Origin of the sequence: Microlunatus sagamiharensis, assembly GCF_900105785.1 — a bacterium.
GTDB classification, from domain to species: Bacteria; Actinomycetota; Actinomycetes; order Propionibacteriales; family Propionibacteriaceae; genus Microlunatus; species Microlunatus sagamiharensis.
Genome location: NZ_LT629799.1, coordinates 1662575 through 2122020 on the forward strand (window position 1 = coordinate 1662575; position 459446 = coordinate 2122020).

The 459446-nt window shown below is 74.0% G+C and carries 422 protein-coding genes, 2 tRNA genes and 4 pseudogenes (2 of these 428 running past the window's edge); 197 read left to right on the top strand and 231 right to left on the bottom strand.

Going from position 1 to position 459446, the window contains the following annotated elements:
- The 5 genes from BLU42_RS07525 to hisD form a co-directional block, all read right to left on the bottom strand.
- On the bottom strand, window positions 1-2372 hold the 5' portion of the coding sequence (locus tag BLU42_RS07525; RefSeq protein ID WP_231918495.1) for a glucosidase family protein. It extends 292 nt beyond the left edge of the window; only the first 2372 of its 2664 coding nucleotides appear in the window; the start codon lies at window positions 2370-2372; its stop codon lies off the left edge, out of view.
- A 113-nt stretch (window positions 2373-2485) separates the two neighbouring features.
- The gene (gene hisH / locus BLU42_RS07530) at window positions 2486-3118 is read right to left on the bottom strand and encodes an imidazole glycerol phosphate synthase subunit HisH (RefSeq protein ID WP_091073922.1); all 633 of its coding nucleotides are present in this window, start codon (window positions 3116-3118) and stop codon (window positions 2486-2488) included.
- Window positions 3115-3789, bottom strand: a complete 675-nt coding sequence (gene hisB / locus BLU42_RS07535; RefSeq protein ID WP_091073923.1) for an imidazoleglycerol-phosphate dehydratase HisB — start codon at window positions 3787-3789, stop codon at window positions 3115-3117. Before hisB ends, hisH begins: the two co-directional genes overlap by 4 nt.
- Complete coding sequence (locus tag BLU42_RS07540; protein ID WP_091073924.1) at window positions 3786-4889, bottom strand: histidinol-phosphate transaminase; 1104 nt, start codon at window positions 4887-4889, stop codon at window positions 3786-3788. Before BLU42_RS07540 ends, hisB begins: the two co-directional genes overlap by 4 nt.
- Window positions 4886-6202, bottom strand: a complete 1317-nt coding sequence (hisD, locus tag BLU42_RS07545; RefSeq protein WP_091073925.1) for a histidinol dehydrogenase — start codon at window positions 6200-6202, stop codon at window positions 4886-4888. The genes BLU42_RS07540 and hisD overlap by 4 nt, the downstream gene beginning before the upstream one ends.
- A 60-nt stretch (window positions 6203-6262) precedes the next feature.
- Here hisD and BLU42_RS07550 point away from each other — a divergent pair, with 60 nt between their 5' ends.
- Both BLU42_RS07550 and BLU42_RS07555 read left to right on the top strand, forming a co-directional pair.
- Complete coding sequence (locus tag BLU42_RS07550) at window positions 6263-6952, top strand: AzlC family ABC transporter permease (RefSeq protein WP_091073926.1); 690 nt, start codon at window positions 6263-6265, stop codon at window positions 6950-6952.
- Window positions 6949-7272, top strand: coding sequence for an AzlD domain-containing protein (locus BLU42_RS07555; protein ID WP_091073927.1), 324 nt, complete (start codon window positions 6949-6951; stop codon window positions 7270-7272). The genes BLU42_RS07550 and BLU42_RS07555 overlap by 4 nt, the downstream gene beginning before the upstream one ends.
- Window positions 7273-7429: 157 nt before the next feature.
- Here the strand turns inward: BLU42_RS07555 and BLU42_RS07560 are convergent, their stop codons facing one another.
- Window positions 7430-8971, bottom strand: a complete 1542-nt coding sequence (locus BLU42_RS07560) for an FGGY-family carbohydrate kinase (RefSeq protein ID WP_231918496.1) — start codon at window positions 8969-8971, stop codon at window positions 7430-7432.
- Entirely contained in the window at window positions 8968-10056 is a 1089-nt protein-coding gene (locus BLU42_RS07565) for a galactitol-1-phosphate 5-dehydrogenase (RefSeq protein ID WP_197680659.1), read from the bottom strand. Before BLU42_RS07565 ends, BLU42_RS07560 begins: the two co-directional genes overlap by 4 nt.
- A gap of 40 nt (window positions 10057-10096) precedes the next feature.
- On the opposite strand from BLU42_RS07565, the gene ybaK reads away from it, so the two are divergent.
- Window positions 10097-10600 (top strand): Cys-tRNA(Pro) deacylase, encoded by a 504-nt coding sequence (gene ybaK, locus BLU42_RS07570; protein ID WP_091073928.1) that lies wholly within the window; start codon window positions 10097-10099, stop codon window positions 10598-10600.
- 511 nt (window positions 10601-11111) lie between these two features.
- Here ybaK and dnaE read toward each other — a convergent pair.
- The 4 genes from dnaE to BLU42_RS07590 form a co-directional block, all read right to left on the bottom strand.
- Complete coding sequence (gene dnaE, locus BLU42_RS07575) at window positions 11112-14666, bottom strand: DNA polymerase III subunit alpha (protein WP_091073929.1); 3555 nt, start codon at window positions 14664-14666, stop codon at window positions 11112-11114.
- 129 nt (window positions 14667-14795) lie between these two features.
- Window positions 14796-16466 carry an alpha/beta hydrolase gene (locus BLU42_RS07580; protein WP_091073930.1) on the bottom strand — a complete coding sequence of 557 codons (1671 nt, stop codon included), beginning with the start codon at window positions 16464-16466 and terminating at the stop codon, window positions 14796-14798.
- Window positions 16467-16534: 68 nt separating this feature from the next.
- Window positions 16535-18568, bottom strand: coding sequence for an ABC transporter ATP-binding protein (locus BLU42_RS21590; RefSeq protein ID WP_091073931.1), 2034 nt, complete (start codon window positions 18566-18568; stop codon window positions 16535-16537).
- A 31-nt stretch (window positions 18569-18599) separates the two neighbouring features.
- A complete protein-coding gene (locus BLU42_RS07590) occupies window positions 18600-19136 on the bottom strand; it encodes a DUF1697 domain-containing protein (RefSeq protein WP_157719879.1) in 537 nt (178 codons plus the stop codon).
- Between the two features lie 220 nt (window positions 19137-19356).
- Between BLU42_RS07590 and BLU42_RS07595 the strand changes: the two genes are divergently transcribed.
- Together BLU42_RS07595 and BLU42_RS07600 are read left to right on the top strand one after the other, a co-directional pair.
- Complete coding sequence (locus BLU42_RS07595) at window positions 19357-19776, top strand: type IV toxin-antitoxin system AbiEi family antitoxin domain-containing protein (protein WP_091073933.1); 420 nt, start codon at window positions 19357-19359, stop codon at window positions 19774-19776.
- Complete coding sequence (locus tag BLU42_RS07600; protein ID WP_091073934.1) at window positions 19773-20342, top strand: hypothetical protein; 570 nt, start codon at window positions 19773-19775, stop codon at window positions 20340-20342. The genes BLU42_RS07595 and BLU42_RS07600 overlap by 4 nt, the downstream gene beginning before the upstream one ends.
- Before the next feature lie 188 nt (window positions 20343-20530).
- Here BLU42_RS07600 and BLU42_RS07605 read toward each other — a convergent pair whose 3' ends face one another.
- The 4 genes from BLU42_RS07605 to BLU42_RS07620 are packed head-to-tail and all read right to left on the bottom strand — an operon-like array spanning window position 20531 to window position 27426.
- A complete protein-coding gene (locus tag BLU42_RS07605; RefSeq protein WP_091073935.1) occupies window positions 20531-21919 on the bottom strand; it encodes a nitrate/nitrite transporter in 1389 nt (462 codons plus the stop codon).
- Window positions 21920-21953: 34 nt separating this feature from the next.
- Entirely contained in the window at window positions 21954-22289 is a 336-nt protein-coding gene (locus BLU42_RS07610; RefSeq protein WP_231918497.1) for a Rieske (2Fe-2S) protein, read from the bottom strand.
- Window positions 22286-24832: a nitrite reductase large subunit NirB gene (gene nirB, locus BLU42_RS07615; protein ID WP_091073936.1), complete on the bottom strand. Its 2547-nt coding sequence runs from the start codon at window positions 24830-24832 to the stop codon at window positions 22286-22288. Before nirB ends, BLU42_RS07610 begins: the two co-directional genes overlap by 4 nt.
- Entirely contained in the window at window positions 24832-27426 is a 2595-nt protein-coding gene (locus BLU42_RS07620) for a molybdopterin oxidoreductase family protein (RefSeq protein ID WP_269458021.1), read from the bottom strand. Before BLU42_RS07620 ends, nirB begins: the two co-directional genes overlap by 1 nt.
- A gap of 228 nt (window positions 27427-27654) precedes the next feature.
- On the opposite strand from BLU42_RS07620, the gene cobA reads away from it, so the two are divergent.
- Both cobA and BLU42_RS07630 read left to right on the top strand, forming a co-directional pair.
- Window positions 27655-28767 carry a uroporphyrinogen-III C-methyltransferase gene (cobA, locus tag BLU42_RS07625; RefSeq protein ID WP_197680661.1) on the top strand — a complete coding sequence of 371 codons (1113 nt, stop codon included), beginning with the start codon at window positions 27655-27657 and terminating at the stop codon, window positions 28765-28767.
- Window positions 28764-29906 carry a uroporphyrinogen-III synthase gene (locus tag BLU42_RS07630; protein ID WP_091073937.1) on the top strand — a complete coding sequence of 381 codons (1143 nt, stop codon included), beginning with the start codon at window positions 28764-28766 and terminating at the stop codon, window positions 29904-29906. The genes cobA and BLU42_RS07630 overlap by 4 nt, the downstream gene beginning before the upstream one ends.
- A 139-nt stretch (window positions 29907-30045) precedes the next feature.
- Here the strand turns inward: BLU42_RS07630 and BLU42_RS07635 are convergent, their stop codons facing one another.
- The 9 genes from BLU42_RS07635 to hisI all read right to left on the bottom strand — a co-directional run bounded on the left by BLU42_RS07635 (window position 30046) and on the right by hisI (window position 41818).
- The gene (locus BLU42_RS07635) at window positions 30046-31512 is read right to left on the bottom strand and encodes a glutamate synthase subunit beta (protein WP_091073938.1); all 1467 of its coding nucleotides are present in this window, start codon (window positions 31510-31512) and stop codon (window positions 30046-30048) included.
- A 27-nt stretch (window positions 31513-31539) separates the two neighbouring features.
- On the bottom strand, window positions 31540-36066 hold the full coding sequence (gltB, locus tag BLU42_RS07640; RefSeq protein WP_407940259.1) for a glutamate synthase large subunit: 4527 nt from the start codon (window positions 36064-36066) through the stop codon (window positions 31540-31542).
- A gap of 286 nt (window positions 36067-36352) precedes the next feature.
- Window positions 36353-37315 carry a prolipoprotein diacylglyceryl transferase gene (gene lgt / locus BLU42_RS07645; RefSeq protein WP_091073939.1) on the bottom strand — a complete coding sequence of 321 codons (963 nt, stop codon included), beginning with the start codon at window positions 37313-37315 and terminating at the stop codon, window positions 36353-36355.
- A complete protein-coding gene (trpA, locus tag BLU42_RS07650) occupies window positions 37312-38172 on the bottom strand; it encodes a tryptophan synthase subunit alpha (RefSeq protein ID WP_091073940.1) in 861 nt (286 codons plus the stop codon). The genes lgt and trpA overlap by 4 nt, the downstream gene beginning before the upstream one ends.
- The gene (gene trpB, locus BLU42_RS07655; RefSeq protein ID WP_091073941.1) at window positions 38169-39509 is read right to left on the bottom strand and encodes a tryptophan synthase subunit beta; all 1341 of its coding nucleotides are present in this window, start codon (window positions 39507-39509) and stop codon (window positions 38169-38171) included. Before trpB ends, trpA begins: the two co-directional genes overlap by 4 nt.
- 80 nt (window positions 39510-39589) lie before the next feature.
- Window positions 39590-40393, bottom strand: coding sequence for an indole-3-glycerol phosphate synthase TrpC (gene trpC, locus BLU42_RS07660; protein WP_091073942.1), 804 nt, complete (start codon window positions 40391-40393; stop codon window positions 39590-39592).
- A gap of 38 nt (window positions 40394-40431) precedes the next feature.
- Window positions 40432-40701: an HGxxPAAW family protein gene (locus BLU42_RS07665; protein WP_091073943.1), complete on the bottom strand. Its 270-nt coding sequence runs from the start codon at window positions 40699-40701 to the stop codon at window positions 40432-40434.
- Window positions 40702-40724: 23 nt separating this feature from the next.
- Window positions 40725-41405, bottom strand: coding sequence for a Trp biosynthesis-associated membrane protein (locus BLU42_RS07670; RefSeq protein WP_157719880.1), 681 nt, complete (start codon window positions 41403-41405; stop codon window positions 40725-40727).
- Entirely contained in the window at window positions 41402-41818 is a 417-nt protein-coding gene (gene hisI / locus BLU42_RS07675) for a phosphoribosyl-AMP cyclohydrolase (RefSeq protein WP_091073945.1), read from the bottom strand. Before hisI ends, BLU42_RS07670 begins: the two co-directional genes overlap by 4 nt.
- Window positions 41819-41878: 60 nt before the next feature.
- Between hisI and BLU42_RS07680 the strand changes: the two genes are divergently transcribed.
- The 5 genes from BLU42_RS07680 (at window position 41879) to BLU42_RS07705 (ending at window position 49440) form a co-directional block, all read left to right on the top strand.
- Window positions 41879-42538, top strand: a complete 660-nt coding sequence (locus tag BLU42_RS07680) for a TIGR03085 family metal-binding protein (RefSeq protein WP_091073946.1) — start codon at window positions 41879-41881, stop codon at window positions 42536-42538.
- A 244-nt stretch (window positions 42539-42782) separates the two neighbouring features.
- A complete protein-coding gene (locus BLU42_RS07690; RefSeq protein ID WP_197680662.1) occupies window positions 42783-45338 on the top strand; it encodes a carboxylate--amine ligase/circularly permuted type 2 ATP-grasp protein in 2556 nt (851 codons plus the stop codon).
- A gap of 9 nt (window positions 45339-45347) precedes the next feature.
- Window positions 45348-47123, top strand: a complete 1776-nt coding sequence (locus BLU42_RS07695) for an N-acetylglutaminylglutamine amidotransferase (protein ID WP_231918499.1) — start codon at window positions 45348-45350, stop codon at window positions 47121-47123.
- 1 nt (window position 47124) lies between these two features.
- Window positions 47125-49005 carry a S9 family peptidase gene (locus tag BLU42_RS07700; RefSeq protein ID WP_091073948.1) on the top strand — a complete coding sequence of 627 codons (1881 nt, stop codon included), beginning with the start codon at window positions 47125-47127 and terminating at the stop codon, window positions 49003-49005.
- Window positions 49006-49083: 78 nt separating this feature from the next.
- Window positions 49084-49440 (top strand): universal stress protein, encoded by a 357-nt coding sequence (locus BLU42_RS07705; RefSeq protein WP_091073949.1) that lies wholly within the window; start codon window positions 49084-49086, stop codon window positions 49438-49440.
- A gap of 52 nt (window positions 49441-49492) precedes the next feature.
- Here BLU42_RS07705 and BLU42_RS07710 read toward each other — a convergent pair whose 3' ends face one another.
- The 5 genes from BLU42_RS07710 to BLU42_RS07730 all read right to left on the bottom strand — a co-directional run bounded on the left by BLU42_RS07710 (window position 49493) and on the right by BLU42_RS07730 (window position 55083).
- Entirely contained in the window at window positions 49493-50389 is an 897-nt protein-coding gene (locus tag BLU42_RS07710; protein ID WP_091073950.1) for an endonuclease domain-containing protein, read from the bottom strand.
- Between the two features lie 89 nt (window positions 50390-50478).
- On the bottom strand, window positions 50479-51996 hold the full coding sequence (gatB, locus tag BLU42_RS07715; protein WP_269458022.1) for an Asp-tRNA(Asn)/Glu-tRNA(Gln) amidotransferase subunit GatB: 1518 nt from the start codon (window positions 51994-51996) through the stop codon (window positions 50479-50481).
- A complete protein-coding gene (gatA, locus tag BLU42_RS07720) occupies window positions 51993-53525 on the bottom strand; it encodes an Asp-tRNA(Asn)/Glu-tRNA(Gln) amidotransferase subunit GatA (protein ID WP_091073951.1) in 1533 nt (510 codons plus the stop codon). Before gatA ends, gatB begins: the two co-directional genes overlap by 4 nt.
- Window positions 53525-53821, bottom strand: a complete 297-nt coding sequence (gene gatC, locus BLU42_RS07725; protein ID WP_091073952.1) for an Asp-tRNA(Asn)/Glu-tRNA(Gln) amidotransferase subunit GatC — start codon at window positions 53819-53821, stop codon at window positions 53525-53527. The genes gatA and gatC overlap by 1 nt, the downstream gene beginning before the upstream one ends.
- 101 nt (window positions 53822-53922) lie before the next feature.
- The gene (locus tag BLU42_RS07730; protein WP_091073953.1) at window positions 53923-55083 is read right to left on the bottom strand and encodes a DUF1015 family protein; all 1161 of its coding nucleotides are present in this window, start codon (window positions 55081-55083) and stop codon (window positions 53923-53925) included.
- 147 nt (window positions 55084-55230) lie between these two features.
- On the opposite strand from BLU42_RS07730, the gene BLU42_RS07735 reads away from it, so the two are divergent.
- From BLU42_RS07735 to BLU42_RS07755, 5 genes are all read left to right on the top strand, one after another.
- A complete protein-coding gene (locus tag BLU42_RS07735; RefSeq protein ID WP_091079760.1) occupies window positions 55231-55851 on the top strand; it encodes an ACT domain-containing protein in 621 nt (206 codons plus the stop codon).
- 58 nt (window positions 55852-55909) lie between these two features.
- Complete coding sequence (locus BLU42_RS07740; RefSeq protein ID WP_091073954.1) at window positions 55910-56416, top strand: YqaA family protein; 507 nt, start codon at window positions 55910-55912, stop codon at window positions 56414-56416.
- Window positions 56417-56479: 63 nt separating this feature from the next.
- Complete coding sequence (locus BLU42_RS07745) at window positions 56480-56761, top strand: hypothetical protein (protein ID WP_091073955.1); 282 nt, start codon at window positions 56480-56482, stop codon at window positions 56759-56761.
- A 49-nt stretch (window positions 56762-56810) separates the two neighbouring features.
- Window positions 56811-59108: an NAD-dependent DNA ligase LigA gene (gene ligA, locus BLU42_RS07750; protein ID WP_091073956.1), complete on the top strand. Its 2298-nt coding sequence runs from the start codon at window positions 56811-56813 to the stop codon at window positions 59106-59108.
- 9 nt (window positions 59109-59117) lie between these two features.
- Complete coding sequence (locus BLU42_RS07755) at window positions 59118-60596, top strand: M1 family metallopeptidase (RefSeq protein WP_091073957.1); 1479 nt, start codon at window positions 59118-59120, stop codon at window positions 60594-60596.
- On the opposite strand, the gene BLU42_RS07760 is transcribed toward BLU42_RS07755, so the two are convergent.
- The 8 genes from BLU42_RS07760 to BLU42_RS07795 all read right to left on the bottom strand — a co-directional run bounded on the left by BLU42_RS07760 (window position 60533) and on the right by BLU42_RS07795 (window position 69793).
- Entirely contained in the window at window positions 60533-60928 is a 396-nt protein-coding gene (locus BLU42_RS07760) for a hypothetical protein (protein WP_091073958.1), read from the bottom strand. The two genes, BLU42_RS07755 and BLU42_RS07760, sit on opposite strands and share 64 nt — an antisense overlap.
- A gap of 35 nt (window positions 60929-60963) precedes the next feature.
- Window positions 60964-61980, bottom strand: a complete 1017-nt coding sequence (locus tag BLU42_RS07765; RefSeq protein ID WP_091073959.1) for a uroporphyrinogen decarboxylase/cobalamine-independent methonine synthase family protein — start codon at window positions 61978-61980, stop codon at window positions 60964-60966.
- Window positions 61977-63068, bottom strand: coding sequence for a tRNA 2-thiouridine(34) synthase MnmA (gene mnmA / locus BLU42_RS07770; protein ID WP_091073960.1), 1092 nt, complete (start codon window positions 63066-63068; stop codon window positions 61977-61979). Before mnmA ends, BLU42_RS07765 begins: the two co-directional genes overlap by 4 nt.
- A 43-nt stretch (window positions 63069-63111) precedes the next feature.
- Window positions 63112-64281, bottom strand: coding sequence for a cysteine desulfurase family protein (locus BLU42_RS07775; protein ID WP_091073961.1), 1170 nt, complete (start codon window positions 64279-64281; stop codon window positions 63112-63114).
- Window positions 64282-64336: 55 nt separating this feature from the next.
- A complete protein-coding gene (locus tag BLU42_RS07780) occupies window positions 64337-65836 on the bottom strand; it encodes a DUF222 domain-containing protein (protein WP_091073962.1) in 1500 nt (499 codons plus the stop codon).
- Between the two features lie 95 nt (window positions 65837-65931).
- Entirely contained in the window at window positions 65932-66894 is a 963-nt protein-coding gene (locus tag BLU42_RS07785; RefSeq protein WP_091073963.1) for an electron transfer flavoprotein subunit alpha/FixB family protein, read from the bottom strand.
- A 28-nt stretch (window positions 66895-66922) separates the two neighbouring features.
- Entirely contained in the window at window positions 66923-67708 is a 786-nt protein-coding gene (locus BLU42_RS07790) for an electron transfer flavoprotein subunit beta/FixA family protein (RefSeq protein ID WP_091073964.1), read from the bottom strand.
- A 105-nt stretch (window positions 67709-67813) separates the two neighbouring features.
- Window positions 67814-69793, bottom strand: a complete 1980-nt coding sequence (locus tag BLU42_RS07795; RefSeq protein ID WP_091073965.1) for a S53 family peptidase — start codon at window positions 69791-69793, stop codon at window positions 67814-67816.
- Between the two features lie 222 nt (window positions 69794-70015).
- Between BLU42_RS07795 and glgX (BLU42_RS07800) the strand changes: the two genes are divergently transcribed.
- From glgX (BLU42_RS07800) to BLU42_RS07815, 4 genes are all read left to right on the top strand, one after another.
- Window positions 70016-72127 (top strand): glycogen debranching protein GlgX, encoded by a 2112-nt coding sequence (glgX, locus tag BLU42_RS07800; RefSeq protein ID WP_407940260.1) that lies wholly within the window; start codon window positions 70016-70018, stop codon window positions 72125-72127.
- Between the two features lie 27 nt (window positions 72128-72154).
- A complete protein-coding gene (locus BLU42_RS07805) occupies window positions 72155-73093 on the top strand; it encodes an alpha/beta hydrolase (protein WP_091073966.1) in 939 nt (312 codons plus the stop codon).
- A 130-nt stretch (window positions 73094-73223) separates the two neighbouring features.
- Window positions 73224-74279, top strand: coding sequence for an iron-containing redox enzyme family protein (locus BLU42_RS07810; protein WP_197680663.1), 1056 nt, complete (start codon window positions 73224-73226; stop codon window positions 74277-74279).
- Window positions 74276-74548 (top strand): CDGSH iron-sulfur domain-containing protein, encoded by a 273-nt coding sequence (locus BLU42_RS07815; RefSeq protein WP_091073967.1) that lies wholly within the window; start codon window positions 74276-74278, stop codon window positions 74546-74548. The genes BLU42_RS07810 and BLU42_RS07815 overlap by 4 nt, the downstream gene beginning before the upstream one ends.
- Window positions 74549-74562: 14 nt before the next feature.
- Here BLU42_RS07815 and glgP read toward each other — a convergent pair whose 3' ends face one another.
- Entirely contained in the window at window positions 74563-77136 is a 2574-nt protein-coding gene (gene glgP / locus BLU42_RS07820) for an alpha-glucan family phosphorylase (RefSeq protein WP_091073968.1), read from the bottom strand.
- Window positions 77137-77185: 49 nt separating this feature from the next.
- On the opposite strand from glgP, the gene BLU42_RS07825 reads away from it, so the two are divergent.
- From BLU42_RS07825 to glgB, 3 genes are read left to right on the top strand one after another with little or no spacing between them, the layout of a single operon-like run.
- Complete coding sequence (locus BLU42_RS07825; RefSeq protein WP_231918500.1) at window positions 77186-79201, top strand: alpha-1,4-glucan--maltose-1-phosphate maltosyltransferase; 2016 nt, start codon at window positions 77186-77188, stop codon at window positions 79199-79201.
- Window positions 79198-80553 (top strand): maltokinase N-terminal cap-like domain-containing protein, encoded by a 1356-nt coding sequence (locus BLU42_RS07830; protein WP_091073969.1) that lies wholly within the window; start codon window positions 79198-79200, stop codon window positions 80551-80553. Before BLU42_RS07825 ends, BLU42_RS07830 begins: the two co-directional genes overlap by 4 nt.
- Window positions 80550-82682: a 1,4-alpha-glucan branching protein GlgB gene (glgB, locus tag BLU42_RS07835; protein WP_091073970.1), complete on the top strand. Its 2133-nt coding sequence runs from the start codon at window positions 80550-80552 to the stop codon at window positions 82680-82682. Before BLU42_RS07830 ends, glgB begins: the two co-directional genes overlap by 4 nt.
- A 44-nt stretch (window positions 82683-82726) precedes the next feature.
- Here the strand turns inward: glgB and BLU42_RS07840 are convergent, their stop codons facing one another.
- Together BLU42_RS07840 and BLU42_RS07845 are read right to left on the bottom strand one after the other, a co-directional pair.
- Complete coding sequence (locus tag BLU42_RS07840) at window positions 82727-83302, bottom strand: hypothetical protein (RefSeq protein WP_091073971.1); 576 nt, start codon at window positions 83300-83302, stop codon at window positions 82727-82729.
- Window positions 83302-84255: a tetratricopeptide repeat protein gene (locus BLU42_RS07845; RefSeq protein ID WP_091073972.1), complete on the bottom strand. Its 954-nt coding sequence runs from the start codon at window positions 84253-84255 to the stop codon at window positions 83302-83304. The genes BLU42_RS07840 and BLU42_RS07845 overlap by 1 nt, the downstream gene beginning before the upstream one ends.
- A 93-nt stretch (window positions 84256-84348) precedes the next feature.
- On the opposite strand from BLU42_RS07845, the gene pgm reads away from it, so the two are divergent.
- Both pgm and BLU42_RS20830 read left to right on the top strand, forming a co-directional pair.
- Complete coding sequence (gene pgm / locus BLU42_RS07850) at window positions 84349-85986, top strand: phosphoglucomutase (alpha-D-glucose-1,6-bisphosphate-dependent) (RefSeq protein ID WP_091079775.1); 1638 nt, start codon at window positions 84349-84351, stop codon at window positions 85984-85986.
- 179 nt (window positions 85987-86165) lie between these two features.
- A complete protein-coding gene (locus BLU42_RS20830; RefSeq protein ID WP_269458032.1) occupies window positions 86166-86648 on the top strand; it encodes an ABC transporter permease subunit in 483 nt (160 codons plus the stop codon).
- 8 nt (window positions 86649-86656) lie between these two features.
- On the opposite strand, the gene BLU42_RS07860 is transcribed toward BLU42_RS20830, so the two are convergent.
- Both BLU42_RS07860 and BLU42_RS07865 read right to left on the bottom strand, forming a co-directional pair.
- The gene (locus BLU42_RS07860) at window positions 86657-87349 is read right to left on the bottom strand and encodes a response regulator transcription factor (protein WP_197680664.1); all 693 of its coding nucleotides are present in this window, start codon (window positions 87347-87349) and stop codon (window positions 86657-86659) included.
- Window positions 87339-89660 carry an ATP-binding protein gene (locus BLU42_RS07865; RefSeq protein ID WP_157719882.1) on the bottom strand — a complete coding sequence of 774 codons (2322 nt, stop codon included), beginning with the start codon at window positions 89658-89660 and terminating at the stop codon, window positions 87339-87341. Before BLU42_RS07865 ends, BLU42_RS07860 begins: the two co-directional genes overlap by 11 nt.
- A gap of 287 nt (window positions 89661-89947) precedes the next feature.
- On the opposite strand from BLU42_RS07865, the gene BLU42_RS07870 reads away from it, so the two are divergent.
- The 5 genes from BLU42_RS07870 to BLU42_RS07890 all read left to right on the top strand — a co-directional run bounded on the left by BLU42_RS07870 (window position 89948) and on the right by BLU42_RS07890 (window position 93425).
- Window positions 89948-91105, top strand: a complete 1158-nt coding sequence (locus BLU42_RS07870; RefSeq protein ID WP_231918501.1) for a spore photoproduct lyase family protein — start codon at window positions 89948-89950, stop codon at window positions 91103-91105.
- 133 nt (window positions 91106-91238) lie between these two features.
- On the top strand, window positions 91239-92441 hold the full coding sequence (locus BLU42_RS07875) for an inorganic phosphate transporter (RefSeq protein ID WP_091073975.1): 1203 nt from the start codon (window positions 91239-91241) through the stop codon (window positions 92439-92441).
- Window positions 92442-92467: 26 nt separating this feature from the next.
- Window positions 92468-92743 (top strand): hypothetical protein, encoded by a 276-nt coding sequence (locus BLU42_RS07880; RefSeq protein ID WP_091073976.1) that lies wholly within the window; start codon window positions 92468-92470, stop codon window positions 92741-92743.
- A gap of 7 nt (window positions 92744-92750) precedes the next feature.
- Window positions 92751-93116 carry a DUF3349 domain-containing protein gene (locus BLU42_RS07885; protein WP_091073977.1) on the top strand — a complete coding sequence of 122 codons (366 nt, stop codon included), beginning with the start codon at window positions 92751-92753 and terminating at the stop codon, window positions 93114-93116.
- A 3-nt stretch (window positions 93117-93119) separates the two neighbouring features.
- A complete protein-coding gene (locus tag BLU42_RS07890; RefSeq protein ID WP_091073978.1) occupies window positions 93120-93425 on the top strand; it encodes a DUF3349 domain-containing protein in 306 nt (101 codons plus the stop codon).
- 31 nt (window positions 93426-93456) lie between these two features.
- Here BLU42_RS07890 and BLU42_RS07895 read toward each other — a convergent pair whose 3' ends face one another.
- The 5 genes and pseudogenes from BLU42_RS07895 to BLU42_RS07910 form a co-directional block, all read right to left on the bottom strand.
- Complete coding sequence (locus BLU42_RS07895) at window positions 93457-94002, bottom strand: MarR family winged helix-turn-helix transcriptional regulator (protein WP_091073979.1); 546 nt, start codon at window positions 94000-94002, stop codon at window positions 93457-93459.
- A gap of 178 nt (window positions 94003-94180) precedes the next feature.
- A pseudogene (locus BLU42_RS21345) lies at window positions 94181-94264 on the bottom strand (PH domain-containing protein); the annotation flags it as partial.
- 277 nt (window positions 94265-94541) lie between these two features.
- Window positions 94542-94709, bottom strand: a complete 168-nt coding sequence (locus BLU42_RS20835; RefSeq protein ID WP_172825766.1) for a hypothetical protein — start codon at window positions 94707-94709, stop codon at window positions 94542-94544.
- A gap of 118 nt (window positions 94710-94827) precedes the next feature.
- Window positions 94828-95784 (bottom strand): methylmalonyl Co-A mutase-associated GTPase MeaB, encoded by a 957-nt coding sequence (gene meaB / locus BLU42_RS07905; protein ID WP_091073980.1) that lies wholly within the window; start codon window positions 95782-95784, stop codon window positions 94828-94830.
- 40 nt (window positions 95785-95824) lie between these two features.
- Window positions 95825-96796: an IS481 family transposase gene (locus BLU42_RS07910; protein WP_091079479.1), complete on the bottom strand. Its 972-nt coding sequence runs from the start codon at window positions 96794-96796 to the stop codon at window positions 95825-95827.
- Between the two features lie 121 nt (window positions 96797-96917).
- Here BLU42_RS07910 and mce point away from each other — a divergent pair, with 121 nt between their 5' ends.
- The 3 genes from mce to BLU42_RS07925 all read left to right on the top strand — a co-directional run bounded on the left by mce (window position 96918) and on the right by BLU42_RS07925 (window position 100096).
- Window positions 96918-97391, top strand: coding sequence for a methylmalonyl-CoA epimerase (gene mce / locus BLU42_RS07915; RefSeq protein ID WP_197680665.1), 474 nt, complete (start codon window positions 96918-96920; stop codon window positions 97389-97391).
- A 27-nt stretch (window positions 97392-97418) separates the two neighbouring features.
- A complete protein-coding gene (locus BLU42_RS07920; RefSeq protein ID WP_091073981.1) occupies window positions 97419-98807 on the top strand; it encodes a DivIVA domain-containing protein in 1389 nt (462 codons plus the stop codon).
- 134 nt (window positions 98808-98941) lie between these two features.
- The gene (locus tag BLU42_RS07925) at window positions 98942-100096 is read left to right on the top strand and encodes a DivIVA domain-containing protein (RefSeq protein ID WP_091073982.1); all 1155 of its coding nucleotides are present in this window, start codon (window positions 98942-98944) and stop codon (window positions 100094-100096) included.
- A gap of 25 nt (window positions 100097-100121) precedes the next feature.
- Here the strand turns inward: BLU42_RS07925 and nucS are convergent, their stop codons facing one another.
- On the bottom strand, window positions 100122-100838 hold the full coding sequence (gene nucS / locus BLU42_RS07930) for an endonuclease NucS (RefSeq protein ID WP_091073983.1): 717 nt from the start codon (window positions 100836-100838) through the stop codon (window positions 100122-100124).
- 39 nt (window positions 100839-100877) lie between these two features.
- On the opposite strand from nucS, the gene BLU42_RS07935 reads away from it, so the two are divergent.
- The 3 genes from BLU42_RS07935 to BLU42_RS07945 all read left to right on the top strand — a co-directional run bounded on the left by BLU42_RS07935 (window position 100878) and on the right by BLU42_RS07945 (window position 102272).
- Window positions 100878-101153 (top strand): hypothetical protein, encoded by a 276-nt coding sequence (locus BLU42_RS07935; protein WP_091073984.1) that lies wholly within the window; start codon window positions 100878-100880, stop codon window positions 101151-101153.
- The gene (locus BLU42_RS07940; RefSeq protein WP_091073985.1) at window positions 101150-101968 is read left to right on the top strand and encodes an alpha/beta fold hydrolase; all 819 of its coding nucleotides are present in this window, start codon (window positions 101150-101152) and stop codon (window positions 101966-101968) included. Before BLU42_RS07935 ends, BLU42_RS07940 begins: the two co-directional genes overlap by 4 nt.
- 79 nt (window positions 101969-102047) lie before the next feature.
- The gene (locus BLU42_RS07945; protein WP_091073986.1) at window positions 102048-102272 is read left to right on the top strand and encodes a hypothetical protein; all 225 of its coding nucleotides are present in this window, start codon (window positions 102048-102050) and stop codon (window positions 102270-102272) included.
- 21 nt (window positions 102273-102293) lie between these two features.
- Here the strand turns inward: BLU42_RS07945 and BLU42_RS21040 are convergent, their stop codons facing one another.
- Entirely contained in the window at window positions 102294-103022 is a 729-nt protein-coding gene (locus BLU42_RS21040; RefSeq protein ID WP_197680666.1) for a peptidylprolyl isomerase, read from the bottom strand.
- Between the two features lie 83 nt (window positions 103023-103105).
- On the opposite strand from BLU42_RS21040, the gene BLU42_RS07955 reads away from it, so the two are divergent.
- Entirely contained in the window at window positions 103106-103717 is a 612-nt protein-coding gene (locus BLU42_RS07955; RefSeq protein WP_091079790.1) for a cob(I)yrinic acid a,c-diamide adenosyltransferase, read from the top strand.
- Here the strand turns inward: BLU42_RS07955 and BLU42_RS07960 are convergent.
- Entirely contained in the window at window positions 103714-104322 is a 609-nt protein-coding gene (locus BLU42_RS07960) for a DUF2332 family protein (RefSeq protein ID WP_091079793.1), read from the bottom strand. The two genes, BLU42_RS07955 and BLU42_RS07960, sit on opposite strands and share 4 nt — an antisense overlap.
- A 68-nt stretch (window positions 104323-104390) precedes the next feature.
- Here BLU42_RS07960 and BLU42_RS07965 point away from each other — a divergent pair, with 68 nt between their 5' ends.
- Window positions 104391-105149, top strand: a complete 759-nt coding sequence (locus tag BLU42_RS07965) for an MOSC domain-containing protein (RefSeq protein WP_091073987.1) — start codon at window positions 104391-104393, stop codon at window positions 105147-105149.
- On the opposite strand, the gene BLU42_RS07970 is transcribed toward BLU42_RS07965, so the two are convergent.
- The gene (locus tag BLU42_RS07970; protein WP_091073988.1) at window positions 105118-105522 is read right to left on the bottom strand and encodes a hypothetical protein; all 405 of its coding nucleotides are present in this window, start codon (window positions 105520-105522) and stop codon (window positions 105118-105120) included. The two genes, BLU42_RS07965 and BLU42_RS07970, sit on opposite strands and share 32 nt — an antisense overlap.
- Window positions 105523-105689: 167 nt before the next feature.
- On the opposite strand from BLU42_RS07970, the gene BLU42_RS20840 reads away from it, so the two are divergent.
- A complete protein-coding gene (locus BLU42_RS20840; RefSeq protein WP_091073989.1) occupies window positions 105690-107381 on the top strand; it encodes an SdrD B-like domain-containing protein in 1692 nt (563 codons plus the stop codon).
- A 38-nt stretch (window positions 107382-107419) separates the two neighbouring features.
- On the opposite strand, the gene BLU42_RS07980 is transcribed toward BLU42_RS20840, so the two are convergent.
- The 13 genes from BLU42_RS07980 to BLU42_RS08040 all read right to left on the bottom strand — a co-directional run bounded on the left by BLU42_RS07980 (window position 107420) and on the right by BLU42_RS08040 (window position 114658).
- Window positions 107420-107815, bottom strand: a complete 396-nt coding sequence (locus tag BLU42_RS07980) for a hypothetical protein (RefSeq protein ID WP_091073990.1) — start codon at window positions 107813-107815, stop codon at window positions 107420-107422.
- Complete coding sequence (locus BLU42_RS07985) at window positions 107808-108428, bottom strand: hypothetical protein (protein WP_091073991.1); 621 nt, start codon at window positions 108426-108428, stop codon at window positions 107808-107810. The genes BLU42_RS07980 and BLU42_RS07985 overlap by 8 nt, the downstream gene beginning before the upstream one ends.
- Window positions 108419-109063: an RNA polymerase sigma factor gene (locus BLU42_RS07990; protein WP_197680667.1), complete on the bottom strand. Its 645-nt coding sequence runs from the start codon at window positions 109061-109063 to the stop codon at window positions 108419-108421. Before BLU42_RS07990 ends, BLU42_RS07985 begins: the two co-directional genes overlap by 10 nt.
- Window positions 109064-109170: 107 nt before the next feature.
- Window positions 109171-110109 carry an Asp23/Gls24 family envelope stress response protein gene (locus tag BLU42_RS07995; RefSeq protein WP_231918502.1) on the bottom strand — a complete coding sequence of 313 codons (939 nt, stop codon included), beginning with the start codon at window positions 110107-110109 and terminating at the stop codon, window positions 109171-109173.
- 71 nt (window positions 110110-110180) lie between these two features.
- Entirely contained in the window at window positions 110181-110606 is a 426-nt protein-coding gene (locus tag BLU42_RS21045; RefSeq protein ID WP_197680668.1) for a hypothetical protein, read from the bottom strand.
- Between the two features lie 43 nt (window positions 110607-110649).
- Window positions 110650-111267, bottom strand: a complete 618-nt coding sequence (locus tag BLU42_RS08005; RefSeq protein ID WP_091073993.1) for a hypothetical protein — start codon at window positions 111265-111267, stop codon at window positions 110650-110652.
- Window positions 111267-111833, bottom strand: a complete 567-nt coding sequence (locus tag BLU42_RS08010; RefSeq protein WP_091073994.1) for a DUF6286 domain-containing protein — start codon at window positions 111831-111833, stop codon at window positions 111267-111269. Before BLU42_RS08010 ends, BLU42_RS08005 begins: the two co-directional genes overlap by 1 nt.
- Window positions 111830-112252, bottom strand: coding sequence for an Asp23/Gls24 family envelope stress response protein (locus BLU42_RS08015; protein ID WP_091073995.1), 423 nt, complete (start codon window positions 112250-112252; stop codon window positions 111830-111832). The genes BLU42_RS08010 and BLU42_RS08015 overlap by 4 nt, the downstream gene beginning before the upstream one ends.
- Window positions 112249-112431, bottom strand: a complete 183-nt coding sequence (locus BLU42_RS08020) for a hypothetical protein (protein WP_091073996.1) — start codon at window positions 112429-112431, stop codon at window positions 112249-112251. Before BLU42_RS08020 ends, BLU42_RS08015 begins: the two co-directional genes overlap by 4 nt.
- 76 nt (window positions 112432-112507) lie before the next feature.
- Window positions 112508-113014, bottom strand: coding sequence for an Asp23/Gls24 family envelope stress response protein (locus BLU42_RS08025; RefSeq protein WP_091079802.1), 507 nt, complete (start codon window positions 113012-113014; stop codon window positions 112508-112510).
- A gap of 104 nt (window positions 113015-113118) precedes the next feature.
- Complete coding sequence (locus BLU42_RS08030; protein ID WP_091073997.1) at window positions 113119-113490, bottom strand: hypothetical protein; 372 nt, start codon at window positions 113488-113490, stop codon at window positions 113119-113121.
- Entirely contained in the window at window positions 113487-114074 is a 588-nt protein-coding gene (locus BLU42_RS08035; protein ID WP_091073998.1) for a hypothetical protein, read from the bottom strand. The genes BLU42_RS08030 and BLU42_RS08035 overlap by 4 nt, the downstream gene beginning before the upstream one ends.
- Window positions 114053-114658, bottom strand: a complete 606-nt coding sequence (locus tag BLU42_RS08040) for an RNA polymerase sigma factor (protein ID WP_197680669.1) — start codon at window positions 114656-114658, stop codon at window positions 114053-114055. Before BLU42_RS08040 ends, BLU42_RS08035 begins: the two co-directional genes overlap by 22 nt.
- A 230-nt stretch (window positions 114659-114888) precedes the next feature.
- Here BLU42_RS08040 and BLU42_RS08045 point away from each other — a divergent pair, with 230 nt between their 5' ends.
- The 5 genes from BLU42_RS08045 (at window position 114889) to BLU42_RS08065 (ending at window position 117316) form a co-directional block, all read left to right on the top strand.
- Entirely contained in the window at window positions 114889-115395 is a 507-nt protein-coding gene (locus BLU42_RS08045; RefSeq protein WP_091073999.1) for an Asp23/Gls24 family envelope stress response protein, read from the top strand.
- Between the two features lie 133 nt (window positions 115396-115528).
- The gene (locus tag BLU42_RS08050) at window positions 115529-115711 is read left to right on the top strand and encodes a hypothetical protein (RefSeq protein WP_091074000.1); all 183 of its coding nucleotides are present in this window, start codon (window positions 115529-115531) and stop codon (window positions 115709-115711) included.
- Window positions 115708-116115, top strand: a complete 408-nt coding sequence (locus tag BLU42_RS08055; protein ID WP_091074001.1) for an Asp23/Gls24 family envelope stress response protein — start codon at window positions 115708-115710, stop codon at window positions 116113-116115. The genes BLU42_RS08050 and BLU42_RS08055 overlap by 4 nt, the downstream gene beginning before the upstream one ends.
- A complete protein-coding gene (locus BLU42_RS08060) occupies window positions 116112-116678 on the top strand; it encodes a DUF6286 domain-containing protein (RefSeq protein ID WP_091074002.1) in 567 nt (188 codons plus the stop codon). The genes BLU42_RS08055 and BLU42_RS08060 overlap by 4 nt, the downstream gene beginning before the upstream one ends.
- A complete protein-coding gene (locus tag BLU42_RS08065) occupies window positions 116678-117316 on the top strand; it encodes a hypothetical protein (protein ID WP_091074003.1) in 639 nt (212 codons plus the stop codon). Before BLU42_RS08060 ends, BLU42_RS08065 begins: the two co-directional genes overlap by 1 nt.
- 43 nt (window positions 117317-117359) lie before the next feature.
- On the opposite strand, the gene BLU42_RS08070 is transcribed toward BLU42_RS08065, so the two are convergent.
- From BLU42_RS08070 to lysA, 21 genes and pseudogenes are all read right to left on the bottom strand, one after another.
- Window positions 117360-117809 (bottom strand): DUF2550 domain-containing protein, encoded by a 450-nt coding sequence (locus BLU42_RS08070; RefSeq protein WP_091074004.1) that lies wholly within the window; start codon window positions 117807-117809, stop codon window positions 117360-117362.
- Window positions 117810-117973: 164 nt separating this feature from the next.
- Window positions 117974-118378, bottom strand: a complete 405-nt coding sequence (locus BLU42_RS08075) for a F0F1 ATP synthase subunit epsilon (RefSeq protein WP_091074005.1) — start codon at window positions 118376-118378, stop codon at window positions 117974-117976.
- 56 nt (window positions 118379-118434) lie between these two features.
- Window positions 118435-119892: a F0F1 ATP synthase subunit beta gene (atpD, locus tag BLU42_RS08080; protein ID WP_091074006.1), complete on the bottom strand. Its 1458-nt coding sequence runs from the start codon at window positions 119890-119892 to the stop codon at window positions 118435-118437.
- A gap of 21 nt (window positions 119893-119913) precedes the next feature.
- A pseudogene (locus tag BLU42_RS08085) lies at window positions 119914-120824 on the bottom strand (F0F1 ATP synthase subunit gamma).
- 4 nt (window positions 120825-120828) lie between these two features.
- Entirely contained in the window at window positions 120829-122466 is a 1638-nt protein-coding gene (gene atpA / locus BLU42_RS08090) for a F0F1 ATP synthase subunit alpha (RefSeq protein WP_091074007.1), read from the bottom strand.
- Between the two features lie 115 nt (window positions 122467-122581).
- Window positions 122582-123370, bottom strand: coding sequence for a F0F1 ATP synthase subunit delta (locus BLU42_RS08095; protein WP_091074008.1), 789 nt, complete (start codon window positions 123368-123370; stop codon window positions 122582-122584).
- Entirely contained in the window at window positions 123367-123948 is a 582-nt protein-coding gene (locus BLU42_RS08100; RefSeq protein WP_091074009.1) for a F0F1 ATP synthase subunit B, read from the bottom strand. The genes BLU42_RS08095 and BLU42_RS08100 overlap by 4 nt, the downstream gene beginning before the upstream one ends.
- 13 nt (window positions 123949-123961) lie before the next feature.
- The gene (gene atpE, locus BLU42_RS08105) at window positions 123962-124195 is read right to left on the bottom strand and encodes an ATP synthase F0 subunit C (RefSeq protein ID WP_091074010.1); all 234 of its coding nucleotides are present in this window, start codon (window positions 124193-124195) and stop codon (window positions 123962-123964) included.
- Window positions 124196-124244: 49 nt separating this feature from the next.
- Complete coding sequence (atpB, locus tag BLU42_RS08110; RefSeq protein ID WP_231918503.1) at window positions 124245-125060, bottom strand: F0F1 ATP synthase subunit A; 816 nt, start codon at window positions 125058-125060, stop codon at window positions 124245-124247.
- Window positions 125057-125359, bottom strand: a complete 303-nt coding sequence (locus BLU42_RS08115; RefSeq protein ID WP_157719883.1) for an AtpZ/AtpI family protein — start codon at window positions 125357-125359, stop codon at window positions 125057-125059. Before BLU42_RS08115 ends, atpB begins: the two co-directional genes overlap by 4 nt.
- A 53-nt stretch (window positions 125360-125412) precedes the next feature.
- Window positions 125413-125919 carry a hypothetical protein gene (locus tag BLU42_RS08120; protein ID WP_091074012.1) on the bottom strand — a complete coding sequence of 169 codons (507 nt, stop codon included), beginning with the start codon at window positions 125917-125919 and terminating at the stop codon, window positions 125413-125415.
- A gap of 175 nt (window positions 125920-126094) precedes the next feature.
- Window positions 126095-127249: an MraY family glycosyltransferase gene (locus BLU42_RS08125; RefSeq protein ID WP_091074013.1), complete on the bottom strand. Its 1155-nt coding sequence runs from the start codon at window positions 127247-127249 to the stop codon at window positions 126095-126097.
- A complete protein-coding gene (locus BLU42_RS08130; protein ID WP_231918504.1) occupies window positions 127249-128103 on the bottom strand; it encodes an L-threonylcarbamoyladenylate synthase in 855 nt (284 codons plus the stop codon). Before BLU42_RS08130 ends, BLU42_RS08125 begins: the two co-directional genes overlap by 1 nt.
- Window positions 128100-128981: a peptide chain release factor N(5)-glutamine methyltransferase gene (gene prmC, locus BLU42_RS08135; protein WP_091074014.1), complete on the bottom strand. Its 882-nt coding sequence runs from the start codon at window positions 128979-128981 to the stop codon at window positions 128100-128102. The genes BLU42_RS08130 and prmC overlap by 4 nt, the downstream gene beginning before the upstream one ends.
- Before the next feature lie 14 nt (window positions 128982-128995).
- Window positions 128996-130078 carry a peptide chain release factor 1 gene (prfA, locus tag BLU42_RS08140; RefSeq protein WP_091074015.1) on the bottom strand — a complete coding sequence of 361 codons (1083 nt, stop codon included), beginning with the start codon at window positions 130076-130078 and terminating at the stop codon, window positions 128996-128998.
- 88 nt (window positions 130079-130166) lie between these two features.
- On the bottom strand, window positions 130167-130388 hold the full coding sequence (gene rpmE, locus BLU42_RS08145; protein WP_091074016.1) for a 50S ribosomal protein L31: 222 nt from the start codon (window positions 130386-130388) through the stop codon (window positions 130167-130169).
- A gap of 332 nt (window positions 130389-130720) precedes the next feature.
- Window positions 130721-132826 (bottom strand): transcription termination factor Rho, encoded by a 2106-nt coding sequence (gene rho / locus BLU42_RS08150; protein WP_091074017.1) that lies wholly within the window; start codon window positions 132824-132826, stop codon window positions 130721-130723.
- Between the two features lie 307 nt (window positions 132827-133133).
- Window positions 133134-134021: a homoserine kinase gene (gene thrB, locus BLU42_RS08155; RefSeq protein WP_091074018.1), complete on the bottom strand. Its 888-nt coding sequence runs from the start codon at window positions 134019-134021 to the stop codon at window positions 133134-133136.
- A gap of 10 nt (window positions 134022-134031) precedes the next feature.
- Window positions 134032-135096 (bottom strand): threonine synthase, encoded by a 1065-nt coding sequence (thrC, locus tag BLU42_RS08160; protein WP_091079815.1) that lies wholly within the window; start codon window positions 135094-135096, stop codon window positions 134032-134034.
- A 44-nt stretch (window positions 135097-135140) separates the two neighbouring features.
- Window positions 135141-136499, bottom strand: coding sequence for a homoserine dehydrogenase (locus BLU42_RS08165; protein ID WP_091079818.1), 1359 nt, complete (start codon window positions 136497-136499; stop codon window positions 135141-135143).
- A 148-nt stretch (window positions 136500-136647) separates the two neighbouring features.
- On the bottom strand, window positions 136648-138048 hold the full coding sequence (gene lysA / locus BLU42_RS08170; protein ID WP_091074019.1) for a diaminopimelate decarboxylase: 1401 nt from the start codon (window positions 138046-138048) through the stop codon (window positions 136648-136650).
- A gap of 155 nt (window positions 138049-138203) precedes the next feature.
- Here lysA and BLU42_RS08175 point away from each other — a divergent pair.
- From BLU42_RS08175 to BLU42_RS08220, 10 genes are all read left to right on the top strand, one after another.
- Window positions 138204-138278, top strand: a tRNA-Arg gene (locus BLU42_RS08175).
- 92 nt (window positions 138279-138370) lie between these two features.
- Entirely contained in the window at window positions 138371-138700 is a 330-nt protein-coding gene (locus BLU42_RS08180; RefSeq protein ID WP_407940266.1) for an ArsR/SmtB family transcription factor, read from the top strand.
- On the top strand, window positions 138697-139398 hold the full coding sequence (locus BLU42_RS08185) for a cation transporter (RefSeq protein WP_091074021.1): 702 nt from the start codon (window positions 138697-138699) through the stop codon (window positions 139396-139398). The genes BLU42_RS08180 and BLU42_RS08185 overlap by 4 nt, the downstream gene beginning before the upstream one ends.
- 66 nt (window positions 139399-139464) lie before the next feature.
- Window positions 139465-140337 (top strand): aldo/keto reductase, encoded by an 873-nt coding sequence (locus BLU42_RS08190; RefSeq protein WP_091074022.1) that lies wholly within the window; start codon window positions 139465-139467, stop codon window positions 140335-140337.
- 81 nt (window positions 140338-140418) lie between these two features.
- A complete protein-coding gene (locus BLU42_RS08195; RefSeq protein ID WP_091074023.1) occupies window positions 140419-141435 on the top strand; it encodes a LacI family DNA-binding transcriptional regulator in 1017 nt (338 codons plus the stop codon).
- 279 nt (window positions 141436-141714) lie between these two features.
- Entirely contained in the window at window positions 141715-143103 is a 1389-nt protein-coding gene (locus BLU42_RS08200) for an ABC transporter substrate-binding protein (protein WP_091074024.1), read from the top strand.
- 84 nt (window positions 143104-143187) lie between these two features.
- Window positions 143188-144141, top strand: coding sequence for a carbohydrate ABC transporter permease (locus tag BLU42_RS08205; RefSeq protein WP_091074025.1), 954 nt, complete (start codon window positions 143188-143190; stop codon window positions 144139-144141).
- Window positions 144138-145070, top strand: a complete 933-nt coding sequence (locus tag BLU42_RS08210) for a carbohydrate ABC transporter permease (RefSeq protein ID WP_091074026.1) — start codon at window positions 144138-144140, stop codon at window positions 145068-145070. Before BLU42_RS08205 ends, BLU42_RS08210 begins: the two co-directional genes overlap by 4 nt.
- Window positions 145071-145151: 81 nt before the next feature.
- Window positions 145152-146663 (top strand): arabinosylfuranosidase ArfA, encoded by a 1512-nt coding sequence (arfA, locus tag BLU42_RS08215; RefSeq protein WP_091074027.1) that lies wholly within the window; start codon window positions 145152-145154, stop codon window positions 146661-146663.
- Window positions 146660-148261, top strand: a complete 1602-nt coding sequence (locus BLU42_RS08220) for an alpha-L-arabinofuranosidase C-terminal domain-containing protein (RefSeq protein WP_091074028.1) — start codon at window positions 146660-146662, stop codon at window positions 148259-148261. Before arfA ends, BLU42_RS08220 begins: the two co-directional genes overlap by 4 nt.
- On the opposite strand, the gene BLU42_RS08225 is transcribed toward BLU42_RS08220, so the two are convergent.
- Window positions 148248-148541, bottom strand: coding sequence for a hypothetical protein (locus BLU42_RS08225; RefSeq protein ID WP_157719884.1), 294 nt, complete (start codon window positions 148539-148541; stop codon window positions 148248-148250). The genes BLU42_RS08220 and BLU42_RS08225 overlap by 14 nt on opposite strands.
- Before the next feature lie 159 nt (window positions 148542-148700).
- On the opposite strand from BLU42_RS08225, the gene BLU42_RS08230 reads away from it, so the two are divergent.
- Window positions 148701-149546 (top strand): SMP-30/gluconolactonase/LRE family protein, encoded by an 846-nt coding sequence (locus tag BLU42_RS08230; protein ID WP_091074030.1) that lies wholly within the window; start codon window positions 148701-148703, stop codon window positions 149544-149546.
- A 39-nt stretch (window positions 149547-149585) separates the two neighbouring features.
- Window positions 149586-150530: a pirin family protein gene (locus BLU42_RS08235; protein ID WP_231918505.1), complete on the top strand. Its 945-nt coding sequence runs from the start codon at window positions 149586-149588 to the stop codon at window positions 150528-150530.
- Between the two features lie 14 nt (window positions 150531-150544).
- Here BLU42_RS08235 and BLU42_RS08240 read toward each other — a convergent pair whose 3' ends face one another.
- Entirely contained in the window at window positions 150545-151537 is a 993-nt protein-coding gene (locus BLU42_RS08240; protein WP_157719885.1) for an alpha/beta fold hydrolase, read from the bottom strand.
- An 82-nt stretch (window positions 151538-151619) separates the two neighbouring features.
- Between BLU42_RS08240 and BLU42_RS08245 the strand changes: the two genes are divergently transcribed.
- From BLU42_RS08245 to BLU42_RS20845, 3 genes are all read left to right on the top strand, one after another.
- Window positions 151620-152885, top strand: a complete 1266-nt coding sequence (locus BLU42_RS08245; RefSeq protein ID WP_091074032.1) for a glycosyltransferase family 87 protein — start codon at window positions 151620-151622, stop codon at window positions 152883-152885.
- Window positions 152886-153175: 290 nt separating this feature from the next.
- The gene (locus tag BLU42_RS08250; protein ID WP_407940267.1) at window positions 153176-157063 is read left to right on the top strand and encodes a multifunctional oxoglutarate decarboxylase/oxoglutarate dehydrogenase thiamine pyrophosphate-binding subunit/dihydrolipoyllysine-residue succinyltransferase subunit; all 3888 of its coding nucleotides are present in this window, start codon (window positions 153176-153178) and stop codon (window positions 157061-157063) included.
- A 15-nt stretch (window positions 157064-157078) separates the two neighbouring features.
- Window positions 157079-157255 carry a DUF6104 family protein gene (locus BLU42_RS20845; protein ID WP_091074034.1) on the top strand — a complete coding sequence of 59 codons (177 nt, stop codon included), beginning with the start codon at window positions 157079-157081 and terminating at the stop codon, window positions 157253-157255.
- Window positions 157256-157273: 18 nt separating this feature from the next.
- Here BLU42_RS20845 and BLU42_RS08260 read toward each other — a convergent pair whose 3' ends face one another.
- The gene (locus BLU42_RS08260; RefSeq protein ID WP_231918506.1) at window positions 157274-157699 is read right to left on the bottom strand and encodes an MmcQ/YjbR family DNA-binding protein; all 426 of its coding nucleotides are present in this window, start codon (window positions 157697-157699) and stop codon (window positions 157274-157276) included.
- Between the two features lie 71 nt (window positions 157700-157770).
- On the opposite strand from BLU42_RS08260, the gene galK reads away from it, so the two are divergent.
- Together galK and BLU42_RS08270 are read left to right on the top strand one after the other, a co-directional pair.
- Window positions 157771-158952, top strand: a complete 1182-nt coding sequence (gene galK, locus BLU42_RS08265) for a galactokinase (protein ID WP_231918507.1) — start codon at window positions 157771-157773, stop codon at window positions 158950-158952.
- On the top strand, window positions 158949-159482 hold the full coding sequence (locus BLU42_RS08270; protein WP_091074036.1) for a GNAT family N-acetyltransferase: 534 nt from the start codon (window positions 158949-158951) through the stop codon (window positions 159480-159482). The genes galK and BLU42_RS08270 overlap by 4 nt, the downstream gene beginning before the upstream one ends.
- Here BLU42_RS08270 and BLU42_RS08275 read toward each other — a convergent pair whose 3' ends face one another.
- Window positions 159483-159887 carry a hypothetical protein gene (locus BLU42_RS08275; RefSeq protein ID WP_091074037.1) on the bottom strand — a complete coding sequence of 135 codons (405 nt, stop codon included), beginning with the start codon at window positions 159885-159887 and terminating at the stop codon, window positions 159483-159485.
- Window positions 159888-160191: 304 nt separating this feature from the next.
- Between BLU42_RS08275 and BLU42_RS08280 the strand changes: the two genes are divergently transcribed.
- The gene (locus BLU42_RS08280; protein WP_091074038.1) at window positions 160192-160443 is read left to right on the top strand and encodes a WhiB family transcriptional regulator; all 252 of its coding nucleotides are present in this window, start codon (window positions 160192-160194) and stop codon (window positions 160441-160443) included.
- 290 nt (window positions 160444-160733) lie between these two features.
- Here the strand turns inward: BLU42_RS08280 and BLU42_RS08285 are convergent, their stop codons facing one another.
- Complete coding sequence (locus BLU42_RS08285; protein WP_091074039.1) at window positions 160734-162416, bottom strand: alpha-amylase; 1683 nt, start codon at window positions 162414-162416, stop codon at window positions 160734-160736.
- A gap of 123 nt (window positions 162417-162539) precedes the next feature.
- Entirely contained in the window at window positions 162540-163994 is a 1455-nt protein-coding gene (locus BLU42_RS08290) for a sensor histidine kinase (protein ID WP_091074040.1), read from the bottom strand.
- A 233-nt stretch (window positions 163995-164227) separates the two neighbouring features.
- Between BLU42_RS08290 and BLU42_RS08295 the strand changes: the two genes are divergently transcribed.
- Together BLU42_RS08295 and mctP are read left to right on the top strand one after the other, a co-directional pair.
- Window positions 164228-164521 carry a DUF3311 domain-containing protein gene (locus tag BLU42_RS08295; protein ID WP_091074041.1) on the top strand — a complete coding sequence of 98 codons (294 nt, stop codon included), beginning with the start codon at window positions 164228-164230 and terminating at the stop codon, window positions 164519-164521.
- The gene (mctP, locus tag BLU42_RS08300) at window positions 164518-166152 is read left to right on the top strand and encodes a monocarboxylate uptake permease MctP (protein WP_091074042.1); all 1635 of its coding nucleotides are present in this window, start codon (window positions 164518-164520) and stop codon (window positions 166150-166152) included. The genes BLU42_RS08295 and mctP overlap by 4 nt, the downstream gene beginning before the upstream one ends.
- An 88-nt stretch (window positions 166153-166240) precedes the next feature.
- On the opposite strand, the gene BLU42_RS08305 is transcribed toward mctP, so the two are convergent.
- The gene (locus tag BLU42_RS08305) at window positions 166241-166777 is read right to left on the bottom strand and encodes a dihydrofolate reductase family protein (RefSeq protein WP_091074043.1); all 537 of its coding nucleotides are present in this window, start codon (window positions 166775-166777) and stop codon (window positions 166241-166243) included.
- Window positions 166778-166920: 143 nt separating this feature from the next.
- On the opposite strand from BLU42_RS08305, the gene BLU42_RS21705 reads away from it, so the two are divergent.
- Window positions 166921-166995: a 50S ribosomal protein bL37 gene (locus tag BLU42_RS21705; protein WP_369797015.1), complete on the top strand. Its 75-nt coding sequence runs from the start codon at window positions 166921-166923 to the stop codon at window positions 166993-166995.
- Window positions 166996-167072: 77 nt separating this feature from the next.
- Here BLU42_RS21705 and rsrA read toward each other — a convergent pair whose 3' ends face one another.
- The 4 genes from rsrA to BLU42_RS08325 all read right to left on the bottom strand — a co-directional run bounded on the left by rsrA (window position 167073) and on the right by BLU42_RS08325 (window position 169735).
- Window positions 167073-167372, bottom strand: coding sequence for a mycothiol system anti-sigma-R factor (gene rsrA / locus BLU42_RS08310; RefSeq protein ID WP_091074044.1), 300 nt, complete (start codon window positions 167370-167372; stop codon window positions 167073-167075).
- Window positions 167369-168070, bottom strand: a complete 702-nt coding sequence (locus BLU42_RS08315; protein ID WP_091079829.1) for a sigma-70 family RNA polymerase sigma factor — start codon at window positions 168068-168070, stop codon at window positions 167369-167371. Before BLU42_RS08315 ends, rsrA begins: the two co-directional genes overlap by 4 nt.
- 90 nt (window positions 168071-168160) lie before the next feature.
- Window positions 168161-168871 carry an alpha/beta hydrolase family protein gene (locus BLU42_RS08320; protein WP_197680670.1) on the bottom strand — a complete coding sequence of 237 codons (711 nt, stop codon included), beginning with the start codon at window positions 168869-168871 and terminating at the stop codon, window positions 168161-168163.
- A gap of 3 nt (window positions 168872-168874) precedes the next feature.
- Complete coding sequence (locus tag BLU42_RS08325) at window positions 168875-169735, bottom strand: SOS response-associated peptidase (protein WP_197680671.1); 861 nt, start codon at window positions 169733-169735, stop codon at window positions 168875-168877.
- 67 nt (window positions 169736-169802) lie between these two features.
- On the opposite strand from BLU42_RS08325, the gene BLU42_RS08330 reads away from it, so the two are divergent.
- The 4 genes from BLU42_RS08330 (at window position 169803) to BLU42_RS08345 (ending at window position 174287) form a co-directional block, all read left to right on the top strand.
- Window positions 169803-170783, top strand: coding sequence for a DoxX family protein (locus BLU42_RS08330; protein ID WP_091074046.1), 981 nt, complete (start codon window positions 169803-169805; stop codon window positions 170781-170783).
- Window positions 170784-170909: 126 nt separating this feature from the next.
- A complete protein-coding gene (aroA, locus tag BLU42_RS08335) occupies window positions 170910-172373 on the top strand; it encodes a 3-phosphoshikimate 1-carboxyvinyltransferase (RefSeq protein ID WP_091074047.1) in 1464 nt (487 codons plus the stop codon).
- Window positions 172370-173443, top strand: a complete 1074-nt coding sequence (gene rsgA / locus BLU42_RS08340) for a ribosome small subunit-dependent GTPase A (protein WP_091074048.1) — start codon at window positions 172370-172372, stop codon at window positions 173441-173443. Before aroA ends, rsgA begins: the two co-directional genes overlap by 4 nt.
- A 10-nt stretch (window positions 173444-173453) precedes the next feature.
- Window positions 173454-174287, top strand: a complete 834-nt coding sequence (locus BLU42_RS08345; RefSeq protein ID WP_172825769.1) for an inositol monophosphatase family protein — start codon at window positions 173454-173456, stop codon at window positions 174285-174287.
- Window positions 174288-174362: 75 nt separating this feature from the next.
- Here the strand turns inward: BLU42_RS08345 and BLU42_RS08350 are convergent, their stop codons facing one another.
- From BLU42_RS08350 to BLU42_RS08360, 3 genes are all read right to left on the bottom strand, one after another.
- The gene (locus tag BLU42_RS08350; RefSeq protein ID WP_331715266.1) at window positions 174363-174773 is read right to left on the bottom strand and encodes a DUF779 domain-containing protein; all 411 of its coding nucleotides are present in this window, start codon (window positions 174771-174773) and stop codon (window positions 174363-174365) included.
- Between the two features lie 20 nt (window positions 174774-174793).
- The gene (gene adh / locus BLU42_RS08355; RefSeq protein WP_091074049.1) at window positions 174794-176317 is read right to left on the bottom strand and encodes an aldehyde dehydrogenase; all 1524 of its coding nucleotides are present in this window, start codon (window positions 176315-176317) and stop codon (window positions 174794-174796) included.
- A gap of 184 nt (window positions 176318-176501) precedes the next feature.
- Entirely contained in the window at window positions 176502-177428 is a 927-nt protein-coding gene (locus BLU42_RS08360; protein ID WP_231918508.1) for an NADP-dependent oxidoreductase, read from the bottom strand.
- Window positions 177429-177555: 127 nt separating this feature from the next.
- Between BLU42_RS08360 and BLU42_RS08365 the strand changes: the two genes are divergently transcribed.
- Window positions 177556-178041 carry a MarR family winged helix-turn-helix transcriptional regulator gene (locus BLU42_RS08365; protein WP_157719886.1) on the top strand — a complete coding sequence of 162 codons (486 nt, stop codon included), beginning with the start codon at window positions 177556-177558 and terminating at the stop codon, window positions 178039-178041.
- 25 nt (window positions 178042-178066) lie between these two features.
- On the opposite strand, the gene BLU42_RS08370 is transcribed toward BLU42_RS08365, so the two are convergent.
- The gene (locus tag BLU42_RS08370; protein WP_157719887.1) at window positions 178067-179359 is read right to left on the bottom strand and encodes a GAF domain-containing protein; all 1293 of its coding nucleotides are present in this window, start codon (window positions 179357-179359) and stop codon (window positions 178067-178069) included.
- 92 nt (window positions 179360-179451) lie between these two features.
- On the opposite strand from BLU42_RS08370, the gene BLU42_RS08375 reads away from it, so the two are divergent.
- Together BLU42_RS08375 and BLU42_RS08380 are read left to right on the top strand one after the other, a co-directional pair.
- On the top strand, window positions 179452-180288 hold the full coding sequence (locus tag BLU42_RS08375) for an SRPBCC domain-containing protein (RefSeq protein ID WP_091074052.1): 837 nt from the start codon (window positions 179452-179454) through the stop codon (window positions 180286-180288).
- Between the two features lie 29 nt (window positions 180289-180317).
- Window positions 180318-180725, top strand: coding sequence for an NUDIX hydrolase (locus BLU42_RS08380; protein ID WP_331715272.1), 408 nt, complete (start codon window positions 180318-180320; stop codon window positions 180723-180725).
- A 45-nt stretch (window positions 180726-180770) separates the two neighbouring features.
- On the opposite strand, the gene BLU42_RS08385 is transcribed toward BLU42_RS08380, so the two are convergent.
- Window positions 180771-181223: an Hsp20/alpha crystallin family protein gene (locus BLU42_RS08385; protein WP_091074054.1), complete on the bottom strand. Its 453-nt coding sequence runs from the start codon at window positions 181221-181223 to the stop codon at window positions 180771-180773.
- Window positions 181224-181368: 145 nt separating this feature from the next.
- Here BLU42_RS08385 and BLU42_RS08390 point away from each other — a divergent pair, with 145 nt between their 5' ends.
- Window positions 181369-181698, top strand: coding sequence for a MerR family transcriptional regulator (locus tag BLU42_RS08390; protein WP_091074055.1), 330 nt, complete (start codon window positions 181369-181371; stop codon window positions 181696-181698).
- Here the strand turns inward: BLU42_RS08390 and BLU42_RS08395 are convergent.
- Window positions 181674-183080 (bottom strand): DHA2 family efflux MFS transporter permease subunit, encoded by a 1407-nt coding sequence (locus BLU42_RS08395; RefSeq protein ID WP_091074056.1) that lies wholly within the window; start codon window positions 183078-183080, stop codon window positions 181674-181676. The two genes, BLU42_RS08390 and BLU42_RS08395, sit on opposite strands and share 25 nt — an antisense overlap.
- 72 nt (window positions 183081-183152) lie before the next feature.
- On the opposite strand from BLU42_RS08395, the gene BLU42_RS08400 reads away from it, so the two are divergent.
- The gene (locus BLU42_RS08400) at window positions 183153-183752 is read left to right on the top strand and encodes a TetR/AcrR family transcriptional regulator (RefSeq protein WP_091074057.1); all 600 of its coding nucleotides are present in this window, start codon (window positions 183153-183155) and stop codon (window positions 183750-183752) included.
- Window position 183753: 1 nt separating this feature from the next.
- Here BLU42_RS08400 and serA read toward each other — a convergent pair whose 3' ends face one another.
- Genes serA through BLU42_RS08415 form a run of 3 tightly spaced genes read right to left on the bottom strand, consistent with a single transcriptional unit; the run spans window position 183754 to window position 187313 of the window.
- A complete protein-coding gene (serA, locus tag BLU42_RS08405) occupies window positions 183754-184953 on the bottom strand; it encodes a phosphoglycerate dehydrogenase (protein ID WP_091074058.1) in 1200 nt (399 codons plus the stop codon).
- Between the two features lie 52 nt (window positions 184954-185005).
- Window positions 185006-186013, bottom strand: a complete 1008-nt coding sequence (locus tag BLU42_RS08410) for a P1 family peptidase (protein WP_091074059.1) — start codon at window positions 186011-186013, stop codon at window positions 185006-185008.
- 28 nt (window positions 186014-186041) lie between these two features.
- The gene (locus tag BLU42_RS08415; protein ID WP_091074060.1) at window positions 186042-187313 is read right to left on the bottom strand and encodes a SpoIID/LytB domain-containing protein; all 1272 of its coding nucleotides are present in this window, start codon (window positions 187311-187313) and stop codon (window positions 186042-186044) included.
- Between the two features lie 219 nt (window positions 187314-187532).
- On the opposite strand from BLU42_RS08415, the gene BLU42_RS08420 reads away from it, so the two are divergent.
- Window positions 187533-187606: transfer RNA gene (locus BLU42_RS08420), tRNA-Met, on the top strand.
- 76 nt (window positions 187607-187682) lie between these two features.
- Here the strand turns inward: BLU42_RS08420 and BLU42_RS08425 are convergent.
- Window positions 187683-188312 (bottom strand): TetR/AcrR family transcriptional regulator, encoded by a 630-nt coding sequence (locus BLU42_RS08425; RefSeq protein ID WP_091074061.1) that lies wholly within the window; start codon window positions 188310-188312, stop codon window positions 187683-187685.
- 92 nt (window positions 188313-188404) lie between these two features.
- Between BLU42_RS08425 and BLU42_RS08430 the strand changes: the two genes are divergently transcribed.
- Window positions 188405-189151, top strand: a complete 747-nt coding sequence (locus tag BLU42_RS08430) for an SDR family NAD(P)-dependent oxidoreductase (RefSeq protein ID WP_091074062.1) — start codon at window positions 188405-188407, stop codon at window positions 189149-189151.
- Between the two features lie 63 nt (window positions 189152-189214).
- Here BLU42_RS08430 and BLU42_RS08435 read toward each other — a convergent pair whose 3' ends face one another.
- Both BLU42_RS08435 and BLU42_RS08440 read right to left on the bottom strand, forming a co-directional pair.
- On the bottom strand, window positions 189215-190339 hold the full coding sequence (locus tag BLU42_RS08435; RefSeq protein WP_091074063.1) for a Gfo/Idh/MocA family protein: 1125 nt from the start codon (window positions 190337-190339) through the stop codon (window positions 189215-189217).
- Window positions 190336-191160, bottom strand: coding sequence for a sugar phosphate isomerase/epimerase family protein (locus BLU42_RS08440; protein WP_091074064.1), 825 nt, complete (start codon window positions 191158-191160; stop codon window positions 190336-190338). Before BLU42_RS08440 ends, BLU42_RS08435 begins: the two co-directional genes overlap by 4 nt.
- 103 nt (window positions 191161-191263) lie before the next feature.
- Between BLU42_RS08440 and BLU42_RS21595 the strand changes: the two genes are divergently transcribed.
- The gene (locus BLU42_RS21595; RefSeq protein WP_091074065.1) at window positions 191264-191914 is read left to right on the top strand and encodes a TetR/AcrR family transcriptional regulator; all 651 of its coding nucleotides are present in this window, start codon (window positions 191264-191266) and stop codon (window positions 191912-191914) included.
- On the opposite strand, the gene BLU42_RS08450 is transcribed toward BLU42_RS21595, so the two are convergent.
- Both BLU42_RS08450 and BLU42_RS08455 read right to left on the bottom strand, forming a co-directional pair.
- Entirely contained in the window at window positions 191911-192144 is a 234-nt protein-coding gene (locus BLU42_RS08450) for an ANTAR domain-containing protein (RefSeq protein WP_091074066.1), read from the bottom strand. The genes BLU42_RS21595 and BLU42_RS08450 overlap by 4 nt on opposite strands.
- Before the next feature lies 1 nt (window position 192145).
- Complete coding sequence (locus BLU42_RS08455; protein ID WP_197680672.1) at window positions 192146-192634, bottom strand: MarR family winged helix-turn-helix transcriptional regulator; 489 nt, start codon at window positions 192632-192634, stop codon at window positions 192146-192148.
- A 170-nt stretch (window positions 192635-192804) separates the two neighbouring features.
- Here BLU42_RS08455 and BLU42_RS08460 point away from each other — a divergent pair, with 170 nt between their 5' ends.
- Window positions 192805-193230 (top strand): BLUF domain-containing protein, encoded by a 426-nt coding sequence (locus BLU42_RS08460; protein ID WP_091074067.1) that lies wholly within the window; start codon window positions 192805-192807, stop codon window positions 193228-193230.
- A 41-nt stretch (window positions 193231-193271) separates the two neighbouring features.
- Here the strand turns inward: BLU42_RS08460 and aztD are convergent, their stop codons facing one another.
- Genes aztD through aztB form a run of 5 tightly spaced genes read right to left on the bottom strand, consistent with a single transcriptional unit; the run spans window position 193272 to window position 197603 of the window.
- The gene (gene aztD / locus BLU42_RS08465) at window positions 193272-194477 is read right to left on the bottom strand and encodes a zinc metallochaperone AztD (protein WP_091074068.1); all 1206 of its coding nucleotides are present in this window, start codon (window positions 194475-194477) and stop codon (window positions 193272-193274) included.
- A gap of 35 nt (window positions 194478-194512) precedes the next feature.
- Window positions 194513-195442 carry a zinc ABC transporter substrate-binding protein AztC gene (gene aztC / locus BLU42_RS08470; protein WP_091074069.1) on the bottom strand — a complete coding sequence of 310 codons (930 nt, stop codon included), beginning with the start codon at window positions 195440-195442 and terminating at the stop codon, window positions 194513-194515.
- The gene (locus tag BLU42_RS21050; protein WP_197680673.1) at window positions 195439-196128 is read right to left on the bottom strand and encodes a hypothetical protein; all 690 of its coding nucleotides are present in this window, start codon (window positions 196126-196128) and stop codon (window positions 195439-195441) included. The genes aztC and BLU42_RS21050 overlap by 4 nt, the downstream gene beginning before the upstream one ends.
- Window positions 196095-196697, bottom strand: a complete 603-nt coding sequence (locus BLU42_RS21055; RefSeq protein ID WP_197680674.1) for a hypothetical protein — start codon at window positions 196695-196697, stop codon at window positions 196095-196097. Before BLU42_RS21055 ends, BLU42_RS21050 begins: the two co-directional genes overlap by 34 nt.
- A gap of 42 nt (window positions 196698-196739) precedes the next feature.
- Window positions 196740-197603: a zinc ABC transporter permease AztB gene (gene aztB / locus BLU42_RS08480; protein WP_091074070.1), complete on the bottom strand. Its 864-nt coding sequence runs from the start codon at window positions 197601-197603 to the stop codon at window positions 196740-196742.
- A 62-nt stretch (window positions 197604-197665) separates the two neighbouring features.
- Here aztB and aztA point away from each other — a divergent pair, with 62 nt between their 5' ends.
- Entirely contained in the window at window positions 197666-198367 is a 702-nt protein-coding gene (aztA, locus tag BLU42_RS08485) for a zinc ABC transporter ATP-binding protein AztA (RefSeq protein ID WP_197680675.1), read from the top strand.
- A 286-nt stretch (window positions 198368-198653) separates the two neighbouring features.
- Here aztA and BLU42_RS08490 read toward each other — a convergent pair whose 3' ends face one another.
- Window positions 198654-199361: an ANTAR domain-containing protein gene (locus BLU42_RS08490; RefSeq protein WP_157719888.1), complete on the bottom strand. Its 708-nt coding sequence runs from the start codon at window positions 199359-199361 to the stop codon at window positions 198654-198656.
- A 398-nt stretch (window positions 199362-199759) separates the two neighbouring features.
- On the opposite strand from BLU42_RS08490, the gene BLU42_RS08495 reads away from it, so the two are divergent.
- The 4 genes from BLU42_RS08495 to BLU42_RS08510 all read left to right on the top strand — a co-directional run bounded on the left by BLU42_RS08495 (window position 199760) and on the right by BLU42_RS08510 (window position 202095).
- Entirely contained in the window at window positions 199760-200152 is a 393-nt protein-coding gene (locus BLU42_RS08495; protein ID WP_091074072.1) for an ANTAR domain-containing protein, read from the top strand.
- Between the two features lie 46 nt (window positions 200153-200198).
- Entirely contained in the window at window positions 200199-201299 is a 1101-nt protein-coding gene (locus BLU42_RS08500; RefSeq protein ID WP_091074073.1) for a histidine kinase dimerization/phospho-acceptor domain-containing protein, read from the top strand.
- Entirely contained in the window at window positions 201296-201607 is a 312-nt protein-coding gene (locus BLU42_RS08505; RefSeq protein ID WP_172825716.1) for a sensor histidine kinase, read from the top strand. Before BLU42_RS08500 ends, BLU42_RS08505 begins: the two co-directional genes overlap by 4 nt.
- A 218-nt stretch (window positions 201608-201825) precedes the next feature.
- Window positions 201826-202095 carry a hypothetical protein gene (locus tag BLU42_RS08510; RefSeq protein WP_157719889.1) on the top strand — a complete coding sequence of 90 codons (270 nt, stop codon included), beginning with the start codon at window positions 201826-201828 and terminating at the stop codon, window positions 202093-202095.
- A gap of 24 nt (window positions 202096-202119) precedes the next feature.
- Here BLU42_RS08510 and BLU42_RS08515 read toward each other — a convergent pair whose 3' ends face one another.
- The 4 genes from BLU42_RS08515 to BLU42_RS08530 all read right to left on the bottom strand — a co-directional run bounded on the left by BLU42_RS08515 (window position 202120) and on the right by BLU42_RS08530 (window position 205072).
- On the bottom strand, window positions 202120-203010 hold the full coding sequence (locus BLU42_RS08515) for an NAD(P)H-hydrate dehydratase (protein WP_197680676.1): 891 nt from the start codon (window positions 203008-203010) through the stop codon (window positions 202120-202122).
- Window positions 202967-203731: a histidine phosphatase family protein gene (locus BLU42_RS08520; protein ID WP_197680677.1), complete on the bottom strand. Its 765-nt coding sequence runs from the start codon at window positions 203729-203731 to the stop codon at window positions 202967-202969. Before BLU42_RS08520 ends, BLU42_RS08515 begins: the two co-directional genes overlap by 44 nt.
- A gap of 153 nt (window positions 203732-203884) precedes the next feature.
- A complete protein-coding gene (locus tag BLU42_RS08525) occupies window positions 203885-204238 on the bottom strand; it encodes a DUF3099 domain-containing protein (RefSeq protein WP_091074076.1) in 354 nt (117 codons plus the stop codon).
- Window positions 204239-204370: 132 nt separating this feature from the next.
- The gene (locus BLU42_RS08530; protein ID WP_091074077.1) at window positions 204371-205072 is read right to left on the bottom strand and encodes an MFS transporter; all 702 of its coding nucleotides are present in this window, start codon (window positions 205070-205072) and stop codon (window positions 204371-204373) included.
- A gap of 200 nt (window positions 205073-205272) precedes the next feature.
- Between BLU42_RS08530 and BLU42_RS08535 the strand changes: the two genes are divergently transcribed.
- Window positions 205273-206628, top strand: coding sequence for an HNH endonuclease signature motif containing protein (locus tag BLU42_RS08535; RefSeq protein WP_172825771.1), 1356 nt, complete (start codon window positions 205273-205275; stop codon window positions 206626-206628).
- A 22-nt stretch (window positions 206629-206650) separates the two neighbouring features.
- On the opposite strand, the gene BLU42_RS08540 is transcribed toward BLU42_RS08535, so the two are convergent.
- On the bottom strand, window positions 206651-207319 hold the full coding sequence (locus BLU42_RS08540; protein ID WP_172825772.1) for a GntR family transcriptional regulator: 669 nt from the start codon (window positions 207317-207319) through the stop codon (window positions 206651-206653).
- Between the two features lie 69 nt (window positions 207320-207388).
- The gene (locus tag BLU42_RS08545) at window positions 207389-208477 is read right to left on the bottom strand and encodes an asparaginase domain-containing protein (protein WP_231918509.1); all 1089 of its coding nucleotides are present in this window, start codon (window positions 208475-208477) and stop codon (window positions 207389-207391) included.
- A gap of 263 nt (window positions 208478-208740) precedes the next feature.
- Between BLU42_RS08545 and BLU42_RS08550 the strand changes: the two genes are divergently transcribed.
- From BLU42_RS08550 to BLU42_RS08575, 6 genes are read left to right on the top strand one after another with little or no spacing between them, the layout of a single operon-like run.
- Window positions 208741-210009, top strand: a complete 1269-nt coding sequence (locus BLU42_RS08550; RefSeq protein ID WP_091074080.1) for an MFS transporter — start codon at window positions 208741-208743, stop codon at window positions 210007-210009.
- Window positions 210010-210054: 45 nt separating this feature from the next.
- Window positions 210055-210672 carry a cysteine hydrolase family protein gene (locus tag BLU42_RS08555; protein WP_091074081.1) on the top strand — a complete coding sequence of 206 codons (618 nt, stop codon included), beginning with the start codon at window positions 210055-210057 and terminating at the stop codon, window positions 210670-210672.
- Entirely contained in the window at window positions 210669-211721 is a 1053-nt protein-coding gene (locus BLU42_RS08560; RefSeq protein WP_091074082.1) for an amidohydrolase family protein, read from the top strand. Before BLU42_RS08555 ends, BLU42_RS08560 begins: the two co-directional genes overlap by 4 nt.
- Window positions 211718-213217 (top strand): aldehyde dehydrogenase family protein, encoded by a 1500-nt coding sequence (locus BLU42_RS08565; protein ID WP_091074083.1) that lies wholly within the window; start codon window positions 211718-211720, stop codon window positions 213215-213217. The genes BLU42_RS08560 and BLU42_RS08565 overlap by 4 nt, the downstream gene beginning before the upstream one ends.
- A gap of 60 nt (window positions 213218-213277) precedes the next feature.
- Window positions 213278-214627, top strand: coding sequence for a dihydroorotase (locus BLU42_RS08570; RefSeq protein WP_091074084.1), 1350 nt, complete (start codon window positions 213278-213280; stop codon window positions 214625-214627).
- A gap of 43 nt (window positions 214628-214670) precedes the next feature.
- Window positions 214671-216407 carry a CocE/NonD family hydrolase gene (locus tag BLU42_RS08575; protein WP_091074085.1) on the top strand — a complete coding sequence of 579 codons (1737 nt, stop codon included), beginning with the start codon at window positions 214671-214673 and terminating at the stop codon, window positions 216405-216407.
- A gap of 12 nt (window positions 216408-216419) precedes the next feature.
- On the opposite strand, the gene BLU42_RS08580 is transcribed toward BLU42_RS08575, so the two are convergent.
- Window positions 216420-216854, bottom strand: coding sequence for a hypothetical protein (locus BLU42_RS08580; protein ID WP_091074086.1), 435 nt, complete (start codon window positions 216852-216854; stop codon window positions 216420-216422).
- Window position 216855: 1 nt separating this feature from the next.
- The gene (locus BLU42_RS08585; RefSeq protein ID WP_091074087.1) at window positions 216856-217854 is read right to left on the bottom strand and encodes a LacI family DNA-binding transcriptional regulator; all 999 of its coding nucleotides are present in this window, start codon (window positions 217852-217854) and stop codon (window positions 216856-216858) included.
- Between the two features lie 106 nt (window positions 217855-217960).
- On the opposite strand from BLU42_RS08585, the gene BLU42_RS08590 reads away from it, so the two are divergent.
- From BLU42_RS08590 to BLU42_RS08650, 13 genes are all read left to right on the top strand, one after another.
- Window positions 217961-218989, top strand: a complete 1029-nt coding sequence (locus tag BLU42_RS08590; protein ID WP_091074088.1) for a Gfo/Idh/MocA family oxidoreductase — start codon at window positions 217961-217963, stop codon at window positions 218987-218989.
- A complete protein-coding gene (locus tag BLU42_RS08595; protein ID WP_231918510.1) occupies window positions 218986-219780 on the top strand; it encodes a TIM barrel protein in 795 nt (264 codons plus the stop codon). The genes BLU42_RS08590 and BLU42_RS08595 overlap by 4 nt, the downstream gene beginning before the upstream one ends.
- A gap of 274 nt (window positions 219781-220054) precedes the next feature.
- A complete protein-coding gene (locus BLU42_RS08600) occupies window positions 220055-220558 on the top strand; it encodes a DinB family protein (protein ID WP_091079870.1) in 504 nt (167 codons plus the stop codon).
- 134 nt (window positions 220559-220692) lie between these two features.
- Complete coding sequence (locus BLU42_RS08605) at window positions 220693-222003, top strand: nucleotide disphospho-sugar-binding domain-containing protein (protein ID WP_091074089.1); 1311 nt, start codon at window positions 220693-220695, stop codon at window positions 222001-222003.
- Window positions 221978-223345 (top strand): MFS transporter, encoded by a 1368-nt coding sequence (locus BLU42_RS08610; RefSeq protein ID WP_091074090.1) that lies wholly within the window; start codon window positions 221978-221980, stop codon window positions 223343-223345. Before BLU42_RS08605 ends, BLU42_RS08610 begins: the two co-directional genes overlap by 26 nt.
- The gene (locus BLU42_RS21060) at window positions 223342-224187 is read left to right on the top strand and encodes a glycosyltransferase family A protein (protein WP_197680679.1); all 846 of its coding nucleotides are present in this window, start codon (window positions 223342-223344) and stop codon (window positions 224185-224187) included. The genes BLU42_RS08610 and BLU42_RS21060 overlap by 4 nt, the downstream gene beginning before the upstream one ends.
- Window positions 224188-224287: 100 nt before the next feature.
- On the top strand, window positions 224288-225262 hold the full coding sequence (locus tag BLU42_RS08620; protein WP_091074091.1) for an SDR family NAD(P)-dependent oxidoreductase: 975 nt from the start codon (window positions 224288-224290) through the stop codon (window positions 225260-225262).
- An 80-nt stretch (window positions 225263-225342) separates the two neighbouring features.
- A complete protein-coding gene (locus BLU42_RS08625) occupies window positions 225343-226830 on the top strand; it encodes a MinD/ParA family ATP-binding protein (RefSeq protein ID WP_091074092.1) in 1488 nt (495 codons plus the stop codon).
- 68 nt (window positions 226831-226898) lie between these two features.
- Entirely contained in the window at window positions 226899-228530 is a 1632-nt protein-coding gene (locus tag BLU42_RS08630) for a molybdopterin-dependent oxidoreductase (RefSeq protein ID WP_091074093.1), read from the top strand.
- A 251-nt stretch (window positions 228531-228781) separates the two neighbouring features.
- Entirely contained in the window at window positions 228782-229450 is a 669-nt protein-coding gene (locus tag BLU42_RS08635) for a fasciclin domain-containing protein (RefSeq protein WP_091074094.1), read from the top strand.
- 28 nt (window positions 229451-229478) lie between these two features.
- Entirely contained in the window at window positions 229479-230135 is a 657-nt protein-coding gene (gene sigK, locus BLU42_RS08640) for an ECF RNA polymerase sigma factor SigK (protein ID WP_091074095.1), read from the top strand.
- Entirely contained in the window at window positions 230132-230905 is a 774-nt protein-coding gene (locus tag BLU42_RS08645) for an anti-sigma factor (protein ID WP_091074096.1), read from the top strand. Before sigK ends, BLU42_RS08645 begins: the two co-directional genes overlap by 4 nt.
- Before the next feature lie 35 nt (window positions 230906-230940).
- On the top strand, window positions 230941-231855 hold the full coding sequence (locus BLU42_RS08650) for a 2-hydroxyacid dehydrogenase (protein ID WP_091074097.1): 915 nt from the start codon (window positions 230941-230943) through the stop codon (window positions 231853-231855).
- A gap of 139 nt (window positions 231856-231994) precedes the next feature.
- Here the strand turns inward: BLU42_RS08650 and BLU42_RS20565 are convergent, their stop codons facing one another.
- Window positions 231995-232822, bottom strand: a complete 828-nt coding sequence (locus BLU42_RS20565) for a glycosyltransferase (protein WP_157719890.1) — start codon at window positions 232820-232822, stop codon at window positions 231995-231997.
- Window positions 232823-232879: 57 nt separating this feature from the next.
- Between BLU42_RS20565 and BLU42_RS20570 the strand changes: the two genes are divergently transcribed.
- Genes BLU42_RS20570 through BLU42_RS08670 form a run of 4 tightly spaced genes read left to right on the top strand, consistent with a single transcriptional unit; the run spans window position 232880 to window position 236682 of the window.
- Entirely contained in the window at window positions 232880-233371 is a 492-nt protein-coding gene (locus BLU42_RS20570) for a hypothetical protein (protein ID WP_157719891.1), read from the top strand.
- 10 nt (window positions 233372-233381) lie between these two features.
- Window positions 233382-233969 (top strand): mismatch-specific DNA-glycosylase, encoded by a 588-nt coding sequence (locus BLU42_RS08660; RefSeq protein ID WP_091074098.1) that lies wholly within the window; start codon window positions 233382-233384, stop codon window positions 233967-233969.
- 44 nt (window positions 233970-234013) lie between these two features.
- Window positions 234014-235294 (top strand): M16 family metallopeptidase, encoded by a 1281-nt coding sequence (locus BLU42_RS08665; RefSeq protein ID WP_231918511.1) that lies wholly within the window; start codon window positions 234014-234016, stop codon window positions 235292-235294.
- Entirely contained in the window at window positions 235291-236682 is a 1392-nt protein-coding gene (locus tag BLU42_RS08670; protein ID WP_091074100.1) for a M16 family metallopeptidase, read from the top strand. The genes BLU42_RS08665 and BLU42_RS08670 overlap by 4 nt, the downstream gene beginning before the upstream one ends.
- A 78-nt stretch (window positions 236683-236760) precedes the next feature.
- Here the strand turns inward: BLU42_RS08670 and BLU42_RS08675 are convergent, their stop codons facing one another.
- The 4 genes from BLU42_RS08675 to BLU42_RS08690 form a co-directional block, all read right to left on the bottom strand.
- Window positions 236761-239538 (bottom strand): UPF0182 family membrane protein, encoded by a 2778-nt coding sequence (locus BLU42_RS08675; protein ID WP_231918512.1) that lies wholly within the window; start codon window positions 239536-239538, stop codon window positions 236761-236763.
- A 107-nt stretch (window positions 239539-239645) separates the two neighbouring features.
- Window positions 239646-240218, bottom strand: coding sequence for a PPA1309 family protein (locus BLU42_RS08680; RefSeq protein WP_091074102.1), 573 nt, complete (start codon window positions 240216-240218; stop codon window positions 239646-239648).
- Window positions 240219-240280: 62 nt separating this feature from the next.
- A complete protein-coding gene (locus BLU42_RS08685) occupies window positions 240281-241348 on the bottom strand; it encodes a YlbL family protein (RefSeq protein ID WP_157719892.1) in 1068 nt (355 codons plus the stop codon).
- Window positions 241345-241773, bottom strand: coding sequence for a molybdenum cofactor biosynthesis protein MoaE (locus tag BLU42_RS08690; protein WP_091074104.1), 429 nt, complete (start codon window positions 241771-241773; stop codon window positions 241345-241347). Before BLU42_RS08690 ends, BLU42_RS08685 begins: the two co-directional genes overlap by 4 nt.
- 204 nt (window positions 241774-241977) lie before the next feature.
- Between BLU42_RS08690 and BLU42_RS08695 the strand changes: the two genes are divergently transcribed.
- The gene (locus tag BLU42_RS08695; protein ID WP_091074105.1) at window positions 241978-243579 is read left to right on the top strand and encodes a zinc-dependent metalloprotease; all 1602 of its coding nucleotides are present in this window, start codon (window positions 241978-241980) and stop codon (window positions 243577-243579) included.
- Window positions 243580-243597: 18 nt separating this feature from the next.
- On the opposite strand, the gene BLU42_RS08700 is transcribed toward BLU42_RS08695, so the two are convergent.
- The gene (locus BLU42_RS08700) at window positions 243598-244467 is read right to left on the bottom strand and encodes a LysR family transcriptional regulator (RefSeq protein WP_091074106.1); all 870 of its coding nucleotides are present in this window, start codon (window positions 244465-244467) and stop codon (window positions 243598-243600) included.
- 69 nt (window positions 244468-244536) lie between these two features.
- On the opposite strand from BLU42_RS08700, the gene BLU42_RS08705 reads away from it, so the two are divergent.
- Window positions 244537-245502, top strand: a complete 966-nt coding sequence (locus BLU42_RS08705; protein WP_197680680.1) for an EamA family transporter — start codon at window positions 244537-244539, stop codon at window positions 245500-245502.
- Between the two features lie 30 nt (window positions 245503-245532).
- Here BLU42_RS08705 and BLU42_RS08710 read toward each other — a convergent pair whose 3' ends face one another.
- Window positions 245533-246144, bottom strand: coding sequence for a hypothetical protein (locus BLU42_RS08710; RefSeq protein WP_091074107.1), 612 nt, complete (start codon window positions 246142-246144; stop codon window positions 245533-245535).
- The gene (locus BLU42_RS08715; protein ID WP_231918514.1) at window positions 246141-246761 is read right to left on the bottom strand and encodes a M48 metallopeptidase family protein; all 621 of its coding nucleotides are present in this window, start codon (window positions 246759-246761) and stop codon (window positions 246141-246143) included. The genes BLU42_RS08710 and BLU42_RS08715 overlap by 4 nt, the downstream gene beginning before the upstream one ends.
- Window positions 246762-247268: 507 nt before the next feature.
- Between BLU42_RS08715 and BLU42_RS20850 the strand changes: the two genes are divergently transcribed.
- From BLU42_RS20850 to BLU42_RS08730, 3 genes are all read left to right on the top strand, one after another.
- Window positions 247269-247430, top strand: a complete 162-nt coding sequence (locus BLU42_RS20850; RefSeq protein ID WP_091074108.1) for a DUF5679 domain-containing protein — start codon at window positions 247269-247271, stop codon at window positions 247428-247430.
- Window positions 247431-247531: 101 nt separating this feature from the next.
- Window positions 247532-248578 (top strand): hypothetical protein, encoded by a 1047-nt coding sequence (locus tag BLU42_RS08725; RefSeq protein WP_091074109.1) that lies wholly within the window; start codon window positions 247532-247534, stop codon window positions 248576-248578.
- A 29-nt stretch (window positions 248579-248607) separates the two neighbouring features.
- Window positions 248608-250014 carry an ABC1 kinase family protein gene (locus tag BLU42_RS08730; protein WP_091074110.1) on the top strand — a complete coding sequence of 469 codons (1407 nt, stop codon included), beginning with the start codon at window positions 248608-248610 and terminating at the stop codon, window positions 250012-250014.
- Between the two features lie 182 nt (window positions 250015-250196).
- Here the strand turns inward: BLU42_RS08730 and BLU42_RS08735 are convergent, their stop codons facing one another.
- The 3 genes from BLU42_RS08735 to BLU42_RS08745 form a co-directional block, all read right to left on the bottom strand.
- Entirely contained in the window at window positions 250197-250544 is a 348-nt protein-coding gene (locus BLU42_RS08735; protein WP_091074111.1) for a WhiB family transcriptional regulator, read from the bottom strand.
- A 109-nt stretch (window positions 250545-250653) separates the two neighbouring features.
- The gene (locus BLU42_RS08740) at window positions 250654-250962 is read right to left on the bottom strand and encodes a hypothetical protein (RefSeq protein WP_091074112.1); all 309 of its coding nucleotides are present in this window, start codon (window positions 250960-250962) and stop codon (window positions 250654-250656) included.
- Window positions 250963-251117: 155 nt separating this feature from the next.
- Window positions 251118-253244, bottom strand: a complete 2127-nt coding sequence (locus BLU42_RS08745) for an ATP-dependent DNA helicase UvrD2 (RefSeq protein ID WP_197680681.1) — start codon at window positions 253242-253244, stop codon at window positions 251118-251120.
- A gap of 174 nt (window positions 253245-253418) precedes the next feature.
- Between BLU42_RS08745 and BLU42_RS21365 the strand changes: the two genes are divergently transcribed.
- The 6 genes from BLU42_RS21365 (at window position 253419) to recD (ending at window position 264026) form a co-directional block, all read left to right on the top strand.
- On the top strand, window positions 253419-254114 hold the full coding sequence (locus tag BLU42_RS21365; RefSeq protein WP_091074113.1) for a DUF6518 family protein: 696 nt from the start codon (window positions 253419-253421) through the stop codon (window positions 254112-254114).
- Between the two features lie 32 nt (window positions 254115-254146).
- Window positions 254147-254425, top strand: a complete 279-nt coding sequence (locus BLU42_RS21370; RefSeq protein WP_269458023.1) for a mycoredoxin — start codon at window positions 254147-254149, stop codon at window positions 254423-254425.
- Window positions 254422-255093: an HAD family hydrolase gene (locus tag BLU42_RS08760; RefSeq protein WP_157719893.1), complete on the top strand. Its 672-nt coding sequence runs from the start codon at window positions 254422-254424 to the stop codon at window positions 255091-255093. Before BLU42_RS21370 ends, BLU42_RS08760 begins: the two co-directional genes overlap by 4 nt.
- Window positions 255094-255155: 62 nt before the next feature.
- Window positions 255156-258578 carry an exodeoxyribonuclease V subunit gamma gene (gene recC, locus BLU42_RS08765; protein WP_091074115.1) on the top strand — a complete coding sequence of 1141 codons (3423 nt, stop codon included), beginning with the start codon at window positions 255156-255158 and terminating at the stop codon, window positions 258576-258578.
- A 1-nt stretch (window position 258579) separates the two neighbouring features.
- On the top strand, window positions 258580-262197 hold the full coding sequence (locus tag BLU42_RS08770) for a UvrD-helicase domain-containing protein (RefSeq protein WP_231918515.1): 3618 nt from the start codon (window positions 258580-258582) through the stop codon (window positions 262195-262197).
- A complete protein-coding gene (gene recD / locus BLU42_RS08775) occupies window positions 262194-264026 on the top strand; it encodes an exodeoxyribonuclease V subunit alpha (protein WP_091074116.1) in 1833 nt (610 codons plus the stop codon). Before BLU42_RS08770 ends, recD begins: the two co-directional genes overlap by 4 nt.
- Before the next feature lie 66 nt (window positions 264027-264092).
- On the opposite strand, the gene nudC is transcribed toward recD, so the two are convergent.
- The 5 genes from nudC to BLU42_RS08800 form a co-directional block, all read right to left on the bottom strand.
- Window positions 264093-264995: an NAD(+) diphosphatase gene (gene nudC, locus BLU42_RS08780; protein WP_231918516.1), complete on the bottom strand. Its 903-nt coding sequence runs from the start codon at window positions 264993-264995 to the stop codon at window positions 264093-264095.
- The gene (locus BLU42_RS08785; protein ID WP_231918517.1) at window positions 264992-268480 is read right to left on the bottom strand and encodes an ATP-dependent DNA helicase; all 3489 of its coding nucleotides are present in this window, start codon (window positions 268478-268480) and stop codon (window positions 264992-264994) included. The genes nudC and BLU42_RS08785 overlap by 4 nt, the downstream gene beginning before the upstream one ends.
- Window positions 268477-271764, bottom strand: coding sequence for an ATP-dependent helicase (locus BLU42_RS08790; protein ID WP_091074117.1), 3288 nt, complete (start codon window positions 271762-271764; stop codon window positions 268477-268479). The genes BLU42_RS08785 and BLU42_RS08790 overlap by 4 nt, the downstream gene beginning before the upstream one ends.
- A 96-nt stretch (window positions 271765-271860) precedes the next feature.
- Complete coding sequence (locus BLU42_RS08795; protein ID WP_157719894.1) at window positions 271861-273876, bottom strand: hypothetical protein; 2016 nt, start codon at window positions 273874-273876, stop codon at window positions 271861-271863.
- A gap of 246 nt (window positions 273877-274122) precedes the next feature.
- Entirely contained in the window at window positions 274123-274845 is a 723-nt protein-coding gene (locus BLU42_RS08800) for an SDR family oxidoreductase (RefSeq protein WP_091074119.1), read from the bottom strand.
- A gap of 111 nt (window positions 274846-274956) precedes the next feature.
- Here BLU42_RS08800 and BLU42_RS08805 point away from each other — a divergent pair, with 111 nt between their 5' ends.
- Window positions 274957-275343 carry a MerR family transcriptional regulator gene (locus BLU42_RS08805; RefSeq protein WP_091074120.1) on the top strand — a complete coding sequence of 129 codons (387 nt, stop codon included), beginning with the start codon at window positions 274957-274959 and terminating at the stop codon, window positions 275341-275343.
- 165 nt (window positions 275344-275508) lie between these two features.
- Window positions 275509-276246, top strand: a complete 738-nt coding sequence (locus tag BLU42_RS08810) for a VanZ family protein (RefSeq protein ID WP_157719895.1) — start codon at window positions 275509-275511, stop codon at window positions 276244-276246.
- 1548 nt (window positions 276247-277794) lie between these two features.
- Here the strand turns inward: BLU42_RS08810 and BLU42_RS08815 are convergent.
- From BLU42_RS08815 to BLU42_RS08835, 5 genes are read right to left on the bottom strand one after another with little or no spacing between them, the layout of a single operon-like run.
- Entirely contained in the window at window positions 277795-279696 is a 1902-nt protein-coding gene (locus BLU42_RS08815) for an outer membrane protein assembly factor BamB family protein (RefSeq protein WP_091074121.1), read from the bottom strand.
- 52 nt (window positions 279697-279748) lie between these two features.
- Window positions 279749-280789, bottom strand: coding sequence for an NADPH:quinone reductase (locus tag BLU42_RS08820; RefSeq protein WP_091074122.1), 1041 nt, complete (start codon window positions 280787-280789; stop codon window positions 279749-279751).
- A gap of 33 nt (window positions 280790-280822) precedes the next feature.
- The gene (locus tag BLU42_RS08825) at window positions 280823-281638 is read right to left on the bottom strand and encodes a carbon-nitrogen hydrolase family protein (protein WP_091074123.1); all 816 of its coding nucleotides are present in this window, start codon (window positions 281636-281638) and stop codon (window positions 280823-280825) included.
- Entirely contained in the window at window positions 281635-282891 is a 1257-nt protein-coding gene (serB, locus tag BLU42_RS08830; protein WP_172825773.1) for a phosphoserine phosphatase SerB, read from the bottom strand. Before serB ends, BLU42_RS08825 begins: the two co-directional genes overlap by 4 nt.
- Entirely contained in the window at window positions 282888-283610 is a 723-nt protein-coding gene (locus BLU42_RS08835) for a pirin family protein (RefSeq protein ID WP_157719896.1), read from the bottom strand. The genes serB and BLU42_RS08835 overlap by 4 nt, the downstream gene beginning before the upstream one ends.
- A 48-nt stretch (window positions 283611-283658) precedes the next feature.
- On the opposite strand from BLU42_RS08835, the gene BLU42_RS08840 reads away from it, so the two are divergent.
- From BLU42_RS08840 to BLU42_RS08855, 4 genes are all read left to right on the top strand, one after another.
- Window positions 283659-284159, top strand: coding sequence for a DUF427 domain-containing protein (locus BLU42_RS08840; RefSeq protein WP_091074125.1), 501 nt, complete (start codon window positions 283659-283661; stop codon window positions 284157-284159).
- A gap of 4 nt (window positions 284160-284163) precedes the next feature.
- A complete protein-coding gene (locus BLU42_RS08845; protein ID WP_091074126.1) occupies window positions 284164-284508 on the top strand; it encodes an MGMT family protein in 345 nt (114 codons plus the stop codon).
- 193 nt (window positions 284509-284701) lie between these two features.
- Entirely contained in the window at window positions 284702-284905 is a 204-nt protein-coding gene (locus tag BLU42_RS08850; RefSeq protein ID WP_091074127.1) for a cold-shock protein, read from the top strand.
- A 157-nt stretch (window positions 284906-285062) separates the two neighbouring features.
- Window positions 285063-285440: a UBP-type zinc finger domain-containing protein gene (locus BLU42_RS08855; protein ID WP_091074128.1), complete on the top strand. Its 378-nt coding sequence runs from the start codon at window positions 285063-285065 to the stop codon at window positions 285438-285440.
- 36 nt (window positions 285441-285476) lie between these two features.
- Here the strand turns inward: BLU42_RS08855 and moeZ are convergent, their stop codons facing one another.
- The 6 genes from moeZ to BLU42_RS08885 all read right to left on the bottom strand — a co-directional run bounded on the left by moeZ (window position 285477) and on the right by BLU42_RS08885 (window position 290743).
- Window positions 285477-286649, bottom strand: coding sequence for an adenylyltransferase/sulfurtransferase MoeZ (moeZ, locus tag BLU42_RS08860; RefSeq protein WP_091074129.1), 1173 nt, complete (start codon window positions 286647-286649; stop codon window positions 285477-285479).
- Between the two features lie 85 nt (window positions 286650-286734).
- Window positions 286735-287115: a hypothetical protein gene (locus BLU42_RS08865; protein WP_091074130.1), complete on the bottom strand. Its 381-nt coding sequence runs from the start codon at window positions 287113-287115 to the stop codon at window positions 286735-286737.
- 142 nt (window positions 287116-287257) lie between these two features.
- Window positions 287258-288079, bottom strand: a complete 822-nt coding sequence (locus BLU42_RS08870) for an aminoglycoside phosphotransferase family protein (protein ID WP_157719897.1) — start codon at window positions 288077-288079, stop codon at window positions 287258-287260.
- Window positions 288080-288099: 20 nt separating this feature from the next.
- The gene (locus BLU42_RS08875; protein WP_197680682.1) at window positions 288100-289140 is read right to left on the bottom strand and encodes a GNAT family N-acetyltransferase; all 1041 of its coding nucleotides are present in this window, start codon (window positions 289138-289140) and stop codon (window positions 288100-288102) included.
- A 22-nt stretch (window positions 289141-289162) separates the two neighbouring features.
- Window positions 289163-290191: a CPBP family intramembrane glutamic endopeptidase gene (locus tag BLU42_RS08880; RefSeq protein WP_157719898.1), complete on the bottom strand. Its 1029-nt coding sequence runs from the start codon at window positions 290189-290191 to the stop codon at window positions 289163-289165.
- Window positions 290192-290215: 24 nt separating this feature from the next.
- Window positions 290216-290743, bottom strand: coding sequence for a MarR family winged helix-turn-helix transcriptional regulator (locus BLU42_RS08885; RefSeq protein WP_091074133.1), 528 nt, complete (start codon window positions 290741-290743; stop codon window positions 290216-290218).
- A 66-nt stretch (window positions 290744-290809) separates the two neighbouring features.
- Here BLU42_RS08885 and BLU42_RS08890 point away from each other — a divergent pair, with 66 nt between their 5' ends.
- The 3 genes from BLU42_RS08890 to BLU42_RS08900 all read left to right on the top strand — a co-directional run bounded on the left by BLU42_RS08890 (window position 290810) and on the right by BLU42_RS08900 (window position 294484).
- Window positions 290810-292003, top strand: a complete 1194-nt coding sequence (locus BLU42_RS08890) for an FAD-dependent monooxygenase (RefSeq protein WP_091074134.1) — start codon at window positions 290810-290812, stop codon at window positions 292001-292003.
- 99 nt (window positions 292004-292102) lie between these two features.
- Window positions 292103-293593, top strand: coding sequence for an amino acid permease (locus BLU42_RS08895; protein ID WP_091074135.1), 1491 nt, complete (start codon window positions 292103-292105; stop codon window positions 293591-293593).
- 3 nt (window positions 293594-293596) lie between these two features.
- Window positions 293597-294484 carry a universal stress protein gene (locus BLU42_RS08900; RefSeq protein ID WP_091074136.1) on the top strand — a complete coding sequence of 296 codons (888 nt, stop codon included), beginning with the start codon at window positions 293597-293599 and terminating at the stop codon, window positions 294482-294484.
- Between the two features lie 58 nt (window positions 294485-294542).
- Here BLU42_RS08900 and ddaH read toward each other — a convergent pair whose 3' ends face one another.
- Window positions 294543-295325 carry a dimethylargininase gene (ddaH, locus tag BLU42_RS08905; protein WP_091074137.1) on the bottom strand — a complete coding sequence of 261 codons (783 nt, stop codon included), beginning with the start codon at window positions 295323-295325 and terminating at the stop codon, window positions 294543-294545.
- Between the two features lie 41 nt (window positions 295326-295366).
- Here ddaH and BLU42_RS08910 point away from each other — a divergent pair, with 41 nt between their 5' ends.
- From BLU42_RS08910 to BLU42_RS08920, 3 genes are read left to right on the top strand one after another with little or no spacing between them, the layout of a single operon-like run.
- Window positions 295367-296239, top strand: coding sequence for a GNAT family N-acetyltransferase (locus BLU42_RS08910; RefSeq protein WP_231918518.1), 873 nt, complete (start codon window positions 295367-295369; stop codon window positions 296237-296239).
- Window positions 296236-297375: an o-succinylbenzoate synthase gene (gene menC / locus BLU42_RS08915; RefSeq protein ID WP_197680683.1), complete on the top strand. Its 1140-nt coding sequence runs from the start codon at window positions 296236-296238 to the stop codon at window positions 297373-297375. The genes BLU42_RS08910 and menC overlap by 4 nt, the downstream gene beginning before the upstream one ends.
- A gap of 2 nt (window positions 297376-297377) precedes the next feature.
- Window positions 297378-298382 carry a DNA polymerase domain-containing protein gene (locus BLU42_RS08920; RefSeq protein ID WP_091074139.1) on the top strand — a complete coding sequence of 335 codons (1005 nt, stop codon included), beginning with the start codon at window positions 297378-297380 and terminating at the stop codon, window positions 298380-298382.
- Between the two features lie 25 nt (window positions 298383-298407).
- Here the strand turns inward: BLU42_RS08920 and BLU42_RS08925 are convergent, their stop codons facing one another.
- Entirely contained in the window at window positions 298408-299109 is a 702-nt protein-coding gene (locus BLU42_RS08925) for a DUF2470 domain-containing protein (protein WP_091074140.1), read from the bottom strand.
- Window positions 299110-299162: 53 nt separating this feature from the next.
- Here BLU42_RS08925 and BLU42_RS08930 point away from each other — a divergent pair, with 53 nt between their 5' ends.
- Together BLU42_RS08930 and BLU42_RS08935 are read left to right on the top strand one after the other, a co-directional pair.
- Window positions 299163-300986 carry an ABC transporter ATP-binding protein gene (locus BLU42_RS08930; protein ID WP_197680684.1) on the top strand — a complete coding sequence of 608 codons (1824 nt, stop codon included), beginning with the start codon at window positions 299163-299165 and terminating at the stop codon, window positions 300984-300986.
- 9 nt (window positions 300987-300995) lie between these two features.
- Entirely contained in the window at window positions 300996-301658 is a 663-nt protein-coding gene (locus BLU42_RS08935) for a TetR/AcrR family transcriptional regulator (RefSeq protein ID WP_231918519.1), read from the top strand.
- A 147-nt stretch (window positions 301659-301805) separates the two neighbouring features.
- Here BLU42_RS08935 and BLU42_RS08940 read toward each other — a convergent pair whose 3' ends face one another.
- The 3 genes from BLU42_RS08940 to BLU42_RS08950 all read right to left on the bottom strand — a co-directional run bounded on the left by BLU42_RS08940 (window position 301806) and on the right by BLU42_RS08950 (window position 304942).
- Entirely contained in the window at window positions 301806-302669 is an 864-nt protein-coding gene (locus tag BLU42_RS08940) for an ATP-binding cassette domain-containing protein (RefSeq protein ID WP_231918520.1), read from the bottom strand.
- The gene (locus BLU42_RS08945; protein ID WP_197680685.1) at window positions 302666-303700 is read right to left on the bottom strand and encodes an ABC transporter permease; all 1035 of its coding nucleotides are present in this window, start codon (window positions 303698-303700) and stop codon (window positions 302666-302668) included. The genes BLU42_RS08940 and BLU42_RS08945 overlap by 4 nt, the downstream gene beginning before the upstream one ends.
- 120 nt (window positions 303701-303820) lie before the next feature.
- A complete protein-coding gene (locus BLU42_RS08950; RefSeq protein ID WP_091074141.1) occupies window positions 303821-304942 on the bottom strand; it encodes a substrate-binding domain-containing protein in 1122 nt (373 codons plus the stop codon).
- 144 nt (window positions 304943-305086) lie between these two features.
- Between BLU42_RS08950 and BLU42_RS08955 the strand changes: the two genes are divergently transcribed.
- On the top strand, window positions 305087-306124 hold the full coding sequence (locus BLU42_RS08955; RefSeq protein ID WP_197680686.1) for a LacI family DNA-binding transcriptional regulator: 1038 nt from the start codon (window positions 305087-305089) through the stop codon (window positions 306122-306124).
- Window positions 306125-306147: 23 nt separating this feature from the next.
- On the opposite strand, the gene BLU42_RS08960 is transcribed toward BLU42_RS08955, so the two are convergent.
- The gene (locus BLU42_RS08960; protein WP_157719899.1) at window positions 306148-306390 is read right to left on the bottom strand and encodes a hypothetical protein; all 243 of its coding nucleotides are present in this window, start codon (window positions 306388-306390) and stop codon (window positions 306148-306150) included.
- Between the two features lie 47 nt (window positions 306391-306437).
- Between BLU42_RS08960 and BLU42_RS08965 the strand changes: the two genes are divergently transcribed.
- Window positions 306438-306965, top strand: a complete 528-nt coding sequence (locus BLU42_RS08965; RefSeq protein ID WP_091074144.1) for a hypothetical protein — start codon at window positions 306438-306440, stop codon at window positions 306963-306965.
- 19 nt (window positions 306966-306984) lie between these two features.
- On the opposite strand, the gene BLU42_RS08970 is transcribed toward BLU42_RS08965, so the two are convergent.
- Window positions 306985-307764, bottom strand: coding sequence for an SDR family NAD(P)-dependent oxidoreductase (locus BLU42_RS08970; RefSeq protein WP_197680687.1), 780 nt, complete (start codon window positions 307762-307764; stop codon window positions 306985-306987).
- Window positions 307765-307895: 131 nt separating this feature from the next.
- Here BLU42_RS08970 and BLU42_RS08975 point away from each other — a divergent pair, with 131 nt between their 5' ends.
- Genes BLU42_RS08975 through BLU42_RS09020 form a run of 10 tightly spaced genes read left to right on the top strand, consistent with a single transcriptional unit; the run spans window position 307896 to window position 318935 of the window.
- Entirely contained in the window at window positions 307896-309140 is a 1245-nt protein-coding gene (locus tag BLU42_RS08975) for a toxic anion resistance protein (RefSeq protein ID WP_091074145.1), read from the top strand.
- A 25-nt stretch (window positions 309141-309165) separates the two neighbouring features.
- On the top strand, window positions 309166-309672 hold the full coding sequence (locus tag BLU42_RS08980) for a hypothetical protein (protein ID WP_091074146.1): 507 nt from the start codon (window positions 309166-309168) through the stop codon (window positions 309670-309672).
- Complete coding sequence (locus BLU42_RS08985; RefSeq protein WP_231918521.1) at window positions 309669-310817, top strand: AAA family ATPase; 1149 nt, start codon at window positions 309669-309671, stop codon at window positions 310815-310817. The genes BLU42_RS08980 and BLU42_RS08985 overlap by 4 nt, the downstream gene beginning before the upstream one ends.
- A complete protein-coding gene (locus BLU42_RS08990; RefSeq protein WP_091074147.1) occupies window positions 310814-312127 on the top strand; it encodes a hypothetical protein in 1314 nt (437 codons plus the stop codon). The genes BLU42_RS08985 and BLU42_RS08990 overlap by 4 nt, the downstream gene beginning before the upstream one ends.
- Window positions 312124-313101 (top strand): glutamate ABC transporter substrate-binding protein, encoded by a 978-nt coding sequence (locus BLU42_RS08995; RefSeq protein ID WP_231918522.1) that lies wholly within the window; start codon window positions 312124-312126, stop codon window positions 313099-313101. The genes BLU42_RS08990 and BLU42_RS08995 overlap by 4 nt, the downstream gene beginning before the upstream one ends.
- Window positions 313098-314252 carry a hypothetical protein gene (locus BLU42_RS09000; protein WP_091074148.1) on the top strand — a complete coding sequence of 385 codons (1155 nt, stop codon included), beginning with the start codon at window positions 313098-313100 and terminating at the stop codon, window positions 314250-314252. The genes BLU42_RS08995 and BLU42_RS09000 overlap by 4 nt, the downstream gene beginning before the upstream one ends.
- Window positions 314249-316669 carry a serine/threonine-protein kinase gene (locus BLU42_RS09005; RefSeq protein WP_091074149.1) on the top strand — a complete coding sequence of 807 codons (2421 nt, stop codon included), beginning with the start codon at window positions 314249-314251 and terminating at the stop codon, window positions 316667-316669. The genes BLU42_RS09000 and BLU42_RS09005 overlap by 4 nt, the downstream gene beginning before the upstream one ends.
- The gene (locus BLU42_RS09010; protein ID WP_091074150.1) at window positions 316666-317823 is read left to right on the top strand and encodes a protein phosphatase 2C domain-containing protein; all 1158 of its coding nucleotides are present in this window, start codon (window positions 316666-316668) and stop codon (window positions 317821-317823) included. Before BLU42_RS09005 ends, BLU42_RS09010 begins: the two co-directional genes overlap by 4 nt.
- A gap of 29 nt (window positions 317824-317852) precedes the next feature.
- Window positions 317853-318140 carry a DUF1330 domain-containing protein gene (locus BLU42_RS09015; RefSeq protein ID WP_091074151.1) on the top strand — a complete coding sequence of 96 codons (288 nt, stop codon included), beginning with the start codon at window positions 317853-317855 and terminating at the stop codon, window positions 318138-318140.
- 6 nt (window positions 318141-318146) lie between these two features.
- Window positions 318147-318935, top strand: coding sequence for a CPCC family cysteine-rich protein (locus tag BLU42_RS09020; RefSeq protein WP_091074152.1), 789 nt, complete (start codon window positions 318147-318149; stop codon window positions 318933-318935).
- Window positions 318936-318993: 58 nt separating this feature from the next.
- On the opposite strand, the gene BLU42_RS09025 is transcribed toward BLU42_RS09020, so the two are convergent.
- Together BLU42_RS09025 and BLU42_RS09030 are read right to left on the bottom strand one after the other, a co-directional pair.
- On the bottom strand, window positions 318994-319257 hold the full coding sequence (locus BLU42_RS09025) for a hypothetical protein (RefSeq protein ID WP_091074153.1): 264 nt from the start codon (window positions 319255-319257) through the stop codon (window positions 318994-318996).
- Between the two features lie 132 nt (window positions 319258-319389).
- On the bottom strand, window positions 319390-322485 hold the full coding sequence (locus BLU42_RS09030) for an endo-1,4-beta-xylanase (protein ID WP_091074154.1): 3096 nt from the start codon (window positions 322483-322485) through the stop codon (window positions 319390-319392).
- Between the two features lie 125 nt (window positions 322486-322610).
- Here BLU42_RS09030 and BLU42_RS09035 point away from each other — a divergent pair, with 125 nt between their 5' ends.
- A complete protein-coding gene (locus BLU42_RS09035; protein ID WP_091074155.1) occupies window positions 322611-323471 on the top strand; it encodes a phosphotransferase in 861 nt (286 codons plus the stop codon).
- 159 nt (window positions 323472-323630) lie between these two features.
- Window positions 323631-324245 (top strand): hypothetical protein, encoded by a 615-nt coding sequence (locus BLU42_RS09040; protein WP_091074156.1) that lies wholly within the window; start codon window positions 323631-323633, stop codon window positions 324243-324245.
- 27 nt (window positions 324246-324272) lie between these two features.
- Here the strand turns inward: BLU42_RS09040 and BLU42_RS09045 are convergent, their stop codons facing one another.
- The 5 genes from BLU42_RS09045 to BLU42_RS09065 are packed head-to-tail and all read right to left on the bottom strand — an operon-like array spanning window position 324273 to window position 329228.
- Window positions 324273-324689 (bottom strand): RbsD/FucU family protein, encoded by a 417-nt coding sequence (locus tag BLU42_RS09045; RefSeq protein ID WP_091079943.1) that lies wholly within the window; start codon window positions 324687-324689, stop codon window positions 324273-324275.
- Window positions 324690-324694: 5 nt separating this feature from the next.
- Entirely contained in the window at window positions 324695-326185 is a 1491-nt protein-coding gene (locus BLU42_RS09050) for a hypothetical protein (protein ID WP_157719900.1), read from the bottom strand.
- A gap of 26 nt (window positions 326186-326211) precedes the next feature.
- The gene (locus BLU42_RS09055) at window positions 326212-326799 is read right to left on the bottom strand and encodes a hypothetical protein (RefSeq protein WP_091074158.1); all 588 of its coding nucleotides are present in this window, start codon (window positions 326797-326799) and stop codon (window positions 326212-326214) included.
- Between the two features lie 4 nt (window positions 326800-326803).
- Window positions 326804-327868, bottom strand: a complete 1065-nt coding sequence (locus tag BLU42_RS09060) for a hemolysin family protein (RefSeq protein ID WP_091074159.1) — start codon at window positions 327866-327868, stop codon at window positions 326804-326806.
- A complete protein-coding gene (locus BLU42_RS09065; protein ID WP_091074160.1) occupies window positions 327861-329228 on the bottom strand; it encodes a hemolysin family protein in 1368 nt (455 codons plus the stop codon). Before BLU42_RS09065 ends, BLU42_RS09060 begins: the two co-directional genes overlap by 8 nt.
- A gap of 184 nt (window positions 329229-329412) precedes the next feature.
- Between BLU42_RS09065 and BLU42_RS09070 the strand changes: the two genes are divergently transcribed.
- The 3 genes from BLU42_RS09070 to BLU42_RS09080 all read left to right on the top strand — a co-directional run bounded on the left by BLU42_RS09070 (window position 329413) and on the right by BLU42_RS09080 (window position 331801).
- Complete coding sequence (locus tag BLU42_RS09070) at window positions 329413-330714, top strand: vWA domain-containing protein (RefSeq protein WP_091074161.1); 1302 nt, start codon at window positions 329413-329415, stop codon at window positions 330712-330714.
- A 7-nt stretch (window positions 330715-330721) separates the two neighbouring features.
- Complete coding sequence (locus BLU42_RS09075; protein WP_091074162.1) at window positions 330722-331468, top strand: FHA domain-containing protein; 747 nt, start codon at window positions 330722-330724, stop codon at window positions 331466-331468.
- 111 nt (window positions 331469-331579) lie between these two features.
- Window positions 331580-331801 carry a DUF3107 domain-containing protein gene (locus tag BLU42_RS09080; RefSeq protein WP_091074163.1) on the top strand — a complete coding sequence of 74 codons (222 nt, stop codon included), beginning with the start codon at window positions 331580-331582 and terminating at the stop codon, window positions 331799-331801.
- A gap of 203 nt (window positions 331802-332004) precedes the next feature.
- Here the strand turns inward: BLU42_RS09080 and BLU42_RS09085 are convergent, their stop codons facing one another.
- Window positions 332005-332679 carry a ferritin-like fold-containing protein gene (locus BLU42_RS09085; RefSeq protein WP_091074164.1) on the bottom strand — a complete coding sequence of 225 codons (675 nt, stop codon included), beginning with the start codon at window positions 332677-332679 and terminating at the stop codon, window positions 332005-332007.
- Between the two features lie 431 nt (window positions 332680-333110).
- Between BLU42_RS09085 and BLU42_RS09090 the strand changes: the two genes are divergently transcribed.
- The 3 genes from BLU42_RS09090 to BLU42_RS09100 are packed head-to-tail and all read left to right on the top strand — an operon-like array spanning window position 333111 to window position 337270.
- Window positions 333111-334631 carry a DEAD/DEAH box helicase gene (locus BLU42_RS09090; RefSeq protein ID WP_091079947.1) on the top strand — a complete coding sequence of 507 codons (1521 nt, stop codon included), beginning with the start codon at window positions 333111-333113 and terminating at the stop codon, window positions 334629-334631.
- Between the two features lie 54 nt (window positions 334632-334685).
- Window positions 334686-336545 carry an LTA synthase family protein gene (locus tag BLU42_RS09095; RefSeq protein ID WP_091074165.1) on the top strand — a complete coding sequence of 620 codons (1860 nt, stop codon included), beginning with the start codon at window positions 334686-334688 and terminating at the stop codon, window positions 336543-336545.
- Between the two features lie 38 nt (window positions 336546-336583).
- The gene (locus BLU42_RS09100) at window positions 336584-337270 is read left to right on the top strand and encodes an alpha/beta fold hydrolase (RefSeq protein ID WP_091074166.1); all 687 of its coding nucleotides are present in this window, start codon (window positions 336584-336586) and stop codon (window positions 337268-337270) included.
- Window positions 337271-337279: 9 nt separating this feature from the next.
- On the opposite strand, the gene BLU42_RS09105 is transcribed toward BLU42_RS09100, so the two are convergent.
- Entirely contained in the window at window positions 337280-337924 is a 645-nt protein-coding gene (locus BLU42_RS09105) for a class F sortase (RefSeq protein WP_231918523.1), read from the bottom strand.
- Complete coding sequence (locus BLU42_RS09110; protein WP_091074167.1) at window positions 337921-338688, bottom strand: DUF4397 domain-containing protein; 768 nt, start codon at window positions 338686-338688, stop codon at window positions 337921-337923. The genes BLU42_RS09105 and BLU42_RS09110 overlap by 4 nt, the downstream gene beginning before the upstream one ends.
- Window positions 338689-338854: 166 nt before the next feature.
- Here BLU42_RS09110 and BLU42_RS09115 point away from each other — a divergent pair, with 166 nt between their 5' ends.
- Window positions 338855-339760, top strand: a complete 906-nt coding sequence (locus tag BLU42_RS09115) for an oxidoreductase (RefSeq protein ID WP_091079953.1) — start codon at window positions 338855-338857, stop codon at window positions 339758-339760.
- A 6-nt stretch (window positions 339761-339766) separates the two neighbouring features.
- On the opposite strand, the gene BLU42_RS09120 is transcribed toward BLU42_RS09115, so the two are convergent.
- Window positions 339767-340609 carry a PHP domain-containing protein gene (locus BLU42_RS09120; protein WP_091074168.1) on the bottom strand — a complete coding sequence of 281 codons (843 nt, stop codon included), beginning with the start codon at window positions 340607-340609 and terminating at the stop codon, window positions 339767-339769.
- Between the two features lie 51 nt (window positions 340610-340660).
- Window positions 340661-345586 (bottom strand): NAD-glutamate dehydrogenase, encoded by a 4926-nt coding sequence (locus BLU42_RS09125; protein ID WP_172825774.1) that lies wholly within the window; start codon window positions 345584-345586, stop codon window positions 340661-340663.
- Window positions 345587-345656: 70 nt separating this feature from the next.
- Between BLU42_RS09125 and BLU42_RS09130 the strand changes: the two genes are divergently transcribed.
- Window positions 345657-346139, top strand: a complete 483-nt coding sequence (locus BLU42_RS09130) for a DUF2505 domain-containing protein (protein WP_091074169.1) — start codon at window positions 345657-345659, stop codon at window positions 346137-346139.
- A gap of 24 nt (window positions 346140-346163) precedes the next feature.
- On the opposite strand, the gene ku is transcribed toward BLU42_RS09130, so the two are convergent.
- Window positions 346164-346970, bottom strand: coding sequence for a non-homologous end joining protein Ku (ku, locus tag BLU42_RS09135; RefSeq protein ID WP_091074170.1), 807 nt, complete (start codon window positions 346968-346970; stop codon window positions 346164-346166).
- A 22-nt stretch (window positions 346971-346992) separates the two neighbouring features.
- Window positions 346993-347541, bottom strand: a complete 549-nt coding sequence (locus BLU42_RS09140) for a dihydrofolate reductase family protein (protein WP_091074171.1) — start codon at window positions 347539-347541, stop codon at window positions 346993-346995.
- Between the two features lie 113 nt (window positions 347542-347654).
- On the opposite strand from BLU42_RS09140, the gene BLU42_RS09145 reads away from it, so the two are divergent.
- Window positions 347655-349151 carry a hypothetical protein gene (locus tag BLU42_RS09145; RefSeq protein ID WP_091074172.1) on the top strand — a complete coding sequence of 499 codons (1497 nt, stop codon included), beginning with the start codon at window positions 347655-347657 and terminating at the stop codon, window positions 349149-349151.
- 13 nt (window positions 349152-349164) lie between these two features.
- On the opposite strand, the gene BLU42_RS09150 is transcribed toward BLU42_RS09145, so the two are convergent.
- Window positions 349165-349650 (bottom strand): DUF6912 family protein, encoded by a 486-nt coding sequence (locus BLU42_RS09150; protein WP_091074173.1) that lies wholly within the window; start codon window positions 349648-349650, stop codon window positions 349165-349167.
- A complete protein-coding gene (locus BLU42_RS09155; protein WP_091074174.1) occupies window positions 349647-351143 on the bottom strand; it encodes a wax ester/triacylglycerol synthase family O-acyltransferase in 1497 nt (498 codons plus the stop codon). The genes BLU42_RS09150 and BLU42_RS09155 overlap by 4 nt, the downstream gene beginning before the upstream one ends.
- A gap of 135 nt (window positions 351144-351278) precedes the next feature.
- On the opposite strand from BLU42_RS09155, the gene metH reads away from it, so the two are divergent.
- From metH to BLU42_RS09175, 4 genes and pseudogenes are all read left to right on the top strand, one after another.
- The gene (metH, locus tag BLU42_RS09160; protein ID WP_091074175.1) at window positions 351279-355085 is read left to right on the top strand and encodes a methionine synthase; all 3807 of its coding nucleotides are present in this window, start codon (window positions 351279-351281) and stop codon (window positions 355083-355085) included.
- A 10-nt stretch (window positions 355086-355095) separates the two neighbouring features.
- The gene (locus BLU42_RS09165) at window positions 355096-355536 is read left to right on the top strand and encodes a GNAT family N-acetyltransferase (protein WP_091074176.1); all 441 of its coding nucleotides are present in this window, start codon (window positions 355096-355098) and stop codon (window positions 355534-355536) included.
- Window positions 355537-355545: 9 nt separating this feature from the next.
- Complete coding sequence (locus BLU42_RS09170; RefSeq protein ID WP_091074177.1) at window positions 355546-355755, top strand: hypothetical protein; 210 nt, start codon at window positions 355546-355548, stop codon at window positions 355753-355755.
- Between the two features lie 89 nt (window positions 355756-355844).
- A pseudogene (locus tag BLU42_RS09175) lies at window positions 355845-357053 on the top strand (MFS transporter); the annotation flags it as partial.
- Here BLU42_RS09175 and BLU42_RS09180 read toward each other — a convergent pair.
- Both BLU42_RS09180 and glpK read right to left on the bottom strand, forming a co-directional pair.
- Entirely contained in the window at window positions 357050-358762 is a 1713-nt protein-coding gene (locus BLU42_RS09180) for a glycerol-3-phosphate dehydrogenase/oxidase (protein ID WP_091074178.1), read from the bottom strand. The pseudogene BLU42_RS09175 and the gene BLU42_RS09180 sit on opposite strands and share 4 nt — an antisense overlap.
- 32 nt (window positions 358763-358794) lie before the next feature.
- Window positions 358795-360321: a glycerol kinase GlpK gene (gene glpK / locus BLU42_RS09185; protein ID WP_231918524.1), complete on the bottom strand. Its 1527-nt coding sequence runs from the start codon at window positions 360319-360321 to the stop codon at window positions 358795-358797.
- Window positions 360322-360362: 41 nt separating this feature from the next.
- Here glpK and BLU42_RS09190 point away from each other — a divergent pair, with 41 nt between their 5' ends.
- The 6 genes from BLU42_RS09190 (at window position 360363) to BLU42_RS09215 (ending at window position 365491) form a co-directional block, all read left to right on the top strand.
- Window positions 360363-360968, top strand: coding sequence for a sulfite oxidase-like oxidoreductase (locus BLU42_RS09190; protein ID WP_091074179.1), 606 nt, complete (start codon window positions 360363-360365; stop codon window positions 360966-360968).
- Window positions 360961-361701: an FAD-binding oxidoreductase gene (locus BLU42_RS09195; protein ID WP_231918525.1), complete on the top strand. Its 741-nt coding sequence runs from the start codon at window positions 360961-360963 to the stop codon at window positions 361699-361701. Before BLU42_RS09190 ends, BLU42_RS09195 begins: the two co-directional genes overlap by 8 nt.
- 61 nt (window positions 361702-361762) lie before the next feature.
- Complete coding sequence (locus BLU42_RS09200; RefSeq protein ID WP_091074180.1) at window positions 361763-362167, top strand: hypothetical protein; 405 nt, start codon at window positions 361763-361765, stop codon at window positions 362165-362167.
- Between the two features lie 2 nt (window positions 362168-362169).
- Window positions 362170-363480, top strand: a complete 1311-nt coding sequence (locus BLU42_RS09205; protein ID WP_231918526.1) for a hypothetical protein — start codon at window positions 362170-362172, stop codon at window positions 363478-363480.
- 65 nt (window positions 363481-363545) lie between these two features.
- Window positions 363546-364736, top strand: coding sequence for a Gfo/Idh/MocA family protein (locus tag BLU42_RS09210; RefSeq protein WP_091074182.1), 1191 nt, complete (start codon window positions 363546-363548; stop codon window positions 364734-364736).
- Window positions 364733-365491, top strand: coding sequence for a GntR family transcriptional regulator (locus tag BLU42_RS09215; RefSeq protein ID WP_091074183.1), 759 nt, complete (start codon window positions 364733-364735; stop codon window positions 365489-365491). Before BLU42_RS09210 ends, BLU42_RS09215 begins: the two co-directional genes overlap by 4 nt.
- A gap of 15 nt (window positions 365492-365506) precedes the next feature.
- On the opposite strand, the gene BLU42_RS09220 is transcribed toward BLU42_RS09215, so the two are convergent.
- From BLU42_RS09220 to BLU42_RS09235, 4 genes are all read right to left on the bottom strand, one after another.
- Window positions 365507-366010: a phosphoribosyltransferase gene (locus tag BLU42_RS09220; RefSeq protein ID WP_091074184.1), complete on the bottom strand. Its 504-nt coding sequence runs from the start codon at window positions 366008-366010 to the stop codon at window positions 365507-365509.
- Window positions 366011-366158: 148 nt separating this feature from the next.
- Window positions 366159-367214 carry a DUF2891 domain-containing protein gene (locus tag BLU42_RS09225; protein ID WP_269458034.1) on the bottom strand — a complete coding sequence of 352 codons (1056 nt, stop codon included), beginning with the start codon at window positions 367212-367214 and terminating at the stop codon, window positions 366159-366161.
- On the bottom strand, window positions 367211-368305 hold the full coding sequence (locus BLU42_RS09230) for a DUF979 domain-containing protein (protein ID WP_091074185.1): 1095 nt from the start codon (window positions 368303-368305) through the stop codon (window positions 367211-367213). Before BLU42_RS09230 ends, BLU42_RS09225 begins: the two co-directional genes overlap by 4 nt.
- A complete protein-coding gene (locus BLU42_RS09235; RefSeq protein ID WP_091074186.1) occupies window positions 368302-369000 on the bottom strand; it encodes a DUF969 domain-containing protein in 699 nt (232 codons plus the stop codon). Before BLU42_RS09235 ends, BLU42_RS09230 begins: the two co-directional genes overlap by 4 nt.
- Before the next feature lie 151 nt (window positions 369001-369151).
- On the opposite strand from BLU42_RS09235, the gene BLU42_RS09240 reads away from it, so the two are divergent.
- A complete protein-coding gene (locus BLU42_RS09240; protein WP_091074187.1) occupies window positions 369152-370423 on the top strand; it encodes a hypothetical protein in 1272 nt (423 codons plus the stop codon).
- Here the strand turns inward: BLU42_RS09240 and BLU42_RS09245 are convergent.
- The gene (locus tag BLU42_RS09245) at window positions 370399-371049 is read right to left on the bottom strand and encodes a GntR family transcriptional regulator (RefSeq protein WP_091074188.1); all 651 of its coding nucleotides are present in this window, start codon (window positions 371047-371049) and stop codon (window positions 370399-370401) included. The two genes, BLU42_RS09240 and BLU42_RS09245, sit on opposite strands and share 25 nt — an antisense overlap.
- Before the next feature lie 55 nt (window positions 371050-371104).
- On the opposite strand from BLU42_RS09245, the gene BLU42_RS09250 reads away from it, so the two are divergent.
- From BLU42_RS09250 to glgX (BLU42_RS09265), 4 genes are read left to right on the top strand one after another with little or no spacing between them, the layout of a single operon-like run.
- A complete protein-coding gene (locus tag BLU42_RS09250) occupies window positions 371105-371896 on the top strand; it encodes a LamB/YcsF family protein (protein WP_091079971.1) in 792 nt (263 codons plus the stop codon).
- 12 nt (window positions 371897-371908) lie between these two features.
- On the top strand, window positions 371909-373483 hold the full coding sequence (locus BLU42_RS21375; protein ID WP_231918527.1) for a 5-oxoprolinase subunit B/C family protein: 1575 nt from the start codon (window positions 371909-371911) through the stop codon (window positions 373481-373483).
- Window positions 373480-374247: a DUF5995 family protein gene (locus BLU42_RS09260; protein ID WP_197680689.1), complete on the top strand. Its 768-nt coding sequence runs from the start codon at window positions 373480-373482 to the stop codon at window positions 374245-374247. The genes BLU42_RS21375 and BLU42_RS09260 overlap by 4 nt, the downstream gene beginning before the upstream one ends.
- A 44-nt stretch (window positions 374248-374291) precedes the next feature.
- Complete coding sequence (gene glgX, locus BLU42_RS09265) at window positions 374292-376352, top strand: glycogen debranching protein GlgX (RefSeq protein ID WP_231918528.1); 2061 nt, start codon at window positions 374292-374294, stop codon at window positions 376350-376352.
- On the opposite strand, the gene BLU42_RS09270 is transcribed toward glgX (BLU42_RS09265), so the two are convergent.
- From BLU42_RS09270 to secA, 3 genes are all read right to left on the bottom strand, one after another.
- A complete protein-coding gene (locus BLU42_RS09270) occupies window positions 376324-376878 on the bottom strand; it encodes an Rv3235 family protein (protein ID WP_091074189.1) in 555 nt (184 codons plus the stop codon). The genes glgX (BLU42_RS09265) and BLU42_RS09270 overlap by 29 nt on opposite strands.
- A 92-nt stretch (window positions 376879-376970) precedes the next feature.
- Complete coding sequence (locus tag BLU42_RS09275; protein WP_157719901.1) at window positions 376971-378293, bottom strand: chymotrypsin family serine protease; 1323 nt, start codon at window positions 378291-378293, stop codon at window positions 376971-376973.
- A 72-nt stretch (window positions 378294-378365) separates the two neighbouring features.
- The gene (gene secA, locus BLU42_RS09280) at window positions 378366-381287 is read right to left on the bottom strand and encodes a preprotein translocase subunit SecA (RefSeq protein ID WP_197680690.1); all 2922 of its coding nucleotides are present in this window, start codon (window positions 381285-381287) and stop codon (window positions 378366-378368) included.
- A 134-nt stretch (window positions 381288-381421) separates the two neighbouring features.
- Here secA and BLU42_RS09285 point away from each other — a divergent pair, with 134 nt between their 5' ends.
- Window positions 381422-382291, top strand: coding sequence for an alpha/beta fold hydrolase (locus BLU42_RS09285; RefSeq protein WP_091074192.1), 870 nt, complete (start codon window positions 381422-381424; stop codon window positions 382289-382291).
- 34 nt (window positions 382292-382325) lie between these two features.
- Window positions 382326-383096 (top strand): alpha/beta hydrolase, encoded by a 771-nt coding sequence (locus tag BLU42_RS09290; RefSeq protein WP_091074193.1) that lies wholly within the window; start codon window positions 382326-382328, stop codon window positions 383094-383096.
- Here BLU42_RS09290 and BLU42_RS09295 read toward each other — a convergent pair.
- The 28 genes from BLU42_RS09295 to BLU42_RS09430 all read right to left on the bottom strand — a co-directional run bounded on the left by BLU42_RS09295 (window position 383093) and on the right by BLU42_RS09430 (window position 413919).
- Window positions 383093-383911: an HpcH/HpaI aldolase/citrate lyase family protein gene (locus tag BLU42_RS09295; protein ID WP_091074194.1), complete on the bottom strand. Its 819-nt coding sequence runs from the start codon at window positions 383909-383911 to the stop codon at window positions 383093-383095. The two genes, BLU42_RS09290 and BLU42_RS09295, sit on opposite strands and share 4 nt — an antisense overlap.
- Entirely contained in the window at window positions 383911-385101 is a 1191-nt protein-coding gene (locus tag BLU42_RS09300; RefSeq protein WP_091074195.1) for a CaiB/BaiF CoA transferase family protein, read from the bottom strand. Before BLU42_RS09300 ends, BLU42_RS09295 begins: the two co-directional genes overlap by 1 nt.
- Window positions 385098-387071 carry an SUMF1/EgtB/PvdO family nonheme iron enzyme gene (locus tag BLU42_RS09305; protein ID WP_231918529.1) on the bottom strand — a complete coding sequence of 658 codons (1974 nt, stop codon included), beginning with the start codon at window positions 387069-387071 and terminating at the stop codon, window positions 385098-385100. Before BLU42_RS09305 ends, BLU42_RS09300 begins: the two co-directional genes overlap by 4 nt.
- The gene (locus BLU42_RS09310; RefSeq protein WP_091074196.1) at window positions 387068-388426 is read right to left on the bottom strand and encodes an ADP-ribosylglycohydrolase family protein; all 1359 of its coding nucleotides are present in this window, start codon (window positions 388424-388426) and stop codon (window positions 387068-387070) included. The genes BLU42_RS09305 and BLU42_RS09310 overlap by 4 nt, the downstream gene beginning before the upstream one ends.
- On the bottom strand, window positions 388417-389577 hold the full coding sequence (locus BLU42_RS09315; RefSeq protein ID WP_091074197.1) for an ADP-ribosylglycohydrolase family protein: 1161 nt from the start codon (window positions 389575-389577) through the stop codon (window positions 388417-388419). Before BLU42_RS09315 ends, BLU42_RS09310 begins: the two co-directional genes overlap by 10 nt.
- 66 nt (window positions 389578-389643) lie before the next feature.
- The gene (locus tag BLU42_RS09320) at window positions 389644-390927 is read right to left on the bottom strand and encodes an ABC transporter substrate-binding protein (RefSeq protein WP_091074198.1); all 1284 of its coding nucleotides are present in this window, start codon (window positions 390925-390927) and stop codon (window positions 389644-389646) included.
- 59 nt (window positions 390928-390986) lie between these two features.
- Complete coding sequence (locus BLU42_RS09325) at window positions 390987-391829, bottom strand: carbohydrate ABC transporter permease (RefSeq protein WP_091074199.1); 843 nt, start codon at window positions 391827-391829, stop codon at window positions 390987-390989.
- A complete protein-coding gene (locus BLU42_RS09330; protein ID WP_231918530.1) occupies window positions 391829-392782 on the bottom strand; it encodes a carbohydrate ABC transporter permease in 954 nt (317 codons plus the stop codon). Before BLU42_RS09330 ends, BLU42_RS09325 begins: the two co-directional genes overlap by 1 nt.
- A complete protein-coding gene (locus tag BLU42_RS09335) occupies window positions 392779-393801 on the bottom strand; it encodes a LacI family DNA-binding transcriptional regulator (protein WP_091074200.1) in 1023 nt (340 codons plus the stop codon). Before BLU42_RS09335 ends, BLU42_RS09330 begins: the two co-directional genes overlap by 4 nt.
- Before the next feature lie 99 nt (window positions 393802-393900).
- Window positions 393901-395130: a winged helix-turn-helix domain-containing protein gene (locus BLU42_RS09340; RefSeq protein WP_231918531.1), complete on the bottom strand. Its 1230-nt coding sequence runs from the start codon at window positions 395128-395130 to the stop codon at window positions 393901-393903.
- Window positions 395131-395210: 80 nt separating this feature from the next.
- Window positions 395211-395852 carry a ribosome hibernation-promoting factor, HPF/YfiA family gene (gene hpf, locus BLU42_RS09345; RefSeq protein ID WP_091074201.1) on the bottom strand — a complete coding sequence of 214 codons (642 nt, stop codon included), beginning with the start codon at window positions 395850-395852 and terminating at the stop codon, window positions 395211-395213.
- A gap of 173 nt (window positions 395853-396025) precedes the next feature.
- Window positions 396026-396811: a ComF family protein gene (locus BLU42_RS09350; RefSeq protein WP_091074202.1), complete on the bottom strand. Its 786-nt coding sequence runs from the start codon at window positions 396809-396811 to the stop codon at window positions 396026-396028.
- Between the two features lie 132 nt (window positions 396812-396943).
- Window positions 396944-398719, bottom strand: coding sequence for a GerMN domain-containing protein (locus tag BLU42_RS20855; RefSeq protein WP_172825775.1), 1776 nt, complete (start codon window positions 398717-398719; stop codon window positions 396944-396946).
- Window positions 398716-400461, bottom strand: coding sequence for an MtrAB system histidine kinase MtrB (gene mtrB, locus BLU42_RS09360; RefSeq protein WP_091074204.1), 1746 nt, complete (start codon window positions 400459-400461; stop codon window positions 398716-398718). Before mtrB ends, BLU42_RS20855 begins: the two co-directional genes overlap by 4 nt.
- 1 nt (window position 400462) lies before the next feature.
- On the bottom strand, window positions 400463-401212 hold the full coding sequence (gene mtrA / locus BLU42_RS09365) for an MtrAB system response regulator MtrA (RefSeq protein ID WP_197680784.1): 750 nt from the start codon (window positions 401210-401212) through the stop codon (window positions 400463-400465).
- A 123-nt stretch (window positions 401213-401335) separates the two neighbouring features.
- Window positions 401336-401899, bottom strand: a complete 564-nt coding sequence (locus BLU42_RS09370) for a YqgE/AlgH family protein (protein ID WP_091074205.1) — start codon at window positions 401897-401899, stop codon at window positions 401336-401338.
- The gene (locus tag BLU42_RS09375) at window positions 401892-402266 is read right to left on the bottom strand and encodes a VanZ family protein (protein ID WP_157719903.1); all 375 of its coding nucleotides are present in this window, start codon (window positions 402264-402266) and stop codon (window positions 401892-401894) included. Before BLU42_RS09375 ends, BLU42_RS09370 begins: the two co-directional genes overlap by 8 nt.
- Window positions 402267-402328: 62 nt before the next feature.
- Window positions 402329-403765, bottom strand: coding sequence for an NAD-dependent malic enzyme (locus BLU42_RS09380; protein WP_091080008.1), 1437 nt, complete (start codon window positions 403763-403765; stop codon window positions 402329-402331).
- Window positions 403766-403830: 65 nt separating this feature from the next.
- A complete protein-coding gene (locus BLU42_RS09385) occupies window positions 403831-404610 on the bottom strand; it encodes a hypothetical protein (protein ID WP_091074207.1) in 780 nt (259 codons plus the stop codon).
- Window positions 404611-404616: 6 nt separating this feature from the next.
- A complete protein-coding gene (locus BLU42_RS09390) occupies window positions 404617-405192 on the bottom strand; it encodes a hypothetical protein (protein ID WP_091074208.1) in 576 nt (191 codons plus the stop codon).
- Window positions 405182-405730, bottom strand: coding sequence for a sigma-70 family RNA polymerase sigma factor (locus BLU42_RS09395; protein ID WP_157719904.1), 549 nt, complete (start codon window positions 405728-405730; stop codon window positions 405182-405184). Before BLU42_RS09395 ends, BLU42_RS09390 begins: the two co-directional genes overlap by 11 nt.
- 103 nt (window positions 405731-405833) lie before the next feature.
- Entirely contained in the window at window positions 405834-407030 is a 1197-nt protein-coding gene (locus tag BLU42_RS09400; RefSeq protein WP_231918532.1) for a VWA domain-containing protein, read from the bottom strand.
- Window positions 407023-409332 carry a DUF5682 family protein gene (locus BLU42_RS09405; protein WP_091074210.1) on the bottom strand — a complete coding sequence of 770 codons (2310 nt, stop codon included), beginning with the start codon at window positions 409330-409332 and terminating at the stop codon, window positions 407023-407025. Before BLU42_RS09405 ends, BLU42_RS09400 begins: the two co-directional genes overlap by 8 nt.
- 7 nt (window positions 409333-409339) lie before the next feature.
- Complete coding sequence (locus BLU42_RS09410; RefSeq protein WP_091074211.1) at window positions 409340-410470, bottom strand: ATP-binding protein; 1131 nt, start codon at window positions 410468-410470, stop codon at window positions 409340-409342.
- Complete coding sequence (locus tag BLU42_RS09415; protein ID WP_091074212.1) at window positions 410467-411273, bottom strand: DUF5691 domain-containing protein; 807 nt, start codon at window positions 411271-411273, stop codon at window positions 410467-410469. The genes BLU42_RS09410 and BLU42_RS09415 overlap by 4 nt, the downstream gene beginning before the upstream one ends.
- Window positions 411270-412601, bottom strand: a complete 1332-nt coding sequence (locus BLU42_RS09420; protein ID WP_172825776.1) for an SWIM zinc finger family protein — start codon at window positions 412599-412601, stop codon at window positions 411270-411272. Before BLU42_RS09420 ends, BLU42_RS09415 begins: the two co-directional genes overlap by 4 nt.
- Window positions 412602-412675: 74 nt before the next feature.
- Entirely contained in the window at window positions 412676-413566 is an 891-nt protein-coding gene (gene folP, locus BLU42_RS09425) for a dihydropteroate synthase (RefSeq protein WP_231918533.1), read from the bottom strand.
- Between the two features lie 47 nt (window positions 413567-413613).
- Window positions 413614-413919, bottom strand: coding sequence for a hypothetical protein (locus tag BLU42_RS09430; protein WP_091074214.1), 306 nt, complete (start codon window positions 413917-413919; stop codon window positions 413614-413616).
- Here BLU42_RS09430 and BLU42_RS09435 point away from each other — a divergent pair.
- Entirely contained in the window at window positions 413885-414904 is a 1020-nt protein-coding gene (locus BLU42_RS09435; RefSeq protein WP_091074215.1) for a glycoside hydrolase family 3 N-terminal domain-containing protein, read from the top strand. The genes BLU42_RS09430 and BLU42_RS09435 overlap by 35 nt on opposite strands.
- A gap of 138 nt (window positions 414905-415042) precedes the next feature.
- A complete protein-coding gene (locus tag BLU42_RS09440) occupies window positions 415043-416197 on the top strand; it encodes a ScyD/ScyE family protein (protein WP_091074216.1) in 1155 nt (384 codons plus the stop codon).
- Between the two features lie 4 nt (window positions 416198-416201).
- Here BLU42_RS09440 and BLU42_RS09445 read toward each other — a convergent pair whose 3' ends face one another.
- Together BLU42_RS09445 and BLU42_RS09450 are read right to left on the bottom strand one after the other, a co-directional pair.
- The gene (locus tag BLU42_RS09445) at window positions 416202-416531 is read right to left on the bottom strand and encodes a hypothetical protein (protein ID WP_197680691.1); all 330 of its coding nucleotides are present in this window, start codon (window positions 416529-416531) and stop codon (window positions 416202-416204) included.
- The gene (locus BLU42_RS09450; RefSeq protein ID WP_091074217.1) at window positions 416528-416944 is read right to left on the bottom strand and encodes a DUF3224 domain-containing protein; all 417 of its coding nucleotides are present in this window, start codon (window positions 416942-416944) and stop codon (window positions 416528-416530) included. Before BLU42_RS09450 ends, BLU42_RS09445 begins: the two co-directional genes overlap by 4 nt.
- Before the next feature lie 170 nt (window positions 416945-417114).
- On the opposite strand from BLU42_RS09450, the gene gabT reads away from it, so the two are divergent.
- Both gabT and BLU42_RS09460 read left to right on the top strand, forming a co-directional pair.
- A complete protein-coding gene (gene gabT / locus BLU42_RS09455) occupies window positions 417115-418473 on the top strand; it encodes a 4-aminobutyrate--2-oxoglutarate transaminase (protein WP_091080022.1) in 1359 nt (452 codons plus the stop codon).
- Between the two features lie 4 nt (window positions 418474-418477).
- Window positions 418478-418873 (top strand): VOC family protein, encoded by a 396-nt coding sequence (locus tag BLU42_RS09460; protein ID WP_091074218.1) that lies wholly within the window; start codon window positions 418478-418480, stop codon window positions 418871-418873.
- Window positions 418874-419064: 191 nt separating this feature from the next.
- Here BLU42_RS09460 and BLU42_RS09465 read toward each other — a convergent pair whose 3' ends face one another.
- From BLU42_RS09465 to BLU42_RS09475, 3 genes are all read right to left on the bottom strand, one after another.
- Window positions 419065-420495: an aspartate aminotransferase family protein gene (locus BLU42_RS09465; protein WP_091074219.1), complete on the bottom strand. Its 1431-nt coding sequence runs from the start codon at window positions 420493-420495 to the stop codon at window positions 419065-419067.
- Between the two features lie 62 nt (window positions 420496-420557).
- A complete protein-coding gene (locus BLU42_RS09470; protein ID WP_231918534.1) occupies window positions 420558-421043 on the bottom strand; it encodes an Lrp/AsnC family transcriptional regulator in 486 nt (161 codons plus the stop codon).
- On the bottom strand, window positions 421040-422719 hold the full coding sequence (locus tag BLU42_RS09475) for an APC family permease (RefSeq protein WP_091074220.1): 1680 nt from the start codon (window positions 422717-422719) through the stop codon (window positions 421040-421042). Before BLU42_RS09475 ends, BLU42_RS09470 begins: the two co-directional genes overlap by 4 nt.
- A gap of 140 nt (window positions 422720-422859) precedes the next feature.
- Between BLU42_RS09475 and BLU42_RS09480 the strand changes: the two are divergent.
- From BLU42_RS09480 to BLU42_RS09535, 12 genes and pseudogenes are all read left to right on the top strand, one after another.
- Window positions 422860-423414 (top strand): annotated as a pseudogene (locus BLU42_RS09480) (saccharopine dehydrogenase family protein); the annotation flags it as partial.
- 166 nt (window positions 423415-423580) lie between these two features.
- Entirely contained in the window at window positions 423581-424720 is a 1140-nt protein-coding gene (locus BLU42_RS09485; protein ID WP_091074222.1) for a CaiB/BaiF CoA transferase family protein, read from the top strand.
- Window positions 424710-425777, top strand: a complete 1068-nt coding sequence (locus BLU42_RS09490; protein WP_197680693.1) for a LacI family DNA-binding transcriptional regulator — start codon at window positions 424710-424712, stop codon at window positions 425775-425777. The genes BLU42_RS09485 and BLU42_RS09490 overlap by 11 nt, the downstream gene beginning before the upstream one ends.
- Window positions 425778-425887: 110 nt before the next feature.
- Entirely contained in the window at window positions 425888-427036 is a 1149-nt protein-coding gene (locus tag BLU42_RS09495; RefSeq protein ID WP_197680694.1) for a Gfo/Idh/MocA family protein, read from the top strand.
- Window positions 427033-427905, top strand: a complete 873-nt coding sequence (locus BLU42_RS09500; protein WP_091074223.1) for a fumarylacetoacetate hydrolase family protein — start codon at window positions 427033-427035, stop codon at window positions 427903-427905. Before BLU42_RS09495 ends, BLU42_RS09500 begins: the two co-directional genes overlap by 4 nt.
- Window positions 427902-428681 carry an SDR family NAD(P)-dependent oxidoreductase gene (locus BLU42_RS09505; RefSeq protein WP_091074224.1) on the top strand — a complete coding sequence of 260 codons (780 nt, stop codon included), beginning with the start codon at window positions 427902-427904 and terminating at the stop codon, window positions 428679-428681. Before BLU42_RS09500 ends, BLU42_RS09505 begins: the two co-directional genes overlap by 4 nt.
- Window positions 428674-429834: a CaiB/BaiF CoA transferase family protein gene (locus tag BLU42_RS09510; RefSeq protein ID WP_091074225.1), complete on the top strand. Its 1161-nt coding sequence runs from the start codon at window positions 428674-428676 to the stop codon at window positions 429832-429834. Before BLU42_RS09505 ends, BLU42_RS09510 begins: the two co-directional genes overlap by 8 nt.
- Window positions 429831-430997, top strand: coding sequence for an extracellular solute-binding protein (locus tag BLU42_RS09515; RefSeq protein ID WP_091074226.1), 1167 nt, complete (start codon window positions 429831-429833; stop codon window positions 430995-430997). Before BLU42_RS09510 ends, BLU42_RS09515 begins: the two co-directional genes overlap by 4 nt.
- Window positions 430994-431443: a MaoC family dehydratase gene (locus BLU42_RS09520; protein ID WP_091074227.1), complete on the top strand. Its 450-nt coding sequence runs from the start codon at window positions 430994-430996 to the stop codon at window positions 431441-431443. Before BLU42_RS09515 ends, BLU42_RS09520 begins: the two co-directional genes overlap by 4 nt.
- A gap of 96 nt (window positions 431444-431539) precedes the next feature.
- A complete protein-coding gene (locus BLU42_RS09525) occupies window positions 431540-432748 on the top strand; it encodes an ABC transporter substrate-binding protein (protein WP_157719905.1) in 1209 nt (402 codons plus the stop codon).
- Entirely contained in the window at window positions 432745-434085 is a 1341-nt protein-coding gene (locus BLU42_RS09530; protein ID WP_091074229.1) for an L-fuconate dehydratase, read from the top strand. Before BLU42_RS09525 ends, BLU42_RS09530 begins: the two co-directional genes overlap by 4 nt.
- Window positions 434082-434933 (top strand): amidohydrolase family protein, encoded by an 852-nt coding sequence (locus BLU42_RS09535; protein ID WP_157719906.1) that lies wholly within the window; start codon window positions 434082-434084, stop codon window positions 434931-434933. Before BLU42_RS09530 ends, BLU42_RS09535 begins: the two co-directional genes overlap by 4 nt.
- 38 nt (window positions 434934-434971) lie before the next feature.
- Here BLU42_RS09535 and BLU42_RS09540 read toward each other — a convergent pair whose 3' ends face one another.
- Entirely contained in the window at window positions 434972-435343 is a 372-nt protein-coding gene (locus tag BLU42_RS09540) for a hypothetical protein (RefSeq protein ID WP_157719907.1), read from the bottom strand.
- A gap of 337 nt (window positions 435344-435680) precedes the next feature.
- Between BLU42_RS09540 and BLU42_RS09545 the strand changes: the two genes are divergently transcribed.
- Window positions 435681-436127: a hypothetical protein gene (locus BLU42_RS09545; protein ID WP_157719908.1), complete on the top strand. Its 447-nt coding sequence runs from the start codon at window positions 435681-435683 to the stop codon at window positions 436125-436127.
- Between the two features lie 17 nt (window positions 436128-436144).
- Here BLU42_RS09545 and BLU42_RS09550 read toward each other — a convergent pair whose 3' ends face one another.
- Window positions 436145-437614 carry a peptide MFS transporter gene (locus tag BLU42_RS09550; protein ID WP_091074233.1) on the bottom strand — a complete coding sequence of 490 codons (1470 nt, stop codon included), beginning with the start codon at window positions 437612-437614 and terminating at the stop codon, window positions 436145-436147.
- Between the two features lie 90 nt (window positions 437615-437704).
- On the opposite strand from BLU42_RS09550, the gene BLU42_RS09555 reads away from it, so the two are divergent.
- Window positions 437705-439153, top strand: a complete 1449-nt coding sequence (locus BLU42_RS09555; RefSeq protein WP_091074234.1) for an MGH1-like glycoside hydrolase domain-containing protein — start codon at window positions 437705-437707, stop codon at window positions 439151-439153.
- Here the strand turns inward: BLU42_RS09555 and BLU42_RS09560 are convergent.
- From BLU42_RS09560 to BLU42_RS09570, 3 genes are read right to left on the bottom strand one after another with little or no spacing between them, the layout of a single operon-like run.
- A complete protein-coding gene (locus BLU42_RS09560) occupies window positions 439143-440033 on the bottom strand; it encodes a carbohydrate ABC transporter permease (RefSeq protein ID WP_091074235.1) in 891 nt (296 codons plus the stop codon). The two genes, BLU42_RS09555 and BLU42_RS09560, sit on opposite strands and share 11 nt — an antisense overlap.
- A gap of 59 nt (window positions 440034-440092) precedes the next feature.
- Complete coding sequence (locus BLU42_RS09565) at window positions 440093-441073, bottom strand: carbohydrate ABC transporter permease (RefSeq protein ID WP_091074236.1); 981 nt, start codon at window positions 441071-441073, stop codon at window positions 440093-440095.
- Window positions 441070-442428: an ABC transporter substrate-binding protein gene (locus BLU42_RS09570; protein WP_091074237.1), complete on the bottom strand. Its 1359-nt coding sequence runs from the start codon at window positions 442426-442428 to the stop codon at window positions 441070-441072. Before BLU42_RS09570 ends, BLU42_RS09565 begins: the two co-directional genes overlap by 4 nt.
- Before the next feature lie 221 nt (window positions 442429-442649).
- Between BLU42_RS09570 and BLU42_RS09575 the strand changes: the two genes are divergently transcribed.
- From BLU42_RS09575 to BLU42_RS09590, 4 genes are read left to right on the top strand one after another with little or no spacing between them, the layout of a single operon-like run.
- Window positions 442650-443732 carry an aldo/keto reductase gene (locus BLU42_RS09575; protein WP_197680695.1) on the top strand — a complete coding sequence of 361 codons (1083 nt, stop codon included), beginning with the start codon at window positions 442650-442652 and terminating at the stop codon, window positions 443730-443732.
- Window positions 443733-443736: 4 nt separating this feature from the next.
- Window positions 443737-444783, top strand: a complete 1047-nt coding sequence (locus BLU42_RS09580) for a LacI family DNA-binding transcriptional regulator (protein WP_091074238.1) — start codon at window positions 443737-443739, stop codon at window positions 444781-444783.
- Between the two features lie 58 nt (window positions 444784-444841).
- Window positions 444842-445258, top strand: coding sequence for an RbsD/FucU family protein (locus BLU42_RS09585; RefSeq protein WP_091074239.1), 417 nt, complete (start codon window positions 444842-444844; stop codon window positions 445256-445258).
- A 37-nt stretch (window positions 445259-445295) separates the two neighbouring features.
- Entirely contained in the window at window positions 445296-446294 is a 999-nt protein-coding gene (locus BLU42_RS09590) for an aldo/keto reductase (protein ID WP_231918536.1), read from the top strand.
- A 7-nt stretch (window positions 446295-446301) separates the two neighbouring features.
- On the opposite strand, the gene BLU42_RS09595 is transcribed toward BLU42_RS09590, so the two are convergent.
- Window positions 446302-447525, bottom strand: a complete 1224-nt coding sequence (locus BLU42_RS09595; RefSeq protein ID WP_157719909.1) for an MFS transporter — start codon at window positions 447523-447525, stop codon at window positions 446302-446304.
- A gap of 89 nt (window positions 447526-447614) precedes the next feature.
- Here BLU42_RS09595 and BLU42_RS09600 point away from each other — a divergent pair, with 89 nt between their 5' ends.
- Entirely contained in the window at window positions 447615-448193 is a 579-nt protein-coding gene (locus BLU42_RS09600) for a TetR/AcrR family transcriptional regulator (protein WP_091074241.1), read from the top strand.
- Between the two features lie 85 nt (window positions 448194-448278).
- Here BLU42_RS09600 and BLU42_RS09605 read toward each other — a convergent pair whose 3' ends face one another.
- From BLU42_RS09605 to BLU42_RS09635, 7 genes are all read right to left on the bottom strand, one after another.
- Window positions 448279-449730: a gamma-aminobutyraldehyde dehydrogenase gene (locus BLU42_RS09605; protein ID WP_091074242.1), complete on the bottom strand. Its 1452-nt coding sequence runs from the start codon at window positions 449728-449730 to the stop codon at window positions 448279-448281.
- A 102-nt stretch (window positions 449731-449832) separates the two neighbouring features.
- Window positions 449833-450762 carry an aldose 1-epimerase family protein gene (locus tag BLU42_RS09610; protein WP_091074243.1) on the bottom strand — a complete coding sequence of 310 codons (930 nt, stop codon included), beginning with the start codon at window positions 450760-450762 and terminating at the stop codon, window positions 449833-449835.
- Between the two features lie 3 nt (window positions 450763-450765).
- Window positions 450766-451770: an ABC transporter permease gene (locus BLU42_RS09615; protein ID WP_091074244.1), complete on the bottom strand. Its 1005-nt coding sequence runs from the start codon at window positions 451768-451770 to the stop codon at window positions 450766-450768.
- Window positions 451767-452738 (bottom strand): ABC transporter permease, encoded by a 972-nt coding sequence (locus BLU42_RS09620; RefSeq protein WP_091074245.1) that lies wholly within the window; start codon window positions 452736-452738, stop codon window positions 451767-451769. The genes BLU42_RS09615 and BLU42_RS09620 overlap by 4 nt, the downstream gene beginning before the upstream one ends.
- Window positions 452735-454327, bottom strand: coding sequence for a sugar ABC transporter ATP-binding protein (locus BLU42_RS09625; RefSeq protein ID WP_091074246.1), 1593 nt, complete (start codon window positions 454325-454327; stop codon window positions 452735-452737). The genes BLU42_RS09620 and BLU42_RS09625 overlap by 4 nt, the downstream gene beginning before the upstream one ends.
- 92 nt (window positions 454328-454419) lie before the next feature.
- Window positions 454420-455544 carry an ABC transporter substrate-binding protein gene (locus BLU42_RS09630; RefSeq protein ID WP_091074247.1) on the bottom strand — a complete coding sequence of 375 codons (1125 nt, stop codon included), beginning with the start codon at window positions 455542-455544 and terminating at the stop codon, window positions 454420-454422.
- 255 nt (window positions 455545-455799) lie between these two features.
- On the bottom strand, window positions 455800-456450 hold the full coding sequence (locus BLU42_RS09635; RefSeq protein WP_091074248.1) for a recombinase family protein: 651 nt from the start codon (window positions 456448-456450) through the stop codon (window positions 455800-455802).
- Window positions 456451-456643: 193 nt separating this feature from the next.
- Between BLU42_RS09635 and BLU42_RS09640 the strand changes: the two genes are divergently transcribed.
- Window positions 456644-459181 (top strand): LamG-like jellyroll fold domain-containing protein, encoded by a 2538-nt coding sequence (locus tag BLU42_RS09640; RefSeq protein WP_197680696.1) that lies wholly within the window; start codon window positions 456644-456646, stop codon window positions 459179-459181.
- 74 nt (window positions 459182-459255) lie between these two features.
- Here BLU42_RS09640 and BLU42_RS09645 read toward each other — a convergent pair whose 3' ends face one another.
- A protein-coding gene (locus BLU42_RS09645; RefSeq protein WP_231918583.1) for a glycoside hydrolase family 36 protein crosses the window boundary here: on the bottom strand, window positions 459256-459446 show its 3' portion. 1999 nt of this gene lie beyond the right edge of the window; only the last 191 of its 2190 coding nucleotides appear in the window; the start codon falls outside the window, past its right edge; it ends in the stop codon at window positions 459256-459258.

Sequence of the window (459446 nt, forward strand, 5' to 3'; positions counted from 1 at the left end):
TCCGGCGGGAGCTGGGGGACGACGGCGAGGCGGTCACGGCCCATGTCCGGCGAGACGCCGAGCCACTGGTGCACGACCGGCCAGAGCGTCCCGTACGCGCCCCACGCCTGCATGACCATCGAGCGCTCGGTCAGCAGCTTGTCGATGTTCGCGCCGAAGGAGCCGCCGGGGACGATCTCAGGCATCGCGCCGGGCATCTCCCACAGGTCGGGGTCGAGCTGGCTGCGCGCGTTGCCGTGGACGTAGACGCCCTGCTGGTCGGCGGCGAGGCGGCCGTAGTTGCCCTCGCTGACCCCGGCGATCGCGCTGTTGAGCGTGAAGATCGACGTCTCGTTGGTCACCGACGACACGACGTCGTCACAGCTCTGCCCGTCGGTGTCGCCGGCGACGCTGTTCGCCCCGGTACCCGTGTGGTAGAGCCCGAGCGGCCCGGTGAAGCACGGCCGCTCGTGCTGGGCCAGCGTGGTGCGGGCGTGGCCGGCGGAGGCCAGCGGCCCGGCCTTGCGGCCCCTGATCGCCGGCAGGACCGCGTCGGTCGGGGTCAGCCCGATCCAGTGGCGCTGGAAGATCCTGGTGTTCGCCCCGCCCACCGGGCTCGGGTCGAGCGAGTCGGCGTACGAGCGGGCCCCGTCCCGGCCGTACCACCAGGCCTTCTCGAACTTCGTGGCGAGCCGCAGCGCCTGCCCTGTGGCCCAGCGCTCCGTCTTCGTGTCGTGGCGCGCCTTGGCCAGGTCGGCCAGGTCGGCGTAGCCGCGGATCGTGTAGACGGTGTTGTCGAGCTTCTCCTCGCCCATCCCGTTCCGCTCGACGTTGCCGAGGCCCTCGGGCCAGCCGTCGGTGTCGAGCGAGGCGACGTGGCGCATCGCCCTGACGCTCGCCGGGTAGAGGTCGCGCAGGAACCGCTGGTCGCCGGACCAGCGCCAGACCAGGGCGACGGCGGAGGGGTACTTCGCCGACTCGTCGGTGTTGCCCTCGTCGGCGTTGGCGCCGAAGTAGACCGCGCCGTCCGGCGTCACCTCGTGGACGATCTTGCCGCTGCCGCCGTTGACCGCCTCGGACACGTCGCGGAGGGTGCGCAGGTGCGCCTTGATCGGGCCGAACTGCCCCGCGGCGACGGAGGCGAAGGCCGTGAACTCGCCGTCGGTGCCGAAGAGCCAGGTGTAGTCGGGCCAGCCGGCCCCGAGCCAGCGCATCGAGTCGAGCGTGGCCACGGGCGCGGGGTACTGCTTACCCGCGTCCACCACCCGGAGCGCGACGTCGTCCGCGCGCTGCACGGACGCGGCCAGCATCTGCTTGGACCAGGCGACGCTCTGCTCGGTGAGCTCGTCGTCGGGCAGCGAGACGACAGTGCGCCGGTCGACCTTCTCCCGGGCCGCGACCTTGGCCGCGAGGGCGGCGTCGGGGTCGGCGAGGAGCGTCGAGAGCGCGGCCTTCGCGCCGTCGGGCCCGGAGCGCGAGCCCCCGACACCGAACCAGACCGTCGTCGGGGTGTCCTTGGTCAGGCGCAGCTCGTAGGAGAGCTGGCCGCCCGTCCCCCGGCCGTACTCGGTGTCGTCGCAGCGCTTCGGCTGGGTCGGAGCGTCCGGCCCGGAGGCCGGGCAGACCACGGCCGGGTCCTGCGGCCCGCGGTGGTCGGGGCCGAGGTCGGTGGCGCTGGGCTGGACGGCGGAGCCGAAGGCCGCGGCCCAGTCGTGCGCCGTCTGGTTGGGGCCGGGCGGCGTGCCGCGGTCGCGGAAGAGCAGCGCCCTGCCCTCGACCGCGGCGGTGTCGGGCAGGTTGACCGTCGTCTGGCTCGGGGTGGTCTCGCCCCACGGGTAGGAGCCCATCAGCTCGGAGTGGGCGTCGGCGCGCAGCGTGACGGTCTTCGTCGTCGAGGACTGCAGGGTCAGCCCGACCAGGGCGCCCGGCACGCCGTCGGGGACGAAGTCGGTGCGGCTCGCCGCGACGCCGTCGGTCGCCGGCAGGTCGGTGCGGACGTAGCCCCAGCCCGAGGTCGTCCTCGTGCCCTCGCCGATCCACTGGTCGTCGAGGCCGAACCACATCCCGTCGAGCAGCTTGAGGCTCGGCGTCCAGAAGCCGCCCATCTCGCCGCGGGTGTGGAAGCCGGCCGCGGGGAACCGGCCGTCGGCCGTGCCGAGCACCCAGGCCTCGTCGCCGGTGACCACCGTGCGGCGGTCGGCGAGCCGGCTCGTCTCGGAGAGCTCGGTCGAGCGCGCGAGCGCCGGGTCGGAAGCGGCGCCGGGGGCAGCCTGCGCGGCCGGCGCCACGGCGGCGAGACCGCTGCCCGTCAGCGCCACGGTGACGAGCAGCGCGGCCGACCTGCTGCCGGTGCTGCTGGACCGCCTGCGCGGCGTCTTCGGGGTCTCGACCACGGGTCCGCTCCTCCCCCAGCCCTCGCCGTCGAGGTCTGAGGAGGGTGACGCTAGAGCCCCCCTACGACAGTCCTCAAGAGGGGTGGCGCCGCCGGGTTCGTGCGCCCGCCGGATCAGATCGTGGCGACCCAGTTGGCCACGAGCCGGGCGCCCGCGTCGCCGCTCTTCTCCGGGTGGAACTGGGTCGACCAGAGCGGCCCCTCCTCCACCCCGGCGACGAACCGGTCACCGGCGTGCTCGGCCCACGTCACGAGCCGGCCCTCGGGCTCGTCGAGCTCGCGCACGCCGTAGCTGTGCACGAAGTAGAAGCGCTCGTCGGCCACGCCGTCGAAGAGGCGGGTGCCCGAGGGCGCCTCGACGGTGTTCCAGCCCATGTGCGGCAGCCGTTCGGCGTGCAGCCGCTCGACGACGCCGGGCCAGACGCCCACGCCGTCGGCCTCGACGCCGTGCTCGATGCCCGAGCCGAAGAGGATCTGGTGGCCCACGCAGATGGCCAGCGTCGGCCGTCCGGCGGCGACCCGGGCGGCGATGACGTCGGGTCCGCCCACCGCGCGCAGCCCCGCCATGCAGGCCGCGTACGCACCCACGCCCGGCACGACCAGCCCGGGTGCCTCGAGCGCGGCCTCGGCGTCGTCGGTCAGCAGCACGCTCGCGCCCGTGCGCGCTACCGCCCGCTCCGCGGAGCGGAGGTTGCCCGACCCGTAGTCGAGGACCACGACGTCGGGCGAGGAGGGACCCGGGCTCACAGCGAACCCTTCGTGCTCGGCACCCCGACCACGCGCTCGTCGTAGGCGACCGCCTCGCGCAGCGCGCGGGCGACGGCCTTGAACTGCGCCTCGACGACGTGGTGCGGGTCGCGGCCGGCCAGCACGCGGACGTGCAGGCAGAGGTGGGCGTGGAAGGCGAGGGACTCGAACGCGTGCCGGGTCAGCGAACCCGTGTACGGCACGCTCGTGCGCCCGTCCGGGGCCAGGTCCCCGCCGCCGATCCGGGCGTACACCTGGCCCTCGGGCTCGCCGGTGCACACCGCGTACGGGCGCCCCGACACGTCGACGACGGCCTGAGCGAGCGCCTCGTCGAGGGGCACGAGCGCGTCGCCGAAGCGGCGGATGCCGGTCTTGTCGCCGAGCGCCTGCCGCAGCGCCTGCCCGATGGTGATCGCGACGTCCTCGACGGTGTGGTGCGCGTCGATGTAGGTGTCGCCGGTGGCGTGGACCTCGAGGTCGACCAGGGAGTGACGGGCCAGCGCGGTGAGCATGTGGTCGTAGAAGCCGACCCCGGTGGAGATGCTCGAGGCGCCGCTGCCGTCGAGGTCGAGGCTGACGCGGATGCTCGACTCGCTGGTCGCGCGCTCGAGGCTCGCCCGTCGAGCCGGCCGGCCGGTGCTGCCGGGGGTCGCGGTGTGGGGCTGGGTCACGGCATCCTCGCGCTCACGTCGTCGTCGGCCAGGACCTCGTCGAGGGCCTGGGTGAAGGCGGTCATCTCCTCGGGCGTGCCCGCGGAGACCCGTAGCCAGCCGGCGGGCCCGACCTCGCGGATCAGCACGCCCCGGTCGAGCAGGCCCTGCCACACCGCGTGGCGGTCGGCGAAGCGGCCGAACAGGACGAAGTTCGCGTCGGAGTCGGCGACCTCGAGCCCGCGGCCGGCGAGCCAGGCGGCGACCTCGTCGCGGGCGACCCGGAGCCGGTCGACGGCGGCGAGCATCTCTGTCGCGTTGGCCAGGGCGACCCGGGCGACGGCCTGGGTGACGGCGGAGAGGTGGTACGGCAGCCGGACGACGCGCAGCGCGTCGACGAAGGCCGGGTCGGCGGCCAGGTAGCCGAGCCGGCCGCCGGCGAAGGCGAACGCCTTCGACATCGTGCGGCTCACCGCGAGGCGGGAACGCCCGGGCAGCAGCTCGAGCGCGCTCGGCGTGCCCGTGCGGGCGAACTCGTGGTAGGCCTCGTCGACCACGACGACCCCCGGGCTCGCGTCGACCAGCGCCACGACGACCTCGAGCGGCAGGGCCGTCCCGGTCGGGTTGTTGGGGCTGGTCACGAGGACCACGTCGGGCCGGGTCTGCTCGATGGCCGCGAGCGCCGCGTCGACGTCGATCGTGAAGTCGTGCTCGCGCGGGAAGGTCACGAAGCCCGAGTGGGTGTCGCGGGCGTACTCGGGGTACATCGAGTAGGTCGGCGCGAAGCTCAGCACGGTGCGTCCCGGTCCGGCGAAGGCCTGCAGCACGTGCAGCATCACCTCGTTGCTGCCGTTCGCCGCCCACACGTGGTCGGCGGTCAGCCCGTGGCCGAGGTAGGCCGCGAGGTCGCCGCGCAGGGCGACGGCGTCGCGCTCGGGGTAGCGGTTCAGGTCGCGCGCCACCTCGGTCACCGCGGCGGCGATCTGGGCGATGACCGCCTCGCTCGGGCCGTACGGGTTCTCGTTGACGTTGAGCCGCACGGCGACGTCGAGCTGGGGCGCGCCGTACGGCTGCTCCCCCACCAGCTCGGGCCGCAGGGGGAGCTCGGCGAGGCCCGTCACCGGTCGGACCGGACCGTCTGGAAGCGCGCGGAGACCGCGGCCCCGTGGCCGGGCAGGTCCTCCGCCTCGGCGAAGACCTCGACGTGGCGGGCCACCGCCTCCAGCGCGTCGCGGTCGTAGGTCACGACGTGCATCGCCTTGAGGAACGACTTCACGTTGAGCCCCGAGGAGTGGCAGGCGCAGCCGCCGGTGGGCAGCACGTGGGTGCTGCCGGCGGAGTAGTCGCCGAGCGAGACCGGCGAGAACGACCCGACGAAGATCGCGCCGGCGTTGTGCACCCGCGCGGCCACGGCCGGCGCGTCGGCGGTCTGGATCTCGAGGTGCTCGGCGGCGTAGCCGTTGACGACCAGCAGGCCCTGCTCGAGGTCGTCGACGAGCACGACGGCGGACTGCCGCCCGCCCATGGAGGTGCGGACGCGCTCGGAGTGCTTGGCCGCCGCGACGAGGTCGGGCAGCACCGCCTGCACGCGCTCGGCGAGCGCCGTCGAGGCGGTGACGAGCACGGAGGCGGCCAGCGGGTCGTGCTCGGCCTGGGACAGCAGGTCGGCGGCGACCAGGTCGGCGTCGGCGGTCTCGTCGGCCAGCACGACGATCTCGGTCGGACCCGCCTCGGAGTCGATGCTCACGCGCCCGCGCAGCAGCCGCTTGGCCGCGACGACGTAGATGTTGCCCGGTCCGGTGACCATGTCGACCGGTTCGCACAGCCCGGGCACCCCGTACGCGAACATCGCCACGGCCTGCGCGCCGCCGACGGCGTACACCTCCTCGACGCCGAGCAGCCGGCAGACCGCGAGGATCGAGGGGTGCGGCAGGCCGCCGAACTCGCGCTGCGGCGGCGAGGTCACCGCGATCGACGTGCAGCCCGCGACCTGGGCCGGGACCACGTTCATGATCACGCTGGAGGCGAGCGGCGCCAGGCCGCCGGGCACGTAGAGGCCCACGCGCTCGACGGGCACCATCCGCTGCGTGACCCGCGCCCCGGGCGCGACGTCCACGTCGACGGCGAGCGGGCCGAGCTCGGCCTCGCAGACCTCGCGGCGCCGGGCGATCGACACCTCGAACGCCGCGCGCAGCTCGGGGTCGAGCCGCTCCACGGCCTCGTCGAGGGCCGCCGCGGGCACCCGGAACGACGCGGGGACCACCCGGTCGAAGCGCTCGGACAGCTCGCGCAGCGCCTCTTCGCCCCGGGCCGCGACGTCGTCGCAGACGGGCTTGACGACGGCCAGCGCCGCCTCGACGTCCACCGCCGCGCGCGGCACGACGGTCCGGGGGTCGAGGTCGGTCCGGCCCCGCAGGTCGATGGTCGCCAGCACGGGGCAATCCTAGGTGAGCAGGACGGTCCGCCCCCTCGCGTTCTGCGTAGGGTCCCCCGCGTGCCCACCGCGCCGCGCGACACCGCCCGAGCCGCGATCTGGCGCGCCTCGGCCGGCATCGGGGTGTACGCGGGCGCCTTCGGCCTGACCTTCGGCGCGGTGGCCGTCGCCTCGGGCCTGACCCGCGGCCAGGCGCAGGCGCTCAGCGCGGTGCTCTTCTCCGGGGCGTCGCAGTTCGCGCTGGCCGGGGTGGTCGGCGCGGGCGGCTCGGCCTGGGCCGCGCTCGGCCCCGTGCTGCTGCTCGCCCTGCGCAACGGGTTCTACGGCGTCACCCTCGCGCCGGTCCTCGACAGCCACGGAGCCCGGCGGCTGCTCACCGCCCACCTGGTCATCGACGAGACGACGGCCATGGCCACCGCCCAGACCACCCGGCCCGAGCAGCGCCTCGCCTTCTTCTCGACCGGCGTGGTGCTCTTCGCCTGCTGGAACGCGGGCACCTTCGTCGGGGCGCTGGTCGGCTCGGCCGTCGACACCGACGTCCTCGGGCTCGACGCGGCGGGCCCGGCGGTCTTCCTCGCCCTGGTCTGGCCCGCGCTGCGCCGCTCGGTGCGCGCCCGCTGGGTCGCCCTGGCCGGGGCCGCGATCGCGCTGGCCCTCGTCCCGGTCGCGCCCGGCGGCATCCCGGTCCTCGCCGCCGCGACCGCGGCGGTCGTGGGCGGGCTGCTGCCGCAGCAGCAGGAGGCCGCATGAACCTCTGGGTCCCCGTCCTCGTGGCCTGCGTCGGCTCCTACCTGATCAAGCTCGCGGGGCTCTCGCTGCCGGAGTCCGTCCTCGCCGACCGTCGCGTGCAGCGCGTCACGACCCTGCTGCCCGTGGCCATGCTGGCCGCCCTCGTCGCCGTGCAGCTCGTGGAGTCGGGCGACGGCCCCGGCCCGTACGCGCTGGACTGGCGGGTGCTCGCCGGGGTGGCCGCCGGGGCCGCGGCGCTGGTGCTGCGCCGCGGCTTCCTGGTCGTCTTCGTCGTCGCGGTCGCCGTGACCGCCCTGCTGCGCCTGCTGGTGCCGGTCTAGGCCGTGTCTCTCAGTTCCGGCAGGTGGTGGCGGGGCCTCCGCGCCCGGTCCGGCAAGCCGGAGGAGCGAGAGCGCAGCGGGCTGCGCCGAGCGAGGCCGGCGCCGCCGGTCGGGATGCGGGGCCGCGCCAGCACCCGTCGGAATTGAGAGACACGGCCTAGCCTCGGCCCAAGCGGTCGACCGACGCGTGCATGACCGGCGCGAGCGTGTGCAGCAGGCTCTCGTAGTCGTCGTAGGTCTGCCGGTAGACCTCGTGCCGGCCCGGGTGGGGGGTCAGCGTCCGCGTGCGGGGCGCGAACCGTGCGGCCCCCTCGTCCAGGCTGCCCACGAGCCCGGCGCCGGTCGCGGCGATGACGGCGCAGGCCCGCAGCGTGAGGTTGTCGCCGGCCACGATCTCCGCCTCGCGGCCCAGGACGTCGACGGTCACCTGCTGCCACAGCGGGTTGTGCTCGATCCCGCCGGACAGCACCAGCCGGTCGCACACCACCCCGGCGCGCACGAAGGACTCGACGACGGCCCGGGTCCCGCAGGCCACGGCCTCGACGCTCGCCCGGTAGAGCTCCTCACGCGTGGTGCCCAGGGTCAGCCCCACGACGGCGCCCCGCAGGCGCGGGTCGCGGTGCGGCGTCCGGTTGCCCATGAAGGTGTCGAGCGCGCGCAGCCCGTGCGCGCCCGGCTCGACCGCCGCCGCACCACGGACGAGGGCGGGCAGCTCGGCCCGGCTGACGCCCATGATCGACTCCGCCGCCCAGGTGAGCACCGAGCCGCTGCTGACCTGGCCGCCCTCGACGAGCCAGCGGTCGGTCCGCAGCGCGTGCGGGTAGGGCCCCCAGACCTCGGGGCTCAGCACCGGCTCGCCGGCCGGCGCCAGCTCGGCGATGATCGCCGAGCTCGTCCCGGACACGACCGAGACCAGGCCCTCGGACCCGCCGCCGCAGGCCAGCAGGGAGACGTGCGCGTCGATCCCGCCGACCGCGACCGACGCGCCCGGCGCGATGCCGAGGGCCTCCGCGGCCTCCGTGGTCAGCGGCCCGGCGAGACCGCCGACCTCGACGACCTCGTCGGGCAGCCGGTCGCGCAGGTCGGGCACCCCGAGCGCGGCGTACAGCTCGTGCGGGAAGCGGCCGGCGAGCGGGTCGTAGTTGTACTTGCAGACCGCGTTCATCTGCGAGCCGACCCAGCGCCCGGTCAGCCGGAACGTCAGGTAGTCGATCGCCTCGACCACGCGCGCCGCGCGGGCGTACACCTCGGGCTCGTGCTCGGCCACCCAGACCGCCTTGGGCAGCAGCCACTCGGCCGCGTCGGACCCGCCCGACCAGGCCAGCACGGGGTGCTCCTCGGCGAGGCGCGCCGTGGCGGCCGACTGGGCCCAGGCCCGCGAGTCCATCCACAGGATGGCCGGGCGCAGCGGACGACCGGCCTCGTCGAGCACCGCGACGGTCGACGCGGTCGTGGCGCAGGCCAGCGCGACCACCGGCCCGGCGGCGGCAGCCCGCGGCTCGGCGAGCAGCGTCCGGGTCGCGTCGACGACGGCGTCCCACCACTCCTCGGGGTCCTGCTCGGCCCAGCCGGGCCGCGGGTAGGTGGTGCGGTAGCCGCGGTGCACCGAACCCAGCGGGTCGCCGTCGACGGTGAAGGCCCCGACCCGGGCACCCTCGGTGCCCAGGTCGATGGCCAGCAGGATGCCTCCGCCGATCACCGGGCGGACGGGACGAACAGCACCTTGGAGGTGAACTCCGACCGGTCGCCGAGGGTCTGCATCATCTGCGGCAGCGCCGACAGCGGCAGCTCGTGGGTGATCATGAACTCCCAGCGCAGGTCCCCGCTGGCCATCTTGGCCGCGGCGGTGCGCCACTCGTCGCCCGGGAAGGGCGCGGAGAACGAGTTCCACGCGCCGTGCAGCGTCACCTCGAGGCGCATGAAGCGGTTCCAGGTGTCCTTGGCCAGCTCGACCGGCGCGTGCGGGATGCCGACGAAGACGGCGTGGCCCTTCGGCCCGACGAGGCTCGCGGCGAGGTCGGCGGTGGTCGGTGCGCCGGCCGACTCCAGCACGACGTCGAAGCCGGCCCCGGCGAGCTCGCGGGCCTGGTCCGCGGTCTGCACCGCGGCGGTCGCGCCGGCCTCGCGGGCCATCGCCGCCTTCTCCTCGCTGAGGTCGAGGCTGACGACCTCCGAGGCGCCGGCGAGCCGCGCCCACTGCACGGCGAAGAGCCCGATCGGGCCGGCGCCGACGACCAGCACCCGCTGGCCGGTGCGCAGGCCGGTCTTCCAGATCGCGTGCAGCGCGATGGCGGCCGGGTCGAGCATGGCGGCGGCGCGCGGGTCGAGGCCCTCGGGCATCGGCAGCAGGTTGCCGACCGGGGAGACGACGTACTCGGCGTACGCGCCGTCGCTGCGGCTGCCGAAGTAGTCGTAGGTCTCGCAGAGGCCGAAGTCGCCCTGCACGCAGTGCGCGCAGACGCGGCACGGGATCAGCGGCGGCACCGAGACGAGGTCGCCGACCGCGGTGCCCGGACCCGGCTCGACGCCCGGCCCGTGGGCCACCACGTGGCCGGAGAACTCGTGCCCGCAGATGATCGGCATGACGTAGCCGCCGTTGCGCAGCATCCGCGGGATGTCGGAGCCGCAGACCCCGCAGGCCGCGACGCGCAGCAGCACCTGACCGGGCCCCGGCGTCGGGACATCGACCTCCTCGACCCGGATGTCGCCCGGCGCGTGGAGCACGGCGGCGGTCATGCGGTCCGAGAGCGCGGTCGAGGTGGGAGCGGCGGTGGTCGCGGTCATGGTCCACGACCCTACGCAAGGGGTGCGACAGGATGGCGGGGTGGCGAAGAAGCAGGCCGGCGGGACCCCGGCGACCGAGGCGCTGACGCGGGCCGGGGTGGCACACACGCTGCACCCCTACGAGCACCACGACGGCGAGCGGCACTTCGGCGACGAGGCGACGGCGGCGCTCGGGCTCGACCCGGCGCGGGTGTTCAAGACCCTGGTCGCGGACGTGGCCGACACCGCCGACGGACGCTCGCAGCTGGTGGTCGCGGTGGTGCCGGTCGCGCGCCAGCTCGATCTCAAGGCGCTGGCCGCCGCGGTCGGGGCCAAGCGCGCGGTGATGGCCGACCCGGCCGCCGCGCAGCGCTCCAGCGGCTACGTGCTCGGCGGGATCTCCCCGCTCGGGCAGCGGACGCCGCTGCCCACGGTGGTCGACGCGTCCGCGCAGGACTTCGGGACCATCCACGTCTCGGGGGGCCGTCGCGGCCTTCAGGTCGAGCTCGCGCCCGCCGACCTGGTCGCCGTCACGCGGGCGACGGTGGCGCCGGTGAGCCGCTGACGGGCTCCTCGGGGCGTCGACCTCGGGGTCGCGGCCCAGCGAGGCGGCGAGCAGCACGGGGACGACGGCGAAGAGCGGCCAGACGGCCAGGGCGACCCGGGCGCGGACCGTGAGCTCGACGGGGACCTGGTCGCCGGGACGGGCGGCGGCCAGCCGGACGTCGAAGGCCCCGGGCCCCAGCTCGTAGCCCACCCACCAGCACACCAGCCCGGCCGCGGCGCCGACGACGACGGCGACGAGCACGACGGGCCACCCCGCGCGTCCGAACCAGCGCCAGGCGAGCAGACCCAGGACGAGCCCGACCACGACCCCGCAGACGACGAACCACGCGTCGGCCGCGATGTAGCCGGCCAGGCCGCGCTCGGAGGTCACCGCCCCGCCGCCGTTGACGACGCGGAAGGTCGGGAGGTCGGTCACCGCCCACCAGACCACGCCCGCCGCCGCACCGAGGCCGAGGGCCAGGGCGAGGAAGGCGCCGAAGCGGCGCGCGTCCGGGCTGGTCACGGGGGCGTCACGAGGCCAGGCAGGAGGGGCCGAGCAGGGCCTTGAGGTCGGCCATCAGCGGTCCGGAGGGGCTGACGCTGAGGTGGGAGTCGAGCCGCATCAGCGTCGATCGCCCCGAGCTCTGCAGCCGCAGCCGCACCTCCGTCGTGCCGGGGTAGGCCGACAGCACCGTCTTGAGCTGGGCGACGACCGGCGGGGTGCAGCGCACCGCGGGCAGCGAGATGACGACCGGGCCGGTCGGCGCCTCGCTGACGTCGGGCAGCGTGAGCTCGGAGGCGTTGAGCGACACGGAGTCGTCGTCGGACTTGATCCGGCCCTTGACCCGGACGACGACGTCGCTGGCCAGCACCGTCGACACCAGGTCGTACGCCTTGGGGAACAGCAGCACCTCGATCGAGGCCTCGAGGTCCTCGACGGTCAGCACCGCCCACAGGTCGCCCCGCTTGGTCGTCTTGCGGTTGACGTTGGTGATCATCCCGGCGATCGTCACCTGGCCCTCGCGGGGGCCGTCGTCGGAGAGCAGCTCGCCGATGCTGATGTCGCGCTCGGTGGAGAGGATGTGCTCCAGCCCGAAGAGCGGGTGGTCGCTGACGTAGAGCCCGAGCATCTCCCGCTCGAAGGCGAGCTTGGTCCGCTTGTCCCACTCCGGCAGGTCGGGCACGACGCCGGTGATGTGCGAGGAACCGGCCTCGTCGTCGTCGGGGTCGAAGCCGAAGTCGAAGGCGTCCTGGCCGCGCGCGGAGTTGCGCTTGAGGTCGAGCACGCCGTCGACCGCCGACTCGTAGATGCTCATCAGCGCGCGGCGGGTGTGGCCCATCGAGTCGAAGGCGCCGGCCTTGACCAGCGACTCGATGAGCCGCTTGTTGCACACGACGAGGTCGGCGACGTCGAGGAAGGAGTAGAAGTCGGGCGCCTTGCCCTGCTCGAGGCGGGCGACGACGATCTTGTCGACCGCGTTCGCGCCGACGTTGCGCACGGCGGTGAGGCCGAAGCGGATGTCGGTCCCGACCGGGGTGAAGTTCGCCTCCGACTCGTTGACGTCGGGCGGCAGCACCTGGATGCCCATCCGCCGGCACTCGCCGAGGTAGATGGCCATCTTGTCCTTGTCGTCGCCGACCGAGGTCAGCAGCGCGGCCATGAACTCGGCCCGGAAGTTGGCCTTGAGGTAGGCGGTCCAGTAGGAGACGAGCCCGTACGCCGCCGTGTGCGCCTTGTTGAACGCGTAGTCGGAGAAGGGGACCAGCACGTCCCACAGCGCCTTGATGGCCGCGTCGGAGTAGCCGTTGGCCTTCATCCCGGCCGAGAACGGCTTGAACTCCGCGTCGAGGATCTCCTTCTTCTTCTTGCCCATCGCCCGGCGCAGCAGGTCGGCCTGGCCCAGGGTGTAGCCGGCGACCTTCTGCGCGGTCGCCATCACCTGCTCCTGGTAGACGATCAGGCCGTGCGTCGTGCCGAGGATCTCCTTCAGGGGCTCCTCGAGCTCAGGGTGGATCGGCGTGATGTCCTGGCGCCCGTTCTTGCGCAGGGCGTAGTTCGTGTGGCTGTCCACACCCATCGGGCCGGGACGGTAGAGCGCGAGGACCGCGGAGATGTCCTCGAAGTTGTCCGGGCGCATCAGGCGCAGCAGCGAGCGCATCGGCCCGCCGTCGAGCTGGAAGACCCCGAGCGTGTCGCCGTGGCCCAGCAGCGCGTACGTGGCCGGGTCGTCGAGCGCGAGGTCCTCCAGCACCAGGTCGACGCCGCGGTTGAGCTTGATGTTCTTGACGGCGTCGTCGAGCACGGTGAGGTTCCGCAGCCCGAGGAAGTCCATCTTGATCAGACCCAGCGACTCGCAGGTCGGGTAGTCGAACTGGGTGATGATCGCGCCGTCCTGCTCGCGGCGCATGATCGGGATGATGTCGATGAGCGGTTCGCTGCTCATGATCACGCCGGCCGCGTGCACGCCCCACTGGCGCTTGAGGCCCTCGAGGTCGCGGGCGGTGTCGACGACCTTCTGCACGTCGGCGTCGGACTCGTAGATCGAGCGGAACTCCCCGCCCTCGCCGTAGCGGGGGTGCTCCTTGTCGAAGAGCTTGCCCAGCGGCACGTCCTTGCCCATGACGGGCGGGGGCATCGCCTTGGTCAGCCGCTCCCCCATCCCGAAGGGGTAGCCGAGCACGCGGGAGGCGTCCTTGACGGCCTGCTTGGCCTTGATCGTGCCGTAGGTGACGATCTGGCTGACGCGGTCCTCGCCGTACTTCTGCGTGACGTAGCGGATCACCTCGCCGCGGCGGCGCTCGTCGAAGTCGATGTCGAAGTCGGGCATCGAGACGCGGTCGGGGTTGAGGAAGCGCTCGAAGATCAGGCCGTGCTGCAGCGGGTCGAGGTCGGTGATCCGCATCGCGTACGCCGCCATCGAGCCGGCGCCCGACCCACGGCCCGGGCCGACCCGGATCCCGTTCTCCTTGGCCCAGTTGATGAAGTCGGCGACGACGAGGAAGTAGCCGGCGAAGCCCATCTGGGTGATGACGCCGGTCTCGAACTCGGCCTGGCGGCGCACGTCGTCGGGGATGCCGCCGGGGTAGCGGCGGCGCAGACCGGTCTCGACCTCCTTGACGAACCAGGAGGTCTCGTCCTCCCCCGGCGGGCAGGGGAAGCGCGGCATGTAGGTGCCGGTCCCCTCGGCGAAGGAGATGTCGCACCGCTCGGCGATCGCGAGGGTGTTGTCGCAGGCCTCGGGCAGCTCGGCGAAGAGCCGGCGCATCTCGGCCGGCGACTTGAGGTAGTAGCCGTCGCCGTCGAACTTGAAGCGGTTGGCGTCGGCCATCGTCGAGCCGGACTGCACGCAGAGCAGCACCTCGTGCGCGGCGGCCTCGGCCCGCGTCGCGTAGTGCAGGTCGTTGGTGGCGACGAGCGGGAGCTTGAGGTCACGAGAGAGCCGCAGCAGGTCCTGGCGCACGCGGTTCTCGATCGAGAGCCCGTGGTCCATCAGCTCGACGTAGTAGTTCTCGGCGCCGAAGATGTCGCGGAACTCGGCCGCGCTCGCCACCGCCTCGTCGTACTTGCCGAGGCGCAGGTAGGTCTGCACCTCCCCCGAGGGGCACCCGGTCGTGGCGATGAGGCCCTTGCCGTAGGTGTTCAGCAGCTCACGGTCGACGCGCGGCTTGAAGTAGTAGCCCTCCAGCGAGGCGAGCGAGCCCATCCGGAAGAGGTTGTGCAGCCCGGTCGTCGAGGACGCCCACATCGTCATGTGGGTGAAGGCACCGCCGCCGGAGACGTCGTCGCCGTTCGAGCCGGCCTTGGCGTCGCCCCAGCGGACCCGCTTGCGCTCGCTGCGGTGGGTCTTGGGCGTCACGTACGCCTCGAGGCCCACGATCGGCTTGACCCCGGTCCCCTTGGACGCCTTGTGGAACTCGTAGGCGCCGAACAGGTTGCCGTGGTCGGTCACCGCGATGGCGGGCATGCCCTGCTCCTCGCACCCGGCGAAGAGGTCCTTGATGCGTGCCGCACCGTCGAGCATCGAGTACTCGGAGTGCACGTGCAGGTGCACGAAGCTGTCTGCCGTTGATGTGGGGCTGCTCATCGGAAGGACAGCCTAAGCGCGTCCGCGAGGAGTCCCCCACCACGACGCGCCCGCCCCCGCCGCGAGGGCGGGGACGGGCGCGTGCGGGCCATGACGAGGGTCACCGAGCGGCGCCGGACGGGATCCGGCTCAGCGCGGCAGGGCCTCGCTCTTGAGCTGCTTCAGCTCGGCGTAGCGGCTCGTGTCGACGGTCTTGGCCGAGCGGCCGTTGGCCGCCGGCGGCTCCGGCGCGGGGACCGGGTCGCACTTGACGTCGGAGCGGTTGCCCGACTTCCGCTTCGGGAGCTTGCCGGTGTCGAGGTAGTCCGCGATCCGGTCGTCGGTGCAGGCCACGCCGGACAGCGAACCGGCATGGGTCGTGCCGCCGACGCCCTCGATGAGCCGGGCGCCCTTGAAGCGCTTGCGGACCTCGATGGCGCCCGAGTACGGCGTCGCCGCGTCGAGCGTCTCGTTGATCAGCAGGATGCTGCCGGTCTTGTCGCCCTTGACCTTGACCGGCTTGGTCACCTGGCCCGGCCAGTGGCGGCAGGGCTCGTTGTACCAGGTGTTGCCCCAGGTCTCGAAGGGCGCGTCGACGTAGATCGACCAGGCGTCCTTCTGCCAGGTCTTCCAGCTGTCGGGCCACGAGGCGTCGGTGCACTGCACGCCGAGGTAGACCGCGTAGCCGTTGTCGGCCTGGGGGTCGGACGGGTCGAACCCGAAGTTCGCCGCGACGCCGGAGATGTCGCCGTCGTTCACGTACGCCGAGAACGCCTCCGCCAGGTCGGTCCAGCCGTAGACGTAGTAGCCGGCCGACAGGAAGACGTCGGTCCACTCGCTGCCACCGATGAGGCCGCCCTCGGCCTGCGCGGGGTCGTCGTAGAGCTTCTCCTGCGCGCGGTAGAAGGCCAGCCGGACGGCCGTCTCCGTCGTGCCGAGGCGGTAGGTGCTGTCGTGCTCGGCGACCCACGCGAACCAGGCGTTGATGGTCTTCTCGAAGGCGCGGTTCTGGTCGAGGTTGGCCTCGTACCAGACGCCGCGCGGGTCGACGACGCCGTCGAAGACGGCCCGGCGCAGACGGTCGGGGTAGAGCGTCTTGTAGACCTGGCCGAGGTAGGTGCCGTACGAGAACCCGTAGTAGTTGATCTTCTTCTCGCCGAGCGCCCGGCGGATGCTCTCCATGTCCTTGACCGAGTCGAGCGTGGTCAGGTGGTCGAGGATCGCGCCGTTGTTCGCAGCACAGGCGTCGGTGTAGGCGTTGGTGAGGTCGAACCACGTCTGCTCGACCGCCGGGCTCGAGGGCACGTAGCGGGGCCGGTCGAAGCCGCCGAAGCCCGGGTCGCAGGAGACGGCCGGCTCGGACTGGCCCACGCCACGGGGGTCGAAGCCGATCCAGTCGTAGGTCTCGCCGACCTTGTCCGGGACGTACTGCTGCAGGACCGGCAGGGTGAGCCCCGAGCCGCCCGGTCCGCCCGGGTTGGTCAGCATGACGCCCTGGTAGCGGTCGCCCTTGTGGACGAGCCGGGTAAGCGCGAGCGTGATCTTGGTGCCTCCGGGCTTGGCGTAGTCGAGCGGCACAGCCAGCCGGCCGCACTCGAAGCCGCGCTGCTGGAGCGCCGTCGAGGAGCACGTGCCCCAGTCGATCGGAGCCGGCGTGTAGGTCCTGTCCTGCTTCGCCGTGTCCACGGCGGGGGACTTGGGCGCGGCGGGCGCGGTGGGCGTGGTGGGGGCCGCCGGCGCGGCGGCGGCGGATGGACCGAGGAGGCCGCCGACCAGCAGCGCGGCGGCTGCGGTGGCGACGAGTGAGCGGCGAAGGGTCACGGAGGCTCTTCCACGAGGCGACTGGGTGAGGTCACACTCGCACAGGCCACTGACAGCCCGGAAGACCCTCAGACCGAGACGTCGGCCCGGCGCCGCTCGCGGTCGCCGTCCTCGGGGTCGCAGAGCGTGCGCCCGTCGGTGAACAGCACCCCGTCGGCGAAGCGCGCCTCGACCTTGCCGTCACCGAACTGCTCGGCGTACAGGCGGGCGTAGAGCCCGCCCGAGGCGAGGAGCTCGGCGTGGGTGCCCTGCTCGACCAGTCGCCCGTCCTCGAGGCCGAAGATCACGTCGGCGTTCTGGATCGTCGAGAGCCGGTGGGCGATGGCGATCGTCGTGCGGCCCCTCGTGGCCCGCTCCAGGGCCTCCTGGACCAGCCGCTCGGTCTCGGTGTCGAGCGCCGAGGTCGCCTCGTCGAGGATCAGCACGCGGGGGTCCATCAGGAAGACCCGGGCGATGGCGAGGCGCTGCTTCTCCCCGCCCGAGAGCCGGTAGCCGCGCTCGCCGGTGACGGTGTCGTAGCCGTCCTCGAAGCTCATGATCCGGTCGTGGATGTTCGCGTTTACCGCGGCCTGGTGGACCTCCGCCTCCGTCGCACCAGGACGGGCGTACGCGATGTTGTCGTAGACGGTGCCGTGGAAGAGGTACGGCTCCTGGGTCACCATCCCGACGGTCTCGGCGAGGGAGTCCATGGTGACCTCGCGGACGTCGACGCCGTCGACGAGCACCGCACCCTCGGTGACGTCGTAGAAGCGCGGCACGAGGTAGGTCATCGTCGTCTTGCCCGACCCCGACGGCCCCACGATGGCGGCGAGCTGGCCCGGCTCGATGCGCAGCGACAGCTGCCGCAGCGTCCACCGCTCACCCGGCGGGACCTCGCCCTCGACCGCGACGCGCGGGGCGCGCTCGGGCGCCGGCTCGTCGAAGCGCGGGCCACCGGGCGCCGTGCCGCTCAGGACCCGGGGCTCGGGGTAGCGGAACGACACGTCGGCGAACTCGACCGAGCCGCCCGACACGGTCGGGGGCAGCGGCCGGGCGCCGGGGCGCTCCACGATCGCCGGGACGAGGTCGAGGTACTCGAAGATCCGCCGGAACAGCGCCAGCGAGGTCTGCACGTCGAGCGTGACCCGCATGAGCTGGATCAGCGGCATCTGCAGACGTGCCTGCAGGGTCGTGAAGGCGACGAGCGTCCCGGCGGTGAGCGTGGCCGCCCCGGCGGTGACGCGGCCGGTGATGATGAAGCCCGCCGCCAGGTAGATCAGGGCCGGGGTGATCGCGAAGAACGTCTGCACCAGGGCGAAGAAGGCGCGCCCGGTCATGGCCTGCTCGACCTGGAGCCGCGTCTGGCGGGCGTTCTCCTCGCGGTAGCGGCGGACCTCGGAGCCGGCGCGGTTGAAGACCTTCGCCAGCAGGATGCCCGAGACCGACAGCGACTCCTCGGTGATCGCGGTCATCTCCGACAGCGACTCCTGCGTGCGCCGGGCCAGGCGCTGGCGACGGCGTCCCACGCGCAGCTGCAGCCACACGAACAGCGGCATCAGGACGAGCGTGATGACCGTCAGCTGCCAGCTCAGCAGGACCATGGCGACGAACGCCGAGATGACCGTCACCGAGTTCTGCACGATGGTCGTCGCCGTGTCGGTGAGGACCGTGCGGACCCCGCTCACGTCGTTGGCCAGCCGCGACTGGATCGCCCCGGTCTTGGTGGCGGTGAAGAACGCCAGCTCCATCTTCTGCAGGTGGGCGAAGAGGTCGCCGCGCAGGTCGGCCATCGCGGAGTTGCCGATCGTGCTGGTCAGCCAGTTCTGCCCGATGCCGATCAGCGCGGTCGCCACCGGGATCGCGCAGAGCCCGGCGACCAGCCAGCCGAGCAGGTGGAAGTCCGGCGCCCGGCCGTCGACCGGGAACAGGGCGTCGTCGAAGACGGCCTTGGTCAGGAACGGTGCGGCCACGCCGAGCAGCGCGGAGAGCACGACCGCGGCGAGGACCAGCAGCATCTTGGTCTTGTACGGCGCCAGCAGCCGGGCGATCCGGCGCAGCGTGCTGGGTCCGACGCGCTCACCGGCCGCGCCCGGCGCGTCGGGGGCCACGCTGACGTCGGTCATGGCGCGAGCCTAGGCGCGGGCGCCGCCAGCCTCAGCCGGCACGGGCGTCGAGCCGCGCGAGGACCTTCTCGACCGTGCCGAGCGTGCGGGTGGTGGCGCTGACGCCGACGACCCGGCTGAAGCCCGCCGCGAGCCGGCTGCGGGCCTGCCCGGCGCCGTAGCGGACCCACACCTCCCGCCCGTGGACGGCGTACGGCTCCGCCTCCGTGGCCACCGCGGCGAGCCGGTCCTCCACGCCCGCGGGCGGCTCGCCGACGAGGAAGGCGACCGTGACCTGGCTCGCCGAGGCGTCCGGGAAGGGGTTCGCGGCGAGCACCGCCCGCAGCTCGGCGGCCGTCCGCACCGTCACGTCGACGTCCGCGCCGTACTCCTCCCGGAGGGCGTGTGTGAGCTCACGCTCGACGGCGCTCGCGGCCCGGTCGGTGGTGAGCACGAGGTTGCCGGTGCGTAGGTAGGTCCAGGCGTCCGCGTAGCCGAGTCCCCCGGCGAGCTCGACGAGCCGGGGCATCGAGACCGCCCGGTCGGCCCCGAGGTTCACACCCCGCAGGAACGCCACGTACGTCGTCATCCCGCTCCCCTCCGCCCCGTTCTGCGCCCGCGTGCGCCACCTCTTCGTCGGGAACCTGTGCGCGCACAGGTTCCTCGCACTGGGCCCAGGCTGCAACGTCGGCTCGGTGACAGCAACCTGGGCGCAGTCCGGACGGCATGCGAAGCGGTGCGCGGAGTTGTCCACAGATGTCCTGCTGGGCGGTGGCTCGACGCGCACCGGGGCAGCACACTCACCAGCCATGGACCTCGATCCGGCGAGCCTGGGCGCCGACCGGCACGGCGTCTTCACGCGGGCCGAGGCGCTCGACCGCGGCGAGTCCGACCGGTCCCTCCTCCGTGCGGTGCAGCGCGGGGTGCTGGTGCGCCTGCGCCGGGGCATGTACGTCTCGGGCGAGAGGTACGCGGCGTGCGACGACTCGGGCAAGCACCTGCTCCACGCGTACGCCGCCGTGGCGGCGCAGGGAGGCGAGGTGGCCCTCACCGGTGCCTCGGCGGCGGCCCTGCACGGCTTCACGATCTACCAGCAGGACCTGTCGGTCGTGCACCTGCTCCGCCTCGACGGAGGTTCGGGTCGCAGGGCCGCCTCGGCCTCCCACCACCACTACCGGCCCGAGGTCGACGAGCCGAGCTCGTCGAGCGGGCCGGCGTACGGACCGTGAGCCCGGCCCGTGCCGTGTGGGAGGTGGCCTCGAGCTCGACGCTGGAGGCCGGGGTGGTCACCGCGGACTCGGCGCTGCGGGCGGACCCGGACCTCCGGGACCAGCTCGAGGACCTGCAGGCACGATTCGTCCGGGTACCGGGTTCGCGGACCGCGCGCGCAGCGGTCGCACTCGCCGATCCCCGCTCGGAGTCGGCCGGCGAGTCGGTCACCCGGGTGCAGCTCCACCGGCACCAGGTGCCGATGCCCGACCTCCAGCACGAGGTACGAGGCGGCGACGGACGGCTGATCGGCCGCTCGGACTTCTCCTGGCCCGAGTTCCGTCACCTCGGCGAGTTCGACGGGAAGGTCAAGTACGAGCGGTTCCTGCGCAAGGGCGAGTCGGCGTCCGACCGCGTCGTCCGGGAGAAGAGGCGCGAGGACGAGATGCGCGACGAGGGCTACGGCATGACGCGGTTCGTCTGGTCGATGGTCATGCCCGACGCGTCCCGGCGCACGATGGCCGCGCTCCTCCCGGTGCTCGCGCGCTCGCAGCGGCTGTACGTCGGGTTCGGTGCGGCCGGGTAGGTCCGCGCGCGCACGGCGTGAGCACGCGCCCGGCGTCCGCGTCTGCACTGCGCCCTGCTTCCCCGCACCGCGCACAGGCTGCAACCTGGGCCCGGTGCAGGGAACCTGTGCGCGCATAGGTTCCCTGCACCGTGAGGACGTGGGCATGCGAACGCCGACCCGGGGCGGGCCCGACGAGGTGGAGAGCCTCAGACGCCGGCGAGGCGTCCGGGGCGGGGGCGGAGGAAGGCGGCCCAGGTGACGACGACGCAGACGACGTAGAAGACGATGAAGGCCACGTACGCGCCGTCGCCGTTCTTGAGGGTGAGGAAGGACTGGCGGAAGGCCAGGTTCACGAGCACCCCGCCGAGGCCGCCGATCGCGCCGGCCAGGCCGATGAGCGCGCCGGCTCGGCGGCCGGCGAGCCGGGTCTCGGCCTCGACGTCGCCGCCCGTCCCGGTGGCCAGCTGGGCCTTGGCGTTGAAGATCGCCGGGATCATCTTGTAGACCGAGCCGTTGCCGAGGCCGCTGAGCACGAAGAGCAGCACGAAGCCCACGACGAAGACCGGCAGCGAGTGCAGCCGGGAGGCGACGAGGACGACGAGGGCGCCGAGGGCCATGGCGCCGAAGTTGACCGCCGAGACGACCGACCCCCGGAACCGGTCGGCGAGCGCACCACCGACCGGGCGGATGAAGGACCCGAGCAGCGGGCCGAGGAACGTGAGCGCGGCGGCCTTGACCGGCACGTCGAAGTCCTCGGGGAACTGCACGAGCAGGACCTGGCCGAAGGCGAAGCCGAAGCCGATGAACGAGCCGAACGTGCCGATGTAGAGCAGGGACACGATCCAGGTCTGGCGGTGGCGCATCACCTCGCGCATCGCGCCCTTGGCGTTGCTGTTCTGGGTGAGGTTGTCCATGAACACCGCGGACAGCAGCGCGGAGACGACGATCAGCGGGATGTAGATCGCGACCATCACCTTGGGGTGCTGCACGCCGGAGACGGCGAGCACGAGCAGGCCGACCAGCTGCACGACCGCGACGCCCAGGTTGCCCGCACCGGCGTTGATGCCCAGCGCGCGCCCCTTCAGCCGAGAGGGGAAGTAGGCGTTGATGTTGGTCATCGAGGAGGCGAAGTTGGCCCCGCCGACGCCGGCGAGCATCGCGCCGACCAGGAGCGTCCCGAGCGAGACGCCCGGCTCGAGCACGACGGCGATGTAGATCGTCGGGACCAGCAGCATCAGCGCGGAGATGATCGTCCAGTTCCGCCCGCCGAACCGGCCGACCGCGAACGTGTACGGCACGCGCAGGATCGACCCGACGAGCGCCGGCGTGGCCGTGAGCACGAACTTCTCCGGCGCGGTGAAGCCGTACGCCGGCCCCATGAACAGCACCAGCACCGACCACAGGCTCCAGACCGAGAAGCCGATGTGCTCGCTGAGCACGCTGAAGGTGAGGTTGCGCCAGGCGACGCGCTTGCCCCCGGACTCCCAGAACTGCGGGTCCTCGGGGCGCCAGTCGTCGATCCAGCGCCCGCCGAGCCGCCTCCCGGCGACGTCGTCGGCGCGACCTGTCGTGGTGCTGGTCGTGGTCTCGGTCATGGGCGTTCCTCCAGAGGGAAGGGGGGTGAGCGGGTCAGACGGAGAGGACGAGCTGGTCGTCCTCGACGCGGACGGCGTACGTGGACAGCGGCGGGGCGCCGGAGGTGGAGCAGCCGGTGTCGAGCTCGAAGGTGTGCAGGTGCAGGGGGCAGACGACGACCCGGGCGTCGCTCTGGCCGTCGGCGATCGGTCCACCGGCGTGCGGGCAGACCGCCGAGACGGCCCGGACCTCCCCGTCGCGGCGCCGGAACACCGCGACCTGCTCCCCCGCGACCTCGAAGGCGCGCGCGGAGCCGAACGGCACCTGGTCGACCGGCCCGAGGACGTGCTCGACCGTCCCGGGGGCCAGGCCGGCGCTGCCCGCGCTCACCACGACCCCCCGAGCAGCTCGTCGGCCCGGCCGGCCGGCACCCGCGGCAGGACCTCCAGCGGCAGCGACGTCCGGAACTGCCCGGGCTCGACCGGCGCGCGGCCCTCCGACCAGGGGTCGACGTGGCGGTCGGCGTGCTCCTGCACGGCGGCGTCGAGACGCTCGGCGATGCCGTCGCGGTCGTCGACGACGACGGCGCGGACCTCCTCCAGGCCGATCCGCGGGACGAAGGCGTACGTCCGCTCGAGCCACTTGGCGTTCTCGCGGTAGTACTGCAGGAAGCGCCCGGTCAGCCGCTTGGCGGTCTCGGGGTCGTCGACGGTGCAGAGCAGGTCGCCCTTGCGGATGTGCGCCCCGGCCGCGCCGCCGACGTAGATCTCCCAGCGCCCGCCCTCGATGGCGACGATCCCGACGTCCTTGACCAGCGACTCGGCGCAGTTGCGCGGGCAGCCGGAGACGGCGAGCTTCATCTTGGCGGGCGACTCCATGCCCTGCAGGCGCGTCTCCAGCTCGACGCCCAGCTTGGTCGAGTCCCCGGTGCCGAAGCGGCAGAACTCCTGACCGACGCACGTCTTCACCGTGCGCATCGACTTGCCGTACGCGTACCCCGACGGCATGTCGAGGTCGGCCCAGACCTTGGGCAGGTCCTCCTTGCGGATGCCGAGCAGGTCGATGCGCTGGCCCCCGGTCAGCTTGACCATCGGCACGGAGTACTTGTCGGCGACGTCGGCGATGCGCCGCAGCTGCTCGGGCGTGGTGACCCCGCCGCGCATCTGCGGCACGACGGAGAACGTGCCGTCCTTCTGGATGTTGGCGTGGACGCGGTCGTTGATGAAGCGGGCGTCCTTCTCGTCCACCATGTCCTCGCCCCACATCATCTTGAGCAGCGAGGCGAGGCCCATCTTGGACTTCGCGTCCTCGGCGCCGCCCGGGGCGAGCGCGGTGAAGACCGCCGACGGCGAGCGCAGGTCCTGCTCGCGGATGGCCTCCATCAGCGCCGGCTTGCCCATCGGGATCCCCGGCACGTAGTAGTGGACGGAGGGGTCCTCCTCGACCGCGCCGCCCGCGGCGTGCTCGGCGACCTGCTTCACCAGGAGCTTGCACGAGCCGCAGCCCTTGCCCGCCCGGGTCGCGTCCATGACGCCGGTGACGGTCTTGACGCCCGACCTCACGACCCCGCAGATCTGGCCCTTGGAGACGCCGTTGCAGTTGCAGACCTGCGCGTCGTCGGCGAGCTCGGCGACCCCGACCTCCGCCGACGGGCCGCCGAGGTCGAACATCAGCTCCACCCGCTGCTCCGGCAGCGGCAGCCCGCGGTCGAAGGCCTGCTGGAGGAAGGCGACCTTGCTGCTGTCGCCGAGCAGCGTGGCCCCGACGATCTTGTCGTCGCGGATGACGATCGACTTGAAGACGCCGCGCCGGGGCTCGGAGAAGACGATGTGCTCGTCGGTCTCGCGCTCGGGCGAGGTCAGGCCCATGGAGGCGACCTCGACGCCGGCGACCTTGAGCTTGGTGGCGGTCCGGCTGCCCAGGTACGCGGCGTCCGGGTTCGCCCCCGTGACCTGGTCGGCGAGCACGGCGGCCTGCTCCCACAGCGGCGCGACCAGGCCGTAGACCTCGCCGCGGTGCTGCACGCACTCCCCGACCGCGTAGACGTCGTCCTCGTCCTGGACGCGCATGTGGTCGTCGACGACGATCGCCCGCTCCACGGCCAGCCCGCTGAGCACCGCGACCTCGGTGTTCGGACGGATCCCCGCGGCGACGACCACGAGGTCGCACTCGAGCTCCGCGCCGTCCTTGAGCCGCAGGCCGCGTACCCGGTCGGGGCCCCAGACGTGGGTGGCGCGGTTGCCGCAGACGACGTGGATGCCCAGCGCCTCCATGCTCTGGCGCAGGATCTCCCCGCCCTCGGGCCCGAGCTGGGCGTTCATCAGGTGCTTCGGCGAGTGCACGACGGTCACGTCGAGGCCGTACGTCTGCAGCCCGCGGGCCGCCTCGAGCCCGAGCAGCCCGCCGCCGATGACGACCGCCTTGCGGTGGTCGTCGTGCGCGGCGTGGGCGATCATCGCGCGGGTGTCGTCGATCGTGCGGAAGGCGAAGACGCCGGGCAGCGTGGTCCCTCCGGTGGTGGTCAGCCCGTCCATCGGCGGCATGAAGGAACGGCTCCCGGTCGCGATGACCAGGTCGTCGTAGCCGAACGCCCGGCCGTCGTCGGTGAGGACGACCTTGGCGTGCCGGTCGACCCGCTCGACACGCACGGGAGCGTGCAGGTCGATGTGGTTCTCGGCGTACCACTCCCACGAGTTGAGGTAGATGTCGTCGTCGCTCTCCTCGCCCGAGAGGACGTGGCTGAGCATGATGCGGTTGTAGTTGCCGTACGGCTCGTCGCCGAACATCGTGATGTCGAAGAGGTCGGCGCCGCCGCGGGCGAGGATCTCCTCGACCGTCCGCGCCCCGGCCATGCCGTTGCCGACGACGACCAGGCGCCGTTTGCGCGGCCGGTCGTCCGCGTCCGCCGCGGGGCGGTCGTCGATCAGCGTCATCAGTGCTCCACCAGCCCGAGGTCGACGACGACGGTCCCCGCGAGCCCCTCCGGCGCGAGCAGCCGCAGCTCGACGGCCGAGCCCCCGTCGATGTCCTCGACCACCCGCAGGGGCACGTGCACGTCGGCCTTGGCGCCCACCGGGAAGTACCGCATCGGAACCCCGTCACGCACCAGCACGAGGCAGACGAGCTCGTCGGTGGTGTTGCCCGCGCGCAGGTAGAGCGCCTGGCTGACCACGCCCTCGGGCACCACGTACGCGAGCTCGGACGCGATCGCGGCCGGCTTGTCGAGACCCTCCCCGGTGAAGGGGAAGACGCCTTGCAGGAAGCGGTTCTTGGCGAGCACGGGGAGGTCCTTCCGTCGGCTCTTCTGGAGCTGCTGGTTGAGGGTGGGGGCTGTGGTGGCGGACAGTGCGGTGTGCTCCGGCGGCCGGGCGAGCAGGGCGTCGTCGTCGGGGTCGCCGATGCGCTCGACCGCGACGGCGCAGACCTTGAAGGCCGGCATCCTCGAGCTCGGGTCGAGCGCGGGGTTGGTGAGCGCGTTGGCGGCGCTGGCGCCGCCCCAGTGGAAGGGCACGAAGACGGTGTCGGCGCGGATCTCGTCGGTCACCCTTGCGCGGAAGTGCGCAGCGCCGCGCCGGGTGCTGAGCCGGACGACGTCGGCGGTGCCGATCTCGAGGCGGCGGGCCAGGTCGGGGTGCAGCTGCACCTCGGGGGCGACGCTCGACTGGCTCGTGGCGGGGACGCGGCGGGTCTGCGTGCCGCTCTGGTACTGCGCCATCAGCCGGCCGGTCGTGAGCACGTACGGGTAGGCCGCGTCGGGACGCTCGGCGGGTTCGCGGTGCTCGACGCGGGCGAAGCGGGCCCGCCCGTCCGGGGTCGCGAACCTCTCGGTGAACAGCCGGGGGGTGCCCGGGTGGTCCGGCTCCCCCGCCGGCGCCTGAGGGCAGGGCCAGAACACGCCCTGCTCGGCCTCGACCCGGGCGTACGTGATGCCGGAGTAGTCGGCGAGGCCGCCCTCGCTGGCCCGGCGGAGCTCGTCGAACACCGCGGCCGGGTCGGCGGAGAACCACGCGCCCCGGCCGAGCCGGTCGGCGAGCGCCTTGAGCACCCAGAGGTCGTCGTGCACGCCGTCGGGCGGTGGCAGGGCGCGGCGGCGGCGGATGACGCGACCCTCGAGGTTCGTCATGGTGCCCTCCTCCTCCGCCCACTGGGCGCACGGGAGGACGACGTCGGCGAGCTCGGCGGTCTCGGAGAGGAAGATGTCGGAGACGCAGAGGAAGTCGAGCGCGCCCAGCCGCGCCCGGACGCGGTTCACGTCGGGCGCGGAGACGACCACGTTCGAGGCGAGGACCAGCAGCGCCCGGACCCCGCCGGGCGTGCCGAGCCGGTCGAGCATCTCGAAGGCCGACACCCCCGGGCGGGGCAGCTCCTCGGGGTCGATCCCCCACACCGCCGCCACGTGCGCGCGGTCGGCCGGGTCGGCGAGCTTGCGGTAGCCCGGCAGCTGGTCGGCCTTCTGGCCGTGCTCGCGTCCGCCCTGGCCGTTGCCCTGGCCGGTGACGGTCCCGTAGCCGGAGCCCGGCCGCCCGGGCAGCCCGAGGGCGAGGGCGAGGTTGATCCAGGCCCGGGCGGTGTCGGTGCCGTTGCTGTGCTGCTCCGCGCCCCGCGCGGTCAGGATCATCGCGCTCCTCGCCGAGGTGAGGATCTCGAGCGTGCGTCGCAGGTCGGCGACGCTGACGCCGGTGATGCGCTCGACCCGGTCGGGCCAGTAGGCCGCCACGCCGTCGCGGACCGCGGCGAAGCCGGTCGTGCGCGTCGCGACGTACTCCTGGTCGACGAGGTCCTCGCGGATGGCCAGGTGCAGCAGCCCGTTGGCCAGCGCGAGGTCGGTGCCGGGCAGCGGCGCGAGGTGCAGGTCCGCACCGGCGGCGGTCGGGGTCCGGCGCGGGTCGACGACGACGTGGGTGGCGCCGGCGGCCCGCCCGGCGTCGAGGTGCTGCATCGCCGGCGGCATCGTGGCCGCCGGGTTCGAGCCGACGAGCAGCACGGCCTCGGCCCGGGCCACGTCGGACAGCGGGAAGGGCAGGCCGCGGTCGATCCCGAAGGCGGCGTTGCTCGCCGTCGCGGCCGAGCTCATGCAGAAGCGCCCGTTGTAGTCGATCATCGCCGTGCCCAGCGCGACCCGCGCGAACTTGCCGAGCGCGTAGGCCTTCTCGTTCGTCAGCCCGCCGCCTCCGAAGCAGCCGACCGCGTCCCGGCCGTACGCGTCCTGGGCCCCGGTGACCGCCTCGACGACCTGCTCCAGCGCCTCGTCCCACGACGCCGGCCGGAACGCGCTCGTCCGGTCGCCGCGGACCACGCGCACCAGCGGGGTCAGCAGCCGCTGCGGGTGGTCGAGCAGCGACGTGGCGGTCCAGCCCTTGGAGCAGAGGCCGCCTCGGTTCGTCGGGAAGCCCTCCTGCGGCTCGAGCGCCAGCGGTCCCGGCATCCCCCGCACCGTCGGTCGGAGCGTGATCCCGCACTGCAACGAGCAGTACGGGCAGTGCGTGAGGGTCGGGCCGGGATGGCTCGAGGTCGCGGGCGGGCTCACCCGATGATGCTTGGGCACAGGTGTTACGTCCTGCCTCGGTCGCGGTTACGGGTCGTTCACCGCTCTCTCACACCCCTCGCCCCGCGCCCGTGAGGCACGCGCGAGGCCGGGCAGGGCCGCTCGTTACGCCCGCATGACGGGGAGGTCACCACCGTCCCCGCGGCGGTTCGGCATCACGTAGCCACGAGTTACGTCGCGGAAATCGTCGGGTAACGCCTGGTCCCTAGCGTGATCACCGTGCAGCTCGACCTCGACATGACCGACCGCTCGGTCCTCGTGCTCGGCAGCGTGGTCGGCGCGCGGCTCGCCGTGGCGCGCCTGGTCCGGGCGGGCGCCCGGGTCACGCTGGCCCGCACGCCCGACGCGCCGGGCGACCGGCCGGAGACCTTGCGCACCGCCCTGCCCACGCGGACGGTCCACGCGCCCGGGCCCGACGACACGACGGGGCTGCTGCGCCTTCTCGGCCCGGCGTGGCTGCTGGTCACCGTCGACGCGCCGACCGCGCTCGTCGAGCGGGCCACGCGGCTGGCGGGCCAGCTGCGGGTCATGGTCACCGACGAGGCCCCCGCCCCGCGCCGCGGGCAGGTCACGCTGGTCGGCGGCGGTCCCGGGTCGCCGGGACTGCTCACCGTCGAAGCGGTCGCCGCGCTCGCCGCCGCCGACGTCGTGCTGCACGACCGGCTCGGGCCGGCGGACGGGCTGGCCGACCTGGCCCCCGGCGCCACCCTCGTCGACGTCGGCAAGCAGCCCTACCACCACCCGGTCGGCCAGCGGGAGATCGAGGAGCAGCTCGTCGGGGCCGCGCAGGCCGGCCTGTCGGTCGTACGGCTCAAGGGCGGCGACCCCTTCGTCCTCGGCCGCGGAGGGGAGGAGGTGCGCGCGTGCCTCGCCGCCGGCGTGCCCGTACGGGTCGTCCCCGGCGTCAGCAGCGCCATCGCCGTGCCCGCCTCCTGCGGGATCCCGGTGACGCACCGCGGCGTCAGCCACGCCTTCACCGTCGTCTCCGGCCACCAGCGCCCGAGCGAGGAGGAGCTGGCCGGGCTCGCGCTGCTCGGCGGGACCATCGTGGTGCTCATGGGCGTGGTCAACCTCGAGCAGATCGCCGCGGGGCTCGTCCGCGCCGGGATGGACCCCGCCACGCCGGCCGCCGTGGTCGAGCGCGGCTGGACCGACTCGCAGCGCAGCACCTTCTCCTGCCTGGCCTCCCTGGCCGAGGACGCACGACGGGTCCAGGTGGCCTCGCCGGCCGTGGTCGTGATCGGCGAGGTGGTCCGCCTCGCCCCCGGGCTCGGCGATCCCGCCGTCGTGCTCGACGGACTGCCGGTCTGGACCGGCCCGTGAGCGCACCGACCCGGACCGAGCCCGGGCTGCGGGTCGAGGAGCTGCGCGGGTTCCGCGTCGGAGTGACCTCCGACCGCCGGTCCGAGGACCTCGTCGCCGCGCTCCAGCGGCGCGGCGCGCAGGTGCTGCACGCCCCGGCCCTGCGGATCGTGCCCCACGAGCAGGACGCAGCGCTCGTCGAGGAGACGCGGGCGCTGATCCGGGCCCGCCCCGAGGTCGTCCTGCTGACCACGGGCTACGGCGTACGGCGCTGGTTCGAGGTGGCCGACGCCGCTGGGCTGGGCGCCGCCCTGACCGCCGTCCTCGACGACGCCCAGATCTTCGCGCGCGGGCCGAAGGCGGTCGGCGCCGTCCGCGCGGCGGGCCTCCTCGACGTGCAGACGAGCGAGATCGACACCACCGCGGCGCTGGTCGACGCGATCACCGGCCACGGCCTGGGCGGTCGGCGGGTCGCCATCCAGCTGCACGGGTCGACCGACCACGACGCGCTGCGGCGCCTGGCCGACGTCAGCGCCGAGGTGCTGACCGTGACGCCCTACCGCTGGGTCCGGCCGAGCGGTGACCGGCTCCTGCGGCTGGTCGAGGCGACCTGCTCGCGCCAGCTCGACGCGATCACCTACACCAGCGCACCGGGCGCGGCGGCGACGCTCGAGGCGGCCCGGGCCGCGGGCCTCGGGCCGGAGTTCGTCCGTGCCCACCGCGAGCACGTCACCGCGGCCGCCGTCGGCCCGGTCACCGCGCAGCCGCTCCTCGACGCCGGGATCGTCCCCGTGGTGCCGGAGCGCCACCGCCTCGGCGCCCTCATCCGGCTCGTCTGCGACGACCTGGCCCGCCACCACGTGCAGGTCTACCGGGCCCACGACACGCTGGTGGAGGTCCGCGGGCGCAGCGTCTCCGTCGGCGGGCGCAACGTGCTGCTCGGCCCGAACGCCCTGGTGCTGTTCAAGACCCTCGCCGCGGGCCGCGGCGTCGTGCCGCGTTCGGAGCTCGTGGCGGCGCTGCCCGACCCGCTCGACGACCACGCCCTCGAGGTGGCGATGAGCCGGCTGCGCCGCACGCTCGACCTGCCCGGCCTGATCACCACCGTCGTCCGCCGCGGCTACCGCTTCACCGGCGTCCGCGTCGACGTCCCCGCGTGACCCACCGGCCCAGACGACCGACCCCGCACGACCGACTCCGCACGACCGCGAGCGGTAGGTTGCCGCGCGATCTCGCGAGGAGAAGGCGCCGCAACCTACCGCTCGGCGGTGGTCCGGGTGGGGCTGAGGCGGGTCGGGGTCAGACCATCAGCTGACGGACCTGCGGCCCGATCGGGCGCGGCAGGGCCGACGAGCCGCTGAGGTAGGTGTCCACGCCGTTGGCACAGGCCCGGCCCTCGGCGATCGCCCAGACGATCAGCGACTGCCCGCGGCCCGCGTCGCCGCAGACGAAGACGCCCTCGACGTCGGTCGCGTACTGCTCGTCGCGCGCGATGTTGCCGCGCGGGTCGAGGCCGACGCCGAGCTGCTCGACGAGCATCTGCTTCTCCGGGCCGGTGAAGCCCATCGCCAGCAGCACGAGCTCGGCGGGGATCTCCTTCTCCGTCCCCTCGATCGCCGTGAGCTTGCCGCCCTCGAAGACGACCTCGGACAGCACCAGGGTCTTGACCGACCCGTGGTCGTCCCCGCGGAACTCGGAGGTGGACACGGAGTAGACCCGCTCCCCCGACTCCTCGTGGGCGGAGCTGACCCGGTAGGTCATCGGGTAGGTCGGCCAGGGCTGGTTCTCGGGCCGGTCGGTCGGCGGGGTCGGCATGATCTCCAGCTGCGTGACCGAGGCCGCGCCCTGGCGGATCGCCGTGCCGAGGCAGTCCGCGCCGGTGTCGCCGCCGCCGATGATCACGACGTGCTTGCCGGCCGCGCTGATCTGGTCCTCGGGCGCGTTGCCGAGCGCCGCGCGGTTGCCCTGCGGCAGGTACTCCATCGCCTGGTGGATGCCCTTGAGCTCGCGTCCCGGCACCGGCAGGTCGCGCCCGACGGTCGAGCCGATGGCGATGACGACCGCGTCGTAGCGCTCCTTGAGCTGCGTCCAGGTCACCGAGCCGCCGACGTCGACGCCGGTGCGGAAGTTGGTGCCCTCGTCGCGCATCTGGCGGATGCGACGGTCGAGGACCTTCTTCTCCATCTTGAACTCGGGGATGCCGTAGCGCAGCAGGCCGCCGGGGGCGTCCGCGCGCTCGTACACCGCGACGGTGTGGCCGGTACGCGTCAGCTGCTGGGCCGCGGCCAGGCCGGACGGGCCGGAGCCGACCACGGCGACCGTCTTGCCGGTCAGCCAGTCCGCGGGCTGCGGGTCGACGCGGCGCTCGTCCCACGCCTTGTCGATGATCGAGACCTCGACGTTCTTGATCGTCACCGCGTCGCGGTTGATCCCGACCACGCAGGCCGTCTCGCACGGGGCCGGGCAGAGCCGCCCGGTGAACTCCGGGAAGTTGTTCGTGGCGTGCAGCCGCTCCAGCGCCTCGTCCCAGTCGCTGCGCCACACCAGGTCGTTCCACTCGGGGATCAGGTTCCCCAGCGGGCAGCCGGTGTGGCAGAACGGGATGCCGCAGTCCATGCAGCGCCCGGCCTGCTCGCTGATGATCGGCAGCAGCGCCCGCCCCGGCGTACCGGGGTAGACCTCGTTCCAGTCGTGCACGCGCTCGCTCACGGGCCGCCGCTCGGCGACCTTCCGCGGCGTCGTGATGAACCCACGCGGGTCAGCCATGAGATGTCTCCGTCGTCAGGGTGCGCATTACTTGGCGACCGCGGCCATCATGCGGCGGGTGGTCTCGGCCTCGTCGAGGCCCTCGGACTCCGCCGCCTCGCGGGCGGCGACGACCTTGGCGTACTCGCGCGGCAGGACCTTGGTGAAGCGCGTCGCGGCGTGCTCCCAGTCGGCGAGCAGCCCGGCCGCCACCTCGGAGCCGGTCTCCTCCAGGTGACGCTTGACCAGGCCCTGCAGCAGCTCGAGGTCGGCCTCGCCCGGGTCGATCGCGTCGACCATCTCGGTGTTGAGCAGGTCGCGGTCCAGGTCGAGGAAGTACGCGATGCCGCCGGACATGCCGGCGGCGACGTTGCGCCCCGTCCGCCCGAGGACCACCGCGACACCGCCGGTCATGTACTCGCAGCCGTGGTCGCCGAGACCCTCGACGACCGCGGTGGCCCCGGAGTTGCGGACGCAGAAGCGCTCGCCCACCTGGCCGGCGACGAAGATCTCGCCACCGGTGGCGCCGTAGCCGATGACGTTGCCGGCGATGATGTTCTCGCTCGCCACGAACGTCGAGGCGCGGTCCGGGCGGAGCACGAGCCGCCCGCCGGACAGGCCCTTGCCGAGGTAGTCGTTGCTGTCGCCCTCGAGGCGCAGCGTGATCCCGGCGGGGACGAACGCGCCGAAGCTCTGGCCCGCCGACCCCGTGAAGGTGAGGTCGATCGTGCCGTCGGGCAGGCCCTGCCCACGGGTCGCCTTCGTCACCTCGTGGCCGAGGATCGTGCCGACCGTACGATCCACGTTGCGGATGGGCAGCGTGGCACGGACGGCCTCGCCCGACTCGAGCGCGGGGCGGCAGATCTCGATGAGCCGCTGGTCGAGCTTGTCGGCCAGCCCGTGGTCCTGCGTGGTGACGTTGTGCAGCGGGGCGCCCTCGGGCAGCTCCGGGCGGTGCAGCATCGGGGCCAGGTCGAGCCCGTGCGCCTTCCAGTGGGTCTCGGCCTGCGTGGTGTCGAGCAGCTCGACGTGGCCGACGGCCTCGGCGAGCGTGCGGAACCCCAGCGCCGCGAGGTGCTCGCGCACCTCCTCGGCGATGAACTCGAAGAAGTTCACGACGAACTCGGGCTTGCCGGAGAACTTCTGGCGCAGCTCGGCGTTCTGCGTCGCGACGCCGACCGGGCAGGTGTCGAGGTGGCAGACCCGCATCATGATGCAGCCGCTGACGACCAGCGGTGCGGTCGCGAAGCCGAACTCCTCGGCCCCGAGCAGCGCGCCGATGATGACGTCACGACCGGTCTTGAGCTGACCGTCGACCTGCACGACGATGCGGTCGCGCAGCCCGTTGACCAGCAGCGTCTGCTGGGTCTCGGCGAGGCCGAGCTCCCAGGGCCCGCCGGCGTGCTTGAGCGAGGTCAGCGGAGCCGCGCCCGTGCCGCCGTCGTGGCCGGAGACCAGCACGACGTCGGCCTTGGCCTTGCTCACGCCCGCCGCGACCGTGCCGACGCCGACCTCGGCCACCAGCTTCACGTGGACCCGTGCGCTCGGGTTGGCGCACTTGAGGTCGTGGATGAGCTGCTTGAGGTCCTCGATCGAGTAGATGTCGTGGTGCGGCGGCGGCGAGATGAGCCCGACGCCCGGCGTCGAGTGCCGCGTCTTGGCGACCCACGGGTAGACCTTCTGGCCGGGCAGCTGGCCGCCCTCGCCGGGCTTGGCGCCCTGCGCCATCTTGATCTGGATGTCGGTGGCATTGGTGAGGTAGTCGCTCGTCACGCCGAACCGGCCCGACGCGACCTGCTTGATCGCGCTGCGCCGCTCGGGGTCGTAGAGGCGGTCGACGTCCTCGCCGCCCTCACCGGTGTTGGACTTGCCGCCGAGGCGGTTCATCGCGATCGCCAGGGTCTGGTGCGCCTCGAGGCTGATCGAGCCGTACGACATCGCCCCGGTGGAGAAGCGCTTGACGATCTCGCTGACCGGCTCGACCTCCTCGATCGGGATCGAGGGGCGCGAGTCGCTGATCCGGAGCAGCCCGCGCAGCGTCATCAGCCGCTCGGCCTGAGAGTCGATGTGCGACGTGTACTGCTTGAAGATGTCGTAGCGCCCGGTCCGGGTGCTGTGCTGCAGCCGGAAGACCGTCTCGGGGTCGAACAGGTGCGGCTCGCCCTCGCGGCGCCACTGGTACTCCCCGCCGATCGGCAGGGTGCGGTGGGCCTGCGGGATGCCGTTCGACGGGTACGCGACCAGGTGGCGGCGCCGGACCTCCTCGGCCAGCTGCGCCAGGGTGACCCCGCCGAGCTTGGAGGTCGTGCCGGTGAAGTAGCGCTCGACGACGTCCTTGGACAGGCCGAGCGCCTCGAAGATCTGCGCGCCGGTGTAGGAGGCGACGGTCGAGACGCCCATCTTGCTCATGACCTTGAGGACGCCCTTGCCGAGCGCCTTGACCACGTTCTTGACCGCGACCTCGGGCTCGACGCTGGTGTAGACGCCGCGCCGGGCCAGGTCCTCGGCGGACTCGATGGCCAGGTAGGGGTTGACCGCGGCCGCGCCGTAGCCGATCAGCAGCGCGACGTGGTGCACCTCGCGCACGTCGCCGGCCTCGACGACGAGCCCGACCTGCGTACGGGTCTTCTCCCGCACCAGGTGGTGGTGCACCGCGGCGGTGAGCAGCAGCGACGGGATCGGCGCCAGCTCGGCGTTGGAGTGCCGGTCGCTGAGCAGGATGATCCGGGCGCCGTCGGCGATGGCCTGGCTGACCTCGGCGCAGATGTCGTCGAGCGCCTCGACGAGGCCCTCCTCGCCGCGGGCGACGTCGTAGCGGCCGCGGGCCACGTGCGTCGCGTAGCCCGGCAGGTCGCCGTGCCGGTTGATCTTGACGATCTTGGCCAGGTCGTCGTTGTCGAGCACCGGGAAGGGCAGCACCAGGCGCCGGCACGAGGCCGGGCCGGGCTCCAGCAGGTTCTGCTCGGACCCGATGGTGTTGAACAGCGAGGTGACGAGCTCCTCGCGGATCGCGTCCAGCGGCGGGTTCGTCACCTGCGCGAAGAGCTGGCTGAAGTAGTCGAACAGCAGCCGCGGCTTCTCGCTCAGCGCGGCGATCGGGGTGTCGGTGCCCATCGAGCCGATCGGCTCGGCGCCCCCGGAGGCCATCGGCGACAGGATGAGGCGCAGGTCCTCCTCGGTGTAGCCGAAGACCTGCTGGCGCCGGGTCACGGAGGCGTGGCTGTGCACGACGTGCTCGCGCTCGGGCAGGTCGCCGAGCGCGATGCGCCCGGCGCTCAGCCACTCCCCGTACGGCGCCGCCGCGGCGAGGGAGTCCTTGACCTCGTCGTTGTCGATGATCCGGTGCTCGGCGAGGTCGACCAGGAACATCCGGCCCGGCTGCAGCCGGCCCTTCTGCACGATCTTCTCCGCCGGGATGTCGAGGACGCCGGCCTCGGAGGCCAGCACGACGAGACCGTCGTCGGTGACCCAGAAGCGGCCCGGGCGCAGGCCGTTGCGGTCGAGGACCGCGCCCACCTGCGTGCCGTCGGTGAAGACGACGCCGGCCGGGCCGTCCCAGGGCTCCATCAGGCAGGAGTGGAACGCGTAGAAGTCCTTGCGGCGCTGATCCATCGTGGGGTTGTTCTCCCACGCCTCCGGGATCATCATCAGCATCGCGTGCGGCAGCGAGCGCCCGCCGAGGTGCAGCAGCTCGACGACCTCGTCGAAGGAGGTCGAGTCGGACGCGTCGGGGGTGCAGATCGGGTAGAGCCGCTCCAGGTCGCCGGGGATCAGGTCGCTGGCCAGCAGCGCCTCCCGGGCGCGCATCCAGTTGCGGTTGCCCTTGACGGTGTTGATCTCGCCGTTGTGGGCGATCATCCGGTACGGGTGCGCGAGCTCCCACGACGGGAACGTGTTGGTCGAGAAGCGCGAGTGGACCACGGCCAGCGCGCTCTCCACGCGGGGGTCCAGCAGCTCGGGGAAGACGAGCTCGAGCTGCTCGGTGGTCAGCATGCCCTTGTAGACGAGCGTGCGGCACGACAGCGAGGAGAAGTAGACCCCGGCCTCGTGCTGCGCGCGGCGGCGCAGGCAGAAGACGAGCCGCTCCAGCGCGAGGCCCTGGACGGGCTGGCCCGACGGCGTGACGAACAGCTGCTCGAAGACCGGCATGGTCGAGCGCGTCAGGTCCGACAGCGAGGCGTCGTCGGTCGCGACCGTGCGCCACCCGAGGACCCGCAGCCCCTCCTCCGCCGCGACCGCCTCGATCGTCTCCTTGGCCGCGCGGCGCGCGGCCTCGTCGACGGGCAGGTAGGCGTTGCCGACCGCGTACGTCCCGGCCGGCGGCAGCTCGAAGCCGGCCACCGAGCGCAGGAAGGCGTCCGGGACCTGGATGAGGATGCCCGCGCCGTCGCCGGTCTTGGGGTCGGCACCGGTGGCACCGCGGTGGTCGAGGTTGCGCAGCGCCTCGAGGCCCTGCTCGACGATCGCGTGGCTGGCGACGCCGTCGAGCGTGGCCACGAAGGCCACGCCGCACGCGTCGTGGTCGTGGGCCGGGTCGTAGAGGCCCTGGGCCTGGGGCTTGGCGAGCAGAGTCACGTCGGACTCCTGTCGTTCGTGGGCCGAGGGGGCTCGGCTCCGGCTCATCATCGGGCTCAGCTGCGGTCTCAGCTGGGGTCACGAACAGGCGCCCGGGACGTCACTGGCCAGGAGCGGGAGGATGCTAGCGCAGCAGCGCAGGCATCGCAGGTCTGATGTTTCGGCCTGGGACACGCGTGTGGTTGCGCGGCGTCACGGCGTTCATCGGTGCTGGCGGGAGGTCGGCATGGGTGGCGCGACCGCAGTTCCTAGGCAGTCCTACTATACGGGCGTCGCGGACGGCTCCTCACCGTTCGGACGGCTCCTCGGACGCCGACGGTGCGGTCTCGCGGGCCTCGTCGGCCTGCTCGGGCTCGTCGGCCTGCTCGGGCTCGTCCGGCTCCCCGGGTCCGGCGCCCGGGGCGCCCTCCTCGACGACGGCCTCGCGGCCGGGACGGTGGCGCGACAGCCAGACCAGCACGAGCGCGGCACCCACGAAGGTGATCAGCGAGGTGTAGTTGTTGAGACGGAAGCCACCGATCTCGTTGACCGTGTCGATCCGCAGCGCCTCGATCCAGAACCGCCCGAGCGAGTAGAGCATCACGTAGAGCGCGAAGACCCTGCCGTGGCCCAGCCGGAAGCGGCGGTCCAGGACGACCAGCAGGACGGCCACGACGGCGACGTCCCAGAGCAGCTCGTAGAGGAACGTCGGGTGGAAGGTCGCGTACTGCTCGTAGCCCTGCGGCCGGTAGCGCGGCGCGATCTCCAGGCCCCAGGGCAACGTCGTCGGCCGCCCGAAGAGCTCTTGGTTGAACCAGTTGCCGAGCCGCCCGATCCCCTGCGCGACCGCGATGCCCGGGGCGCAGGCGTCGAGCAGGGCCGGGAAGCGGATCCCGCGGCGACGGGCGACGAGCCAGCCGCCGAGCGCCCCGAGGGCGACCGCGCCCCAGATCCCGAGACCGCCCTGCCAGATCTTGAGCGCGTCGACCGGGTTGCGCCCGGGGCCGAAGTAGAGCTCGTAGTCGGTGATGACGTGGTAGATCCGGGCGCCGACGATGCCCGCCGGCACGGCGACCACGACGACGGACTCCAGCCCGTCGGAGGTCCCCCCGCGGGCGCGCCAGCGGCGCGTCGCGACGACCATCCCGACGATGATCCCCGCGATGATGCAGAGCGCGTACGCCCGCAGCGGCAGCGGGCCCAGGTGCCAGACGTTCTGGCCCGGGCTGGGGATGAAGAGCGGGGCGAGCGCGGACGCCGCCGGCGTCACGAGTCGCCCCTGACCCCGCGCACGAGGTCGTCGACGACCGCGCGCAGCCGGGTCAGGTCCTCGGGCGTGCCCGCCTCCTCGGCGTCCAGCAGCGTGCGGACCAGCGCCGAGCCGACGATCGCGGCGTCGGCGTACGTGGTGACCTCGCGCGCCTGCGTGCCGTCGGAGATGCCCAGGCCGACGCCGACCATGGCGTCGGGCGAGGCGGCCCGGATGCGGGCGACGAGGTCGGGCGCGGCGGTCGAGCTCTGCGCGCGGGCGCCCGTCACGCCCATGACCGAGGTGGCGTAGACCCACCCGCGGCACGCGGCGACGGTCTCGGCCAGGCGCTCGTCGCTCGAGGAGGGCGAGACCAGGAAGATCCGGTCCAGCCCGTACGCGTCCGACACCTCGATCCAGGTGCCGGCCTCGTCCGGGGTCAGGTCGGGGGTGATGATCCCCGCGCCGCCGGCCGAGGCGAGGTCGCGGGCGAAGGCCTCGGCGCCGTAGTGCTCGACGAGGTTCCAGTAGGTCATGACGACGGCCGGGGTGCCGGCCTGGGCGAGCGCCTCGACGGCGGTGAAGGCGTCACGCGTCCGGACGCCGCGGGCCAGCGCGCGCGTGCCGGCGCGCTGGATCGTGACCCCGTCCATCATCGGGTCGCTGTAGGGCAGGCCGACCTCGACCAGGTCGACGCCCGGGCCGTCGCCCTCGCCGGTCAGCGCGCGCAGGGCGGACACCGACGTCGCGACGTCGGGGTAGCCCACGTGCAGGAAGGCGACGAGTGCTCCGCGGCCCTGCTCCTTGGCGGCGGCGAAGACCTGCCCGGAGCGCCCGCGGTCGAAGGTCGCCGTGGGCTCGGTGGTCGGCGCGCTCACAGCTGGACCGCCGTGGTGCTCGCGGGCCCGTCCTTCTCCATGCTCATGTCGAGCTCGGGGTCGGCGCTGAGGTTGGTGCCGACCGGCCGGCCGGACTCCGAGCCGGTGCCGCGGGTGTCGACGCCGAACCACTGGATGGCGGTGTCGACGTCCTTGTCACCGCGCCCGGACAGGTTGACCAGGACGATGTTCGGCTGGCCGTCGGCGCGCGGGGGCAGCGAACGGCCCAGGCGCAGGGCGCCGGCCAGGCCGTGGGCGGACTCGATGGCCGGGAGGATGCCCTCGCTGCGGGTCAGCAGGCGGAAGGCCTCCATGGCCTCGGTGTCGGTCACCGCCTCGTACGTCGCCCGGCCGGTCGCCGCGAGCCAGGAGTGCTCGGGGCCGACGCCCGGGTAGTCGAGGCCCGCGGAGATGGAGTGCGAGTCCTTCGTCTGGCCGTCGTCGTCCTGCAGCACGAAGGTGCGCATGCCGTGCAGCACGCCGACCGAGCCGGCCGAGATCGTCGCGGCGTGGCGGCCGGTCTCGACGCCGTCGCCGCCGGCCTCGTAGCCGTGCAGGGCCACCCCGGAGTCACCGATGAAGTCGGCGAAGATGCCGAGCGCGTTGGAGCCGCCCCCGACGCAGGCGGCGACGGCGTCCGGCAGCCGCCCGTACGAGGCGAGGACCTGGGCGCGCGCCTCGGTGCTGATGACGCGCTGAAACTCGCGGACCAGCAGCGGGAAGGGGTGCGGCCCGGCGACGGTGCCGATCAGGTAGTGGGTCTGGTCGACGCTGGCGACCCAGTCGCGCATCGCCTCGTTCATCGCGTCCTTGAGCGTCTGCGTGCCCGACTCGACGGCGATGACCTCGGCGCCGAGCAGGCGCATGCGGGCGACGTTCAGGGCCTGGCGCTCGGTGTCGACCTTGCCCATGTAGACGGTGCACTCGAGCCCGAAGAGGGCGGCGGCGGTCGCGGTGGCGACGCCGTGCTGCCCGGCGCCGGTCTCGGCGATGACGCGGGTCTTGCCCATCCGCCGGGTGAGCAGCGCCTGGCCGAGGACGTTGTTGATCTTGTGTGAGCCGGTGTGGTTCAGGTCCTCGCGCTTGAGCAGGATCAGCGGCGCCGGACCCTCCGCCGGACGGGCGTGCTCGGCGAAGCGCGTGGCCACCGTGATGGGCGAGGGCCGGCCGGTGTAGTCGGCGAGCAGCTGCGCGAGCTCCGCCGCGAAGGCCGGGTCCTCGGAGGCGGAGCGGAACTCGGCCTCGAGCTGGGCGAGCGCCGTCCACAGCGCCTCCGGGACGAACTTGCCCCCGAAGTCCTCGAAGTGACCGCGGGCGTCGGGCAGGGCGCTGACCATGCGCCGAGGATACGGCGCCCAGCGCGCTCGCCCGCCTGCTTTGTCGAGCGGTGGTCAGGCTCCCGGGTGGGACGTGCGGGTCAGCTGCGGTGCACGGCGGGGTGCGCCCCCGCGGCGACCAGGTCGGCCACCCCGGTGCGCGGGTCGCGGCCCGTGACGAGCGCCTCACCGACGAGGACGACGTCGGCCCCCGCCCGGGCCAGCTCGATGACGTCGTGGGGACCGCGCACGCCGGACTCGGCGATCCGGACGACGCCGTCGGGGATCAGCGGGGCGAGGCGGGCGAAGGTCGTCGGGTCGACCTCGAGGGTCTGCAGGCTGCGGTTGTTGACCCCGATGATCCGGGCGCCGGCGTCGACCGCGCGGCGCACCTCGTCGGCGGTGTGGGCCTCGACGAGCGGGGTGAGCCCGATCGACTCGGCCCGCTCGACCAGGCCGACGAGCTGGGTATCGGTGAGCGCCGCGACGATCAGCAGCACCAGGTCGGCCCCGGCCGCCCGCGCCTCGAAGAGCTGGTACGCCGTGACGACGAAGTCCTTGCGCAGCACCGGGACGTCGACGACGGCCCGGACGCGGACGAGGTCGTCCAGCGAGCCCGAGAAGCGGCGCCGCTCGGTGAGCACCGAGATGACCGCGGCTCCCCCGGCCTCGTACTCCGCCGCCAGGGCGGCCGGGTCGGCGATCGTGGCCAGCGCGCCCTTGCTCGGGCTGGAGCGCTTGACCTCGGCGATCACCGAGACGCCCGGCCCGCGGAAGACGGGCATCGGGTCGAGCGCGGCGTCGACCTGGAGGCAACGCTCCTTGAGCCGCTCCAGGGACACCTCGGCCTGGCGCAGCTCGAGGTCCTCGCGGACCCCGGCGACGATGTCGTCGAGCACTCCCATGACGTTTCCCCTGGATCGGCTGGGCGGTCGGTGCGGCGCTAGTAGGCGCCGTGCCCGGTCTTCTGCAGCACCAGCGCCGCGATGCCGGCGATCGCCATCAGCGCCACCCCGACGCCGAAGACGACCCAGTTCTGGAACACGACGCCGAAGCCGCCGATGACCACGGCGACCATGGCGGTCAGGCTGCCGACCCACGCGGCCAGGGTCTGGCCGTGGTGGACGTGCTTGTGACGCTCACCGGAGGGGTCGCTGATCTCGGAGCGCCGGGCGGTGCCCGACGGGTCCGCGGCACGGGACGGGGCTGCCATCTCGGTGCTCCTTGTCCCCACGCTCAGGTGGGCTCGTCGGTCCGGGCGGACGCCCGGGGGTTCATTGTTACCCCCGACGCGGCGTCGTGCACATCGGCCCTCCCGCCCTGGGCGCTCGGGGCGGGTCCCTGGTCGGGCGTCGGGTCGAGCGTCGGGTCGACCCCCCTGTCGAGCGAGCGCCACAGCGTCGCGGGGTCGTCGGACCGCGCCGAGGGCGTCGACCCTGCCTGCCCCTCCTGCCCCGGGCGCTCGAAGCGCGCGGCCCGCGTGGGCCAGCGCGGGGCGGTCACCGCCATCAGCAGCGCCGCGGCCAGGACGAGGGCGCCGGCCGCGGCGTACACGAACGGCCACGCGGTGCCGACCAGCGCGAACTGGTCGGCCAGGCTCACCTCGAGGACCCGGCTCTCCACGGTGCCCGACGCGGGGCGGGGGCGGTCGAGGCCGACCACGACGGCGCCGGCGCCGGCCAGCGCCAGCAGCACGCCGAGGACCCGCCGGCCGCGGGCGCGCAGCACCAGGCCGAGCAGCGCGCCGGCCAGGACGACGAGGGCGAGGGCCTGCGCCAGGCCGGCCGTCGTCTCGGTGCCGCTGAACCCGACGTCCACGCCCGTGCCGGAGGCGCGCCACCACGACCGGGAGCCGGCGACGAGCGCCAGCACGGCGCCGACGGCCAGCCCGGCGAGGGCGAGCGGACGGGCCCTCACGCGGTCGGCTCTCCCGACGGCTCCCCGACGACGGCGGGCAGCTCGCGCGCGTCGAAGCAGGTGCGCTCACCGGTGTGGCAGGCCGGGCCCTCCTGGCGGACGGTCACCAGGAGGGTGTCGCCGTCGCAGTCGAGGCGCACGCCGCGCACCCACTGCCGGTGGCCGCTGGTCTCGCCCTTCACCCAGTACTCGCCGCGGCTGCGGGAGTAGAAGGTCGACCGGCCCGTCGTCAGCGTGCGGTGCAGGGCCTCGTCGTCCATCCAGCCCACCATGAGCACGTCGCGCGACTCCTCGTCCTGCACGACCGCGGGGACGAGGCCGGCGGCGTCGCGCTTGAGGAGCGCGGCCAGGGCCGGGTCGAGCGACGAGACCGGGGCAGCGGGGACGGCGGGGGCGGGAGGTGCGGGGCTCACAGGCCCAGTGTCCCCCGCGAGCGCCGGGGGTCGCCGCGCCCGCCACTACCATCGACCCTCGTGACCTTTGCCCAGTCCGAGCGCGCCGAGCTGGCGGACCTCCTCGACCAGGTCGGTCCCGACGCCCCCACGCTCTGCGAGGGCTGGGACGCCCACGACCTGGCCGCGCACCTGTGGATCCGCGAGACCGACCCGGTCGGGGCCGGCGGCATCGTGGCCAAGCCCCTCTCGGGCCTGCTCGAGCGGCGGATGGCCGAGGCCAAGGCGCGCTGGCCGTACGCCGAGCTGGTCGACAAGGTCCGCAACGGCCCCGCGCGCTTCTCCGTCTTCGCCATCCCGGGCGTGGACGAGGGCGCGAACACCATCGAGTACTTCGTGCACCACGAGGACGTCCGCCGCGCGGGCTCGACGCCCCTGGAGCCCCGGACCCTGCCCGAGGACGTCGAGGGCTGGCTCTGGCGCCGGCTCAAGCTGCTGGCCCGCGCGCAGTTCCGCCGGGCCAAGGTCGGCGTGGTCCTCGAGCGCGCGGGCGTCACCGACGCCGACGGGCGACCCGAGACCATCCGCGCCGCCGCCGGTACCCACATCGTCACCGCCGTCGGCTCCCCCAGCGAGCTGACCCTGCTGGCCAACGGCCGGACGCGGGCCGCCGACGTCCGCCTCGTGGGCGAGCCCGACGCGGTGGAGGAGCTCCTCCGCCTCGACCAGGCCGACTCGTGAGCCCCCCGCCCGCACCACTGTCCGCGTCGTCGGGGTCGTCGCCCTCGTCGTCGGCGCCGTCTGGGTCGGCCAGGGCCTCGGCTACCTCCCCGGCAGCTTCATGACCGGCGTCCGCACCTGGTTCTGGATCGGCCTGGCCTGCGTCCTCGCCGGACTGGGCCTGCTGCTCTTCAGCCGCAGGAGGTAGCTCCCCGTAACACGACGGCTCTAGTGTCTCGGCGATGAGGCGAGCACCGGGGGAACCGTGCCTGCGGAGCTGACGCTCGGCGCCGAGGAGGAGCTGCACCTCGTCGACCTGGACAGCCGCCGGCTGGTCGGACGGGCGCCGCAGCTGCTGTCGCGGCTGCCGGCGAGCAGCTACTCCGCCGAGATCCAGCGCACCACGGTCGAGACGAACACCGAGGTCGTCAGCACCCTCGACGGGCTGCGGGCCGAGCTGCTGCGGCTGCGGAGGCTGCTGGTCACCGAGGCGGAGCGCGACAACGTCGGCATCGCCGCGGCCGGGACCGCCCCGAGCGCGGCGCACGCGGACATCGAGCTCACCACGACCGGGCGCTACGGGCGCATGCAGGAGCAGTACCGGATGCTCGTCGACGAGCAGCTGATCTGCGGACTGCAGATCCACGTCGGCGTCTCCGACCGCGACCTGGCTGTCGAGATCATGCAGCGCGTATCCCGCGACCTGCCGGTGCTGACCGCGCTGTCGGCCAGCTCGCCGTACTTCAACGAGCAGGACACCGGCTACTCCTCGATCCGCACGATCATCTGGCAGCGCTGGCCCACCGCCGGTGCGACCGGGCCGCTGCGCTCGGCGGCCGAGTACGACGCGCTGCTCGCCGACCTGATCCGCTCGGGCGTCATCGCCGACGAGAAGATGGCCTACTTCGACGTCCGCCCGTCCTCGCACGCCCCGACGCTCGAGCTGCGGGTCTGCGACGCCTGCCCGGTCGTGGACGACGCGATCCTCATCGCCGGGCTGTTCCGCGCCGCCGTCCGGGCGGCGGAGATCGACGTGCTGGAGGGACGCCCGTACGAGCCGGTGCCCGCGCCGGTGCACCGGGCCGCGCTCTGGCAGGCCGCGCGCGGCGGCCTGCGGGGCAACCTGCTCGACCACGACCTGCACCCGCGGCCGGTCCCCGCGGCCGACGCCGTCTGGGCCATGGTCGAGCGGCTGGCCGGCCCGCTGGCCGAGCTCGGCGACGACGACGAGGTGCGCTGGCTGGCCGAGTCGGCGCTGGCCCGGGGCAACTCGGCGGACCGGCAGCGGGCGGCGTACGCCGAGCGGGGCCTGCTGAGCGACGTCATGGACCTGGTCGTGGCCGAGACCCGCGGCCCGGCCGAGGGCCCGCGTCCGGCCGCGCCGGAGCTGCGGCGCTACCGCTCCCGCGCCGGCGACGAGGCCGTCGGGGCGAACCGGCGCCCGCGGCCCGCGTACGAGGGGCTGGTCGAGGTGTTCCGCGACCTCGACGCCGACCGCATCGACGCCCGGGCCCGGGCCCGCGACACGTGGGTCGCCGAGCACGGGCTGACCTTCGGGGTCGAGGGCACCCAGCACCCCTTCAACGTCGACCTCGTGCCCCGGGTCGTCGCGCCCCACGAGTGGCGCGACCTCGCCAACGGGCTGGGCCAGCGGGCGCGGGCGATCGAGGCCTTCCTGCGCGACGTGTACGGCGAGCAGCGCGTGCTCCACGACGGCGTGCTCTCCCCCGACCTCGTCGTCGGCGCCCCGGGCTGGCGCGAGGAGGCGCGGCGGCTGCCGGCCGACGCCGTCCGCGCGCCGGTGATGGGCTTCGACCTGGTGCGCAACGAGTTCGGCGGCTGGCGGGTGCTCGAGGACAACGTCCGCAACCCGTCCGGCGCCGGCTTCGCCCTCGCCATCCGCGAGCTCCTCGACGACGTCATGCCCGACCTGCCCCGCCCGCCGGGGCTGCTCGACCCGGCCGACGCGATGCCCCTGCTGCGGCGCACGCTGCTCGGCGGGGGCGACGAGGGCACCGCCGCGCTGCTCTCGAGCGGGCCGTCGAGCTCGGCCTGGTTCGAGCACCGGCTGCTGGCCGAGCGAGCCGGCCTCGTGCTCCTCACCGCGGACGAGCTGACGGTGACCGACGGCGAGGTCCGCGACCGCCGCGACGGCCGCCGGGGTCCTCGTCTGGACGCCCTCTACCTGCGCCTGGACGTCGAGCTGGTCGACCTCGTCGACGCGGCCGGGCACCCGGTCGGCGCCGAGGTCCTCGACGTCGCGGCCGCGGGCGGGGTCCGGCTGGCCAACGCCCCGGGCAACGGCGTCGCCGACGACAAGGCGATGTACTGCTACGTGCCCGAGCTGATCGGCTACTACCTCGGCGAGTCGGCGAGCCTGGAGTCGGTGCCGACCTACCGCACGAGCGAGGAGGCGGAGTACCGCCTCGTGCTCGACCGGGTCGGCGAGCTCGTGACCAAGCCCGTCGACGGCCACGGCGGCGCCGGCGTGCTCATCGGCCCCGACGCCTCGGCCGCCGAGGTGGCGCACCGCCGGGCCGAGATCGCCGCCGCGCCCGCCCGCTGGGTCGCCCAGGAGGTCGTCGCGCTGTCCTCGCACCCGACGCTCGCCGGGAGCCTGCTGCAGCCGCGGCACGTGGACCTGCGGGTCTTCACCTACCTGACCGGCCCCGGTCCCGACGACGTCACGATCGCCAAGCTCGGGCTGACCCGGATGGCCCCCGAGGGCTCGTTGGTGGTGAACTCCTCGCGCGGCGGGGGCGCCAAGGACACGTGGGTCGTGGGCCGGACGGACGACGAGGCAGAGCGGGGTGAGCGGTAGATGTGCGGCTTGAGCGGGGAGATCCGCTTCGACGGGCGCGCGGCGGACGTCGCCGCCTGCGCCTGCGCGACCGACGCCATGCAGCGGCGGGGCCCGGACGGCTCCGGGGTGTGGGCGCGCGGCCCGGTCGCGCTCGGCCACCGGCGGCTCTCGATCATCGATCTCAGCGCCGCGGGCAGCCAGCCCATGGTCGACGCCGAGCTCGGGCTGTCGGTCGTCTTCAACGGCTGCATCTACAACTACAAGGCGCTGCGCGCCGAGCTCGAGGGCCTGGGGCGTCGCTTCTTCTCCACCTCCGACACCGAGGTGATCACCAAGGCGTACGCGCAGTGGGGCACCTCCTGCGTCGACCACCTGCTGGGCATGTTCGCCTTCGCCGTCGTCGAGCACGCGACCGGTCGGCTGGTGCTCGCCCGCGACCGGCTGGGCATCAAGCCGCTCTACCTCGACCACACCCCCGAGCGGCTGCGGTTCGCCTCGACGCTGCCCGCGCTGATCGCCGCCGGCGTCGGCGACACCTCGATCGACCCCGTCGCGCTCGCCTGCTACATGAGCTTCCACAGCATCGTGCCGCCGCCGCGCACGATCCTCAACGGCGTCAAGAAGCTGCCGCCGGCCACCGTCCGCGTCGTCGAGCGTGACGGCACCTGGCGCGAGCACACCTACTGGTCGCCCTCCTTCACCCGCGACGCCGAGCGCGCCGGCTGGAGCAGCCGCGACTGGGAGGAGGCGCTCCTGGAGTCGCTGCGCGTCGCGGTCGAGCGGCGGATGGTCGCCGACGTGCCGGTCGGTGTGCTGCTGTCCGGCGGCATCGACTCCTCGCTCGTGGTCGCGCTGCTGGCCGAGGCCGGGCAGAGCGACCTGGCGACGTTCAGCATCGGCTTCGACAGCAGCGGCGGCGAGCGCGGCGACGAGTTCGAGTACTCGAGCCTGGTCGCGGAGCGCTTCGGCACCGACCACCACCGCATCGCCATCGACGGCTCCCGGCTGCTGCCCGGCGTGTCCGCAGCCGTCGCGGCGATGAGCGAGCCGATGGTCAGCCACGACTGCGTCGCCTTCTTCCTCCTCAGCGAGGACGTGAGCAAGAGCGTCAAGGTCGTGCAGTCCGGGCAGGGCGCGGACGAGGTGCTCGGCGGCTACGACTGGTACCCGCCGCTCGCCGGCGTCGCGCGCGAGGACGCCGTCGAGGCGTACGCGGACGTGTTCTTCGACCGGCGCTGGTCGGCCATGCCGTCGTTGCTGTCGCGCGGGTGGCTCGTCGACCACGACGCCCCGTACGCCTTCGTCGCCGAGCGGTTCGCCGCCCCGGGCGCGGACACCGCCGTGGACGCCGCGCTGCGCAGCGACACGACCGTGATGCTCGTCGACGACCCCGTCAAGCGGGTCGACAACATGACCATGGCCTGGGGCCTGGAGGCGCGGGTGCCCTTCCTCGACCACGAGCTCGTCGAGCTGGCCGGGCGCATCCCGCCCGAGCTCAAGCTCGCCGACGGCGGCAAGGGCGTGCTCAAGCGCGCGGCCCGCGGGGTCGTGCCCGACGAGGTCATCGACCGGACCAAGGGCTACTTCCCCGTCCCGGCCATCCGCCAACTCCAGGGCCCGGTGCTCGGGCTCGTCCGCGACGCGCTGACCGACCCGGCGGCGCGACGACGCGGGCTCTTCCGCACCGACACCGTCGAGGCGATGCTCGCCGACCCCAACCGGACCCGGACGCAGCTGGGGTCCAACGCGCTGTGGCAGCTGGGGCTGCTGGAGATGTGGCTCCAGCACCACGGGGTCGGCTGACGTGGGGGCCCGTGCGCTCGCCGACGCGGTGCGCCTCGGCGAGGAGCTGGTCGACGCCTGGGGCAGCTGGGCACCCACCCTCTCGCCGGACTGCCGGCGGATCGCCTTCGTCAGCGACCGGACCGGCACCCCGCGGCTCTTCGTCCAGGACCTCGTGCTCGCTGCGGAGGCCGTCGAGGGCGCAGAGCCGCCGGCGGCCCGCGAGGTCGTCCTCACCGACGACCCGGTGGTCGAGGTGCACTGGTCGGCCGACGGTGGCTGGCTGGCCTGCGCGCTGGCCACCGGCGGCGGCGTGCGTACGCAGGTGTGGGTCGTGCGCCCGGACGGTTCCGACGCGCGGTGCGTCGCGGGCTCGGCCGACGTGCACGCCGAGCTCGGCCCGTGGACCCGCAGCGGGCACCGCGTCAGCGTCTCCGTCCCGGGCGAGGGCCTCGGCGACCCGACGCGGGCGTTCCTCGTGGACCCGGCGACCGGGGAGCAGCACCCGCTGGCCGAGGGCGAGCTCATCAGCGTGCTCGACCTGTCGAGCGACGAGGACTTCGTGGTGCTGCGCGACGGGCAGCGCGGGCGGCAGTTCTGCGTGGTCGTCGACCGCGTCGCCGACGCCGACCACCCGCTGCTGCCCTACCCGGCGACCGGGTCCACCGACCGCGCGTTCGTGCGCCCCGCCCCGCCGGGGGACCCGACGTCCGGGGACGCGCCGCTGATCGCCTACCTCGCGACCGACGCCGGGCTCCCCCGCCGCCAGCTCCTCGCGATCCCGCTCGGCCCGTCCGGCTGGCGCGGGCAGTCCGGCGTGCTCGCGCCGCGCTCGGACGCCGAGCTCGAGGGGCTCGACGCCGACGACGCCGGGCACCGGCTGCTCGCGGTCTGGAACGTGGCCGGCGGACGCTCCGAGCTCGAGCTCGTCGACGCCTGGACCGGCGAGACCTCGGTCGTCGAGGGCCTGCCGGGCGCGGTGGTAAGCGGGATGCTGCTCAGCCGCGACGGATCGACCGCGCTGATGGCCGTCGAGGGCCCCGAGCGGCCGCGCGAGCTGTGGTGCCTCGACGTGGCGACCCGGACGTGGTCGCTCGCCACGGCGCGTCCGCCCCGCACGGCGGCGCGGCTGGTGACGCCCACGCTGGAGTTCCTGCACGGGCGCGACGGGCTGCCGCTGACCGGCTGGCTCTACCGGCCGCCGGGCTGGACGGGCGCGGGCCCCGCGATGCTGAGCCTGCACGGGGGGCCCGAGGCCCAGGAGCGGCCGACCTTCAACCCGCAGCACCAGGCGGTCGCCGCCGCCGGGATCGCGGTCTTCGCGCCGAACATCCGCGGCTCGTCGGGCTTCGGCCGCGCCTTCGTCCACGCCGACGACGTGCACGGGCGCCGCGACGCGTTCGACGACGTGCTCGCGTGCGCGGAGTTCCTGGTCCGGCTCGGGGTCGCCGAGCCCGGGTGCGTCGCGGTGAGCGGGCGCTCGTACGGCGGTTACCTCACCCTGGCGATGCTCGCCTTCTCCCCCGGCGTCTTCGCCGCCGGCGTCGCGGTCTGCGGGATGTCGGACCTGCACACCTTCTACCGCGACACCGAGCCCTGGATCGCCGCGGCCGCCGTCACCAAGTACGGCGACCCCGAGCGCGACGCGACCCTGCTGCGCGCCCTCTCGCCGATGCAGCAGGTCGCGAACATCGACGTGCCCCTGCTCGTCGCCCACGGCGAGCTCGACACCAACGTGCCCTTCGGCGAGGCGACGCAGGTCGTCGCCGCCCTGCGCGACCTCGGGCGGCCCGTGCAGTTCCTGCCGATCCCCGGCGAGGGCCACGACTACCGCCGTGCGGAGTCGCGCCGGCTGCTGCTCGGCACGATGCTGCTGTTCCTCGACGAGGCCCTCGACCCCTGATCGCAGGCCCCCGACACCACCCCGGCGGGGTGCGGCATCATGCCGAGGAGGGAAAGCCCCAGCACCGCAGGAGGAAGCATGAGCGTTCTGGTCGCCGTCACCGACAGCGCCGAGGGCCGGGCCGCCCTGGAGGCCGCGGCCAACGAGGCCGACCTGCTCAACGTGCAGCTCACCGTCGTCAACCTCACCGGCGCCGACCTCGACCTCACCTCGATCGCGACCGAGGTCCCGTACGAGGTGGTCGTCCCGCACGCGGGCGCCGACGTGGACGAGGTCGAGCAGGTCCTCGCCGCCATCGAGGACCGCGCCGAGGTCACGCGGCTCGTCGTCGGCGTCCGCAAGCGCTCGCCCATCGGCAAGGCCGTGCTCGGCAGCATCGCGCAGCGCCTGATCCTCGAGGCGACGGTGCCCGTGCTGTCGGTCAAGACCAGCTGAGCTGTGCGGCGACTGCGCGCGAAGAGGGCGACACACCCGGCGTGTCGCCCGGTCAGCGCGCAGTCGGGAACAACCGGTGCCACTCCGCGTCGAAGACGGGCTCAGGTCCCTCCCACCCGCCGGCACGGAGGGCCCGGACCACCTCGCTGACGACCGCGCGGGGATGCTCCATCCGTTGCCCGGTGACGCGCATGAGTGCCCACCCGCCTTCGTGCAGCAGTTCGTGGCGCGCGATGTCCACGTTCCACTGGCGCTCGTCCGTGCGGTGCTGGTCGCCCTCGTACTCGAGAGCGACGCGCCACCGGCGGAGCAGCAGGTCAACCCGTCCGACCCGACGACCGTCGACCTCGATCACGGGGTTGACGTCGGGCTCCGGCAGGCCGGCGAGGACCAGGCAGAGCCGCAGGCGCGTCTCTTGCGGCGAGTCGACCCGGTCGCGCACGAGGCTTGCGGCGCGTCGTGCTCGGCGGACGTGCCGCCCGCGCGCCAAGGAGGTGATGCCGACCAGCTCGGCCCACGACGTGGCTCCCCACCGCACCAGCCAGTCGCCGGCGGCGACAAGCTCGACGAGGTCGAGGTCGAGGTCGGCCGCGGCAGTCAGGAAGGCGTGCGCGGGTGCCACGACCCGGCCGTCGGTGGTCGGCGGGAGCGCCGCCACCCGCCGTACGCGGACGCCCGGCCGGCGGACCTGGTGCGGGTGGGTGGTGACGAACCGCGATGGCCGGGGCTCGCCGACCTCGACGGCGAGGGCGTGCAGCGCCGAGACCCCGTCCAGGAGCACGTCCTCTGGCAGCACGAGCCGCGCGGCGGCGACGCTCAGGTCGAGGTCGGGCTCCAGGAAGGACTCCACGTAGACCCCGTGGTGCTCGCGCCGCACGCGGCTGGTGCGGAGGGTGTCGGGGGTCATCCCGACCTCGGGCGCCTGGGCGGTCGTGAAGGGTCGGAACACGTCAGCAGCCTGCTGCTGCGAGGGCGCCTGCGGTGTTGTCCGTCGTGCCGCCTGTGGACGACCCGCCGGATCTAGCGGCGAGTGCGCACCTACGTCAGGCGCTCCAGCACGAGCTCGCGGACGCGGCCCGCGTCGGCCTTGCCGCCCATGGACTTCATGACGGCACCGATCAGGGCGCCGGCGGCCTGGACCTTGCCCGCGCGGATCTTGTCGGCGACGGCCGGGTTGGCGGCGATGGCCTCGTCCACGGCGGCACCGAGGGCGCCGTCGTCGGAGACGACCGCGAGCCCGCGGGACTTTACGACCGCGGTCGGCGAACCCTCACCGGCCAGCACGCCCTCCAGCACCTCGCGGGCGAGCTTGTCGTTGATCGTCCCGGCGTCGACCAGGCCCTGCAGCTCGGCCACCTGCGCGGGGGTCACGCCGAGCGCGTCGAGCTCGACGCCGTCGTTGTTGGCCCGCCGGGCGAGCTCGCCGAGCCACCACTTGCGCGCCGACTGCGGCGAGGCACCGGCGGCCACAGTCGCCTCGACCAGGTCGAGCGCCCCGGCCGCGACGACGTCGCGCAGCTCCGCCTCGCTGAACCCCCACTCCGCGCTCACGCGGCGCAGGCGGACGGCGGGCGCCTCGGGCAGCGAGGCCCGCAGCTCCTCGACCCACGCCGCCGACGGTGCGACGGGCACGAGGTCGGGGTCGGGGAAGTAGCGGTACTCCTCCGCCTGCTCCTTGCTGCGCCCCGGCGAGGTCGTGCCGGAGGTCTCCTGCCAGTGGCGCGTCTCCTGCTTGACCCGGCCGCCGTCGGCGAGCACCGCGGCCTGCCGCGTCATCTCGAAGCGGACGGCGCGCTCGACGCTGCGCAGCGAGTTGACGTTCTTGGTCTCGGTGCGGGTCCCGAGCGGGGCGTCCGGGGAGGGCCGCAGCGACACGTTCGCGTCGCAGCGCAGCGAACCCTGCTCCATGCGCACGTCGGACACCCCGAGCGAGCGGAGCAGGTCGCGCAGCATCGAGACGTACGCCCGCGCCACCTGCGGCGCGTACTTGCCCGCGCCCTCGATCGGGCGCGTCACGATCTCGATGAGCGGCACGCCCGAGCGGTTGTAGTCGAGGAGCGAGTGGTCGGCGCCGTGGATGCGCCCGGTCGACCCGCCGACGTGCAGCGACTTGCCGGTGTCCTCCTCCATGTGCGCGCGCTCGATGTCGATCCGGTACGTGCGCAGCACGCCCTCGTCGTCGGGCACCTCGACCTCGGCCCAGCCGTCGTGGGCGATGGGCTCGTCGTACTGGCTGATCTGGTAGTTCTTCGGCTGGTCGGGGTAGAAGTAGTTCTTCCGCGCGAAGCGGCACCACGACGCGATCGAGCAGTTCAGCGCCAGGCCGATCCGCACCGCCGACTCGACGGCACGCGCGTTGACCACGGGCAGCGAGCCCGGCAGCCCGAGGCAGACCGGGCAGACCTGCGTGTTCGGCTCGGCGCCGAACTCGGTCGAGCAGCCGCAGAACATCTTCGAGGCGGTGTTCAGCTCGACGTGGACCTCGAGCCCGAGGACGGGGTCGAAGCGGGCCACGACGTCGTCGTAGTCCATGACCTCAGCGGTGGTGGTGCTCACTTGGCGACTCCTCCTTCGTGCACGGCGAGCTCCGGGGCCTGCGCCAGCAGGGGGCCGCCCCAGCGCTCCTCCAGCGCCCGCTCCAGCGCGGCGCCGACCCGGTAGAGCCGGTCGTCGGCCAGCGGCGGCGCCATGACCTGCAGCCCGACGGGGAGCGCGTCCTCGGGCGCGAGCCCGACCGGGAACGACGCGCTGGCGTTGCCGGCGAGGTTCGAGGGGATGGTGCAGAGGTCGTTCAGGTACATCGCGAGCGGGTCGTCGACCTTCTCGCCGAGGCGGAACGCGGTGGTCGGCGTCGAGGGCGACACGAGCACGTCCACCTGCGCGAACGCGGCCTCGAAGTCGCGCGAGACGAGCGTGCGCACCTTCTGGGCTTGGCCGTAGTAGGCGTCGTAGTAACCGCTCGACAGCGCGTACGTGCCGAGGATGATGCGGCGCTTGACCTCGGCGCCGAAGCCGGCCTCGCGAGTCAGCCCCATGACCTCCTCGGCGCTGCGGCTGCCGTCGTCGCCGGCCCGCAGGCCGAACCGCATGCCGTCGAACTTGGCCAGGTTGGAGCTCGCCTCGCTCGGCAGCACCAGGTAGTACGCAGGCAGCGCGTAGGAGAAGTTCGGGCAGGACACCTCGACGACCTCGGCCCCGAGCCCGGCGAGGGTCTCGACCGCCTCGTGGAAGCGCTGCTCGACGCCGGGCGCGTAGCCCTCACCGCCGAGCTCGCGCACCACGCCGATCCTCATGCCGCGCACGTCGCCGGAGCGGGCCGCGCCGACGACGTCGGGCACCGGCGCGTCGATCGAGGTCGAGTCGCGCGGGTCGTGCCCGGCGATCACCTGGTGCAGCAGGGCCGCGTCGAGGACCGTGCGCGCGCAGGGGCCGGGCTGGTCGAGGCTCGACGCGAGCGCGACGAGGCCGTAGCGCGAGGTGCCGCCGTACGTCGGCTTGATGCCGACGGTGCCGGTGACCGAGGCGGGCTGGCGGATCGAGCCGCCGGTGTCGGTGCCGATGGCCAGGGGCGCCTCGTACGCGGCGACAGCGGCCGCTGAGCCGCCGCCGGAGCCGCCGGGGATCCGGTCGAGGTCCCACGGGTTGTGCGTGGGTCCGTACGCGGAGTTCTCGGTCGAGGAGCCCATGGCGAACTCGTCGAGGTTCGTCTTGCCGAGGATGACCAGGCCGGCGTCGAGCATCCGGCGCGTGACGGTGGCGTCGTACGGCGGGACCCAGCCCTCGAGCACCTTCGACCCGCAGGTCGTCGGGGCGCCGGCCTGGGTCAGCACGTCCTTGAGCGCGACGGGCACGCCGGCCAGCGGGCCGAGCGGCTTGCCCTCGGCGCGGTCGGCGTCGACGCGCGCCGCGGCGGCCAGCGCCCGCTCGCCGTCGACGTGCAGGAAGGCGTGGACCGCCGGCTCGACCGCGGCCATCCGGTCGAGGTGGGCCTGGACGACCTCGACCGAGCTGGTCTCGCCCGAGGCGATGGCGGTGGCCAGGTCGGCCGCGGTACGGCGGGTCAGGTCGGTGCTGCTCGTGCTCATCAGCCCTCCTCCCCCAGGATCCGCGGGACGCGGAACCGGTCCTCCTCGGCCGCGGGCGCGCCGGCCAGGGCGGCCTCGCGCGGCATCGAGGGCACGACGACGTCGGCGCGCTGGACGTTGTCCAGCGGCAGCGGGTGCGACGTCGGCGGGATGTCGTCGGCCGCGACCTCGGAGACCTTGGCGACGGCCTCGAGGATCGCGTCGAGCTGGGGCGCGAGGTGCTCCAGCTCGGCCGGGGTCAGCTCGATCCGGGCCAGGCGGGCCAGGTCGGCCACGTCGTTCGGCGTGAGGGCCACCGGGGCGTCACTCTTCCTCTAGGGGTTCGGGACCGGGTCGACCGCACGGGGCGGGACCCGGCTGTCCATCCTAGGGCTGCGGCTCCCCCGGCCTCCCGGGTTCATCCCGCCAGCGGACGCAGCACCGCGCCGGTCTTGAGCTTGGGGGTGAAGAACGTCGACTTGGGCGGCATCAGCAGGCCCTCGCGGGCCGTGCGCTGGATCTCGGCCAGCCCCGGCGGACGGACCAGCACCGCCGCCACCGCCCGGCGGTCGGCCACCGCGTCGAGGGCCTCCTCGACCCCGTCGTGGTAGGCCACCTGCACGTCGAGCCCCTCGAGCGCGACCTCCAGCCACAGCCCGTCGAGGGCCCGTACGCCGTCGAACGCGCCGGGCCGCGGGTCGAGGCGCCAGGCCCCGTCCGCGGTGAGCAGCACCAGCGACCCGGCGCGCGGCTCGACCGGCGTGAGGACGAAGAAGCGCTCGAGCGCCTCCCGCAGGGCCGCGACCTCGACGCCCGTGTAGTGCCGGTGGATGGGCTCGACGCTCAGCTGGTCGGCGACGAGCTCGGCGACGAAGGCCAGGGTCGTCTCGGCGTCGGTGTCCTCGCGGCCGGTCGCGGCCCGGACCTCGTCGCGGTAGGTGCGGCTGACGGCGTAGCGGTGGTGGCCGTCGGCGATCAGCACGTCGTCGGAGGCGAGCAGGTCGCGGATCGCCCGGAGGCGCGCCGGGTCGGTCACCCGCTCCCACACGTGCTCGACCCCGTCCTCGACGACCCGCCCCACCGGCTCCCCCGGCTCGGCGAGCAGCGCGGCGAGGCCCGGCGCGAGCGAGAGGCCCCAGACCGGCGAGAGGTTGGCCCGGGTGGCCCGGGTCAGCTCGAGCCGGTCGGTCGAGTCCTTGGGCGTCGTGCGCTCGTGCGGCAGGACGCCGTGCGCGCCGCCCTGCGTCGGGGCGTCGACGACCTCGAGCGCGCCCAGCACCCCGGCCACGTCACGCCGTGCCCCGCTCGCGTCGGTGAACCGCAGCCGGTAGATGGTGAAGGACGCCGTGTCGTCGAGCGCGACCACGCCGGTGTCCACCCAGCCCTGCAGCGTCTGCGCCGCCCGCACGTAGCGGTCGGGACCGCCGCGGGGCACGTCGACGAACGTCACGTTGTGCGGCGATCGCGCCTGGAGGGCGTCCACGTCGGCGTCGTCGAGGACGTCGTACGGCGGCGCGAGCAGCGGCTCGAGGTCCTCCGCCACGAAGCGGAGGGCGCGGAAGGGTTCGAACCTGGGCATGAGGAGATTCTGAAGGCTCGACGGGAACGAGCACCTTCCGGACCAGTACCGACTCGGGTCGGAGCCGGGGCACGTCCGAGCGGAGCGAGGACCAAAGATGCTGAAACCCCTTGGTAACCCCGGGTCTGCGACGATGTGCGCGTGTTCCTGATGCGCGTCACGCTGCCCGACCGGCCCGGTTCGCTGGGCTCGGTCGCCACCGCCATGGGTGGGGTCGGCGGCGACATCAACGCCGTCGAGATCGTCGAGAAGGGCGAGGGGGTCGTCGTCGACGACTTCATCGTCGACCTGCCGCCGGGCCAGCTGCCGGAGTCGCTGGTCAGCGCCTGCCAGGGGCTCGAGGGCGTCCGCGTCGAGTGGATCGCCCGCTACCCCGAGGGCGGCGGGCTGCAGTCCGACCTCGAGGCGCTCGAGCGCATGACCGCCGACCCGACCCACGCGGCGGAGACGCTCGTGTCGCTCTGCCCGGTCGTCTTCCGCTCCCACTGGGCGGTGCTCGTGCAGACGGGCGGCGACGGGCCGGAGATGACCTTCTCGACCACGCTCGCGCCCGACATCACCCCCGAGCTCGCGGAGCGCTTCGCCCCCTTCGACGTGACCCACCGGCTCGACCTCGAGAGCGGCTGGTCGCCGGGCTGGGGCGACTGCACCCTGGTCGTCACCCCGATCACCCAGGACCGCGTGATCGCGATCGGCCGCCTCGGGGGCCCGGCGTTCCTCGACTCCGAGGTCGCCCGCCTGAACCACCTCGCCGCCCTGGTCAAGTAGGCCCCGCAGCCCTCGCGCCGGCCCCCGTCCGGGCAGAATGCCCTGCACGGGGGTGCGCATGGACGCGTGGGGCTGGGCCGAGCTGGGCGAGCTGGTGACGTCGTTCGGCTACGGCGTGCTGTCCGCGGTCGTGCCGCTGGCCAACGCCGAGGGCTACGTCGTCGTCTCCGGCTACTCCTCCCTCGGCCACGCCATGCCCGTCGTGGTCGGCGTGGTCCTCGGGCAGACGCTCGGCAAGGTGCTGCTCTTCCTCGGCGTCCGGCGCGGCAAGGCCTTCCCCTTCGTCCGCCACCAGCGGGCACGCATCCGGCGCCAGAACGTCGGCCCCGCCCGGCGGCGGTTCCGGGCCGTCCTGGCCACGCTGCTGCGGCTCGTCGGCGAGAAGCGCTGGGGCCTGCCGATCGTGCTGCTGGCCGCGGTGGTCGGCTTCCCCCCGCTCTACGCCGTCGCCCTGCTGGCCGGGGCCACCCGGATGCGGCTCGGGTGGTTCGCCGCCGCGGTGCTCGTGGGCCGCACGGTCCGGTTCGCCCTCGTCGCGCGCGGGGTCGCCGTCCTGCACCCCTGAGGGCTGCCTGTGAGTCTGCGCCGACCCCTGGGCGGGGACCCACCGATCGCTAACCTTGCACGCATGCGGCTGCGCGCGGCGTTCTCCGACCTGAACCTCAACGGGTCGACGCCACCCCGCGTCCAGCCCCGGCTCGGCGAGTGGGGTCCCGAGCTCGTGCCAAGCACCGGGCAGAAGCGCCGGATGCGGATCTGGGTCGGCCTCGTCCTGCTCGGGGCGATGCTCGCCCTCTTCGGCCTCGGCTGGTACGTCTACCACGCCATGACCGGCAGCTGGGGCTTCGGGATCGACGAGAAGAGCGGCTTCCTCGCGCCTGCCGCGCTGGTCGCCAGCCTGCTCTCCTGAGGGTCGGCTGCCCGCCCTCCGGCTCCTGGAGCGCCCCTATGCTCGCGGGATGACCGACACCGTGGTCTCCGCCTCCGCCGCAGCGGCCAAGGAGGTCGCCGACCTCACCGGACGGATCAACGAGCTGCGCCACGAGTACTACGAGGGCGACCAGTCGACGGCGTCCGACGAGGAGTACGACCGCCTCGTGCGCCGGCTCCAGGAGCTCGAGGAGCAGCACCCCGAGCTGCTCCGCCCGGACAGCCCGACGCAGACCGTGGGCGGCGCGCCCGAGACGACGCTGTTCGCCCCGGTCGTGCACCGCGAGCCGATGCTCTCCCTCGACAACGTGTTCAGCCGCGAGGAGCTCGAGGAGTGGGCCGCCCGCGTACGCCGCGACGCCGCCAAGCGCCTGCCGGACGCCGGGGTCCGGTGGCTCTGCGAGCTCAAGATCGACGGTCTCGCCATCAACCTGCGCTACGAGCGGGGCGTCCTCACCTCCGCCGCGACCCGGGGCGACGGCGTCACCGGCGAGGACGTGACGTCGAACGTGCGGGTGATGGGCACGATCCCGATGCGCCTCGCGGGGACCGGCCACCCCGACCTCGTCGAGGTGCGCGGCGAGATCTTCTTCCCCGTCGAGAACTTCGACGCGCTGAACGCCCGCCAGGCCGCGGCCGGGGAGCGCCTCTTCGCCAACCCGCGCAACGCCGCGTCGGGCTCGCTCCGGCAGAAGGCCGAGGGCAAGAGCCCCGACCGCCTCGCGCTCATGGAGACCAGGATCCAGGGCCTGCGGATGCTCGTGCACGGCATCGGGGCGTGGCCGGTCGAGCAGATCGAGAGCACCGAGGCGGCCCCGGGCGGGCCGGTCGCGTCCCAGAGCCAGGTGTACGAGCTGCTCGCCGCCTGGGGGCTGCCGACCTCCACCCACTACCGCGTCCTCGACTCGCTCGACCAGGTCTGGGACTTCATCGAGCACTACCGCGCCGAGCGGGCGTCCGTGGAGCACCAGATCGACGGCATCGTGGTCAAGGTCGACGACCTCGACCTGCACGTCGCCCTCGGGGCGACGAGCCACTCCCCGCGCTGGGCGACCGCGTTCAAGTACCCGCCCGAGGAGGTGCACACGAAGCTGCTCGACATCGTCGTGTCCATCGGCCGCACCGGCCGTGCGACGCCGTTCGCGGTCATGCAGAAGGCGCTGGTCGCGGGCTCGGAGGTGCGGCAGGCCACGCTGCACAACCAGGACGTCGTCCGCGAGAAGGGCGTCCTGATCGGCGACACCGTCGTGCTGCGCAAGGCCGGCGACGTGATCCCCGAGGTGCTCGGCCCCGTCGTCGAGCTCCGCGACGGGACGGAGCGCGCCTTCGTGATGCCGGAGCGCTGCCCGGAGTGCGGCACCGTGCTGCGCCCGGCCAAGGAGGGCGACGTCGACCTGCGCTGCCCCAACGCGCGCAGCTGCCCGGCGCAGGTCCGCGGCCGGGTCGAGCACATCGGCTCGCGCGGCGCGCTGGACGTCGAGGCGCTCGGCGAGGTGACGGCGGCCGCGCTCACCCAGCCCACCGTCCCCGCGACCCCGCCGCTGGCCGACGAGTCGGGGCTGTTCGACCTGACCATGGAGGACCTGCTGCCGATCCGGGTCGTCCCGCGCGACCCGGAGACCGGGCTGGCGCGGCTGAACGACGACGGCACCGAGAAGCAGCTCGCGCCCTTCCAGAAGATCGTGCGGAAGGGGCGCAAGGGCGAGCCCGACCTGGTCGGGCCCTCCAAGCAGGCCGAGGACCTGCTCGCCAACCTCGAGATCGCCAAGAGCCGCGACCTGTGGCGCTACCTGGTCGCGCTGTCGATCCGCCACGTCGGGCCGGTCGCCGCCCGCGCCCTCGCGCAGCACTTCGGGTCGCTCGCGGCGATCAGGGCCGCCTCGCGCGACGAGCTCGCCGCGGTCGACGGCGTGGGCCCGATCATCGCCGACGCCCTGACCGACTGGTTCGCCGTCGACTGGCACGCGGCCATCGTCGACCGCTGGGCGGCCTCGGGCGTACGGCTCGAGATCCCCGGCCACCCCGGTCCGCAGGCGGTGGCGGCCGCGCCGGCCGGGCCGCTGGCGGGGCTGTCGATCGTGGTCACGGGCACCGTCGAGGGCTTCAGCCGCGAGGAGGCGGAGGAGGCGATCCTCGCCGCCGGCGGCAAGGCGGCGTCGAGCATCTCCAAGCGGACCGCGTACGTCGTGGTCGGTGCGAGCCCGGGCGCCTCGAAGCTGACGAAGGCCGAGTCGCTCGGCACCCCGCAGCTCGACGCGGAGGGGTTCCGTCGCCTGCTCGCCGGCGGCCCGGAGGCCCTGGTGACGGAGACGCCCACCGACGGATAGCGTGCGCTCGTGCGTCATCCCCTGCGCGGCTGGGCCGCCCTCCTCACCAGCACGGCCGTGGGCCTGGCTCTCCTGCCCGGGGCCCCGGCCGCCGCGGCTCCCGCCGTGCCCGCAGCCAAGCCTGCGCCGGTCGCCGGCGGCCAGAGCGTCGACGACTCGTTGTTCCCCGAGATCGGCGGCACCGGCTACGACGTCCGCCACTACGGCATCGCGCTGACGTACGCGACCGGCGGCACGATCAAGGCCACGACGACGATCCAGGCCAGGGCCGCCCGGCCGCTGTCGGAGCTCACGCTCGACCTCGAGGGGCTGAGCGTCGACCGCGTCACCGTGGACGGCCGGCGCGCCAGGTTCGTGCGCCGCGACACCAAGCTCGTCGTCACCCCGGCCCGGGCCGCCAGCGGCCGCTTCACCGTCGAGGTGCGCTACCACGGCCGCCCGACCACCCACATCGACCCGGACGGTGCGAAGGACGGCTGGGTGCCGAGCGCGACCGGCGCGACCGCGCTGTCGGAGCCGGTCGGCGCGCAGACCTGGTTCCCGAACAACAACACGCCGCGCGACAAGGCGACCTTCGACGTCGCTATCACCGCGCCGAAGAAGCTGGCCGCGGCCTCCAACGGCGAGCTCCGCAGCCGCCGGACGCGCGACGGCCAGACGACGTGGCGCTGGCGCCAGCGCCAGCCGATGGCCACCTATCTCTCGCTGCTCGCGATCGGCCGCTTCGACGTCTACCGCTCCACCGTCGCGCTCGCGGGTGGCCGCACGATCCCCGCGTGGACGTTCGTCGAGCCCGGGCTCGGCTCGGCCAAGGCACAGCGCGACCTCCTGCCGAAGGTCCTGCGCTTCAGCGAGAAGCAGTACGGCCGCTACCCGTTCAGCGCGACCGGCATGGTCATCCAGGACCTCGGGGTCGGCTACGCGCTGGAGACCCAGACGCGGCCCTTCTTCGACGGCGTCCCTGACGACGCCACGCTCGTCCACGAGCTCGCGCACCAGTGGTACGGCGACTCGGTCACCCCGCGCGACTGGGGCGACATCTGGCTGAACGAGGGCTTCGCCACCTACGCCGAGGCGAACTACGCCGCCGAGCACGGCGGCCCGACGACGTGGCAGGCCTTCCAGCAGGCGTACCGGGCGAACGGTCCCGGGTCCGACCTCTGGTCCCCGGCGCCGGCCGCGCTGACCAACCCGGCCGACCTCTTCGGCTCCCCCGTCTACGAGCGCGGCGGGCTGACGCTCGAGGCCCTGCGGCACCGGATCGGCGACGAGAAGATGCGGACGCTGCTGCGCGCCTGGGCGCGGCAGCAGGCGCACGGGGTGGTCGCGACGAGCGACTTCATCGCGCTCGCCGAGCGCACCACCGGGGAGAACCTCGGCGCCTTCTTCGCCACCTGGCTCTACCAGGAGGGACGACCGGCGGGCTACGAGGACGCGGGCGTCACCCGGGTCGCGCCGTCCTCCGGCAGCCGGAGCCGCCACGAGTAGGAGCAGTACGCGGTGATGGCGCAGAGGACCAGCACGCCGAGGAAGACGTGCGCGCCCCTGACGCCGGCGAAGCCGAGCGTCATCTGCAGCGCGATCGCGACCACGATGCCGAGCGGGAAGAAGAGGGTCCAGCCAGGCCCGCCCGACCTGCGCAGGCCGAACCCGAGGACGGCGCCGATCACCGCCAGCACGAGGACGGCGAAGGCGTTCGTCGCGTGCGCGACCAGCAGCGCGGCGCCGCCGTCGAGGTAGCCGGAGCCCAGCCCCGCCTGCGCCACCGCGAAGGAGAGGAGCAGCGTCGTGACGAGGCGGAGCTGCGTGATCTGGGCCATCGCGTCATCATGCCGCAGCGCCGCTGCGCCCGCGCTCAGCCGAGCAGGCGGTCGGTGACGATGTCGGCGGCCGAGCGGAGGGTGCGCAGCGCGGCGGTCGCACCCGCGCGGTCGAAGCCCGCGAGCCCGCAGGCGGGCGTCAGCACCGTTCGCAGCCCTGCGTCCGCGTCGAGCCCGAGGTCGTCGAGACGACCCAGCACGCGCCGCGCGACGACGTCGGGCCGGTCGACGGGGACCGGGCCATCGGTCGCCAGGGCACCCGCGCCGAACCACATCCCCTCGGCGAGTCCCTGGCCGACCTCGTCCCACTCGCGGGTGCTGGTCTGCGCGAGGTCGAGGCCCACCCCGATGACGCCCGCGCGGCGCAGCAGGTCGACCGGTGCCCCGGCGGCGCAGCAGTGCACGACCACCGGGCGGCCGACGTGCTCGACGAGCGCCGTGTAGACCTCGGCCACCTCCGGCCGGTCGACCGAGCGGTGCCGGGAGAAGCCGCTGGCCGTGCTGAGGGCGCCGGTGAGGACGGCGGGCAGGAGCGGTTCGTCGAGCTGGACGACCAGCGAGACGTCCGGGAGCCGGCGACGCAGCTCGCCCACCAGCTCGCCGATCCCCTCGGTCAGCGACTGGGCGACGTCGCGGCGTGCACCCCGGTCGGCGACGACGCGGTCGCCGCGCGGGCGCTCGAGCGCCGCCGACAGCGTCCAGGGCCCCGCGACCGCGACCTTGACCGGACCGGCGTAGCCCTGGGCGACCTCCTCGAGCACGTCGAGGTCGGAGCGGAACAGCGAGCGCGCGAGCCGGGCGTCCCGGTTGGGGGCGTCGGCGAGTCGCCAGCCGGCGGGCTGCAGGTCGACCGCGATCCCGCTGAGCAGGCTCGCCGCCCCGCGGCCGACGAGCTGCGCGCCGATCCCCCGGGCGGGCAGCTCGGGCAGGTAGGGCAGGTCCGGGCACTCGGCGAAGGCCGTCTTGGTCGCGTCCGGCATGTCGGTGCCGGGCCAGGAGCCGACGCCGGTCCACCAGACGGAGGTGGGCGTGTTCGGGACGGGCGTGGTCACGACGTCAGCGCCGGCGAGCGGGTGGAGGAGATCGTCGCGCTGCCGACGACGCGCGTGTCGTCGTACGCCACCACGGCCTGCCCCGGCGCGACCCCGACGAGCGGCTGGTCGGTGTCGACCACGAGCTCGTCCTTGCGAAGCTCCAGCGTGGCGCCCACCGGCCCGCCGTGCGCACGCACCTGCACCAGGCCGCGCCAGCGACCCGCAGGGACCGCGCCGGTCCAGGTCGGGCGGGTGCCGGCGAGGTGCGTGACCGCGAGGGCCTCGCGGGGGCCGACGGTGACGGTTCCGGAGACGGGCGTGACGTCGAGGACGAACCGCGGCCTGCCGTCCGCCGCGGGCACGCCGAGCCGGAGCCCGCGACGCTGGCCGACGGTGAAGTGGTGCGTGCCGTCGTGCTCGCCGAGCAGCGTGCCGTCGGCGTCGACGACCGCACCCGGGCGACGGCCCAGACGCGCGTCGAGGAAGCCCGCCGTGTCCCCGTCGGCGATGAAGCAGATGTCGTGGCTGTCCGGCTTGGCCGCCACGCTCAACCCGCGCGCGGCCGCCTCCGCCCGCACCTCGATCTTCGTCGAGGGGCCGAGCGGGAAGAGGCTGTGCGCCAGCTGGTGCGCGGTCAGGACCCCGAGCACGTACGACTGGTCCTTGGCCTGGTCGACGGCCCGGTGCAGCTCGACGGAGCCGTCCTCGCCGCGCTCGAGGCGCGCGTAGTGCCCGGTGCACACCGCGTCGAAGCCCAGGGCGAGGCCGCGCTCGAGGACCGCCTCGAACTTGATCTTCTCGTTGCAGCGCAGGCAGGGGTTCGGGGTGCGGCCGGCGGCGTACTCGGCCACGAAGTCCTCGACGACCTCGGCGGCGAAGCGGTCGGAGAGGTCCCACACGTAGAAGGGGATGCCGAGCCGGTCGGCCGCGCGGCGCGCGTCGTGGGCGTCCTCGCGCGAGCAGCAGCCTCGGGCGCCGCTGCGGAAGGACTGCGGGTTCTTGGACAGGGCCAGGTGCACCCCGGTGACCTCGTGCCCGGCGTCGACCGCACGGGCCGCGGCCACGGCGGAGTCGACCCCGCCGGACATGGCGGCGAGCACCCTCATCTGCGTCTCCCTGGTGTCATGGCCGCCCCACTCTACGGGCGCCTCAGACGTACGCGGCCGCGGCGCGGGCGCGGGCGACGACGTCGGGGAGCACCGCGGACACGCGCTCCAGGTCGGCGGTCGTGGTCGTGTGCCCGAGCGAGAAGCGCACGACGCTGCGGGCGTCGGCCTCCTCCACGCCGAGCGCGGTCAGCACGTGGCTCGGAGCGGTGACGCCCGCCGAGCAGGCCGAGCCGGTGGAGACGTCCACGCCCGCGGCGTCGAGGAGCATGACGAGGGCGTCGCCCGGCGCGCCGGGGAAGCCGACGCTGAGCACGCCGGGCAGCCCGGCCGCCGGGTCCTCGGGCGACGCGGCGCCGTGGCGCACCGCCTCCGGGACCGCCGCCCGGACCCGCGCGAAGAGCTCCTCGCGCAGCGCCGTCTCCCGGACCGCCTCGGCCTCGAGCGTGCGGACGGCGACGTCAACGGCTGCGGCGAAGCCGGCCGCGCCCACCACGTCGAGCGTCCCCGAGCGCACGTCGCGCTCCTGCCCGCCGCCGTGCTGCACCGCAGCCAGCGCGGTCGAGCGCCGCGCGAGCAGCGCGCCGATGCCCACCGGCCCGCCGAGCTTGTGCGCGGTCAGGCTCAGCAGGTCCAGGCCGCTGGCCGCGAAGTCGACCACCACGTGGCCGACGGCCTGCACCGCGTCGCTGTGCAAGACCGCTCCGGCCGCGTGCCCGGCCGCCGCGACCTCGGCCACCGGCTGCAGCGTGCCGACCTCGTTGTTGCCCCACATCACCGAGACCACCGCGCTCTGCGGGCCGAGCGCGGCCGCGTACGCGTCGAGGTCGAGCCGCCCGGTGCCGTCGACCGGCAGGATGCGAACCTGCGCCCCCTGCGCCTGCGCCAGCCACAACGCGGCGTCGCCCACGGCGTGGTGCTCCACCGCGCTGACGAGCACGTCGCGGCGGGCGGCGTCACGCCTCCCCCAGTAGGCACCCTTGACCGCGAGGTTGTCCGCCTCGGTGCCGCCGCCGGTGAAGACGACCTCGGCGGGCTCGGCCCCGAGCCGCTCGGCGACGAGCTCTCGCGCGTCCTCCACGACCCGGCGCGCGGCGCGGCCCGAGCCGTGCGCCGAGGACGGGTTGCCGGTCCGGGTCAGCTCAGCGGTCACCGCCGCCACGGCCTCGGCCCGCATCGGGGTCGTCGCCGCGTGGTCGAGGTAGCTGCGCACCCCCTCAGTCTGCCGCGCGGACCGGAGGCCGCTGGTTCGCGCGAGAGCGGAATCCTCAGGCCGCACCGACCCGCTCCTTCGTGCTCCTATCCTCGGCGGGATCGCAGTCCCAGAGCGCGCGGCTGTACGGCGTGCGGCCGAGCGCGACGGTGCCCTGGTTGGTCGTGAGGTAGACGTAGCCGTTGGGCGAGGCGAAGAGGTAGGTGCCCGGCTGGGGTTGTCGTCGCTTCCAGCCCGCGAAGGTCACCGCGCGGTGGTGCGACCTGGCCAGGAAGCCGAGGTTGTGCGTGCCGGTCTGCCCGGGTGGTCCACCGGCGCCGGGTGGCACGTACGGGGTCGTGTGGTCGAGGTCGAGGGTGCGGCTGGTGGCCTGCCCGAAGGGGAAGACGTCGACCGGGTTGCGGAGGAACAGCGCCTCGCGCAGCCGGAGCGGGATCTCGTAGGCGTCGACGGGGGCGGTGTCGAGGGGGTCGCGCACGGGCCGGACGGTGATCGGGCACCCGGTGTCGGCGAGCCAGTCGCGGGCCTGGTCGAGCGTCATCGCCTCCCCGTGCTCGGGGCGGACGAGCCCGTCGCCGCAGCGCAGCGCGGTGTCGGTCACGTGCAGGTGGAGCACGACCCGCGGTCGCGCCGCCCGCAGGTCGTGGCGGAGCAGGTCGCGCCGCAGCACGAGGTCACGGCCGCTCCCGTCCGGGTCCGCGTCCTCGTCCTCGTCCAGCCGCGCGGTGGTCGCGGGTCCCGGGGCGGGGCTCTCGACGGCGTGAGGCGCCTGGGCGGGAGGCAGCCGGTCGGGGTCGTCGGCGTGGTCGAGGAGGAGGGCGAGCGCGAGGGCGGGCTGCGCGAGGAGGCCGATGGCCTTGGACCTCCGGACGTCCACCGGGTCGGTGTCCCCGTCGGCTCGGAGGACCTCGGCGAGGCGGTCGACAGTGGCCATGAACCAGACGGCGTCCCCTGACGCGGCCTTGGCCACGACGGTGCGCAGGCCGTGGTCACCCGTCCACGACCAGACCCCGCGCTGCTCGCCGGCGTCCTGCTCACGTCGCCGGCGGGCCTCGGGGTCGGCGTCCAGCACGGCCGCGTGCAGCAGCCGCCGGAACCGCGGCCAGGCGAGCAGCGGCAGCGAGCGGCTCAGCGCCTCGTCGACGTCGGTGCACGCCTCCCACGACAGGTCGTGCGTGGTCTGGGCGACGTGGCGCGCCTGCCAGGCGCGCACCGTCCCGGTCCTGACGAGCTGCCACAGGTGCGGCAGCCGGTGGCGCAGGTCGAGGGCGTCAGCGATGAGCATGCGGGCGGCGGTCGCCCCGGTACCCCTCAGCGCGCCGAGCTCCAGGGCGCAGTGCTCCGCCACGGGAGGGCAGCCCTGGCCGCCCCACGCGCACGACCGCTCCACGAGCGGTCGGTAGCCCGCCTCGTCGCCGTCGAGGTAGTGCACGTCCGCCCATGCGGCGGCGAGCACGAGCTCCTCGCACTCGGTCTCGCGCAGGGTGGCGTGGCTGGCGGCGATTCTGGAGCAGAGCTCGGCAGCAGTGTGCCCCTGCGTCTCCGGATCGAACATACGAACGATTCTGCCCGTCCGGTCCGACAGAAGCGGCCGGTCGGTGTTGTCCGCACGAGGCGGGGTGTCGTCCGCTCGCGCTCCCCCGCCGCCGCTCAGGCGCCGCTCTCCTCCAGGCCCTGGACGACGCCGTCGAGGACGGTCTGCAGGTCGCCGACCACGCCCAGGTCGGCGAGGGCGAAGATCGGGGCCTCGGGGTCGGAGTTCACGGCGACGACGGCCTTCGAGGTCTGCATGCCCGCCCGGTGCTGGATGGCACCCGAGATGCCGGCCGCGACGTAGAGCTGCGGGGAGACCGTCGTGCCGGTCTGCCCGACCTGGTAGGCGTGCGGGTACCAGCCGGCGTCGACCGCGGCGCGCGAGGCACCGACGGCGCCCCCGAGCGCGTCGGCGAGCGCCTCGACCTTGGCGAAGTCGCCGCCGGTGCCGCGGCCGCCCGACACGACGACGCGGGCCTCGGTGAGGCCCGGGCGCCCGGTCGCGACGCGCGGGTCGCGCGCGGTGACGCGGGCTCCCCTGGCGGCGTCGGAGAAGGTGACCGCGACCGGTTCGACCTCGACCTGGGCCGGGGCGTCGACGGTCGCCGGAGTGACGCTGTTCGGCTTGAGGGTGGCGACGAGGACGTCGCGGTCCCCGCGGGCACGCACGGTCCAGCCGCCGGCGAGCACGGACTGGGTGGTGGTGGCGTCGGCGTCGAGGTCGACGGCGTCGGTGATGAGGCCCGCGCCGAGGCGCACGGCGAGGCGGCCGGCGATCTCCCTGCCCTCCAGGGTCGACCCCAGCAGGACGAGCGACGGGGCGACCGAGCCCGCGACCTGGGCCAGCGCCTCGGACTTGGGAACGACGAGGTAGTCGTCGAACGCCGCGTCGACGACGCTCAGCACACGCGTGGCGCCGTGCTGCGCGAGCGCCGCGGCGGCCGCCGCGGAGACGCCCGCGGCAGGGTCGAGGACGACTGCGACCGGGTCGCCGACCCGTGCGGCCAGGGTCAGCAGCTCGAGGGTCGCCCGGGTGGGGGCGTCACCGTCGAGGTCGGCGAGGACGAGGACGTCGGCCATGGGGTCTCCTGGGGTCGAGGGTCGGGGTTCAGGCGTACCGGCCGGCGGCGAGGAACTCGAGCACCGCGGCCGATCCGGAGCCCTCGGCGTCGGTGACGACGCGCCCGGCACCCTTCGCGGGCCGGGGCTCGGTGCCGACCACGCGGGTCGAGGCCGCGTCGAGGCCGACGTCGGCCGGGTCGAGGCCGAGGTCGTCGAGCTCCCACTCCACGACCGGCTTCTTCTTCGCCGCGAGGATCCCCTTCATGGAGGGGTAGCGCGTCTCGCCCGACTGGTCGGTGACGCTGACGACCGCGGGCAGGTCGACCTCGACGGTGAGCCGGGCCCGGTCGTCCTCGCGCATGATCGTCGCGTGCCCGTCGGCCACCTCGAGGTGCCCGGCGTAGGTGGCGCCCGGCCAGCCGAGGCGCTCGGCGAGCATCGCCGGGACGACGCCCATGGCGCCGTCGGTGGACGACATCCCGCAGACCACGAGGTCGGCGCCGGCCTTGGTGACGGCGGCAGCCAGGACGGCGCTCGTGCCGAGGGCGTCGGTGCCGTGGAGCGCGTCGTCGACCACGTGGATCCCGGAGGTCGCGCCCATCTGCAGGGCCCGCTTGATCGCCGCGGCCGCGTCGTCGGGCCCGATCGTCAGCGCGACGACCTCGACGTCGCCGTCGGCCGCCTCGGCGACCCGGAGGGCCTGCTCGACGGCGTACTCGTCGAGCTCGGACAGCAACCCGTCGACGGCCTCGCGGTCGAGGGTCAGGTCGGAGGCGAACCCGCGCTCACCGCTCGCGTCGGGGACGTGCTTCACGCAGACGACGATCTTCACGCGGTCATGTTACCCACGGGTAACTTGTGGGCGCGGAAGAGGGCGCCCGGTCTCCCGGACGCCCTCCGCTCGTGCTCGGGCCCGTACGGGCCCCCTGCTGCTAGCTCAGCGCTTCGCCGCGGCGACGGCCGAGGAGGCCGGCGTCGTCAGGGCGAGGAACTTCGCGTTCGGCACGCCGATCCCGGTGACCGGGTCCCAGCCCTTGTCGGTCCAGAGGCTGGAGTCGCGACCGAACTCACGCACCGAGTAGATGACCGGGGACGAGGAGTCCGTGGGGTCGGTGTAGTCGGCCCGCACCACGCCGAGGCGCGTCGGCTGCTTGACGACGTCGTCGGCCACGCCCTTGGTCGCGTACAGGCGCGGGTTGAGCGCGCCGAACGGACGCCCGCCGTTGTGCTCGATGGTCAGCGCGAGCATCGCCGCCGCCAGCGGGCTGGCGAGGCTGGTGCCGCCGATGCGGTACTCCCCGTAGTGCACGTAGTCGGGGAAGGTCTGCGTCTGCCCGACCAGGAAGCCGGTGTTCGGGTCGGCGTCCATGGCGATGTCGGGGAAGGCGCGCCCGGCCGGCGCGGAGGAGGGCACGACGCCCTTCTGGTAGGCCGGCCGGTTGAACAGCGACGAGAAGCCGCCGCCCGCACCGGAGGTGAACCCGATCGAGGACCAGGACTTGCCGTCCTTGCTCAGGTTGTCCTTGACGGTGCCCCACCCGGTGTCGAAGATCCGCTTGCCCGAGGCGTCGATGCCCGTCGAGGTGCCGCCGACGGCGGTCACGTTCGGGTTCGAGGCCGGCGAGCTGGCCTGCTTGATGCCCGTGGAGGCCAGGTTGTCGCCGTCGTCGCCGGAGGAGAAGAGGAACGTGGTGCCCTGCAGCGCGCCCTGGAGGAAGACCTGGTTGTAGGCGACCACGAGGTCGCTGGTCTCGGCCTCCTCGGGACCGCCCCAGGAGTTCGTCACCACCTTGGCGATGTCCTCGTCGACGACCTTGGCCAGCGTGTCGGCGAAGTCGTCGTCGTTGCAGCTCGGCGAGGCGTAGTAGCGGATGTTCGCCGCGGGGGCGAGGGCGTGCACGGCCTCGACGTCGAGGGTCTCCTCACCGCTCCAGCCGGACGGGTCGCACGCGTCCTGGTCGGTGAAGGTCTTCGGCAGGACCTGCGTCAGCTGGCCCGCCTTGTAGTGGCCGTCGCCGTGCTGGGTGGCGTACTTCTCGGCGTCGGAGGCGATGAGCTGCCAGGCGTACGCGTCGGTGATGGCCACCGTCACGCCCTTGCCCGAGAGCGTCGTGCCGGGCGTGTACGCCGCGCGCAGCTGCGGGCCGGTGTAGCCGCAGGGCGCGTACGGCAGCGTCTGGCCGTTGAACTTGGGCAGCGCCGTGGAGTAGTCGTCGGCGTACTTGGCCGCGACCTGGCCGTAGTAGACGCTGCAGGGGCGCGCGTTCTGGAAGGCGTCCGGCGGGGTCACCTTGGGCTTCGAGTCGTGGGTCTTGCGCGCGACGCTGGTGTCGAGCCCGCTGACGGTCAGCACCGAGGAGGCGAGCGAGGCCGGCACCTGGGCGGCCGTCGTCGGGGCGACGACCTTCTGGCCGTCGTGGGTGAGCTTGCTCAGGCTGACGTCGAACGCCTTGTCGAGCTGCGCGACGGTGCCGCTCGCACCGACCCAGCGGCGGTTCGCGCCGGTGCCCGTGACCTTGAGGTGCTTGGACTTCAGCCACTTGGTGACCGACTTGGCCGAGGCGCTGGTCGGCTCGTACGCGGCCTGGAACTGCGGCGCGCTCAGGAACTGGCCGTAGGAGGAGGACGAGGGGTCCGAGACCGCGGCGGCGGCTTGCTCGAGCGCGGCCTGCCCGCCCTTGGGGGCGAGGTAGACACGGATCGCGAGGCGCTGCTTGGCGTCGGCCTTGGGGACGGCGACCCGCGAGCGGGCCCCGGCGGCGGGCTTCGGCAGCCACTGCGGCAGCGTCGAGGCGATGGACACGGAGGCGGTCGACGGGGCGGCCGTGGCCGTCTGCGCGGAGGCGAGGAGCGCTGCCGGCACGAGCAGCGTGGAGGCGGCGACGAGCAGGCGTGCTCGTCGTGTCCGGAGGTGCATGGGTCTCCCGAGAGGTGGGGTTGCAAGGGCTCCGGCAACGTAAGTCCGAACACCGTCAAAGGTCTATAGCCCGAGAATATTGTGTTTCTCATCTCAACCTCTGGAGCTCCTCAAGGTCGTCCACGACCGCTCCCGATCGGTCACCCGACGCCACCGGAACGGGCATGATGAGGGCTTCTCCGCTCCCTCACGGGTGCCGCCCGACCCGAAAGGGGAACGCCGGTGACGACCTCGCTGCCCGTGCCCGCCGACACCTCGATGCTCGGGGCGCACGTCGTCGACGGCGGGACCGCCTTCGCCCTCTGGGCCCCGCGCGCCACGCGCGTCGAGCTGGCCCTCGTCCACGCGACCGAGCACGGGCGCCAGCAGGTCAACCACGAGATGGAGCAGTCCGCCGACGGCGTGTGGCACACGTTCGTGCGCGGCGTCGGCGCCGAGCAGCGCTACGGCTACCGCGTGCACGGGGCGTGGGACCCGGCCAACGGCGAGCGCTTCAACCCGGCCAAGCTGCTGCTCGACCCGTACGCCCGTGCCATCACCGGCGGCGTCGACTACTCCGGCCCGATCCTCGACCACGTCGACGGCTCGAACTACGTGCCGAGCCCGGAGGACTCCTCCGCCGCCGTCCCGCTGAGCGTGGTCGTCGACGACTCACCGCCCCCACGCCCGATCGCCCGGCCGGTGCCGCTGGCCGACACCGTCGTCTACGAGCTGCACGTCAAGGGCTTCACCCGCCTGCACCCGCTCGTGCCCGAGCACCTGCGCGGCACCTACTCCGGCCTGGCCTACCCCGCCGTCGTCGCCCACCTCAAGTCGCTGGGCGTGACCGCGGTCGAGCTCCTGCCGGTGCACCAGTTCGTGTCCGAGCCGTTCCTGATCTCGCGCGGGCTGTCGAACTACTGGGGCTACAACACGCTCGGCTTCTTCGCCCCGCACTCGGCGTACGGCTCCGTGGGCACGCTCGGGCAGCAGGTCGACGAGTTCAAGCAGATGGTCTCCGCGCTGCACGACGCCGGCATCGAGGTCATCCTCGACGTCGTCTACAACCACACCGGGGAGGGCGGCCACGAAGGTCCGACGCTGTCCTTCCGCGGCCTGGACCACCTCGGCTACTACCGCCTCACCGACGACCGGCGCAACGACTACGACGTCACCGGCTGCGGCAACTCCGTCGACACCTCCGAGCCCGGCGTGCTGCGCCTCGTGCTCGACTCGCTGCGCTACTGGGTCACCGAGATGGGCGTCGACGGCTTCCGCTTCGACCTCGTCACCACGCTGGTCCGCGACGAGCGCCACCACGTCGACCAGGAGCACCCCTTCAAGGCTGCGCTGCGCGACGACCCGGTGCTGAGCCGGGTCAAGCTGATCGCCGAGCCCTGGGACGTCGGGCCGTACGGCTACCAGGTCGGCGCCTTCGGGCACGGCTGGAGCGAGTGGAACGACCGCTTCCGCAACTACGTCCGCGACTTCTGGCGCGGCAACACCTCAGGGGTCGCCGAGCTCGGCCAGCGGCTGGTCGGCTCGCCCGACGTCTTCGACGTCGACAACCGCCCGCTCGGGGCCGGCGTCAACTTCGTCACCGCGCACGACGGCTTCACCCTGCGCGACCTCGTCACCTACGACGTCAAGCACAACGGCGGCAACGGCGAGTCCAACCGAGACGGCACCGACGACAACCGCTCCTGGAACTGCGGCGTCGAGGGCGAGACCGACGACCCGCGCATCAACGCGCTGCGCCGCCGGCAGACCAAGAACCTGATGGCGACCCTCGTGCTGGCCGCCGGCGTGCCCATGCTGACCGCGGGCGACGAGCTCGGGCGCACCCAGGGCGGCAACAACAACGCCTACTGCCAGGACTCCCCCACCTCGTGGGTGCACTGGGACACGCGTCAGGAGTGGGCCGACCTGACCGGGCTGACCCGCCGGCTGCTGGCCCTGCGGGCGGAGCACCCCGTGTTCCGCCGCTCGACCTTCCGGCACGGCGAGCAGCTCGTCGACAGCACCGACCACCCCATGGGCCGCAAGAACCTGGCCTGGTTCGGCGGTGGGCGCCACGAGATGACGGCCGAGGACTGGCACGACCCGCACCGGCGCACGCTCGGGGTCTACCTCGCCCACGACGCGCCCAACCGCGACCACGACGAGGCGTTCCTCGTCTGGTACCACGGCGGCGCCGAGCCGGTCGACGTCGAGCTGCCCGACGGCGGTTGGGCCGACACCTACCGGGTGCTCGTGCACACCGGCGAGGAGGGCGAGCTGCCCGTCGACAAGATCCCCGCGGGCACCAGCCTGCGGATCCCGGGTCGTACGGTGGTGGTCCTGCAGGTCGACTGAGGAGGGCCGCTGAACCGCCGCACCCGGGTGCTGACGTCCCTCAACCGACGCCTGCCGCGGCCCGACCCGCCACCCGAGGCCTACCTGCGGCGCATCCGCCGCGAGCTCCCGCGGCCCCTCGCCCGTGCGGTGCTCGGGCCCGTCGACCGCGGCGTACGGCTCGTGGACCGGGTCCTGCCCACCGAGCCGGTCGCCGTGCCGGTCCGGGTCTACCGGCCGCGGCGCACGACCGCGGTGCTGCCCCTGGTCGTCAACCTGCACGGCGGCGGCTTCGTGCTCGGCAACCTGACCGGCGCCGACTGGTTCTGCGGCCACCTCGCCACGATGGCCGACGTCGTCGTGGTCTCCGTCGACTACCGCCTCGCCCCCGAGCACCCGGCGCCGGCCGCGTCCGAGGACGCGCTGGCCGCGACCTCCTGGCTGCTCGCCGACGCCGGGCGCACGGCCTCGCTGCTCGGCGCCGACGTCGCCCGGACCGCGGTCGTCGGCGAGAGCGCGGGCGGCAACCTCGCCGCGCTGGTCGCCCTCGCGCTGCGCGACCGGCTGGCCGCGCAGGCGCTGCTCTACCCCGCCACCGACATGACGATGACGTCGGCCTCGGTCCTCGAGCTCGCGGACGCGCCGGTGCTGCCCAAGACGTCGATCGACTGGTTCGGTCGGCAGTACCTGCCGCAGGGCCTGCCCCACTCGATCGCCCCCGACGACCCGCGCGTCAGCCCCGTGCACGCCCCCGACCACGCCGGCCTGCCGCCCACGCTCGTCGTCGCCGCCGGCCTCGACCCCCTGCGCGACGACGCCCTGCGCTACTCCGCCGTGCTGCAGGCCGCGGGCGTCGACGTCCGGACGGTGCTCTACCCCCGGGCGGTGCACGGGTTCATGGCGATCCCGCGCTTCGAGGACGCCGCGGCCCAGGCACTCGACGAGGTCGTAGCACACCTCCGTGGGCGGCTCACAACCCACCCCTAGGGGTGAAAACCATGCCTGTTCGCAACTGGTGTTCCGCACCACCGCGAACCTTTCAGGCCGGTGTGTTGAAGCACGCGTCGGTCCTTCCGACGGCGCGACCGCGCGTCGTCACCGACGATGGAGGAACGCCGTGACCATCGACACCGCCGTCGCCAGCCCCGCGCTGCACGACGACCCCGCACCCCTGCCGCAGCCCCGCGGGCCGCTGACCGCCGCGCTGCTCGCCGCGCTGGTGCGCGACCCGCACCGCAGCCTCGACCTGCGCCACCTGCTGTGGTCGGGCGAGCCCGCCACGGCCCTCGCCGACGAGGACCTCCAGCTGGCGCTGTGGCTCGCCTACGAGCTCCACTACCGCGGCCTCGCGGGCGTGGACGAGGGCTGGGAGTGGCACCCCGAGCTGCTCTGGGCACGCGCCCGCTGGGAGGATCAGCTGCTCGCCGGGCTCGAGCTCGCCGTGCCCCACCCGACGGACCTCGGCGTCGACGACGTCGTCCGTGAGCTGGTCGCGCTGGCCGACGCCGACGGCGGCCCCTCGCTGGCCAAGCACCTGATGCGCGACGCCGACGTCGAGCAGCTCCGTGAGTTCCTCGTGCACCGCTCGATCTACCACCTCAAGGAGGCCGACCCGCACAGCTGGGGCATCCCGCGCCTCAGCGGGAGGGTGAAGGGCGCACTCATCACCATCCAGGCCGACGAGTACGGCGGCGGCGTCCCCGCGGGCATGCACGCGCAGCTCTTCCGGACGTTGATGCAGGACTGGGGCGTTGACAGCGCGTACGGCTCCCACGTCGACCACGTCCCCGGGCTCACCCTGCTGGGGACGAACGTCATGTCCCTGTTCGGCCTGCACCGGCGTTGGCGTGGCGCCCTCGTCGGGCACTTGACCGCGATCGAGATGTCCTCCTCGACGCCGAACGCCCGCTACGCCCGGGGGCACCGCCGGCTGGGCGGCGGCGAGGCGGCCGCGCGCTTCTTCGACGAGCACGTCGTGGCCGACGCGGTGCACGAGCAGATCGCGCTGCACGACCTCGCCGCCGGGTTTGCGCGCGTCGAGCCGGCGTTCGCCGGCGACGTGGTGTTCGGCGCGCGGTGCGCCGCCCACACCGACGCCCTGCTCGCCGAGCACGTCATCGCGGCCTGGGAGGCGGGGCGCAGCAGCCTGCGGACGGCAGAGGTGGCCGCGTGAGCGCCGACGAGGTGAGCATCACCGTCTGCCCGGACGGCCCACTGCTGCTGCGCGGGCCCGTCCGGCTCCTGGGCGTCGACGGCTCCGAGGTGGACCACGACCGCGCGGTCATCGCCCTGTGCCGCTGCGGCCGCTCGCGTCTCAAGCCGCTCTGCGACGGCTCGCACCGCCTCGCCCGGTTCAAGGACGCGGCGACGCCCGAGCAGATGGCGCACGTGCTGGCGCACGCGACGCCGCTCCCCGCCGACGAGAGCGACGACGCGGCCTGACCCCTACCCCCGGCTCAGGCCGAGGGCGGCGAGGACAGCCCGGTGGGCAGGGCCGCGAGGCCCATCTCGGCGGTGCTGGCCAGCAGCGGGTGGTGCGGGACGACGCGGACGGTGTAGCCGATCGAGCCGGCGCGGCGGGCCTGCACGGTGCCCTCGTAGCGGCGCAGGCCGCCGTCGACCTCGGTCCCCTCGGGGAACGGGTTGATCCGCGGCTCACGCAGCTGGTCGTCCGAACCCACCCGGCCCGTCACCAGCTGGACCTCGACGTCCTCCGGGGACAGCGCCCCGAGGTCGACCAGCGCGGAGACGTGGATCGGGGTGTTGACCTCGACCTGCTCGCCCTCGAGGGACTGGACGTGGTCGACGACGACGCCGCCCCAGGCGTCGCGGACCTTGCGCTTCCACTCCGCGAGCGCCTCCGGCCCGCCCGTCTCGGCCTCGAGCGCCCGCGAGGACGCGGCCGACGGGGCGTACAGGTGGGTGACGTAGTCGCGGACCATGCGCGAGGCGAGGACCTTGGGGCCCAGGCCGGCCACCGTCTCGCGGAACATCTGCACCCAGCGCCGCGGGACGCCCTTGGAGTCGTGGTCGTAGAAGCGCGGGACGATCTCGTTCTCGATGATGTCGTAGAGCGACCTGGCCTCGAGGTCGTCGCGCTGGTCGCCGCTGACGCCCTCCGCGGAGGGGATCTCCCAGCCGAAGGCCGGGTCGTACCACTCGTCCCACCAGCCGTCGAGGATCGACAGGTTGGCCGCGCCGTTCAGCGCGGCCTTCATGCCCGACGTGCCGCAGGCCTCGTACGGGCGCAGCGGGTTGTTCATCCAGACGTCGCAGCCCGGGTAGAGCGGCTTGGCCATGCCGATGTCGTAGTCGGGCAGGAAGACGATGCGCTCGCGCACGTCGTGGGCGTCGGCGAACTGCACCATCTGCTGGATGAGGGCCTTGCCGCCCTCGTCGGCGGGGTGCGACTTGCCGGCGATGACGATCTGGATCGGGCGCTCGGGGTCGGTCAGCAGCGCGCGCAGCCGCTCCGGCTCGCGCAGCATCAGCGTCAGGCGCTTGTACGACGGCACGCGCCGGGCGAAGCCGAAGGTGATGGTGTCGGGGTCGAGGACGTTCGAGACCCAGTCGGTGCCGAGCCCGCGGTTGGCGCTGCTCTCGGCGAGGCGCCGGCGGGTGAAGGCGATGAGGTCGCTGCGCATGGTGCGCTTGAGGTCCCAGATCGTCTTGTCCTCGACCCCGGCCAGCGCGTTCCAGTCGTAGCCGTCCACGACCGAGTCGCCGGTGCTGCCCGAGGGGGCCTCGAGCAGGGCGAGCAGGTCGCGGTGGACCCAGGTGAGGTGGTGGACGCCGTTGGTGATCGAGCTGATCGGCACCTCGGAGGTGTCGAAGCTGTTCCACAGGCCCTGGAACATCTCGCGCGACACCTCGCCGTGCAGCAGCGAGACGCCGTTGGCGCGCTGGCCGAGGCGGAAGCCCATCACGGCCATGTTGAACACGCCGCGGTCGCCGCCGTCGTAGTCCTCGGTGCCGAGCGACAGCACGCGGTCCAGCGGGAGGCCGAAGTCGGCGAACTGGTGGCGCACGAGGTCGACCGGGAAGCGGTCGATGCCGGCGGGCACAGGCGTGTGCGTGGTGAAGACGGTGCCGGCGCGGGCCGACTCGAGCGCGGTGTCGAAGTCGACGCCGGCGATCGTCTGCTCGCGGATCCGCTCCAGGCCCTGGAAGCCGGCGTGGCCCTCGTTGGTGTGGTAGACCTCCGGCGCCGGGATTCCGGTGAGCTTGCAGTACGCCCGCACGGCGCGGACGCCGCCGATGCCCAGCAGCGTCTCCTGCGCCAGGCGGTGCTCGGTGCCGCCGCCGTAGAGCCGGTCGGTGGTCTCCCGCTCGGGGCCGGCGTTGGACTCGACGTCGGAGTCGAGCAGCAGCAGCGGGACGCGACCGACCTGGGCGAGCCACACCTGCGCGTGCAGCACCCGGCCGCCGCCGAGGCCGACCTCGACGGTGACGGGACCCGCGTCGTCGTGGAGCAGGGTCAGCGGCAGCGCGTTCGGGTCGAGCAGCGGGTAGGTCTCCTGCTGCCAGCCCGCGGCGTTCAGCGACTGGCGGAAGTAGCCCTGGCGGTAGAGCAGGCCGACGCCGATGATCGGCACGCCGAGGTCGGAGGCGCTCTTGAGGTGGTCGCCGGCCAGGATCCCGAGGCCGCCGGAGTACTGCGGCAGCACCTCGGTGATCCCGAACTCCGGGGAGAAGTACGCGATGCCCCTGGGCGCCGACTCGTTCTCCGCCGCGTAGCCGGAGTACCAGAGGTCGCCGCTCAGGTAGTCGGCGAGGTCGGCCTCGACGCCGCGCAGGTTCTTGAGGAAGCGCTTGTCGCGGGTCAGCTGGTCGAGCCGCTCGACGGAGACGTCGGCGAGGAGGCGGACCGGGTCGTGCCCCGAGGTCTCCCACAGGTCGGGGTCGACCGAGCGGAACAGGTCCGCGGTCTCCGTGTTCCAGCACCAGCGCAGGTTCTTGGCCAGGTCGCCCAGGCCCTTGAGCACGTCGGGCAGCACGGGGCGGACGGTGAAACGTCGGATGGCACGCACGCGAGCACCCTAACGGCGCCCAGGCCCGGACCTCGATAGGTTGGGCGGCGTGAGCGACAACCCGATCGGCCGCATCCCCGTGACCAAGGTGTCCCCCGTGGTGGAGGGGGGTGCGTACCCGGCGAAGGCGACGGTCGGGGAGGCCGTGCCGATCCGGGCGACGGTCTTCCGCGAGGGTCACGACGCCGTCAACGCGACGGTCGTGCTGACCGCCCCGGACGGCACCGAGCGCCGCGAGGCCATGCACCCGACGACCCCGGCCGGCTTCGACTGGTGGGCCGCCACCGTGGTCCTCGACACGGAGGGCCCGTGGACCTTCCGGGTCGAGGGCTGGAGCGACCCCTGGGAGACCTGGGTCCACACCGCCGAGATCAAGATCCCCGCGGGCATCGACGTCGACCTGGTCTGCACCGAGGGCAAGGCGCTGTTCGCCGCCGCGGCCGCGCAGGCCGACGCCGACTCCGCGCCCGGTCCCGCCGCCCGGCTGCGCGGCGCCGCGCGCGCCCTCGAGCCCGGCCAGCAGGTCGAGGACCGCCTCGCCGTCGTCCTCGCCCCCGACGTGCGGGCCGCGATGGCGCAGTACGGCCCGCGCGAGCTCGTGTCCCCCACCCGCGAGCACCCGGTCTTCGTCGACCGCAAGGAGGCGCTGTTCGCCTCCTGGTACGAGTTCTTCCCCCGCTCGCAGGGCGCGACCTTCGACGAGGAGACGCAGACCTGGACGTCGGGGACGTTCGCGACCTCGTACGAGCGGCTCGAGGCGGCCGCCGCGATGGGCTTCGACGTCGTCTACCTCCCGCCGATCCACCCGATCGGCACGTCCTTCCGCAAGGGCGCGAACAACACCCTGACCCCGGGCCCGGGCGACCCCGGCTCGCCGTGGGCGATCGGCAACGTCGAGGGCGGGCACGAGGCGATCCACCCCGACCTCGGCACGTTCGACGACTTCGACGCCTTCGTGGCCAAGGCGAAGAGCCTCGGGCTCGAGGTCGCCCTCGACCTCGCGCTCAACGCCTCCCCGGACCACCCGTGGGTGAAGCAGCACCCGGAGTGGTTCAGCAAGCGGGCCGACGGCTCGATCGCGTACGCGGAGAACCCGCCGAAGAAGTACCAGGACATCTACAACTTCAACTTCGACAACGATGTCGAGGGGATCCGGCAGGCGTGGCTGGAGATCGTGCGGCTGTGGATGAGCCACGGCGTGCGCGTCTTCCGCGTCGACAACCCGCACACCAAGCCGGTGAGCTTCTGGGCCTGGCTCTTCGCCGAGGTCCGCCGGACCGACCCCGACGTGCTCTTCTTCGCCGAGGCCTTCACCCGGCCGGCGATGATGCACATGCTCGGCAAGATCGGCTTCCACATGTCGTACACGTACTTCACGTGGCGCAACGAGAAGTGGGAGCTCGAGGAGTACCTCACCGAGCTCACGACCGAGACCGACAGCTTCCTGCGGCCGAACTTCTTCGTGAACACCCCCGACATCAACCCGTTCTTCCTGCAGACCGGAGGGCGCTCGGCGTTCACCATCCGCGCGGTGCTGGCGGCCACGATGTCGCCGCTGTGGGGCGTCTACTCCGGCTTCGAGCTCTTCGAGAGCGCACCGCTGGGACCGGGCCGGGAGGAGTACCTCGACTCGGAGAAGTTCCAGTACCGCCCGCGCGACTGGGAGGCCGCCGCGGCGAGCGGCGACACCCTGAACCTGCTCATCGGCCGGCTCAACCAGGTCCGCCGCGAGCACCCCGCGCTGCAGCAGCTGCGCGACCTGCACTTCCACACCGCGACGAACGAGCAGGCCATCGTCTTCTCCAAGCGCGCCCGGGCGGCGGGACCCGACGGCGAGGACGACGTCGTCATCGTCGTGTCCAGCCTCGACCCGCACGAGGTGGTCGAGAGCGAGGTCGTGCTCGACATGGAGGCGCTCGGGCTCTCCGACCGCGACGTCTACCTCGTGCACGACGAGATCACCGGGCAGACGTGGCGCTGGGGTCAGCGCGCCTTCGTCCGGCTCACCCTCGAGGACCCCTGCCACGTGCTGACCCTCGTCCGGCACGGCGGTGCGCAGGCGTGAGCGGGCCCCTCGACGGTCTCGGGGACGAGGCCGTCACCTCGCTGATGGCCGCGGTGGGCGGCGCCCGCTGGTTCGCCGGCAAGGGCCGCCAGCCGACGCCCCGCTCGCTCACGGCGCTTCCCTGGCTGAACGAGGAGGGCGCGGAGCCCCGGGTGCGCCTGGCCGTGCTGGAGGTGGCCTACCCCGACTTCCCGGGCACCGAGCACTACCAGCTGGCGCTCGCGCAGCGCCACGGTCCGGGTCCTGAGGGTCTCGCCCCGCTCTACACCGACGGCGACGCGACGGTCTACGACGCGGCCCAGGACCCCGAGGCCGCCGCGGTGCTGCTGCAGGCCTTGCTCGAGCAGCGGTCGGTGTCCGACGACGACGGCGCCGTGCGGTTCCACCTGCGCGAGCGCGGGGCGCTGAGCCCCGACCTCCCGGCGCGGGTCTTCCGCGGCCAGCAGAGCAACACCTCGGTGATGTTCGGCGACGTGGCGATGATCAAGCTGTTCCGCCGCCTCGAGCTCGGGCGCAACCTCGACATCGAGGTGCACGCCGCGCTCAACGACGCCGGCACCGCCGACGTCGCCGGGCTCTTCGGCTGGACCGAGGCGACCTGGAGCTCCGACGGCGTGGTGCTGGGCGCCGACCTCGGCATGTGCGTGGAGAAGCTGGCCGACGCCGTCGACGGCTGGGACCTCGCGCTGGAGGTGCTGCGGGCCGGCGGGACCTTCGCCGACCACGCGGCCGCCCTCGGACGGGCGCTGGCCGAGATCCACGCGGCGCTGCGGACCGCGTTCGGCACGTCGGAGCGGCCCGGCGCCGACGTGGCCGCGACCATGGCCGGCCGGCTGCGGGCCGCGACGGCCGTCGCCCCCGCCCTCGAGCCGTACGCGGCGGGCCTGCAGGAGCGCTTCGCCACCCTCGGCGAGGCCGCGCTGCCGGTCCAGCGCGTGCACGGCGACTTCCACCTCGGCCAGACCCTCCACACGCCGTCGGGGTGGAAGATCATCGACTTCGAGGGCGAGCCGGCCAAGGGCATCGCCGAGCGCGTCGCCCCCGACGCCGCCTGGCGCGACGTCGCCGGCATGCTGCGCTCGTTCGACTACGCCGCGGCGAGCGTGCCCGGCCCGGGCGCCGCCGCCTGGCGCGACGCGTGCCGCGAGGCCTTCCTCGACGGCTACACCGGCGGCGCCGGCCTCGGCGACGGCGCGGGGCCGCTGGCCGCGTACGAGGCGGACAAGGCCGTCTACGAGGTCGTCTACGAGGTCCGCAACCGCCCCGACTGGGTCGGCATCCCGCTCGGCGCCCTCACCGCGCTGGCGGGACCGACCACCGAGCACACCACCCACGAAGGGGCACCACGATGAGCCACGACCTGACCGGCAACCTGACCGGCTGGGACCTCACCGGCTTCCACGAGGGCCACGACACCGAGGCCTGGCGCCGCCTCGGGGCGGTCGTGACCTCGGTCCACGACGACGAGCGCGGCGACCTCACAGGCACGCGCTTCTCGGTCTGGGCGCCGAACGCGCAGAGCGTGCGCGTGGTCGGCGGCTTCAACGACTGGCACGGCGAGGGCCACCAGCTCCACCTGGTCCCCGGCTCGGGCGTCTGGGCGCTGTTCGTCGAGGGCGTCGGCTCCGGCGCCGTCTACAAGTTCGAGGTGCTCGGCGCCGACGGCGTCTGGCGGCTCAAGGCCGACCCGATGGCCCGCTTCGCCGAGGCCGCCCCGCACACCGCCTCGATCGTCTACGAGAGCCAGTACGCCTGGGGCGACGACCAGTGGATGTGGTTCCGCGGGGAGAAGCAGCAGTACCAGGAGCCGATGAGCATCTACGAGGTGCACATCGGGTCGTGGCGCAAGGGCCTGACCTACGTCGAGCTCGCCGACCAGCTCGTGGAGTACGTGAGCTGGCAGGGCTACACCCACGTCGAGTTCCTGCCCGTCGCCCAGCACCCGTTCGAGGGCTCGTGGGGCTACCACATCACCGGCTACTACGCCCCGCAGAGCAAGTTCGGCTCCCCCGACGAGTTCCGCTACCTCGTCGACCGCCTCCACCAGGCGGGCATCGGCGTGCTCGTGGACTGGGTGCCCGGGCACTTCGCCACCGACCCGTGGGCGCTGCAGCGCTTCGACGGCACCGCCCTCTACGAGCACGAGGACCCCCGCCTCGGCTGGCACCCCGACTGGGGCTCCTACATCTTCAACTTCGGGCGCAACGAGGTGAAGAGCTTCCTCGTCTCCAACGCCTACTACTGGCTGCACGAGTACCACATCGACGGGCTGCGCGTCGACGCCGTCGCCTCGATGCTCTACCTGGACTACTCCCGCCAGGAGGGCCAGTGGATCCCCAACAAGTACGGGGGCCGGGAGAACCTCGAGGCCATCGAGATGCTCCGCGCGACGAACAAGCACGCGTACGAGCGCGAGCCCGGCACGATGATGATCGCCGAGGAGTCGACGTCCTTCCCGGGCGTCACGCGCCCGGTCGACGCCGGCGGCCTGGGCTTCGGCTTCAAGTGGAACATGGGCTGGATGAACGACTCGCTCCGCTACTACGGACGCGACCCGCTGCACCGCCAGCACCACCACCACGAGATGACCTTCGCGATGGCGTACGCCTACTCGGAGAACTTCATCCTGCCGATCAGCCACGACGAGGTCGTGCACGGCAAGGGGTCGATGTTCGAGCGGGCGCCGCAGGACGAGTGGCGCAAGTTCGCGACGCTGCGCGCCTTCTACGCCTTCATGTGGTCGCACCCGGGCAAGAAGCTGCTGTTCATGGGCACCGAGTTCGGCCAGAGCCGGGAGTTCTCCGAGGCCCGCAGCATCGACTGGTGGCAGAGCGCGGAGCCCGGCCACCACGGGGTGCAGCGCCTGGTCAAGGACCTCAACGAGGTCTACCGCGCGCACCCGGCCTTGTGGAAGCGCGACAGCGACCCGTCGGGCTTCTCCTGGATCGACGCCGACGACGCGGGCGGCAACGTCTTCTCGTTCCTGCGCTACGACGGCGACGGCGAGATGATCGCCTGCCTGACGAACTTCTCCCCCGAGCCCCGCCTCGACTACCGGATCGGGCTGCCGAGCACCGGCGTGTGGAAGGAGATCCTCAACTCTGACGCCGACACCTACGGCGGCACCGGCCAGATCGGCAACCTCGGCCAGGTCGTGGCCACCGACGTCCCGTCGCACGGCTACGTCGCCTCGGCGACCGTCACGATCCCGCCGCTCGGCGCGGTGTGGCTGTCCTTCCAGCCCAAGCCGACGGAGGAGCAGGCCGAGCCGGCCCAGGTGGAGGCGGGCACCCGGGCCGCCGCCAAGGCGCTCTCCCCTGCTCCGGCGCCCGCAGGACCGGCCTCGGCAGCCGCGAAGAAGGCACCGGCCGCGAAGAAGCCGGCGAAGGCTGCGGCCGAGGAGGTCAAGGAGACGGTCTCCGAGGTCAAGGAGACGGTGTCCCGGGCCGCGAGGGCGATCAAGAAGAAGACGCGGGGCTGAGACCCGGGGCCGGGTCGCGTCAGGCGCGACCCGGCCGGCCGGGCTCAGGCCCGGCTGAGCTCCAGCCGTACGGCCGTCAGCGTCACGGTCATGGCCTGCGGGGTGCAGGCGACCTGGCCCTCACCCTCAAGACCCACGACGCTGGTGATCTGGTCCATGCCGAGCCGCTCCTTGCGCGACCCCGCCGCGAGCTCCGCCGAGCCCGAGGCCGACCTCTGCCGGAAGGTCCCCGTCGCGCCGTCCACGGTGAAGGTTCCGGTGGCCCGGCCGTCGACCGTCAGGTCGGCCGAGCCGCCGCCCAGCGTGATGGTCAGCGGCTCCTGGCCGGCGCCCTGCAGGGTGTAGCCGCCGTCGGCGAACCGCACGGTCACGTCGCCGCCCTGACCGGTGCCGTACGTCTGGTCGCTGGCCCCGACGAACCGGACGAGCTGCCAGGTCCCCGTGAGGCACTGCTCGGCGGGCAGCGTGGCGAGCGACGGGCTCGCCGGCGCGGACGGTGGGGCCGTCCCGGCTGGCGCCGGGGCCGCGGAGCTCGGAGCCGTCGTCGCCCCGCCGCTGCCGGAGCAGCCCACGAGCGCCAGGAGCGGGACCGCCGCGAGCGCGACGAGCGCGCGGCGCATCAGAAGAGGGCGGCCATCAGGCTGCGGCGAGCCGCGACGACGCGCGGGTCGGTGCCGCCGACGGTCTCGAAGAGCTCGAGCAGCCGGACGCGGGCGGGGTCGCGGTCGGCGCCGCCCCGGCGCACCACCGCCAGGAGGCGGTCGAAGGCCTCCTCGACCCGGCCGCTGACGAGCTCGACGTCCGCGGCGTCGAGCTGGGCCGCGACGTCGCCGCCCTCGGCGGCGCGGGCCAGCGTGGCCTCGGGGTCGAGCACCGACGCGCGGGCGAAGAGGCCGGCCTGCGCCTTGCCGAGCGCGGCCTCCGCGTCGTTCGGGTTGGCCTGCAGCAGCCGGTCGAACTCGTCGCGGGCGCGGGCGAAGTCGCCCTGGGCCAGCGCCTCGTCGGCGGCGGCGAAGCGGGGGTCGGGCTGGTCCTCGCCGGGCGCCTCGGCGCCGTCCTCCGGGTCGGTCCCCGCCGCGACGGGACGGGCGCGGCCGACCATGCCGTTGGCCACCGCGGTCTTGAGGACCTGGTCGACGGCCTGCTGCACCTGCTCGGCGGGGAGGACGCCCTGGAAGAGGGGCACCGCCTGGCCGGAGATGATCGCCAGCACCGTCGGGACCGCCTGGAGCTGCAGCGCCTGCACGATGCCGGGTGCGGCGTCGACGTTGAGCCGGACGAGCAGGAAGCGGCCCTCGGAGGCGTTGGCCACCGCGGCAAGCGCGTCGGAGAGCTGCTGGCCGCTGGCGACGCGGGGCGAGTAGAGCTCGACGACGACCGGGTGCTGGGTGGAGGGCCGGATCGCGTCGGACTCGAAGGTCTGCTCGCTGGACTCGAGGACGTACGACGCCCCGCCGGACGGCGCGGACGCACCGGGGGCGGCGGGCCCGCCGGGCGCGGGCGCGGCCTTGGCCCGCGCGGCCAGCTGGGACAGGTCGATGGCTCCGGGACGGCTGAAGCTGGACGAGCTCATGGTTCCCATCCTCCCAGGCGGGACCAGCCCGTCCGGACCTGTCTCCCGAGGACCCCGCCGCCTGGCGGGCACGGTCGTCGGCACAATGTGGCCATGGCCCACCCTCGCGCCGGTCAGCCGGCCCTCCCCGAAGACCTCATCGACGTCGACGCGGTGGTCGGCGCCTACCACGACCTCGTGCCCGACCCGTGGAACCCCGACCAGCAGGTCGCGTTCGGCACCTCGGGCCACCGCGGGTCGAGCCTCGACGTGGCCTTCAACGACGCCCACATCGCCGCGACGACGCAGGCGATCGTGGAGTACCGCGCGGCGCAGGGCATCACCGGACCGCTGTTCCTCGGCAAGGACACCCACGCCCTGTCGATGCCGGCCTGGACGACCGCCATCGAGGTGCTGCGCGCCAACGACGTCACCGTGCTGGCCGAGAACGACGAGGACTACACCCCGACGCCGGCCGTCTCGCGCGCCATCGTCGTGCACAACGCGAGGCTCGCGGCCGGCGACCCCGCGAGGTGCGACGGCATCGTGGTCACGCCGTCGCACAACCCACCGCGCGACGGCGGGTTCAAGTACAATCCGCCGCACGGCGGGCCCGCCGACACCGACGCCACGTCGGCGATCGCCAAGCGGGCCAACGAGCTGCTCGCCGACCCCTCGGGCATCCGCCGCCGGCGCTACAGCGAGGTCTCCGCCGACGTGCACCGCCACGACTACCTCGGCGCCTACTGCGAGGACCTCGTGAACGCCCTCGACCTGCACGCCGTGCGCGACGCCGGCGTGCGCATCGGCGCCGACCCGATGGGCGGGGCGAGCGTGCAGTACTGGGACTACATCGCCGAGCACCTCGGCATCGACCTCACCGTCGTCAACGAGCGCGTCGACCCGACGTGGTCGTTCATGACCCTCGACACCGACGGCAAGATCCGCATGGACTGCTCCTCGCCCAACGCGATGGCCAGCCTGATCAGCCGCAAGGACGCGTACGACATCTCCACCGGCAACGACGCCGACTCCGACCGGCACGGCGTGGTCACGCCCGACGCCGGCCTGATGAACCCCAACGCCTACCTCGCCGTCGCCATCTCCTACCTGTACGCGCACCGTCCGGGCTGGCGCGGCGACGCCGCGATCGGCAAGACGCTGGTCTCCTCCTCGATGATCAACCGCGTCGCCGAGGACCTGGGCCGCCGGCTGGTCGAGGTGCCCGTCGGGTTCAAGTGGTTCGTCCCCGGGCTCCGCACCGGCGAGGTCGCCTTCGGCGGCGAGGAGTCGGCCGGGGCGTCCTTCCTCGCCCTCGACGGCAGCACCTGGACCACGGACAAGGACGGCATCCTGCTCGCCCTGCTGGCCAGCGAGATCCGCGCGGTCACCGGCCGTTCGCCGAGCGAGCTCTACGGCGACCTCACCGCCCGCCACGGCACCCCGGCGTACGCCCGCGTCGACGCCCCGGCCGACCGCGAGCAGAAGAAGAAGCTCGCCGCGCTGGAGCCCTCGGCGGTCTCGGCGACCGAGCTGGCCGGCGAGCCGATCGCCGCCAAGCTCACCCGGGCGCCGGGCAACGACGCGGCCATCGGCGGGCTCAAGGTGACGACGGAGTCGGCGTGGTTCGCGGCCCGGCCGTCGGGCACCGAGGACGTCTACAAGATCTACGCCGAGTCGTTCCGGGGGCCGGAGCACCTCGCCCAGGTCCAGGACGCCGCCCGCGAGGTCGTCAGCGCGGCGCTCGCCTGAGACCGGCAGCCCGCCGAGCCGCGGCCGCCCGATGGTCGCGCTCCGCGCTGCCGGACCTGGCTCGGCAACAGCCTCGCCGTCACGGCGTTGACGGTCGTCGTCTCGCTCGCGGTGGCGGCGCCCGCGGGCTACGTGGTCACGCGGGGCCGCAGCCGAGGCGTGCGGGCTTCTCTCTGCTGATCCTCGGCCTGCCGTCGCTGCCGGTCCTGATGTTCACGGTCCCGCTGTTCGTGCTGTTCACGTCGCTCGGCCTGAACGACACCCTGCGGGGCGTCACCGTGGTCTACGTCGGCCTCTCGGTCGCCGCGCCGACCTGGATGGTGAGCAGCGCGATCGACGCGGTGCCCGTGGAGCTGCGGGAGGCGGCCTGGCTCGACGGCTGCTCGGTGCTCGGCGGCTTCGCGCGGGTGGTGCTGAGCAGCGCCCGGCCGGGCCTGCTCTCGGCCGCGGTCCACGTCTTCCTGCTCACCTGGAACGACTCCTGGATCGCCCTGGCCTTCCTGCGTTCCCAGCAGAGCTACACGATCGGCCGGGCGCTGGCCGGACCCGGCTCCTCCGCCGTGGTCGCCCTGGTCGCCCTGCTGCCGGTGCTGGTCGTCTTCGGCCTGCTCAACCGCTGGTTCAGCGTCGGTGGCATCGGCGGCGCGCTGACCGGCCGCTGAGCAGCCCGTCAGAACGGCTCGATGGGCGGGACGATCCCGTCCTCGATGGCGCGGCGCAGGAGGTCGACCTTGGTCGAGGCCGGGCGCTCGGCCTCGGTGTACTTGGCGCGGATCCGGCGCAGGTACTCCCGCGCGCTGTTCTCGGTGACGAAGAGCTGGGCGGCGATCTGGGCGATCTCCACGCCGCTGACGTAGAGCACCAGCACCTCGCGCTCGCGGTCGCTCAGCCGGGCCCGCACGAAGTCGGCGTCGCCGTCGATCATCGACAGGATCTCCGGGGAGACGAGGATCTGACCCTCGGCGACCTGGCGGACCTTGTCGAGGGTCTGCTGGACCGGCTCGGACTTGCGGCTGAGCCCGTGCGCGCCGGCGGCCAGGGCGCGGCGGATGAGCCGCGGGCTGTCGAGGACGGAGTAGACGAGGACCCGGCACCCGGCGCCGATGAGCCGGGTGACCGTGTCCCCCGGGTCGGAGCCGTCGCCGAGCGCGAGGTCGAGCACGACGACGTCGGGGGGCTGCTGCTCCACGAGGGCGACCAGGTGCGCGGCGTCCGTCGCATGGCCACGCAACCGGACCGGACGGCCCCGGGTGACGCGGGCCGCCCCGAGCAGGCCGACCCAGACGACGTCGTGGTCGTCGCAGACCACCACGTCGATCGCGGCCGCCTCGGCCGCACCGGAGGGAAGGGGGTCAGGGGGCACGGTGCGCGACCTTCCGGGCGGTGTCGACCGCGATCTCCTGGGCGGCGGGGGTGCCGAGGGCGTCCAGGCGCACGAGGTGGGTCCCGTGCGCGTCCTCCGACAGCACCGACGCGGTCGTCGACCCCTCCTCCGGCGCCAGCCGGACGACGAGGCGGCGCACCGACTCCGCGGCGAGCGCCCGGCGGACGACCTCGAGGACGGCCTGCGCGACGCGCGGCGGCACGGTCGTGCTCCGGCTGTCGACGAGGCGCACCTCGACACCGCGGCGGCGTGCGGCCTCGGTGAGGTCGGCCAGCTCGTCGCTCATCACGTTGCGGGCCACGATCGACTCGCGCAGCGTCGCCTCGAGCATCAGGGCCTCGTGGCGCAGGTCGTCAGGCACGCTGCCGCGCACCCCGGCCAGCCGCAGCAGGACGGATCGCACCTGCGTCCGGAGGTCGGCGAGCCACAGCGCCCGCTGGACGCGGGCCACGTGGCGGCGCACCGAGGCGTCGACGGCCTCGTCCTCCTCGCGACGCAGGACTCCCTGGCGCCGCCCGATCGCCAGCAGGACACGGTTGACCAGCAGCGCCATCGCGACGAGCAGCACCGGGCCGGACCCGCGGCTGACGACTCCGGGCCAGCTGGAGAGACCGGCCAGGCCCTGCAGGACGATCGTCGTCTCGGTGACGAGCACGCCGAGCGCCGCCCAGCCGAGCCTCCGCCGGACGACGAGGACGACGAGGACGAGCTGGACGACGAAGGAGTGCCACTCGAAGACGCCGTCGGCCCGTTCCGGGTGCGCGAGCGCCATCAGCACCTGGACGGCGGCGACGGCGACCACCACACCCGCTGCGGACCCGGCGGGAAGCTCCAGCCCCGCACCCGGCCGCAGCACCACCGCCATCGCGACCGCCGCGACGACTACCGCGACGACGAAGGGCGGCCGGTGCGTCGCGGCGTCGAGCGTGAGCACGCCGACGGCGACGTTCACCACCAGCGCGACCCAGGTGACGGCGCTGAACCGGTGCGCCGGGAAGTCGACGGGGAGCCGGGGCTCGTCCTCCCCGACGTCGGTCTGGGGCATCAGGCGCGTCAGCACCTGCGGCCGTCCCGTCCAGGACACGGTGTAGGTCGTGCCGTGGCCCGGCCGGCTCTGCAGCCTCGTGACGAGGCCGACCTGGTGGCTGGCCTCGAGCATCGAGCGCCGTACGCCGAGCCGGTCGAGCGGCAGGTGCGCGCTGTCGAAGCCCCGGCCGTCGTCGACCACCCGGGCCTGCAGCGCCAGGTCGGCGCCGACCCGACGGGCGTCGAGGCCGACGGTGACGGTGGCCTCGCCGCTGTGGCGCACGGCGTTGCGGACGGCCTCGCGCACGGCGCTCAGCAGCGTCTGGGCGACCGGACCAGGGACGCGGAGCGGGGCCGCGCCCAGGCGCACGTCCGCGGTCCACCCGACGTCGGGGCTGACCCGGCGCACCGTCTGCTCCACCAGGCTGACGAGCACCGCGACCGAGAGGTCCCCGGCCTCGTCCGCGTCGCCCATCGCGTCGATCGCGGCCAGCGTCTCGCGGGCGAGCAGGGAGGTCGCCTGCTCGGTGGCCGCGTCGGTGCCCTGCGCCGCCGCGGTCAGGGTGGTCATCACGTCGTCGTGGATCAGCTGGTCCAGGCGCGCCCGCTCGTCGGCGACGGCGCGGTCCACCGCCTGGCGCACCTCCTGCTCGCGCAGCCGGGAGGCCACGGCGTCGGCCGACCGGGCCGAGGTGAGCATGCCCAGCGCGACGACGCCGATCACCAGGCCCGCCGAGACCCCGAAGAGGGCCTCGCCCACCGCCTCGGCGGCGGAGACCCCGCCGCCGCCCGGTGTCAGGCGCAGGTGGGCCCACCCCGCGCCGAGGAGGAGCCCGTAGCCCGTGCCGAGGCGCAGCCCTCCCCAGACGCAGGCGCAGACGACGGCCAGCCCGACGTGGAACCAGAGGAAGGGGTAGAGGCCGGAGCCCGTGAAGGCCGACATGGACCACACGCCGAGGAGCGTGTACGCGGCGAAGGCCGGCAGCCATCCACCCAGCGTGCGGCCCCGCACGGCCTGGACGACCATCCCCGCGACCAGGACGGCCCCCACGAGGAGGACGGCCAGGACCCAGGGCCGAGGGTAGGCGGGCGCCTGCGCCACCAGGGCGGGGACGCCCGGGAGGAGCCCGGCGACCGCGTAGCCACCCAGCAGCCGGTGGATCATCGCCGTCATGCCCGAGGCGATCGGCCCGGTGGCCTCCGGGCTGGCCGAGGGCGCGCAGGAACCGCTGGTCGACCGGGCCGCACCCGGCACAGCGGTCACGAGCTCCCCTCCCCCGGACGACGCGCTGCCCTGCGCCCGTCCCGGCAGAAGCGGCCCCCGGCAGCATCCCGACGACCGTGGTCCCGGTACCCCGACGAGGGCCGACCTCCGCCCCCCGAACCGGTCCCCGTGCGCACCTCCCCCCCTCGGCGCGCCGCAGGTCCCGGCAGGACAGAACTATCCTGCGAGAAGGCGGTTGAACAAGCCATGGCCCGGGATTGACCGCGTTTGTCCCCCTCCGGTGGGACGCCCCGCGCACGTCAGCCGCCCTCCGGGCAGGAGCCCCTGTGACCTCAGCACCATCCCAGACCCAGCCCACGAACCCTGTCGAGCCCCCGACCGGGACGCTCACGTCGGAGCCCGGCCCGCGCGTCCGGCGCTGGACGCCGCGCCGGGTCCTCGTCACCCGGGCCGCGGTCGGGCTGCCGCACACCGAGGAGATCCTGCGGCGCGTCGCCGCCGCCGGGGTCGAGGACGTGGAGACCGTCGGCCGGGTCTCACCCCCGCGCGGGACGAGCGAGCGGGAGGCGTACGCGTGGGCCAAGACGACGCTGGCCGTCGTCGTCGCCCCGCCCAGCGCGCTCAAGCCGCAGCCCATCCCGCCGAGCGCCGACTGGCGCATCGACCTGGCGAAGGGCTGCCCGGCGCACTGCCAGTACTGCTACCTCGCCGGCTCGTTGACCGGGCCGCCGGTCACCCGCGTCTACGCGAACCTCGACGACGTCCTCGCCCCGATCCCCGGCCTCGTCGGCCACGGCACGGTCACGAGCGGCACCGCGGAGCGCGGCCACGAGGGCACGACCTTCGAGCTGTCCTGCTACACCGACCCGCTGGGCATCGAGCACGTGACGGGGTCGCTGGCCGCCGCCGTGGAGCGCGTCGGCACCGGCGTGTACGGCGACGGCGCGAGCCTGCGCTTCACCACGAAGTTCGACGACGTGGCCGAGCTGGCGGCGCTGCCGCACGGGGGTCGCACCCGGGCCCGGTTCTCGGTCAACGCCGAGGAGGTGGCGGCGCGCTTCGACGGCGGGACGGCCCCGGTGGCCGGGCGGCTCCGGGCCCTGGCCACGCTGGCCGCCGCGGGCTACCCGGTGGGGCTGACGGTGGCCCCGGTGATGCCCGTCGAGGGCTGGCAGGACGCGTACGGCCAGCTGCTCGACGACGTCCGCGACGCCCTCGCGCCCGTCGCCGCGTCCGGGCGTGCGGTCGACCTGACCGTCGAGGTGATCACGCACCGCTTCACCCCGGGCAGCCGCGACGTGCTGATGTCGTGGTACCCGCGGACCAGGCTCGAGATGGACGTCGGCGCGCGCCGGGCCAAGCGGTCCAAGTTCGGCGGGGTCAAGTACGTCTACCCCACCGAGACCATGCGCGCGCTGCGCGCGTGGTTCGAGACCGAGGTGCCGGCACGGCTGCCCGGGACCCCGCTGCTCTACCTCACCTGAACCGGGCTCCGCTGACACCGGTGTCGACCGGTGGGTGACGGGTCACCACCGTACGGGTGAACAGTGGATGAATCATGCCCGGGAGGGCGTTCTGCGGGTGGAATCCATAGCCCTTCCACCCAAAGATCGAGTCGTGACCGAAGCTTTCCTGATCCTCGCGATCGTCGTCGTGACCGCCCTGGCGTTCGACTTCACCAACGGCTTCCACGACACCGCCAACGCGATGGCCACGTCCATCGCCACCGGGGCCCTCAAGCCCAAGCAGGCGGTCGTGCTCGCCGCCACCCTCAACCTGGTCGGCGCCTTCCTCAGCATCGAGGTCGCGCTCACGGTCAGCAACAAGATCATCAGCATCCAGGGCTCGAACGGGGCGCCGCTCCCCGAGCTGGTGGGGGTACCGATCCTCACGATCGTCCTCGCCGGGCTCGTCGGCGGCATCCTCTGGAACCTCGTCACCTGGCTGCTCGGCCTGCCCTCCTCCTCCTCGCACGCGCTGTTCGGCGGCCTGATCGGGTCGGCCATCGCCGCCCTCGGGCTCGGCGGCGTCAAGTGGTCGGGGGTCGTCTCCTCGGTGATCATCCCGGCCTTCTTCTCCCCGGTGGTCGCGGGCCTGGTCGCCGCCCTCGGCACCTGGATCGTCTTCAAGATCACCGCGCAGGTCGCCACCGGCAGCCGCGAGAAGGGCTTCCGCTGGGGCCAGATCGGCTCCGCCTCGCTGGTCGCGCTCGCCCACGGCACCAACGACGCGCAGAAGACCATGGGCGTGATCACGCTCGCGCTGATCGCGTACGGCAGCTGGACCGCCGGCGAGGGCATCCCGCTCTGGGTCAAGATCGCCTGCGCCCTCGCCATCGCCTCGGGCACCTACATCGGTGGCTGGCGCGTCATCCGCACGCTCGGCAAGGGCCTGGTCGAGATCAGCTCCCCGCAGGGCATGGCCGCCGAGTTCGCCTCGGCCGCGGTGATCCTGTCCTCCAGCCACCTCGGCATGGCGCTCTCCACGACCCACGTGGCGACGGGCTCCATCCTCGGCTCCGGGGTCGGCAAGCCCGGTGCGCAGGTTCGCTGGGGCGTGGCCGGCCGCATGGTCGTCGCGTGGGTGATCACCCTCCCTGCCGCAGGCCTGGTCGGTGCCCTCTGCTGGGCCGTGGCCCACGGCATCGGCGGCGGCCTGGGTGCCGTCGTCGTCTTCGTCGCCCTGGTGGTGGCCGCGACGCTGATGTTCCGCCACTCGCGCAAGACCAAGATCGACCACAACAACGTCAACGACGAGTGGGCCGGTGGCCTCGCCACCGAGGACGCGGCTCCCGCGGCCAAGACCCCCGTCAACGCCTGAGCGCGACGAGAGACACGGAGCTGATCATGGGAGAGATCTTCCTCAAGGCATTCGAGGCCCTCTGGCAGGTGCTGGTCGCGGGCGTCGTCCTGGGCGCCGGGCTGCCCGCGCTCTTCGCGCTCGGCATCCGCCTGCAGGGCAGCGGCCGCACGCTCGCCACCGACGGCGCGAGCTACACCACGCCGGTCACCACGGGTGGTCGCGCGGGGTCCTTCGTCCTGTTCGGCGTCTGCGTGCTGGCGGTGCTCTTCGGCATCTTCCTCATCGTCGCCGGCGGCTTCGGCCTCAAGCTCTTCGGGTGAGGCGGGCATGACGACGACCGGCACCGACCAGGCCCAGGACCCGCGCAACGTCGCCCTGCGCGTCCTGCACTGGCTGGAGGCGGGCTACCCCGACGGGATCCCGCGCCAGGACCGCTTCCCGCTGGTGGCGCTGCTGCGCCGCCGGCTGACCGACGAGCAGACGCGCCAGATCGCCGCGGACCTCACCGCCCCGGGCGCGGTGGAGACCCGCGGCGACGACCCGATCACCGCCGACGAGATCGAGCGCCTCGTCGAGCGCCAGCTGCGCGAGTCGCCCTCGCCCGAGGACGTCGCGCGGGTGTCCGCCCGCCTGGCCGCCGGCGGCTGGCCGCTGGCGGACTCCCTCGACGGCCCGGCCGGCGAGGACGGCTGAGCCGTGGGGCTCTCGAGCTGGGTCACCTCGGTGGTCGGCTGGCTGAAGGCCGGCTACCCCGAGGGCGTCCCGACCACGGACTACGTGCCGCTGCTCGCGGTGCTCGCCCGGCGGCTCAGCACCGACGAGGTCAGGGCGGTGGCCGCGGAGCTGGTGCGCGAGGGCCGGCTGCCCGTCGACGACGCCGACATCGGCACGGTCATCACCAAGGTGATCGACGAGCTGCCCTGCGAGGAGGACGTCGCCCGCGTGCGCACGCGCCTCGCGCTCGGCGGCTGGCCCCTGGCCGACCCGCGCACCGCGGGCTGACGTCGTCCGACCTGGGTCTGCCCCGGCTCGATCAGACCTCGAAGTCGCCGGCCGCCTCGCGCGGTGAGGTGAGCAGCGTCGTCAGGTCGTCGCACTGCTCGTCGCTGAGCGAGCCGAGCCCGAACCGGGCGCTCATCACGACCTCGGTGGCCCGCTCGACGAGCTCGCGGCCCTCGGGCGTGATGGAGGCGAGCACGGCCCGTCCGTCCTCCGGGTGCGGGCTCCGGCGGATCAGCCCGGCCGCCTCGAGCCGCTTGACCAGCGGGGTGACCGACGTGGCGTGCACCTGCAGCCGCTCGCCGATCTTGCCCAGCGGGAGCGCGCCGCGCCGCGAGAAGGACAGCAGCACGAGCACCTCGTAGCGGGCGAAGGTCAGCCCGAGCGGGCGCAACCGCTCGTCGAGCTCGGTCAGCACCAGCTGGTGCACCCGCATGAGCGAGGTGACCGCGCGCATCCGCGGGACGTCGCCCCAGTGCTGCGACCACAGGCCCGCCGCCGCCTCGATCGGGTCGAAGGGCAGGCTGGGCCGGCGCCGTGCGGCGCCCGTGCCCTGGTCCGGGACCGTCTCCTCGCTCACGTGCCGTCGTCCTGCGCCGGCGCCGTCGCCCGGAGGCCGGCGCGCTGCATCGTGTCCTGCAGCACCGCATCGCGCCCGTCGATGTCGGCGACGAAGCGGATCTCGCTGATCCCTGCACCTGGGCGGCCGACTCGAACACGAAGTGACCGTAGTTCAGCAGGCGCCCGAGCAGGGGCTTCTTCACCGTGATGTCGAGGATGCGACCCAGCGGCACGCTCGCGCGCTGGGTGCTGAAGGTCCCGTGGACCCGGAACACGCGCATGTTGGTGATGACGAAGCGGTCGCGGTGCTCGTCGAGCACCCGGAACAGCGCCTGACCGCCCAGGGCGAGACCGATCACGAGCACGACCCAGAACACCGCCCCCGTGTACGCGAACGCGCTCACCACGACCGGGACGGCCACCACGAACCGGGCCCAGGCGAATGCGCTGGCCACCCAGTGCTTGCGCACCTCACGGACGACGTACTCGTCCTGCGCACGCAGCAGGTACTGGTCGACGTGCGGGTCCAGCCAGGCGAGCACGGGCGGCGCCCGGCCGTCAGGAGGCGAGGCTGGTGAAGAAGGTGATGATCGACCCGAAGGCCTTGCCCACCGCCAGGAACGCCGTGCGCACCGCGGCGGCAGCGCCCTCGGGCTGGTTCACGACGTAGAACAGGCAGAAGCCGACCACCAGCACGAAGAGGAAACGCTTCACCCACCTGGTCATGCGTCCGCCCCCTCGTCGATCCGGTCGGCACCTCGGCAGGCCCGGGCGCCGGGCCGCTCAGGGCCAGCCACGTTTCTACTGCACGCGGCGACGTCGGTGGTGGTGCCACGCCGGTGAGTCAGCGACCCGACGGCGTGTCGAGCAGCTGCCGCGCCGCCTCGTACGGGTCGAGGCGTCCCGCCGCCACCTCGGCCGCGACGCGGTCGAGCTCCCCGCCACCGCCGGGCGCGTCGGCCCGCACCCGGGCGAGGACGAGCTGCTCGACCTCGCCGCGCGCACGGCGGGCGCGCCGGCGCTCCCAGCCGCCGGAGGCGCGCTGGTGCGCCACGAAGTCCTCGACCGCCCCGAGCACCTCGTCGAGCCCGGTGCGGTCCGTGCTCGACAGCAGCACGACCGGAGGCGCCCAGGCGCCCGGCTCGGTGCGGCCGTGGTTGACCATCGCCCGCAGCTCCTGCGCCAGCGCCGACGCGCCGTCGCGGTCCGCCTTGCTCACCACGAGCACGTCGGCGACCTCGAGCACGCCCGCCTTGGCCAGCTGGACGCCGTCGCCGGCGCCCGGGGCCAGGAGCACGAGGGTGACGTCGGCGGTGGCGGCCACCGCGACCTCCGACTGGCCGACGCCCACCGTCTCCACCAGCGTGGTCGCGCACCCCGCCGCGTCGAGCACGCGCAGCGCCGCGGGCACCGCGGCGGCGAGCCCGCCGAGCTCGCCGCGGGTGGCCATCGAGCGGATGTGGACCCCCGGGTCGAGCGCGTGCTCCTGCATGCGCACGCGGTCGCCGAGCACCGCACCGCCGGAGAAGGGCGAGGTCGGGTCGACGGCCAGCACCCCGACGCGCTGGTCACGCTCGCGGAGCCGGGCGACGAGCGCACCGACCGCGCTGGACTTGCCGACCCCCGGCGACCCGGTCAGCCCGACGACGAGGGCGCGCCCGGTGTCGGGCGCCAGCCCCGCGACGAGCGCCGGCACGAGCGGCGAGGAGGCCTCCACCAGGCTGATGGCCCGGCCGACCGCCCGCGGCCGCCCCTCGCGGACGCCCTCCAGGAGGGCGGCGGGATCGAGCGCGGTCACCATGGCGGGCCCAGTCTGGCAGCCGCGGCCTAGGTGTACCCGGTCATGAGGTTGGTGACAGTCGCGCGAGTGGGGTGAGTCCATCGAGTGCGGAGTGGGCTCGTTCAGTGTTGTAGTGCTCGACCCAGGGAGCAAGCGCTGCAGCGCGGGCGGCGTTCGACGTCCAAACCTGTCGGTAGGCCCACTCTGAGGCAAGGGTGCGGTTGTAGCGCTCCGCCTTGCCGTTCTGCCAGGGGCAGTGCGGCTTGATGAACTTCTGGGCGATTCCGTGCTCGGCGCAGACCGTGACGAGGGAGTAGCGGTAGGCGAAGGCGTTGTCGGTCATCAGCCGCTCGACTCGGTCGACTCCTCGCTCGGCTAAGTAGGCCAGCGCGCGCTCGAGGAACGCCGCGCACGTCACGCCTTTCTCATCGGTAAGTACTTCGGAGTAGGCGAGCCGGGAGTGGTCATCGACGACCGAGTGGACGTAGTCGTAGCCGATCAGGGCCCGCTTGTGCTTGTCGCTGTTGGTCGCGAGGCGCCCGTGGGCGCGCCAGCCGCCGCCGGCGGGGATCCGGCCGATCTTCTTGACGTCCATGTGGACGAGCTCGCCCGGGGCGTCCTTCTCGTAGCGGACGGCGGTGGTCTTCGACGCGCGGATCACCTCGCCGGTGACCGGGTCCAGCACGGCCAGCCTGGGCAGCTGGTGACGGACCAGGACCCGCGACACCGTCCGGGCGCAGACCGGGTGCCGAGCGGCGATCCACGCCGGCCCGCGGCGGTACTCGACCCGGTCGGTCGTGATCGCCTCCTCGACCACGGCCGGGGTCTGGCCGGGGCTGTGGTGCGGGCGCGAAGACCGATCGAGCAGCCCTGCGTCGCCCTCGGCCCGCCAGCGGCGGACCCAGCGATAGGCGCACTGGCGCGAGATCCCCATCGCCTTCGCGGCGTGGGCGACGGGCCAGTGCTGGACGACGACGCGTTCGATCAGCAGCAGCCGACCATGACGATTGAGCCGGGCGTTAGCGTGAGCCACCTGAGGGCCTCCGAGCGGTAGAAGACGACACATCTCCCACCGCACTCGGAGGTCCTCTTCACGTCAAGCACTCGAACCGAGTGTCACCAACGTCCTGGCCCAGTACACCTAGGCTCCTGCCGTGGCCGACCACCTGCAGGGGCTCCCGGGGGTGACCGCCGTGGACCACGTCGGGATCGCGGTGCCCGACCTCGACGCGGCGATCGCCTTCCACACCGAGGTGCTCGGGCTCGTGTGCGTGCACCGCGAGGTCAACGCCGAGCAGGGCGTGGTCGAGGCGATGCTCGCCGCGCCGGGTGCCCCGGAGGGGGCGGCCCAGGTGCAGCTGCTGGCCCCGCTGGGCGCGACGTCGGCGATCGCGCGCTTCCTGGACCGCAGCGGCCCGGGGCTGCAGCAGCTCGCCTACCGCGTGGCCGACGTCGACCAGGCCTGCCGCGAGCTCCGCACCCGAGGCGTACGGCTGCTCTATGATCATCCGGCATCGGGGACTCGTGGCTCACGCATCAACTTCGTCCACCCGAAGGACGCCGGTGGCGTGCTGGTGGAGCTGGTCGAGGTCCGGCGACCGCCGGACGGGCCGCCCCCGGGGGGATGAGCCGCGGCTCAGGGGGAAGGACATCACATGGCCCGTTCGGACAACGTCGGACTCGGACTGTTCGAGGACACCGCCAGCGCGGCGGGCAACTTCCCGGGCGCGCTCCGCGGCTACGACCGCCAGGCCGTCGACGACTACGTGCGCACGCTGGAGGCCAGCGTCGTCCAGTCGCGCGCCCACGCCGCCGAGCTGGAGCGCCAGGTCACGGGCCTGCAGGACGACCTCTCGGAGAGCCGGCTGCGCGAGGTCGACCCCGACGACGTGGACTACGCGGGCCTGGGCGGTCGCGCGAACGAGATCCTCCGGCTCGCCCAGGAGCAGGCCAACGACCTGACCACGGCGGCCAACCTCGAGGGCGAGCGCATCCGCGAGGAGGCGCGCCGCGACGCCGCGCAGCTGCGCGACCAGGCCGAGCGCGACAGCAGCGAGCTGCGCACCGGCGGCATGACCGAGATCAGCGAGCTCCGCACGCGCCTGCAGGGCGAGGTCGCCGGGCAGGTCGCCCGCGCCCAGGCCGAGGCGGCCGCGCTGCTCGACGCGGCCCGCCGCGAGGGTGCGTCCCTGCGGCTGCAGGCCGAGCACGAGGCCGCCGCCCTGCGCGAGGGCGCCCGCCTGGAGACCGAGACGCTGCGCCGCGAGGTGGAGCACGAGGTGGCGCAGGCGCGGGCCGACGTCGCCCGCGAGCGCGAGGAGTCGCTGGCGCGGGCCCGCTCGGAGCACGACGAGCTGACCGTGCAGACCTCGGCGATGCTCGCCCAGGCCGCCGAGCACCACGCCCAGTCCACCGGACGCCTCGAGGAGGACGTCGCCGAGTCGGCGCGCATCCGGGCCGAGGCGGTGAGCGAGGCCGAGCAGGTGCGGGCCAACGCCATCGCCGAGGCGGAGAACCGGATCGCCACCGCCCGCAAGCAGGCCGCCGCGATCACCGCGCGCACGCAGCAGGAGTTCTCCTGGCGCAAGCAGCAGCTGCGGCGCGAGACCGAGCTGCTCCAGCAGCGCAAGTCGGCCGTGCTCAGCCAGCTGGCCAGCCTGTCCGAGCTCGCGCAGCAGACCGCGTCCTCCTTCCCCGACCTCGACGAGGACCGCGACGTCGCCGACGCCCGCGACGGCGGGGACACCGGCCGGGACGGTGCGGGCGACGACGCCCCGGACTCCCAGGACGTCGCGGAGGACGGCGAGGACCGCACCGTGCTCAAGGCCTACTCCTCCCCCAGCCTGCCGCCGGAGGAGCAGGAACCGGCCGAGGTCCGGCCCGACGAGCACACGGACGGGCCCGCCGACGCGAAGACCGGCCAGCAGGCGGGCGAGGACGAGGACGACGTCGTGCCGGACATCCCGGTCGACGGCGAGCCGACCCTGCTGGCGCCTCCCGGCTCGCAGCCGGCGACCCCCCGGACCCGCCGCACCCCGCGCTGACCCGCCTCCTCCTGACGGACCGCCGCGCGTCGGCGGTTCGCACCGGGGTGCGGTGCCCGTGAGCGGCTAGCCTGGCCCCTCGCCGTCGTACGGGTCCCCCGCCGTCAGGGGGCCGCGGCGCCCGAGGGGGCAGGATGAGCACGACCGACCACGCCGACTCCGAGCCGGGCACGAGCCGGTTCCCGACCGCGCGCAAGGGCTACGACCGCTACGCGGTGGAGCGCTTCGTGGCCGAGACGTCGGGCCAGCTCGCCGCCCTGCAGCGCGAGGTCGACAGCCTGGCCTCCCAGAACCGCTCGCTCACCGCCCAGCGGGCGATGACCCCGGACTTCTCCGCCCTCGGCGGGCGGGCCAAGGAGATCCTCCGGGTCGCCGAGGAGCAGGCGAAGGAGACCACGCAGCGCGCAGGCACGGCGGCCGACGACCTGGTCGACGGCGCGCAGCGCGACGCCGACCGGATGCGCGACGACACCGCGCGCGAGCTGGAGGAGCTGCGCCGCACGCGCCTCGCCGAGCTCGACGAGCTGCACCGCCGCGCCGAGGAGGACACCCGGACCGCGCTCGAGCGCGCGCAGGCGTCGGCCCAGCAGCTGCTCGCCGCCGCCCGTCTCGAGGCCGAGGCCGTCCGTGGCGAGGCGGACGCCCGGGCCCGCGACCTCGTGCAGAGCGCCGTGCTGCAGGCCGAGGAGACCCGGGCGGGGGCGGAGCGCGACGCCGCGGCCGTCGCCGCCGACGTGGCCGCCCACCGCGAGGCCACCTACGCCGAGCTCCGGCGCGCGCAGGACGAGGCGGCCGCGCAGGTCGAGGCGATGCTCGCCGACGCGACCCGCCAGCAGACCACCACGGCCGCGCACCTGACTGCCGAGACCGAGCAGGCGGTGGCGCTGCGGGCCGAGGCGATCGCCGACGCCGAGCAGGTCCGGGCCGCGGCCAGCGCCGACGCCCAGGCGATGATCGCCGCCGCCCAGCAGCAGGCCGCCACGATCGACGAGCGTGCCCGGCAGGAGTACACCTGGCGCCGCCGCCAGATGCGCCAGGAGCAGGCGCTGCTCGACCAGCGCCGCTCGGCGATCCTCGGCCAGCTCGCCTCGCTGAGCGCCCTCGCCGCCGAGACCGCGGGCAACCTGCCCGAGGTCCCCGAGATCCTGTTCAGCGAGTTCGAGAACGTGTCCTCCGGGCAGCCGGCCCAGCCCGCCGAGGGCCAGGACGAGCAGCAGGACGACCAGCAGGACGACCAGCAGGACGACGACGCGACGGCCGTGCGCTACCTCGACAGCCGCAGCGCCTGACGCTGCTGGTCCGACCGGCCCGGGCTCAGAACAGCCGCGAGCCCGGGTCGTCGAGGCCGCGCAGCACGTCGTAGTCGACGAGGACGCAGGTCAGCCCGCGGTCCTCGGCCAGCGTCCGCGCCTGGCGCGTGATGCTCTGCGCGGCGAAGATCCCGCGCACCGGGGCGAGCAGGGCGTCGCGGTTCAGCAGCTCGCGGTAGCGCGTGAGCTGCTCGACGCCGTCGATCTCGCCGCGCCGCTTGATCTCGACGATCACGTACGCGTCGTCCGCGTCGCGGCACAGCAGGTCGACCGGACCGACCGGGGTCGGGTGCTCGCGACGGACCAGCGTCAGCCCCGGCGCGATGCTGCCCGGGTGCTCCGCGAGCAGCGCCTGCAGGTGGGCCTCGACGCCGTCCTTGACCAGGCCCGGGTCGACCCCGAGGTCGTGGGAGGAGTCGCTGAACACCTCCCCGATCGAGATCTGCAGCGTGTCGCCGTCGCGACCCCGGACCTCCCAGACCGCCGTCAGGGGCTCGGCCACCGCGGCGGCGTCCGGCAGCGGCTCGGGGACCGGCGGGGCGGGGCGCTCGGTGAGCGTGCACGGCGGGCTCATCCAGTTGAGCGGCTTGTACGCGCGGTCGTCGGCGTGGATCGACACCGACCCGTCGGCCTTGACGAGGATGAGGCGGGTGGCCATCGGCAGGTGCGCGGTCAGCCGCCCCGCGTAGTCGACCTGGCACCGGGCGATCAGCAGACGCACCGCGCCACCCTAGTGGTGCGCGCCTGGAACACTGGTCGCGTGGCCCGCCGACCCAGCAAGCACCTGCGTGCCGCACGACCGCTCTCGGCCGGGCACGCGGCCTCGGAGACCAAGGCCGACGGCGCATGGGTGGTGCGCAGCGTGCCGGGCGCCCGGGCCACCAAGGAGTACCGCTGCCCCGGCTGCCAGCAGGTCGTCCTCCCCGGCACGCCGCACGTCGTGGCCTGGCCCGCGGAGGGCTCCTCCTGGGCGGTGACCAGCCCGCTGGAGGAGCGCCGGCACTGGCACACCGGCTGCTGGCAGCGGCGCCCGTGAGCCCGGTCCGGACGGCGCAGGACAGCGGCCTGGCGAGCACCACCTACGGCGAGACCGGTCCGCGGCTGGTGCTGCTGCACGGTCTCTTCGGCCAGGGCCGCAACTTCACCCAGGTCGCCAAGGCGCTCGCCGCCGACGCCCGTGTGACGCTGCTCGACCTACCCGACCACGGCCGCTCGCCGTGGTCGGACCGCTTCTCCTACCCCGCCGTCGCCGACCAGGTGGCCGACCACCTCGCCGCGCTGGCCCCCGGCGAGAGCTGGACGGTGGTCGGGCACTCCATGGGCGGCAAGGTCGCGATGCTCGTCGCCCTGCGCCACCCCGCGCTGGTCGAACGGCTCTGCGTGGTCGACATCGCCCCTCAGACGAGCGACGGGGTGAGCGGGTTCGGCACCTACGTCGAGGCCATGCGCGCCGTCGACCTCGCCACGCTCACCGACCGCGCGGGCGCCGAGGCCGTCGTCACCGAGCGCGTCCCGGACCGCGCGGTGCGCGGCTTCCTGCTGCAGAACCTGCGCCGCGAGGGCAGCGGCGAGGGCGCCCGGTGGCGCTGGCAGATGAACCTCGACCTGCTGGGCGACAGCCTCCCCGAGATCGCCGCGTGGCCGGACGGGCCGCTCGGGACGTACGAGGGCCCGGTGCTCTGGCTGGCGGGCGCGACCTCGCCCTACGTCCAGCCGTCCTCGGCGCCCGCGATGCGGGCCCTGTTCCCCCGCGTCCGGCTCGTCCGCGTCAAGGGCGCGGGCCACTGGGTGCACGCCGACCAGCCCGCGGTGTTCGTGTCCGCGCTGCGCCGGTTGATGGAGGCGGGGTGAAGCAACACCCACCGTCCGGGACGCAACTGATCGGCGCCGGCCGGTGGAAACCTGGTCACGACGAGCCGAGGAGGCCCGGGTGCACGACCTGATCGTCACGCTGCTGACGCTGGTGCCGCTGGACGCGACGCCGGGGGTCCAGGAGCCCGTCTCCCCGGCGGGGCGGGGCAACGGCTTCGCGGCCTCGATCCTCGGCGGCTTCTTCGGCCTCGGCCTGATCATCGTGGCCGCGGTCTTCGTCTCGCTGAAGCCCAAGCGGCACGACCCCCGCGACACCCCGCCGCCGCGGGAGCGCCCCCGCTGAGCCCCGCGCCCGGGACCGCGCTCAGGACTCCTTGGTGATGCTCTTGACCTCGGCCGGGCTGTTCGGCTTCCCGCCGCCGCTCGCGCCGGAGCTGCCGTCCTGGCCCTGCGAGGCGATGCCCGCGACGACCTCGCGCGACTTCTCGTCGAAGGAGCCGAAGACGGTGTAGCTGGGCGGCAGCGGCGAGGTGTCGTAGACCATGAAGAACTGCGAGCCGTTGGTGTTCGGCCCGGCGTTGGCCATCGCGAGCGTCCCGCGCCCGTACGTCTCGGTGCCGTCGACCTCGTCGGGGAACGAGTAGCCCGGTCCCCCGCTGCCGGTCCCGGTCGGGTCGCCGCACTGGAGGACGAAGATGCCCGAGTCGACCAGGCGGTGGCAGCGGGTGTCGTCGAAGTACTTCTGCGCCACCAGCGACTCGAAGGAGTGGACGGTGCAGGGCGCCTTGGCCCGGTCGAGCTTGAGCGTGACGTCGCCCTCGGTGAGGTGCATGACGTAGCTGACGGTGCCGCTGCTGGCGATGTCGGTGGTCGTGGGCGGCTGCACCGGGCGGGCGGCCTCACCGGTGACGGTGTACTCGCAGGCGCTGTCGGAGGGCCCGGACTGGTCCGGCTCGACCGAGGAGGCACCGGGGGTCGGGGCGGCCGAGGAGGCGCTCCCGGGGGCGGGCTCGGGGACCGTCCCGCAGGCCGGGAGGAGCAGCAGGGGCAGACCGAGGAGGGCGGGGGGCACGAGGGCGCGTCGGCTCAGCACCGGGCCAGGGTGCCACGCGGGGCTGTCCGTCCGGCGCCGACGAGCCGGGCGGCGGGTGCGGACGCCGTGCGTAGGGTGTGCTCGTGGTCGTGCTCTCGAAGATCTACACCAAGACCGGCGACAGCGGCCGGACCCGCCTCACCGACATGAGCGAGGTCAGCAAGAACGACCTCCGGGTCGAGGCCTACGGCGACGTCGACGAGGCGAACGCCGCGATCGGCGTGGCCACGGCGACCGGCGGGCTGCCCGACGAGGTAGCCGCCGTCCTCGCCACTGTGCAGAACGAGATGTTCGACGTCGGCGCCGACCTGTCCAACCCGCTGCGACCGCTCGCCCCCGGCGACCGCGAGCCCCTGCGCGTCACCGACGCCTACGTCGAGCGGCTCGAGACGTGGTGCGACCGCTTCGGCGACGAGCTGCCGCCGCTGCGCTCGTTCATCCTCCCCGGCGGCTCGCCGGCCGCCGCGCAGCTGCACGTGGCGCGCACCGTGACCCGGCGGGCCGAGCGCGCCGGCTGGGCCGCCGCGGCGGCGTACGGCACCGAGGCGACGAGCGAGGGCGACGGCGGCGTGAACCCGGCCGCCCTGCTCTACCTCAACCGGCTGTCCGACCTGCTATTCATCCTCATCCGCGTCGTCAACGGCCCCGAGGGCGACATCCTCTGGGTGCCCGGCGGCGACCGGGTCCACCACTAGGACCAGGAGAGCACGGCGCCGCGGGACCAGCAGCGGCCGAGGACTCGCGGCGGCCCCGCCGCGCCGACCAGGTGCAGGCCGACGAGGCTGTGCCCGGAGGCCGGCCGGTCCCCCAGCGTCGGCACCGCCGGCGCCACGCCGACGCCCTCCACCGATACCCAGGCCACCGGGCGTCCTCCCGCTGACTGCTCGAGAGCGGGCAGGAACGCCGGGCGCCGCTCCGGACGCAGCCGCGAGAGCGCCCAGGTCGTCAGGACGACGGCGAGGGCGTCGTCCGGCACCCTGACGAGGGCGGCAGCCAGGCCGGCGCCGAGGTCGCGCTCGACGGCCACGGCCTCCCGCGCGACGATCGCCGGGACGGGCGTCGCGGGCACACCCCGAGCGCCGACGACGCGGCTGCGCAGCCGTACGGACGCCCCGGCACGGCCCAGCGAGCCCTGGCCGGCGTAGGTCGTCAGCACGTCGTCGAGGTGCAGGTTCGCCTCGGTGCCGGGCCGTCCGCCGGTCACGTCGACCAGACCCACGCGACCCGCACCCGCCAGCCGGGCGGCCTCCGCCACGGCCGGCTGGAGCACCGCGCAGACCTGGCCGGCGGGCGTCGTCACCGCCACGTCCCCGTTCCCACCCCGGTCCACCCCTCCTGCTCGCCGGCCCCGCTGGCATCCTGGCCCGCATGACGCGGGTCGGGACGGTCCAGGCGCTCTACCGCTACCCGGTGAAGTCGACCGCCGGGCAGGTGCTGGAGCTGGCCGAGGTGGACGTCCGCGGGCTGGTCCTCGACCGTACGTGGGCCGTGCGCACCGACGACGGCGAGCTCGGCAGCGGCAAGACCTCGCACCGCTTCCGCAAGCTCGACGGGCTGCTGCGCTGGCGCTCGGGGGTCTCGCGGGCCCCAGGTTCGGCCTCCGGCGAGCCGGGCGACGTCTGGCTTGAGGACCCCGACGGCCGCCGCTGGGGCGCGGGCGACCCGGGCGCGGACGAGGCGCTCAGCGCGGCGTTCAGGCGCTCGCTGCGGCTGCTCGGCGGGTCGAGGACCACCTACCACGACGACTCCGGGGTCCACCTCGTCACGACCTCGTCGCTGCGCCGGGCCGGCGCCCTGGCGGGGGGCGTGCTCGACGCGCGCCGGCTGCGGCCCAACCTCGTGCTCGCGACCGAGGGCGAGGGGTTCGTCGAGGACGGCTGGGAGGGCTCCGAGCTCGCGGTGGGACCGGAGGTGGTCCTGCGCCTCGGCGAGCCGATGCCGCGCTGCGTCATGGTCGACCAGGCGCACGCCGACGTCGACGCGGGCCCTCGGGTGCTGAGGACGCTGGGTCGGGAGCACGCCACGCTCCTCGGGCTCAAGGCCGAGGTCGTGCGCGGCGGCACGCTCCGGGTGGGCGACGAGGCCCGGCTGCGGGTCAGCCGCGCAGCCGGGCCACCAGCCCCGTGACCCACGGGACGAAGGCGCGGCCCTGCTGCAGCGCCGCGTCCGCCGCGACGAGCAGCGGGTAGAGCGAGACCACCAGGGTCACCAGCACGGCCACGACGGCGAGGGCCCAGGCCACCGGGGTGCTCCAGGTCCGGAACAGGCCCACGCCGAGGGCCAGGACGACGAGCAGGCCCAGCACGCCGACCAGGATGATCCGCCCGACCGGGACGTCGAGCGCGCCGGCCGACGCGGCGTCGGCGGAGCCGATGGTGCCCAGCACCGGGGCCAGCACCGCGCCGAGCACGAGCAGCACGCCGAGCACGGCGACGACCAGCGCGGCGCGGACGCCGGTGGGACGGGCGGAGCCTCGGGTCGAGGAGAAGCGAGCGGGCACGGCGACCTCCTGGGGGCGACGGGTACGAGCTGTCACCGGTCAGGACGCCACGAGCGCCCGGACCATCACGCCGTCGCACCACGACGGGCCGCGGAACCGCTACGGTTCGCTCGACCTCCGGGGGAGTCGTGGCCCCTGGCTGCCCCCGAACCGCCAGGAGCCCGCCCGTGCCCGCGCGTCCCCGCTCGTCCCTCGCCCTCGTCCGCCCCGTCGCGGCCCTCGTCACGGCGCTGCTCGTCGGCGGGGTCGCCCTCACCGCGCCGGCCGCGGCCGACGAGACCGCGGGCCCGGCGCTGACGCTCTCCGTGACCGCCGACGGCCTCGCCGCCGGGGGCTCCGCCGACGAGCCCGCCGTGCTCGGCACGAGCCCCGCCTCCGCCGCCCTCTCGGTGGTCGTCACCAACACCGGCACCGAGGCCGTCTCCGGTCTCGACGTCTCGACGACCGTGGTGAGGAACGGGTCGGTCGGCGAGCCGGTCTGCGACCAGGACCGGTCGGCCGTGGTCGAGCCCGGCGCCGTCGTCCGGTGCGCCGTGACGGTCTCGGGGGTCGTCGCCGGCCGCCTCCACGAGGACATCAGCACCGCGACGGCCCGGACGGTCCCGGGTGACGCCGAGGTCTCCGCGGTGACCCCCTTCTACGCGACGTCGGTCGACGGCTCGGTCACCGTCGGCGACCGCGTCTGGCTCGACTCCGACGGCGACGGGCGCCAGGACGACGGCGAGCCGGGCCTGGCCGGGGTCCGGCTCACGGTGACCGGCCCGGACGGGCTCGCGGTGCCCGTCGTCGACGCCCTCGGTCAGGTCCGGGGGCCGCAGACGACCGCACCGGACGGCACATACGCCTTCACCGGGCTGGCACCGCTGCCCGACGGCGGCCGCTACACCGTCGCCGTCGACCCCACGTCCACGACGCTGGACGGCCTGGTGCCGACCCTCAGCGGCGTCGGCGACCCGTCGTCGGACTCCTCGACCGGCTCCGCCACGTCGTCCGCGCTGGAACCTGGCGCGCAGGACCTCAGCCTGGACTTCGGCTTCGTCCCCTCCCCCGTGACGCCCCCGCCGCCCGCCATGGCCACCGTGGCCCTCACCGTCGACGCGTCGCCGGAACCGGCCGTCGTCGGCACGACGATCACCGTCAAGGGCACGGTCCGGCGCGCCGGGAAGGCGTTCGCGGCCACGACGGTCCCTGAGCACGCCGACGACGGCTCCGCGTCGTGGACGAAGGTCGCGACCGTGAGGAGCAGCACCAAGGGCACGCTGTCGGCCACGACCAAGGCGGTCCGGACAGGTAGCTACCGCCTCCGGTACGCCGGGGACCCGACGACCGAGGCGGGCGTCTCCCCCGCCGACCACGTCGAGGTGCGACTCGCGGTCGTCCGCCTGACCATCAGCGCGCCGTCGTCGGTGACGAAGGGCAGGGCGGTCAAGGTCACCGGCAGCATCAAGCGCGAGGGGAAGGGCTACAAGGCGGGGACGACCCTCGAGTTCCGCGGCTCCGGCGACGACGGCTGGCGCCGGGTCAAGGCCGTGAGGAGCAGCAGCAAGGGCGCGCTCTCGGTCTCGGTCACCCCGAGCGGGTCGGGCGACTACCGCTACCGGTACGCCGGCAGCACCACCACGGGCGCCGCGACCTCCGGCGCCGACCACGTGGTCGTCAAGCCGAAGCCCCCGGCCAAGCCGAAGCCGAAGACGTACAAGAACTGCACGGCCCTGACCAAGGTCTACCCGCACGGCGTCGGCCGGTCGGGGGCCAAGGACAAGGGCGGCGACGTCACCGACTTCGTCCGCGACACCAAGACCTACGACCTCAACAAGAAGAGCGACCGCGACAAGGACGGCATCGCCTGCGAGCGGTGACCTACGGGCCCGGCGGTCGTCTCGCCGGGCCGCGGGCCTCAGGCCCCGACGTCGACCGCGAGCACGCTGATCTCGACCGTGCCGGGCACGAAGCCGTGCCGGGTCACGAGGTCGACGAGCTGGGCGTGCAGCTCGATGAGCGAGGCCCGGGCCTGGTGGGTGTTGCGCGTCGCGACGTTGACGTCGAGGTCGACGACGCGGCCGTGGACCGACAGGGCGACACCGTCGAGACCCGTGCGCCGACCACGCCCGAGGGCGCCGAGCAGCGTCGGTTCGAGCCGCAGGATCCCGGGGTGCGCGAGGACCAGACGACCGACGTGCTCGTGCAGCGCGTCGACCGGGTCCCCGACCGCGCCGACCACGGCCGGGGCGCTCGCGCCACGACCGGCCGCGCCCTCGGCCCGGAGGGGCAGGGGCTCGGAGACCTCAGACACCGTGCACGTCCTCGACGACGATGTCCACACCGATCACGTTCATGCCGACCTCTCGCTCGACCACGGCGACCACCGCCCGCCGCACCTCTTCGGACAACAAGGGTATGGACACGCCCGGGCCGATGCTGATCCGCAGCGAGACCCGGACGTCGGACGGCACCCGGGCCGCCTCGGTGGAGATGTCGGTCGAGGTGCCCGGGTCGGGCGCGGGCTCCTCGACGACCTCGACGCTGCAGCGGCGCACCTGGAGGCCGCCGAGCGCGTCCCCGGTGCGGCGGACGACGGCGGCCACGGCCTGCTCGCTCACCGTGAGGTCGGCGGTCACCTCGCCGGCGACCGGCTTGCTCAGCGGGAGCCGGCGGCTGCGCCGCGCCTCCGACCGGGCCACCTCGAGGATCCGGTCGACCACCAGCGGCCCCGGCTGGAGCTCGGGGTCGACGTCGTCGGCCGCACGCAGGTCGGCGGTGGCCCGTTCCAGCTCCTGGAGGCTGGCGCGGGCAGGCCCGCAGAAGGGGCACTCCTGCTCGTGAGCGGTCGGCGGCCGGTCGACGTTGGCCCAGACATCGTCGATGTCGCGACCGCACCCGAGCTGCGTCGAGCTGCTCACCGCCATGCGCTCATTCCTTTCGTGAGGTTCTGACGTGCCCGGGCCAGCCGCCCCCGGACCGTCGACACGGGCAGGTTCATCGCGAAGGCGATCTCGGGGTACGTGAGGTCGTGCAGCTCCCGCAGTACCCAGCAGGCCCGTTGCTCGTCAGGCAGGCGACGTAAGAATGTATCGAGCCCGCGCAGCTGCGCGTTGTACTGCGCCAGCGACGCCGGGTCGGCCGAGGCGTCGACCGGCAGGTCGGCCTCGAGCTCGTCGGACTCCGTCGCGTCGGTCGCCCGCCGGGTCCGCGTCCGCAGCACGCTCAAGCAGCGCCGGGTGGCGAGCTGGTAGACCCAGCGGTGGAAGGCCTGCACGTCGGTGAGGCTCGGCAGCTTGCGCCACACCAGCACGAGGCAGTCCTGCACCACGTCCTCGGCCTCGCCGCGGTCGCCGAGCATCCGGTAGGCCAGCCGGAAGACCGGGGCCTGGTAGCGCCGGACGATCAGCTCGAAGGCCTCGAGGTCGCCGTCCTGGGCCCGCCCGACCACGGTGGCCTCGGCGAGGCCTCCGGGGAACGGGGCCGACCCGGACGGTCCCTCGTAGCCGCCGCCGGCGCTCACCGTCGTGCCGCGCTCGGTGCCCGCGTCATCCGCCTGCACGTCGTGCTGCGGGTGAGGCTCTGCGCGGGGGGTCGCCCGAGCCTCACGGTCCTGTGTCTCCACACGTCTCCGTCCATGGTTCAGCCCGCACGGGCCGGCTCCCCCGCCTAGCTCGTGCGGTCCTTCTCCTGCTGGTCCTGCTGGTCCTGCTGCTGCGCGTCCTGCTGGCCGTCGACGACCACCACGCGGTCGGCGATCACCACCTGGTCGGTCACGACGACCTCCGGGCCGGTGCCGTCCCCGGATCCGTCCGCGAGCACAACGGCCGGGGCGTCCCGATCGTTGCGCGGGCTGTTCGGCGCCGCCACGCGATCGGACTTCTCCTCCGCGCCCGCCTCCTGCTCGGCCGCCGCCTCGGCCGCCTGGGCGGCGATGCGCTGCACCGCGTCGTCGGCGTCGCGGACGACGTCCGCGGCCTGCCGGCGACCGTCCTCGGCCACCTCACCGGCCTGGTCGGCGACGTCCTGCGCGACGTCCTGGATGCGGTCGGACGCGTCCTGCGAAACACCCCGCGCCCGCTCCGCGGCGTCCTGGGCGACCTCGCGCGCACGGTCCGCCGCGTCCTGGGCCGCGTCGCCGGCCCGTCCACCGACCTCCTGGGCCTTGGCCCGGGCACGCTCCGCCATCTCGGCCCGCCGGGCCGCGGCGACGTCGTCGTCGGGGTGGTGCACGTCGAGGACCGTCACGTTCACCTCGACGACCTCCAGCTCCGCCTCCCGCTCGACGCGCTCGCGGACGGCCTCGCGGACCTTGTCGGCCAGGGCGGGCACAGGCGTGCCGTACTCCGCCACGAGGGCGACGTCCAGGGCGGCCTTGCCCTGCCCGACCTCGACGCTCACGCCGGGGCCGTAGGTGGTGCGGCCGCCGGGTACGCGGCCCATCGCCCGGACCAGGGCGCGTCCGCCGGGTGTGCCCAGCTCGTGCACGCCCTCGATCGTGCCGGCGGCCTCGGCGGCGGCCCGCTGCGCGCGGGCGACGGGGGTCGGTTCGACGGTCACCGCTGCGGTCGGCTCGGTGTCGGTTCGGGACTGCGGGGCCTCGGTCACGTCGATCTCCTCGATGGTTCTCCGGTGGCGGGCGGCCCCGGGACCGGGGCCGCCTCGCGGGGTCGTGCGGTTCAGCGCTTCTCTTCGAGCTTCAGCGCCACGCCGAGCGCCATGAACGTGGGCGCCCAGTGGCCGATGAAGATGCCCCAGCGGTCGGACTGGGCCTTGCTGTCACCGGTCTTGTTGCGGCTGATCGCCCACGAGGCCAGGGAGGCCCCGATGGAGGCGAAGCCGCCGACGTAGGCCCACTCGCTGCGGACGCCGAGCCGGTGCAGCCGGTTGACCACGCCGTGGCCACGCTGCAGCTCGTCGACCGCGTCGTCGGCCGCGCGGGAGGCGGTGCGCCGCGCGTCGTGCGCGGCGTCGCCGAGGCGGTCGGCCGCGTCCTTGGCCCGCCCGCTCACGTCGTCCGCGACGTCCTGGGCCCGGTCGGCCGCGTCGTCGGCGACGTCCTTCGCGCGGTCGGCGGCGTCCTCGGCCTTGTCCTGGATCCCCATGTCTGCTCCTCCTCGTTGCTGTTCGTGGTGCCTGCTGGTCGTCTCAGACCGTGATCTCGCCCGAGCGGCGGCGAGCCGTACCGACCTCGACCTGGACGCCGAGGCGGCGGACCTGGGTGTCGAGCGCGACGCCCAGGTCCCGGACCGGGCCGGCCTCGATGGCGTCGAGGAGGCGGCGGACGTCGGTCCGCTCCCCTGCCGTGACCTTCACCGTCAGGTCAGGCTGGCGGGCGTCGCCGCGCAGTACCGCCGACGCCGACTGCACGCCGGCGAGTGCTTCGATCTGCGCCTCGACCGCCTCGGTCAGCACGCCCGGCGCGAGGCGCGTGAGACCGCGCTGGGGGTCGTCCTCGAGCCGGAGGGGGTGGGCCTGCCGGGCGCGGGGCACCTGGGCGACGAGCCACGCGAGGCCCAGCAGCGCCAGGACGACGCCGACCACGACGACCAGCACCACGACGCCGGTCGAGGAGAAGGCCGAGGCGGTCGCCTGACCTGTGATCTTGCTGTCGGGCGCGGGGCGGGACAGGTCCAGCCCGGCGCTTCGGCCGATGGGCGCGAGCTGCCCGGTAGCGACGACGACCCCCGCGGCTCCCACGAGCAGGAGCACGAGGCCGACGACGAAGAGCCAGGCGCGGTTGAGCCTGCCTGCGTGGTGACGCATCAGATCTCCCTCGTACGGACCGCGACGCTGACGCGAGGCGGCGGGGTGATGCCGGCACCGGTGAGCGCCTCGGTGACGGCGGCGGTGACCTGCGAGCGGACGGCGTCGCGCTGCTCGGAGGACGTGGTGACGGCGACCTGGACCTTGCGGCCCGAGGCGGAGGCGGAGACCTTGTCCACCCCGTCGACGTCGTCGGCGCGGGCGACGGCCAGCCTGGCGACCGCGCGGGTCGAGATGACGTACTCGCGCTCGGCCACGACGCCGGCGCCGTCCGAGCGCAGCGCCGCGCTCTTGAGGCCGCCCGGCTTGAGCGAGGCGATGACGAGGACGAGGCCGAGCACCGCGAGGACCACGGCGGCGGCGACGATCGCTCCCGAGCCCCAGGTCAGGCCCGCGACGCCGGAGGCCGCCGAGGACACCGGCGTGGGCCAGCTGCCGTTGACGAGCCGGCTCACGGCCGCGACGACGGCGAGCACGCCCACGGCGAGCAGCACGACCGCGACGATGCTGGCCGGCACGGTGCGGCTCGGCCGGCGGCGCAGGCTGGGGGAACCGGAGGCGGTCATCGCAGACGCTCCTTCGCTTCGGCGGCGCCGTCGGCGCCGGGGACGACCAGGAACGTGACGTCGACGTCGACCCGGTGGACCGTGACCCCGGTCAGGGCCTGCACCTGGCCGGCGACGTGGTCGCGCAGCTCCGCCGTCACGCGGCGGATCGAGGCCGGGTACGCGACACCGGCGCTGATCGCGATGTCGGCGCTGTCCCGGCCGAGGTCGACGTCCACCGAGGGACGCGCCGTGGTCGTGGCGTGGGCACCGACGCCGAGGACTCCGCCCTCACGGCCGAGGACCCCGGGGACCTCGGCGGCCGCCTGGCCGGCGACCTTCTCCACGACCTTGTCGGCGAGGACGAGGCGCCCCCGGTCGGCCGGGGCCGCGCGTCGGGCGGGGACGTGGGTGCTGGCCGGGGTCGTCGCGACGCTCATCGCTTCTCGGTCGCGCGACCGAGAAGACCCTGGAGGTCGAGACGGCCGTCGAGGACGAGGCCGACGACGAGGCCGATGGCGCCGAAGAGGAGGACGATCACGAACGAGCCGAAGCTGCCGAAGGCGGCAGTGAGGCCGAGGACGAGGCCGACGAACAGGGCCGTGGTGGTGCGGGACATGGCCGCTTCCTTTCGAGGACGGGTCAGCCGGACGGCCCGGACCGCGTGGGGCGCGGTCCGGGCGCCGGCGGGGGGGTCAGCGCAGGGTGTCGCTGTCGGACGAACCTGCGGCGTCGTCGTCGTCCTCGGGCAGGTGGACGTCGCTGACGTTCACGTCCACGGACACGACGTCGAGACCCGTGCCGTACTCGACCGCGGAGATGACGTTCTCGCGGATCTGCTCGCTCACCGTGACGATCTGGGCGCCGTACTCGACGACGACGGAGATGTCGATCGCGGTCTCCCGCTCCCCCTTCTCCACCGACACGCCGCCGGTGACGCTGGGCTGCGTGCTGCCCGGGATGCGCTGGGCGAGGTTGCCGATCGCGCGGCGCGCGGCGTTGCCCATCGCGTAGACCCCGTTCACCTCACGCGCGGCGATGCCGGCGATCTTGGCGACGACGCCGTCGGCGATCGTGGTGTCCCCGTGCTCGGTGTGGAGGGCGTCGAGCTCCTTGGGGGCGCTCTTCTCCGCGTCCTTCGCCGCCTGGGTGGCGGCCTGGCGACGCTCCTCGCCGGTGCTGGGCACGACGGACTGCGACATGGTGGACTCCTTCACTGGTTGAGTGCGTTCACCAGCAAGGACGTCCTCGGCCGCCGGACCGTCACGCGTCCGCCGGAACTTTTTTCCCGGCGCTGCCGTCGCGCTCAGCGCTCGACGCTGAGCACCGCCACGGCGAGGCGCCCGGGCTCCAGCCCGGACTCGCGCAGCACGCGGGTCAGCGCGGCCCGCACGTCACGGGCGGTGGCGGAGGCAGGCCGGACCGGGGAGACGGCGAGGTCCACGTGGACGTCGACCACGTCGACCACCGCGACGCGCCGGTGCAGCTCGATGCCGTCGGCGGCGGAGCGCGCCACCTGGCCCCCGGCGAGCACCGTCGTGCCCGCCTGCAGCCGGCGCAGCGCGTTGCGCAGGGTGGGCTCGAGGCGCACCACCCCGTCGACCGCCACCGTCGCCTCGGCCAGGCGGTCGCGCAGGTCGTCGGTGGCCGCCCGCAGCTCCGCGTGCGTCGCGCTCACAGCACGTCCTCCACGGCGAGGTCGACCCGGCGCACCCGGAGGCCGGACTCCTCGCCCACCCGGTCGGCGACGCGCCCGCGCAGCAGGGTCGTCGCCTCCACGAGAGCGGTGCCGGGCTGCAGCGCGATCGACAGGTCCACGTCGACCAGCGTGCCGCCCTCGAACACCCGGGCGGCGTCGCCGTCCAGGTCCGGCTCGTCGTCCACCGCGACCCGGACGCGGCAGCGCCGGGCCCGGACACCGGGGACGGAGTCGGCGGCCGCCCACACCAGGCCGACCACCGCCTGCTCGCTGATGGTCAGGCCCGGGTCCTCGTCGCCGTCGAGCGGGATGGCCTGCCCGCGCCGCACCTCGGCGCGGACGAGGCCCATCACCGAGGCGGTGAAGCCGACGTCAGGCTGCAGGGACGGGTCCGCTGCCTCCGAGGTCCTCAGGTCGACCGCGGCCCCGGACAGCCGCAGCAGCCGGGCACGCGCCTCCAGGCAGTACGGGCAGCTGCGCTCGTGCTCGTCCGGGGCGCCGTCCAGGTGGCTCCAGACGTCGTCGATCGACCGGCCGCAGCTCAGTCGCGTGTCGTCTGCCACGAGGCCATCCTCTCCACGAGCTCGGCCCGTGCACGGGCGATCCGTCCGCGCACGGTGCTCACCGGCACCCCGAGCGCCACCGCCACCTCCTCGTACGACAGCCCGTCGATCTCCCGCATCGACCACGCGGCGCGCTGGCCCGCGGGCAGCGCCTGCAGCGCGGCCGCCAGGTCGCCCAGCTGCGCCCGCAGCTCGGCCCGGCCCTCGGGACCGGCACCGGTCGAGGCGAGGTCCAGCGCGCTCTGGTCCGCGGTGTCCACGGGGAGCTCGGGCTTGAGGGCGCGGAAGGCGTCGATGCTGCGCCGGGTGGTGATCTGGTAGAGCCAGCCCCGGAACGCCGCGGGGTCCTGGAGCGTCGGCAGCCGGCGCCAGGCGGTGAGGAACGCCTCCTGCACGACGTCCTCCGCGAGCCGCCGGTCGGGGGTGAGGCGCAGCGCGTGGCGGAACAGCGGGCCCTGGTAGCGCCGCACCAGCACCGCGAACGCGTCGTCGTCACCGCTGGTGCTCCGCCCGACGAGGGAGGCGTCGTCCCAGTCGTCGTACGCGGGGGCACCGCTCGCGCGGGCCTGCACGTCCGACGTCACGGCCGTCCTCCTGCTCCTGGCGCGGCCCGGAGGGACCGTCGCGCGTCGTCGGAAAAAAGTTCACGGATCCGCATGACGAACGCCCGCCGGGACCCGACCTAGAAGGTGAAGGGCGCGGCACCAACCCGCTCGGGGCCCGGCACTGAAGAGGTGCCGGATCTCGGAGGACCGGGACCGAACCCAGGACAGCACGACAACCAGTACCACAACCCGCACCACCAGGAGGCACCATGTCCGACACCGTCATCCCGCAGACCGCCGAGGAGCGCAAGGCCGCCGAGGCCAAGGCCGTCGCCGACGCCCCCGAGCCCAAGCATCTCGACGCCCTGCACACCGAGCACGGCGACACCACCATCGCCGACGGCGTCGTCGCCAAGATCGCCGGCATGGCCGCCCGCGAGGTCCCCGGCGTCTTCGCCATGGGCAACGCCGCGCGCCGCGCCATCAGCGGCCTCACCAGCCGCGTGACCGGTGGCACCGGCCAGGCGAGCGTCTCCAGCGGCGTGGCCGTGGAGAAGGGCGAGAGCCAGACCAGCGTGGCCGTCTCCGTCGTCGTCGAGTACGGCGCCTCGATCGTGACCGTGAGCGAGCAGATCCGCGACAACGTCATCCGCGCCGTCGAGTTCGGCACCGGCCTCGAGGTCGTGGCCGTCGACGTGGACGTCACGGACGTGCACCTGCCCGACGAGGACGACGACACGTCCGCCGCCCAGGGCGAGACGACCCAGCTCCGCTGACCCCTGCGCCACCCGCACGACCCTGACGTCCAGCCGCGGCGCACACCTCGCGCCGCGGCTGGCGCCTCTCCACCTCAGCACCCAGCACACCCGGCGCGGTGACCCCGCGCCACCCTCGGAAGGAAACCGCGCCATGACGCGCACCACCACCGCTCTCTTCGTCGGCCTCGTCCTCGGGCTCACGGCCGCCTTCGGCACCTTCGGGGCCTTCGTCGTCGTCCTGCTCTTCGGCGCGATCGGCCTCGTCGTCGGGCTCGTCCTCGACGGCCGCCTCGACCTCGCCGGCCTCCTCGGGCGGGCGACGGAGAAGCGGTGAGCACCCCCGACGCACCCCGGTCGGGCGCACCCGGCACGGATCCCTCGCCACGCCGGCGCGGTTCGCTGGTCCTGGCCGACCGCGTCGTCGAGAAGATCGCGGCCCAGGCCGCCTCGGAGGTCGGCTCGGTCTCGGGGTGTTCCGGGGGGTTCCTCGGGATCGGGTCCGAGTCCGACGCCGCGGCCCGCCCCTCGGTCGACGCGACCGTGTCCGCCCGGTCGGTCGACCTCTCCATCAAGGTCGGCATCGCCTACCCGGGCTCCATCCGCCGTGCGACGACCGAGCTCCGTGACCACGTGACGCGACGGGTCGAGACGCTCACCGGGGTCGACGTGCACCGCGTCGACATCGACGTGACGTACCTCCCCGTCCGCGACGACACCCCGAGGAGGGCACTCAGATGAGCAGCACCCGTCCGCGCCGCCTGCGCCGTCGGCCCAGCCGGACCGTCCCGGCGAGCATCGTCGCCGCCGTGATCACCGCCCTGGGCGTCCTCACGGTCATCGCCGCGATCAGCCGCCTGGTGACCGGGACCTGGCCCTCCCAGGTGAGCACGCCGGCAGGCTCCGTCGCCGGCCAGACCCTGGGCTCGACCCTGGCGGTCGTGGCCACCGCCGTCGCCCTCGTCGTGGGCGTCGTGCTCCTCGTCGCCGGCGTCAAGCCCGGCGGCTTCCGCTCCGCCCAGCTGAGCGGACCGGAGGGCGAGCCGGCCGAGCAGACCGACTACGTCATCACCAACACCGCGATCGCCCGCCTCGCCGCCGCCGAGGCCGACCGCGTCGACGGGGTCGACAAGGTCGGCGCCTCGGTCGCCGGTCGCCGCGTCCGCCTCCGCGTCACCACCACCTCCGAGCAGGCCGACGAGATCCGCGGACGGGTGGTGCGGCAGGTGACCGACACCCTCTCCGCCGCCGGCCTCCACCCGGCCCCCCGGGTCAGCGCCACCGTCACCACCAAGGACATCTGATGCGCCAGACCGCCGCCCGCCTCAACCGCACGTGGCTCACCGTCCTCGGCCTCGTGCTCGTCGTCGCCGGTGCTGCCGGCCTCCTCCTCGCGACCGGTGCCGCCGCACCCCTCCTGCAGCGGACCGGGGGGGGCTGGACCCCGCCGGACACCGGGCGCCGCCTGTTCGGCGACGCCACCGCGACCGCCTTCGGCCTGACGTGGGTCGTCGTCGTCACCGCGCTCGTCGGCCTGGTCCTGGCCCTGCTCGGCATCGCCTGGCTGCTCGCCCAGATCCCGCGCAAGCACGAGGCCAAGCCCTTCCGCCTCCACGACGAGGCGGGCACGGGCCTGACCCGGCTCGACCCCGGCGTCCTCGCCGACGCGGTCGAGACCCAGGCGAAGACCCTGCCCGGCGTCACCGGTGCTGCCGCCGTCATCCGCGGCAGCGCCGCAGCGCCCGAGCTGACCCTCCGCCTGACGGTGGACGACCGCACCTCGGTCCCCGACGTGCTCGGGCTGGTCCACCGTGAGGTCGCGGGACCCCTCGCCACCTCGCTCGACACCCGGTTGCGCCGCCTCGCGGTGCAGGTCGAGGTCGGCAGGGCCCACCTCGACACGAGCCAGGTCAGCGTGCCGGTGGGCGGCACGACCAGCTGAACCCTCGCGCGGCACCGGTCTCGACGACGGACGCGCTGCGGTACTAGGAGGCCCGCGCCCCGGAGGAGATCCCGGGGGGCGAGGCCTCCAGCCACGCCAGCAGGCCCAGCACCGAGTCCTCGCTCATGGCGAGCTCGCGCGTACGCGGTCCCAGCTCGAGGGCGAGCACCCGCGACTGCGTCGTGAGCGAGACGGCCTCCACCGGGTCGGGGTCGCGGGTCTCCACGACCCGGACCTCACCGCGCCGGAAGGTCTGCCGCGGGCGCAGCGAGAACGAGAAGAAGCGGAACCACTCCAGGCGCCCGTCGTTGTAGCGGCCGACACCGAGCACCCACCCCGCTCCCGGGGTCGTCGTGCGCAGCCGCAGGCTGCACTCGAAGGTGCCGCCGCTGCGCGACAGCCAGCGCCGCCGGGCCGCCAGCAGCAGGAGCAGCAGCACGGCGAGGACCAGGAGCAGCCCCAGGATCTCGAGGACCCCCAGCCAGCCGCTCATCTACCGTCCTCGTCGTCGCACCTGCGCTCACGTGCCTCCGAGCATGGCAGCGCCCGGCGTCCGTACCAAACCAGGGACGCCGGGGCCACTCAAGTGAGCACAGCGGGCCGGGCGCTCGACGCGCCCGGCCCGCTGCGACCCGCTGTGACGGAGGTCCTGCCCTGCTACTGGCGCTTCTGCGCCGCGCGCAGCTGGGCGGTCGCCCGCTGCACGTGCTTGCGGTCGTCCTCGCTGCCGTCGCCGGAGTCGAGGTGCTGCTGGGCCTCGGCCAGCTCGCGCTCGGCCTCGGCCACCGACACCTCGTCGGCCAGCCGGGCGTACTCCGAGAGGATCGACACCCGTCCCTGCGACACCGACACGAAGCCGCCGTCGACCGCGACGACCTCGCGCTTCCTGCCGTCCTCGCAGAAGATCACCACGGCGCTGGGCTGCAGCACCGCGAGGACCGGGGCGTGACCCGGCAGGATCCCGATCTCGCCGTCCGTCGTCTTGGCGATGACGTTCGTCGACTCCCCCGACCAGATGACCTTGTCGGCGGAGACGACCTCGACCTGCATGGGCTCAGGCATGCTTCACCTCGGGGGGTTCGGGGGGGTCGTCTCCCCCGGAGTCATTGCAGCCATGCTCAGCTGTCCTTCTGCAGCTCGGACCAGCGACGCTCGACGTCCTCCATGCTGCCGACGTTGAAGAACGCCTGCTCGGCGATGTGGTCGACCTTGCCCGAGACGATCATCTCGAAGCTGTCGATCGTCTCCGAGAGCGGGACGGTCGAGCCCGGGATGTTCGTGAACTTCTCGGCCATGTAGGTGTTCTGCGACAGGAACTGCTGGATGCGACGCGCCCGGTTGACGGCGATCTTGTCCTCCTCGGACAGCTCGTCGACACCGAGGATCGCGATGATGTCCTGCAGCTCCTTGTTGCGCTGGAGGATCTGCTTGACCTGCACCGCGACGTCGTAGTGACGCTGACCGATGTACTGCGGGTCGAGGATCCGGCTCGTCGAGGTGAGCGGGTCCACGGCCGGGTAGAGACCGCGGGAGGCGATCTCGCGGCTCAGCTCGGTCGTCGCGTCGAGGTGCGCGAACGTGGTGGCCGGCGCCGGGTCGGTGTAGTCGTCGGCGGGCACGTAGATCGCCTGCATCGAGGTGATCGAGTGGCCGCGCGTCGAGGTGATCCGCTCCTGGAGCTGACCCATCTCGTCGGCCAGGTTGGGCTGGTAGCCCACCGCGGACGGCATCCGGCCGAGGAGGGTCGAGACCTCCGAGCCGGCCTGGGTGAACCGGAAGATGTTGTCGATGAAGAGCAGCACGTCCTGGTTCTGCACGTCGCGGAAGTACTCCGCCATCGTGAGCGCCGAGAGGGCCACGCGCAGCCGGGTGCCCGGCGGCTCGTCCATCTGCCCGAAGACGAGGGCGGTGTCCTTGAAGACGCCGGCCTCCTCCATCTCGTTGATGAGGTCGTTGCCCTCGCGGGTGCGCTCCCCCACCCCGGCGAACACCGAGGTGCCACCGAAGTTGTGGGCGATCCGGTAGATCATCTCCTGGATCATGACCGTCTTGCCCACGCCGGCGCCGCCGAAGAGGCCGATCTTGCCGCCGGTAACGTACGGCGTCAGCAGGTCGAGGACCTTGATGCCGGTCTCGAGCATCTCGGTCTTGGACTCGAGCTGGTCGAAGGCGGGCGGCGGCCGGTGGATGGACCAGCGCTCGTCGACCTGGACCGTGGACGCGTCCACGTCCAGCACGTTGCCGGTCACGTCCCAGACATGCCCCTTGGTCACGTCGCCGACCGGGACCGAGATCGGCTTGCCGGTGTCGCGCACGTCGGACCCGCGGCGCATGCCGTCGGTCGGCTTGAGGGAGATGGCCCGCACGAGGTTGTCGCCGATCTGCAGGGCGACCTCCATCGTGATCGTGCGGGTCGTGTCACCGATGGTGATGTCGACCTGCAGGGCGTTGTAGATGTCGGGCATCTGGTCGACGGGGAACTCGACGTCGACGACGGGGCCGATCACCCGCGACACCCGGCCGACGCCACCGCTGGTGGGGGCCTGGGTCGCCTCGAGAGTGGTGTCTACGCTCATGGTGCTCCTTCTTCCTACGTCTTAGTCGACGCCGGCGGTGGCCTCGGCCAGGGCCGCCGACCCCCGACGATCTCAGAGATCTCCTGGGTGATCTCGGCCTGCCGGGCCTGGTTGGCCTCCCGGGTCAGGCGTTCGATCAGCTGCTGCGCGTTGTCCGTGGCCGACTTCATCGCCCGCTGGCGGCTCGCCAGCTCCGACGCCGCGGACTGCAGCAGGCAGTACTGGATGCGGCTCGCCACGTAGAGCGGCAGCAGCTCGTCGAGGACGGTCTCGGCGTCCGGCTCGAACTCGTACAGCGGCAACAGCTCGCTGTCCGCCGGGGGCTCCTCGCCCTCGACGACCTCGAGCGGCAGCAGCCGGATGACCTCGGCCTTCTGCGTGAGCATCGAGACGAACCGGGTGTAGACGACGTGGATCTCGTCGACGCCGCCCTCCTCGGTCGGCTTGAGGAACGCCTCGATCAGCGCATCGGCGATCTCGCGGGCGTGGGCGTACGTCGGCGCGTCGGAGAAGCCCTCCCACCTGCCGGCCACCTCGCGGCGCCGGAACGCGTAGAACGCCGTGGCCTTGCGGCCCGCCAGGTACGGCACGGCGGTCTTGCCGCTCTCGCGCAGCAGCTGGTTGAGCTCCTCGCCCTGGCGGATGACCGAGGACGAGTACGCCCCGGCCAAGCCACGGTCGGAGGTGATGAGCAGGACGGCGGCCCGCGTCGGGTTGTCCGACTCGGTGGTGAGCGGGTGGTCGACGTTCGAGAACGTCGCCACCGCCGACACCGCGCGCGTGAGCTCACGGGCGTACGGCGCCGAGGACTGCGCCCGCTGCTGCGCCTTGACGATCCGCGACGCGGCGATCAGCTCCATCGCCCGGGTGACCTTCTTGATGGTCGTCACCGAGCTCCGGCGCTGCCGCAGGTCGCGCAGGCTCGCTGGCATGTGGTCAGGACCTCCGCTGCTTGACGATCTGCTCCTGGTTCACGTCGTCCGGGTCCGTCGCGTCGTGCTCCTCGCGGCCCGCGAGCATCTTGCCCTCGCTGGTCTGGAAGCCGCGCTTGAACTCGGCGATCTGCTCGCGCAGCCCGTTCGCGGTGTCGTCGTCGAAGACCTTGGTCTCGCGGATGTTCTGCAGCGCGCTGCCGTTGTGGCGCAGGTGGTCCAGCAGCTCGCGCTCGAAGCGCAGCACGTCGTCGACGGGTACCTCGTCGAGCAGCCCCTGGAGGCCGGCCCACACCGAGACGACCTGCTCCTCGACCGGGTACGGCGAGTACTGCGGCTGGCGCAGCAGCTCGGTGAGGCGCGAGCCCCGGTCGAGCTGACGGCGCGTGGTCGCGTCGAGGTCGGAGGCGAACATGGCGAACGCCTGCATGTCGCGGTACTGGGCGAGCTCGAGCTTGAGCGAGCCCGAGACCGTCTTCATGGCCTTGATCTGCGCCGCACCACCCACGCGCGACACCGAGATGCCGACGTCGATGGCGGGTCGCTGGTTGGCGTTGAACAGGTCCGACTGCAGGAAGATCTGGCCGTCGGTGATCGAGATGACGTTCGTCGGAATGAAGGCCGACACGTCGTTGGCCTTCGTCTCGATGATCGGCAGACCGGTCATCGAGCCGCCACCGAGCTCCTTGGAGAGCTTGGCGCAGCGCTCGAGCAGGCGCGAGTGCAGGTAGAAGACGTCGCCGGGGTAGGCCTCGCGGCCCGGCGGGCGGCGCAGCAGCAGGGACATGGCGCGGTAGGCCTCGGCCTGCTTGGTCAGGTCGTCGAAGACGATGAGGACGTGCTTGCCCTGGTACATCCAGTGCTGGCCGATGGCCGAGCCGGTGTACGGGGCGACGTACTTGAAGCCGGCGGCGTCGGAGGCCGGGGCGTGCACGATGGTCGTGTACTCCAGCGCGCCCGCCTCCTCGAGCTGCCCGCGGATGCCCGCCACGGTCGAGCCCTTCTGGCCGATCGCGACGTAGATGCAGCGGACCTGCTGCTCGGGGTCGCCGCTCGCCCAGGCGTTCTTCTGGTTGATGATCGTGTCGATCGCGATGGCGGACTTGCCGGTCTTGCGGTCGCCGATGATCAGCTGGCGCTGGCCGCGGCCGATCGGGATCATGGCGTCGATGGCCTTGATGCCGGTCTGCATCGGCTGGCGGACCTCCTGGCGGTCCATGACGCCGGCGGCCTGCAGCTCGAGCTGGCGGCGGCCGTCGAGGTCGGTGATCTCGCCGAGGCCGTCGATGGGGTTGCCGAGCGCGTCCACCGTGCGGCCGAGGTAGCCGTCGCCGACCGGGACCGAGAGGACGTCACCGGTGCGCCGGACGACCTGGCCCTCCTCGATGCCCTCGGAGTCGCCCATGACGACGACGCCGATCTCGCGGACGTCGAGGTTCAGGGCGATGCCGACGGTGCCGTTCTCGAAGGTGAGCAGCTCGTTGGCCATCGCCGACGGCAGCCCCTCGACGCGGGCGATGCCGTCGCCGGAGCTGACGACGGTGCCGACCTCCTCACGGCTGGCCGTGTCCGGGGAGTAGCTCTGGACGAAGCGGTCCAGGGCCTCCCGGATCTCCTCGGGGCGGATCGTCAGTTCTGCCATCGCCTGCTGCCTGCTCTCGTCGCTCGTGTGCTGAAGAAGTGCTCGTCTGCTGCTCTGCCGGTACTGCCTGCTTACGTCCTGCGGCGAGGTGGCACAACCCCGCCCAGGGGTGGTCCTAGTCGAAGAGGCGCTTGGCCTCGTCCAGCTTGGCCGACACCGTGCCCTCGAGGACCTCGTCCCCGAGCTCGACGCGGACCCCGCCGACCACGTCGGGGTCGACGACCTCCTGCACGACCACGTCGCGCCCGGCCTGGCGGCTGAGCGCGGCCCGCAGCCGCTGCCGCTGCTCGTCGGTCATCGGCCGGGCCACCCGGACCGTCGCCACGACGCGGTTCTTCTGCGCCGCCGCGAGGTCCACGTAGGCCTCGACGGTCTGGTCGAAGGTGCGGTTGCGCGCCGCGACCGCCCGGCGCGCGAGCGCCAGCGTGGCCGGCGTCGCCCGTTCGGCGAGCAGGTCGGACACCAGGCGCTGGCGCACCTCGAGCGGGACGACCCGGTCGGAGAGCGCCGTACGGAGGTCACGGTCGGAGGCCACGATCCGCGCGAAGCGGAAGAGCCCGTCCTCGGTGTCCTCGAGGGTCCCGTCGTCGTCGGCCGCCCGGAGCTGCGCCCGGACCGCCTCGCGCTCGAGCGCCTCGACGAACGTGCGCCCGGTCGTCCAGCGCCGGCGTGCGGCGTCGGCCACGAAGCCCGACACCCCCTCGCCGACGCGCGGACCGAACAGCGCGTGGACGAGCCCCGAGCGCCGGTCCTCCGACGCGGCCGGGTCCGTCACTGCACGCCGCAGCGCGACCGAGGTGTCGAGCGCGTCGACGACCCCGAAGAGCTGGTCGGCGAAGGCCGCATCGACGTGGGCCGCGTCCAGGGCCTCGTCGAGCACGGCCTCGCGCTGCTCCTCGCTCACGCGGGGCCCGCGTCCGTCAGCGCGTGCGAGTCGGAGCGTCCGTCGGCCGGGGCCGCGTCCTGCGACTCGAGGTCGGCGATGAAGCGGTCGACCGTGCGGCGCGCACGCTCGTCGTCGTCGAGGCTCTCGCCGACGATGCGACCCGCCAGGGTGGTGGCGAGCCCGCCGATCTCGTTGCGCAGCTGCGTCATGGCCTGCACGCGCTCCGCCTCCAGCTGGGCCTGCGTCTGGGTGCGGATGCGGTTCGCCTCGGCCTGGGCCTGCTCGCGCATCTCGGCCAGGATCTGGCTGCCCTGGGTCTTGGCGTCCTCGCGGATGCGAGCAGCCTCCGCCCGGGAGTCGTCCAGCTGGGAGCGGTACTGCTCGAGCGCGGCCTGGGCCTCGGCCTGGGCGCGCTCGGCCTTCTCGATGCCGCCCTGGATGGCCTCGGTGCGCTCCTCGTACGTGCGCTCGAAGTTCGGCACGACGTACTTGGCGATGAGGAACCAGAGCAGCAGCGCGAAGACGATCGCCGCCACGATCTCGAAGGGTGCCGGCAGCAGCGGGTTCTCCGCCAGCGGCATCAGGAGGGGGGTCATCAAGACCTCAGGCTCACTGACCGACGAAGCCGAAGACGAAGGCGAGGGCGATGCCGATGATCGCGAGCGCCTCGGTCAGGGCGAAGCCGATGAAGGCGGTGCTCAGCATCGCGCCGCGGGCCTCGGGCTGACGGGCCGTGCCCTCGATGACGGCGGCGAAGATCAGACCCACGCCGATACCGGGGCCGATGGCGCCGAGGCCGTAGCCGACGATACCGAGCGAGCCGACGAGCTCCAGGGGAGTCATGTGGTGCGTCCTTTCGGTTTCCCGCTGACGATCAGCGGGAGGTGGGAGGTCAGTGCTCCTCGGCGGTGGCCGACGAGATGTACTGGGCGGTGAGCATGGTGAAGATGTAGGCCTGCAGCGACTGAACGAAGATCTCCAGGCCGAAGATCTCCAGGCCGAAGATCGCCAGGCTGAAGATCAGCGACGCGACGCCGGCGACCTTGTTGAAGATCGGCTCGCTGTGCAGCAGCAGGTACTCGCCGCCGAGCACGAACACCAGGACCAGCAGGTGGCCGGCGAACATGTTGGCGAAGAGTCGGAGCGACAGGGTCGCGGGCCGCACGATGATGTTGGAGAGGAACTCCAGCGGGGCGACGATCAGCAGCATCGGACCAGGTACGCCGGGCGGCATGGTCGTGTGCTTGAGGTAGCCGATCAGGCCCCACTTGCGGATGCCTATGCCGTTGTAGATCAGCCACACGAGACCGGCGAGGCCGTAGGCCCATCCGACGTGCGCGGCGGTCGGCATCAGGGTCAGCGGGAAGACGCCCCAGAGGTTGTTGACCAGCACGAAGCTGAATAGCGCGATGAGGAGCGGGACCCACTTCTTGAAGTCGTGGCCGATCGTGTCCCGGGCGATGGAGTTGCGCACGAACATGTACGCCGACTCGCCGAGGAACTGGCCCTTGCTCGGGACGAGCGCGCGCTTGCGCGACATCACGAGCCAGAAGGCCATGATCAGGACGACCGAGACGACCGCCTGCAGGAGGTACTTGTTCGCCCACTCCTGCCCGGGGATCAGCGGCGGGAGGTCGAAGCTCTCGACGCCGGGTGGCTCGTAGCCCTCCAGCGGCATCAGCCCTGCGAACCCTGACCAGGCGGTCACCGGTCTCCCTCCGTCTTGGTCGTGGTCGTGCGCGTGGCCCTGGGGGCCTGAGGAGCTCCGAGCTCCTGGGCCTGCAGCCGCTTGATCGTCAGGTAGACGCCGAGACCGGCGCCCAGGACGATGCCGATCGGCAGCAGGAAGTTCGTGTGCAGGAAGTGGTCGCCGACCCAGCCGAGCGCGCCGTAGAGCAGGACGCCGGAGATCAGGTAGGAGAGCGCACGCATCCCCTGGTCCATCGCCGTCTTGTCCGGCCCTGGTCCAGTCGTCGAGCCACCCGAGTCTCGCTGCACCTGCGTCATCGCGCCGCTCACGCTAGCAGTCCGGCGACGCTGCTCACCCGTCGAGGACGCGCTCACCGGGCGTCCTCGTGCGCGGGCGCGTCGGCGTCGGCCTCCGGCTCGTCGTTCGCGTCGAAGACGCTGATCCGCAGCCGGGAGAAGACGATCACCTCGACCAGGAGCCAGCCGACGACGACCGCCACCGTGGAGAGGAAGACCACCATCGGGATGACCGGGAAGCGGTCGGCGAAGCGGGCGTAGACCAGCAGGAGCAGCCCGAGGACGACGACGCGGCCGGTGTAGCTGGCCAGCGCGACCGAGAGCAGCAGCCGGGCTCCGGCGTCGGCGAACCGCACCATCACCAGCTGGCCGACGCTGTAGAAGAACAGGACCATGAACGACGCGAGCGCCGCCGAGCCGAGGCCCCGGGTGCCGTAGCCGATCCCGAAGCCGATCATGCTCAGGACCGCCGCGGCGACGCCGCCGGCGAGGCCGCCGTAGAGGAGCTTGCGGGCCCGCACCACGTGCACGCTCGGGCCGCTCGCGTGCGAGCGTGCGCGCTCGGCGGAGAGGTTCGGCATGTGCTGGGCAGTCCTTCTGCTGGTCGGGGCGTCGTCGTCGCGAGGAGCGAAGCGGGCTTGGGGGCCTGGGCTGCGGGACGAGAAAGTTAGCACAGCCTCACCCCTCTCCCTCGCCACGTTCACGCCGTACCAGCGCGTCGCGTGGTCTGCATCACGCGCGGGGTCGAGCGGCGGCTCAGGCCTGGTCCCGCAGCGCCACCCCGGGGGTCGCCGGCTCGGCCCGCGGCTCGACCGGGCGGGCCGGGCGCCGGCCCAGCGTGATGAGCAGCAGCACGAGGGCCAGCACGGCGACCACGCCGGCGACGGTCCACTGGCGGCTGCCGTGGACGAGGCCGAGCGCGATGACGCCGAAGGACACGAGCCCCGACCAGACGTACATCAGGAGCACGGCGCGGCGCTGGCTGTGGCCCCGCTCCAGGAGGCGGTGGTGGAGGTGCTGCTTGTCGGGCAGGAACCACCACCGGCCCGCGTACGTGCGGCGCAGGAAGGCCATCGTCAGGTCGAGGAAGGGCAGCGCCAGGATGGCGAGCGGGAGCACCAGCGGCAGGATCGCCGGGACGAGGCCGCGGTCGCTGTCGAGCTGGGACGGGTCGATCTGGCCGGTGAGGCTCACCGTCGAGGTGGCCAGCAGCAGCCCGAGCAGCATCGACCCGGAGTCGCCCATGAACATTCGCGCCGGGAAGAAGTTGTGCGGCAGGAACCCCAGGCAGGCGCCGACGATCACCACGCTGATCAGGCTCGGCGTCGTGGCCCGGGTGAGGTCCTGGTCCACGGTCAGCAGGTAGGAGTACGCGAAGAAGGCGAACGCGCCGATCCCGACGACCCCGGTGGCCAGGCCGTCGAGGCCGTCGACGAAGTTGACCGCGTTGCAGCACACGAGGATGAAGAAGGCCGTGATGGCGATCGAGGTGGGCTGGTCGAGCGACCACACCCGCCCCGGCAGCGGGATCCAGAGCACCTTGATGCCGAGACCGACCGCCACCCCGGCCGCGAGCACCTGCCCCGCGAACTTGGCCAGGGCGGGCAGCTCGTAGACGTCGTCCAGGACCCCGACCACCCCGATGACCGCCGCGGCGACGAGGACGGCGCGCGAGTCCTGCTGGACCGTGGCCTGGCTGCCGAGGAAGGGCAGCTGCCACGACAGCAGCAGCGCTGCGGCCACGCCCCCGAGCATCGCGATGCCGCCGAAGTAGGGCATCTCGATCGTGTGCACGTCCCGGTCCCGCACCCGGGCGAGCGCGCCGACGCGGAAGGCCAGCCGACGGCAGAACGCGCTGCCGAGGTAGGTGACCGCGGCCGCGACGAGGAGGACGAGCAGGTACTCCCGCACTAGTGCTCCGCAGGCCCGTCGGGCTCGGGCACCTTCTCGGGCTCGGGTGCCTTCTCGGGCTCGGGCGTCGTGGCGGGCTCGTCGAGGTCGGCCAGGTCGGGCAGCACCCGGCGCAGCGTCTCGAGGTCGAGGGCCCCGCGGCGCAGCAGCTGGCCCCCGTCGCGGCGGGTGAAGTCGACGATCGTCGAGGGCGGCGAGACGCGCGCGCCGTCGACCTCGGTGCCGGCCGGTCCGCCGTCGAGGTAGACCGCGACGCGCTCGCCGAGCTGGTCGACCGCCTCGTCGCAGGTCAGGGCGGCCGGCTGGCCGGAGAGGTTGGCGCTGCTCACCGCGAGCGGGCCGGTGCGCCGCAGCACCTCGCGGGCGAGGGCGTGGTCGGGCACCCGGAGCGCGATCGTGCCCCCGGTCTCCCCGAGGTCCATCCGCAGGCTCGGCTGGATGCGGCACACGATGGTCAGCGGGCCGGGCCAGTGGGCCTCGACCAGCTCGTGGACCACGTCGGGCACCTCGGTCGCCAGCGCCCGCAGCAGGCTGGCGTCGCCGATCAGCACGGGCGGCGGCATGTCGCGGCCGCGGTTCTTGGCGTCGAGGAGACGCTGCACCGCCTCGCCGTTGAAGGCGTCGGCGCCGATGCCGTAGACGGTGTCGGTCGGGAGCACCACGCAGGCGCCGTCGGAGACGGCCCGGCGGGCGGCGTCGATGGCCTCGGTCGTGTCCTGGCCGTCGGTGCAGTCGAAGCGGTCGTACGCGGGCTCGGGCCGCTCCTCGAAGGCGACGCTCTCCCCCTCGTCGTCGAGGTCGTCGGAGGCGACGGGGGCGTCCGGGTCGTCGGGGTCGCGAGGGTGCAGGCTCACCCGGCCATCCTGCCAGCGGTCCGGCGTACGGCCGTCACGAAGCGCGGGCGCCCGGCGAGGTCGAGGTGGTCGCGGATGCCGGTGAAGGCCCGGCTCTGCGTGACCACGGCGGGGGCCGACTCCCCCTGCGCGTCGGCGTGCTCGAAGCACAGCAGCCCGCCGGGGCGCAGGAGGCGCGTCGCGACCTGCGTGACGACCCGGATCGCGTCGAGCCCGTCGTCGCCGGAGAACAGCGCGGGCAGCGGGTCGTGGTCGCGCACCTCGGGGGTCACGGAGGCGTACGCGTCGAGCGGGATGTAGGGCGGGTTGGCGATCAGCAGGTCGACCTGGCCGTCGAGCACGTGCAGCGCGTCGGCCATGTCGCCCACGTAGAGCTCGACGAGGGTGTCGGCGAGGTTGCGGCGCGCGTAGGCGGCGGCCTCGGGCGAGAGCTCGACGGCGTAGACGTCGAGGAAGGTCAGCTCGCTCACCAGGGCCAGCGAGATCGCCCCCGAGCCGGCGCACAGCTCGACCACGCGGGGCCGGCCGCCGGAGGCGATCATCGGGCGCAGCGCGTCGACCGCCCAGCCCGTCATCACCTCGGTCTCGGGGCGCGGCACGAAGACCCCGGGCCCGACCTCGAGCTCGACGTGGCGGAAGTAGGCGCGCCCGGTCAGGTGCTGCAGCGGGACGCGCGCCGCGCGGCTGGTGACCAGGCCCTCGAAGACCGCCACCGCCTCGTCGTCGAGCGCGTCCAGCAGCGGGATCCGGGCCGGCTCGATCCCGCACGCGTACGCGAGCAGCGTGCGCGCGTCGGCCTCGGGCGACTCGACGCCGGCGTCGCGCAGGCGCTCGGCCGCGGTGCGCAGGACGACGCGGACCTGGTGCGGGGCGGGCATCGGGGACGGCGCGATCAGTCGGCCGGGCCGCCGACCGCCGCGAGCCGGGCGGCCGTGTCGGCCTCCTGGAGCGCGGTGATCACGGGCTGCAGCTCGCCGTTCAGGACCTGGTCGAGGTTGTGGGCCTTGAAGCCGATGCGGTGGTCGGAGATGCGGTTCTCCGGGTAGTTGTAGGTGCGCACGCGCTCGGAGCGGTCGACCGTGCGGACCTGGCTCTTGCGGGCCGCCGAGGCCGAGCTCGCGGCCTGCTCGTCGGCGAGCGCGATGAGCCGGGCGCGGAGCATGCGCATCGCCTGCTCGCGGTTCTGCAGCTGCGAGCGCTCGTTCTGCATCGAGACCACGATCCCGCTGGGCAGGTGGGTGATGCGGACGGCGGAGTCGGTCGTGTTCACGCCCTGGCCGCCGGGGCCCGAGCTGCGGTAGACGTCGATGCGCAGGTCGTCGGGGTTGATCTCGACCTCGGTCTCCTCGACCTCGGGCATGACCAGGACACCGGCCGCGGAGGTGTGCACGCGGCCCTGCGACTCGGTCACGGGGACACGCTGCACCCGGTGCACGCCGCCCTCGAACTTGAGCACGCCGTACGGCATCTGGTCGGGCTCGCCGACGCTGGGCGCCTTGACCGCGACGGTCACCGAGCGGTAGCCGCCGAGGTCGGTCTCCTGGGTGTCGAGGACCTCGACCTTCCAACCGCGCGCCTCGGCGTAGCGGGAGTACATCTTGAGCAGGTCGCCGGCGAACAGCGCCGACTCCTCGCCGCCCTCGCCGGACTTGATCTCCACGAGCGCGTCGGCGGAGTCGTTGGGGTCGCGCGGGGCGAGCAGCCGGGTGAGCCGCTCGGTCACCGCGGCGAGGCGGACCTCGAGCTCGTCGGCCTCGGCGGCGAAGGTCGCGTCGTCGGCGGCGAGCTCACGGGCGGCGGCGATGTCCTCGGTGAGCCGCGCGTGCTCGGCGAGGCCCTTGACGATGGGCGTCAGCTCGGCGTAGCGCCGGCCGACCTTGCGGGCCCGGGCCAGGTCGGCGTGGGTGGCGGGGTCGGAGAGGGCGGCCTCGAGCTGCGCGAACTCCTCGCGCAGCGGCTCGGCTGACTCGAACATGACAGTGGACCCCTCACTCGCACCGGACGCGGACAGACGAAACGCCGGGAGCGAGGACGTGTGTCCCCGCTCCCGGCGTCCGGTGGAGCTACTTCTTCTTCGCGGCCTGGGCGGCGGCGTAGCGCTTCTCGAACCGGGCCACGCGGCCACCGGTGTCGAGGATCTTCTGCTTGCCCGTGTAGAAGGGGTGGCAGGCGGAGCAGACGTCGACGCGCATGCTGTCGCCACCGGTGCTCCGGGTGGTGAACGTGTTGCCGCAGGTGCAGGTGACCTGGGTCTCCCCGTAGGCGGGGTGGATGCTGGCCTTCATGTGGGTCTCCTTGTTGTTGGCCGGGTCGCCAGACGGGCGTGAACCGGACCGAGGATCAATCTTGCCGTACGAGCCCTACAACGCCAAGCCGGGCCGTGTATTCCTGCTCGTGCCCCACCAGGGCCGCGAGGGTCGGGAACCTGTGCGCGCCCAGGTTCCCGACACTGAGCCCAGGCGGCAACCTGGGCTCAGTGCGAGGAACCTGGGCGCGGTCCTAGGCGAGGGCCGGAGGGTCGGGAACCTGTGCGCGCACAGCTTCCCGACACTGAGCCCAGGCGGCAACCTGGGCTCAGTGCGGCGAACCTGGGCTCGGTACGCGGTCGGCGTACGGGTCAGGCGGGCATCGACTTGGTGATGGCCACCATGAAGTCGCGGTTGCTCTCCGTCTTCTTGAGCCGGTCGAGCAGCGTCTCCAGCCCCTGCAGGCTGTCGAGCCCGCCGATGACGCGACGCAGCTTCCAGACGATGTTGAGCTCCTCGCGCGACATGAGCAGCTCCTCGCGCCGGGTCGAGCTGGCGTCGACGTCGATGGCGGGGAAGATCCGCTTCTCGGCGAAGTCGCGACGCAGCCGGATCTCGGAGTTGCCGGTGCCCTTGAACTCCTCGAAGATCACCTCGTCCATCTTCGAGCCCGTCTCGACCAGCGCCGTCGCGAGGATCGTCAGCGAACCGCCACCCTCGATGTTGCGGGCCGCGCCGAGGAACTTCTTCGGCGGGTAGAGCGCCGCGGAGTCGACACCGCCGGACAGGATCCGGCCGGAGGCGGGCGCCGCGAGGTTGTACGCGCGGCTGAGGCGGGTGATGCCGTCGAGCAGGATGACGACGTCCTTGCCCACCTCGACGAGGCGCTTGGCGCGCTCGATGGCGAGCTCGGCGACCGTGGTGTGGTCGCCGGCCGGCCGGTCGAACGTCGAGGCGATGACCTCGCCCTTGACCGTGCGCTGGAAGTCGGTGACCTCCTCGGGACGCTCGTCGACCAGCACCACCATGAGGTGGACCTCGGGGTTGTTCGCCGCGATCGCGTTGGCGATCGACTGCATCATCATCGTCTTGCCGGCCTTGGGCGGCGACACGATGAGGGCACGCTGGCCCTTGCCGATCGGGGCCATCAGGTCGACGATGCGCGTCGCGAGCTGGGTCGACGTGGTCTCCAGCTTGAGCCGCTCCTGCGGGTAGAGCGGGGTCAGCTTGGCGAAGTCGGGACGGTTGCGCGCCGCCTCGGGGTCGCCGCCGTTGACCGTCTCGAGCTTGACCAGCGGGTTGAACTTAGCCTTGCTGTCGCCCTCCTTGGACTGCCGCAGCGCACCGGTGACGATGTCGCCCTTGCGCAGGCCGAACTTCTTCACCATCGACAGCGCGACGTACGCGTCCTCGGGGCTGGGCAGGTAGCCGCTGGTCCGGACGAACGCGTAGTTGTCCATCACGTCGAGGATCCCGCGCACGGGGACGAGGACGTCGTCCTCGGAGACCGTGGGCTCGCTCTCGTAGCGGTCCATGCCCGCGCCGCCGCTGCGCCCGCCCGGCGTGCGCCGGTTCTGCCGGTCACGGCTGCGGCGACGACGACCGCGGCGGCCGCCCCCGTCGTCGTCGAAGTCGTCGTTCCGCGCCTGGCCGCGGTCGTTGCGGTCCTGCCGGTCGCCGCGGTCGTTCCTGCTCTCGTTGCCGCGGTCGTTGCCCCGGTCGTTGCCCCGGTCGTTGCGGTCGTTGCCGCGGTCGTTGCGCTCGTTGCCGCGGTTCTCGGTGCCCCGGTCGTTGCGCTCGTTTCCCCGGTCGTTCCCACGGTCGCTGCGGGCGTTCTGGCCGTTGGCGCCATCACGCTGCTCGCGCTGCTCGCGCTGACCCTGGTCGCCGTCCTGCTGCTCGCCCTGCGGGCGCTGGTCGCCCTGCTGGCGCTGCTCGCCGTCACGCTGGCGGCCCTCGCGGCGCTGACGACGCTCGCCGTCGGGGCGCTCGTCGCCGCGGCCCTCGCGGGCGGTCTCCTGGCGGCCCTCGGCCGGAGCCTCCTGCGGAGCACGGGCCTCGGTCTGGGCCGGGCGCTCGACCGCGGGCTCGCGGGCCGCCTGCGGCGCACTCTCGCGCAGCTCGTGGAGCGCCAGCGCGATCTCGTCGCCACCGCCCTGGCCGGCGCCGCGGCGCGAGCGGCGCGGGGCGCCCTCGGAGCCGCCGTCCACGGGCGCGCTGCTCGACGAGCCGCCCCCGTTCGAGCCGCCGCCGTTCGAGCCGCCGCCGTTGGAGCCGCCGCCCTGGGCGGACTGGATGGCGGCGATCAGCTGGCCCTTGCGCATGGCGCCGGTGCCCTTGAGGCCCAGCGAACCGGCCAGCTGCTTGAGCTCGGGCAGGACCATCGAGTCCAGCCCGCTGCCCCGACGCTTGCGGGTGCCGCCCTCGGCGGGAGCATCCGGCGCCACGAGGGCTTCACCGGTCAGGGTGTCGGTCAAAGTGTGTCCTTTCGGAGTGGGCCACAGGTGTGTCCCAGTCCAAGGGCCGTACGCGCGTTTCACGTCGGCCGGTGGTGTGTGAGGCCCTCCCCCAGCGGCTGCGCCTCGAGGGCGCGCTGGTGCTGCAGGAGGTGACGCAGTGCTTGACACAGGGTTGGCGTCGCGCCGTCAGGGAGGCGCTGCACGACCAGCTCGTCAGGTGTCTCGGGATCGCCCGGGAGGCGGGACGGAGAGGCACCGGTCTGTGTCGGGCGAGATTCAGGCTAGCACTTCCTCGTGCCGGTCCTTGTGCGCCACTCGCCGTGCGTCACAACACCCGAGCCGCGCCGCCGATTCCCAGCCGACGGGACCTGGTCCCCGGCTCCTCCGCCTCGAGCCGGGCGAGGTCGGCCTCGGTGCCGAGCACGAGGACCGACGGCCCCGCGCCGCTGATCGTCGCGGCCAGGCCGAGGGCCCGCAGCCGCGTCACCAGCGCGTACGCCTCCGGCATGGCCGGCTCGCGGTAGCGCTGGTGCAGCCAGTCCTGGGTGCCCGCGTGCAGCAGCCGCGGGTCCTCCGCCAGCGCGTGGACGAGCAGCGCCGCCCGGCCCGCGTCGGCCGCGGCGTCGGCGTGCGGGACCACGTCCGGCAGCAGGCGCCGCGCCGCCTTCGTCTCCACCGGCCGCTCGGGCACGACCACGGCGGCCCGCACGTCGGGGTGGACCCGGCCCCGCACGACCTCGACGTGCTCGCCGTGGCCGTACGCCATCACGAAGCCGCCGTGGATCGCCGCGGCGACGTTGTCGGGGTGGCCCTCGATGCGGTTGGCGTGCCGCAGCAGCCAGCCCCGGTCCTCGTCGGCCCCGGCCAGCGCGCGGGCCGCGACGAGCCCGGCGACGATCGCCGCGGACGACGAGCCCAGCCCGCGGCCGTGCGGGATGGTGTTGTGCCCGCGCAGCGCGAGCCCCGGCGCCCGGGCCCCGAGGCCGTCAAGCCCCTCGGTCAGGCAGCGCACGACCAGGTGCGTCTCGTCGCGGGGCAGCACCTCGCTGCCCTCCCCGGTGACGTCCACGCTGACGCCGGAGGCGGTCACCTCCACGTCGACGCGCTCGCGCCAGTCGAGGGCGAGGCCGAAGCAGTCGAAGCCGGGGCCCAGGTTGGCGCTGGTCGCCGAGACCTCGACGCTGACGCGGGCGCCGACCTCGAGCAGCCTCACCCCTGGCTCCTCATCGGAGCCCGCACACCCCGGCGACCGCGTGCAGGTCGGGCGCGACGACCTCGGCCCGCACCGGGCCGCGCCCGGCGAGGGCGGTGTCGATGTCCTTGAGCCCGTGCCCGGTCACCGTCACGACGACCTGCTGGCCCGCCTCGAGCTCGCCGGTGCGGCGCAGCTCCTTGAGCCCGGCGACGCCGGCCGCCGAGGCCGGCTCGACGAAGATGCCCTCGGTCGCGGCGAGGAACGACTGCGCGGCGAGGATCTGCTCGTCGGTGACCGAGTCGATCCGCCCGCCGGACTCGTCGCGGGCCGCGATCGCCTGCTCCGCGGAGGCCGGGTTGCCGATGCGGATCGCCGTGGCGACCGTCTCGGGGTCGAGCACCGGGTGGCCGAGCACGAGCGGGGCGGCGCCCGCAGCCTGGAAGCCCCACATCCGCGGGGTCCGGGTGGCCGGGCCGTTGGCCAGGTACTGGGTGTAGCCGCGCCAGTAGGCGGTGATGTTGCCCGCGTTGCCGACCGGCAGCACGTGCAGGTCCGGCGCGTCGCCGAGCACGTCGACGACCTCGAAGGCCGCCGTCTTCTGGCCCTCGATGCGCACCGGGTTCACCGAGTTGACGAGGGCCACCGGGTAGTCGTGGCTCAGCTTGCGGGCGAGCTCGAGGCAGTCGTCGAAGTTGCCGTCGACCTGGACGACCTTGGCCCCGTGCACGATCGCCTGGGCGAGCTTGCCGGTCGCGATGCGGCCCGCGGGCAGCAGCACGATGGTCTGCAGCCCGGCCTTGGACGCGTACGCCGCGGCGGACGCCGAGGTGTTGCCCGTGGAGGCGCAGACCACGGCCCTGGCGCCGCTCGCGACCGCGGAGGACAGCGCCATGGTCATGCCCCGGTCCTTGAAGGAGCCGGTCGGGTTGGCGCCCTCGACCTTGACCCAGGTCTCGCAGCCCAGCTCCTCCGACAGCCGCTCGGCCAGGACCAGCGGCGTGCTGCCCTCGCCGAGGGTGATGACCGGGTCGTCGTCGGCCAGCGGCAGCCACGCGCGGTAGCGCGCGATCACGCCGACCGTGGCCCGGGCCATGACCGTCCGCTGGGCCGCCGCCTCGCTGACGGTGCTCGTCGGGCTCACGCCTCTCCCTCCACACGCATCACGCTGGTCACGTCCCGCACCGACGGCAGGTCGCGCAGGGCCTCCACGGTCGCGCTGAGCGCGGCGTCGGTGGCCCGGTGGGTCACGACGACCAGCTGCGCGTCGTCGCCGCGACCCTGCTGGCGCACAGTCTGGATCGAGACCCCGTGCTCGGCGAAGACCTGGGCGACCGCGGCGAGCACGCCGGCGACGTCGGAGACCTCCAGCGACAGGTGGTAGCGCGTCGTGACGTCGCCGATCGGCGACACCCGACGGGCGGCGTACGTCGACTCCCCCGGCCCGACGGCGCCGCGGACCCGGTTGCGGGCCACGGTGACGAGGTCGCCCATGACCGCGCTGGCGGTCGGCGAGCCCCCGGCACCGGGGCCGTAGAACATCAGCCGCCCCGCGGAGCGCGACTCGACGAACACCGCGTTGTACGCCCCGCCGACGCCGGCGAGCGGGTGGCTGCGCGGGATCATCGCCGGGTGCACGCGCACCGAGACGCTGCGGCCGGCGCCGTCGCCGAGGTCCTCGGACAGCTGGCAGAGCGCGACGAGCTTGACCACGCAGCCGATCGCACGGGCCGAGGCGATGTCGGTCGAGCTGACGTCGGCGATGCCCTCGCGGTAGACGTCGGCGGCGGTGACGCGGGTGTGGAAGGCGAGGCTGGCCAGGATCGCCGCCTTGGCCGCGGCGTCGAAGCCCTCGACGTCGGCCGTCGGGTCGGCCTCGGCGTAGCCGAGCTCCTGCGCCTGCGCGAGGGTCTCGGCGAAGCCCGCGCCCTCGGTGTCCATGAGGTCGAGGATGAAGTTCGTGGTGCCGTTGACGATGCCCGTGACCGCGGTGATCTCGTCGCCGACCAGCGACTCGCGCAGCGGCCGGATGATCGGGATGGCCCCGGCGACCGCGGCCTCGAAGTAGAGGTCGACCTGGTGCTCCTCGGCCGCGCTGAACAGCGACGCCCCGTCCGCGGCGAGCAGCGCCTTGTTGGCGGTGACGACCGACGCGCCGTTGGCGAGCGCGGCGAGGATCAGCGAGCGCGCCGGCTCCAGGCCGCCGATGACCTCGATGACCAGGTCGACGTCGGGCCGGGCGACCAGCGCCTGCGCGTCGGTGGTGAACAGCGCCGGGTCGAGCCCGGGACGGTCGCGGTGCGCGCGGCGCACCGCGATCCCGACGAGCTCGAGCGGCCGGCCGATGCGGGCGCGCAGGTCCTCGGCCTGCTCCACGATGAGGCGCGCGACCTCCGAGCCCACCGTGCCGCAGCCGAGGAGCGCGACCTTGAGGGGGCGTCCGGCGTCGACCGAGGACCCCCTCGAGGAGCGGGGCTCCGCCGAGGGCCGTACGTCGATCGCTGTCACCGAGGGTCTCCCTGCACCGCATGTCGCCGCCCGGAGGTCACGGCGCGGCAAGCCTTCCGCCGGGATTGTTCCGCATCCCGCGCCGATCCGCGCGACATGTTCCACAGTCCGGCGCACGTCACGGGCTCCCCCGCGGTGCTCAGCCGACGTCCAGCGCGAGGAGGTCGTCGAGCGTCTCGCGGCGCACGAGGGTGGTGACCCGGCCGTCGCGCACCGACACCACGGGCGGGCGCGGCACGTGGTTGTAGTTGCTGGCCATGCTCCGGCTGTACGCGCCGGCGGCGGGGACCGCGACCAGGTCGCCGGGCGTGACGTCGGCGGGCAGGAACTCGTCGCGCACGAGGATGTCGCCGCCCTCGCAGTGCTTGCCGACGACCCGGGCCAGGGTGGGCGGGGCCGCGGAGCGGCGCGAGGCGAGCGTCGCGGAGTACTCGGCCGCGTACAGCGCCGTGCGGATGTTGTCGCTCATCCCGCCGTCCACCGCGACGTAGAGCCGGCTCGCGCCCCCGTCAAGGCGGACCCGCTTGACCGTGCCGACGGTGTAGAGCAGGAAGCCGCTCGGGCCGCTGATCGCGCGCCCGGGCTCGATCGAGAGCTGCGGCCTGGCCACCCCGAGCGCGGCGCACTCGGTGTCGACGATGCGGTTCATCGCCGCGGCCAGCTGCGCGGGCGTCGAGGGCGCGTCCTGGCTGGTGTAGGCGATGCCGAAGCCGCCGCCGAGGTCCATCTCGGGCAGCTCGACGCCGTGCTCGGTGGCGAAGTCGGCGTGCAGGCGCAGCGTCCGCCGGGCCGCGACCTCGAAGCCCGCGGCGTCGAAGATCTGGGAGCCGATGTGGGAGTGGATGCCGACCAGGTCGAGCCGCTCGTCGGCCTGGCACAGCGCCAGCGCCTCGGCCGCCGCGCCGCCGGCGATCGAGAAGCCGAACTTCTGGTCCTCGTGGGCGGTCGAGATGTACTCGTGGGTGTGGGCCTCGACGCCCGTCGTCACCCGGACCATGACGCGGGGCCGGAGCCCGAGCTCCCCGGCCAGGTGCCCGAGCCGGGCGATCTCGTCGAAGGAGTCGACGATGATCCGCCCGACGCCCGCCTCGAGGGCCGCCACCAGCTCCTCGACGCTCTTGTTGTTGCCGTGCAGCCCGACCGTGGCCATGTCGATGCCCGCCCGCCGGGCGACCGCGAGCTCGCCGCCGGTGCAGGTGTCGATGCCCAGCCCCTCCTCGGCGACCCAGCGCGCGACCGCCGTGCAGAGGAAGGACTTGCCGGCGTAGTAGACGTTCCAGCCCGCGAACGCCTCGGCGAAGGCCCGGGCCCGCGCCCGCAGGTCCGCCTCGTCGATCACGTACGCCGGCGTCCCCACCGTCGCCGCGAGCTCGGTGACGTCCAGGCCGGCCACCGTCAGCACCCCGTCCGCATCCTTGCCCACGCCCTCGCTCCAGAGCTTGGGCATCAGCGCGTTGACGTCGTCGGGGACCGCCAGCCAGCCCGGTGCGCGGGAGGCCGCGTCGGCGTGGATGGAGCCGGCGACGTGCGTGTGGGTCATGGGGTGCGGCAGTCCTTCGCGGAGCGGGCGGGTGTCCGGTGGGCGGTTTCGCGGCGCGAGGGCCCCGGCCGCACTGGTACATTCTTCTCCGGTCCAGGCCGGGACGCGTCGAGCACAATCTGCACGAGATGATCTGCCGCACGACGCCGTCACGAGCCCCCGTAGCTCAGGGGATAGAGCACCGCCCTCCGGAGGCGGGAGCGCAGGTTCGAATCCTGCCGGGGGCGCCATGCGGCCGGACCACCACCTCAGGACGCGTCCTTAGCCGCGCGGGCCGTCGAGCACCTGACCGTACACGCGACGATGTAGCGTCGTCGTCGTGCTGACCTCGACGTCGACCTCGACCGACGCGCTGGCCCGCTTCGGGCACGCGCTGTCGGACCCCACGCGCACCCGCGTGCTGCTCGCGCTCCGCGACGCCCCCGCCTACCCGGGCGACCTCGCGGAGTCCTTCGGCGTGAGCCGGCAGGCGATGTCGAACCACCTCACCTGCCTGCGCGGCTGCGGCCTGGTCGTCGCCGTCCCCGAGGGCCGCCGCACGCGCTACGAGCTGAGCGACGCGCGTCTCGGCCACGCCCTCGGCGACCTGCTGGACCTCGTGCTGGTCGTCGACCCGGCCTGCTGCGGCGGCGAGGACGGGGTGACGTCGTGACCACGCTCCAGCTCGGTCCGTCCCCGGCCCGCCGGGCGGTCCTCGCCCGCCGGATCCGCTGGTTCGTCGCGGCCACCATCACCTACAACGTCGTCGAGGCCGTCGTCGCGCTGGCGGCCGGGCGTGCCGCGTCCTCCAGCGCGCTGGTCGGCTTCGGGCTCGACTCGGTCGTCGAGGTCGCCTCCGCCGCCGCCGTGGCCTGGCAGTTCGCCGGCACCGACCACGAGGCGCGGGAGCGCAGGGCGCTGCGCGTCATCGCCCTGTCCTTCTTCGGACTCGCGGTCTTCGTCACGGTCGACTCGCTGCGCTCCCTGCTCGGGGCCGGCACCGCCGAGCACTCGGGCGTCGGGCTCGTCCTCGCCTCCGTCAGCCTCCTGGTGATGCCGCTGCTGTCGTACGGCCAGCGCCGGGCCGGCCGGGCGCTCGGCTCCCGCTCGGCCGTGGCCGACTCCCGCCAGACCCTGCTGTGCACCTACCTGTCCGCCGTCCTGCTGGTCGGGCTCGCGCTCAACTCGCTCCTCGGCTGGTCCTGGGCGGACCCGGTCGCCGGCCTGGTCATCGCCGGCGTCGCCGTCCGCGAGGGGCTCCAGGCCTGGCGGGGCGACGGCTGCTGCAGCCCCGCCGCCGCGCTGCACGACGACGGGGCGGCGCACGGCTGCGGTCCGACCTGCTCCGCGAGCTGCTGCGCCGGAGGCTGAGCCGAGGGCCCGCGGCGGGGCGACCTCCCCCACCCGGGCGCCGAGGACCTGCGTAGCCTCAGCCCCATGAGGTCAACCCTGGCGTTCGGCCGCACCGGCCACGAGAGCACGCGCGTGATCTTCGGCGCGGCCGCGCTGTCGGAGGTGACGCAGGACGAGGCCGACGAGACCCTCGCCCTCGTACGCCGCCACGGCATCAACCACCTCGACACCGCCGCCAGCTACGGCGAGTCCGAGCTCCGGCTCGCGCCGTTCCTGGCCGAGCACCGCGACGAGGTGTTCCTCGCCACCAAGACCGGCGAGCGCACCCGCGAGGCGGCCTGGGCGGAGATCAACCGCTCGCTCGAGCGGCTGGGGGTCGACCACGTCGACCTGCTCCAGCTCCACAACCTCGTCGACGAGGCCGAGTGGCAGCAGGCGTACGCCCCGGACGGCGTGCTCGAGGCGGCCGTCCGCGCCCGTGACGAGGGCCTCGTGCGCAACGTCGGCGTGACGGGCCACGGCGTGACCGTCGCCCGCCAGCACCTGCGCTCGCTCGAGCGCTTCGACTTCGCCTCGGTGCTCCTGCCGTACAACTACGCGATGGCCCAGAACCGCGCCTACCTGGACGACTTCGAGGCGCTCGCGGCGCTGTGCGACGAGCGCGGCGTCGCGATGCAGACGATCAAGGCGATCACCAAGGCGCCGTGGATCGAGGGCGCCGAGCGGCACGCTGCCACCTGGTACGAGCCGCTGACCGACGCCGGCGCGATCGAGACGGCCGTCGCGTGGGTCCTCGGCCGGCCCGGGGTGTTCCTCAACACCGTCGGCGACATCCACGTGCTGCCGACTGTGCTGGACGCGGTCGAGCGCCTCGAGGCCGAGGGCCTGCGGCGCCCCGACGAGGACGCCATGGGCGAGCTCTCCCGCGCCTGGGGCCTGGAGCCGCTCTTCGTCTAGGCCGGCCCGGGCCTGCTCGGTCGTCGGGGTGACCAGCCCCGCGTCATACACTCCTGCCGCAGCGACCGCGGAAGGACGCCGATGACCCCGACGATCCACGACGTCGCCCGCCTCGCCGAGGTGTCGATCAAGACGGTCTCCAACGTCATGAACGACTACCCGCACATCCGCCCGGCCACCCGCCAGCGCGTCCTCGACGCGATCGCGACGCTGGACTACAAGCCGAACCTCAGCGCCCGCGGCCTGCGCTCGGGCAAGACCGGCCTGCTCAGCCTGATCATCCCGGACCTGCGCAACCCGTACTTCGCCGAGCTGGCCGACGTCGTCGTCCGCTCCGCCGAGGCGCGCGGGCTGTCGGTGATGATCTCGCAGTCCAACGGCGACCGGGACCGCGAGCTGAGCCTGCTGCTCGGCCCACGGATGCAGATGGTCGACGGCGTGCTGTTCAGCGCGCTGGCCCTGAGCGCGGCGGACTCCGACCTGCTCGGAAAGATCAGGACGCCGATGGTGCTGCTCGGCGAGCGGATCCTCGACGGGCCCAAGGACCACGTCACGATGCGCAACGTCGAGGGCTCGCAGGCCGCGACGGAGCACCTGGTCAGCATCGGGCGGCGCCGCCTCGTGGCCTTCGGCTCCGACCCGGCGCAGGGCCTCGGGTCGGCGGCGCTGCGGCTCGAGGGCTACCGCCGGGCCCTGGCCGGCGCCGGCATCGAGGAGGACCCCGACCTCGTGGTCGACGTGGTCGGCTGGTACCGCCGCAACGGCGCCGACAGCATGCGGCGCTTCCTCGAGCGCGGCACCGACTTCGACGGCGTCGTGGCCTTCAACGACCAGATCGCCCTCGGCGCGCTGCGCGTGATGCAGGAGGCCGGTCTGCGCATCCCCGACGACGTGGCGATCATCGGCTTCGACGACGTCGACGAGACCGCGTACACGCTGCCGTCGCTGTCGACCATCGACCCCGGGCGCGAGGAGATCGCCGAGGTCGCGCTGCGCTACCTCGTGGGGCGCATCGACGGCTCCGACGCCGACGTCGCCCCGCGCGACCACCTGACGACCTTCCGCTTGCAGCAACGCGAGTCGACCGCCGTCGTCTGACCCACCGGCGCGGGCGGCGACACGCCGATACCGAACCGTTGTTGAGCACCTCCTTGACATCCCTCAGCCGTCCTCGCAGAATCGCCCTACAACGTTTCCCTATAACGTTGTAAACGGGCGGTCCGCCGCCCGGCCGGTCGACGACGATCGTGCCCCGCGAGCCCTGCGTGCCCCGCGAGAGCGACCCCGCCGTCCGGCGAGCCCCACGGTGACCAGCCGGACGAGTCCGGCTCCCCCACCGGTCGACGACGAAGTCCACGCAGCACGAAGGGGAAACTCATGCGGAAGTCTCTGCTCGCCACGGCCTCGGGCATCGCCCTGGCCCTGACGCTCTCGGCCTGCGCCACCAGCGCGAACAACTCCGGCGGCGGCGGCGATGCGCCGGGCCGAGCCCAGGAGACGGGCACGAGCCCGAAGCTCACCGACTGCACCAACAAGATGAAGAACGACGCGCCCCAGGTGTCGGTGTGGGGCTGGTACCCGAACATGGCGACGGTCGTCGACAACTTCAACGCGGCCCACACCGACGTGCAGATCTGCTGGAACAACGTCGGCCAGGGCCAGGACGAGTACACCAAGGTCCAGACCGCCATCTCGGCCAAGAAGGGCCTGCCCGACGTCGTCATGCTCGAGGCCGACCACCTGTCGAGCTACTCGATCCAGGACGCGCTCGTCGACCTCGTGCCGTACGGCGCGAACGACGTCAAGCCCAACTTCTCCGAGGGCGCGTGGAAGGACGTCTCCTCCGGCGACAAGGTCTTCGCGATCCCGGTCGACGGCGGCCCGATGGGCCTGATCTACCGCACCGACGTGTTCAAGAAGTACGGCATCACCCCGCCGAAGACCTGGGCCGAGTTCGCCGAGAGCGCGGCCAAGGTCAAGGCGGCCGGGGGCCCCTTCTTCGGCGACCTCGGCTCGAACGTCCCCGCGGCCTTCATGGCCCTGCAGATCCAGAAGGGCGCGGTGCCGTTCGGCTACGACCCGGCCAACCCGCAGGCGCTGACGATCAAGCTCAACGACCAGGCCTCGAAGGACGTGCTGAACTACTGGGCCGACCTCGCCAGCAAGGGCCTCGTCGGCAAGCAGGACCAGTTCACCACCGACTACATCTCCGGCGTGGTCAGCGGCAAGTACGCGACCTACACCTCCGCCGCCTGGGCACCGGGCTACCTGACCGGCGCCGGCGTCGGCAAGGGCAAGTCCGAGGGCGTGTGGGCCGTCGCCCCGCTGCCGCAGTGGGACGAGGCGAACCCCGTCAGCGTGAACTGGGGCGGCTCGGCCTTCGCGGTCACCACGCAGGCCACGAACAAGACGCTCGCGGCCACGGTGGCCAAGGGTATCTACGCCGACCAGGCCTCGCTCGAGGACGGCTGGAAGAACCAGGTGATCTTCCCGCTGAGCAAGACCGTCCTCGACTCGACCGAGTTCAAGGAGAACAAGACCGACTTCTTCAGCGGCCAGCAGGCCAACAAGGAGGTCTACCTCCCGGCCGAGGACGCGTACAAGGGCGTCGTCTACGCGCCGATCACGACCTACTACTACGCGCAGTTCCAGGCGCAGCTGGCCAAGATCAACGCCGGCAAGGCCACCGGCGACCAGGCCGCCGACGACCTGCAGGCGGAGATCGTCAAGTACGCCGAGAGCCAGGGCTTCAAGGTCACGCAGTAGGCCCTGCGCCGCCGGTCCGGGCACCCGCCCGGACCGGCGGCGACCCCTCCCGCCGTACGAGTCCCGCTTCCAAGGAGCCGCAGGATGGCCCAGGTCACCGCCGCCGACGTGCCCGCGCCGGCCAGCACCACCCGCTCGCAGCCGGTCCGACGACGCAGCCTCAACGAGCGCAAGCGCTCTCGCACCGGGCTGCTGTTCGTCCTCCCGTTCGCCGTCGTCTTCCTGGCGTTCCTCGTGGCGCCGCTGCTCTACGCCTTCTACCTCAGCCTCTACAGCAAGGGCCTCGCAACCGGCGTCGTCTTCGCCGGGCTGAAGAACTACCAGACCGCCTTCACCGACCCGTCCTTCCTCAAGGGCGTCTGGTTCGTCGTGCGCTTCGCGCTGGTGCTCATCCCGGTGCAGATGTTCGTCTCGCTCGCCCTGGCGCTCGTGCTGGACAGCCTGACGACGCGCTTCGCCCGCTTCGCCCGGCTGATGATCTTCCTGCCGTACGCGATCCCCGCGGTGATCGGCGCCCTGATGTGGGGCTTCCTCTACAGCCCCACGTTCGGACCGATGCAGCAGATCGCGAACGTGTTCGGCGCCCAGGCGCCGTTCCTGCTCGACCCCGACCACGTCTTCGGCGGGCTGATGAACGTCGTCACCTGGCAGTGGGCCGGCTACTACATGATCATCATCTTCGCGGCGCTGCGCGGCATCGACTCCTCGATCTACGAGGCGGCCCGCATCGACGGGGCGAGCTCGTGGCAGATCGCCTTCCGGGTCAAGGTCCCGATGATCTCCTCGGCGCTGCTGCTGATCCTGGTGTTCGCTCTGATCGGCACCCTGCAGTTCTTCACCGAGCCGCAGGCGCTGCGGCTGATCTCCAACGGCACGATCACGCCGGACTTCACGCCGAACATCTACGCCTTCAGCCAGGCCTTCGCCTACGCGAACTTCAACTACGCCTCGGCGATCAGCTTCTCCCTCGGCATCGTCGTCTTCATCGCCGTCTACATCTTCCTGTTCGCCACTCGCAAGCGCGGGAGCATCGCATGACCACCACCGCACCGACCGCCGTCCGTGCCAGGAGCGACGTCTCCGCGCGGCCCGGCCGCGCCTCCTCCGTCCGCGGCCCCAAGCAGCGCACGCTGCTGCCGCACGTCTTCCTGGCGATCCTCGTCGTCTACTTCCTCGTACCGCTGTGGTGGCTGTTCGTGGCCAGCACCAAGGACGCCCAGGGCCTGTTCGGCGGCACGCACGGCGCGCTGTGGTTCGACCAGAAGTTCAACCTCTGGGCCAACCTCAAGGAGCTGACGACCTACAACGACGGGATCTACCTGCGCTGGATCGGCAACTCGCTGCTGTACGCGGTGACCGGCGGGCTCGGTGCGACCGTGCTCGCGGTGCTGGCCGGCTACGGCTTCGCCAAGTTCCGCTTCGCCGGGCGCCGGGTGATGCTCGCGCTGCTGCTCGGCTCGGTCATGGTGCCGCTGACCGCGCTGGTCATCCCGACCTTCGTGCTGTTCAGCAACCTCAACCTGACCGACAGCATCTGGGCGGTCATCCTGCCCTCGCTGCTCAACCCGTTCGGGGTCTACCTGATGCAGGTCTACACCGCCGACGCCGTGCCCGACGAGCTCCTCGACGCCGCCCGCGTCGACGGCGCCGGCGAGGTCAAGACGTTCCTGCGGGTGGCCTTCCCGCTGCTGCGCCCGGCCGTCGTGACCGTGCTGCTGCTCTCGATCGTCGGCACCTGGAACAACTACTTCCTGCCGCTGGCGATGCTGGCCAACACCAAGCTCTTCCCGATCACCGTGGGCCTGGGCCTGTGGCAGGGCCAGGCCTCGGCCAACAACGGCGGCGGCACGTCGCTGTGGGGCCTGATCATCACCGGCTCGCTGGTGTCGGTGATCCCGCTCGTGATCGCCTTCCTGTCCCTGCAGAAGTACTGGCAGGGCGGGCTCTCCATCGGCGCCCTCAAGTAGCCCGGCGGGGCTCCCGGGCCCCGGCTCCCTCTCCTCACTCCCCCGTCCCTCCCGCCTGAACCGACCACCGAAGGACCTGCCATGCCCTCAGCCGACCTGACGCTCGACCCGCACTTCACCGTCGGGGCCGTGAACCGGCGCCTCTTCGGCTCCTTCGTCGAGCACCTGGGCCGCTGCGTCTACGACGGGATCTACGAGCCCGGCCACCCCAGCGCCGACCCCGAGGGCTTCCGCACCGACGTGATGGAGCTCGTCCGCGAGCTCGGCGTCTCGGCCATCCGCTACCCCGGCGGCAACTTCGTCTCCGGCTTCCGCTGGGAGGACTCGGTCGGCCCGCGCGAGGAGCGCCCTTCGCGCCTCGACCTGGCCTGGCACTCGACCGAGAGCAACGAGGTCGGCCTCGACGAGTTCGCCGGCTGGCTGGAGAAGGTGGGCAGCGAGCTGATGTACGCGGTCAACCTCGGCACCCGCGGCGTGCTCGAGGCCGTGGACGTCCTCGAGTACGCGAACATCCGCTCGGGCACGACGCTGTCGGACGCCCGCATCAAGAACGGCCGGGTCGACCCGCACCGCATCAGGATGTGGTGCCTGGGCAACGAGATGGACGGGCCGTGGCAGCTCGGCCACCGCAACGCCGAGGACTACGGCAAGCTCGCCTCGCAGACGGCCAAGGCGATGCGCCAGCTCGACGGCGACCTCGAGCTCGTGGTCTGCGGCAGCTCGAACGCGTCCATGCCCACCTTCGGGTCGTGGGAGCACACGGTCCTGCGGCACACGTACGACGACGTCGACTACATCTCCTGCCACGCCTACTACGAGGAGCGCGACGGCGATGCCGGGAGCTTCCTCGCCGTGGCGACGAACATGGACCACTTCATCGAGTCGGTGGTGGCCACCGCCGACACGGTGCGCGCCGAGCTGGGCCGCAGCAAGCGGATCAACATCTCCTTCGACGAGTGGAACGTCTGGTACAACACCCGCTTCCACGCCGAGGAGCAGATCACCGACATCGAGCGCTGGCCGACCGCGCCGCGGCTGCTCGAGGACTCCTACTCCGTCATCGACGCGGTGGTCGTCGGCAACCTGCTGATCTCGCTGCTCAAGCACGCCGACCGCGTCACCTCGGCCTCGCTGGCCCAGCTGGTCAACGTGATCGCGCCGATCATGACCGAGCCCGGCGGCCCGGCCTGGCGCCAGACGACGTTCTTCCCGTTCGCGATCACCTCCCGGCTCGCGGTCGGCGACGCGCTCGAGGTGCGCCTGACCGGCGACACGTACACGACGGCCCTCTACGGCGAGGTGCCCCTCGTCGACGCCGTCGCCACGCACGACCCGGCCACCGGGCGCTCGGCGGTCTTCCTGGTCAACCGGTCGCTCACCGAGGCGACGACGGTCACCGTCGACGTCGCCCGCCTCGGCGCGGTCGCCGTGCTCGAGACCCACACCCTGACCGACGACGACATCTACGCCGCCAACACCCTGGCCGACCGCGAGCGCGTCGGCGTCGGCCCGAACGAGAGCGCCGCCGTGGCCGACGGCCACCTCACCGTGTCGCTGCCGCCGGTGTCGTGGACGGCCGTGTCGCTCGGATGACCGACCCGGGCACCGCTGCGGCCACGGCCGCCACCGTCGACGTCGGCCTCGCCGGCCCGGGCGAGGCGTACTCGCGCGACGTCTTCGGCCACTTCGTCGAGCACTTCCACCGCCAGGTCTACGGCGGGATCTTCGAGCCGGACTCTCCGCTGAGCGACGCGCGCGGGTTCCGGCTGGACGTGGTCGAGGCGCTGCGCGAGCTGCGCCCGTCGGTGGTGCGGTGGCCGGGCGGGTGCTTCGTGTCGAGCTACCACTGGCTCGACGGGGTCGGCCCCGCCCGGCGTCCCGCGTACGACCTCGCCTGGCGCGTCACCGACCCGAACACGTTCGGCACGGCGGAGTTCGTCGACTGGTGCCGCGCGATCGGCGCCGAGCCGTACATCTGCACCAACGCCGGCACCGGCACGGCGGAGGAGATGAGCGACTGGGTCCAGTACTGCAACCTCCCGGCCGGCCGGGGCCACTGGGCGGACCTGCGCGCCGAGCACGGCTCGGTCGAGCCCTTCGACGTGCGCTTCTGGAGCATCGGCAACGAGAACTACGGCGACTGGGAGATGGGCGCCAAGACCGCCTCGGAATGGGCGAGCCTGGTGCGCGAGTCGGCCAAGATGATCCGCCACGTCGACGAGGACGTCACGCTGCTGACGGCCGCGCGGGCCGACCTCGACTGGACGCTGCCGCTGCTCACCGCCGCCGGCCACCACCTCGACCTGATCTCGATCCACGGCTACTGGGACGTGCTCAACCTCGTCGACGAGCCCTCGGACTACCTGTCCGCCGTCGGCCGCTCGCTCGGTCCGCAGGCCGACATCCAGCGCGCCCGCGACATCATCGGGGCCGCCGGGCTCGGCGAGCGGGTCGGCCGAGGGCTGGGCATCGCCTTCGACGAGTGGAACCTGCGCGGCTGGCACCACCCGGACGGCAACGCCCCCGAGCTGATCGCGGCCCGCGACCGGAACGACCGCAACGAGACCTACACGATGGCCGACGCGCTGTTCAGCGCCGGCTTCCTCAACGCGTGCCTGCGCAACGCCGACGTCGTGCGGATGGCCAACATCGCCCCCAGCGTCAACGCCCGCGGGCCGCTCTTCGTGCACCCCGACGGCGTCGTGCGGCGCACGACGTTCCACGTCCTGGCCATGTACGCCACCCTGCTCGGCGAGCGCGTCCTGGCGAGCACCGGGACGGGGGCGGACCTGGAGGGCGGCACGGTCCCGGTGGTCGACCACCTGGCCACGCTCCACGACGACGGCCGGGTCAGCGTCGCGCTGACCAACCGGCACCCCTCCGACGCCGTGGCCTGCACGCTCGCGCTCGGCGGGCACGCGCCGACGGGGACGTTCGACGCGACGGTGCTCGCCGGACCGGGGCCGGACGCGTACAACGACGTGGCGAACCCCTCGTGCGTGGTCCCGGAACGGACCCGGGTCGAGGTCCGGGACGGCGTCGTGCACCTGCCCGCGCACTCGCTGACGGCGCTCGACCTCCCGCTGCCGTTCCCCCACGCGGCCGGCGAGGTCACGGCGCCCGAGCCCGACCGGCTCCCCTGGCGGCTCGCCGGTCGCACCTGGGCGCGGCGCGACGTCACTCCCACCTGATCGGCGTCGGCGCCAGGTCCTGGGCGATCCGCATCGCTGCCGTCAGGTCCGGAGTGCCGGCCCAGTCGAAGGACCAGGGCGCGGTGAGCTCGCCCGCGCGTCGGAACCGCACGTAATAGATGAGGCCGTCCGCATCAGGCTCGAGAGGCTTGTCGTCCGGCTCGAGCGTCCCGTCCTCCTCGAACACCGCGAAGTCGTGGTCGTAGGTCAGGCCGACGACGTCCACGGGCAGCTCGACCAGGCCGTCGTAGAGCCACCACCCGCGCCGCACGACGATCACGGCCACAGCCTGCCCTACTGAGATCGGCTCACTCGATCAGTCGTGGCCGCCGCGGGGAGCGTGACCGCGCACGCGAGCGGTGATCGAGCGACGCCTTCTCAGCAGGACCGCGGCGGACCCTCCCCGCTGGCCGACCGGCCGCGCGACAGACTCGTACCCATGCGCGCGCAGCAGGTGACCGGTCCCGAGGTGTTCCACGGCGAGGGGCCGGTGTGGCACCCGGGCTGGGGCGGGCTGCGGTTCGTCGACATGCTCGCCGGCGACGTGATGACGCTGCGGGCCGACGGCGGGCTCGACCGGAAGCACGTCGGGTCGGTCGCGGCGGTCGTCCGCCCGCGGGTCGACGGCGGTGCGGTCATCGGCGTGGAGCGCGGCTTCGCGCTCGAGGCCCCCGACGGAACCGTCACCGCGCTGCCCGAGCTGTGGAGCACCACCGACGTCCGGATGAACGAGGGCGGGTGCGACCCCGACGGCCGCTTCTACTGCGGGTCGATGGCCTACGACCAGACCGAGGGCGCCGCGAAGCTCTACCGGCTCGACCCCGACGGTTCGACGAGCGTGGTCCTCGAGGGCGTCACCGTCTCGAACGGCCTCGAGTGGAGCCCGGACGGCACGCTCGCCTACTACGACGACACCCCCACCGGGGAGATCGCCGTCTTCGACCACGACCACGAGCGCGGCCTCACGAACCGCCGAACCTTCGCCGCCCTGCCCGACGGCGGCCGGCCCGACGGGCTCACCGTCGACGCCGAGGGCGGGGTGTGGGCGGCGGCGTACGGTTCCGGGCTCGTCTACGGCTTCAGCCCCGACGGCCGCCTCGTCCAGCGCGTGGAGGTCGGGGCGGCGAACACCACCGCCTGCACCTTCGGGGGCGAGAGCCTCGACCGGCTGTTCATCACCACGTCGAGGGAGAACGCCGACCTCGACGCCGACCCGCAGGCCGGGTCGCTGTTCGTGGCCGACGTCGGCGTGCGCGGCCGGCCGGTGCGCCCCTTCGCCGGCTGAGACGACCGGGCGGGAAGCGCCTGCTGGCAGACTCGTCGCGTGCGCGAGGTCCAGGTGGTCACCAGCCGCGAGGTGCCGCTGGGCGGGCCGCGCGCGATGACCGTGCGCCGCACCCTCCCCCAGCGCGAGCGCTCGCTGGTCGGGGCGTGGTGCTTCGTCGACCACTACGGGCCCGAGGACGTCGCGCTCAGCGGTGGGATGGACGTGCCGCCGCACCCGCACACCGGGCTGCAGACCGTCAGCTGGCTGTTCAGCGGCGAGGTCGAGCACCGCGACAGCGGCGGCGTGCACGCCCTCGTCCGGCCCGGCGAGCTGAACCTCATGACCGCCGGCTCGGGCGTCGCGCACTCCGAGGTCTCGACCCCGTCGACCACGGTCCTGCACGGGGTGCAGCTCTGGGTCGCCCTGCCCGACGCGGCCCGCCACCGGCCGCGCGGCTTCGACCACCACGTGCCGGCACCGGTCGCGGTCGACGGCGGCGTCGTCCGGGTCCTGCTCGGCACGCTCGCCGGCGCGACCTCGCCGGTCCCGACCCACTCCCCGCTGCTCGCCGCCGAGATCGTCCTCGAGCCGCGGGCGACGCTCGCCCTCGAGGTCGACCCGGCCTACGAGCACGGCCTGCTCGTCGACGTCGGACCCGTCGGGCTCGAGGGCACGACCCTCGCGCGCTCCGAGCTCGGCTACGTCGCGCCCGGTGCCGAGCGGCTGGCCGTCACGAACCCGACCGGTGCACCCGCCCGCGTGCTCCTGCTCGGCGGCGAGCCCTTCACCGAGCCCGTGCTGATGTGGTGGAACCTCGTCGCCCGCACCCACGAGGAGATCGTCGCGCTGCGGGCGGACTGGGAGGCGGGCACCGAGCGCTACGGGAGCGTCGAGGGCTACGCAGGGACGACGCAGCGGCTGCCCGCGCCCGCCCTCCCGGGCACCCGCCTCAAGCCTCGCCTCGCCCCTCCGGGGCCGGGCGACCGCAGCGCCTGGGGCTGAGGCGGCTGAGGCCCTCAGGACCGGCGGAGCAGCGGCGCGATCGCGGCGGCCACGTCGGCCGGCGAGCTGATCATCGTCAGGTGCCGCCCCGGCACGACGACCGGCGGCGGGGCGCCGATCGCCGCGGCGGTCGAGCCGGGCGAGGCCGGCGTGTACGCGCCGTCGACGTCGTCGCGCCCCCACACGACCAGCCGCGGCACGTCGGAGCGCCGCAGCGCGTCGAGCTGCTCGGAGGTCATCGCGGGGATCACGCCGCGGGACGCGTTCTGAAGGAGGGCTCGCTCGGTGCCGCGCTGCTGCAGCGGTCGGCGCCACAGGTCGACCCCGGCCGCGTCGAGCGGGGCGCAGGTCGGGCCGCACTGGCTCGCGTACAGGCGTCGGACGAGACCGTCGGAGCGCAGGGCCAGGCGCACCAGCGCCGTGCGGTAGGGCTCGACCAGCAGCCGCGGCCCGGGGCCGACGTCGAGCGGCAGCGCGTCGCCGTCGAGGAAGACGACCCCGGCGACCTCCTGCGGCGCCGTGACCGCCGCCAGCCCGACGATCGCCGCGCCCGAGGAGTGGCCGACCAGCACCGGCGCGTCGGGACCCGTGAGCCCCAGCGCGGCCGCGAAGGCCAGCGTCTGACGGGCGTCGTGGTCGACGTCGAAGGGCGCGACCGCGTCGCTGTAGCCCTGGCCGGTCAGGTCGAGGGCGAAGACGCGGTGCTCGGTGCCCAGCACCGCGCCCAGCTGCTGCCAGGCGTCGGACGTCTCGAACGCGCCGGGCACGAGGACGACCGGCGAGCCGTGGTCGCCCCAGGAGAGGTACCGGGTCCGCACGTCGCCCGCCTGCACGAACCGCAGCCCGGCCGGAGGTGCGGGCGGGGTGCGGGTCACCAGGACCACGACCACGCTGGCCGCGGTCACCAGGCCCGCCAGCGCCGCCACCGCGAGGAGCGCCCGTCCGAGCCGCCGCAGCCGCCGCGGACGACGTGGCCACGGGGCCCGGCGCGGCTCGTCCGAGGTCACGGGGCCCAGTGTGCGCCCCTGGTAGCGTCTCGCCGACCTGGCCGCCGGCGCCGGGCGGACCGAGGGTCCGGACGGTCCACAGGTGGAGGAGCACGTGCCCGACGAGGAGCCGCGTCAGCGCGGCGGAGGCCTCGCGGTCGTCGGCCTCTGGGTCGCGACGCGGGCGCTGTCGATGATCGTCCTGGCCACGGCCGAGCGCCTCGTGGTCGGTGACGTCTTCTACTACTGGCGCAAGATCAGCGCGCTCGGCGAGGCCGGCCTGCCCGGGACGCTGCGCGAGTACCCGACGCCGGTCGTCTGGTTCCTCTCCCTGCCCCAGGTCGCCGGGGGCTCGCGCACGGGCTACCTGGTCGGGTTCATCGTCTTGATGCTGGCCCTCGACGCGGTGCTGACGTACGCGCTCTGGCGCGCCGCGGGGCGCCGCCGGGACCGGGCGCTCGACTTCTGGCTCCTCTACGTCTTCCTGGTCGGCCCGCTCTGCTACACCCGCTTCGACATGGTCCCCGCCGTGCTCGCCGGGGGCGCGCTGCTCGCCGCCCGCCGACGCCCCTGGCTGACCGGGGCCCTGACCGGCCTCGGCGCGGCCATCAAGCTGTGGCCGGCGCTGCTCGCCGGGGCCTTCGCCGTGCGTTGGCGCGGCCGCGGCGCGATGCTCGGGGCCTTCGCCGGGGTCGGCTTCGGGCTGGCCGCCCTGAGCCTGGTGACCGGCGGCGTGAGCCGGCTCTTCTCGCCGTTGACCTGGCAGTCCGGGCGGGGCCTGCAGATCGAGTCGGTGTGGGCGACCCCGCTCATGGTGGCGCGGGCGGTCGACCCCGGCACCTGGGAGGTGCGCTACTCGGCCTTCCAGGCGTACGAGGTCTTCGGCCCGGGCGTACCCGCGCTGCTGGTGGTCAGCACCGCGGCGACCGTGGTCGGCCTCCTGGTCACGGCGGCGCTCTTCGTCCGCGGCTTCCGCAGCCCCGAGGTCAGCGCCGTGGGGCTGGGCCTGCTCGTGCTCGCCACCATCGCCGTCACGACCATCACCAACAAGACGCTGAGCCCGCAGTACCTGCTGTGGCTCGGCGGCCCCGCCGCCGTGCTGCTGCTCGCGCGCGGCAGCCAGGGCCCGCAGTGGCACCGCAGCATCGTCCGGCTGGCCGTCTCGCTGCTCGTCCTCGCGCTGCTGACCCAGCTGACCTACCCGCTGCTCTACAACGGGATCCTGGGCCGCTCGAGCAGGGGCTTCATGGTCGTCTCGACCGTCGTGACCAGCCTGCGCAACCTCACGCTGCTCGCCATCACCGTCGCGCTGTGCCGGCAGGCCTGGCTCGCCCTGAGACCCTCGCGGCCACGGGTCGACGCCGCCTGACCCGCGACCGGCTCCTCCCCGGGGCGCAGCCGTGAGTGGGTATGGTGGACCACCGGCGCGACCGGTCTGGTCCGGACGCCGCTGGGCCCCTGGGCACCCCTCGCACGGATGCCCTCGAGACCGGCGGCCGACCCTGGTCGCGGCACGCACGGGGAGGCCGCAGCAGCGCGGCGTCCAGCGATCGGAAGAAGGCGACAGTGGCCATCGCGCCAGGGACATCCACCCCGACGGGAACCAACGGCGAGGGCGGGGTCGAGGACTTCGGCGCCAACGACTGGCTGCTGGAGGAGATGTACGAGCGCTTCACCGCCGACGCCTCCTCGGTGGACCCCAGCTGGGCCGACTACTTCGCCACGCACGGCGCCCCCGGCGACGGTGCGCCGACGAACGGCTCCCACAAGACCGCCAGCGGGTCCGCGCAGACCTCCGCGAACGGTTCGGGTGCTGCCCCGGCCAGGCCCGGCGGCACCGCTCCGCGTGACCCGGCGGCCACGCCGGGCGCGAGCGCCGGCGTCGGCGTCCCGTCGAACGACCCGACCAGCGGCCGCCCGAGCGCGCGCTCCGAGGTCACCCCCGACCCGCCGAAGGCCCCGGGGACCGCGTCCACCGCCGAGACCGGCACGGACCCCGACGCGCAGGCCGCCCGGCCCACCCCGTCCTCGTCCGGCTCGCCCGCCCGCCGCTCGCCGACGGTCGAGACGACCGTGCCCGCCAAGGAGGGCCGTCCGAGCGCGCCCGGGGCCCGCGGCGCCGTGCCGGCCGACCCGCCGAACCCGTCCGACCGCCCCGAGGTGGGCAACGAGGAGCCGACGCGCACCACGCTGCGCGGCGCCCCGGCGCGGACGGCCAAGAACATGGACGCCTCGCTGTCGATCCCGACGGCGACCAGCGTGCGCTCGCTGCCGGTCAAGCTGCTGATCGACCAGCGCATCGTCATCAACAACCACCTGCGCCGCGCACGCGGCGGCAAGGTCTCCTTCACCCACCTCATCGGCTACGCGATGGTGCAGGCGCTCAAGAGCGTCCCGGCCATGAACAACAGCTACGAGGTCGTGAACGGCAAGCCGACCATGGTGCAGCCGGCCCACATCAACCTCGGCCTGGCCATCGACCTGCCCAAGCCGGACGGCACCCGTCAGCTGCTCGTGCCGAGCATCAAGAGCTGCGAGAACCTCGACTTCGCGCAGTTCTGGGCGGCGTACGAGGCTATGGTCGGCAAGGCCCGCAAGGGCACGCTGGCCGTCTCCGACTTCGCCGGCACGACGATCACCCTGACCAACCCGGGCACCATCGGCACCAACCACTCGGTGCCGCGCCTGGTCGAGGGCCAGGGCACGATCATCGGCGTCGGGTCGATGGACTACCCGGCCGAGTTCCAGGGCGCCGACCCCGACCGGCTCGCCGACTCGGGCGTGTCCAAGATCCTCACGCTGACCTCGACCTACGACCACCGCGTCATCCAGGGCGCCCAGTCGGGTGAGTACCTGCGCCGGCTGCACGCGCTGCTGCTCGGCGAGGACGGCTTCTACGACGACGTCTTCGCGGCGCTGCGCATCCCCTACGAGCCGATCCGCTGGGCGCAGGACGTCAGCACGGCGCACGAGAACGAGATCCCCAAGCAGGCGCGGATCATGGAGATGATCAACGCCTACCGCGTCCGCGGGCACCTGATGGCCGACACCGACCCGCTGGAGTACCGCCAGCGCCGCCACCACGACCTCGACGTGCAGAGCCACGGCCTGACGCTGTGGGACCTCGACCGCGAGTTCGCGACCGGTGCCTTCGGCGGCGGCCAGGGCCCGATGAAGATGCGCAAGATCCTGGGGATCCTGCGCGACTCCTACTGCCGCACGACCGGCATCGAGTACATGCACATCTCCGACCCCGCGCAGCGTCGCTGGATCCAGGACCGCGTGGAGCGCCCGCACGAGTCGCTGCCGCGCGAGCAGCACCTGCGCATCCTCGACAAGCTCAACGAGGCCGAGGTCTTCGAGACCTTCCTGCAGACCAAGTTCGTCGGGCAGAAGCGCTTCAGCCTGGAGGGCGGGGAGTCCGCGATCGCGCTGCTCGACGAGGTGTGCGAGCAGGCCGCCGACGCCGGCCTGGTCGAGGTCTGCATCGGCATGCCGCACCGCGGCCGGCTCAACGTGCTGGCCAACGTGGTCGGCAAGTCGTACGCGCAGATCTTCCGCGAGTTCGAGGGCAACATCGACCCGCGGACCGTGCAGGGCTCCGGCGACGTGAAGTACCACCTGGGAGCCGAGGGCGAGTTCACCTCGGTCGGCGGCGCCACGATCAAGACCTCGGTCGCGGCCAACCCGAGCCACCTCGAGGCCGTCAACCCGGTCCTGGAGGGCATCACCCGGGCCAAGCAGGACATCCTCGACCGCGGCGCCGAGTTCCCGGTGCTGCCGGTCCTCATGCACGGCGACGCGGCCTTCGCCGGGCAGGGCGTGGTGGCGGAGACGCTGAACCTCTCCCAGCTGCGCGGCTACCGCACCGGCGGCACGATCCACATCATCGTGAACAACCAGGTCGGCTTCACCACCTCGCCGACCGAGTCGCGCTCCAGCGTCTACTGCACCGACGTCGCGCGGATGGTCGCGGCGCCGATCTTCCACGTGAACGGCGACGACCCCGAGGCGTGCATCCGCGTCGCACGGCTGGCCTTCGAGTTCCGCCAGGCGTTCAACAAGGACGTCGTCATCGACCTCATCTGCTACCGCCGCCGCGGTCACAACGAGGGCGACGACCCGAGCTTCACCCAGCCCAAGATGTACGACCTCATCGAGAAGAAGCGCTCGACGCGCAAGCTCTACACCGAGGCGCTCATCGGGCGCGGCGACATCTCCGTCGAGGACGCCGAGGGCGTGCTGACCCGCTTCCAGGAGCGGCTGGAGAGCGTGTTCCGCGAGGTGCGCGACCCCGAGGTGCCGCCGCGCGACGCCGTCGTGCGCTCGGTGCCGGTCTACCCGAGCAAGAGCCCCGGGGCGACGCGCGGCACCACCGCGATCACCCTCGAGGACATGAAGAAGATCGCGGACGCCCACACGACGTTCCCCGACGGCTTCGCGGTCCACCCGAAGGTGATGCCGCAGCTGCAGCGCCGCGCGTCGGCGATCACCCAGGGCCCGATCGACTGGGCCACCGGCGAGATCCTCGCGCTCGGCTCGCTGCTGCTCGAGGGCCGCACGGTCCGCCTCACCGGCCAGGACACCCGCCGCGGCACCTTCGTGCAGCGCTTCGCCGCGGTCGTCGACCGTCAGACGGGCGAGTCGTGGGTGCCGCTCAAGCACCTCGACGACGACCAGGGCAAGTTCCACGTCTTCGACTCGCTGCTGAGCGAGTACGCCGCGATGGGCTTCGAGTACGGCTACTCGGTGGCCCGCCCGGACGCGCTCGTGCTGTGGGAGGCGCAGTTCGGCGACTTCGCCAACGGCGCGCAGACGATCATCGACGAGTACATCTCCTCGGGCGAGGCGAAGTGGACGCAGAAGTCGGGCGTCGTGCTGCTGCTCCCCCACGGCTACGAGGGCCAGGGCCCGGACCACTCCTCGGCCCGGATCGAGCGCTTCCTCACCCTCGCGGCGGAGGACGCCTTCGTCGTCGCCCAGCCGTCGACGCCGGCCAGCCACTTCCACCTGCTGCGCCGCCACGCGATGAACGAGCGGCACCGCCCGGTCATCGTCGCGACGCCCAAGTCGATGCTGCGCAACAAGCTCGCCGTCTCGATGCCGGACGACTTCACCTCCGGCTCGTGGCTGCCGGTCCTCGAGGACCCGACGGTCACCGACCCCGCCGCGGTGGAGAAGGTGCTGCTCTGCTCGGGCAAGGTCCGCTGGGACCTCGTCAACCGGCGCAAGCAGGCGGGCCTGGACGGCCGCGTCGCGATCATCCCGGTCGAGCGGCTCTACCCGCTGCCCGCCGAGGAGATCGCCGAGCAGTTGAGCCGCTTCGAGCGGGTCTCGACGGTGACGTGGGTGCAGGACGAGCCGCGCAACCAGGGCGCGTGGCCCTTCATGGCGCTCAACCTGCCGACGGCGCTCCGCGAGGTCGCGCCGGACCGGACGTGGGAGCTGCGCGAGGTCACCCGACCGGCATCGTCGGCCCCGTCGGTCGGCTCGGCCAAGGTCAGCGAGGCCCAGCAGAAGGCCATGCTCGACGCCGCCTTCGCCTGAGCCGGGAACGAGCACGTGTACTTCACCGACCGCGGGATCGAGGAGCTGAGCTCGCGCCGGGGTGACGACGAGGTCACCCTGGCGTGGCTCGCCGAGCAGCTGCAGGCCTTCGTCGACCTCAACCCGGAGTTCGAGGTGCCGGTCGAGCGGCTCGCCACCTGGCTGGCCCGCCTCGACGACGAGGACGACTGATCGTCCTGCGCCCCGGTGCTAGGAGGACGCGCCCCCGCGCGAGGCGAGCCACGCCTCCACCCGGCGCCGGGAGGCCCGGGAGCACCACGCGTCCTCCACCACCTCGGTGAGCTGCGCGAGGGTGAGCTCGCCGAGGCGGCTCTGGCGCACCAGCACCGACGGGTGGCCGTCGAAGTGCGGGGTGGTGAAGAAGGGGTTGCCCGGGTCCTCGACCAGCGCCTGCTTGTCCTGCTCGTCGGGCACCCAGAGCACCACGACGTCGTCGTAGCGCTCGCCGGTCTCCGGGTCGTACGCGTCGCCCCGCGGGGTCCGGAAGTAGACGAAGCTCTTGCCGCCGACCTGGTAGACCTCGTTCCCGCGGCCGCCGGCCTCCACCGTCACGTGCGGCATCGCCTGCGCGAGGGCGTGCAGGTCGGCCGCCCTCGCCGGTCGCGACCTCCGCACCCCCGCAGCGTAGGGCCGCGCCGCGGCCCGGGGCCAGGGGTGCGGACCGGCGGCGGCACTAGAGTGCCGGGGTGGTGAGCGCAGGCGCGGGGACGACGGACGTGGCGACGGCGGAGGCGGTGGGCGCGGCCTTCCGGCAGCTGGTCGGCAGCGACCCCGCGGGCGTGTGGGCGGCGCCGGGCCGGGTCAACCTCATCGGCGAGCACACCGACTACAACGACGGCTTCGTACTGCCGTTCGCGCTCGAGCAGCAGGTCGTCGTGGCCGCCGCGCCCCGCACCGACGGCACCTGGCGGGTCCGCTCCCTGAATCGCCGCCAGACCGAGTCCTTCGGCCCCGACGACCTCGTCCCGGGCCGGGTCGAGGGCTGGGCGGCCTACGTCGCGGGCGTGGTCTGGGCGCTGGTCGAGGCCGGTCACACCGTCGAGGGGGCCGACCTGGTGCTCGGCTCCGACGTGCCCTCGGGCGCCGGGCTGTCCTCCTCCGCGGCGCTCGAGTGCGCCGTCCTCACCACCCTCGTCGACCTCTCCGGCCTCGAGGTCGCCCCGCTCGACCGCGCCCGCCTCGCCCGCCGCTGCGAGAATGAGTACGTCGGCGCCCCGACGGGGCTGCTCGACCAGGCCGCCTCGACCCTCTGCGAGGCCGACAACGCCCTGTTCCTCGACTGCCGCAGCGCCGACACCCGGCAGGTGCCCCTCGACCTCGCCGACGCCGGGCTGGAGCTGCTCGTGCTCGACACCAAGACGCCGCACAGCCACGTCACCGGCGAGTACGGCGACCGGCGCCGCAGCTGCGAGGAGGCGGCCGCCGTCCTCGGCGTCCCGGCCCTGCGCGACGTGCCGGTCGACGAGCTCGACGCGGCGCTGGAGCGCCTGCCCGACGACGAGATGCGCCGCCGGGTGCGCCACGTGGTGACCGAGGACGCGCGCGTGCTGGAGGCCGTCGCGGTCGCCGACGCCGGCCGGCCGGCCGACCTCGCACCGCTGCTCGACGCCTCCCACGTCTCGATGCGCGACGACTTCGAGATCACGGTGCCGACCGTCGACCTCGCGGTGGAGACGGCGCGGAAGGCCGGCGCGCACGGCGCCCGGATGACCGGCGGCGGGTTCGGCGGCTGCATCATCGCCCTCGTCCCGGCGGGCCGGTCCGACGAGGTCGGCGAGGCGGTCGCCGCCGCGTTCGCCGAAGCCGGCCACGGGGCGCCGGCCTGGTTCGTCGGGCGTCCGTCCGCCGGAGCGCGCCGGCTGTCGTGACCCCGACCGTCCGCGACGCGACCTCGCTCGACGGGGAGCGCTGCGCCGCGATCTACGCCCCCTACGTGACGGGCACCGTCGCGTCGTTCGAGACCGAGGCGCCCGACGCCGCGGAGATGAGGAGGCGGATCAGCGCGGCGCAGCGGGCGCACGCCTGGCTCGTCGCCGAGGTGGAGGGTCAGGTGGTGGGCTACGCCTACGGAGGGCCGTACCGCGCGCGACCGGCCTACCGCTGGACCACCGAGGTCAGCGTCTACGTGGCACCCGACGGTCGGCGGCGCGGCACCGGCCGCGCCCTGTACGACGCGCTGCTGGAGCGCCTCGGCCACCGTGGCTACCGGACCGTCGTGGCCGGGATGACCCTGCCGAACCCGGCGAGCGCCGCCCTGCACGCGGCGATGGGCTTCGAGCAGGCCGGCGTGCTCAGGGACGTGGGCTGGAAGCTCGGCGCGTGGCACGACGTCGCGCTGCTGCGCCGCAGCCTCGGCGAGCAGGCGACCGACGACGAGCCGCCGGCCGACCCCCGCTGATCAGGACCCGTCACCCGGCTCCGGCTCGGCGACGAGGGCCCGCGTCGAGCGCGGGTGCAGCACCGTCACCAGGGTGATCGCGGCGACGGCGATCATGGCCACCGCGACCCCGGTCGTCGTGCCGCCACGGAAGCTCCAGCCGACCGGCAGCAGGATCAGCTGGATCGCGACGACCGGTCCGCGGGCCCAGCGGCGCAGCCGCAGCAGGGCGCGGGCCGCGACCAGCAGCAGCACGGCGAAGGCGATCATGGTGATCGAGACGCCCACCCCGACGACGGCGCGGAAGATGCGCACCTGGCCGATCTCGACGACCCCGTACGCGAACGCCACCAGACCCTCGACCGCCGCGAGCGCGGCGGCCACGGTCAGCTGGGGCGGGCGCACGGTGGTCTGCGGGGCGGGCACGGCGCTCAGCCTAGGTCTCACCACCGAGCCGCTCCGTCAACCGCGACACGCGTCGTCGGGGGCTCTTCGAAGACCTCGGGGCCCCGAAAAAGGTCACAGGAGCGTGTCGAGGACCAGACCAGCGGGAAAGTGGGACGTAACAAAGCCGAAATGTGAGGGAACCGACGCCCGGTCCTCTTGTGCGAGTGGGCGTTAGTTGAAAGGCTTGTGCGCGACGGAAGAGGCCAGTGTAGGTCGTGGTGGTTCCGTGCGCGCACCGGGTCCCCTCGGGGAGCGGTGGAGACAAGTGAGGAGTGTGCAAGCCATGGATTGGCGCCACAAGGCTGCCTGCCTGGACGAGGACCCGGAGCTGTTCTTCCCCATCGGGAACACGGGCCCGGCCCTTCTCCAGATCGAGGAGGCCAAGCAGGTCTGCCGTCGTTGCGACGTGCGGGACGCCTGCCTCCAGTGGGCCCTCGAGGCCGGCCAGGACCACGGGGTCTGGGGCGGTCTGAGCGAGGACGAGCGCCGTGCGCTCAAGCGTCGCGCCGCCCGCGCGAGGATCCGCACCGCCTGAGAGCGGTTCGCCCGCGCCGACACCGTCGGCGCTGCTGCACTGACGCCGGGACGGTTCCGTCCCGGCGTCCTTTGCTCTCCGGGGGTGCTCCGCCGCCGCCTCGTCCTCGGGCCCGACGAGGTGAGGTCCGGCAGGGCCCTGTCTCCGCTGTGGTGTTGTCAGGGAGTGTTCGGACCCGGTCGCGGGCCCGGACGCACCAGCACGACGTTCTTTCGCCGGACGTCGAGAACGACCCGCACCCCGAGGGGCACGGGGTCGCTCCCGTGGACGTCAGCCGAGCGTGACCGGCCTCAGCTGATGCGGTCCTTGGCCGTGAACGCCACCGCACCCCGGGCGGGGAGCGTCACCGTCGCCCGGCCGTTCGAGCGCACCCGCACCTCGGTGCCGGTGCAGCCACGGGCGGCCTTGCCGCCCGAGACGATGTCGCAGTAGCGACCGGCCTTCAGCCCGGTCTGCACCGTGATCGTGCGCTCGCCCGAGGCGCCGGCGAAGTCGCTCTCGGCGTTGTTGTTGAACCCGGCCCAGCCGCGGCTGCCCCGGCTGAAGGCGAGCACGTTGTACTCGCGGTCGTAGACGTTGCGCTTGGCCTTGCCCGCGACGTACTGGTGGAACCGGACCATCGAGACGACCTGGTTGAGGCGGTGGTCGCAGGTCCACAACCCGTTCGTGCAGCTCGCGTCGCTGATCAGGCCCTCGGCGTCCGAGGGCGGCGAGGCGTTCTTGCCGGACCTGTCGTCGGCGTTCGCGTTCTCCGGCAGCCCGGTCGGCGCCTGGATGGTGAAGCTCGAGTAGACCTGCGGCGAGCCGTAGCCGTCGGCGAGCAGCCACTCCGTGGCCAGGAGGTACTGGTCCCCGTCGCGGTGGCCGAGGTACTCCCCCGGGTTGCGGTCGGTGTCGTGGTTGGTGACGAAGGACAGCGTCTTGCTGCTCGGCGTCAGGCCCGAGCCCTCGCCGAAGGTCGACAGCCCGGAGATGTCGCCCAGGTTGCCGCTGCCCCCGTAGCTCTTGAAGGCGTTGAAGATCTGCCGGCCGCCGTCGAGACCGAGCACGTCGCCGGAGGACGTGAAGGCCTGCGGGGAGAGCGCGCCCGGGCTGCCGCCGAACACCTCGAGGGCCCAGTACGGCCGCTTGCCGTCCTTGGTCTTGCGGAGGAGGCCGTAGATCGCGTTCAGGTCGGCCTGACCGACGTGCTTGCCTGCGTCCACCCGGAAGCCGGAGACGCCGTAGCCGAGGAGCTTGTTCAGGTAGTCGGCGAGCGTCCCGCGCACCTCGGGCGTCTGGGTGGCGAGGTCCTGCAGCCCGGAGAGGTTGCAGTTGAAGACCTGCGTCTTGCTGTTGTAGTCGGAGATGCCGCCGTCGGCGGTGGGGCACTCGCCGCGGGGCACGTGGAAGTCCTCCCGGCCGTAGCCCGCGTCGGGGTAGTCGTAGGAGGAGTACGTCTTCCCGCCGTACGACTGCGTCCCCTGGCCGGTGGTGTGGTTGATGACCGTGTCCACGTAGACCTTCACGCCGGCCTTGCGGCAGGCCGACACCATGGTCTTGAACTCGGCCTCGTCGCCCATCCGGCTCGTCAGGCCGTAGTCGACGGCCTGGTAGACCTCCCACCACGGGTGCAGGATCGCGCTGCCGGTGCCCGGGTCGGACGCCTCGGCCTGCGTCCGCTTGACCGAGTCCTGCGGCGGGGCGACCTGGACGCCGTCGTAGCCCGCGCGGTCGAGCCGCGGGCACTCGGCGGCGATCGAGCGCCAGTTCCACTCCCAGAGGTTCACGGTGACCCCGGGCTCCTGCATGCCGCGGGTGCTGATGGCCTTCGTCGTGCTCTGCGAGCCGGACCCGACGGAGGTCCCGGGGTCCGCCTGCGCAGGGACGGTGCCGAGACCGGCACCCGCCAGCACGGCGGCGAGAGAGGCGGTCAGCGAGGTGAGGGTCGCCAGCGACGCGCGGGTGGCGCGCCGGGGACGGATGGGGACCATGAGCCCTCCTTTGGGCTTGTGGCGAAGCTGCTCCGGGTGAGCCGAGGACGCGACCCACGGTCGCGCCCGGGGCCTTCCTAGGTGAGCCGCCGAGCCCCTGTCAAGGGACCGCCCGCACGTCCCTCAGCGCAGGATGTCCACCACGGCGCGGGTGCCGCGGTGCTCGAGCCGGTTGCCCAGCTCGAAGGTGCCCTTCATCTCCGCGACCAGCGTGGTGACGATCTGCAGCCCGAGGCTGCGCGACTTGCGCGCGTCGAAGTCGGGCGGGAGGCCGCGGCCGTCGTCGACGATCTCGACGCGCAGGTGGCCGTGCGCGGTGCTCGGCACCACCCGGACCTCGCCCGAGGAGTCGGCGAGACCGTGCTCGACGGCGTTCTGGCAGAGCTCGGTGACGACCATGGCCAGGCTCGTCGCCACGTCGGCCGACACCGCTCCGAAGGAGCCCTCGCGGCGCGCGGAGACGCCGCCCCAGCTCGCCGAGACGTCACCGACCATCCGCAGCAGGCCGTCGGCCACCTTGTCGAAGTCGACGATCTCGTCGAAGGCCTGCGACAGCGTCTCGTGCACGATCGCGATCGCCGAGACGCGGGAGGTGGCGTCCTCGAGGGCCACCCGCGCCTCGTCGGAGGTCATCCGGCGCGCCTGCATGCGCAGGAGCGCGGCGACGGTCTGCAGGTTGTTCTTCACCCGGTGGTGGATCTCGCGGATGGTCGCGTCCTTGGTGACGAGCTGGCGCTCCTTGCTGCGCAGGTCGCTGACGTCGCGGCACAGCACGATCGCCCCGACCCGGTCGCCGTCCTCAATCAGCGGGATGACCCGCAGCATCAGGTGCGCGTCGCCGGAGACGAGCTCGCCCCGGCGGGCGGCGCGCCCGGACAGCACCGACTCCACGGAGTAGTCGACGGGTCCGTCGGCGGCGGGGAAGAAGGTCGCGGTCAGCGTCGGCAGGTGCTCGTCGACGAGGTCGCCGATCAGCCCGAGGCGGCGGTAGGCGCTCAGGGCGTTCGGGCTCGCGTACAGGACGTCGCCGGCGGCGTCGATCTTGATGAAGCCGTCGCCCACGCGGGGGTTCATCGCGAGGTTGGTCTCCCCCGGCGTCGGGAAGGTGCCCGTGGAGACCATCTGCGCGAGCTGCGCACCCGTGTCGAGGTAGGCCTGCTCCAGCACGCTCGGGGCGCGGACGCCCAGCACGCTGGTGTGCTGCTCGACGACCGCGACGACCCGCTCCCCCAGCTTGACCGGGATGGCGTGGGTGTCGACCGGCATGCCGGCCTGGAGCTTGTTGTCGCTCGTGCGCGTCGTGCCCCCGCTGACGAAGGCGTCGGAGACGAGGTGCTCCGGGGAGTAGGCGATGAGGTCGCCCACGACGTCGTCGAAGAGCGAGGTCGCCCCGGTCGTCGGGCGGACTTGCGCCGCGGCCCAGAACACGTTGGGGTCGTGGTCGGGGACCCAGAGGACCAGGTCGGAGAAGCTGAGGTCGGCGAGCAGCTGCCACTCCGAGACGAGCAGCTTGAGCCAGCGCTGCTCCGCGTCGTCGAGGTCGGTGTGCTCCGCGATGATCTCCGACATCGACGGCATGGGGTTCAGACTAGTGGCGCTTCACGGGTCGACCGGCCTGAGAACGCTCCCTGAGCCTGTTCAGGGAGCGCTCCCGGACTCCTGTGTCGGAGCCGGGGAACTTTTCCGGCGCCCCGGGCGTACGCGAGGTCGGCGCGCCGTGCGGGGTGCTTGACCGGGCGATCCGACCGGGCGTACTCCTAGGTGCCGGACCGGGCCGCCCCGTCCGAGATTGCCCAGCGCCGGGAGGACCGATGACGAACGACCCCGTACCCGCCCGCGGCGGGACCGACCCGCGCTGGCGCCTCAGCCCGACCAAGATCGTGGTCGGGCTCGTCCTGCTCGTCGGCATCGTGGCCCCGCTCCTCGTGGGGACGTACGCCAGCGTCGAGCCGCGCCTGTTCGGCTTCCCGTTCTTCTACTGGTACCAGCTGCTCTGGGTCTTCATCGCCGCCGGGCTGTGCGGGCTGTCGTACGTGCTGCTCAAGCGCGAGCGCACCGCTTTCGACCGGCAGCGCTCCACCGAGGGTCAGGGGGACCGCTCGTGAACATCAACGTGGGCGCGCTGGTCGTCCTGGTCGTGCTCTTCCTCGCCGTCACGGTGATCGGCTTCCAGGCCGCCCGCTGGCGCCGCGCGGACAACATGGAGTCCCTGCACGAGTGGGGCCTCGGCGGCAAGAGCTTCGGGACCTGGACGACGTGGTTCCTGCTCGGCGGCGACCTCTACACCGCCTACACCTTCATCGCCGTCCCGGCGGCGATGTGGGCGACCGGTGCGGTGTCCGGCTTCTTCGCCGTCCCGTACACGATCGTGCTCTACCCGGTGATCTTCTACTTCCTGGGCCGCATGTGGTCGGTCGCGCACCGGCACGGCTACGTCACGACCGCCGACATCGTCCAGGGCCGCTACGGCACCCGGTCGCTGAGCCTGGCGGTCGCGATCACCGGGATCCTCGCGACGATGCCCTACATCGCGCTCCAGCTGGTCGGCATCCAGGCCGTCCTCGAGGTGGTCGGGCTCGGCGGCAGCAGCCTGCTGGCCCGCGACCTGCCGCTGCTGATCGCCTTCGCCGTGCTGGCCGCGTACACCTACTCCTCCGGCCTGCGCGCGCCCGCGATGATCGCGTTCGTCAAGGACATCCTGATCTACATCGTGATCATCGTCGCGGTGGTCTACCTGCCCGCCAAGCTCGGCGGCTGGGGCAGCATCTTCGACGCCGCGCAGACGAAGATGGCGGCCCCGTCGGCGGCCAACCCCGCCGTGCCGACCGGTGTCTTCGTCCCCGGCGAGATGCAGCACTGGGCGTACGCGTCGCTCGCCCTCGGCTCCGCCCTGGCGCTGTTCATGTACCCGCACTCGGTGACCGCGACGCTGTCGTCGAAGACGCGCAGCACGGGCCGCCGGAACGCCGCGATCCTGCCGGCCTACTCGCTGCTGCTCGGCCTGCTGGCCCTGCTCGGCTACGTCGCCATCAAGGCCGGCACCAAGCCGGTCGGGCTCGACGGCAAGATCAACCCGCAGCTGGTGATCCCGCAGCTCTTCGAGGACCAGTTCCCGAGCTGGTTCGCCGGGGTCGCCTTCGGCGCCATCGCCATCGGCGCCCTGGTGCCGGCCGCGATCATGTCGATCGCCGCGGCCAACCTGTTCACCCGCAACATCTACAAGGCCTACCTCAAGCCGCAGGCGACCGACGCCCAGGAGGCCAAGGTCTCCAAGATCGTCTCCCTGGTGACCAAGGTCGGCGCGCTGGTCTTCGTGCTGACCCTCGACAAGCAGAACGCGCTGAACTTCCAGCTCCTCGGCGGGCTGTGGATCCTGCAGACGCTGCCGGCGATCGTCTTCGGCCTCTTCACCCGGTGGTTCCACCGCTGGGCGCTGCTGGCCGGCTGGGCGGTCGGCATGATCTACGGCACCGTGGTCGCCTACGGGGGCTGCACGGCGTGCACCACGCGGCCCTTCGGCAACTCGCTGGCGAAGGTCCCGTTCCTGGGCGACGTCGGCTACATCGGTCTCACCGCGCTGGCGCTCAACGTCGTCGTGGCCGTCGTGCTGAGCGCACTGTTCAACGCCGCCCGCGTCGCCAACGGCACCGACATCACGGTCCAGTCCGACTACTTCGCCGACCTCGGCGACGCGGAGGTCGAGCCGGTCGTCGCCGTCGACCGTCCGATCCACTGAGCGACGTCCGCTGAGCGACGTCCGCCGAGCGACGTCCACTGAGCCACGTCCACCGAGCCCGACGCCGCTGACGCGTGCTGCTGGTCGGCTACCGCACGACGCGGTGGTCGACCAGCAGCGAGCCGGACGACGACGTGCGGCTGCGGAGGGTCTCGAGCCGGGTCTCCGGGACCCCGTCCAGGAGCCGACGCCCGCTGCCCGCCAGGGCGGGCGCGACGACGCGCCGGAGCTCGTCGAGCACACCGGCGCGCAGGAGCGACTGCACCACGGTCAGGCTCGCGTGGACGCCGACGTCCCCGCCGGGGCGCTCCTTCAGCCCCTGGACGAAGCGGACGAGGTCGCCCTCGACCGCGCTCGCCCCGGACCACGTGCTCGCCAACGGCCTCGAGGTCGCCACGTGCTCGGGGACCTCGTTGACGAACGACGCGAAGGGCTCGACGTCGCTCGTGGGCCAGTAGCCGGCCCAGTCGTCGTGGCTGCGGCGCCCGAGGAAGACGGCGTCCTGGGTGGAGATCACCTCCGCCGGGTTGGCGTCCATCTCCGCGTCCCAGGTGCGGAAGAAGCGGTCCGGCCCCTCCGCGACACCGTCCACCGACACCAGCTCGTACGCCGCCACCCTGCGCACGCCCTGCCTGCCGGCTCCGTGGCCCGGACGCGCGTCCGTCCTCCTGGCCGCCGCTCGGACCAGAAGTCATCGGCCGGTGTGGGAGACTGGGTGGCCGTGCCCGGCCCGTCCGGGACCGCAGTCGTCGTCACGAGGAGTCAGAGATGGGAAAGACCGGCCGCAAGCGTCGCGCGCGTCGCAAGAAGGGCGCGAACCACGGCAAGCGCCCCAACGCCTGAGCGCGAGCGCCCAGACGAGAAGGACCCCGCAGCGAGAGCTGCGGGGTCCTTCGTCGTCTGGCGACTCTTCGCGGACCTCAGAGGGAGCGGCGCGTCACCGTGATCGAGCTCATGATGCTCACGCGCAGCCGGTCGGGGGCCTTGTCTCCGCCGCAGCAGCGCTTGACCAGCGACTTGACGGCCTGCTCGACGTCGAAGCGGTCGAGGCAGGGCTCGCACTCGGTGAGGTGGGCACGGATCTCGTCGCCGGTGGCGGTGTCGACCTCGTGGTCGAGGAACTCGTGCACCCGGGCGAGCACGTGGTCGCACTCGGCGGCCGTCGGTCCGGAGGTGGGCTCGTCCGCGTCAACGAACGGCGTGCTGGCGTCGGTGCTCATGCTCGCGTGTCCTCCTTCACCCGCATGCCGCGCTCGCGCGCGTAGTCGGACAGCAGGCGCCGCAGCTGCGTGCGCCCTCGGTTGAGGCGCGACATCACGGTCCCGATCGGGGTGCCCATGATCTCGGCGATCTCCTTGTAGGCGAAGCCCTCGACGTCGGCGAGGAACACCGCCAGGCGGAAGTCCGGGCTCAGCTGGCCCAGCGCGTCCTTGACGTCGGAGTCCGGCAGGTTCTCCAGGGCCTCGGTCTCGGCGGACTTGAGCCCGCTCGAGGTGTGCGACGCCGCCCGCGCGATCTGCCAGTCCTCGACGTTCTCGCCGTCGGAGAGCTGCGGCTGGCGCTGCTTCTTGCGGTAGGTGTTGATGTAGGTGTTCGTCAGGATCCGGTAGAGCCACGCCTTGAGGTTGGTGCCCGGCGTGAACTGGTGGAACGACGAGTACGCCTTGGCGAAGGTCTCCTGGACCACGTCCTCCGCGTCGCTCGGGTTGCGCGTCATGCGCAGCGCGGCGGCGTAGAGCTGGTCGAGGTACTGCAGGGCGTCGCGCTCGAAGCGGGCGTCGCGGTCGGCCTGCGACTCGGTCGCCAGGTCGACGGCGGGCTCCTCGACGGAGGCCAGCAGCGCGTCGGCGCGACCGTCGAGCTCGGCCGACGTGGGGCTGGACGAGGGGGCGGGCGCGGGCGTCGCAGGGATGCTCATCACGTACGAGAGTACCGGCGGCCCGGACGCCTGCGCGGTGTCCCGCGAGAGCGGGGTCACGAACATCGGCATGCTGGCATAACGCCAGGTTCAGGCGGGTATTCCCCGGCCGGTGGCAAGGTCCGCGACGAAGGCGCCGACCTCCCGCACGAGCAGCCCGCGCAGGTCGGCGGCCGTCGGCACCGCGGCCCTGGGGACCCGCCCGCCGTGGTCGGCGCCGGGCAGCTCCACGACGCGGACGCCGCCCGCGCCCACCGCGTCACCGCCCGCGCCGGCCAGGGCCTCGCGCACCTCGGTCGCTGGGCCGAACGTGTCCCGGCCGCCCTGCAGCACCAGCCGCGGGACGTCGGGCAGCAGCAGCTCCTCGAGCCGGGAACGCTCCGGCCGGCCCGGCGGGTGCAGCGGGAAGGCGAGGCAGACGACGCCGGCCGCGCCCAGGGCGGAGGCCGTGCGGCAGGCGACCCGCGCGCCGGCGCTCCGCCCGCCGAGGACCAGCGGGAGCCCGGGACCCAGCGCCGCGCCGACGTCCCGCAGGGCGGCGAGCCAGGCCTCGTCCAGCAGCGGCGGGCGTACGGCGACCTTGCGGCCCGCCACCCGCCAGGGCTGCTCGTGGCGCAGCACGGTGACCCCCTCGTCGGGCAGCCGGTCGGCGAGGGCGACGAGGTCGGGCGCGTCCACGCCGCCGCCGGCCCCGTGCCCCAGGGCCAGCACCGCCGACGGGTCCGCCGCCTCCCGCACGTGCAGGCGTCCCGGTCCCTGCGGCGTCGCGACCTCGACGACCCGGTCGACCCCCCGCACCACGGGTCAGACCAGCGGTTCCTGGACGGCGCCGTCGTGGCCCTCCACCGCGCCGTCGGCGTCGACCGCGGCCGGCGCACCCACCGCGGGCTCGTCGGCCACGGGCAGCGGCCGTAGCAGCTGCGGGCCGTTGTTGCGCACGCTGTTGACCTCGGTGGACACCGCGTACGCCTCGAGCTCGGCGGCGTCGGTGGCCAGGAGCGCGAGCACCTGGTCGGGGTCGGTCAGGGTCGGGTCGAGCCAGGCGTCCACCGCCCCCGGCGCCACGGTCATCGGCATCCGGTCGTGGATGTGGCCGGCCGCGTCGGTGGCCCCGGTCGTGATGACGGTGCAGGTGCGCAACCAGGCCGACTCGTCGTCACGGTCGAGGGCCGGGTCGCGCCAGATCTCGTACAGCCCGGCCATGACGAGCAGGCCGCCGTCGCGGCGGTGCAGGAAGAAGGGCTGCTTCTTGCCCTTGGCCGTGCCCCCGGCGCGACCGGAGCCGCGCGGGCCGTCGGAGGAGTGCCCGTCCGGGGTGTACCACTCGTAGAACCCGTCCGCGGGCAGCAGGCAGCGACGCGACGCGAAGGCCTTGCGGAAGGCCGGCTTCTCGGCGACCGTCTCGGCGCGGGCGTTGATCAGCCGCGACCCGATCGAGCGGTCCTTGGCCCAGGACGGGACGAGCCCCCACGTCAGCGGGGCGAGGCGTCGGCGCACCTGGCCCGCGTCGGCCCCGTCGCGCACCGCCCGCCCGAGCACCGCGGGCACGGTGACCGTCGGGGCGACGTTGTAGTCCGGCTCCGGCAGCCCGTCGAAGATGTCGACCACGTCGAACTGGTCGGCCAGCCTCTCGGCGCGGGCCGAGACCGCGTAGCGTCCGCACACCCCGGTGACGCTACCGGCGCGGTCCGCCCGGCGCGACAGACGCCGGGTGAGCCGGTAAGAATGGGGCATGACGTTGTTACGCGCGGCCTACCGCACGATGCTGGCCTCCTACTTCATCTCCTCCGGGGTGAAGGCGGTGCGCAACCCCGCGCCCCTGGCTCCCCTGGCCGAGCCACTCGCCGACAAGATCGTCCCGTTCGTCAAGCAGCACGCCCCCGACGAGGTGTCCGGCTTCGTCCCCGAGGACCCGACGACGCTGGTCCGGATCAACGGCGCCGTGCAGATCATCGGCGGCCTCGCGCTGGCGAGCGGTCGCGGCCGCCGCGTCGGCGCCCTGCTGCTGGCGGGCTCGCTCGTCCCGAGCACCCTGGCCAAGTACCCCTTCTGGGACCAGACCGGTGACGAGAAGGCCGCCTCGCGCAGCCACTTCGCCAAGAACGTGAGCCTCCTCGGCGGCGTGCTGCTCGCCTCCCGCGACACCGAGGGCCGTCCGGGCATCGCCTGGCGCGCCCAGGCCGGCGGGCACGCGATCGCGAAGAGCACGAGCAAGGCCACCAAGAAGCTCACCCACAGCGGCACCGGCGACAAGCTGGCCAAGCAGGCGAGCGCCTTCGGCGACTCGGTGAGCGACGTCGCCGGCGACGTGGCCGACAAGACCTCCGACCTGGCCGAAGCCGCTGTCGCCGGTGGCGCCGCGCTGCTCGGCGCCGCGGCGATCAAGACCCGCGGCACGCGCAAGAAGGCGCGCAAGCAGTTCAAGAGCGCGCAGAAGGTCGCCGTCGAGCAGGCCAAGGTCGCCCGCTCCGCGGCGGTCGAGCAGGCGAAGGTCGCCCGCCAGAGCGCGGCCAAGCAGGCCAAGGTCGCGCGCGAGCGCCTCGCCGAGCAGGCCAAGGAGGCGCAGAAGGCCGCGGCCAAGCGCGCCGCCGAGAACCGCAAGGCGGCAGAGGCGGCCGCCAAGCAGGCCCGCAAGGACAACAAGAAGCGGGCCAAGAAGGTCGCCAAGCGCGCGGACAAGATCACCAAGAACATCAAGCTCGGCGAGAACTGAGCCGCCGGGGCGCCCGTCGCCCCGGCTCCGGAGCACCACCTCCAGCACGTCACCGGACCGCCCGCCCCACCAGGGACGGGCGGTCCGCCGTCTCTGCGGCGGGCGCGCCCTCACTAGACTCGCCGCGTGCCAGAGCTCGACGCGACGCCCGTCCAGTCCCCCGCCGACGCCGGTCAGGTCCGAGCCGGTGAGCCGTGGCCCGCGCCGCAGGCCCCGGTGCCGGTGACCGCGACGGTGCTCGTGCCGGGCTCCAAGTCGGAGACGAACCGCGCCCTGGTGCTCGCCGCGCTGGCCAGCGGCCCCTCCACGATCGTCAACGGGCTCGACGCCCGCGACACCGTGCTCATGCGTGACGCGCTGCGGGCCCTCGGCACGGGTATCGACGAGTCCGCGGACGGCTGGCGGGTCACCCCGGCGGAGCGCCTCACCGGCGGCGCCACGATCGACTGCGGCCTCGCCGGCACGGTGATGCGCTTCGTCCCGCCGCTCGCGCTGCTGGCCGACGGCGCGGTCTCCTTCGACGGCGACGAGCAGGCGTACGCGCGTCCGATGGCCCCGTTGCTCGGCGCCCTGCGCGACCTGGGCGCGGACGTCACCACCTCCGGCGCGCCCGACGCGCTCCCCTTCGTCGTCACCCCGGTGACCGGCGCGGCCGCGGGCGCCGGCGGGACCGCCCGGATCGACGCGTCCTCCTCCTCGCAGTTCGTCAGCGCGCTCCTGCTCGTCGGCGCGCGGCTGCGCGGCGGGCTGGAGGTCGTGCACTCCGGCGGCTCCGTCCCCTCGCTGCCGCACATCGCCATGACCGTCGCGATGCTCCGCGAGCGCGGTGTCGAGGTCGACGACAGCCAGCCGGACCGCTGGGTGGTGTCCGAGGGCACGATCGCCCCGCGCGACGTCGCCGTGGAGCCCGACCTGTCGAATGCCGCGCCGTTCCTGGCCGCTGCGGCGGTCACCGGCGGCTCGGTGACGATCCCGCACTGGCCCGCGCAGACCCTGCAGCCGGGCGACCAGCTGCGCGACGTCCTCGCCGTCATGGGTGCAGAGGTCGACCTGCGCCCCGAGGGGCTGACCGTCACCGCCACCGACCAGCTGCTGGGCGCCGAGCTCGACCTGGGCGGGGCGAGCGAGCTCACGCCCGTCGTCGCCGCCCTCGCGGCCCTGGCCCGCGACACCACGCGGATCAGCGGGGTCGCCCACGTGCGCGGCCACGAGACCGACCGCCTCGCCGCGCTGTCGACCGAGCTCGGGTCGCTCGGGGCGAAGGTCCACGAGACCCACGACGGGCTGACCGTCCACCCGAGGCTGATGGCGGGCGGGGAGTTCCGCACCTACGCCGACCACCGCATGGCGCAGGCCGGTGCGGTGCTCGGCCTGGTCGTGCCCGGCGTGGTGCTCGACGACGTCACCTGCACGGCGAAGACGATGCCGACCTTCGTCTCCCTGTGGCAGCAGATGCTCGCCGAGTCGGTCACCGAGGTCGACGCCGAGCTGGCCGAGGAGGCCGAGACCGACCCCGAGGTCCACGAACCGCCGAGCATCCTCGACGGGCTGCTCCCGGTGCCCTCCGACGAGAGCCGCAGCCGCCCGTGAGGGCCCGCGGGGTCGGCACGGGCGTCCGTGACGACGAGCACGCCGGCTTCGACCGACCCCGCCGCACGCGGCCGCGCACCAAGGACCGGCCCGACTACTCCGACGCCCCCGTCGGCATGGTCGTGACGATCGACCGCGGGCGCTACCGGGTCATCGTCGAGGAGGAGGCGCCCGCCGCTGGCACGAAGGGCGCCAGGCCCGCGGCGAAGAAGAAGGCGGCGCGCGACACCGAGCTGCGGCACGTCACCGCCGCCAAGGCACGCCAGCTCGGTCGGATGGGCGTCATCGTCGGCGACCGCGTGCGGCTCGACGGCGACGTCACCGGCGAGGAGGGCACCCTCGCGCGCATCGTCGAGGTCCTCGAGCGCCGTACGGTCCTGCGCCGCACGGCCGACGACGACGACCCGTACGAGCGGGCGATCGTCGCCAACGCCGACCAGCTGGTCATCGTCACCGCCCTCGCCGACCCGCCGCCGCGCGTGGGGATGATCGACCGGATCATGGTCGCCGCCTTCGACGCCGGCATCGAGCCGATGCTGCTGCTGACCAAGGCCGACCTCGCCTCGCCCGACGCGCTGTCCGCCGCGTACACCCCGCTTGGCGTGCCCGTCCTGGCCACGCAGCCGGGGTCGGACCTCGACGAGCTGCGGGCCTGGCTGGCCGGGCACCGGACCGTCTTCGTCGGGCACTCCGGCGTCGGCAAGTCGACCCTGGTCAACGCGCTCATCCCCGGCGCGGGACGCACGACCGGCGTGGTCAACGACGTCACCGGGCGCGGCCGGCAGACCTCCACCTCGGCCGTCGTCCTGGAGCTGCCGCTGTCGGACGACCTGCCGACGGGCTGGGTGATCGACACCCCCGGCGTCCGCTCCTTCGGGCTGAGCCACGTGACCCGGGAGAGCATCCTCTCGGCCTTCGCCGACCTCGAGGCGTTCACCGCCGACTGCCCCCGCGGCTGCACCCACGAGACCGGGGCGCCGGAGTGCGCGCTCGACCTCGCCGTCGAGCGGGGCGAGCTCGCCCCGGCGCGGCTGGAGTCGTTCCGACGGATGCTCGGCACGAACCAGTAAGTTGCGGGCCATGCCCACCCGCGCCGATGACCCGCTGCTGCGCGGACTGACCGACGACCTGCGCCTGGCCCACCTCCTCGCCGACGACGCGGACTCGATCACCATGAGCCGCTTCAAGGCCCTCGACCTCAAGATCGACGCCAAGCCGGACCTGACCCCGGTCACCGACGCCGACACCGCGGTCGAGGAGTCCGTGCGCCGGACCCTCTCCCGGGCCCGCCCGCGCGACGCCGTGCACGGCGAGGAGATGGCCGACACCGGCTGGGGCCCGCGGCGCTGGGTCGTCGACCCCATCGACGGCACCAAGAACTTCGTGCGCGGCGTCCCCGTCTGGGCGACGCTGATCGCCCTCATGATCAACGACGAGGTCGCCGTCGGCGTGGTGAGCGCCCCGGCGCTCGGGCGGCGCTGGTGGGCGAGCCTGGGCGGCGGCGCGTACGCCGGCAAGTCGCTGATGTCGCCGGTCGAGTGCCACGTCTCGCAGGTCTCGCAGATCGAGGACGCCTCGCTCAGCTACGCCGAGGTCGGCGAGTGGGTGGAGTCCGGGCAGGGCCAGGAGTTCGTCGACCTGCTCCGCAGCTGCTGGCGGACGCGCGCGTACGGGGACTTCTGGTCCTACGTCCTGCTCGCCGAGGGCGGCGTGGACATCGCCTGCGAGCCCGACCTCGAGCTCTACGACATGGCCGCCTGCTCGATCGTCGTGACCGAGGCCGGCGGGTCCTTCACCGACCTCGACGGCCGGCCCGGCCCGCTCGGCGCCGGCGCGTACGCGACGAACGGGCTCCTGCACGAGGCCGTGCTGGCCCAGCTGCGCCCGGCCACGGACGACGAGCCGGACGACTGAGACCCCGGGGCACGACCGAGCCCCCGAAGCACGAGGCTCCGGGGGCTCGACCGCCGGGGGGTCCGCTCGAGGGTCTTAGGGAAGGGTCTGCACCCGCACGTCCGGCGCCTCCGAGCCGTGCAGCGCGGCGTCCTCCTCGTCGGTCAGCAGGCGGGACCGGATCAGGAAGCGCACCCCGTTCGGGCTCTCCAGGGAGAAGCCCGCACCCCGCCCCGGCACGAGGTCGATGGTGAGGTGGGTGTGCTTCCACAGGGCGAACTGCTCGCGGCTCATCCAGACGTCGATCAGCTCCGGCGTCCCCCCGTTCTTCATGTCCACCGCGATCTGGCCGAGCAGCACGTCGGCGTCGCCGGTGAGGAAGTCGCCTTGCGCGAAGCACATGGGCGACGACCCGTCGCAGCAGCCGCCGGACTGGTGGAACATCAGCGGGCCGTGCTCCTCGCGCAGCTCGCGGAGCATGGCCGACGCCTTCTCCGTGACGTCCACGCGAGAAGCACCCGCCCCCATCAGAAGAAGCCCAGCTTGTTGGGGTTGTAGGACACCAGCAGGTTCTTCGTCTGCTGGTAGTGGTCGAGCATCATCAGGTGGTTCTCCCGGCCGATGCCCGAGGACTTGTAGCCGCCGAACGCGGCGTGCGCCGGGTACTGGTGGTAGCAGTTGGTCCACACGCGGCCGGCCTGGATGTCGCGGCCGGCGCGGTAGGCGGTGTTGATGTCGCGCGACCACACGCCGGCGCCCAGTCCGTACAGGGTGTCGTTGGCGATGCTGATCGCGTCGTCGTAGTCCTCGAAGCCGGTGACCGAGACGACCGGGCCGAAGATCTCCTCCTGGAAGACCCGCATCTTGTTGTTGCCCTGGAAGATCGTCGGCGCCACGTAGTAGCCGCCCGACAGGTCGCCGCCGAGGTCGACGCGCTCGCCGCCGGTGATCACCCGGGCGCCCTCGGCGGTGCCGATCTCGAGGTAGGACAGGATCTTCTCGAGCTGGTCGTTGCTCGCCTGCGCGCCCACCATCGTGTCGGTGTCGAGCGGGTTGCCCTGGACCATCGCCTTGACCCGGTCGGTCGCCGCCGGGAGGAAGCCGTCGATGATCGAGTTCTGGATCAGCGCGCGGCTCGGGCAGGTGCAGACCTCGCCCTGGTTGAGCGCGAACATGGAGAAGCCCTCGAGCGCCTTGTCGTAGAACGCGTCCTCGGTGCGGGCGACGTCTTCGAAGAAGATGTTCGGGCTCTTGCCGCCGAGCTCGAGGGTGACCGGGATGAGGTTCTGGCTCGCGTACTGCATGATCAGCCGGCCGGTCGTCGTCTCGCCGGTGAAGGCGATCTTGCGGATCCGCGGCGAGCTGGCGAGCGGCTTGCCGGCCTCGGCGCCGAAGCCGTTGACGACGTTGATCACGCCCGCGGGCAGCAGGTCGGCGATCAGCTCCATCAGCAGCAGGATCGAGGCCGGGGTCTGCTCGGCCGGCTTGAGCACGATCGCGTTGCCGGCGGCGAGGGCCGGCGCGAGCTTCCACGTGGCCATCAGCAGCGGGAAGTTCCAGGGGATGATCTGCCCGACGACGCCGAGCGGCTCCTGGAAGTGGTACGCGACGGTGTCGTCGTCGATCTGGCTGCTGTGGCCCTCCTGCGCGCGGATCGCCCCGGCGAAGTAGCGGAAGTGGTCCACGACCAGCGGCATGTCGGCCGCCAGGGTCTCGCGGACCGGCTTGCCGTTCTCCCAGGTCTCCCCCACCGCCAGCATCTCGAGGTTGGCCTCGACGCGGTCGGCGATCTTGTTGAGGATGACGGCGCGCTCGGCGACGGAGGTCTTGCCCCAGGCCGGCGCGGCCGCGTGCGCGGCGTCCAGCGCCAGCTCGATGTCCTCGGCGCCGGAGCGGGCGACCTCGCAGAACGTCTTGCCGTTCACCGGCGACGGGTTCTCGAAGTAACGGCCCTTGACCGGGGCGACCCACTCGCCGCCGATCCAGTTCTCGTAGCGGGACCTGTAGGTCACGACGCTGCCGTCGGTCCCCGGGTTGGCGTACACGGTCATGCATCGACTCCTTCGTCGACGGGGCGGCCGGGCCGGACGCGCGGCGGACTACGCCCTCGTCCGACGACGGTAGGACCGACGACGTTGCCCCGACGTTGCGCCCTCCCCGCGGCGGCGGGGAGGGCGACGCGCCCTGGCGGCTCCGGGAGGCGAGCTCCAAGGGACGAGCTCCAAGGGACGAGCCTCAGGGGACGAGAACGATCTTGCCGCGGGTGTGGCCGGTCTCCAGCGCGGTGAAGGCCTCGCGAACCTGCTCCAGCGGGTAGGTCGCGGCCACGTCGACGACGAGGTCGCCGGCGGCGGCCAGCTCGGCCAGCTCGGTGAGGACCTCGCGGCTCGTGCCGGCGATGGATGCCTCGGTCTTGGCCCCGACCTCCGCGGCGCGGGCGAAGGAGATGGCGCTGTCGATGCGCGCGGGCGCGACGCCGAGCTCGAGGGCGAGGTCGACGTACTCCGGGCCGTGCAGGTCGATCAGCGCGTCCACCCCGTCCGGCGCGACGGCGCGGACGCGGTCGGCCAGCCCGTCGCCGTACGCCACGGGCTCGACCCCCTGCGAGCGCAGCCAGTCCGCGTTCCGCTCCGAGGCGATGCCGACGACGCGCACCCCGCGGCGGCGCAGCAGCTGCACCGCCAGCGAACCGACACCACCCGCGGCGGCGGACACGACCACGGTCTCGCCCTGCCGGGGCTCGACCGCGGCGACCGCGGCCCACGCCGTGGCCCCGACGACGTAGAGCGAGCCGGCGACCGGCCAGGAGAGACCGGCCGGCTTGGCCACCAGCTGGGAGGCGGGGACGACGGCGGCGCTGGCGTGGCTGTCGCGGTTCCAGGAGTAGCCGAGCACCTCGTCGCCGACGGCGAGGCCGGTACCGGGCCCGCCGACCGCGGTCACCACGCCGGCCAGGTCGCTGCCCTGCCCGGAGGGGAAGGTCGACGGGGCGACCTCGTCGAGGAAGCCCTGCCGGATGGCGGCCTCGCCCGGGTTGATGCCGGCGGCGCGCACCTCGAGCACCACCTCGTCGGGCCCCGGGGCGCGGAGCTCGACCTCCTCCACGTGCAGGACCTCGATGCCGCCGTACTGGTCGAGGCGGACGGCGCGGGCAGTGGTCACAACGGGCTCCTTCGACGGGTCGACGCCGGTGTGTAACCGGCTACGCATAACGTACACCCGGTACGTAGCCGGCAACACGCAGGCGCAGGGCGGCCCTGGGGCGGGCTGGACGCGGGATGATGGGCGCGTGAGCAGCGACGGCCCGGGCACCGAGATCGGCGTCGTCGAGCGCGACTTCCCGGTGAGCTACGCGATCTTCGCGATGGCACGCGCCCACCGCGCGATCGCGGCCTCCCGACTGGCGGCGCTCGGGCTCTACCCCGGCCAGGAGCTGGTGCTCGTGCAGCTCGGCGAGGGCGACGGCGTGCCGCAGAAGTCGCTCGCCCGGGCGCTGCGGGTCAGCCACGTGACCATCGCCAAGATGATCACGCGCATGGAGCGCTCCGGGCTCGTCGAGCGGCGTGCCAGCCCGACCGACGGGCGGCTCTCGCTCGTCCACCTGCTCGACCCGGGCCGCGCGCTGCTGCAGGAGGTGCGGCGGACGTGGGCCGCGCTCGAGCAGGCCACGACCCGCGACCTCGACGCGGCGGCGCGCGCCGCCTTCCTCGCCGCGGCCGCGCGCGTGCGCCCGGCGCTGGACGACGCGGCGGGCGACGCCACCCAGCCCGGCTGAGGGGAGGCGTCTCGCCCCACCCGGCTCAGGCGAGGCGCAGCTCGAGCGCGTCGAGGTGCTGCTCGACGACGCGACGTCGCTCGGAGCCCGGCGGGAGCCGTCGCGCGGCCGCCTGCCAGACGGCGGCGTCGTCACGACCCGCGGGGCTCTCGCCGTAGGTGAGCAGGGCCTCCACGTCGTCGCCGGCCAGCAGCCGCTCGCGCAGCGCCACGCTGAGGTCGAGCCGCAGGTCGACCACCCCGGGGGCGTCGCTGCCGGGCAGCACCGGGCCTGCGTACGCCCGCACCGCCTCGTCGAGGCGCCGCTCCCGCAGCGCCCGGCGGACGTCGGCGAGGTCGCTGCTGACCTCGCCGCGCAGCGCGTACGGGCGGGACCCCAGCACGCCGGGCGGCAGCACGGCGCGGAGCCGTGAGACCTCGGCGCGCACCGTGACCTCGGACTGCTCGCGCTCCGACAGCGCGACGGCCAGCTCGGCGCCGCTGAGCCCGCCGGGGCGTTCGCTGAGCAGGAGCAGCATCTCGCTGTGCCGCAGGCCCAGCGTCGTGCGCCGGCCCTCGCGCTCGAGGACGGCGGTGGACCGGCCGAGGACCTCGAGGCGGAGACGCGCGGCCCCGCGCACCGGGCTCCGCGGCACGGCCGAGGCCTGGTCGCGCAGGCGGTCGATCCGCAGCTCCGCCTCCACGACCGCGACGGTCGCGCGGACCAGGGCCAGCGTCTGGGAACGGGCGGCCTCGGCGCTGCCGGTCACGTCCAGCGCACCGAGGAGCTCCCCGGTGTCCGGGTCCCGGACGGGCACGGCCGTGCAGCTCCAGGGGGTCACCAGCCGCATCAGGTGCTCGGGCCCGAGGATCTGCACCGCTCGTCCCGTGCGCAGGGCGGTGCCGGGCGCGTTGGTGCCCGCCACCGTCTCGCTCCAGTCGGCGCCCGCGACGAAGCCCATCGCCTCGGCGCGCGCCCGGAGCCCGTGGTCCCCCTCCACCCACAGGAGCTGCCCGTCGGCGTCGCTGAGCGCCACCACGAGTCCCGCGTCCGCCGCCGCCTCGACGAGCAGGCGACGCACGACCGGCATCGTGCGGGTCAGGGGCGAGCGGCTCCGCAGCAGGGTCAGGGCGTCGCCCTCGAAGCGGACCGGGACCGAGGGGTTCTCGGGGTCGAGCCCGCCGGTGAGGCTCCGGCGCCAGGACTCGGCGACGAGGCGGCGCACGCCCGCGGCGATCCGGCCGGTCGCCAGGAAGTCGTCGTGCAGGTCGGCGAGGGCGCGGGCCAGCGAGGCGGCGTCCGCCCCGGGCGGCACAGCCGGGGCGTCGGCGCCCCTCACGACGACCCGCTCGTCATGGTCGAACGATAGTGCCGTCCGTCACCCCGAGGGGCCTGCCCGGGAAGCCCGCCGGCGGACGCGATGATGTCGCCATGGACCTGATGCACCACCTGCGCGTGCCGGCGCCCCTCGGCGAGGTCTGGGCGGTGCTGGTGGACCCGTACCGGCTGGCCGAGGTGCTGCCCGGCACCGTCGTCGACTCCGTCGCCGGCGACTCCTTCACCGGCACGACCAAGGTCAAGCTGGCCTCCCGCCTGCTGGCCCTCGCGGGTTCGGGGCGCTTCACGAGCCTGGACGAGCGCGCCCACCGCCTCGTCGTCACGACCTCCGGCGCCGACCGGCGCGGGGACGCCGCGGTCGAGGCGACTCACGTGGTCACGTTGGCCCCGGCGGCGGCCAGCGCCGCGCAGACCGACGTCACCGTCGCCTCCTCGATGAGCTGGACCGGCCGTCCGGGCCGGCTCGGCGAGGGCGTGGTGGCCGACGCCCTCGACCACGTGGTGGAGCAGACCCGGGCACGGATCGCGGCGCGGGTCGCCGAGGGTGAGGGCTGGGGCCCGGCGGTGGGGACCGCGCGGCGGGCGTCCGGCGCGGAGGCCGTCACGGACCACCCGGTCGAGCTCGGGGAGGACCTGGGCGAGGTGGAGGAGCCCGCCGACAGCGGCCTCGACCCGGGGCCGACGGCTGCCGCGGGAGCGCGGCCCGGCCCGTCACCCTCCCCCGGTCCGTCGCCCTCCCCCGCCCCGTCGCCGCGCCCACCCCGCGCCGAGGAGTACGTCTACCGGCCCTACGAGAACGCCGCCGAACCGCACCTTGACGCAGCCCGCACGTTCTCCCGCGTCGTCCTGCGCCGGGTGACGCCGTACGCGGGGCTGGCCGCGCTCGGGGTGCTCGGGGTCGTGCGCGTCGTGCGCCGGGTGCGACGCTGAGGCCCGCCTGGACGGTCACCGCGACCGTCCTGCTGCACCGCGACGGCCGCTGGCTGCTGACGGTCCGGGGAGCCGACGTCGACGACGCCGCGGGCCAGCTGGGGCTGGTGGGCGGCCACGTCGAGCACCCGGAGGCCGGGTCCGGCGTCCTGGAGGCGACCGCGCGGCGCGAGGCGTCGGAGGAGGTCGGGCTCGACCTCGGCGGGGTCGCGCTGACCTACCTGGAGTCGGAGTTCTTCACCACCGACGCGGGCGCCGGGCAGGTGAGCGTCGCCTTCGTGGCGGCCGCGCCGGCGGATGCGGAGCCGCGGGCCGCCGACCCGGCGGAGGTGGCGGCGGTCGGCTGGTGGACACCGGACGAGGCGGCCTCCGACCGCCGGTGCCCGCCGTGGCTGCCCGGCCTCCTCGGACGTGCCGCCGCCCGGGCCGGCCTCTGAGAGGTCGACCCGGGCGGCGGCTCGGACGTGCGGCGGACCCGCGCGTCAGGCGCTGATCGGCTGGGCCTCGGCGCTGCCGGTGATCGTGCGGTCGTCGCCGCCGGCGACGTCGATGCTGATCTTGCGCGGCTTGGCCCGCTCGGCGACCGGGATCGTCAGGCGCAGCACGCCGTCGCCGTACGCGGCGCTGATGTGCTCGAGGTCGAGGTTGTCCCCGAGGATCAGCTGGCGGCTGAAGACGCCGCGCGGCCGCTCGGCGGCGAGCAGCTCGTTGGCGCCCTCGCGGAAGGGCCGGTCGGCGCGGACGGTGAGGACGTTGCGCTCGACGTCGAGGTCGATCGAGTCGGCCTCCACGCCCGGCAGGTCGAACTCGACGTGGAACGTGTCGCCCTCGCGCCACGCGTCCATCGGCATCAGGGTGGGTCGGGCCGCCGTGCCGAGCAGCTGCTGGCTGAGCCGGTCCAGCTCACGGAACGGGTCGGTACGCATCAGGACCATGAGAAACACCTCCTGGAATCGGGACACCGGGTGGTCCTGTGGCGTCGCTCCTAGAGGTAACCTCTAGCGATCACCACAGATCTCATGATACTCATGGGACAGCCCGGCGCAACCCCTCCGGGCACGACGACCGCGAGGAGGACCGGTGCCCGAGGACCCCGCGCCGACGGACGGCAGCGACCCCAGCCGCGGGGTGTACGGCATCTCGGTCGTCTCCGACCTGCTCGGCACCGGCGTGCAGAACCTCCGCGCGTACGAGCGGGCCGGCCTGCTCACCCCCGACCGGACGGCCGGCGGCACCCGCCTCTACAGCCCCGACGACGTGGCCCGGCTGCGGCGGGTCCAGCGCCTGCTGGCCGAGGGCCTGAACCTCGTCGGCGTCGGCCGGGTCCTCGACCTCGAGGACAACCTGGCCGACGCCCACGAGCAGCTGGACCGGGCGCGGGACCCTCAGGCGCCGACCTCCTCCAGCTGAGCGCGCCCCGGCTCCGGCGCGGCCGGACGCGGCCGGCCCGGCAGCAGGAGGCTCAGGGCCAGCGAGACCGCGGTGAACCCGACGGCCCAGGCGAAGGAGTGGTGGAACGCCTCGACCGGGGCCGCGCCGCCCAGGGCGTGCTGGAGCACGACGGCGAGCACGGCCACGCCGACCGCCCCGCCGACCTGCATGGCGATGCGGGTGACGATGCTGGCGTGGGGCACCTCCTCCCGGGCGAGGCCCACGAACCCGACGGCCATCAGCGGGATCGTGACCGCTCCCAGGCCGACCCCCCGGACGAGGAGCACGGGCACCAGCCACCCGGCCGGCGTGCCGGGACCGGTCCAGACGAAGGGCAGCGTGGCCAGACCCAGGACCGCGAAGCCCGCCAGGGCGACCGGCCGTGGCCCGAAGCGGTCGTTGAGCCGGCCGGCCAGGGTGCGGCTGGCCAGGGCCCCGACCCCCTGCGGCACGAGCAGGAGCCCGGCACCGAGCGCGTCGAGGCCGCGCAGCTCCTGGAAGGACAGCGGCAGCAGCAGCATCGCGCCGTAGAGGGAGGCACCGGTGAGGAACAGCAGGCTCGCCGACGCGGCGAGCGGGCGGTGGCGCAGCACGTGGACGTCCACCAGCGCGGCACCCCGGCGCCGCGTCGCCCAGGCGACGAACGCCGCCAGCAGGGCGCCCCCGGCGGCCAGCGGGGCCCAGACCGCCGTGCGCGCGAAGCCGCCCGGCTCCGCCGCACCGCTGAGGCCGAGCAGGACGCCCACGACCCCCGGCGACAGCAGCAGCAGCCCCACGACGTCCAGGGTCGGGCGGGAGGTCCGGCCGTCGGCGGGCAGCAGCATCGCGGCCAGGACGAGGCCGGCGACCACGAACGGGACGTTGATCCAGAAGAGCCAGCGCCAGCCCGCCGCCCCGAGCACGAGCCCGCCGACGACCGGCCCGAGGACCGGACCGAGCGCCGTCGGGAGCGACACGACGCCCATCAGGCGGCCGAGGTCACGCCCGCCGGCCTCCTGCATGAGCAGGGTCGTCAGCAGCGGCAGCATCACCCCGGTGCCGAGGCCCTGGACGACGCGGAAGGCGATCAGGCTGGGCGCGTCCCAGGCGAGGCTGCAGAGCACCGAGCCGAGGCCGAAGACGACGAGGGCCGCCATCCAGAGCCGTCGGCCGCCGACGCGGTGCTGCAGCCACCCCGCGACGGGCACGACGACCCCGACGGCCAGCAGGTAGGCGGTGCTGACCCACTGGATCGTCGCGACCGGGGCGTCGAGGTCGCGCGCCAGCCCGTGGAGTGCCACGCTCACGATCGTGGAGTCGAAGAGGGGTGCCATCGCGCCGACGACGAGGGCGGTCGCGAGGCGGCGGAGCGTACGGTCCATGAAGCCGATCCTTAGATACGGAGTAGTTTCTTGAACCGTAATCCTGCCAAACAAGATACGCAAGAGGATCTTGTGGACGCCGCGCCCGCAGCTCCAGCGCGACGCCGTCGCGGGGAGGAGCTCGAGGGCGCGCTGCTCGACGCGGCCTGGCAGGAGCTGCAGGCGACGGGCTACGGCGGGCTGACCTTCGAGGGCGTCGCGACCCGCGCGCGGACGAGCAAGCCGGTGCTCTACCGGCGCTGGCCGACCAAGGCCGACCTGGTCGTCGCCGCCATGAAGCAGGCCGGGCTCTTCGAGCGCCGCGAGCTGCCCGACACCGGATCGCTCCGTGAGGACGTGCTCGTGAGCCTGCGGAACTTCAACGACTCACGCGCCGACTTCATCACCGCCATCGGGCTCTACCTGGCCAGCATCGCCTCCGAGACCGGCCTCTCGCCGGCGGACCTGCGCGAACGCCTCCTCGGCGACCGCCGCGCGGGCGGCACCGTCCTCCTCGAGCGGGCGGTCCGGCGCGGGGAGGTGCCCGACCGGGCCTACCCGCCCGGCCTGGTGAGCCTGCCCTTCGACCTCTTCCGCCACGACCTGACCATGACCCTGGCCCGGGTCCCGGAGGAGCGCATCGTCGAGATCGTCGACGACCTCTGGCTCCCCCTCCTCGCCCGCGAGGGCTGACTCAGGAGGCGAGGATGCGCAGCCGTACGGTCTCGGGCAGCGCGCGCAGCCGCGTCGCCAGCTCGTCGGCGACGGGCCCGGCGATGTCGGTGATCACGTAGCCGAGCTCGCCGCGGGTCGAGAGCGTCTGGCCCTCGATGTTGACCCCGGCGTCGCCGAAGACCGTGTTGACCCGGGCGAGGACGCCGGGGACGTTGCGGTGCACGTGCAGGACCCGGCTGCGGCCCGGATCGACCTGGGCCACGACCTGGGGCAGGTTGACCGACATGGTGGTCGCGCCCGCGGTCGCGTACTCGCCGAGCTTGATCGCCACGAACCGGCCGATGTCGGACTGCGCCTCCTCGGTGGAGCCGCCGACGTGCGGGGTCAGGATGACGTTCGGGATGCCCTGCAGGCCCGACACGAACGGGTCGCCGGCGGCCTTCGGCTCGCTGGCGAAGACGTCGAGCGCGGCGCCGGCGATGTGGCCCGAGAGGAGCTGCTCGCGCAGGGCGTCGTGGTCGACGACGATGCCGCGGCACAGGTTCAGGAAGAGGCTGCGCGGACGCATCCTGGCGAACTGCTCCGCGCCGAACAGCCCGGCGTTGCCCGGGCGCCCGTCGACGTGCAGCGTGACCGTCTCGGCGACCTCGAGCAGCTCGTCGAGGGTCTCGCAGCGCTGCGCGTTGCCCAGCGCGAGCTTGTCGGCGACGTCGTAGAAGTAGACCTTCATGCCGAGCGCCTCGGCGACGACCGAGAGCTGGCTGCCGATGTTGCCGTAGCCGACGATGCCCAGCGTCCGGCCCCGGACCTCGTGCGCGCCCTTGGCCGACTTGTCCCAGACGCCGGCGTGCATCGCCGCGTTCTTGTCGGTGAGGTGGCGCGCCAGCGAGATGATCTCGGCGACGACGAGCTCGACGACGCTGCGGGTGTTCGAGAACGGGGCGTTGAAGACCGCCACGCCGCGCTCGGCCGCGCTCGCCAGGTCGACCTGGTTGGTCCCGATGCAGAAGGCGCCGACGGCCAGCAGGTCGGGGGCCGCCTCGAGCACGGCGCGGGGGACGTTGGTCTTGGAGCGGATGCCGAGGAGCTGGACGCCGGGCAGGCGCTCGGCGAGCTCGGCCTCGTCCAGGGCCCCGCGCACCGTCTCGACCTCGATGCCGCGCTCGGTCAGCAGGCGCACGCCCTCGGGATGGATGTTCTCCAGCAGCAGGGCTCTCACGACTGGTCATTCTAGGAAGGCTCCGGCCGGGCCCCGCCCGACGTCTCGCGCGCTACGCCCCCGGTCGGCGCACGGCGGAGGGCGCCAGGTCGGCGTAGCTGCGCCACGGACCGCGGGCCTCCGCCTGCAGGACCGCGTCCAGGCAGGCGGCCGTGAAGGCGTCGGCGGCCGCCGACAGCAGGCCGTTCAGGGCCGGGACCACGTCCGTCCACCGCTCCCCCACGCCCTCGGCGAGCGGCCGCCGGCCGGAGGCGAGGCAGAAGATCGTGTCGCCGTCCGTCATCGAGTGCACCGGGGCCACCGCCCGCGCCAGCCCGTCGTGCGCGACGGCGGCGACCTTGCGGGCCTGGGCCTTGGTCAGCGTGGCGTCGGTCAGCACGGCCCCGATGGTCGTGTTGAGCGACGGCGGAGCGGTGCGCCGGGCCTCCAGCAGCGCCTCCCGCTCACCGGCCGTCGGGGTGCCGAGCCCGCGAGCCCGGTCCGCCCACAGCCGCCCGCCCGGGTCGAGCAGCGAACCGGCGGCGTTCAGCACCACGACTGCCGCGACCCGTACGCCGGTCGCCGAGCCGGGCACCTCGAGCTCGGCCCAGCCCAGGCCGCCCTTGAGCCCGCCGGACACCGCACCGGTGCCGCCGCCGACGCAGCCGCGGGCCGGGTCGTCGGCGCTCGCCGCCGCCAGCGCGTCCCGCCCGAAGCCGGCGTCGGGCCGGTGGCCGAACGCGCCCCCGCGCCCGAGGTCGAAGACCACCGCACCGGGCACGATCGGCACCACGTGGGCGGGGTCGGGCCCCACGGGCAGCCCGACCCCCTGCGCCTCGAGCCCGGCCATCACCCCGTCGGCCGCCGCGAGCCCGTACGCGCTGCCGCCGGTGAGGACGACGGCGTGCACCTGCTCCACGAGGGCCGAGGGGTCGAGCAGGTCGGTCTCACGGGTGCCGGGCCCGCCGCCGCGGACGTCGACTCCGCCGACCGCCCCGTCGCGGGCGAGCACGACCGTCGTCCCGGTCAGCCAGCCGTCGCCGTCCGCGGTGCGGTGGCCGACCTCGAAGCCGTCGATCATGCGGTGCGCACGCTGCCGGAGCCCATGATCAGGAGGTCACCGTGTAGAGCGCGGACCGCATGCCGAACTTGCTCTGGAAGGCCGAGCCGGTCACCTTGACGGTCTTCTTGCTGCCGACGACCGAGATCGACTGGACGTAGCCGCCCCAGGGCCCGGTCCCGTTGCGCTTGGTGATCGTCAGCGCCTTCACGGTCCCGGCGGAGGGGTAGGCCCGCGCCACGGCAGCCGCGGTGACGGTGCGGCTCCACGCCTGCGAGCGCACCACGCCGTCGTACGGGTCCTTCTTCTCCACCAGGTAGGGCAGGCCGCCGCTCGACATCGCGCCGCCGTTGGAGGAGGAGAACTGCGTGAGCGCGACCTCGCCCTTGTAGGTGACGATGACGCCGGCCGTCGCCTTGGCCGCGGCGTCGCCGCCCTTGGTCTCGCGCACGGTCCGCGTGCCGCTCGACGACGTGCTGGCGAGGCCGCGGTAGACCTGGCAGGCGGTCGTGTCGCAGATGTCGTAGCCGCTGTAGCTGGTGAAGTCGCGGATCCGGATCGCGTACGAGCGGGCGGCGACGGCCTGCGTGCGCACCGCCTCCGTGGCCCAGGAGGTCGGCATCTCCGACGGCACGACGCCGCGGACGTAGTCCTCGAGCTTGACCGTGTTGACCGTGCGGCCCCCGGTGCCGCGCTTGACGAAGGACGCGGTCCCCCGGTACTCGCGGGTCGAGCCGTCGGGCATGCGCACCTTGACCAGGTTCGCGTCGGTCGAGAAGCGCCAGGTGCTGGAGTCGAGCGGGGTCTTGTAGGTCGTGTAGACGCCCGAGGCGCTGCGCCACTCCAGCCGGAAGCCCGAGCCCGAGCGCTTGATCCGCCACGAGCGGTACTTGTCGGCGGTCGGCAGCTCGAGGCTGTGGTCGTTGCCGTCGGAGACCGTGAGCCCGGCCGCGGGCAGCACCCGCAGGCTGTTGTCGTCGTCGGCGGTCACCCAGACCTTGATCGTCGTCTTCGAGCTCATCGTCTTCAGCGTGGTGCCCGGGTAGTAGAAGGCGAGGATCTCCTTCCACGACAGCCCCTTCTTGGCCGCCCCGTACGCGCCGTACTGCGACATCCCGTGCCCGTGGCCGAAGCCGGCGCCCTTGATCACGAACTTGCCGCCGGAGGGCTTCACGCTGGCGTCGGCCTGGGCGCTCGGCGCGGTCAGCGCACCGGCCAGCAGCACGGAGCTCGCGGCCAGCAGCGAGGCCGCCGTCCGCGCGAGGCGGAGGGTCCGGGGCCGGGCTGGTCGGAGGGGTCGGGTGGACAGGGGTCGCGTCATGGGGGCCGTCCTGGGGGGAGGGGACTGTGGCCGGGCCAAGGTTTCACGATGTCAAGCACGACACGCCACAGTTGCGGAAGAAAATTCAGAGGTTGGTGGGGTTCACGGGGCAGAAGACCTCGATCCGCCGTCGAGAGTCGGGCTGGATGTGCTCTCGCGCACATCGGCCCCTCTCGATTTGGCTCGCTTGGAGAACTCGCGTAACTTGGTGTTCACCGACGCGGGGTGGAGCAGCTCGGTAGCTCGCTGGGCTCATAACCCAGAGGTCACAGGTTCAAATCCTGTCCCCGCTACGAGTAGGACATCAGGGCCAGGATCTCTCCGGAGATCCTGGCCCTGAGTGCTTTTGAGGGTGCCGACCCCGGTCCGTCAGGACCAGTCACCCTCCTCCGCGCCCAGGTGCTCCTGCCCCAGCTCGGTGATCGGCAGGGCCCCCAGGCTCGTGAGCCCGATCTCGAGCAGCCTCGTGCGCGGCACGCCCGTCCCGCCGAGGACGGCCATCCCCTCGATCACCGCGCAGTAGAACGCGCCGAACGAGTCGGCGTCCGCGGTCCGCTCGACCTCGCCCGCCTCCTGGGCCTCGACGATGCACGCCGCGTAGTGGGTCCGCATGGACTCGAAGGCCGCTGCGGCGGTGGAGGCGACCTCGGCGTCCTGGCCCGACAGCTCGACGGCGGCCTTCATGAACAGCGACGGCGGCGCCTGTCCCCCGCCGTGCAGGACGGCCATCTTGACCAGCTGCGTACGGATGCGGCCGATCGGGCTGTCGGAGCCGTGCCGGATCGACTCCACCGCCTCGACCGCCTCGGCGGTGCCGCTGAGGAAGGCGCGCATGAAGAGCTCCTTCTTGCCGCCGAAGGCGTTGTAGAGGCTCTGGCGGGCCAGGCCCGTCGCCTCCAGCAGGGTGTCGAGCGAGGTGCCCGCGAACCCCGTCTCGGCGAACGCCGCACGGGCACGGGCGACGACGTCGGCCTCGTCGAAGGAGCGGGGTCTGGGCATCGGCGGCCTCCCGGTGGAGATTATTGACTGATCGGTCTACTAGAGGTGTAGTTTGAGACCAAGCAGTCAACAACCTACAGGGAGGCATCGAGATGACCCAGGCACTGGCCGGGAAGACCGCGCTCGTTACGGGCGGGACGTCGGGGATCGGACTGGCGGTCGTCCGGCGTTTCGTCCAGGAGGGGGCGCACGTCGTCGTCACGGGACGTCGGCAGGCCGCGCTCGACGCGGTGGCGGCCGAGCTCGGCGACAGCGTGACGCCGGTGCAGGCCGACGCGTCGGACCCCGCGGACGTCGCGCGGCTCTACGAGACCGTCGCCGCCCGCGGGAAGGGCCTGGACGCCGTGCACGCGAACGCCGGGCTCGGTGAGTTCGGCGCGTTGAGCGAGGTCACCGCGGCCCACATCGACGCCACCTTCGCGACGAACGTCCGCGGCACCACGCTCACCATCCAGGGGGCCGTGCCGTTCCTGAACCGGGATGCGGCGGTCGTCGTGACCGGATCGACCTCGGCGTCCAAGACCGAGAAGGACTTCGGCGTCTACGCGGGGACCAAGGCGGCGGTCGCGGCGATGACGCGGAGCTGGGCCTTGGAGCTCGCGCCCCGCGGGGTCCGGATCAACACCGTCGTGCCCGGCCCGACCGAGACGCCCGGGCTGAAGGGCCTCGCCCAGGGCGACCCGACCGCGCTGCTGGAGCAGATGGCGGCCAGCGTGCCGCTCGGCCGTCTGCTCCGCCCCGAGGAGGTCGCCGCCACCGTGCTCTTCCTCGTCTCCTCCGAGAGCTCGGGCATGACCGGCAGCGAGGTGTTCGTCGACGGCGGCAGCACGATCGCCTGACCGTGGCCGCCGGACCGCGCCTGGTCCACGGGCTAGGTGCGCCCGTGGACCAGGACCTGGGTCCTACAGCGTCGAGGCGAACGGGTCGAAGTCGTCGGGCAGCAGCGGGACCGGCCCGACGGTGCTCCGGACCTTGACGAACTGCTCGGTGGCGGCCGACTCCTGGGCCGACAGCATGATGTCGACCGCGTGGTTGCCGAGCTCGCCGGAGGCCACGTGCGGGCGGCCGGCCGCGATCGAGCGGACCATGTCGAGGACGCCGAGGCCGCGGCCGACGACCGCGCCCTTCTCCTCGACCTCGATCCACGGCTGCTCGACCGACATGCCGTCGCGCAGCACGCCGAGCGGCTTCACGTACGCGGTCCGTCCCGTGAACTGGTTGGGGTCGGGCAGGACGATCGAGCCGTCGGTGCCGTGGATCTCCAGGATCCCGTGCCGCTCGAGGGCGGAGTCGAAGCTCAGCAGGCTCTGCGCCTGCGTGCCGCCCTCGAAGGCGGTGAGGACCTGGATGGTCGAGGGGACCTCGACCGGGAAGGTCGTGCCGGCGTCGGGCCCGGTGTGGATCTGGCGCTCCTCGCGCGCCTTCATGCCGACCGCGGCGACGCGGTCGACCGGGCCGAGCAGGCTCACGAGGGCGGAGAAGTAGTACGGGCCCATGTCGAGCAGCGGCCCCGCGCCCTGGGCGAAGAGGAACCCCGGGTTCGGGTGCCACAGGTCCGGACCCTGGGTCTGGAACGCGGTCTGGGCGAACAGCGGCTCGCCGATCACGCCGGCGCCGATCGCCCGCTTGGCGCTCTGGAAACCCGGCCCGAGCAGGGTGTCGGGCGCTGAGCCGATGCGGACGCCGGCGGCCTCCGCCTGCTCGAGCAGGGCGGCGGCCGCGGCCCGGTCGAGGCCCAGCGGCTTCTCCGACCAGACGTGCTTGCCCGCCTTGATCGCGGCCGAGGTGACCTCGATGTGCGCGTCCGGGGTGGTCAGGTTGACGACCAGCTCGACGCCGGGGTGCGCGAGGACGTCCTCGCCGCTCCCGTGGGCCGGCACGCCGTGCTTCTCCGCCTGCGAGCGGGCGCGGTCGGCGATGAGGTCGCCGACCGCGAGCACCTCGACGTCGGGGAAGGAGGCGAGGTTCTCCAGGTAGGTGTCGCTGATGACACCCACGCCGATGATGCCGACGCCGACCGGGCTCATCGGGCGTACCCGCCCTCGACGAGGAAGGCGTACGAGGCCGCGACGTCGTCGAAGACGTCACCGGGCGCGTGGTCGTACTCGATCACCGCGTACTGCAGGGCGGTCGCAGCCTGCAGCGACTCGACGAGCGGGACCTGCCCCTCGCCGGCCCGGCGCTGGTCCAGGCTGTCGGAGCTGAACTTCGGTGCGCCGGGGACGAAGGGGTTGCTCGCCGGGGCCACGCCGTCCTTGACGTGCTGCGCGACGAGGCGGTCGCCGAGCCGGGTGACGAGCGCCGGGACGTCCTGGCCGCCGGTCAGCGCCCAGAAGAGGTCGAGCTCGATGACGACGCGGTCCTCGGTCAGCTCGATGAACCGCTCGTACGCGGTCTGGCCGTCGAAGGAGGCGACGAATTCCTGCGCGTGGTTGTGGTACCCCACGGTGAGCCCGTAGCCGGCGGCGACCTCGGCGGCGGCGTTGAGCCGGTCGGCGATGTCCTTGACGCCGTCCTCGGTCTGCCAGCGGTCGGGGGCGACGAAGGGGTCGATCACCGTCGTCATGCCGATCTTCGCGGCCGCCTCGAAGACGACCTCGGGCTTGGGCGTGGGGATCGAGCCGTCGGGGGTCCACAGCTCGTCGGACAGCAGCGGGGCGTGCCCGGTCGGCGAGGCCAGCCCGGCGGCGTCCAGCGCCGTCCGGATCTCGTCGGGGCGCCGGACGAAGTCGAACGCCTCCACGTTCTTCAGCCCGATCGCCGCGAGGCGCTCGAGCGAGGAGCTCATGTCGGCCGAGAACTCCTCGGCGAGCGAGTAGAGCTGCACGGAGGCAACAGGCAGGGCCACGACGTCTCTCTTCCTTGATGGTGTCGACGGGCTGTTCTCCCCCGGACTGTAGCAAAACATCCACCTGGAGGTATTGGGGGCGGAGGTGGCCTAGCATCGGCTCGTGGCCGACCGCGACGCACCACCCTCCCGGCCGCGCGGCGCGTACGCGAAGGGCCGCGCCCGGCGCCAGGAGATCCTCGACGCGGCCATCGAGGTCTTCGCCCGCCGCGGGGCCGGCCAGACCAGCCTGCGGGCCATCGCCGAGCAGGTCGGGGTCACCCACGCCGCGCTGATCCACCACTTCGGCAGCCTGGAGCGGCTGCTGGTCGACGTCTACGAGGAGTACACGCGCCGCCTCGGGCGCGAGGGCCACCGCGCCACCGACGTCTCCCCCGTCGAGATGATGCGGCGCTCGGCCGAGCGGAACCGCGAGGTGCCCGGGATGGTCCAGCTCTACACGACGCTCGTCGCCTCCGCGCTCGAGGAGGGCCACCCCGCGGCGACCGACTTCGCGACGCAGCGCTTCGCCGCGGTCCGGGCCGGCCTGGTCGAGACGATCAGGACCCGGCAGGCGGACGGGCGCCTGCGCGCCGACCTCGACGCCGAGCAGGTGGCCGCGCTCGTCGTCGCCGCCTCCGACGGGCTGCAGACCCAGTGGCTGCTCGACCCGGACGTCGACCAGGTCGGCGCGCTCGCGCTGCTCGACCGGCTGCTCCGGCCCGAGCCGGTCGCCGACGGCACGGCTCCCCGCCGGACCTCGCCCGGCTCCTAGGAGCCGGGGAGCTGGAGGCGGTAGGCCATCGTGGCCACGCTCACCCCCTGCTCGTCGGCGAGTTCGGCGAGCATCGTCCATGCCTCGTCGGCGTCCAGGCCGTGGCGCCACATGAGGACGCCCGTGGCGATCTCCACCGTCCGGCGCCTTTCGAGCTCGGACAGCGCGTCGCGCAGGAGGACGTCGTCCTCATGCCGGGTGCCCGGCTCGTCCGGGGTCGAGGGAGTCACGTCAGGAGCTGCGCGCCTGCAGGTGGTCGGCCATCACACCCAGCCACGTCGCCACGATCTCCAGGTCGGACGCGGGCACGAGGTTCAAGGTGTCGAGCAGGGGCTCCTGGCTGCGGACCGCCAGCGCCTCGCCGTACTCGGTGAGCGACACCAGCAGACGTCGACGGTCGTTCGCGTGCCGCGTGCGTGCCGCCACGCCACGGCGCTCCAGGCGGTCGACCAGCGCCGTCGCCGCGCTGCTGGTGAGCCCGAGGTCGCGTGCCAGGTCGGACTGGCCCCGGGACCCGTGCACGAACAGGTAGCCGATCGCCTGGCTCTCCGTCGTCCCCAGCCCGGTGGAGCTCGCCAGGGCGGTCCGGTAGCGCTCCCCCGCCATGATCAGCGCCCGCAGCTTGCGGGCGGCCTCCGCCACCGTCTCGGCGGTGCCGTCGACCGGGAAGACGCCGGCGGCGTCCGTCACGTCGGACCCGTGCTCGAGCGATGCAGGCACGCTTCTCCCCACCGCGGGCCCGGAGGCTTCCGCTTCGTCACCGGAGCGGCTGCTGCCGCCGGCTCTCAGCAAAATAGCAGGCTTTCCTTTGCTCAAGGTCCCGGAGTCCAACCAGCGTTGAGAAGTCGCCCAGATCATCCCGGTCGGCTGTCGCGCTCTAACCTGAGGGTGTGCCGTACCAGCTCGCCTACATGAGCACCTCGACGCCGTGGTCTCGGCCCGAGCTGCTCGAGCTGCTGCGCGTGGCCCGGGCCAAGAACCGGTCGATGGACGTCACGGGCGTCCTGCTGCACCGCCAGGGGCGCTTCGTCCAGCTGCTCGAGGGCGGGGACGAGGAGGTCCGAGCGCTCTACGCGACGATCCGCGCCGACCACCGGCACCGCGACGTCACGCTCATCTGGGACGACCACGGCGACACCCGCTGGTTCGCGGACTGGTGGATGGCCGTCCGCGACCTCGAGGAGGACCCCGTGACCGAGCCCTCCCTCACCGACGTCCTGCGCGGGCCCACCGACGCCTCCCGGTTCAGCCACGAGGTCGTCCTGCAGCTGTGGACCCTCCTGCGCGACGGGCTCCCCGAGCGGCCGGCGCCCTAGGCCCTACCGCTCGAGCCCTTCCGGCAGAGCCACCGCCGCGGTCAGGCCGCGGGGCCCGACGCCACCGCGACCTCGTTCGGCACGACGTCGAGCGTGCCGGTCGCCGTCCTCTCGCCCGTGGTCAGGTCGAGGGCGTGGACCGAGCGGGTGGCGGGCTCGGTGACGTACGCGGTGCTGCCGCTCACCACGATCGCCGGGTGCGGGTCCTGCCACTCGGCCGGGCCCTCCCACGGCGCGACCACGGGCATCGAGCGCCGGACGGTGCCGTCGCGCGGGTCGAGCTCGTGGACGGCGCCGTCGGTGCCCAGGACGTAGGCCAGGTCGCCGGGACCGCGGGCGACGCCGCGGAACGTGTACTCCACGCCCTCGGGCAGGTCGACGACCTCGAGCGTCCTGCGGTCGGTGTCGATCAGCGTGATCTGGTCGAGGAGGTAGCCCTCGGCGTCCGGGTCGTCCTTGTGGTCGCCGACGACGACCGGGCTGGTCTCGCTGACGTAGGCGTTGCCCATCCGGGCGTAGTCACCGGGCGCGTCGAGCTTGGTGATCTCCCCGTCGCGGTAGAGCAGCGCCCCGTCCTCGCAGCCCAGGACGACGGCCTCGCCCCTCGCCGTGCCCTCGCCGTGCACGCCCGGGCACCGGTCGCTGGTCGCGACCGTGCGGCCCGACGGGTCCTGCACGGTGATCCCCGTGCGCCCGTCGGCGTCGCCGACCGTCGTCAGGAAGGTCCCGTCCTCGAGCACGACCGACACGCCGTGATGGGCCTGCGTGCCCTCGATCGTCCGGCTCTGCGGCAGGGCGTCCGACGCGGCGAGCGCGGCGGGGTCGAAGACGGTGGTGTCACTGGTGCCGTCGGCGTAGAGCACGGTCCGGCCCGCGTGCCGGACGACGTGGCCAGGGGTGTCGGCGGCGAAGACGCGGTCGGTCAGGGCCCCCGTCGTGGTCGTTCCGGCCCCGGTGTCGAGCACCTGGAAGCCGCGGCTGGTCGTGACGAGCACGTGGCGATCGTCGCCGGCCGGGTTGAGCCGGGTGAACTCCTCCGATGCGAAGTCGGAGACGCTCCGGAGGCTCGCCCCGTCGAGGACGCGCACACCGCCGCCGTAGGAGACGGCCAGGCGCGCACCCGGCTCGGCGGAGGCGCCCGGGGGCGCGGAGCCCGACGTGCCGGTCGACGAGCAGCCGGCGAGGACGACGACGGTGCCCAGGGCCAGGGCCGGCAGACCGGTGCGGCGCGCGGAGGACGTGTTCATGATGTGTCTCTCTTCTCTCGGGGTGACGACGCGGCTCAGGACGAGAGCCCGTCGGCGATGCGCTCCGTGTTGGCGCGCATCATGTCCAGGTAGGTGGGCGCTCCCCCGTCCGCGGCGGTGAGCGACTCGGTGTAGAGCTCGACCACGCGCACCTGCACACCGGCCTCGCGGGCGAGCGCCCGGGCGAGCCGGTCCGGCGACGACGACTCCGCGAACACGACGGGCACGCCCGCCTCGCGGACGGCGGTGACGAGGTCGGCGAGGTCGGAGGAGGACGGCGCGGCGAGCGTCGTGCCGCTCGGCACCACCGCGCCGACGACGCGGAAGTCGAAGCGCTGAGCGAGGTAGCCGAAGACGTGGTGGTTCGTCACCAGCGCGCGCCGATCGGCGGGGATCGCGGCGAAGGCCGCCACCATCTCGGCGTCGAGCGCCTCGAGCCGGCCCCGGTACGCCGCCGTGCGGGCCGCGAGCTGCTCGGGGTCCACGCCGTCGAGGCCGGCCAGCACGGGCTGCAGGGCGTCGACGACGTCGAGCATCCGCGCGGGGTCGGTCCACAGGTGCGGGTCGGGGGTGCCGGCGGCGTCGCCGGTGGCGTGGTCGAGCACCTCGACGACGTCGCCGGCCACGAAGGTGCGGACGCCGTCCGCCGCCGCCGCGTCGAGGTGGCGCTGCAGCCCCTCCTCGAGCCCGAGCCCGTTCGACACGACGAGGTCGGACGAGCGCAGCCGCGCCGCCTCCTGCGCGGAGACCTGGAAGGAGTGCGGGTCCGCGTCGGGCTTCATGAGCGTCATGACCTCGGCCTGGTCGCCGACGAGCTCGCCGACGACGTCGCCGAGGACGTTGGTGGAGACGACGACCCGCGGCCGGTCGTCGGTCGTCGCGGTGCAGCCGGCCAGGGCGAGCGCCGCGGCGACCAGGAGGCCGGCCAGCGCGCGGCCCCGGCCGCCGGGCCTGCGGGCGGTCACCGGCCCGTCCCGGCGACGAAGAACGGGTCGCCGAGCTGGTCGAAGGTCCGGGCGACGCGCGCGTCGTCGGCGACGTCGATCTCGTGGACGCGTCCCTCGACGGGGGCGCCGAGGTACGCCCGCTGGGCGTCGACGACGAGGACCGGGGTGGCACCGGCAGCCAGGGACCGCCCGGCGAGGACGTCCGTGCGGGCCAGCACGGCTCCGTCCGCACCCGCCGAACCGTCGAGGACGAGCAACCGGCCACGGGCGCTCAGGGCGAGCACGTGCTCGTCGCGGTCGTCGACGGCGCTGACCGCGACCAGGGGCTCGGGCGACGGGAGGAGCCGCCACGACCGCTCACGGGTGTCGAGCAGCCAGACCCCGTCGGTCCCGCCCGCACCGGCGAGCCCGGCGACCGTCGGGCGTCCCTCCCGGCCGGCGAAGGACGTGGCCGGCGCCGCGGTCGTGCCGTCGGGGTACGGGATGCGCTCGACCCGGAGCCGGTCGTCCTCGACGCGGGCGAGCAGCGCGCCGTCACGGCAGCCCACGACGGCGCCCACGCGGGTCGCGATCGTCCCCGAGGCGGCGACGCACGGCTCCTCCGTCCCGGTCGGGCTCCCGTCGGCGGCACGGCCGACGACCGACGAGGCCACGCCGTCCCGCGCCTGCGTCACCAGCGCGTACGAGCCGACGGGTACGACCATCCCGGCGTGCGGCGTGGTCCGCAGGCGGAAGCGTTCGCCGACCTCACCCCGCGACAGCGCCTCGGTGTCGAGCAGCACGGCCTCGCCGGAGCCGGCGAAGAAGACCCCCGTCCCCCGCTGGTCGAGAGGTTCGTCGTCGCCACCGCAGCGTCTCCCCCGCCCGCGACGACACCCAGCAGCCGTGGCGAGGCGCGGTAGTGGTGGACGTGGTCGACGTGGTCCCAGGTCCAGCGGCCGCTGTCGACGACCTCGACGCCCGCCGGCGTCCGGCCGAAGACGTAGCGCCCGTCGGTGCTGACCGCGCTCGGGCGCCCGACCGTGCCGAGCTCGGTGACCGTCTCGTCGAGCAGGTCGAGGTGGCGCACCGCGCCCGACGCGTCGACCGCCGTCAGGCCGAGCTGCGGCTCGGCGACCTCCTCGGCACCGGGGACGGCGCCGTGGGCGTCGCCGGCCGCCGCGGGCGGCGCCTCGACGGGAGCAGCCGAGGGTCGACCGGCGCAGGCGGTCGTGCCGCACAGGAGCGCGAGTGAGGCGGACGCCGCGAGGGCGGGGACGAGACGGGGGTGCACGAGATCCTTCGGGGTCGGTGAGGAGCGGGCCGGTGGAGGGGTTCAGGCGGGCAGGGACCGCAAAGAGGGCCGGGCGGTCAGGGCCGTCGTGGCACCGCGGGCGGCCCAGGACAGCCCGGCGATCGCGATCGCGGCCGCGGCGACCGACGCCCCGGCCGCGGTCGCGGCGTACCAGGAGACGACCAGCCCGACGAGGACCGCGACGACCCCGAGGACCGCGGCGAGCACCATCCGGGTGGGGATGCGCGCGGTCCAGTGCCCGGCGGCGACCGCTGGGGCGAGCAGCAGGCCGACGACGAGGAGCGAGCCGACCGCCTGGTACGACGCGACGACGGCCAGGGTGACGAGCCCGACGAGCACGGCCTGGGCGAGCCGCGGGCGCAGACCGAGCACGGCGGCCACCCGCGGGTCCAGCGCCAGCGCGACCAGCGGGCGGTGCGCGAGGGCCACCGCGACGACGCCCACGACGGAGGCGACGCCCAGCAGCACCAGGTCGAGCGGGGTGATCGCGAGGATGTCGCCGAAGAGGATGGCCGTCGCGTCGGTGGCGAAGCTGGACGAGTGCGAGATGACGATGACGCCCAGGGCGAGCATCGCGACGAACAGCAGGCCGATGCTCGTGTCGTACGACAGCCGTCCGCGCCGCTGCAGCGCCGCGACACCGAGGCTCATCGCCACCGCGCTGAGCGCCCCGCCGACCAGCACCGGCAACCCGAGGACGGTGGCGAGCGCCACGCCCGGGAGCATCCCGTGAGCCAGCGCCTCCCCGAGGAAGGCCATGCCGCGCACGACCACCCAGGTGCCGATGACGCCGCAGAGGACCGCCACCAGGCTGCCGCCGAGCAGGGCGCGCCGGAGGAGGTCGAGGGAGAAGGGCTCCAGCAGCCCGGCGGTCAGCACGTCCATGGGACGAGACCGTAGGCGATAACGACAATGACTTTCAACTTCATGAGCGTTACCGTGCAGCCGTGGACATCACCTCGTCACCGTCCGGCCGAGCCGTGGTCCTGCGCGGCGTCCGGGTCGACTTCGGCGCCCACCACGCCCTGCGTGGCGTCGACCTGGAGCTCTCGGCAGGTCGGGTCACCGCGGTCGCCGGACCCAACGGGGCCGGCAAGACGACCCTCCTCGAGGTCGTCGCGGGCACACGCCGACCGTCGGCGGGCACGCGGTCGGCGCCGCGCACCGTGGCCTTCGTGCCGCAGCGCGCCGCGGTCCCCGACCGGCTCCCGGTCACCGTGCGCGACGTGGTGACGGTCGGGACCTGGCGCCGTCCGGAGGTGCGCCGTCGCCAGGGCACCGGACGACGCGCCGCGGTCGACGAGGCGCTCGAGCGCCTCGACCTGACCGGCGTGGCCGACCGGCCGTTCGCCGTGCTGTCCGGCGGTCAGCGCCAGCGCGCCCTGCTCGCCCAGGGCCTCGTCGGGCGAGCGGACCTGCTCCTCCTCGACGAGCCGACCACGGGCCTCGACGCCGCCAGCAGCGCCCGCATCCGGGCCCTGGTCGCCAACGAGGCCCGACGTGGGGCGGCCGTGCTGTGCGTCTCGCACGACCCCGCGCTGCTCGAGACCGCGGACCGGGTCGTCCACCTCGAGGACGGGCGGGTCGTCACGGGAGCACGAGTTCCGACGCAGAGCGGAAGAAGGACAGCCCACTCCAATCCGACGTGACGCACGTCTCGTATAGACAGTGACCGCTCTTCACCCCGAGGAGGACCGTGACCCCGACCGTCCAGCACCCCGCCGTCCGGGGACGCGGCTGTGCCGCACAGACCTTGCCCGGGTTCGCCCCGAGACCCTCGTCCGACTGGTCGTGACCGGCGAGCAGCACCGGAGGGGCGAACCCCCCACCCGCCGGCAGCTGCCGGGCGCGGGCCCTCCCACGGGCAGGTGGGAGGGCCCGCTCCGCGTCCGGGCCGTGGGCACCGGACGTCTCGGACGCGCGTGGTCGCTCGGTTCAGGCGCGCTGGACGATGCGGTCGGGCACGAGCCGCCCGGCCATCAGCTCGGCGGCGACCTCGTCGAGCAGCAGGTCGTGGGCGAAGGCGTACGCGCGCAGCATCGCCATGGCGTCGTCCTCCCCGACCTGGGCCGCCTCGCAGAGCATGCCGACCGCCACCCAGACCTGACGGCGGCGAGCGCTGCCGTCGCCCGGCCACCAGGTCTCGCTCGTCCGCCGGGCGATGCAGACGCCGAGGATCTTGGCCACCAGGTCCATCAGCGAGTCCTGCAGCGGGACCAACGGTCCCGCGGGGCGCCACGTGGGGTCGGCGCTGTAGAGGTCGAGGACGGCGAAGACGTGCCCGGACGCCTCGCGCAGCGCGAAGGACGTCACGGAGCGGACGTCGGTCCGCTGGGTCAGCGCGTGGTGGAACAGCGGCCACAGCTCCGCCAGCTCGGCCTCGACGACGCCGACCGGCGCCGAGGAGGTGGCGGCGAGCAGGGAGGGCGTGCTGCCCACCGTCGCCTGCACCTGCTCCGCCAGCCGCGCACGGTCGTCGGTGGCCCCGATCGGGAGCCGCACGACGGGCTGCACCAGCGTCACCGCCGCCGCGTCGGCGTCCAGGACCGTCGCGGCGCTCTGCGCGAGGTCGGCGGGAGTCGGGTCCTGGCCCGCGCGACGCCGTCCTCGCAGCGCGCCGAGGAACTGCCCGTACAGGTCCATCAGCACTCCCTCCAGGTCGACCTACAGCGGTCGCGCGATCGGCGACACCAGCATTTGATAGGGCACGAACGAACTTCGCCATCACCCGTACGGGGGACACGACCCCACGGTGGTGTTACTTTTTATCCCGCTTCGAAGTTATTCTCAGATCTGTTAATACACTAGATGGCACACACGGCGGTCGCGGGGGCGACCGACCCTGCGACACCAGGAGTCTCGATGCCCCCGCTGGCCCCAGCCCCCGCCGCCGCTGACCGGCGTTGACGACCGTGGCCCGACCGACGCTCCCGCCGCCGCATCCCCGGAGAGCCGTGGAGCCCGTGCACCCGGACGACACCCGGACGCGCCGAACCGTGGACCTGCCGCCCCTCGGCCCGTCCGGGCCCGATGATCTATGAGTGGCCACCACCCCGCTGAGGGCGCTCCGCGTCCCCGAGCCCTTGTGGCGGGCGGCCCAGGCCCGTGCCGCGGCGTGCGGGGAGACGGTGAGCGAGGTGGTCCGTCGCGGTCTCGCGGAGTACGTCGCCCTGGGCGAGCTCGAGGAGCTCGGGCACGGGTCGGACCGGCCCGCATCGGCCCGTTCCTCGTCCGGCGCCCCGAGGACCGAGCCGGACGCCGAGGCCGTGGTGCTGCTGGCGCAGGGCATGATCATGTACCGCCTCGGGCACGACGCCGAGACGGCCGCTGCGCACCTCCGCAGCCTGGCCGTGACGTGGGAGGTCGACCTCGAGGAGGCCGCCCGCTCGGTCGTCGCGGCCCCGGTGTCGCCCGGTCTGCTCGACCAGGCCTAGCCGGCGCCGGCCCCGCTCGCCTCCCGGTCCCCGCCGGCGGGTCGCGGTGAGGGCGCTCCTCGAACGCCTCGCCCGACGGCCGCTGCACCGGCGGGTCACGCTGCTCGTCGTCGCGCTGGTGAGCGTCTCCATCCTCGTCTCCAACCTCGCGGGCTACGTCGCCCTCCGGGTGACCCTGCAACGCGCCTCGCAGTCGGTCGCGACGGCGATGGCCGACGACCTCGCCGCGCCCGCCGCGAGCTCGATCACCGCAACGGGCTCCCTGGGCCCGGACCTGCGCCAGGCCGGCGGGACGCTCGTGGAGGCGACGTGCACCGACGGCCGTGTGCTGCGGGTCCCGGGCTCGCCGGGACGGCTGGTCCTCGACCCCGCCGACCTCCGGGCCGCCGCGAGCGATGCGGAGCCCGTCCTGCGCACCGGCGTCGACGAGGAGGGGCACCGCTACACCGTCGCCGCCGTGCCCGCCGGCACGACCGGCTGCGCCCTGGTGGTCGGGCGCCCGCTCACCACGCTCGACTCCATCCTCGACGCGCAGCAGCTGGTCGTGCTGAACGTGGTCCTCGCGGGCCTGCTGGCGGCCGGGGTGGCGAGCACGTTCGTCGCCCGCTCGGGCCTGCACCCCGTCCACCAGCTCAGCGACGCTGTGCAGCACGTGACGCGGACCCGTGACTTCCAGCCCGTCTCGATCAGCTACGCCCAGGGGGACCTCGCGAACCTGACGGCCTCCTTCAACGACCTGCTGCGCACCCTCGCCGAGACCCGGGAGCGTCAGACCCGGCTGGTCGCCGACGCGGGGCACGAGCTGCGCACCCCGCTCACCAGCCTGACCACGAACGTCGACCTGCTGCGGACGGACCTGCACCGCGACGTCCTCACCCAGGCCCAGCGCGGCCGGGTCCTCGACGACGTCGGGGAGCAGCTCGCCGAGCTCAGCTCGATGGTCCGCGACCTGGTGCAGCTCTCCCGCGACGACACCGCGACCGCCTTCCGCCCCTCGACCTGCGCGACCCGGTGCGCGCCGCCGCGGAGCGGGTCCGGCGCCGCGCGGGCGGCCGTGTCCTGGACCTGCAGCTGGAGGAGTTCCACGTCGTCGGCGACGCGGGCGGGCTCGAGCGCGCCGTCACGAACCTGCTGGACAACGCGGTGAAGTGGAGCCCCCCGGACAGCACGATCCGCGTGCGCCTGACGGGCAACCGCCTGGTCGTCGCCGACTCCGGGCCGGGGATCGCCGAGGCGGACCTGCCGTACGTCTTCGACCGGTTCTTCCGCGGCGCCTCGGGGCGTTACACGCAGGGCACCGGCCTCGGGCTGTCGATCGTGGCGAAGACGGTCGAGGACCACGGCGGCACCGTACGGGCCGGTCGGTCGGCCGACGGCGGCGCCGAGTTCACGGTCCGGCTGCCGGGGGTCACCCATGTCGAGGCGCTGCCCAGCATCCTCGTCCCGGCCTCCTGATACGCGGTCGCAAGACGTGCGGGCGCCACGGTGGGCGGCCCGACGCGCTTCGCTGCTGAACACGCCCGACCTGGGCGGACGTCACGGCGACGTCCGTCCTGACCCAGGTGTACCCGTGGCCCCCCGGCCGAACCGCCTCGCCCGCACCCGCCCCGCCCCCCGTCACCCACGCAGGGCGCCGTGCCGCCGTTTTCGCTCGCGTGTTCGATAATGGCCAGGTGCCGAGCAGCTGGGAGCAACCGGGCCGCCGGGTGCACGCACCCGTGACGCCCCGGGTCCGGCACGTCTGGGTGCAGCACCCCGGCGGTCACGGGCCCGACGGCCCCGGCCTGGTGATCGCCTGGCGGATCGAGCGCCAGCAGTCGGGGCTCGCCACCGGCTGGTCGGCCCAGGTGGCGGTCGTCTGGGCGCTCGACCGCCTCAGCATCGAGTGGGTGCCGGCGGAGAAGCTCCGCCCGGTCGACGAGCCCCCGGGCCCGCGGGGCTGAGCGGTCCGGCTCCCCTGCGCGCCGCTAGGCGCCGAGCTCGACCAGGACCCGGGGCAGCTCGGCCAGCAGCTCGTTCGCCAGGAAGCCGAGCCGGCCCACCGACGCCGCGAGCCGGTCGCCGGCGGCCGCGTGCACGTGGCTGGCCCAGCAGACCGCCTGCGCCGGCTCGGTGCCGCGGGCCAGGAGACCGGCGACCGCCCCGGCCAGCACGTCGCCGCTGCCCGACGTGGCGAGCCCGACCTGGCCGGCGCCGGTGCGCCAGCAGCGACCGTCCGGGTCGGCGACGAGGGTCTGGCAGGAGACGACAGCGCCGTAGGTGCGGGCGATCTCGCGCACGTCCGCCTCCAGGTCGTCGAGGTCGCGCCCGAGGAGGCGGCCGCCCTCGGAGGAGTTCGGGGTGAGGACGAGCCGCCCGGCCAGCGGCTCGACGACCTCCCTCATCCCGGGCAGCACGCCGAGTGCGTACGCGTCGAGGACGAGCCACGCGTCGTCGGAGAGCAGCGGGACCGCGGCGCGCACCAGGTCGGCGGTGAGCTCGGGGTCGTCGAGCCCGGGACCCAGCACGACCACGTCGGCCGAGCCGAGCTGGTCCTCCAGCAGCGCAGCGCCCTCGCCGGTCACCGAGCCTTGCGGGTTCTGCGGCAGGCCGTAGACGCCGGCCTCGGGCGTCGCCACGGCCATGGGCACGGCGGCCTGCTCGGCGACCGCGAGGGTCAGGTGGCCGGCCCCGACCCGCAGGGCCGCGAGACCGGCGAGCTGCGCGGCGCCGGGCGTACGGGCGGCTCCGCCGACGACCAGGACCTGGCCCCGGGAGTACTTGGAGTCGCCGACGTCGGGCAGGGCCCAGCCGCGCAGCAGGCTCGGGGTCAGGTCACGCGTGGGGGTGGTCGTCGGGCCGGTCGGAGGGGTGGACACTGCTCTCGCTTCCGTGGCGGGTGACGGGGACGTCGGAGGCCTCGAGGTGGCCCACGTCGTTGAACCGGGCGAGCGACCAGGTCAGGTCGGGCTCGCGGACGAGCTGGGTGATCGAGACGTTCAGCACCGGCGTCGACGCCCCGATGTCGAGCACCTCCGCCTCGGTGAGCGCCTCGCAGACGTAGCGGAACGACAGCACCAGGGCGTCGTGGCAGACGAGGAGGGCGCGGGTCCCCTCGGGCACGGCGTCGAGGTCGCGGACGAAGTTGCGGACGCGCAGCACCACGTCCGCCCAGGACTCGCCGCCCGGGGGCCGGTGGTAGAACTTGCCGAGCCAGCGGCGCCGCGCCGCCTCGAGCGGGAAGCGCGCCTGCACCCCGCGGGTGGTCAGCAGGTCGAGCACCCCCAGCTCGCGGTCGCGCAGCCGCTCGTCGAGCGCGACCCGGCGGTCCTCGCCCGCCGCGGACAGCGCGATCTCGGCGGTCTGGCGGGCCCGGACGTAGGTCGACGACCACACCAGGGTGGGCCGGCCGTCGGCCAGCAGGTCCGTGATCCCGCGCCCGAGCGCCCGGGCCTGGTCGCGCCCGAGGTCGGAGAGCGGGACGTCGGCGTCGCGCTCGCCCACCTCGATGACCTCGGCGTCGGCCTCGTGGGCCGCCGCGGCGGCGACGTTCCCCATGCTCTCGCCGTGTCGGACGAGCACGAGCTCAGCGGCGGTCACGGTCGGCTCCTTGGCGGTAGGTGGTGGGCGGTCCCCACCTCCTACCCGACTGGCCCGGGTTGATGCGCACGGATCACGCCGGGCAGCAGGAAGCCCCCGCAGCGGACGCTGCGAGGGCTCGGTCGGGCGGGGCGGGGAGGTCCCCCGCCGCGGTCAGCGGACGGTGCCGGAGACCGTCTCGGAGTCGTCGATGACAACGCCCTCGACGTACTCGGGCTCGGGGCCCGTCGTCAGCTGCGGCGCGTCGTCGTCGGCCGGGCGGGCCGGCTTGCGCAGGCCCTTCTCGTCGGCCTGGTTGGCCAGCAGGACGCCCATGTAGGGCAGGAAGACGGCGCCGGCGAACAGCGCCCACTGGAGCCACCCGTGGGCGACGGTGACGGCGAGCAGGAAGCAGGCCGTCCGGAAGGCCATGGTGATGGCGTAGCGGCGGATCCGCTGGCTCGTGTCGACGCTGGCGCCGGCACGGGCGGTGGTGATGCTGGACAGGGGGGCGGCGGTGGTGGCCACGGCTGATCGACCTCTTCGCTTCGTCGGGAACTCGCTCGGGCGATGGCCGGCGCGGGCACCCGGGGAGGTCGACCGGCCGGGTGGCCAGCGTCCTCGATGGTGTCCGCCCTGGTCAGGGCATCTTTGACAACGTCATGATTCACCTGTGTAGTCCGGTGCGGACGCCCGCGGGACCGTCTTTCGCAGCGTTGTGACCAAGAGCACGAGGGCCACGACCTGCGTCGCGCCCACCACGACGACCAGGGCGGGCAGCGAACGTTCGTAGAGAGCGCCGGCCAGCGCTCCCCCGGCGACGGCTGCGCCGCCCTGCACCGCGGCGAACACGCCGTACGCGGTGGCGCGCCGCCCGCGCGGCACCAGGTCGGCGACGAGCGCCTTGACCGTCGAGTCCTGCAGCCCGTTCGCCGCGCCCCAGAGCAGGACCCCGACGACCGCGACGAGCGCCGAGCCGGTGAAGGCCAGCGGCGGGACCAGCGCGACGAGCAGCGGCAGCACGAGCAGCACCCGGCCGCCGACCCGGTCGTACGCCCACCCCGTCGCCAGGGCGGCCAGGGCCTCGGCGCCCATGGCCGCGGCGTAGACGAGCGGGACGGTCGCCACCGACACCACGCGGTCCTGGGTCAGGTGCACAAGGCCCTGGACCAGTCGGGCGCCGTCGCCGGCCCGCTGCTGGTGGCCGGGGTTGCCGCCCTCGCCGGTGCGCTCTGGCCCGCGTTCGCCGTGCTGGTCGTGCCCGGGGCGCTCGCGATCGTGGTGCTCCTGGTCCTGCGCCGCCGGATCGACCCGCCCGCCGCGCGCGCCCGGCCCGTCCCGGAACCGGCCGAGGTCGCCCACGACGCGCCCCGGCTCCCGCGGGCGTTCTGGCTGTTCGCGGCCTCGGCGGGCGCCGCGACGGCGGGGCTGGTGACCTTCGGGGTCATCTCGTTCGAGTGGCCGGTGCCGGAGCGCCGGTCCATATGTCGATCCCGGCGCGACCCACCCTCATTCGCCTTTTTGTTCGATTTCTGTCAGTGGCCTTCCGTAGTGTCCTGCACATGGACGACGGGGCCGGGCTGGTGGAGGCGACGCCGGTCGAGCTCGCCCTCGACGACTGCGAGACCGCCTTCGCGCACCTGCTGAAGCTCGTCGGTGACGGCGGCCTGGTCGATCACGACGACCTGGGCCTGGTCGCGGTGCTGCAGCGGGTCGAGCGGCTGCGCAACCGGCACGCCCTGCTCGACCACGCGCTGGTCGCCGAGGGCGAGGCCCGCCGGCTGCCCGAGACGTTGACCCAGCGGAGCATGGCCGGGGTCCTGACCTGGGCGCTGCACCTGTCGCGCGGCGAGGCCGCCCGGCGCGTGCGGGCTGCCGAGCAGCTCGGGTCACGACGCTCGATGACCGGCGAGGTGCTTGCGCCGCTGCGCCCCGCCCTGGCCGCAGCGCAGGAGTCGGGCGAGGCGAGCCCGGAGCAGGTCGACGTGTGCCTGCGCGCCCTCGCGACCGTCGATCATCGTGGCTTCGACCCGGTCGAGGTCAGCGCGGCGGAGGAGCTGATGGCCGGGTTCGTGGTCGCGTTCGCCCCGAAGCCGCTCGCCGACCTGACCCGGCAGGTGGTCGAGCGGGTCGACCCGGACGGGACCCTGCCGGCCGACGAGGTCGACGCCGAACGACGCCACCTCACCCTGCGGACCGCACGGGACGGGATGTGCGTGGGCGAGTTCCGGCTGACCCCGACCCTCGGGGCGAAGCTGAAGGCGGTCCTCTCACCCTTGGCGGCACCGAGGAACAGCGTGGTGGGTGAGGTCGAGGGCCGGTCGGTGACCGAGGTCGACCCGCGTCACCACGGTCAGCGGATACACGACGCGTTGGAGGAGGTCTGCGACCGGCTGCTGCGCTCGGGGACGCTGCCCGACTCCGGTGGCACCCCGGCGACGGTGATCGTGACGATCAGCGCCGAGGACCTCCGTCGGCGCCGCGGGGCGGGGACGACGAGCGACGGCACCCGCCTCGGGGCTGCGGCGGTGGCCGAGCTGGTGGACTCCGCGGTCTGCTTCCCGACGGTGGTGGACGCGCGGGGTGTGGTGCTGTCGATGGGCCGTTCGAGCCGCCTGGCGACACCGGGCCAGACGATGGCGCTCGTCGCGCGAGACGGCGGGTGCAGCTTCCCAGGGTGCGAGCACCCGCCCGAGTGGTGCGAACGCCACCACGTCGTCGCCTGGGTCGACAAGGGCCGTACCGATCTGGACAACCTGACCCTGCTGTGCCGCTACCACCACCGCCAGTTCCTGGCCCGGGGCTGGACGTGCCGGATGATCGACCGGCTCCCGACCTGGACCCCACCACGATGGGTCGACCCGCAGCAGAGACCGCTGCGCAACACCCGCATCACCACACGCCACCTCGTCTGCTGACGAGATGACGGAGGCCCAGGTGTCAGAGCAGGCCGCGCTCGTGCGCCTCCTCGATCGTCACGAGCGTCGTCCGCATGTGCTGGACCGCCAGCCTGGTCGCGGCCTCGGTGTCGCCGCGGCGGTAGGCCTCGAGGATCTGCGTGTGCTCGCGGTCGGACTCGGCGCGGCGCTCCGGGCTCGCGCGCAACGACAGCCCGACGTAGACCGACGCGCTGTCGCGCAGGCCGGACAGGATGGTGGCCAGCCGGCTCGTCCGGCCCTCCTCGGCGAAGCAGGCGTGGAAGCGCCGGTTGAGGTCGGACCAGACGTTGATGTCCTTGGTCCGCTCCATCTTGCGGATCAGGCGCGCCGCCTCGTCGAGCCGGTCGGCGTCCACCTGCCCGATCATCCGGCTCACCATCAGCGGCTCGAGGGCCATCCGGATCTGGTAGATCTCCTGGACCTCGCCGAGATCGAAGCTGCGTACGCGCGAGCCACGGTGCGGGTCGAAGACGACCAGCCCCTCGCCCGCGAGGTCGCGCAGCGCCTCCCGCACGGGCGTGATGCTCACGTCGAACTGCTGGGCCAGCTCGGCCTGGATCAGGCGCGAGCCGGAGGGCAGCTCTCCGTCGAGGATCGCCTGGCGCATCCGCTGCAGGACGTAGCCGTGGGCGGTCAGGTTGGGTCGTTCGGTGCCGTTCGGGTGCCCCACCGGCATCCTCGCCCTCCTGACCCACGCTGCTCCGTCGGCTGCGCTGCCCTGGCCGCCGTGGTCCACAGGCTAGCCACGCACGACGGCGCTGACCTGCACCCGCCCACCGCGGCGCCGGAACTCCTCGGCCACCTCGGCCGTCGTCGCCCCCGCTCCGGCGAGGCAGGCGAGCAGCGTCCGCGCCTTGCGTGGGTCGAGCCACCCGGCGAGGACGGCCCCCCGCCGGAGCAGGTCGGCCTCCGAGCCCACGAACCCGTACGTCGACGTGTACGTCGGACCCGACCCCGTCCGGCTGGCGACGACGACGGGACGACGCGCGGCGACGTCCTCGACGACGGAGGCCAGTCCCGCCGAGACGTGCCCCACCCCGAACCCGCCGACGACGACGCCGTCCCAGCCGGCGCCGTCGACCAGGCGCAGGAGCTCCCCCTCGTCGCCGAGGTAGGTCTCGAGCACGGGTACGCGTCCGAGCGCCCCGGGCAGCCCGGCCGCCAGCGGGGCGTCGCGAGAGGGGGGCCCGGTGAAGAAGGTGCTGCCCTCCTCGACGTGGCCGAGCGGCCCCGAGGACGGCGACCGGAACACGTCAGGCCCGCTCGAGCGCGTCTTGCGGACCCTCACCGCCGCGTGGACCGCGTCGGCCATCACGACCAGCACGCCGCGGGCGCGCGAGGTGGCGCCGGCTGCGGTCAGCACGGCGGCCGACAGGTTCGCAGGACCGTCGGCCCCCGGGGCCTGGGCCGCGCGCATGGCCCCGGTGACCACCAGCGGCTCGTCGCGGTCCCAGTAGAGGTCGAGGAGGTAGGCGGTCTCCTCGATGGTGTCCGTGCCCTGCACGACGACGGCCCCGGCGGCACCGGCGTCGACCGCGTCCCGGGCCCAGCGCAGGACCCCGGCCAGGTCGTCGACGCCGAGCGAGGCACCCGGCACGGTGGCGAGGGTGGTCGCCTCCACCTCGACCTGCGCCAGGGCAGGCACCGAGCGGAGTAGGTCGGCGGCGCCCAGCGACGGGACGACGCCCTGCCCGTCGTCGCGTGACGACGTCATGGTGATCGTCCCGCCGAGCGAGGCCACGGCCACACGGACGGCGCTCACCACCGGCCCTCCGACCCGGTGCTCGTCGAGCACCTCGGCCCGTCCGTCGGCGACGGCGTCCAGCACAGCCTCATGTCCAGCCTCTCGTCGTCGCGGCGCACGGTCGGGGTCCGCGGGTGGTTCGGGCGCAGGGGTCCAGCAGGGGTCGAGCAGGGTCCCGGGAGCTCGGTGACGAGCGGTGGTGCCGGCAGCCGGCCCGGGGCCTCGGCTCCGGAACGCGGCTGTCACACGCCCGTCACGACGACCTGCCTACGCTCCCAGTCGTTGACACATCGCAGGATGCATCCTATAACATCCAGGAACCGCGATGGTCCTGACGGAGGAGCCCCATGAGCAGCACCGACGCCACCACGACACCTGCCCCGGAGCGGGCGGGCCTCGCCCGCCTCCCGGTCGGGGTCGCCCTGATCACGTTCGCCGTGCTGGGCCTCTCCTACATCGTCAATGCGGCCGACCGGCAGGTCTTCCCCGTGCTGCTGCCGGCGATCCGCAACGAGTACGGCTTCTCGCTCGGCGAGGGCGGGCTGCTCTCGACGATCTTCACCCTCGGCATCGGCCTCGCCGGCGTCCCGGGCGCCTACCTGCTGAACCGCTTCTCCCGGCGCTTCGTCATCGTCCTGGGGATCGCGATCTTCTCGGTCTTCACCGCACTGACGGCCGTGTCGGTGGGCCTCGTCGACATGTTCGCTTACCGCGCCCTGTCCGGCGTCGGGGAGGCGATCCAGAACGCGGCGCTCTTCGCGGCGGTCGGCGCGTACTTCTTCAAGCGCCGCGCACTCGCGATCGGCTCGCTGAACTTCTGCTACGGCGTCGGCGCCTTCCTCGGCCCGCGCCTCGGCGCGCAGTTCGGCTCGGGCATGGGCTGGCGGGCGCCGTTCTTCATCTACGCCATCGCCGGCGCCGTCATCGCACTCGTCGTCGTCCTCGTGGTCAGCAAGCGCTTCACCGAGCAGCTCGAGTCGCTGGGCGGTTCGCGGGCCGGGAACGCCGACCACGTGCCGGCCAAGGTCTACAACCGCAACGTCATCGTGCTCATGGTGGTCGCCGCGACGGCCGGCGTCTCCCTGTACGGCTACCTCGGTCTCTACCCGACCTTCCTGCAGAGCCAGCTCGGCTTCACCGTCGTCCAGGCGGGCAGCGCGGCCGGCATGTTCGGGCTCGGCGCGCTGATGGGCATCCCGGCCGGCCTGCTCGGCGACCGCTTCAACCAGCGCTGGATCCTGCTCGCCTCGCTGGTCGCCGCCAGCATCGTCGGCTTCCTGCTCTTCCACGGCCCGACGACGCCCGGCTGGCAGTCGCTGCTGTCCTTCCTGACCGGCGCCACCGGCAGCGGCCTGCTCTTCACCAACACGTACTCGGCGATGCAGCGGGCGGTCCGCCCCGACAAGGTCGGTCAGGTCTCCGGTGCCTTCGTCACCTCCTGGTACCTGCCCTCGGCCCTGGCCGGCTACCTCTTCGCCCTCCTGCAGGGCTCGCTCGGCTGGGGCGGCGCGAGCCTCGTCCAGCTCTCGCTCGTGCCCGTCATCGGCATCGTCGCGCTGCTCTTCCTCGACACCAGCCGCATGACGACGGCCAAGGTCGGCGCCGGGCACCACTGACCCGGCCGCCACCCGCACCAGCCCCGCCCCCACCGGAAGCAGGACATGCCCCTCCCCTCGTTCGACCCGCGCCGTACGGCGGTCGTCACCATCGACATGCACCGCGGCCACCTCGACCCCGAGGTCGCGACCATGCCGCTGCCCGCGGAGGCCGCCGCCCGGGTGACCGCGGCGAACGCCGTGCTCGTCCGAGCCGCCCGAGCCCGGCAGGTCCCGGTCGTCCACGTCGTCACCGGTTACCACGCGGTGTCCGAGATCGCCTCGAACCCGTGGTGGGCTGCCGTCGCCGGGACCGACGCCACCCGGGCGAACGTCCTGAACCACCAGCTTCCCGGCAGCCCGGGGCTGCAGGTCATGCCCGACCTGCTCGACGCCTCCGACGTCGTCGTCATCGGCAAGAAGCGCTACGACTGCTTCGCCGCCACCGACCTCGACCACGTGCTGCGCTCGCGCAGCGTGCAGACGCTCCTGCTGACCGGGGTCAACACCAACAGCTGCGTGCTGGCGACGACGGTCGCGGCGAACACCCGCGACTACGCGGCCGTCGTCGTCGAGGAGTGCGTCGACACCATGGACCGCTCCCTGCACGACGCCGCCCTCCGGGTCATCGGCACCGCGTTCGGCTGGGTCGCGGGCCTCGACGAGACGGTCGCCGCCCTGTGAGCGCCGTGCCCCACCCGCAGCCGCGGGTCGTCGACGCCCACAGCCACGTCATCCCGCCGACGCTGGTCGAGGCGATGCGGACGGGCTCGGCCCCGGACGGCATCACGCTCGCCGAGGTCGACGGCCGGCCCTGGGTCGTGCACCGCCAGGGCTACCGCTATCCCCTGCTGCCCGGGTTCCACGACGTCGGCGCCAAGCTGGCGACGATGGACGCCGACGGCGTCACGCTCAGCGTGCTCTCGCCGGCACCGCCGCTGTTCCTCTACTGGGTGGAGGCCGCGGAGGCGGTCGCCGCGGCCCAGCAGGTCAACGACGCCGTCGCGGCGATGGTCGCCGAGGCCCCCGACCGCTTCGCGGGCCTGGCCACCCTGCCGATGCAGGACCCGCAGGCCGCCGCGGACGAGCTCCGCCGCGCGGTGCTCGAGCTGGGCCTGCGCGGCGCCCAGGTCGGTCCCCACGTCGAGGGGGTCGGCCTCGACGACCCCTCGCTCCGGCCCGTCCTGCAGACGGCGCAGGAGCTCGGGGTGCCGCTCGTCCTGCACCCCTACTACGTCGGCGCCGCCACCGGCGAGCTCGCCGACTTCTACCTGACCAACCTCCAGGGCAACCCCTGGCAGACCGCGGTCGCGGCGTCGCGGCTCATCCTGTCGGGCACGCTCGACGAGCTGCCGGGCCTGCGGCTGCTCCTCGTCCACGGCGGCGGCCACCTGCCCTACCAGGTGGGCCGCCTCGACCACGGGCACCGCGTGCGCCCGGAGGCGGCGCGACCGCAGCAGCCGCCGAGCGCGTACCTGCGGCGCTTCTGGTTCGACACCCTGACCCACGACGCCGACGCGACCCGCTTCCTCGTCGACAAGGTCGGCGACGACCGGGTGGTGCTCGGCACCGACGACCCGTTCGACATGGCCGGCGGCACCTTCGCCGAGCAGACCGCCGCTGTGCCCGCGGACGCGTACGACCTGGCTCGGCTGGCCGCCGGCAACGCCGACACCCTGTTCGGCCTGCAGGCCCCGACCGGGTCGCCCGACGAGAGCGAGGACCACGCATGAGCACGCCCGACCTGCTGCTGCGCATCGACGGCGTCGAGCGGCCCGGCGCCGACGGCGAGACCTTCGCGGTCACCGACCCCTTCAGCGGCGAGGAGGTCGCCCGGGTCGCCGTCGCCACCCCGGCCGACGTCGACGACGCGGTCACGGCGGCTCGACGCGCCTTCGACGACCGGCGCTGGCGCGGCGTCCCGGCCCGCGAGCGCGCCCGCGTCCTCAACCGGGCCGCGGGCCTCCTGGCGGACCGGATCGACGAGCTCGCCGCGCTGGAGACCCGTCAGATCGGCCGGCCGCTGCGCGAGATGCGCGCGCAGCTGCGCCGGCTGCCCGAGTGGCTGGAGTACTTCGGCGCCGTCGCGCAGACCGCCGAGGGCACGGTCCCCGACTTCGGCGCCGACCACCTCAACGTGGTCCGCCGGGTCCCCCTGGGCGTCGCCGGGCTCATCACGCCCTGGAACCACCCGCTGCTCATCACCATGAAGAAGCTCTCGGTCGCGCTCGCGGCCGGCAACTCGGTGGTCCTCAAGCCGAGCGAGCTCGGGCCGGTCGTGCCCGCGCTGCTGGTCGGGCTGCTCGAGGACGCCGGCCTGCCCGCCGGCGTCGCGAACGTCGTGCACGGCTTCGGCGCGGTCACCGGACGGGCGCTGTCGGAGCACCCGGGCCTGGCGAAGGTCGACGTGACCGGCGGCACCGAGACGGGCCGGGCGATCGCCGCGCACGCCGGGCGCTCGCTCATCCCGGTCACCGCCGAGCTCGGCGGCAAGGCCCCGGTCGTCGTCTTCGACGACGTCGACCTGGACGCGGCCGTCGGCGGCGCCCTCTTCGCCTCCTTCGTCGCGACCGGGCAGACCTGCGTGCAGGGTGCCCGGGTGCTGGTCGCCGCGTCGGCGTACGAGCGCTTCGTCGAGGCGTTCGTCGCCCGAGCGGGCGCGCTGCGCCTCGGCGACCCGAAGGACTCGGCCACGCAGATCGGCCCGCTGGTCTCCGAGGCGCAGCGGGCCAAGGCCGTCGAGGCCGTCGAGCGGGCCGTCGAGCAGGGGGCCACCGTGCTCACCGGCGGCGCGACCCCCGACGACCCCGCCCTGCAGCGCGGCTGGTTCTACCCGCCGACCGTGGTCGGCGACATCAGCTCGTCGATGGACCTCTGGCGCGAGGAGGTCTTCGGCCCGGTCGCCGTCGTCCGTCCGTTCGTCGACGAGGACGACGCCGTCCGGCTGGCCAACGACGCGCAGTTCGGCCTCGCCGCATCGGTGTGGACGAACGACCTCGGGCGGGCCCTGCGCGTCACCGAGCGCCTCGACGTCGGCATCGTGTGGGTCAACGACCACCACCGCATCGACCCGGCGTCGCCGTGGGGAGGGTTCAAGGACAGCGGGATCGGCTCGGAGAACGGGCTCGAGGCCTACCGCGGCTACACCAAGGCGCAGAGCGTGATCATGAACTCCCGACCGCCCGGCACCGACTGGTTCGCCACGTCGGAGGACCTGCGCTACTCCTGACCGTCCGACCCGCGCGACGACCACCACGCCCGACCGCACTCCCAGAGCAAGGAGCACCCCATGCCCGACGTCGACCTCCTCGTGGCCGGCGGCACCGTCGTCAGCCCCACCGGGCGCCGACCGGCGAACGTCGCCGTGCGCGACGGCCGGGTCGTCGCGGTGGGCCAGGAGCGCCCCTCGGCGAGCGAGGTCGTGGACGCGTCCGGGCTGCTCGTCCTCCCCGGTGGCGTCGACACCCACGTGCACCTCATGGACCCCGGTGCCCCCGACCGGGAGGACTTCCCCTCCGGCAGCGCGGCCGCCGCGGCGTCCGGCGTGACGACGGTCCTCGAGCACACGCACGGCCGTCCCGTCCGCACGCCCACCGACCTCCGCGTCAAGGTCGGGCACCTCCAGGGCCGCTCGCACGTCGACTTCGGCCTGGCCGCGCACGCGTGGCCGGGCGACACCGACGCCGTCGCCGGGCTGTGGGCCGCCGGCGTGGCCTTCTTCAAGGTCTTCACCTGCACCACCCACGGCGTGCCCGGCCACGACGCCCACGCGCTGCGCGCCCACCTGCGCGCGAGCGCGCTCGTCGACGCGGTCAGCCTGCTGCACTGCGAGGACGAGGCGCTGACCGAGGGCGCGGAGTCCGTGCTCCGCGCCGAGGGCCGCGACGACCCGGGGCTGCTGACCGAGTGGCGCAGCCTCGACGCCGAGCTCGTGGCCGTCGCCGTCGCCTCGCTGCTCGTGCGCCGCACGGGTGCGCGTGCGACCGCGGCCCACGTGAGCAACGCCGAGTCCGCCGGCTACATCGCCGCCGAGCGGGCGCGCGGGGCCCGGCTGGCCGCCGAGGGCTGCCCGCAGTACTTCCTGCTCCGCGAGGAGGAGGTGCTGGGCCACGGCGCGCTGCGCAAGTTCACGCCGCCGGCGCGCTCGCGCACCGACGAGGACGAGGCCGAGCTGTGGCGCCTGCTGCGCGACGGCACCCTCACCCACATGTCCAGCGACCACGCGCCCTCGACGCTGGAGCAGAAGGCCGACGGCGACATCTGGTCGGTGCACTTCGGCCTGCCGGGCCTGGACAGCACGATGGCCGTCCTGCTCGACGCCGCCGCCCGCGGCCACCTGGCGTACGAGGACGTGGCCCGCGTCTACAGCGAGGCGCCCGCCCGGCAGTACGGGCTGTGGCCGCGCAAGGGCCGCCTGGCGCCCGGCTCCGACGCCGACCTCGTGCTCGTCGACCCGCACGCCCGTCGCACGCTGCGCAACGCCGACGTGCTGTCCAAGGCGCGCTGGACGCCCTTCGACGGGCGCGAGGTGACCGGGCGGGTGCTGCGGACCTACGTCCGCGGCGCCCTGGTCGCCGCCGACGGCGCCCCCGTCGGGGAGCGCCGCGGCACCTTCCTGCCCGGCGCCGGCGCGCGCTGAGCACGCCCCCGAGCACCCGAGAACGCCTGAGAGAAGGAGAGCCATGTACGAGCCGAGGTCCGAGGTCCGCGACGGGATGCGGGTCGACTGGGACGTGACGATCCCGGCCGACGACGGCACGCCGCTGGCCGCCGACGTCTACCGCCCCGACGACGACGAGCCGCACCCGGTGCTCCTCGCCATGTGCCCCTACCCCAAGGGGGTGGCGTTCCAGGAGGCGTACGCCAACCAGTGGCAGGCGCTGGCGAACGAGCACCCCGAGGCCGTGGAGGGCTCCACGAACGCCTACCAGTCGTGGGAGTACCCCGACCCCGAGCAGTGGGTCCCCCACGGCTACGTCCTCGTGCGCGTCGACAGCCGCGGCACCGGCGGCACGCCCGGCGAGATCGACTTCTTCTCCCCGCGCGAGACGAAGGACCTCTACGACGCCATCGAGTGGGCCGGCGTGCAGCCGTGGAGCAACGGCAAGGTCGGCCTCAGCGGCATCTCCTACCTGGCGACGAACCAGTGGCAGGCCGCCGCGCTGAACCCGCCGCACCTCGCGGCGATCGCGCCCTGGGAGGGCGCCGCGGACTACTACCGCGAGTACACGCACTCCGGCGGGATGATCTCGGAGTTCATGCCGAACTGGATGAAGGCGCAGGTCATCCCCTTCCAGCACGGCAACCCCGACGGGCTGGTCAACCGCAACACCGGCCGCCGCGTGACCGGCGACACCGAGGTCCCCGCCGACGAGCGCGAGCGCCTGCGCATCGACCCCGGCGCGACCTTCCTCGCCCACCCGACGGCCGACGCCTTCTACGCCGAGCGCACCGCCGTGCTCGAGGACATCACCGTGCCGCTGCTGTCCTCGGGCAACTGGGGCGGCGTCGCGCTGCACCTGCGCGGCAACACCGAGGGCTTCGTGCGCGCGTCGTCGGAGCAGAAGTGGCTCGAGGTGCACGGCTACGAGCACTGGACGGAGTTCTACACCCTCTACGGCCGCGAGCTGCAGCGCCGCTTCTTCGACCACTTCCTCAAGGGCGAGGACAACGGCTTCGAGGACCAGCCGCGCGTCCAGCTGCAGGTCCGCCACCCCGACCACTTCGAGCTGCGCCACGAGGACGAGTGGCCGCTCGCCCGGACGGCGTGGACGCCCTACTACCTCGACCTCGCCGGCTCCGGCCTCGGCACGGACGCGCCCGCGCAGGCGGCCTCGGCCGCCTACGACCCCCGCGAGTCGCGGCTGCAGCTGCGCACGGCCCCGTTCGCGGAGGCGACCGAGATCACCGGCCCGGTCGCGCTCAAGCTGTTCGTCAGCTCGGAGACGACCGAGGCCGACCTCTTCGTGACGCTGAGCCTCTTCCGCCCCGACGGCACCGAGGTGCTGTGGTCCTCGGCGATGGAGCCCAAGGCGCCGCTCACGCAGGGCTGGCTGCGGACGACGCTGCGGCGGACGGACCCCGGGCGGAGCCTGCCCCACCGCCCCTGGCACACCTACGACACGCCCGAGCCGCTGACGCCGGGCGAGGTGCACGAGGTCGACGTCGAGGTCTGGCCGACCTGCATCGTGATCCCGGAGGGCTACGTCCTCGGGCTCACCGTCGAGGGCACCGACTACGACCACGGGCTGCCGCCCAAGCTCCACTACGGGCGGCCGCAGACCGGCAGCGGGCCGTACTGGCACGAGTACCCGGGCGACCGCGATCGGCCCGAGCTCGACGGCACGGTGACGCTGCACTCCGAGCCGGGTCGCGAGCCGTACCTGCTGCTGCCGGTGGTGCCGCCGAAGCAGGGCTGAGCGCCGGGGGTCCTACCGGGTGACCTGCAGGACGACCGCGTGCGCGACGGCGGCGACCAGCGCGACGAGCGCGGCCGCCGTCCGGACGCGGTCGGCCCGGACCAGGGCCGTCAGCCGGGCCGGTCCAGGCCCCTCGCGGCCCAGCCGGCCGTGCAGCGGGGCGGCACGCAGGGCGGTCACGAGCACCGCGGCCGCGCTGGCGGCCCCGGCGACCCAGACGGCCGCCGAGCCTGGTGCGGTGAGGAGCGCGCCGAGGCAGGCCACCGCGAGGAACCCGTACACGAGTCCGACGAGCGGGACGATCCGCCGCGAGTGGAGGGCGTGGGCACGGGCGAAGCGCTCGGGGGCGACCTCGACGAGCGCCGGGTAGGCCAGCAGCGTCACGGTCAGCTGGAAGCCCGCGTGCAGCGCGGCCGCCGTGACGAGCAGGACCGGCCAGGGACCCACGTCAGGACCGCCCCGGCGGCGGGCCGGTGCTGGCCCGGACGACGAGGCTGGGCTCGACCAGGTCCTCCCGCGCGGGCCGGTCCGGCTCCTCGACCCGCTCGACCGCGCGCCGTACGGCCAGGCCGGCCAGCACGTCCCCGTCCTGCCGGACCGTCGTCAGCCGCGTCCACCGTGACCGGGCGAGGCGGCTGTCGTCGTAGCCGACCACGCTCACGTCCTCGGGCCAGCGGCGCCCGGCCTGCTGCAGGACGGCCAGCACGCCGGCGGCGGACTGGTCGTTGAACACCGACAGCCCGGTCGGCAGGTCAGGACGGGCCAGCAGCCGCTCGGCCGCCGCCGCGCCGTCGTCCTCGGTCAGCCCGCCGCGCTCGACGTCGGCGGGCACCCCGGCCGCGGCGACCGCGGCCGCAAAGCCCTGGCGCCGTTCGTCGGCCCCGGCGGTGGCACCGCCGTCGACGTGGACGACCCGGGTGTGGCCCAGGTCGAGCAGGTGGCGGGCCGCGAGCGCCGCGCCGGCGGCGTCGTCGGTGCGGACCACGTCGAGGCCGGCCGCCGTCGTCGCCCGTGCGAGCACGACGACGGGCACCGAGCCGGCGAGCTCGGCCAGCTCGGGCTCGGGTCGCTCCCCGCCGATCAGCAGCAGGGCGTCGCAGCGCAGGGAGAGCAGGTCGGCGGCCGCCTCGGCCTCGTCGCGCCCGGCCGTCGTGCCGCTCAGCGCGAGCTCCTGCCCGTGCGCGGCCGCCGAGCGGTAGAGGCGGGCGATCAAGTCGGCGTGGAACTCGTGGCCCAGCGCGAAGACCACCCCCAGGACCTGCGTCCGGCGCCGGCTCAGCAGCCGGGCGCGGCGGTCGGGCCGGTAGCCGAGCTCGTCGGCCGCGGCCCGCACCCGGACGCGCGTCTCCGTGCTCGCGCCCGGCACGTCGCGGAACACGATGGAGACCAGGGCGCGCGAGACGCCGGCGCGCTCGGCGACGTCGCTCATGGTCGGCCGGCCGGGCATGCCGCTCACCCTAGGGCGGCGCGGTTCCGAACCCTTGGACTTGACCGGAACCTACCTCCCGGAGTAGAACTAGCGCGCTCTAGTCCACTCGTCGAGGAGTCCTGCGATGCCGCTGCCCACACCCCTCCGCCTCGGCCTGGTCGGCACCGGCCGCATCGGCACGGCGCACGCCCGCGTCATCGCCGAGCAGGTGCCCGGCGCCGTCCTCGCGGCGGTCGCCGACGCCCGGCCCGGTGCGGCCGCACCGCTCGCCGACGCGTACGACGCCGTCGCCTTCGACGTCCCCCAGGCGCTGATCGACAGCCCCGACGTCGACGCCGTGGTGATCACTGCGAGCTCGACCGCGCACTCCGACCTGATCACCGCCGTCGCCGGGGCCGGCAAGCCCGTCTTCTGCGAGAAGCCCGCCTCGATGACGCTGGCCGAGATGGACCGCGCCCTCGCCGCGGTCGAGGCGGCGGGCACGACCCTGCAGGTCGGCTTCAACCGCCGCTTCGACGCCGGCTTCGTCGCCGCGCACGCCGCCGTCGTCGCGGGCGATCTCGGGCAGGTGCAGCTGATGCGCAGCCTGACGCGCGACCCCGGCCTCGCGAACCCCGCCGCCGTCCCGCCGTGGACGGTCTTCACCCAGACGCTGATCCACGACTTCGACGCCCTGCTCTGGCTCAACCCCGGCGCCAGCCCGGTGGAGGTGTACGCGACCGCCGACGCCCTGGTCGCCCCGGACTTCAAGGACGCGGGCCTGCTCGACACCGCGGTCGTCGTAATCACCTTCGACGACGGCGCGCGGGCCGTGGCGGAGGCGAGCTTCAGCGCCGCGTACGGCTACGACGTCCGTGCCGAGGTCTTCGGCTCGGCCGGCATGGTCACGGTCGGCGACGGGGCCCGGTCGAGCGCGCGGTTCTCCACGAGCCGGGGCGCCCACCACGACACCGCCCGCGGCGACGTCGAGCTGATGGGCGAGGCGTACGCGGGCGAGCTCCGTGAGTTCGTCGCCGCGGTCCGCGAGGACCGCGAGCCCGCCGTGACCGGCCGCGACGCCCGACGCGCCCTCGCCGTGGCGCTGGCCTGCGTGGAGTCCGTCCAGGCGCACGCGCCCGTCGCCGTCACCGAGGCCCGGGCGGTGACGCGGTGAGCACGCCCTTCACCCTGACCGTCTGCGCCGAGATGGTCTTCACCGAGCTGCCCCTGGTCGAGCGCGTCGAGCGCATCCACGCGCTCGGCTTCGGCGTCGAGATCTGGGACTGGACGGTGAAGGACCTCGACGCGCTCGCCGCCCTCGCCGCCGACGGCGTGCGCTTCTCCTCGATGACCGGCTACGTCCAGGGGACCCTCACCGACCGCGACGGGGCCGACGCGCTGCTGCGGACGGCCGCCGAGTCCGTCCCCGTGGCCAAGCGCCTCGGCATCCCCCGGCTCAACCTGCACGGCACCGGCCTCGGCGAGGGCGGTCTGCCCGTGCAGCCGGTCGAGACGGTCACCGGGCCGATGTGGGTGGCGGCCGTCCACACGCTGCGCCGGGTCGCCGCGCTCGGCGAGGAGCACGACGTCGTCTTCTGCCTCGAGAACCTCAACACCGCGGTCGACCACCCCGGGGTCCCCTTCGCACGGGCCGAGGACACGCTCGCCCTCGTCGAAGCGGTCGGCAGCCCGCACCTGCGGATGATGCTCGACCTCTACCACGCCCAGATCGGGGAGGGGAACCTCGTCGAGCTCTGCCGCCGGGCTGGCGACGCCATCGGCGAGATCCAGGTCGCCGACGTCCCGGGCCGCTGCGAGCCGGGCACCGGCGAGATCAGCTACCCCGCGGTCGCGCGGGCCCTGGCGGCGATGGGCTACGACGGTGTCGTGGGCCTCGAGGCGTACGCGGCCGACGGCGACAGCGAGCGTGCGCTCGAGCGGTTCCGGGAGGCCTTCACCCTCTGACGCGGCCGGGCAGCCCGCCCGGCGCGGGCGCCCAGGAGCGGAGCACCCCCGCTGCGGTGCAGGGCGGAGCACCCCGGCTGCGGTGCAGGGCGTATCGGCCGACCGTGCCGCGGGTGGGACCGGCCCCGAGGAGCCGGGCGAGGAGCTCCTCGGCCGCCCACGGCACGTGATCGCGCGACTCCCTGCCCAGCGCCCGGTCGCCGGGCTCCTCGACGGGCGATCACCGTGGACACAGCGCGGACGGCGGCGCAGGCCGTCCCCGACGATGGTCGCCATGACCCGGACCGACCTGCCCGAGACCTGGGACGAGCGCGCGACCCTGCTGGCGATGCTCCGCTACACCCGCGACACCGCGGCGGAGAAGTGCCGCGGTCTCGACGCGGCCGGGGCGTCCGCCGCCCCGCTGCCCGGCTCGCCCCTGATGAGCATCGGCGGCGTGGTCAACCACCTGCGCTGGGTCGAGCACTCCTGGGTCGACAACCGCTTCGCCGGCGGGCCCGACCTCGCGCCGTGGACCGACGAGTCGCCCGACCAGGAGTTCGTCGACGGCGCGACGACGCCGCTCGAGGAGGTGCTCGCCGGCTGGGCCGAGCAGGCTCGCCGCACCGACGCCCTGGTCGCCGCCCACGACCTGGGCGACCTCTCCGTCGAGCCGCTGCGCACGGGCGAGCGCCCGACCCTGCGCTGGGTGCTGCTGCACCTGGTCGAGGAGAACGCCCGTCACAACGGCCACCTCGACCTGCTGCGCGAGCTCCACGACGGGGTCACCGGCGACTGAACCTGCACGCCCGCGCGGGCGCGGCTCCGGGAGCCTGCCCGCTCGCTGGGTAAGTTCGTCGCAGGCGCCGACCGCGGCGCCGGCTGGGACGACGCGGGTCCGACAGCACGAAGGGCGGGGGTGCGCACCAGGCGATGTCGAAGGTCCTGCTGCTGAGCAGCCCGATCTTCGGGCACGTGTCGCCGGTGCTCTCCCTGGGCCGCGGGCTGGCCGAGCGCGGCCACCGGGTCACCCTGCTGACGGGCAGCAAGTACGCGGCGTCGGCCGCCGGCGCGGGCCTGGACTTCCTGCCCCTCCCGGCGGGCGCCGACTACGACGACGCCGACCTCGAGCCCTGGCTCCCCCGCCGTCACCACCGCACCCGCATCGCCGCCGGCCGCTACGACATCACCGGCATGTTCGTCCGCCCGCTCGGGGCGCAGCACGAGGCCCTGGCCGCCGCGATGGCGAGCACCCCGTACGACGCGGTGGTCGCCGACACCGCCTTCCTCGGCGTGCTCCCGCTCCTGACGACGCCGGGACCGCGCCCGCCCGTCCTCGGCGTCTCCGTCACCCCGCTCGCGCTGACCAGCCCGGACTGCGCCCCCTTCGGCTCCGGCCTGGCCCCGGGCCGCAGCGCCTTCGCCCGGATGCGCAACCGGCAGATCTACTGGGCGCTGCGCCACGGGCCGCTGCGCCCGCTTCAGGTCGCGCTCGACGCTCAGCTCGAGGCGCTCGGACGCGGGCCGTCACCGGTCGGCTACTTCGACGTCGCCGGTCTCTTCGACCGCACCTTCCACCTGTCGGTGCCCGGGCTGGAGTACCCGCGCCGCGACCTGCCGGGGTCCATCGTGTTCACCGGGCCGCTGCCGGTCCACCGCCCGGACCTGCCGGGCCCCGCCTGGACGCCGCCCCCGGGTGACGCGCCGCTGGTCCACGTGACGCAGGGGACGTTCGCGAACACCGACCCGGGCCACCTGCTCGTCCCCGCGCTGCGCGCCCTGGCCGACGAGCCCGTCCGCGTCGTCGCCACGACCGGCGGGCGCCCCGTCGAGGAGGTGCGCGCGCTGCTGGGCGGGACGGTGCCGGCCAACGCCCAGCTCAGCGAGCTCGTCCCCTACGCCGACCTGCTCCCCCGGACCGCGGTGATGGTGACCAACGGCGGCTGGGGCGGGGTGCAGCACGCCCTGACCCACGGCGTCCCCGTCGTCGTCGCCGGGGCCAGCGAGGAGAAGCCGGAGGTCGCCGCGCGCGTGGCCTGGTCCGGCGCCGGCCTCGACCTGCGCACCGGACGCCCCTCGGAGCGCCGGGTCCGCACCGCCGTGCGCACCGCGCTGAGGCGCCCGCGCTACCGCGAGGCCGCCGCCCGCCTGCGGGCCGAGCTGGACGCCATGCCGGACCCGGTCGACGTCGTCGCGGCGACCGTGGCGGAAGGTGCCCGTGTCCCGGCCGTCCGCCATCGCTGACCCCGACGCCGGTCCCGCTGCGCACGGCCCGTCGGACGGTACGTCCGGCCGGGGGCTGGCCCGCTTCGGGCTGGACCACCGCACCGCGGTGCTGCTCGTCGGCATGAGCGCGGCGCTGCTGGCCTCCGAGCTGGCCGAGACCGTCGTGGCCACCGCGCTGCCGACCATCGCCGCCGACCTCGGCGACCTGCGGCTGCTCGCCCTGGTCACCACCGCCTACCTCGTCACCTCCACCGGGGTGCTGCCCGCGTACGGGTGGCTGAGCGACCGCCTCGGGCGGCGGCGGCTGTTCGTCGTCGCGGTCGCGCTGTTCGCGGCGGGCTCGGTGCTCGGTGCGCTCGCCCAGGGACCGTGGACCCTCGTCGGTGCCCGGCTCGTCCAGGGCTGCGGCGCGGGCGGGCTGCTGGTCCTCGTGCAGGCCGAGGTGGCCGTGCTCGTGCCCCTGCGGCAGCGGGCGGCGGTGATGAGCGGGGTCGGGGCGGTGTTCGCCGCGGCCGTGATCGCCGGCCCCCCGCTCGGCGGCTGGCTCGCCGCAGGCCCCGGCTGGCGCTGGGCCTTCTGGCTCAACCTCCCGCTCGCCCTCGCCGCCGTCGTCGCGGCCGCGGTGCTGATGCCGGCCGACCGGCCGCAGCCGGGCCAGGCGCGGCCGCGGTCGCCGCTCTCCGTCTTCCGCCGCCGCCAGGTCCGCCTCGCCACCACCGGCGGGCTGCTGCTCGGGGCGTCGTCGTTCGGGATGCTCGTCTACCTGCCCACCTACCTCCAGCTCGTGCTGGGGCTCGGGCCGGCCCGGGCGGGGCTGCTGATGCTGGCGCTGTTCGGCGGGCTGGGCCTCCTCACCGTCGTCGCGGCGCAGGTCGTACGCCGCGACGGGCCCGTCCGCCTGCTCCTCGTCGTCGGCGCGCTCGCGGTGGCCACGGGCATGGTCCTGCTCGCCGCGGTCCCGCCGACGCTGCTCAGCGTGGTGCCCGCGCTGGCGCTGCTCGGCGCCGGCATCGGCTGCGTCTGGGAGGTCGTCGTGGTGGTGGTCCAGGCCGGGGTCGGCGAGGCGGAGGTGGGCTCAGCCACCGGCGCGAACAACCTGCTGCGCGAGATCGGCGTCGTGGCCGGCACCGCCGCCGTCGGCGCCTGGGTGACGCGGCGCCTGGCCCTCGCCGGCGACGTGGGCGGCGTCCCGCTCGCCTCCTGGGGCCCGGGCCGGCTGGCCGCGGCGGCCCCGGCCGACCGCAGCGCCGTCGCGGCGGCGTACACCGACGCCTTCGGCCCCGCCTTCTGGGCGCTCGTGCCGGTGGCCCTGCTGGCCGCCGTCGCCTTCTCCCGCCTGCGTCGCTGGTCGCGCCCGTGAGCGCCCGGCCCGAGGGTCCGCTGCGGTTCAGCGTCGTGGTGCCCGCGCACGACGAGGCCGCCGACCTCGGCGCCGCGCTCGACGCGCTGCTCGCCCAGGACCTCGACGCCTCCTACGAGGTGCTCGTCGTCGACAACGCCAGCACCGACGCCACGGCCGAGGTGGCCCGCTCCCGTGGCGTACGGGTCGTCCCCGAACCCCGGCTCGGGGTCTGCCAGGCGCGCCAGACCGGGGTCGAGGCCGCGCGCGGCGAGGTCGTCGCCTCGACCGACGCCGACTCGGTCGTGCCCCACGACTGGCTGTCGCGCATCGACGCGACCCTGCGCGCCGACCCCCGCCTGGTCGCCGTCGCCGGGCCCTGCCGCTACGCCGACCCGCCGTGGTGGGCCGCGGTCTTCCCGCCCGCCTTCTTCGTCGTGGTCGACCACCTGCACGCGGGCACCGGCCGGCTCCTCTACCTCACCGCGACCAACGTGGCCTTCCGACGCGAGGGCTTCCCCGGCTACGACGTGCGCCTCACCCAGGGCGGCGACGAGGTCGACCTGCGCCGCCGGCTGCAGGCCTGGGGCCCGGTCGCGTGGGACGGCCGGCTGGTCGTGGACACGTCCTCGCGGCGGATGGACTTCGGGCTCGCGCACACGGTGATCGTGTCGTTCGGCTACCACTACGGCCTCAACTACGCCCTCGGGCGGCTGCTGCGCCGCCGGGTGCTCGGACCCGCGCCGGCGATCCGCGCCGACCAGGCCCGCTCGGCGCGGCGCTGGCGCCGGGGCTGGCGGGTGGTGGCCGCCGTCACCACCGCCGTCCTCGTCATCCGCGCTGCCCGGCGCCACAACGGGTAAAACCTATCCGCCAGGCGCGTCGCGTCCGGCGAGACGGAGGAGACGACGTGCACGTCAGCAGCCATCAGGGACGACCGACGACGACCGGGCGGGGGCAGCGATGACCGGGGCACCGTCCGCGGGGGCGCCGCTGGCGCTCGTGGTCGGGGGTTCGCGCGGGCTGGGGTTCGCGGCGGCGCGACAGCTCGCCGACCGGGGCCACCGCCTGGTGCTCGTCTCGCGCAACGCGGAGGACCTCGAGCGGGCAGCGCACACGCTGCGCGGCGAGGGCGCCGAGGTCGAGGTGGTGGCGTGCGACGTGCGCGACGCCGACGGCATCGACGCGCTCGTGGAGGACGTCGAGACGCGCGTGGGCCCGGTCGAGGTCCTGCTGCACGTCGCGGGCGTGATCCAGGTCGGTCCCCTCGCCTCGCTCAGCCGCGACGACTTCCGCGAGGCGATCGACATCATGCTGTGGGGGCCGATCAACACCGCACTGGCCCTCGTCCCGCGGATGACCACCCGTGGCCACGGCAAGATCGGCGTCATCACCTCGGTGGGCGGCATCGTGGCGGCCCCGCACCTGCTGCCGTACAGCACGGCGAAGTTCGGCGCGACGGGCTTCGCCCGCGGGCTGCGCTCCGAGCTGGCCGGCACCGGCGTCACCGTCACGACGGTCGAGCCGGGCCTGATGCGCACCGGGTCGCACCTCAACGCGCAGTTCGTCGGCGACCAGCCGCGCGAGTTCGCGTGGTTCTCGGCGCTGGACAACATCCCGCTGGTCTCCATGGACGCCGACCGCGCCGCGGGCCAGATCGTCGACGCGGTGCTCGACGGCCGTGCGGTCGTGCAGCCCACGCCGATGGCCAAGCTGGCCGGCCGGGTGGACGCCCTGGCCCCGCGCGCGACCTCCCTGCTGCTCGCCACCATGACGCGCCTGCTGCCGGGCGCGCCGGAGGGCCAGGAGCACGAGCGCATCCCCGGCCACGTCGCCCAGGCGCGCATGCAGCCGAAGGCCCGCTCGCGGATGGACCGGATCACGACCCTGGGCCGTCGGGCCGCCGGCCGGCTCAACCAGAGCTTCCGCACGGACTGAGCCCGCCCGGCCCCCTGATCTCCTAGGCTTCCGCCCACCCGCCGGGCGCCGGACGTGCGTGGGCGGGAGGAGGCGCGAGCATGGCGGGACAGGCCGACGGCACGGTGACGGTCGTGTCACGGATCGACGCGGCGGGCCGCGTCGAGCTGGACGTCGACGGGTCCCGCAGCGCGCGGGACCTCGCCACCGTCGAGGACGCGCGCTCCTTCGTCGGCCAGCACGCCGTCGACCTGGCCGCCCGGCTCGGTCGCGACGTGGTGCTCGACACCGCCGACCCGGAGGGCGCGTGGCTGTTCCTCGCCCGCCCGGACGGGTCGATGGTCGAGACTGCGGCCCCGACCAGGCCGCCGGCGGCGCCCGCGCCGGTCGCCGAGGGGCAGGCCGCCCCGGTCCAGGCCGCTCCCGAGCAGCCCGTCGCCGCCGCGGACGTGCCGCCCCAGCCCGACCCACAGCCGCAGCCGGAGCCGGACGGATCGTCCGGCGCGGACGGTCGGGGCGGTCAGGGTGCGCCGGCCGCTGCGTACGACGGCGCGCCCCACCGGCCCTGGTCGGCGCAGCCCTGGACCCCGCCGGCCCCCGGTCCCGGGATAGCCCCGACGATGGCGCAGCCCGGCGAGCCCCGACCCCGCCGCGCGCTGCCCACGCTCGACGACCTGCTCGGCGGCCGCCCGGAGCCCGCGCCGGGTCCGGCGCAGACGGGCTGGCAGGCCTTCGTGCGGCGGGCGACCTTCGGCCTGGTCAAGCCGGGTCCGGGCCCCAAGGAGCTGCGGCACCGCGAGGCGGTCGCCACCATCCAGCGCTCGCTGCCCGGCCCCCGGACCATCGTCGTGGTCAACCCCAAGGGCGGCGCGTCGAAGACGACGGCCACGATGATGCTCGCGGCCACGTTCGCCACGCTGCGCGGCGGCTATACCCTCGCCTGGGACAACAACGAGACCCGCGGGACGCTCGGCTGGCGCGCCGTCCCGGCCCGCCACACCAGCACCGCCGTCGACCTCCTGGCCGACCTCGAGCGCTTCCAGCAGGTGCGCGGCGCCCGGGTCGGTGACCTGGACGGCTACGTCCGCTCGCAGGGGGCGGCGCAGTTCGACGTGCTCGCCTCCGACGAGGACCCGGCGGCCTCGGCCTCCATCGACGCGGACGCCTTCTCGCGCCTGCACGCGACCCTCAGCCGCTTCTACCGGATCCTCGTGGTCGACACCGGCAACAACATGCGCGCCAGCAACTGGGAGGCCGCGGTCGCCGCCGCCGACCAGCTGGTCATCGTGTCGACGATCCGCGAGGACACCGCGGCCAGCGCGGCCTGGCTGGTCGACGGGCTGCGCGCCAAGGGCCACGGCGACAAGGTCGAGCACGCGGTCACCGTCCTGTCGGCCCCGGCCTCCTCGATCGACCCCGCGCTGTCGCGCCGGCTGCACGACCACTTCGCCCAGCTCACGCGCGCGGTGGTCGACGTGCCCCACGAGCCGTCGCTGGTGGCGGGCGGGCCCATCGACTTCGCGGCGCTGTCCCAGGCCTCGCGGGACGCCTGGACCCTGGCGACCGCGAAGGTGGCCGAGGGCCTCTAGCCGCTGGTCGTCCGGGGTCGCCCGGCAGCCGTACCAAACCCGGAGGGCCTCCGCCGCGAACCCTCCCCGTGACCGCCGCCCCCACCCTCGCTCCCACCGGCGACGCCGGACCCGCACCCGAGGGTGCGACCCGTCGTCCAGGCCGCGTGGCGCGGGCCGCCTCCGGCGTCGCGGCCGCCGCCCTGGCGCTCGGCGTCGGGCACCTGGTCGCCTCCTTCGGCAACCCCGCGGCGTCGCCGCTCGTCGCCGTCGGCTCCGCCCTCGTGGACGCCGCGCCGACGCCCGCCAAGACGTTCGCCGTCCGCGTGCTGGGCACGTACGACAAGCCCGTCCTGATCGGCGCCGTCGGCGTGGTCCTGGTCGTGGTGGCCGCGGTGCTCGGCCTGGTGGCCACGCGCCACCGCGCCGTCGCCCTCGCGGGCACGGCACTCCTCGGCGTGGTCGGTGCCGCCTGCGCGGTCTACCGCGGCGGTGCCGCCGACGCCCTGCCGTCGGTGGTCGCCGGCGTGGCCGGCGTCGCCGGGCTGCTCTGGATCACCTCCCGCGACCGGGGCGCTGCCGCACCGCGGCCCGCCGACCTGGCCGTCGTGCCCGTCCCCGGCCGGACCCCCGCCGGGGCCGCGACGACCCCCACCCCCTCGCGACGCGGCTTCCTCGTCGCCGTCGGCGTGGTGGCCGCCGGGGCCGCCGTGAGCGCGGCCGCCGGGACCGTCGTCGGCCGCGTCCGCGACGCCTCGAGCGCCGCCCGCCGCGCGCTCGGCCTGCCCGCCCCCGCCTCGCCCGCGCCGCCGCTCCCCGAGGGGGTCCAGCTGCCCGGGATGACGCCGTTCACCACGCCGGTCGACGACTTCTACCGCGTCGACATCAGCCTCGTCACCCCGCACGTGGACGCGAGCAGCTGGACCCTGACCGTCGACGGGATGGTCGACACCCCGCTGACCCTGACCTACGACGACCTGCTCGCCATGCCCATGATCGAGCGGGACATCACCCTGACCTGCGTCTCCAACGAGGTCGGCGGGCCGTACGTGAGCAGCGGCCGCTGGCTCGGGGTGCCGTTCGCGGAGATCCTGAAGCGGGTCGGCGTGCAGCCGGGCGTCGACCAGGTGTTCTCCTACTCGCTCGACTCGGGCTACACCGCCTCGACGCCCTACCAGGCGGTGACCGACGGCCGCGACGCGATGATCGCCGTCGGCCTCGACGGCAAGCCGCTGGCCGACGACCGCGGCTACCCGGCCCGGATGCTCGTGCCCGGCCTGTTCGGCTTCGTGGCCAACACCAAGTGGCTCGAGCGGATCGAGCTGACGACGTACGCGAAGCGCACCGCCTACTGGACCGAGCGGGGGTGGGCGACGGACGGCCCGATCCTCACCCAGAGCCGGATCGACGTGCCGAAGTCGCTCGGCACGCTGCCCTCGGACAAGCCGGTGCTCGCCGGGGTCGCCTGGGCGCAGCACCGCGGGATCGACAAGGTCGAGGTGCAGATCGACGACGGGGAGTGGCAGGAGGCGTCACTGGCCACCGACGGTGGGATCGACCTGTGGCGGCAGTGGTCCTTCCGCTTCGAGGGTCCCGCCGGCCTGCACAGCGCCCGCGTCCGGGCGACCGACGCGACCGGGCAGACGCAGCCCGAGGCGCGCACGAAGGTCTTCCCCGACGGTGCCCGCGGGTGGCACCAGATCCAGTTCACCAGCGAGTGACCCTCGACCGCACGCTGCGGTCCGACGAACCTGATCATGACCGGACGGTCATGATCAGGTTCTTGGCGCGTCGTCAGGCCACGATCGCCGTGGCACGCGTCACCCCTGGTCACGGCCTTTTGATCTTTCTCGCACGAGATCAGACCGTGACCAATCCCTTTCGCCCACCGCAGCGAATCAGTGGTGTCCAGCGCGCAGGGCCCCGACCGGGGCCGGCGCAGAACGAACCCCCATCGAGGAGCTTCCAGACCATGTTCAAGACCAGCGCCAGCAAGATCGCCGCCCTCGCCGCCGTCGTGGCCCTCCCGCTGAGCCTCGCGGCCTGCGGCGACACCGCGACCGACGGCGCCGCGGCCCCCGCGTCCAGCGCCGCCGCGCCCTCCAGCGCCGCCTCCAGCCCGGCCATGAGCCCGAGCGCCTCGGCCTCGTCCTCGGCCAGCGACGCCAGCGCCCCCTTCGGCTCCGGCTGCTCGGCCGTCCCGACCTCCGGCAAGGGCTCCTTCGACGGCATGTCGCAGGACCCGGTCGCCACCGCCGCGAGCAACAACCCGGCGCTGTCCACCCTCGTCAGCGCGGTCAAGGCCGCCGGCCTGGTCGACACGCTGAACAACGCCGAGGACATCACCGTCTTCGCGCCGACGAACGACGCCTTCAAGAAGATCCCGGCGGCCGACCTCAAGAAGGTCCTCAACGACAAGAAGACGCTCACCGCGATCCTCACCGGTCACGTGACGTCGCCGAAGCTCGCCCCGACCGACCTCGCCGGGGACCACACCTCGCTGGCGAAGACGACCATCAAGGTCACCGGCAGCGGCGAGGACTTCACGGTCGACGGCTCGGCCAAGGTCGTCTGCGGCAACGTGCAGACCGCCAACGCCACGGTCTACATCATCGACAGCGTCCTGCTGCCGAAGTCCTGACCACCGGATCCACGAAGAACCGACGCGGATGACGCTGCGCGTGGTCACCGACGGGCCGGGGGACGACCCCCGGCCCGTCGGGCGGGCAGCATCACCGCGGCTCCCGGCCGACCCCGAGACGGCGGCCGAGCTCGTCGCGCTGATGACGAGGGTCGCCGAGGGTGACCAGGACGCCTTCTCGGCCCTGTACGAACGCACCGTCCGCCGGGTCCACGGGGTGGTGTGGCGGGTGCTCCGGTCGGCCGACCACGCCGCCGAGGTGACCCAGGAGGTCTACGTCGAGGTCTGGCGCCAGGCCGCCCGGTACGACGCCTCCCGGGGCTCGGTGAGCGCGTGGATGACCACGATGGCCCACCGCCGGGCGGTCGACCGCGTCCGGTCCGTCACCAGCGAGACCGCCCGCATCGAGCACTACTCCGTGCGCGAGGTGGGCCGCGACGTCGACCACGTCTGGGAGGACGTCGAGCAGCGGGTCGAGGCCGACCGCGTCCGGCAGGGCCTCCGCTCGCTGAGCGCGCTGCAGCGCGAGGTGCTCACGCTCGCCTACTTCGGGGGCTACACGCAGAACCAGATCGCCGCCCTGCTGCAGGTGCCGCTCGGCACGGTGAAGACACGGGTGCGCGACGCGCTGATCAAGCTGAAGGCAGCGCTCGACGAGGAACCAGAGGGGAAGGAGAGCCGATGACCGAGCACGACGCAGAGCACGACGCCGCAGGGACGTACGTCGTGGGGGCGCTCCAGACCCGCGACCTGGAGACCTTCGAGCAGCACCTCCGGCGGTGCGCCGACTGCCGGCTCGAGGTGGCCCAGCTGCAGGAGACGGCCGCGGAGCTCGGCTGGCTCGCCGCCGCTCCCCCGCCGCCCGCGAGCCTGCGGGCTGCGGTCCTCTCGGCCGTCCCCGGCGTCGCCCAGCTGCCACCGATCCCCAAGACCGACGTGCCGGCCGGGCTCGGCGACCTCGCCGCCGCCCGCACGGCCCGGAGCCGGAGCCGCGACCGGCTGGCCCGCCGCACCCGTGCCCTCAGCCTGCTCGTCGCCGCCGTCAGCGTCGTCGCCCTCGCCCTCGGCGGGGTCGTCGTGTCCCTGTCGGGACGCCAGGACGCACCCGCGGCCTCCTCGGGGACCGACGTCGGCCTGCTGGCCGCCCCCGACGCCCGGATCGTGCCCGCCGCGATGCCGGACGGCACGACGGCCTCGTTCGTGGTCTCCCAGGGTCAGAACCGCGCGCTGTTCGTCGCCCACGGGCTGCCCGACGTCGGCTCCGGCCGGACCTACCAGCTCTGGACGGTCCGCGGCGGCACCGCGGTGCCGGACAGCACGCTGGGCGGTGGCGCGGACGTGTCCCAGTGGTTCCACGGCTCGGTCACCGAGGCCGAGCAGCTCGCGGTCACGGTGGAGCCGGCGGGCGGGTCCGCCCGTCCGACGACCCCCGTGCTGGCCAGCGTCTCCCTCTGACGGGAACGTCCCGGGCGGCTCACTAGGCTGACCGCGTGACCGTCGTCTGCGTGCCCGATGCCGAAGCCGTCCACCTCTTGGGCGAGGTGCCCGAGGGGGTGGAGGTCGTCGCCTGGAACGGCGAGGCCGACAAGCCCGCGCGGCTCGGGGAGACCACGTTCTGGGTGCCCCAGGTCGAGGACTCGAGCGACCTGGAGCACAAGCTCGCGTCGATGCCCCACCTCGAGGTCATGCAGCTGCTGAGCGCCGGCGTCGAGGACGTGCTCGGCCAGACCCCGGACGGCGTCGCCCTCTGCGACGCCCGCGGGGTGCACGGCGGCCCCGTCGCCGACCTCGTGCTGACGCTGATCCTCGCCACCTACCGCCAGGTCCCCCACTTCGTGCGCTCCCAGGAGCAGCGCCAGTGGGACAACGTGCAGGGTGACGACCTCGAGGACAAGGTGGTGCTCGTCGTCGGTGCCGGCGACCTCGGAGAGAAGACCGCACGGCGCCTCGAGGGCTTCGGGGCGGTCCCGGTGCTGGTGGCGCACTCGGCCCGGGACGGCGTCCACGCCACCAGCGAGCTGCCCGACCTGCTCCCCGACGCCGACGTCGTCGTCCTCACCGTCCCGCTGACCCCCGACACCGAGGGCATGGTCGACGCGGAGTTCCTCGCGTCGATGAAGGACGGGGCGCTGCTCGTCAACGTCGCCCGCGGCAAGGTCGTCCACACCGACGCGCTGCTCGCCGAGCTGATGTCGGAGCGCCTGCGCGCCGCCCTCGACGTCGTCGAGCCCGAGCCGCTCCCCGAGGACCACCCGCTCTGGTCGGCGCCCGGCGTGCTGATCACCCCGCACGCCGCCGGCAGCGTCAAGCGCTCCGGCGAGCGTGCGTACGCCCTCGTGCGGGCCCAGCTCGAGCGCTTCGTCAAGGGCGAGGAGCTCGAGAACGTCGTGACCGGCGCTTACTGAACTTCCCTCTTCGCGCCGGCAAGCCCCCTGAGCCTGTCGAAGGGCCCCACCACGCCCCCTGAGCCTGTCGAAGGGCCTCGAAGAGGTCGGCGTCCCTGCCTCGACATCACCCCAACCCGTTCCGGGCCCTTCGAGAGGCTCAGGGAGCGTCGTCCGTCTCGAGCAGGCTGAGGACCCAGGCCGGGTCGGCGTACCAGTCGAGCGCGCTGCCGGTGTTGTGCGCGGGGAAGGCCCCGGGGCCGAAGCCGGCCAGCGGGCGCCACGCGTCGCCCCAGCGGGCGTCGAGGCCGGTGAGGATCTCGGCGCGGTTGTCCTCGGCCGTGCGGCCCACGCGGGTCATGGTGACGCGGCGCAGGTGGTGGACGTACGCGGCCTCGGTGACCGCGACGCGCCAACCCGCCCGGCGGGCCCGCAGGGCCCAGTCGACGTCCGCGCCGTAGCCGTGGTGCGGGAAGGCCTCGACGTCCATCCCGCCGACCTCGGCGACGGCCTTCATCGAGAAGGCGATGGCCGTGCCGTCGCAGAACGGGACGTCGCGCACGACGGCGCGGGGCACGTACGACTCGGCGTCGGACGGCACCCGGACCGCCCGCTGGTGCAACCAGAAGTCGTCGTAGCAGGCGGCCGCCACCGCGACCCCGGGGTCGTCGAGCGCGGCGACGAGTGCAGGGGTGAAGCCGCGGGAGAGCCGGGTGTCGTTGTTCAGGAGCAGGACGACGCCGTCGCCGTCCCGCCGCGCCCGCTCGAACGCCCAGCCCGCCGTCCCGATCCAGCGCAGGTTCTCCCCCGTCCGGACCAGCTCGACCCCGGCCGCCCAGCCCGGCAGGACGTAGTCCCCCGCGTTGTCGACGACGACGACCCGCAGGTCGTCGCGCGGCAGCGGCTCGTCGCGGACCAGGTCGCGCAGGACCGCGTCGGTGAGCTCGGGCGACCCGTACGCCGGGATGGCCAGGAGGGTGCGTGACACGGGAGGAATCGTAGGTCGGTCGAGCCACCGGACCGTCCGTCCTGGCACAGTGGTCGCGTGGCCGACGGAGGCGAGTCCGACGGAGGCGTCCGGACGTGGCGCGTGACCGGCTGGCGGCGCTGGGTGTACGTGGTGCTCCTGGTCCTCTTCCTCGTCCAGGCCGCGTCCCGGCTGGTCTCGCTGCTCAGCGAGCCACCGCCGCACACCGGCGACGGCATCCTCCTCGGCGTCTGGCTGGTCGGCGCCCTCGGGTACGGGGTGGTCGTGCTCCAGTGCTGGCGCACCCGGGTGACCCTCCGCGCCGACGGGGTCGAGGTCCGCGAGCTCCGCCGCCGGTTCATCCGCTACGCCGACGTGGAGCGGGCGTACCGGGACAGGTTCAGCGCGCACGTGGTCTCGCTCGACCTGGTGGACGGCACGCGCACCTCTCTCCCCGCTCCGGTCGGCGGACCCAAGGACCCGGCGCCCGAGATCGACGAGGCCGTCGCCCTCGTCCAGGCACGCGTCGCTGCGGCCCGAACTCCGGGCGGCGGGGGCGCGCCCGGGTAGGTTCCGCGACGTGGGGTTCACCAAGGCCGAGCTGGCGGCGTACTACGACGCGAGCGTGCCGGACTTCGTCGGTCCCGAGCCGCGGCTCGTCTTCGTCGGCATCAACCCGGGGCTGTGGACCGCGGCGGTGCAGACGCACTTCGCGCGGCCCGGGAACCGCTTCTACCCCGCCCTGCAGCTGGCCGGCATCATCGACCGCCGCATCGACCCGGCGACCGGCCTCACGCCCGACGACCGCGCCTACTTCCTCGCCCGCGGGCTCGGCAACACCAACCTCGTGAACCGCGCCACCGCCCGCGCCGACGAGCTGACCGACGACGAGCTGCGGGCGGGCCGCACGCGGCTGGAGGCGTTCGTCGCCGAGCACCGCCCGCGCGTCGTCGCGGTGGCCGGCATCAGCGCCTACCGGACCGCCTTCGGCGAGCGCAGGGCCACCACCGGCGAGCAGCCGCACGGCATCGGCCCGGCCGGGGCGGAGGCGCGGCTGTGGGTCGTGCCCAACCCGAGCGGGTTGAACGCGCACGACACGATCGCCAGCCTCGCCGCGGCGTACGCCGAGCCCGCCCGCGCCGCCGGGCTGCTCCCCGGTCCGGGTTGAGCGCACCCGCTCCCGGGTTGGCGTCACGTGGTCGAATGTCAGGCGTGACCTCCGGACCCGCGGCCTACCCGATCCACCAGCACGTCCTCGACAACGGGCTCCGGGTCCTGGTCAGCCCCGACCACGGCGCGCCCGTCGTCGCGGTGAACCTCTGGTACGACGTCGGCTCGCGCGACGAGGAACCCGGACGCACCGGCTTCGCCCACCTCTTCGAGCACGTGATGTTCCAGGGCTCGGCCAACGTCGCCTCCGGCGCCCACATCGGGCTGCTCCAGTCCGCGGGCGCCTCGGTCAACGCGACGACCTGGTTCGACCGCACCAACTACTTCGAGACGCTGCCGGTCGGCGGTCTCGACCTCGCGCTCTGGCTCGAGGCCGACCGGATGGGCAGCCTGCTGGACGCCCTCACGGAGGAGAACCTGAACACCCAGCGCGAGGTGGTCAAGGAGGAGAAGCGCCAGCGCTACGACAACGTCCCCTACGGCGACGTGATGCAGCGGCTGAACAGCCTCACCTTCCCCGCCGAGCACCCGTACGGCCACACGACGATCGGCTCGATGGCCGACCTCGACGCGGCGAGCCTGGCCGACGCGCACACGTTCTTCAAGAAGCACTACCTGCCCAACAACGCGGTCCTCTCCGTCGTCGGCGACGTCGAGGTCGGCGACGCCCTGCAGCGGGTCGAGCGCTACTTCGGTGGGCTGCGGTCCGGCGAGGTCCCCTCGCACCCGGCGCAGGACCCGCTCGGTCCGCTGAGCGGCACCGAGCGCGAGGAGACGTCGGCCGACGTGCCCGCCGAGGCGGTCTACCTCGCCTGGCGGCTGCCGGCCCGCGGCACCCGCGCCTTCGACGCGCTCGACCTCTTCTTCGGGGTGCTCGGCCACGGCCAGACCTCACGGCTGCACAGGTCGCTGGTGCGCGACGCCGAGGTCGCCGAGAGCGCCGGCGCGGCCAGCACCGGGCTGATCGGCGGCAACTCCTTCGGCTACGCGTACGCCCGCGCCCGCGGCGGCGAGAGCCTGGCCGCGGTCGAGGAGGCCCTCGTCGGCCAGGTCGACCGGCTGGCCGCGGAGGGCCCCACCGAGACCGAGCTGCGCCGGGCCAAGGCGCAGTACGAGCGGCACTGGCTCCACGAGCTCTCCCGGGTCGACAGCCGCGCCGACGCGCTGGGCGAGTACGCGACCCTCGAGGGCGACCCCGAGCTCGTGAACACCCGGACGGCGCAGGTCGAGGCGGTCACCCCCGACGACGTCGCCTCCGCCGTCACCGAGTGGTTCGGCAGCGACCGCCGAGCGACCCTGTCCTACCGGAAGGCGGCGGCATGAGCACGCCCGAGCAGCTCGACCCGACCACCTGGCGGGCGGCCCCGCAGCCCGAGGTCGCCGCACCGGGCGCCTGGTCCTTCCCCGAGCCAGTCGTCAGCACCCTGGCCAACGGCATCGAGCTCGTCTGCTTCGACCTCCCCGGCCAGCACGTCGTGTCGGCGCACCTCGTGCTCGACGCCCCGCTCAACGGCGAGGACCCCGACGTCGAGGGCGTGGCGACGATCGCCGCCCGCACGCTCGACGAGGGCACCCGCAACCACCCCGGCGAGGAGTTCGCCGAGCTGCTGGAGACCGAGGGCGCGGGCTTCGGCATAGAGGTGTCGCTGTCCGGGCTCCAGGCCGTGCTCGACGTCCCCGCCTCGCACCTCGAGCAGGCGTTCGCGCTCTTCTCCGAGGCCGTCACGCAGCCCGAGATCTCCGACGCCGACGTCGCCCGCCACGTCCAGATCCGCCTCGCGCAGATCGAGCAGTCCTCGGCGAACTCCGCCCAGCTCGCCTCGACGGCGTTCCGAGAGTCCGTCTTCGACCCGGCCAGCCGCGCCTCGCGGATGAGCGGCGGCGAGGCGGCCAGCGTGGCCCGCGTCGACGGGGCCGCGGCTCGGCACTTCCACGCCGAGCACCTCGGCCCGGCCGGCGCGAGCCTCGTCCTGGCCGGCGACTTCGGCGGCACCGACCCGCACGACCTGGCGCAGCGCTGGTTCGGCGACTGGGCCAACGACGCGCAGGTCCGCACGCCGCAGGAGCAGGCCGCGCCCGGCGCCCGGCGCCACGTCGTGCTGCACCGCCCGGGTGCCGTCCAGGCCGACGTGCGCTACGGCGGCTTCGGCATCGACCGGCTCGACCCGCGTTGGCCCGCAGCCAGCGTCGCGACGTACGCCATGGGCGGGGCGTTCCTGTCCCGGCTCAACGCGGTGCTGCGCGAGGAGAAGGGCTACACCTACGGCGTGCGGATGTCGCTGACGCCGCTGCGCAGCGCCGGCAGCTTCGCCATCGGCGGCTCGTTCCGCACCGACGTCGTGGCCGACTCCGTGCGCCTGGCCCGCGAGCTGGCCGACGTCTCGGGCCCGGAGGGGCGCCCGTTCACGGCCGAGGAGGTCGCCGACGCCGTGACCTACACCAGCGGCATCTCCCCGCTGCGCTACGCCACCGCCGACGGCGTGGCCGACCAGGCCGCGGTCAACCGGCTCGTCGGCCTGGGCGACGACTACGTCACCCGCAACCTCGCCGAGCTGCGCCAGGTGACGCCCGAGGCGGCGACACAGGCGTACACCTCGCTCGTCGACGTGGACGCCCTGACCCTCGTCGTCGTCGGCGACGCCGACGTCATCGCCGACCCGCTGCGCGATCTCGGGTTCGACGACCTGGAGGTCGTGCGCACCGAGGGCTGAGGTCCGACGACCCGCTCGAGGACGACGAAGCCCCCTGGACCCGACGGGTCCAGGGGGCTTCGTGCGGGGCGTACGGGGCTAACGGCCGAGGGCCCGCTGGGCCCTGACCAGGTCTTCCTGCATCTGGTTGATCTTGGTCTGGTACTCACCGAGGTTGCCCGCGGTCAGCGCCTTCTGCGCGTCGGAGTAGGCGGTCGAGGCGTCGTCGAGCGCCGACAGCGCGGCCGCGTTGTCCGCCTCGCCGGCCGGCGGGGTGCCGCCGGTGCCCTCGTCCTCGCCGGTGTCCGCCCCGGCGTTGCCCTGGAACACCTGGTCGAGCGCCGCCTGCAGCGAGGTGCCGAAGCCGACCGACTGCCCGAAGCGGACCACGACGAAGCGCAGGACCGGGTACGAGCCGGTCGCCCCGGGCCGCTGGGCGTAGACGGGCATCGCGTAGAGCAGCCCGCCGCCCAGGGGCAGCGTGAGCAGGTTGCCGAACGACGCCTGCGCGCTGCCCTGCGCGGTGAAGTTCCGCAGCGCGGCGCTCACCGTCTCGTTGGTCGTCATCGCGTTGAACGACTGCCCCGGCCCGTCGATCTGGGTCGTGTCCGACATCTGCAGGATGCGGATCTTTCCGTAGTCGGGGCTCGCCGCGTCGGCGTTCACGGCCATGTACGCGGCCAGGTTCGAGCGGCCGTTCGCGACGTAGGCGGTGGTCAGCGAGAAGGTCGCGTTCGGGTCGCCCGGCCACTTCACCGAGAGGTAGAAGGGCTGCTCCTTGGAGCTGGCCGAGGCGTTCACCGGGTCGTTGGGGATGTCCCACAGGCTCGAGTTGCGGTACCAGGTGCCCGGGTCGGTCTGGTGGTAGCGCGAGAGGATCTGCCGCTGGACCTTGAACTGGTCCTGCGGGTAGCGCAGGTGCGCCAGCAGGTCGGCCGGGATCGCGCTCTTCGGCTGGATGACGCTGCCGAAGACCTTCTGCCAGGTCTTGAGCACCGGGTCGGTGTCGTCCCAGGCGTAGAGCTTGACCGTGCCGTCGTAGGCGTCGACCACGGCCTTGACCGAGTTGCGCATGTAGTTGATCTGGTCGCCCGGCTGCGCCACGACCTGCGTGCCCGGCGTCGCCGTCTGGCTGTCGGCCGTCGTCTGCGCCAGGTTGATGCGCTCGGAGTTGGGATAGCTGTTCGAGGTCGTGTAGCCGTCGACGACCCAGACGATCCGGCCCTCGACGACGGCCGGGTAGGCGTCGCCGTCGACCTTGAGCCACGGGGCCGCCTGCTGCACCCGCTCGCGCGGGGTGCGGTCGTAGATGATCTTCGAGGCGGAGTTGACGCGGTCCGAGAGCAGGATGTTGATGTCGGCGAACTTCGCGGCGTAGAGCAGCTTGTGCCAGAGGCTCCCGATGGCCACGCCGCCCTTGCCGGTGTAGGTGTAGTTGGGCCCGCCGGGCGTGTCGAGCTCGATGGGCGCCGCGCCCGCCGGTGCACCGACGATCGAGTACTCGTTCGGGTTGGCCCCCTGCAGCTCGCCGAAGTAGACCCGCGGCTCGTGCTCGGCGATGGCGCCCGTCGGCGGGATGCCCTCGGTGATCCACTGCGGCTCACCGGTGGCCTGCGCCCGGTTGCCGTACGCGGACACGAGCCCGAAGCCGTGGGTGTAGACGGTCTTGAGGTTGTTCCAGTTCTGGCCCTCGACGCCGTCCAGGTTCATCTCGCGCACGGCGACGACGGCGTCGGTCTCCTGGCCGTCGATCGTGTAGCGGTCGACGTCGAGGATCTTGGGGAACTGGTAGTAGCCGCGGACCTGCTGCAGCTGCTCGTAGGTCGGCGAGACGGCGCTCGGGTCGATCAGGCGGATGCCCGGCAGCGCCTCGGCGTCGGTGCGCAGCTGGCCGGCGGTCGCGGTCTGGGTCGCGGAGTAGTCCGTGACCTCGGAGTCGGCCACCCCGTACGCCGCGCGCGTCGCGTCGATGTTGCGCTGGATGTACGCCCGCTCGCGCAGCTCCTCGCTCGGGCGGACGCTGAAGTACTGGACGGTACCCGGGTAGACGTAGCCGAGCACGATCGCCGACAGGATCAGCAGCACCAGCCCGGCGGTGGGGATGACCCACCGGTGCAGCACCGCGTTGGCGAGGAAGAGCAGCGCCACGATGCCCGCCGCGATCGCGAGGATGAGCTTGGCGTTCGCCGTCGCATTGTCGGCGGTGTAGGAGATGCCGGTGAACAGCGGCGAGGTCTTGGTGGTCTCCAGGCCGTACTGGTCCATCCAGTAGCTCGCGCCGCGGACGAGCAGCGTGAGCCCGACGAGGACCGACAGGTGCGCCTGCGCCGACGTCGTGCCGCCGCGGCGCGGCCCGCTGAAGCGCACGGCACCCATGACGTAGTGCATGACGGCCGCGGCGATCACGCTGATGGTCAGCGCGGTGAACGCGAACGACAGGACGAAGCGCAGCCACGGGTAGGTGAAGACGAAGAAGGAGACGTCGAGGCCGTACTGCGGGTCGGTGACCCCGAACCCGGTCTTCTCGCTCCACGCGAGGAAGGTCAGCGCCTGGCCGCTGGCCGCGGCGCCGGCGAAGAGGCCGACGACGACGCCGATGGCCACCATGACCCAGATGAAGCGGGTCTCGACGATCTCGCGGTAGCGCTCGAGCAGCGGGCTCGTCGGGCCCTGCGGGCGGAAGCGCGGCCGCAGCCGGTAGGCCAGCGCGGCGTTGGCCGACACGAGCCCGGCCATCACCAGCCCGAAGACCAGGAACAGCCCCGTGCGGGTCAGCAGCATGGTGTTGAAGACCGACCCGAAGTCGAACGAGTCGAACCACAGGCGCGAGGTCCAGACGTTCGTGAAGATCGCGAAGGCCACGACCAGCACGGCCACGACCACGAGGGTGGGCAGGATGGCGCCTCGGCGTCGACCCGGTGCCCGCAACGTGCTCAAACCGACCGTCTCCTCGTCATGTGCTGAGCCCGTACGACCCGTACGGGTCAGCCAAGGGTATGCGCCAGCGCTGAGGCCAGCCCCGGCACGAGATCGGTGCCACCCAGGAGCTCGTCGGGCTGCGAGCGCAGCCGGGCCACGCCGTGCTGCTGACCGGAGCGGTCGACCCCGACCACCACGCGGATCTCCTGGGCCGCCGGGTGGGCCGCCACCAGGGCCGCGGCCTCGTCGGCGTCCTCGGGCAGCTCGACGTCGGTGCCCGAGGGCAGGAAGGTCCGCACCGCGGCCACGGCGGTGCCGAACACGCCGTCGGGCCACTCGATCCCGTCGAGGTCGGACAGCAGGTCACCGGTGCCGACGAAGGTGTCTTGCTCGATCGCGGTGAGCGCTCCGGGCGCCGCTCCGTCCGCCGTGGTCCGCAGGCCCAGCGAACGGGCGAGGTCGGGCTCGGCGGCGGCGAGCTCGTCGGTCTCGACGAGCGCGAAGAGCCGCGGCGGCCCCTCCCAGCCGGCGTCAGCCACGTGGTGCTCCAGCTCGACCAGCGCGGCGACCAGCGCCTCGCGGCGGTCGTCGGCGCCGAGAGACGGGCCGGAGGGGGTGGGCGGGGTGGACGCAGGCATCAGGACCTCACGGGGTTCGAGGAGCGGGGCCGGCCGGGGCGGCCCGAGGCGGGAGCAGGGGGTCAGCAGGTGGGGATGCGGTCGGCCAGCTCGGGCGAGTCGAGCCAGCGGACCGAGCGGATGGCGTCGCCGAGGGTGGCCACGCGGACCAGGCGCATCGAGGTCTTGACGCCGGCGAGGTCGCCGCAGTTCGGTGCGGGCACGAGGAACGTCGTCGCCCCGGCCGCCTGGGCCCCGGCGATCTTCTCCTGGATGCCTCCGATGCCGCCGACGACGCCGGTCGGGTTGATCGTGCCGGTGCCCGCGACGTGCTGGCCGGCGAGGAGCTCCCCGGGCGTCAGCTTGTCGTAGATCGCGAGGGCGAAGACGAGACCGGCGCTCGGTCCCCCGATCTTCTGCCCGAGGTCGTAGGAGATGCGGGCGTCGTAGGCGTAGCCGGTGCCGATGGTGATGCCGATCTGCACCCCGGTGCCCGACGCCTGGGGCGCCGGGAGCACGGGCACGGTGGTCTCGACCTTGTCGCGCAGGACGACGAAGCGCAGCTCCTGGTTGGCCTGCGCCTTGCGCACCGCGGCCTGCACCAGCGCCGGGGTCGGAGTCTCCACCCCGTCGACGGAGACCACGAGGTCGCCGGGACGGAGGTGGCCCTGCGCCGGGCTGCCCACGGTGACCGAGGCGATCGCCGGGAGCTGGCGCACGGTCTGCTGGCTCGCCCGCAGCGCCGCGACCACGGCGTCGTCCTGGGCGTCGACCATCATCTCCGCGTCGGCGGCCTCGGCGTCGGCGGCCGAGCGGCCCGGCGGGTAGACCGCCTCGCGCGGGAGCGCGTCGTGGTCGGGGCGGAAGTAGGCGACCAGCGCCTGCGGCAGGCTCAGCCGCGAGCCGGCCGAGGTCGTGGACACGACGGTCAGGTCCAGCCGGCCCGAGGTCGGGTAGGTCGGGACGCCCTCGACCGAGATGATCGGCTCGGTCCCGGCGCCGCCGGAGCTCGCGAGCACGTCGCGCGCCGTCCCCGGCGACCACGTGACGTAGGGGACGCCGAGCACGGAGACCGTCACGGCCAGGAGCACGAAGGTCACCGCGGCCGCGAAGGCCGTGACCGTCTGACGGGTGAAGGAGGAGCGCCTCACGCGGTCCCCAGCCCGACCCACTCGGTGCCGCCGTCGGTGAAGGCCTGCTCCTTCCAGATCGGCACCTGCTCCTTGAGCGTGTCGATCAGGTGGCGGCAGGCCTCCAGCGCCGCCTGCCGGTGCGCGGCCCCGACGGCGACGACCACGGCGAGGTCGCCGACCTCGAGGTGGCCGGTGCGGTGCGACACCGCGACGGTGAGCACGTCGTACGCCTCCGCCGTGCGCTCGGCGCACGCGGCCAGCGCCGTCGCGGCGCTCGGGTGCGCGGTGTAGTCGAGGCTGGTGACCGACGCCCCGTGGTCGTGGTCGCGCACGACCCCGACGAACAGGGCCACGCCGCCCACCGCCGGGTCGCGGACCTGGGCCAGCATCCGGTCGACGCTCAGCGGCTCCTCGCTCACGCTCGTCTCGCGGACCGCCGTCATGGCGCCGAGGTTATCCGAGCCGCCCGCCGCGGGCCGGACGCCAGGACGCACCCGCCGCGCGGCCACCGGGTGACGCAGCCGGGACCGCCGTACGCCCACAGCGATCGTCCCGCCGTCGCACGGGTGCGCCACGTCCACCCCGCGTACCGTGGAGAGCACGCCGAGGCGGCCCGACCAGGGGTCGCTGCGACCTCAGGAGACCCCATGCCCCAGGACCCCGACCAGCGTCCTGACGACGAGCAGGACCAGTCGCCGAACCCCGAGCCCGGCACGGGCGGCCAGGGTGGTCAGAGCGGCCAGGGGGGTCAGGGCGGCAGCGGCTACCGGCTCGGAGGCTCGGGCTCCGGCTCGGTCGGCGGGGGCGGTGGCGCGGCGGGCTTCGGCGGCGGGGCCGGCTTCGGCGGGCTCGGCGGCGGGGCGGCCCCCTCCGGCGGCGACCCGTCCAACCCGCTCGAGGCGCTGTTCGCCTCGCTGGCCGGGGGCGACACCAACGCCCTCGCCGCGCAGCTGCAGAGCGCGTTCGCGATGCTCGGCGGTGGCGGCGGCGGGCTCTTCGGCGGGGGCGGCGACGCCGGTTCCGGGGTCAACTGGGAGGTCACCAAGGACACCGCGCGCAAGAGCGCCGCGGCCCTGGGCCCGGACCCGACGCCGACGAGCGCGCAGGTGCATGCCGTCACCGACGCGGTGGGCATCGCCGAGGTCTGGCTGGACGCGGCGACCGACTTCCCGCGCGTCAGCGGCAGCGCCACGGCGTGGAGCCGGGCGGAGTGGATCGAGCGGACGATGCCCGTGTGGCGCCGCCTCGTCGAGCCGGTGGCCAGCCACATCGCCGACGCGATGGCCGGCGCCCTCACCCTCGGCGGCGAGGGCCAGCCCGAGGTGCCGGGCATGGCGGGCATGGCCGACATGCTGCGGCCGATGCTGCGCAGCTCCGGCGCGAGCATGTTCGGCCTCCAGCTCGGCCAGGGCCTCGGCCAGCTCTCCGGCGAGGTGGTGAGCACCACCGACATCGGGCTGCCGCTGACCGACGCCCCCCAGGTCGCGCTGCTGCCGACCAACGTCGCCGCCTTCGGCGAGGGCCTCGAGCAGTCGGGCAGCGACGTCACCCTCTACCTCACCCTGCGCGAGTGCGCGCGCCAGCGGCTCTTCGCCTCGGCGGGCTGGCTGCGTGCGCAGCTGCTCGTCCTGGTCGAGCAGTACGCGGCCGGGATCACCATCGACACCTCCGCGCTCGAGGAGGCGGTCCAGGGCATGGACCCGTCCAACCTCGAGGAGATCGGCGCCAAGCTCGAGGGCGGGCTCTTCGAGCCGCGCAAGACCCCCGAGCAGCTCGCGACCCTGGAGCGCCTGGAGACGATGCTCGCCCTCGTCGAGGGCTGGGTCGACGACGTCGTGACCGCGGCCACCGCCCCGTGGATGCCCGCGGCGGTGCCGTTGGCCGAGACCGTCCGGCGCCGGCGGGCGACCGGCGGCCCGGCGGAGGCGACGTTCGCGACGCTGGTCGGCCTCGAGCTGCGCCCGCGCCGGCTGCGCGACGCGGCCAACCTCTGGGCGGCGGTCCGCGACGCCCGTGGCGCCGAGGGGCGCGACGCGGTCTGGACCCACCCCGACCTGGTGCCGACCTCGGCCGACCTCGACGACCCGCTGGGCTTCGCGCGCGGCGAGGCCGCCGCGGAGACGAGCGCGGACGACGACTTCGACACCGCGCTGGCCGAGCTGCTCGACGAGGCCGAGCGCCCGCAGGACGGACCGTCCGAGGGCCAGGACGACCAGCCGGACGAGGGCGGTCCCACCCCGACCCGGTGAGCCGTGGCGTCCGGCGGGTCAGCCGCCGGACGCGTACGCCTCCCGCACCACCCGCACGACCTCGGCGACGCCCGCCGGCGGGTCGTCGCGCCACCACGCCAGGAGCACCGGCACGGGCGGTACGTCGCGGACCCGGCGGTAGACCACGCCGGGGCGCCGGTGCTGGCGCGTCGTGGCCTCCGACGTCATCCCGACCCCCTGCCCGGCGGCCACCAGCGTCATCAGGTCCTCCACGCTGCTGACCTCGCGGTACGCCGCGGGCGCCTGCTCGGGTGGCAGCCCCGACCACAGGTGCTCCCCCGTCGTCCCCGTCCGACGGTCCCGGGCGAGCGTGCGGCCGGCGAAGTCGGCCAGCGTGACGCTGCGGCGCACGGCGAGCGGGTCGCCGGCCGGCAGCACCGCGTAGCGGCGCTCCACGCCGACCTGCTCGGCGACGAAGCGCCCGTCCTCGAGCGGGCGCCGCAGGACGGCGACGTCGCACAGGCCCTCGGCGAGGCCGGCCGTGGGGCTGACGACGAAGACAAAGCTCAGCGTCCGGCCCGGGTGCAGCTCGCTCCAGCGGCGCTGCACCGGGACGGTGTGGCGCCCGAGCGCCGACCAGGCCGACCCGACGCGGACGTCGTCCTCGGCCCGCGCGGCGACGAGCTCGAGCCCCGCGACGGCCTCGAGGACGCGGCGGGCGTGCTCCACGACCCGGGCCCCGACCGCCGTGGTGGCGACCGAGCGTGTCGTGCGCCGCAGCACCCGCGTGCCCAGCCCCGCCTCGAGCGCGGCCACGGCCCGCGACACCGACGCCTGGGTCGTGCCCAGCGCGATCGCCGCGTCGGTGAAGGAGCCCTCGTCGACCACGGCGACGAGCGCCCGCAGCTGACGCAGCTCCACGCTCATGCGCGAAGCGTATGGATCGGCGACGCGGTGCATTTCCGGGACCGCGGGCCGGACACCGAGACTCCACCCATGACCGCGCAGGCGGAGCCGCTGACCGCCCTCTCCCCCACGACCTCCACCCCGGCGACCACCGTGCCCGGGGCCCCGCACCCCGGCGACCGCCCGCGGCTGCTGCCCGGGATCCTCAGCATGAGCGCGAGCGCGACCGGCAGCCAGATCGGCGCGGCGGTGGGGACCTTCGCCTACCCGACGCTCGGCGTCCCGGGCGTGGTCGCGGTCCGCCAGCTCGTCGCCGCGGCGGTCCTGCTCCCGCTCGCCCGCCCGCCCTTCCGGCGCTTCACCTGGGCCCAGTGGTGGCCGTGCCTCCTGCTGGCCGCCGTCTTCGCCAGCATGAACCTGTCGCTCTACACCGCGTTCAGCCGCATCGACCTCGGCCTGGCGGTGACCCTGGAGTTCCTCGGCCCGCTTTCGGTGGCCCTGGCCACCTCGCGGCGGCTGGTCGACCTCGTCTGCGCGGTCGCCGCGGCGGGTGGGGTCTACGTGCTCGTGCTGCCCGGCCCGTCGACGGACTGGTTCGGCGTCGGGCTCGCGCTGCTGGCCGGCGTCTGCTGGGCGTCCTACATCCTGCTGAACCGCCTGGCCGGCCGGCGCCTGCCCGGGCTCCAGGCCACCGCGACGGCGACGACGTTCTCGGCGCTCGGCTACCTGCCGGTCGTGGTCGTCCTGCTCGTGCGCGGCGAGCTCGTCGGGCTGCCGCTGCTCTGCGCCGTCGCCGTCGGCCTGCTGTGCTCCGCGCTGCCGTACGCCGCCGACCTGTTCTCGCTGCGCCGGGTCCCCGTCCAGCTCTTCGGGGTGTTCATGAGCGCCAACCCGGTGCTGGCCGCGCTCGTCGGCCTGGTGCTGCTGGGCCAGGTGATCGCTCTCCACGCGTGGGTCGGGATCGGCCTGGTCGTCGTGGCCGACGTCGTGGCCCTGGCCGTCGCCGCGCGGCGGCACCGCCGGGCGGCGGTCCGCCCGATCGTCGAGACGCCCTGAGCCCGCCGGCCCGTGGACGGTCGGCGACGGTCAGCGCGACGCGCCGCTGAGCAGGGCGCGGGTCTCCTCCCAGCCCTCGAGCGCCGGGTCGAGGTGGTGCACCGCCGCCGGCCCGCGCAGCCGTCGCCAGTCCGGCGTGGTCTGGACGAGGTCGGCCGCGGGCGCGGCGGCCCGCAGCAGCGCGGTCGGGTCGGTGTCGAGGTCCAGCTCCTCGAGCGGCAGCCAGCCCGCGACCGGCAGCCGGAAGCCCAGGGCCACGACGCCGGGGCCGCCGCGCTCCGGCGCCACGGCGACGTCGCTGCGGTGCAGCACCTTGAGCTGCTTGGCCAGGACCAGGCTCGGCAGGTCGGGCGCGTCGGCCGGGACCAGCACCACCTCGTCGGCGAGCGCGGCGCACGCCGCCAGGAGCGGGCGCAGGCCCGCGTCGTCGAGACGCACCGCGCCCGGCCAGAGCAGCTCGTCGAGCGCGGGCGGACCGACCAGGCCGGACCGGGCGTCCACCAGGTCGGCGGCGACCTCGTAGGTGTCGGCCATACACGCCCGGGCGAAGGCCGCCGGGTCGACGCCGGGCGGGGCGGCGCCGGCCGCGTCGTGGCGGGCCAGGACCAGCACCAGGCGGCGCCGTGCGCCCTCGTCGGTCACCGTCGCCCGTCCCCGGGCCGGTCGTCGTCCCCGTGCCCGTCGACGTCGTCGAGAGCGCCGTCGTCCGGCTCGCGACCGACCTCGAGCCGCGCCGCGTCCGCGTACCCCTCGAGGTACCCGCGGGCCCGCTCGGCGTCGTCGTAGGCGGAGAGCAGCGCGTGGAAGCGGGGCGTGTGGTTGGCCTCGAGCAGGTGCACGAGCTCGTGGAGCAGGACGTAGTCGCGCACCCACGACGGCATCGGGCGCAGCCGGTCGGACAGGCGGATGGTGCGGTCCGTCGGCGTGCACGAGCCCCAGCGGCGACGCTGGTTGGAGACCCAGGCGACCCGGGTCGGCGCGGGGACCACGCCGACCTGCGGCTCGAGGTAGCGGCGGCCCAGCTCCCGCGCCCGCACCAGCAGGTCCGCGTCCCCGCTGGGTCCCTGGGCCCGTGCCTCACGGGCGAGCAGCCGGGCGACCAGCGACTCCACGTGGCGGGCCTCCTCCGCCCTCGACATGGAGGCCGGGACGAGCACGACGACCGTCGAGCCCTCGCGGTAGGCGGTGACCGTGCGCCGCCGGCGCCGGCTGCGCCGCACCTCGACCACGGGGGCCACGGGGCCGGGGGCGTCGCTCACGGGCCCATCCTGCCCCTCCGGCGGCCCGGCCGGACCAGCGCCTCGAGTGGTTTCCACAGGTGAACAGCAGGCCGACGACGGGGAACCGTCGTCCTCCGGGGAGCCGTCCACCGAGTGACCCACACGTCGTCCACACAGTTGTCCACAAGTGGTGGACAAGGCCGCCCACCCGAGGTTTGACGGCCCCCGGGGGTGCCGCTAGCGTTCCTCGCCACGAGGCCCTCACGGGCCGGGACCGCGTGCTGGGGAAGGCGGGTGGTCTCCGGCCCGGGGGCCTCGTGCCGTCTCCGCCCCGGGTGCTCGTGGGCGCGTTCCCGGCGGTCCCCGCGGGGTCCAGTGCGGCCCTCCCGGTCGGTCGTGCACCACAGACCGCCGCCCCGTACGGCGTGGCGTCCAGGGTCCGGCGGCAGGCGTGACCGCTACGCTGACCGGGATCGCGCCCCGACGGCCCTGCCCGGCCGCCGGGACAGACCTGACGGAGAACCGTCACCGAGCAAGGAGAAGCACATGGCGGACGAGACCTACAGCGGCGAGTTCTACTGCGTGAAGTGCAAGGAGAAGCGCGAGGCCGAGGGCAACGTCGTCGTCAACGACAAGGGCACGCGCATGGCCAAGGCCAAGTGCCCCGTCTGCGGCACCAACCTCAACCGGATCCTCGGCAAGGCCTGAGCCACCCGGGAGTCCGCCCTCCGCGGACCGCCCGCCGCGCGGGACCGGACGGTCCTGTGGATCGTCGTCCCGCGCGGCTCCGGGGGCACCAGACTGACCGGGTGGACGCCACGCGCACCCCGGCAGCCCCCGCAGCCCCCTCCCCGCCCGGCACGACCGACGTCGAGCCGGGCCTCCGCCTCGCCCCGCACGCGGTCGTGCTGCTGCGCAGCCCCCACGAGCTGCAGGTCGGGGTCGAGCCGTCGGTGGTCGTCCCCCGCACCTACGAGCCGGTCGTCGCGGCCCTCGCCGACGGCGCCACCGCGGGGGACCTCGGTCTGACCGCCAGCGAGGCCGGTCTGCCGACGGGCGCGGTCACCGACCTCCTCGGCGCCCTCGACGACGCCCGGCTCCTGCGGCCGCCGTCGGCGGTCGCGAGCCGGGCCGTCCGGGTCGTCGGTGCCGGCACCCTCGGCTCGCGGACCGCCCACGCGCTGGCGACGGCGGGCTTCGGCACCGTCCACCTGGCCGACCTGCCCTCCCGCGTGCCCACCGACGAGCGCGCCCTCGACCGTCCTGCCCGCCACGCGAGCGGACGGCGCCGTCCGCGGGCCGACGGGCACCCCGAGCGCCTCGAGCTGCTCGCGGCCTCCCTCGGTGTGGCGCACCCGGACCTGCGCGTCCGGCGTCCCCGCCACTTCGCCCAGCCCGAGGGCGGCGCCGTCGCGCTGACCGTGGTCGTCGCCGACGGGCCCGAGCCGGACCGCCTCGTCCCCGACGTGCTGCGCGAGCAGGACGCGCCGCACCTGCTCGTGCGCTGCGCGGGCGACGAGGCCGTCGTCGGGCCGCTCGTCGTGCCCGGGGCCACCTCGTGCGTGCGCTGCGCCGACCTCGGCCGGCGCGACGCCGACCCGCGCTGGCCCTGGTTGCTCGAGCAGCTCACCCGGCTGCACGTCGAGCCCGCGCCGACGCTGCTCGCCTGGGCGGCCGTCAACGCTGCCGTGCAGGCGCTCGCCTTCGTGGGCAGCGGGCACGCCGAGACCCTCGACCACACCCTCGAGCTCGGCGGCGGCGAGCACGCCATGCGGCTCCGCGCCTGGCCGACGCACCCGGAGTGCCCGTGCCGCTGGGACGACGGGAGCGCCCCCGGCACCCACGGCCGGTCGTGAGGTTGGGGGCACCGGACAGAATGGGCCCCATGCCCGACGACCCCTCGGTGGTGCCCGAGCGCCCGCGCGCAGGGAGGCGTGCACGAGCGTCCCGACGCGACGAGGAGCGGGCCGCCGAGTCCGACGACCGCATCGCCCGGGGCGGCCTGCGCCGCAGCGCACGGCTGGCCTCGCTGCCGCTCGGCTTCGCGGGGCGCTCGGCGCTCGGGCTGGGCCGGCGCATCGGCGGAGCACCGGCCGAGCAGGTCAGCGAGCAGCTCCAGCAGCGGGCCGCCGAGCAGCTGTTCAAGGTGCTCGGCGAGCTCAAGGGCGGCGCCATGAAGTTCGGCCAGGCGCTCAGCGTCTTCGAGTCGGTGCTGCCCGACGACGTCGCCGGCCCCTACCGCGCGCAGCTGGCGCGGCTCCAGGACTCCGCGCCGCCGATGCCGACGTCGAGGGTGCACGCGGTCCTCGCCCGCGAGCTCGGTCCGCGCTGGCGCGACGACTTCACCTCGTTCTCCGCGCAGCCCGCCGCTGCGGCGTCGATCGGGCAGGTGCACCGCGCGGTGTGGAAGGACGGCCGCGAGGTCGCGGTCAAGGTCCAGTACCCGGGCGCGGACGAGGCGCTGCGCTCCGACCTCCGTCAGATCGGGCGGATGTCCAAGGTCATCTCCCCGCTCGCCGGCGGCATGGACGTGCAGCCGCTCGTCGACGAGCTGACCGCTCGGGTCTCCGAGGAGCTGGACTACACGCTGGAGGCGTCCGCGCAGGCCCAGGCCGCCGCCGCGTTCGCCGGCGACCCGGAGTTCTGCGTGCCCGACGTCCTGGCCTCCACCAGCAGGGTGATGGTCTCGGAGTGGGTCGAGGGGCGGGCGCTGAACACCGCCGCCGAGCTCTCCCAGGACGAGCGCAACCGGATGGGGCTGGCGTACGTGCGCTTCCTCTTCGCCGCCCCCGCCCGCGCCGGGATCCTGCACGCCGACCCGCACCCGGGCAACTTCAAGATCCTCCCCGACGGCCGGCTCGGGGTCATCGACTTCGGGCTCGTGGCCCGGTTCCCCGACGGGCTGCCGCCCGCGATGGGCCGCATCCTGCGGGTCGCGGAGAGCGGCGACGCCCGGCAGACGGCCGAGCAGCTGCGCCTCGAGGGCTTCATCGTGAGCGACGTCGACGCCCAGGACGTGCTCGACTACCTCTCCCCGTTCGTCGAGCCGGCGGCGGTGAGCGAGTTCGAGTTCACCCGCGACTGGATGCGCGAGCAGTTCGTGCGGGTCCGCGACGTGCGCGCCAACAACGGCGTGGCGATGAAGATCAACCTGCCGCCGGAGTACCTGCTGATCCACCGTGTGTGGCTCGGCGGGCTCGCGGTCCTGGCCCAGCTGAACGCCCGGGCCCCCTTCAACGCCGTGCTCCGCGAGCTCCTGCCCGGCTACTCCGAGGACCCGGTCGCCGGCTGAGCGGGCCGGGCCGTCGAGGGCCCGTCGGCCGCACAGCCTGCCGACGGGCCCGTCCCCTCCCCCGTGCTCGCACCCGCCTCAGTCGTGGTCGGGCGAGAGCGCCGAGCCGAGCCACAGGCGCACGGCGTGGAAGAGCCGCACACCGAGCCCGAGCCCGGAGTCCTGCCCCGGCAGGCCGGCGCTCACGCCGCCACCTCGCTGCGCTTCACGACGCGCGCCGCGGGGACGACGGGAGCGACCGGCTCCACCGGGTTCTTGCGGGGCCGGCCCCGCGGCCGCTTGCGCGGCACGACGACACCGGCGACGAACAGCTCGCCACCCCAGACACCCCAGGGCTCGCGCCGGTCGAGCGCCCCGGCGAGGCACTCGGTCCGGATCGGGCAGTCCACGCACAGCGCCTTCGCCGTCTCCACGTCGACGGGCGACTCGGCGAAGAACAGCTCCGGGTCGTTCCTCCGGCAGGGCAGGTCGGCGACCGCCACGCCGCTGGGCGTGGTGACGAGTGCCGCGAGTCCTCCTGCGAAGCTCATGTCGGCCTTCCTTGTGTACGGAGCTGGTGCTCCAGGGGCCGAGAAACACGAAGGCCGTGAATCCCGGTGTTCTGGGAGTCACGGCCTCGAGGCGGTGGGCGCTGTGCGCCTACGGTCTGGAGGTCGGTGGTCCCGAACGGATCGAGTGCTGCTTGGCCGTGAAGACCGCGGCAGCGGCGGTGGTGGTGACGAGGGCGGCGCCGGCGAAGGCGTGGCGCCCGTCCTGGGCAGCGGCGGGCGCGAAGCCCCGCATCGTGACGTCGGTCCCGCGACGCCAGGACATGACGGCGTGCGTGGTCGGACCGCTCAGGAGGCGGGGCTGTGCATCGTCCGCATACCGGCGCTCACCGAGCAGGGAGAGGCGGGGACGCGGCGACGCGACGAGCGCGGCCGGGCAGTCGATGATGATCGTGGACATCGGCTCTCCCCCTCTCCGGTGGGTGCTGGACGGAACGTTCCCGGGGCGCGCGGGCGCGTCCCTGGGTTCGAGGATCACACTAGGGCGCGCCCGCCGAGGGCCGCAACGGAATTAACGGGCGTGTTTCTCCGAGCACCGGGAGAGCCCTCGACCGGTCAGGACGCGGCGCTCGCCCGTTCCTCGCCGGCGGCCATCACCGCGAGCACCTGGTCGCCGTACTTGTCGATCTTGACCTTGCCGAGCCCCTGGACCCGGTAGAGGTCGGTGCCCGAGCGGGGGCGGGCCTCCGCGATCGCGACGAGCGTCGCGTCGGTGAAGACGCAGTACGCGGGCAGGCTGGCCGAGGCCGCCTCCTGGCGCCGCCACTCGCGCAGCAGCTCCAGCGTGCCCTCGTCGAAGGTCGACGGGCAGTCGACGTGGCGACCGAGCTTGCGCTCGGCGCCGTCGTTGAGCCCGCGCCCGCAGGAGCGGCAGTGCACCGAGAGCACCGCACCGCGACCCCGGCCCTTGCGCGCGGCCGGCCCGGCCGCACCGGGACCACCGCCCGACCTCATCGACGCCGGTAGCACGGGGTCGAGGAACCGCGACGGCTTGCGCGCGTTGCCCCCGCCGTTGCGGGTGCGCGACCAGGACACGCGCAGCAGGCTCATCGCCCGGGTCATGCCGACGTAGAGCAGCCGCCGCTCCTCGGTGACCTCCTCGGGCGTCGTGGCGAGCACGAACGGCAGCGAGCCCTCGTGCACCCCGAGCAGCGCCACCGCCTCCCACTCCAGGCCCTTGGCCGAGTGCAGCGTCGACACCGTCACGCCCTGCGCCGCGGGGACGTGCTGGGCCTCGGCCCGCCGGTCGAGCTCGGCCGACACCTCGACGAGCGTGAGCGCCGGGCCCTCCGTCGAGCGACGGGCGGCGTCGAGGTCCTCCGCGACGCTGAGCAGGGCGGCTAGCGACTCCCAGCGCTCCCGCACCGCGCCCGCGCCCTCCGGGGGCTTCTCGGTCCAGCCGAGGGCGCCGAGCAGCGCCTTGAACTGGTCGAGCGCCGAGCCGCCCTCGCCCCCGTACGCGTCCGCGGTGCGCACCTGGGTCCGCAGCGTGACGAGCGTCTGGCGCACCTCGGGCCGCTCGTAGAAGCGCTCCCCGCTGCGCACCAGGTAGGGGATGCCGCGGTCGGCCAGCGCCTGCTCCAGCGGCGGCGACTGCGCGTTGATCCGGAACAGCACCGCCATGTCGCGGTAGTCGACCCCCGCGCCGTGCTGGGTCTCGAGCCAGTCGGCGACCCCCGCGGCCTCGGACGCCTCGTCGGAGGCCTCGCTGAAGGCGACCTGCGGGCCGTCCGGCCGCTGGGCCACGAGCCTGAGCGACGAGGCACCCGCCACCGACATCACCGCGTTGGCGGCGCCCACCACCTGCGGGGTCGAGCGGTAGTCACGGACGAGCTTGACCACGGTGGCGTCGGGGAACCTCCGCGCGAAGCCGGTGAGGAAGGTCGGCTGGGCGCCGGCGAAGGAGTGGATGGTCTGCGCGGGGTCGCCGACGACGCAGATCTCGGAGCTGTCGCCGCGCCACAGCGTCAGCAGCGCCTCCTGCAGCGGGCTGACGTCCTGGTACTCGTCCACGACGAGGTGGCGGTAGGTGCGGCGCACCTGCTCGGCGACCTCCGGGTGGTCGGAGATCATCGCCGCCGTGCACAGCAGGATGTCCTCGAAGTCGATGCGGCCCCGGTCGCGCTTGGCCTCCTCGTAGCCGAGGAAGATGCGTCCGACCGTCTCGGCGTCGATGGTCGACACCTCGCGGTGGTGCTGCGCGGCGAGGCGCGGGTAGTCCTCGGGCGAGACGTTGCTGACCTTGGCCCAGCCGATCTCGGAGACGAGGTCGCGCAGCCGCGGGGTGTCGACGCGGACGCGCAGCCGGCCGGCGGACTCCGCGACCAGCGACATGCGGTTGTCCAGCACGCGCGGCAGCTCGGTGCCCTGCACGCGTGGCCAGAAGTACTGCAGCTGCCGCAGCGCCGCGGAGTGGAAGGTGCGGGCCTGCACGCCGTGCGCCCCGAGCTGCTGGAGGCGGCCCCGCAGCTCGCCGGCGGCGCGTGTGGTGAAGGTGACGGCCAGCACCGAGGTCGGGCGGTAGACCCCGGTCGCCACGCCGTACGCGATCCGGTGCGTGATCGCGCGCGTCTTGCCCGTCCCGGCCCCGGCGATCACGGCCACGGGACCGCGCAGCGCGGTCGCGACCTCGCGCTGCTCGGGGTCGAGTCCGGCCAGCAGGTCCTCGGGCTGGGGTGGCACGTCGTCACGGTAGTAGCCCCCACCGACAGGACCGGTCGGACCGCGCCCCGCTCCGACCGTGGTCCGACCGGGCCGGCGGACCGCGAGACCCCAGGGCGATGCCGACGACCCGGCCCCACCAGGAGGCTGGGCGTCGCCCGGCCGCCGCACGGCGGCCCCGAGGAGGAGGTCGGAGTGCCCCTGCAGACCTGGCCGGCGACCGCGACGGCCCCGGCCGTCCGCCGCGTCGACCGCAGAGCCTTGGCGGAGCCGGCCCGCGCGCTCGCGCTGGCGGTGGCGGTCGGCGCCCTCCTGGGCCCGCTCGACGTGGCCCTCAAGCACGTCCTGCCCGCGCCCTTCGGCCACCTAGTGAACTCCTCGCCGGTCTGGGCGCTCGTGGCCTTCGTCGTGGGCTGGTGCGTCCGCGCCCGGTCTTCCTGGTGGCCGGCGGTGGCGGGCACGGTGACGCTCCTGGTCGCCGTGGAGACCTACTACCTGGCCTACGTGCTCGTGCGCGACCGCGACACCGCCACGCTCGTCGACGCCCACGCCGTCGGCTGGCTGGTGGTCGGGGTGGGCGCCGGGGTCGTCTTCGGCACGGCCGGCGCGTGGGCGCGGGACGGCCGACCGTGGCGCGGACCCGCCGGGACCGCGACCGCGGTCGGGCTGCTGCTGGCCGGCGCCTGGGTCGAGGTGCGGCGGTTCGCGGGCGCGCAGGAGGAGACCTACCGCCACGACTCGGTCCAGGCCGCGCTCGTGCTGCTGGTGCTCACCGGCGTCGCCGCCGTCCTCGCCGCCCGGTCGGCCCGCCAGCGGGTGGTCGGCCTGGCGCTCGGGCTGCCCGCGGCGCTCGGCGGCGTCGTGCTGGCCGGTGTGCTGGGCATGGCCTGAGCCGGCCCGGGGCACGGAATAGCGACCCCCGCGTGCTCGTTGTCGAGCACGTGACCGACCTGAAGACGCCGCCCGCCGACCGCCCCACGATCTTCACCACGACGTGGTGCGGCTACTGCCGCCGGCTGAAGTCCCAGCTCGACCGCGCCGGCGTCGCGTACGACGAGGTCAACATCGAGCAGGTCCCCGAGGCCGCCGACCTCGTGGCCAAGGTCAACGACGGCAACGAGACGGTGCCGACCGTGTGGTTCGCCGACGGCTCCACCCTCACCAACCCCTCGGCCGGGCAGGTCCAGGCCAAGCTGGCGTGAGCCCGGTCCCCCGCGGGGCCGGGACGGGGCGGGTCGAGCTCGAGGCCGTCGTCCTCGACGTCGACGGCACCGTCCTGAACTCCGCCGACGGGATCGTCGCGGCCTACCGGCACGCGCTGGCCGCCGTGGGCGTGGCCGCGCCCGACGAGGCCGGGCTGCGCGCCGACCTCGGTCCGCCCCTGGTGACGCTGCTGCCGGCCCTCGGCGTCCCGTCGGAGCGGCTGGCGGAGGCCGCGGCGGCGTACCGCACCTACTACCTCCGCGCAGGGCTGCACCAGGCCCGGCCGTACGACGGCGTGGTCGAGGTCCTGGCGCGGCTGTCCTCCCGCGTCCGGCTGGCCACGGCGACCGCCAAGCGCACCGACACCGCCGCGGCGACGCTCGAGGCCCACGGGCTCAGCCGCTTCTTCACCGTCGTGAACGGCCTCGACGACGACCACCCGACCAAGACGGCGACGCTCGGGCGCACGCTCGAGCTGCTCGGCGACCCGGAGCCCGCCCGGATCGCCATGGTCGGCGACCGGCACAGCGACGTGAGCGCCGGCCGCGACGTCGGGGCCCGGACCGTCGGGGTGCTCTGGGGCTACGGGAGCCGCGCCGAGCTCGAGGCCGCCGGTCCGGACCTGCTGCTCGAGCACCCCGCACAGCTGGTCGACCTGCTGGGCTGAGCCCGGACCGCCCTGTGCACGACGCGGTTCTTGTCAGCCGGCCGCCCTAGGGTGGCGGAGCCATGAGCCTCCACCTGCACCGAGCCGAACGGGCCGACGTCCTCGTCGACGCCCTGGGCGAGGTGCTGTCCGTCCCCCTGGGCGACCCCTTCGCCAGCGAGGTCGTCTGCGTGCCGACGCCGGGCGTCGAGCGCTGGATCGCCCAGCGCCTCGCCCACCGGCTCGGCGCGTCCGCGGGCGACGACGGAGTCTGCTCCGGCGTCGACTTCCCCTCCCCGCGCCGCCTCGTGCAGGTCGCCCTCGGCGACCCCGGCGGCGACGACCCGTGGGCTCCTGGTCGGGCGGTCTGGCCGCTGCTGGCCGCGATCGAGGAGGCCGTCGCCGAGCCCTGGGGCGCGGTGCTCGCCGGCTACCTGGGCGGCCCCGGGACCGACGTCCCGCCCGACGCCGACCCCTGGGACGTCGACCCGCGCCGCTCGCGCCGCTGGAGCACGGCCCGGCACCTCTCGCGCCTCTTCGCGCGGTACGCGGCCGACCGGCCGGGCATGCTCGCCGCCTGGGCGGCCGGGCGCGACGACGGGCCCGACGGGGCGGCGCTGCCGCCCGACCGCGCCTGGCAGCCCGAGCTGTGGCGCCGGCTGCGCGTCCGGATCGGCGGCCCGGACCCGGTCGAGAGCCTGCGCCAGGGGCTCGAGCGCCTCCGTGCCGACGCCGCGGCGGTCGACCTGCCCGTGCGGCTCTCGGTGTTCGGCGCCACCCGGCTCGACCCGCGCCACCTCGACGTCCTGGTCGCGCTCGCCGTCCACCGCGACGTCCACCTCTGGCTCCCGCACGCCTCCCCGGCCGCCTGGGACGCCGTCGCCGCGAAGGTGCCGCCGGTCGGTCCGCTGCTGCCGCGACGCACCGACGACCCGACGGCCTCGGTCGTGCGCCACCCGCTGCTCGGCTACCTCGGCCGCGACGCCCGCGAGCTCCAGGTCCGCCTGGCGCAGGCGGCCGCGAGCGCCGGCGTCGCGGTCGACGACCTGCACCACGGGGCCCACGACGCACGCGCGGCCGCGCCGACGACCCTGCTGCACCGGGTCCAGGACGACCTCGCCGCCGACCGCCCACCGGCGGGTGACCACCTGCTCGCGGGCTCCGACACGAGCGTCCAGGTGCACGCGTGCGCCGGCCCGCACCGCCAGGTCGAGGTGCTGCGGGAGGTCCTGGTCGGGCTCCTCGCCGACGACCCCGACCTGCAGCCGCGCGACGTCGTCGTCATGTGCCCCGACGTCGAGGCGTACGCGCCGCTGGTCGCCGCGGCGTTCGGGCTGGACGACGGCGAGCCGGGCGGGCACGGCAGCGGGCCCGCGGGCGTGGAGGACGCGGGCCGGTCCCGCGCCGAGCACCCCGGCCACCGGCTGCGCGTGCGGCTCGCCGACCGCTCGCTGCGCCAGCTGAACCCGGTGCTGGCCGTGGTCACCCGCCTGCTCGAGCTCGCCGACGGTCGGCTCACGCGTTCGGCCCTGCTCGACCTGGCGGCCGCACCGCCGGTGGCGACCCGCTTCCGCCTCGGCGAGGACGACCTGGAGCGCCTGCACGAGCTCGTGCCGCAGACCGGGGTCCGCTGGGGCCTCGACGCCGCTCACCGTGCCCGGTTCGGGATGGACGGCTTCGGCCAGAACACCTGGGACGCGGGGCTCGACCGGCTGCTCCTCGGCGTCGCGATGGACGAGAGCGAGGGCAGGTTCATCGGCACCGTGCTCCCGCTCGACGACGTCGCCTCCGACGACGTCGAGCTGGTCGGCCGGCTCGCCGAGCTGCTGGCCCGGGTCCGCGGCCTGGTCGACGTCTGCCTGACGCCCAAGAGCCTGCCGGACTGGCTCGCGCTCTGCCGCGAGGTCGTCGACCTGCTCACCGACGTCCGGCCCGCGGACCGGTGGCAGCACGCGCACGCGTACGCGGAGCTGGCGCGCCTGGGCGACCGGGCCGGGACGACCGCGGCGAGCAGCACGCTGTCGCTGACCGAGGTCCGGACGCTGCTGGGCGAGGCCTTCCGCGGCCGGGCGAGCCGGTCGGGCTTCCGGACCGGCACGCTCACCGTGGCGAGCCTGCTGCCGATGCGCGCCGTGCCGCACCGGGTCGTGTGCCTGCTCGGGCTCGACGACGGCGCGTTCCCGCGGCGGGTGGTGCCCGACGGCGACGACCTGACCGCCGACGACGCCCGCGTCGGCGACCCCGACCCGCGCGCGGAGGACCGCCAGCTGCTGCTGGACGCCGTCACGTCGGCGACCTCGACCCTGGTCGTCCTCTACACCGGCACCGACGCCCGCACGGGCGAGGAGCTGCGGCCCGCCGTGCCCGTCGACGCCCTGCTCGAGACCCTCGACGCGACGGTCCGGACCGGCCCGTCGGAGCCGCCCGCCCGGGCCAGGCTCACGACGCACCACCCGCTCCAGCCCTTCGGGACCGCCGATCTCGCCCGCGGGCCGCAGGGTCGCTCCTTCAGCTTCGACCGCGGGGCGCTGCGGGCCGCCGAGGCCCTCCGTGGACCGCACACGCCGGCGCGGGGACCGTACGAGGGCCTGGTGCTCGCGCCGGTCGCCCGGCAGCGCGACGTCGAGCTGAGCGAGCTCTACCGGTTCTTCTCCCACCCGGTCCGCGGGCTGCTGCGCGCCCGGGCGCAGCTGTTCGACGGCGACGGTGACGGGCCCGAGGACGAGCAGATCCCCGTCGAGCTCGACGGGCTGCAGCGCTGGGCCGTCGGCGAGCGGATGCTGCAGGCCCACCTGTCCGGCGTGCCGCTCGACGCGCTCGAGGCCGCGGAGTGGCGGCGCGGCGAGGTGCCGCCCCGCGCGCTGGGCCAGCGGCTGGTGCGCAAGCTGTCCGAGGACGTCACCAGCGTGGCGCAGGCGGCGACGCCGTGGCTCGGCGTCCCGGCCGAGCGGCTCGACCTCGTGGTCGACCTCGACGAGGTCCGGCTCAGCGGCAGCGTGGCCGGGGTGCGCGACCAGACCGCCGTGCGGGTCGTGTTCTCGAGGCCCTCGGCCCGGCACCGGCTCCAGGCCTGGGTCGAGCTGCTCGCGCTGACCCTCGCCCGTCCCGGGCGTGAGTGGCGCTCGGTCGTCGTGGGCCGCGGCTCGACGATCGAGCTCGGACCGGTGCCGGAGGACTTCGCACGGGCGGTCCTCGGTGACCTGCTCGTGCTGCAGGCCGTCGGGCTGGCGGAGGTGCTGCCGTTCGCCCCGAGGACGTCGTTCGAGTACGCCCGCGTGCGCGCCCGCGGCGCGGACTGGCAGGAGGGCTACGGGGTGCGGGACGCCTGGCAGCAGGAGCGCGACGCTCTGTGGGAGCGCGTGCTGGGGCCGTCGCCCGAGGTCGAGGACCTGATGCGCCTCGAGGTCCCCGCGGCCGCCCAGCGGCGCCTGCCCGGTGAGACGACGACCTTCGGGGCGGTGGCGCGCCGCGTCTTCCAGCCGCTGGTCAACGCGGGAGGTGGCTGAGGTGGCCCTGCAGACCCATGACGCGCCCGCCGCGGCGGACGGCGGCCCCGGCCGGTGGCTGCCCTTCGACGTCCGTGGCCCGCTGCCGAGCGGCACCACCGTCCTCGAGGCGAGCGCGGGCACGGGCAAGACCTTCGCGCTCGCCGCGCTGACGGCCCGCTTCGTGGCCGAGGCCGACGTGCCCCTGCGCTCGCTGCTGCTCGTGACCTTCGGCCGGATGGCCACGACCGAGCTGCGCACCCGGGTGCGCGAACGGCTCACGAGCCTGCTCGCAGCCCTGACCAGCGGCAATCCTGCCACCGACGACGAGGTCGCGGCCCTGCTCTGCGCCGTCGACGACGCCGAGCGCTCGCGGCGCCGTGCCCGGGTCGACGCCGCGCTGCGCGACATCGACGAGGCGACGATCGCGACGACCCACGAGTTCTGCCTGCAGATGCTCGAGAGCCTGGGCGTGCTGGGCGACGCCGAGCCGCAGGCCCACTTCGTCGAGCAGGTGGACGACCTGGTCGACGAGGTCGCCTCCGACCTCTACCTGCGCCGCTACGCCCCCGAGGGCCGGCCGCCGTTCACGCTGCCCGAGGCGCAGACGCTCGGGCGCCGGGCCTGCGCGTCGGTCACGGCGCGCCTGGTCCCGCGGCCCGACGAGGACGGTCCGGCCGCGCCGCCGGGGCGCGGTGGCTGGGCGGCCGACGCCGCGGCCGAGCGGGTGTCGTTCGCCGAGGCCGTGCGCGCGGAGGTCGAGCGGCGGATGCGGGCCGCACGCCTCTTCACCTACGACGACATGCTGACCCGGCTCGCGGCGAGCCTGCACGACCCCGACCGCGGCCCCGCCGCCGTGGCCCGGCTGCAGGCGCGCTACGCCGTCGTGCTCGTCGACGAGTTCCAGGACACCGACCCCGTCCAGTGGGACATCCTGCGCACCGCCTTCGCCGGCCACGCACGGATGGTGCTGATCGGCGACCCCAAGCAGGCGATCTACGGCTTCCGCGGGGCCGACGTGCAGTGCTACCTCGACGCGCGGGAGACGCCGGGCACGACGGTCTCGACGCTGCCGACGAACTACCGCAGCGACCCCGGGCTCGTGGAGGCCCTGGGCACGCTGCTCGGCGGGGCCTCGCTCGGGGAGCGCGGGATCGTCGTCGACCCGGTCTCGGCCGCCCGGGCGGGCTCGCGCCTGACCGGGCCGGACGCGGCGAGCGCGCCGCTCCGACTGCGGGTCTGGCCCAGCGAGCCCGGCGAGGACAAGCCCGTCCGGGTGCGCGAGGTGCGCAGCCGGGTGCGCGACGACCTGGTCGCCGACGTCGTCCGCCTCCTCGGCGGCGACGGCCGGGGCCCGGGCGAGGAGCGGGTCCGGCTCGACCGGCGGGACGGGCGCGGTCCGCAGCCCGTCGGCCCCGGCGACGTGGCCGTCCTCGTCCGTACGAACGAGGCGGCCGAGGACGTGCGTACGCGGCTGGTCGGCGCCGGCGTCCCGACGGTCGTCCACGCCGCCCGGTCGGTCTTCGCCTCCGAGGCGGCGCAGGACTGGGTGACGCTGCTGGCCGCCCTCGACGCCACCCGCCAGGCGACGGTGCGCGCCGCGACCCTCACCGCGTTCTTCGGCTGGAGCGTCGCCGACCTGGTCCGCGCCTCGGAGGCGGGCGCGTCGGACGGAGCGGACGGACCGGGCGGGACGCACGACCGTGGTGCCGGCGTCGACCGGCTGGTCGATGTGACCCAGCAGCTGCGGGCGTGGCGCCGGCTGCTGGCCTCGCGCGGCGTCGCGGCCCTGGTGGAGACGGCGACCCGGGAGAACCGCGTCGCCGAGCGCCTCCTCGCGACCGAGGGCGGTGCGCGCCGGCTGACCGACCTGCGGCACCTGGCCGAGGTGCTCCACGACGCGGCGGTGGTCCGCCAGCTCGGGCCGGGCGCCCTGCTGGACTGGCTCCGCGACCGGGTGGTCGAGGCCCGCCGGGACAAGGGCGCGGAGGGTTCGCGGCGGTTGGAGTCCGACGGCAGCCAGGTCACCGTCGTGACGATCCACCGCAGCAAGGGCCTGGAGTACCCGGTCGTCTACCTGCCGGACGCGTACGACCGGTGGGTGCCCGACGACGACGGCGGGACGCTGCTGCTCCACCCCGAGACCGAGGGTGACGGGCCGACGCCGGCGCTGGACCTCGACGTGGGCGGCAAGCGGTCGCCGGGGCGTCCGACGCGGTTCCGCCGCTACCAGGCGGAGCAGGCCTCGGAGGACCTGCGGCTGCTCTACGTGGCCCTGACCCGTGCGCAGTGCCAGGTCGTCACCTGGTGGGCACCCACGCGCAACACGCCCTGCTCGGCCCTGCAGCGCCTGCTGCGGCGCGAGGTGGCCGTGGGCGGAGGGCCGGGCGGCGCTCCGGCAGCCGCGTACCCGCTCACGCTCGGCGACCCGACGCACGGCCGCGACCTGGGCCCGCACGTGCGGCTCGAGACCTTCGACCCCGCCCCGCTCACCGAGCAGGGGCGCTACGGCCGGTCCGAGCCGGAGGAGGGTGCGCTGGGCGTCCGCACCTTCGACCGCACGCTCGACCTGGCCTGGCGGCGCACCTCCTACTCCGCGCTGACCGCGGCCGCGCACGGCCTCGACCTCTCCGCGCCCGGGGTCTCCAGCGAGCCCGAGCCGGGCCGCGAGGACGACGAGACCCCCACCGAGGGCGAGCTGGACGCCGAGGCCGAGCGCGACGCCGAGCTGGAGGCGGTCCGCTCCGAAGGGGCCGCGCACGCGGACGCCGAAGACCTCCCCGCCGAGGACCCCTGGGACGCCGTCTCGCCCATGGCGGGCCTGCCGAGCGGCGCCGACTTCGGCACGGCGGTCCACGCCGTCCTCGAGGAGGTCGACCCGGGGTCGGAGGACCTCGCGGCCGCCGTCCGCTCGGTGTGCGCGTCGGTGCTGACCCGGACGCCCAGCTCGGGCATGACCCTCGACGCGCTGGCCGACGGGCTCCTGCCCGCCTTCACGACGCCGCTCGGCCGGCTGGTCGACGACCGGACCCTGGCCGACGTGGCCCTGCGGGACCGCCTCGCCGAGCTGGCCTTCGAGCTGCCGCTCGCGGGCGGCGACGAGCCGACGGGAGCCGAGCTGCGCCTCGGCGACCTCGCGCCGCTGCTGCGCCGGCACATCGCCCCCGGCGAACCGCTCGGGTCGTACGCCGACCGGCTGACCGCACCCGTGCTGGCCGAGCAGCCCCTGCGCGGCTATCTGACCGGCAGCATCGACGCGGTCCTACGGGTCACGGGCGCCGACCAGACCCCGCGCTACCTCGTCGTCGACTACAAGACCAACTGGCTCGGGCCCTTCGACGGCCGTCCCCTGACCCTCCGCGCGTACGCGCCCCAGGCCCTCGCCACGGCGATGCTGGGGGCGCACTACCCGCTGCAGGCCCTGCTGTACGCCGTCGCCGTCCACCGGATGCTGCGCTGGCGCCAGCCCGGGTACGACCCCGAGGTCCACCTCGGCGGGGTGCTCTACCTCTTCGTCCGCGGGATGGCCGGGCCCGGCACGCCGCGGACCGGCGAGGGCGTGGCCGGGGTCTTCGAGTGGCGCCCGCCCGCCGCGCTCGTGACCGAGCTGTCCGACCTGCTGGCCGGGGTGGCCCGGTGAGCGCGGCGAGCCTGGAGCTGAGCGCCGTCCGCGTGCGCTCGGCCCTGCTCGAGCGGTTCCACACGGCCGGGGTGCTGGGGCTGGCCGACGTCCACACCGCCGAGGCGCTCGGGCGCATGGTCCGCGAGCGCGACGAGCGGGTGCTGCTGGCGGCGGCGCTGACGGTCCGCGCGCTGCGCAACGGTTCGGTGTGCCTCGACCTGACCACGGCCAGCGACGTCGCCCTCGCCGAGGACGAGGCCGTCCCGGCGGGCGGGGTGGCGACGGACCCGGCGCTCGGGCTCGAGGCGCTGGAGTGGCCCGAGCCCGCAGGATGGCTCGAGGCCTGCCGCGAGAGCCCCCTGGTCGCCGGCGCGGACGCCCCGCCCGCTGAACGGCCGCTGCGGCTCGCCGGGACCCTGCTGTACCTCGAGCGCTACTGGCAGCAGGAGGAGTCGGTCCGCACCCAGCTCGAGGCGCGGACGCAGGGCTCGCCGCCCGGGGTCGACGACGCCGCGCTGTTCCGCGACCTCGACCGGCTGTTCCCGCCGTCGGCCGCGCTGCACGGCGAGCCCGACCACCAGCGCGAGGCCGCCGAGTCGAGCGCGCGCCGGCGGGTGACCGTGCTGGCCGGCGGCCCGGGCACGGGCAAGACGACGACCGTCGCCCGCCTGCTCGCCCTGCTCAACGCGCAGCCCGGCCCGGCGCCGCGCGTCGCGCTCGCCGCCCCGACCGGCAAGGCCGCGGCCCGGCTCGCCGAGGCCGTCCGCGAGGCCGCCGCCCGGCTGCCGGAGCAGGACCGCGCGCGGCTCGGCGCCCTCGACGCCTCGACCGTGCACCGCCTGCTCGGCTGGCGTCCCGGCTCCAAGAGCCGCTTCCGCCACGACGCGGCCAACCCGCTCCCCCACGACGTCGTCGTCGTCGACGAGATGTCGATGGTCTCGCTCACCCTGATGGCGCGGCTGCTCGAGGCCGTCCGCCCCGACGCCCGCCTCGTCCTCGTCGGCGACCCCGACCAGCTCTCGTCGGTCGAGGCCGGCGCGGTGCTCGCCGACATCACCGGCACGGCCAACGCCTCGGTGGTGCGCCTGACCCACAACTGGCGGTTCGAGGGGACGATCGCGCAGCTGGCCGACGCCGTCCGCACCGGCGACGCCGACCGCGCCGTCGCGCTGCTGACCTCCGGCGCCACGGACGTCACGCTCGCACCCCTGGACGCCGGGGCCGGGCTCGGCGCGGGTGCCCCGGGGCTCGACGAGCTCGCCCAGCGGCTCTCCGCCAGCGCGGACGACGCGCGGCGCGCGGCGGCGGCGGGCGACGCGGCGGCCGCGCTCCGGGCGGTCGAGGCGCACCGGCTGCTGTGCGCCCACCGGCGCGGCCCGTACGGCGTCAACCGCTGGAACCTCGAGGTGGAGCAGTGGCTGGCCCGCACGCTGCCCGGCTACGCCGCCGACGGCGAGTTCTACCTGGGCCGCCCGCTGCTCGTGACGGCGAACGACAAGGACCTCGACCTCTGGAACGGCGACACCGGGGTCGTGACCCGGACCGACGCGGGGTTGCGTGCCGCCTTCGCCCGGGCCGAGCGGCCGCTGCTCTACCCACCGGCCCGGCTCGACGCCGTCTCCACCGTGCACGCCATGACGGTGCACAAGGCGCAGGGCAGCCAGTTCGCCGCGGTGACGCTGGTCCTCCCGCCGCCCGAGTCACCGCTGCTGACCCGTGAGCTCCTCTACACCGCGGTCAGCCGCGCGACGACCCGCGTCCTCCTGCTCGGCAGCGAGGATGCGGTACGTCAGGCCGTCTCCCGCCCCGCCAACCGGGCCAGCGGGCTGCGCCAGCGGATGGGCTGAGGGCCGCGGGCGGGTCCTGCGCCCGCCGACCCGTGATCACGGCTGCCCCCGACGGGGTTGCGGCGGCTACCAGACCGTCGGCTCGTCGCGCCAGGTGGCGATGAGCCGAGAGGCGATCGAGCTGGGGCCGGGCAGTCCGACGGTGCCGGCCTCGAGCTGGGCGGTGAGCTCCTCGCGGGTGAACCAGCCGGCCCAGGCGATCTCGTCGGCGTCGACGTTGATCTCGGTCGAGGAGGCGCGGGCGAAGAACCCGGTCATCAGCGAGCGCGGGAACGACCAGGGCTGGCTGCCGAAGTAGCGGATCCGGTCGAGGGTGACGTCGACCTCCTCGGAGATCTCGCGGTGGATGGTCTGCTCGAGGGACTCCCCCGCCTCGACGAACCCCGCCAGCACGGACACGCGGTGGCCCCACGAGGCCTGGCGGCCCAGCAGGATCCGGTCGTCGACGTCGACCACGGCGACGATGACGGCCGGGTCGGTGCGCGGGAAGTGCTGCTCGTCGCAGCGCTCGCAGTGCCGGGCGTAGCCGCCCTCGACGACGAGGGTGTCGCCGCCGCAGCGCGGGCAGCTCGGCTCCATCTGGTGCCAGCGCACGAGGGCGGTGGCCGCCGCGGCGACGTCGCGCTCGGTGTCGCTCAGCGAACCTCCCACCTCCCGCAGGCTGCGCACCTCGCCGTCGACGACGGCCTGCACGGCGAAGACCGGCGCGCCGTCGACCAGCCCGAGCAGGCGGTGTCGCTGGCTGTCGTGGTCGACGAAGGGCTTCACGAGCCGCAGCGAACCGTCCGGCTGGGTCGTGAAGTTCGCGTCGGCGTCGAGCTTGAGCAGACGGGCGTCGGGCGAGCGCCACAGCTGGGCGACCCAGTCGGCGTTGCGCCGGTGGTGGCCGACGCGGTCCAGCGAGCTGGACGTCGACCACGCCACCGCACTGAGCTCGTCGGACCAGGCGGGAGGCACCTCGGAAGTCACCGGGCCGAGGGTAGTCCGCGCAGCCGGCGCCGTGGCGCCCTGTCGTCGGGTGGACCGCCGTCGGCCGGGTCGTCGTCCGACAGACCCTCGTCCGGGCCGAGGAGCCGCTCCAGCTCGGCGCGCCCGTCGAGCCGGGGCGCCACGACGCGGTCGTCGCGCACGTGCACGAACACGGCTTCGACCTCGTCGACGTCGACGCCGGTCGCCTCGGCCCAGGCGAGCCGGTAGATGGCCAGCTGCAGCGGGTCGGCGGTGTCCGGACCGCCGGTCTTCCAGTCCACGACCAGGAATCGCGTGCCCGGGCCGACCGCGATCGGGAAGCCGGCGCCGCCGTCGCCCTCGGCGGCGTACACGGCGTCGACGCGGCCGCGCACGAGCCGCCCGCCCAGGGCCAGCGAGAAGGGCGCCTCGACCGCGTACGGGAGCCGGTCCGCGAACCGCGACCGGGTGAAGGCGTCGCACACCGCCCGCAGGTCGGCTTCGTCCGGCCCGTCGGCGTCCGCACGGTCGGCGAGGTCGTCTGGGTCGACCAGGGCGCCCTGCCCGACCCCGCCGCGCGCCAGCCGCTCGCCGAACCACTGCTCGACGAACGCGTGGAAGCGCGTCCCCGAGCGGGCCGCCCGCGACGGCGGCCTCGGCATCGGCCGGGCCAGGGAGGCGGCGTACGCGTCGGGGTCGGCGGCCAGGTGGAGCAGGGCGGTCGCCGGCAGGCTCGCGGGCAGCTCGACCGTCCGGTCGCCCGAGCGCGACTCGCGCGCCTCGCGCAGCAGCCGGTCGAGGTCGGCGTCCCAGGCCGCGACGCGGCCCTCGACGTCGAGCAGCAGCGGCGCCGAACCCTCCTCCGCGTACGCGCCGGTGCTCGCGAACCGCACCCGGGCCGCCTCGACCAGCGCCGCGGCCTCCTCGCGCCGGGCCAGCGCGTCGGGGTCGAGCGGCTCGGGCCAGGGCGTCGGCGCTGCGGCGCCGGCCAGCGGGTTCTCCTTGCCGGGCAGCTCGGCGCGGGCGAGCACCTGGCCCTGCCGCTCCGCCTCGGCCTCGATCGCGCGGAGGTAGGTCGACGCGACGCGCGGCCGCACGAGGTCGGGCCGCCACCAGTGGCCGGTCCCGACCAGCGTCGAGCGCGCGCGGGTCGCCGCCACGTACGCCAGCCGGTCCTCGCTGCGCAGCTGCTGCGCCTTGAGCGCGGCCTTGTAGTCGACCATCGCCGCGTTGGTGGTGTCGGCCAGCTGCGGGATCGAGCCGGCGTCGCCGCGCAGGTCGGCCGGCAGCGCACCGGCGGTGGTCGCCCAGTTGTCCGTGACCCGGTCGCTGGGGAAGACGCCCTCGACCAGCCCGGGCAGGAAGACCAGCTCCCACTCCAGGCCCTTGGCCTTGTGGACGGTGAGCAGCTTGACCGCCTCGCGGTCCGACGGCACGGCCTGCTCCAGGCCGGTGCCGGAGTCGAGCTCGGCCTGCAGCCAGGCGAGCAGCCCCGACAGCGAGGCGTCGCCGTCGACGTCGACGTAGTCGGCGACCGCGTCCAGGAACGCCCCGAGCTGGTCGCGGCGGTTCGTCCGCTCCAGCTCGGGCGTGGCCACCAGCTCGACGTCGAGGCCGAGGGTGGTCACGACCCGCCGGGTGAGGTCGAGCACGGGCTCGTCGGCGTGCGCCCGCAGCGCCGCGAGCTCGCTCGCCACCCGGGCGAAGCGGCGCCGCGCGGCCGGGGAGTACGGCGCCTCGCCCGGGTCCTCGAGGGCGTCGAGCAGGCTGACCACCTCGGTCGGGTCGAGGTCGGCGACGGCGTCGACGAGGGCCTCCCGGACCTGGGCCGCGTCGGGCACCTGCGACCCGACGCCCCGCTCGCGGGTCTCGCCCTGCGCGCCGGGCGCGTCCGGGCTCCCGAGCGAGGCCCGGGCCAGCTCGCGCGCCCGCCGGCCGAGCAGCGCGAGGTCCCGCGGCCCGACCCGCCACCGCGGTCCCGTCAGCAGCCGGACCAGGTCGGGGTTGGCCGTGACGTCGTCGACCAGCCGCAGGGTCGCGGTGACGTCCATGACCTCGGGCAGCCCGAGCAGCCCCCCGAGCCCGACGATCTCCACCGGCACCTCGCGGCCGGTCAGCTCGGCGTAGAGCGGGCCGATGTCGGCGTTGCGCCGCATCAGCACGGCGATGTCGGCCCAGTGCGCGACCTCCCCGGTCCGGCGGGCCTCGACGATGCGGTCCGCGACCCAGGTGACCTCCTCCGGCCAGGAGGTGAAGGTCGCCGAGGCCACCCGGCCCGGCGCGGTCCCGGGCGGGGCCTGGAGCAGCCCGAGCCCGTCCTCGTCCGCCGTGGCGGCGTCCTGGCCCGTGTCCTGCTCCGCGCGCAGCGGGCGGCTCAGGACGTTGGCGACGTCGAGGATGGTCGGGCCGCTGCGCCGGTTGACCGTCAGCGCGAAGCGCGCCGCGGGCGACCCGTCGGCCCGGCGGAAGGTGTCGGCGAAGGTCGTGATGTTGCTCGCCGCGGCGCCCCGCCATCCGTAGATCGCCTGGAACGGGTCGCCGACCGCGGTCACCGCGTGCCCCATGCCCTCGCCCCCCGCCGCCCTCGGGTCGGCCGGGCCGGAGAAGAGGCCGTGCAGCATCGCGGCCTGCGCGGCGGAGGTGTCCTGGTACTCGTCGAGCAGGACGACACGGAAGGCCGCGCGCAGGTCGGCCCCGACCTGCGGCACCTCGGTCGCGAGCCGCGCGGCGATCGCCATCTGGTCGGCGAACTCGACGACGCCCAGCCGGGTCTTGAGGGCCTGGTAGTCCTTCACCAGGCTGGCCAGCTCGAGGCGCTCCTGCACCGCGATCGTGGCCTTCTTGACGTCGACGTAGACGTTGCCGCGGTTGTTGGGCGGCGCGGACTCCCACCCGATCAGCAGGTCGCGGGCGTGCGCGTCCAGCGCGTCGACGTCGACGAGGTGGGAGGTGAGGTCGGCGTCGAGCTTGAGCACGCGCTCGGTCACCGTCGCCGGGCGGAGCCGCGACAGGAACTCGAAGGGACCCGCGGCCGCCGCCACGACCCGCGCCGCCAGGCGGAAGCGCGTGGCCCCGCTGACCATGGTCGGGTCGGCCTCGTAGCCGAGGCGCAGGCCGTGCTCGGAGACCAGCCGGGCGGCGAAGGCGTCGTAGGTCATCACGACCTGCTCGCCGGACTCGTCGACCGTCTTGTCGTCGACCACGCCGGCGGCGACCAGGGCCGTGCGCACCCGCGCGGACAGCTCGGCCGCGGCCTTGCGCGTGAACGTCAGCCCGAGGACCTCCTCGGGCCGGACCGCGCCGGTGCCCACGAGCCACACCACGCGCGCGGCCATGACGGTCGTCTTGCCCGATCCGGCGCCGGCGATGATCACGCCTGGCTCGAGGGGAGCGGTGATGGCCGCGAGCTGCTGGTCGGAGAACGGCAGCCCCAGCGCGTCCACCAGGTCGCCCGGTGTGCGCAGCCGCGGCGTGCTGGGCAGCGGGACGAGGACCCGTACGCTCACGCGACCACCTGCCGTCCGGACGGGTGGGCCGGACAGCTGCTCCTGAACGGGCACCAACGGCAGGCGGGGCCGAGCCGGGCGTCGAACCGCTCCGCCGTGATGATGTCGGCCGCGTCGCGGAGCCGCTGGTGCACCCAGGTCGGGCAGCCCTCGGTCTCCGCAGGGTCCACGGGCGTGTCGGTCTGGACCGGGAAGGGCACGTCGTCCAGCGAGGCCTGCGTGAAGACCTGGGGCAGGTTCCCCTGCTTCTCGGGCAGGCGCAGGTAGACGAGCTCGGCCCCCGAGGGCCGCGCGCCCGGCCCCGTCACCTCGGCGAACGCGCCCTGGGCCACGGCGAGCTGGTAGACGCCGAGCTGGTCCTGGACGGCCACGTCGGCGGCGGCCGGGGCGCTGCGCCCGGTCTTGAAGTCGACGATGCGGACGCGGCCGTCGCGCTCCCGCTCCACGCGGTCGGCCGTGCCGGACAGCGTGATCCGCCGCCCACCGGCCGTGACCTCGCAGCGGAACGGGACCTCCGTGCCGAGCAGCTCGAGGTGGCCGCGCGCCTCCTGCCAGGCGACGAAGCGGTCCAGGGCGTCCTCGGCCTCGGCCCGCTCGACCGCCGAGAGCCAGTTGGCGTCGAAGGCGATCTGGTCCCAGACGCCCTCGAGGTAGGCCGAGCGCTCCTCGCGGTCCAGCGGCACGCCCGCGCTGTGCTGGGCGAGCACGTGGACGACGGAACCGAAGCTCGCCGCGCTGTTCCGCGTCCGCCCGGCGCTGGCCTGCCGGTCGAGGAACCACTGCCGGGGGCAGCTGAGGACGGCGCCGAGCGAGGTGCCGGACAGCGCCACGGCCTGGCCCGGCGCGACGACCGGGGCGGGTGCGTCGCTGAGCGCGCGCATGCCCCACCAGGTCGTCGGCGAGGCGGCGGTGGCGAGCGGGCGGCCCTCGGCGTCGGTGGCGTCGGCCAGCCGCGCCAGCCGCAGCGCCGCCTGCTCGCGCAGCTCGGCCCCCGCCTCGGGGTCGACGGCGGTCCGACGCAGCTCGCCGACCAGCGCGGACAGGGTCAGGGGCCGCCGGGGACGTCCCGGCCGGGCGACGGCGGCGACGCCGAGCTCCTCGAGGAAGCGCGACGGCTGGTCGCCCTCCCCCTCGGTGCCGGCCACGGCGGTCACCACGAGCCGCGAGCGGGCACGCGTGCAGGCGACGTAGAAGAGCCGGCGCTCCTCGGCGACGCGCACCGCGGTCGGCACCTCGTCGGCGAGGCCGTGGCGGCCGAGCCGGTCGGCGTCGAGCAGCGAACCGCGACGCCGCACGTCGGGCCAGCGGCCCTCCTGCACCCCCGCGACGACGACGAGGTCCCACTCGAGGCCCTTGGACCGGTGCGCGGTGAGGACGCGGACGCCGGTGCCGCGCACGTCGCCCTCGCGCCAGGTGTCGGCCGGGATCTGCTGGCCCTCGACCTCGGCGAGGAATCCGCTGACGCCCCGCAGGCCGGCGATCTCCTCCGAGCGGGCGGCGACGTCGAACAGCGCGCACAGCGCGTCCAGGTCGCGGTCGGCCCGGCGCGACGCCTCGCCGCCACCCGCAGCCGTGCGCTGCAGGTGCTCGGGCCACCGGGTGCCCGACCAGAGGCTCCACAGCGCCTCCTCGGCCGTGCCCCCGCGGCGCACCACGCGCTCGCAGGTGCGCAGCAGCCCGGCGAGACGTCCCGCGGCGTCGACCGCCGGCCCCGGTGGGCACAGCTCCAGCAGCTCGGGGTCGTGCAGGGCGGCGGCCAGCAGCTCGGGTGAGGGCCGGGGCATGGCGACGCCGCCGAGCTCCGCCCGCTCGGCGGCGCGCAGGGCCCGTCCGAGGACCCGGGTCGCCATGGCGTCCAGCCCGCCGAGCGGCGAGGTCAGCAGCAGCTGGGCCTCCTCCGGCCCGGCGCGCCGACCGGTCGTGGCCACACGGAGCGCGAGCAGCAGCGGGCGTACGGCGGGGTCGGCCGCGAGCGGGATCTCGTCGCCGGCCACCTCGACGGGCACGCCGGCCCCGACCAGCGCCCGGGTGAGCGCGGGGATGCTCTGGCGACCGGAGCGCACCAGCACCGCCATCCGCGACCACGGCAGGTCGTCGCGCAGGTGGGCGGTGCGCAGCAGGTCGGCCACGTGCTCGGCCTCCGCGCCGGTGCTGCTGCAGGTGATCACCTCGACCCGGCCGCGGCCGGCGACCCCGTCGGCCACCGGGCTCCGGAACGTCTCGAGCACGTCCCGCGGCAGCCCGGGCGGCGCGGGCAGCCGGCGGGCGACGTTGCGGCTGGCGGCCAGCAGCGCCGGGCCGAAGCGCCGGGCCGTGCCGAGCGCGAGCACCGGGGCGGGGTCGCCGTCGGCGGTGCGGAAGCGGTCGGGGAAGTCGAGGATCCCCCGCGCCTCCGCCCCGCGGAAGGCGTAGATCGACTGGTCGGGGTCGCCGACCGCCACCACGTCGCGCCCGTCGCCGGCGAGCGCCTCCAGCAGGCTGACCTGGGCGGGGTCGGTGTCCTGGTACTCGTCGACGAAGACCGCGCCGATCTCGGCGCGCAGGGTCGCGACGACGTCGGGGTCGGCGAGCAGGATGCGGCTGCGGTGCACCAGCTCGCCGTAGTCGAGCACGCCCTCCGCGTCGAGCACGTCGAGGTACTCCTCGAAGAACTCCCCCACGCTCACCCAGTCCTCGCGCCCGGCCGTCTCGCCGGCCTCGACCACGTCGACGGGGTCCATGCCGAGCTGGCGGGCCTTGGCCAGCACCGAGCGCACCTGGCCGGCGAAGGCCCGGGTGCCGAAGGCGTCGGCGAGCGACTCCGGCCAGTCGGCTCGCCCGGTCTCCACGCTCCCCTCGAGCACCTCCCGCACCCGGAAGTCCTGCTCGGGCCCGGTCAGCAGCCGGACGCCCGCGCCGTACGCGTGGCCGCCGTCCTCGTCGACGGCGGGCACCGGGCCGGCCAGGCCGAGCCGGTCGGCGAAGCGTCGGACGAGGGCGTAGCAGAACGCGTGGAACGTCATCGCCGACGGCGTGACGACGGTGCGGCCGAGCCGGGCGGCGATCCGCGTCCGCAGGTCGGCGGCCGCCCGGCGCGAGAACGTCAGCACGAGCACCGAGTCCGGCGCCGCTCCCCGCCGCGCGATCCGGTCGACGACCGACTCGACGAGGGTCGTCGTCTTGCCCGTGCCCGGCCCGGCGAGCACCAGCAGCGGGCCGCCGGGGTGGGCGACGACCGCGGCCTGGGTCTCGTCGAGGGCGGGCGGCCCGCTCGGGACCTCGGGCGTCACGGTCAGTCGGTACATGGCTCCTGCATTGCAGCACGGGCCACTGACAAAGTGCGTTCCGTCCGGGTGGACGCGGAAGCGCTCCTCAGTGAGTCGAGGGTGCCTGACGGCACCTCACTGTCGCGAGACCCCTGCAGGAGCGATCGGCGGAGGCGATGGCTTGAGGTGCTCGTGCTCCCGCAGTGCTGTGCGTGCGGCGCTCACGAGCGCGTCGCGGCGCCCTGCCTGGTCAGCGAGCGCGATGTCGAGCCGCGTACGAAATGCGGCTCGATCACGCGGCCCCAGCCGAAGACCTGAGGTGTGCTTGCGGTTGCTCACCGGCAAGTACAGGTCGCTTCCTTCGTCGACGAGCCCGTCCAGCTTCGCGAAGGCCCATTCGCGGTTCTTCGCCGCAGGCAGCACGACTCTCTGACTGGTGATGACGGCTGGCCCTTCTGCTCCGACGACGGTCGTCTCAACACCTCGATGGATGCGCTTCTCGACCAGGACGGCTGCGTGGGTGCCGTAGACGTACTCGTTGCGCTTGAGCTTGATCAGCCCGCCGGTATCAGCGCCGGGCTGGAACGTGGTGAGCATGGTGAGACGGGCCTCGAGGTGTCGTCGATCTGTCTCCCAAGCATCAGATGCGCGACGGAACTCAGTCAGTTGCCTCTGCCAACGTGCTTCAGCAGCTCTCGCCCGCGCCGCCTCAGCTCGCCGGGACACCCAACCAGCGATGCGCCGCCGATAGTGCAGTGCCAGTACCGCGAGAGCCAGCGGGAGCGCTGCCAGCCACTGGAGGATGGTGAGCCCCAGCGCGATTTCCGCGGACGTTGCGGGAATCACAACATCGACATCCACCTGCCGCGTGCTCACGTTCCCGACGGCGTCCGTCGCTGTTGCCGTCACCGAGTAGGCGCCCGCAGCGGGTAGCCGCGTGATGGTCCACGGACCAGAGGGCGCACCCTTCGACTCGTCGAGCGGCGCTGCATGGTGGTTCCTGTCCACGAGTGCCGCACTCACGCGGACTTCGCTTCTGGGCTCCGCCTGGAGGCGAAGTGCGAGCGTTCCCTTGCTTGCCTGCTCCGGGTCAGAAGTCAAGTCAAGCGCAGGTGGGGTCGTGTCGACGACGGCCTCCGGCACGTTCGTGGTCACCGTGCGGCCGGCGAAGTCGGTGAGCTCGATCTGACCAGGACCATAGGTGCCGTCGGCGATGTCGACCGCCACGGTCGCCGCACCTTGCTCGTCGAGGCTGAAGGGCATGTCGTCGAGATGCTTGAAGATCAGCTTCCCCGTGCTGCGAGGCGTCCCGGTGAGCGCGTACGCAAGGCGCCCTTCCTTCGGGGAGCTCGTTAGAGCCGAGCGCAGCAGCGGACGATCGACCCGAACATCGATGCGACTCTTGAACTGGCGAGAGTTCCCTGCCTTGTCGCGCACGTTGATCACGGGTTTGAAGTGGCCGTTCGGGAGCCAGAGGTTCAACACGGTCTTGGGATCCGTGACCGTGCCGTGCTGCTTGGGGCCGGCACCGGTGAGCGTCCAGGTCGCCCCGGGCTCGCTCGTGAAAGCCAGGGAGGAAGCGCCGGTAGCGTCCGTCCCGGCAACGCTTGTGACGTCCTTGAGCACAGGCGGAGTCGCGTCGACGGACACGGTGGTCGCGGTGTCCTCGCTGGTGTTACCGGCCTTGTCGGTGGCCTTGACGGCGTAGGTCTGGCGGCCTGTCTTCGCCCGGAAGGAAATCTTTTGGTCCTTACCAGTAGCGGTCGCTCTCGCAACACGCTTACCGGCGTCGGTCTCGACGGAGATGGCCGAGCGCTTCTCGGCACGCACCTTGATCGTGACGCGACCACCGCTCTGGACGCTGCTGCGGCCTAGACGAGGTGCCTTGGGTGGGTCGAGGTCCGGAGGCTCGTAGGTCCGTTCCGGCTTCGACGACGAGTCGTCATCAGGCTTGCCACCCGGGCACTCGCTGTAGTCGCCGAGGTCTCCGCACACGTACGAACCGCTGTCGGACGGGCACGAGTGCCAGCGATGACAACCATCGCGGTGGGCTTCCGCGGCCGTTGTCGGCAGCAGGAAGAAGGCGGCGGTCAAGGCGGCCAGCAGGATCGCCGTCGCCCATGACCTCGTCCTACGACTGACCTTCGGCACCGATCCCCCTCATCGCTCCGCGCTGCCCTCCCGCAGGGCACGCGCAGTCTGGCAGGGCATCCGAACCTCCGAGCAGATATTGCTGAACTTCACCCGAATGGGTGCTCGTACCCCTTGCGGCCTCCTTGAGCACCGAGGCTGCGCCGCTGCGGAAGAAGCGACTGGGCACGCTCGATTCGCATCTGCCGGTGCCCGCCAGCCTTGTCCCCGTGGGCCGGCGGGCCCCGAGCGATTCCTGCCCGCCGCTCAGCCGAACCGCTGGGCCACGCGCGCGTAGAAGCCGGCCGGCTCCTCGGCGAGCCCGGCCTTGACCTCGCGGCTCCAGTCGTCGACCAGGACCTCCGACGCGCCGGCCTCCAGCCCGTCGAGCGCGGCCCGGACGACGTCGGCGGGGTCGAGCAGCGGGCCGTCGTAGCCGGCCATCATGTCGGTGTCGGCGCCGCCGAGGTGCAGCCCGAGCACCTGCGTGCCCTGCCCGGCGAGCTCGACGCGCGTGGCCTGGGTGAGCATCCACTCGGCCGCCTTGGAGGCGGAGTAGGACGACGAGCCCGGGAAGGCGAAGAAGGACAGCGCGGAGAGGACGTTGACCACGGCCCCGCCCCCACGCGTCCCCAGCCCGGCCGCGAAGGCCCGGGTCACGGCGAGCGTGCCGTAGAAGTTCGTGTCCATCTCGCGGCGGATCTCGGGCAGGTCCCCGTCCAGGAGCCCCTGCCGGGTGGACACGCCCGCGTTGTTCACCAGCAGCGTCACGTCGGGTGCCGCCTGGGCCGCCGCGGCGACGCTCGCCGGGTCCAGCAGGTCGAGCGCCAGCGGTCGTACGCGGTCGTCGCCGCGGGTGTCCACGTCCTCCGGGCGGCGCGCGGCGGCGTACACCGTGGTCGCGCCGCGCTCCAGCAGCTGCGCGACGAAGCGGGTGCCCAACCCGCGGTTGGCCCCCGTCACCAGCGCGACCGATCCTGCGAGCTCCATCTGTCTCCTCCTCGTCCGGCGGCGCCCCTGCGCCGCTACCGTGGGGACGCTAGGACCTGACACTGACGTCAGGGGCAAGTGCGGAGAGCAGGACGAGAGCGGAGTCACACCATGCGGATCGGCGACCTCGCGCAGCAGACCGGGGCGAGCGTCCGGTCGCTGCGCTACTACGAGGAGCAGGGCCTGCTGTCCTCGGTGCGCACCCCGCGGGGCCAGCGGACGTACGACGAGGACGCGGTCGGCCGGGTGCGGCTGCTGCGCCAGCTCTACAACGCCGGCCTGACCAGCAGCACCATCGCCACCCTGATGCCCTGCGTCGACAGCCCCTCGACCGCCTCCACCGCGGCGACCGTCGCGCTCATGCGGCGCGAGCACGAGCGCCTCGGCGAGCAGGTCGCCGAGCTCGTCCGCACCCGCGACCAGCTCGCGTACCTCATCGACAGCGCCCTGGCCTGCGCCGCCGAGCCGACCGGGCCGGCGGCCGTCTCCGCCGCCTGACCGCCGCCCGACGCCGCCGGACCCAGGGCCGACCCGGGACCGACCGCGTACGACCCTGGTCAAGGCGGCGCGCACGCACCTCGTCCCCGCGGACCGATGTGCCGCGCCCGTCCCGGCGGCAGGCTCGACAGCGTCCCGAGGAGCTGGTCGAGAGGAGGGCACGCGGTGCCCGAGGTGTTCGCGGTCACGGTGCAGGCCGGGCCGGTGCTGGTGCCCGTGCTGGTCGGGGTCGTCGTCGTCTGGCTGCTCGCCCTCGGCCACCGGGAGGCGTTGACCGGCGCCCGGGCGCTGACCGTCCTGGTGACCTCCGCGTACGGCGCGGCGGTGCTCGCGGTGACCTTCTTCCCGATGACCCTCGTCCTGGGTCGCGGCGCCGCGCACCCGGGCTGGCTGGCGTCGGTGAACGTCGTCCCCGGCGCCGGGCTCGACGTGCGCAACCTGGTGCTCAACGTGGTCATGACGCTCCCCCTCGGGCTCCTGGTGCCCTTCGTCCTGCGGGCGCGCTCGGTGGCGGGCGTCGCGACGGTCGGGCTCGTCGTCAGCGGGGCGATCGAGACCGCGCAGTGGGTGGGCACCGTGCTGCTGGGCATGACCCGGACCGCCGACGTCGACGACCTCGTGGCCAACGTGACCGGGGCCGCCCTCGGCGCCGCTCTGCTGTCGGTCGTGGCCTCGCTCGCCGGACCGGCCCTGGAGCGCTTCGCCCTCCCCGGCAGCGGCCTCGCCGGGCCCGGCTCCGCTCAGACGGGCTGGGGCTGGCTGGTCGACGACCCCGAGGACACCGACGACACCGGGGCGACGGCCGCGGTCCTCGGCGCGGGCGCCAGCACGCCGACCACGGCGGCCGCGAGGAGCGCCGTGCCGAAGATCAGGTCGCCGAAGGCCGCGTACGGGTCGAGGTAGATCGTGGTGCTGCCGTCGCGGACGAGCGCGGCGAAGGCCAGCACGCTCATCGTGACGACCGAGTTGGCCAGCACCAGGAGCACCCGGGTCGGCCGGGCGAACCGACGGCTCTCCTGGTTGGCCCACAACGAGCCGGTGAACAGGTCCCAGGTCAGGCCGAAGAGCACCAGCGCCGCGCCCGAGAAGCCGAGGACGGCGCCGACCGGGTCGGAGACGAAGTCACGGCTCGAGAAGAGCGCGCACAGCGTCAGCGCCCCGGCGAGGGCGAGCGCTCGGGAGCGGTCCAGGCGGCGGCGCACGAGCGAGACCAGGCCGCCGACCACGACGACCGCGGTGGCGACCAGGTTGAGCACGTCGGGGTCGACGCCGGCCCGGGCCTCGGGCCCCTGCACCAGGCTCCGGGCGAGCATCAGGAGCAGCACCCCGACCGAGCCGAGGAGCAGCGCCCGGGTGGCCCGCCCCTGGCGTGCGGCCCGGAACCCCAGCCCGACGACCACGAGCCCGACCACCGCCCGCACCGGGTCGACGAGGCGTGCGACCAGCGCGGCGGGGTCGAGGCCGCTGCCGAGGAAGCCGTCGCGGGAGCCGAGGAGCCCGAGGACCGGGACGAGCCCGGCCAGGAGCTGCACGGGCAGGACCACCAGGACGAGCGCGGCCCCGACCGGCAGCCCGACGCCGCTCAGCTCGTCACCGAGCCCCTCGACGTCCGGGCGCGACCCCCGCCGGCGGGCTACGGCGAGCAGCGCGACCCCGACGCCGGCCAGCAGGCCGACGAGCACGAGCGACGCGGCGACGACGTCCCCGCCCTGGGTCACGGGGTCCAGCCCGACGACCTGCAGGCCGACCTGGACGCCGCGCACCACGACGACCACGCCGAGCACGGCGAACGGCACCCAACGCCGGGCCAGCCGCTGCGCCTGGCGGGTGGCCGCGACGGTCAGGCGTACGCAGACCTCCGCGGCCGCGGCGCCGGCGAGCATGGCGACGAGGCCGACGACGAGGCCCGCCCCGACCAGCGCCCAGGTGACGGCGAGCTCCCACCACGAGAACCGGCGGCGCGCCCGGACGACGACGAGGACGACGAGCGCGGCGAGCAGGACCAGGACGAGCAGCGGCCAGACCACCGAACCCGCCGTGCCCGGCGTACGCAGCGCGAAGAGGGACAGCGCGGCCAGCACCACGAGCAGCGCCAGCAGCCGCAGCCACCACGGCGAGCGCAGGCCCGCGACGAGGAGCAGGCTGAGCCCGAACGAGAACAGCGTGGCCAGCATCCACACCGCCGGCTCGGGCAGGCCGCTCGGCAGGCTCGCGCTCGGACCGAGGACGGCGTGGCGCCGGATCGCGGTGGAGGCGACGACGAGGACCGCGGCGAGGCCGAACGCGACGTAGCCGAGGGGCACCACCGCGCGCAGCCCGTACGGCCAGCCCACGTCGCGGATGCGGCCCTCCCGCACGGGCGTCACGACGGTCTGGACGACCACGCCCCGGACGAAGGCGCCGAGCCGCCCGGCCACGGGCGGCCGGGCCTCTGCCACCGGCGGTCGGGCCTCAGCCACCGGTGGTCCAGGAGTCGAAGGTCCAGCCGCGCGCGAAGGCGAAGAGGTACACGCCCTGCGGCGTGGCCAGCCCCGGACGCTCGCTGGAGACCAGCGAGATGGCGCTGGTCGGCCAGGTCGCGGCGACGCCGCCGGCGGGGTCGACGACGTCCACCCGATCCGCGGCCCAGCCCACGAGGTGGGTGCTCGTGACGTCGACGGCGAGGTAGCCGGGCAGCCGGGCCGACACCCGGCCGTCGGCGCCGAGGAGCACGGTCTCGTCCTTGGTGGCGACGACCGGCTGCCCGGCGAGGGCCGTGAGCGCCGTGACGGTGCCGTCGACGTGCGTCGTCCAGACGCTGCGGCCCTGCGTCGGCTCGAGCCCGAGCACGTTCTGGTCGACGGTCGTCACGACCCGGTCGCCCACGACGCCGACCGCGCTCGCCTCCAGCTCCTGCTCCCAGCGGGGCGCCCCGCTCGCCGCGTCCAGGGCGTGCACCGTGCCGTCGCGGTCGACGACGACCACGAGGCCGGCGCCCGCGGCGGGCGCCCGGTTGACGTCGGTGCCGAGCTCGCGCGACCAGCGGACCGTCCCGTCCGCGACCCCGAACCGCAGCACCCGGCCCGAGAGGTCCACCAGCACCGCGTCGGCGTCGGACACCGGCACGGCGGCCGTCGTCGCGAGGTCGGGCAGGTCCGCCTGCCACAGCCGTGAACCGGCCTCGGAGTAGGCGACGACCCGCCGCTCGCTCGTGGTCACGAGGAGGACCTCCCCGTACGCCGCGAGGCTGAGGATCGTGCCGCCCGGGTGGGCCCGCCAGGCGGGCGTCCAGGCGTCCTGCGTCTTCGGCGTCGTGGCCACGAGGTCGTGCGGCGCCTCCAGCGCCCGCACGACGAGGCCGGAGGACGTGAGCACCGGGGTCACGACGGTCGCCGCGCGCCCGGACATCGGCCGCGGCTCCTCGGTGAGCGGGTCGACGGTGACGGTGTCCCAGGTCTTCGGCGTCCAGCGCCGCGGCTCGGTCCAGGTGATCGGCGTGCCCGTGGTCGTGCGCGAGCCCGCGCCGGGCGTCGCCACGGCGGTGAGCACGGTGCGCGTCGCCCCGCCGCTCTCGGAGGCGGCGACCATCCCGCGGCCGGGGCACCACGTCCGCGTGAGCGAGGTCCGGCGGCCGGTCTCCTGGCTGCCCTTCGCGCGCAGCTGGAGCTCGCCGCTCACGTCGAGGCAGCCGTCGGCGCCCGCCGTCGCGCTGAACGTGCTCGTGTAGTCGAGCGTGCCGCCCGAGGAGCCGGCGCTGCGCCACGACGAGCCGGGCGCGACGTCGGCGGGCAGCTCGACCAGGGCGGGCTCGTACGCGGTGATCTCCGGCCCGACCTGCTCGCCGGCGAGCTCCACGGCGCCGCGCACGCGGAGGTAGCGCACCGTCTGGCTCGGCACGCCGACCTCGTCGACCTGCGTCGTGGTCGTGCGCCACAGCCGCGCGCCGTCGGCGTCGTCGTAGTCCTGGTGCAGCACGCGGGTGGTCAGCGCCGGGTCGCCGCTGAGCAGCCCGTCGGCGCCGACGAACCGCGCCGACTCGGTGACGACGGTCGCCGAGCGGGTGTCGGCCTCGCGCGTCGTCTCGAGACGCTGCCACAGGGCGGCGCCGTCCGCGGGGACGTAGACCAGGGCGGCCGTGCGCGGCTCGGTCGCGCGCCGGGCCAGCCAGGTGCCTGTCCCGACGACGAGGCCGAGGCAGAACAGCACGACGAGCGGCACCCACCAGCGATGGGCCGGCGACACCGGGACGAGCGTCTCCGGGCGGGGCGGACCCCACCCGGGCGGCCCGGGCGCCGGGGCCAGCGGGTCGTACGGCATCGTCGACCAGTCCTGCACGGGGAACGGCGCCCAGCGCTGCCCGGCCGCCTCCCCCACGGCCGACATCCTGCCAGCCGGGGGGCTCGGCTGGCCGGAGATCAGGAGCCGGTCAGAGCTCGACCAGCACCTTGCCCACCGCGCCCCGCTGGACGGCGGCGTGCGCCTCGGCGACCTGGTCGAGGCCGAAGCGGTGCAGCGGCAGCCCGCGGTGCTCGCCGACGGCCAGCGCGCCGGCCACCATGGCGGTGCCGAGGTCCTCGACCGCCCGCGCCTTGGCGGCGGCGGGCTCGGTGTAGACGAGCACGAACTGCCAGCGCAGGTTGGCCCGCATCGACGCCCGGACCGGGACGGCGACCTCCGCGCCGCCGCCGTCGTCGGCGTACGTGACGATGCTCGCGCCGGGCGCGGCGCACCGGGCCGCAGTGCCGGCGTTGCGCTGCGGGTCGACCTCGACGACGACGTCGACGCCGCCGCCGCCGGGGACGATGCGGCGGACCTCCTCCACGACGTCCTGGCGTCGGTAGTCGACGACGTGGTCGGCCCCGGCCGCGGCGGCCAGCTGCGCCTTCTGCGGGCTGCTCACGGTCGTGATCACGGTCGCGTCGGACCAGCGGGCGAGCTGGATCGCGGCGTTGCCCACCGCGCCGGCCCCACCGGTGACCAGCACCGTCCGCCCCTGGAGCGTGCCCGGGCCGAGGTGTCGCGGGCCCTCCTCGTGCACGGTCAGGCAGCGGTGCGCGGTGAGGAAGGGGATGCCGAGCGCGGCGCCCACGTCGAACTTGTCCCAGCCGTCGCCGGCGAGGTCGGGCAGCGGCGCGACGTGGGTGACGGGCACGAGCGTCTGCTCGCTCGCCGTGCCCCACCGGCGCCGGAACGCCGCCTCGTAGACCCAGACGTCCACCCCGACCCAGGCCCCGGGCACCCCGGCCCCGACGGCCTCGACGACCCCGGCGCCGTCCTGGCCGGGGACCTGCGCCGGGTCGACGCCTCGGCCCGGTCCGCGGCCCTCGCGGGACTTCCAGTCGGTCGGGTTGACCCCGGAGCGGCGTACGCGGACCCGTACCTCCCCCGGCCCGGGCTCGGGCACGGCCTCCTCGACCAGCCTCAGGACCTCGGGACCGCCGGTCTCGGTGTAGACGACGCTGCGCATGGCTGCAGTCTGGCCCTCGCCGGAACGCAGGGCTCAGGCGAGGTCGCGACGGCGGTTCGCCAGGACGGGCAGGACGGCCCGGACCCGCTCGACCGCGTCGAGGTCGAGGTCGAGCACCAGCAGGTCCGGCGCGTCGCCGGTCTGCGCCAGCACCGTCCCGTCCGGGGCGACGGCGAGGCTGTGCCCGACCCCGGTCGGCGCGGCGGCGCGACCGGTCAGGTCGAGGCCGGCGGCGCCCGGCTCGGCCTGCCCGGCGGCCAGGACGTACGTGGTGCTGTCGAGGGCCCGGGCCCGGACCAGCACCTGCCACTGGTCGACCTTGCCCGGGCCGGCACCCCAGGACGCCGGCAGGCAGACGACCTGCGCGCCGCGGTCCGCGAGGGTGGTGAAGAGGTCGGGGAAGCGCACGTCGTAGCAGGTGGCGAGCCCGACGCCGACCCCGTCGACCTCGACGACCACCGGCGCGTCGCCGGGCGCGACGGTCGCGGACTCGGCGAACCCGAACGCGTCGTAGAGGTGGATCTTGTCGTAGGAGGCCTCGACGCCCGGCCCGGTGACGAGCAGCGTGTTGACGACCCTCCCGTCGGCGCTCGGGGTGAACATCCCGACGACCACGACGACCCCGTGCCGCGCGGCGACCTCGCGGACCCCGCTCGCCCACGGGCCGTCCAGCGGTTCGGCGACCGGGCGCAGCGGCAGCCCGAAGCCCCGCATCGTCGCCTCGGGGAAGACGACCAGCCGGGCCCCGGCCTCGGCGGCCCGCGCCGTCTGCTCGGCGACCAGCGCGAGGTTGGCGTCGAGGTCGGCCCCGGTGGCGACCTGGACCAGCGCCACCCGCAGCGTGCTCATGCCCCGACCTCCACCGTCCTGGCCCCGACCGCCGTCTCCTCCGCCCGGGTGACCCGCTCGACGTCGGCGCCGCGGATGCCCAGCATGAAGAGGATCGCGTCGAGGTAGGGCACCGAGACCGTGGTGTCGGCCTGCGCGCGCACGACCGGCTTGGCGTTGAAGGCGATCCCCAGCCCGGCCGCGGCGAGCATGTCCAGGTCGTTCGCCCCGTCGCCGACGGCCACGGTCTGCGACAGCGGCACGCCCTCGTCCGCGGCGATCTGCGCGAGCAGCGCGGCCTTGCGGGCCCGGTCGACGACCGGCCCGAGCACCTCTCCGGTCAGACGGCCGTCGGCGACCTCGAGGGTGTTCGCGTACGCGTGGTCGAGCCCGAGGTCGGCCCGCAGGGCGTCGGTGAAGGGCGTGAACCCGCCGCTGACCACCCCGACGACGAACCCCAGCCGCTTGAGCGTGCGGACGAAGGTCCGCGCACCGGGCGTCAGCCGGATCCGGGCCCGCACCCGGTCGATCGCCGCGGCGTCCAGCCCGGCCAGGAGCCGGACGCGCTCGCGCAGCGAACCCTCGAAGTCCAGCTCGCCGGCCATCGCCCGCGCGGTGATCGCCGTGACCTCCGCGCCGCAGCCGGCCTCGTCGGCGAGCAGCTCGATCACCTCGTCGGAGATCAGCGTGGAGTCGACGTCCATCACGACGAGCCGCTTGGCCCGGCGCTCCAGCCCGTTGACCTGCACGGCGATGTCGATGCGCTCGACCTGCGCGACGGCGCCGAGCTCGCGGCGCATGGCCTCGACGTCGCCGGCGATGACCACGAGGTCGTACGCGGTGACCGGCTCGGTGGCCAGGCGGACGATGCGGTCGATGTTCCCCCCGGTCGCGGCGACCGCCTCGGCCACGGCGGCGAGCGAGGACGGCGTGAGCGGCCGGCCGAGGACGGTGACGGCGTGGCGCATCAGCCCGGCGCGGCTCGAGGTCGCCGCCACGTGCTCGAAGTCGACGGTCATGCCGTGGGTGAAGCCCCAGTAGAGGACGTCGCGCACCAGCGCGTCGTCGGCGGGGTGATCGGGGTGGTCGAGGCGGACGAGGACGTCCAGGGTCAGCCGCTCGCGCACCACGAGCTGCTCCATGTCCTCCAGCACCGCGCCCGCCCGGCCGAGCAGCTGGAGCAGCTCGCGCGTCAGGCTCGGCCGGTCGGGCCCGGAGACCCGGATGAGCAGCGGCAGCGACGCGCCCGCGTCCCCCGCGTCGGGGGCGCTCACGCGAACGTCCAGACGATCAGCTCCGAGGCAGCGGTGGCGACCGCCGTCAACGCGGTCCGCCGGGTGATCCGCAGGGTGTCGCCCTCGGCGAGCGGACCGATCCCCTCGACCTCCACGGCCCCGCGCACGAGGAGCGCGTATGCGGTCTTCGCCTGGGGCAGCGCGCGGGCCCGGCCGGCGTCGAGGCGTGTCACCCACAGCGTCGCGCCCCGGCGGCGCAGGTCGACCAGCGCACCGGGCTCGCCGGAGGCCGCGGCCACCCAGCCGGCCGCGAGCGCCGGCGGGTCGACCGCGCCGAGCGCGTACGACGGCGGGGTGCCGGTCTCGTCGGGCCGCACCCAGGACTGCAGGAAGCGGACGTCGGCGCCGTCGGTCGCCCCCTCCGTGTGGCTGACGCCGGCCCCGGCGCTGAGCCGCTGGACGGTGCCGGTCGCGGCGAGCCCGAGGTGGCCGGCCGAGTCCGCGTGCCGCAGGGTGCCGGAGACGACCCAGCTGACGATCTCAGTGTCGCGGTGGACGTGCTCGGGGTAGGCCTCGCCGGCGCGGACCGTCTCGTCGTTCAGCACGACGAGCGGGCCGAAGCCCACGTCGTCGGGGTCGTAGTGCTCGCCGAAGGAGAAGCTGTGCCGCGTCCGGGCCCAGCCCTCGGCGGCGTCCTCCCGGGCGGGGGCGACGGTGAGGAAGCGGTCGTCGGAGCGCCGCACCTCGACCCCGTCCACGGGCGCCAGTATCCCCTGCGGCGACCGGCACCGGCCTACGCTGCCTCCGTGGCGAACCATCCCGTCCCCGAACCCGTCGCCCCCGGCCAGGAGTCGGTCTGGGACTACCCCCGCCCGCCGCTGCTCCGCGCGGTCGACGAGCTGGTCACCGTGGTCCTCGGCGGCGTCGAGGTCTGCGAGACCCGCGAGAGCCTCCAGGTCCTGGAGACGTCGCACCCGCCGACCTACTACCTGCCCCGCAGCGCCTTCGTGGCCGGCTCGCTCCGCGAGGCGGGCGGGTCGTCCTTCTGCGAGTGGAAGGGCGAGGCGGCCTACCTCGACGTCGTCGGCGGCGGCGAGGTCGCCCGCCGCGCGGCCTGGTACTACCCGAGCCCGAACGGCCGCTACGCCGCGCTGCGCGACCACGTCGCCCTCTACCCCGGCCACATGGACTACTGCCTGGTCGACGGCGAGCGCGTGCAGCCGCAGCCCGGCGGGTTCTACGGCGGCTGGATCACCAGCGCCGTCGCCGGTCCGTTCAAGGGCGGGCCCGGCTCCCAGGGCTGGTGAGCCCGTGCACGAGGCGTACCTCGAGGGGGTGCTGGCGCTCGTCGAGGCCGTGCCCGTCGGGTCGGTGACCACGTACGGCGACGTGGCCGCCATGGTCGGTGCCGGCGGCCCGCGCCAGGTCGGGACGGTGATGGCGCGGCACGGGTCCGGCGTGCCCTGGTGGCGCGTGGTCCGGGCGGACGGACGACCGGCGCAGGGGCTGGTCGAGGAGGCGCTGTCCCGGCTCGACGCCGAGGGCGTCCCGGTCGCGGACGGCCGCGTACGCATGGTGCAGGCGCGCTGGCACCCGAGCGCAGCCGAGGTCGCCGAGCACCTCGGGCGCGTCGAGGTCCTCCCCGGGGGCCGCTGATTCGTACGCACCTGCTCGTGGAGGTTCCCAAGGCCCGCGCGGCTGTGCCAGGCTTGGCGCGCTGCTCGTCAGCGGTCGTCGTCGTGGTCGGTGCCACGCACGGGGCCGTTGCGGGGTCCCGGTCGCCGGGGCCGGGCAGCGCTCGGGAGCCGTGAGGTGCGGCCCCGGACGCCAGATCGCAAGGAGAAGTGCAATGGCACAGGGAACCGTCAAGTGGTTCAACGCCGAGAAGGGCTTCGGCTTCATCGCCGTCGACGGTGGGGGCCCGGACGTCTTCGTCCACTACAGCGCCATCCAGAGCAGCGGCTTCCGCAGCCTCGACGAGGGCCAGCGGGTCGAGTTCGAGACCACGCAGGGTCCGAAGGGGCCGCAGGCCGACCAGGTCCAGGCGATCTGAGCGCGCTCGTCACCAGCCGGTCCGCCGGCTGAACCCGAAGGCCCCCGGCACGCCGTGCCGGGGGCCTTCGTCCGTCCGGGGGACGCTAGCCTCTCGCCGAGGACCGGACGCGGACGGACCGTCGACCGGCAGCGTGGACCGAGAGCGTGGAGGAACGATGGCCCGCACCGAGGGTCGCTGGATCAGCGACATCGACACCGACGTCCCGCCGAGCGGCGAGGGCTGCCAGGAGTGCGACGCGGCCGGCGGGTGGTGGTTCCACCTGCGCCGCTGCGCGACCTGCGGCCACGTGGGCTGCTGCGACAGCTCGCTCGGCCAGCACGCGTCCGCGCACGCCCGCTCCACCCACCACCGCTACATGCAGTCGTTCGAGCCCGGCGAGGACTGGTTCTGGGACTTCGCCGAGCAGGAGGCCGGCGAGGGCCCCCGGCTCGCGGCCCCGCGCTCGCACCCGGACGACCATCCGACACCCGGCCCGGCCAGCCGCGTCCCGACGGACTGGCAGCAGCAGCTGCAGTCCGCCGGGAGGAGCTGAGCACTCCGAGCGGCGACCGGGCGCGAGGAGGAGCGGTCAGTAGGCGGGCTGGCTCGGGTCGATGTCGTTGACCCAGGCGCTCACGCCGCCGCCGACGTGCACGGCGTCGGCGAGGCCGGCCCCGCGGACGATGGCCAGCACCTCCGAGGAGCGCACGCCGGTCTTGCAGTAGAGGACGACCTGCTTGTCCTGCGGGAGCTGGCCCAGCGCCTCGCCGGTCTGGAAGTCGCCCTTGGGGATGAGCACCGAACCGGGGATGCGGTTGATGTCGCGCTCGACGGGCTCACGCACGTCGACGAGCAGGAAGTCCTTCTCGCCGCGCTCGCGCTCCGAGAGCCAGTCCTCGAGCTGGCGCACACCGATGGTGTGGCCGGCGACCGCCTCGGCGGCCTCCTCGGTGATCGCGCCGCAGAAGGCCTCGTAGTCGATCAGCTCGGTGATCGGCGTGCCCTCGGGGTCCTTGCGGAGCTTGAGGGTCGTGTACTTCATCTCGAGCGCGTCGTAGACCATGAGCCGCCCGATCAGCGGGTCGCCGATGCCGGTGATCAGCTTGATCGCCTCGGTGACCATGATCGACCCGATCGACGCGCAGAGCACGCCGAGCACGCCGCCCTCGGCGCACGAGGGCACCATGCCGGGCGGCGGGGCCTCGGGGTAGAGGTCTCGGTACTGCGGGCCGTGGTCGGCCCAGAAGACGCTGGCCTGGCCCTCGAAGCGGAAGATCGAGCCCCAGACGTACGGCTTGTGGGACAGCACGGCGGCGTCGTTCACCAGGTAGCGCGTGGCGAAGTTGTCGGTGCCGTCGAGGATCAGGTCGTACTGCGCGAAGATCTCCATGACGTTGTCGTTGTCCAGACGGACGTCGTGGACCTCGACCTCGACCAGCGGGTTGACCTCGGCGATCGACTCCTTCGCCGACTGCGCCTTGGACTTCCCGATGTCAGACTGGCCGTGGATGATCTGGCGCTGCAGGTTGGACTCGTCGACGGTGTCGAACTCGACGATGCCCAGCGTGCCCACGCCGGCGGCGGCGAGGTAGAGCAGCGCCGGGCTGCCGAGGCCGCCGGCCCCGATGACGAGCACCCGGGCGTTCTTCAGACGCTTCTGCCCCACCATGCCCACGTCGGGGATGATCAGGTGCCGGCTGTAGCGACGGACCTCTTCGGTCGTCAGCTCGTCGGCGGGTTCGACCAGTGGTGGCAGCGCCACAGTTCCTCCTGCACTCGTACGGGTCCCGGCCGACGGCTCCCGGCCGGGCTCCCGATCGTCTGCGCCAACGCCCGTCCGCGGCGACCTATTCCGAACGCCGGGACGCCTGGCCCTCGTCGGGCACGCCGGCGTCCACCACCGACGACGACCCGGCGGCCCGCGCGGTGAAGTCCGTCGTCCGCTCCTGCAGCCGCGTGATCGAGGCCGCGTCGCCGAGCGGCAGCACCACGTGGACGTTGTCGCTGTTGCTCACCCCGGGTGCGTCCATGACCCGGTCGACCAGCTCGCCACGGACCTCGTCGGGGGCGTCGTCGCGGTGGCGCTGGAGCCCGACCTGCGCGGTCCCGTGCGGCTCGGGCGTGGTCGTGACCTCGGCCGTGGCCACGACCTGGCCCTCGTGCCGGGCCTCGATCCGGGTGCGGTCGACCGACGGAGGTCCCTGGGTGCCCTGCTCGTTGGTGTCCACGTGCTCTCCTGCTGGTCGGTGTCGGTGGGGCGGGGAGCGAGGCTGACCGGAGGCGTCGTCGACGACGGACCACCTAGCACGAACACAGTGGCAGTGACGGGGCGCGGTGTCACGTCGCTGTCCAGGATCGCCCAGGCCGACCTCAGCGCTGGACGGCCTTGACCACCGTGGTCGCCCAGGTGACGTCCTCGGCGGGCACCGGACCCGCCACCAGGCGACCGGCGAGCGCGCCGAGCGTCCGGACCACGACCCACGCCCGGGCCCGGTCCTCGTCCAGCCCGGCCGCGTCGACGACGGCGTAGAAGCGCTCGAGCAGGTCGCCGCGCAGGTCCTCGCTGGTGCCGGCCCCGTCCCATGGGGCCAGCGCCGACGCCACCTCGGCGGCGGGGTCGCCGACCACGGGCCGGGGGGCGACGGCCACCCAGCCGCCGGCACCGTCGCCCCGCACGGTGGCCGGGCGCAGGTCGCCGTGGAGCAGCACGGGCGCGGCCTCCTGCGCGTCGACGAGACCCGGCGTCCAGGCCCGGACCTGGTCGAGGAAGCGGCGCGGCACGGCCGCCGCCACCGCCGGGGACGCCAGGTCGGCGAGCCACGCAGGGGCGAGGTCGGCCAACGTGGGCGGCTGCGAAAGGGGCGGCCGGCGCAGCAGCGCCAGCAGCGCGCCGATCGCCGTCCCCGCGTCGTACGGGTCGAGGGCGCGCAGGTCGTCGTCCGGGTCGGTGCGCGAGGTCAGGAGCAGGCTCCGCCGGGGGTCGGCGCGGAGCAGCCGGACGGCGCCCTGCCCGTCCCAGGCGCGGAGGGCGAGGTGCTCGTGCGGGGACCCGTCGGGCGCGTGCTCGAGCAGCGCCGGTGCGCCGTCGTCGGCCAGCACGGGCAGCGCAGGGCGCGGCTCCGGCCGGAACGCGCCGTCGGCACGCAGCCCCCACTCGCGCACCACCTCCGTGAGCAGGCGGGAGGGGTCCACGCGGTCGGGAGCGGGCGGCGTCAAGCGTCGACGCCGGCCTGGAGGTAGCGGTGCCAGGACTCCGTGCGGTGGTCGACGACCCAGCCCATCGAGAGGTAGAGCCCGTCGGCGTTGGTCGAGGAGTCGGCGTCGACCTCGAGCGACACCCGGGGTCGGCCGCGCCGGGCCGCGTCGCCGATGACCGTGTTCAGCAGCGCTTTCGCGACCCCGCGGCCACGGGCCCGCCGGTGCACGCCGATGTAGTCGACGTAGCTGCCGTACGCGCCGCTCGCGTCGGGCGGCGAGACCGAGCTGATGAGCGCACCGCCCGGGCGCCACACGCCCTCCTGCTCGACCTCGGCGACCCACCAGTGGTCCCAGCGGTGCCAGGGATCCTCCTGGAGGCGCACGACGAACTCGGCGAACCCCTCGCGGTAGGAGTTGAAGTGGTCGGCGAAGGACTGCTCGAGCACCAGGTGCACGGTCTGCAGGTCCTCGGCGGTCGGCAGCCCGTTCGCGTGCTCGCGCACCCGCCGGACCCGGACCCCGGGCCGGGGCGCCGGGAGCGCACCGGGCTCCCCCTCCTCGGGCGCGACCGGGCGGACCATCTTGAGCCAGGTGCGGACGCAGGCGTAGCCGGCGGCACCCAGCCACGCGCGCTGGCGCTCGTCGTCGGAGTCCGCCGAGGCGTCGAGCTGGGTCTCGCGGACCCGGCGCAGCGCGGCGACCTCGGCCGCGGCCCGGTCGGCCCAGGCGAACAGGCCCGAGGCGACGGCGTCCTGCTCGCGGGCGTCGGGGGCGACGAGCACGGTCACCTCCGTGCGCCCGGCCGCCCGGTCGTGCACGACCGCCCAGCCCACGAGCCGGCCCGACGGGTCGAGCACCACCCGCTGGCGCCGGGTCCAGCTCGCGGGCCCCACGACCAGCGCGGTCAGCGTCGCCACGTCGACGGGCGTGCTGCTCCCGGCCCGGCGGTTGGCGTCCAGCAGGGCGGTCAGCGCCCCGATGTCCGCGTCCCCGGGGACCCGGGCCGACCAGCCCTCGGGCAGGACGGCGCGTTCACGTTCCTCGACCGGTGCCACCGTCGAAGTCTGTCAGCCCGTGTCAGCGTCCCAGCGGTGCGTACCAGGTGGCGTCGGGCGGGTCGAGCGGCACGGACCCGTACGGCGAGGGCAGCTCGACCGCCCCTGCCGGTGCCGGGGTCCGGCGCTGCACGCCTGCGCGCCGCGCCTGCCACAGGATCAGCGCGACGGCGATCGCGTGCACGACGAGCCCGGGGAAGAAGTCCCAGGGCGAGCCCGTCGTGGCGCCGTCGACGAAGGAGTCGGTGTAGCCGCCGTAGGTGATCGTGACCAGGCCGACGCCGACGTTGTTGACCACGTGCATGGCGATGCCGGCCTCGAGCCCGCCGGTGCGCCAGTTGGCGAGGCAGGCAGCGACGGCGAGCGTGGCGATGCTCAGCAGCACCCACGGATCCGGGCTGCCGTGGGCGAGCCCGAACAGCGCGGCCGACACCACGGTCGTCACCACGAGCCCGGCGACCGGGCGGGCGAAGTACGACCCGAGGTTCTGCACGAGCCAGCCGCGGAAGAGGTACTCCTCCCCCGCCGCCTGGAAGGGCGTGACCACCACCGCCATGACCAGCAGCAGCACCCAGTGCTGCGGGCGCCCGGGCTCCACGGGGTCCAGCACCGAGCCCAGGCCGAGGTAGAGCACCCAGACCGGGGCGGTGACGAGCAGGCAGCGGCCCAGCCAGCGCCACCGCAGCCCGCCGGCGACGGAGGACACCCACCGCGGGCGGACCTTGTGCGCGACCGCGGTCGCGCCCATGGAGACGAGGATCAGCCCGGCCAGCAGCACGTCGCCCTGGTTGGTCGACAGCGGGCTGAACTCCTCGTCCAGCGAACCCACCCACCGGTCGGGCAGCAGCAGGTCGAGGCCCGGGTAGCCGCCGAAGACCACGATCATCAGCGCGACCAGGAGCCCGAGGAGGACGGCGAACGAGAGAATCGGGCGCCACCAGCGCCAGCGGGGTCCGCGCAGCAGCTGGTGGTACGCGACCGGGCGCCCGGGCAGCAGCGTGCGGTCGACGCGGCGCGGGCGAGGTGCGGGGACCACGGGAGCGGGGTGCACGGGCCCAGCCTCCCAGCGCCCGGGTCAGGCCGGGTCGCGGTGGGTCGCGGCGGGGTCGACCCCACCGGCGGCGAGACGTTCGTTGGCGGCCCGGCCGGCCAGGACCATGCGTTCGAGGAACGCGGCGACCAGGCGCAGCTCGTCGGGGTCGGCGGACCGTACGGTCGCCGCGATCTCCGTGCCGGAGAAGGCCATGAACCCGCGGGTCCGCTCCCGCGCGGACGACGTGGGGTGCAGGCTCACGCGGCGCAGGTCGGTCGTGGAGCGCTCCCGCGTGATGTGGCCGCCCTGCTCCAGGCGGCGCAGCAGCACCGACGTCGCGCCCGAGGTCATGCCGATGCGCCGGGCCAGCTGGGCGGGCGACAGCGGCCGGCCCGACTCCGCGCTCCAGGTGATGTGGCCCAGGGCGTTCGCGTCCGAGGTGGGCAGGCCCATCCACGCCGAGACGTGCTGGTTGAGCTCGACGGACGTGTCGGCCCAGTCGCGCAGCCGCTCCATCACCTCCACCTGCTCGTCGCGCCAGCCCGCCGTCAGGAGCTCCTCCACCGCCATGCGCCTGTACCTTTCGTGTGCAGTATCTTCACTGTAAAGGTTTCTCGAGGCGAACAGGAGCACGACATGGCAGCACGGCACGCGGTGGTCTCGGGGGGCAGCATCGCCGGGCTCTCGGTGGCCTGGTGGCTCACGCGCACCGGGTGGCGGGTCACGCTCGTCGAGCGGGCCGCCTCCTTCCGCGACGGCGGGCAGAACGTCGACGTCCGCGGGGTCGCCCACGAGGTGCTGGACCGGATGGGTCTGACGGAGGCCATCGCCGCCCAGAACACCACGGAGACCGGCACCGTGCTGCTGCGCGAGGACGGGAGCGAGCTCGCCGAGCTGCCCTCCGACGGGCCCGACGGCGCCACGGCCGAGCTCGAGGTGCTGCGCGGCGACTTCGCCCGGACGATCTTCGACGCGCTGCCCGACGGCGTCGAGACGGTCTACGACGACGTCGTCGAGGCCGTGGAGGAGCGGCCCGACGGCGTCCTCGTCCGGCTCGCCTCGGGACGGGAGCTGGGCACCGACCTGCTGGTCGTCGCCGAGGGCGTCCGCTCCAGCACCCGGGACCTGCTCTTCGACGACGTGGACGCCCGCGACCTCGGCATCACCATGGCCTTCGGGACCATCCCGCGCACGCCCGACGACGACTCCCGCTGGCGCTGGCTCACCACGGTCCGCGGCCGCCAGGTCCACCTGCGCCCCGACAACCACGGCACGACCCGGGCGATCCTCGCGTACGCCGGCGACGAGGACGTCACGCGCCTCGAGCGGCCGGACCTGATGCGCCGGCTGCGCGGGGTGTACGCCGACGCGGGCTGGCAGGCGCCGCGCGTGCTCGACGGCTTCGAGGGCTCCGACGACCTCTACGTCGACCGCCTCACGCAGGTGCGGATGCCCACCTGGCACCGTGGCCGCGTGGTCCTGGCCGGCGACGCCGGCTGGTGCGTCACCCCGATGGGCGGCGGCGGCGCCTCGCTCGCGCTGACCAGCGGCTACGTCCTCGCCGCGTACCTCTCCTCGCACGCCGAGGACGACGTCGAGGGCGCCCTCGCGGCGTACGAGGAGTGGATGCGCCCGCTCGTCGACGACGTCCAGTCGCTGCCGCCGGGCATCGACAAGCTGGCCTACCCGCGGACCGCGCTGGGGCTCAAGCTCCACGACCTGGTCATCAAGGCCACGACACGGCCGCCGCTGTCGAAGCTCGCCGCGAGGATCACGCAGGTCGCCGGCACGGACCAGGAGCTGCCGGCGCTGCAGGCAACGGTTGCGTGACGCGCCCGGACGGGTCTCGCCAGAACGGCGGGTGAAGGCAACACTACGAAGGCGTGGCCGTCGGGGAGCCGGAGGCCGGCACCTGCCCTCGGAGGTTGGATGAGCACGTCGACCACCCGCCCCACCGGTCTCGCCGCGCAGCTCCTGCGCCGCAAGCCCGTCGGGGAGAGCGCGCACCCGCACGGGCCACAGCTGACGCGCTCGATCGGCACGTTCCAGCTGACGATGTTCGGGGTCGGGGCGACCATCGGCACGGGCATCTTCTTCGTGCTCGGCCAGGCGGTGCCCGAGGCCGGGCCGGCCGTGGTGGTCTCGTTCGTCCTCGCCGGGATCGCGGCCGGGCTCGCGGCGATCTGCTACGCCGAGCTCGCGTCGTCGGTGCCGGTGTCGGGCAGCACGTACTCCTACGCGTACGCCACCCTCGGCGAGGTCGTGGCCATGGGCGTCGCCGCGTGCCTGCTGCTCGAGTACGGGGTGTCGACCGCCGCGGTCGCGGTGGGGTGGTCGGGCTACCTCAACGAGGCCGTGAGCAACGTCTTCGGCGTCTCGCTGCCCGAGTCGCTGCTCTACGCCCCGTTCAACGCCAACCCCGACGGACCGACCGGGATCATCAACCTGCCGGCCGTGGTCCTGGTCGGTCTCTGCATGATGCTGCTGATCCGTGGCGCGAGCGAGTCGGCCAGGCTCAACGCGATCATGGTCGTGATCAAGCTCGCGGTGCTGCTCATGTTCGTGGTCATCGCGTTCACCGCGTTCGACGGCGCCAACTTCACCGACTTCGCCCCGCTCGGCAAGGCGGCGATCGGCACCGCGGCGGGGACGATCTTCTTCTCCTTCATCGGCCTGGACGCGGTGTCCACCGCCGGCGACGAGGTGAAGGACCCGCAGCGCACCATGCCGCGCGCGCTCATCGCCGCGCTGATCATCGTCATCGTCTTCTACGTCCTCGTGGCCGTCGCCGCGCTCGGGACGCAGCCCTGGACCGACTTCGAGGGGCAGCAGGAGGCCGGGCTGGCCAAGATCCTCGAGATCGTCACGGGCGCGAACGTCTGGGGCACGATCCTCGCCCTCGGCGCGGTGATCTCGATCTTCTCGGTCACCCTCGTCACGCTCTACGGCCAGACCCGGATCCTCTTCGCCATGGGCCGCGACGGGATGCTGCCGCCGGTCTTCGCGCGTGTGAGCCCGCGCAGCGGCACGCCGGTGAACAACACGGTCATCGTCGCCGTGATCGTGGCGGTCCTGGCCGCGTTCGTCCCGCTCGACTACCTCATCGACGTCGTCTCGATCGGCACGCTGACCGCGTTCGTGATCGTCTCGCTCGGCGTGATCATCCTGCGTGTCCGCGAGCCCGGGCTGAAGCGCGGCTTCAAGGTCCCCGGCTACCCCGTGACGCCGGTGCTGTCGATCCTGGCCTGCGCGTACATCTTGTCGAGCCTGCACTGGATCACCTGGGTCGTCTTCGCCGGCTGGGTGCTGGTCTTCCTCGCCTTCTACATGGTCTACGGGCGCAAGCACTCGGTCGTAGGCAGGATCCAGCGTGGGGAGCTGACGCCGGACGAGCTGCCCGAGCCCACGAAGGAGCACTGAGGGATGCCTGTCGTCGTCGGCTACACCCCCAGCAAGGGCGGTCGCGGTTCGCTGGACCTGGCCCTGCAGCTCGCCCACGCGCTCGCCGAGGACCTCCTCGTCGTGACCGTCGTCCCGCGCCAGTGGTCGACGCCCTCGATGGCCCGGGTCGACGCCGAGTACGGCGAGTACGCGCGCCAGGTCGGCGAGGAGTCCGAGCGCCAGGCGCGGGACTACCTGTCCGAGACCACGGTGACCGTCGAGACGTCGTACCGGGTCGTCGCCGGTCGCTCGATCGCCAACGCCCTGGTCGGCGCCGTCGAGGAGGTGGGCGCCAGCGTCCTCGTGCTCGGCTCCTCGGCCGACGGCCAGGTCGGCCGGGTCGTCGTCGGGTCGACCGCCGACAAGCTGCTGCACGCCTCCCCCGTGCCCCTGGCGATCAGCCCGCGCGAGTTCCGCTCGACCGCCGCCGACGGCGTCACCAAGGTCACCGCCGCCTTCTCCGACTCCGAGTCCTCGGCACGGGTCGTCGGACGCGTGTGGTCGCTCGCCGAACGGTTCGGGGTCCCGCTGCGCGTCGCCAGCTTCGGCGTGCGCGGCGCCACGATGTACCCGCCCGTCACCGGCATCACCGCCGAGGACTCCGTGCTCGCCTCCTGGTCGGAGCAGGCGCGCTCGGCGCAGCAGCGCCTGGTCAGCACCGGCGTCGTCCCCGACTCCGTCGAGCGCGTGATCGCCACCGGCCCGACCTGGGGCGACACCATGGCCTCGATCCCCTGGGAGCCCGGCGAGGTCCTCGCCCTGGGCTCGTCCTCCATGGGCCCGGTCGCCCGGGTCTTCCTCGGCTCCCGCGCGACCAAGCTCATCCGCCACGCGCCCGTCCCGGTGATCGTGCTGCCGCACGAGGACTGACGCTCGAGCGAACTTCTCGCCCTCTGAGCACCCCAGAGGTACGCAGAGGGCGAGAAGTTCAGCGAACCCGCACCGACAGGCAGGTCACGCACCCCTCGAGGGCCTCGAACTCGCTGATCGGGACCGTCACGACCTCGAGCCCGCGCGAGCGGTAGAGCTCGGCCGTCCGCGGGGCGTCGGCGGACATGATCACGGCACCGCCGCCGAGGTCGACGACGGCCGTGCCGTGCTCTTCGGGGACGGGCAGGAACGACGGGAACGCGCCCGGGTCGTCGACGAGGGGCTCGTAGCCGACGACGGTGCCGTCCGGCAGTGCGGTGACCCCGGACTTGAGGTGCAGGACCTTCGCGACGGGCACGACGACGACGCGCCGGCCGAGGGGCTCGACGTACGCGGTCAGCTGGCGGATGCCCTCGTCGTCGGTCCGACCGCCGCGTCCGACGTAGACGACGTCGCCGACCTTCAGCACGTCGCCGCCGTCGAGGTGCCCGGGTTCGGTGATCCGGACGACCTCGAGGTCGACGCCGTCCGCCGCCAGCCGGCGCAGCGCGGCCTCGGTGCCCGACACCTCTCCGCGGCGCGACTCCGCGCCCGGCGAGGTGAGGACCGCGAGCCGGTCGAACACGACCACGGTGTCCTCGACGAACACCCCGTCGGCGTGCTCGGGGGCCTCCTCGACCTCGACGACGTCCCAACCGCGGGCGGTAAATGCGGCGACGTAGCCCTGCCACTGCTCGCGGGCGAGCGCCGGGTCGACCGGTACGCGGTCGAGGTGGGTGAGCTCTCCCTCGGCGAGCCGGGGCGACGGCGGACGGACGAGGACCAGCGGCGTCGTGGGCACGGGCCCACTCTGGCAGGACGCCCTCTGACAGGATCAGTGCCGTGCAGCACGACGGCCTGGTCGACGCCGCAGGTGCGGCTGCGCGGACGGCGGGCGTGTCCGTCCGTGACCTGCGGGCCGACGAGATGGCCGCGGCCTCGGCCCTCTACGCCGAGGTCTGGGGCCTCGCACCGCGGGAGAGCCCGATGGAGCCCGGGCTGCTGGTCGCGCTGGGGTTCGCCGGCGGCTACGTCAGCGGCGCCTTCGACGCCGACGGGACGCTGGTCGGGTCGTGCGCCGGGCTCCTCGGCGCCACCCCGACCGGTCGCTTGTCGCTGCTGCACTCGCACATCGCCGCCGTCCGCCCCGGGACCGGCCGCGGCGTCGGGACCGCGCTCAAGCTGCACCAGCGCGCGTGGTGCGCCGAGCGCGGCATCGGCACGATCGCCTGGACCTACGACCCGCTCATCGCCCGCAACGCCTGGTTCAACCTCGGCCGCCTCGGCGCCCACGTCGAGGCGTACCTCGTCGACTTCTACGGACCGATGGACGACGGGCTCAACGCGGGCGAGGAGAGCGACCGGCTGCTCGTCCACTGGTCCGTGCCGCCGGAGGACCAGGACGCGCCTCGCGAGCCCGAGCAGCCCCACGCCGCGCTCACCGTCGGCGACGACGGCGGTCCGGTCCTCCACCCGGCCGTCCCCGTGGACGCCGACGCGGTCACGCTGGCCGTCCCGGCCGACGTCGAGGGGCTGCGCAGCAGCGACCGCGCCGTCGCCTCCCGCTGGCGCAGCGCCTTCCGCGACGCGTACGCCGACCTGCACGAGCAGGGCTGGCGGGTGCGGGGCTTCGCCCGCGCGGGCCGTTACGTGCTCGGCCGCACCACCGACGACCCTGGCCACACCGAGGACCACCTGATGGAGAGGAACGCATGAGCCTGCACCTCGAGGAGGTGGTCCTGCACCTCGTGCGGATGCCGCTCGTCTCGCCCTTCACGACGTCCTTCGGCACCGAGACCGAACGTCTCGCGCTCCTCGTCGAGGCCCGCACGACGGTGGCCGGGCGCGAGGTCGTCGGCTGGGGCGAGTGCGTGGCCCAGGAGGAGCCCACCTACTCCGCCGAGTACGTCGCGGGCGCGCAGTCCGTGATGGTCGACCACCTGCTGCCCCGGCTCTTCGCCGCGCAGCGCGAGCGGCCGCTGAGCGCGGAGACGGTCGGCGAGGTCCTGCACCCGGTCGTCGGGCACCCGATGGCCAAGGCCGCGCTGGAGATGGCGCTGCTCGACGCGCAGCTGCGTGCTTCCGGCACCTCCTTCGCCGACTACCTCGGCGTCACCGTCGACCGCGTCCCCTCCGGGGTCTCCGTCGGCATCCAGGACTCGGTCCCCCAGCTGCTCGACGTCGTCGAGGGCTACCTCGACCAGGGCTACCGGCGCATCAAGCTCAAGATCAAGCCGGGCCGCGACGTCGAGGAGACGCGGGCGGTGCGGGAGCGGTTCGGCGACGTCCCGCTGCAGGTCGACGCCAACGCGGCGTACACCCTGGCCGACGCCGCGGTGCTGCGCCGCCTCGACGCCTTCGACCTGCTGCTCGTCGAGCAGCCGCTCGCCGAGGACGACCTCCGCCAGCACGCCCTGCTGGCGCGACAGCTGCGGACGCCGGTCTGCCTCGACGAGTCGGTCGTCTCCGCGGCCCGCGCCGCCGACGCGCTGGCCATGGGCGCGGCGAGCATCGTCAACATCAAGCCCGGCCGCGTCGGCGGCTACCTCGAGGCCCGGCGCATCCACGACCTCTGCCGGGCCTCCGGCGCGGCCGTCTGGTGCGGCGGGATGCTCGAGACCGGCCTCGGCCGCACGGCCAACGCCGCGCTCGCCGGGCTGCCCGGCTTCACCCTGACCGGCGACATCTCGGGCTCCGACCGCTTCTACGCCGAGGACGTCACCGAGCCCGTCCGCATGGTCGAGGGCTGGGTCGCCGTCTCCCGCGAGCCCGGCGTCGGACCCTCGCCCGAGCCCGCCCGGCTCGAGGCCTTCGGCGTCGGGCGGCAGCTCGTCGAGGCGCCGGCGGGCTAGGCGTGCCTCCCGGCGAGATCCTCGTCCGCGTCGGCGGGCGCACCCTCGGCCTGACGAACCTCGACAAGCCGCTCTACCCCGACGGCTTCACCAAGGGCGAGGTGATCGACTACTACGCCCGCATCGCCGAGGTGATGCTGCCGTACGTCCGCGACCGCGGGCTCACCCGGCTGCGCTTCCCGGGCGGCGTCCCCGCGGGGACGGTCGCCCCGGACACCGGCGGCACGACCCCGCTCGCCCCCGGCTCCTTCTACGAGAAGAACGCGCCCGTCGGGACGCCGGACTGGGTGCCCCGCCAGCCGGTGCGGACCAGCGAGGGCGTGATCGACTACGTCGTCGCCGAGGAGCCCGCGACGCTCGTCTGGCTGGCGAACCTCGCCGCGCTCGAGCTGCACGTGCCGCAGTGGACGCTGAGCAGCGGCCGGGTGGGCGAGGACGGCGTCCTCGACCTGCCGGGCGAGGAGGCGTACGACGGCGAGCCCCTGGCCGACCGGCTCGTCGTCGACCTCGACCCGGGCGCCGGGATGGACGTACTCGACTCGGCGCGGGCGGCGGTCCTCGTCGCCGGCGTCCTGGCCGCCGACGGCCTCGTGCCCGTCCCGCAGACCTCGGGCAGCAAGGGCGTCCAGGTGTACGCGGCCCTCGCGCCCTGTCGCGCCCGCGACGCGTGGGCGTACGTCAAGAGCCTGAACGTGCGGATGGCGCGCGAGCGGCCCGACTTCTTCGTCTCGACCGTGTCGGTCCAGGCCCGGCGGGGCCGGATCTACGTCGACCACAACCAGGACCTGCCCGCGCGCAACACCATCGCGCCGTACTCGCTGCGCGGGCGCGCCCTGCCCGCCGTGGCGACGCCGGTGACCTGGGAGGAGCTGGCGGCGGCGACCACGCCCGAGGACCTGCGCTTCTCCCCCGGCGACGTGCTCGCCCGCGTCGAGGAGCACGGCGACCTCGCCGCCGACCTGCTGCTGGAGGACCGACCGCCGCTGCCGCCGCTGCCCGAACCCTGAGACTCCGGCCGGCGACGGGCGCGGCTCAGCCCAGGGTCGGCGCGGACGCCAGGCGGCGCCAGAGCTCGCCGGAGTTGCCCACCGGCGGGTCGAACACCATGGCGACCGTCGTCACGCCGTCGGCCCCGAGGCAGACGAGCCGGGCCCCGCGCGTGGTCAACCGGTCCAGAGTCACCGCGGTCGCCCCGGGCACGCCGTGCGCCTCGGCGAGCCGCAGCAGGTCGTCGGCGTGGTCCTGCTCCAGGTGCGCGGTCAGGGTGCGGCCGCGGGCGAGCAGCCAGTCCGGCTGCACGCGCGTCAGCTCGCGGGGGCTGAGCGCCGTGGGGCCGGCGCCGTCGGAGGAGACCGAGAGCGCGAAGAGCCGCAGCGGGACGACCTGCAGCGCCGCGGGGTCGACCGGTCCCCGGATGCAGGCGCGGTGGTCCTCCAGCGTGCGGAGGAGGCCGGGCTCGTCGGCCGCCGGCCGTGCGCGCCCGGTCGTGCCGCTCGCCAGGACGACGCCGAGGCCCGGGATCGCGACGCGGACGCGCAACGCCGTCCCGGTCGGGAAGAAGCTCTGCGGGTCCGACGGCACGAGGTACGGCTGCGCGCCGGCGGCCAGCAGCCCGACGACGCCGGAGCTCGCGTGCTCCAGCCCGTCGAGGCGCGAGCACAGCGCCTCGTGGCTGGTGGACAGGACGGTCCTGGCCACCACGGCCGCTGCGTCCCGGGTCTCACGTTCGTCCATGCCGCCGCTCCTTAGGCAAGCCTTACCTTTCCGAGATGGCAAGGTAGCACCTCGTGACCTCCTCCGCAGCCCTGCGGCACGACGAGCCCGGCGCCGCCCGTCCGCTGCGGGACCTCTGGCGTCACCACCGGCGCTACCGGCCGCGGGTGGTGGCGGCCACCGCCGCCACCACGCTCAACACCGCCGCCGACGTCCTGCCCGAGCTGCTGCTCGGGGTCGCGGTCGACGTCGTCGTCCGCGGGTCGGACTCCTTCGCCGCCACGCTCTTCGGGGTCGAGGGCCGCTTCGAGCAGCTGCTCATCGTCGCCCTGGTCAACGTCGTGGTCTGGATGATCGAGTCGGCGACCGACTACGCCGCCTCGCTGCTGTGGCGCGGCCTCGCGCAGGCCGTCGAGCACGACCTGCGCGTGGAGACGTACGCGAACGTGCAGGAGCTCGACGTCTCCTGGCACGAGGGCTCCGCGCCCGGGCGCGTGCTGAGCGTGGTCAGCGACGACGTCAACCAGCTCGAGCGGTTCCTCGACACCGGCGCGCGCGTCATCCTGCACACCTTCTGGACGGTCGTCTTCGTGGGCGCGGTCTTCGCCGCGACGTCGTGGACGATGACGCTCCTCGCCTTCCTGCCCGTGCCGGTGATCGTCGTCGGCTCGATCGTCTTCCAGCGCCGCCTGGAGCCCCTCTACACCGCCGTCCGCGCCCGGGCGGGCGACGTCAGCGCCACCATCGCGACCAACCTGGGCGGCCTGACGACGATCAAGGCGTTCACCGCCGAGGCGCGCGAGGTCGAGCGGGTGCGCGAGGTCTCCGACGGCTACCGCGACGCCAACCTGCGGGCCATCCGCTACTCCTCCGCCTTCGTCCCGCTGATCCGGATGGCGATCCTCGCGGGCTTCACCTCGACCCTGCTGCTCGGCGGCTGGCTGGTGATCAACGGCCGGCTCGAGGTCGGCCTCTACACCGTCCTCGTCTTCATGACCCAGCGGCTGCTGTGGCCGCTGACCGACCTCGGCGAGACCCTCGACCTCTACCAGCGCGCCATGGCCTCGACCCGGCGGATCTTCGCCCTGCTGCGCGAGCGCGGCGACCAGCAGCCGGGCACCGGCGTCCTCGCCCCGCCCGTACGCGGCTCCGTCGAGCTGCGGGGGGTCCGCTTCGGCTACGCCGACGGCCCCGACGTGCTGCGCGGCCTCGACCTGGTCGTCCCCGCCGGCCAGACGCACGCGGTCGTCGGCAGCACGGGTGCGGGCAAGTCGAGCCTGCTTCGCCTGGTGCTGCGGTTCAGCGACCCGCGCGAGGGCCAGGTCCTGCTCGACGGGACCGACGTGCGCGAGCTCGGCTGGGACGCGCTGCGCGGCGCCATCGGCTACGTCAGCCAGGACGTCTTCCTCTTCCACGGCACCGTGCGCGACAACCTCGCGTACGGGCGGGTCGACGCGACCGACGAGCAGGTGCAGGAGGCGGCACGGCAGGCCGAGGCGCACGCCTTCATCACCGCGCTCCCGCAGGGCTACGACACCGTGGTCGGCGAGCGCGGGCAGACGCTCTCCGGCGGCCAGCGCCAGCGGATCGCGCTGGCCCGGGCGATCCTGCGCGACCCGGCGCTGCTCGTCCTCGACGAGGCGACCTCGGCGGTCGACACCGAGACCGAGGCGGCGATCCAGCGCTCGCTGGCCGCGGTCACCGCCTCCCGCACGGCGCTCGTCGTGGCGCACCGCCTCTCCACCGTGCGCGACGCCGACCGCATCTGGGTGCTGGCCGACGGTCGCGTCGCCGAGGCGGGCTCGCACGACGAGCTCGTCGAGGCCGGCGGGATCTACGCGGGCCTGTGGGCCGTGCAGACCGGCGAGGCGGCCGAGATGGGTGCGGGCGCTCGGTAGTGTGACCCGGTGCCGAGCACCGCCCCGACCAACGGCAGCCCCGCCGAGGACGTGGCGGTCCGCTCGGCCCGGCTCCCCCGGGACCAGCGGCGGGCCCAGCTGCTCGACGCGGCCAACGAAATTTTCACCACCCGCGGCTACCACGCCGCCGCGATGGACGACATCGCCGCTGCGGCCGGCATCAGCAAGCCCGTGCTCTACCAGCACTTCGACTCCAAGCTCGGCCTCTACCTCGCGCTGCTCGACCAGGCCTGCGACGCGCTCGTCGAGGTGGTGCGCGACGGGCTCGACTCGACCGACCACAACGCCGACCGCGTGGTGGCCGCGATGGGGGCCTTCTTCGACTTCGTGTCCTCGACGAGCGGGGAGTTCCGGTTCGTCTTCGAGTCCGACCTGACCGGCGACGGCGGGGTCCAGGAACGGCTCTGGCAGGTCAACAACGACGTCGCCGACCTCATCGCGGCGGTGATCGCCGAGGACACCCGGCTGCCGCCCGAGCACTCCAAGCTGCTGGCCATCTCGATGGTCGGCCTCGCCCAGGTCGGCGCCCGCTACTGGGTCTCCGACCGCAGCGCCGCCATCGGTCTCGAGCAGGCCAAGGCGCTCGTCAGCACCCTCGCCTGGCGCGGCATCAGCGGCTTCCCCCTCCACGAGCCGCGCGAGCGCGGCTGAGCGGCCCCTCGTCACCGCGAGAGGTAGGTTGCCGCGCTATTTCGGGCCACGAATGCGCGGCAACCTACCGCGCGGCGGACCGTCCGGACGCAGGACGGCCCGCGCACGCCGGGAGGCGTACGCGGGCCGTGGGCCTGCTGCTTGGGCTCAGCCCTTCTGCAGCGTCGTCGCGCCGGTCATGATGGCGACGGCCTCGGTGGGCGTGTGCGACTTGGGCGTGATGACGCCCGCGCAGCCGCCCAGGCGGGCGATGTGGATGCGGTCGGCCACCTCGAACACGTTGGGCATGTTGTGGCTGATCAGGATGACCGGCAGACCCTTCTCGCGGATCTGCTGGATCAGGTTCAGCACCTGACCGGTCTCCTTGACGCCCAGCGCGGCGGTCGGCTCGTCGAGGACGACGAACTTGGTCGCGAACGTCGCCGCCCGCGCCACCGCCACGGCCTGGCGCTGGCCGCCCGAGAGGGTCTCCACCGCCTGGCCCATGTTCTGCACGGTCGCGATGCCCAGGTTGGCCATCGACCGGCCGGCGTCGGCCTTCATGCCGCTCTTGTCGAGCATCCGGAAGACCGAGCCGAGCGGGCCCGAGCGCCGGCGCTCGCGGCCGAGGAACATGTTGGCCGCGATGTCCAGGGCCGGCGCGACGGCCAGCGTCTGGTAGACGGTCTCGATGCCCGCCGCACGGGCGTCCTGCGGGGTCTTGAAGCTGACCTCGCGCCCGTCCAGGTAGAGCTGGCCGGAGTCGGGCGTGAGCGCGCCGGTCGCCGCCTTGATCAGCGTCGACTTGCCGGCCCCGTTGTCGCCGATGATCGCGAGGATCTCGCCCGGGTAGAGGTCGAGGTCGACGCCGTCGAGGCCGATGACCTTGCCGAAGGTCTTGATCAGCTTGCGGGCCGAGAGGACCGTCTGGCTGGGGTCGGCGACGCCCTCCTGCACGGCGTCGAGGTCGACGCCGTTGACGGTGCCGTAACGGGCCTCGTTCTGCGGGTCCACGCTCATGCTGCTGCTCATGCCTTGACCTTCCGGATCCACTGGTCGATGCCGACGGCCACGATGACCAGGACGCCGGTGGCGAACACGCGCCACTGGTCGTCGACGCCGGCGAGGCTCAGGCCCAGCCGGAACGCGTACACGATCAGGGCGCCGATGATGGTGCCGATCACCGCACCACGACCGCCGAAGAGGCTCGTGCCGCCGATGACGACGGCGGTGATGCTCTCCAGGTTGGCGTCGGTGAGGGCGTTCGGGCTCGCGCTGCCCGCACGGCCGATCTGCAGCCAGGCGGTGATGCCGTAGAGCAGGCCGGCCACGGTGTAGACGCTGAGCAGGACCCGGTTCACCCGGATGCCGACGAGTCGCGCGGCCTCGATGTCGTTGCCGACCGCGTACACGTGGCGGCCCCACTTGGTCTGGCTGAGCGCGAAGCCGACGACGATCGCCATCAGCGCCACGATCACGACGCCGGTGGTGATGCGGAAGCGGCCGAACTGCAGCACGGTGCCGGCCCAGTTGACCGAGTCCGGCAGGGCGGTGGACTGGATGTTCGAGCCGCCGGAGTAGAGCAGGCCGGCTGCGAGGAAGACGCTCAGCGTCCCGAGCGTCACGATGAACGGTGGCAGGTTGATCCGGGTCACCAGGAAGCCGTTGAGCAGGCCTCCCAAGGTGCCGACGAGCACACCGATGAGGATCGCCAGCGGACCGGGGACGCCACCGCTCGAGGCGAGGCTGGCCATGATCAGCATCGAGAACACCGTGAGCGCGCCGACCGAGAGGTCGATGCCCGCGGTCAGGATGATCAGGGTCTGGCCGATGGCCAGCGCGGCGATGATCGCGACCTGCTGGAACAGGATCGACAGCGCCTGGGGCTGGAGGAAGCGCGGGTTGATCAGCGCGAAGACGATGATCGCGATGATCAGCACCGCGAGCGGGCTGAGGGCCGGCTGGGCGTGCAGCACGTGCTGGATGCGCTGGGCCGGCGACTGCCGGCGCATCGCGAACTGCTCGGCCGCCGACGCCGGGGCGGAGGTGGTGGTCGTGGACACGGGCTTCCTTGCCTCGAAGGTGCAGCAGACGTGGAGTGGTGCCGCAGGTCTAGCAGAACCGCGTCACCGGGGGGAAGGGCCGGTCCTGCTCGCGCAGGACCGGCTCCGCTCCTTTGAGAATCAGCCCCAGCAGATCTTCGAGGCCTCGTCGGAGGTGATGCTCTGCAGCCCGTCGACCGGGTTGTCGGTCACCAGGGCCACGCCGCTGTCGAGGAAGGTCAGGCCCGGCGTCACCGCCGGCTTCTCGCCACCGTTGGCGATCTTCTTGATCGCGTCCACGCCGAGCTGGGCCATCTTGACCGGGTACTGCTGGGAGGTCGCGCCGATGACGCCCGACTTCACGCTCGAGATGCCCGGGGAGCAGCCACCGTCGACCGAGACGATCGTGGCCTTCACGCCCGCCGCGTCGAGCGCCTCGGCCGCACCCGCCGCGGCCGGCTCGTTCAGGGTGTAGACGAGGTTGATGTCCTTCGTCTTCGACAGGCAGGTCTCCATGGCCGACTTGCCCTGGTCCTGCGCGCCGAGGGTGGGCTCGTTGCAGGCGATCGTGTAGCTGCCACCCTTGCCGCCGGTGTAGGTGCCGGACTTGTCCTCGTCACCGTTCTTCTTGGGGTCCTTGACGTCGATCCCCATGCCGGTCAGGAAGCCCTGGTCCCGGTTGTAGTCGACCGAGACGACCTTGTCGTTGTAGAGGTCGAGCAGCGCGATGTTGGCCTGCTTGCCGTCCTGCTTGGCGGCGGCCCACTTGCCGATCTCCTCACCCGCGGTGAAGTTGTTCGTCGCGATGGTGAGGTCGACGACGTCAGCGGGGTCCGGCGGGGTGTCGAGGGCGATCACGTAGAGGCCCTGCTTGCGCGCCTGCTCGATGGCGGAGTTCACGCCGGGGCCGTTCGGGGTGATCAGGATGCCCTGGTCGCCGCGGGCCACGGCGGCCTCGATGGCCTTGACCTGGCCGTCCTCGTCGCCGTCCTCGGCGCCGGCGGCGTACGTGAGCTTGACGTTCTGCTTGGCGGCCTCGTCCTCGGCGCCCTTCTTCATGGCGAGGAAGAAGGGGTTGGTGGAGGTCTTGGTGATCAGCGCGACGGCGGTCTCGCCGCCACCGCCGCCGTTGCCCGAGTCGGAGCCGGGGGCGGCGGAGTCGCCGCCACCGCAGGCGCTGAGGGCGAGCGATGCCGCTGCGGCCAGGACGACGCCGGCGGCGAGCCGGCCGCGTCCGCGGAACGGGTGGGTCGAGTTCTTCATGGACGTGACTCCTTCATTGGAATGACGCACCGCAGGTCGCTTGACAACGGTGTCAGGCATATTTCTAAAATACTCTCAGGCCGGTGTCAACTCCGGCCCGGTAACGATTCGTCCGGCAGACCGGGCGAGCACGAGGAGGTGGACGTGACCGACGCCCTGACTGGCCGCCACAACCGCGGCCGCGCGACGATCCGCGACGTCGCCGCCCTGGCCGGCGTCGGGATCAAGACCGTGTCCCGGGTCATCAACCACGAGGCGAACGTATCCGCTGCCACCCGGGAGAAGGTGGAGCAGGCGGTCGTGGCGCTGAACTTCACGCCCAACCAGGGTGCCGGCGCGCTGCGCCGCGGCGACCGCAAGACGCTCACCCTCGGGCTGCTGCTCGACGCCGTGGACAACCCGTTCTCCGCGGCGATCCACCGGGCGGTCGAGGCCGTGGCGTGGGAGCGCGGCACGGCGGTCTTCGGCGCGAGCTTCGGCGACGACCCGGGCCGCGAGCGCGCGCTGGTCGAGGCCTTCACCCGCCGCCGCGTGGACGGGCTGGTGCTGACGACCATCGCCGACGACCACACCTACCTGCAGACCGAGCTCGAGCAGGGCGTGCCGGTGGTCTTCGTCGACCGTCCCCCGCGCGGCATCGATGCCGACACCGTCCTCACCGACAACCGGCACGCGTCGGGCACGGCCGTGGCCCACCTCGTGCAGCACGGTCACCGCCGCATCGCCTTCCTCAGCGACGACCTCGAGGTGTCCACCGCCCGCGAGCGGCACCTCGGCTACCTCGACGCCCTGCGCGACGCGGACGCCGAGGAGGGACCCGTGCGCCCGGGCCTGCGCTCCGTCGAGGCCGCGTACGAGGCCGTGCGCGAGCTGATGGCCGCTCCCGAGCGGCCGACCGCGCTCTTCACCAGCCAGAACCTGGTGAGCATCGGCGGCATCCGTGCCCTCCACGACCTCGGCCTGCAGCACGAGGTCGCGGTGGTCGGCTTCGACGACGTCTTCCTGGCCGACATGCTCGAACCGGCCCTGACCGTGGTCGCGCAGGACCCGTCGGAGATGGGCCGGGCCGCGGCGGGACGGGTCTTCGCCCGCCTCGACGGCGACGACTCCCCCGCGGCCACCACGGTCGTGCCGGCGCGGCTGGTCGTCCGCGGTTCGGGAGAGATCCGCCCGCCCGCCTGAGGGCGGGCGCGGCGCCACGCGGACTACGCCTCGTCCGTGACCGTCGCGATCGGCTCCTCCACCGGGCCCCAGGCCGTGACCAGCGCGTAGAGCACGAGCGGGCGGTCGGGGCGGTCGCCCTCCTCGACCACCTTCGCCGCGGCCGCCTCGTCGTCCCAGACGTGGCCGCCGTCGAGCAGGTGGCTGCGCAGCTGCTTGTCGGGGGTGTACTCGGCGATCACCCAGCCGGCGGGCTTCGGACGTTCGGGACGTTCCGCGAGATCCATCTGCGCAGGCTAGCCAGGCGGGGCACCCGTGGCGAGAGGATGCCGGGGTGACGTCGCCGCCTCCTCCGCCGGACCGCATCGACGGAACCGTCACCGCGGGCCTCGAGGACACCGCGCACCTCGCCCGGCTGGTCGAGACCGGCTTCGCCCGCGCCGCGGCGCACCGGGAGAACCCGGCGCTGACCCGGGCGACCTGCGGCCTCGCCGCGGCCGCCTTCTGGCCGCTGCTCCCGGCGGCGGTGACGCTCCAGCTCGGGCTGGTCCTGCGGCCCGGCACCCGCTACTACCTCAGCGCGGACCGCCAGGCGGTGCTCGCGGTCGGCGTACGGCGGAACGCGTGGCACGTGCACGCGCACGTGTCCGCACGCCCGGGCTCGGGGCAGGGCCGGGCCCTGCGCGCGCTCGTCGGTCCCGCCCTCGCCGCTGCCGCCGACGCCTCGGGCACCCGCATCGAGGTGGTCGCGATCAGCAGGGCGATGGCCGACCGCTACGGCACCGAGTTCCCGGGCCTGGTCGACGTCGGACCGGGGTTCCCGCAGGGACGCCGGCTGCGCCGGGAGCCGCGTACGCCCTGAGGAGGTGGGCCCGCCGCGCTCAGCTCAGGAGCCGTCGCAGCGAACCCCCGGTGAGGAGCCCGCCGTCGACCGGCAGGGCGTGCCCGGTCACCCAGGCCGCGTCCTCGCCGGCGAGGAAGGCCACGGCCGCCGCGACGTCCTCGGGCCGGCCGACGCGGTCGAGCGGGTACAGCGGGCGCATCGCCGAGGCACCGCCCGGCTGGTCGTCCCACACCCGGGTCTCGACGGTCGCCGGCAGCACCGCGTTGACCCGGACGCGCGGCGCGAGCTCGACCGCGAGGTTGCCCACGAGCGAGACCAGCCCGGCCTTCGCCGCGGAGTAGGGCTCGCTGCCGAGGGCGAGCAGGGCGTTCACCGAGCCGACCGCCACGACGGCCGGGCCGTGCTCGCTGGCGCGCAGCAGCGGGACCGAGGCCCTGACGGTCCGGACGAAGCCCATGAGGTTGAGCTCGATCAGGCCGGTCCAGATCTCGTCGGTGGTGTCGACGAAGGACGGGTGAGGGCGGTCGCCGCCCGCCACGTGCACCAGGACGTCCAGCCCCTCGAGCGGGGCGACCAGGTCGTCGACCGCGGAACCGTCGGTGACGTCGACGTGCGCGGCCCGGTGGCCGTCGCCGTCCAGACCGGCCACGACGTCGCGCGCCGCCGGCCCAGCCACGTCCCACCGGTCGGCCACGACCACCACTGCGCCCTCGCCGGAGAGGCGCCGGGCGACCGCGAGGCCGATGCCGGTGCCACCGCCCACGACCAGCACCCGGCGTCCGACGAACCGCGACCCGGCCCGCCACTGGTGCTCCACGGGCTCGATCGTGGCACCAGGAGCCCACCGGACGCACCCGGCCCGCGTGACCGGGTGTACGGGTAGATTTCGACGTCACCCGTCCGGCGCGTCCGGAGGGGCACGACCCGATCAGCGAGAGGAAGCGCCGCATGACCGAGCCGGGAGGCCAGGGGGCCGCTGCGCCCGCACCGCTGGCCCCGCCCACGGGGGCCACGGGCTCGCTGACCCTCACCGCGCCGGAGCCGGTCAGCCCCGTCGTGGAGACGCAGGCGCCGGCGATGGCCCCGCAGGTCGACGCCCGGCAGCTGCCCGCGCTGGACGACCGCGTCGAGGGCTACCTGACCGCGCTGCTCAAGAACCAGACGCGCTCGCCGGAGTTCGCCCGCCAGGCCGACAACGTGCGGACCATGGGCGACGCCGACATCCGCAAGGCCGCCGAGACCTCGAACCGCCTGCTGCAGACGCCGGTCAAGGCGCTCCAGGAGGGCGGGCTCTCGCAGGGCTCGAAGGTGGGCAGGACGCTGCTCGAGCTCCGCCGCACGGTCGAGGACCTCGACCCGAGCCAGGCGACCGGGCCGCGCAAGTTCCTCGGCATGATCCCCTTCGGTGACAAGGTCGCCGACTACTTCCGCAAGTACCAGGGCGCGCAGAGCCACCTCGACGCCATCCTGCACAGCCTGCGCAACGGTCAGGACGAGCTCACCCGCGACAACGTGGCGCTCAACCTCGAGAAGCAGAACCTCTGGACCGTCATGGGCCGGCTGAACGCCTACATCTACGTCGCCGAGCAGCTCGACGGGCGGCTGGAGGAGAAGATCGCCGAGCTCGAGGGCGTCGACCCCGAGCGGGCCAAGGCGCTCAGCCAGGACGTGCTCTTCTACGTCCGCCAGAAGCACCAGGACCTGCTCACCCAGCTCGCGGTCTCGATCCAGAACTACCTCGCGATCGACGTGATCATCAAGAACAACATCGAGCTGATCAAGGGCGTCGACCGTGCGTCGACGACGACGGTCTCGGCCCTGCGCACCGCGGTGATCGTGGCCCAGGCGCTCAACAACCAGAAGCTGGTGCTCGACCAGATCACGGCGCTCAACTCGACGACGTCGGACATCATCCAGCGCACCTCCGAGCTGCTCCGCGACAACTCCGCCTCGATCCAGAAGCAGGCGGCCTCGGCGACGGTGGGGCTGCCGCAGCTGCAGGCGGCGTTCGCGAACATCTACCAGACCATGGACTCGATCGACGCGTTCAAGGCCGAGGCGCTGACCTCCATGCAGGCCACGATCGGCGTGCTCGAGTCCGAGGTCACCAAGTCGCGCACCTACCTCGAGCGCGTGCAGCGCGGCGACGCCGACCTGGCCTCCGGCGCCCTCGAGCTCGGCCCCGATGCCTGAGCGGACAAGGGCACCGGAGGGTTCGATGGGCCTCAGCAGCTGGTGGGCGCGCCTGACCGGCTCGGCCCGCGGACCCGTCGCGGACGAGAGCGTCGTGCTCGACACGGTGCCGACCGAGGCCGACCTGCTGGCGGCCCTCGAAGCGAGCGAGGCGGCGGTCGCCGGCGGCCAGGTCCCGGCTCCCGTGGCCTCGCGGGTCCGCCGCATCACCCGGACGGTGCGTGAGACGCTCCCCCGCGTCCGCAACCTCGGCCTGGGCAGCGCGGAGGCGTACGCGCTCACCGCCACGGCGACCACCTACCTGCCCGAGGCCCTGGAGGCGTACACGCGGCTGCCTCGGCAGTGGGCCGACTCGCGACCGGTGGACGGCGGCCGCACGTCGCTCATGCTCCTCATCGACACCCTCGACCTGCTGGCCAGCTCGATGGAGACGATCTTCGACGCCGCCGTCCGCGTCGACGCGAACGCGCTCGTGGTGCAGGGGCGCTTCCTCCAGGAGAAGTTCGGCCGCTCCAGCGTGGAGCTGCCGTGAGCGGCGGCTCCCAGGGCCCGGACGCCGCCGGCCTGCGGGCGGCGATGGAGTCCGCGCTGGCCCGCATCGCCGCGCTCCGCGAGGCCTCCGACGAGATCCGCACGCCGTCCCCGGCCGGGCTGAACCCGCTCGACGGGCTGTTCGGGGACGCGGCGGGCCCGGTCAGGTTCCCCGGCATCGGAGCGGGTGCAGGTTCGCTGCCCGACGCACCCTCACCGCCGGCCACCCCGGCCACCCCGGCCACGACCCCTGAGCCTGTCGAAGGGCAGCAGCAGGAACCCGAGCCGCCGGCGCAGCCGACGAAGACCGTCGCCGAGCTCCTGGCCGAGCTCGACGCGCTCACAGGCCTGGCCGAGGTCAAGGGCGAGATCCACCGTCAGGTCGCGGTGCTCCGCGTGGAGAAGATGCGGACCGAGGCCGGGCTGCGGTCGGCGACGATCACCCGCCACCTCGTGTTCGTCGGCAACCCGGGCACGGGCAAGACCACCGTCGCGCGCCTCGTCGGCGGGATCTACGCCGCGATGGGGCTGCTCAGCCGGGGCCAGCTGGTCGAGGTCGACCGGTCCGAGCTGGTCGCGGGCTACCTCGGCCAGACCGCGCTCAAGACGGCCGAGGTGGTGGCGTCGGCCGCCGGTGGCGTGCTGTTCATCGACGAGGCGTACAGCCTGTCGGGCGACCAGTACGGGCGCGAGGCCGTCGACACCCTGGTCAAGGAGATGGAGGACCGCCGCGACGACCTCGTGGTGATCGTCGCCGGCTACCCCGACCCGATGGCCGAGTTCGTCGCGCAGAACCCCGGGCTGGCGAGCCGGTTCCGCACGGTCCTCGACTTCGCCGACTACTCCGACGACGAGCTGGTCGAGATCCTCGCCTCGATGGCCGCCGCCTCCGACTACGACCTCCTCGAGGGCACGACCGAGCGCTTCCGGGCGCTGCTCGCCGACGAGCCGCGCGGGCCGACGTTCGGCAACGCGCGCCACGCCCGCAACGTGCTCGAGGCGGCCATCGGGCACCAGGCCTGGCGGCTGCGCGACGTCGACGAACCCACCCTCGCCCAGCTGCGCGAGATCACTCCGGACGACCTCTCGGTGGGTGATGCTGGTCCCCCGCCCACCGACGTCCCGAGCGAGGAGCCAGCCGGGTGAGCCAGACCTCCGCGACCGCACCGCCGCTGGTCGCGCCCCGACCGGCACCGGCCGCCGCCCCGGCCCCGGCACCTCCCGTGGCGCTCGGCGCGGTGCCCCCGGAGGTCGCCGCGCCGACGTCGGGCACACCCCAGCGGCTGCGCCGGCTCCGGGCGGTCGTCGTCACCAGCGGGGTCGCCCTGGCCGTGCTCGGGACGCTCGCCATGGCCCTGCTCACCCTCACGCTCCGTCAGGCCGCCGCCGACGTCGAGCAGCTCGTGCGCGTGCAGACCATCGAGACCGACCTCCTGGTCGCCGACGCCAACGCCACCAACACCTTCCTCGTCGGCGGGCTCGAGTCGCCGGAGCGGCGGGCCGCGTACGACGCCGCGCTCGCCGACGTCGCCGACCTCGTCGCCCGCTCGGCCCAGGCGCAGCCCGCCGACGCCGCGGCGCTGTCGGCCCTCAACGCGCAGGTGCTCGACTACGCCGGGCTGGTCGAGGCGGCGCGGGCCAACAACCGCCAGGGCCTGCCGGTCGGGGCGCAGTACCTGCGCGAGGCCAGCAACGGGCTGCGCGCCGACGCCCTGCCCGTGGCCGACGCGCTCGTCGAGGCGAACATCTCCCGGGCGAACGCCTCGCTCACCACCGGCTGGGGCTGGGTCCTGCCGGTGCTGGCGCTCGGGGCGACCGTCGCCTTCGTCGTCGTGCAGGTGCGCGTCGCGCGGCAGTTCCGTCGACGGGTCAACCCCGGGCTGCTCACCGGCTCGCTCGTGCTGCTCCTGCTGACCGTGGTCTCCTTCTCGGCCCTCGCCGTGCTCGCCGCCCAGGTCGCCTCGGCGCGGAGCGACTTCGACGACGTGCGCGACGTCGGGACCGCCCGGGTGCAGGCCAACCTGGCCAAGTCCTCGGAGAGCCTCACGCTGGTCGCCCGCGGCTCCGGCCAGGCGTACGAGGACTCCTGGCAGTCGTCGAGCGAGGTGGTCCTCGACCGCCTCGGCGGCATCCGCGACGCCTCGTCCTTCACCACGCGGTGGCGCGACTACGCCGACGTGCACGCCCAGGTCCGCGACCTCGACGACGGCGGCCGCTGGGACGAGGCCGTCGCGCTGGCGACCGGCTCCGACGCGGGCACCTCGAACGCCGCCTTCGCCCCCTTCGACGCCTCCGTCGCCTCCTACGCCACCAGCACCGGCGAGGTGGCGGTCGCCGGACTGCGCGACCGCGTCCCCGGCCTGGTCCTCGGGTGCGTGCTGACCCTGCTGGCCGGCTTCGGGGCCGCCTGGGCCGGCAGCCGCGGCATCGCGGCCCGGCTGCGGGAGTACCGGTGAGCGCGCCCCGCCGCACCGGCCTGCGGCGCGGTCTGGGGGCCACCGCGACGCTGGCGGTGATGTCGCTCCTGGGCGCCTGCGCCGTCCTCGGCACCGACGAGACGCCGGTGCCGGCCCCGGCGGCGAGCGCCAGCCCGACGGCCGCCGCCCCCGGGACCCCGGCGACCTGCGACGACGCGACCACCTCGTACGACCCGTCGACGTCCGACCTGCGCGCCGGCTCGACGGTCGCGCGCATCAAGAAGCGCGGCCGGCTGGTCGCGGGGGTGTCCGCCGACAGCTACCTGCTCGGCGCGCGCGACCCGCTGAGCGGGCGCATCCAGGGCTTCGACATCGACTTCGTCCGGGCGATGGCGGAGGAGGTCCTCGGCGACGCCGACCGCTACCAGCTCGTGGTGATCACCGCCGCGCAGCGCATCCCGGCCCTGGAGTCGGGCCAGGTCGACCTCGTCGCGCGGAACATGACCATGACCTGCGACCGCTGGGAGCAGATCGCCTTCTCCTCGGAATACTACCGCGCCGGGCAGAAGGTCCTCGTCCGGCTGGGCTCGAGGGCGACCTCGCTCGCCGACCTCGCCGGGCAGCGGGTCTGCGCCCCGAACGGCACCTCGAGCATGGACAACCTCGTGCGCCTGGAGCCGGACGCGATCGCGGTCGGCTCCGACAGCCACACCGGCTGCCTCGTGCTCTTCCAGCAGGGCCAGGTCGACGCGATCACCGGCGACGACACCGTGCTCGCCGGCCTGGCCGCGCAGGACCCGTACGCGGTCGTGCCGGAGCAGGAGGCCTTCACCGCCGAGCCGTACGGGCTGGGCATGAACGCCGACGCGGTCGACCTCGTCCGCGTCGTGAACGCCCGGCTGGCCGAGATGCGGGCCGACGGGGAGTGGACGAAGATCTACGACCGGTGGTTCTCCGGCCCGCTCGGGCCCGCGCCGCAGCCGCCGAAGGCCGTCTACGGACGGCGCCCGTGAGGCCGGCGTCCGGGGCTCCGTCCGTCCCCGTCCCGGCGGGTCCGCCGGCGCCGCCGGCACCCGGTCGGCTGGGCGAGCCGCTCGCTCCGGAGGAGGCGCTGGCCTACCTCCAGGCGCTGGGCGGCTGGCTGGCCCGGCGGCGGGCCGAGCTCGACGCGCTCGACCGCGAGGTCCTCGCCTCCCGCGACCCGGCCCGCCTGACCGGGGACGTGACGCTGGCGATGACGCTCTGGCAGGCGGTCGCCGACCGTGAGGCGCAGCTGCGCGTGCTCTGGGACTCGGGCCGGGTGGGCCGCGACGAGCGCGAGCGGATGGCCGCGCTGGTCTGGGGCAGGCGGAGCGCGGGCCCGACGTCGGCGTCGGGCAGCCCCCTCGCGCTCTCGGTGCCCGAGGCGTGCCGGCTGCTCGACGCCGTGGTCGGCGAGCTGCGCGAGCGGCTCGGGCTCGACCCGTCGGGCGCCCAGACCAACGCCCGGGTGGCGGCGCTCCGCGCCCAGCTCGAGCGGCTGCGCGACCAGGCCGCCCTCGAGCCGGTCGGTTCGGCCCGTCGACGGGCCGACGAGCAGGTCCACGCGCTCGCCCACCGGGTGGCCGACGCGGCGGCCAAGGCCGAGCGCGGCGGTGACGTCGGCGGGGTCCTCGGGCCCCTCGAGATCGAGGCCGCGACGCTCGAGCGCGACCTGATCGTGGGTGGCGCCCGCCGGCGCGAGGCCGGTGCCCTCGTGGCCCGGGTGCGGGCCGAGCGCGACCGGCTCGAGCAGCGCGAGACCGCCCTTCGTGCGCTCGCCGAACGCTGCGTCGCGACCGTCGCCGAGGCACCGCGCTACGCCGTCCCCGACGTCGACGCGCTCGGTCCCCTGCCGAACACCGCGCCGGCGCTCGCCGCGTACGAGGACCGGCTCGGCCTCGTCGCGCGGGCGCTCGACTTCGCCGAGGAGGCCTACGCCCGGGCGCTGCGCGAGCACGACCACCGCGTGGCCCGGCTGGACGCGCTCCACGTGCGCGCGGAGGCGACCGGGCACGCCGGGCAGCCCGACGTGGCCCGGGCGTACGCCATGGCCCGCGAGGCGCTGGACGCCCGGCCGTCCCGGGCGGCCCTCGCCGAGCAGCTCGTCACGCTCTACGCCACCTACCTGGAGACCGCCCGATGAGCGTCACCACCGTCGGCCCGCCCTGCGCGCAGCCCGGCTGCAGCGGCACCGTCGTCGACGGCTGGTGCGACGTCTGCGGCAGCCCCGCGCCGGCCGCGGCGTCCCCGTCCGCGTTCGCATCGACCGCGGTCGGACCGACCGGGCGCTGCGCCCAGCCGGGCTGCGGCGGCACGGTCGTCGACGGCTGGTGCGACGTCTGCGGCTCCCCCGCGGCCGCCCCGCCGGGCCAGCCCGCCGCGCAGGCGAGCGCCGAGGAGGAGGTCGCCGCCGCCCAGGCGGCCCAGGAGTCCGGAGCGGTCTCGACCCGGACGCGCGGCTCCAGCCGGCTCGGCTCCACCGCGCTCGGCTCGTCCCGGCTCGCCGGCGCGTCCCGCGCGACGCGCCGCGCGGGCAGCGGCTCGCAGCGGCTGCGCGCCGTCCGGCTCGGCGCCGGGCTGACGAGGGTGCCGCCGGCCCCGGTCGTGGACGCCGCGCACGCCGTCCTGACCGACGCGTCGGTGCCGGAGTCCAAGCGCTTCTGCGCCCGCTGCGGCAAGCCCGTCGGCCGCGCCCGCCACGACCAGCCCGGACGGCCGGAGGGCTTCTGCTCCAGCTGCGGTGCGCCGTACTCGTTCACCCCCAAGCTGCGGGCCGGCGACCTCGTCGGCGGCCAGTACGAGGTGGCGGGCTGCCTCGCGCACGGCGGGCTCGGCTGGATCTACCTGGCCCGCGACAAGAACGTCTCCGACCGCTGGGTCGTGCTCAAGGGCCTGCTCAACTCCGGGGACCCCGACGCGCTGGCCGCGGCGATCGCCGAGCGGCAGTTCCTCGCGGCCGTCGAGCACCCGCTCATCGTCGAGATCTACAACTTCGTCACCCACGACGGCGCGGGCTACATCGTCATGGAGTACGTCGGCGGCGTCTCGCTCAAGCAGATCCTCAAGGAGCGGATGCGGGCCCACGGCGGCACGTTCGACCCGCTGCCCGTCGACCAGGCGCTCGCGTACGTGCTCGAGGTCCTGCCCGCCTTCACCTACCTCCACGACCTCGGCCTGCTCTACTGCGACTTCAAGCCCGACAACCTCATCCAGGTCGGCGACGCGGTCAAGCTGATCGACCTCGGCGGGGTGCGCCGGGCCGACGACGAGGACTCCGCCATCTACGGCACGGTCGGCTACCAGGCGCCCGAGGTGGCCCGCGTCGGCCCGAGCGTGGCGAGCGACATCTACACGATCGGTCGCACGCTCACCGTGCTGATGACCGAGTTCCGCGGCTACCAGACGACGTACGTCGACTCGCTGCCGCCGGCGGACACGACGCCGGTCTTCGCCGCCCACGACTCGCTGCACCGCCTGCTGCTCAAGGCGTGCGCGCCCGACCCCGCCGACCGCTTCTCGTCCGCCGACGAGCTGCGCGTCCAGCTGCTCGGCGTGCTGCGCGAGGTCGTCGCCGCGAAGGTGGCGGGGACCGCCGTGACGTCGGCGGCCTCGGTGCTCTTCGAGGCTCCGGCCATCACCGGCGGGCTGCTCGAGGCCACCGACCTGCCCGCCCTGCGCGTCGACACGACCGACCCGCAGCACGCCTGGCTGAGCTTGGTGAGCGCTGACGACCCCGCGGAGCGGCTCGCCGCCCTGCAGGCCGCCCCGGCGCTGAGCCCCGAGGTGCTGCTCGCGCAGGCCCGGGCCGCGCTGGAGCTGGGCCGGCCCGACCTGGTCGCCCAGGCCGTCGACACGATGCTGCGGGTCGACCCCTGGGAGTGGCGCGCGGTCTGGGTGAGCGGGCTGTCGGCGCTCGCCCAGGGCGACCTGCCCGCCGCTCAGGCCGCCTTCAACGCCGTCTACGGCCAGGTGCCCGGCGAGCTCGCCCCCAAGCTGGCGCTCGCGCTGGCCTGCGAGCGCGGCGGCGAGCCGGCCGTGGCCGAGGGGCTCTACACGACCTGCGCGAGCACGGACGCCAACTACGTCGCGGCCGGGGCCTTCGGCCTCGCCCGGCTGCGCTCGGCCCGTGGCGACGTCGCGGGGGCGGTGGCCGCGCTCGACCTGGTGCCGTCCACGAGCCGCGCGTTCTCCGACTCCCGCCGGCTGCGCGCCGTCGCGCTCGCCGGACCCGGTGCCGACCTGCCGCAGCTCTCGCAGGCCCTCGGCAGCCTCGAGGGCGTACGCCTCGACACGACGGAGCGGGGCCTGCTCATCGCGGGGATCCTCGAGCGCGCGTTGTCGCGGGTGGTGTCGGTCCCGGGCAGCGCCCCGGGGGCCGGGGCACCGGGTGGACCGGCGGCGGGCACGCTCACCGTCGGCCGCTACGCTGCCACCCCCGACACGCTGCGTGACGGGCTGGAGGCGACCTACCGCGAGCTGGCCCGCAACGAGGCCGACGACGCCCGGAGCCACGCGTGGGTCGACCGGGCCAACGCCGTACGAAGGTGGACCCTGCGATGACCGATGCTCCGCCCCTCGCCACGGCCACCGTGCGCAGCTGCCCCGGCTGCGGGGCGCCGGTGGAGCCCGAGCAGGCCTTCTGCGAGTCGTGCGGCTCGCCGCTGCTGGGCGACGGAGCCGGTGCGCTCCCTGCCGTCGGCACCGGGAGCGGCGTGACCGCGGTCGCCCAGGAGACGCCCGTCGAGCTCACCCGTCCCACGACCGCCGCCGGCCCTGAGGGGCCGGACGACCATGTCGCGGGCCCGGACGACCTCGTGCCCGCCTCGCGCTGCCTGTCCTGCGGCGGCGAGGTCGGCGAGGACAGCTACTGCACGGTCTGCGGGACCAAGGCCCCGATCCCCCGCGACCACTACGTCGAGCAGCCCGCGACCTGGGTCGCCGCCGTCTGCGACCGCGGCGTCAAGCACCACCGCAACGAGGACGCGACCGCGGTCGCCGCCGACCCCGACCCCGGCTCCCGCGCGGTGCTCGTCGTCTGCGACGGCGTCTCCAGCGCCCCCGACTCCGACGTCGCGGCGCTCGCCGCCGCCCGGCGGGCCCGCGACGTGCTCACCGAGGCGCGTCCCGTCGGCCTCCCCAACCCAGCCAGCCGCGCCGGTCTGATCGCCGACGCCTTCGAGGACGCGGTCGCCCAGGCCGACCAGGCCGTGCTCGCGACCACGCCGGTCGAGGGCCCGAGCGCCGCGGCGTGCACCTTCGCCGGGGCGGTCGTGGAGGGCGACCTCGTCGTCTTCGGCAACGTCGGCGACAGCCGCGTCTACTGGCTGCCGGACCCCGGCGGTTCCGGGCCAGGCTCGGAGCCGGCGGAGCTGAGCCTGGACGACTCGATGGCCCAGGCCCGCATCGCCATGGGCGTCGACCGCGAGACCGCGGAGAACGGGCCGCAGGCCCACGCGATCACGAAGTGGCTCGGCCGCGACAGCCCCGACGTCGTGCCGCGCACGGGCTCGGTCGTCCTCGGCCACCCCGGCTGGCTGCTGGTCTGCTCCGACGGGCTGTGGAACTACTGCTCGGAGGCCGGCCGCCTGGGTGAGCTGGTGGGTTCGCTGTCCACCGACGTCACCTCCCCGCTCGAGCTGGCCGAGGCGCTCGTGCGCTGGGCCAACGAGCAGGGCGGGCGCGACAACGTCTCGGTGGCGCTGGCCCGCCACTGAGCGCGGCGGTCGCCGGGCAGGATGGCGCCGTGACCGCCTACTGGATCAGCACGTACACCGAGATCTTCGACCAGGACAAGGTCGACGCGTACGCGCGCATCGCCAGGCCCGCGCTCGAGGAGATGGGCGGCACCTACGTGGCCCGCGGGATGCCCGAGCAGACCTACGAGGCCGGCCAGACGACCCGCACCGTGGTGATCGTCTTCGACTCCGTCGACGCCGCCCGGGCCGCGCACGACAGCGCCGGCTACCAGGAGGCGCTGAAGGCCCTCGACGGGGGCGCCACGCGGGACATGAGGATCATCCCGGCGCTCTGAGGCGCCGTGCCCCAGGACCGCCTGCCGTGCCCCTGCTGCGGGCACCGGACCTTGACCGCGCTGGACGAATACGAGCTGTGCCCTGTCTGCTTCTGGGAGGACGACCCGCGCCAGTCGAGCGACCCCTACCTCGTCAACGGCGCCAACGGGAAGTCCCTCGCCGAGAGCCGGCGGACGTACGCCAGGATCGGCGCGATGGACGAGATCTTCCTGGCGAAGGTCCGTCCAGTCCGTTCGCCGGAGGCCGGCGACGAGGCTGCGAGCTCTCAGGGTCGCCTCGTCCGTGACGAGCGCCGCACGTCGGCCGAGTTCCCTCGAACAGCCGTGGTCGCCTCCGCGATCACGGTGGGCGTGGTGGCCGCTGTGCCGGTCGCGCTGCCGGTCGTGCTGGGGCCTGCGTTCGCCCAGGCGCTCGTGGACGGTGCGAGCCTGGGGCAGGCCTGGGACGCGACCGCGCCGACGAGCGACGACTGGGAGGTGCTGCCCGCCTTCCTGGTGGGCGCGGTGTTCCTGAGCCTGCCGACCTCCCTGGCGTCCGCGGCCACGTGGCTCCTGATCAGGAGATCACGCACCTCGGCGCTGCTCGCCCACGCGGGTGCGGCGGTCGCCGCCGCCGGCGTCCCCCTGCTGCTGCTCGCCTTCGTGAACCGGAGCCTGGCGGTCTCGGTCGCGGTGCTTGCGGCTCTGGTCACCCTGGTCGCGGCGCCGCTGGTCGCACGGGCTCGTCGGCAGCCTGCGCGCACGGTCACCCGCACGTCACCGACTCCTGCGGAGCAGACGGGGGACCGGGGCTAGCTCGCCCCGAGCGCGACGCTCGCCAGGAGAACGGCTGCTGCGCGGGCAGGATGCAGGTTCACGCCGTCACGCTGGTCGTGCCGCTGCTGAAGTCGGCCAGCACGACCGCCGACCAGACGGCGACGCAGGTCCCGACGAGCACGAGGGCGATGCGGGCGGTCGGCGACCAGTGCCGGCACGACACACCCACGACGACGCCGAACAGCCCGGCGACCAGCGAGCCGACGGGCCAGGACAGCACGGTCAGCAGCGCTGCCACCGCCCAGGTCACGATCGCGGTGAGCCACCGCCTGGTCGGGCTGACCACGGCGGCGCGCGCCACCGGGCCTGGCGTGGCGCCCGTCATCGGCGGTGAGCAGCAGGGCGGAGGGACACGCGAGCAGTGTCCTACGGATCGAGGTCCCGTGAGGCCCTCCAGCCCCCTCCGCGCCGGTGGCTCGCGCGCGAGGGCCCGTCAGCCCGCCAGCACCTTCCGCACCGCGTCGTACGCGGGCGTCGGCTTCCCGCCGTCGAACAGCAGGTCGTGGCCCTGGTGCAGGTCGCCGTCGTCGTCGAGCCACCAGTCGTAGCGGTCGTCGACCCCCCACGTCGTGTACGAGACGCAGACCGTCGAGCGCAGGCACCCCTTGAGGACCGTGGCGAACTGTGACGCCTGCGCCTTCCGGCCCTCGGCGTCGGTGACGTCGTTCTCGGAGATCCGGGCGACCAGCCCGGCTCTCCCGACGTTCCTGAACGTCGTGGCGAGGTCGTCGGCGGAGATGGCGTCGGTGCCGCGGTCGTAGACGTGCGCCTGCAGGCCCACGCCGGCGATGTGGCCGCCCTGCGCGTTCGTGTCGCGGGCGAGGCGGAGCAGGGCGTCCTGGCGGGGACCGGGGACGTCGGCACCGTTCTCGTTGATGAACTGCCGCACGTCCGGGTCCGCGTCGTGCACGGCCTTCGAGACGACGGCCGGGTAGCCGGGCCCGAAGACGCGGTACCAGGTGTTCTCCTGCAGGCTCGTCCCCTGGTCGACGTCGAACGGTTCGTTGAGCACGTCGAGCGAGGCGAGCCGGCCCTGGAAGTGCGTCACCACGGTGGTCACGTAGTCGAGCAGGGCCGCGGCGCTGGCGCGGCGCTCCTCCTCGGTGCCGGAGGGCAGCTCCTGCATCCAGCGCGGCATCGCCTCGCTGAAGGCGATCGTGTGCCCGTGCACCGCGACGCCCTTGCTCCGCGCGAGGTCGAGGAGGGCGTCGGCCTCCTCGAAGGTGTACTCGCCCCGGCGCGGCGACAGCGCCTGCGGCTTCATGACGTTCTCCGGGGTGAGCGCGCCGAACCCACTCACGAAGGCGTCGGCGTAGTCCGCGTCCGCGGCGAGCGGACCCGGCGCCACCGCCGCCCCGACGAGAAAACCAGGACGCGCACGGGTGGCGAGGGCCTGCAGCCCGGCCGAGGACGGTTGCGCGCGGGCCGATGCGGGTCCGGCGGCGGCCAGGGTCGAGCCACCCGGCGCCGCGGCGGTGAAGGAGCCGACGGTGAACGAGCCCTCCTCGCTCGACAGCCCCAGCCAGAGCCGGCCGGATCCGAAGACGTCGCCGCGCGGGAGAGAGGCGACCGTCCGGCCGCCGCTGGCGATCTCGAGCCGGTCGCCGGAGCGCCGGACCGACAGCTCGGCCGCCGGGTCGGCGAGCCGCACGTGCTCCTCCTGCGTCGGGCGCGGGTCCCGGACGTCCTGCCGGGGCGAGCCGTCGAAGACCGAGACGCGCAGGTCGTCCCCGCGGAGTGTCAGCCGCACCCCGGCCGGCTCGATGCGGAACTCGTCGGCGACGACCGGCGGGCTGTCCTGGACGCTCAGGCTGGCGTCGGCGGTCACGTCCGCGAACGAGACGCTGACCGCGAAGTCCTCGGGCGCCACCAGGTGGGTGCCCAGGAGGACCGGCGGGTTCGGTCGGCCTCCCCCGCCGTCCTGCTCGACGATGCTCTTCCCGGTCGACCGCACCCGCAGGCGGGTGCCGTCCCCGACGACCCCGGGCACGTGCCGCCAGTCCTGCCGCAGCAGGTCGACGACGCTGCGGCGCGCGAGCAGCGGGTCGGCCGGGCTGCCGCCAAGCACCGCACCGAAGGCAGCATCGGCCGGGGTCGACGACCCGCTCCTTTCGAGCCCGAAGGTCCTCGCGCCTCTCGTCGTGAGGCCCGCGCCGGAGCCGTCGAGGGTCGTGACCGCACCGCTGCCGTTCTCGCCCGGCGCGCCGACGGTGAGGTCGAGGCGTCCGTCGGCGTCGTGGTCGAGCAGGGAGACCGTCGCGCCGAAGCGGTCCCTGGTCTCCGCCGAGCCCGGGACGCCCCTGGTGTCCTGGTCGTAGGCCTTGTTCCCGCTGGTGCGGTAGCCCTTCCGGCCGCCGAGGACGAGCGTCACCCGACCGGCGTCGCGCCGACCGCCGACCGCCTCCCCCGGAGCGCCGACGAGCAGGTCGGCGAAGCCGTCGCGATCCACGTCGCCCAGCGCCAGGGCCGCACCGAAGTCGTCGCCCGCGTGGTTGCTGCCGGGGACCCCCTTCGTCGACCGGGTCAGCACCGTCTCCTTCGCCCGCAGCCCGGCGCCGGTGCCCGAGAACGCGAGGGTCACGACGCGCCCGCCCTCCGTCGACCGAGCGCCAGGGGCGGGCACGAGGCCGACGACGACCTCGTCGCGCCCGAATCCCGAGACGTCGCCGACCGCGAGGGACGCCAGTCCCGGGTAGCCGCGCGATGACGGCACGGGTACGCAGCCGCCGCCCGCCGGGCACACGGTCACGGAACCCGCGTGGGCGTGCCCGTCGCCGGCCGCGAGCCCCCGCGAGGCCACGACCAGGTCGGAGCGGCGGTCGCCGTCGACGTCCCCGGTCGCGAGCGAGGAGCCGAAGAGCAGGTCCCGGTCGGTGCCGCTCCGCCTCCCGTGCAGGACGCTGGACCGCGCTGTCGAGAAGCCGGCGGGACCACCCTGCAGCACGGTGACCGAGCCGCTCGCGCCGTGGTCCTCGGCGGGGACCTCCACGGGGTCGGCGTACGGGGCTCCCACCGCGAGGTCGGCCCAGCCGTCGCCGTCGAGGTCCGCGGCCACGAGCGACGCCCCGAAGCCGTCCGGCCCGGCGTCGCCGGCCCGCCGCAGGACGGTCGACCGGGCCCCCGTCAGACCCTTCGACGAGCCGTGCAGCAGGGTGACGGTGCCCACCTCCCCCGTCGCGCCCACGGCGAGATCGGCGTAGCCGTCGTGGTCGAAGTCGGCGCTCGCCACCGCCGACGCGAAGTGGCCGTCGGCGACCGGCTCCCCGGCCACACCGGCACTGGCCTGGGTGATCGTCCAGCCGGCGGTCGACAGCCCCTTCGTCGACGCGGGCAGCACGACGAGCCCACCGGCGCCCTTCGCCGTCCCGACCTGCAGGCCCGGCGCACCCACCACCTGCTCGGGGTGGCCGTCGCCGTCCAGGTCGTACGGCGCGACCCGGCGGACCGGTGCGGCGACCGCGGAGCTGCTCAGCAGCAGGGGCGACACCAGCGCGAGGCCGAGCAGCGCGGCGGTGGTACGACGAGGCACGACGGGGCTCCCGGGATCGACGACTGTCCCGAGAGTCTGGACGAACCGTCCCCCCGCCGCAGCCGATCCCGCGCCCGGCCTCGACCAGGAGACGCTGGCCGGGCTCCCCGCCCTAGGTTGAGCGCGTGGAGGCGTCGGAGCTCGAGCGCGCGAAGGCGGCGGCCGTGTCGGCCGCGACCTCGCTCGGTCTCGACGTCGACGACGCGGTGGTCCTCTTCGCCTCGAACCGGCTGGCCCTGCGTCTCACCCCGGGTGACGTCCTCGCCAGGGTCTCGTCCGGCGGGCACGCGACGGCCCGGCTCGAGCTGGACCGGGCCCGGCGGCTCGCGGCCGCCGGCTGCCCGGTCGGCGTCCCGCACCCCCGGGTGCCCCCGCAGGTGCACGAGCGCGACGGCTTCGCGCTGACCTTCTGGACCTACCACGACCAGACGGGGCGCGACGTCCCGGCCGAGGACTACGCCGCAGCCCTGGCGCGGTTGCACGCAGGCCTCCGTTCAGTCGACCTGCCCGCGCCCCGCTTCACCGACCGGGTCGAGGAGGCCCGGCAGGTGGTGTCGGACCCGGACCTCTCGCCGGACCTCGCCGACGCGGACCGGGTGCTGCTCGTCGGTCGCCTCACCGACCTGCGCCGGAGGATCGACGGGCTCGGGACGGCGGAGCAGCTGGTCCACGGCGAGCCCCACCCCGGCAACGTGCTCGCCACCGAGCAGGGGCCGGTCCTCATCGACCTCGAGACCCTCTGCCTCGGTCCCGTCGAGCTGGACCTGGCGCACGCGCCGGAGTCCGTGTGCGCGCACTACCCCGGGCTCGATCCGGAGCTGCTGACCGCCTGCCGGCAGCTCGTGATGGCCGTCATCGCCGCCTGGCGGTGGCGGGTGGACGACGACTTCCCGGACCGCGAGCACTGGAGGCACGCGCTCCTGGCTGCCCTGCGCGAGGGGTCGGGCTGGCCGGTCGGACCGGTCGATCCGACCGGCTTCCGTTGAGCCTTCAATCTTTTGATGCTCTTGAGGTAACGGTGCCGTTCGGCTTGAGGAGCGGTAGAGGTGGCCTCGGCAGAGTTCTTCTCACCGGCCCACGAGAGGCCGGGGAGCAGGGCGGGGGCCGGCTCGAAGACCACGCACCGAGTCCGTCAGGAGCCCCCGATGTCCGCCACCACGTCCCGCCGCCCGTCGCGCAGGCTCGCCGCGACCGTGTCCCTGGTCGCGGCGCCGGCCGCGCTGGCCCTCTCCGGTCTGGTCGTGGCGCAGTCGTCCTACTCGGCCTACTCGGCGACGACGGCCGACCCGAGCAGCAACTGGGCGACCGGCACGGTGGCGCTCACCGACGACGACGCGAACGCGGCCGCCTTCACCGCGACCAACCTCAAGCCGGGCTCCACCGGCTCCCGCTGCATCGTCGTGACGAGCAACGGCACGCTGCCCTCCGCCGTGCGCATGTACGGCCGCAACGGCACCGGCACGACCATGCTCGGGGCCTCCATGAACCTCACGGTCACGCAGGGCACCGGGGGCTCCTTCGGCTCCTGCGACGGCTTCGTCCCGCTGAGCAGCGGCGCGGAGGTCTTCAACGGCAGCTTCATGGACTTCGGCATGAACCACACCGGCTTCAACAGCGGCGTCGGGAGCTGGAACCCCACCGGCGCCCGCGCCGAGTCGCGGACGTACAAGATCAGCTACGCCATCTCGAGCGGCGTCGGGAACGACACCCAGGGCGGCACCGCCGCCGGCGAGCTGGTCTTCGAGGCCCAGAACAGCTGAGCACCGGCACCGCCCCGGGCGCTCCCGTCAGGCCCCGACGACACCCAGGGTCAGCAGCACGTTGGAGAAGACGCGCTGCTCCCCCGTCGCCACGAGCAGGGCGAGGTCGTCGGAGCGGCTGGCCGCGTAGAACGCCTGCCGGTCGAGCTCGGTCAGCTCCAGGCCCGGCAGCAGCCGGCGGAAGCCCGCGAAGATCTCCGGCTCCGGCCCGTCGCCGGGCACCATCACCGCCGCGGACTCCACGACGACCGCGCTCACCAGCGCCTCGAGCACGTCCTCCGCCCCGACGAGCCCGGGGCGGAGGTTCAGGTAGACGACCGTCGCGTTCGGCCCGACGACCGTGCGGAAGGGGTAGTTGGCGTCGGCGACGAGCACCGTCGAGCCGTGGCCCGCCGAGGCGAGCGCGGACAGGATCTCGGGGTGCACGAGCGTGTGGCTGATCATCCGCGTCACCGTACGGCGCGCGGGTGGGCGTCGGGCAGGACGGTCCCGTACGCGGTCCTCGCCCGGTCGCCGTCGGAGGCCGAGAAGTACTGGAAGGACGGCAGGAGCACCGCCGGCCCGGGGTCGTCGGGCTGCTCGAGGCGCCAGAAGCTGGTGACGCTCCCGACGTCCCTCACGCCACCCGAGGAGTCCTCGCCGGGGGCGCCGACGAGCAGGAGCTGGCTGACGGGCGTCTGCTCGTCCGGGCGGGTGCGGCCGAGCGAGCTCAGCGTCGCGCCGAAGCGGTCCCCGCTCTCGTCGTGCTGGGAGAGCGAACCCTGCGTGAACCTGGTCGAGGTGCAGGAGCTGCCCGTCGGGGCGACCAGGCTGAACGCCCCCGCGTCCTTACGGCTCCCGACGTCGGTCCCGGGGGCGCCGACCGCCCAGCCGCCCGACAGGCAGCTGCCGTCGGCGACGGCCACCGCGGCGCCGAAGCGGTGGCCGGCCGTCGCGCGCACCCCCGCGCGGGCCTGGGTCTCGTCGACCGAGGAGCCGGGAGCCAGCGCACCGCGGCGGGCGTCGAGGGTGAAGGACTGCACGAGACCGGCGTCCTTCCTCGTGCCGATGTCCTCGTCGGGCACCCCGACGAGGACCCACCGCGGCCTGCCTCCCCACGACACGGACACGGCGGACCCGAAGTGGTCGCCCTTCTCCGGGCTCCCCGCCACCCCCGGGCTCGCCTGGGTCCAGGCCGTGCCGCGGCCGACGCGCTCGGCGCCGGTCGGCAGCGGGAACCAGTACGCCGCCCCGGCGTCGGTGCGGCCCCCCACGTCCTGGCGCGGGACGCCGACCACGAGGCCCTCGACCGACGCCGTGAGGACCGACCCGAACTCCGCCGAGGCCTGCACCACGCCCCCAGCCGCGCCGGCGGCCGTGATCGTCTCGACCCGCCGGCTCGTCCGGTCGGCGGCGACGACGAGGTGGTCGACCGCACCCGCCCTCGTCCGCCCGTCCACCGTGCGCCGAGGGGCGCCGACCCACACGTCCACGCCACCGGCCGCACGCTCGCGCACCGCCACCTGCGTCCCGAACCGCTCCCCGACGCTCCGGCCGGTCAGGGTCACTGCCGGCGGGGCCGTGAACCCGTCCGGCCCGCCAAGGAAGACCTGGACGCTGCCCCGCCCGTCGGCGAGGGGCGCCCCGACCACGAGGTCGAGGCACGCGTCGGCGTCCACGTAGGCGGTCGAGAGGGCCGAGCCGAAGCCCGTGCCCGACGTCCCGGTCAGCCGCAGGGCCGGGATGCCGCCCCCCGGCCGGAGCTCCACGGTCCCCGGTCCCACGCTCGGCATGCCGGCGGCCCGCACGACGCCGGCGGTCCCGAGCGCACCGTCGGCGCCGCAGCCCGGACCCGCCGAGGCCGGGGAGGCCGGCGCCACGAGCGCGGAGGTGACGCCGAGGGCGAGGCCCGACGCCAGCAGCAGCACGACCCTGCGACGACCGACCCCCGTGGCGCTCACGGGCTCACCCTCCCACCCCGCCAGGGTCAGCGTGCGCGGGCGAGCACCACGACTGCCGCGAGGAGCGCGGCCACCACGCCGTCGAGGGCGAGGGGCACCATGCCGACCCGGTACGCGGCGACCGTGCCGAGGGAGTAGAAGACCAGGTAGCAGGCCAGCCCGGCGAGCAGCGCGACCGCCGTCGCCGCCAGCCATCCCACCGTGGTCGGCGTGCTCAGCACGCCGGAGGTCCCGAGCGCGACCCCGGCCAGCACCTGTGCGGTGGTCCACACCACGATCAGCGGCAGCTCGGTGGTGAGGGAGCGGTGGGCGAGCGTCGTGGTGAGCCAGACCAGCACCGCGCCGAGCGCGACCCCGCCGCCGACCGTGGCGCCCAGCGCGAGCCCCGAGGCGCGCGGGAGCAGGAGCGCGCTGCCGACGGCCAGCAGGACCACCCCGCCCAGCCCGCCGAGCACGGCGCCCGCGAGGAAGGGCCCGCCGCTGATCGACGGTCGCGACGACGGCCGGAACACGACCGACCACCACACCAGGTAGGAGATGCTGCACACGACGAGCAGCAGCTCACCGATCAAGATCAGCAGCGGGCCGCCCTGCAGGGTCTCCGACCTGGTCACCGGCTCAACCTAGGGCGTCCGCCTCGTGCCGGCTGGTGGCGTCGTCGACCTGGCCGACGAGCTCTTCGATGACGTCCTCGAGGAAGAGGATGCCGGTCGCGTGACCCTCGCGGTCCACCGAGCGCGCGACGTGCACGCCCTGGCGGCGCATGGTGGCCAGCCCGTCCTCGAGGTCGGAGTCGCGCAGCACCGAGGCCAGCCGGCGTACGCGCTTGTCGGGGAAGGGCTCGGTCTCGGCCGGGCCGCCGGACAGGTCCATGACGTCCTTGAGGTGCACGAAGCCGGCCGGCTCCCCGTCGGCGTCGGTGAGGATGTAGCGCGAGTAGCCGTGCTCGACGAGCGCGCGCTGCACGGCGTCCGGGGTCGCGCTGGCCCGCGGCAGGGCCACGATCCGCTCGATCGGCACCTCGACGTCGTGGACCTTAAGGGCCGTGAATTCGAAGGCGTTGCTGAGGGCCCCGGTCGAGTCGTCCAGCACGCCCTCGCGGGTCGACTGCTCGACGATCCCGGCGACCTCGTCGAGGGTGTACGTGCTGGTCGCCTCGTCCTTGGGTTCGACGCGGCACAGCCGCAGGACCGCGTTGGCCAGCGCGTTCAACGTCCAGATGACCGGGCGGAAGACCCGCGACACCAGCACCAGCGGCGGGGCCAGCAGCAGCACCGCGCGATCGGGCACCGAGAACGAGAGGTTCTTGGGCACCATCTCGCCGAAGACCACGTGCAGGAAGGTCACCAGCACCAGCGCGACGACGAAGGCGAGCACGCTGATGACGTCCACGCCGAGCCCGGTGAGCCCGAGCGGGATCTCCAGCAGGTGGTGGATGGCGGGCTCGGAGACGTTGAGGATCAGCAGCGAGGCGACGGTGATGCCGAGCTGGCTCGTCGCCAGCATCAGCGTCGCGTGCTCCATGGCGTAGAGCGCGGTGCGCGCGGCCTTGCTGCCGGCCTCGGCGCGTGGCTCGACCTGGGAGCGGCGCGCCGAGATCACGGCGAACTCCGCGCCGACGAAGAAGGCGTTGACGGCCAGCAGCACGACCAGCGCGACCAGGCCCGGGGCGTACTCACCCACGACGGGCCCCCTCGCGCGCCTCGAGGCGCAGCTCGTCCACGACGAGGTCGTGCTCGCTCTCCTCGGGCTCCGTCGGGGTGAAGCGCAGCCGCTCCACGTGGTTGTCCTCGACCCGCTCGACGCGCAGCGTGCCCTGGTCGATGCCGACCTCGTCGCCGACCTCGGGGATGCGGTCCAGCACGTCGGTCACGAAGCCGGCCACGGTCTCGTACTCCTCGTCGGTCGGCACCTTGATGGCCGCGCGCTCCAGCAGCTCGTCAGGGCGCAGCGCGCCGTCGAAGACGACCGCCTTCCCGTCGTGGACGAGGTCGGCGCGCGTCCGGTCGTGCTCGTCGCGCAGGTCGCCGACCAGCTCCTCAACGAGGTCCTCGAGCGTGACGACGCCGTCGGTGCCGCCGTACTCGTCGGTCACGACGGCGATCTGGAAGCTGCCCCGGCGCAGCAGCCCGAGCAGCGTGTCCGCGCCCATCGAGCGGGGCACGAAGAGCGGATCGGCGGCGAGGTCGCGGGCCAGCACGGTGTGGCGCGACGCGGCGGGGACGGCGAAGGCCTGCTTGACGTGCACCACGCCGGTGATGTCGTCGGCGTCCTCGCCGATGACCGGGAAGCGGGAGAAGCCGGAGCGCTGCGACAGCGCCACGACGTCGGCCGCCGTGTCCTCGGCCCGCACCTTCTCCATCCGCACGCGCGGGGTCATGACGTCCTCCGCGGAGTGGTCGGAGAAGCGCAGGGTGCGGTTCAGCAGGGTCGCGTGGTCGGCGTCGAGCAGCCCCTCCATCGCCGAGCGGCGCACCAGCGAGCTGAGCTCCTCCGCGCTGCGGGCGCCGGAGAGCTCCTCCTTGGGCTCGATGCCGAGCGCGCGGATGACCCGGTTCGCGGTGCCGTTGAACAGCACGATGAGCGGCCGGAAGACCGCCGTGAAGACGGTCTGGAAGCCGATCACGACCTTGGCGGTGCGCAGCGGCAGGGCGAGCGCGAAGTTCTTGGGCACGAGCTCGCCGAGCACCATCGACAGCAGGGTGGCGAAGCCGACGCCGACGATGGTGCCGACCACCGGGACGCTCGCCTCGGGCAGGCCGAGCGAGCCGAGCGGCCCGGACAGCAGCCGGCTGATCGCGGGCTCCATCGTGTAGCCGGTGAGCAGCGTGGTCAGGGTGATGCCGAGCTGCGCGCCCGAGAGGTGCGTGGAGGTGATCTTGAGGGCGTTGATCGTCAGGCCGACGCCCTTCTCGCCGCGGGCCTGGCGGCCCTCGAGCTCGTTGCGGTCGAGGTTGACCAGCGCGAACTCGGAGGCGACGAAGAAGCCGGTGCCGACGGTCAGGACCAGCCCGACGAGCACCCAGACGAGGTCAAGCGCCATGGTGGGCGCGACCGCGTTCTGAGCGGCGTGAGCAGCGGGGTGCGGAGGGGGATGCGGGCGGCGCGGGGTCGTCCATCGTGGGCGCCACTCTACGTCGAAGTGCGGCCCGAGGGGCTCGCGTGACCGGCGGGGCCGACATACTGAGCGGCGTACCAGGAGTCACCGCGACGAGGTAGGGAGCACGATGGCGGACTTCTCCGCGACCGTCTACCAGAACGAGTTCCTGCCCGAGGGCGGCACGGACGTGAACGCGATCGTCACCCTCACGTGCACCGCGGCCGGCACCGCCGCCGACCCCGGGTCCGACGGCGCGGGAGGGGCGGGCGAGATCATCATCGTCGACACCTCCGGCTCCATGGGCCGTACGCGGCTGGAGGCGGCCAAGCAGGCGGCCGACGCCGCGATCGACCAGATCGCCGACGGGACCTGGTTCGCGGTGGTCGCCGGGACGCACCAGGCCTACCTCGCCTACCCCGCCGTGCGGACCGGCACCGGGATGACCGTGATGGACCCGGCCCGGCGCTACCAGGCGCACCAGGCGGTGCAGCAGTTCCGGGCCGACGGCGGCACGGCGATGGGCACCTGGCTGACGCTGGCCGCGCGGCTCTTCGACTCCGTGCGGACGCCCGCCGGCGCACCCCTGGTCAAGCGGCACGCGATCCTGCTCACCGACGGCGAGAACCACAACGAGACGCCCGAGCAGCTGAGCGCGGCGATCGCCGGGGTCGCGGGCCGCTTCCAGTGCGACTGCCGCGGCGTCGGCGTCGACTGGCAGGTCGCCGAGGTCCGCCGCCTCGCCCAGGCCCTGCTCGGCACCGTCGACATCGTGCCGGAGCCGGACCAGCTGCGCGCCGAGTTCGCCGGGCTCATGCAGGCCTCGATGGCCCGCGGCGTCGCCGCCGCCGACCTGCGGGTCTGGACCCCGCAGGGTGCGCAGCTGCTGTTCGTGCGCCAGGTGTCGCCCTCGGTGGAGGACCTGACGGCGCGGCGGACCGACGTCAACGCGCTCACCGGCGCCTACCCGACCGGGTCGTGGGGCGACGAGTCCCGCGACTACCACGTGGCCGTCCGGCTGAGCGCGAAGTCGCTCGGCCAGGAGCAGCTGGCCGCCCGCGTGCAGCTCGCCGTCGGGCCGGACGTGGTCGCGCAGGGCCTGGTCAAGGCCCGCTGGTCCGACGACGAGGGCCTGACCACCCGCATCAACGCCGAGGTCGCGCACTACACGGGCCAGACCGAGCTCGCCGACGCGATCCAGCAGGGCCTGGCGGCCAAGGCCGCGGGCGACGACGCCACGGCGACGACCCGGCTCGGGCGCGCCGTGCAGCTCGCCGAGGCCACCGGCAACGCGGAGGCCACGACCCGGCTCCGCAAGGTCGTCGACATCGACGACCCGGAGACGGGCACCGTACGGCTGCGGCGCGACGTGCAGAAGGCCGACGAGATGGCGCTCGACACCGCCTCCACCAAGACGACGAGGATCAGGTGACGCGCGCATGAACCGCTGCCCCAACGGCCACTACACGGCCGCCGCGGACTACTGCGACGTCTGCGGCGCCCCCGTCGAGACACCCGCTGGTGCCCCGGCGGGCGCACCGGCTCCCGGGCCCGACGCCGGGCCGACGCCGCCCGCGCTGGAGCCGTGCCCGAGCTGCGGCACGCCGCACGGGCCGGACGCGCTCTTCTGCGAGGGCTGCGGCTACGACTTCACCACCGGCGCGATGCCGCGACCGCTGGACCCGCCGGACCTCGGTCCGGGCTCCGTCCCCGCCGCCGGGCCGGAGGCCGAGCTCGACCTGCCCGAGGTGCCCGTCCCGCCGCCCGTCGCCCGCTGGGTGGTCGAGGTCTGGGTCGACCCGGACTGGTACGCCGAGTCGCAGAGCCCCGACGTCGTCCCCTCGGCCGGGCCGCCGCGCACGGTCGTGCTGACCGGCCGCTCCGCGCTCGTCGGGCGGCCCTCCGCGAGCCGGAACATCCACCCCGACGTCGACTGCGCCGACGACTCCGGCGTCAGCCGGCGCCACGCGCAGCTGACCACCGACGGCACCCGCTTCTTCGTCGAGGACCTGGAGTCGGCCAACGGGACGTTCGTCGCCCCGTCCGGCGGACCGCTGCCCGAGGACCCGGTCCCCGTCGGGGCCAAGCACGAGCTCGGCGCCGACGACCGCGTGTACGTCGGCGCGTGGACCCGGCTCGTCGTCCGGCCGGCCACCGAGGACGAAGCGCCCGACCAGCCGGGCTGAGGCGCTCCGCCCGGCGCGAACACGTACGTGGTCGGTGCGCCGCGTGTGGCAGCGTGGGGAGTCCGGCGCCGGGGTCTGCCCGTGCCGGGCCCAGACGCAGGAGGAGCTCCCGTGGAGATCAAGATCGGCATCCAGTACGTCAACCGCGAGGTCACCGTCGAGACCGACGAGAGCGCGGCCGACGTGGAGAAGGCCTTCGGCGAGGCCGTCTCGGGCGGCTCGGTGCTGACGCTCACCGACAACCGGGGCCGCAAGGTCATGGTCCCCGGCGACAAGATCGCCTACATCGAGCTCGGCGAGGAGAACGCGCGGCGGGTCGGCTTCGGCATCTGATCCATGAGGGGGACGACCCCCACACCCCCGCGTGCGATCCACTCGCTGGCGCTCGCGGAACGCCCCGCCCGAGGGGGACGACCCCCACACCCCCGCGTGCAACCGCCCGCACCTCCGCCGAACGGTAGGTTGCCGCGCCTCCAGAGCCGGAATTCGCGCTGCAACCTACCTCTCGTGGGGCACGGGAGCGAGGGGCGCCGGCGTCAGGGCTGCAGGCCGAGGCGCCGCATGCGGGCGGCGTGGTGCTCGATCAACCGGGAGAAGCTCCGGTTGACCGCGACCACGTCGACACCGCCGTCGCCCATCAGCAGCGAGGTCAGGCCCTCCCGCTCCATCGCGACGCGCTGGGCCTGGCTGAGCGCCTCGCCCACCAGCCGCCGGCCCCACAGCGCGAGCCGGCCGGCGACCCGGGGGTCCGCGTCGATGCCCGCCCGCACGTGCTCGACGACGAAGTCCTCGTGCCCGGCGTCGGAGAGGACGTCCTCGACCAGGGCCCGCGTGGTGTCGTCGACCTGCTGGGCGACCTCGGCGTAGAAGTCGTCGGCGAACCCGCTGCCGACGTAGACCCACATCAGCCCCTCCAGCCAGTCCTTCGGCCGGGTGTGGGCGTGGAAGTCGTCGAAGGCGCGGTGGAACGGCGCCATCGCGCTCATCACGTCGGCGCCGAGCTCGGCCAGCCGGTCCCGCACCCGCTCGAGGTGGTCGACCTGCCGCCCGGCCATCGTCGCCAGCGTCACCTTGTCGGCGAGGGTCGGTGCCCCGGCCCCGTCCTGCGCCAGCCGCTCGAAGGCCGTGAGCGCCCCGTACGCGATCGCGCCGAGCAGGTCCACCGTCCCGGCCGTCGGCTCGGGCCGGGCGTCCGCCGCTGCGTCTGACATGCCAGGCAGCCTAATGAGGGGCCGTGTGGTACCAGACGGCTAGACTCAGCACCAGAGGCGTCGGACCGACGCCGTCGGCCGCCGGCCCTGGCACCGCGACCACGTTCGCGTCGTGCTGGCTCGTGCGGCTGACCCGCAGACTCCAGACAGGCAAAACGCTGAACACCACGCAGACCGACAGCACGGACGTGCAGGACGGCGGCCTCGACGAGGCCGACCTCGACACCAGCACCGACACCGACACCGACCTCGAGACGGACCTCGAGACGGACATCTCCCCCACCGACGAGTCCCTCGCCGCGGCGGAGCAGGCCGACGACGCGGCCGTCGCCGAGGACGCGAAGCAGACCTTCGCCGACCTCGGCGTCGAGGGCCCGATCGTCGAGGCCCTCGCCCAGGTGGGCATCGTCCACCCGTTCCCGATCCAGTCGATGGCGATCCCGATCGCGCTCTCGGGCACCGACATGATCGGCCAGGCGCGCACCGGCACCGGCAAGACCCTCGCCTTCGGCATCACGATGCTGCAGCGCTCGACGGCGCCGGGCGAGCCGGGCTACGAGGAGCTGGCCAAGGCCGGCGCCCCGCAGGGCCTCGTCGTCTGCCCGACGCGCGAGCTCGCGAGCCAGGTCAGCAAGGACCTCTCCACCGCCGCCGCGCTCCGCGACCTCCGCGTCCTGACGATCTACGGCGGCGTCGGCTACGACACGCAGATCGACACCCTCAAGACCGGCGTGGACATCGTCGTCGGGACGCCGGGCCGGCTGCTCGACCTCGCCGACCGCCGCGCGCTCGACCTCTCGCGGATCAAGACCCTCGTGCTCGACGAGGCCGACGAGATGCTCGACCTCGGCTTCCTGCCCGACGTGGAGCGGCTGCTCGCCAAGACCCCCGCGTCGCGCCAGACCATGCTCTTCTCGGCGACGATGCCCTCGGCGATCGTGACGCTCGCGCGTCGCCACCTGGAGCACCCGGTCAACATCCGCGCGGAGTCCGCCGACGACGAGACCACGGTGCCCGCGACGGCGCAGTTCGTCTACCAGGCGCACGTGCTCGACAAGCCCGAGGTCGTGGCCCGCATCCTCCAGGCGCAGGACCGCGGTCGCGTGATGGTCTTCAGCCGCACCAAGCGCTCCGCGCAGCGGCTCACCGACGACCTGGTCGAGCGCGGCTTCGCGGCCGCCTCGATCCACGGCGACCTCAACCAGGTCGCCCGAGAGAAGGCGCTCAAGCGCTTCCGCGAGGGCAAGGTCGACGTCCTCGTCGCCACCGACGTCGCCGCCCGCGGCATCGACGTCACCGGGGTCACGCACGTGATCAACTACGAGTGCCCCGACGACGAGAAGACCTACGTCCACCGCATCGGCCGCACCGGCCGCGCGGGTGCCTCGGGCATCGCGATCACCTTCGTGGACTGGGCCGACCAGACCCGCTGGAAGGTGATCAACAACGCGCTCGGGCTGCCCTTCGAGACGCCCGAGGAGACCTACTCGACCTCGGCGCACCTCTTCCACGACCTCGGGATCGACCCCAAGGTCAAGGGCCGCATCGTCGACCCGGCCCCGGAGCCGCCGAAGGCCGAGCGCGAGCCCCGCGAGGGCGGCCGCGGCGCGCGCCGTCGCGGCGAGGGCTCCGGCACCCAGAGCGAGGGCGAGAGCTCGGGCCGTCCGTCGCGGAGCCGCCGCCGGCTGCGCAACGGCGTCCCCGTCGAGGGTGGCGCCGAGGGCGCCTCCCCGGAGCCGACGGCCACCGTCACGGCCCCGGTCGACGCCTCGGCGTCGACCGACGCGCCGAGCACCGAGTCCGCCGAGGGTGAGGGCGCGGCCCCCAAGCGTCGCCGCCGCCGCCGTGGTGGACGTGGCCGCAGCCAGCAGGACGGTGCCACCGAGGGCAGCAGCCAGGGCACCGGCGCGGGCAGCGACGACCGTGGCGAGGCCGCGGCCTCCGAGGCCTGAGCCGTCCCTGCTGAGCGAGGGCGTCGGCTGGGGCGTCCCGGCCACGGTCGGCCGATGAGCGCCGAGCCCACCGTGGACCGCGTGCGCCTGGCGCTGGTCTCGGTCCCGCTGGTCGTCGTCGACGTCGTCCTCGACGTCCTGCAGGCCCTGGACCAGGGCGCCGCGGGCCGCCGGCTCGGCGTGGCCGCGCTCCCCGGGCTCGTCGGCGTCCACCTGGGCGTCGTCGGCCTGTGGGCCGTGGTCTTCGCCCTGACCCGGACCGGTCGGCGGCACACCCTGCGCAACGTCGCCTTCCACGTCAGCGCGGGGGCGTACCTGCTCCTCTCCGTCGCCGCGCACCTCTACCAGCGGCGCACGGGTTCCCCGCTCGACACCGCGACGCTGAGCACGGTCGTGCACGCGCCGGCGGTCGTCGGCGACATCGTCCGGCGCTCGGCCGGCCCCGGGGCGTCGGCCCTCCTGCTCCTCGCCGTCGCGTACGCCGCGGTGGCGCCCTGGCTGGTCCGCCGGCTCGCGGCCCGGCAGCGGACGGCCCGCCCGGCCCGTCACCGGTCCCCCGCCCTGCTCGCGGCCGTCGCCGTCGCCGTCCTGGTCGCCGGCCTGACGGCCCCGCTCGTCACCGGGTCCGGCGCCTACGGGCGCCACCGCGCGGTGGAGCTGGTCGCCGGCGCCTGGGACGAGGTCCGCGAGGACGCCCGCGCCACCCGGCCCGCGCCCGGGCCGTCGGCACCGCCCTCGACCCTGGTCCGCTCGGAGCCGCTCGCCGCCGGCCAGGCACCGCGCAACCTCGTCGTCGTCGTGCTGGAGTCCCTGCGCTGGTCGGCCACCTCGCTCGCCGACCCCGAGCTCGGCACGACCCCCTTCCTCGCCCGGCTCGCCGAGCGCAGCACCGTCGCGACCCGCGCGTACACGACGGTCCCCCACACGTCCAAGGCGCTCACCTCGATCCACTGCGGCATCGCGCCGCCCGTGGACACCCGCCTGACCGAGTCGGAGCCGGGCCGCATCCCCGCCACCTGCCTGCCGGCGCTGCTCGGCCGGCAGGGCTACGGCACCGCCTTCTTCCAGGCGGCCACCGGCGGCTTCGAGCGCCGGCCCGAGCTGGTCGCCAATCTGGGGTTCGACGAGTTCCGCGGCGTCGAGGACCTGCCGACCGAGGGCTTCGGCCCGGCGAACTACTTCGGCTACGAGGACGACGTGCTGCTCGACCCGGCCACGGAGTGGATGGCCGCCCAGGAGCAGCCCTTCGCGCTCTCGCTGCTGACCGTCGGGGGCCACCACGACTACGTCCTGCCCGACACCTTCGAGCTGCAGCGCTTCGCCGAGGACGACGAGCTGAACCTCTACCTCAACACCGCCGCGTACTACGACCGCTTCCTCGAGCAGCTCTTCGACCGGATCGACGGCCTGGGCATCGCCGACGACACCGTGGTGGCGCTCGTCGGCGACCACGGCGAGGGGTTCGGCGAGCACGGGCTGCGCCAGCACGACAACACGATCTACGAGGAGGGCGTGCACGTGCCCCTGCTCGTGCACGACCCCGCCGACGCGCGCGGTCGCACGGTCGACGTGCCGGTCACCACGGCGAGCACGATGCCGAGCGTCCTGGACGCGCTCGGCTACCGCGTCGAGGGCGGCGCCGTCGCCGCCCCGATCCGCGCGGCCGAGCCGGTGCCCCTCCACCTGTCCTGCCAGAGCGTCAACCGCTGCCTGACCCGCATCGACGGGTCGTCGAAGTTCGTCCACCACTTCGGCCACCGCCCGGACGAGCTCTTCGACCTCGACGCCGACCCGGGCGAGCAGGACAACCTGCTGTCGACGCTCAGCCGGGCCGAGCAGGCCACGCTGCGCGACGAGCTGCTCGCCTGGCGCGACGAGGTCCGGGTGCTCTGGGCCCCGTCGACCGGCGGCTGACCGTGGCGCTCCGGGGCGGCAGGGTCGATGCTGGGGTCGTGCCCCACGACCAGCCGGTGGACGTCGACGGCGTGCGGCTGGTCGTCAGGACCTGGACGGCCGCGCGGCCCGCCGCCCCCGTCGCCGTCCTGCTGCCCGCGACCGGCGAGACCGCCGAGGACTGGGACGACGTCGCCGGTGCCCTCAGCGGCACCCGGACGGTCCACGCGGTGAACCTCCGCGGGCACGGTCGCAGCGACTGGCCCGGCACCTACTCGACCCGGCTCTTCGCCGCCGATGTCGAGGGCCTGCTGCCCGAGCTCGCCGACGGACCGGTCGACCTCGTCGGGCACAGCCTCGGCGGGCTCGTGGCCTGCCGGGTCGCCGCGGCGCGACCGGACCTGGTCCGCCGGCTGGTGCTCGAGGACGTCGGCCTGCTCCGCCCACGCCCGGCCGCGCCACCCGAGCGTCCGGACGGGCCCCTGACGCTCGACTGGGCCGTCGTGGAGCAGGTGCGGCCCGAGGTCGACGACCCCGACCCGGCCTGGCGCGAGGTGGTGGCGCGCATCGTGGCCCCCACGCTGGTCGTCGGCGGCGGCCCGCGCAGCTCGCTGCCGCAGGACCAGGTCGCCGACCTCGTCTCGACCGTTCCGGACGCGCGGCTGGTCATCCTGGACACCGGGCACCTCGTCCACGCGAACGCACCCGCGGACTTCGTGGCCGCCGTGCTGGACTTCCTGGGCTGACGCCCGTCGTCAGCGCGCGAGGCCCTTGGGCGTCGCCGTCACGACCACGTTGCTGTCGTAGCCGCCCGCGCCGCGCCGGTACTGCCCGCCGCAGGTGATGAGCACCAGGTGCGGGTCGCCGGTCTGGTCGAAGGCCGCGCTGCCCGTGGCGAGCGCGTCCTTCTTGATCGTGCGGACCGAGGTGACCGCGTACGCCAGGTGGTGCCCGTCGGCGCCCCGGAGCGTGATCGTGTCGCCCTTCTCGACCCTCAGCAGCCGGGCGAAGAAGCCGAGCCCCTCGGTGGCCGAGTCGACGTGCCCGGCGATCACCGTGTTGCCGAAGGGGTCGCCGGCCCGCGCGCTGCCGTCCCACCAGCCGACGTGCTGCACGTTCTCCGGCACGGCGAGCTCGCCGTCGCGCGTGACCGCGGGCTCGACCGGCGCGGCGGCGCCGGCCGGGAGGTCGACGCGGGTCGGGACGAAGGTGACCCGGTTGCTGGCGGCCGGGGTGCCGACCGAGGCCGGCGGCGCCGGTCCGTCCGAGGCGGCCGGGCTGGACGGCGCGGCGCTCGCGGACGCCACAGGCGCGGCCGCCGGGGCGCCGCACGCCGTCACCGACGCGACGAGCGCGAGGAGCCCGGCAGCGGCCGCCGTACGCAGGGAGGTGGGGCTCAACGAGTCAGCCGGGCGAGGAACCGCACGGCCCCTGCCGCCTCGCCGCCGGTGCCGGTGTCGACCTTGTCGGGCCGCTTCGAGCCGGACGAGCCGGTCGCCAGGACGTGGACGGCGACGTTCATCGTGTTCTTCTCGGGGTCGCCGAGCGCGTAGACGCGGTTCACCGCGCCGCCCTTGACGGTGAGGCTCACCGGGCCGAGGTAGACCGGCGACTTCTTGCCGGTCGGGGTGATGGCGACCTTGTAGGTCGCGACGGGGACGGTCAGGTCGAGGGACTGACCGTTGGCGACGTCGGAGAAGAGCACCTTGCCGTTGACGCGGATGTCGGCCGCGGGGACGGTGGCGGTGTGCGCGACGACGAGCTCCGCCTTGCCGCGGGGGACGCTCGAGGTGTCGTTGCGGAAGACGGTCACCGTGGGGTCGGTCGAGCCGCCCTCGGGCAGGTGCACGACGACGTCCCAGCTCGAGCGCGCCTTGACGTCGAAGGACCGGCTGAGCAGCTCGGTGCCGCCGTCGCTGAAGGTGACCTCGCGCGAGCCCGGGTCGACCTTGAAGGGCCCGACGACGGCGGCCGTCTTGACCCCCTTGGCGACGGTCTTCCCGTCGACGGCGACGTCGACGCTGCGTCCGGGCAGGCCCTGGACGACGTAGACGTCGGCGGAGCCGGCGGCGAAGCTGGGTCCGGCGGTCAGGCCCGCCAGCCCGACGGTGGCGCCCAGCAGCACCACGAGCGTGAGCAGCCGGCGCAGAGCGCGTGCAGTCATCGGACGTCCCCCCGAGGTCCTCGTCGGTGCCCCCCGGCACCGTGGCCCGAGGTTACGCGCCGCCGGCGGGGCCTGCAGCCGGTCGAGATATGTGCACCGCTCGTATCAGCCTGCGCTCAGGCTCGGCCCCGCCCGGCTCCGGAAGGGCGCGGGTAGCGTGGCGATCATGACCACGGACGCCTCCGCCTCCTCCTCCGGGCTCGCCGGCACCTACGACCTCGCCGGCTACCAGGTCCACCGCATCGGCTTCGGCGCCATGCAGCTCCCCGGCCCCGGCGTGATGGGTCCGCCGAAGGACCACGACACGGCGGTCGCCGTGCTGCGCCGTGCGGTCGACGCCGGCGTGAACCACATCGACACCGCCCAGTTCTACGGTCCCGACGTCTCCAACGAGCTGATCCGCGAGGCGCTGCACCCGTACGCCGACGACCTCGCGATCGTCTCGAAGGTGGGAGCCCGTCGCGACGCCAAGGGCCAGTGGCTCCCGGCCCTGACGCCGGCCGACATCCGCGAGGACGTCGAGACCAACCTGCGCACCCTGGGCATCGAGCGGCTCGCCGCGGTGAACCTGCGGCTGCAGGAGCACCCCGTCCCCGGGCAGGCGCCGCTGGAGGACCTGCTGGGCGCGATGGTCACCCTGCGCGAGGACGGCCTCATCGCCGGCGTCGGCATCTCCACCGCCACGCGTGACCAGGTCGTGCAGGCGATCGAGCAGGCCGACGTCGTCACCGTGCAGAACGCGTACGGCGTCCTCGCCCGCGGCGACGAGGACGTGCTGCGCCTCTGCTCCGACCACGGCATCTCCTACGTGCCCTACTTCCCGCTCGGCGGCGCCTTCCCGGGCATGCCGAAGGTCGTCGAGGACGAGGTCGTGCAGGCCGTCGCGGCCGAGGTCGGCGCCACGCCCGCCCAGGTCGGGCTCGCCTGGCTGCTGGCCCACGACGACAGCGTCCTGCTTATCCCGGGGACGTCGTCGCTCGCGCACCTCGAGGAGAACCTCGCCGTGGCCGGCGTGACGCTCTCCGAGGAGCAGGTCGCCCGCCTCGACGCGATCGCCGCGCCGGAGGCCTGACCGGGCTCAGACGGCGACGCGCAGCCGGAGGCGGAGCTCGTCGTAGACCTCGGGGCGGGTCGTGTTCACCCCGAGGTCGTGGTCGGTCTTGCCGGTGCCGTGGTAGTCGCTCGAGCCGGTGCCGAGCACGCCCAGCTCGTCGACCAGGCGCCACAGCCGGGCGCGGGCGTCCGCGTCGTGGTCCTGGTGGTCGACCTCGATGCCGTCGAGGTGGTGCTCGGCGACGAGCTCGGCGAGGTAGTCCGGCGGCAGCAGCCCCTCCCGGCCCCGGCCCCAGGGGTGGGCGATCACCGCGACGCCGCCCGCGGCGTGGACGAGGTCGATGCCGTGCGCGACCTCGATCGCGTAGCGCGCCACGTGCGCGGGCCCGCCGTCGGCGAGGAAGCGGTCGAACGCCTCGCGCCGGTCGGCGACCCAGCCGGCCTCCACGAGCGCGTCCGCGATGTGGGGGCGCCCCACCGACGGCGACGAGCCGACCTGCGCCATCACCTGCTCCTCGGTCACGGGCACCCCGAGCCCCTCGAGCAGGTCGAGCACCGGGCGCAGCCGCCCTGTGCGGCCCTCGCGCACCCGGACCATCTCCTGCGCGAGCGCGGCCGCCTCGGGGTCGGCGCCGTACGCGAGCAGGTGCACGCTCTGGTGCTCGTGCGAGCAGGAGAGCTCGAGGCCACGCACGACCTCGACGCCGTGGTCGCGGCCGGCGGCGACCGCGCGGTCCAGCCCGTCGAACGTGTCGTGGTCGGTCAGCGCGACCACGTCGAGGCCGGCCTTTGCGGCCGCGACGACGAGCTCGGCCGGGGTGTCGGTGCCGTCGGAGACGTTCGAGTGCGTGTGGAGGTCGATCCGCATGGCTCCAGACCTACCACGCGGGTCGAACGCCCCCGCCCTCTGGACGAGCCGTCAGTCGACCAGGCCCCGCACCACCCGCAGCGCGACCGACGCCTTGGCCAGGTCGGTCGTGCCGGTCAACGCCGAGCGCAGGGTCGCCCGCGCCTGCGCCACGCCCGGCGTCCCGCGCTCCCAGGCCGCCACCAGGTCCGCGGCGGTGTCCACCGACTCGTCGGCGAGGCTCGCCGAGTGGTCGGAACCTTCACCGACCACCTGCGCGGTCAGCCGCGCGTGCGCGGAGTGCAGGTCGTCGCGCAGCGCGGCCCGGGCCATGGTCGACCAGCGGTCCTGGCGTGGCAGCGCCGTCACCCGGGCGACGAGGCGGTCCAGGCCGAGGCGCTGGGCCAGGTCGAAGTGCACCCGGGCCACCACCGTCGGGTCGAGGTCCTCGCGCCGCGCGGTCGTGACCGCCGACAGCGAGCCCCAGGCGGCCGGCAGCACGGCCACGTCGGCGGCCAGGTCATCGGGCACGCCGGCCGCGCGCAGCTCCTCGGCGCGCTCGGCCACGGCCGCCGCTTCCCGCTCCCCCAGCGTGCCGGGCAGCGACGCGACGACCGCGCGGACGCCGGGCGCCAGCTCCTCGACGATCGCCGAGATGCGCAGCGGGCGCGGACGCTCGTTGACCAGCCAGCGGGCGACCCGCTCCACCGACGTGCGCACGACGAGGCGCATGCGGGTCTGCACGTCGGCGGGCACGGCGTGGTCGAGGCGGGCGATCCGCTCCTCCAGCCCGGCCGCGCCGAAGAGCTCGCGCGCCGCGATGTGGGCCTGCACCAGCTCGGGCGCCGTCGCGCCGGTCTCGCTGGACAGCCGGTGGAAGCAGGTGATGCCGGCGGTGTCGACGAAGCGGTTGACCACGACCGTGGTGACGATCTCGCGGTGCAGCCGGTGGCTGCGCATCTGCGCGGTCCACGCCCCGCGCAGCGCCGGCGGGAAGTAGTCGACGAGCCGGTCGGCCAGGTCCGGGTCGTCGGGCAGCTCGCTGCGCCCGACCTCGTCGGAGAGGACGATCTTGGTGTACGCGAGCAGCACGGCGAGCTCGGGCGAGGTGAGACCGCGGTCCTTGGCGCGTCGAGCGTCGAGCGTCTCCTCGTCGGGGAGGAACTCGATCTCGCGGTCGATGAGCCCGTGCTCCTCGAGCCGGTCGATCCACTCCCCGTGCACCCGCGCCATGTCGGCGGCCTGCGCCTCGGCGTTGGCGAGCGCGAGGTTCTGCGACACGTTGTGGGCCAGCACGAGCTGCGCCACGTCGTCGGTCATCGACGCCAGCAGCCGCAGGCGCTCCTGCGGCGCCAGCGAACCGTCCTCGACGTCTGGCGCCAGCAGGATCTTGATGTTGACCTCGTGGTCGGAGGTGTCGACGCCGGCCGAGTTGTCGATGAAGTCGGTGTTGATCTTGCCGCCGCGGGTGGCGTACTCGATGCGTCCGAGCTGGGTGAGCCCGAGGTTGCCGCCCTCGCCGACGCAGCGGGCGCGCAGGTCCGCACCGTCCACCCGCAGCCCGTCGTTGGCCCGGTCGCCGACCGCGGCGTCGGTCTCGGTCGAGGCCTTGACGTAGGTGCCGATGCCGCCGTTCCACAGCAGGTCGACGGGCGCCTTGAGCGCGGCGCTGATCAACGACGTCGGGTCGAGGGCCGTGACGCCCTCCGCCAGCCCGAGCGCCCGGCGTACCGGCTCGCTCACCGGCACCGACTTGAGCGTGCGCGGGTAGACGCCGCCGCCCGCGGAGATCAGCGAGGCGTCGTAGTCGGCCCAGCTCGAGCGCGGCAGCCCGAAGAGCCGGCGCCGCTCGGCGAAGCTGCGCGCGGGGTCCGGGTCGGGGTCGAGGAAGACGTGGCGGTGGTCGAAGGCGGCGACGAGCCGGACGTGCTCGGAGAGCAGCATGCCGTTGCCGAAGACGTCGCCGCTCATGTCGCCGATGCCGACGCAGGTGAAGTCGTCGGCGTCGGGGTCGATCCCGAGCTCGCGGAAGTGGCGCACGACCGACTCCCAGGCGCCGCGCGCGGTGATGCCCATCGCCTTGTGGTCGTAGCCGACCGAGCCGCCCGAGGCGAAGGCGTCGCCGAGCCAGAAGCCCTCGTCGAGGGCGATCTGGTTGGCCGTGTCGGAGAAGGTCGCGGTGCCCTTGTCGGCGGCGACGACGAGGTAGGGGTCGTCGCCGTCGTGGCGCACGACGTCCGGCGGCGGCACGACCTGCTGGGCCTCGCCGGAGCCGACGAGGTTGTCGGTCACGTCGAGCAGGCTGGCGATGAAGACCTTGTAGCAGGCCACGCCCTCGGCCAGCCAGGCGTCGCGGTCCACCGAGGGGTCGGGCAGCCGCCGCGGCACGAAGCCGCCCTTGGCCCCGGTCGGCACGATGACGGTGTTCTTGACCGTCTGCGCCTTGACCAGCCCGAGGATCTCGGTGCGGAAGTCCTCGGCGCGGTCCGACCACCGCAGCCCGCCGCGAGCGACCGCGCCGAAGCGCAGGTGCGTGCCCTCCACGCGCGGCGAGTGCACGAAGATCTCGTACGCGGGGCGCGGCTCGGGCAGGTCCGGCACCTCGCGCGGCCGGAGCTTCAGCGCCAGCGCCGGGCGTCCCGCGCGGTAGAAGTTCGTCCGCACGAGGGCGCGCAGCACCGCCAGGAACGAACGGACGATCTTGTCCTGGTCGAGGCTGGAGACGTCGTCGAGCGCCGTCTCCACGGCCGCCCCGAGCTCGGCCGCGCGGGCGGTCCGCTCGGGCAGCGACAGCCCCGACGCCGGGTCGAAGCGCACCGCGAAGAGCTCGAAGAGGCGCCGGGCGATGGCGGTGTTCGCGACGAGCGCCTGGGCCATGTAGGTCTGGCTGTAGGAGACGCCGCCCTGGCGCAGGTAGTGGCCGACGGTCCGCAGCACGCTGACCTCGCGCCAGCCGAGGCCGGCGGCCATGACCAGCGCGCAGAAGGCGTCGGACTCGGCCTCGCCCTCGTACGCGGCCCGGAACGCGGCGACGAACCGCTGCCGCCCGGCCTCGTCCCAGTCGCGCGCCACGGCCTCGCGCCCGCCCGGCACCCGCAGCCCGAAGTCGTAGATCCAGGCCCGGTCGGTCCCGCCCGCCTCGAGCTCGTAGGGACGCTCGTCGATGACGTCGACGCCGAGGCGGGTCAGGTGCGGCAGCAGCTGCGAGAGCGAGAGCGACACGTCGCGGCGGAAGATCTTGAGGCGCAGGTCGGCCTCGTCGTCGGCCCGGTCGGGGGCGTAGAGGGCGAGGGCCATGTCGGCCCCGCTCTCCAGGTCGGCCAGCGCGACGAGGTCGAGGCGGCCCTGGCGCGGGGAGTAGTCCTCCTTGTAGCCCTCGGGCAGCGCGCGCAGCAGGGTCCCGAGCCGGTCGGCGGCCGGGGTGCCGCTCAGCAGGTCGGCGAACTCGTCGTCCCAGGTCCGCGTCGCCGCGGTGAGGTCGCGCTCGAGCCCGCGCAGGTCGATGGCCGAGCCGAGCGCCTCCGGCGTCCGGCGCGCCGGCATCCGCACGACGACGTGCAGCCGCGCCAGCACGGCGTCGGTGACGCGCGCGCTGTCGTCGATGCTCGCCCCGCCCAGGCGGTCGAGCAGCACCTGCTCCATCTTGCGGCGCACCGTGCCGGTGTAGCGGTCGCGCGGCAGGTAGACGAGGCAGGAGACGAAGCGCCCGTACGGGTCGGCGCGCGTGAAGATGCGGACCTGGCGGCGCTCCTTGAGGTGCGCGATCCGCTCGACCGTCTCCGAGAGCTCGGGGACGGGGGTCTGGAAGAGCTCGTCGCGGGGGTAGGTCTCCAAGGTGTCGACGACCGCCTTGCCGCCGTGGCTGGCCCGGTCGTAGCCGGAGCGCTCGAGCACCGCCTGCGCCTTCTGCCGCAGCACCGGCACCCGGGCGACGCTCTCGGAGTAGGCCGTCGTCGAGAAGAGCCCGAGGAAGCGGTGCTCGCCGACGACGCGGCCCTCGGCGTCGAAGCGGCGCAGCCCGATGTAGTCGAGGTAGGCGGGGCGGTGCACCCGCGAGCGCGTGTCGGCCTTGGTGACCACGAGCAGCGCGGGCGGGCCGTCGAGCCGCGGCAACGCCGCGAAGCCTCCGGCGGCCTCGCCCTCGCGGAGGATGCCGAGGCCGGTGCCCTCGACCGGCTCGTACGCGGCGTCCTCGCCGCTGCCGGTCAGGGCGTAGTCACGGGCGCCCAGGAACGTGAAGTGGTTGTCGCTCAGCCAGTCGAGCAGCTCGCGGGCCTGGTCGGCCTCGCCGCCGGCACCGCCGCGCGGACCGCTCCCGGCGACCTCCTCGGCGAGCTCGCGCGACACCGCGACCGCACGCTCGGCCATGGGCTCCCAGTCAACCACCGCGAGCCCGACGAGGTCGAGCACCTCGTGCACACCCCGCTCGAGGTCGGCCCCGGCTACGTCCTCGGACCCGAGCCGGGCCGGCGGCAGCAGCTCGAGGTGCATCCAGGACTCGTGCAGGGTGGCCGGCTGCTCGGCCGCCTCGGCCGACCGTATGAGGCGGCTCAGCCGGCCCCCGGCGTCGCGCAGCACGAGGAACTGGGGGTGGAACACCTCGCGGATCGTCCAGCCCTGGCGCAGCACCTCGATGGTCACCGAGTCGACGAGGAAGGGGAGGTCGTCGGTCACGACCTGCAGCACCGTGGCGCCCCCGACGCCGTCCGGGGTGTCCTCGCTGCCGCGGCGGCCGACGACGCGGACGACGTCCTGGCCGGGCTCGCGCACGAGGGCCGCGCGGTAGTGGCTCTCCACGACCGACAGCAGGTCGGAGACCGTGCGGTCCTCGAGGTCGGAGGGGTCGACGTGGCGGAAGTAGTGCGCCATGAACGTCGCCACGGCCTCGGGGTCCTGGCCCAGCTCGCTGGCCACCGCCCGGCCCGCGTCGGCCACCGCCGCGATCTTGTCGGTCTTGTCCTGCTCGAGCCCGACCTCGTACGTCGTCACCACACCCATCCGTTCACCGCTGCCGCCGCACGCCGTCGTGCGTCCCGTCCACGTTAACGGCCTCTGGTTGGATGGCGGCATGGACATCTCGACCGACCTCGACTTCGCCGCCGACCCGGCCACCGTCTACGCGATGATGGTGGACCGCGGCTACCAGGAGCAGGTCTGCGTCGACAGCGAGTCGCTCCGCTCGGCGGTCGAGGTCGACGCCCCGCGGACCTGGACGTCGCGCACGCTGCCCGCGCCCGACTCCGCGGCGCGCTTCACCGGACCCGAGCTGACGATCCTCGAGGAGACGGTCTGGGGTGAGGCGGGCCCCGACGGCTCCCGCGACGCCGACCTCCGCCTCACCGTCGACAAGCAGCCGGTGTCGCTGAACGGCAAGCTCCGCCTGCGGCCCGGTGGCCGCGGCACCACGGTCAACCTCACCGGCGAGCTGAAGGTCAACGTCCCGCTGCTCGGCCGCAAGCTCGAGCAGGGCGCGGCCCCGGCCGTCCTGGCCGGCTTCCGCACCCAGCAGCGCGCGGGCGACCGCTGGCTCGCCGAGCACCCGCAGGGCTGAGGCCGTCCGCTCAGCCGGTCGCCGTCAGCCGGTCGCCGCGGCCGAGCCCTCCGCGCGCCGCTTCTTGGCCGCCTCGACCGAGGCCCGCAGAGCGGCGACCAGGTCGACGACCTCCGCCTCCTTGGGCGCCTCGGTCTGCTCGGGCATCGCCACGCCCGAGGCCTTGCTCTGCACGACCTCCTCGAGCGCCTCGCGGTAGGCGTCGGTGTACTCCTCGGGCTTGAAGTCGCCCGACAGCGCCTCGATGAAGGACTGGGCCATCGTCACCTCGGCGTCGGAGACCGACACCGTCTCCGGCGGCGCGGCGAACTCGCCGGAGCGCAGCTCGTCGGGCCAGAGCATCGTGTGCATGACGAGGAGCCCGTCGCGCGGTCGCACCAGCGCGAGCGCCTCCCGCGAGCGCAGCGCGACCTTCACCAGCGCGCACTGCCCGGTCTTGACCAGCGCGTCGCGCAGCAGCACGTACGGCTTGGTGCCCGGGCCGTCGGCCTGCATGAAGTAGGTCTTGTTGAAGTAGGTGGGGTCGACCTCGTCCTCGGCCACGAACTGGACGACCTCGACGGCCTTCGTCGTGGCCAGCGGGAGGTTGTCGAAGTCCTCCTTCTCGAGGATGACCATGCGCCCGTCGGCGAGCTCGTAGCCCTTGGCGATCTCGGGGAAAGGGATCTCCTCGCCGTCGATCTCGCAGACCCGGCGGTACTTGATCCGGCCTCCGTCGGAGGCGTGCACCTGCCGGAAGGCGATGTCCTTCTCCTCGGTGGCGGAGTAGAGCTTCACCGGGATCGTGACCAGGCCGAAGGAGATCGCGCCCTTCCAGATCGAGCGTGGCATGGGGTCAGTCTGCCCTGGGTGGTCAGGAGCCGGCAGGCCCGTAGGTCAGGTGCACGACGCCGTTCTCGTACGGGGTCGCCGACAGCAGGCCCAGCGCGATCTTCGGGGTGCCCGGCGGGACGAGGTAGGGACCCTCGCCCAGACCGACCGGGTAGACGAACAGGTGCAGCTCGTCGACCAGCCCGTCGGCCAGCAGCGCCCGGACGAGCGTCCCGCTGCCGCTGACGTAGACGTCGCCGTCGACCTCGTCCTTGAGCCGGGCGATCCGCGCCGCGTCGTAGGGCAGGACGGTTGCCGGGCCCCAGGAGGGTTCGGTGAGCGTGCTCGAGACGACGTACTTGCGGGTGTCGTTGAAGAAGGGCGCCCCCGGGTCGTCGTCGGCCGTGCGCTGCGACCAGCCCGGCGCGAACATCTCGTAGGTCGTCCGGCCCAGCAGGATCGCGTGCGCGTCCCGCGTCAGGGCGGCGGTGTCCTCGGTCTGCTGGTCGGTCCACGGGAAGTCGGCCGTCCACATCGGCACCCCGACGGACCCGTCGAGGGTGGTGAACTCGTGGACCTTGATGGCGCCCATGGGGTGCTCCTCCTGCGCGGTCTGCCGGTGCGGTCGGCGATGAGACCACGGGCGATGGCCCGACTCATCGCGGGCAGCAGAAACTGTCAGTGGGTCGCGGCAGAATCGCTCGTATGTTCGATCCGGCGGTGGAGGTGGCGACGGTAGCGCAGCTGTCCGCGCGCATCGCCGCCGCGCACACGGCGCTGGTCGAGGCCGAGTGCGAGGAGCTGGTGCTGGCGGCGGCGTGGGCGGACGCCCACTACCTCGACCCCGACGGCACCCGGCAGCACGAGTACGGACCCGTGGTCGAGCGGTCGGTCGCGTGGGGCGGCGACGGCTGCCCGCAGGTCTCGGAGCACTGCGCGCTCGAGCTCGGCGCCCTGCGCGGCACCGGCGGCACGTCCGCGCGGATGCTGATCGCCGACGCTCTCGACGTCCGCCACCGGCTCCCGCGGCTCTGGGCGCTGGTCACCGCCGGGTCGGTGCGGCAGTGGCAGGCGAGGGCCGTGGCCCAGGCGACCCACGCGCTGGCCTGGGAGCAGGCGGTCGAGGTCGACACCCGGCTGTGCGGCTTCCTGCCGCTGCTGCCGTGGGCGCGGTTCCGTCGGCTGCTCACCGCCGCGGTGCTCGAGGCCGACCCCGAGGCGGCCCGGCAGCGCGAGCAGGCCGCGGCCACCTCGGTCGGCGTCTGGGCGTTCGACGGCGAGCACGGGCTCAAGACGCTCGTGGCCAAGGCCGCCTCGGGCGACGTGACGTGGTTCCTCGCGGTGGTCGACCGCATCGCCGACCTCCTCGCCCTCGAGGGCGACCGCGACGACGCGGACGCGCGGCGCGCCAAGGCCGTCGGCGTCCTCGCCCAGCCCGCCAAGGCGCTCGCGCTGCTCCTCGCCCACGCCGGTGACGCCGACCGCCAGACGGGCGAGGCCGAGCCGCTCCTGCCGGCCGACCTGGTCGAGCCCGACCCGCGCCCCGACCCCTCGCTCGACCTGACCGTGCCCTCTCGGCTCGGGTCGGCCACCGACCCCACGGCAGTCGCGCGGCTGGCCCGCGCCGCCCGCCCGCGGGTCGTCCTGCACCTCCACCTCAGCGACACCACCGTGCGCGCCGGCGAGGGGCTCGTCCGACCCGAGCACGGGGAGGCGCTCACGCTCGCGCAGGTGCGGGAGTGGCTGGCCGATACCGGCTGCAGCGTCACGGTCCGGCCGGTCGTCGACCCGGTCACGACAGCACCGGTCGACGCGTACGAGGTGCCGGGCCGCCTCCGCGACGCGCTGGTCCTCCGCAACCCCGTCGACGTCTTCCCCTTCGGCCAGGCGACGAGCCGGACGCTCGACGCCGACCACACCGTGCCCTTCGTCCCCCTCGAGACCGGCGGACCACCGGGCCAGACCGGTCTGCACAACCTCGGCCCCCTGACCCGTCACCACCACCGGGCCGTGACGAACGGCCGCTGGCGACGACGACAACCGGTCGAGGGCACCTACCTCTACCGGTCCCCCACCGGCTTCCTCTTCGCCGTGACCAACCACGGGACGCTGCGCCTCGGCCGCAGCGCGTTCACCGACGCGCTGTGGGACCTGGGCGCGACAGGAGAGACCCAGCAGGAGGGCGTGCCCACCGCCGCCTGAGCGGCGCTCGCCGTCAGGCCGAGGCGGTGTCGAGCTCCTCGGGGGCGTACCAGAGGAGGTCCCAGCGGTCGACCAGGCCGACGACCTCGTCGTCGTCCGCGACGTCCTCGACGCTGCGGCCGGCCACGAGGCGGCGGGCCTCGGCCAGGTCGTCGGCTGCGCCGGGCTCGTCGCCGAAGACCGCGGTGACCTGCGCCCACCGCAGCCCGCTGACCTCGACGGTCCCGAAGTGGTCGCCGGACGTGCGCACCTGCGCGTCGTCCAGGTCCACCGCAAGGACCAGGCGGGGTGCGGGGTGGGCGACCAGGGCGGCGAGCCCGGCGTAGCCGAGCGCGACGAACCCGGCCTCCTCGTCGTCGGACGCACCGAGCCCGTGCGCCTCGCGCAGGGCCGGACCGGCGGCATGAGCGTGTAGCGGGCCGAGCGCGTCCCCGTCCGCGCCGTCCCGCAGGCGGCGGGCCTGCTCCGGCGTCACGGGGGCGAAGGCGGTCGTGCTCATGCGGACTCTCCTGGCTCGGCGCGCGGGGCGGCCTTCTTGCGACGGGCACGGGTGGGCTGGCGGCGACCTGTCTGCTCGGTCGTGCCCACGAGCTCCTCGACGGCGTCCTCGAGGCACTGGACGAGGACGTCGAGGTCGCCGACGGCGCGACGGTCGGCGGTGAGGCCGAAGTACACGTCGCCGTCGTAGGACGTCACCCCGACGGCGAGCAGGTGGCCCGGCCCGAGCGGGACGACGGGATAGGTCTCCTCGACGGGCGCGGTGCCGGCGAAGAGCGGGGCCTGCGGCCCGGGCACGTTCGTGACCAGGAGGTCGTGCGGGCGGCGGACGGTCTCGGCGGCGACACGGACGCCGAGGGCGTGCAGCGTCGCCGGCGCGAACCCGGCGATGTCGGTCAGCGTCCGCGCGTCGACGGCACGTCCGCTGCTGCGGTGCGCCTTCGACCCGTACGCGACCTGGTGCAGCCGCATCAGCGCGTTGGCCTCGCCCACGGGCAGGTCCTGCACGTGCGGCGCGACCTGCACGCCGAGCGAGGAGGTGCCACCCTCGTCCTCGACGACGCTCATCGGCACGAGCGCGCGCAGGCTCGTCCGGCTGCGGAGGTCCCCGCGGGTCAGCAGCCACGCGCGCAGCCCGCCGGCGAGCGCGGCGAGGACGACGTCGTTGACCGTGTGCCCGTGCGCGGCGTGCACCGCCTGCAGGTCGGCGAGCCGGACGCGGGCCGTCGCGAACCGCCGGTGCTGCGACACCGCGCCCGCGAGCGGGGACCCGGCGCGCGGCCGGCCGCCGCGCAGCGCGTCCTCGGCCAGCGTGCCGAGGCCCGACCCGAGGGTGCCGCCGACGACCTCGCCGACCGCGAGAGCGACCCCGAGCGCGCCCGTCACCAGGCCGCGCACGTTGTCGACCGCCTTGACCGGGTCCTGCGCGCTCTCCCACAGGGCCCCGACGACGAGGTCCGTCGGCGACGGCTCCAGGCCGGGGTGCCACTCGGGGGCGCCGTCCACGACGGGTGCGGGGTCGGCGTCGAGGAGCACCTGGGCCAGGTCGACGGTGTCGCCGCCGTCCACGAGGGCGAGGTGCGACTTCTCCACCAGCGCGACCCGGCCGCCCTCCAGCCCCTCGACGACGTGCAGCTCCCACAGCGGGCGCGACCGGTCGAGCCGGCGCGCGAGCACGGAGGCGACGTAGGCGCGCAGCTGGTCGGGACGGCCCGGGCGCGGCAGCGCCGCCGGTCTCACGTGGAAGGAGAGGTCGAAGTCGTCGTCGTCCGCCCACACGGGAGCGGCGAGGCGGCCGGGGACGGAGAGCACGCGCTGGCGGTAGCGGGGCACGTACGCGACCCGGTCCGCGACCAGCGCGGTGACGGCGTCGAGATCGAGGGCCTCGCCGTCCGGACCCGGGCCGAGGACGACGACCGTGCCGACGTGCTCGGGGGTGTGAGCGGTGTCGAGGGCCAGCAGGGAGACCTCGAGGGGCGTCAGTCTCTGGGCCACGCGACCACCGTACGGCGTGGCGCCGCCGGCGCCGTCCGCCGGGCGGGAAGCCGGTCCGGCCGCGGCCCGCGCACCTATCCTGGACCGTCAGGTCCGACACTGGTCGGGACACCTGCAGCAGCCCCAGGGGAAGTCGTGGCGACCATCGAGCACCGTCCGGACGCGACCAGCGAGCTGGCCGCGCTGATGCGCGAGCGCGTCGTGGTGATGGACGGCGCCATGGGCACGCTGCTGCAGCAGCAGGGCCTCGGCGAGGCCGACTTCCGCGGCGAGCGGTTCGCCGACTGGCCGAGCGACGTGCAGGGCAACAACGACGTGCTGAACCTCACCCAGCCCGACCTCATCGAGCGCCTGCACACGCAGTACCTGGACGCCGGCGCCGAGCTCGTCGAGACCAACACCTTCAACGCCCAGCGCATCTCGCTGGCCGACTACGGCATGAGCGCGCTCGCGTACGAGGTCAACCTCGCGGCCGCGCAGGTCGCCCGCCGGGCCTGCGACGCCGTCGCGGCGCGCACGGGTCGTCCGCGCTGGGTCCTGGGGGCGATCGGCCCGACGAACCGCACCGCCTCGATCTCCCCCGACGTCAACGACCCGGGCGCCCGGAACGTCACCTTCGACGAGCTCGTGGAGGCCTACCTCGAGCAGGCGCGCGGCCTGGTCGACGGCGGCGCCGACGCGTTGATCATCGAGACGATCTTCGACACCCTCAACGCCCGCGCGGCGATCTTCGCGGTCGAGACGCTCTTCGAGGAGCACGGCCGGCGCTGGCCGGTGATCATCTCCGGGACGATCACCGACGCGTCCGGCCGCACGCTCTCGGGCCAGGTCACCGAGGCGTTCTGGGACTCGGTGCGCCACGCCCAGCCGCTCGCCGTCGGCCTGAACTGCGCCCTGGGCGCCGGCGACCTGCGCCCCTACGTCGCCGAGCTGTCGCGCATCGCCGACACCTTCGTCTCCACCCACCCCAACGCCGGCCTGCCGAACGCGTTCGGCGAGTACGACGAGACGCCGGAGGACCTGGCCCGTGTGCTCGGGGAGTTCGCGCGCTCGGGCCTGGTCAACATCGTCGGCGGCTGCTGCGGCACGACGCCGGAGCACATCGCCGCGCTCGCCGCCGCCGTCGCGCCGGAGGCCGGCGGCGTGGCCCGCGAGCCGGCCGAGGTCGCTCCCGCGCTGCGGCTGTCGGGCCTGGAGCCGCTGACGGTGACCGAGGAGTCGCTGTTCGTCAACATCGGCGAGCGGACCAACATCACCGGCTCGGCCCGCTTCCGGAACCTGATCAAAGCCGGCGACTACGCCACCGCGCTGGACGTCGCGCGCCAGCAGGTCGAGGCCGGCGCGCAGGTGATCGACATCAACATGGACGAGGGCATGATCGACGGCGTCGCCGCGATGGAGCGGTTCACCCGCCTCGTCGCGACCGAGCCCGACATCTGCCGCGTCCCGGTGATGGTCGACTCCTCCAAGTGGGAGGTCGTCGAGGCCGGCGTCAAGGCTCTGCAGGGCAAGACGATCATCAACTCGATCTCGCTCAAGGAGGGCGTCGAGCCCTTCCTCGCCCACGCCCGGCTGGCGCGCAAGCACGGCGCGGCGGTGGTGGTCATGGCCTTCGACGAGGACGGCCAGGCCGACACCCTCGAGCGCCGCCAGGACGTGTGCCAGCGGGCGTACGACCTCCTCGTCGACGAGGTCGGCTTCCCGGCGACCGACATCATCTTCGACCCGAACGTCTTCGCCCTGGCCACGGGCATCGAGGAGCACGCCACCTACGGGGTCGACTTCATCGAGGCGGTGCGCTGGATCAAGAAGAGCCTGCCCGGCGCGCTGGTCTCCGGCGGCATCTCGAACGTCTCGTTCTCCTTCCGCGGCAACAACCCGGTGCGCGAGGCCATCCACGCGGTGTTCCTCTTCCACGCCATCGAGGCCGGCCTCGACATGGGCATCGTCAACGCGGGCGCGCTCGCGGTCTACGACGACATCGAGCCCGACCTGCGCGAGCGGATCACCGACGTCGTCCTGAACCGCCGCCCCGACGCCACCGAGCGGCTGCTCGAGGTCGCCACCGAGTACGGGCTCCAGGACCGGGGCGCGAGCACCGTCGACGCGCAGGAGTGGCGCTCGCTGCCGGTGCGCGAGCGGATCAGCCACGCGCTCGTGCACGGCCTCGACGCCTTCGTCGTCGAGGACACCGAGGAGCTGCGCCTCGAGCTCGCGGCGGCCGGCGGACGTCCGCTCGACGTCATCGAGGGCCCGCTGATGGACGGCATGGGCCGGGTCGGCGACCTCTTCGGCGCCGGGAAGATGTTCCTGCCCCAGGTCGTGAAGTCGGCGCGCGTCATGAAGCGCGCGGTGGCCCACCTGGTGCCGTTCATCGACGCCGAGCGGCAGCCCGGCGACTCCACGACCAACGGCCTCGTCGTCATGGCCACGGTCAAGGGCGACGTCCACGACATCGGCAAGAACATCGTCGGCGTCGTGCTGCAGTGCAACAACTACGAGGTCGTCGACCTCGGCGTGATGGTCCCCGGCCAGAAGATCCTCGAGACCGCGCGGGCCATGGGCGCCGACCTGATCGGCGTCTCCGGGCTGATCACCCCCTCGCTCGACGAGATGGTCAACCTCGCCCGCGAGATGGAGCGGCAGGGGTTCACCATCCCGCTGCTGCTCGGCGGCGCGACCACCTCGCGCGCGCACACCGCGGTCAAGGTCGCCCCGCAGTACTCGGGCCCCGTCGTCTGGGTCAAGGACGCGTCGCGCTCGGTGCCCACGGTCGCGTCGCTGCTCTCCGACGAGCGCCGGCCCGCGCTGCTGGAATCCGTCGCCGCCGACTACGCGTCGCTGCGCGAGCGGCACGGGGCCAAGCGCACCGAGCGGCCGCTGCGCTCGTACGCCCAGGCCAGGGCGCACGCGACCCCGCTCGTCTGGGAGGGCCCCGACCACCACCGCCCCGTACGCCCGCGCATGCTCCTGCAGCAGGCCCGCGACGTGCACACCTCCGAGGAGCCGACCGGCTCGCACGCGGTGGCGTCCTTCACGCGCACCTTCGAGGACTACGACCTCGACGAGCTGCGCTCCTACATCGACTGGAGCCCCTTCTTCAGCGCCTGGGAGATGCGGGGGCGCTTCCCCGACCTGCTGCACAACCCGGCCACGTCGGACGTGGCGCGACGCCTCTACGACGACGCGCAGCGGATGCTCGACCAGCTCAGCCGCGAGAAGTGGCTGCGCGCGGCCGGCACCTTCGGGCTGTTCCCGGCCAACCGGGTCGGGAGCGACGACCTCGAGCTCTACACCGACGAGTCGCGCAGCTCGGTGCGCACCGTGCTGCACCACCTGCGCCAGCAGGGCGAGCACCGCGAGGGCGTGCCCAACCGGTCGCTGGCCGACTTCGTCGCGCCGAAGGAGAGCGGCGTCGCCGACTACGCCGGGGCGTTCGCGGTGACCGCCGGGCACGGCTCCGCAGAGCGCGTGAAGGCGTTCAAGGCCGACCTCGACGACTACGGCGCGATCCTGCTCGAGTCGCTGGCCGACCGCCTCGCCGAGGCCTTCGCCGAGCGGCTCCACCAGCGGGTGCGCCGCGAGTTCTGGGGCTACGCCGCCGACGAGCACCTCGGCAACGACGACCTCATCGCCGAGCGCTACCGCGGCATCCGGCCCGCGCCGGGCTACCCCGCCTGCCCCGACCACACGGAGAAGCAGCTGCTCTGGGACCTGCTCGACGTGGAGCGCACGGTCGGCATCTCGTTGACCGAGTCGATGGCGATGTGGCCGGGCGCGGCGGTGAGCGGCTGGTACTTCAGCCACCCGCAGAGCCAGTACTTCGTGGTCGGCCGCCTCGGGCGCGACCAGGTGTCGGAGTACGCGCAGCGCAAGGGCTGGACGCTCGGCGAGGCCGAGCGCTGGCTCGCCCCCAACCTCGACTACGTGCCCGAGGACTAGAGGAGGCGTCGTGGGGGCGACCGTCGGGTACCGGGTGCGAGGCCCCGTCGACGACGTCGCCCTGTCCGCACTGCACGACGCCGCCTTCGGCGCCGGGTCGGGTGGGCCCGGACCGGTGCTGCCCTGGAACACGCGGCTGCACCAGCACAGCCTGACCTGGGTCGAGGCGTACACGGTCGGGCGCGTGACCACGCGGGTCGAGCTGGTCGGCTTCGTCAACGTCGGCTGGGACGGCGGGCTGCACGCCTTCCTGCTGGACACCTGCGTCGCGCCCGAGCGGCAGGGCGAGGGCATCGGCGCCGAGCTGGTCCGGCGCGCGGCCGGGGCCACCGTCGAGGCCGGCTGCGCGTGGCTGCACGTCGACTTCGAGCCCCACCTGCACCCCTTCTACGCCCGCTGCGGCTTCTCCCCAACGCAGGCCGGGCTGATGCGGCTCGCGCCGCCGGGGTAGGAAGGGACCATGAGCGAGCAGACCAGCACCGAGGGCCCGTCGGACATGAAGGCCGGCGTCAAGCCGGGCGACAGCATGGACGAGCTGCGTCACCCCGAGCAGAACAACGGCATCAGCGAGGAGGAGGCGGCGCGCCGCCAGGGCAAGGTCGACGCCGCGGCCGAGCAGGCCGAGCGGATGCGCAACGCCCCGGGCCACACGGGCCGCCAGGGCCTCTGACGCGCCCGTGATGAGCGGCAGCCCGGGACCAGCAGGAGCAGCGCGCCCGGGCCCAGCGCCGCGGTCCGCGCCAGGTCGTCGCGGCCTCGGTCGGCAACGCCGTCGAGTGGTACGACTGGTACCTCTACACGTTCCTGACCCCGGTCTTCGCCCGTGTGATCTTCGGCGGCGACGAGATCTCGGCGGTGCTGAGCTCCTTCGCGGTCTTCGCCGTCGGCTTCTTCCTGCGCCCGCTCGGCGGCCTGCTGATCGGCTCGCTCGCCGACCGGTGGGGCCGCAAGAACACCCTCACCCTGACGATCCTCACCATGGGCCTGGGCAGCCTGGTCCTCGCGGTCAGCCCGACCTACGCGCAGGTCGGGCTCCTCGCCCCCGTCGTCTTCGTGCTCGGACGGCTGATCTGCGGGCTCAGCGTCGGCGGCGAGTACGCCGCCAACACGACCTTCCTCGTCGAGTCGGCTCCGACCGGCCGGCGCGGGCTCTACTCGTCCTTCCAGTACGTCTCGACCACCATCGGCCAGCTCGTGGCCTCCGGGGTCGCCGCGCTGCTCGCGGCGGGGCTCAGCGACGAGGCGCTGGCCTCGTACGGGTGGCGGATCGGCTTCGCGATCGGCGCGGTCGTCGCCCTCGTCGGGCTGGTGATCCGGCGCAGCGCGGAGGAGACCCGTGCCCCGGTCGAGGCTGCCGAGCGCCCAGGCGTCTTCGAGGCCCTGCGCCGCCACCCGCGCTCGGCGCTGCTGGTCTGCGGCATCACCGTGGGCGGAACCATCGCCTACTACACGTGGACGACCTACCTGCCGACCTACGCGCAGCAGGGCGGCGTGCCGCTGGAGCGGGCGCTCCTGGTCAGCACGGTCTCCCTGGCCTTCTTCGGGCTCGTGCAGCCGCTGGTCGGCCACCTGTCCGACCGGGTCGGCCGGCGCCCGGTGCTCCTCGTCTTCGGCGTGGTCTTCGCGGTCGGCGTCGTGCCCGGGCTGGCCCTGGTGCGCTCGGCCGACTCCTTCGCCGGCCTGCTCGTGGTGAGCCTGCTCGGCGTGCTCGTGCTCGCCTGCTTCACCTCGATCAGCGCGGCGGTCAACGCCGAGGTCGTGCCCGGCCGGGTGCGCGCCGCCGGGATCGGCTTCCCCTACTCGCTCACGGTCGCGGCGTTCGGCGGCACGGCGCCCTTCGTCGGGACGCTGTTCGCCCGCCTCGGGCACCCCGGGCTCTTCGGCTGGTGGGTCGCCCTGCTCGTCGCCGTCACCCTCGTCGTCGTCCTGGTCGCGCTGCCCGAGACGGCCCGAGACGAGCTCGACTAGCTCGGCGGGCCCACCCGCACGTCCGGCGCGCCCACGCGCGCGGCGTCGGCGGTGAGGTCGTCGGGCTGGGTCTGCGACTCGCGCTCGGCGGCGACGCGGGCGACGTAGTGCTCGACCTCGCGCTGGACCGCGGCGTCGTCCCAGCCGAGCACCGGGGCCACCAGGCGGGCGACCTCCTCGGCGGCCTTCGTGCCGCGGTCCCAGGTCTCGATGCTCGCCCGGGTGCGACGGGCCAGGACGTCGTCGAGGTGCAGGGCGCCCTCGTGCGAGGCCGCGTACACGGCCTCGACCCGCAGGTACTCCGCCGCCCCGGCCAGCGGCTCGGCCAGCGTCGGGTCGGACTCGATCAGGTCGAGCAGCTCGGGCAGCAGCGAACCGTAGCGGTTGAGCAGGTGCTCCACCCAGCTCTGCGCCAGCCCCGTGCGCTCGGCCAGCAGCCGGCGCGAGTTCCACAGCGCGTGGTAGCCGTCCGCGCCGACCAGCGGCACGTCCTCGGTGATCGAGGGCCCCGTGCCGGCGTCGAGGTCGAGCACGGCCGCGTCGACGGCGTCGAGCGCCATGATGCGGTACGTCGTGTACTTGCCCCCGGCGACCGCCGTGAGGCCCGGCGCGGGCGAGGACACCGCGTGCTCCCGCGACAGCTTGGACGTCGACTCGTCCTCCCCGGCCAGCAGCGGCCGCAGCCCCGCGTAGACCCCGATCACGTCGTCGCGGGTGAGCGGGTCGGCCAGCAGCCGGTTGACCTCGGTGAGCACGTAGTCGATGTCGGCCGCGCTGGCCGCCGGGTGCGCGAGGTCGAGAGCCCAGTCGGTGTCGGTCGTGCCGATGAACCAGAAGTTGCCCCACGGGATGACGAAGAGCAGGCTCTTCGCGGTCCGCGTGATGATCCCCGTGCGCGAGCTGATGCGCTCGCGGGGCACGACGAGGTGGATGCCCTTCGACGCGCGCACGCGGAACTGGCCGCGGCCGCCGATCATCTCCTGGATCTCGTCGACCCAGACGCCCGTCGCGTTGATCACGTGCTTGGCGCGCACCTCGACCTGGCTGCCGTCCTCGAGGTCGGTGACGGTCGCGCCGGTGATGCGCCCGGCCGTCCGGGTGAAGCCGCTGACCCGGGCGCTGCTCGCGACCAGCGCGCCGAAGTGGGCCGCGGTGCGGGCGATCATCATCGTGTGGCGCGCGTCGTCGACCTGGCCCTCGTAGAAGGTGATCGAGCCGGTCAGCGCACCCGGCTTGGCCGAGGGGAAGTCCTCGTACGTCTTGCGCTTCCCGTGGTGCCGCAGGTGCGAGGGCACGCCCCGCCCGGCGCCCATGACGTCGTAGACGCCGATGCCGAGCCCCGCGTAGCCGCGGTCGAAGGCGGGCTTCTGCAGCGGGTAGAGGAACTCGACCGGGTGCGCGAGGTGCGGGCAGAGCTTCTCGAGGGCGAGCTTGCGCTCCTTGAGCGCCTCGAAGACGAGGGCGAAGTTCAGCTGCTCGAGGTAGCGCAGGCCGCCGTGGAAGAGCTTGCTCGAGCGGCTCGACGTCCCGGCCGCCCAGTCGCGGGCCTCGACGAGCCCGACCTTGAGGCCGCGGGTCACCGCGTCGAGCGCGGCTCCGGCACCGACCACGCCGCCGCCGACCACCAGGACGTCCAGCTCCTCCTCCCCCATCCGGCGCAGGGCGTCGGCGCGGGAGGCGGGGCTCAAGGGGGTGCTGAGGGAGGCCATGCCTCCAGTGTCCCCCAGCCGCCCAGGTCCCCTCAGTCGACGTCGACCCAGCCGAAGGTGCGCTCGACGGCCTTCTTCCAGCCGCGGTAGCCCTCCTCGCGGGAGGCCTCGTCCTTCTGCGGGGTCCAGCGCCGGTCCTCGTGCCAGTTGGCGCGCAGCTCGTCGGGGTCGGACCAGAAGCCGACCGCGAGCCCGGCCGCGTACGCCGCCCCGAGGGCGGTGGTCTCGGCGACCTCGGGCCGGCTCACCTCGACGCCGAGCACGTCGGACTGGATCTGCATGCAGAGGTCGTTGGCGGTAACGCCGCCGTCGACCTTGAGCACGTCGAGGTGCACCCCCGAGTCGGCCTCCATCGCGTCGACGACGTCACGGCTCTGGTAGCAGATCGCCTCCAGCGCCGCCCGGGCGACGTGGGCGTTGGTGTTGTAGCGCGACAGCCCGACCACGGCGCCGCGGGCGTCGGAGCGCCAGTAGGGCGCGAACAGCCCCGAGAAGGCGGGCACGAAGTAGACGCCGCCGTTGTCGTCGACGGACCGGGCCAGCGCCTCGCTCTCGGCGGCGTCGCCGATGATCTTGAGCTGGTCGCGCAGCCACTGGATCGCCGAGCCGGTGACGGCGATCGAGCCCTCGAGCGCGTACACGGGCTTGGCGTCCCCGAGCTGGTAGCAGACGGTCGAGAGCAGCCCGTTCTTGCTGCGCACGAGCTCCTCGCCGGTGTTCAGCAGCAGGAAGTTGCCGGTGCCGTAGGTGTTCTTGGCCTCGCCCGCGGAGAGGCAGACCTGCCCGACCATGGCCGCGTGCTGGTCGCCGAGCACCCCGGCGATCGGCACCTCGGCCTTCCACAGGCCGCCGCGCGACTGGGTGTGGCCGAAGAGGTTCGGGTCCGACGACGGGCGGATCTCCGGGAGCATCTGCGCGGGGACGCCGAAGACCTCGAGCAGGTCGGGGTCCCAGGCCAGGGACTCGAGGTTCATCAGCATCGTGCGCGAGGCGTTCGTGACGTCGGTGAGGTGCACGCCGCCGTCGATGCCGCCGGTCATGTTCCACAGCAGCCAGCTGTCCATCGTGCCGAAGACCAGGTCGCCCGCCTCGGCGCCCTCGCGGACCCCGTCGACGTTGTCGAGGATCCACTTGAGCTTGCCGCCCGCGAAGTAGGTGGCCGGCGGCAGCCCGGAGCGCTCGCGGATCAGGTCGGCGTGCCCGTCGCGCTCGAGCGCCGCGGCGATCGAGTCGGTGCGGGTGTCCTGCCAGACGATGGCGTTGTAGCAGGGGCGCCCGGTGCGGCGGTCCCAGACGACGGTCGTCTCGCGCTGGTTGGTGATCCCCACGGCGACCACGTCGGACAGGTCGGCCCCGGCGCGGCGCAGGGCCCGCTTGGCGACGGTCCGCGTGCGCTCCCAGATCTCGTCGGGGTCGTGCTCCACCCAGCCCGAGCGCGGCATGATCTGCTCGTGCTCGAGCTGGTGGCGGGCCACCTCCCGCCCGTCGTGGTCGAAGACCATGCAGCGGGTGCTGGTCGTTCCCTGGTCGAGCGCGGCGACGAGCTCAGGCATGGCCACACCGTAGCGAGCGCCCGCCGCCGCCCCGTAACCTCGGGCCCATGACCGTCTCCCACGGGTTCGGCGGCCGCCGCCGGCCCCAGCGCACCGACCTCCCGCCCGGGCAGTACGACGCGGGGCGCGAGTGGCCCGTGCTCACCGCCGAGGTCACGCCGCACCTCGACCCGCAGCAGTGGACGATGAGCGTCGACGGCCTCGTCGACCGCCCGTCCACCTGGTCCTGGGACGAGATGCACGCGCTCCCCCAGTCCGACTACGAGGGCCCGATCCACTGCGTGACGACCTGGTCGAAGTTCGGGATGACGTGGTCGGGCGTGAGCGTGGACCTGCTCCTCGACGCGGTCGGCGTGCAGGACTCCGCGAAGTACGTCCTGGCGACCTCGACCACCGGGTACACGACCAACCTGCCGCTGGAGCACCTGCGCGGCGGCAAGGCGTGGGTCGCCTGGTCGGCCGACGGCAAGCCGCTCACCCGCGAGCACGGCGGGCCGGTCCGGCTGCTCGTGCCGCACCTCTACTTCTGGAAGTCGGCCAAGTGGGTCACCCGGCTGACGCTGCTCGAGCACGACCAGCAGGGCTTCTGGGAGGTCAACGGCTACCACGACCTCGGCGACCCCTGGCTCGAGCAGCGCTACCAGGGTGACTGAACCCGTCCCGAGCGCCCCCCTCGCCCCTGCACCCGCGCCGGCCGGCGGCTGGCGCACGGCGACGGTCCGCGAGGTCGCCCACCCGCACCCGCGCGGGGTGCGGCTGCGCCTCGAGGTGCCCGACCGGGTCGACCACCTGCCCGGCCAGCACTACGTCGTGCGCCTCACCGCACCCGACGGCTACACCGCGCAGCGCTCGTACTCCCTCGCCTCCTCCCCCGACGACCCCCTGGTCGAGCTCTACGTCGAGCGCCTCGACGACGGCGAGGTGTCCACCTACCTGGCCGACGAGGTCGGCGTGGGCGACGCGATCGACGTCCGCGGGCCGATCGGCGGCTGGTTCGTCTGGCGCGGCGACGCCCCCGCACTGGGCGTGGGCGGCGGCACCGGCGTGGTGCCGCTGGTGGCGATGCTGCGCCACGCCCGCCACGTCGGGCACCCCGACCGGCTGCGGCTGGCCGTCGCCGCCCGCACCGGGGACGACCTCCCGTACGGCGACGAGCTGCGTGCCGCGGGCGCGGTGGTCGCCCTGAGTCGCGAGGCCGACGCCTCCGGTCGCGCCGCCGGACGCCTCCGGCCCGACGAGGTCGCGGCCCTGGTCGAGGACCGGGGCGAGGGCTGGACGGCCTTCGTGTGCGGCTCGGCCGGGTTCGCCGAGTCGGCGACCGGGCTGCTCACCGGCCTCGGCGTCGCGACAGGCGACGTCCGCGTCGAGCGGTTCGGTCCGAGCTGACGCTTCGGTGATCACGCATGCTGGTGGTCCGACCCCCGAGCACACGAGAGAAGGACCGACGATGCGGACGACGACGCGCTGGCTGGGTGGCCTGGCGGCAGGACTGGTCCTGCTGGGGACGGCGGCCTGCAACCAGCCCGTCGACCTGCCCGGTTCCAGCGGCGGCGGCGCGAGCAGCAGCGCCAGCGGCGCGCTCGCCACGCTGACCATCCCGATCACCATCGCCGGTGGCCAGGTGACGCCGAACGGGCAGAAGATCAACGCCTCGGTCGGCCAGCCCGTGGTGCTGCAGGTGACGAGCGACGAGGCCGACGAGATCCACGCCCACACCGGCGGTGACGGCTACGAGCTCGAGGTGCCCGCCGGCACGCCGACGACCGGGACCTTCACCCCGACGTCGCCGGGGAGCTTCGAGATCGAGTCGCACCACCTCGAGAAGGTCATCGTCGTCCTCAACGTGAGCTGACCGTGCTGGTCCCGCTGCACGGCATCGCGTCGCGCCACGACCTGCCCCTGCCCTTCCCCTTCGTGGTGATCGGCGCGGGCGTCGCGCTGGTCGTCTCCTTCGTCGTCCTCGGCCTGGCGTGGAAGCGGCCTCGCTTCGCGGCCGTCGGCGGCGTCGAGCTGCCCCGGCTGACGCGGTTCGTCGACGGCGCCGGCACGCGAACGGTCGCCCGGGTCCTGGTCCTCGCCCTGTACGTCGTGGTCGCCGCGGCGCTGTTCGGCGGCCGGGACCTGCTGACCAACCCGGTCTTCGGCTTCGTCTTCGTCTGGATGTGGGTCGGGCTCGTCCCGCTGTCGCTGCTGCTCGGGCCCTTCTGGCGCGCGACGAACCCGCTGCGCACCCTGCACCGGCTGCTGTGCGCGCTCGCCCGCACCGACCCGCGCGAGGGCCTCGTCGCACTGCCCCGCTGGGCCGGCCTGTGGCCCGGCGCGATCCACCTCGCCGCCTTCACCTGGGTGGAGCTCGTCCAGCCCGACCGCACGACGCTGCCGGTGATGCGCATCTGGGCGCTCGCGTGGCTGGTGGTCGTCGTGCTCGGCGCGATCGTCTTCGGCGAGCGCTGGTTCGCCGTCTCCGACCCCTTCGAGGTCTACTCGACGCTGGTCTCACGGCTCTCGCCGTGGCACCGCACGGGCGACACGCTCCGGCTGGTGAACCCGCTCGCCGGGCTCACCGCGTGGCGACCGCCGGCGGGCGCGGTCGGGGTGGTGGCCGTGCTGCTCGGGAGCACGGCCTTCGACAGCTTCACCAACACGTCCTGGTGGCTGCGCACCATCCAGTCCTCCGACGTCTCGAGCGTGCTCTGGGCCACCGGCGGGCTGCTGGTGATGATCGCGATCGTGCTCGTCACGTTCACCGCGGCGTCGGCGTGGATGGCGCGCTACGGCACCGCGGGCGCCGGCACGTACGCCCGCGCGATGGCGGGCTCGCTCGTGCCGATCGTCGTCGGCTACGCGGTCGCGCACTACTTCACCCTGCTGGTCATCGAGGGGCAGCGCGTCGTGGTCAACCTGTCCGACCCGCTCGGGCGCGGGTGGAACCTCTTCGGCACCGCGGGCTGGCGGGTCGACTCCTCCATCGCCGACCACCCGACGGCGATCGCGCTCGTCCAGCTGATCGCGATCGTGGCCGGTCACGTGCTCGGCGCCGTCGCGGCCCACGAGAAGGCGGTCGCCCTGCTCCCGCCCGCCAAGGCGCTGCGCGGCCAGTGGCCGATGCTCGTGCTCATGGTCGGTTACACGAGCGCCGGGCTGGTCCTGCTCTTCTCCCCCTGACGCTGATAGCGTCCATGTCCTGACAATTGAGTCCGGACCACCACGAAGGACGGGGACCCTCGCCGATGACGTCAACCGCCTCTGCCCGCCCGCTGCGCGTCGGGGTCGTCGGCCTCGGCTGGATGGGCCAGGTGCACGCCCGCGCGTACACGCGGGTCGGCCAGCACTACCTCGACACCCCGCTGCGGCCCGAGCTGGTCGCGGTGGCCGACACGGCGACCGACGAGCGGGTCGCGCGGGCGGTGGCCGCGTACGGCTTCACCGACGTCCACGCCGACTGGCACGAGCTCCTCGAGCGTGACGACATCGACGTCGTCAGCATCACCGGCCCGAACTTCATCCACCGCGACGTGGCGGTGGCCGCGGCGCAGGCCGGCCTCCACCTCTGGCTGGAGAAGCCGGCCGGGCGGGACGCCGAGGAGACCGCCGAGATCGCCGAGGCCGTCGCGGCGGCCGGCGTGCAGAGCACGGTCGGCTTCAACTACCGCAACGCGCCGGCCGTCGAGCTCGCCCGCGCGCTCGTCGCCGAGGGCCGCCTCGGCCGCGTGGAGCAGGTCCGCATCACGATGCTCGCCGACTACGCGGCGCACCCCGAGGGCGCGCTGACGTGGCGCTACCAGAACCGCTGGTCCGGCTCGGGCGTGCTCGGCGACCTGGTCAGCCACGGCGTCGACCTCGGGCGCTACGTCGTGGGCGAGGTCGAGTCGCTGGTCTGCGACACCGCGACCTTCATCCCCGAGCGCCCCGCGCTGAGCGGCGCGGCCTTCGCGCACACCGCGCGCGGCGGCGGTCCCCTGGCTCCCGTCGAGAACGAGGACTACGCGGGTGCCCTGCTCGCCTTCGCCGGTGGCGCCCGCGGGACGCTCGAGTCGAGCCGGGTCGCGGTCGGCGAGCAGTGCACGTACGGCATCGAGGTGCACGGCGACCGGGGCGCGCTGGCCTGGGACTTCCGGCGGATGGGCGAGCTGCGGGTCTGCCTCGACCAGGACTACACCGACGCCGCGTGGGCGACCCGCTTCGTCGCGCCGGGCGACGGCGAGCTCGGGGCCTTCCAGCCCGGGTCGGGCATCGCGATGAGCTACGACGACCTCAAGGTCGTCGAGGCGCACCGGCTCGTCCGCTCGATCGCCGAGGGGGTGCCGCAGGGGGCGACGATCACCGACGCGCTGCAGGCGGCCCGCCTGGTCGACGCGATGGCGACCTCGGCCCGCGATCGGCGGTGGGTGGACGTCGACGCCCCTAGGGTGAGCCCATGACGCAGGCCGCGCCGGGACGCGAGCTCGACATCACGCTCGACCGCAGCTCCTCGACCCCGCTCTACCACCAGCTGGCGCAGTCGATCGAGCACGCGATCACCTCCGGGGAGCTCGCGCCCGGCGACCGCCTGGAGAACGAGCTCTCGCTCACCGAGCGCCTCGGTCTGTCGCGGCCCACGGCGCGCCAGGCGATCCAGGAGCTGGTCAAGAAGGGCCTGCTCGTGCGCAAGCGCGGCGTGGGCACGCAGGTCGTGCGCTCGCAGTTCCGCCGCGACGAGCGCCTCTCCAGCCTCAACGAGGACCTGGCCAAGGCGGGCCGGGTGCCGAGCAGCCGGCTGCTCGACTTCACCGTCGGCCCGCTCGACGACGACGTGCGCGACGCGCTCGAGGGCGACCAGGTCACCGAGGGCGACTTCGTCACGATCCGCCGGCTGCGGCTGGCCGACGGGGTGCCGCTGGCCATCCTCACGAACTACCTGCCCGCGCGCTTCGAGATCGCCCGCGCCGACGTCGAGGAGGGGCGCAGCCTCTACGGCCACCTGCGCACCCTCGGGGTCAACCTCAAGATCGCCCACCAGCGGATCTCCGCCCGGCTGATGACCGAGGAGGAGGCCGGGCTGCTCGACTCGGAGGTGCCGTCGGCCTGCCTCACCGTCGAGCGGACCGCGTACGACGACGTCGGCCAGTTCGTCGAGCTCGGCCGGCACGTCTACCAGGCCGCGCACTACTCGATCCAGTCGTCGCTGGTCGTGTAGGCGCCGCCGCCCCGCTCAGGCGTCGAGGACGCCCGAGCGGCTGGTGACCGGCGGTTCGGTGGACCAGGGGAAGTTGATCCAGCGCGAGGTGCGCCGCCAGGCGTAGTCGCAGGCGATCACCGAGTGCGGCTTCTCGTAGAGGACGGCCGTACGCATCTCGCGGACGTGCCCGGCGCAGAAGTCGGCGACGAGCTCGAGCGTCTTGCCCGTGTCGGCGACGTCGTCGACCACGAGCACCGCGGCCGAGTCGAGGTCCTGCGCGTTCAGGAACGGCGGCAGCATGACCGGGACGTCGAGGCGGCTGTCGACGCCGGTGTAGAACTCCACGCTGATCGTGAACAGGTTCTTGCAGTCGATCGCGTACGCCAGGCTGCCGGCCGGGATGAGGCCGCCGCGGGCGATGCCGAGCACGACGTCGGGCACGAAGCCGCTGTCGGCGACCGCCTGCGCGAGCTCGCGCACACCCTGGCCGTAGAGCTCCCAGGTCAGCACCTCGCGCTCGGGCTGCGCGGCGCTCATGAGACCACCACCAGACCAGTACGGGGGGTGGTTTGAACACCAGCCGCAGCGGTGGTAGAAACGGAACCAGAGCGCGACCAGGACCGCGAGCAGCGTCGCCCGGTTCTGGTCACGCCCGCGAGGCGGGGTTCGAGTGCGGTCACGACGCTCATCCTGCCGGGTCCGCGCCGGGGTCGGCGTCACGGGCCAGCAGCGCGAAGCTCCCCAACCAGTGCGTGCTCATGAAGCCGGTCTCCGCCAGAGCCGCGAACCCCTCCTCCCGGTGCCGCGCCGCCGCGTCCCGGAGCACCTCGATCCGGTCGTCGTCGCCCGGCAGGGCGGCGGCCAGGTGGTCGAGCGCGGCCGCACGCGACAGGTTGAGCCCGTCGAGGTGCCCGACCTGCCCGTCGGTGCGGTCGGGCACGACCACCGGCTCGAGCAGGGTGCGCGGCTCCCCCGCCCCCAGCCCGGGCCAGAAGCGCGCGAGCCAGGCGGGGAGCTCCGCGGCCGGGAGCACCCGGCGGACGAGGTCGGCCTCGACGAGCCCCGGGGAGAGGAAGTCGTGCCCGGACGGCTCCCAGCGCAGCGGCGCGTCCTCGTCGGGGACGAACCGCTCGCCCACGTACGCCCGCACCGCGTCGGCGAGGTCGTCGCGGCCCAGCGGCCCGGCGGCGTCGAGCAGCAGGCCGAGGGCGAAGGCCGTGCTCGCGTGCGTGCCGTCGCGCACCGGCCGCCCCGCGCGGGGCAGCCAGTCGAGGACGAGGTCGACGACCACGTCGGCGGCCGGGCGGACGGCCTCGGACCAGGGCCGCGCCGCGGGCAGGTCGACCGCCGCCGTCTCGCACGCCGCGGCGAGCATGACCAGCCAGGCCCACCCGTACGGGCGCTCGAACGCGGGCTCGCGGCGCAGCACCGCCGCCTCGACGGCGAGGTTCTCCGCGGTGAGGTGGGTGTCCAGGACGGCGGTGACCGCGGCGACGTCGGCCGCGCCGAGACGGTCGGCGTGCTCGTGCAGCAGCCGGACGAGCAGCCAGTGCGTGTGCACCGCGGAGTGCCAGTCGTAGCAGCCGTGGAACGCCGGGTGCCGCTCGCGAGGCAGCCGCAGGTCCTCATCGCGCTCGACCACCGCGATCAGCGCGTACGGGTGCTCGCGCGTCGCGTTCCCGACCGCGGTCCGGGCGAGGGCCGCCAGATCGACACCGTCGGTGCCGTCGGCCCCGCTCAGAAGGCGACCACGTACATGATCGCGATGTTCGCGACCAGCAGCGGGATCGCCGTCGGCAGCTGCTGGCGGATGACCGCGTAGTTGCTCTTCAGCTCCAGCAGCGCCACCGGCACCACGTTGAAGTTCGCGGCCATGGGCGTGCAGAGCGTGCCGCAGTAGCCCGACAGCATGCCGATCGCGAAGATCGCCGCCGGGTTGCCGCCCATCGCCTCGACGAGCACCGGGTAGCCGATCGCGGCGGTCAGCACGGGGAACGCGGCGAACGCGTTGCCCATGATCACCGTGAACACGGCCATGCCGACGCAATAGAGGATCACGGCGGGCAGCAGCGAACCCTTCGGCAGCACCGCCGACACCGTGGTGCCGATGGCGGTCCCGACGCCCGCGGTGGCGAAGACCAGCCCGAGCACCGAGAGCAGCTGCGGCAGCACCAGCGCCCACCCCAGGTCCTCGGTGAGCCGGCGGCCCTGGGTCAGCGCGAGCGCCGGGCTGCGGAGCTTGAAGATCACCATCGAGATGATGATCGCGATGATGCCGGCGGCGGAGAGCCCGATGACGGTCTCGCTGCCCTTCTGCAGCAGCGGCGTCCCGCCGATGACCACGTACGGCCCGGCGATCGCGCACAGCGCGGTGATCACCGGGATGGCGAGGACCGGCACGAAGAGCTTGTTGCCGAAGCGCTCGGCCCGGGCCTCGCGCTCGGCCACCAGCGTGCCGCCCGGCGCCGTCGCGTTCTCGGAGCCTCCGGCGACCCGGCCGGGGCCGGTGGACCCGCTCGGCGGCCGCGCGTCGTCGCGGTCGACGTCGGCGCCCTCGGCGTCACCGGCCTCGGTCGTGCTCGTGGCGCGCGAGCTCTTGGCGAGCCGCCCGGTCCCGGCCAGGACCGCGATGACGACGATCGCCACGCCGAGGACCCACGCCGGCGCCGTCTTGGCCACGACGAACGAGCTGTACGGGAAGCACAGCCCGAGCAGGATCCAGAAGAGCCCGCTCGTGGCGCGCTTGGGGTTGTTCCGGTCGCGGGCGACGAGCACGCCGACGCCGATGAAGAACAGCCCCATCAGCCAGTAGAACCACTCGACCTGGATCACCGGGCCACCTCCGCGACCGTGCCGATGCGAGACATCTCGCGCTTGAGGGAACGGTCGACGAGCAGGCTGCGGACGCCGTGGACCAGCAGCGCCACCACCGCCGTCGGGATGGCCCACAGCGCCACGTCGAGCGGGGCCAGCGTGTAGCCGTACGTCGTGTCGACGAACGAGGTGATGAGCAGCACCGCACCGACGGCGACGAAGATGTCCTCGCCGAAGAAGGCCCCGACGTTGTCGACGCTGGCGGCGAAGGCCCGCAGCCGTTGCGACACGTGCTCGGGCAGCGCGCCGTACTTGCGCACCGCGGCCGCCTCGGTCATCGGCGCGACCAGCGGCCGCACCGTCTGGGCGTGCCCGCCGATGCTCAGCAGCCCGATGGCGGCCGTCACCTGGCGCACGAGCAGGTAGCCGGCGAGGATGCCGCCGGCGCTGAGCCGGGCCAGCCGGGAGACGAGGCGCCGGGCCTGCTGCTGGAGACCGAAGTGCTCCACCAGCCCGATCACCGGGAGCACGAGCAGGAAGATGCTGACCGAGCGGCTGCCGGCGAAGCCGGTGCCGAACGCGTTCAGCACGTCCAGCAGGTTCATGCCACCGAGGAAGCCGGTGACCAGACCGGCCACGGTGACGACGAGCATCGGGTTGAGCCGCAGCGCGAAGCCGACGACCACGACGAGGATTCCGAGCAGGACGAGCACGCCTGCCGCCTTTCGCGAGGACGGGTACGAGGGAGGTGCCGAGAGCGGGGGGTGCCGGGGGCTTGCGTGACCGCAGTGGATAGCGTCCTTCGGTAACCTAGAGATCGTTGAACGATTCCGCAAGACTCTTCAACCAGGCAGGTGGGCACCGATGACTCCGACGAGCGACAGCACCCCGCACCCGGCGCCGAGCAGGCCGGCGCCCCCGACCGTCGAGGAGGCGCGACTCACGGTGCCGCTCGTCGAGGACGGCCAGCCGCTCGCGGCGCAGGTCCTCGCCGCCTCCGGCTTCGACGCGCTCGTCGACGAGGGGGTGCGCCGGCTGAGCTCGGCCGGTTCGCCGGACGCGCTCACCGCGGCCGTCCGCGAGATCGCGGCAGGGCTGTGGACCGCCGCCGTCGACCGGGCGCAGGGCCGCGGCGCCCAAGGACCGCTCGACCTGTACGACGACCGCCCCCTCTACTGGGCCCGGACCTCGCTGAGCGCGGCGCTGCGGCAGCTGACGTCGCCGCACCTGACCGGCCAGCACCAGCGCTACGCGCTGCTGAGGCTGCTCGACCGGCGCTCGCGCGGCATCGAGCGCGACGGCGACCTGTGGCCGGACGCCCGGGCCGACGAGGTCCGCGTCCAGGTCAGCGGCTTCGACGTCTTCGGCCTGGACACCAGCGTCCGCCACTCCAACCCCTCCGGCGCTGCCGCGCTGCAGCTCGACGGTGCGGTGCTCGAGACCCCGTACGGCGCCGTCCGCGTGCGGGCCGTCGTGCTGCCGGTCAGCTACGCCGACTTCGACCAGGGCGTGGTCGAGGACGCGTACGGGCCGGTGCTGCAGGCCGGGCCCGACCGGGCGGACCTCATCACCACGATCAGCATGACCGCGCGGGGCCGGATGGACGTCGAGCGCTGGGCGGCGGACGCGCGCGGCGGGACGCCGGACAACCTGCGCGACCAGCACTTCGGCCCGGTCTCCCGCGCGGCGCGCTGGCCGCAGCCCGAGCCCAACCCGGAGTGGATCGAGACCACGCTCCCCCACGCGGCGATGGTCGCGGCGGGCACCGGCCCGTGGCCGGTGGTGCTCAAGCGCGGCATCCAGGAGTGGCCCGCGGGCGCCTCCGACCCGGCGTCCCTGGTGGCCGCACCCGACCCGGGCCCGGGCAGCACGCCGGCCGCCGGCACGGGCGGGGACTACCTGAGCAACGAGAGCATGTACCGCTCGAACCGGCTCCGCCTGGCCCTCGGCGCCACCGACGTCCCCGGCGGCCACCTGCACATCTCGGCGCTGGAGTACCCAGAAGACCCGGCGGTCCTGGGCGACGACGCCTTCGAGGCGGACCGGCGGGCCGTGGTCGACCAGACGGTGGCGCTGGTCCGGGCCGCGGCGGCGGAGGTCGCCCGCCGGGCTCAGTCGAAGCCGCGGGAGCGGTAGGCGTCGAGGACCTGCGCCTCGGCCTCGTCGAGGTAGGCGCGCAGCAGGCCTGCGGCGGCGGTCCCGCCCTCGTCGGCGAGCGCGGCCAGGATCGTGTGGTTGCGGGCGAGGTAGGAGCCGTGGAAGGCGTCCGGCCGCGCGACGACGTGGAAGGCCAGGCGCATCTCGTTCCAGACGGTCTGCATGAGGCTGACGATCCGGGTGCTGCCCAGCGCGGTCAGCTCGCGGTGGAAGTCGATGTCGGCGGTCCCGACGCCGACCCAGTCCGCGGCGGCCGCGGCGGCCTCGGCGTGCTCGAGCGTCGCGGCCACGCGCTCCAGCCCGTCCCGGCCGCCCGGGTGGGTCGCCACGGCGGCGCACTCCACCAGGCGGCGGACGTCGTACAGCTCGGACACGTCCTGCACGGTCGGCACCCGCACGAAGACGCCGCGGTTGAGCTGGTGGACGACCAGCCGCTCCTCGGCGAGCGAGCGGAAGGCCTCGCGCAGCGTGTTGCGAGAGACGCCCAGGTCGCGGGAGATCTGCGGCTCGGACAGCCGCGTGCCGACCCCGTGGAGCCCGGCGAGGATGTCGCCGCGCACGGCGTCGGCCGCCCGGCGGGCGCGGCCGGCCTGGTCGGCGTCCACGCTCCGGACGTTACCAGCGGGCGGCGTCGCCGGGGCCGTGTGCGATCGTTCAACGATGCAGCTGACCGTGGACCTGAACGCGGACGTGGGCGAGGGCTTCGGCCGCTGGTCGCTCGGGGACGACGCGGCCGTGATCGCCACCGTGACCAGCGCGAACGTCGCCTGCGGCTTCCACGCCGGGGACCCCGCGACCATGGCCACGACCGTGCGGACCGCCCTCGAGCACGACGTGGCGGTCGGCGCGCACGTCTCCTACCGCGACCTGGCGGGCTTCGGCCGTCGCTACGTCGACGCGACCGAGGCCGAGCTCGTCGGCGACGTCGTCTACCAGATCGGCGCGCTCGCCGGCGTCTGCCGCACGCTCGGCGCCCGCATCGGCTACGTCAAGCCGCACGGGGCGCTCTACAACACGATCGCCGACGCGGACGGCCGCGGCGCCGTGCACGCCCGGGCCGTCATCGAGGCGGTCGGGCACTACGACGCCGAGCTGCCGGTGGTCGGCCTGGCCGGCTCGTCCTTCCTCGACCACGCCGCGCGCGCCGGGCTCGAGGTCGTGCCCGAGGCGTTCGCCGACCGCGCGTACACACCGGAGGGCGCGCTGGTCAGCCGCCGCGAGCCCGGGTCCGTGCTGCACGACGCCGAGGAGGTCGCGGCGCGGATGGTCACGCTGGCGCGGACGGGCACGGTGACCGCGGTCGACGGCAGCACGGTCGCGGTGGAGGCGCGCTCGATCTGCGTCCACGGCGACTCCCCCGGCGCGGTCGTCATGGCGCAGGCCGTGCGCGCGGCGCTGGCCGACGCCGGGGTCGGGCTGGGCTCGTTCGCCGCCGGACCGCGCGCCGCCTGAGCGGGCACGACCGTGGCCACCGAGGCGGAGGCACCCGTCCGGGTCCTGCGGGCCGGGTCGGACGGGCTGCTGGTCGAGGTCGCCGACCTCGACGAGGCGCTCGCGCTCTTCGCCGCCCTGCGGGAGGACCCGCCGGCCGGCGTGCGTGAGCTCGTCCCCGCGGCCCGCACGGTGCTGGTGCGCTTCGACCCCGCCCTCACCACCGTCGGGGAGCTGGCCGAGGACCTCGCCGGCCGGCGGCCGCGCGGCACGTCCGCCGCCGAGGGCCCGCTGGTGGAGGTCCCGGTCTGCTACGACGGGGCCGACCTCGAGGAGGTGGCGCGCCTGGTCGGGCTGGCGCCGGCCGAGGTCGTGCGCCGCCACACCGCGAGCCCGTGGACCGTCGCCTTCACCGGCTTCGCGCCGGGCTTCGCCTACCTCGCCGGCGGCGACCCCGCGCTCGACGTCCCCCGCCGCAGCGAGCCGCGGACCAGCATCCCCGCGGGCTCGGTCGGGCTGGCGGGTCCCTTCAGCGGGGTCTACCCGCGCGCCAGCCCGGGCGGCTGGCAGCTGGTCGGGCGCACGGGGCTGACGATGTGGGACCTCCGGCGCGACGAGCCCGCGCTGCTCGCGCCGGGCACGCGGGTGCGCTTCGTCGACGCCGGGGTCGACGCGCTCGTGGCGTCCGGGTCCGCCGCACGACCGGACACCGCCGGCGTGGTGGCGACCCGGGCGCTGGAGGTGCTCGCGCCCGGCGCCCTGTCCGTGGTCGTCGACCTCGGCCGGCCCGACCGCGCCACCCAGGGCGTGGCCCGCTCCGGCGCCGTCGACCGCGGCGCGCTGCTGCGGGCCGACCGCCTGGTGGGCAACCCCGCCGGCGCCGCCGGGCTCGAGGTCGCCGGCGGCGGCCTGCAGGTGCGGGCCCGCGGCGACCTGGTCGTCGCGGTCACCGGGGCCCCCGCGCCGCTCACGCGGCTCACGGCCGCCGGCGAGGACGAGCCGGCGCACGACCTGCCCTTCGCCCTCGACGACGGCGACGAGCTGCAGCTCGGCACGCCCGCGCGGGGGATGCTCACCTACCTCGCCGTCCGCGGCGGCGTGGCCGGCGACGGGGTGCTCGGCAGCCTCTCGGGCGACGTGCTCTCGGGGGTGGGGCCGCCGCCGCTGCGTGCCGGGACGGTCGTCGCGCTCGCCGACGCGTACGCCGCCTCGGTGGCCGGGGCGCCGGAGCCGGGACCGCCGCTGCCGGCGCCGGGCGAGGTCGTGGTCGTCGACGTGCTGCTCGGCCCGCGCGACGACTGGTTCACCGCCGAGGCGGTCGCGGCCTTCCTCGCCGACGATTGGACCGTGACCCCGCGCTCCAACCGGGTCGGGCTGCGGCTCGACGGCGGACGGCCGCTGGAGCGGGCGCGCACCGACGAGCTGCCCAGCGAGGGCACGGTGCCGGGCTCGGTGCAGGTGCCGCCGAACGGCCGCCCGGTCGTCTTCACCGCCGACCACCCGGTCACCGGCGGCTACCCCGTCGTCGCCTGCGTCGCCCGCCACCACCTCGACCGCGTCGGCCAGGTGCCGGTCGGCGGGCGCATCCGGTTCCGGGCAGTCCCGTGAGCCCGGCCCGTGCCGTGCGGGGCACGCCGGGCGACCCCGCCGGGGTTCGTGCGGTCGCGGCGGCCCTGCGGGCGCGGCAGGAAGCGCTGCCGGCCGGGCTCGCGCACCGCGACACCTTCCTCGGCGTGTACGCCCGGGTCACCGTCGCCGTGGCCGACGCGGTCGCGGCCGGCGTGTTCGAGGACCCGGCCTGGGTCAGCACCTGGGACGAGGTGTTCGCCGAGCTGTTCCTGGCCGCGCACGACGCCGACCTACGCGGGGAGCCGGTGCCCCGGCCCTGGCGCCTCGCCTTCGCCGCGGACCCGGCGATGCACCCGCTGGGCCACCTGCTGCTGGCCATGAACGCCCACATCAACTTCGACCTGCCGCAGTCCGTGGCCGCGGTGGTCAGCGACGCCGACTTCGCCGACCCCGACCTCCTCGCCCGCCGCGACCGGGACCACCAGCGCATCGACGAGGTGCTCTTCGCCCGCGTTCGGGCCGAGGACGCCGACCTGGGCTGGAAGACCCGCGTCGTCGACCGGCTCCTCGCCCCGGCGAACCGGTGGGCCTCGCGCCGCTTCCTGCGCGAGTCCCGGGAGAAGGTCTGGCGCAGCACGGCGGTCCTGCAGCAGGCCCGCGTCGAGGGCCCGGCGGCGTACGACGCGCGGGTCGCCGAGCTCGACGTGCTCACCTCGGCCAAGATCGCGGAGTTCCTCCGTCCCGGTCCGGTGCTGCTGCGGCTGGCCCTGCGGGGCTTCGGGGTGACGCTGCCGCCCGCGTGAGACCGTCCCCGGACGGGTTCAGGTGCCCGCGACATACTCCCCGCGTGATCGTCACCGCGGAGCACCGCACGAAGCCCTATCCCCTCGGCGTCCGGGTCGTCGGCGACGCCCTCGAGGTCGCCGTCTACTCCGAGACCGCCGACAGCGTCGACCTCTGCGTCTTCGACGACCGTGGCCAGGAGACCGCCCACCGGCTCCAGGAGCGCACCGGCCACGTCTTCCACGGCCGCGTCGAGGGCCACGGCGTCGGCACCCGCTACGGCCTGCGCGTCGACGGCGCCTGGGACCCGGCCAACGGGCTGCGCCACAACGCCCACAAGCTGCTGCTCGACCCGTACGCGACGGCGATCGAGGGCGAGTTCCGCTGGGACGAGGCCGTCTTCTCCCACCGCTTCAACGCCCCCGAGGAGCTGAACCCCAGCGACTCCGCGCCCTTCGTCCCGCGCTGCGTGGTCACCGAGCGCTCCTTCGACTGGGGCGACGACGCTCCCCCGCTGGTCCCGCTGGACGAGACCGTCGTCTACGAGACCCACGTCAAGGGCTTCACCCAGACCCACCCCGACGTGCCCGAGGAGATCCGCGGCACGTACGCGGGCCTCGCGCACCCCGCGGCGATCGCCCACCTCGTCGACCTCGGGGTGACCGCGGTCGAGCTCATCCCGGTGCAGCAGTTCGCGCAGGACTCCCACCTGCTCGAGAAGGACCTGCGCAACTACTGGGGCTACAACACCTACGGCTTCTTCGCCCCGAACGCCGGCTACAGCGCGGCCGGCGACGACGGCTCGCAGGTCGTCGAGTTCAAGCAGATGGTGAAGGCCCTGCACGCGGCCGGCCTCGAGGTCATCCTCGACGTCGTCTACAACCACACCGCCGAGGGCAACCACCTCGGCCCGACGATCTCCTTCAAGGGCATCGACAACGGGTCGTACTACCGCCTCGTCGACGAGGACCGCTCCTCGTACTTCGACACCACCGGCACCGGCAACAGCCTGAACGTCGGCCACCCGGCCGCGCTCGGCATGATCATGGACTCCCTGCGCTACTGGGTGACCGAGATGCACGTCGACGGCTTCCGCTTCGACCTCGCGACGACCCTCACGCGCCAGGACGGCGACGCCGAGGTGCACAGCGCCTTCCTCACCCTGATCCACCAGGACCCGGTGCTCGCGCCGATCAAGATGATCGCCGAGCCGTGGGACACGCAGGGCTACCAGGTCGGCGGCTTCCCGGCCGACTGGTCGGAGTGGAACGGCAAGTTCCGCGACGACATCCGCGACTTCTGGGGCGGCGCGGACAGCCGCATCGGCGGCGTCGCCCAGCGCGTGCTCGGCAGCCCTGACGTCTACGAGGCCAGCCGGCGCTCGCCGCTGTGCAGCGTCAACTTCGTGACCGCCCACGACGGCTTCACCCTCGCCGACCTGACCGCGTACTCGCGCAAGCACAACGCAGCCAACGGCGAGGACAACAACGACGGGGAGAGCGACAACCGCTCGACCAACTCCGGCGCCGAAGGCCCGACCGACGACGTGGCGGTCAACGAGCGCCGCGACCGGATGCGACGCAACCTGCTCGCGACCCTCCTGCTGTCGGCCGGCGTGCCGATGATCCTGGGCGGCGACGAGATGGCGCGCACGCAGGGCGGAAACAACAACGCCTACTGCCAGGACAACGAGATCTCCTGGTACGACTGGGCGGCCGCCGACACCTCCCTCCTCCACTTCACCCGCGAGCTCATCGCCCTGCGTCGGGCCGAGCCGGCGCTGCGCCCCGACTGGTACCGCGCCGCGGCGACCGCCGACCCCGAGGACACCTCCACCTCGACGGTCGACCTGCTGCGCTCCGACGGCAAGCCGTTCAGCGACAGCGACTGGGACGACCCGGCCGCACGGAGCATCATGTTCGTCCTCGCCCACCGCGACCGCGACACCTTCGCCCTGCTGCTCAACGCCTCCGAGAACGGGGTCGAGTTCAGCGTGCCGAAGGCACCGTCGGCCGAGTGGGAGCTCGTCGTGAGCAGCGACCTCGACCAGTTGGTGGAGGCGCCGGTCAGCACGCTCGTCAGCCGCGACTGCTCCTTCACCCTGCTGCGCTCGCGCCGCGCGTAGCCCCCACGGGCGCCCGTCGGCGCTCGGGGGTGAACCCGGCGTCGAGGGCGGTGCAGACCCACCGGTCGTCACCGCCCTCGAACCGCAGGGCCAGGACGAGCAGGCGCGTTCCGGCCCGCAGGACCGCGCTGGCCTCGGCCACCCGCGACGCCGGGTGCTGGACCCGGCCGGAGAGCAGCACGGTGCGCGGGACGGCGACCCCGGCCGTACGCAGCCGCTGACGCCGGGCGAGCCCGGCCAGGACCTCCGGCGTCGTCCACCCGGCGAGCTGGGTCGCGGGCCGGCGCCCGAGCACGGCCTCGCCCACCGCGACCGCGAACCAGGCCGACCACCGGGCGGCGTCGGGGAGGTCGTCGTCCACCCGCGCCGCCCAGCCCCGCCCGACCGCCTCCACGCGGCCCGGCTCGGGCCGGCGGGACGCGTCGTGGTCGGCCTCCGGCACCGCGCGGCGGGCAGTGGCGGCGACCCACGTGCGGGCGACGGGGCGGCTCGGCGGCAGGACCCGGACGACGGCGGAGGTGCTCACGCCGACACCCTCCGACGCCGGCCCGCTCGGCGGAAGACCGCTGGGGCGACGGTCGACACCCCCTCTGGAGGAGACAACACCCGCCCGGCGTGTCAGGTCTGCGGGTCGAGCCGCAGGTCGAAGGCGCGGAAGATGTCGACAGCCTCGGGCCAGTCGACCCGACGCTGGTCGGCCGTCCCGTCGGCGCCGCCGCTCGAGACCAGCCCGCGCAGCTGCCGCTTGCCGTGGGGCTCGACGGCGAACACGGTCCCGCCGCTGTCGCCGCCGACCGAGCCCCAGCCGTGCACGTCGACACCCTCGACCCCGCGCACCGTGTGCCCCGCCTCGCGGAACCAGAGGTCGTCGACGGTCACCTTGATCCCGCACGGCGTCGGGTGGCCCTTGGACGCCGAGCGCGCCCCGGCGTGGCAGACGTAGTCGCCGCGGTAGGAGTAGCCGACGCCGGTCAGCGCCCTCCACCCGGAGGTGTCGCTCACGTCGCCGTCGACGTCCGCCCCCACCACCGTCTCCGCGTCCCAGCCGCGGTGGCGCTGCATGACCGTGCCGACCCGGTCCCCGGTGCGGCCGTTGCCGTAGTCCCAGGTCGCCCCGCCGCCGGTCCGTACCCGCTGGCCCGTCGTGAAGCAGTGCGCGGCGGTCACCATCACCGCGCGGCCGTCCGACCTCCGGACGGCCGGGAGCCCCGCGGTGCAGTAGCGGTGGCCGTCCGTGGTGAGGACGTCGCCGCCGATGAACGGCGCGTGGTCGTGCCACTTGACCGCGTCCCACCCGTGCGGCTGCCGCGGACGGCCGGCCAGGGGCTCGAGCGGCACGCCGCCGGCCCGGGCGTCGGCCCGTCGGGCCGCGGCGAGCTCAGTGGGATCGGTGGGATCGGCCACCTCGACGACCACCCCGCTCGCGTCGGGTGCGGGATAGGCCGCGTACGGGGCGTCGGCGGCCTTCACGTCGGAGACGGTCATGACCGCACGGCTGACCGCGTCGAGCCGCGTCAGCGGGTACGCGGCGCGGAGCACGGTGACCCGGTCCCCGACCAGCGTCGGGTCGGTGCGGCGGGCCGCCGCGACCAGTCCGGGCGCGAGGGCCGGGTCGGTGAGGTAGAGCTGCGTACGCCCTGCGGCCGCGTCCAGCGCGACCCCGGCGTACGCGTCCGGCATCAGGAGCCGACCCGCGTGGTCGAGCGCGGCCGCGGCCGCGCGCAGCGGCGCCAGCAGGACGGCCTGGCTCGCCGGGTCCAGGGCCGCGACCGCGGCGTCGGCGGTGACGCCCACGGGCGCGGACGACCTCGGGGCGATCGCGGTCGCCGAGGCCCCCGGCGCCGGCCCCGCCGCGGCGACGAGCACGAGGACGCCGACGGCGGCCCCGCCGGCCAGGAGGGCGCGGCGGGGCCGCCGGTCAGCAGCAGCGGGAGCTCTCACCGCTGCAGGTCACCACACCGACCTGAGCAGCGGCCGCGGCACGCCGGTGGGCGGCCGCGCGGGGTCAGGGCGTCAGGACCGCCCGTGGCACATCTTGAACTTCTTGCCCGAGCCGCACGGGCACGGGGAGTTGCGCCCCACGCCGGCGTACGGATCGTCGGACTTGGGCGTCGCCCCGTTGGAGCCGTTCGTGGCGCTGGTGGCCGAGGCCTCGCCCGACTCGTCCGGCGCGGAGTAGGTCATCCGCCGGCGTGCCTGGGGCTCGAGGCCCTTGGCGCGGATCTGCGGACGCGCCCCCGCGGTCTCCAGCTCGGCCTCGGGCTCGGCGCCCTCGTCGACGAGCTCCTCCTCGACCTCGGTGACCTCGACCCCCGGCCCGTCGGGGTCGGGACCGGTCTCGGTGAGGTGGCGGTGGCCGTTCGAGTCGTCTGAGCCGTTGGCGCGGGAGCCGATCTGGACGGCCCGCCCGTCCGCACCGGCGACGACGCCGACCTGGGCGGCGGGAGGCGCCACGGGGTCGACCTGGACGTCCAGGTGGAAGACGAAGCCGACGACCTCCTCCATGAAGGCCTCCATCATGGCGTTGAACATGTCGCCGCCCTCGCGCTGGTACTCGACCAGCGGGTCGCGCTGCGCCATGGCGCGCAGCCCGATGCCCTCGCGGAGGTAGTCCATCTCGTAGAGGTGCTCGCGCCACTTGCGGTCGAGGACCGTCAGCAGCACGCGGCGCTCGACCTCGCGCATGACCTCGGGGGTCAGCTCGGCCTCGCGGGCGTCGTACGCGCGCTCGGCGTCGGCCTTGAAGTCGGCGATCAGCGTCGCCTGGTCGAGGTCGTCGGCCTCCTCGTACGTGGCGCGGTCCAGCCCGACCGGGTAGAGCGTGTTCATGTTCGTCCACAGCTGCTCGAGGTCCCAGTCCTCGGCGAAGCCGGCCGTGGCCCCGACGACGTACTGCTCGACCACGGTGTCCACCGTGTTCCGCAGCCGGTCGGAGACGTCGGCGCCCTCGAGCACCTTGCGGCGGTCGCTGTAGACGGCGTGACGCTGGCGGTTCATCACGTCGTCGTACTTGAGGATGTTCTTGCGGGTCTCGAAGTTCTGCGCCTCGACCTGGCCCTGCGCGCTGGCGATCGAGCCGCTGACGCGCTTGTTCTCGATGGGCTGGTCGTCGGGGATGTTCAGCGCCTGCAGCACCCACTCGACGATGTCGGACTTGAACAGCCGCATCAGGTCGTCGCCGAGGGAGAGGTAGAAGCGGCTCTCGCCCGGGTCGCCCTGACGGCCGGAACGACCGCGCAGCTGGTTGTCGATGCGCCGCGACTCGTGACGCTCGGAGCCGACCACGTAGAGCCCGCCGGCCTCGACGACCTCCTCGTGCTCGCCCTTCACCTGCTCCTCGAGCGACTCCAGGACCTTCGGGTAGCGCTCCTCGTACTCCTCGGCGTGGTCGACGGGGTCGATCCCCTCGGCGCGCAGCGAGTAGTCGGCGAGGAACTCGGCGTTGCCGCCGAGGATGATGTCGGTGCCGCGGCCGGCCATGTTGGTGGCGACGGTGACCGCGCCCTTCTGCCCGGCCAGCGCGATGATCGAGGCCTCGCGCTCGTGCTGCTTGGCGTTCAGGACCTCGTGCTCGACGCCCGACTTCTTCAGCAGCTGGGACAGCACCTCGGACTTGGCGACCGACGCGGTGCCGATGAGGACCGGCTGGCCCTTCTCGTGGCGCTCGGCCACGTCGGCCACGATGGCCTCGAACTTGGCCACCTCGGTGCGGTAGATCAGGTCGCGCTGGTCGGCGCGCACCATCGGCTTGTTCGTCGGGATCGGCACGACGCCCAGGCCGTAGATCTTCTGGAACTCGGCGGCCTCGGTGAGGGCCGTGCCGGTCATGCCCGAGAGCTTCTCGTACATGCGGAAGAAGTTCTGCAGCGTGATCGTGGCGAGGGTCTGGTACTCCTCGCGGATCTGCACCTTCTCCTTGGCCTCGATCGCCTGGTGCAGGCCCTCGTTGTAGCGACGCCCGACCAGGGTGCGACCGGTGTGCTCGTCGACGATGAGGATCTCGCCGTCGAGGTTGACGTAGTCGCGGTCGAGCTTGAAGAGCTCCTTGGCCTTGATCGCGTTGTTGAGGTACGAGATCAGGGGCGTGTTCGCCGACTCGTAGAGGTTGTCGATGCCCAGGCGGTCCTCGACCTGGTCGATGCCGGCCTCGAGGATCGAGACGGTGCGCTTCTTCTCGTCGACCTCGTAGTGGACGTCCTTCTTCAGCCGGTTGACCATGGTGGCGAAGGTCGGGTACCAGCGCTGGCTGTCCTCGGCCGGGCCGGAGATGATCAGCGGCGTGCGCGCCTCGTCGATGAGGATCGAGTCGACCTCGTCCACGATCGCGAAGTGGTGCTCGCGCTGCACGCAGTCGGCCAGGCTCAGCGCCATGTTGTCGCGCAGGTAGTCGAAGCCGAACTCGTTGTTGGTGCCGTAGGTGATGTCGGCGTCGTAGGCCTCGCGGCGCTCGGCCGGGGTCATCTGCGACAGGATCGCGCCGACCTCCATGCCGAGGAAGTGGTGGATGCGGCCCATCTGCTCCGACTGGTAGCGGGCCAGGTAGTCGTTCACGGTCACGACGTGCACGCCGCGGCCGGTGATCGCGTTCAGGTAGCTCGGCAGGGTCGCGACCAGGGTCTTGCCCTCACCGGTCTTCATCTCGGCGATGTTGCCGAGGTGCAGCGCCGCGCCGCCCATGATCTGGACGTCGAAGTGCCGCTTGCCGAGGACGCGGTTGCTGGCCTCGCGCACCGTGGCGAAGGCCTCCGGCAGCAGCGACTCCAGCGTCTCGCCGTTCGCGTGACGCTGCTTGAAGTCGGCGGTCTGGCCCTGGAGCTCGTCGTCGCTCATCGCGACGAAGTCCTCCTCGATGGAGTTGACCTGGTTGGCCATCCCCTTGAGCTGCTTGAGGATCTTGCCCTCGCCGAAACGGAGCAGCCTGTCCATCAACGCCACGAGATCTCAGGCTCCCTACTAGGTCGTGCAGGTCGTAGCGCCTGGCAGGTCCGCCCCGGCGCCCGTCCATCGTAGGCCAGCCGCTCCAGCCCGCCCGCCCTCCGCGCGATCTCCGCGCCGGGCACGATGTGGTGGTGACCACGCTGCGTACGCCTGACGGACGGTCCCTCGACGTGGCGCTCGATGGCCCGGCCGACGGCGTCCCGCTGCTCTTCCACCACGGGACACCGGGTTCGGCGGTGCCGGTCCGGGCGATGCAGCGGGCCGCGACGGCGCGCGGGCTGCGCCTCGTGACCTGGTCCCGCCCCGGCTACGGCTCCTCGACGCGGCGCCCCGGGCGGCGGGTCGTCGACGACGCCGACGACGTCACGGCGGTGCTCGACCACCTGCGCGCGGAGCGCTGCGTCGTCGCGGGCTGGTCGGGCGGCGGCCCGCACGCGCTGGCCGGCGCCGTCCGGCTGCCGGACCGGGTCGCCGGCGTGCTGTGCATCGCGGGCGTCGCCCCGTGGGACGCCGAGGGGCTCGACCTGCTGGCCGGCATGGGTGAGCAGAACGTCGAGGAGTTCTCCCTCGCGGTGGCCGGCGAGGAGGGCCTGCGCCCCTACCTCGAGGCGGAGGCCGGCGGGCTCCGCGACGCCGACCCCGCGGGCGTCGTCGCCGGGCTGTCCTCGCTCCTGCCCGCGGTCGACGTGGCGGCGCTGACCGACGAGTACGGCGAGGACATGGCCGCCGGGATGCGCGAGGCGCTGCGGACCGGCGTCGACGGCTGGCTCGACGACGACCTCGCCTTCGTCCGCGGCTGGGGCTTCGCGCCCGAGGACGTCGCCGTGCCCGTCTCGCTCTGGCAGGGCGCGGACGACCTCATGGTCCCCTTCGCGCACGGCCGCTGGCTGGCCGCGCACCTGCCGCGGGTGTCGGCGCACCTGCTCGAGGGCGAGGGGCACCTGTCGGTCGGTCTCGGCGCGCTCGACGCGATGCTCGACGAGCTCGTCGCGACCCTCTGACCGCCCGGCCCCGGCCGGGGATCAAGATCGGGGCGTGGCCCTGCTCCGATGCGACTTCTTCTCCGAGGCGCTCAGCCTCAGCACCTCGATGTCGGTGATCCTCCCGCAGCGCACGACCTCCCAGGTCGGGCTGGCCGGTGCGTCGGGCGAGGAGCCGCCGCCGGTGCTCTACCTGCTGCACGGCATGAGCGACGACGCCACGACGTGGGTGCGGCGCACCTCGCTCGAGCGCTACGTCGCCCCGCTCGGCCTGGCCGTCGTCATGCCGCAGGTGCACCGCAGCTACTACACCGACGAGGTGTACGGCGGCCGCTTCTGGACCTTCCTGTCCGAGGAGCTGCCCGCCCTGGTCCACGCCTTCTTCCGCGTCTCCGCGCGGCGGGAGGACACCTTCGTGGCCGGGCTGTCGATGGGCGGCTACGGGGCGTTCAAGTGGGCGCTGCGCGAGCCGTGGCGGTTCGCTGCGGCGGCCAGCCTGTCCGGGGCGCTGGACGTGGCGGGGCGCACGACCCGCCGCGAGCGCCCGGAGGACCCGCGGATGACCGAGCGGCTGTTCGGCGACGCGACGGTCGCCGGGACCGACGACGACCTGCTGCACCTCGTCGCGGGCGCCGGCGCGGCGGGACTGCCCACGATGCGCGCGTGGTGCGGCACGGAGGACGGGCTGCTGGAGGACAACCGGCGCTTCGCCGCGGCCTGCGGGACCGCCGGCCTCCCCGTCGACCTCCTGGAGGGCCCGGGCGAGCACGACTGGGCCTACTGGGACGCCCGCATCGTCGACGTCCTCGACTGGCTGCCGCTCTAGCCGCCAGCGAGGGCCAGCACCGCGCGGGCTTCCGCGGCCATGGCCTCGTCGACCATCCGCCCGTCGGGCAGCCGGACCGCGCCGGAGGTCCCCGAGAGCGCCTCGAGCACCGCGCTGGCGTCGGCCTGCTCGGCCGGCGTCGGGGTGAACGCGTCACGGATCACCGGCACCTGCCGGGGGTGGATGGCGGCGCGGCCGCGCAGCCCGAGCGACGCGCCGTGCCGGCAGGAGGCGCGCAGGCCCTCGTCGTCGTCCAGGCGGGGGTGCACCGCCATGGCGGGCGCGGGCAGCCCGGCGGCGCGCGACGCGACGACGCTCCGCACCCGCAGCCAGTCCAGGCCGGCCTCCGCGGTCACCCCGAGCTCGGCCCGGAGGTCGGCCTCGCCGAGCGCCAGGCCGGTGACGGCCGGGTGGGAGGCGACCGCGTACGCCTGCTCGACGCCGAGCGCGGACTCCAGCAGGCAGACCAGCTCCGCCGGCGCCGACCCCAGCCGCTCCAGCACCCGCTCGACGTCGCCGGGTCCCTCGACCTTGGGCAGGCGCAGCGCGGGCCGGGAGGCGGCTGCGGCGAGCATCGCCAGGTCCTCCTCGTGCCACGGCGTCCCGGCGCCGTTCGGCCGGACGGCGACCCGTCCGGGCACCGGACCGGCCAGCAGGTCGGCGACCGCCTGCCGCGCACGCTGCTTGTACGCGGGCGTGACCGCGTCCTCGAGGTCGAGGATGACCTGGTCGGCGCCCGCGGCGAAGGCCTTGGCGAAGCGTTCCGGCCGGTCGCCGGGCACGTAGAGCGCGACGAGGACGCCCGGCGCGCCCATCAGAGCACGCCCTGCTCGCGCAGCGCGGCCACCTCGTCGGGCCCGTACCCGTGGCGGGCGAGCACCGCGTCGGTGTCCGCGCCGTGGGGGCGGGCCGTCCAGCGGACGGAGCCCGGGGTCTCCGAGAGCCGGAAGAGCACGTTCTGCATCTGCACCGGGCCGAGCACCGGGTCCGGCACCGTGAGGACGGTGCCGCGGGCCTGCACCTGCGGGTCGGCGACGATCCCGCGCACGTCGTAGATCGGGGCGACCGCGGCCTGCGCCTCGGTGAAGGCCGTGAGCACCTCCTCGGTGCTGCGGGCCGCGATCCAGGACCCGACGGCCGCGTCGAGCTCGTCGGCGTGCGCGGCCCGCCCGGCGCCGGTGCCGAACCACGGCTCGTCGATGTGCTCCGGGTGCCCGACCAGGCGCAGCACCCGCTCCGCGATCGACTGCGAGCTGGTGGAGACCGCCACCCAGTTGTCGTCGGCGGTGCGGTAGCAGTTGCGCGGGGCGTTGTTGACCGAGCGGTTGCCGTGGCGCTCCTGCACCAGCCCCAGCTGGTCGTAGATCGTCAGCTGCCCGCCCAGCATCGACAGGATCGGCTCGAGGATGGCGAGGTCGACGACCTGGCCGTGCCCGGTCCGGTCCCGCTCACGCAGGGCGGCGAGCACGGCGAAGGCCGTGGCCAGCGAGGCGATGCCGTCGGCCAGGCCGAAGGGCGGCAGCGTGGGCGGACCGCCCTCCTCGCCGGTCACCGCCGCGAAGCCGCTCATCGCCTCGGCCAGCGAGCCGAAGCCGGGCCGCGGGGCGTACGGGCCGGTCTGGCCGAAGGCGGTCACGCGCGCGACGACGAGCCCCGGGTTCAGCGCGAGCAGGTCCTCCGGTGCGAGGCCCCAGCGCTCGAGCGTGCCGGGACGGAAGTTCTCCACCAGCACGTCGGCGTCGGCGATCAGGCGGCGCAGGACCTCGGCGCCGGCGGGTGCGGACAGGTCGAGCGTGATGCTCTCCTTGTTGCGCCCGATCGTGGCGTACCAGAGCCCGACGCCGTCCTTGCTCGGACCGTGCCCGCGGGCGCCGTCGGGTCGGCGTGGGTGCTCGACCTTGATCACGTCGGCGCCGAAGTCGCCGAGCTGGGTCGCGGCCAGCGGGCCGGCGAACAGCGTGGCGACGTCGACCACCGTCAGCCCGGCGAGCGGTCCTGCGGTCATGAGGTCTCCTGGTCCCAGGCGAGTCGGAAGCCGATCGTGCTCGACCGCGCCAGGCCCAGGCCCGGCAGCAGCAGCTTGGCGGTCACCTCCGGCGGCTGCGGGCCGCCGTCGAAGTACCACTCGGAGCCCTCGGCGAGGTAGGCGCTGCCGCCCTTGAGCTGCACGTAGCGCGTCCGGCCGTCGCTGTGCTCGCTCTCGGTCCAGTTCCAGACCGCGCCGTGCTCCCAGCCGGGCGCACCGCTGCGGGCGGCCAGCTGCCACTCGTCCTCGGTCGGCAGGCGCGCGCCGGCCCAGGCCGCGTACGCACGGGCGTCGGCGAGGTCGACGTGGGTGACGGGGTCCTCGGGCGCGGCGGGCCCGGCGAGGAGGCGGTGCGTGGTGCGCGGGCGCCAGCCCGAGGTCGCGAGGAAGCGGTCGAAGTCGGCCCGGGTGACCTCGCGCGGGGCGACGGCGACGAGGCGGTCGAGGACCACGTCCCGCTCGAGCGTGCGCAGGTCGTGCAGGCGCGGCGGCAGCGGCTTCCACTCCTCGACGAAGGGGGCGTCGTCGTAGAGCCCGGTCTCGCGCATCCGGTAGCGCACGGTCAGCCGGTGCCGGCCGGCGGCGACCGGGACCGCGCCGGCGGGTGCCCGCCCCGCGCTGGTCGGGACCGGGACCCGTGTCGAGGTCCGGGCGGGGAAGGACGCGTCGTCGGTGACGCCCACGCCGGCCAGCGCGTCGGCCAGCGGGGCGAGCCAGTCCGGTGCGGAGGTGCCGGGGGTCAGCGTGACGAGGGCGGCGACCCCGGATGCCGGTACGCCCGTCGTGTCGAGGGCCACCGTGCCGCCGTGCCCCTCGGGCAGCAGCACGCCGTCGTAGGTGGTCGGCCCACGGTTCGCGAGCGCCCACAGGGTGACGCCGTCGGCGGACCACGTCGAGGCCGAGACGCCGGCCCGCGTCGCCGCCGGGTGGAGGTCGGCGAGCGGGGTCCACTCCCCCGCCACGAGCAGGTCGGAGCAGGCCCGCTGCACGGCGAGCACGCGACGCAGGGTGCCCGCGTCGCGGGCGTTCCAGCCGACCCAGACGCCGAAGACGACCTCCCAGACCATGACCCCGCACCCGTTGAGGAAGGCCGACGTCAGCTCCTCGGCGTGGTCGCGGTTCCAGCGGCGGACGTGGTGCTGCAGGTGACGGCGCTCCACGGCGTGGGTGCGCACGACCCCGGGCACGGCCGAGTCGGCGAACCACTGCGCCCAGGAGAGGCGGTGCTCCCCGAGCCGGGCCAGCGGGAGCGTCGACTCGCTCTCCAGCGCGATCCCGGGGCGGGCCTCCTCCAGCGCGGCGACGAGCTCCGGGTCGCCCTCCTTGAGGGTGTCGAGGAAGACGCCGTCGATGCCGAGCTCGCGCACCAGCGCGGTCAGCTCGGTGCCGTCGTCGTCGCCGCGGCGCGTCCCGGTGTCCCACGGGTTGTAGTCGACGAACACGGCGACACCGGCCGCGTGCAGCGCGTCGACGAGCCCGGGCAGGCCCGGCACGTCGCGGTAGAAGTCCCACTGGTTGCGCTCGTCGATGCCGATGACCGGGTAGGCGTGCCAGAGCACGACCCCGTCGAAGCCACCGAGGCGGGCGTCGGCGTCGGCCAGCAACCGCTCCGGGGTGAAGCGGCCCTCCGCGACGTCGTAGAGCAGCTCGTCCCACAACCAGACCTGGGCGACGGAGAAGCAGCGCTGCGCCCAGCGGCCCTCGGGCGCGTCGTACGCGGCCGTCGAGAAGCCCTGGCGCTCGGCGGCCCCGGCACGCCACTCGGCGAGCACCGCCCGCCAGCGCGGCCGGTCGGCCGGGTCGTCCGGCGCCGCGATGATCTTGGCCGCGTCCATCGCCGCCCAGTCCGGCGCATCGAGGTCGACCACGGTCGGGCGGTCGAGGGGACGCGGGACCAGCGGGTCCATCCCCCGCGCGCCGACGACGAAGGTGGCGCTCTCGGTCCTCATGCGCCGGCCCCGGACAGGGCGAGGGTCCGCCGCACGAGGTCGTCGACCCGCTGCTCCCCGCCGGGCAGGCTCGTGGCGATCCGCCCGTCCAGGGGTGCGGTACACGCCTCCGGCAGCCGGTCGGCCCCGAGCAGCCCGCCGAGCACCGAGCCGACGGTCGCGCCGGTGGAGTCGGTGTCCCAGCCGGTCATCACGGCGAGGCCGACCCCGCTGACGAAGTCGCCCTCCGACGCCGCGAGCGCGCACGCGATCGTTGCCGCGTTGTTGAGGACGTGCACCCAGTGCAGGTGGCCGTACCGGGCGTGCAGGGCGTCCAGGCGCTCGTCGAGGCCCAGGTCCCGCCGGCCGAGGTCGGCACCGAAGCGCACCGCGTCGGCGAGGGCGGAGCGGGGCGGCACCACGGCCGCCGCGCGCTCCAGGACCTCCTCGACGTCGTCGGCGACCAGGCTCGCCGAGGCGAGCGCGGCCGCCCAGAGCTCGCCGTACACGCCGTTGCGGGTGTGGCTCAGCACCGCGTCGGGCCAGGCGAGCCGGGCCGCCGCGTACGGGTCGCCCGGCCGCGCCCAGCCGAAGACGTCGCCGCGGATGAGCGCGCCGATCCACTCGCGGAAGGGGTTGCGGCGCACCGGTACCTCGTCCAGGGGCAGGGCCAGCAGCAGGTTGCGGTAGGCGGCGCGCTCGGCGGTGAACACGCGCCCGGCCGGCAGGTCGGCGAGCCAGGCCGTCGCCACGTCCTCGGTGGTCGGCGCCCCCTGCCGCTCGAGCAGGGCGAGGTCGAGCAGCGGGTAGTTGAGGTCGTCGTCCTCGGGCATCCCGTCGATGTTCTCGACCAGGCTGGTGGGTGCCGAGCGGCGGTTCCAGGGCCAGGCGGCGGCGGTCGCGGCGCTCAGGCCGACCGCGGTGAAGTAGCGCCGCACCGGCCAGTTGCCGGTCTCCTCGGCGATCGCGCGGATGCCCGCCCGCGGGATCTTCTCCACCGGCTTGCCGAGCAGGCAGCCGGCGGAGCGGCCGAGCCAGGCCCCGGCGACGCGGTCGGCGAGGTCGGCCCCGGGAGCGCGGACCGCCGGACCGCCCGCCCAGCCGGCCTCGACCGCGGCCAGGGTCGCCGGGTGGGCGGGGTCGCCGGGACGCGGGAGCTCGTCGAGCTCGTCCAGCAGCCGCCCCGCGAGGCGGCGCAGGTCCGGGTCAGCGGGGACGGCGGCCGCCCCGCTCACCGGGGGCTCGAGCGAGGTGCCGCCCGCGTCCAGCCAGCGCCGCCCGGCCGCGTCGAGCGCCTCCGGGTCGACACCCTCGGCGCGGGCCTGCACGAGCTCGTGGAGGAGCAGGTCCTCGGCCTGGGCCCAGGTCAGCCGCACAGCGCGGCCACCCGTCGCCGGTGGGCCTCGGCCTCGTCGAGGTCGGCCGTGATGATCTCCGACGCCGCCGTGGCGAGCGCCTTGGCCACCGGGCCCAGGTCGAGACGGCTGGCCACCTCGACGTCGTGCACCCAGGCGGCCGGGACGGCGTCGGGCCCGCCGAGCGCGGCGCAGACCGCGCCCGCCATGGTGGCGATGGAGTCGGCGTCGCGCCCGTAGTTCACCGCACCGAGCACGGCCCGGGTGAGGTCGCCGCCCGCGGCGAGGCAGAAGCCGAGCGCGACGGGCAGCTCCTCGATCGCCCGGGTGCGGCTGGGCAGGCGGGCGTCCATCGCCGGCTTGCGGTAGTCGTCGCCGACCGTGTCGTAGGGCCGGATCGCGGCGCGCAGGGCGTCGCGCACCGTCGCGTCGTCCGCGTCGGGCGCGAGTCCGCGGGCGGCCTCGGCGACCGCGACCAGCGCGGCCCGGGTGCCGTCGTGGGCGACGTCGAGGGCCGCGTCCAGCACGTCCTCGACGGTGGCACCCGGGGTGAGGGCCGCCGCCACCGCCGCCGCGAACACGCCCGCCGCCTCCCGGCCGTAGCTGGACTGGTGGGCGCCGGCCATGTCGATCGCCTCGGCGTACGCGGCGCGCGGGTTGGCCGCGTTCACGACGCCGACCGGCGCCATGTACATGGCGGCGCCGCAGTTGACGATGTTGCCGACCCCGGCCTCGCGGGGGTCGACGTGGCCGTAGTGGAGCCGGGCGACGAGCCACTTCTCGGCGAGGAAGACCCGCTGGAGGATCAGCGCCTCGCTCTCGAGCTCGGGGATCCACACCTGCTCCCCGATCAGCAGCGGGACCAGGTCGCTGGCCATCGCGTACGCGTCGAGGTGGGTGCGCCGGGCCGCGTACACGTGGACCAGCGCGTGCGTCATCAAGGTGTCGTCGGTGATGTGCCCGTCGCCCTTGTGGTACGGCGCGATCGGGCGGGCGTGGCGCCAGTCGGCGTTGTACGGCCCGACGATCCCGGTGACGGGGCCGCCGTGGCGGGCCTGGATCTGCTCGGGCGTCCAGCCCTCGGTGGCGCCGCCCAGCGCGTCGCCGACCGCCGCCCCCGCGAGCACGGCCCAGACCCGGGCCTCCAGGGTGCCCGTCTCAGGCGTGTCCATCCTCTGCTCCTCTGCTCCGTGCTGCGTGCTGCGTGCTGCGGGGGGTCGGTCGGGCCGGCCGACGGGTCAGCGGTTGACCGTGGCCCAGCCGTCGGTGAGCGCCTTCTGCAGACCGGCGGCGTCGGTCTTGCCCGCGAGGAACTGCTGGAAGGCCGGCGTGGCGATCTGGTCCTTCCACTGCGGGTAGTTGTCGACGCTCTGGAAGGGCGCCTTCTGCAGCGCGTCGCCCGAGGCCACGATCTGCTTCCAGCCGTCCTTGCCGTCCGTCTTGGTGATCACGGCCTGCTGGGCGTCCTTCGTCGCCGGGTAGAGGGTCTCGCCCTCGGCGATCGAGGCCAGGTTCTCGGCCTTCATGTAGAAGTTCACGAAGCTGGTCGCCTCGGCCACGTGCTTGGAGTCGGCCGAGACCGACAGCGTCTGCGGGTTGGCGGCCTGGGCGGCACCCGCGCTGCCGGCGAGGGCGGGGAGCGCGACCCAGTCGAAGCCCTGGGGGGCGTCGGTGCCGAAGGAGCCGGCGGCGTACGAGCCCTGGACGGTCATCGCGAACTTGCCCGCGTACCAGGCCGGGAGGACGTCGCTGCCGGACTGGGTCAGCGTGGCCTTGTCGAGGCTGCCGTCGGCGGCCATCGCGGCGATGCGCTTCGGCACCTCGAGCTCGGGGTCGCCGACCTTGATCGTGGCGTCCTTGCCCGAGCCGTCGAAGTAGGTGCCGTCGAAGCCGAGGCCCAGGTTCATGAACGTGGCGGTCGGGCTCTTGAGCCCCCACCCGACGCCGGGCTTGCCCGTCTTGGACTCCACCTGCTGCGCGAGCGCGGCGAACTGGTCCCAGGTCATCGTCGGGCCGCTCGGCACGGTCACGCCCGCGTCGTCGAGCGGCTTCTTGTTGGCGAAGACGAGGTAGGACTGCAGCACCGTCGGCGCGGCGATGACCTTGCCGTCCACGGTCACGGCGTCCAGCACGCCGGGGCTGATCGCGCTCTTGACCGCGGGGTCCATCCCCTCGCCCAGGTCGGCGAGGTAGCCGCCCTGCGCGAAGCCGGTCATGTCGGCCGACTCGTCGTGGATGATGTCCGGCGCGGTGCCGCCGGCGAACTGCGTGACCAGCTGGTCGTGGACGTTGTCCCAGCTCCCCTGGACCAGGTCGACCTTCACGTCCGGGTTGGCGGCGTTGAAGTCGTCGACGATCTTCTTGGTGGCCGTCTGCGTCTCGGGCAGGAAGGCCAGCGACTGGAACTTCAGGGTGACGGGGCCGGAGTCGGAGGAGCTCCCCGATCCCCCGCCCCCGCAGGCGGCGAGGGAGGCGAACAGGACCGTGGTCAGGCCCGCGGCGGCGATGCGGCGGAGGTTCATGGTTCTTCTTTCGTTCGGTGCGGGTGGGACGGGTGGAGCGGGACGGCGGGTGGTCGGGCTCAGCCCTTGACGGCGCCGGTGAGCAGCCCGCCGGTGAGGCGGCGCTGCAGGATCGCGAAGAACACGAAGCTGGGGATGGACGCCAGGACCGCGCCGGCGGCCAGCGGGCCGAGGCGCACCTGCCCCTCGGCGCCGACGAAGAGGGCGAGCGAGCGCGACAGGGTGAAGTTCTCCGGGCTCTGCAGCAGCACGAGGGCGAAGAAGAACTCGTTCCAGGCCGAGACGAAGGTGAACATGGCCGTCGCCACCACCCCGGGCACGAGCAGCGGGAAGACCACGGTGCGCAGCATCGTGAAGCGGCTGGCCCCGTCCATCGCCGCGGCCTCCTCGAGCGAGACCGGCACCGCCGCGACGAAGCCCTGCAGCATCCACAGCGCGAAGGGCAGGCAGAACGTCACGTAGACGAGCGTCAGGCCGAGCAGCGAGTCGTTGAGGTTGATCGTCCGCAGGATCAGGAACAGCGGGATGATGATCAGGATCACCGGGAAGACCTGGCTGACGAGGATGTAGCCGGTGCCGATCATGCGCAGCCGACCGCGGAAGCGGGCCATCGCGTACGAGGCCGGCAGGGCCACGACCGTGACGACGAGCGTCGTGATCAACGAGACGACCGCGGTGTTGGCCGTCGCGCGCACGATGCCCTGGCTGGCCAGGGCCTCGGAGAAGTTCGACCAGGTGAGCGTCCGCGGGAAGATCCAGACGTCGAGCGAGGCGAGCTGCTGGGTCGACTTGAGGGAGGCCATCAGCAGGTAGAACAGCGGGAAGCCGAGGAAGACCATGTAGCCGGCGAGCGCGACGTACTGCGCGCCGCGGGCGACGGGGCGGGTGCGGACGATCGCCATCAGTCGCGCTCCCCTCGGACCTGGGTCCAGAGGTAGAACATCAGCAGCACCACCACGACCAGCACCATCACGTTGCCCATGGCGGCGGCGTAGGCGATGTCGCGGTACTTGAAGGCCTCGTTGTAGGCGAAGAGCATCGGCAGCATGGTCTGGCCTCCCGGCCCGCCCTCGGTCAGCACGTAGACCAGGCCGAACGAGTTGAAGTTCCAGATGAAGTTGAGCGACGTGATCGAGGTGATCACCGGGCGCAGGGCCGGCAGCGTGACGTGCGCGAAGCGCGACCAGGTCCCGGCACCGTCCATCTCGGCGGCCTCGACCAGCTCGTCGGGGATCTGCTGCAGGCCGGCGAGCAGGGTGATCGAGGTCTGCGGCATCCCCACCCAGACCCCGACGACGATCGCGGCCGGCAGGGCGGTGCCGAAGCTGCCCAGCCAGTCGAGCGCGAAGCCGGGGTCGAAGAGCCGGACGACGCCGTTCAGGGGCCCCGAGTTGGGGTTGTAGAGCATCTTCCACATGATCGCTACGACGACCGGCGGCATCGCCCACGGGATCAGGGCCAGCAGGCGGGTGACGCCCTGTAGCCGCAGGTTGGCGTTGAGCAGCAGCGCGAGGCCCAGGCCCGCGACGAGCTGGAGCAGCGTCACGCTGAACGCCCAGATCATCCCGATCTTGAACGACTGCAGGAACAGCGTGTCGCCGAGCAGCTTGCCGAACTGCCCGAAGCCGGTGAACGCGTTGCTGGAGTTGCGCGACAGCGTGGCGTCGGTGAAGGCGAGGTAGACGCCGTTCAGCAGCGGCGCGACGCTGAAGACCAGGATCGGGATCAGCGAGGGGATGACCAGCGCGGCCACCTCCTTGCGCCGGGCGACGACCCGTCGGGAGGTGCGGCGGCGCGACGGCGGGGTCGCCACCGGCAGCGGCACCGGCGGCGGCGTCTGGGTCACGGTGGTCACGACGGGTCCCCTGCTTCCTGCGACGGTGCGGTCGACGAGCGGACGACGAGGGTGGGTTCGACGACGACGGCCTGGGCCGGGCGGCCGGGCTCGCGGAGCCGGGCCAGCAGCAGCTCGGCGGCGTGCCGGCCACGGTCGGCCGCGCCGAGGTCGACGCTGGTGAGCGTCGGCAGCAGCTGGGCGGCGAGCGCGGAGTCGTCCATCCCCACCACGGCCAGGTCGGTGCCGATCCGCAGCCCCCGCTCCGCCGCGGCGTGGTAGACGCCGGCGGCGATGAGGTCGTTGGCGGCCACGACCGCGTCCAGCGGCGCGCCGCCCGCGCCGGGCCGGTCGAGCAGCTCGCGAGCGGCGTCGAGGCCGGCGGCGAAGGTGAAGTCGGCGGCCACGACGCGGTGCTCGTCCATCCCCGAGCGACGGCAGGCGTCGGTGAAGGCCTCTCCGCGCACGCGCCCCGGCGTGGTGTCCTCGGGCCCGTTGACGAACCCGATGCGTTCCCGACCGGTCACGAGCAGGTGCTCCACGGCGAGCGCGACCCCGGCGGCCGAGTTGGCGCGGACGTTGTCGAAGCCCCCGGGGTGCGGCAGCAGCCCGACCACGACGACCGGGACCCGCAGCTGGGCCAGCTCGGCGAGCAGCTCGTCGTCGACCCGCAGCGGGCTGATCACCAGTCCGTCCACGTAGCCGCTCGCCAGGCTGCGGAGCAGGGCCACCTCGGTCTCGACCGTGGACCCGACCGAGGAGATCAGCACGCGGTAGCCGGCCGTGCCCACGGTGGCCTCCACCGCGCGCATCATCTCGACGTAGACGTGGTTGCCGACGTCGGCCACCCCGAAGGCGAGCTGCCCGGTCGAGCCACGCTTGAGGCCCCGGGCGCGGGCGTCCGGCACGTACGCCAGCTCGCGCGCGGCCCGCTCGACGAGCTCGACGGTCCGCGGGCTGGCGGACTCCCCGTTCAGCGCGCGCGACGCCGACGCGATCGAGACGCCGGCGCGGCGCGCGACCTCCATCAACGTCGTCATCGTGCGGTCCCCCGACTTTGTAAACGTTTACAACAACAGGCGACCACTCAACCTGCCGGACGGACGGATGTCAAGGAGGCCGGTCGGAGGGGGCCGCGGTCAGCCCCGGCGCACGGCCGCGTCGAGGGCCTCGGCGAGGTCTCCGCGCGGGAGCACCTCGACCGCGGAGAGGCCCTGCCAGGCGGCCATCGAGGCCAGCTCGGCCGCGAGCTCCTCGGCCACCTCGACGCTCTCCCGGCCGTGCAGGGCCGGGTCCTCCGCCCAGGCGGACACGACGCGCAGGACCCCGCGCGCCCGGTCGGCCTTGAGGTCGACGCGGGCCACGAACCGGTCCCCGAGCAGGAACGGGTAGACGTAGTAGCCGTACGCGCGCCTGGGCTCGGGCACGTAGATCTCGATGCGGTAGGCGAAGTCGAAGAGCGCCTCGAGCCGTGCCCGCTCGAAGACGAGCGAGTCGAAGGGGCTCAGCAGCGCGCGGGCCTCCAGCCGCCGCGGGAGGCGCGCCTCGTGCCACAGGTACCAGGACCCCTTCGCCACGCCGACCTGGACGGGCACCAGCTCGCCGGAGGAGACGAGCTCGGCCACGGCCTGCTGGGTCGCGGCCGGACGGGTCCGGAAGTAGTCGCGCAGGGCGGGTTCGGTGGCCACGCCGAGCGCGGCCGCGGCCCGCCGGACGAGGCCGCGGACCGACTCCTCCACCGTCGGCGTCGGCTGCGCCAGGACGTGGGCGGGCAGCACCCGCTCGGGCAGGTCGTAGACGCGCTCGAACTGCGCGTTGCGGCGGGCGGAGGTCACCTCGCCGACGTAGAAGAGCCACTCGAGCACGGTCTTGGCCGCCGACCAGTTCCAGCCCCAGTGGCTGCGGTCGCGGTCACCCTGCTGCTCGGCCTCGAGCTGCCGGGCGCTCACCGGGCCGCGATCGGCGACCTCGCGGCGCACGTGCTCGACCAGCGCCGGGTTCTCCCGGGCGACCCGGTCGACCCCGCCCCACGAGTGCGCACCCTCGTTCATCCGGAAGCGCAGCAGCGGCTGCAGCTCGACGTCGAGCAGGCTCGCCGCGTGCCCCCAGTACTCGAACATCTGGCGGGGCGCGGCGAACGCGGCGCGCTCCAGCAGCGCCGGGTCGTACGGCCCGAGGCGCGAGTACGCGGGGACGAAGTGCGCGCGGGTCACGACGTTGATCGAGTCGATCTGGAACTGCCCGAGCCGCCTCGCCAGCCCAGCCACGTCGCGCAGCCCCACGGGCCGCTCGAGCGGGCGTCGCCCGAAGCCCTGCGCGGCCAGGACGACCCGGCGGGCGAGGGCGGGGCTCAGACGTTCCGGCGGCACCCGCGTGAGGCTAGTGGTCGGCTCCGATAGCCGGGCGAGGGCGCGTCCCGGCCGGGTGACCCGGCCGGGACGCGCGACGCTCAGCCGGCGTGCGCGACGGCCTCGGACGTCTCGAGGCGGATCACGCCGTAGTCGTAGCCGTGGCGGCGGTAGACGACGCTCGGGCGGTGCTCGTGGTCGGCGTCGACGTAGAGGAAGAAGTCGTGCCCCACCAGCTCCATGGCGAGCAACGCCTGGTCGAGCGTCATCGGCTCGGCGGCGTGCTGCTTCTCCCGCACGACGAGGGGCCCGTCGCCCTGGACCTGCATGCCGGCGACGACGCGGGTGTCGCTCTCGTCCTCGGGGCCGTCCTGGTCGGGCCCCGACCCGAGGTCGGGCGGCGTGGCCACGCGGAGCGAGGCGGGGGCGTGCTGGCCGCGGTGGACCTTCTTGCGGTCGGCGGCCTTGCGCAGCTGGGCCATCACGCGGTCCAGCGCCATGTCCAGCGCGGCGGTCTTGTCGGTGCTGGCCGCCTCGGCCCGGACGACCGGGCCCTTGCTCCTCAGGGTGATCTCGACGCAGTGCGCCTGGTCGTGCTGCCGCTTGTTCCGTTCCTCGGTGACCTCGACCTCGACCCGGATGACCCGGTCGTCGAGCTTCTCGAGCCGGGCGAGCTTTTCCTCGACCAGCGCGCGGAACTCGTCCGCCACCGTGCAGTGCCGGCTCTTCACGACAACATCCATCAGACTTCGCCTCTCCTCGGGGACACGGACTGGCGGTGGCTGGGCTGGCCCGTCGCCGCGGGCTCGGTCCGGCCACGGTGCCGGGCAGCACGAAGCCCCCGCATCCAGGAGCACGGACCGACCTGGCGGTCGGTTCCGGTGCCGTTCTGGAGCAGGGGCGCCATGAACAGACGTTAGACCCATCCGGAGACCGCCCAGGAGGTGGGGGCGTCCGGACCGCTCGCCCGGTGGCGCCGCACGGTCGCGGCCACGGTGGCCGCCCCGAGCACCTCGACCCCGCCCGCCTCCAGCGCGCGGACGGCCTCGACCAGGCTCGCGCCGCTGGTCACGACGTCGTCGACGACCACCACGACGCCCCGTCCGGCGGCCGGACCACGACGGTCCGGGTGCGACCACCAGCGGCGCCGCAGTCGGAACGCACCGGCGAGGTTCGCGTGCCTCTCGAGCGCCCCGAGGCCGCTCTGGTCGGCCACCCGGCGCGCCGGCACCAGCAGCGGCGCCGCCCGTGCCCGCGGGAGCCGACGGGCCGCCGCCCGGGCCAGTGCGAGCCCAGCGTCGAAGCCGCGCGCCCGGACCGCGCTCCGCGCCGACGGGACCGGCACCAGGTGGACGGGCGCGGCGTCGCCTCCCCCGCCGTCGAGCAGCCCGCTCTCGTCGAGCAGCCCCAGCACGGCGAGGGCGAGCGCCTCCCCGAGCAGCGTGGTCAGCCCGAGCGCCGAGCGCTCCTTGTGCGCGCTCACCAGGTTGCGGGCGAGCCGGCCGTACGGTCCCGCCGACCAGGTGCGCGGGAAGCCGTCCGGGCAGGGGTCGGGCGCCCGCGGGGCCGGTCGCAGGGCCGCCAGGTCGGCGCGGCAGCCGTCGCACAGGGTCCAGGCCGGACGGCCGCAGCCGTGGCAGCGCGCGCCGAGGAGGAGGTCGCCGGCGGCGTCGCGCCAGCCGGCGGCGGTCGGGTGGGTCACACGAGGAGCATCGGGACGCGGACCCGCGACAGGCCGGTCCCCGCCCGCCCTGTGGACGGCGCGCAGCCCCGCCGGGCCCGCCCTGTGGACGTCCGGCACGGCCTCGTCCTCAGCAGGGCTGCTCAGCGGGCGTCAGCCCGGGTAGGCGACCGCGTCCACGTCCTTGACGAACGGCACCCACGTGGTCCCCTGGTCGCGCCAGGTCTGCCCGTTCTGGCTGCGGACGATCGCCGACTGCGTCCGCAGCAGCACGGCGACCTCGACCGGGTTCCAGGCCAGGGCCTCCCCCTGCCCGACGACCGACGAGGCGTCCTCGCTGACCGCGTACGGCCCCGCGGTGTCCTTGGCCGTCGCCGCGCCCAGGACCATCACGTGGGTGGCGTCGAGCCAGGCCAGGTCCTTGAGCTGGGTCAGCTGCGGGCTGTCGGACTGGCGGGTGTCGAGCTCGCGCACCCCCTTGACCTCCACCCCGTCGCCGCGGTCGACGTGGCCGACGAGCAGCCGCTGGCCGCCCCGGACCCGCTCGATGAAGGCCACCCGTACGCCGTCGGGCGAGAAGCTGAACGCGGTGATGTCGCGGCCGTCGAGGTCGGGGGCGAGCACCGGCTTGGCGCCGTCGGCGATGCGCCACAGCTGCTGGCGCCCGCCCTGGCGCCCCAGCGCCCACAGCTCGCCGAACCGCGTGAACTGCGGACGGCTCAGGTCGGTGACGCCGGACAGCACCGTGCGGGCCTTGGTGCCGGCCCCGGCCGTCGTCGCCTCCACGAGCCGCGTCCGCCCGTCGGTGACCGCGGCCAGGTCGGTGTCGGTGACCGACACCGCCAGCGAGGAGATCGAGGTGCTGCCGAGGTCGCCGCTGAAGGGACGCAGCTCGCCGGTGGAGCCGTCGGCCAGGGCGACCTTGCCGGCCTGGACGACGTAGAGCTGGTTGCCCGCGTTGGGGCTCACCGGGTCGAGCTGGCTGGAGATCGCCGTCGTCGGCACCACGAGCGTCGTCGGGTCGCTCTCCGGCACCCGGAACCCCTGCTGGTTGACCGTGATGAGCACGCCGCGCACGGCCAGGGCGTCCTTGAGCGTGTAGACGATCTGCGCCGCGAGCAGCGAGCGCTGCGCGTCGGGCAGGGAGAGCACCGCGTCGCTGAGCGCGACGGAGGCGACGCCGTCGGTGATGGTCACCGAGTCGACGCTGAGCGTGGTGCCCGGCGGGATCGCGGTCGTCACCGCGGGCGCCAGCCAGGAGGTGGGCCCGGTCAGCAGCGCCTTGACCAGGGCCGACGCCACGCGACCGGGGTTGCGGAACTGGGGCAGCCAGATCGGGTCCGGCACCAGGACCGGGCTCTGCACCGCGCCCGGCTGGTCGCTCGGACGCCCGTTGGCGAGGAAGTAGAGGTCGTAGGTGGCGTAGCTGCGGTCGAAGGCGTAGTCGGCGACGAGCAGCCCCGCCGGCGGGGTGGCGATGCGCCACTCCCCGTCCTGGCGGGAGACGGTGAAGGTCTGCGCGAAGTCCCCGCCGCGCGCCTGGTACGAGCGGTCCGCGGCCAGGGTGCCGAGCGTGCGGCCGCTGAGGCTGACCTGGTCGTCCTTGACGCTCACCGCGTCGAGGTCGTAGACCGTGGCGCCCGTCTCCGGCTTCCAGTCCTGCGCCGCCTCGCGGGTGAGGTACTGCTTGGCGACGGAGTAGCCCGACTGGTAGTAGGCGTTCGCGCGCAGGAAGCCCTCCACGACCTGGCGCGGGTCGTCGCCCGGCGAGGGCGGCGAGACCTCGACGTTCACGCAGTTCTGGCAGGCCTGCTCCTGGCCCTGCACCCGCTCGACCCGGCCCGAGGTCGGCACGCCGACGCAGCCGGCGAGCAGCAGCGTCAAGGCCACGACCAGCCCGGTCAGCCCGGTCCGGCCCGTGCGCCTCACGACGGCCCCCGTCCGGGCTGCCAGCCGGTCCCGGCGAGCGCGCCGACCGAGCTCGGGCCGTCCACGGGGACCTGGTCCTCGACCGGCTCCTCGTCCTCGAGGACGGGCACCGGGACGAGGGGCAGGTCGCGCGGCGCCATGGGCAGCGGCGACGTCTGCAGCACCCCGCCGGCCTGGCGCGGCACCGTCAACCGGAACTGCGCCCCCAGGCCCGGGCGCCCCCACGCGGTCAGCCAGCCGCCGTGCAGGTTGGCGTCCTCCATGGAGATGGCCAGGCCCAGGCCGGTGCCGCCGACGGTGCGCGCCCGGGCCGGGTCGGCCCGCCAGAAGCGGAGGAAGACCTGCTTGGCCTGGCTGGCCTCGAAGCCGACGCCGTGGTCGCGGACGGCCACGGCGACCGCCTCCTCGTCGCCGGCCAGCAGCACGTCGACGGGGCGGCCCTCGCTGTGCTCGATGGCGTTCGTCATCAGGTTGCGCAGGATGCGCTCGATCCGGCGGACGTCCACCTCGGCGGTCGTGTCGCCCTCGGCGTGGATGCCGACGCGGACCGCGTACGCCCGCGCGAGCGGCTCCTGCGCGTCGACCACGCGCTCGACGATGCTGCGCAGGTCGGTCCCCACCGGCGTGAGCGTCGCCGCGCCGGCGTCGAAGCGGGAGATCTCGAGCAGGTCGTTGAGCAGCAGCTCGAAGCGGTCCAGCTCGGTCTGCAGCAGCTCCGCCGAGCGGGCGGCGATCGGGTCGAAGTCGTCGCGCGCGTCGTGCAGCACCTCCGCGGCCATCCGCACCGTCGTCAAGGGGGTGCGGAGCTCGTGGCTGACGTCGGAGACGAAGCGCTGCTGCACCTGCGACAGCTCCGACAGCGTGGTGATCTGCTTCTCCATCTCCGCGGCCATGTTGTTCATCGACGTGGCGAGCAGCGCGACGTCGTCCTGGCCGCGGACGCGCATGCGGTCGTGCAGGTTGCCCGAGGCGAGGTTCTCCGCCGCGCGGGCCGCCTCGCGGACCGGGGTGACGACCTGGCGCGCGACCAGGGCGGCGATGAGGGTCAGCATGAGCACCAGCACCGCACCCGTGCTGACCACGGCGGTCTGCAGCACCGCGAGGGTCGAGACCTCCTGGGTCAGCGGGAAGACGAGGTAGATGGCGTAGCGGCCGGTGCCGGGCAGCGTGAGCCCCGAGCCCGCGGCGAGGCCCGCCACCGGCGGGCGGCCGTCGTCGTAGAACACCTGGGTCGGGGTGATGAGCAGGTCGGAGGAGCCGGCGTCGACCTGCGCGCGCAAGGCGGTCGGGATGCTGTCCGACGTGGCGCTGCCGGCGGTGATCGTCTGGCCGCGCGCCAGGATGATCACCTGGTACTGCTCGCTGCCCCCGGAGCGGCCCGCGAAGCCGTACGCCAGGTCGTAGAGCAGCTTGTCGACGTTGACCTCCCCGGACAGGTCGGTCGCGTTGAGCTGGGCCTGGGCGGTGTTGACGGCCTGGCGGGCCTCGTTGGCCGCGCTCTCGCGCTTGCCGTTGAGCACGCCGCTCGTCGCCTGCTGCATGAGCAGCAGCCCGCCGAGCACGAGCACCACGACCGAGGCGAGGAAGACCGTCGAGGTCACGCGCAGCGGGAGGGAGCGCGACCACAGCCCCAGCGGGCTGCGCCACCAGCCCCCGCGGGCGACAGCGCGGAGGCGCCCGGCGAGCTGCGTCCCCGGACCGCCCTGGAGGGTATCGCCGACGGCACCGAGCCCGGCCGGCACCTCAGGCGCGGACGGGCTCGCCGGCCTTGTAACCGATGCCACGGACCGTCACCACGATCTCGGGGTGCTCGGGGTCGCGCTCGATCTTGGAGCGCAGCCGCTGCACGTGCACGTTGACCAGCCGGGTGTCCGCGGCGTGCCGGTAGCCCCAGACCTGCTCGAGCAGGACCTCGCGGCTGAATACCTGCCACGGGCGGCGGGCCAGCGCCAGCAGCAGGTCGAACTCCAGCGGCGTCAGGGCGATCTGCGTCCCGTCGCGCTTGACGGAGTGGCCGTCCACGCTGATCGTCAGGTCGCCGACGGGGAGGGTGTCGGCCTCGCCCTCCTCCACCGCGGTCGGCAGGCGGCGCAGCCGGGTGCGGATGCGGGCGACGAGCTCCTTGGCCTTGAAGGGCTTGGAGACGTAGTCGTCCGCGCCGGCCTCGAGCCCGGCGACGACGTCGACGGTGTCGGTCTTGGCCGTGAGCATGACGATCGGGACGCCGGACTCGGCGCGGATGTCGCGGCAGACGTCGACCCCCTCACGCCCGGGGAGCATCACGTCGAGGAGCACGAGGTCGGGGTGGTTCTCCCGGAACGACGCGAGCGCCTTGTCCCCGTACGCGCACCAGAACGGCTCGAAGCCCTCGTTGCGCAGCACGATCGACAGCATCTCGGCCAGCGCGGCGTCGTCGTCGACCACCAGCACCCGTGGGCGCGCGGACCCCGGCTCGTTCTGGTCGGTCGAACCTGCGGTCGAGCCGCCTGCCACGCCCTCGAACACTCACAGCCCTTTCTGAGCGTCACCAGCCCGGCCCAGCTTGGGCGCCCCGTCGCGCCCGGCCGGCTGCGCGCTCATCCTACGTGCGGCGCCTCGCGCCAGGCCCGTCGACGCTCAGTTCTGCGCCGGGTCCTCGCTCCAGGTGGAGAAGACGGCCAGGGGACCGCGCTGGCGGCGGAGCACGGCCCGCCAGAGCTCGAGGGGCTCCTCGCCGAAGACGTCACCGGCCTCGGCGTCGACCACGTGCCACATGCCCTCCTCGATCTCCGCCTCGAGCTGACCGGCGCCCCAGCCCGCGTACCCCGCGAAGATGCGGAGGTCGTCGTACGCGCCCGTGACGATCTCGACGGGCGTGTCCAGGTGCAGCAGCCCCACGTCGCCGAACAGCCGCCGCCAGCCGGGCGGCTCCTCGCCGCTGGTGCGCACCTTGGCCAGGCAGATGGCCCCGTTGGGCGAGACGGGGCCGCCGTGGAAGAGCAGCCGGGGCTCGGAGACGACGGAGACCCAGTCGGGCAGCACCGCGTCGAGCGCGGTCGGTGACACCTCGTTCAGCACCACGCCGAGCGCGCCGTCGCCGTCGGCGTCGAGGACGAGCACGACGGTGGCGTTGAAGACGCCGTCGGCCAGGAGCACGCTCGCGACCAGGAGGTCGCCCGGCCGCGGCCGGCGCTCAGCCACGGCGTCCTCCCCGCCGCCGGACCAGCAGGTGGCCGAGCAGCCCGAGCGCGGTGCCGGCGAGGTCGGCCAGCGCGTCGTACGGGTCGCCCGAGCGGGTCGTGTACGCGACGCCCTGGACCACCTCGCTGACCACCGCGTGCAGGACGAACAGCCCGACGACGAGGGCGATGGTGCGCCCGCGCAGCCGGCGCCCGGCCGCGAGGGCGTGCAGGTGCAGCGCGAGCAGGACGAGGAAGCAGGGCAGCCCGAAGCCCACCAGGTGCTCGGCCTTGTCCGCGTTCGGGAACCACGGCGCCGACGGCGGGCCGGCGTCGCGGTAGAGCCCCCACAGGTGCACGGCGACCGCGACGACCGCCGCGCCGGTCACGGCGGCACGCGCGGCCCGGCCCGCTGGTGCCCGCGACGGTCCGGTCAGCGTGGGGGCCGCGGTCACACCGTGACTTCGGCGTCCGCGGCGTCGGGGTCGACCGGGAGCTCGGCCGGGCCGCCGGCGGCCTTGCGCACGGCGGCGGCCACCGCCGTGTGCACGTCGGGGTTGAAGACGCTCGGGGTGATGTAGGCGGCGTTCAGCTCCGCGTCGGAGACCACGCCCGCCAGCGCGCGGGCGGCGGCCAGGAGCATCGTCTCGGTGATCTCGGAGGACTGCGCGTCGAGCAGGCCGCGGAAGACGCCGGGGAAGGCCAGGACGTTGTTGATCTGGTTGGGGAAGTCCGAGCGGCCGGTGGCGACCACCGCGGCGTGGCGGGCCGCCTCGGCGGGGTCGACCTCGGGCTCGGGGTTGGCCAGCGCGAAGACGATGGCCTGGTCGGCCATGGTCGCGACGTCCTCGCCGCGGAGCACGTTGGGCGCGGACACGCCGATGAACACGTCCGCCCCGGCCACGGCCTCGCGCAGCGAGCCGGTGACGTCGAGGCGGTTGGTGTGCTCGGCGAGCCAGAGCAGCTCCCCCACCAGGCCGTCGCGGCTGCGGTGCACGACGCCCTCGATGTCGGCCACGACGATGTCGCCCGCGCCGGCGGCGAGCAGGAGCTTGATGATGGCCGTGCCCGCCGCGCCGGCGCCCGACATGACGATGCGGACGTCGGTGATGTGCTTGCCGACGACGCGCAGGGCGTTGTAGAGCGCGGCCAGGACGACGATCGCGGTGCCGTGCTGGTCGTCGTGGAAGACGGGGATGTCCAGCTGCTCGCGCAGCCGGCGCTCGACCTCGAAGCAGCGCGGCGCGGAGATGTCCTCGAGGTTGATCCCGGCGAAGCCCGGCGCGACCGCCTTCGCCACGGTGATGATCTCGTCGACGTCCTGGGTGTCGAGGACCAGCGGCCAGGCGTCGATGCCGGCGAACCGCTTGAACAGCGCCGCCTTGCCCTCCATCACCGGCAGCGCGGCCTCCGGACCGATGTTGCCGAGACCGAGGACCGCCGAGCCGTCGGAGATGACCGCGATCGAGTTGCGCTTGACCGTCAGGCGCCGGGCGTCGTCCTTGTTCTTGGCGATCGCCAGGCACACCCGGGCCACGCCGGGGGTGTAGATCATCGACAGGTCGTCGCGGTTGCGGATCGGGTGCTTGGTCTGCATCTCGATCTTGCCGCCGAGGTGCATGAGGAAGGTCCGGTCGCTGACCTTGCCGATGACGACGCCGGGGACCGCCGCCATCACGTCGACGATCTCGTCGGCGTGGTTGGTGTCGCGCGCGGCCACGGTGACGTCCATCCGGAGCCGCTCGTGGCCCGAGGCGGTGACGTCGAGGGCGGTCACGATGCCGCCCGCCTGCTCCACGGCGGTGGTCAGCTGGCTGACCGACGTGCCGCCCGCGGGCACCTCCAGCCGGACGGTGATCGAGTACGACACAGAGGGGACGGCGCTCACGCCCTGCATGCTCTCACGCGCCCTCGGTGGTCAGGCCGGTGTCGGCGCGTGCCGGAGAGCCCGTCTCAGGGCACCGCCAGCGACCACCGGCCGCCGCAGGTGACCGCGAGCACCCGCCGGTCGGCGCCGGCCACGGCGGCCACCTCCTGCGGTCCCCCGTCGTGCCGCTCGTCGGCGACCACCACGTACGCCGCCGTCTTCGACGCCCGCGCGAGCACCGTCACCCGCGACGGACCCGGGCACGTGACGAGCAGCAGGCCCGGCGCCTGGACGGCGACCACGTCGTCACCCAGGCTGTCGAAGCCCGCCGTGTGGACCGGCACCTCGTCGAAGGGCGTCAGCGTCACCGTCCACTCCGCCGTCGACGGGGCCCTGACCAGCAGCCGGCTCCCCCGGTCGGCCCCGGCCACCGGTGCCGTGTCGAGCGCCGCCGTCGCGTACGCCGGGTCGTCGAGGCGCCCGGGCCCGGCGGCACGCCCGTCCACCAGGGCCGAGAGCCAGGTGTCGGCGTCGCAGCCGGTGCAGATGAAGTGCAGCCGCGTCGCGCCGCCGGGCGCGCGGCCGTAGCGCAGCTCGGCGTTCCCGCGGAGGGTGACGAGGTGGCTGCGGTCGCCCAGCGGACCCAGGTCACGGACCGGGTACGCGCGACCCGGTCGCGGTGCGGTGGGCTGCGCCGCGGTCGGGCCCGGCGTCGGCGCCGGGCTCGGGGTCACGACGACCGCCGGCGCGGGCACCTCGCCGGGGCCGCGCAGCTGCGCGGAGGCGACCCAACCGCCCACGAGCAGCACCGCGAGCAGGGCGCCGGCCAGCGCGGTGGCCCGTCGGGGGTGCGCCGCGGACCGCACGCCGGCTCAGGCGGCGGGGACGAGCTCGCCGCGGACGATCGAGTCGCCCGAGTGCTCCGTGCTCCCGAAGCTCTGCTGGGAGATGTCGAGGATCGCGAACTGGGTCAGGTCGATCGCGTGGGCGACCGTCCACAGCCCGTGCCGGCCGTCGAGCACGCCCAGCGTCTGGCGCTGCCGCGGGTCGTCGCGGTGCACGAGCCAGGCCTGGCGCAGACCGGAGTCGGGCAGGTCGGCGTCGAGCGTCACCTGCAGGACGCGGCGCCCGTGCTCGTCGGTCTCGAGCGAGGCGTCGGCCGAGGCCCGCGCCCACGCCTCCCCGACCCCACGGAGGTGCGTGCGCACGCTGAGCTCGTCGCGGCCGTCCGTCCCGCTGCGGATCTCGCTGCGGATCGCGTCCCAGACCCGGGGGTCGGGGTCGCTGATCGCTACGTCGGCGGCCTCGCGGGCGAGGACCACGACGTGGCGCAGCTCCTCGAGCTCGGCGGCGCAGACGCGGCACGACGCCACGTGGGCCCGGTCGGCCTCGGTGCCGCCCTCCTCGCCGAGCGCGAGCAGGGCGAGCAGCTCCGGGTCAGTGTGCATCGCCCGCCACCTCCCACCGCTGCCTGAGCTGGACCAGGCTGCTGGCCACCTGGCTCTTCACGTCCTCGAGCGACATCCCTGTCCGTTCCGCGATCTCGGCCGGGCTCACGTCGTCGAGCACGAGCCGCAGCACCCGCTGGGGCTCCGGGTCGAGGTGTCCCAGCTCGTCCGCCAACAACAACCGTTCGGCCAGAGCCATCGATCCAGACTCTCCTTCGGACAACTTCTCCACGCTACCCGGGCCGACCGGCGCCGTGGAGCCCCCTTGCTCGAGCTCGCCGATCCGGGCGCAGGCCAGCTCGACCAGCCAGGCCGAGAAGGACGAGCGGGCGGGGTCGAAGGTCCCGCGGGACGTCCAGAGCTGGGTGAAGACGCGCTTGGTGACGTCCTCGGCGGCGGCGACGTCGCCGAGCGAGCGGAGGGCCAGGCTGTAGACCAGCGGCGACCAGCGGTCGTAGAGCTCCGACAGCGCGTCGGCGTCGCCGTCGCGCAGCGCCTCGACGACGGAGGGGCCGTCGTCCACCCGTCCTGCTGCCACCTCGGCTCCTCGATCGTCGTCCTGCCCCGGAACGGACCCGGAGAAGAGTAGGCGCAATCCGCGCCGTCCACAGGTCCGGCGCGCGATCGGTGCCCGACGTCGGTCAGGTCGCGCGCGCCGCCTGCTGCGCGGCCGCCCACGCCGCGACGTCGCCGCGGCGCAGGGCGACGGCGAGCATGTCGGGAAAGGCGTCGGGGGTGCACGCGAAGGCGGGGACGCCGAGCGCCTCGAACGCCGCCGCGTGGTCGTGGTCGTACGCGGGGGTGCCGGAGTCGCTGAGCGCCAGGAGCACCACGAGCGTCACGCCGCTGCGGACCAGCGAGGCGGCCCGGCGCAGCAGCTGCTCGGCGTCGCCGCCCTCGAAGAGGTCGGTGACGAGGACCAGGAGCGTGTCCTCGGGCTGGCGGACCAGCCCGGCGGCGTACGCGAGCCCCCGGTTGATGTCGGTGCCGCCGCCGAGCTGGCAGCCGAAGAGCACGTCCACGGCGTCGTCGAGGTGCGGGGTCAGGTCCACCACCTCGGTGTCGAAGACGACCAGCGACGTGCGCAGCGAGCGGACCGAGGCGAGCACGGCGGCGAAGACCGCGCCGAAGACGACCGACTCGGCCATCGAGCCGGACTGGTCGAGCACCACGACGACGTCGCGGGTCACCGCCGGTGACGCCCGGGCGTAGCCGACGAGCCGCTCGGGCACGACGGTGCGGTGCTCGGGGAGGTAGTGGCGCAGGTTCGCGGCGATGGTCGCGCCCCAGTCGATGTCGCGCGGGCGCGGCCGCCGGGTGCGGGCCGCCCGGTTGACCGCGCCGTGCACGGCGCTGCGGGTCGGCTGGGCGATGCGCCGCTCGATCTCGGCGACGACCCGCGCGACGACCACGCGTGCGGTCCGACGGGTGGTCTCGGGCATGACGCGGTTGAGCCCGACCAGCGTCGCGGCCAGGTGCACGTCGGGCTGCACGGAGTCGAGCAGCTCGGGCTCCAGCAGCATCGAGGCGAGGTCGAGCCGCTCGATGGCGTCGCGCTGCAGGACCTGCACCACCGAGGTCGGGAAGTAGGTGCGGATGTCGCCGAGCCAGCGCGCGACCGAGGGGGCCGAGGCCCCCAGGCCGCCGCGCCGTCGGACCCGGCCGTCCTCGCCGGGGTCGTCGGCGTCGTAGAGCGCGGCCAGCGCCCGGTCCATCTGGGCCTCGTCGGCGCTCAGGCCGGGGTCGAGCGCCTCGTCGGCCGGCTCGCCGAGCAGCAGCCGCCAGCGCCGGTCGCGGGTGTCCCGCGCGTCCTGGCCCGCTGCCCCGTCCTCAGCCACGGGCCGCCTCCAGGATCGCCTCGACGGTGGCCAGGGCCGGGGCCGCGAGCTCGACGAACCGTTCCCCGGCCGGAGCCGCGACCGCGGGGTCGCCGTGCGCCAGGCGCTGGGCGAGCGAGCGGCGCTGCACCGGGGAGAACGTGCCGAAGGTCCGGCGCACGAGCGGCAGCACGTCGACGAACTCTGCGTCGCCCAGCCCGGCGACCCAGCCGTCGAGCAGGCCGCGCAGCGCCGGGTCGTGCACGAGCAGGACCGCGCCGTCGGTGAAGAACCCCTCCACCCAGGCCGCCTTGGCCGCCGCGGGGCTCCCGTACGACAGCGCCCGGTGCAGGCGGTCCGGCGCGTCGGCCACGAGCTCGGCGTCGACCAGGAGCCGAGTGAGCCGGCCCTGGAGCAGCGGGGCGAGGTCCGCCCGCCCGACCAGGGCGAGCAGCGTCTCCAGCCACTCCCGGCGTACGTCGTCCGCGCCCTCCTGCGCGAGGAGCCCGACCGCCGCGTGCACGGCGTCGACCAGGTCGCGCACCCGGACGGCGCTGTCGTCGTCGAGGCCCGCGGTCGCGCGGCCGAGCCCGGCGCAGGTGCGCCGCACGAGCACCTCCGACGTCTGGCGCAGCGTCGTGGTGTCGGTGCCGCGCACGTCGCCGTAGCGGGCCGCGCGGGCGAGCGCCGGCAGGGCCTCCATGAGGTGCAGCACGTCGGCGTCGCGCGCGGCCTGGTCGGCGCAGGCGCCCAGCAGCCGCTCGAGCGCCTCCGGCAGCGCGGCCAGCAGGCAGCGCTCGACGGTCCGGGCGAGCTCGACCAGGCTCTGCCCGGCGACCACGGAGTCGATCTTGGCCGTCGCCGCCGCCTCGACCGTGGTGCCCCAGACGGCCGCCTCGACCACCGTGATCGCGAGCTCGGGGTGCCACTGCAGCCGCCAGGTCTCGCGGAACGTGCCGGTGGCCTGCACCTCGCTCGTGGCCGGCGCGGCCCAGCCCAGCTCGAGCAGCCGCAGGCGGTGGAAGAGCTGCGAGCGCTCGCGGTCGATGCCGCGGCGCAGGTCGAGGTCGAGCGCGCGGGCGGCGGGCTCGCGCTTGAGCCGCAGCCGCCGCGTCGTCGCGGCCAGGTCGGCCTCGAGCGGGACGGTCGGGACGGCCGGCGGGACCTCCCCCAGCCGCTCCCCGACGACCAGGCGGTCGGTGACGAAGCGCAGGGCCAGCTCGTCGCCGTCGCAGAGCACCGAACGGGTCGCGTCGGTGACCTCCGCGAGCCCGGCCAGCGGTCGCCCGCGCAGGGTGGCGAGCGTCTCGGTCAGCCGGACCGCCTCGATCACCGAGGCGCTCGACACGGGCAGGTCGCGCCCGCGCAGCTCGCCGGCGACCGCGGTCAGCCAGCGCACGACCGGGGCGTCGGGGGTCTCGAAGAGGTGGGCGTACCAGCCCGGCGAGGTGATCCCGGCGCCGTAGCCGCTCGAGGCGGCCAGCCGCCGGTGCGTCCACGGCACCCAGGTGCAGACGACCTTGCGCTTCACGGCCCCGCGCAGCACCCGGGCGTCCGGCGCCGCCGGGCCGAGCGGCTCGGCGAGGACGGGGGCGTGCCAGGCCCCGCACACCACCGCCACGCGCTCGCGCCCGCGCTTGCCCGCGGCCCGGATCGTCTGGCGCATCGTGGCCTCCCGCCGCGCCTCGCCCTCGGCGCGGCGGCCCTGGCGCTGCCCGACCAGCCGGCGCAGCTCGCCCATCGCCTCGAGGACGAGCGGGAAGGGCGAGGAGGAGTCGGTCCGGCCCTCGACCACGTCCTCCCACCAGCGCTCGGCGTCGTCGTAGCCACCGGCCTGGGCGAGCGCGGCGAGCGGGTCGCGGCTCGCGAGGCGTCGGCGGGCGGCGGCGTCGGCGCCGCGGGGCGCGGGACCGCCGAGCAGCACGTCGACCGCGGACGGACCCTCCTCGGCCGCGTCGGCCTCCGGCTCCTCCTCCAGGGCGTCGTCGAGGAGCGTCGTCGCCTGCGCCGCGAGCGTGACGGCCGCGGGCAGGTCGCAGAAGCCGACCTCGACGTCGCGCCGGCGCGCCCAGAGGACCGCCTGCCACTCGGGCGAGAACACCGCGAAGGGCCAGAAGGCCGCGGTGCGGGGCTCCTCCGGCGCGTACGCGAGCAGCGCGACGGGCGGCACCAGGCCGGGGTCGCCGACGAAGCGCAGCAGCGGGTCGGCGTCGGGCGGGCCCTCCACGAGGACGCAGTCGGGGTCGTACGCGTCGAGGGCCGCGACGAGCGAGCGGGCCGAGCCCGGCCCGTGGTGGCGGACGCCGAAGACCGCGTGGCTCACCGGGCGCTCACCCGGGGTCCTGGCACGCCTCGTAGAAGGCGCCCCAGCCCGGCCGCTCGCGGACCACGACGTCGAGGTACTCCTGCCAGGCCTGCTGGTCGGCGACCGGGTCCTTGACAACCGCGCCGACGATGCCCGAGGCGACGTCGGCCGGGCGCAGGACGCCGTCGCCGAAGTGCGCGGCCAGCGCGATGCCGTTGGTGACGACCGAGATCGCCTCGGCGGCCGAGAGCGTCGCCGTGGGTGAGCGCACCGCCGTGCGCCCGTCGGCGGTCACGCCCGAGCGGAGCTCGCGGAACACCGTCACCACCCGCTCGATCTCCTCGGCCGCGGTGCTGACCGGGGGCAGCGACAGCGAGGCGGTCAGGTCGGCGACGCGCGTCGTGACGATGCGGACCTCGTCCTCGACGTCGGTCGGGAGCGGCAGGACCACCGTGTTGAACCGCCGCCGCAGGGCCGAGGACAGGTCGTTGACGCCCTTGTCTCGGTCGTTCGCGGTGGCGATGACGTTGAAGCCGGGCCGCGCCGCGACCTCGCGGCCCAGCTCGGGAACCGGCAGGACCTTCTCCGACAGGACGGTGATCAGCGCGTCCTGCACGTCGGAGGGGATGCGGGTCAGCTCCTCGACCCGGGCCAGCGCGCCGCGCTCCATGGCGACCATCACCGGCGAGGCGACGAGCGCCTCCGGCGTCGGCCCCTCGGCCAGCAGCCGGGCGTAGTTCCAGCCGTAGCGGATCGACTCCTCGGCCGTGCCCGAGGTGCCCTGGACGAGCAGGGTCGAGTCGCCCGACACCGCCGCCGCCAGGTGCTCCGAGACCCAGGACTTGGCCGTCCCCGGCAGCCCGAGCAGCAGCAGCGCCCGGTCGGTGACGAGGGTGGCGACGGCGACCTCCATGAGGCGTCGCGAGCCGATGTACTTGGGGACGACGACCGTGCCGTCACCGAGCGTGCCACCGACGAGGTAGGTGACGACCGACCACGGGGACAGCCGCCAGCGAGGCGGGCGCGGGCGGCCCTCCTCCGCGTCGTGCGCCTCCAGCGCCGCCAGCTCGGCGGCGAAGGCGACCTCGGCGTGCGGCCGCAGCACCGCCGGCCCGCCTGCCGCGGCGCTCGCCGGGTCGGTCGCGGTGTCGGTCATCGGCGCTCCTGGAGGGCGTGGGGACGGGTCTGGACGTGGTCGGGCGCGAGGGGCACGGCCCGCCGCTCGGGCGGGACCCGGTCGGGGTCGAAGGCGTGCGCGAGGTCCCAGCGCACCCAGAGGACCTCCTCGGCCGCGGACAGCCCCGCCCGGGCCGACGGGACCTCCGCGGCCAGACCGGCGTCCGCCACCGCGTCGTACGCGTCGAGCGGCAGGCGGGTGCCGACGCCCTGGCCCTGCGCGCGCGCCGCGGCGGGGCCGAGCGCGCCGGTCGCGAGCGCCGCGATCTCCCGCCGCGCGGCGTCGGGCGTCAGCCGGTCGTCCGCGGGCTCGGACCCGGGGTCGGCCACCGCCGCCTCGGCCGCCCGCACGAGGGCGGACCAGGCGGGGTTGTGCCGGGCGAACCACAGCCCGCCCGGCCCGAGCGCGGCGCCGACCCGGCGGCGGTCGAGGCGGGAGGCGCGCCGGGCGCTGTCGAGCACCCGCGTCCAGTGCTCGGGCGCCAGCCCGGTGCCCGCGTCGAGCGCCTCGCGCAGCCAGAGGTCGACCAGCGGCTCCGAGCCGCTCGCCAGCAGCTCGTCGAGCACGGCCCGGGCGGCCTCGCTCGGGAGGGGTCGGTCGAGGGCGGGACCGGGTGCGGGCGGTGCGACGCTCGCCGTGCCCGCCGCGACGAGGGTCAGGGCGCGCCGACGCCCGGCGCCGGCGAGCAGCCAGGCGGCGGGGTCGTCGCCGTCGGGAGCCGGGACCGGACGTCGGTCGGTGCCGAGCAGGGCGGCGTTGACGAGGTCGACCGCGGTGCTCACGCGACCTCCAGCAGCCGCGGTGCGGCGAGCGCCGAGCCCGGCTGGAGGACGCGCACGGCGAGGAAGCCGCTCGGGCCCCACTCCCCGAACACGTCGACCGGACGTCCGCCCGAGGCCGCGAGCAGCGGCCACGGCTCCGTGGCGCCGGGCAGGAGGCGGACCGCCGTGCCGTCGGCGTCGGCGAGGTGCCAGGGCTCGCCCGGGCGGGTGGGCACGACGGGCACCGCCCTCAGCACCGCCGGCATCCGGGTCGACCAGGGGTCGGCCGCGAGCTGTGCGGCCCAGGCCCGCTGCGTCTCGACGACCCCCGCCTGCGGCCAGTCCGGCGAGGTGTCGTCGGCCTCGCGCCGCTCCTCCAGCAGCACGCGGTGCTCGGCGGCGCCGGGGTAGCGGTGCGCGGTGGCGTCGAGGACCTGCCCGACGGCCACGCTGTCGTCGAGGCCGGAGCCGGGCACCGCGAAGCTCAGCAGCAGGGCCCAGCGGCGGCTCGCGCTCCCCCACAGCCACACCCGGCGCGACTCCAGCCGTCCCTCCAGGCTGTCGACCGCGCCGAGCGCTGACCAGCGGTCGGCGACCGACGGGCCGCCGAGCCCGTCCAGCACGGCCGCCCTGGCCACGGGGTAGCCGATGCGGGACCGGACGGTGGCGGCGAGGTCGGCGGGCAGGGCGTCGAGGCCGCGGTGCGCGAGGACGAGCAGGTGGAGCCCGGCCAGCGCCTCGAGCAGCCGGGCCGGCCAGGCCGACTGGTCGGTGCGCGCGAGCAGGCCCGGCAGGCCGCGCAGCAGCCCGGCGACCCCGGGGGCCTGGGCGTCGACCATGCGGGCGGCCACGCCCTCGACGCGGGCCCAGGGCTGCCGCTCCCAGGCCGACAGCCCGGTGCGCACCTGGTCGAGCAGCCACCGGTCGAGCTCGTCCAGCCCGGCCGCGACCTTGGCGCGGCGCTCGGCGGCGCGCGCGGCGGCCGCGGCGGCGTCGGGCACCCGGTCCGCGTCGCCGGTCCCCGGCCCGTCGGCGGTCGCCGGCACCTGCGCCCAGCCGGGTCGCTCACCGGGCGGGAGCAGGCCGTCGGCCCAGCGCAGCAGCAGGGCGAGGGCGTGCTTGCAGGGCGACTTGCGGCTCGGGCAGGTGCAGGTCGCGCTCAGCGCGGGCGCCGGCCCGGGAGCGACGACGACGGCGTACGTCGCCGAGCCGCGGCAGCGACCCCAGAGCAGCGGTCCGCCCCGCCCCGACTCCGACCAGACGCGGCTCGACACGAGCGGCAGCGCGGCCCGGCGGGACGCGTCGTCCGGCGCCGAGGCCACCACCTGGCCACGCGTCCAGACCTCCACGCCCGACACAGTAGTGAGGGCCACCGACAATCCCGGGTGCTCGCGGGCCCGGCCAGGGCCGCCCGTACGCGTGGTCAGTCCACGTTGTGCCGGAGCTCCTCCGGCTCGCGCAGGCCGAGGACGGCCTCGAGCATCCGCGCGGCCGCGACCGACGCCGCGACGTCGTGCATCCGCAGCACCCGCGCCCCGCCCAGCACGCAGGCCGAGGCGGCGGCCAGCGAGGGCGCGAGCCGCTCCGGCTTGGCGAGCCCGGTCGACTCGCCCACGAAGTCCTTGTTGGAGACCGCGGCGAGCAGCGGCAGCCCCAGGTCGGCGATCTCGGGCAGCCGCCGGGTGAGCTCCAGGCTGTGGCGGGTGTTCTTGTTCAGGTCGTGGCCGGGGTCGATCACGATGCGGTCCTCGGCCACCCCGCGGTCGCACGCCGCCTGGACCCGGGAGGCCAGGTGGGCCTTGACCTCGTCCACGACGTCGTCGTAGCGGGGCCGGCGCAGGTGCGTCCGCGGCGCGGCCAGGCTGTGCGTGATCACCACGCCCGCCCCGGTCGCCGCGACGACGTCGGCGAGCTCGGGGTCGCGCAGGCCCGTGGTGTCGTTGACGACCAGCGCACCCGCCGCGATCGCCTCGCGCGCCACCTCGGGCCGGTAGGTGTCGACGGAGATCACGACATCGCTGCGGGCGGTCGCCCCGGCGACCACGGGGACGACCCGGTCGACCTCCTCGGCCACCGGCACGTCGGCCGCGTCCGGCGAGAAGGGCACCCCGCCGACGTCCACCCAGTCGGCACCGGCCTCCGCCGCGGCGAGCACGGCGTCGACCGCGCGCTCGAGGCCGTAGGTGCGGCCCGCGTCGAAGAAGGAGTCCGGGGTGCGGTTGACGATCCCCATGACGAGCACGCGCCGCGAGAAGTCCGTCGACCACGGGCCCCACGTCACCCGCGGGTGCCGCAGCGGGGGCAGGTAGACCACCCGCCCAGTCTCCACAGGGCCGTCGGCGGCGCCCCGAGCGCCTATCGTCACCGGGTGCGCCGCCTCGCCCTCGTCGCTGCCGCCCTGGTCCCGCTGACCTCGCTGGCGACCGCCACCGCCTGCTCGAGCCCGGCCGCCACGACGAGCGCGGCGAGCACCGCGGCGCCCGTGCCCTCCAGCGCGACCCCGACCGCGAGCCGGACCCCGAGCCCGACCGCGAGCCCCGCCGCGACCCCGTCGACGAGCGCGACGCCCTCGCCGAGCGGCTCCCCGGCCGCCTCGCCCGGGGCCCGGAGCTGCGCGGACGTCGTCGCCCGGATGAGCCTGGCCGAGCAGGTCGGCCAGGTGGTCATGGTCGCGCAGAGCTCGACGCAGGCGAGCCGGTCGGGACGGGCGACGATCCGCCGCCTGCACCTCGGGTCGGTCGTCCTGCTCGGCAACAGCACGGCCGGCCGGTCGAGGACCGCGCGCCTGACGAGCTCGCTGCGCCGCGACGTGGGCCGGGTCGACGGCGTCGGCCTGCTCGTCGCGGTCGACCAGGAGGGCGGCCTCGTCCAGCGGCTGCAAGGCCCGGGCTTCACCCGCGTGCCGAGCGCGGAGGTCCAGTCCGGCTGGTCGGACAAGACCCTGCGCACGCGCGCCGCGACCTGGTCGAAGGAGCTCCACGAGGCCGGCGTCGACCTCGACCTCGCACCGGTGGCCGACGTGGTGCCGCGCTCGGTCGGCACGCGCAACGCCCCCGTCGGGGCGCTGCACCGCGGCTACGGCGCCGACCCGGTGGTGGTCGCCCGCAAGGACGTCGCGTTCGTCGAGGGCATGCACGCCGGCGGCACGGCCACGACCCTCAAGCACTTCCCCGGCCTCGGCCGCGTGCGCGGGAACACCGACTTCGCCGCGGAGGTCGTCGACGGCACGACCACCCGGCGCGACGCGCTCCTCGCCGGCTTCCGGTCCGGGGTGCAGCACGGCACCGAGGCCGTGATGCTCTCCTCGGCCACCTACCGCCGCATCGACCCCGACCACCCGGCGACCTACTCGCGCACCGTGGTGACGACGATGCTGCGCGGCGACCTCGGCTTCTCCGGCGTCGTCGTGTCGGACGACCTGCTGGGCGAGGCGCTGGCGAGCACGCCGGTCGGGACCCGGGGGGTGCGCTTCGTGCAGGCCGGTGGCGACCTCGCCCTCGTCGGCAGCGTGGGCGCGGCCGCCCAGGTCCACCGCGGCCTGCTCGACCGGGCCCGCTCCGACCGCGCTTTCCGGACCCGGGTCCAGCAGAGCGCGACGCGGGTCCTCGAGCTCAAGAGCGGGCAGGGCCTGGTGAGCTGCTCAGGCTCGTGAGGGACGTCCGCAGCACATCGGTTCCGTGCCGGAAAATGACGTGAAGACGTACTGAGAAGACTCTGGTGGACGCTCAGCAGTTGTCGTAACTTCCCTCTCACCCCGCCCGGGGGGACAGATCAGAGTCAAGGGGGATGCATGATCGTACGGAAGCGGCTGACGCTCGTCGCCGCAGCAGCGCTCGCCTGCGCAGGGCTGGTCGGCACGGCGCCGGCGTCGGCGGGGAGCCCCGCCGAGGCACCCGCCGCGCAGCCCGGGGTGACGGTGCTCGCGACCGGCCTGAACGGGCCCCGCCAGGTGAGCGGCACCAGCAAGTACCTCTACGTGGCCGAGTCCGACGCCGCCCAGGTGTCGCGGGTCAGCAAGGCCTCCGGGGCCGTCAAGCTCCAGGTCAGCGGCGCGGCCCTCGCCCAGGGCGTCGTCCGGACCAACGACCGCTTCTACATCGCCTCCGGCGAGCAGGCCCCCGACGACGCGCGCGCGGTCAACGGCTCCTCGGAGATCCTCGTCGCGAAGACCGGCCGGCGGCCGAGCACCTTCGCCGACCTGCTCGCGTACGAGCTGAAGCACAACCCGGACAACCAGACCCAGTTCGGGGAGGACGGCAACCCGCTGGACGCCCTGTCCAACCCGTACTTCGTGGTCAGGAGCCAGGTCAGGGGCGGCTTCCTGCTCGCCGCCGACGCGGGCGGCAACGACGTCCTGGCGATCTCGAGGTCCGGCAAGGTCTCGACGTTCTTCGTGCCGCCGTCGGTGACGACCGGGCCGTGCGCGGGGGCCGAGCAGAACTCCGACGCCGGCCCGAGCTGCGACGCGGTCCCGACCGGCCTCGCCTGGGGCCCGGACGGCAACCTCTACGTCTCGGCCGCGACGGGCCTGGCGCCGGGTGAGGGCCGGGTCTACGTGGTCAACAAGAACGGCAGGCTCGTGCGCACCTGGACGGGCTTCGACGGCCCGACCGGCGTGGCGGTCGGCGCCGATGGCGCGGTCTACGTCTCCGAGCTGCTCGAGGGTTTGCCCGGCGAGCCCGGTGCGGCGGCCGGCTCGGTCGTGCCCTCGGCGAGGGCCGCGGAAGCGGCGGCGGCCGAGCCCGCGTTCGACCCGGCCACGGTCGGGCGGGTCGTCAAGGTCGCGCCGAACGGCGACCGGACCTTCGCCCAGGTGACGATGCCGGCGGGCCTGCTGTACGCCGACGGGACGCTCTACGCCTCGGCGTGGGCCGTCGCCGGAGAGTTCGGGATCGCGGACGCGGGCCAGGTCGTCAAGGTCGACGCGTCGGCCTTCTCGAAGTAGGGCCTCAGCGCTTCGGCCGCTTGCCCCGCCAGGCGAGCGACCGGGCGTCGAGCTCGCGGAGCAAGGGGTCGCCCTCGGTGAGCAGCCGCTCGCCGAGGGCGACCGCCCCCTGCAGCTGGTCGTCGTCGAGCTGCCGGTACGCCGCCCCGGCCCGGCGGTCGAGGTGGTCGTACCAGCAGCCGCCGACCGCGTCGTCGAGCAGCACCCGGCCGAAGCAGTGGTTGAGCCGCAGCACCCACCCGTCCCGGCGTGCGGCCTCGGGCAGGTCGCCGTCCACGAGCGCGCGGTAGCGCTCCAGCAGCGCGGCGCGCCGCGCGGGCTCCAGCCCGCTCACGCGGTGCGCAGCGACCAGTCGAACCAGACGCGGTGCGTGCCGTCCTCGTCGACGCTCATCCCGCCGCCGCCCGCGATGCCGGCCAGCTCGCCCGTGCCGCTGCCCTCGGCGATCGCGAAGTGCTCGGCGTAGCGGTCCTCCCCGTGCGTGGAGGCGGCGTGCACGAAGACGAAGGAGCCGCCGCGCCCGGACAGCCGGCCGGCGAAGGACTCGACCGCGACGTAGGTGCCGGTGCCGTCCGGCGCCTGCCCGCCGCTGAAGAGCGTGGCCGAGACGCCGTCGACGTCGCCGGAGTAGCGCTTCTCCATCGTGGCCAGCCCGACCGGCATGGCCGTGGTCACCGCGACCGCCGCCTCGACGTCGACCGGGACGAAGCCCGCCACCGCGAAGGTCCCCTCGGACCGTGTGCTCATGGGCACTCCTCTCCTGACGCGCCCAGCGTGGCAGACGGCGCCGACGGCCTCCCGGGCTGCGGAGGAGGCGGGTCAGGGCCCGTGCCGCGAGCGACACCGAGCAGCAGGCACCGAGCCCTACAGTGGCGGCACAGGGCGAGACGCTCGACGCCGCAGGAGGAACCGTGTCCGTGACCGACGACCAGGCTGACCAGCGCACGGCGCTCGGCGGACCGGGGCTGCCCCAGGAGCGCCGGCTCGTCACGAGCATCCCCGGCCCGCGCTCGCGGGAGCTCGCGGACAGGCGTACGGCGGCGGTGGCGAGCGGGGTCAGCTCCTCGATGCCGGTGTACGCGGTCGCCGCGGGCGGCGGCGTGCTCGTCGACGCCGACGGCAACTCCCTGATCGACCTCGGCTCGGGCATCGCGGTCACCACCGTGGGCAACGCCGACCCGGCCGTCGCGGCCGCGGTCGCCGCGCAGGCCGCGCAGCTGACGCACACGTGCTTCACGATCACGCCGTACGAGGGTTACGTCGAGGTCGCCGAACGGCTCAACCGCCTCACGCCCGGCGACCACGCGAAGCGCAGCGCGCTGTTCAGCTCCGGCGCCGAGGCCGTCGAGAACGCGATCAAGATCGCCCGGCACCACACCGGCCGTACGGCCGTGGTCGCCTTCGACCACGCCTACCACGGCCGCACCAACCTGACCATGGCGCTGACGGCCAAGTCGATGCCCTACAAGGCGGGGTTCGGGCCGTTCGCGAGCGAGGTCTACCGCGCGCCGATGTCCTACCCCTACCGCGACGGGCTCTCCGGTCCGGAGGCCGCCAAGCGCGCGATCACGGTGATCGAGAAGCAGGTCGGAGCCGCCGACCTCGCCGCGGTGATCATCGAGCCGGTGCAGGGCGAGGGCGGGTTCGTCGTGCCGGCCGAGGGCTTCCTGCCCGCGCTCCAGGAGTGGTGCACGGCCAACCGGGTCGTGTTCATCGTCGACGAGATCCAGTCCGGCTTCGCCCGCACCGGCGACCTCTTCGCCAGCGAGCACGAGGGCCTGGTCCCCGACCTGATCACCACGGCCAAGGGCATCGCGGGCGGGATGCCGCTGTCGGCGGTCACCGGCCGCACCGAGATCATGGACGCCCCGCACGCCGGCGGGCTCGGCGGCACGTACGCCGGCAACCCCGTCGCCTGCGCGGCGGCGCTGGCCTCGCTGGACCACTTCGAGCACGGCGGGCTCGTCGAGCGGGCCCGGGAGATCGGCACGCTGCTGCTCGACCGACTGCACGCCGCCCAGGCGTCCGACCCCCGCGTCGGCGACGTCCGCGGCCGCGGAGCGATGGTCGCGATCGAGCTCGTCGACCCCGCGTCGGGCGAGCCGGACGCGGCCCTCACCGCCGCGGTCGCCAGGCGCGCCGCGCGCGAGGGCGTGATCGTGCTGACCTGCGGCACGTACGGCAACGTGATCCGCCTGCTCCCGCCGCTCGCCATCGGCGACGACCTGCTCTCCGAGGGCATCGACGTGCTCCTCGGCGCGCTGGCCGACAGCTGATCGCGTGGACCTCAAGCTCGAGCTCGTCCAGGTCCCCGCGAGCGACGTCGACCGGTCCCTGGCCTTCTACCGCGACCGGCTGGGCTTCGTCCTCGACGTCGACGTCACCCCGATGGACGGCATGCGCGTCGTCCAGCTGACGCCGCCCGGGTCGGCGTGCTCGATCCTGCTCGGCACGGGCATGGGCGAGGCGTCGTCCATGACCCCGGGCACCCAGCGGGCGCTGCACCTCGTGGTCGCCGACGTCCGCGCCGCGCGCGAGGAGCTCGTCGGCCGGGGCGTGGACGTCGACGAGGTCGTCGACGTCGGCGGCGGCGTGCTCTACGCCTGGTTCCGCGACCCCGACGGCAACTCCCTCGCCCTCCAGGAGATGCCCTGGCGCACCGGCGAGAACTTCTGAGCGACGCTCACCTGTGGGCCGACCAAGGGGCGCTCCCTGAGCTCGTCGAAGGGCCCGGAACGGGTCGGCGTCCGTGAGCCGAGAAGGACGCCGACCTCTTCGAGGCCCTTCGACAGGCTCAGGGAGCGTCCGCGTCCGTCGACAGGCTCAGAGACGGTCCTCGCCCTTCGACAGGCTCAGGGAGCATTCGCCTAGATCAGCGCCCAGGCACGGGCGAGGACGTCGCGGAGGATGCCCTCCATCTCGTCGAACTGCTCCTGGCCGCAGACCAGGGGCGGGGCGAGCTGGATGACGGGGTCGCCGCGGTCGTCGGCGCGGCAGTAGAGGCCGGACTCGAAGAGCGCGCCGGACAGGAACCCGCGCAGCATCCGCTCGCTCTCGTCGGCGTCGAAGGTCTCCTTGGTCGCCTTGTCCTTGACCAGCTCGATCCCGTAGAAGAAGCCCTCGCCGCGGACGTCGCCGACGATCGGCAGGTCGAGCAGGCGCTCGAGCGTCCGGCGGAAGGCGGGCGCCTGCTCGTGCACGTGGTCGTTGAGCCGCTCGGTCTCGAAGATGTCGAGGTTGGCCATCGCGACCGCGGCCGACACGGGGTGACCGCCGAACGTGTAGCCGTGGCTGAACGTGGTCGTCCCGTGCGCGAAGGGCTCGAAGAGCCGCTCGCTGGCTATCATGGCGCCGATCGGGCTGTAGCCCGAGGTCATGCCCTTGGCGCAGGTGATGATGTCGGGGACGTAGCCGAAGTCGTCGCAGGCGAACATCGACCCGATCCGCCCGAACGCGCAGATCACCTCGTCCGACACCAGCAGCACGTCGTGCTCGTCGCAGATCTCGCGCACCCGCTCGAAGTAGCCGGGCGGCGGCGGGAAGCAGCCGCCCGAGTTCTGCACCGGCTCGAGGAACACCGCCGCCACCGTGTCGGCGCCCTCGAAGAGGATCGCCTCCTCGATGCGGTCCGCGGCCCAGCGCCCGAACGCCTTCGCGTCGCCGGCGACCACGTCGGGCGCTCGGTAGGCGTTGGTGTTGGGAACCCGGAACGCCCCCGGCACGAGCGGCTCGTACGCGGCCTTGGCCGACGGGATGCCGGTGATCGACAGCGCGCCCGCGGTGGTGCCGTGGTAGGCCACCGAACGCGAGATGACCTTGGTCTTGCCCGGCTTGCCGGACAGCTTGAAGTACTGCTTGGCCAGCTTCCACGCGCTCTCCACGGCCTCGCCGCCGCCGGTGGTGAAGAAGACCCGGTTCAGGTCGCCGGGGGCCAGGTGCGCGAGCCGCTCGGCGAGGTCGATGGCCGCGGGGTGGGCGTACGACCACAGCGGGAAGAAGGCGAGGTCGGCCGCCTGCTTGGCCGCCGCCTCGGCGAGCACGCGACGCCCGTGGCCCGCCTGCACGACGAACAGCCCGGCGAGACCGTCGAGGTAGCGCCGGCCGCGGTCGTCGAAGACGTACGCCCCCTCGCCACGCACGATGATCGGGACCTCGTGGCCCTCGCCGTACGCCGACTCGCGGGTGAAGTGCTTCCACAGGTGCTTGCGCGCGGCGAGCCCGCGGTCGGTGCCGCGCGGCGTCGTCGTGCCCGCGGCGGCTGCGTGGTCGCTCGTGGCTTCCTGCGGGGTGGTGGTCATCAGCGGTGCTCCTTGCCGTGGTGCTCAGGGGTTGCGGGTGGTTCGAGGGGCCGGGACGCGGGCTAGCGCGTGCCCCAGTCGTAGCGCTGCCGGTGCAGCTTGAGGTAGAGGAAGGCCTCGGTGCTGCTCACGCCGGGCAGGCGGCGGATGCGGGCCAGCAGGTCGAGCAAGTGCTCGTCGTCCTCGCAGACGACCTCGACGAGCAGGTCGAAGCTGCCGGCCGTGCTGACCAGGTACTCGACCTCGGGCAGCGCCTCGAGCCCTGCCAGCGGCGCCCCGGGGTCGCCGTCGACGCGGATGCCGATCATCGCCTGGCGCAGGAACCCGACCTGGGTCGGGTCGGTGACGGCGACGACCTGGATGACCCCCGCGTCGACGAGGCGTTGGACGCGCTGGCGGACCGTCGTCTCCGACAGCCCGACGGCCGTGGCCAGCGACGCGTACGACTGGCGGCCGTCGCGCTGCAGCATCTCGACGAGCCGGCGGGCGACGTCGTCGAGCGCCGGCGCCTGGGACCTCGGGCGGTCGGACCCTCCGCGGGTGCTCACGGCTCCGGCTCGTCCTGCGGCCGGACGGCGGTCGCGCCGGGCGGAAGGTTGGACCGGTCGGGGCTGATCACGGTGGCCATCTCCCCGGAGTCGGGCAGGGCGACCCGCGGCTGCTGCGTGCCCCCGTGCGCGAGCACGAGCTCGTCGGCCGCGCGCTTGGGCAGGGTCTCCCCGCGGAAGTAGGCCGGGTGCAGGCGCTGCCAAACGATCATGAGGACGAGCCCGAGCACGAGCGAGCCGATGCCGAGCACGAAGACGCCGCCGACCCCGCCGATGGAGGTCTCGCCGAAGTCGGGCTGCGCGTACTGGTAGCAGGCGATCACGAAGGCGGCCAGCAGCGAGACCCCGCCCAGGAAGGGGAACAGCCCGCGCATCACGAAGTGGCGGGCGCTCGTGGTCAGCGTGCGGCGGTAGAACCACACGCACGCGAAGCCGGTGAGGCCGTAGTAGAAGGCGATGAGCAGCCCGACGGCGGCGATGGAGTCGGCCAGGATGTTCTCGCTGACCAGCGTCAGGCCGACGTAGAAGACGATCGAGACGACGCCCATCCAGACCGTCGAGCTGCTCGGGGTCAGGTGGGTCGGGTGGATCTTGGCGAACCGCGACGGGAGGGCCCGGTACGCGGCCATGGACAGCGACGTGCGCGCCGTGGGCAGGATCGTGGTCTGCGTCGAGGCCGAGGCCGAGGTGAGCACGGTGATCACGAGCAGGACCTCCATGACGTGGCCGAAGCCGCTGTCGCCGAAGACCTGGGTGCCCAGCGCGGCGAAGATGTCGTCGGCGTTCTCCGGGTTGCCCAGCCCGACGCCCGAGTCGCCGACGCCGGCGAAAGCCACCATGGCGATCGACACGATCGCGTACGTCGCGAGGAGCAGCAGGGTCGACAGGATCGCGGCGCGGCCCGGCGTCTTCTCCGGGTCCTTGGTCTCCTCGTTGACCGCGACCGCGCTGTCCCAGCCCCAGTAGATGAAGACGGCGATCAGCACGGCCGTGACCAGGGCGTTCAGCGTCAGCCCCGAGGGCCACAGCCAGCCGAGCGAGGGCTGCAGCGAACCCTCCGGCGGCGACGCGCCGTAGACCTGGGCGAGCGCGTACACGGCGAAGATCACCAGCACGACGAGCTCGATGCCCAGCAGGCAGTACTGGATGCGGGCGCTCAGCTCGAGCCCGCGCCAGCAGACGTAGGTCATGACCGCGATCCACAGCACGCCGACGACGGTGGTCGCGAGGGTCGAGTCGGCGAGGTCGGAGCCGAAGAGCTCGAAGGTGTACTGACCGGCGATCTGGGCCAGGTTCGCCATCACGATGATGTCGGCGACGATGATCCCCCAGCCGCCCATCCAGCCGGACCTCGGCCCGAAGGCGCGCGCCGCCCAGGTGAACGTCGTCCCGCAGTCGGGCTCGGCGCGGTTCAGCTCGGCGTAGGCGACCGCGATGAAGTACATCGGCAGGAAGGCCAGGAGCATGATCGCCGGGGCCTTGACCCCGACGATGCCGTCGCCGCTGGAGACCAGCACGACGTAGCCGAGGCTCGCGGCGAGGCTGTACGCCGGGGCGGTCGAGGCGACCCCCACGACGATGCTGGACACGAGTCCCAGCGCGCCCTCCTTGAGGCCCTTCTCGCCGGCACCGGCGCCACCCACCGGGCCCACCGTGTCCTCGACCGTGCTCGCCATGGGGCCTCCTGGGTGCCGACATCTTTCCGCCGCCGTCAGATATGGCGCGGAATCCGTGGTTTCTGGGAGTGTAGGTCGTCTACGAGCGCGACCGCGGCTGGTACACCCTCGAGCCCTTCAGCGAGCCGGAGGTCTTCGACTTCCCGGGCGGCATCGGGCCGGTCGAGTGCGTCCACGTGGAGCACGAGGAGGTGCTCCTCATGCCGCGCTGGCTCGACGTCGACAAGGTGACGTTCAAGTACGGGCTCGGCACCGAGTTCATCGACGTGCTCAAGGCGCTGCACAAGGTCGGGCTGGACAGGACGGACCCGGTGGACGTCAAGGGCGTGCGGGTCAGCCCGCGGGACGTGGTCGCCGCCTGCCTGCCCGACCCGGCGACGCTGGGCGACGCGATGTCGGGCGCCACCTGCGCGGGGCTCCTGGTGACCGGCACCGGGAAGGACGGCCGGCCGCGCCGCGTCTACCTCTCCCACGTCGTCGACAACGCCGACTCGATGCGCCTCGACGGGGCGCAGTGCGTGGTCTGGCAGACCGCGATCAACCCCGTCGTCGCCCTCGAGCTCCTGGCGACCGGCGCCTGGACGGGCACCGGCGTCCTCGGCCCGGAGGCCTTCGACGCGGTCCCCTTCCTCGACCTCCTCGCCTCCCCCGACGGCTACGACTCCCCCTGGGAGCTCAACGAGCTGGAGCCCTGAGCCTGTCGGAGGGACCGGCCAACGCCCCCTGAGCCAGTCGAAGGGCCTCGACGAGGTCGGCACTCTCCGCACGACCGGACGCGAACCTCCGCGAGCCCCGTCGACGAACCACGACCAGCGCCCGTAGCCTGCTGCGCGTCGGACGCCCGTTGACGCTGGGAGGCCTGTGCTCGACCCCGAGGACCTCCCGCTGCACGGGACCGTCGTGCTCGACTTCAGCCAGTTCCTCGCCGGACCGGTCGCGGCCCTCCGGCTCGCGGACCTCGGCGCGCGGGTGATCAAGGTCGAGCGGCCGGTGACCGGCGAGATCGGGCGCACGCTCGCCTTCGCGGGCCGCTGGATCGACGGCGACACCGCCTCCTTCCACGCGATGAACCGCAACAAGGAGGCCGTGGTCGCCGACCTCAAGGACGCCCACGACCTCGCCCTCGTGCTCGACCTCGTCCGCCGTGCCGACGTGCTGCTCCACAACTTCCGCCCCGGCGTCATGGAACGCCTCGGGCTCGACCACCGCACGGTCGCCGCGCTCAACCCCGGCCTCGTGTACGCGAGCGCGTCCGGCTACGGCGCCGACGGGCCGTGGGCCGGCCGACCCGGCCAAGACCTGCTCGCCCAGTCGGTGTCCGCGCTCCCCTGGGTCAGCGCGCCGGCTGAGCGCCCGGTGCCGGTCGGGCTCTCGCTCGCCGACCACCTGCTCAGCTGCCACATCGCCCAGGGCGTCGTGGCGCTCCTCCTGCGTCGCGCCCGGACCGGCCTCGGCGGCCTCGTGGAGACGAGCCTCCTCGAGGGCATGCTCGACCTCCAGCTCGTCGGCCTGACCACCCGGCTCAACGCCACGACACCCACGCAAGAGCCGCAGGGCGAGGCCACGGACAGCAGCCCCACCACCGTCTCCGGCCTCTTCGCGACCGCCGACGGCTGGGTCGCCGTGACCGCGGCGCGCGACGCCCTCGTACGCCTGCTCGGCCCGTCGTCCGGCGGGGACGAGCAGCTGTCGGGGCTCCTGCGCGCCCGGACCACCGACGCGTGGGTCGAGGCGCTCGACGCCCCCGGGGTGTGGTGCTCGCCGGTGCTCACGCTCAAGGAGCTGCTCGCCCACGACGCGTTCGAGGCGGTCGGCATGACGCAGACCGTGCAGCGCGAACGCCCCGACGCGGAGCCCGTGCCGATCCGGACGACCCGCAGCCCGATCCGCATCGACGGCGAGCGGCTGCTCAGCACGCGCGGCGCGCCGCGGCTGGGCGCGCAGGGCCGGGTGGGCACGAGCACGGTGCTGACCGACGCCGAGGTGACCCGTGGAGGCTGAGGGCGAGCCGGGGAGCGAGCGCAGGAGGACCAGCGCGACCGCCGCGGTGACCCTCTCCGAGGTCGCGAGCCGGGCCGGTGTCTCGGTCTCCGCGGTCTCCAAGGTCCTGCGCGGGACGGCGGCGATCCGCGTCAGCCCGGAGACGCGGCAGCGCATCCTCGACGCGGCCCAGGAGCTGCGCTACCGGCCCAACTTCGCCGCCCGGGCGCTCCAGGCGGCGCGCACCCAGGTGCTGGGGCTGGTGGTCCCCGACCTGACCAACGCCCTCTTCACCGAGCTCATGCACGGCGTGGAGGACGGTGCCGCGGCCCACGGCTACACGGTGCTGCTCGGCCGGCTCGACACCGACCGCCCCCAGACCGAGGTCATCGCCCGGCTGCTCGGCGAGGGCCGCGTCGACGGCCTGGTCCTGCAGGCCACCGACGGGGTGGACCCCGACAGCCTCGACCAGCTGCTCGACCCGCGGGCCGCCGTGGTCCTCATCAACTCCGTCGCCTCCGGGCGCGCCTCCTCGGTCACCGTCGACGACGTCGGCGGCGCTCGGACCGCCACCGAGCACCTGGTCTCCCTCGGCCACACCCGCATCGCCCTGGCCGGCGGGCTGCCGACGTCGTACACGGCTCAGCGCCGGCGCCGCGGCCACCAGGAGGCGATGCGGGCGGCCGGGCTCGTGCCGCGCGAGGACCACGAGACGGCGCTCGGCTACACCGCGGAGCAGGGCCGCGAGGCGCTGCGGCGGCTGCTCCGGCTCGACCCGCGACCGACCGCCGTGGTCGTCGCCAACGTCAACGCCGCTATCGGCCTGCTCGCCGAGGCGCACGCGCAGGGCGTGGACGTGCCCGGGGAGCTGTCGGTCGCCACCGTCCTCGACTCCTGGACCGCGGAGAACACCTGGCCGCCCCTCACCGCGGTGCGCATGCAGTTCTACGCGATGGGCGAGCGCGCGGTCGCCAGCGTGGTCCGGCGCCTCGAGGACGGGGCCATGACCGAGGAGGTGGTCCTCGACCCGCCGCCCGAGCTGGTGGTCCGCGGCTCGACGGTGCCTCCGAGGACCTGAGGCGCTCGGCCGTCGTGGCGGTCGTTGACCTGGACCATCTGACCGGTCTAACGTTTGATCACGTCGGCGCCGACCCTCGGTGCCGCCCGCGAACCCGCGAAGGAGCCACCGTGCCGCCGTCCAGCCCCGCGGGCCCGAGCGGCCTGCCGGAGCTCGAACCGCACCCCGGCTACCGCCTCGTCCTGCCGGACCACCCCCGGCCGGTCGTGCTCGTCGGCGCCGGGGGGATCGTCCGCGACGCGCACCTGCCGGCGTACGCGAAGGCGGGCTTCACCGTCGCCAGCCTCACCGACCTGGACCTCGACCGCGCCCACGCGCTCGCGGAGGCGTACGGGATCACCGAGACGTACGGCTCGGTCGCCGACGCGGTCGCGCACGCCCCGGCCGACGCGGTCTACGACGTGGCGCTGCCGCCGGAGGCGCACGTCGGCGTGCTCGAGGCGCTGCCCGACGGCGCCGCCGTGCTGCTGCAGAAGCCGCTCGGCAACGACCTCGCCGACGGCGTCCGCACCCGCGAGGTCTGCCGTCGCAAGGGCCTCGTCGCCGCGGTCAACACCCAGCTGCGCTTCGCTCCGTACGTCGCCGCCGCGCGCGAGCTGATCGCGGCCGGGACGGTCGGCGAGCTCTACGACCTCGAGGTCCGGGTCTCGGTGAACACGCCGTGGGAGATGTTCCCCTACGTGCTCGACCTCCCCCGCCTCGAGATCAACATGCACAGCGTCCACTACCTCGACCTGGTCCGGTCGTTCCTGGGCGACCCGACCGGCGTCTCGGCGGTGACCGTCCGGCACCCGACCAAGACCGTCGCCAACACCCGCTCCGACATCGCGCTGACCTACGGCGACCGGCCGGTCCGCGTGGTCGTCTCGACCAACCACGACCACCACTTCGGCGAGCCGTACGAGGAGAGCTTCGTCAAGTGGGAGGGCACGCGCGGCGCCGTCCGCGCGCAGCTCGGCCTGCTGCTCGACTACCCGCGCGGCGGCGAGGACCGCCTCGAGGTCGTCACCGACGACCGGCTCGATCAGGGCTGGCGACCCGTGCCCTTCGAGGGATCGTGGTTCCCCGACGCGTTCATCGGCTCGATGAGCGTGCTGCAGCGCTACCTCGAGGGCTCGATCCCCTCGCTCCCGACGTCGGTCGACGACGTCTTCCGCACTATGGCCGTCGTCGAGGCGGCCTACCGCTCGGCCGCCTCCGGCGGCGAGCCACCCCCGTACGACGCTGATCGCATCACAGTCGAAGAAGGAGCACGATGAGACTCGCCCGCCTGGGAGCGCCCGGGGCCGAGAGGCCCACGGTCGTCGTCGACGGCACCCACCACGACCTGCGGCCGGTGCTGGACGAGCTCGGGGTGACCGACGTCGGCCCGGCCTTCTTCGCCGCCGGCGGGCTGGACCGGGTCGCCGCGGCGGTGGAGGCGGGCACGCTCACCAAGCTCGTCGGCGCCGCAGACCTGCGCGTCGGCGCCCCGCTGGCGCGCCCGGGCAAGGTCGTCTGCATCGGGGTCAACTACCGCGACCACGCGGCCGAGAGCGGCATGGCGACGCCGGACGAGCCGGTCGTGTTCATGAAGGACCCGAGCACCGTCGTCGGCCCGTTCGACGAGGTGCTCGTGCCCGTCGGCTCGACCAAGACCGACTGGGAGGTCGAGCTCGGCGCGGTGATCGGACGGACGGCGCGTTACCTCGGCTCGCCCGACGAGGCGAGGGCCTGCGTGGCCGGCTACGTCGTCTCGCACGACGTCTCCGAGCGCGAGTTCCAGCTCGAGCGCGGCGGGCAGTGGGACAAGGGCAAGAGCTGCGAGACCTTCAACCCGCTCGGGCCCGAGCTGGTCACGGCCGACGAGGTCGGCGACCCCCAGGCGCTGCGCCTGACGCTGTCGGTCAACGACGTCCTGCGCCAGGACGGCACCACCGCCGACATGGTCTTCGGCGTCGACCACATCGTCTGGTACCTGAGCCAGTTCATGGTCCTGGAGCCCGGCGACCTCATCAACACGGGCACGCCGGCGGGGGTCGCCCTCGGCCTGCCCGACAAGCCCTACCTCAGAGCAGGAGACGTCGTGGAGCTCGAGATCACCGGCCTCGGCCGCGCCCGCCAGACCTTCGCGCAGGCGACCCGATGAGCCCCGTCGACCCGACCCGGGAGTACGCCGGGCTCGTCGCCGCGGTCACCGGCGGCGGCGCCGGCATCGGCCTGGCCGTCGTCGTGGAGCTCGTCGCGCGGGGCGCCCGGGTGGCCGCGCTCGACGTCGACCCGAGCGGAGCGCCCGACGGCGTGCTGGGGGTCCGCTGCGACGTGACCGACCGCGCGTCGGTCGACGCGGCGATCGCGACCGTCGTGCGCGAGCTCGGGCAGCTCGACGTCGTGGTCAACAACGCCGGGATCAGCGCGGTCGGCAGCGTGGAGGACCTCTCGGACGAGGACTGGAGGCGCGTCCTCGACGTCAATGTCGTCGGCATCGCCCGCGTCTCCGCGGCGGCCCTGCCCCACCTGCGCGACTCCGAGGCCGCGGCGATCGTCAACACCTGCTCCATCGCGGCCCAGGTCGGGCTCCCCCAGCGCGCCCTGTACGCCGCGTCGAAGGGCGCGGTGCTCGCGATGACCTTCGCCATGGCCACCGACCACGTCGGCGAGGGCGTCCGCGTCAACTGCGTGTGCCCGGGGACGGTGCACACCGGGTTCGTCGACCGGCTGCTGGCGACCTTCCCCGACCCGGAGAAGGAGCGCGCCGCCATGGGCGCGCGCCAGGCCATCGGCCGGATGGTGACGCCCGAGGAGGTCGCGTACGCGGTCGCGTACCTGGGCAGCCCGCGCGCCGGCTCCACCACGGGCACGGCGCTCGACGTCGACGGCGGGGCCACCCACCTGCGTGCCCGCGCGGTGCAGAAGCGTGGCTGAACCGGCGCCGTCGGCGGTCCCCGCGCAGGACGAGCTCGACCTGCCCCTGGCGGGCGTGACGGTCCTCGACTTCAGCCAGTTCCTCGCCGGTCCCGTCGCCGCCCTGCGGCTGGCCGACCTCGGCGCCCGGGTGATCAAGGTCGAGCGCCCAGGCATCGGCGACCTGGGCCGCACCCTCGCCTTCGGCGGACGCATGGCCGGGGCGAGCTCGATGTCCTTCCACGCCATGAACCGCAACAAGGAGAGCATCACCGCCGACCTCAAGGACCCCGCCGACCTGGCGCGCGTCCGCGACCTGGTGGCCGACGCCGACGTGCTGATCCAGAACTTCCGGCCCGGGGTCATGGAGCGCATCGGCCTCGATCACGCGTCCGTGGCGAAGATCAACCCGAAGATCGTCTACGGCAGCGTCAGCGGCTACGGCGACGCCGGCCCGTTCAAGGACCGCCCGGGGCAGGACCTCCTCGCCCAGTCCATCGCCGGCCTGCCCTGGCTGAACGGCTCGCGCGACGACCCGCCCGTGCCCGTCGGGCTCTCGGTCGCCGACCACCTGGCCAGCTGCCACCTCGCGCAGGGCATCACCGCCCTGCTCGTGCGCCGCTACCGAACCGGTCGCGGCGGGCTCGTGCAGACGAGCCTCTTCGAGTCGCTGCTCGACCTGCAGTTCGAGCTGCTCACGACGCGCCTGAACGACCCGACGGTCGCCGTGCAGCGCAAGGGCCCGCGCTCGGCGCACGCCTTCCTGCCCGCCCCGTACGGCATCTACCCCTGCTCCGACGGCTACCTCGCCATCGCGATGAACCCCGTCCCGACCATCGGCCGGCTGCTCGACCTGCACGTCCTGACGTCGATGACCGACCCGAGCGCCTGGTGGGAGCGGCAGGAGGAGATCGAGGAGCTGATCGCCGAGCGGCTGCGCACGGACACGCGCGACGCGTGGCTCGCGGTCCTCGACGCCGAGGACGTGTGGTGCGCGCCCGTGCTGACGCTGGAGGAGCTGATCAGCCACGAGGGGTTCGCGGCGATCGCCATGACCCAGGAGATCAGCGCCGGCGACCTCACGCTCACCACGACGCGCAGCCCGATCCGCGTCGACGGCCAGCGGCTGACCAGTGCACGGCCGGGGCCGGAGCTCGGGCAGGACGACCGATGACCACACCGTCGACCACGCTGCGCGGCATCACCTGGGAGCACGCCCGCGGCTACGACTGCCAGGTCGCGGCCGCCGCCGAGTACGAGCGCCGGACCGGCGTGCGCGTGGAGTGGGAGGCCCGCTCGCTGCAGGCCTTCGCCGACGCGCCGCTCGAGGACCTCACGGCGCGCTACGACCTGCTCGTCATCGACCACCCGCACGTCCCGCTGGCCGCGGAGGCCGGGCTCCTCGCCCGGCTCGACGGGGCCGGCCACGACGAGGAGCTCGCCGCGCTAGCCGCCGACTCGGTGGGCGCGAGCCACGCGACGTACGCGTACGCCGGCCACCAGTACGGGCTCGCGACGGACACGGCCACCCAGGTCGCGGTCCACCGGCCCGACCTGCTCCCCGACCCCCCGACCGACTGGGACCGGGTGCTCGAGCTCGCCGACGAGGGCCGCGTCCTCTGGCCGGCCAAGCCGATCGACGCCTGGTCGAGCCTCTGCACGCTCGCGGCCGGACGCGGGACGCCGGTCGGCTCCGTCCCCGGCACGTTCCTCAGCGACGAGGACGCGGCACCGGTCCTCGACCTGCTCCACCGCCTGGCCGACCGCGTCCCGGACTGGTGCCTGTCGGCCAACCCGATCCAGGTCGCCGAGGCCCTCGCCGCCGACGACGGCGAGGTGTGGGCGTACGCGCCGCTGCTCTACGGCTACAGCAACTACTCGCGCGCCGGCTACCGCCCGCACCGGCTGCGCTACGTCGACATGCCGGCCGGGCCCCTCGGCCTCGCCGGCTCCCAGCTCGGCGGCGCGGGCGTCGCGGTGTCGAGCCGGGCGTCCGACGTCGACGCGGCCCGGGCGTACGCGCTGTGGGTCGCCTCGCCGGAGGTGCAGTCGGGCCTCTACTACGACGCCGGCGGTCAGCCGGGCTACGGCGCCTCGTGGGACGACGACCGGCTCAACGCCGACTCGCTCGACTTCTTCCGCGGCACCCGCCGCACGGTCGAGCAGGCCTGGGTCCGCCCGCGCACAGCGGGTCTGATCGAGCTGCAGGACACGGTCTCGCCGTGGGTCACCGAGACCCTCCGCGGCGAGCTGGACGACGAGACGCTGCTGCGGCGCGCGAACGAGCTGGCCGCTCGCCTGCTCCTCGCCGAGGACGCGACAGGTGAGGACGCATGAGGACCGAGGACCGCTACTTCGAGGACTTCCGCGTCGGCGAGAGCCGCACGTCGGTCGGGCGGACGATCACCGAGACCGACGTCGTCATGCACGCCGGGCAGACGGGCGACTTCTTCCCGCACCACATGGACGCGGAGTGGATGAAGACGCAGCCCGCCGGCCAGCGGATCGCCCACGGCACGTTGATCCTCGCCGTCGCCGTCGGCATGACCGCGACCGACATCAACCCGCAGGCGATGTCGTACGGCTACGACAAGATCAGGTTCATCAAGCCGGTCTTCATCGGCGACACGATCACGGTCACCGCGGAGATCACCGAGCTGAGTGATCACAAGAAGAGGCCCGAGCAGTACGGCTACGTGCACGAGCTCGTCACCGTGACCAACCAGCGCGGCGAGACGGTCATGGTCCTGACCCACCTCTACCTGACGAACAAGCGCGGATGACGCTCCCTGAGCCGGAGGCGCTGCCTGAGCCTGTCGAAGGACGAGAAGCGCTCCCTGAGCCCAAGACGTTCCCTGAGCCTGTCGAAGGGCCACGAAGTGATTGACGTCGGAGACCACAGCGGCGCCCCGCTGCGCCTCCTCGGCCGCGACTTCGACGGCTTCCGCCGGGCGGTGTCCGCCCACTCCGCCGCCTGGCCCGCCGGCACGGTCGACGCGACCTGGCTCGGCCTGCCCGGGCTCGAGGCCGCGGTCCTCGGTCCCGGACCCGCCGACGCCGACCTGCTCGTCGTCCCCGCCGACTGGCTGCCGGCCCTGGCCGCGAGCGGCCGCGTCCGGGCGCTGACGCCGTACGTCAGCGCGAACCCGCCCGAGGGCTGGCCCGACGCGTGGTCGCCCTCGTTCCACGACGGGATCACGTGGGGCGACGACGTCTACGGCCTGCCGTTCCACGACGGCCCGCAGCTGCTGTTCACCCGCCCGTCGCTCCTCGAGGCGCACGGCCTGCGTCCGCCGTCGGCGTGGTCGGAGCTGCTGGCCGTGGCCGGAGCGCTATACGAGCCCGACGCCATTGCCGGAACGGTGCTCGCGGGTGCACCGGACGGCCACAACAACGTCTACGACCTGGTCCTGCACCTGCGCCGGTTCGGCGGCGACCTGGTCGACGCGGACGGTCGGATCACGCTCGACACCGACGCCATGCGGGCCGCGCTGACCTTCCTGCGCGAGGTCGTCACCACCCTCGTCAGCCCGGACGCCGCGCGGATGGACAGCAACGACAGCGGCTTCGCCTTCGCGGCCGGACGCGTGGCCGTCGCCGTGAACTGGGCCGGGTACGCCGCCCTCGCCGCGGCGGGCGCCGTGGCCGACGACTTCGCGTGCGCCGTCGCACCGACCCACGACGACGGCTCGCCGACCGTCACCGTGAACGCCTTCTGGGTCACCTGCGTCAGCGCGGCCTGCGCCGACCCGGACCGCGCCTGGGACTACCTGCGCCACGCGGCTTCGGCGGCGATGGACCTCGAGACCACCCGCGCGGGCGCGTCCGGGGCGCGACGCAGCACCTGGGCCGACCCCGAGCTGCTCCGCGCACACCCCGAGCACGCGCTCTTCGAGCGGGCGCACGACCACTCCCGCCCGCTGCCCCGCGTGCCCGAGCTGCCCGCTCTCGTCGGCGTGCTCAACGAGCTCGTCGACGCCGTCGTCTGGCGCGGCGAACCGCTCGGACCCGCCCTCGCCGTCGCCGACGCGTCTGCGGCCGCCCTCGACCAGCACGCCCCCGTCCGTCCCTCCAGGAGCACCCCATGACCCGTATCGTCTCCGTCGACGTCGTCGACCTCCGCTTCCCGACCTCGCTGTCGCTGGACGGTTCGGACGCCATGAACAAGGACGCCGACTACTCCGCGGCGTACGTCGTCCTCCGCACCGACGAGCCCGGGCTCGCGGGCCACGGCTTCACCTTCACCATCGGGCGCGGCAACGACGTGTGCGTCCTCGCCGCGGAGCACCGCGCCGCGCCGCTGGTCGGACGGGACGTCGACGCGCTCGTCGGCGACCTCGGCGGCGTCTACCGCGAGCTGGCGTCGGACTCGCAGCTGCGCTGGCTCGGCCCGGACAAGGGCGTCGAGCACCTGGCCATGGCCGCGGTGATGAACGCCGTGTGGGACCTCGCCGCGCGCGTCGCCGGCAAGCCGCTGTGGCAGCTGCTCGTCGACATGGACCCCGAAGCGCTCGTCGACACCCTCGACCTCACCTACCTGAGCGACGTGCTGACGCGCGACGAGGCGATCGCCATGCTCGCGTCGTCGATGCCCCAGCGGGCGGAGCGCGTCGCCGACCTCCAGCGCACCGGCTACCCCTGCTACACGACTTCGGCGGGCTGGCTCGGCTACTCCGACGACAAGCTGCGCCGCCTCGCCACCGAGGCGCTCGAGCAGGGCTTCCGGCACGTCAAGCTCAAGGTCGGGGCCAACCTCGAGGACGACGTCCGCCGCTGCTCGATCGCGCGCGAGGTCATCGGCTGGGACGCCAACCTGATGATCGACGCCAACCAGGTGTGGGACGTCCCGCAGGCGATCGAGTGGGTGCAGGCGCTCGCGGAGTTCAAGCCGCTGTGGATCGAGGAGCCGACCAGCCCGGACGACGTGCTCGGCCACGCCGCGATCCGCAAGGCCGTCGCGCCGATCGGCGTCGCGACCGGCGAGCACGGCATGAACCGGGTGCTGTTCAAGCAGCTCTTCCAGGCCGAGGCGATCGACTTCTGCCAGCTCGACGCCGCCCGGCTCGCCTCGATCAACGAGATCGTCCCGGTCTACCTGATGGCTCTCAAGTTCGGCGTCCCCGTCTGCCCGCACGCCGGCGGCGTCGGGCTCTGCGAGCTCGTGCAGCACCTGTCGGTGTTCGACTACGTCGCCGTCTCCGGCACGACCGAGCACCGCGTGACCGAGTTCGTCGACCACCTGCACGAGCACTTCGCCGACCCGTGCATCGTCTCCGACGGGGCGTACGTGCTGCCCTCGCAGCCCGGCTTCAGCGCCGAGATCCACGAGGCGTCGGTCGCCGAGTACGCGTTCCCGGACGGGTCGTTCTGGAAGGGACGCCAGGCGGCGGACGACGTCGTCGACGCCGCGGGGTCGATCCGGTGATCATCGACACCCACCTGCACGTGTGGGACCTGGACCGCTCGCCCTACTCGTGGATCGACCGGGCCGTCCCGCCGTTCAACCGCACCTTCACGTTCGACGAGGTCGCTCCGCAGCTGGCGGAGAACGGCGTCGACGCCGTCATCCTCGTGCAGGCCGACGACGACGACCGCGACACCGACCACATGCTCGAGGTCGCCGCGGAGCGGCCCGAGGTCGTCGGTGTGGTGGCGTTCGTCCCGCTGCACGAGCCGGCCCGGGCCGCGGTCCGCCTCGAGCAGCTGCTCGAGAACCCGTACGTCGTCGGCATCCGCAACCTCACTCACGACCGACCCGATCCCGACTGGGTCCTCCGCCCGGACGTCGACGAAACCCTCGGACTCATCGAGCAGGCTGGCCTGCCCTGGGACCACGTCGCCGTGGTCCCCCGCCACCTCGAGCACGTGGCCACGATCAGCGAGCGCCACCCGGACCTGCGCATCGTGATCGACCACCTGGCCAAGCCGCCGATCGGCGAGGCATCGCGCGAGCCCTGGTGGAGCCTCATCGAGATCGCCGCGCAGAACCCGCTCGTCCACGCCAAGATCTCCGGCCTCTACCCGGGCGCAGACCCCGCGTCCTGGACCGTCGAGGGACTGCGACCCTTCGTCGACCGGGCGCTCGAGGTGTTCGGCCCGAGCCGGCTCATGTACGGCGGGGACTGGCCGGTGTCGGCACCGGCAGGCGGCTACGGAGCGGTCCTGAACGGTCTGCACGAGGTGCTTACCGCGCTGCCGAGGCCGGAGACCGACGAGGTGTGGTCGGGTGCGGCTCGTCGCACCTACGGGCTACCGCGAGCTCTCCCGCTCTGAGGCCGCGATGCCGAGGCGTGCGATGCCGAGGATTTCCGTCAGCTCGACGTGATCGGAGAGTTTGGCAGCGGTTCCGTGGTGCCGTCCGACTCAACACCCACCCTCCCGTCGAGCCGCTCGGCAGGGGCTCTCGGCACCGTCAGAGCAAGAAGCGCGATACCGGCCACGCAGAGGGTGAGCATCGCTGTCGAGCGGTCTTGCCGAGCCGACGCCGCGTCGGACTGCTGTGCGAGCAGCCGGAGGTAGTCGATGGTGGTCCAGCCGTTGACGACCGCTTGCTGCGGCGCTCCTGACGCGTTCGCGTTGTTCGCATCGTCGGTGCGCTCGATGACGGCGATCGTGGATGCAGGGTCCGGCGCTTCCGGCGCCATGCCGAACCAGACAGCCGCGGCCGCCAGCAGCAGGATCACCGCGCCGAGCTGACGGACGCGCGTCCTCGTCGCCACGGTCAAGGCCGTGGAGGACGTCCGCACGGAACCGGGTTGCCGAAGGAGACCACCGGCGCCAGCCTCCGCGGCGCCTACGGCGTCGACCTCTGTCGGCGGTGTCGGCTGGGACGGTGCGGTCATCAGGGGCTCCTCGGAGTGAGTAGGCGTCGGGTAAGGATGCGGCAGCAGAAGCGCAGCCGCACGGCTTTCCAGGGAAGAACTGCGCCCGCCGCGAGGTCCTGCCAGCACGAGTGCCCCCTCTGGCGGCTACGGTCTGCCGACCGGGACCGCCTGGGTCCCCGCCCGACCAGGGAGCGACATGTTCAGACTTCTTCGAGCCGTGCTCGTGGGCGCCGCAGCGTCCGCGGTGGTGGTGGCCGGCGCCCAGACGGCGAGTGCCGAGAGCTACACGGCCAACTGCTACTCCGACGACGGCGGCAACGACTGCTACGGCTCGCCCCCGGCGACCTCCGGCCTCGACCTGGCGGCACGGGCTCGCTACACCGACGAGACGAACAAGTTGTGCGTGGCCGACACCCAGGCCGACGGACGCAGCAGCGTCGGCGTCTACTGGCCCGCCGGGGAGCCCGGGAAGAAGGTTCGGTACTGGAACCACTCAGGCTCCGGTTCGACGACCTGCGCAGGGCTCGGTGGTCTCCGCGAGAACGCCGACTACCGCATCCAGGTCTGCCTCGGGGAGTGGGCGAAGCGGGCTGCGAACCGGGTCGTCATCGCCTGCGGACCCGCCACTGCGGTGAGGTTGTAGCCGGAGGTGGACCGACCTCAGCGAACGCCCACCATCCGCCTGCTGATCCAGCGCCGACCCACGAGCAGCAATACCCCTACCGCGATCGAGGCGGCGCCGATGATCAGGAAGTACGGGGTCTCGGACTCCGGGTCGTAGAAGCCGGCCAGCGTCCCGGCGGTCGCGGTGCCCACGGCGATCGAGAGGAAGTAGAGCGCGATCATCTGGGTGTGGAAGGCGGCCGGCGCGAGCTTGGTCGACAGCGACTGCCCCACGGGTGACAGGCAGAGCTCGGCGAGGGTGAAGAAGAACAGGATCAGCACCAGCCAGAGCAGCGGCGTGCTGTTGGCGGCGCCGTTCGCGTACGGCAGGAACAGCAGGAACGCGACGCCCATGAAGAGGGTGCCGAGCGCGAACTTCACGGGCGTCGGCGGCTGACGGTCCCCCAGCCGCGTCCACAGCGCCGCGAACACACCGGCGAAGACGATGATGAAGATCGGGTTGATCGACTGCACGAAGCTCGGCGGCATCGTCCAGCCGAAGACGTCCCGGTCCAGGCGCTGGTCGGCGTACACGGCGACGACGGTGCTCTGCTGCTGGAACAGCGACCAGAAGACCGCGCTCGCGACGAACATCGGGATGAACGAGACCACCCGGCTGCGCTCGTCGGCGGTGATCTTGTTCGAGGTCAGGATCACCGCGAACAGCGCGACGGTGGCCACGACGGTCACGCCGACGACGATGGCCGAGAGCCGGTCGGCGGTGATGATGCCCGCGACGGAGAGCACGACGACCAGCAGCACGACGACGACCGCCGCGCTGCCGTACCTGACCTTGCCGCGGCGGTCGAGCGGGTTGGCGACCGTGTGGCCGACGCCGCCGAGGGTGCGCCGGCGCAGCAGCAGGTACTGGGTGAGGCCGAGCGCCATGCCGACGGCGGCCAGCCCGAAGCCCCAGTGGAAGCCCTTCATGCCCTGCAGCAGACCGGTGAGCAGCGGCCCGACCAGGGCACCGATGTTGACGCCCATGTAGTAGATCGAGAAGCCGGCGTCGCGCCGCGTGTCCTCCGGCGAGTAAAGGTCGCCGAGCACCGAGCTGGTCGTCGTCTTCAGCGAACCTGAGCCGAGCGCGATGCACACCAGCCCGATCCCGACCCCGCCGAGCCCGGGGACGACGGCGAGCGAGATGTGGCCGAGCATGATCACGACGGCGGCGACGAGCAGGGTGCGTTCCGCGCCGAGGAGGCGGTCGGCGACCCAGGCGCCGAGGATCGCCGAGAGGTAGACGAGCCCGCCGTACGCGCCGACGATCGACGTCGCGGCGCCCTGCTCCAGCCCGAGCCCACCCTCGGTCAGGCTGTAGTACAGGTAGTAGACGAGGATGCCCTGCATCCCGTAGAAGCTGAACCGCTCCCACATCTCCACGCCGGCGAGGTTCGCCAGGCCCAGCGGGTGGCCGAAGAACGTACGCCCGGCGCTCGGCCGGTCCTGGTCGACGACGGTGCTCATCCGGGCAGAATCGCACGGTCGACACCGAGCCTGAGGGGCCACCCCGGCGGGTCGCCGGAACCGTCGGACGGCGCGGCTACGGTCGAGCGCGTGCCTCCTTCCCGGCCGGACCACCGTCTCGACCTCACCCGCCTGCCGGAGCCCGTCCTCGACGCAGCACCGGACCTGGTCGCGCTCTACTGGACGGCCTGGGAGACGGCGTGGACCCACGTCGTCGAGCAGGCCGGCGTCCCGCGCTCGCCCTACATGGACGAGGGCTTCGACCCCGACGTCATCTGGATCTGGGACACCTGCCTGATGACCCACTTCTGCAAGTACGCGCCCGAGGACTTCCCGGGCATCGAGAGCCTGCAGAACTTCTACGGCCCGCTGCACGACGGCGCGCCCTCGGCGCTGCAGATCCAGCACCCCGACAACCCGCCGCTCTTCGCCTGGGCCGAGGAGGAGTACGTCCGCCACACCGGCGACCTCGAGCACGTGGCCCGGCTGCTGGACGCCGGCTACCTGCAGCGGCACTTTGCCTGGTTCGACACGGTCGCCCCCAGGACGGTCCTGCCCGTCTCGGTCATGCCGACGACGATCGAACGGCGCCCGGAGGGCTACCGCTGGGGCGCCATCCAGAGCGGCATGGACAACACGCCCCGGGCCGGCGAGGCCACCTGGTACGGCAACTCCCGGGGCGGCATCCTGTGGCTCGACGCCCTGGCCCAGCAGGCGCTCTCCGCGCAGAGCATCGCCCGCCTCGCCCGGCTCGTCGACCGGCCTGCGCTGGCCGAGGAGTACGAGGCCCGGCACGCGTCGCTCTGCGCCGAGCTCCAGCACCACTGGGACGACGAGGACCAGACCTTCTACGACCGCGTGGAGACCGCGCCCTTCCCGTTCCGGCGCGTGGTCACGCCGGCGGCTTACTGGCCGTTGCTGGCCGGGGCCTGCAGCCCGGAGCAGGCGCACGCGCTGGCCGATCTCCTTGCTGACCCGGGCAAGTTGGGCGGCCCGGTGCCGTGGCCGTCGGTCGCCCGGGACGACCCGGCCTTCCGCGCCGACGGGCAGTACTGGCGCGGCGGCGTCTGGGTGCCGCTGGCGTACATGAGCGCTCGCGCCTTGGCCGACCACGGCCACGCGGGGCTGGCGCGGACCGCGTCGCGGGCCCTGCTGGACCACATGGCCGCGACCTGGTCAGGCTGCTCCCCGCAGACGATCTGGGAGGCGTATGCGCCCGTCGAAGCGAGGCCTGCGACGGACAAGGACGGTCGGACCACGGTGCGGCCGGCGTTCTGCGGCTGGTCGGCGCTCGGACCGATCTCGATGCTGATCGAGCACGTGCTCGGCTTCCGCGTCGACGCCACCGCGCAGACGGTGCACTGGGACCCCGACGGGCCGGGTCGTCAGGGCATCCGTCGGCTGCGGTGCGGCCCCGCCACCCTCGACGCGGTGGCCGAGGGCGGCGAGGTCGTCCTCGACACGGACCGGTCGATCACGCTGGTGCTGTCCGGCTGCCGGATCGAGCTCGACGCCGGGCACCACGTGCTCAGCCCTTGACCGCTCCCACCGTCTGGCCGCGCATCAGGAAGCGCTGCGCGCCGAGGAAGACGATCAGCAGCGGCAGCATGCTGAGGAACGTCGCCAGGGCGAGCTGGGGCATGTAGAGCTTGACGTTCAGCCCGGCCGCGACGGTCGGGTTGAACAGCGGGCTCGCGCCGATCAGCTGCTGCAGGCCGATCGAGACCGTGTTGTTGTTCTGGTTGGAGCTGAGCAGCGCGAGCGGCAGGAAGAAGTTCGTCCAGTTGGCCACGAAGGAGAAGAACGTGACCAGCGCGACGGCCTGCTTGGAGATCGGGACCGCGACCTTCGTGAAGATCGAGATCTCGTTCAGCCCGTCGATGCGCGCCGCCTCCACCAGCTCGGGCGGCATGGTGGTCATGAAGTGGATGTAGGCGAGGTAGGTCCCGAAGGGGAAGAACCCCATGATCACCACGACCGGCCACAGCTGCCCGACCGCGCCGATGGCCGCGACCTCGAGGAAGAGCGGGATGACCAGGACCGTGTTCGGCATGACCATCGCCAGCAGCGTCACGAAGAGCAGCACCCGCCGGCCGCGGAACCGCAGCCGGGCCATCGCGTAGCCGGCCGGGATCGCGGCGACGACCGCGATCAGGGCGCCGCCGACGGAGACGACCAGCGAGTTGGCCATCCAGCGGACGAACAGCCCGCCGCTGCCCGGCCCGAAGCCGTTGACCTGCGACCAGGAGTAGACGGCGTTGCTCCACGACACCCCGCCGAGCCCCAGGAAGCCGCCCTGCCCGGCCGCCACCTCGTCGGCGTCGCGGAAGGACATGGCGACGAAGCCGACGATCGGGAACACGAAGGCGGCCGCGACGAGGAGCATCGTGACGATGCGGGCCAGACGGTTCAGCGACATCGGACGACGACCGGCGCCCGTGCGCGCACTCGCCTCGGGAGTCGCTACGGCGACGGCCATCAGTTGGTCTCCTCGCTGAACAGCCCGCTCTTGAAGACGATGATCAGGCCGATCCCCAGCGTGATCGCGAGCAGGATGAGCGACATCGCGGCGGCGGCCGGGAAGTTGTAGTTCGAGAACGCGAACGCGTAGCCGAGCTGGCTCGGCGAGTACTGGTCGGGCAGCGCGTTGGACGCCACCTGGTCGAGCAGCTGCGGCTCCAGGAAGAGCTGGAAGCCGTACGCGAGGTTCATCAGGGCGGCGTAGCCGATCCACGGCCGGATGATCGGCAGCTTGACGTCCCACGCCACCCGCCAGGGACCGGCGCCGTCGATCTGCGCGGCCTCGAGCACGGCGTCGTCGATGCCGTTCAGGCCGCCGTTGACGATCACGATCCAGGTGCCGACGCCCTGGAAGAAGAGCATCGCCGCGAGGATGAAGGACAGGTTGTTCCCCGAGACGACGACCGACTTGATGTCGGTCAGCCCGAGCGCGTTCCAGAAGCCCTGGATCGGCGACGAGCTCGGGTTGAGCAGGTAGACCCAGAGCACGAAGTTCGCCACGCCGGCCAGCGCACCGGGCACGTAGTAGATGAACCGCATGGCGTTGCCGAAGCGGCCCGGGCTCGCGTGCACGAGCAGCGCCAGGCCGACGACGCCGATCATCATGATCGGCAGCCACACGACCAGGACGCTGGCGATGTTGCCGAAGGTCCGCAGGAAGCGGAAGTCGGTGACGACGGTCTCGAAGCTCTTGAGCCCGCCGAAGCCGACCGCCGGGTTGAGCGGGGTCGGCGGGGTCTGCAGCGCGGTCACGAAGGCGTAGCCGATCGGGATCACCCCCGCGATCAGCAGCAGGACGACGTACGGCGCGCAGAGCGTCCACGCGCCGGCCGTCTCGACGCGCCGCGAGGTGCGTCGAGACGGCTGCCCGGGCGGGCCCGTGGTGACGGCCTCGGCCGTCACCACGGAACCCGTCGAGGCCGAGGAGGCCACGGTCATGGGGTGGTCTTCACCTCGTAGCCCTGGGACTTGGCCTGGTTGTTCAGCTCGCTGCCGAAGTTCGTCCAGGCGTCGTCGAAGCTCTTGCCGGCGACGAGGTCCTTGGCGACGGTCTCGGTCCAGATGCCGCCGGTGTTGTAGAGCGTGTACGCGTGGTCGCCGGGGACGTAGGTGGCCGCGGTCTTGAAGGCCGAGAAGGTCGCGTCGTTGTCGGCGAAGTACTTCGCGGACTTCTGCTTGGCGATCCAGTCGTCCTGGACGGGCCCGTACGCCGGCAGCCCGGTGCTCAGCTCGACCTGCCAGCGCGGGTCGCTGACCACGAACTTGGCGAAGGTGAGCGTGTTGTCGAGCTGCTTGCCGGTGATGTGGCTGGAGACGCCCCACAGGCCGCCGCCCTCGTTGCCGGTGGAGGGCTTGGACTCGCCCTGCCAGGTCAGCGGCTCGGTCGCCGTCATCGTGCCCGCGTCGATCTTCCAGGTCTGGTTGAACAGGTAGTCGCCCCACCAGAGCGCCCCGGGGCTCATGACCAGGTCCTTGCCGGTCTTGGCCGCGTCGGCGTCGAAGATGCCGAGGTTCGAGGCCGCCTTGCCCTGGACCATCTCGGCGACGAGCTTCTTGGCCCGCTGGCACTTGGCGTCGTCGAGGTTGATCAGCACCGAGGTCTCGGACAGGCGCTGGTTGGTCGGGCAGCCGCTCGCCCACAGGTAGCGGTCCGGCGCGTACGCGTCGCCGAGGAACGCGCTGACCTTGCCCGGGTGCTCGGAGGCGATCTTGACCGCGAGCGTCCCGTAGTCCTCCCACGTCTTCGGCGGGGTGTAGCCGTTGGCGTCGAAGAACTTCTTGTTGTACCAGAACACGTCCGGGGCCGCGTCGTTGCGCAGGCACCGGATCTTGTCGTCGATGTTGCACGGGGCGAGGATCGCCGGGTCGTAGTTCTTGATCGTGTCGGGCACCAGCGAGGTCAGGTCGGCGGCGTAGTTGATCTGCGCGCCGGCGGCCCAGGCGATGTCGTCGTTGGACGGGAAGAAGATCGCGTCCGGCCAGCCCTGCTTGGCCTGGTTGAACTGCGCGAACTGCTGCGAGAGCGCCTTGCTGCCGACCGTGCCGTCGATCTGGTTGATCGTCGTCGGGATCTCGGGGTGCGCCTTCTTGAACGCCTCCGCCGCGGGCACGCGGGGCGGGTCGACCCACACGGTGATCGCGCCGCCGGAGTCCGTCTGCGCCGGCGCCGAGGCACCCGGCTGGCCCGGGAGCCCGCCCCCGCCGCCGCACGCCGAGGCCACGAGCAGCGCGAGCGCGGCGCCGACCAGGCCCAGCGTGGTCCGCGGCCGAGCCGCGATGTCCTTGGTCTTCATTGACTCTCCTGTCACGCGCCAGGTCGGCGAACCCGCCGGGCGAAACGTTTTGCGTTCTGGACGAGAGGGAACCTACTCACGCCGCTCCCGCACTGTCAACGACTCTGGTGCCGACGTTTGATCACGATCGGAGATCGTTGACAGCGGTGCCACGCCCTCGTAGGGTCCGGTCGAATCGTTTCGTCTTTGGGGAGCGCGCCTCTCCGCCCGAAGGAGTCCCTGTGAGTGCGAGCCCTGGCGTCAACGCCGACCTGACCGCCAGCGCTGTCGACCCGGCCTCGGTCCCCCTGCGCACGCTGGCCGACGGCAGCACCATGCCGGCCATCGGCATGGGCACCTTCGGCTCGGACCGCTACGGCTTCGCCCAGGTCGCCGAGGCGGTCCGTGGCGCGCTCAAGGTCGGCTACCGGCTCGTCGACTGCGCCTCGGTCTACGGCAACGAGCCCGACATCGGCCGCGTGCTGAGCGGGGCGTTCGGCGACGGCGTGGTCGCCCGCGACGACCTCTTCGTCATGTCGAAGCTGTGGAACGACAGCCACGGCGCCGAGGGCGTGGCCCACTCGGTCCGCCGTACGCTCGCCGACCTCGGCCTGGACCACCTCGACGGCTACTTCGTGCACTGGCCCTTCCCCAACCACCACGCGCCGGGCGTCGACACCGACGCCCGCGACCCGCACGCGCGGCCGTACCTGCACGACGAGTTCATGGAGACCTGGCAGGCGATGGAGTCGCTCGTCGACGCCGGCCTCGTGCGCCACCTCGGCCTGTCGAACGTCACCGTGCCCAAGCTCGGGCTGATCCTGCGCGACGCGCGGATCCGGCCCGCGCTGAACGAGATGGAGCTGCACCCCTGCTTCCAGCAGCCCGAGCTCTTCGACCTGTGCGTGGCGCAGGGCGTCCAGCCCGTCGGCTACTCCCCCCTCGGCTCCCCCTCGCGCCCCGAGCGCGACCGGACGCCGGGTGACCACGTCGACACCGAGCACCCGGCCGTCGTCGCGGCGGCGCAGGCGCACGGCGTCCACCCGGCACTCGTCTGCCTCAAGTGGGCCGTCGCCCGCGGGCAGGTCCCGATCCCCTTCTCGGTCAAGCGCGAGCAGTACGTGGCCAACCTCCGCGCCGTCACCGAGGACCCGCTCTCGGAGCAGGAGCTGGCCGCGCTCGCCGACGCCGACGCCGGCGACCGGCTGATCAAGGGCCAGGTGTTCCTGTGGCCCGGCGCGCGCTCGTGGGAGGACCTCTGGGACGTCGACGGCACCGTCGCGACCGCGCCCGGCTTCGAGCGCTCGGTGCGCGCGGCAGGATGAGGACGTGAGCGACCCGCGGACCAGGACCGGCAGACCGGGCCGTCCGTCGGTCACCTACAAGGACCTGCAGGAGCACACGGGCCTGTCGCTGTCGACGATCTCGAAGTACTTCAACGGCCTGCCGCTGCGCGAGTCGAACCGCCTCGCCGTCGAGGCGGCCGTCAACGAGCTCGGCTACCGCGTCAACACCGTGGCCCGCAGCCTGCGCACGCAGCGCTCACGCACGGTCGGGGTGCTGCTGCCGGTGCTCGACAACAACTTCCACCTCAGCATCATCGCTGGGATCGAGGCGTCGCTGAGCGCCGCGGGCGTGGGGGTCGTGGTCAGCGCCAGCCGCGACGTCGAGGGCCAGCAGGGCAGCGTCGACGCGCTCGCCGACCGGATGGTCGACGGCATCATCGCGGTCCCCTCCGCGCACGACGCCGCCCCGCTGACGCAGGTCTCCGCCCGCGGGCTGCCCGTGGTGCTCATCGACCGGCTCGTCGACGGGCTCGAGTGCGACGCCGTCGTGCTCGACAACGCCGACGCCGCGCAGCAGGCCGTGCGCCACCTGGCCGACCACGGGCACCGCCGGATCGCGGTGCTTGCCGGGCCGTCCGACATCTGGAGCCTGCGCGGGCGCTACGGGGGCTTCGCCGAGGCGCTGCGGCAGCGCGACCTCGACGCGGACCCCGCGATGGTGCGGACCGGACCCATCACCGTCGAGTCCGGCGTCGTCGGGATGCGCAGCCTGCTCGCCGAGCCCGACCGGCCCACCGCGGTCGTCTGCCTCAACTACGAGCTCACCGTCGGGGCGCTCATCGCGCTGAACGAGTCCGGCCTCCGCGTCCCCGAGGACCTCTCCTTCGTCGGCTTCGACTCCCTCGTGCTCGCCCAGGTCACCAAGCCCCGGCTGTCGATGGTCGTCCAGCCCACCCACGAGATCGCCGTACGGGCCGCCGAGCTGATGCGCGAGCGGCTCGAGCAGGAGCCGGACACCCGGCCCGCCCGGCGGGTGGTGCTGCCCGCCGAGCTCGTGCCCGGCGGTTCCGTGGCGCGCCCGCGCGCCTGACCCGCACCGCACGCCGCACCTCACCCGACCTCAGCAACCCACCCGCCAGGAGGCACCCGTGCTCAACTACACCCTCACCCACCCGCCTCTGCTGGGGGCGCTGGCCGCCGCCGGCCACGGCTCGCAGGTGCTGCTGGCCGACGGGAACTACCCCGCCGCGACCGCCAAGCCGCTCGGCGCCCCGGTGATCCACCTCAACCTGCAGCCCGGCCTGCTCAGCGTCACGCAGGTGCTCAGGCCGATCCTCGAGGCCGTGAACGTCGAGGCGGCGCACGTGATGGCGCTGCCCGACAACGGCCACGTGCCGGCGCACGAGGAGTACCAGCAGCTGCTCGGCGAGTCGGTCGACTTCTCCGTCGTGGAGCGGTTCGCCTTCTACGAGGCCGCCCGCGGGCCGGACGTCGCCTTCGTCGTCGCGACCGGGGACCAGCGCATCTGCGCCAACCTGCTGCTGACCATCGGCGTCCGGGCCTGACGTCCCCGGCTCCCCGGGCGGGTGTAGGAAGGCGCGCGTGGACGAGGCGCAGGAGATGCCGGTGCGCCGGCTGCGGACGGGGCTGGCGCTGACCGAGGTCGGCTTCGGCGGGGCGCAGCTCGGCAACTTGCCGACGGCCCTCGACGACGACGTCGCGCAGGCCGCGATCGACGCGGCCTGGGACCACGGGATCCGCTACTTCGACACCGCACCGCACTACGGGCTCGGGCTCTCCGAACGCCGGCTCGGCGACGCGCTCGCCGGTCGCCCGCGCGACGCCTTCGCCGTGTCGACCAAGGTCGGGCGGCTGCTCGTGCCGACCCCGGGCCGGGCCGGCGAGCGGGACCCCGAGTTCGACGTGCCCGCGACGCACGAGCGGGTCCGCGACTACAGCCGCGACGGCGTGCTGCGCAGCCTCGAGGGGAGCCTGGAGCGCCTCGGGCTCGACCACGTCGACATCGTCTACGTCCACGACCCCGACGACGAGTACGCCGAGGTCGCCTTCACCGAGGCGATCCCCGCGCTCGTCGAGCTGCGCGACCAGGGCGTGGTCGGCGCGGTCGGCGTCGGCATGAAGCACCCCGAGGTGCCGGCCGAGGCCATCCGGCGCACCGACCTCGACGTCGTGATGGTGGCGGGCCGCTACACGGTGCTGGAGCAGCAGTCGGCGGCCGAGCTGCTCCCGCTCGCGCTCGAGCGGGGCGTGGGCTACGTCGCCGCGGGCGTGTTCGGCTCAGGGCTGCTGAGCCGGCCGCGCCCCACCCCCGACCTGACCTACGACCACGGGCCCGTGCCGCCCGGCCTGCTCTCCCGGGTGCACGCCCTCGCCGACCTCGCCGAGCGCCACGGCGTGACGTTGCCGGACGTCGCCGCCCAGTTCCCGCTGCGCCACCCGGCCGTGGTGTCGGTCCCCCTCGGCGTGCGGACCGCCGAGGAGGTCGCGCAGAACGCGGTGCGTTGCGCCGTGGCCGTTCCCGAGGAGCTCTGGGTGGAGCTGGAGGCCCTGCCGGGTCAGTCCGGGCGCACGGCGGGCTGACCTCCGCTCAGGCGTCGAGCGTGGCGCAGGGACGCAGCGCGGTCGCCCGCTCCGCGCGGCGCGTGCGTACGGCCCCGACGACCAGGGCCACGAGCACCAGCGCGACGTCGAGCGCCCCGTACACGACGACGGTCGGCTCGAGCCCGAACCGCCCGACGGCCAGCCCGGCCGCGAGGGCCGGGACGCTGAAGGCGACGTAGCTGACGACGTACATCGACGCGAAGACCTGCCCGCGCGCACCCGCCGGAGCCGCCTCGCCGAGCGCGTGGACGGCGAAGCGGAAGGCCGCGCCGAAGCCGAGCCCGGCGACCACCGAGCCGACGACGTACAGCGGGGTCGAGCGCTCGACCAGGGCCCCGACGGTGACCAGGACGCCGAGGGCCAGGGCCGCGTTCCCGGACCACTGCTGCGGCCGCGGCGGCAGGGCGACCGACACGGCGGTGCCGATCGCGCCGGAGACGAAGAAGACCCCGAGCACACCCCCGACGACGAAGTGGCTCCGCACGCCGAGGACGCTGCCGATGATCGACGAGCCGAGCGAGAGGTAGAGCCCCGAGAGCGCCCACGTGGCCACGAGCGTGGGTACGAGCGCGAGGAACGCCGGCCGCGTCTCCGCGGGCAGGCCGGCGCTCGGCAGCAGCGCGCGCCACAGCGGCGGGCGCTCCCCCGACGCGGGACGGACGGGCTCGTGGACGAACCACACCAGCACCGCGAGCACGAGGTACGCCGCGGCGAGCACCCAGAAGACGAGCTGGCGCGGCAGCGGCGCGAACTCGACGAGGGTGCCGGCGAGGACCGCGCCGAGCGCGATCCCCACCGCCGGGACGGCGCTGCTGACCACCGAGCCGGTCCGGCGGTCGGGCGCCGAGTCCATGATCATCGCCGTCCCGGTCCCGGCGGCGGCCCCGACCGCGATCCCCTGGACGACGCGCGCCAGGACCAGGTCGCCCGCTCCTCCGGCCCGGGCGAAGAGCACCATCCCCAGCGCGAGGAGCGCCAGCGCGGCGGAGGCGACCGGGCGGCGCCCGATGCGGTCCGACAGGGACCCGACCGTGAGCAACGAGGCGAGCAGCGCGACGACGTACACGGCGAAGACCACGGTCAGCGCGAAGGCCGACAGCCCCCACAGCCGCTGGTAGACGGGGTAGAGCGGCGACGGCGCCGAGGCGGCCGTGAGGATCGCGGCACCAAAGGTTCCGGCGACGACGAACGAGACGGGGCGGCTGAGCACGGGACCTCCGAGGTAAAGCCACGATCTTGGCTTTTGTGACCGTAGCCCAGGTTCGCCGCTAAAGCCAACATCTTTGCCATAATGGCTCCATGCCCTCCTCCGAGACCTCTGCCGGGACGTCCGCGGGCCGGCCAGGCGGACGCAGCAGCCGGGTGCTCGCCTCGATCTACGAGTCCGTCGGCGCGCTCGTCGGCGAGGGGGCCGAGCGGATCACCTTCCCGGTCATCGCCGAGCGCGCCGGGGTCACACCGACCACGCTCTACCGGCGCTGGGACGACGTCGACGCGCTCCTCGAGGAGGTCGCGGTCGCCGCGCTGACCCGGGAGGGCGAGTCGGCGCCCGACACGGGGTCGGTCGAGGGCGACCTGACCGCGTGGGCCCTGGCCATCGCCCGCGACATCAGCCGTCCGGAGCGGGTGCGCTACCTGCGCGCGATGGTCGCGGCCCGCGGCGGTCCGGGGGCGAGCTGCCCGGTCACCGACCGGCGCCAGGACCAGGCGCGCGAGGTGGTGCGCCACGCGGTCGAGCGCGGGGAGAAGACCCCGAGCGTCGACCAGGTCCTCGACCACGTCATCGCCCCGCTCTACCACCACGTCGTCTTCGGGCTCGGCGTCGACGACGCGTACGCCCGCCGTCTCGTCGCGGACGTGCTGGCGATGGTTCGCTGAGGGTCGCCGGACCGGAAGAGCCGACCTCTTCGAGGCCCTTCGACAGGCTCAGGGGGCGTCGTCGATGATCCGCTGAGGCTGGGACCTACCCCTCGAACCCGTGGAACTGCATCACGTGCTTCACGCGCGTGTAGTCCTCGAGGCTGTACATCGACAGGTCCTTGCCGTAGCCGGAGTGCTTGAAGCCGCCGTGCGGCATCTCGGCGACGAGCGGGATGTGGGTGTTGACCCACACGCAGCCGAAGTCGAGGCGCGCCGGCACCCGCGCGGCGCGGCCCGCGTCGGAGGTCCAGACGGAGGAGGCGAGCCCGTACTGGGTGTCGTTGGCGAAGCGGACCGCCTCGTCCTCGTCGCCGAACTTCTGCACGGTGATCACCGGCCCGAAGATCTCGGTGACGATCGCCTCGTCGCCCTGCTGCACGTCCGCGATCACCGTCGGGGCGTAGAAGAAGCCGCGCTCCCCCACCTGCCGGCCGCCGGCCACCACCCGGGCGTGGTCGGCGACGCGGTCGACCAGGCCGGAGACGTGGGCGAGCTGGTTGGCGTTGTTGATCGGGCCGAAGAGGATGTCGTCGTCGGCCGGGTCGAAGCCCGTCCGGGTCGACTCGGCGGCCCGGGTGAGCGCCGTGACGAAGTCGTCGTACACCCCCGCCTGGCAGATGACGCGCGTGGCGGCCGTGCAGTCCTGGCCGGCGTTGAAGAAGCCGGCGGTGGCGATGCCCTCGACGGCGGCCTCGAGGTCGGCGTCGTCGAAGACCACGACCGGAGCCTTGCCGCCGAGCTCGAGGTGGGCGACCTTGAGGTCGGGCGCCGCGGCCGTGGCCACCGCGATGCCCGCCCGGGTCGAGCCCGTGATCGAGACCATCCGCGGCACCGGGTGCGAGGCGAGCCGGGCGCCGGTGTCACGGTCGCCGCAGACCACGTTGACGACGCCGGGGGCGAAGGCCTCCTGGGCCTTGCGGCCCAGCCAGACCGTCGAGGCCGGGGTGGTGTCCGAGGGCTTGAGGACGACGGTGTTGCCCGCGGCGAGAGCGGGCGCCATCTTCCAGACGGCCATCATCAGCGGGTAGTTCCAGGGCGTGACCTGGGCGACCGGCCCGCGCGGCTCGCGGCGGACCGAGGAGGTGTGCCCGCGCAGGTACTCCCCCGACGCGCGCCCCTCCAGCACGCGGGCGGCCCCGGCGAAGAAGCGGAGCTGGTCGACCGCGACCGCGACCTCCTCCGACAGCGTGAGACCGAGCGGCTTGCCGGTGTTCTCGACCTCGACCTCGGCCAGCTCCTGGGCCGACTCCTCGACGAGGTCGGCGAGGGTCAGCAGCGAACGCTGCCGCTCCGACGGGGTGGTCCAGCGCTGCTTCTCGAAGGCGCTCGCCGCCGCGGCGAAGGCGGCGTCGACGTCGGCCTCGCCCGAGTTCGGCGAGGTCGCGTACACCTCGCCCGTCACCGGGTTCACGACGTCGAGCGTCGCGCGGTCGGCGCTCTCCCGCTCCTCGCCGCCGATGACGTTGACGAAGCTCTTCTTGCCGCCCTGCTCCACGTCCCGCGCTCCTCGCTGTCGTTCCCGGACCACCGTGCGCCTACGGTGCACCCTCGCCGCCACCGCGGGCAGACCGGGGTCGGCGACGCGCCGCCCGGCGGGTCAGGAGAGGCCGGGACCGGCCGCGGCGATCCGCCACGAGGCGCTGTGGCGCCCGCCGGGCTCGAGGACGACGAGGTCCTCGCCGGTGCTGAAGGCGTCGGGCGGGCAGGTCATCGGCTCGACGGCCAGGCCGGCGCGGTCGAGCTCGGGCTCGGGACGGTCGGCGGTGTGCACCTGCACCCAGCCCAGCTCGGCGCCCCAGCTCATCTCGGCGGCGAAGCCGTCGGGCGCCTCGAGCCGTACGCGGGCGCGTCCCTCGCCGTCACGGTCGAGCCCGGTGAAGGCGTGGTCGATCCGGGCGTCGCCGAGGACCTGCGGTCGCCGGAAGTCGGGCCACGGCGCTATGGCCACGTCGCGCTCGGGCCCGGGCAGCAGCCGCGCGCCCGTCGTCTCGACGTAGCGCGCCGCCGGCAGCGTGAGCACGCAGGTGTCGAGGTCGGCGCCACCGGCGGTGAGGTAGGGGTGCGCGGAGACCCCGTACGGCGCGCGGGTGCCGAGGCTGCGGGCCGCGACCGTGGTGGTCAGGCCGTCGTCGGTCAGCGCGTGCACGCACTCGACGACGAGCCGGTGCGGGTAGCCGGCGCTGGGCGCCAGCTCGGTCGCGAGCCCGACCGCGTTCTCCGCGACCGCCTCCACGCGCCAGTCCGCCCACGCCAGGAGCCCGTGGAGCGCGTGGCCCCGGTCGGGCTCGCTGAGGGCCAGCTGCTGCTGCTCGCCCTCGAAGGCGTAGCGGCCGTCGACCACCCGGTTCGGCCAGGGCGCCAGCAGCGCCCCGCGGAAGACCGGGCGCATCCGGTCGGCGGCGAAGGGCACGACCAGCGGCCGGCCGTCGTGCGCGAGGGAGCGCAGGCTCGCCCCGAGCGTCACGACCGAGGCGATGTACGGGCCGTGGCGGAGGCGGACCTCGTCGCCGGTCAGCGGGTGCGCCACGGCTCAGAGTCTCTGCTGGCGCGACAGGATCGTCTGGACGACGACCACGACGGCCAGGAAGCCGCCCGACACGATCGACTGCACCGACGACGTCAGCGAACCCACCTGGTTGATGACGTTGGAGATCACGCTGAGCAGCAGGACGCCGGCGAGCGTGCCACCGAGGGAGCCCTTGCCCCCGCTCAGCAGCGTGCCGCCGATGACGACCGCGGAGATCGCGGTCAGCTCGAGGCCGACGCCGACCGTGGGCACGCCCGAGGACGAGTACGCCGCGTTGAGCGCCCCGGCCAGTGCCGCGCAGGTCGCGCTCAGGACGTAGACGCCGAACTTCACCCGCTCGACCGGCAGGCCCATCAGCGTCGCCGCCGACTCCGAGCCGCCGACGGCCAGCACCGCCTGGCCCGAGCGGGAGCGCCGCAGCAGCAGGGCGCCGAGCGCCAGCAGGACGAGGGCGATCCAGACGGTCCAGTGGATCCCGAGCAGGCTCCCCTGGCCCAGCGCGATGGTGGTCGCGTCCTCGATCACCGGCGTCTCCGAGCCGCCGTCGGTGACGGCGAGCACGACGCCGCGGAAGGCGAGCAGCCCGGCGAGCGTGACGATGAACGGCGCCATCCGGCCCCACGCGACGAGCGCGCCCTGGACCGCGCCGATCGCGGCGCCGACGACGAGCGGGAGCAGGATCGCCGGCACCACGCCGTGCACCGAGGCCTGCGCGGCGAGGACGCCGCCGAGCGCGAAGACCGAGCCGACCGACAGGTCGATGCCCCCGGTGAGGATGACGAAGGTCATCCCGATGGCCACGATCAGCGGGAACGAGCTCTGGGTGAGCACGTTGGTGAAGTTGCCGACCGAGAAGAAGGTCGGGAAGGTGAAGCCGGCGACCACGACCACCAGCGCCAGCACGATCGCGGCCCCGTACGCCTGCACGGCGGCCAGCAGCCGCTCGCGACCGAGCTGGCGGGCGTCGACGGGTCCCACGGCCTCGGCCGTGGTCGGCGTGGCGCTCATCGGAGCACCGCCCGCTGCCGCTGGAGGTAGACCGCGACGACGATGATCACGGCCTGGACGATCTGGGAGTACCAGTCCGAGATGTCGTGCGCGATCAGCGTCGCGCGCAGGAGCTGCAGCAGCAGCGCACCGGCCACGGTGCCCCCGATCTTGACCATGCCGCCGGAGAGCGGCGTGCCGCCGACCACCACGGCCGTGATGGCGGACAGCTCGATGAGGTTGCCGAGCGTGGACGGCACCGAGGCGCCGAGGCGCGCGGTGGAGAGCACCCCGGCGCTCGCCGCCAGCGTGGCGGCGAGCATGTAGACGACGAGCAGGTTCCGCTTGACCGGCAGGCCGGCCAGCTCGCTCGCCCGCCGGTTGCCGCCGATGGCGACCAGCTGCTTGCCGAAGGTCGTGCGGCTGACGAGCACCGCGACCCCGACGACCAGCAGCGCGGCGATGAGCACGCTCCAGGGCAGCACCCCGAACAGCGACCCGCGGCCCAGCGCGAGGGCCGTGGGGTCGGTGACGGGCACCAGCTGCTCGTTGGCGATCAGCAGCGCGATGCCCCGGCCCGCGACCATGAGCGCGAGCGTCGCGACGATCGGCTGGACGCCGACGAAGGCGACGAGCGAGCCGTTGGCCAGCCCGACCAGCGCGCCGGCGACCAGGGCGACGACCGCCGCCGGCCAGAAGCCGTAGCCGATGTAGAGCGGCAGCACCGCGGCCGCGATGGCCATCACGCCGCCGACCGAGAGGTCGATGCCCTCGGTGCCGATCACCAGGGCCATGCCCAGCGCGACGACCAGGACCGGCACGACCTGGACCAGCTGCGTACGCAGGTTGCTGACCGAGACGAAGTCGGGGGTGAACGCGAGGTCGAAGAGCAGCAGCAGCGCGATGGCGATGTAGACGCCCCAGCGCTGCAGCCCCGTGGCGAGCGAGCCCCGCCGGGGCAGCGCGATCGTCACCGTGGACGCCGTCATCGGGGACCCTCCTCGTCGGTCGTGCCCGCGTCGGGCTCCTCGTCGCGCCCGGCGATGGCGGCGAGCAGGTGCGGCTCGTCCACGTCGTCGCCCGTCAGCTCGGTCTCCACGCGGCCGTCGCGCAGCACGACCACGCGCACCGAGCCCTCGACGACCTCCTCCAGCTCGGAGGAGACGAGCACGATGGCCAGGCCCTCGTGGGCCAGCTCGTCGATCAGCGCCTGCACCTCGGCCTTGGCGCCGACGTCGATGCCCCGGGTGGGCTCGTCGAGCAGGAGCACCTTGGGGCTCATCGCGAGCCAGCGCGCGATCATCACCTTCTGCTGGTTGCCCCCGGACAGCTCCGAGACCAGCTGGTCGGGGCTGGACGCCTTGATCCGCAGCCGTCGCACGAAGACCTCGACGACCTTGTCCTGCGCGCGCCGCGAGGAGAAGCCGGCCTTCGACAGCCGCGGCAGCGCGGCGAGCACGATGTTGTCGCGCACCGACAGCCCGGGGATGATCCCCTCCGCCTTGCGGTCCTCGGGGAGCATCACGACGCCGGCCCGGATCGCGGCGGGCACCGAGCCGCTGCGCACCGGACGGCCGTCGACGACCACGCCGCCGTGGTCGAGCTGCATGACCCCGGCCATCGCCTTGAGCGTCTCCGAACGCCCGGAGCCGAGCAGCCCGCCGAGCCCGACCACCTCGCCGGGGCGGATCTCGAGGCTGATGCCCTCGATCTGGTGCGCCCGCGTCAGGTCCCCGGCCACGAGCACCGGCTCCGCCTGGGTCGCGACCGACTCCCCGAAGGCCGTGACCCCGCCGCCGCGCACCTTCTCCACCGAGCGGCCGAGCATCATCGACACGAGCTCGACGCGGGAGAGGCCGTGCAGGTCGCCCACGTGGACGACGCGCCCGTCGCGCAGCACGGTGACGCGGTCGCAGACGCGGTAGATCTCGTCCATCCGGTGGCTCACGTAGACGATCGCGATGCCCCGGCGGCGCAGCAGCGCGATGACGTCGAAGAGCGTCTCGACCTCCCGCGCCTCGAGCGAGGAGGTCGGCTCGTCCATGATCACGACGGAGGCGTTGATGCTGACCGCCCGGGCCAGCGCGACCATCTGCTGCACGCCCAGGGCGAGCGAGCGCAGGGGTGCCGTCACGTCCACGTCGATCGCGTACTCGTTCAGCAGCGCGCGGGCGTCGGCATTCATGCGGCGCTCGTCCACCAGGCCGAAGCGCCGCGGCTCGCGGCCGAGGTAGATGTTGTGGGCGACCGACATCAGGGGGACGAGGTTGACCTCCTGGTAGATCGTGCTGACCCCCGCCCGCTGCGCGTCGAGCGGACGGCCGAAGCGGACCGGCTTCCCGGAGAGCACGACCTCGCCCTCCTCGGGCTGGTGCACCCCCGTCAGCACTTTGATCAGCGTGGACTTGCCCGCGCCGTTCTCGCCCATCAGCGCCATGCTGTCGCCGGCGTGCACGGCGAAGTCGATGTCGCTCAGCGCGGTGACGCCGGCGAAGCGCTTGGTGACGCCCCGCGCCTCGAGCACGGGGACGCCCGGCGGCGCGGCCGCGGGTGGTGGCGGTGATGACGTCGTCGTCACGGGTCTCCTCTGGAGCTGAGCTGCTGGGGCTGGGCGAGGGCGGACAGGGGTGGACCGGCCGGCGCTGGTGAGCGCCGGCCGGTCCGGGGCCGTCAGTACGCGGCGTTGACCTTGTCCTTGGCGTTGGTCGCGTCGTACTCGGAGTCGGAGATGATGATCTTCTGACCCACGGGCTCGCCCGACTCGAACTTCTTCAGCGTGTCGAAGGCGAGCGGCCCGAAGCGGGGGTTGGACTCGATGACGCCGTTGTACTGCCCGGCGACGATCTGCGACACCGCGTTCTTGGTGCCGTCGACCGAGTAGATCTGGATGTCGGTGCCCGGCGTCTTGCCCGCGGAGATGATCGCGGCCTGGGCCCCGAGGCCCATCTCGTCGTTCTCGGCGTAGATCGCAGTCACGTCCTTGTTGGACTGCAGGATCTGCTCGGTGACCTGCTGGCCCTTGTCGCGGGCGAAGTCGCCGGTCTGCTGGGCCACGATCTCGATGCCGGGCGCGGAGGCCTTGATCTCGTCGACGAAGCCCTTGGTCCGGTCGGTGGTGACGCCGTTGCCCGAGGTGCCCAGCAGGATCGCGACCTTGCCCTGGCCGCCGGTGCCCTTGATCAGCTGCTGCGCGGCGCGCTTGCCCTGCTCGACGAAGTTCGAGCCGAGGAAGGTGACGTACGTGTCGCAGGCGCCGCTGGTCAGCTGCCGGTCGATCGTGATCACCGGGATGTTCTTGGCCCGCGCGGCCTCGAGCGCCGGCTGCAGGCCGTCGGAGTTGAGGGGCGCGACGATGAGGGCCTGCGCACCCTTGGCGATCATGTCCTGGATGTCGGAGATCTGCTTCGACAGCGTCGACTGCGCGTTGGTCGTGAGCAGCTGCTTGACGCCCTGCTTGGTGGCCTCGTCCTTGATCGACTGCGTCTCGGCGATGCGGAAGGGGTTGTCCTCCTTCTCCGACTGCGAGAAGCCGACGACCGCGTCGGCCAGGTCGATCTTGTCGCCCTTGTACTCCTCGAGGGAGCAGGTGGGGCCGGAGGCGGCCTGGGTCACCTGGGCGGTGTCCGGCGTGGCGCCGGAGCCCCCGCCGGCGGTGCTGCCGGCCGGCTCGGCCGGCTTGGTGCAGCCGGCGAGCGCCAGGCTGGCGGTGGCGACGAGGACGAGGGCACCTGTGGCGCCGCGGCGCCCAAGGGCGGCGGCGAGCGGGGACGTGCGTGACGGCAGGCGTGGGGACATGGCGACAACTCCCTTGTTGCACGGCAGCGGCAGCTGCCAGAGGTAGACGACGGACCGGTCTCAATACCGTGTCCGATTCGCGCTCAGTGTTGCGAAACCCTGTCCTGAAGTCCAGACCCGACGCGCCGCGAGTCCGAAGCGTGACCTGGCGGGTCGCGACAGGGGTCGGGGTGCGGATCAGGGCAGGGGTCGACGAGACCGCCCGTGGTCCGGGTGGCGGTGCGGGTGCTCGAGCGGGTGGTGGTGCGCGACGGGCTAGTCGGTCGCCGGGTGGGCGTCGTCGTGCCGGTCGGCCAGGCCCTGCAGCGACAGCGTGAAGGTGCTCGGGGCGTCGCGCTCCTCGCGGCCCTCGAGCGACACGCTGTCGAGGACGCGGTAGACCGTGGCCCTCGAGGTGCCGAGCTGCTCGGCGATCTCCCGCACGGAGCTGCCCTGCTCGCGCAGCATCAGCACGCGGTCGACGTTGGTCGCCGACAGGGCCCGGGGGCGACCGCCGACCCGGCCGCGCGCGCGGGCCGCGTACACGCCGTTCAGCGTCTTCTGCCGGCTGAGGCAGCGGTCGAGCTCGGTGAAGGCCGCGATCACGCCCAGCAGGGCCCCGCCGTCGGCGGTGGTGTCGAGGCCCTCGGCGACGGTGGTCACGCCCACCCCGCGGCGTCCGAGCAGCTCGAGCAGGGCGAGGACGCTGGACATGGTGGAGCCGAGCCGGTCCAGGCGCCACGCCACCAGGACGTCGCCCGGGCCGATGGCGTCCAGCGCCTCGGTCAGCTGCGGACGCATCTGCGTGGCGACCTTGGCGCTGACGTCCTCGTAGACCACGTCGACCCCGCGCTGCCGCAGCAGCTCGCGCTGGAACTGGCCGTTGTGCTCGAGGGCGTCGACCCAGACGTAGCCGATCGTTCGCACGGGCGCATGCTACCCACGCCGCACGACCGGTCGGGGAGCTCGCGAGGCAGCTCTCGCCCACGCCCTCGACTTCCCCGCCTCAGGCCCTGGACTTTCGGACAGGTATTTGCAACGATCCCGGAAACCCCTGCACGTCGGCGCGCCGGCTTCGGACGGCGGCGCGGGCGTCGAACCGACGAGGAAGTTGGTCTGCATGAAGATGTCACGACGGGGGCGTGCGCTCGGCGCACTCCTCGCCGCCGGTACCGCCCTCACCATGATGGCCCCGGCCTCCCCCGCCACCGCGGCGGCCTCGAACACCTGGAGCGACAAGAGCGCTCCCCTCGCCACGCCCTGGACCGCGGAGGTCTCGCCGACCAACGCGCTGCCGGACTACCCGCGCCCGCAGCTGGCCCGGCCGAGCGCGGCGAAGCCGACCTGGCAGAGCCTGAACGGTCTCTGGGAGTACGAGCCGTCCGACGGCTACACCGCACCGCGCTTCGGCAAGAGGCTCTCCGGCCAGATCCTCGTGCCCTTCCCGGCCGAGTCGGCGCTGTCCGGCGTCATGGAGCACTCCGACTTCATGCTCTACCGCCGCACGGTCGAGGTGCCGAAGTCCTACCGCACCGGCCAGAAGCACCTCCGGCTCAACTTCGGCGCGGTCAACTACGCGGCGACCGTCTGGGTCAACGGGACCCGGGTCGCCCAGCACACCGGCGGCTACGAGGCCTTCGGCGTCGACATCACCAGCGCTCTGCGCAAGACCGGCCTCCAGGAGATCGTGGTCGGCGTCGCCTCGCCGGTCGACAGCGAGGACATCCCCGTCGGCAAGCAGCGCCTCGACCCGAGCGGCATCTTCTACACCGCGGCCTCGGGCATCTGGCAGTCGGTCTGGCTCGAGCCGGTCGCGGCCACCAGCCTCGACTCCTTCACCGCGACGCCGAACTCCGACCGCAAGTCCTTCACCGTGTCGAGCACGATCAACGGGCCCTCGAAGAACGCCAAGATCACCGTCAAGGCGTACGCCGGCAGCAAGCAGGTCGCGAGCGTCAGCGGCGCCGCCAGCGCCAAGCTCAAGCTGGCCGTCACGAAGCCGCACCTGTGGACCCCGGACGACCCCTTCCTCTACACCTTCAAGGTCACGCTCAAGCGCGGCAAGAGCGTGGACAAGGTCGAGAGCTACGCGGGCCTGCGCACGATCGGGCTCAAGGAGGTCAACGGCAAGCAGCGCATCGTGCTGAACGGCAAGCCGACCTTCCTGCTCGCCACCCTGGACCAGGGCTACTGGCCCGACGGCATCTACACCGCCCCGACCGACGAGGCGCTGAAGTTCGACATCGCGAAGACGAAGGACCTCGGTTTCAACACGATCCGCAAGCACATCAAGGTGGAGCCGGCCCGCTGGTACTACTGGGCCGACAAGCTCGGGATGATGGTCTGGCAGGACCAGCCCGCGCTGCCGACCGGCCGCAACGACCGGCTGACCAGCAGCGACAAGGCCAACCTCCGCAGCGAGACCTCGCGCATGGTCGACCAGCTCAAGGGCGTCACCTCGATCATCGGCTGGGTGCCCTTCAACGAGGGTTGGGGTCAGTGGAGCGTCCAGGCGGCGGCCGACCTCGGCGACCAGGTCAAGAAGCAGGACCCGACCCGTCTGGTCGACTCGCGCAGCGGTCTGAACTGCTGCGACACCCCCGGCGACCCCGGCAACGGTGACGTCATCGACTACCACCAGTACCAGGGGCCGGCCCTGCCGGCGCCCGACGCGAAGCGGGCCTCGATCGACGGCGAGCACGGCGGCCTGACCCTGTCGGTGCCGGGGCACCTGTGGCCGACCGCCTCCATCAACCCGTACGGCGCGGTGAAGGACGCCGCCGAGCTCAACGACAAGTACGTCGCGAACAACGACGACCTGCGTGACCTCGGGGCCAAGAACGGCCTCTCGGGCGGTGTCTACACCCAGATCACCGACGTCGAGGGCGAGCAGAACGGCTTCTTCACCTACGACCGCCAGGTCGAGAAGGTCGACGAGGCCCGCGTCCGGGCCAGCAACCTGTCGGTGATCGCCGCCGGCAGCGAGGCCCAGCCCGCACCGCCGGCCGGTACGCCGGGCCTCGGCGGGGTCGCGCACTGGACCCTCGACGAGGGCCAGGGCACCACAGCGAAGGACACGGTGGGGTCGAACGACCTGACCGTGCGCAACGGCGGGACGTGGGTCGACGGCCCGACCGCCGGTGCGGGCACCGCGCTGCACCTGACGGGCGACCAGTTCGCCGACACGGAGAAGACGGTCGTCCTGACGCGGGGCACGAACTACTCCGTCTCGGCGTGGGCGCGGCTGGACAGCGCGGGCGGTGCGTTCCAGACCGTGGTGAGCGAGGACGGCGACACCAACAGCGCCTTCTTCCTGCAGTACTCCGGGGCCGACCAGCGGTGGGCGTTCAGCTTCACCGGCGCGCGGGCGCTCGCGTCCGAGGAGGGCAAGCCGGAGACCGGGCGCTGGTACCACCTGGTCGGGGTGCGTGACACCACGACCTCGACGCTGAAGATCTACGTCGACGGCAAGCTGGCCGGCACGACCAGCGTGCTGGCGACGGCGGACACCGCGACCGGCGTGCTGGCGGTCGGGCGCGGCAAGTTCGGCGGCAACCCGGTGGACTACCTCGACGGGTCCGTCGACGACGTCAAGGTCTTCGACCGGGCGCTCTCGGCCGACGAGGTCGCCCAGCTCGACCAGGCGGGCGCCGAGTAGGCGGTCGCCGGTCGACGCAGCAGGACGCAGGGCCCCGGTCGTCACGGCCGGGGCCCTCGTGCGTCAGCGCCGGGTCAGCGGCGGGTCAGCCGGAGCATCCGGGCGGAGGCGCCGACCGGGCCCGAGGTCACGGCGAGCCCGGCGTCGGTGCGTACGTGCTGCCACGTCGGGAAGCGGTCCTCGGGCGGGTAGAGCTGCGCGACCTCGAGGTCGGCGCCGGCCAGGTGCGGCAGGTCCAGGTTCACCGAACCCTCCGCGTGCGCCT

Bases quoted from the DNA above. Each gene is read 5' to 3' on its own strand.
- adh (WP_091074049.1), bottom strand. From the start codon at position 176,317: ATGACCGTGTACGCCAACCCGGGGACCGACGGCAGCGTCGTGACCTAC.
- BLU42_RS21050 (WP_197680673.1), bottom strand. From the start codon at position 196,128: ATGGTCGTACCCGTCGGCTCGTACGCGCTGGTGACGCAGGCGCGGGAC.
- BLU42_RS09075 (WP_091074162.1), top strand. From the start codon at position 330,722: ATGAACCGCTGCCCCAACGGCCACTACACGGCCGCCGCGGACTACTGC.
- BLU42_RS09125 (WP_172825774.1), bottom strand. From the start codon at position 345,586: ATGGGTGTGGTGACGACGTACGAGGTCGGGCTCGAGCAGGACAAGACC.
- BLU42_RS08735 (WP_091074111.1), bottom strand. From the start codon at position 250,544: ATGAGCTTCGCAGGAGGACTCGCGGCACTCGTCACCACGCCCAGCGGC.
- BLU42_RS09410 (WP_091074211.1), bottom strand. From the start codon at position 410,470: ATGACCGACACCGCGACCGACCCGGCGAGCGCCGCGGCAGGCGGGCCG.
- BLU42_RS08800 (WP_091074119.1), bottom strand. From the start codon at position 274,845: ATGGAGCTCGCAGGATCGGTCGCGCTGGTGACGGGGGCCAACCGCGGG.
- pgm (WP_091079775.1), top strand. From the start codon at position 84,349: ATGGCCCACCCTCGCGCCGGTCAGCCGGCCCTCCCCGAAGACCTCATC.
- BLU42_RS08645 (WP_091074096.1), top strand. From the start codon at position 230,132: ATGACCGAGCACGACGCAGAGCACGACGCCGCAGGGACGTACGTCGTG.
- BLU42_RS08585 (WP_091074087.1), bottom strand. From the start codon at position 217,854: ATGCCCGGCCGGCCGACCATGAGCGACGTCGCCGAGCGCGCCGGCGTC.
- BLU42_RS08195 (WP_091074023.1), top strand. From the start codon at position 140,419: ATGACCCCGACGATCCACGACGTCGCCCGCCTCGCCGAGGTGTCGATC.
- BLU42_RS20850 (WP_091074108.1), top strand. From the start codon at position 247,269: ATGGCGGACGAGACCTACAGCGGCGAGTTCTACTGCGTGAAGTGCAAG.
- BLU42_RS07840 (WP_091073971.1), bottom strand. From the start codon at position 83,302: ATGCGCCGCGCGCTCGTCGCGCTCGCGGCGGTCCCGCTCCTGGCGCTC.
- BLU42_RS08635 (WP_091074094.1), top strand. From the start codon at position 228,782: ATGTTCAAGACCAGCGCCAGCAAGATCGCCGCCCTCGCCGCCGTCGTG.
- BLU42_RS09085 (WP_091074164.1), bottom strand. From the start codon at position 332,679: ATGTCAGACGCAGCGGCGGACGCCCGGCCCGAGCCGACGGCCGGGACG.
- BLU42_RS08230 (WP_091074030.1), top strand. From the start codon at position 148,701: ATGCGCGCGCAGCAGGTGACCGGTCCCGAGGTGTTCCACGGCGAGGGG.
- BLU42_RS08045 (WP_091073999.1), top strand. From the start codon at position 114,889: ATGTCCGACACCGTCATCCCGCAGACCGCCGAGGAGCGCAAGGCCGCC.
- BLU42_RS08490 (WP_157719888.1), bottom strand. From the start codon at position 199,361: ATGGACCTGTACGGGCAGTTCCTCGGCGCGCTGCGAGGACGGCGTCGC.
- BLU42_RS08345 (WP_172825769.1), top strand. From the start codon at position 173,454: ATGCCCACCCGCGCCGATGACCCGCTGCTGCGCGGACTGACCGACGAC.
- BLU42_RS08555 (WP_091074081.1), top strand. From the start codon at position 210,055: ATGCCCCTCCCCTCGTTCGACCCGCGCCGTACGGCGGTCGTCACCATC.
- BLU42_RS08740 (WP_091074112.1), bottom strand. From the start codon at position 250,962: ATGTCCACGATCATCATCGACTGCCCGGCCGCGCTCGTCGCGTCGCCG.
- BLU42_RS08605 (WP_091074089.1), top strand. From the start codon at position 220,693: ATGTCGAAGGTCCTGCTGCTGAGCAGCCCGATCTTCGGGCACGTGTCG.
- BLU42_RS08825 (WP_091074123.1), bottom strand. From the start codon at position 281,638: ATGAGCACGCTGCGGGTGGCGCTGGTCCAGGTCGCCACCGGGGCCGAC.
- BLU42_RS08620 (WP_091074091.1), top strand. From the start codon at position 224,288: ATGACCGGGGCACCGTCCGCGGGGGCGCCGCTGGCGCTCGTGGTCGGG.
- BLU42_RS08890 (WP_091074134.1), top strand. From the start codon at position 290,810: ATGGCAGCACGGCACGCGGTGGTCTCGGGGGGCAGCATCGCCGGGCTC.
- BLU42_RS08975 (WP_091074145.1), top strand. From the start codon at position 307,896: ATGACCGAGCCGGGAGGCCAGGGGGCCGCTGCGCCCGCACCGCTGGCC.
- BLU42_RS09140 (WP_091074171.1), bottom strand. From the start codon at position 347,541: ATGGGCGCCATCAAGGTCCACGAGTTCACCACCCTCGACGGGTCCGTC.
- BLU42_RS08690 (WP_091074104.1), bottom strand. From the start codon at position 241,773: ATGACGGCGGTCCGCGAGACGAGCGTGAGCGAGGAGCCGCTGAGCGTC.
- BLU42_RS08415 (WP_091074060.1), bottom strand. From the start codon at position 187,313: ATGACGCGACCCCTGTCCACCCGACCCCTCCGACCAGCCCGGCCCCGG.
- BLU42_RS07760 (WP_091073958.1), bottom strand. From the start codon at position 60,928: ATGGCCCAGATCACGCAGCTCCGCCTCGTCACGACGCTGCTCCTCTCC.
- BLU42_RS09550 (WP_091074233.1), bottom strand. From the start codon at position 437,614: ATGAGCACCGTCGTCGACCAGGACCGGCCGAGCGCCGGGCGTACGTTC.
- BLU42_RS08980 (WP_091074146.1), top strand. From the start codon at position 309,166: ATGGGCCTCAGCAGCTGGTGGGCGCGCCTGACCGGCTCGGCCCGCGGA.
- BLU42_RS09475 (WP_091074220.1), bottom strand. From the start codon at position 422,719: ATGGCGAGCACGGTCGAGGACACGGTGGGCCCGGTGGGTGGCGCCGGT.
- prfA (WP_091074015.1), bottom strand. From the start codon at position 130,078: ATGTTCGAGTCAGCCGAGCCGCTGCGCGAGGAGTTCGCGCAGCTCGAG.
- trpB (WP_091073941.1), bottom strand. From the start codon at position 39,509: ATGGTCAGCGCCCTGCCCGACGCCCGCGGTCACTTCGAGGACTTCGGG.
- BLU42_RS07785 (WP_091073963.1), bottom strand. From the start codon at position 66,894: ATGGCCGACGTCCTCGTCCTCGCCGACCTCGACGGTGACGCCCCCACC.
- arfA (WP_091074027.1), top strand. From the start codon at position 145,152: ATGCCCTCAGCCGACCTGACGCTCGACCCGCACTTCACCGTCGGGGCC.
- BLU42_RS07985 (WP_091073991.1), bottom strand. From the start codon at position 108,428: ATGGCGGTGAGCAGCTCGACGCAGCTCGGGTGCGGTCGCGACATCGAC.
- BLU42_RS09170 (WP_091074177.1), top strand. From the start codon at position 355,546: ATGAGCGAGCAGACCAGCACCGAGGGCCCGTCGGACATGAAGGCCGGC.
- BLU42_RS08220 (WP_091074028.1), top strand. From the start codon at position 146,660: ATGACCGACCCGGGCACCGCTGCGGCCACGGCCGCCACCGTCGACGTC.
- BLU42_RS09565 (WP_091074236.1), bottom strand. From the start codon at position 441,073: ATGACCGTGGCCTCCTCGGCCTCGACGGGTTCCGTGGTGACGGCCGAG.
- recC (WP_091074115.1), top strand. From the start codon at position 255,156: ATGAGCCTCCACCTGCACCGAGCCGAACGGGCCGACGTCCTCGTCGAC.
- BLU42_RS08375 (WP_091074052.1), top strand. From the start codon at position 179,452: ATGGACCTGATGCACCACCTGCGCGTGCCGGCGCCCCTCGGCGAGGTC.
- BLU42_RS09210 (WP_091074182.1), top strand. From the start codon at position 363,546: ATGACGTCAACCGCCTCTGCCCGCCCGCTGCGCGTCGGGGTCGTCGGC.
- BLU42_RS07565 (WP_197680659.1), bottom strand. From the start codon at position 10,056: ATGACCGCGACCACCGCCGCTCCCACCTCGACCGCGCTCTCGGACCGC.
- BLU42_RS08855 (WP_091074128.1), top strand. From the start codon at position 285,063: ATGGCCCGCACCGAGGGTCGCTGGATCAGCGACATCGACACCGACGTC.
- gatA (WP_091073951.1), bottom strand. From the start codon at position 53,525: ATGAGCACGAGCAGCACCGACCTGACCCGCCGTACCGCGGCCGACCTG.
- BLU42_RS09010 (WP_091074150.1), top strand. From the start codon at position 316,666: ATGACCGATGCTCCGCCCCTCGCCACGGCCACCGTGCGCAGCTGCCCC.
- BLU42_RS09215 (WP_091074183.1), top strand. From the start codon at position 364,733: ATGACGCAGGCCGCGCCGGGACGCGAGCTCGACATCACGCTCGACCGC.
- BLU42_RS08960 (WP_157719899.1), bottom strand. From the start codon at position 306,390: ATGGATCTCGCGGAACGTCCCGAACGTCCGAAGCCCGCCGGCTGGGTG.
- BLU42_RS07965 (WP_091073987.1), top strand. From the start codon at position 104,391: ATGACGCGGGTCGGGACGGTCCAGGCGCTCTACCGCTACCCGGTGAAG.
- BLU42_RS09320 (WP_091074198.1), bottom strand. From the start codon at position 390,927: ATGAACCTCCGCCGCATCGCCGCCGCGGGCCTGACCACGGTCCTGTTC.
- BLU42_RS09450 (WP_091074217.1), bottom strand. From the start codon at position 416,944: ATGAGCACACGGTCCGAGGGGACCTTCGCGGTGGCGGGCTTCGTCCCG.
- BLU42_RS09440 (WP_091074216.1), top strand. From the start codon at position 415,043: ATGATCGTACGGAAGCGGCTGACGCTCGTCGCCGCAGCAGCGCTCGCC.
- BLU42_RS09620 (WP_091074245.1), bottom strand. From the start codon at position 452,738: ATGACGGCGTCCACGGTGACGATCGCGCTGCCCCGGCGGGGCTCGCTC.
- BLU42_RS08940 (WP_231918520.1), bottom strand. From the start codon at position 302,669: ATGAGCAGCAGCATGAGCGTGGACCCGCAGAACGAGGCCCGTTACGGC.
- BLU42_RS08570 (WP_091074084.1), top strand. From the start codon at position 213,278: ATGCCCGACGTCGACCTCCTCGTGGCCGGCGGCACCGTCGTCAGCCCC.
- BLU42_RS08315 (WP_091079829.1), bottom strand. From the start codon at position 168,070: ATGAGCATCCCTGCGACGCCCGCGCCCGCCCCCTCGTCCAGCCCCACG.
- BLU42_RS09295 (WP_091074194.1), bottom strand. From the start codon at position 383,911: ATGGGCGCGCCGGGCGTCCTCGTCGCGCTCTACGTGCCCGGCGACCGG.
- BLU42_RS08210 (WP_091074026.1), top strand. From the start codon at position 144,138: ATGACCACCACCGCACCGACCGCCGTCCGTGCCAGGAGCGACGTCTCC.
- thrC (WP_091079815.1), bottom strand. From the start codon at position 135,096: ATGGCCCGGGCCACGGTCGGCGTGATCGCGCGCTACCGCGCGTGGCTG.
- BLU42_RS07740 (WP_091073954.1), top strand. From the start codon at position 55,910: ATGGACGCGTGGGGCTGGGCCGAGCTGGGCGAGCTGGTGACGTCGTTC.
- BLU42_RS08425 (WP_091074061.1), bottom strand. From the start codon at position 188,312: ATGCCCAGACCCCGCTCCTTCGACGAGGCCGACGTCGTCGCCCGTGCC.
- BLU42_RS08680 (WP_091074102.1), bottom strand. From the start codon at position 240,218: ATGCCTGCGTCCACCCCGCCCACCCCCTCCGGCCCGTCTCTCGGCGCC.
- menC (WP_197680683.1), top strand. From the start codon at position 296,236: ATGAGCCTGCACCTCGAGGAGGTGGTCCTGCACCTCGTGCGGATGCCG.
- ku (WP_091074170.1), bottom strand. From the start codon at position 346,970: ATGCCACGCTCGATCTGGAAGGGCGCGATCTCCTTCGGCCTGGTCACG.
- BLU42_RS08535 (WP_172825771.1), top strand. From the start codon at position 205,273: ATGGACGACGGGGCCGGGCTGGTGGAGGCGACGCCGGTCGAGCTCGCC.
- BLU42_RS08850 (WP_091074127.1), top strand. From the start codon at position 284,702: ATGGCACAGGGAACCGTCAAGTGGTTCAACGCCGAGAAGGGCTTCGGC.
- BLU42_RS09465 (WP_091074219.1), bottom strand. From the start codon at position 420,495: ATGACCACCACCCCGCAGGAAGCCACGAGCGACCACGCAGCCGCCGCG.
- BLU42_RS09615 (WP_091074244.1), bottom strand. From the start codon at position 451,770: ATGAGCGCCACGCCGACCACGGCCGAGGCCGTGGGACCCGTCGACGCC.
- BLU42_RS08885 (WP_091074133.1), bottom strand. From the start codon at position 290,743: ATGGCGGTGGAGGAGCTCCTGACGGCGGGCTGGCGCGACGAGCAGGTG.
- BLU42_RS08950 (WP_091074141.1), bottom strand. From the start codon at position 304,942: ATGAAGAACTCGACCCACCCGTTCCGCGGACGCGGCCGGCTCGCCGCC.
- BLU42_RS08625 (WP_091074092.1), top strand. From the start codon at position 225,343: ATGGCGGGACAGGCCGACGGCACGGTGACGGTCGTGTCACGGATCGAC.
- BLU42_RS09240 (WP_091074187.1), top strand. From the start codon at position 369,152: ATGACTCCGACGAGCGACAGCACCCCGCACCCGGCGCCGAGCAGGCCG.
- BLU42_RS09515 (WP_091074226.1), top strand. From the start codon at position 429,831: ATGACCACACCGTCGACCACGCTGCGCGGCATCACCTGGGAGCACGCC.
- BLU42_RS09145 (WP_091074172.1), top strand. From the start codon at position 347,655: ATGTTCGATCCGGCGGTGGAGGTGGCGACGGTAGCGCAGCTGTCCGCG.
- BLU42_RS08115 (WP_157719883.1), bottom strand. From the start codon at position 125,359: ATGACGCAGGTGCAGCGAGACTCGGGTGGCTCGACGACTGGACCAGGG.
- BLU42_RS08280 (WP_091074038.1), top strand. From the start codon at position 160,192: ATGGATTGGCGCCACAAGGCTGCCTGCCTGGACGAGGACCCGGAGCTG.
- BLU42_RS09305 (WP_231918529.1), bottom strand. From the start codon at position 387,071: ATGAGGACCGAGAGCGCCACCTTCGTCGTCGGCGCGCGGGGGATGGAC.
- BLU42_RS08295 (WP_091074041.1), top strand. From the start codon at position 164,228: ATGACGAACGACCCCGTACCCGCCCGCGGCGGGACCGACCCGCGCTGG.
- BLU42_RS08050 (WP_091074000.1), top strand. From the start codon at position 115,529: ATGACGCGCACCACCACCGCTCTCTTCGTCGGCCTCGTCCTCGGGCTC.
- BLU42_RS09315 (WP_091074197.1), bottom strand. From the start codon at position 389,577: ATGGACACGCCTGAGACGGGCACCCTGGAGGCCCGGGTCTGGGCCGTG.
- BLU42_RS08700 (WP_091074106.1), bottom strand. From the start codon at position 244,467: ATGAGCGTGGAGCTGCGTCAGCTGCGGGCGCTCGTCGCCGTGGTCGAC.
- BLU42_RS21590 (WP_091073931.1), bottom strand. From the start codon at position 18,568: ATGACCGACGTCAGCGTGGCCCCCGACGCGCCGGGCGCGGCCGGTGAG.
- rpmE (WP_091074016.1), bottom strand. From the start codon at position 130,388: ATGAAGGCCAGCATCCACCCCGCCTACGGGGAGACCCAGGTCACCTGC.
- BLU42_RS09115 (WP_091079953.1), top strand. From the start codon at position 338,855: ATGACCACGGACGCCTCCGCCTCCTCCTCCGGGCTCGCCGGCACCTAC.
- trpC (WP_091073942.1), bottom strand. From the start codon at position 40,393: ATGGGAGTGCTCGACGACATCGTCGCCGGGGTCCGCGAGGACCTCGAG.
- BLU42_RS08565 (WP_091074083.1), top strand. From the start codon at position 211,718: ATGAGCACGCCCGACCTGCTGCTGCGCATCGACGGCGTCGAGCGGCCC.
- BLU42_RS09435 (WP_091074215.1), top strand. From the start codon at position 413,885: ATGAGCCTGGCCGAGCAGGTCGGCCAGGTGGTCATGGTCGCGCAGAGC.
- aztB (WP_091074070.1), bottom strand. From the start codon at position 197,603: ATGGACGTGCTGACCGCCGGGCTGCTGGAGCCCTTCTCCCTCGACCTC.
- BLU42_RS09560 (WP_091074235.1), bottom strand. From the start codon at position 440,033: ATGTCGCTGAACCGTCTGGCCCGCATCGTCACGATGCTCCTCGTCGCG.
- BLU42_RS07925 (WP_091073982.1), top strand. From the start codon at position 98,942: ATGAGCACGACCGACCACGCCGACTCCGAGCCGGGCACGAGCCGGTTC.
- BLU42_RS09065 (WP_091074160.1), bottom strand. From the start codon at position 329,228: ATGGCGCTTGACCTCGTCTGGGTGCTCGTCGGGCTGGTCCTGACCGTC.
- BLU42_RS08670 (WP_091074100.1), top strand. From the start codon at position 235,291: ATGAGCACGCCCGAGCAGCTCGACCCGACCACCTGGCGGGCGGCCCCG.
- BLU42_RS08590 (WP_091074088.1), top strand. From the start codon at position 217,961: ATGCCGCTGCCCACACCCCTCCGCCTCGGCCTGGTCGGCACCGGCCGC.
- BLU42_RS08575 (WP_091074085.1), top strand. From the start codon at position 214,671: ATGTACGAGCCGAGGTCCGAGGTCCGCGACGGGATGCGGGTCGACTGG.
- BLU42_RS08005 (WP_091073993.1), bottom strand. From the start codon at position 111,267: ATGCGTCACCACGCAGGCAGGCTCAACCGCGCCTGGCTCTTCGTCGTC.
- BLU42_RS08695 (WP_091074105.1), top strand. From the start codon at position 241,978: ATGCCCCAGGACCCCGACCAGCGTCCTGACGACGAGCAGGACCAGTCG.
- BLU42_RS08070 (WP_091074004.1), bottom strand. From the start codon at position 117,809: ATGAGCGGCTGGCTGGGGGTCCTCGAGATCCTGGGGCTGCTCCTGGTC.
- BLU42_RS21045 (WP_197680668.1), bottom strand. From the start codon at position 110,606: ATGGGGATCCAGGACAAGGCCGAGGACGCCGCCGACCGCGCGAAGGAC.
- BLU42_RS09095 (WP_091074165.1), top strand. From the start codon at position 334,686: ATGAGCGCCGAGCCCACCGTGGACCGCGTGCGCCTGGCGCTGGTCTCG.
- BLU42_RS09040 (WP_091074156.1), top strand. From the start codon at position 323,631: ATGTCCGCCACCACGTCCCGCCGCCCGTCGCGCAGGCTCGCCGCGACC.
- BLU42_RS09110 (WP_091074167.1), bottom strand. From the start codon at position 338,688: ATGACTGCACGCGCTCTGCGCCGGCTGCTCACGCTCGTGGTGCTGCTG.
- nirB (WP_091073936.1), bottom strand. From the start codon at position 24,832: ATGACGCTGATCGACGACCGCCCCGCGGCGGACGCGGACGACCGGCCG.
- BLU42_RS09120 (WP_091074168.1), bottom strand. From the start codon at position 340,609: ATGCGGATCGACCTCCACACGCACTCGAACGTCTCCGACGGCACCGAC.
- atpD (WP_091074006.1), bottom strand. From the start codon at position 119,892: ATGAGCGTAGACACCACTCTCGAGGCGACCCAGGCCCCCACCAGCGGT.
- BLU42_RS08290 (WP_091074040.1), bottom strand. From the start codon at position 163,994: ATGCCGTCGATGTCGGAGATCATCGCGGAGCACACCGACCTCGACGAC.
- BLU42_RS08435 (WP_091074063.1), bottom strand. From the start codon at position 190,339: ATGAGCCCGGTCGGCGTCGGCATCATCGGCGTGGGTGTCATCAGCGAC.
- hpf (WP_091074201.1), bottom strand. From the start codon at position 395,852: ATGGATGTTGTCGTGAAGAGCCGGCACTGCACGGTGGCGGACGAGTTC.
- BLU42_RS09630 (WP_091074247.1), bottom strand. From the start codon at position 455,544: ATGTCCCCACGCCTGCCGTCACGCACGTCCCCGCTCGCCGCCGCCCTT.
- BLU42_RS09090 (WP_091079947.1), top strand. From the start codon at position 333,111: ATGGCGATCCCGATCGCGCTCTCGGGCACCGACATGATCGGCCAGGCG.
- BLU42_RS08790 (WP_091074117.1), bottom strand. From the start codon at position 271,764: ATGTACCGACTGACCGTGACGCCCGAGGTCCCGAGCGGGCCGCCCGCC.
- BLU42_RS07780 (WP_091073962.1), bottom strand. From the start codon at position 65,836: ATGTTCGATCCGGAGACGCAGGGGCACACTGCTGCCGAGCTCTGCTCC.
- BLU42_RS08705 (WP_197680680.1), top strand. From the start codon at position 244,537: ATGACCGCGCAGGCGGAGCCGCTGACCGCCCTCTCCCCCACGACCTCC.
- BLU42_RS08020 (WP_091073996.1), bottom strand. From the start codon at position 112,431: ATGTCCCGCACCACCACGGCCCTGTTCGTCGGCCTCGTCCTCGGCCTC.
- BLU42_RS09220 (WP_091074184.1), bottom strand. From the start codon at position 366,010: ATGAGCGCCGCGCAGCCCGAGCGCGAGGTGCTGACCTGGGAGCTCTAC.
- atpA (WP_091074007.1), bottom strand. From the start codon at position 122,466: ATGGCAGAACTGACGATCCGCCCCGAGGAGATCCGGGAGGCCCTGGAC.
- BLU42_RS07665 (WP_091073943.1), bottom strand. From the start codon at position 40,701: ATGGCAGCCCCGTCCCGTGCCGCGGACCCGTCGGGCACCGCCCGGCGC.
- BLU42_RS07635 (WP_091073938.1), bottom strand. From the start codon at position 31,512: ATGGCTGACCCGCGTGGGTTCATCACGACGCCGCGGAAGGTCGCCGAG.
- BLU42_RS07605 (WP_091073935.1), bottom strand. From the start codon at position 21,919: ATGACCGAGACCACGACCAGCACCACGACAGGTCGCGCCGACGACGTC.
- BLU42_RS07880 (WP_091073976.1), top strand. From the start codon at position 92,468: ATGGGAGAGATCTTCCTCAAGGCATTCGAGGCCCTCTGGCAGGTGCTG.
- BLU42_RS07705 (WP_091073949.1), top strand. From the start codon at position 49,084: ATGAGCGTTCTGGTCGCCGTCACCGACAGCGCCGAGGGCCGGGCCGCC.
- BLU42_RS09520 (WP_091074227.1), top strand. From the start codon at position 430,994: ATGAGGACCGAGGACCGCTACTTCGAGGACTTCCGCGTCGGCGAGAGC.
- BLU42_RS08395 (WP_091074056.1), bottom strand. From the start codon at position 183,080: ATGGACCGTACGCTCCGCCGCCTCGCGACCGCCCTCGTCGTCGGCGCG.
- BLU42_RS09640 (WP_197680696.1), top strand. From the start codon at position 456,644: ATGAAGATGTCACGACGGGGGCGTGCGCTCGGCGCACTCCTCGCCGCC.
- BLU42_RS09390 (WP_091074208.1), bottom strand. From the start codon at position 405,192: ATGCACACTGACCCGGAGCTGCTCGCCCTGCTCGCGCTCGGCGAGGAG.
- BLU42_RS09530 (WP_091074229.1), top strand. From the start codon at position 432,745: ATGACCCGTATCGTCTCCGTCGACGTCGTCGACCTCCGCTTCCCGACC.
- BLU42_RS07920 (WP_091073981.1), top strand. From the start codon at position 97,419: ATGGCCCGTTCGGACAACGTCGGACTCGGACTGTTCGAGGACACCGCC.
- dnaE (WP_091073929.1), bottom strand. From the start codon at position 14,666: ATGAGCAGCCCCACATCAACGGCAGACAGCTTCGTGCACCTGCACGTG.
- BLU42_RS08600 (WP_091079870.1), top strand. From the start codon at position 220,055: ATGACCCGGACCGACCTGCCCGAGACCTGGGACGAGCGCGCGACCCTG.
- BLU42_RS09335 (WP_091074200.1), bottom strand. From the start codon at position 393,801: ATGACGACGTTGATGGAGGTCGCGCGCCGCGCCGGCGTCTCGATCGCG.
- BLU42_RS08205 (WP_091074025.1), top strand. From the start codon at position 143,188: ATGGCCCAGGTCACCGCCGCCGACGTGCCCGCGCCGGCCAGCACCACC.
- BLU42_RS09250 (WP_091079971.1), top strand. From the start codon at position 371,105: ATGCAGCTGACCGTGGACCTGAACGCGGACGTGGGCGAGGGCTTCGGC.
- BLU42_RS08075 (WP_091074005.1), bottom strand. From the start codon at position 118,378: ATGCCTGAGCCCATGCAGGTCGAGGTCGTCTCCGCCGACAAGGTCATC.
- BLU42_RS09045 (WP_091079943.1), bottom strand. From the start codon at position 324,689: ATGATCAGCCACACGCTCGTGCACCCCGAGATCCTGTCCGCGCTCGCC.
- BLU42_RS08100 (WP_091074009.1), bottom strand. From the start codon at position 123,948: ATGACCCCCCTCCTGATGCCGCTGGCGGAGAACCCGCTGCTGCCGGCA.
- BLU42_RS08550 (WP_091074080.1), top strand. From the start codon at position 208,741: ATGAGCAGCACCGACGCCACCACGACACCTGCCCCGGAGCGGGCGGGC.
- BLU42_RS08820 (WP_091074122.1), bottom strand. From the start codon at position 280,789: ATGCGCAGCGTCGTCTACACCGAGACCGGCGGTCCCGAGGTCCTGAGG.
- BLU42_RS09180 (WP_091074178.1), bottom strand. From the start codon at position 358,762: ATGGCCTCCCTCAGCACCCCCTTGAGCCCCGCCTCCCGCGCCGACGCC.
- BLU42_RS09200 (WP_091074180.1), top strand. From the start codon at position 361,763: ATGCGGACGACGACGCGCTGGCTGGGTGGCCTGGCGGCAGGACTGGTC.
- BLU42_RS08285 (WP_091074039.1), bottom strand. From the start codon at position 162,416: ATGGTCCCCATCCGTCCCCGGCGCGCCACCCGCGCGTCGCTGGCGACC.
- BLU42_RS09300 (WP_091074195.1), bottom strand. From the start codon at position 385,101: ATGACCGCAGGACCGCTCGCCGGGCTGACGGTGGTCGACGTCGCCACG.
- BLU42_RS08120 (WP_091074012.1), bottom strand. From the start codon at position 125,919: ATGCCGAACCTCTCCGCCGAGCGCGCACGCTCGCACGCGAGCGGCCCG.
- BLU42_RS08385 (WP_091074054.1), bottom strand. From the start codon at position 181,223: ATGGTCCTGATGCGTACCGACCCGTTCCGTGAGCTGGACCGGCTCAGC.
- BLU42_RS08430 (WP_091074062.1), top strand. From the start codon at position 188,405: ATGACCCAGGCACTGGCCGGGAAGACCGCGCTCGTTACGGGCGGGACG.
- BLU42_RS09130 (WP_091074169.1), top strand. From the start codon at position 345,657: ATGGACATCTCGACCGACCTCGACTTCGCCGCCGACCCGGCCACCGTC.
- BLU42_RS09570 (WP_091074237.1), bottom strand. From the start codon at position 442,428: ATGAAGACCAAGGACATCGCGGCTCGGCCGCGGACCACGCTGGGCCTG.
- BLU42_RS09325 (WP_091074199.1), bottom strand. From the start codon at position 391,829: ATGGCGATCGTCCGCACCCGCCCCGTCGCCCGCGGCGCGCAGTACGTC.
- BLU42_RS20835 (WP_172825766.1), bottom strand. From the start codon at position 94,709: ATGACCAGGTGGGTGAAGCGTTTCCTCTTCGTGCTGGTGGTCGGCTTC.
- BLU42_RS08025 (WP_091079802.1), bottom strand. From the start codon at position 113,014: ATGTCGCAGTCCGTCGTGCCCAGCACCGGCGAGGAGCGTCGCCAGGCC.
- BLU42_RS07555 (WP_091073927.1), top strand. From the start codon at position 6,949: ATGAACCTCTGGGTCCCCGTCCTCGTGGCCTGCGTCGGCTCCTACCTG.
- BLU42_RS09545 (WP_157719908.1), top strand. From the start codon at position 435,681: ATGTTCAGACTTCTTCGAGCCGTGCTCGTGGGCGCCGCAGCGTCCGCG.
- BLU42_RS07590 (WP_157719879.1), bottom strand. From the start codon at position 19,136: ATGACGACGTACGTGGCGTTCCTGCGGGGTGTGAACCTCGGGGCCGAC.
- BLU42_RS09500 (WP_091074223.1), top strand. From the start codon at position 427,033: ATGAGACTCGCCCGCCTGGGAGCGCCCGGGGCCGAGAGGCCCACGGTC.
- BLU42_RS08730 (WP_091074110.1), top strand. From the start codon at position 248,608: ATGCCCGACGACCCCTCGGTGGTGCCCGAGCGCCCGCGCGCAGGGAGG.
- BLU42_RS08015 (WP_091073995.1), bottom strand. From the start codon at position 112,252: ATGAGCGTCGCGACGACCCCGGCCAGCACCCACGTCCCCGCCCGACGC.
- BLU42_RS08065 (WP_091074003.1), top strand. From the start codon at position 116,678: ATGCGCCAGACCGCCGCCCGCCTCAACCGCACGTGGCTCACCGTCCTC.
- lysA (WP_091074019.1), bottom strand. From the start codon at position 138,048: ATGACCCACACGCACGTCGCCGGCTCCATCCACGCCGACGCGGCCTCC.
- aztD (WP_091074068.1), bottom strand. From the start codon at position 194,477: ATGAACACGTCCTCCGCGCGCCGCACCGGTCTGCCGGCCCTGGCCCTG.
- BLU42_RS08060 (WP_091074002.1), top strand. From the start codon at position 116,112: ATGAGCAGCACCCGTCCGCGCCGCCTGCGCCGTCGGCCCAGCCGGACC.
- atpE (WP_091074010.1), bottom strand. From the start codon at position 124,195: ATGACTCCCCTGGAGCTCGTCGGCTCGCTCGGTATCGTCGGCTACGGC.
- BLU42_RS08330 (WP_091074046.1), top strand. From the start codon at position 169,803: ATGACGTTGTTACGCGCGGCCTACCGCACGATGCTGGCCTCCTACTTC.
- BLU42_RS08200 (WP_091074024.1), top strand. From the start codon at position 141,715: ATGCGGAAGTCTCTGCTCGCCACGGCCTCGGGCATCGCCCTGGCCCTG.
- BLU42_RS07730 (WP_091073953.1), bottom strand. From the start codon at position 55,083: ATGCCCAGGTTCGAACCCTTCCGCGCCCTCCGCTTCGTGGCGGAGGAC.
- BLU42_RS09005 (WP_091074149.1), top strand. From the start codon at position 314,249: ATGAGCGTCACCACCGTCGGCCCGCCCTGCGCGCAGCCCGGCTGCAGC.
- mnmA (WP_091073960.1), bottom strand. From the start codon at position 63,068: ATGAGGGTGCTCGCCGCCATGTCCGGCGGGGTCGACTCCGCCGTGGCC.
- glgB (WP_091073970.1), top strand. From the start codon at position 80,550: ATGAGCCACGACCTGACCGGCAACCTGACCGGCTGGGACCTCACCGGC.
- BLU42_RS07595 (WP_091073933.1), top strand. From the start codon at position 19,357: ATGGACCTCGATCCGGCGAGCCTGGGCGCCGACCGGCACGGCGTCTTC.
- BLU42_RS09150 (WP_091074173.1), bottom strand. From the start codon at position 349,650: ATGAGCACGACCGCCTTCGCCCCCGTGACGCCGGAGCAGGCCCGCCGC.
- ligA (WP_091073956.1), top strand. From the start codon at position 56,811: ATGACCGACACCGTGGTCTCCGCCTCCGCCGCAGCGGCCAAGGAGGTC.
- prmC (WP_091074014.1), bottom strand. From the start codon at position 128,981: ATGCCCGCCCCGCACCAGGTCCGCGTCGTCCTGCGCACCGCGGCCGAG.
- BLU42_RS09430 (WP_091074214.1), bottom strand. From the start codon at position 413,919: ATGACCACCTGGCCGACCTGCTCGGCCAGGCTCATCCGGGCGACGACG.
- BLU42_RS09190 (WP_091074179.1), top strand. From the start codon at position 360,363: ATGACCGTCTCCCACGGGTTCGGCGGCCGCCGCCGGCCCCAGCGCACC.
- rsrA (WP_091074044.1), bottom strand. From the start codon at position 167,372: ATGAGCACCGACGCCAGCACGCCGTTCGTTGACGCGGACGAGCCCACC.
- BLU42_RS09505 (WP_091074224.1), top strand. From the start codon at position 427,902: ATGAGCCCCGTCGACCCGACCCGGGAGTACGCCGGGCTCGTCGCCGCG.
- BLU42_RS09600 (WP_091074241.1), top strand. From the start codon at position 447,615: ATGCCCTCCTCCGAGACCTCTGCCGGGACGTCCGCGGGCCGGCCAGGC.
- BLU42_RS08805 (WP_091074120.1), top strand. From the start codon at position 274,957: ATGCGGATCGGCGACCTCGCGCAGCAGACCGGGGCGAGCGTCCGGTCG.
- BLU42_RS08190 (WP_091074022.1), top strand. From the start codon at position 139,465: ATGAGGTCAACCCTGGCGTTCGGCCGCACCGGCCACGAGAGCACGCGC.
- BLU42_RS07795 (WP_091073965.1), bottom strand. From the start codon at position 69,793: ATGCACCTCCGGACACGACGAGCACGCCTGCTCGTCGCCGCCTCCACG.
- BLU42_RS08250 (WP_407940267.1), top strand. From the start codon at position 153,176: ATGTACGAGCGCTTCACCGCCGACGCCTCCTCGGTGGACCCCAGCTGG.
- BLU42_RS07745 (WP_091073955.1), top strand. From the start codon at position 56,480: ATGCGGCTGCGCGCGGCGTTCTCCGACCTGAACCTCAACGGGTCGACG.
- BLU42_RS08895 (WP_091074135.1), top strand. From the start codon at position 292,103: ATGAGCACGTCGACCACCCGCCCCACCGGTCTCGCCGCGCAGCTCCTG.
- BLU42_RS07845 (WP_091073972.1), bottom strand. From the start codon at position 84,255: ATGAGCTCGTCCAGCTTCAGCCGTCCCGGAGCCATCGACCTGTCCCAG.
- meaB (WP_091073980.1), bottom strand. From the start codon at position 95,784: ATGGTGACCGCGCTCGATCCCGCCGCCCTCCTGGAGGGCGTCCGCGAG.
- BLU42_RS09070 (WP_091074161.1), top strand. From the start codon at position 329,413: ATGGCGGACTTCTCCGCGACCGTCTACCAGAACGAGTTCCTGCCCGAG.
- BLU42_RS08010 (WP_091073994.1), bottom strand. From the start codon at position 111,833: ATGACCGCCTCCGGTTCCCCCAGCCTGCGCCGCCGGCCGAGCCGCACC.
- BLU42_RS08900 (WP_091074136.1), top strand. From the start codon at position 293,597: ATGCCTGTCGTCGTCGGCTACACCCCCAGCAAGGGCGGTCGCGGTTCG.
- BLU42_RS07885 (WP_091073977.1), top strand. From the start codon at position 92,751: ATGACGACGACCGGCACCGACCAGGCCCAGGACCCGCGCAACGTCGCC.
- BLU42_RS08925 (WP_091074140.1), bottom strand. From the start codon at position 299,109: ATGGACGAACGTGAGACCCGGGACGCAGCGGCCGTGGTGGCCAGGACC.
- sigK (WP_091074095.1), top strand. From the start codon at position 229,479: ATGACGCTGCGCGTGGTCACCGACGGGCCGGGGGACGACCCCCGGCCC.
- BLU42_RS08410 (WP_091074059.1), bottom strand. From the start codon at position 186,013: ATGATCGACGGCTTCGAGGTCGGCCACCGCACCGCGGACGGCGACGGC.